This is a genomic window from Paenibacillus aquistagni (genome assembly GCF_900177815.1).
Classification (GTDB): Bacteria; Bacillota; Bacilli; order Paenibacillales; family Paenibacillaceae; genus Paenibacillus_B; species Paenibacillus_B aquistagni.
Map to the genome: position 1 here is coordinate 692,060 of NZ_FXAZ01000001.1, position 461,373 is coordinate 1,153,432.

At 45.7% G+C, this 461,373-nt stretch carries 450 protein-coding genes, 3 pseudogenes and 2 riboswitches (2 of these 455 only partly in view); of the genes and pseudogenes, 381 read left to right on the plus strand and 72 right to left on the minus strand.

Translation table 11 applies throughout. The features are described 5' to 3' along the window. The 49 genes and pseudogenes from B9Y93_RS03225 to B9Y93_RS03460 all read left to right on the plus strand — a co-directional run. Positions 1–2,158 carry the 3' portion of a PolC-type DNA polymerase III gene (locus B9Y93_RS03225; RefSeq protein ID WP_085492905.1) on the plus strand. 2,159 nt of this gene lie to the left of the window's left edge, so only the last 2,158 of its 4,317 coding nucleotides appear in the window; its start codon lies beyond the left edge, outside the window; the stop codon is at positions 2,156–2,158. A 211-nt stretch (positions 2,159–2,369) separates the two neighbouring features. Continuing rightward, positions 2,370–2,831 carry a ribosome maturation factor RimP gene (rimP, locus tag B9Y93_RS03230; RefSeq protein WP_085492906.1) on the plus strand — a complete coding sequence of 154 codons (462 nt, stop codon included), beginning with the start codon at positions 2,370–2,372 and terminating at the stop codon, positions 2,829–2,831. A 101-nt stretch (positions 2,832–2,932) separates the two neighbouring features. Next, entirely contained in the window at positions 2,933–4,045 is a 1,113-nt protein-coding gene (gene nusA, locus B9Y93_RS03235) for a transcription termination factor NusA (RefSeq protein WP_085492907.1), read from the plus strand. 69 nt (positions 4,046–4,114) lie between these two features. Then, positions 4,115–4,429 carry an RNase P modulator RnpM gene (gene rnpM, locus B9Y93_RS03240; protein WP_085492908.1) on the plus strand — a complete coding sequence of 105 codons (315 nt, stop codon included), beginning with the start codon at positions 4,115–4,117 and terminating at the stop codon, positions 4,427–4,429. Continuing rightward, positions 4,416–4,745: a L7Ae/L30e/S12e/Gadd45 family ribosomal protein gene (locus B9Y93_RS03245; protein ID WP_085492909.1), complete on the plus strand. Its 330-nt coding sequence runs from the start codon at positions 4,416–4,418 to the stop codon at positions 4,743–4,745. The genes rnpM and B9Y93_RS03245 overlap by 14 nt, the downstream gene beginning before the upstream one ends. Further along, positions 4,738–7,326 (plus strand): translation initiation factor IF-2, encoded by a 2,589-nt coding sequence (gene infB / locus B9Y93_RS03250; RefSeq protein ID WP_085492910.1) that lies wholly within the window; start codon positions 4,738–4,740, stop codon positions 7,324–7,326. Before B9Y93_RS03245 ends, infB begins: the two co-directional genes overlap by 8 nt. Positions 7,327–7,353: 27 nt before the next feature. Continuing rightward, complete coding sequence (gene rbfA / locus B9Y93_RS03255; protein ID WP_085492911.1) at positions 7,354–7,716, plus strand: 30S ribosome-binding factor RbfA; 363 nt, start codon at positions 7,354–7,356, stop codon at positions 7,714–7,716. After that, positions 7,709–8,776, plus strand: a complete 1,068-nt coding sequence (locus B9Y93_RS03260) for a DHH family phosphoesterase (RefSeq protein WP_085492912.1) — start codon at positions 7,709–7,711, stop codon at positions 8,774–8,776. The genes rbfA and B9Y93_RS03260 overlap by 8 nt, the downstream gene beginning before the upstream one ends. After that, the gene (truB, locus tag B9Y93_RS03265; RefSeq protein WP_085492913.1) at positions 8,773–9,702 is read left to right on the plus strand and encodes a tRNA pseudouridine(55) synthase TruB; all 930 of its coding nucleotides are present in this window, start codon (positions 8,773–8,775) and stop codon (positions 9,700–9,702) included. The genes B9Y93_RS03260 and truB overlap by 4 nt, the downstream gene beginning before the upstream one ends. 219 nt (positions 9,703–9,921) lie before the next feature. Further along, on the plus strand, positions 9,922–10,869 hold the full coding sequence (locus B9Y93_RS03270; protein WP_085492914.1) for a bifunctional riboflavin kinase/FAD synthetase: 948 nt from the start codon (positions 9,922–9,924) through the stop codon (positions 10,867–10,869). A gap of 146 nt (positions 10,870–11,015) precedes the next feature. Next, positions 11,016–11,285, plus strand: coding sequence for a 30S ribosomal protein S15 (gene rpsO / locus B9Y93_RS03275; RefSeq protein ID WP_085492915.1), 270 nt, complete (start codon positions 11,016–11,018; stop codon positions 11,283–11,285). Between the two features lie 239 nt (positions 11,286–11,524). Continuing rightward, a complete protein-coding gene (gene pnp / locus B9Y93_RS03280; RefSeq protein WP_085492916.1) occupies positions 11,525–13,744 on the plus strand; it encodes a polyribonucleotide nucleotidyltransferase in 2,220 nt (739 codons plus the stop codon). Between the two features lie 346 nt (positions 13,745–14,090). Continuing rightward, entirely contained in the window at positions 14,091–15,101 is a 1,011-nt protein-coding gene (locus B9Y93_RS03285) for a polysaccharide deacetylase family protein (protein ID WP_085492917.1), read from the plus strand. 67 nt (positions 15,102–15,168) lie between these two features. Beyond that, positions 15,169–16,431, plus strand: coding sequence for a M16 family metallopeptidase (locus tag B9Y93_RS03290; protein WP_085492918.1), 1,263 nt, complete (start codon positions 15,169–15,171; stop codon positions 16,429–16,431). Beyond that, positions 16,412–16,870, plus strand: a complete 459-nt coding sequence (dut, locus tag B9Y93_RS03295) for a dUTP diphosphatase (protein WP_085492919.1) — start codon at positions 16,412–16,414, stop codon at positions 16,868–16,870. The genes B9Y93_RS03290 and dut overlap by 20 nt, the downstream gene beginning before the upstream one ends. Positions 16,871–17,045: 175 nt before the next feature. After that, positions 17,046–17,939 (plus strand): dipicolinate synthase subunit DpsA, encoded by an 894-nt coding sequence (dpsA, locus tag B9Y93_RS03300; RefSeq protein ID WP_085492920.1) that lies wholly within the window; start codon positions 17,046–17,048, stop codon positions 17,937–17,939. 3 nt (positions 17,940–17,942) lie between these two features. After that, positions 17,943–18,539, plus strand: a complete 597-nt coding sequence (locus B9Y93_RS03305; RefSeq protein ID WP_085492921.1) for a dipicolinate synthase subunit B — start codon at positions 17,943–17,945, stop codon at positions 18,537–18,539. Positions 18,540–18,614: 75 nt separating this feature from the next. After that, positions 18,615–19,658, plus strand: coding sequence for an aspartate-semialdehyde dehydrogenase (locus B9Y93_RS03310; RefSeq protein WP_085492922.1), 1,044 nt, complete (start codon positions 18,615–18,617; stop codon positions 19,656–19,658). A gap of 109 nt (positions 19,659–19,767) precedes the next feature. Beyond that, on the plus strand, positions 19,768–20,985 hold the full coding sequence (gene dapG / locus B9Y93_RS03315) for an aspartate kinase (RefSeq protein WP_085492923.1): 1,218 nt from the start codon (positions 19,768–19,770) through the stop codon (positions 20,983–20,985). Between the two features lie 40 nt (positions 20,986–21,025). After that, entirely contained in the window at positions 21,026–21,913 is an 888-nt protein-coding gene (dapA, locus tag B9Y93_RS03320) for a 4-hydroxy-tetrahydrodipicolinate synthase (RefSeq protein ID WP_085492924.1), read from the plus strand. A 460-nt stretch (positions 21,914–22,373) separates the two neighbouring features. Continuing rightward, positions 22,374–24,050 carry a ribonuclease J gene (locus B9Y93_RS03325; protein WP_085492925.1) on the plus strand — a complete coding sequence of 559 codons (1,677 nt, stop codon included), beginning with the start codon at positions 22,374–22,376 and terminating at the stop codon, positions 24,048–24,050. A 461-nt stretch (positions 24,051–24,511) separates the two neighbouring features. Next, positions 24,512–25,178: pseudogene (locus B9Y93_RS03330) on the plus strand (ClpP family protease); the annotation flags it as partial. 334 nt (positions 25,179–25,512) lie between these two features. Beyond that, positions 25,513–25,743, plus strand: a complete 231-nt coding sequence (locus tag B9Y93_RS03335; RefSeq protein ID WP_085492926.1) for a YlzJ-like family protein — start codon at positions 25,513–25,515, stop codon at positions 25,741–25,743. 189 nt (positions 25,744–25,932) lie between these two features. Beyond that, positions 25,933–28,527, plus strand: coding sequence for an FtsK/SpoIIIE family DNA translocase (locus tag B9Y93_RS03340; protein WP_085493938.1), 2,595 nt, complete (start codon positions 25,933–25,935; stop codon positions 28,525–28,527). A gap of 84 nt (positions 28,528–28,611) precedes the next feature. Next, on the plus strand, positions 28,612–29,394 hold the full coding sequence (sleB, locus tag B9Y93_RS03345; protein ID WP_085492927.1) for a spore cortex-lytic enzyme: 783 nt from the start codon (positions 28,612–28,614) through the stop codon (positions 29,392–29,394). 247 nt (positions 29,395–29,641) lie between these two features. Further along, positions 29,642–30,868 carry an EF-P 5-aminopentanol modification-associated protein YfmF gene (gene yfmF / locus B9Y93_RS03350; protein WP_085493939.1) on the plus strand — a complete coding sequence of 409 codons (1,227 nt, stop codon included), beginning with the start codon at positions 29,642–29,644 and terminating at the stop codon, positions 30,866–30,868. 5 nt (positions 30,869–30,873) lie between these two features. Further along, positions 30,874–32,160, plus strand: coding sequence for an EF-P 5-aminopentanol modification-associated protein YfmH (gene yfmH, locus B9Y93_RS03355; protein WP_085492928.1), 1,287 nt, complete (start codon positions 30,874–30,876; stop codon positions 32,158–32,160). Positions 32,161–32,316: 156 nt separating this feature from the next. Continuing rightward, positions 32,317–33,063 (plus strand): elongation factor P 5-aminopentanone reductase, encoded by a 747-nt coding sequence (ymfI, locus tag B9Y93_RS03360; RefSeq protein ID WP_085492929.1) that lies wholly within the window; start codon positions 32,317–32,319, stop codon positions 33,061–33,063. Between the two features lie 102 nt (positions 33,064–33,165). Further along, the gene (locus B9Y93_RS03365) at positions 33,166–33,423 is read left to right on the plus strand and encodes a DUF3243 domain-containing protein (RefSeq protein WP_085492930.1); all 258 of its coding nucleotides are present in this window, start codon (positions 33,166–33,168) and stop codon (positions 33,421–33,423) included. 205 nt (positions 33,424–33,628) lie between these two features. Beyond that, on the plus strand, positions 33,629–34,393 hold the full coding sequence (locus B9Y93_RS03370) for a DUF3388 domain-containing protein (RefSeq protein WP_085492931.1): 765 nt from the start codon (positions 33,629–33,631) through the stop codon (positions 34,391–34,393). Between the two features lie 70 nt (positions 34,394–34,463). Then, the gene (locus B9Y93_RS03375) at positions 34,464–35,375 is read left to right on the plus strand and encodes a helix-turn-helix domain-containing protein (protein ID WP_085492932.1); all 912 of its coding nucleotides are present in this window, start codon (positions 34,464–34,466) and stop codon (positions 35,373–35,375) included. A gap of 119 nt (positions 35,376–35,494) precedes the next feature. Beyond that, positions 35,495–35,659 carry a hypothetical protein gene (locus B9Y93_RS24470; protein WP_169025798.1) on the plus strand — a complete coding sequence of 55 codons (165 nt, stop codon included), beginning with the start codon at positions 35,495–35,497 and terminating at the stop codon, positions 35,657–35,659. 119 nt (positions 35,660–35,778) lie between these two features. Next, the gene (locus B9Y93_RS03380; RefSeq protein ID WP_085492933.1) at positions 35,779–36,273 is read left to right on the plus strand and encodes a YajQ family cyclic di-GMP-binding protein; all 495 of its coding nucleotides are present in this window, start codon (positions 35,779–35,781) and stop codon (positions 36,271–36,273) included. Positions 36,274–36,456: 183 nt separating this feature from the next. Continuing rightward, positions 36,457–37,788, plus strand: coding sequence for a 30S ribosomal protein S12 methylthiotransferase RimO (rimO, locus tag B9Y93_RS03385; RefSeq protein ID WP_085492934.1), 1,332 nt, complete (start codon positions 36,457–36,459; stop codon positions 37,786–37,788). After that, positions 37,785–38,363: a CDP-diacylglycerol--glycerol-3-phosphate 3-phosphatidyltransferase gene (gene pgsA, locus B9Y93_RS03390; protein ID WP_085492935.1), complete on the plus strand. Its 579-nt coding sequence runs from the start codon at positions 37,785–37,787 to the stop codon at positions 38,361–38,363. The genes rimO and pgsA overlap by 4 nt, the downstream gene beginning before the upstream one ends. A 130-nt stretch (positions 38,364–38,493) precedes the next feature. Then, on the plus strand, positions 38,494–39,762 hold the full coding sequence (locus B9Y93_RS03395) for a competence/damage-inducible protein A (protein ID WP_085492936.1): 1,269 nt from the start codon (positions 38,494–38,496) through the stop codon (positions 39,760–39,762). Positions 39,763–40,107: 345 nt separating this feature from the next. Further along, on the plus strand, positions 40,108–41,166 hold the full coding sequence (gene recA, locus B9Y93_RS03400; RefSeq protein ID WP_085492937.1) for a recombinase RecA: 1,059 nt from the start codon (positions 40,108–40,110) through the stop codon (positions 41,164–41,166). Positions 41,167–41,244: 78 nt separating this feature from the next. After that, a complete protein-coding gene (locus B9Y93_RS03405) occupies positions 41,245–41,910 on the plus strand; it encodes a regulatory protein RecX (RefSeq protein ID WP_244903271.1) in 666 nt (221 codons plus the stop codon). A 296-nt stretch (positions 41,911–42,206) separates the two neighbouring features. Then, positions 42,207–43,748: a ribonuclease Y gene (gene rny, locus B9Y93_RS03410; RefSeq protein ID WP_085492938.1), complete on the plus strand. Its 1,542-nt coding sequence runs from the start codon at positions 42,207–42,209 to the stop codon at positions 43,746–43,748. A 68-nt stretch (positions 43,749–43,816) separates the two neighbouring features. Then, positions 43,817–44,611: a TIGR00282 family metallophosphoesterase gene (locus B9Y93_RS03415; RefSeq protein ID WP_085492939.1), complete on the plus strand. Its 795-nt coding sequence runs from the start codon at positions 43,817–43,819 to the stop codon at positions 44,609–44,611. Between the two features lie 172 nt (positions 44,612–44,783). Then, positions 44,784–46,523, plus strand: coding sequence for an ABC transporter ATP-binding protein (locus B9Y93_RS03420; protein ID WP_085493941.1), 1,740 nt, complete (start codon positions 44,784–44,786; stop codon positions 46,521–46,523). After that, positions 46,520–48,316 carry an ABC transporter ATP-binding protein gene (locus B9Y93_RS03425; protein WP_085492940.1) on the plus strand — a complete coding sequence of 599 codons (1,797 nt, stop codon included), beginning with the start codon at positions 46,520–46,522 and terminating at the stop codon, positions 48,314–48,316. The genes B9Y93_RS03420 and B9Y93_RS03425 overlap by 4 nt, the downstream gene beginning before the upstream one ends. A gap of 193 nt (positions 48,317–48,509) precedes the next feature. Further along, positions 48,510–48,770 carry a stage V sporulation protein S gene (locus B9Y93_RS03430; protein ID WP_005550495.1) on the plus strand — a complete coding sequence of 87 codons (261 nt, stop codon included), beginning with the start codon at positions 48,510–48,512 and terminating at the stop codon, positions 48,768–48,770. Positions 48,771–49,220: 450 nt separating this feature from the next. Further along, on the plus strand, positions 49,221–50,180 hold the full coding sequence (locus tag B9Y93_RS03435; RefSeq protein WP_085492941.1) for a dipeptidase: 960 nt from the start codon (positions 49,221–49,223) through the stop codon (positions 50,178–50,180). A 200-nt stretch (positions 50,181–50,380) separates the two neighbouring features. Beyond that, positions 50,381–52,144: a 2-oxoacid:acceptor oxidoreductase subunit alpha gene (locus B9Y93_RS03440; RefSeq protein ID WP_085492942.1), complete on the plus strand. Its 1,764-nt coding sequence runs from the start codon at positions 50,381–50,383 to the stop codon at positions 52,142–52,144. Beyond that, positions 52,116–52,982, plus strand: a complete 867-nt coding sequence (locus B9Y93_RS03445; protein ID WP_085492943.1) for a 2-oxoacid:ferredoxin oxidoreductase subunit beta — start codon at positions 52,116–52,118, stop codon at positions 52,980–52,982. Before B9Y93_RS03440 ends, B9Y93_RS03445 begins: the two co-directional genes overlap by 29 nt. Positions 52,983–53,098: 116 nt before the next feature. Continuing rightward, positions 53,099–53,668 carry a phosphate propanoyltransferase gene (gene pduL / locus B9Y93_RS03450; protein ID WP_085492944.1) on the plus strand — a complete coding sequence of 190 codons (570 nt, stop codon included), beginning with the start codon at positions 53,099–53,101 and terminating at the stop codon, positions 53,666–53,668. Positions 53,669–54,015: 347 nt separating this feature from the next. Continuing rightward, positions 54,016–55,569, plus strand: coding sequence for a tRNA (N6-isopentenyl adenosine(37)-C2)-methylthiotransferase MiaB (miaB, locus tag B9Y93_RS03455; protein ID WP_085492945.1), 1,554 nt, complete (start codon positions 54,016–54,018; stop codon positions 55,567–55,569). 145 nt (positions 55,570–55,714) lie between these two features. Then, on the plus strand, positions 55,715–56,131 hold the full coding sequence (locus tag B9Y93_RS03460) for a YlbF/YmcA family competence regulator (protein WP_085493942.1): 417 nt from the start codon (positions 55,715–55,717) through the stop codon (positions 56,129–56,131). A gap of 306 nt (positions 56,132–56,437) precedes the next feature. Here B9Y93_RS03460 and B9Y93_RS03465 read toward each other — a convergent pair whose 3' ends face one another. Next, entirely contained in the window at positions 56,438–57,433 is a 996-nt protein-coding gene (locus B9Y93_RS03465) for an electron transfer flavoprotein subunit alpha/FixB family protein (RefSeq protein WP_085492946.1), read from the minus strand. 35 nt (positions 57,434–57,468) lie between these two features. Then, positions 57,469–58,272, minus strand: a complete 804-nt coding sequence (locus B9Y93_RS03470; protein ID WP_085492947.1) for an electron transfer flavoprotein subunit beta/FixA family protein — start codon at positions 58,270–58,272, stop codon at positions 57,469–57,471. 227 nt (positions 58,273–58,499) lie between these two features. Here B9Y93_RS03470 and B9Y93_RS03475 point away from each other — a divergent pair, with 227 nt between their 5' ends. The 9 genes from B9Y93_RS03475 to B9Y93_RS03515 all read left to right on the plus strand — a co-directional run bounded on the left by B9Y93_RS03475 (position 58,500) and on the right by B9Y93_RS03515 (position 71,895). After that, positions 58,500–60,701, plus strand: coding sequence for a (Fe-S)-binding protein (locus B9Y93_RS03475; protein WP_085492948.1), 2,202 nt, complete (start codon positions 58,500–58,502; stop codon positions 60,699–60,701). Between the two features lie 57 nt (positions 60,702–60,758). After that, the gene (locus B9Y93_RS03480) at positions 60,759–63,155 is read left to right on the plus strand and encodes a 3-hydroxyacyl-CoA dehydrogenase/enoyl-CoA hydratase family protein (protein WP_280522875.1); all 2,397 of its coding nucleotides are present in this window, start codon (positions 60,759–60,761) and stop codon (positions 63,153–63,155) included. A gap of 21 nt (positions 63,156–63,176) precedes the next feature. Continuing rightward, entirely contained in the window at positions 63,177–64,415 is a 1,239-nt protein-coding gene (locus B9Y93_RS03485) for an acetyl-CoA C-acyltransferase (protein WP_425320327.1), read from the plus strand. A 30-nt stretch (positions 64,416–64,445) separates the two neighbouring features. Continuing rightward, the gene (locus B9Y93_RS03490) at positions 64,446–66,239 is read left to right on the plus strand and encodes an acyl-CoA dehydrogenase family protein (RefSeq protein WP_085492950.1); all 1,794 of its coding nucleotides are present in this window, start codon (positions 64,446–64,448) and stop codon (positions 66,237–66,239) included. Positions 66,240–66,342: 103 nt separating this feature from the next. Beyond that, positions 66,343–68,031: a long-chain-fatty-acid--CoA ligase gene (locus B9Y93_RS03495; RefSeq protein ID WP_085492951.1), complete on the plus strand. Its 1,689-nt coding sequence runs from the start codon at positions 66,343–66,345 to the stop codon at positions 68,029–68,031. A gap of 147 nt (positions 68,032–68,178) precedes the next feature. Beyond that, the gene (locus B9Y93_RS03500; protein WP_085492952.1) at positions 68,179–68,589 is read left to right on the plus strand and encodes a PaaI family thioesterase; all 411 of its coding nucleotides are present in this window, start codon (positions 68,179–68,181) and stop codon (positions 68,587–68,589) included. Between the two features lie 81 nt (positions 68,590–68,670). Then, positions 68,671–69,225, plus strand: a complete 555-nt coding sequence (locus B9Y93_RS03505) for a cysteine hydrolase family protein (RefSeq protein ID WP_085492953.1) — start codon at positions 68,671–68,673, stop codon at positions 69,223–69,225. A gap of 195 nt (positions 69,226–69,420) precedes the next feature. After that, a complete protein-coding gene (locus B9Y93_RS03510; RefSeq protein ID WP_085492954.1) occupies positions 69,421–70,914 on the plus strand; it encodes a nicotinate phosphoribosyltransferase in 1,494 nt (497 codons plus the stop codon). A gap of 120 nt (positions 70,915–71,034) precedes the next feature. Beyond that, a complete protein-coding gene (locus tag B9Y93_RS03515) occupies positions 71,035–71,895 on the plus strand; it encodes an SMP-30/gluconolactonase/LRE family protein (protein WP_085492955.1) in 861 nt (286 codons plus the stop codon). A 194-nt stretch (positions 71,896–72,089) separates the two neighbouring features. Here the strand turns inward: B9Y93_RS03515 and B9Y93_RS03520 are convergent, their stop codons facing one another. Next, the gene (locus B9Y93_RS03520; protein ID WP_085492956.1) at positions 72,090–73,043 is read right to left on the minus strand and encodes an L-lactate dehydrogenase; all 954 of its coding nucleotides are present in this window, start codon (positions 73,041–73,043) and stop codon (positions 72,090–72,092) included. A 160-nt stretch (positions 73,044–73,203) separates the two neighbouring features. Between B9Y93_RS03520 and B9Y93_RS03525 the strand changes: the two genes are divergently transcribed. The 5 genes from B9Y93_RS03525 to B9Y93_RS03540 all read left to right on the plus strand — a co-directional run bounded on the left by B9Y93_RS03525 (position 73,204) and on the right by B9Y93_RS03540 (position 75,405). Next, the gene (locus B9Y93_RS03525) at positions 73,204–73,536 is read left to right on the plus strand and encodes a metal-sensitive transcriptional regulator (RefSeq protein ID WP_170936431.1); all 333 of its coding nucleotides are present in this window, start codon (positions 73,204–73,206) and stop codon (positions 73,534–73,536) included. Between the two features lie 68 nt (positions 73,537–73,604). Next, on the plus strand, positions 73,605–73,811 hold the full coding sequence (locus B9Y93_RS03530) for a copper ion binding protein (RefSeq protein ID WP_085492958.1): 207 nt from the start codon (positions 73,605–73,607) through the stop codon (positions 73,809–73,811). 262 nt (positions 73,812–74,073) lie between these two features. Then, positions 74,074–74,382 carry a HesB/YadR/YfhF family protein gene (locus B9Y93_RS03535; RefSeq protein WP_085493944.1) on the plus strand — a complete coding sequence of 103 codons (309 nt, stop codon included), beginning with the start codon at positions 74,074–74,076 and terminating at the stop codon, positions 74,380–74,382. Positions 74,383–74,456: 74 nt separating this feature from the next. Further along, positions 74,457–74,660: a hypothetical protein gene (locus B9Y93_RS24325; protein ID WP_244903272.1), complete on the plus strand. Its 204-nt coding sequence runs from the start codon at positions 74,457–74,459 to the stop codon at positions 74,658–74,660. Positions 74,661–74,916: 256 nt separating this feature from the next. Beyond that, positions 74,917–75,405, plus strand: coding sequence for a DUF3939 domain-containing protein (locus B9Y93_RS03540; protein WP_085492959.1), 489 nt, complete (start codon positions 74,917–74,919; stop codon positions 75,403–75,405). Positions 75,406–75,516: 111 nt separating this feature from the next. Here B9Y93_RS03540 and B9Y93_RS03545 read toward each other — a convergent pair whose 3' ends face one another. Then, positions 75,517–76,095, minus strand: coding sequence for a thymidine kinase (locus B9Y93_RS03545; RefSeq protein WP_085492960.1), 579 nt, complete (start codon positions 76,093–76,095; stop codon positions 75,517–75,519). Between the two features lie 139 nt (positions 76,096–76,234). On the opposite strand from B9Y93_RS03545, the gene glsA reads away from it, so the two are divergent. From glsA to B9Y93_RS03560, 3 genes are all read left to right on the plus strand, one after another. Next, entirely contained in the window at positions 76,235–77,170 is a 936-nt protein-coding gene (gene glsA / locus B9Y93_RS03550; protein WP_085492961.1) for a glutaminase A, read from the plus strand. Between the two features lie 88 nt (positions 77,171–77,258). Then, complete coding sequence (locus B9Y93_RS03555) at positions 77,259–77,642, plus strand: YuzC family spore coat inner layer protein (RefSeq protein ID WP_085492962.1); 384 nt, start codon at positions 77,259–77,261, stop codon at positions 77,640–77,642. A gap of 203 nt (positions 77,643–77,845) precedes the next feature. Then, positions 77,846–78,694: a DUF72 domain-containing protein gene (locus B9Y93_RS03560; protein WP_085492963.1), complete on the plus strand. Its 849-nt coding sequence runs from the start codon at positions 77,846–77,848 to the stop codon at positions 78,692–78,694. A gap of 116 nt (positions 78,695–78,810) precedes the next feature. Here B9Y93_RS03560 and B9Y93_RS03565 read toward each other — a convergent pair whose 3' ends face one another. Then, positions 78,811–79,146, minus strand: coding sequence for a four-helix bundle copper-binding protein (locus B9Y93_RS03565; RefSeq protein WP_085492964.1), 336 nt, complete (start codon positions 79,144–79,146; stop codon positions 78,811–78,813). A gap of 260 nt (positions 79,147–79,406) precedes the next feature. Beyond that, complete coding sequence (locus tag B9Y93_RS03570; RefSeq protein ID WP_085492965.1) at positions 79,407–80,846, minus strand: magnesium transporter CorA family protein; 1,440 nt, start codon at positions 80,844–80,846, stop codon at positions 79,407–79,409. A gap of 340 nt (positions 80,847–81,186) precedes the next feature. Here B9Y93_RS03570 and B9Y93_RS03575 point away from each other — a divergent pair, with 340 nt between their 5' ends. Both B9Y93_RS03575 and B9Y93_RS03580 read left to right on the plus strand, forming a co-directional pair. Beyond that, positions 81,187–81,606, plus strand: a complete 420-nt coding sequence (locus B9Y93_RS03575; RefSeq protein WP_085492966.1) for a GNAT family N-acetyltransferase — start codon at positions 81,187–81,189, stop codon at positions 81,604–81,606. A 142-nt stretch (positions 81,607–81,748) separates the two neighbouring features. Further along, a complete protein-coding gene (locus B9Y93_RS03580) occupies positions 81,749–83,662 on the plus strand; it encodes a peptidoglycan D,D-transpeptidase FtsI family protein (protein ID WP_244903273.1) in 1,914 nt (637 codons plus the stop codon). A gap of 96 nt (positions 83,663–83,758) precedes the next feature. Here B9Y93_RS03580 and B9Y93_RS03585 read toward each other — a convergent pair whose 3' ends face one another. The 4 genes from B9Y93_RS03585 to gcvT form a co-directional block, all read right to left on the minus strand. Continuing rightward, entirely contained in the window at positions 83,759–84,037 is a 279-nt protein-coding gene (locus B9Y93_RS03585; protein ID WP_085492968.1) for a hypothetical protein, read from the minus strand. A 210-nt stretch (positions 84,038–84,247) separates the two neighbouring features. Further along, positions 84,248–85,729: an aminomethyl-transferring glycine dehydrogenase subunit GcvPB gene (gene gcvPB, locus B9Y93_RS03590; RefSeq protein WP_085493945.1), complete on the minus strand. Its 1,482-nt coding sequence runs from the start codon at positions 85,727–85,729 to the stop codon at positions 84,248–84,250. 44 nt (positions 85,730–85,773) lie between these two features. Then, positions 85,774–87,135 carry an aminomethyl-transferring glycine dehydrogenase subunit GcvPA gene (gcvPA, locus tag B9Y93_RS03595; RefSeq protein WP_085492969.1) on the minus strand — a complete coding sequence of 454 codons (1,362 nt, stop codon included), beginning with the start codon at positions 87,133–87,135 and terminating at the stop codon, positions 85,774–85,776. 144 nt (positions 87,136–87,279) lie between these two features. Beyond that, positions 87,280–88,380 carry a glycine cleavage system aminomethyltransferase GcvT gene (gene gcvT, locus B9Y93_RS03600; RefSeq protein ID WP_085492970.1) on the minus strand — a complete coding sequence of 367 codons (1,101 nt, stop codon included), beginning with the start codon at positions 88,378–88,380 and terminating at the stop codon, positions 87,280–87,282. A gap of 90 nt (positions 88,381–88,470) precedes the next feature. Then, positions 88,471–88,593, minus strand: a riboswitch (glycine riboswitch). A 3-nt stretch (positions 88,594–88,596) separates the two neighbouring features. Then, a riboswitch (glycine riboswitch) is annotated at positions 88,597–88,693 on the minus strand. A 232-nt stretch (positions 88,694–88,925) separates the two neighbouring features. Between gcvT and gcvH the strand changes: the two genes are divergently transcribed. Together gcvH and B9Y93_RS03610 are read left to right on the plus strand one after the other, a co-directional pair. Beyond that, positions 88,926–89,315, plus strand: coding sequence for a glycine cleavage system protein GcvH (gene gcvH / locus B9Y93_RS03605; RefSeq protein WP_085492971.1), 390 nt, complete (start codon positions 88,926–88,928; stop codon positions 89,313–89,315). Positions 89,316–89,622: 307 nt separating this feature from the next. Beyond that, entirely contained in the window at positions 89,623–90,327 is a 705-nt protein-coding gene (locus tag B9Y93_RS03610) for a DsbA family protein (RefSeq protein WP_085492972.1), read from the plus strand. Between the two features lie 62 nt (positions 90,328–90,389). Here B9Y93_RS03610 and B9Y93_RS03615 read toward each other — a convergent pair whose 3' ends face one another. Beyond that, entirely contained in the window at positions 90,390–90,848 is a 459-nt protein-coding gene (locus B9Y93_RS03615; RefSeq protein WP_085492973.1) for a hypothetical protein, read from the minus strand. 358 nt (positions 90,849–91,206) lie between these two features. Continuing rightward, complete coding sequence (locus B9Y93_RS03620) at positions 91,207–92,469, minus strand: chitinase (RefSeq protein WP_085492974.1); 1,263 nt, start codon at positions 92,467–92,469, stop codon at positions 91,207–91,209. A gap of 393 nt (positions 92,470–92,862) precedes the next feature. Between B9Y93_RS03620 and B9Y93_RS03625 the strand changes: the two genes are divergently transcribed. The 4 genes from B9Y93_RS03625 to B9Y93_RS03635 all read left to right on the plus strand — a co-directional run bounded on the left by B9Y93_RS03625 (position 92,863) and on the right by B9Y93_RS03635 (position 94,862). Next, positions 92,863–93,351 (plus strand): hypothetical protein, encoded by a 489-nt coding sequence (locus B9Y93_RS03625; RefSeq protein ID WP_085492975.1) that lies wholly within the window; start codon positions 92,863–92,865, stop codon positions 93,349–93,351. Positions 93,352–93,389: 38 nt separating this feature from the next. Then, positions 93,390–93,512, plus strand: a complete 123-nt coding sequence (locus tag B9Y93_RS25020) for a hypothetical protein (protein ID WP_258960759.1) — start codon at positions 93,390–93,392, stop codon at positions 93,510–93,512. A gap of 5 nt (positions 93,513–93,517) precedes the next feature. Then, positions 93,518–94,252: an MOSC domain-containing protein gene (locus B9Y93_RS03630; protein ID WP_085492976.1), complete on the plus strand. Its 735-nt coding sequence runs from the start codon at positions 93,518–93,520 to the stop codon at positions 94,250–94,252. 226 nt (positions 94,253–94,478) lie between these two features. Continuing rightward, complete coding sequence (locus tag B9Y93_RS03635; protein WP_085492977.1) at positions 94,479–94,862, plus strand: hypothetical protein; 384 nt, start codon at positions 94,479–94,481, stop codon at positions 94,860–94,862. Positions 94,863–95,002: 140 nt separating this feature from the next. Here B9Y93_RS03635 and B9Y93_RS03640 read toward each other — a convergent pair whose 3' ends face one another. Next, positions 95,003–95,785 (minus strand): class I SAM-dependent methyltransferase, encoded by a 783-nt coding sequence (locus tag B9Y93_RS03640; RefSeq protein ID WP_085492978.1) that lies wholly within the window; start codon positions 95,783–95,785, stop codon positions 95,003–95,005. Positions 95,786–96,222: 437 nt separating this feature from the next. Then, a complete protein-coding gene (locus B9Y93_RS03645; protein WP_085492979.1) occupies positions 96,223–96,693 on the minus strand; it encodes a hypothetical protein in 471 nt (156 codons plus the stop codon). Positions 96,694–96,808: 115 nt separating this feature from the next. Between B9Y93_RS03645 and B9Y93_RS03650 the strand changes: the two genes are divergently transcribed. The 6 genes from B9Y93_RS03650 to B9Y93_RS03675 all read left to right on the plus strand — a co-directional run bounded on the left by B9Y93_RS03650 (position 96,809) and on the right by B9Y93_RS03675 (position 100,325). Beyond that, positions 96,809–97,306, plus strand: a complete 498-nt coding sequence (locus tag B9Y93_RS03650) for a DinB family protein (RefSeq protein ID WP_085493946.1) — start codon at positions 96,809–96,811, stop codon at positions 97,304–97,306. Positions 97,307–97,357: 51 nt separating this feature from the next. Next, on the plus strand, positions 97,358–97,876 hold the full coding sequence (locus B9Y93_RS03655) for a GNAT family N-acetyltransferase (RefSeq protein WP_085492980.1): 519 nt from the start codon (positions 97,358–97,360) through the stop codon (positions 97,874–97,876). A 122-nt stretch (positions 97,877–97,998) separates the two neighbouring features. Beyond that, a complete protein-coding gene (locus B9Y93_RS03660; protein WP_139829130.1) occupies positions 97,999–98,202 on the plus strand; it encodes a hypothetical protein in 204 nt (67 codons plus the stop codon). Positions 98,203–98,259: 57 nt separating this feature from the next. Continuing rightward, on the plus strand, positions 98,260–99,141 hold the full coding sequence (locus B9Y93_RS03665) for a GNAT family N-acetyltransferase (protein WP_085492982.1): 882 nt from the start codon (positions 98,260–98,262) through the stop codon (positions 99,139–99,141). 200 nt (positions 99,142–99,341) lie between these two features. After that, positions 99,342–99,629: a hypothetical protein gene (locus tag B9Y93_RS03670; RefSeq protein WP_244903274.1), complete on the plus strand. Its 288-nt coding sequence runs from the start codon at positions 99,342–99,344 to the stop codon at positions 99,627–99,629. A gap of 114 nt (positions 99,630–99,743) precedes the next feature. Further along, positions 99,744–100,325 carry a nitroreductase family protein gene (locus B9Y93_RS03675; RefSeq protein ID WP_085492983.1) on the plus strand — a complete coding sequence of 194 codons (582 nt, stop codon included), beginning with the start codon at positions 99,744–99,746 and terminating at the stop codon, positions 100,323–100,325. A gap of 67 nt (positions 100,326–100,392) precedes the next feature. Here B9Y93_RS03675 and pepT read toward each other — a convergent pair whose 3' ends face one another. Continuing rightward, positions 100,393–101,625, minus strand: coding sequence for a peptidase T (gene pepT / locus B9Y93_RS03680; RefSeq protein WP_085492984.1), 1,233 nt, complete (start codon positions 101,623–101,625; stop codon positions 100,393–100,395). Between the two features lie 255 nt (positions 101,626–101,880). Between pepT and B9Y93_RS03685 the strand changes: the two genes are divergently transcribed. From B9Y93_RS03685 to B9Y93_RS03710, 6 genes are all read left to right on the plus strand, one after another. Then, positions 101,881–102,066, plus strand: coding sequence for an NUDIX hydrolase (locus tag B9Y93_RS03685; RefSeq protein WP_085492985.1), 186 nt, complete (start codon positions 101,881–101,883; stop codon positions 102,064–102,066). 146 nt (positions 102,067–102,212) lie between these two features. Continuing rightward, positions 102,213–102,557: a CHY zinc finger protein gene (locus tag B9Y93_RS03690; RefSeq protein WP_085492986.1), complete on the plus strand. Its 345-nt coding sequence runs from the start codon at positions 102,213–102,215 to the stop codon at positions 102,555–102,557. 81 nt (positions 102,558–102,638) lie between these two features. After that, the gene (locus B9Y93_RS03695) at positions 102,639–103,142 is read left to right on the plus strand and encodes a GNAT family N-acetyltransferase (protein ID WP_085492987.1); all 504 of its coding nucleotides are present in this window, start codon (positions 102,639–102,641) and stop codon (positions 103,140–103,142) included. A 112-nt stretch (positions 103,143–103,254) separates the two neighbouring features. Next, positions 103,255–103,815 carry a uridine kinase family protein gene (locus B9Y93_RS03700; RefSeq protein ID WP_085492988.1) on the plus strand — a complete coding sequence of 187 codons (561 nt, stop codon included), beginning with the start codon at positions 103,255–103,257 and terminating at the stop codon, positions 103,813–103,815. 25 nt (positions 103,816–103,840) lie between these two features. Continuing rightward, positions 103,841–104,590 carry a spermidine synthase gene (locus B9Y93_RS03705; RefSeq protein ID WP_085492989.1) on the plus strand — a complete coding sequence of 250 codons (750 nt, stop codon included), beginning with the start codon at positions 103,841–103,843 and terminating at the stop codon, positions 104,588–104,590. Between the two features lie 42 nt (positions 104,591–104,632). After that, complete coding sequence (locus B9Y93_RS03710) at positions 104,633–105,154, plus strand: DinB family protein (protein WP_085492990.1); 522 nt, start codon at positions 104,633–104,635, stop codon at positions 105,152–105,154. A gap of 64 nt (positions 105,155–105,218) precedes the next feature. Here B9Y93_RS03710 and B9Y93_RS03715 read toward each other — a convergent pair whose 3' ends face one another. Next, positions 105,219–106,004, minus strand: coding sequence for a TerC family protein (locus B9Y93_RS03715; protein WP_176228831.1), 786 nt, complete (start codon positions 106,002–106,004; stop codon positions 105,219–105,221). Positions 106,005–106,205: 201 nt separating this feature from the next. Between B9Y93_RS03715 and B9Y93_RS24475 the strand changes: the two genes are divergently transcribed. The 3 genes from B9Y93_RS24475 to B9Y93_RS03725 all read left to right on the plus strand — a co-directional run bounded on the left by B9Y93_RS24475 (position 106,206) and on the right by B9Y93_RS03725 (position 107,711). After that, a complete protein-coding gene (locus tag B9Y93_RS24475) occupies positions 106,206–106,379 on the plus strand; it encodes a hypothetical protein (protein ID WP_170936411.1) in 174 nt (57 codons plus the stop codon). A 192-nt stretch (positions 106,380–106,571) separates the two neighbouring features. Then, positions 106,572–107,153: a nucleotidyltransferase family protein gene (locus tag B9Y93_RS03720; protein WP_244903275.1), complete on the plus strand. Its 582-nt coding sequence runs from the start codon at positions 106,572–106,574 to the stop codon at positions 107,151–107,153. A 30-nt stretch (positions 107,154–107,183) separates the two neighbouring features. Then, entirely contained in the window at positions 107,184–107,711 is a 528-nt protein-coding gene (locus B9Y93_RS03725) for a GNAT family N-acetyltransferase (RefSeq protein WP_085492991.1), read from the plus strand. A 155-nt stretch (positions 107,712–107,866) separates the two neighbouring features. Here B9Y93_RS03725 and B9Y93_RS24480 read toward each other — a convergent pair whose 3' ends face one another. Beyond that, a complete protein-coding gene (locus B9Y93_RS24480; RefSeq protein WP_170936409.1) occupies positions 107,867–108,010 on the minus strand; it encodes a hypothetical protein in 144 nt (47 codons plus the stop codon). A 76-nt stretch (positions 108,011–108,086) separates the two neighbouring features. Between B9Y93_RS24480 and B9Y93_RS24485 the strand changes: the two genes are divergently transcribed. Continuing rightward, complete coding sequence (locus B9Y93_RS24485) at positions 108,087–108,260, plus strand: hypothetical protein (protein WP_169025754.1); 174 nt, start codon at positions 108,087–108,089, stop codon at positions 108,258–108,260. Between the two features lie 44 nt (positions 108,261–108,304). Beyond that, positions 108,305–108,730, plus strand: coding sequence for a GNAT family N-acetyltransferase (locus tag B9Y93_RS03730; protein WP_085492992.1), 426 nt, complete (start codon positions 108,305–108,307; stop codon positions 108,728–108,730). A gap of 65 nt (positions 108,731–108,795) precedes the next feature. On the opposite strand, the gene B9Y93_RS03735 is transcribed toward B9Y93_RS03730, so the two are convergent. Next, positions 108,796–109,605, minus strand: a complete 810-nt coding sequence (locus tag B9Y93_RS03735; protein WP_085492993.1) for a lipase family protein — start codon at positions 109,603–109,605, stop codon at positions 108,796–108,798. A gap of 386 nt (positions 109,606–109,991) precedes the next feature. Between B9Y93_RS03735 and B9Y93_RS24490 the strand changes: the two genes are divergently transcribed. Continuing rightward, positions 109,992–110,132, plus strand: coding sequence for a hypothetical protein (locus tag B9Y93_RS24490; protein WP_176228832.1), 141 nt, complete (start codon positions 109,992–109,994; stop codon positions 110,130–110,132). A gap of 120 nt (positions 110,133–110,252) precedes the next feature. Here B9Y93_RS24490 and B9Y93_RS03740 read toward each other — a convergent pair whose 3' ends face one another. Further along, a complete protein-coding gene (locus B9Y93_RS03740; protein ID WP_085492994.1) occupies positions 110,253–110,459 on the minus strand; it encodes a GapA-binding peptide SR1P in 207 nt (68 codons plus the stop codon). Positions 110,460–110,722: 263 nt separating this feature from the next. Between B9Y93_RS03740 and B9Y93_RS03745 the strand changes: the two genes are divergently transcribed. The 16 genes from B9Y93_RS03745 (at position 110,723) to B9Y93_RS03815 (ending at position 142,663) form a co-directional block, all read left to right on the plus strand. After that, positions 110,723–111,346: a hypothetical protein gene (locus B9Y93_RS03745; RefSeq protein WP_085492995.1), complete on the plus strand. Its 624-nt coding sequence runs from the start codon at positions 110,723–110,725 to the stop codon at positions 111,344–111,346. 279 nt (positions 111,347–111,625) lie between these two features. Next, positions 111,626–111,988: a glyoxalase superfamily protein gene (locus tag B9Y93_RS03750; RefSeq protein WP_085492996.1), complete on the plus strand. Its 363-nt coding sequence runs from the start codon at positions 111,626–111,628 to the stop codon at positions 111,986–111,988. Positions 111,989–112,114: 126 nt separating this feature from the next. Continuing rightward, entirely contained in the window at positions 112,115–112,630 is a 516-nt protein-coding gene (locus tag B9Y93_RS03755) for a GNAT family N-acetyltransferase (protein WP_176228833.1), read from the plus strand. Positions 112,631–112,646: 16 nt separating this feature from the next. Continuing rightward, positions 112,647–113,105 carry a zinc ribbon domain-containing protein gene (locus tag B9Y93_RS03760; protein WP_085492998.1) on the plus strand — a complete coding sequence of 153 codons (459 nt, stop codon included), beginning with the start codon at positions 112,647–112,649 and terminating at the stop codon, positions 113,103–113,105. 220 nt (positions 113,106–113,325) lie between these two features. Continuing rightward, complete coding sequence (locus B9Y93_RS03765; protein ID WP_085492999.1) at positions 113,326–113,910, plus strand: DJ-1/PfpI family protein; 585 nt, start codon at positions 113,326–113,328, stop codon at positions 113,908–113,910. Positions 113,911–113,959: 49 nt separating this feature from the next. Next, complete coding sequence (locus B9Y93_RS03770) at positions 113,960–114,298, plus strand: antibiotic biosynthesis monooxygenase family protein (protein ID WP_085493000.1); 339 nt, start codon at positions 113,960–113,962, stop codon at positions 114,296–114,298. Between the two features lie 187 nt (positions 114,299–114,485). Then, the gene (locus tag B9Y93_RS03775; RefSeq protein ID WP_085493001.1) at positions 114,486–114,806 is read left to right on the plus strand and encodes a hypothetical protein; all 321 of its coding nucleotides are present in this window, start codon (positions 114,486–114,488) and stop codon (positions 114,804–114,806) included. Positions 114,807–115,083: 277 nt separating this feature from the next. Then, positions 115,084–115,767: a class I SAM-dependent methyltransferase gene (locus B9Y93_RS03780; protein ID WP_085493002.1), complete on the plus strand. Its 684-nt coding sequence runs from the start codon at positions 115,084–115,086 to the stop codon at positions 115,765–115,767. A 156-nt stretch (positions 115,768–115,923) separates the two neighbouring features. After that, positions 115,924–116,586 (plus strand): TetR/AcrR family transcriptional regulator, encoded by a 663-nt coding sequence (locus B9Y93_RS03785; RefSeq protein WP_085493003.1) that lies wholly within the window; start codon positions 115,924–115,926, stop codon positions 116,584–116,586. Then, positions 116,576–117,310: an ABC transporter ATP-binding protein gene (locus B9Y93_RS03790; RefSeq protein ID WP_085493004.1), complete on the plus strand. Its 735-nt coding sequence runs from the start codon at positions 116,576–116,578 to the stop codon at positions 117,308–117,310. Before B9Y93_RS03785 ends, B9Y93_RS03790 begins: the two co-directional genes overlap by 11 nt. Continuing rightward, a complete protein-coding gene (locus B9Y93_RS03795; RefSeq protein WP_085493005.1) occupies positions 117,303–118,010 on the plus strand; it encodes an ABC transporter permease in 708 nt (235 codons plus the stop codon). Before B9Y93_RS03790 ends, B9Y93_RS03795 begins: the two co-directional genes overlap by 8 nt. Positions 118,011–118,035: 25 nt before the next feature. Beyond that, positions 118,036–118,209, plus strand: coding sequence for a hypothetical protein (locus B9Y93_RS24495; protein ID WP_169025741.1), 174 nt, complete (start codon positions 118,036–118,038; stop codon positions 118,207–118,209). Between the two features lie 37 nt (positions 118,210–118,246). Further along, on the plus strand, positions 118,247–119,566 hold the full coding sequence (locus B9Y93_RS03800; RefSeq protein WP_085493006.1) for an MFS transporter: 1,320 nt from the start codon (positions 118,247–118,249) through the stop codon (positions 119,564–119,566). 27 nt (positions 119,567–119,593) lie between these two features. Further along, entirely contained in the window at positions 119,594–120,307 is a 714-nt protein-coding gene (locus B9Y93_RS03805; protein ID WP_085493007.1) for a thioesterase II family protein, read from the plus strand. Between the two features lie 30 nt (positions 120,308–120,337). Further along, complete coding sequence (locus tag B9Y93_RS03810; protein WP_085493008.1) at positions 120,338–129,013, plus strand: non-ribosomal peptide synthetase; 8,676 nt, start codon at positions 120,338–120,340, stop codon at positions 129,011–129,013. 6 nt (positions 129,014–129,019) lie between these two features. Continuing rightward, positions 129,020–142,663, plus strand: coding sequence for a non-ribosomal peptide synthetase (locus B9Y93_RS03815; protein WP_085493009.1), 13,644 nt, complete (start codon positions 129,020–129,022; stop codon positions 142,661–142,663). Positions 142,664–142,743: 80 nt separating this feature from the next. Here B9Y93_RS03815 and B9Y93_RS03820 read toward each other — a convergent pair whose 3' ends face one another. After that, positions 142,744–143,379, minus strand: coding sequence for a 4'-phosphopantetheinyl transferase family protein (locus tag B9Y93_RS03820; protein ID WP_085493010.1), 636 nt, complete (start codon positions 143,377–143,379; stop codon positions 142,744–142,746). A gap of 361 nt (positions 143,380–143,740) precedes the next feature. Here B9Y93_RS03820 and B9Y93_RS03825 point away from each other — a divergent pair, with 361 nt between their 5' ends. The 9 genes from B9Y93_RS03825 to B9Y93_RS03865 all read left to right on the plus strand — a co-directional run bounded on the left by B9Y93_RS03825 (position 143,741) and on the right by B9Y93_RS03865 (position 152,813). Next, positions 143,741–144,232, plus strand: coding sequence for a GNAT family N-acetyltransferase (locus tag B9Y93_RS03825; RefSeq protein ID WP_169025731.1), 492 nt, complete (start codon positions 143,741–143,743; stop codon positions 144,230–144,232). A gap of 51 nt (positions 144,233–144,283) precedes the next feature. After that, on the plus strand, positions 144,284–144,781 hold the full coding sequence (locus B9Y93_RS03830; protein WP_085493012.1) for an NUDIX hydrolase: 498 nt from the start codon (positions 144,284–144,286) through the stop codon (positions 144,779–144,781). Between the two features lie 155 nt (positions 144,782–144,936). Then, positions 144,937–145,410, plus strand: coding sequence for a DUF2663 family protein (locus B9Y93_RS03835; RefSeq protein ID WP_085493013.1), 474 nt, complete (start codon positions 144,937–144,939; stop codon positions 145,408–145,410). A 92-nt stretch (positions 145,411–145,502) separates the two neighbouring features. After that, positions 145,503–146,231: a DUF1361 domain-containing protein gene (locus B9Y93_RS03840; protein ID WP_085493014.1), complete on the plus strand. Its 729-nt coding sequence runs from the start codon at positions 145,503–145,505 to the stop codon at positions 146,229–146,231. A 125-nt stretch (positions 146,232–146,356) separates the two neighbouring features. Then, complete coding sequence (locus tag B9Y93_RS03845) at positions 146,357–148,051, plus strand: M3 family oligoendopeptidase (protein WP_085493950.1); 1,695 nt, start codon at positions 146,357–146,359, stop codon at positions 148,049–148,051. Positions 148,052–148,443: 392 nt separating this feature from the next. Beyond that, positions 148,444–150,795 (plus strand): M13-type metalloendopeptidase, encoded by a 2,352-nt coding sequence (locus B9Y93_RS03850; RefSeq protein ID WP_085493015.1) that lies wholly within the window; start codon positions 148,444–148,446, stop codon positions 150,793–150,795. 194 nt (positions 150,796–150,989) lie between these two features. Continuing rightward, positions 150,990–151,412 (plus strand): DUF2500 domain-containing protein, encoded by a 423-nt coding sequence (locus B9Y93_RS03855; RefSeq protein ID WP_085493016.1) that lies wholly within the window; start codon positions 150,990–150,992, stop codon positions 151,410–151,412. 166 nt (positions 151,413–151,578) lie between these two features. Continuing rightward, positions 151,579–152,070, plus strand: coding sequence for a GyrI-like domain-containing protein (locus tag B9Y93_RS03860; protein ID WP_085493017.1), 492 nt, complete (start codon positions 151,579–151,581; stop codon positions 152,068–152,070). 278 nt (positions 152,071–152,348) lie between these two features. Beyond that, positions 152,349–152,813, plus strand: a complete 465-nt coding sequence (locus B9Y93_RS03865) for a hypothetical protein (RefSeq protein WP_085493018.1) — start codon at positions 152,349–152,351, stop codon at positions 152,811–152,813. 45 nt (positions 152,814–152,858) lie between these two features. Here the strand turns inward: B9Y93_RS03865 and B9Y93_RS03870 are convergent, their stop codons facing one another. Then, positions 152,859–153,662, minus strand: a complete 804-nt coding sequence (locus B9Y93_RS03870; protein ID WP_425320335.1) for an alpha/beta fold hydrolase — start codon at positions 153,660–153,662, stop codon at positions 152,859–152,861. 141 nt (positions 153,663–153,803) lie between these two features. Between B9Y93_RS03870 and B9Y93_RS03875 the strand changes: the two genes are divergently transcribed. The 8 genes from B9Y93_RS03875 (at position 153,804) to B9Y93_RS03910 (ending at position 159,686) form a co-directional block, all read left to right on the plus strand. Then, the gene (locus tag B9Y93_RS03875) at positions 153,804–154,598 is read left to right on the plus strand and encodes a DUF817 domain-containing protein (protein ID WP_085493019.1); all 795 of its coding nucleotides are present in this window, start codon (positions 153,804–153,806) and stop codon (positions 154,596–154,598) included. A 152-nt stretch (positions 154,599–154,750) separates the two neighbouring features. Continuing rightward, positions 154,751–155,203 (plus strand): SRPBCC domain-containing protein, encoded by a 453-nt coding sequence (locus tag B9Y93_RS03880; protein ID WP_085493020.1) that lies wholly within the window; start codon positions 154,751–154,753, stop codon positions 155,201–155,203. Between the two features lie 72 nt (positions 155,204–155,275). Beyond that, entirely contained in the window at positions 155,276–155,569 is a 294-nt protein-coding gene (locus tag B9Y93_RS03885) for a DUF5316 family protein (RefSeq protein ID WP_085493021.1), read from the plus strand. Positions 155,570–155,751: 182 nt separating this feature from the next. Further along, positions 155,752–156,144 carry a DivIVA domain-containing protein gene (locus B9Y93_RS03890; protein WP_085493022.1) on the plus strand — a complete coding sequence of 131 codons (393 nt, stop codon included), beginning with the start codon at positions 155,752–155,754 and terminating at the stop codon, positions 156,142–156,144. 147 nt (positions 156,145–156,291) lie between these two features. Continuing rightward, positions 156,292–156,999, plus strand: coding sequence for an MBL fold metallo-hydrolase (locus tag B9Y93_RS03895; protein ID WP_085493023.1), 708 nt, complete (start codon positions 156,292–156,294; stop codon positions 156,997–156,999). Between the two features lie 35 nt (positions 157,000–157,034). Then, positions 157,035–157,604 carry a TetR/AcrR family transcriptional regulator gene (locus B9Y93_RS03900; RefSeq protein ID WP_170936407.1) on the plus strand — a complete coding sequence of 190 codons (570 nt, stop codon included), beginning with the start codon at positions 157,035–157,037 and terminating at the stop codon, positions 157,602–157,604. Between the two features lie 338 nt (positions 157,605–157,942). Next, a complete protein-coding gene (locus tag B9Y93_RS03905; RefSeq protein ID WP_085493025.1) occupies positions 157,943–159,019 on the plus strand; it encodes an undecaprenyldiphospho-muramoylpentapeptide beta-N-acetylglucosaminyltransferase in 1,077 nt (358 codons plus the stop codon). 148 nt (positions 159,020–159,167) lie between these two features. Further along, a complete protein-coding gene (locus tag B9Y93_RS03910; protein WP_085493026.1) occupies positions 159,168–159,686 on the plus strand; it encodes a GNAT family N-acetyltransferase in 519 nt (172 codons plus the stop codon). A gap of 106 nt (positions 159,687–159,792) precedes the next feature. Here B9Y93_RS03910 and tatA read toward each other — a convergent pair whose 3' ends face one another. Next, entirely contained in the window at positions 159,793–160,011 is a 219-nt protein-coding gene (gene tatA / locus B9Y93_RS03915) for a twin-arginine translocase TatA/TatE family subunit (protein WP_085493027.1), read from the minus strand. 42 nt (positions 160,012–160,053) lie between these two features. Then, positions 160,054–161,712, minus strand: coding sequence for a PhoX family protein (locus B9Y93_RS03920; protein WP_085493952.1), 1,659 nt, complete (start codon positions 161,710–161,712; stop codon positions 160,054–160,056). Positions 161,713–161,881: 169 nt separating this feature from the next. Here B9Y93_RS03920 and B9Y93_RS24330 point away from each other — a divergent pair, with 169 nt between their 5' ends. Further along, positions 161,882–162,088 carry a hypothetical protein gene (locus tag B9Y93_RS24330; protein ID WP_139829131.1) on the plus strand — a complete coding sequence of 69 codons (207 nt, stop codon included), beginning with the start codon at positions 161,882–161,884 and terminating at the stop codon, positions 162,086–162,088. Between the two features lie 17 nt (positions 162,089–162,105). Here B9Y93_RS24330 and B9Y93_RS03925 read toward each other — a convergent pair whose 3' ends face one another. Next, positions 162,106–162,624 carry a DUF1572 family protein gene (locus B9Y93_RS03925; protein ID WP_085493028.1) on the minus strand — a complete coding sequence of 173 codons (519 nt, stop codon included), beginning with the start codon at positions 162,622–162,624 and terminating at the stop codon, positions 162,106–162,108. A gap of 179 nt (positions 162,625–162,803) precedes the next feature. On the opposite strand from B9Y93_RS03925, the gene B9Y93_RS03930 reads away from it, so the two are divergent. From B9Y93_RS03930 to B9Y93_RS03965, 8 genes are all read left to right on the plus strand, one after another. Further along, positions 162,804–163,355 (plus strand): hypothetical protein, encoded by a 552-nt coding sequence (locus B9Y93_RS03930; RefSeq protein ID WP_085493029.1) that lies wholly within the window; start codon positions 162,804–162,806, stop codon positions 163,353–163,355. 188 nt (positions 163,356–163,543) lie between these two features. Beyond that, positions 163,544–164,263 (plus strand): alpha/beta fold hydrolase, encoded by a 720-nt coding sequence (locus B9Y93_RS03935; protein ID WP_085493030.1) that lies wholly within the window; start codon positions 163,544–163,546, stop codon positions 164,261–164,263. A gap of 27 nt (positions 164,264–164,290) precedes the next feature. Continuing rightward, positions 164,291–164,728, plus strand: coding sequence for a GNAT family N-acetyltransferase (locus B9Y93_RS03940; protein ID WP_085493031.1), 438 nt, complete (start codon positions 164,291–164,293; stop codon positions 164,726–164,728). A 452-nt stretch (positions 164,729–165,180) separates the two neighbouring features. Next, positions 165,181–166,521, plus strand: a complete 1,341-nt coding sequence (locus B9Y93_RS03945; RefSeq protein ID WP_244903276.1) for an FAD-binding oxidoreductase — start codon at positions 165,181–165,183, stop codon at positions 166,519–166,521. After that, on the plus strand, positions 166,518–167,120 hold the full coding sequence (locus B9Y93_RS03950; RefSeq protein ID WP_085493032.1) for an MFS transporter: 603 nt from the start codon (positions 166,518–166,520) through the stop codon (positions 167,118–167,120). The genes B9Y93_RS03945 and B9Y93_RS03950 overlap by 4 nt, the downstream gene beginning before the upstream one ends. A gap of 40 nt (positions 167,121–167,160) precedes the next feature. Next, positions 167,161–167,937 carry a class I SAM-dependent methyltransferase gene (locus tag B9Y93_RS03955; RefSeq protein ID WP_244903277.1) on the plus strand — a complete coding sequence of 259 codons (777 nt, stop codon included), beginning with the start codon at positions 167,161–167,163 and terminating at the stop codon, positions 167,935–167,937. A gap of 129 nt (positions 167,938–168,066) precedes the next feature. Further along, on the plus strand, positions 168,067–168,744 hold the full coding sequence (rpiA, locus tag B9Y93_RS03960) for a ribose-5-phosphate isomerase RpiA (RefSeq protein WP_085493033.1): 678 nt from the start codon (positions 168,067–168,069) through the stop codon (positions 168,742–168,744). A gap of 205 nt (positions 168,745–168,949) precedes the next feature. Beyond that, the gene (locus B9Y93_RS03965) at positions 168,950–169,384 is read left to right on the plus strand and encodes a MarR family winged helix-turn-helix transcriptional regulator (RefSeq protein WP_085493034.1); all 435 of its coding nucleotides are present in this window, start codon (positions 168,950–168,952) and stop codon (positions 169,382–169,384) included. A 282-nt stretch (positions 169,385–169,666) separates the two neighbouring features. On the opposite strand, the gene B9Y93_RS03970 is transcribed toward B9Y93_RS03965, so the two are convergent. Further along, entirely contained in the window at positions 169,667–170,488 is an 822-nt protein-coding gene (locus B9Y93_RS03970) for an undecaprenyl-diphosphate phosphatase (protein WP_176228873.1), read from the minus strand. A 175-nt stretch (positions 170,489–170,663) separates the two neighbouring features. Continuing rightward, positions 170,664–171,536 carry a helix-turn-helix domain-containing protein gene (locus B9Y93_RS03975; protein ID WP_085493036.1) on the minus strand — a complete coding sequence of 291 codons (873 nt, stop codon included), beginning with the start codon at positions 171,534–171,536 and terminating at the stop codon, positions 170,664–170,666. A gap of 188 nt (positions 171,537–171,724) precedes the next feature. Between B9Y93_RS03975 and B9Y93_RS03980 the strand changes: the two genes are divergently transcribed. After that, positions 171,725–173,086 carry an MATE family efflux transporter gene (locus B9Y93_RS03980; RefSeq protein WP_085493955.1) on the plus strand — a complete coding sequence of 454 codons (1,362 nt, stop codon included), beginning with the start codon at positions 171,725–171,727 and terminating at the stop codon, positions 173,084–173,086. A gap of 96 nt (positions 173,087–173,182) precedes the next feature. On the opposite strand, the gene B9Y93_RS03985 is transcribed toward B9Y93_RS03980, so the two are convergent. Continuing rightward, entirely contained in the window at positions 173,183–174,178 is a 996-nt protein-coding gene (locus B9Y93_RS03985) for a Gfo/Idh/MocA family protein (RefSeq protein WP_085493037.1), read from the minus strand. A 242-nt stretch (positions 174,179–174,420) separates the two neighbouring features. Between B9Y93_RS03985 and B9Y93_RS03990 the strand changes: the two genes are divergently transcribed. The 8 genes from B9Y93_RS03990 (at position 174,421) to B9Y93_RS04025 (ending at position 180,513) form a co-directional block, all read left to right on the plus strand. Next, the gene (locus tag B9Y93_RS03990; protein WP_085493038.1) at positions 174,421–175,371 is read left to right on the plus strand and encodes a D-2-hydroxyacid dehydrogenase; all 951 of its coding nucleotides are present in this window, start codon (positions 174,421–174,423) and stop codon (positions 175,369–175,371) included. A gap of 18 nt (positions 175,372–175,389) precedes the next feature. Then, positions 175,390–176,175 carry a kanamycin nucleotidyltransferase C-terminal domain-containing protein gene (locus tag B9Y93_RS03995; protein WP_085493039.1) on the plus strand — a complete coding sequence of 262 codons (786 nt, stop codon included), beginning with the start codon at positions 175,390–175,392 and terminating at the stop codon, positions 176,173–176,175. 43 nt (positions 176,176–176,218) lie between these two features. Continuing rightward, positions 176,219–176,950, plus strand: a complete 732-nt coding sequence (gene gpmA, locus B9Y93_RS04000) for a 2,3-diphosphoglycerate-dependent phosphoglycerate mutase (protein ID WP_085493040.1) — start codon at positions 176,219–176,221, stop codon at positions 176,948–176,950. A gap of 130 nt (positions 176,951–177,080) precedes the next feature. After that, positions 177,081–178,361, plus strand: a complete 1,281-nt coding sequence (locus B9Y93_RS04005) for an ArnT family glycosyltransferase (RefSeq protein ID WP_244903278.1) — start codon at positions 177,081–177,083, stop codon at positions 178,359–178,361. 21 nt (positions 178,362–178,382) lie between these two features. Continuing rightward, on the plus strand, positions 178,383–179,087 hold the full coding sequence (locus B9Y93_RS04010) for a glycosyltransferase family 2 protein (RefSeq protein WP_085493041.1): 705 nt from the start codon (positions 178,383–178,385) through the stop codon (positions 179,085–179,087). Further along, the gene (locus tag B9Y93_RS04015; protein ID WP_085493042.1) at positions 179,084–179,431 is read left to right on the plus strand and encodes a DUF2304 domain-containing protein; all 348 of its coding nucleotides are present in this window, start codon (positions 179,084–179,086) and stop codon (positions 179,429–179,431) included. Before B9Y93_RS04010 ends, B9Y93_RS04015 begins: the two co-directional genes overlap by 4 nt. Then, positions 179,415–179,759, plus strand: coding sequence for an EamA family transporter (locus B9Y93_RS04020; RefSeq protein WP_085493043.1), 345 nt, complete (start codon positions 179,415–179,417; stop codon positions 179,757–179,759). The genes B9Y93_RS04015 and B9Y93_RS04020 overlap by 17 nt, the downstream gene beginning before the upstream one ends. 106 nt (positions 179,760–179,865) lie before the next feature. Continuing rightward, complete coding sequence (locus tag B9Y93_RS04025; protein WP_085493044.1) at positions 179,866–180,513, plus strand: hydrolase; 648 nt, start codon at positions 179,866–179,868, stop codon at positions 180,511–180,513. A gap of 129 nt (positions 180,514–180,642) precedes the next feature. Here the strand turns inward: B9Y93_RS04025 and B9Y93_RS04030 are convergent. After that, positions 180,643–180,943, minus strand: a pseudogene (locus tag B9Y93_RS04030) (hypothetical protein). Positions 180,944–181,011: 68 nt separating this feature from the next. Further along, a complete protein-coding gene (locus B9Y93_RS04035; RefSeq protein ID WP_085493045.1) occupies positions 181,012–181,758 on the minus strand; it encodes a sulfotransferase family 2 domain-containing protein in 747 nt (248 codons plus the stop codon). A 113-nt stretch (positions 181,759–181,871) separates the two neighbouring features. Here B9Y93_RS04035 and cysC point away from each other — a divergent pair, with 113 nt between their 5' ends. The 3 genes from cysC to B9Y93_RS04050 all read left to right on the plus strand — a co-directional run bounded on the left by cysC (position 181,872) and on the right by B9Y93_RS04050 (position 183,834). Then, positions 181,872–182,426: an adenylyl-sulfate kinase gene (gene cysC / locus B9Y93_RS04040; protein WP_342351852.1), complete on the plus strand. Its 555-nt coding sequence runs from the start codon at positions 181,872–181,874 to the stop codon at positions 182,424–182,426. 193 nt (positions 182,427–182,619) lie between these two features. Then, positions 182,620–182,886 carry an alpha/beta-type small acid-soluble spore protein gene (locus B9Y93_RS04045; protein WP_085493047.1) on the plus strand — a complete coding sequence of 89 codons (267 nt, stop codon included), beginning with the start codon at positions 182,620–182,622 and terminating at the stop codon, positions 182,884–182,886. 21 nt (positions 182,887–182,907) lie between these two features. Beyond that, positions 182,908–183,834: an NAD(P)/FAD-dependent oxidoreductase gene (locus B9Y93_RS04050; RefSeq protein WP_085493957.1), complete on the plus strand. Its 927-nt coding sequence runs from the start codon at positions 182,908–182,910 to the stop codon at positions 183,832–183,834. Positions 183,835–183,889: 55 nt separating this feature from the next. On the opposite strand, the gene B9Y93_RS04055 is transcribed toward B9Y93_RS04050, so the two are convergent. After that, on the minus strand, positions 183,890–184,201 hold the full coding sequence (locus B9Y93_RS04055; RefSeq protein ID WP_085493048.1) for a hypothetical protein: 312 nt from the start codon (positions 184,199–184,201) through the stop codon (positions 183,890–183,892). 173 nt (positions 184,202–184,374) lie between these two features. Between B9Y93_RS04055 and B9Y93_RS04060 the strand changes: the two genes are divergently transcribed. Then, a complete protein-coding gene (locus tag B9Y93_RS04060) occupies positions 184,375–185,418 on the plus strand; it encodes an AI-2E family transporter (protein WP_085493049.1) in 1,044 nt (347 codons plus the stop codon). Between the two features lie 82 nt (positions 185,419–185,500). Here the strand turns inward: B9Y93_RS04060 and B9Y93_RS04065 are convergent, their stop codons facing one another. Beyond that, positions 185,501–186,145 (minus strand): metal-dependent hydrolase, encoded by a 645-nt coding sequence (locus tag B9Y93_RS04065; protein WP_085493050.1) that lies wholly within the window; start codon positions 186,143–186,145, stop codon positions 185,501–185,503. A gap of 238 nt (positions 186,146–186,383) precedes the next feature. Between B9Y93_RS04065 and B9Y93_RS04070 the strand changes: the two genes are divergently transcribed. The 5 genes from B9Y93_RS04070 to B9Y93_RS04090 all read left to right on the plus strand — a co-directional run bounded on the left by B9Y93_RS04070 (position 186,384) and on the right by B9Y93_RS04090 (position 193,572). Next, positions 186,384–188,615: a helix-turn-helix domain-containing protein gene (locus tag B9Y93_RS04070; protein WP_085493051.1), complete on the plus strand. Its 2,232-nt coding sequence runs from the start codon at positions 186,384–186,386 to the stop codon at positions 188,613–188,615. 209 nt (positions 188,616–188,824) lie between these two features. Continuing rightward, a complete protein-coding gene (locus tag B9Y93_RS04075) occupies positions 188,825–189,766 on the plus strand; it encodes an ABC transporter permease (protein WP_085493052.1) in 942 nt (313 codons plus the stop codon). Positions 189,767–189,791: 25 nt separating this feature from the next. Continuing rightward, positions 189,792–190,691: a carbohydrate ABC transporter permease gene (locus B9Y93_RS04080; RefSeq protein WP_085493053.1), complete on the plus strand. Its 900-nt coding sequence runs from the start codon at positions 189,792–189,794 to the stop codon at positions 190,689–190,691. A 151-nt stretch (positions 190,692–190,842) separates the two neighbouring features. Further along, positions 190,843–192,546: an ABC transporter substrate-binding protein gene (locus B9Y93_RS04085; RefSeq protein WP_085493054.1), complete on the plus strand. Its 1,704-nt coding sequence runs from the start codon at positions 190,843–190,845 to the stop codon at positions 192,544–192,546. 141 nt (positions 192,547–192,687) lie between these two features. Next, the gene (locus tag B9Y93_RS04090; protein WP_244903279.1) at positions 192,688–193,572 is read left to right on the plus strand and encodes an endonuclease/exonuclease/phosphatase family protein; all 885 of its coding nucleotides are present in this window, start codon (positions 192,688–192,690) and stop codon (positions 193,570–193,572) included. Positions 193,573–193,777: 205 nt separating this feature from the next. On the opposite strand, the gene B9Y93_RS04095 is transcribed toward B9Y93_RS04090, so the two are convergent. Further along, positions 193,778–195,016: an S-layer homology domain-containing protein gene (locus tag B9Y93_RS04095; protein WP_085493055.1), complete on the minus strand. Its 1,239-nt coding sequence runs from the start codon at positions 195,014–195,016 to the stop codon at positions 193,778–193,780. A 288-nt stretch (positions 195,017–195,304) separates the two neighbouring features. Between B9Y93_RS04095 and B9Y93_RS04100 the strand changes: the two genes are divergently transcribed. From B9Y93_RS04100 to B9Y93_RS04130, 7 genes are all read left to right on the plus strand, one after another. Further along, positions 195,305–196,531, plus strand: a complete 1,227-nt coding sequence (locus tag B9Y93_RS04100) for a family 8 glycosyl hydrolase (RefSeq protein ID WP_085493056.1) — start codon at positions 195,305–195,307, stop codon at positions 196,529–196,531. A gap of 121 nt (positions 196,532–196,652) precedes the next feature. Next, positions 196,653–196,970, plus strand: coding sequence for a magnetosome magnetite crystal formation protein family (locus B9Y93_RS04105; protein WP_085493057.1), 318 nt, complete (start codon positions 196,653–196,655; stop codon positions 196,968–196,970). A gap of 209 nt (positions 196,971–197,179) precedes the next feature. Continuing rightward, complete coding sequence (gene aspA, locus B9Y93_RS04110; protein WP_085493058.1) at positions 197,180–198,604, plus strand: aspartate ammonia-lyase; 1,425 nt, start codon at positions 197,180–197,182, stop codon at positions 198,602–198,604. Positions 198,605–198,738: 134 nt separating this feature from the next. After that, complete coding sequence (locus B9Y93_RS04115; protein ID WP_085493059.1) at positions 198,739–199,134, plus strand: hypothetical protein; 396 nt, start codon at positions 198,739–198,741, stop codon at positions 199,132–199,134. Positions 199,135–199,335: 201 nt separating this feature from the next. Then, on the plus strand, positions 199,336–200,664 hold the full coding sequence (locus tag B9Y93_RS04120; protein WP_085493060.1) for a hemolysin family protein: 1,329 nt from the start codon (positions 199,336–199,338) through the stop codon (positions 200,662–200,664). A gap of 209 nt (positions 200,665–200,873) precedes the next feature. Then, a complete protein-coding gene (locus B9Y93_RS04125; protein WP_085493061.1) occupies positions 200,874–201,887 on the plus strand; it encodes a PstS family phosphate ABC transporter substrate-binding protein in 1,014 nt (337 codons plus the stop codon). A gap of 243 nt (positions 201,888–202,130) precedes the next feature. Continuing rightward, positions 202,131–202,739, plus strand: coding sequence for a DedA family protein (locus B9Y93_RS04130; RefSeq protein ID WP_085493062.1), 609 nt, complete (start codon positions 202,131–202,133; stop codon positions 202,737–202,739). A 136-nt stretch (positions 202,740–202,875) separates the two neighbouring features. On the opposite strand, the gene B9Y93_RS04135 is transcribed toward B9Y93_RS04130, so the two are convergent. Next, the gene (locus B9Y93_RS04135; protein WP_085493063.1) at positions 202,876–203,907 is read right to left on the minus strand and encodes an LLM class flavin-dependent oxidoreductase; all 1,032 of its coding nucleotides are present in this window, start codon (positions 203,905–203,907) and stop codon (positions 202,876–202,878) included. 244 nt (positions 203,908–204,151) lie between these two features. Between B9Y93_RS04135 and B9Y93_RS04140 the strand changes: the two genes are divergently transcribed. The 15 genes from B9Y93_RS04140 to B9Y93_RS04210 all read left to right on the plus strand — a co-directional run bounded on the left by B9Y93_RS04140 (position 204,152) and on the right by B9Y93_RS04210 (position 223,988). Beyond that, positions 204,152–205,309, plus strand: coding sequence for an AI-2E family transporter (locus B9Y93_RS04140; RefSeq protein WP_425320328.1), 1,158 nt, complete (start codon positions 204,152–204,154; stop codon positions 205,307–205,309). A gap of 214 nt (positions 205,310–205,523) precedes the next feature. Next, a complete protein-coding gene (locus B9Y93_RS04145) occupies positions 205,524–206,909 on the plus strand; it encodes a metallophosphoesterase (protein ID WP_085493064.1) in 1,386 nt (461 codons plus the stop codon). A gap of 76 nt (positions 206,910–206,985) precedes the next feature. Continuing rightward, positions 206,986–207,858 (plus strand): DUF421 domain-containing protein, encoded by an 873-nt coding sequence (locus B9Y93_RS04150; protein ID WP_085493065.1) that lies wholly within the window; start codon positions 206,986–206,988, stop codon positions 207,856–207,858. A 280-nt stretch (positions 207,859–208,138) separates the two neighbouring features. Continuing rightward, complete coding sequence (locus tag B9Y93_RS04155; protein WP_085493066.1) at positions 208,139–209,650, plus strand: extracellular solute-binding protein; 1,512 nt, start codon at positions 208,139–208,141, stop codon at positions 209,648–209,650. Positions 209,651–209,661: 11 nt separating this feature from the next. Then, positions 209,662–211,500: a sensor histidine kinase gene (locus B9Y93_RS04160; RefSeq protein ID WP_085493067.1), complete on the plus strand. Its 1,839-nt coding sequence runs from the start codon at positions 209,662–209,664 to the stop codon at positions 211,498–211,500. Beyond that, on the plus strand, positions 211,497–213,101 hold the full coding sequence (locus B9Y93_RS04165; protein ID WP_085493068.1) for a response regulator: 1,605 nt from the start codon (positions 211,497–211,499) through the stop codon (positions 213,099–213,101). Before B9Y93_RS04160 ends, B9Y93_RS04165 begins: the two co-directional genes overlap by 4 nt. 280 nt (positions 213,102–213,381) lie before the next feature. Next, positions 213,382–214,305, plus strand: a complete 924-nt coding sequence (locus B9Y93_RS04170) for an ABC transporter permease (RefSeq protein WP_088547234.1) — start codon at positions 213,382–213,384, stop codon at positions 214,303–214,305. A gap of 18 nt (positions 214,306–214,323) precedes the next feature. Continuing rightward, a complete protein-coding gene (locus B9Y93_RS04175; RefSeq protein WP_085493070.1) occupies positions 214,324–215,265 on the plus strand; it encodes a carbohydrate ABC transporter permease in 942 nt (313 codons plus the stop codon). A gap of 91 nt (positions 215,266–215,356) precedes the next feature. Beyond that, entirely contained in the window at positions 215,357–216,814 is a 1,458-nt protein-coding gene (locus B9Y93_RS04180) for an extracellular solute-binding protein (RefSeq protein WP_085493071.1), read from the plus strand. 418 nt (positions 216,815–217,232) lie between these two features. Next, positions 217,233–217,613: a hypothetical protein gene (locus B9Y93_RS04185; RefSeq protein WP_085493072.1), complete on the plus strand. Its 381-nt coding sequence runs from the start codon at positions 217,233–217,235 to the stop codon at positions 217,611–217,613. A gap of 188 nt (positions 217,614–217,801) precedes the next feature. After that, positions 217,802–218,821: a LacI family DNA-binding transcriptional regulator gene (locus B9Y93_RS04190; RefSeq protein ID WP_085493073.1), complete on the plus strand. Its 1,020-nt coding sequence runs from the start codon at positions 217,802–217,804 to the stop codon at positions 218,819–218,821. Between the two features lie 138 nt (positions 218,822–218,959). Continuing rightward, complete coding sequence (locus B9Y93_RS04195) at positions 218,960–219,925, plus strand: ABC transporter permease (RefSeq protein ID WP_244903280.1); 966 nt, start codon at positions 218,960–218,962, stop codon at positions 219,923–219,925. Positions 219,926–219,944: 19 nt separating this feature from the next. Next, positions 219,945–220,829 carry a carbohydrate ABC transporter permease gene (locus B9Y93_RS04200; RefSeq protein WP_085493074.1) on the plus strand — a complete coding sequence of 295 codons (885 nt, stop codon included), beginning with the start codon at positions 219,945–219,947 and terminating at the stop codon, positions 220,827–220,829. An 83-nt stretch (positions 220,830–220,912) separates the two neighbouring features. Continuing rightward, positions 220,913–222,571, plus strand: coding sequence for a type 2 periplasmic-binding domain-containing protein (locus B9Y93_RS04205; protein WP_085493075.1), 1,659 nt, complete (start codon positions 220,913–220,915; stop codon positions 222,569–222,571). 76 nt (positions 222,572–222,647) lie between these two features. Further along, a complete protein-coding gene (locus B9Y93_RS04210; RefSeq protein WP_085493076.1) occupies positions 222,648–223,988 on the plus strand; it encodes a glycoside hydrolase family 30 protein in 1,341 nt (446 codons plus the stop codon). 143 nt (positions 223,989–224,131) lie between these two features. Here B9Y93_RS04210 and B9Y93_RS04215 read toward each other — a convergent pair whose 3' ends face one another. The 4 genes from B9Y93_RS04215 to B9Y93_RS04230 form a co-directional block, all read right to left on the minus strand. Then, positions 224,132–224,485 carry a TM2 domain-containing protein gene (locus B9Y93_RS04215; protein WP_306456671.1) on the minus strand — a complete coding sequence of 118 codons (354 nt, stop codon included), beginning with the start codon at positions 224,483–224,485 and terminating at the stop codon, positions 224,132–224,134. 282 nt (positions 224,486–224,767) lie between these two features. Next, a complete protein-coding gene (locus B9Y93_RS04220) occupies positions 224,768–225,832 on the minus strand; it encodes a Gfo/Idh/MocA family protein (protein WP_425320329.1) in 1,065 nt (354 codons plus the stop codon). Between the two features lie 27 nt (positions 225,833–225,859). Further along, positions 225,860–227,446, minus strand: a complete 1,587-nt coding sequence (locus tag B9Y93_RS04225; protein WP_085493078.1) for an FAD-dependent oxidoreductase — start codon at positions 227,444–227,446, stop codon at positions 225,860–225,862. Next, positions 227,443–228,282, minus strand: coding sequence for a sugar phosphate isomerase/epimerase family protein (locus B9Y93_RS04230; protein WP_085493079.1), 840 nt, complete (start codon positions 228,280–228,282; stop codon positions 227,443–227,445). The genes B9Y93_RS04225 and B9Y93_RS04230 overlap by 4 nt, the downstream gene beginning before the upstream one ends. Positions 228,283–228,471: 189 nt before the next feature. Between B9Y93_RS04230 and B9Y93_RS04235 the strand changes: the two genes are divergently transcribed. Beyond that, positions 228,472–229,341 carry an AraC family transcriptional regulator gene (locus tag B9Y93_RS04235; protein ID WP_085493080.1) on the plus strand — a complete coding sequence of 290 codons (870 nt, stop codon included), beginning with the start codon at positions 228,472–228,474 and terminating at the stop codon, positions 229,339–229,341. Positions 229,342–229,405: 64 nt separating this feature from the next. Here B9Y93_RS04235 and B9Y93_RS04240 read toward each other — a convergent pair whose 3' ends face one another. Further along, entirely contained in the window at positions 229,406–230,548 is a 1,143-nt protein-coding gene (locus tag B9Y93_RS04240) for a glycoside hydrolase family 88 protein (RefSeq protein ID WP_176228835.1), read from the minus strand. Between the two features lie 168 nt (positions 230,549–230,716). On the opposite strand from B9Y93_RS04240, the gene B9Y93_RS04245 reads away from it, so the two are divergent. Then, the gene (locus tag B9Y93_RS04245; protein ID WP_244903281.1) at positions 230,717–231,163 is read left to right on the plus strand and encodes a MarR family winged helix-turn-helix transcriptional regulator; all 447 of its coding nucleotides are present in this window, start codon (positions 230,717–230,719) and stop codon (positions 231,161–231,163) included. A 12-nt stretch (positions 231,164–231,175) separates the two neighbouring features. Next, the gene (locus tag B9Y93_RS04250; protein WP_085493082.1) at positions 231,176–232,390 is read left to right on the plus strand and encodes an MFS transporter; all 1,215 of its coding nucleotides are present in this window, start codon (positions 231,176–231,178) and stop codon (positions 232,388–232,390) included. A 172-nt stretch (positions 232,391–232,562) separates the two neighbouring features. On the opposite strand, the gene clpP is transcribed toward B9Y93_RS04250, so the two are convergent. After that, positions 232,563–233,156 (minus strand): ATP-dependent Clp endopeptidase proteolytic subunit ClpP, encoded by a 594-nt coding sequence (gene clpP / locus B9Y93_RS04255; RefSeq protein WP_085493083.1) that lies wholly within the window; start codon positions 233,154–233,156, stop codon positions 232,563–232,565. A 177-nt stretch (positions 233,157–233,333) separates the two neighbouring features. On the opposite strand from clpP, the gene B9Y93_RS04260 reads away from it, so the two are divergent. Both B9Y93_RS04260 and B9Y93_RS04265 read left to right on the plus strand, forming a co-directional pair. Then, complete coding sequence (locus B9Y93_RS04260; protein ID WP_085493084.1) at positions 233,334–234,098, plus strand: RNA polymerase sigma factor; 765 nt, start codon at positions 233,334–233,336, stop codon at positions 234,096–234,098. A 260-nt stretch (positions 234,099–234,358) separates the two neighbouring features. Next, positions 234,359–235,000, plus strand: coding sequence for an NAD(P)-dependent oxidoreductase (locus B9Y93_RS04265; protein WP_085493085.1), 642 nt, complete (start codon positions 234,359–234,361; stop codon positions 234,998–235,000). Positions 235,001–235,063: 63 nt separating this feature from the next. Here B9Y93_RS04265 and B9Y93_RS04270 read toward each other — a convergent pair whose 3' ends face one another. After that, on the minus strand, positions 235,064–235,327 hold the full coding sequence (locus tag B9Y93_RS04270; RefSeq protein ID WP_085493086.1) for a YczF family membrane protein: 264 nt from the start codon (positions 235,325–235,327) through the stop codon (positions 235,064–235,066). Between the two features lie 98 nt (positions 235,328–235,425). On the opposite strand from B9Y93_RS04270, the gene B9Y93_RS04275 reads away from it, so the two are divergent. The 3 genes from B9Y93_RS04275 (at position 235,426) to B9Y93_RS04285 (ending at position 239,676) form a co-directional block, all read left to right on the plus strand. Continuing rightward, positions 235,426–237,006 carry a spore germination protein gene (locus B9Y93_RS04275; RefSeq protein WP_085493087.1) on the plus strand — a complete coding sequence of 527 codons (1,581 nt, stop codon included), beginning with the start codon at positions 235,426–235,428 and terminating at the stop codon, positions 237,004–237,006. 7 nt (positions 237,007–237,013) lie between these two features. Beyond that, entirely contained in the window at positions 237,014–238,192 is a 1,179-nt protein-coding gene (locus B9Y93_RS04280; RefSeq protein ID WP_085493088.1) for a Ger(x)C family spore germination protein, read from the plus strand. 305 nt (positions 238,193–238,497) lie between these two features. Further along, positions 238,498–239,676 carry a cation:proton antiporter gene (locus B9Y93_RS04285; protein WP_085493089.1) on the plus strand — a complete coding sequence of 393 codons (1,179 nt, stop codon included), beginning with the start codon at positions 238,498–238,500 and terminating at the stop codon, positions 239,674–239,676. A gap of 168 nt (positions 239,677–239,844) precedes the next feature. Here B9Y93_RS04285 and B9Y93_RS04290 read toward each other — a convergent pair whose 3' ends face one another. After that, positions 239,845–240,240 (minus strand): DUF2871 domain-containing protein, encoded by a 396-nt coding sequence (locus B9Y93_RS04290; protein WP_085493090.1) that lies wholly within the window; start codon positions 240,238–240,240, stop codon positions 239,845–239,847. 198 nt (positions 240,241–240,438) lie between these two features. Between B9Y93_RS04290 and B9Y93_RS04295 the strand changes: the two genes are divergently transcribed. The 7 genes from B9Y93_RS04295 to B9Y93_RS04325 all read left to right on the plus strand — a co-directional run bounded on the left by B9Y93_RS04295 (position 240,439) and on the right by B9Y93_RS04325 (position 250,675). Continuing rightward, the gene (locus B9Y93_RS04295; protein WP_085493091.1) at positions 240,439–241,137 is read left to right on the plus strand and encodes a class I SAM-dependent methyltransferase; all 699 of its coding nucleotides are present in this window, start codon (positions 240,439–240,441) and stop codon (positions 241,135–241,137) included. 246 nt (positions 241,138–241,383) lie between these two features. Next, positions 241,384–242,379, plus strand: coding sequence for an inorganic phosphate transporter (locus tag B9Y93_RS04300; protein WP_085493092.1), 996 nt, complete (start codon positions 241,384–241,386; stop codon positions 242,377–242,379). A 263-nt stretch (positions 242,380–242,642) separates the two neighbouring features. Then, complete coding sequence (locus tag B9Y93_RS04305) at positions 242,643–244,082, plus strand: SWIM zinc finger family protein (protein WP_085493093.1); 1,440 nt, start codon at positions 242,643–242,645, stop codon at positions 244,080–244,082. Between the two features lie 12 nt (positions 244,083–244,094). Continuing rightward, positions 244,095–245,942, plus strand: a complete 1,848-nt coding sequence (locus B9Y93_RS04310) for a HEAT repeat domain-containing protein (RefSeq protein WP_085493094.1) — start codon at positions 244,095–244,097, stop codon at positions 245,940–245,942. A 37-nt stretch (positions 245,943–245,979) separates the two neighbouring features. Then, positions 245,980–247,083: an AAA family ATPase gene (locus B9Y93_RS04315; RefSeq protein WP_085493095.1), complete on the plus strand. Its 1,104-nt coding sequence runs from the start codon at positions 245,980–245,982 to the stop codon at positions 247,081–247,083. Beyond that, the gene (locus tag B9Y93_RS04320) at positions 247,080–249,455 is read left to right on the plus strand and encodes a DUF5682 family protein (RefSeq protein ID WP_085493096.1); all 2,376 of its coding nucleotides are present in this window, start codon (positions 247,080–247,082) and stop codon (positions 249,453–249,455) included. Before B9Y93_RS04315 ends, B9Y93_RS04320 begins: the two co-directional genes overlap by 4 nt. 2 nt (positions 249,456–249,457) lie before the next feature. Continuing rightward, entirely contained in the window at positions 249,458–250,675 is a 1,218-nt protein-coding gene (locus tag B9Y93_RS04325; protein WP_085493097.1) for a VWA domain-containing protein, read from the plus strand. Between the two features lie 99 nt (positions 250,676–250,774). On the opposite strand, the gene B9Y93_RS04330 is transcribed toward B9Y93_RS04325, so the two are convergent. Next, positions 250,775–252,037 carry a DUF438 domain-containing protein gene (locus B9Y93_RS04330; protein ID WP_085493098.1) on the minus strand — a complete coding sequence of 421 codons (1,263 nt, stop codon included), beginning with the start codon at positions 252,035–252,037 and terminating at the stop codon, positions 250,775–250,777. Positions 252,038–252,496: 459 nt separating this feature from the next. On the opposite strand from B9Y93_RS04330, the gene B9Y93_RS04335 reads away from it, so the two are divergent. The 18 genes from B9Y93_RS04335 to B9Y93_RS04420 all read left to right on the plus strand — a co-directional run bounded on the left by B9Y93_RS04335 (position 252,497) and on the right by B9Y93_RS04420 (position 272,610). Then, the gene (locus B9Y93_RS04335) at positions 252,497–252,874 is read left to right on the plus strand and encodes a PadR family transcriptional regulator (RefSeq protein WP_085493099.1); all 378 of its coding nucleotides are present in this window, start codon (positions 252,497–252,499) and stop codon (positions 252,872–252,874) included. Positions 252,875–253,031: 157 nt separating this feature from the next. Further along, on the plus strand, positions 253,032–254,318 hold the full coding sequence (locus B9Y93_RS04340; protein WP_085493100.1) for an alpha-L-fucosidase: 1,287 nt from the start codon (positions 253,032–253,034) through the stop codon (positions 254,316–254,318). A gap of 314 nt (positions 254,319–254,632) precedes the next feature. After that, positions 254,633–255,877: a peptidase gene (locus B9Y93_RS04345; RefSeq protein ID WP_176228836.1), complete on the plus strand. Its 1,245-nt coding sequence runs from the start codon at positions 254,633–254,635 to the stop codon at positions 255,875–255,877. Between the two features lie 363 nt (positions 255,878–256,240). Further along, entirely contained in the window at positions 256,241–257,488 is a 1,248-nt protein-coding gene (locus tag B9Y93_RS04350) for a hypothetical protein (protein WP_085493102.1), read from the plus strand. A 263-nt stretch (positions 257,489–257,751) separates the two neighbouring features. Further along, entirely contained in the window at positions 257,752–258,891 is a 1,140-nt protein-coding gene (locus B9Y93_RS04355; protein ID WP_085493103.1) for a glucosaminidase domain-containing protein, read from the plus strand. A 349-nt stretch (positions 258,892–259,240) separates the two neighbouring features. After that, positions 259,241–259,906, plus strand: coding sequence for a cupin domain-containing protein (locus B9Y93_RS04360; RefSeq protein ID WP_085493963.1), 666 nt, complete (start codon positions 259,241–259,243; stop codon positions 259,904–259,906). Positions 259,907–260,126: 220 nt separating this feature from the next. Beyond that, a complete protein-coding gene (locus tag B9Y93_RS04365) occupies positions 260,127–260,876 on the plus strand; it encodes a polysaccharide deacetylase family protein (RefSeq protein WP_085493104.1) in 750 nt (249 codons plus the stop codon). Positions 260,877–261,217: 341 nt separating this feature from the next. Continuing rightward, positions 261,218–261,490 carry an acyl carrier protein gene (locus tag B9Y93_RS04370; protein ID WP_085493105.1) on the plus strand — a complete coding sequence of 91 codons (273 nt, stop codon included), beginning with the start codon at positions 261,218–261,220 and terminating at the stop codon, positions 261,488–261,490. Continuing rightward, positions 261,483–262,856 carry an ATP-grasp domain-containing protein gene (locus tag B9Y93_RS04375; RefSeq protein ID WP_085493106.1) on the plus strand — a complete coding sequence of 458 codons (1,374 nt, stop codon included), beginning with the start codon at positions 261,483–261,485 and terminating at the stop codon, positions 262,854–262,856. Before B9Y93_RS04370 ends, B9Y93_RS04375 begins: the two co-directional genes overlap by 8 nt. A 51-nt stretch (positions 262,857–262,907) precedes the next feature. Further along, positions 262,908–264,014: a hypothetical protein gene (locus B9Y93_RS04380; RefSeq protein WP_085493107.1), complete on the plus strand. Its 1,107-nt coding sequence runs from the start codon at positions 262,908–262,910 to the stop codon at positions 264,012–264,014. Continuing rightward, positions 263,987–265,159 carry a radical SAM protein gene (locus B9Y93_RS04385; RefSeq protein ID WP_085493108.1) on the plus strand — a complete coding sequence of 391 codons (1,173 nt, stop codon included), beginning with the start codon at positions 263,987–263,989 and terminating at the stop codon, positions 265,157–265,159. The genes B9Y93_RS04380 and B9Y93_RS04385 overlap by 28 nt, the downstream gene beginning before the upstream one ends. A gap of 30 nt (positions 265,160–265,189) precedes the next feature. After that, a complete protein-coding gene (locus B9Y93_RS04390) occupies positions 265,190–266,245 on the plus strand; it encodes an ABC transporter ATP-binding protein (protein ID WP_085493109.1) in 1,056 nt (351 codons plus the stop codon). Continuing rightward, positions 266,193–267,089 carry an ABC transporter permease gene (locus B9Y93_RS04395; protein WP_085493110.1) on the plus strand — a complete coding sequence of 299 codons (897 nt, stop codon included), beginning with the start codon at positions 266,193–266,195 and terminating at the stop codon, positions 267,087–267,089. Before B9Y93_RS04390 ends, B9Y93_RS04395 begins: the two co-directional genes overlap by 53 nt. Positions 267,090–267,098: 9 nt before the next feature. Beyond that, positions 267,099–267,896: an ABC transporter permease gene (locus B9Y93_RS04400; protein WP_085493964.1), complete on the plus strand. Its 798-nt coding sequence runs from the start codon at positions 267,099–267,101 to the stop codon at positions 267,894–267,896. Positions 267,897–267,917: 21 nt separating this feature from the next. Further along, positions 267,918–268,877 carry a hypothetical protein gene (locus tag B9Y93_RS04405; RefSeq protein ID WP_085493111.1) on the plus strand — a complete coding sequence of 320 codons (960 nt, stop codon included), beginning with the start codon at positions 267,918–267,920 and terminating at the stop codon, positions 268,875–268,877. 174 nt (positions 268,878–269,051) lie between these two features. Continuing rightward, on the plus strand, positions 269,052–270,641 hold the full coding sequence (locus B9Y93_RS04410; RefSeq protein ID WP_085493112.1) for an acetate--CoA ligase: 1,590 nt from the start codon (positions 269,052–269,054) through the stop codon (positions 270,639–270,641). Positions 270,642–271,168: 527 nt separating this feature from the next. Beyond that, positions 271,169–272,149, plus strand: coding sequence for a phosphotransferase family protein (locus tag B9Y93_RS04415; RefSeq protein WP_176228837.1), 981 nt, complete (start codon positions 271,169–271,171; stop codon positions 272,147–272,149). Continuing rightward, entirely contained in the window at positions 272,146–272,610 is a 465-nt protein-coding gene (locus B9Y93_RS04420) for a 2-thiouracil desulfurase family protein (protein WP_085493114.1), read from the plus strand. The genes B9Y93_RS04415 and B9Y93_RS04420 overlap by 4 nt, the downstream gene beginning before the upstream one ends. Positions 272,611–272,863: 253 nt before the next feature. Here B9Y93_RS04420 and B9Y93_RS04425 read toward each other — a convergent pair whose 3' ends face one another. The 3 genes from B9Y93_RS04425 to B9Y93_RS04435 are packed head-to-tail and all read right to left on the minus strand — an operon-like array spanning position 272,864 to position 275,426. After that, a complete protein-coding gene (locus B9Y93_RS04425; RefSeq protein ID WP_085493115.1) occupies positions 272,864–273,643 on the minus strand; it encodes an ABC transporter permease in 780 nt (259 codons plus the stop codon). A gap of 5 nt (positions 273,644–273,648) precedes the next feature. Next, positions 273,649–274,452 (minus strand): ABC transporter permease, encoded by an 804-nt coding sequence (locus B9Y93_RS04430; protein ID WP_085493116.1) that lies wholly within the window; start codon positions 274,450–274,452, stop codon positions 273,649–273,651. After that, a complete protein-coding gene (locus tag B9Y93_RS04435) occupies positions 274,449–275,426 on the minus strand; it encodes an ABC transporter ATP-binding protein (RefSeq protein ID WP_085493117.1) in 978 nt (325 codons plus the stop codon). The genes B9Y93_RS04430 and B9Y93_RS04435 overlap by 4 nt, the downstream gene beginning before the upstream one ends. Before the next feature lie 185 nt (positions 275,427–275,611). Here B9Y93_RS04435 and B9Y93_RS04440 point away from each other — a divergent pair, with 185 nt between their 5' ends. Then, complete coding sequence (locus B9Y93_RS04440) at positions 275,612–277,168, plus strand: ABC-F family ATP-binding cassette domain-containing protein (RefSeq protein WP_085493118.1); 1,557 nt, start codon at positions 275,612–275,614, stop codon at positions 277,166–277,168. Positions 277,169–277,245: 77 nt separating this feature from the next. Here the strand turns inward: B9Y93_RS04440 and B9Y93_RS04445 are convergent, their stop codons facing one another. From B9Y93_RS04445 to B9Y93_RS04455, 3 genes are read right to left on the minus strand one after another with little or no spacing between them, the layout of a single operon-like run. Next, positions 277,246–278,364, minus strand: coding sequence for a GerAB/ArcD/ProY family transporter (locus B9Y93_RS04445; RefSeq protein WP_176228838.1), 1,119 nt, complete (start codon positions 278,362–278,364; stop codon positions 277,246–277,248). A 7-nt stretch (positions 278,365–278,371) separates the two neighbouring features. Next, positions 278,372–279,460: a Ger(x)C family spore germination protein gene (locus tag B9Y93_RS04450; protein WP_176228839.1), complete on the minus strand. Its 1,089-nt coding sequence runs from the start codon at positions 279,458–279,460 to the stop codon at positions 278,372–278,374. Continuing rightward, positions 279,450–280,946, minus strand: a complete 1,497-nt coding sequence (locus B9Y93_RS04455) for a spore germination protein (protein ID WP_085493121.1) — start codon at positions 280,944–280,946, stop codon at positions 279,450–279,452. Before B9Y93_RS04455 ends, B9Y93_RS04450 begins: the two co-directional genes overlap by 11 nt. Positions 280,947–281,148: 202 nt before the next feature. Here B9Y93_RS04455 and B9Y93_RS04460 point away from each other — a divergent pair, with 202 nt between their 5' ends. The 3 genes from B9Y93_RS04460 to B9Y93_RS04470 are packed head-to-tail and all read left to right on the plus strand — an operon-like array spanning position 281,149 to position 284,674. Then, complete coding sequence (locus tag B9Y93_RS04460; RefSeq protein ID WP_085493122.1) at positions 281,149–282,498, plus strand: spore germination protein; 1,350 nt, start codon at positions 281,149–281,151, stop codon at positions 282,496–282,498. Further along, a complete protein-coding gene (locus B9Y93_RS04465) occupies positions 282,495–283,592 on the plus strand; it encodes a hypothetical protein (protein WP_085493123.1) in 1,098 nt (365 codons plus the stop codon). Before B9Y93_RS04460 ends, B9Y93_RS04465 begins: the two co-directional genes overlap by 4 nt. Beyond that, complete coding sequence (locus B9Y93_RS04470; RefSeq protein WP_085493124.1) at positions 283,589–284,674, plus strand: Ger(x)C family spore germination protein; 1,086 nt, start codon at positions 283,589–283,591, stop codon at positions 284,672–284,674. Before B9Y93_RS04465 ends, B9Y93_RS04470 begins: the two co-directional genes overlap by 4 nt. Before the next feature lie 146 nt (positions 284,675–284,820). On the opposite strand, the gene B9Y93_RS04475 is transcribed toward B9Y93_RS04470, so the two are convergent. Continuing rightward, a complete protein-coding gene (locus B9Y93_RS04475) occupies positions 284,821–285,168 on the minus strand; it encodes a hypothetical protein (protein ID WP_085493125.1) in 348 nt (115 codons plus the stop codon). Positions 285,169–285,422: 254 nt separating this feature from the next. Between B9Y93_RS04475 and B9Y93_RS04480 the strand changes: the two genes are divergently transcribed. The 6 genes from B9Y93_RS04480 (at position 285,423) to B9Y93_RS04505 (ending at position 290,825) form a co-directional block, all read left to right on the plus strand. Further along, a complete protein-coding gene (locus B9Y93_RS04480) occupies positions 285,423–286,382 on the plus strand; it encodes a metal ABC transporter solute-binding protein, Zn/Mn family (RefSeq protein WP_085493126.1) in 960 nt (319 codons plus the stop codon). Between the two features lie 57 nt (positions 286,383–286,439). After that, entirely contained in the window at positions 286,440–287,174 is a 735-nt protein-coding gene (locus B9Y93_RS04485) for a metal ABC transporter ATP-binding protein (RefSeq protein WP_085493965.1), read from the plus strand. Continuing rightward, positions 287,171–288,088, plus strand: a complete 918-nt coding sequence (locus tag B9Y93_RS04490; RefSeq protein WP_085493127.1) for a metal ABC transporter permease — start codon at positions 287,171–287,173, stop codon at positions 288,086–288,088. Before B9Y93_RS04485 ends, B9Y93_RS04490 begins: the two co-directional genes overlap by 4 nt. 4 nt (positions 288,089–288,092) lie before the next feature. Next, a complete protein-coding gene (locus tag B9Y93_RS04495; RefSeq protein ID WP_085493128.1) occupies positions 288,093–288,968 on the plus strand; it encodes a metal ABC transporter permease in 876 nt (291 codons plus the stop codon). A gap of 26 nt (positions 288,969–288,994) precedes the next feature. Continuing rightward, positions 288,995–289,423: a transcriptional regulator MntR gene (gene mntR / locus B9Y93_RS04500; RefSeq protein ID WP_085493129.1), complete on the plus strand. Its 429-nt coding sequence runs from the start codon at positions 288,995–288,997 to the stop codon at positions 289,421–289,423. Between the two features lie 181 nt (positions 289,424–289,604). Beyond that, positions 289,605–290,825 (plus strand): chromate transporter, encoded by a 1,221-nt coding sequence (locus B9Y93_RS04505; RefSeq protein ID WP_085493130.1) that lies wholly within the window; start codon positions 289,605–289,607, stop codon positions 290,823–290,825. A gap of 97 nt (positions 290,826–290,922) precedes the next feature. On the opposite strand, the gene B9Y93_RS04510 is transcribed toward B9Y93_RS04505, so the two are convergent. Next, positions 290,923–292,371, minus strand: coding sequence for a PAS domain-containing sensor histidine kinase (locus B9Y93_RS04510; RefSeq protein WP_085493131.1), 1,449 nt, complete (start codon positions 292,369–292,371; stop codon positions 290,923–290,925). A 220-nt stretch (positions 292,372–292,591) separates the two neighbouring features. On the opposite strand from B9Y93_RS04510, the gene B9Y93_RS04515 reads away from it, so the two are divergent. Both B9Y93_RS04515 and B9Y93_RS04520 read left to right on the plus strand, forming a co-directional pair. Beyond that, positions 292,592–293,047, plus strand: coding sequence for an RrF2 family transcriptional regulator (locus B9Y93_RS04515; RefSeq protein WP_085493132.1), 456 nt, complete (start codon positions 292,592–292,594; stop codon positions 293,045–293,047). Between the two features lie 110 nt (positions 293,048–293,157). Further along, positions 293,158–293,793, plus strand: coding sequence for a nitroreductase family protein (locus B9Y93_RS04520; protein WP_085493133.1), 636 nt, complete (start codon positions 293,158–293,160; stop codon positions 293,791–293,793). A gap of 179 nt (positions 293,794–293,972) precedes the next feature. On the opposite strand, the gene B9Y93_RS04525 is transcribed toward B9Y93_RS04520, so the two are convergent. Then, positions 293,973–294,848 (minus strand): helix-turn-helix domain-containing protein, encoded by an 876-nt coding sequence (locus B9Y93_RS04525; protein WP_244903332.1) that lies wholly within the window; start codon positions 294,846–294,848, stop codon positions 293,973–293,975. Positions 294,849–294,988: 140 nt separating this feature from the next. Between B9Y93_RS04525 and B9Y93_RS04530 the strand changes: the two genes are divergently transcribed. From B9Y93_RS04530 to B9Y93_RS04540, 3 genes are all read left to right on the plus strand, one after another. Next, positions 294,989–298,324, plus strand: a complete 3,336-nt coding sequence (locus B9Y93_RS04530) for a DUF5107 domain-containing protein (protein ID WP_085493135.1) — start codon at positions 294,989–294,991, stop codon at positions 298,322–298,324. Between the two features lie 13 nt (positions 298,325–298,337). Beyond that, positions 298,338–300,116 (plus strand): glycoside hydrolase family 35 protein, encoded by a 1,779-nt coding sequence (locus tag B9Y93_RS04535; protein WP_085493136.1) that lies wholly within the window; start codon positions 298,338–298,340, stop codon positions 300,114–300,116. A gap of 180 nt (positions 300,117–300,296) precedes the next feature. After that, positions 300,297–300,944 (plus strand): TVP38/TMEM64 family protein, encoded by a 648-nt coding sequence (locus B9Y93_RS04540; protein WP_176228840.1) that lies wholly within the window; start codon positions 300,297–300,299, stop codon positions 300,942–300,944. A 237-nt stretch (positions 300,945–301,181) separates the two neighbouring features. Here the strand turns inward: B9Y93_RS04540 and B9Y93_RS04545 are convergent, their stop codons facing one another. Both B9Y93_RS04545 and B9Y93_RS04550 read right to left on the minus strand, forming a co-directional pair. Next, a complete protein-coding gene (locus B9Y93_RS04545) occupies positions 301,182–302,429 on the minus strand; it encodes an MFS transporter (RefSeq protein WP_085493138.1) in 1,248 nt (415 codons plus the stop codon). Next, positions 302,426–302,824, minus strand: a complete 399-nt coding sequence (locus B9Y93_RS04550) for an SDR family oxidoreductase (RefSeq protein ID WP_244903284.1) — start codon at positions 302,822–302,824, stop codon at positions 302,426–302,428. The genes B9Y93_RS04545 and B9Y93_RS04550 overlap by 4 nt, the downstream gene beginning before the upstream one ends. Positions 302,825–303,153: 329 nt before the next feature. Between B9Y93_RS04550 and B9Y93_RS04555 the strand changes: the two genes are divergently transcribed. From B9Y93_RS04555 to B9Y93_RS05045, 96 genes are all read left to right on the plus strand, one after another. After that, entirely contained in the window at positions 303,154–304,173 is a 1,020-nt protein-coding gene (locus tag B9Y93_RS04555) for a permease (RefSeq protein ID WP_176228842.1), read from the plus strand. 174 nt (positions 304,174–304,347) lie between these two features. After that, the gene (locus B9Y93_RS04560; protein WP_176228843.1) at positions 304,348–305,370 is read left to right on the plus strand and encodes a TIGR03943 family putative permease subunit; all 1,023 of its coding nucleotides are present in this window, start codon (positions 304,348–304,350) and stop codon (positions 305,368–305,370) included. Between the two features lie 545 nt (positions 305,371–305,915). Further along, complete coding sequence (locus tag B9Y93_RS04565) at positions 305,916–306,638, plus strand: hypothetical protein (RefSeq protein WP_085493141.1); 723 nt, start codon at positions 305,916–305,918, stop codon at positions 306,636–306,638. Further along, a complete protein-coding gene (locus B9Y93_RS04570) occupies positions 306,638–307,378 on the plus strand; it encodes a hypothetical protein (protein ID WP_085493142.1) in 741 nt (246 codons plus the stop codon). Before B9Y93_RS04565 ends, B9Y93_RS04570 begins: the two co-directional genes overlap by 1 nt. 142 nt (positions 307,379–307,520) lie before the next feature. Then, positions 307,521–307,925 (plus strand): GNAT family N-acetyltransferase, encoded by a 405-nt coding sequence (locus B9Y93_RS04575; RefSeq protein WP_085493143.1) that lies wholly within the window; start codon positions 307,521–307,523, stop codon positions 307,923–307,925. Positions 307,926–308,148: 223 nt separating this feature from the next. After that, positions 308,149–308,874, plus strand: coding sequence for a hypothetical protein (locus B9Y93_RS04580; RefSeq protein WP_085493144.1), 726 nt, complete (start codon positions 308,149–308,151; stop codon positions 308,872–308,874). A gap of 247 nt (positions 308,875–309,121) precedes the next feature. Continuing rightward, positions 309,122–309,772, plus strand: coding sequence for a hypothetical protein (locus tag B9Y93_RS04585; protein WP_085493145.1), 651 nt, complete (start codon positions 309,122–309,124; stop codon positions 309,770–309,772). A 112-nt stretch (positions 309,773–309,884) separates the two neighbouring features. Further along, complete coding sequence (locus B9Y93_RS04590; RefSeq protein ID WP_085493146.1) at positions 309,885–310,394, plus strand: GNAT family N-acetyltransferase; 510 nt, start codon at positions 309,885–309,887, stop codon at positions 310,392–310,394. Between the two features lie 857 nt (positions 310,395–311,251). Further along, positions 311,252–311,767, plus strand: a complete 516-nt coding sequence (locus B9Y93_RS04595) for a hypothetical protein (protein ID WP_085493147.1) — start codon at positions 311,252–311,254, stop codon at positions 311,765–311,767. A gap of 188 nt (positions 311,768–311,955) precedes the next feature. Then, positions 311,956–312,342, plus strand: a complete 387-nt coding sequence (locus tag B9Y93_RS04600; protein WP_176228844.1) for a helix-turn-helix domain-containing protein — start codon at positions 311,956–311,958, stop codon at positions 312,340–312,342. Between the two features lie 48 nt (positions 312,343–312,390). After that, entirely contained in the window at positions 312,391–312,711 is a 321-nt protein-coding gene (locus B9Y93_RS04605) for a hypothetical protein (RefSeq protein WP_139829132.1), read from the plus strand. Beyond that, positions 312,701–312,925, plus strand: a complete 225-nt coding sequence (locus B9Y93_RS04610) for a DUF4275 family protein (protein ID WP_240968053.1) — start codon at positions 312,701–312,703, stop codon at positions 312,923–312,925. The genes B9Y93_RS04605 and B9Y93_RS04610 overlap by 11 nt, the downstream gene beginning before the upstream one ends. Positions 312,926–312,958: 33 nt before the next feature. Beyond that, positions 312,959–313,492 (plus strand): P-loop nucleotide/nucleoside kinase family protein, encoded by a 534-nt coding sequence (locus B9Y93_RS04615; RefSeq protein WP_085493150.1) that lies wholly within the window; start codon positions 312,959–312,961, stop codon positions 313,490–313,492. A gap of 67 nt (positions 313,493–313,559) precedes the next feature. After that, entirely contained in the window at positions 313,560–314,186 is a 627-nt protein-coding gene (locus B9Y93_RS04620; protein WP_139829133.1) for a class I SAM-dependent methyltransferase, read from the plus strand. Positions 314,187–314,872: 686 nt separating this feature from the next. Then, the gene (locus B9Y93_RS04625) at positions 314,873–315,400 is read left to right on the plus strand and encodes a histidine phosphatase family protein (RefSeq protein ID WP_085493152.1); all 528 of its coding nucleotides are present in this window, start codon (positions 314,873–314,875) and stop codon (positions 315,398–315,400) included. Positions 315,401–316,312: 912 nt separating this feature from the next. Next, positions 316,313–316,783: an effector binding domain-containing protein gene (locus tag B9Y93_RS04630; RefSeq protein WP_085493153.1), complete on the plus strand. Its 471-nt coding sequence runs from the start codon at positions 316,313–316,315 to the stop codon at positions 316,781–316,783. Positions 316,784–316,875: 92 nt separating this feature from the next. Further along, positions 316,876–317,532, plus strand: a complete 657-nt coding sequence (locus B9Y93_RS04635) for an SMI1/KNR4 family protein (protein WP_085493154.1) — start codon at positions 316,876–316,878, stop codon at positions 317,530–317,532. Positions 317,533–317,605: 73 nt separating this feature from the next. Next, positions 317,606–318,187, plus strand: a complete 582-nt coding sequence (locus tag B9Y93_RS04640; RefSeq protein WP_085493155.1) for a hypothetical protein — start codon at positions 317,606–317,608, stop codon at positions 318,185–318,187. Between the two features lie 223 nt (positions 318,188–318,410). Beyond that, positions 318,411–319,196 carry a PP2C family serine/threonine-protein phosphatase gene (locus B9Y93_RS04645; RefSeq protein ID WP_176228845.1) on the plus strand — a complete coding sequence of 262 codons (786 nt, stop codon included), beginning with the start codon at positions 318,411–318,413 and terminating at the stop codon, positions 319,194–319,196. 97 nt (positions 319,197–319,293) lie between these two features. After that, positions 319,294–319,500, plus strand: a complete 207-nt coding sequence (locus tag B9Y93_RS04650) for a helix-turn-helix domain-containing protein (protein ID WP_085493157.1) — start codon at positions 319,294–319,296, stop codon at positions 319,498–319,500. Positions 319,501–320,198: 698 nt separating this feature from the next. Continuing rightward, a complete protein-coding gene (locus B9Y93_RS04655) occupies positions 320,199–321,053 on the plus strand; it encodes a tetratricopeptide repeat protein (RefSeq protein ID WP_085493158.1) in 855 nt (284 codons plus the stop codon). A 132-nt stretch (positions 321,054–321,185) separates the two neighbouring features. Further along, positions 321,186–321,710, plus strand: a complete 525-nt coding sequence (locus B9Y93_RS04660) for a DinB family protein (RefSeq protein WP_085493159.1) — start codon at positions 321,186–321,188, stop codon at positions 321,708–321,710. Positions 321,711–321,830: 120 nt separating this feature from the next. Then, positions 321,831–322,475: a DUF3885 domain-containing protein gene (locus B9Y93_RS04665; protein WP_176228846.1), complete on the plus strand. Its 645-nt coding sequence runs from the start codon at positions 321,831–321,833 to the stop codon at positions 322,473–322,475. 989 nt (positions 322,476–323,464) lie between these two features. Then, a complete protein-coding gene (locus tag B9Y93_RS25160; RefSeq protein ID WP_369127929.1) occupies positions 323,465–323,920 on the plus strand; it encodes a DUF2569 domain-containing protein in 456 nt (151 codons plus the stop codon). A gap of 114 nt (positions 323,921–324,034) precedes the next feature. Next, complete coding sequence (locus B9Y93_RS04680) at positions 324,035–324,409, plus strand: VOC family protein (protein WP_085493163.1); 375 nt, start codon at positions 324,035–324,037, stop codon at positions 324,407–324,409. 59 nt (positions 324,410–324,468) lie between these two features. Continuing rightward, entirely contained in the window at positions 324,469–325,407 is a 939-nt protein-coding gene (locus B9Y93_RS04685) for a P-loop NTPase family protein (protein WP_085493164.1), read from the plus strand. A 200-nt stretch (positions 325,408–325,607) separates the two neighbouring features. Beyond that, positions 325,608–326,156 (plus strand): ATP-binding protein, encoded by a 549-nt coding sequence (locus B9Y93_RS04690; protein ID WP_085493165.1) that lies wholly within the window; start codon positions 325,608–325,610, stop codon positions 326,154–326,156. 60 nt (positions 326,157–326,216) lie between these two features. After that, positions 326,217–327,263, plus strand: a complete 1,047-nt coding sequence (locus B9Y93_RS04695) for a S66 family peptidase (protein WP_085493166.1) — start codon at positions 326,217–326,219, stop codon at positions 327,261–327,263. Positions 327,264–327,532: 269 nt separating this feature from the next. Then, positions 327,533–328,237, plus strand: a complete 705-nt coding sequence (locus B9Y93_RS04700) for a kanamycin nucleotidyltransferase C-terminal domain-containing protein (protein ID WP_244903285.1) — start codon at positions 327,533–327,535, stop codon at positions 328,235–328,237. A 141-nt stretch (positions 328,238–328,378) separates the two neighbouring features. Beyond that, a complete protein-coding gene (locus tag B9Y93_RS04710; protein ID WP_085493168.1) occupies positions 328,379–328,813 on the plus strand; it encodes a hypothetical protein in 435 nt (144 codons plus the stop codon). A 560-nt stretch (positions 328,814–329,373) separates the two neighbouring features. Next, the gene (locus B9Y93_RS25165; RefSeq protein WP_085493170.1) at positions 329,374–329,631 is read left to right on the plus strand and encodes an aminoglycoside adenylyltransferase domain-containing protein; all 258 of its coding nucleotides are present in this window, start codon (positions 329,374–329,376) and stop codon (positions 329,629–329,631) included. A 96-nt stretch (positions 329,632–329,727) separates the two neighbouring features. Continuing rightward, a complete protein-coding gene (locus tag B9Y93_RS04725; RefSeq protein WP_085493171.1) occupies positions 329,728–330,183 on the plus strand; it encodes an NUDIX hydrolase in 456 nt (151 codons plus the stop codon). Between the two features lie 380 nt (positions 330,184–330,563). Continuing rightward, positions 330,564–331,535 carry a phosphotransferase family protein gene (locus B9Y93_RS04735; RefSeq protein WP_085493173.1) on the plus strand — a complete coding sequence of 324 codons (972 nt, stop codon included), beginning with the start codon at positions 330,564–330,566 and terminating at the stop codon, positions 331,533–331,535. Positions 331,536–331,570: 35 nt separating this feature from the next. After that, the gene (locus B9Y93_RS04740) at positions 331,571–332,026 is read left to right on the plus strand and encodes a hypothetical protein (protein WP_085493174.1); all 456 of its coding nucleotides are present in this window, start codon (positions 331,571–331,573) and stop codon (positions 332,024–332,026) included. Positions 332,027–332,288: 262 nt separating this feature from the next. Further along, on the plus strand, positions 332,289–332,816 hold the full coding sequence (locus tag B9Y93_RS04745) for a CHAP domain-containing protein (protein WP_085493175.1): 528 nt from the start codon (positions 332,289–332,291) through the stop codon (positions 332,814–332,816). 376 nt (positions 332,817–333,192) lie between these two features. Next, on the plus strand, positions 333,193–333,960 hold the full coding sequence (locus tag B9Y93_RS04750) for an SDR family oxidoreductase (RefSeq protein WP_097675926.1): 768 nt from the start codon (positions 333,193–333,195) through the stop codon (positions 333,958–333,960). A gap of 18 nt (positions 333,961–333,978) precedes the next feature. Then, positions 333,979–334,446 (plus strand): SF0329 family protein, encoded by a 468-nt coding sequence (locus B9Y93_RS04755; protein ID WP_085493176.1) that lies wholly within the window; start codon positions 333,979–333,981, stop codon positions 334,444–334,446. 7 nt (positions 334,447–334,453) lie between these two features. Beyond that, positions 334,454–334,654: a GNAT family N-acetyltransferase gene (locus tag B9Y93_RS04760; RefSeq protein ID WP_085493177.1), complete on the plus strand. Its 201-nt coding sequence runs from the start codon at positions 334,454–334,456 to the stop codon at positions 334,652–334,654. A 222-nt stretch (positions 334,655–334,876) separates the two neighbouring features. Then, a complete protein-coding gene (locus B9Y93_RS04765) occupies positions 334,877–335,218 on the plus strand; it encodes a hypothetical protein (protein WP_085493178.1) in 342 nt (113 codons plus the stop codon). A gap of 232 nt (positions 335,219–335,450) precedes the next feature. Beyond that, complete coding sequence (locus B9Y93_RS04770; RefSeq protein WP_085493179.1) at positions 335,451–336,032, plus strand: GNAT family N-acetyltransferase; 582 nt, start codon at positions 335,451–335,453, stop codon at positions 336,030–336,032. After that, positions 336,032–336,553: an AAA family ATPase gene (locus B9Y93_RS04775; RefSeq protein WP_085493180.1), complete on the plus strand. Its 522-nt coding sequence runs from the start codon at positions 336,032–336,034 to the stop codon at positions 336,551–336,553. Before B9Y93_RS04770 ends, B9Y93_RS04775 begins: the two co-directional genes overlap by 1 nt. Before the next feature lie 105 nt (positions 336,554–336,658). Next, positions 336,659–337,069, plus strand: coding sequence for a hypothetical protein (locus B9Y93_RS04780; RefSeq protein WP_085493181.1), 411 nt, complete (start codon positions 336,659–336,661; stop codon positions 337,067–337,069). A gap of 267 nt (positions 337,070–337,336) precedes the next feature. Continuing rightward, positions 337,337–337,951, plus strand: a complete 615-nt coding sequence (locus tag B9Y93_RS04785; protein ID WP_280522885.1) for an aminoglycoside phosphotransferase family protein — start codon at positions 337,337–337,339, stop codon at positions 337,949–337,951. A 216-nt stretch (positions 337,952–338,167) separates the two neighbouring features. Continuing rightward, positions 338,168–338,587 carry a hypothetical protein gene (locus B9Y93_RS04790; RefSeq protein WP_085493183.1) on the plus strand — a complete coding sequence of 140 codons (420 nt, stop codon included), beginning with the start codon at positions 338,168–338,170 and terminating at the stop codon, positions 338,585–338,587. A 307-nt stretch (positions 338,588–338,894) separates the two neighbouring features. Then, the gene (locus tag B9Y93_RS04795) at positions 338,895–339,743 is read left to right on the plus strand and encodes a P-loop NTPase family protein (protein WP_085493184.1); all 849 of its coding nucleotides are present in this window, start codon (positions 338,895–338,897) and stop codon (positions 339,741–339,743) included. A 140-nt stretch (positions 339,744–339,883) separates the two neighbouring features. Beyond that, the gene (locus tag B9Y93_RS04800) at positions 339,884–340,552 is read left to right on the plus strand and encodes a YdcF family protein (RefSeq protein ID WP_085493185.1); all 669 of its coding nucleotides are present in this window, start codon (positions 339,884–339,886) and stop codon (positions 340,550–340,552) included. A 116-nt stretch (positions 340,553–340,668) separates the two neighbouring features. Further along, positions 340,669–340,854 (plus strand): hypothetical protein, encoded by a 186-nt coding sequence (locus B9Y93_RS04805; protein WP_085493186.1) that lies wholly within the window; start codon positions 340,669–340,671, stop codon positions 340,852–340,854. 678 nt (positions 340,855–341,532) lie between these two features. Continuing rightward, positions 341,533–342,078: a GNAT family N-acetyltransferase gene (locus B9Y93_RS04810; RefSeq protein WP_085493187.1), complete on the plus strand. Its 546-nt coding sequence runs from the start codon at positions 341,533–341,535 to the stop codon at positions 342,076–342,078. Between the two features lie 507 nt (positions 342,079–342,585). Further along, positions 342,586–343,134 (plus strand): GNAT family N-acetyltransferase, encoded by a 549-nt coding sequence (locus B9Y93_RS04815; RefSeq protein ID WP_139829134.1) that lies wholly within the window; start codon positions 342,586–342,588, stop codon positions 343,132–343,134. Positions 343,135–343,184: 50 nt separating this feature from the next. Further along, on the plus strand, positions 343,185–343,922 hold the full coding sequence (locus B9Y93_RS04820; protein WP_217809672.1) for a carbon-nitrogen hydrolase family protein: 738 nt from the start codon (positions 343,185–343,187) through the stop codon (positions 343,920–343,922). Between the two features lie 59 nt (positions 343,923–343,981). Continuing rightward, a complete protein-coding gene (locus B9Y93_RS04825; RefSeq protein ID WP_085493189.1) occupies positions 343,982–344,422 on the plus strand; it encodes a GNAT family N-acetyltransferase in 441 nt (146 codons plus the stop codon). 75 nt (positions 344,423–344,497) lie between these two features. Then, positions 344,498–344,920, plus strand: a complete 423-nt coding sequence (locus tag B9Y93_RS04830; RefSeq protein ID WP_085493190.1) for a hypothetical protein — start codon at positions 344,498–344,500, stop codon at positions 344,918–344,920. Between the two features lie 75 nt (positions 344,921–344,995). Further along, on the plus strand, positions 344,996–345,985 hold the full coding sequence (locus B9Y93_RS04835; RefSeq protein ID WP_085493191.1) for a serine hydrolase domain-containing protein: 990 nt from the start codon (positions 344,996–344,998) through the stop codon (positions 345,983–345,985). A 413-nt stretch (positions 345,986–346,398) separates the two neighbouring features. Continuing rightward, the gene (locus B9Y93_RS04840) at positions 346,399–347,355 is read left to right on the plus strand and encodes an effector binding domain-containing protein (RefSeq protein ID WP_085493192.1); all 957 of its coding nucleotides are present in this window, start codon (positions 346,399–346,401) and stop codon (positions 347,353–347,355) included. Between the two features lie 230 nt (positions 347,356–347,585). After that, positions 347,586–348,173, plus strand: a complete 588-nt coding sequence (locus B9Y93_RS04845) for a YdcF family protein (protein WP_085493193.1) — start codon at positions 347,586–347,588, stop codon at positions 348,171–348,173. Positions 348,174–348,509: 336 nt separating this feature from the next. Next, on the plus strand, positions 348,510–349,916 hold the full coding sequence (locus B9Y93_RS04850; RefSeq protein WP_085493194.1) for a hypothetical protein: 1,407 nt from the start codon (positions 348,510–348,512) through the stop codon (positions 349,914–349,916). An 18-nt stretch (positions 349,917–349,934) separates the two neighbouring features. Then, positions 349,935–350,690 (plus strand): Nif3-like dinuclear metal center hexameric protein, encoded by a 756-nt coding sequence (locus tag B9Y93_RS04855; protein WP_085493195.1) that lies wholly within the window; start codon positions 349,935–349,937, stop codon positions 350,688–350,690. Positions 350,691–350,746: 56 nt separating this feature from the next. Continuing rightward, on the plus strand, positions 350,747–351,328 hold the full coding sequence (locus B9Y93_RS04860) for a DJ-1/PfpI family protein (RefSeq protein ID WP_085493196.1): 582 nt from the start codon (positions 350,747–350,749) through the stop codon (positions 351,326–351,328). Positions 351,329–351,466: 138 nt separating this feature from the next. Next, positions 351,467–351,835: a hypothetical protein gene (locus B9Y93_RS04865; RefSeq protein WP_139829135.1), complete on the plus strand. Its 369-nt coding sequence runs from the start codon at positions 351,467–351,469 to the stop codon at positions 351,833–351,835. Positions 351,836–351,938: 103 nt separating this feature from the next. Beyond that, on the plus strand, positions 351,939–352,580 hold the full coding sequence (locus B9Y93_RS04870) for an alpha/beta fold hydrolase (protein WP_085493198.1): 642 nt from the start codon (positions 351,939–351,941) through the stop codon (positions 352,578–352,580). Between the two features lie 150 nt (positions 352,581–352,730). After that, entirely contained in the window at positions 352,731–353,225 is a 495-nt protein-coding gene (locus B9Y93_RS04875) for a DinB family protein (protein WP_176228848.1), read from the plus strand. A gap of 122 nt (positions 353,226–353,347) precedes the next feature. Next, on the plus strand, positions 353,348–353,536 hold the full coding sequence (locus B9Y93_RS04880; protein ID WP_139829136.1) for a hypothetical protein: 189 nt from the start codon (positions 353,348–353,350) through the stop codon (positions 353,534–353,536). Positions 353,537–354,024: 488 nt separating this feature from the next. Then, positions 354,025–354,708, plus strand: coding sequence for a VOC family protein (locus B9Y93_RS04885; protein ID WP_139829137.1), 684 nt, complete (start codon positions 354,025–354,027; stop codon positions 354,706–354,708). Positions 354,709–354,984: 276 nt separating this feature from the next. Further along, positions 354,985–356,484, plus strand: coding sequence for a malate:quinone oxidoreductase (locus B9Y93_RS04890; protein WP_085493202.1), 1,500 nt, complete (start codon positions 354,985–354,987; stop codon positions 356,482–356,484). 219 nt (positions 356,485–356,703) lie between these two features. Beyond that, on the plus strand, positions 356,704–357,237 hold the full coding sequence (locus tag B9Y93_RS04895) for a GNAT family N-acetyltransferase (RefSeq protein ID WP_085493203.1): 534 nt from the start codon (positions 356,704–356,706) through the stop codon (positions 357,235–357,237). After that, positions 357,234–357,767, plus strand: coding sequence for an NUDIX hydrolase (locus tag B9Y93_RS04900; protein WP_085493204.1), 534 nt, complete (start codon positions 357,234–357,236; stop codon positions 357,765–357,767). Before B9Y93_RS04895 ends, B9Y93_RS04900 begins: the two co-directional genes overlap by 4 nt. Before the next feature lie 88 nt (positions 357,768–357,855). Beyond that, positions 357,856–358,482 (plus strand): histidine phosphatase family protein, encoded by a 627-nt coding sequence (locus B9Y93_RS04905; RefSeq protein ID WP_085493205.1) that lies wholly within the window; start codon positions 357,856–357,858, stop codon positions 358,480–358,482. 134 nt (positions 358,483–358,616) lie between these two features. Further along, positions 358,617–359,123 carry a GrpB family protein gene (locus B9Y93_RS04910; RefSeq protein WP_244903287.1) on the plus strand — a complete coding sequence of 169 codons (507 nt, stop codon included), beginning with the start codon at positions 358,617–358,619 and terminating at the stop codon, positions 359,121–359,123. A 172-nt stretch (positions 359,124–359,295) separates the two neighbouring features. After that, positions 359,296–359,790, plus strand: coding sequence for an NUDIX hydrolase (locus B9Y93_RS04915; RefSeq protein ID WP_085493206.1), 495 nt, complete (start codon positions 359,296–359,298; stop codon positions 359,788–359,790). Between the two features lie 35 nt (positions 359,791–359,825). Beyond that, positions 359,826–360,044 carry a hypothetical protein gene (locus B9Y93_RS04920; protein ID WP_085493207.1) on the plus strand — a complete coding sequence of 73 codons (219 nt, stop codon included), beginning with the start codon at positions 359,826–359,828 and terminating at the stop codon, positions 360,042–360,044. A gap of 248 nt (positions 360,045–360,292) precedes the next feature. Continuing rightward, on the plus strand, positions 360,293–360,493 hold the full coding sequence (locus B9Y93_RS04925) for a hypothetical protein (protein WP_085493208.1): 201 nt from the start codon (positions 360,293–360,295) through the stop codon (positions 360,491–360,493). Positions 360,494–360,570: 77 nt separating this feature from the next. Continuing rightward, a complete protein-coding gene (locus B9Y93_RS04930; protein ID WP_176228849.1) occupies positions 360,571–361,332 on the plus strand; it encodes a GNAT family N-acetyltransferase in 762 nt (253 codons plus the stop codon). Positions 361,333–361,473: 141 nt separating this feature from the next. Then, positions 361,474–362,025 (plus strand): GNAT family N-acetyltransferase, encoded by a 552-nt coding sequence (locus B9Y93_RS04935; RefSeq protein ID WP_085493210.1) that lies wholly within the window; start codon positions 361,474–361,476, stop codon positions 362,023–362,025. 19 nt (positions 362,026–362,044) lie between these two features. Continuing rightward, on the plus strand, positions 362,045–362,530 hold the full coding sequence (locus B9Y93_RS04940; RefSeq protein ID WP_240968034.1) for an 8-oxo-dGTP diphosphatase: 486 nt from the start codon (positions 362,045–362,047) through the stop codon (positions 362,528–362,530). Positions 362,531–362,630: 100 nt separating this feature from the next. Next, on the plus strand, positions 362,631–362,972 hold the full coding sequence (locus B9Y93_RS25170) for an NUDIX hydrolase (protein WP_425320336.1): 342 nt from the start codon (positions 362,631–362,633) through the stop codon (positions 362,970–362,972). Positions 362,973–363,044: 72 nt separating this feature from the next. Next, positions 363,045–363,500 carry a DUF5680 domain-containing protein gene (locus B9Y93_RS04945; RefSeq protein WP_085493211.1) on the plus strand — a complete coding sequence of 152 codons (456 nt, stop codon included), beginning with the start codon at positions 363,045–363,047 and terminating at the stop codon, positions 363,498–363,500. Positions 363,501–363,844: 344 nt separating this feature from the next. Further along, complete coding sequence (locus B9Y93_RS04950) at positions 363,845–364,480, plus strand: histidine phosphatase family protein (RefSeq protein WP_085493212.1); 636 nt, start codon at positions 363,845–363,847, stop codon at positions 364,478–364,480. A 257-nt stretch (positions 364,481–364,737) separates the two neighbouring features. Continuing rightward, positions 364,738–366,186, plus strand: a complete 1,449-nt coding sequence (locus tag B9Y93_RS04955; RefSeq protein ID WP_085493213.1) for an alpha/beta hydrolase family protein — start codon at positions 364,738–364,740, stop codon at positions 366,184–366,186. 26 nt (positions 366,187–366,212) lie between these two features. Next, positions 366,213–366,608 carry a MerR family transcriptional regulator gene (locus tag B9Y93_RS04960; protein ID WP_085493969.1) on the plus strand — a complete coding sequence of 132 codons (396 nt, stop codon included), beginning with the start codon at positions 366,213–366,215 and terminating at the stop codon, positions 366,606–366,608. Between the two features lie 191 nt (positions 366,609–366,799). Further along, positions 366,800–367,339, plus strand: a complete 540-nt coding sequence (locus B9Y93_RS04965) for an RNA 2'-phosphotransferase (protein WP_217809673.1) — start codon at positions 366,800–366,802, stop codon at positions 367,337–367,339. A gap of 43 nt (positions 367,340–367,382) precedes the next feature. Further along, complete coding sequence (locus tag B9Y93_RS04970; RefSeq protein ID WP_085493214.1) at positions 367,383–368,102, plus strand: GNAT family N-acetyltransferase; 720 nt, start codon at positions 367,383–367,385, stop codon at positions 368,100–368,102. A 112-nt stretch (positions 368,103–368,214) separates the two neighbouring features. Continuing rightward, complete coding sequence (locus B9Y93_RS04975) at positions 368,215–368,697, plus strand: HXXEE domain-containing protein (protein ID WP_085493215.1); 483 nt, start codon at positions 368,215–368,217, stop codon at positions 368,695–368,697. A 57-nt stretch (positions 368,698–368,754) separates the two neighbouring features. Next, positions 368,755–369,018: a hypothetical protein gene (locus tag B9Y93_RS04980; protein ID WP_085493216.1), complete on the plus strand. Its 264-nt coding sequence runs from the start codon at positions 368,755–368,757 to the stop codon at positions 369,016–369,018. Positions 369,019–369,044: 26 nt separating this feature from the next. Beyond that, positions 369,045–369,521 (plus strand): GNAT family N-acetyltransferase, encoded by a 477-nt coding sequence (locus B9Y93_RS04985; protein ID WP_085493217.1) that lies wholly within the window; start codon positions 369,045–369,047, stop codon positions 369,519–369,521. A gap of 155 nt (positions 369,522–369,676) precedes the next feature. Continuing rightward, positions 369,677–370,531, plus strand: coding sequence for an ROK family protein (locus B9Y93_RS04990; RefSeq protein WP_176228850.1), 855 nt, complete (start codon positions 369,677–369,679; stop codon positions 370,529–370,531). A gap of 79 nt (positions 370,532–370,610) precedes the next feature. Then, a complete protein-coding gene (locus tag B9Y93_RS04995) occupies positions 370,611–370,928 on the plus strand; it encodes a 6TM ABC transporter family protein (protein WP_085493219.1) in 318 nt (105 codons plus the stop codon). 75 nt (positions 370,929–371,003) lie between these two features. Continuing rightward, the gene (locus B9Y93_RS05000; RefSeq protein WP_085493220.1) at positions 371,004–371,510 is read left to right on the plus strand and encodes a GNAT family N-acetyltransferase; all 507 of its coding nucleotides are present in this window, start codon (positions 371,004–371,006) and stop codon (positions 371,508–371,510) included. 94 nt (positions 371,511–371,604) lie between these two features. After that, complete coding sequence (locus tag B9Y93_RS05005) at positions 371,605–371,895, plus strand: hypothetical protein (RefSeq protein ID WP_085493221.1); 291 nt, start codon at positions 371,605–371,607, stop codon at positions 371,893–371,895. Between the two features lie 307 nt (positions 371,896–372,202). Next, positions 372,203–372,601 (plus strand): RidA family protein, encoded by a 399-nt coding sequence (locus B9Y93_RS05010; protein WP_085493222.1) that lies wholly within the window; start codon positions 372,203–372,205, stop codon positions 372,599–372,601. A gap of 150 nt (positions 372,602–372,751) precedes the next feature. Further along, positions 372,752–373,909 (plus strand): non-hydrolyzing UDP-N-acetylglucosamine 2-epimerase, encoded by a 1,158-nt coding sequence (wecB, locus tag B9Y93_RS05015; RefSeq protein ID WP_085493223.1) that lies wholly within the window; start codon positions 372,752–372,754, stop codon positions 373,907–373,909. A 269-nt stretch (positions 373,910–374,178) separates the two neighbouring features. Next, complete coding sequence (locus tag B9Y93_RS05020; RefSeq protein ID WP_085493224.1) at positions 374,179–374,910, plus strand: phosphotransferase enzyme family protein; 732 nt, start codon at positions 374,179–374,181, stop codon at positions 374,908–374,910. A gap of 155 nt (positions 374,911–375,065) precedes the next feature. After that, a complete protein-coding gene (locus B9Y93_RS05025; RefSeq protein ID WP_085493225.1) occupies positions 375,066–375,527 on the plus strand; it encodes a GNAT family N-acetyltransferase in 462 nt (153 codons plus the stop codon). A gap of 42 nt (positions 375,528–375,569) precedes the next feature. Continuing rightward, on the plus strand, positions 375,570–376,007 hold the full coding sequence (locus B9Y93_RS05030) for a 3'-5' exonuclease (RefSeq protein WP_085493226.1): 438 nt from the start codon (positions 375,570–375,572) through the stop codon (positions 376,005–376,007). A gap of 153 nt (positions 376,008–376,160) precedes the next feature. Beyond that, a complete protein-coding gene (locus B9Y93_RS05035; protein WP_244903288.1) occupies positions 376,161–376,628 on the plus strand; it encodes a RidA family protein in 468 nt (155 codons plus the stop codon). A gap of 13 nt (positions 376,629–376,641) precedes the next feature. Next, a complete protein-coding gene (locus B9Y93_RS05040; RefSeq protein WP_085493227.1) occupies positions 376,642–377,163 on the plus strand; it encodes a hypothetical protein in 522 nt (173 codons plus the stop codon). Positions 377,164–377,205: 42 nt separating this feature from the next. Next, positions 377,206–377,826 (plus strand): pyridoxamine 5'-phosphate oxidase family protein, encoded by a 621-nt coding sequence (locus tag B9Y93_RS05045; protein WP_085493228.1) that lies wholly within the window; start codon positions 377,206–377,208, stop codon positions 377,824–377,826. A gap of 212 nt (positions 377,827–378,038) precedes the next feature. Here the strand turns inward: B9Y93_RS05045 and B9Y93_RS05050 are convergent, their stop codons facing one another. Then, entirely contained in the window at positions 378,039–378,482 is a 444-nt protein-coding gene (locus tag B9Y93_RS05050; RefSeq protein WP_085493229.1) for a VOC family protein, read from the minus strand. Between the two features lie 85 nt (positions 378,483–378,567). Here B9Y93_RS05050 and B9Y93_RS05055 point away from each other — a divergent pair, with 85 nt between their 5' ends. From B9Y93_RS05055 to B9Y93_RS05125, 15 genes are all read left to right on the plus strand, one after another. Continuing rightward, positions 378,568–379,515, plus strand: coding sequence for a helix-turn-helix transcriptional regulator (locus tag B9Y93_RS05055; protein WP_097675931.1), 948 nt, complete (start codon positions 378,568–378,570; stop codon positions 379,513–379,515). Positions 379,516–379,640: 125 nt separating this feature from the next. Next, positions 379,641–380,183, plus strand: a complete 543-nt coding sequence (locus B9Y93_RS05060; protein WP_085493231.1) for a hypothetical protein — start codon at positions 379,641–379,643, stop codon at positions 380,181–380,183. A gap of 278 nt (positions 380,184–380,461) precedes the next feature. After that, positions 380,462–380,758: a hypothetical protein gene (locus B9Y93_RS05065; protein WP_085493232.1), complete on the plus strand. Its 297-nt coding sequence runs from the start codon at positions 380,462–380,464 to the stop codon at positions 380,756–380,758. A 108-nt stretch (positions 380,759–380,866) separates the two neighbouring features. Then, complete coding sequence (locus B9Y93_RS05070) at positions 380,867–381,478, plus strand: phosphotransferase (protein WP_176228851.1); 612 nt, start codon at positions 380,867–380,869, stop codon at positions 381,476–381,478. 91 nt (positions 381,479–381,569) lie between these two features. Next, a complete protein-coding gene (locus B9Y93_RS05075) occupies positions 381,570–381,893 on the plus strand; it encodes a GNAT family N-acetyltransferase (RefSeq protein WP_258960775.1) in 324 nt (107 codons plus the stop codon). Positions 381,894–381,918: 25 nt separating this feature from the next. Beyond that, a complete protein-coding gene (locus tag B9Y93_RS05080) occupies positions 381,919–382,734 on the plus strand; it encodes a MerR family transcriptional regulator (protein ID WP_085493235.1) in 816 nt (271 codons plus the stop codon). 119 nt (positions 382,735–382,853) lie between these two features. Then, positions 382,854–383,330, plus strand: a complete 477-nt coding sequence (gene tsaA, locus B9Y93_RS05085) for a tRNA (N6-threonylcarbamoyladenosine(37)-N6)-methyltransferase TrmO (protein ID WP_085493236.1) — start codon at positions 382,854–382,856, stop codon at positions 383,328–383,330. 131 nt (positions 383,331–383,461) lie between these two features. Further along, positions 383,462–384,517 carry an NAD(P)/FAD-dependent oxidoreductase gene (locus B9Y93_RS05090; RefSeq protein WP_085493237.1) on the plus strand — a complete coding sequence of 352 codons (1,056 nt, stop codon included), beginning with the start codon at positions 383,462–383,464 and terminating at the stop codon, positions 384,515–384,517. A gap of 245 nt (positions 384,518–384,762) precedes the next feature. After that, on the plus strand, positions 384,763–385,554 hold the full coding sequence (locus tag B9Y93_RS05095) for a lipid II flippase Amj family protein (protein WP_085493238.1): 792 nt from the start codon (positions 384,763–384,765) through the stop codon (positions 385,552–385,554). 96 nt (positions 385,555–385,650) lie between these two features. Beyond that, positions 385,651–386,619 carry a GNAT family N-acetyltransferase gene (locus B9Y93_RS05100; RefSeq protein ID WP_085493239.1) on the plus strand — a complete coding sequence of 323 codons (969 nt, stop codon included), beginning with the start codon at positions 385,651–385,653 and terminating at the stop codon, positions 386,617–386,619. Positions 386,620–386,699: 80 nt separating this feature from the next. Next, positions 386,700–387,116 (plus strand): hypothetical protein, encoded by a 417-nt coding sequence (locus B9Y93_RS05105; protein WP_085493240.1) that lies wholly within the window; start codon positions 386,700–386,702, stop codon positions 387,114–387,116. Between the two features lie 104 nt (positions 387,117–387,220). Continuing rightward, the gene (locus tag B9Y93_RS05110) at positions 387,221–387,916 is read left to right on the plus strand and encodes a class I SAM-dependent methyltransferase (protein WP_085493241.1); all 696 of its coding nucleotides are present in this window, start codon (positions 387,221–387,223) and stop codon (positions 387,914–387,916) included. 54 nt (positions 387,917–387,970) lie between these two features. Further along, positions 387,971–388,429, plus strand: coding sequence for a GNAT family N-acetyltransferase (locus B9Y93_RS05115; protein WP_085493242.1), 459 nt, complete (start codon positions 387,971–387,973; stop codon positions 388,427–388,429). Positions 388,430–388,447: 18 nt separating this feature from the next. Further along, positions 388,448–389,185 carry an SDR family NAD(P)-dependent oxidoreductase gene (locus B9Y93_RS05120; protein WP_085493243.1) on the plus strand — a complete coding sequence of 246 codons (738 nt, stop codon included), beginning with the start codon at positions 388,448–388,450 and terminating at the stop codon, positions 389,183–389,185. 123 nt (positions 389,186–389,308) lie between these two features. Further along, the gene (locus B9Y93_RS05125) at positions 389,309–389,617 is read left to right on the plus strand and encodes an antibiotic biosynthesis monooxygenase (protein WP_085493244.1); all 309 of its coding nucleotides are present in this window, start codon (positions 389,309–389,311) and stop codon (positions 389,615–389,617) included. Between the two features lie 156 nt (positions 389,618–389,773). On the opposite strand, the gene B9Y93_RS05130 is transcribed toward B9Y93_RS05125, so the two are convergent. Then, positions 389,774–389,953, minus strand: a complete 180-nt coding sequence (locus B9Y93_RS05130; RefSeq protein ID WP_085493245.1) for a hypothetical protein — start codon at positions 389,951–389,953, stop codon at positions 389,774–389,776. Between the two features lie 118 nt (positions 389,954–390,071). Here B9Y93_RS05130 and B9Y93_RS05135 point away from each other — a divergent pair, with 118 nt between their 5' ends. Next, positions 390,072–391,904 (plus strand): ABC transporter substrate-binding protein, encoded by a 1,833-nt coding sequence (locus B9Y93_RS05135; RefSeq protein ID WP_085493246.1) that lies wholly within the window; start codon positions 390,072–390,074, stop codon positions 391,902–391,904. A 114-nt stretch (positions 391,905–392,018) separates the two neighbouring features. On the opposite strand, the gene B9Y93_RS05140 is transcribed toward B9Y93_RS05135, so the two are convergent. Then, entirely contained in the window at positions 392,019–392,930 is a 912-nt protein-coding gene (locus tag B9Y93_RS05140; protein ID WP_085493247.1) for a LysR family transcriptional regulator, read from the minus strand. Positions 392,931–393,063: 133 nt separating this feature from the next. Between B9Y93_RS05140 and B9Y93_RS05145 the strand changes: the two genes are divergently transcribed. From B9Y93_RS05145 to B9Y93_RS05160, 4 genes are all read left to right on the plus strand, one after another. Continuing rightward, a complete protein-coding gene (locus tag B9Y93_RS05145) occupies positions 393,064–393,813 on the plus strand; it encodes an SDR family NAD(P)-dependent oxidoreductase (RefSeq protein ID WP_085493248.1) in 750 nt (249 codons plus the stop codon). 259 nt (positions 393,814–394,072) lie between these two features. Continuing rightward, the gene (locus B9Y93_RS05150) at positions 394,073–394,267 is read left to right on the plus strand and encodes a DUF4177 domain-containing protein (RefSeq protein ID WP_085493249.1); all 195 of its coding nucleotides are present in this window, start codon (positions 394,073–394,075) and stop codon (positions 394,265–394,267) included. A gap of 16 nt (positions 394,268–394,283) precedes the next feature. Continuing rightward, positions 394,284–394,847 (plus strand): DUF1697 domain-containing protein, encoded by a 564-nt coding sequence (locus B9Y93_RS05155; RefSeq protein ID WP_085493250.1) that lies wholly within the window; start codon positions 394,284–394,286, stop codon positions 394,845–394,847. Beyond that, positions 394,844–395,551: a metallophosphoesterase family protein gene (locus tag B9Y93_RS05160; protein ID WP_085493251.1), complete on the plus strand. Its 708-nt coding sequence runs from the start codon at positions 394,844–394,846 to the stop codon at positions 395,549–395,551. Before B9Y93_RS05155 ends, B9Y93_RS05160 begins: the two co-directional genes overlap by 4 nt. A gap of 297 nt (positions 395,552–395,848) precedes the next feature. On the opposite strand, the gene B9Y93_RS05165 is transcribed toward B9Y93_RS05160, so the two are convergent. The 5 genes from B9Y93_RS05165 to B9Y93_RS05185 form a co-directional block, all read right to left on the minus strand. Then, on the minus strand, positions 395,849–396,058 hold the full coding sequence (locus B9Y93_RS05165) for a cysteine-rich CWC family protein (protein WP_085493252.1): 210 nt from the start codon (positions 396,056–396,058) through the stop codon (positions 395,849–395,851). A 42-nt stretch (positions 396,059–396,100) separates the two neighbouring features. Next, positions 396,101–396,568 (minus strand): GNAT family N-acetyltransferase, encoded by a 468-nt coding sequence (locus B9Y93_RS05170; RefSeq protein WP_085493253.1) that lies wholly within the window; start codon positions 396,566–396,568, stop codon positions 396,101–396,103. A gap of 225 nt (positions 396,569–396,793) precedes the next feature. Further along, positions 396,794–397,189 carry a YxeA family protein gene (locus tag B9Y93_RS05175; RefSeq protein WP_085493254.1) on the minus strand — a complete coding sequence of 132 codons (396 nt, stop codon included), beginning with the start codon at positions 397,187–397,189 and terminating at the stop codon, positions 396,794–396,796. Between the two features lie 295 nt (positions 397,190–397,484). After that, positions 397,485–398,744: an MFS transporter gene (locus tag B9Y93_RS05180; RefSeq protein ID WP_085493972.1), complete on the minus strand. Its 1,260-nt coding sequence runs from the start codon at positions 398,742–398,744 to the stop codon at positions 397,485–397,487. Positions 398,745–398,898: 154 nt separating this feature from the next. Beyond that, positions 398,899–399,993 (minus strand): saccharopine dehydrogenase family protein, encoded by a 1,095-nt coding sequence (locus B9Y93_RS05185; RefSeq protein WP_085493255.1) that lies wholly within the window; start codon positions 399,991–399,993, stop codon positions 398,899–398,901. A gap of 170 nt (positions 399,994–400,163) precedes the next feature. Here B9Y93_RS05185 and B9Y93_RS05190 point away from each other — a divergent pair, with 170 nt between their 5' ends. After that, positions 400,164–401,243 carry a helix-turn-helix transcriptional regulator gene (locus B9Y93_RS05190; RefSeq protein WP_085493256.1) on the plus strand — a complete coding sequence of 360 codons (1,080 nt, stop codon included), beginning with the start codon at positions 400,164–400,166 and terminating at the stop codon, positions 401,241–401,243. 215 nt (positions 401,244–401,458) lie between these two features. Here B9Y93_RS05190 and B9Y93_RS05195 read toward each other — a convergent pair whose 3' ends face one another. Continuing rightward, positions 401,459–402,328, minus strand: coding sequence for a pentapeptide repeat-containing protein (locus B9Y93_RS05195; protein WP_244903289.1), 870 nt, complete (start codon positions 402,326–402,328; stop codon positions 401,459–401,461). 126 nt (positions 402,329–402,454) lie between these two features. Next, complete coding sequence (locus tag B9Y93_RS05200; RefSeq protein WP_085493258.1) at positions 402,455–403,033, minus strand: lipoprotein BA_5634 family protein; 579 nt, start codon at positions 403,031–403,033, stop codon at positions 402,455–402,457. Between the two features lie 751 nt (positions 403,034–403,784). Here B9Y93_RS05200 and B9Y93_RS05205 point away from each other — a divergent pair. Together B9Y93_RS05205 and B9Y93_RS05210 are read left to right on the plus strand one after the other, a co-directional pair. After that, positions 403,785–405,323 (plus strand): ABC-F family ATP-binding cassette domain-containing protein, encoded by a 1,539-nt coding sequence (locus B9Y93_RS05205; RefSeq protein WP_085493259.1) that lies wholly within the window; start codon positions 403,785–403,787, stop codon positions 405,321–405,323. A 71-nt stretch (positions 405,324–405,394) separates the two neighbouring features. Beyond that, positions 405,395–406,172, plus strand: a pseudogene (locus B9Y93_RS05210) (MFS transporter). Between the two features lie 146 nt (positions 406,173–406,318). Here B9Y93_RS05210 and csaA read toward each other — a convergent pair. After that, positions 406,319–406,648: a chaperone CsaA gene (gene csaA, locus B9Y93_RS05215; protein WP_085493260.1), complete on the minus strand. Its 330-nt coding sequence runs from the start codon at positions 406,646–406,648 to the stop codon at positions 406,319–406,321. A 182-nt stretch (positions 406,649–406,830) separates the two neighbouring features. On the opposite strand from csaA, the gene B9Y93_RS05220 reads away from it, so the two are divergent. Then, entirely contained in the window at positions 406,831–408,498 is a 1,668-nt protein-coding gene (locus B9Y93_RS05220; RefSeq protein ID WP_085493261.1) for a ribonuclease J, read from the plus strand. A gap of 76 nt (positions 408,499–408,574) precedes the next feature. Then, positions 408,575–408,730, plus strand: coding sequence for a hypothetical protein (locus B9Y93_RS24510; protein WP_176228852.1), 156 nt, complete (start codon positions 408,575–408,577; stop codon positions 408,728–408,730). A 111-nt stretch (positions 408,731–408,841) separates the two neighbouring features. Here the strand turns inward: B9Y93_RS24510 and B9Y93_RS05225 are convergent, their stop codons facing one another. Continuing rightward, complete coding sequence (locus B9Y93_RS05225; RefSeq protein ID WP_085493262.1) at positions 408,842–409,393, minus strand: helix-turn-helix domain-containing protein; 552 nt, start codon at positions 409,391–409,393, stop codon at positions 408,842–408,844. 239 nt (positions 409,394–409,632) lie between these two features. On the opposite strand from B9Y93_RS05225, the gene B9Y93_RS05230 reads away from it, so the two are divergent. Next, positions 409,633–410,616, plus strand: coding sequence for a DMT family transporter (locus B9Y93_RS05230; protein ID WP_085493263.1), 984 nt, complete (start codon positions 409,633–409,635; stop codon positions 410,614–410,616). A 174-nt stretch (positions 410,617–410,790) separates the two neighbouring features. Here B9Y93_RS05230 and pdxR read toward each other — a convergent pair whose 3' ends face one another. Next, the gene (pdxR, locus tag B9Y93_RS05235) at positions 410,791–412,203 is read right to left on the minus strand and encodes a MocR-like pyridoxine biosynthesis transcription factor PdxR (protein ID WP_085493264.1); all 1,413 of its coding nucleotides are present in this window, start codon (positions 412,201–412,203) and stop codon (positions 410,791–410,793) included. 403 nt (positions 412,204–412,606) lie between these two features. Between pdxR and trpD the strand changes: the two genes are divergently transcribed. From trpD to B9Y93_RS05360, 25 genes are all read left to right on the plus strand, one after another. Continuing rightward, positions 412,607–413,644, plus strand: coding sequence for an anthranilate phosphoribosyltransferase (gene trpD / locus B9Y93_RS05240; RefSeq protein ID WP_085493265.1), 1,038 nt, complete (start codon positions 412,607–412,609; stop codon positions 413,642–413,644). Further along, a complete protein-coding gene (trpC, locus tag B9Y93_RS05245) occupies positions 413,631–414,446 on the plus strand; it encodes an indole-3-glycerol phosphate synthase TrpC (RefSeq protein ID WP_085493266.1) in 816 nt (271 codons plus the stop codon). The genes trpD and trpC overlap by 14 nt, the downstream gene beginning before the upstream one ends. Positions 414,447–414,463: 17 nt before the next feature. Beyond that, the gene (gene trpB / locus B9Y93_RS05250; protein ID WP_085493973.1) at positions 414,464–415,660 is read left to right on the plus strand and encodes a tryptophan synthase subunit beta; all 1,197 of its coding nucleotides are present in this window, start codon (positions 414,464–414,466) and stop codon (positions 415,658–415,660) included. Then, positions 415,657–416,472, plus strand: a complete 816-nt coding sequence (gene trpA, locus B9Y93_RS05255; RefSeq protein WP_085493267.1) for a tryptophan synthase subunit alpha — start codon at positions 415,657–415,659, stop codon at positions 416,470–416,472. Before trpB ends, trpA begins: the two co-directional genes overlap by 4 nt. A 17-nt stretch (positions 416,473–416,489) precedes the next feature. After that, a complete protein-coding gene (locus B9Y93_RS05260; RefSeq protein WP_085493268.1) occupies positions 416,490–417,122 on the plus strand; it encodes a phosphoribosylanthranilate isomerase in 633 nt (210 codons plus the stop codon). Between the two features lie 21 nt (positions 417,123–417,143). Continuing rightward, positions 417,144–418,181: a Gfo/Idh/MocA family protein gene (locus tag B9Y93_RS05265; RefSeq protein ID WP_085493269.1), complete on the plus strand. Its 1,038-nt coding sequence runs from the start codon at positions 417,144–417,146 to the stop codon at positions 418,179–418,181. Further along, the gene (locus B9Y93_RS05270) at positions 418,178–419,311 is read left to right on the plus strand and encodes a DegT/DnrJ/EryC1/StrS family aminotransferase (protein WP_085493270.1); all 1,134 of its coding nucleotides are present in this window, start codon (positions 418,178–418,180) and stop codon (positions 419,309–419,311) included. The genes B9Y93_RS05265 and B9Y93_RS05270 overlap by 4 nt, the downstream gene beginning before the upstream one ends. Further along, positions 419,308–420,435 (plus strand): DegT/DnrJ/EryC1/StrS family aminotransferase, encoded by a 1,128-nt coding sequence (locus B9Y93_RS05275; RefSeq protein WP_085493271.1) that lies wholly within the window; start codon positions 419,308–419,310, stop codon positions 420,433–420,435. Before B9Y93_RS05270 ends, B9Y93_RS05275 begins: the two co-directional genes overlap by 4 nt. Continuing rightward, on the plus strand, positions 420,428–421,303 hold the full coding sequence (locus B9Y93_RS05280) for a sugar phosphate isomerase/epimerase family protein (RefSeq protein WP_176228853.1): 876 nt from the start codon (positions 420,428–420,430) through the stop codon (positions 421,301–421,303). Before B9Y93_RS05275 ends, B9Y93_RS05280 begins: the two co-directional genes overlap by 8 nt. Continuing rightward, the gene (locus B9Y93_RS05285; RefSeq protein WP_085493273.1) at positions 421,300–422,616 is read left to right on the plus strand and encodes a M20/M25/M40 family metallo-hydrolase; all 1,317 of its coding nucleotides are present in this window, start codon (positions 421,300–421,302) and stop codon (positions 422,614–422,616) included. The genes B9Y93_RS05280 and B9Y93_RS05285 overlap by 4 nt, the downstream gene beginning before the upstream one ends. Next, complete coding sequence (locus B9Y93_RS05290; protein ID WP_085493274.1) at positions 422,613–423,731, plus strand: Ldh family oxidoreductase; 1,119 nt, start codon at positions 422,613–422,615, stop codon at positions 423,729–423,731. Before B9Y93_RS05285 ends, B9Y93_RS05290 begins: the two co-directional genes overlap by 4 nt. Beyond that, entirely contained in the window at positions 423,728–424,648 is a 921-nt protein-coding gene (locus tag B9Y93_RS05295; protein ID WP_085493275.1) for a Gfo/Idh/MocA family protein, read from the plus strand. The genes B9Y93_RS05290 and B9Y93_RS05295 overlap by 4 nt, the downstream gene beginning before the upstream one ends. Continuing rightward, positions 424,645–425,034, plus strand: a complete 390-nt coding sequence (locus B9Y93_RS05300; protein ID WP_085493276.1) for a DUF6917 domain-containing protein — start codon at positions 424,645–424,647, stop codon at positions 425,032–425,034. The genes B9Y93_RS05295 and B9Y93_RS05300 overlap by 4 nt, the downstream gene beginning before the upstream one ends. 15 nt (positions 425,035–425,049) lie before the next feature. Beyond that, positions 425,050–425,730 carry a B3/B4 domain-containing protein gene (locus tag B9Y93_RS05305; protein ID WP_085493277.1) on the plus strand — a complete coding sequence of 227 codons (681 nt, stop codon included), beginning with the start codon at positions 425,050–425,052 and terminating at the stop codon, positions 425,728–425,730. Between the two features lie 13 nt (positions 425,731–425,743). Then, on the plus strand, positions 425,744–427,111 hold the full coding sequence (locus B9Y93_RS05310; RefSeq protein ID WP_085493278.1) for a nucleotide sugar dehydrogenase: 1,368 nt from the start codon (positions 425,744–425,746) through the stop codon (positions 427,109–427,111). Between the two features lie 26 nt (positions 427,112–427,137). After that, positions 427,138–428,076 carry a DMT family transporter gene (locus B9Y93_RS05315; protein ID WP_169027042.1) on the plus strand — a complete coding sequence of 313 codons (939 nt, stop codon included), beginning with the start codon at positions 427,138–427,140 and terminating at the stop codon, positions 428,074–428,076. 230 nt (positions 428,077–428,306) lie between these two features. Continuing rightward, positions 428,307–429,497, plus strand: a complete 1,191-nt coding sequence (locus tag B9Y93_RS05320; protein WP_085493280.1) for an MFS transporter — start codon at positions 428,307–428,309, stop codon at positions 429,495–429,497. Between the two features lie 375 nt (positions 429,498–429,872). Continuing rightward, entirely contained in the window at positions 429,873–430,868 is a 996-nt protein-coding gene (locus tag B9Y93_RS05325; RefSeq protein WP_244903290.1) for a helix-turn-helix transcriptional regulator, read from the plus strand. Between the two features lie 193 nt (positions 430,869–431,061). After that, the gene (locus tag B9Y93_RS05330; RefSeq protein ID WP_085493281.1) at positions 431,062–431,754 is read left to right on the plus strand and encodes a response regulator transcription factor; all 693 of its coding nucleotides are present in this window, start codon (positions 431,062–431,064) and stop codon (positions 431,752–431,754) included. After that, positions 431,747–432,838, plus strand: a complete 1,092-nt coding sequence (locus B9Y93_RS05335; protein WP_085493282.1) for a sensor histidine kinase — start codon at positions 431,747–431,749, stop codon at positions 432,836–432,838. The genes B9Y93_RS05330 and B9Y93_RS05335 overlap by 8 nt, the downstream gene beginning before the upstream one ends. A gap of 193 nt (positions 432,839–433,031) precedes the next feature. Next, positions 433,032–434,087 (plus strand): D-alanine--D-serine ligase VanG, encoded by a 1,056-nt coding sequence (vanG, locus tag B9Y93_RS05340; protein ID WP_085493283.1) that lies wholly within the window; start codon positions 433,032–433,034, stop codon positions 434,085–434,087. Between the two features lies 1 nt (position 434,088). Then, positions 434,089–434,940 (plus strand): M15 family metallopeptidase, encoded by an 852-nt coding sequence (locus tag B9Y93_RS05345; RefSeq protein ID WP_085493284.1) that lies wholly within the window; start codon positions 434,089–434,091, stop codon positions 434,938–434,940. After that, the gene (vanT, locus tag B9Y93_RS05350; protein ID WP_244903291.1) at positions 434,930–436,198 is read left to right on the plus strand and encodes a serine racemase VanT catalytic subunit; all 1,269 of its coding nucleotides are present in this window, start codon (positions 434,930–434,932) and stop codon (positions 436,196–436,198) included. The genes B9Y93_RS05345 and vanT overlap by 11 nt, the downstream gene beginning before the upstream one ends. 114 nt (positions 436,199–436,312) lie before the next feature. Continuing rightward, entirely contained in the window at positions 436,313–437,107 is a 795-nt protein-coding gene (locus tag B9Y93_RS05355; RefSeq protein ID WP_085493286.1) for a MerR family transcriptional regulator, read from the plus strand. A 111-nt stretch (positions 437,108–437,218) separates the two neighbouring features. Next, positions 437,219–438,046, plus strand: a complete 828-nt coding sequence (locus B9Y93_RS05360) for a CPBP family intramembrane glutamic endopeptidase (RefSeq protein WP_085493287.1) — start codon at positions 437,219–437,221, stop codon at positions 438,044–438,046. Between the two features lie 128 nt (positions 438,047–438,174). On the opposite strand, the gene B9Y93_RS05365 is transcribed toward B9Y93_RS05360, so the two are convergent. Continuing rightward, the gene (locus B9Y93_RS05365; RefSeq protein WP_085493288.1) at positions 438,175–439,110 is read right to left on the minus strand and encodes a DMT family transporter; all 936 of its coding nucleotides are present in this window, start codon (positions 439,108–439,110) and stop codon (positions 438,175–438,177) included. A gap of 111 nt (positions 439,111–439,221) precedes the next feature. Here B9Y93_RS05365 and B9Y93_RS05370 point away from each other — a divergent pair, with 111 nt between their 5' ends. Further along, positions 439,222–440,637 carry an aminotransferase-like domain-containing protein gene (locus tag B9Y93_RS05370; protein WP_085493289.1) on the plus strand — a complete coding sequence of 472 codons (1,416 nt, stop codon included), beginning with the start codon at positions 439,222–439,224 and terminating at the stop codon, positions 440,635–440,637. A gap of 210 nt (positions 440,638–440,847) precedes the next feature. On the opposite strand, the gene B9Y93_RS05375 is transcribed toward B9Y93_RS05370, so the two are convergent. Continuing rightward, on the minus strand, positions 440,848–441,477 hold the full coding sequence (locus B9Y93_RS05375) for a DUF2812 domain-containing protein (RefSeq protein WP_085493290.1): 630 nt from the start codon (positions 441,475–441,477) through the stop codon (positions 440,848–440,850). Beyond that, positions 441,474–441,815, minus strand: a complete 342-nt coding sequence (locus B9Y93_RS05380) for a PadR family transcriptional regulator (RefSeq protein ID WP_217809674.1) — start codon at positions 441,813–441,815, stop codon at positions 441,474–441,476. The genes B9Y93_RS05375 and B9Y93_RS05380 overlap by 4 nt, the downstream gene beginning before the upstream one ends. A 212-nt stretch (positions 441,816–442,027) precedes the next feature. Between B9Y93_RS05380 and B9Y93_RS05385 the strand changes: the two genes are divergently transcribed. The 4 genes from B9Y93_RS05385 to B9Y93_RS05400 all read left to right on the plus strand — a co-directional run bounded on the left by B9Y93_RS05385 (position 442,028) and on the right by B9Y93_RS05400 (position 447,836). Beyond that, positions 442,028–443,575: a spore germination protein gene (locus tag B9Y93_RS05385; protein ID WP_342351847.1), complete on the plus strand. Its 1,548-nt coding sequence runs from the start codon at positions 442,028–442,030 to the stop codon at positions 443,573–443,575. Then, complete coding sequence (locus B9Y93_RS05390) at positions 443,553–444,662, plus strand: GerAB/ArcD/ProY family transporter (RefSeq protein ID WP_085493291.1); 1,110 nt, start codon at positions 443,553–443,555, stop codon at positions 444,660–444,662. The genes B9Y93_RS05385 and B9Y93_RS05390 overlap by 23 nt, the downstream gene beginning before the upstream one ends. Continuing rightward, positions 444,659–445,765, plus strand: coding sequence for a Ger(x)C family spore germination protein (locus B9Y93_RS05395; RefSeq protein WP_085493292.1), 1,107 nt, complete (start codon positions 444,659–444,661; stop codon positions 445,763–445,765). The genes B9Y93_RS05390 and B9Y93_RS05395 overlap by 4 nt, the downstream gene beginning before the upstream one ends. A 229-nt stretch (positions 445,766–445,994) precedes the next feature. Further along, entirely contained in the window at positions 445,995–447,836 is a 1,842-nt protein-coding gene (locus B9Y93_RS05400; RefSeq protein WP_085493293.1) for a fibronectin type III domain-containing protein, read from the plus strand. 176 nt (positions 447,837–448,012) lie between these two features. Here the strand turns inward: B9Y93_RS05400 and B9Y93_RS05405 are convergent, their stop codons facing one another. Then, the gene (locus B9Y93_RS05405) at positions 448,013–448,891 is read right to left on the minus strand and encodes an AraC family transcriptional regulator (protein ID WP_085493294.1); all 879 of its coding nucleotides are present in this window, start codon (positions 448,889–448,891) and stop codon (positions 448,013–448,015) included. Between the two features lie 143 nt (positions 448,892–449,034). Here B9Y93_RS05405 and B9Y93_RS05410 point away from each other — a divergent pair, with 143 nt between their 5' ends. Continuing rightward, complete coding sequence (locus tag B9Y93_RS05410; protein WP_085493295.1) at positions 449,035–450,594, plus strand: HEAT repeat domain-containing protein; 1,560 nt, start codon at positions 449,035–449,037, stop codon at positions 450,592–450,594. Positions 450,595–450,672: 78 nt separating this feature from the next. On the opposite strand, the gene B9Y93_RS05415 is transcribed toward B9Y93_RS05410, so the two are convergent. Next, positions 450,673–451,227, minus strand: a complete 555-nt coding sequence (locus tag B9Y93_RS05415) for a YkoP family protein (RefSeq protein WP_244903293.1) — start codon at positions 451,225–451,227, stop codon at positions 450,673–450,675. Between the two features lie 120 nt (positions 451,228–451,347). Between B9Y93_RS05415 and B9Y93_RS05420 the strand changes: the two genes are divergently transcribed. Then, the gene (locus B9Y93_RS05420) at positions 451,348–452,748 is read left to right on the plus strand and encodes a cytochrome P450 (protein WP_085493296.1); all 1,401 of its coding nucleotides are present in this window, start codon (positions 451,348–451,350) and stop codon (positions 452,746–452,748) included. 18 nt (positions 452,749–452,766) lie between these two features. On the opposite strand, the gene B9Y93_RS05425 is transcribed toward B9Y93_RS05420, so the two are convergent. Then, entirely contained in the window at positions 452,767–453,675 is a 909-nt protein-coding gene (locus tag B9Y93_RS05425) for a multicopper oxidase family protein (protein WP_085493297.1), read from the minus strand. A gap of 305 nt (positions 453,676–453,980) precedes the next feature. Here B9Y93_RS05425 and B9Y93_RS05430 point away from each other — a divergent pair, with 305 nt between their 5' ends. The 5 genes in view from B9Y93_RS05430 to B9Y93_RS05450 are tightly spaced (at most 20 nt apart) and all read left to right on the plus strand, a layout consistent with a single transcriptional unit that may run on beyond the window. After that, entirely contained in the window at positions 453,981–454,868 is an 888-nt protein-coding gene (locus tag B9Y93_RS05430; RefSeq protein WP_176228854.1) for a GGDEF domain-containing protein, read from the plus strand. A gap of 20 nt (positions 454,869–454,888) precedes the next feature. Beyond that, on the plus strand, positions 454,889–455,791 hold the full coding sequence (locus B9Y93_RS05435; protein ID WP_169026947.1) for a response regulator: 903 nt from the start codon (positions 454,889–454,891) through the stop codon (positions 455,789–455,791). Then, positions 455,788–456,816, plus strand: coding sequence for a HEAT repeat domain-containing protein (locus tag B9Y93_RS05440; RefSeq protein WP_085493300.1), 1,029 nt, complete (start codon positions 455,788–455,790; stop codon positions 456,814–456,816). Before B9Y93_RS05435 ends, B9Y93_RS05440 begins: the two co-directional genes overlap by 4 nt. After that, a complete protein-coding gene (locus B9Y93_RS05445; protein ID WP_085493301.1) occupies positions 456,776–458,200 on the plus strand; it encodes a glycosyltransferase family 2 protein in 1,425 nt (474 codons plus the stop codon). The genes B9Y93_RS05440 and B9Y93_RS05445 overlap by 41 nt, the downstream gene beginning before the upstream one ends. After that, positions 458,197–461,373, plus strand: partial view of a hypothetical protein gene (locus B9Y93_RS05450; protein WP_085493302.1) — the 5' portion only. 6 nt of this gene lie beyond the right edge of the window; 3,177 of the gene's 3,183 nt are visible here — the first part of the coding sequence; its start codon is at positions 458,197–458,199; its stop codon lies beyond the right edge, outside the window. Before B9Y93_RS05445 ends, B9Y93_RS05450 begins: the two co-directional genes overlap by 4 nt.

A 461,373-nucleotide genomic window follows, 5' to 3' on the forward strand; every position in this document is an offset into this window, starting at 1 on the left:
GATTGGTGATAAGCTTGGCAAGCCGGTTGTTGCAACAGGCAATGCACATTATTTGAACCCGCGCGACAAACTGTTCCGAGATATTACGATACATGGGATTACGGGCTTTAGTCCACTGAAGGACATTCAGAAGCCGGATGCTCACTTCAGAACGACAACCGAGATGCTGCAGGAATTCAGCTTCCTTGGCAAAGAAAGAGCCTATGAGGTAGTCATTAAGAATACGAATGAACTGGCAGAGCGCTTTGAGGAAATTGTCCTCTTCCCAGACAAGCTCTATACGCCGATTATGGACGGTGCGGATGAAGAGATGCGGGAGACATGCTACAATACAGCCCGAGATCTTTACGGCGAGCCTATACCTGAAATTGTCGTACAGCGCTTGGAAAAAGAATTGGCGCCGATTATCAAATACGGTTTCTCCGCGAACTATCTCATATCGGAGCGCTTGGTGAAAAAGTCCAATGCGGATGGATATTTGGTTGGTTCACGGGGGTCGGTTGGATCGTCAGTTGTAGCAACCTTCCTAGGAATATCGGAGGTAAACCCGCTTCCGCCTCATTATTATTGTCCGAATAAGGAATGCAAGCATAGTGAATGGTTCACAGACGGAAGCGTACCGAGCGGATTTGACCTGCCTAATAAGGATTGTCCTAAGTGCGGGACAAAGATGATAGGCGAAGGACAGGATATTCCGTTTGAGACATTCCTTGGCTTTAAAGGCGATAAGGTTCCGGATATTGACTTGAACTTCTCAGGGGAATACCAGCCGGAGGCGCACAACTTTACGAAGGTCATGTTCGGTGAGAAAAATGTATTCCGGGCAGGCACTATCGGTACTGTTGCGGAGAAAACAGCCTTTGGCTTTGCGAAAAAGTATGAGGAAGACTATCACAAAAAGTGGCGTGGTGCAGAGCTTAACCGTTTGGCATCCGGCTGCACAGGTGTTAAGCGAAGCACGGGACAGCATCCGGGCGGTATCGTCGTTGTGCCGGATTATATTGAGGTTGAAGATATCACGCCAGTGCAGTATCCGGCTGATGATACGTCTGCAGAATGGAAAACCACGCACTTCGATTATCATGCCTTCGATGCGAACCTGTTGAAGCTTGATATACTCGGTCATGATGATCCGACAATGATGCGTATGCTTCAGGACCTTACAGGTGTGGATCCAACCACGATCCCGATGAATGATCCGAATGTGATGAGCTTATTCAACTCCACTACTCCGTTAAAGGTAAGCCCGGAGCAGATTCGAACTCCTGTAGGAACATATGGCATTCCGGAGATGGGAACGCGCTTTGTTCGTCAGATGCTGGTAGAAGCACAGCCGTCGACATTTGCCGATTTGCTGCAGATCTCAGGATTGTCGCACGGTACAGGAGTATGGCTTGGGAATGCGCAGGACCTCATTAAAAATGGCATTTGTACGATCAAGACTGTAATCGGTTGTCGTGACGAGATCATGCTCTATTTGATCTATAAAGCGGGAATGGAAGCAGGTCTTGCCTTTAAGATTACAGAAAGTGTGCGTAAAGGGAAGGGGCTTTCTCAAGAGTGGATCGATGAGATGAAGAACTGCAATGTGCCGCAGTGGTACATTGATTCCTGCTTGAAGATCCAGTACATGTTCCCGAAAGCCCACGCGGCAGCTTATGTTATCTCGGCGGTGCGCACCGCATACTACAAGATCTATCATCCAATCGAATTCTATGCGACATACTTTACGGTGCGCGCTGAGGACTTTGACATCGAGCTGTGCTGTCAAGGCTATGAAGCGATTGGCAAGAAGATTGACGAGATCGAAGCGAAGGGCTTCCAGGCTACCACGAAGGAAAAGAATATGATTTCCATTCTAGAGATGGCCCTTGAGATGACAGCCCGCGGATTTAGTTTCAAGACCATTGATCTATATCGCTCGGAGGCAAGCAGCTTCCTCGTAGAAGGCGACTCCTTGATTCCGCCGTTTTCTGCTGTTCAAGGAATTGGAGAAAATGCGGCGAAGAACATCGCTGCAGCAAGAGAAGATGGAGAATATTTATCTATTGAAGATTTCCAAAAGCGCTCGAAAGCAACCAAGACAATCGTGGAATTGCTTACGCAGATGGGATGTTTCCGCGGCTTGCCAGAATCGAATCAGCTCTCCTTGTTCTAATTACGTGCTTATAGGGTAGTTCGGGACATGAGCGGCACCTTGCCATTTGTCAACCGGCTATGCTATAATTTTATGGTAATCATGTGGATACATCCGTTGCGAAAGAGTGGGGAAACCCACTCTTTCATGTTTGCATCCGACTAATTAGATGTCTGACGCTGCGGATTACAACATATTTCAATTGAATTGTGTACTTTGGGAGGAACCCTGTTTGACAACAGCTAACATTAAGACACTTGTTGAAGAGATGGTTATGCCTTATCTGGAAGAACAGCAGTTTGAATTGGTAGACGTTGAGTACGTCAAGGAAGGAAGCAGCTGGTTTTTGCGTGTATTCGTGGACAAGGATGGCGGCATCGATATCGAAGATTGCGGCCGTGTGAGTGAGTACTTAAGCCAGAAGCTGGATGAGAATGATCCGATTCCTGATGCGTATTTCCTTGAGGTATCGTCGCCTGGGGCAGAGCGCCCGCTGAAGAAGGAAAAGGACTTCGTTAAAGCGATCGGAAAGCATGTGTATATCACTACATATGAACCTGTCGATGGCAGTAAAGAGTTCGAAGGTACTCTAGAAGCGTTTGATGGTGAGACCATCACGGTGATGGTGAACAAGAAAGCGCATGTCCTGCCTTACAGCAAGGTAGCAAGCGCTCGACTTGCAATCATCTTCTAAGAGACTGCTGATCGAGCATCAATATGAAGCACAATATTATTCATTGCATATGTGCAAGTAATGAAGCCGTCCGAGGCGGCTGAAAGGGGGAGCCTATCAAAATGAGTATTGATTTTATTGAAGCACTGTCTGAGATCGAAAAAGAGAAAGGGATCAGCAAAGAAGTGCTTATCGACGCCATTGAAGCTGCGTTGATCTCAAGCTACAAACGCAATTTTAATGCCGCACAAAACGTGCGTGTCGATATTAACCGTGCTACTGGCGTCATCAAAGTGTTCGCCCGCAAAACGGTCGTTGACGAAGTGATGGATCCTAGACATGAGATCTCGCTGCATGCATCGAGAGAGCACAATCCCAACTATATGGTTAATGATATTTGCGATATCGAGGTAACACCTCGGGAGTTTGGCCGCATTGCTGCGCAAACCGCGAAGCAAGTTGTGACGCAGCGCATTCGCGAAGCGGAGCGCGGTCTAATCTATGATGCCTTCATTGATAAGGCAGAAGATATCGTGACAGGGATTGTACAGCGTCAGGATACACGCAATGTGTTCATCGACCTAGGCAAAGTAGAAGCGGTGCTTCCGCTGAATGAAATGATGCCGAATGAAAAATTCAAGCACGGTGATCGTGTGAAGGCATACATTACGAAGGTGGAAAACACGACTAAAGGACCTCAAATTATTTTGTCCCGTACGCATCCAGGCCTGTTGAAGCGCCTGTTTGAGCTTGAAGTGCCTGAGATTTTTGATGGAGTCGTGGAAATTAAATCAGTTGCTCGCGAAGCGGGACAGCGTTCTAAGATTGCGGTCTATTCCCGCAATCCTGAAGTGGATCCGGTTGGTTCCTGCGTAGGTCCAAAAGGCCTTCGTGTTCAGACGATTGTAAATGAGCTTCGCGGCGAGAAAATCGATATCGTTCGCTGGTCGGAAGATGTTGAAGAGTATGTAGCGAATGCACTAAGCCCGTCCAAGGTGGTTCAAGTGGACGTTTATGAAGAAGAGAAGATGGCGCGAGTCATTGTGCCGGATTATCAATTATCGCTTGCGATCGGAATTAAAGGTCAGAATGCGCGTCTAGCTGCGAAGCTTACGGGATGGAAAATCGACATCAAGAGCGAATCCCAAGCTTACGATGGCGAAGAAAGTGCTCCTGCAGGAGAGGCTTTTGACAGTGCTCATGACCTTGATTCTGTTGACGAGGTTTTGGATTGATCGGATTCCTGCCGTAGGGTGCGGTTTTTCTCTTCAGCTTCGAAGGATAATCGTAAGGAGGTAGGTTCAATGCGAACAAGAAAAGTACCGCTTCGAAAATGTGTTGCTTGCCAACAAATGATGCCGAAGAAAGAACTTATTCGAGTGGTTAAGACCCCTCAGGATGAAGTGCTTATCGATTTGACTGGCAAGAAGTCAGGGCGAGGCGCTTACCTGTGTGGTAAGCTGTCTTGCTTCAAGCTGGCTCACAAATCAAAGGCTCTAGACCGTGCACTGAAGCATCCAGTGCATTCCGATATATACGAACAGTTGGCGCAAGACTTCATTCGTGTTGAAGATGAGTTCCTTGCGATGAAGGAGCAGGCTCATGATGACGACGAATAAGGTGCTATCCCAATTGGGGCTCGCACAGCGTGCAGGAAAGCTTGTAACGGGAGATGAGATCGTACTGAAGGCGATCCGTGGTCAACAGACACAGTTGGTGTTCGTTGCAAGCGATGCGTCAGAGAATACGAAGAAGAAATTCCGTGATAAATGCAAGACCTACGGTGTACCACTCGCGATCGGCTTTACAAGAGATGAGTTGGGAGCAAGTCTTGGCAAGCTTGACCGTGTCATTGTCGGTGTGACAGACAACGGATTCGCGCAATTAATGAAGAACGGGCTTATGACTATGTCGGAGGTGGAGTATATTGAGTAAACAAGAGAACGGCAAGGACAAATTAAGAGTATACGAGTACGCGAAGTCTAACAATATGAGCAGTAAAGAAATCATAACGATTTTGAAGCGTCTAGATTATCCCGTAAACAACCATATGAGCGTAATGGAGAACGATGCAGTGGCAAAAGTAGAGCAGTATTTTAAAGATGTAAAAGCAAATGCGCAATCAAAGCGCGACAGTAAACCGCAGGCGCAAGTTAGCCAAGCGGCGCAGCAGTCAACAGAGGCTCCGAAGCGTCATGAACGCTCTGAGCAGAGACCGCGCCAAGATGAGCGCGGCGGACGTCCTGAGGGACGCGGCCAACAGGGACATCAAGGCGGTCCGCGTGGCGGACAAGGCGGGAATCGTCAAGGCGGAGATCGTCCATCCCGTCCACAGCATCAAGGAGGCCGTCCGCAAGGTCAAGGTGGCCAAGGCGGGAATCGTCAAGGCGGAGATCGTCCATCTCGTCCACAAGGTCAAGGAGGCCGTCCACAAGGTCAAGGTGGTCAAGGCGGCAGACCGCAAGGTCAGGGCGGTTCTCAAGGCAACCGCAGTGGTGGCCCATCTTCTTCCCAACAGTCCGCTCGTCCGGCGATGGAGAAGCAGCAGCCAGCACGCCTAAATAACGGTGTCGATCGTCCATCCAAATACAGTGACAACGACAAGTCAGGTGCAAAAGGCAACAACCGTGGCCGTAACAACGCTGGCAAGCCGAACAATCGCTTTGATGACAACCGCGGCAACAACCGTGGCCCGCGTGGCAAAGGCAGAAACAATAGAAACAATCACCGTCAAATGGAAGTTCGCGAGAAGATTGACAACACACCGAAGAAAATCATCGTTCGTGGCGAGATGAGTGTTGGAGAACTGGCTAAGCTTCTTCATAAGGATGCGTCTGAAGTTATTAAGAAGCTCTTCATGATGGGCCTGATGGTTACCATTAACCAAGAGGTTGATCTGGACACGATTCAATTGATCGCTGACGAATACAAGGTTGAGGTTGAACTCAAGCTTCCTGTACAGGAAGATCCATTTGAAGAAGAAGTGGAACCAGAAGTGGAAGAGAATATGGCTGAGCGTCCGCCAGTTGTAACGATCATGGGGCACGTTGACCATGGTAAGACAACCTTGCTTGACTCTATCCGCAAGACGAACGTAACAAGCGGAGAAGCGGGCGGCATCACGCAGCACATCGGTGCATATCAAGTCGAAATCAACAATAAAAAGATTACGTTCTTGGATACACCAGGTCACGAAGCGTTTACTTTGATGCGTGCTCGCGGTGCGCAGGTAACGGATATTACCATTATCGTTGTTGCAGCAGATGACGGTGTAATGCCACAGACGGTCGAGGCAATCAGCCATGCGAAAGCAGCTGGTGTTCCGATCATCGTTGCTGTCAACAAAATCGATAAGCCAGAGGCAGATCCGGATCGCGTGAAGCAAGAACTGACGAACTATGAGCTCGTTCCTGAAGAGTGGGGCGGAGACACAATTTTCGTTAACGTTTCAGCGAAGCAGCGCATGGGTCTCGAAGACTTGCTTGAAATGATTCTGCTCGTGGCAGAAGTACAAGAATTCAAGGCAAATCCAGATAAATTGGCTCGGGGTACTGTAATTGAGGCGGAGCTTGATAAAGGCCGTGGACCAGTTGCACGTATTTTGGTTCAATCGGGTACACTAAAAGTCGGTGATCCGTTGGTGGCAGGCACATCGTTCGGACGTGTTCGTGCAATGGTTAATGACCGTGGCCGCCGTTTGAAAGAAGCAGGCCCATCTACACCAGTTGAGATTACCGGCTTGACTGAAGTTCCTCAGGCTGGGGATCCGTTTATTGTATTCGAAGATGAGCGTAAAGCGCGTTCGATCTCTGAAAAACGCTCTACAACGCTTCGTCAAAGCCAGCTTGGCTCCAATGCGCGTGTTACGCTTGATGACTTGTTCAAGCATATCAAAGAGGGCGAGATCAAAGAGCTTAACGTCATTATCAAGGCTGACGTACAAGGTTCCGTTGAGGCTCTCAGAGGTTCCCTTGAGAAGATCGAAGTCGAGGGCGTGCGCGTAAAAGTTATCCATTCTGGCGCGGGCGCGATTACAGAATCGGATATTATCCTTGCGACTGCATCCAATGCGATCGTGATCGGATTTAACGTCCGTCCTGATGCGCAAGCGAAGCTTACGGCTGATCAAGAGCAGGTAGATGTGCGCTTGCATCGTGTAATTTACACGATCGTAGAAGAGATCGAACAGGCAATGAAAGGTATGCTTGATCCAGAGTACAAAGAAGTGGTTCAAGGTCATGCCGAAGTACGTGACACATTCAAGATCAGCAAAGTGGGCACGATCGCTGGCTGTATGGTCACTTCAGGCAAGATTACACGCAACTCCGATGCGCGCGTGATTCGCGACGGCATCGTTATCTTCGAAGGCAAGCTTGATTCCTTGAAGCGCTTCAAGGACGATGCGAAAGAAGTGGCGCAGGGCTACGAGTGCGGTATTATGCTCGATAAATTCAATGATTTGAAAGAAGGCGACATCATCGAAGCGTTCACGATGGAAGCTGTAGAACGCAAGTAGTCGCTGACAGAAAATGAGGTGATTTCCATGGCCAAGATCCGTTCAGGCCGAGTGGGTGAGCAGATTAAGAAGGAACTTAGTCAGCTCATTCAGATGGAACTTAAAGATCCGAGAATTGGTTTTCTTACCGTAACCGGTGTTGAGGTGACCAATGACCTCTCTCTAGCTCGTGTATACTTGAGTGTACTTGGGGATGCCGAAGCAAAAGAGAATTCTCTAAAAGCTTTAGACAAGGCGAATGGCTTCTTGCGCTCTGAGCTAGGCAAGCGCATGAGACTTCGTCATGTGCCTGAGCTTAACTTTAAGATCGATGAGTCGATCGCGTACGGCAGCCGGATTGAGAAGCTGCTGCACGATATTCATGATGGGAAGGATAATGATCATGCATAATTCGAACCCATCGAATAGCCATGCTCATGAATCTGCGTCTTCACTTGATTCCAAGGAATCAAGTGGGGAGCAGGTTCTCTCTACATATGGGCATAATATGGATGAGGCGCTCTCCTTTATTAAGAAATATGATCGATTTCTAGTTGTGGCGCACGTCAATCCAGATGGAGATGCCATTAGCTCAACATTGGCTGTTGGCTGGCTGCTGCAGCAGTGGAACAAGCATTTTGTCATGGTGAATGACAACCGTGTTCCAAGCCGCCTGTCATTTCTTGCGAACAGCGAAGCTATTTATATCTCAGAACGGCATCCTGATGCGAAGCCGCCTGCCTTTGATGCTGTGATCTGCGTGGATTGTGCAGATTACGAACGCATTGGGACCATTGCAGACTGGATTCAAGCAGATGTCCCGATCTTGAATATTGACCATCACCCAACGAATAATCGCTACGGGGAGGTTGCTTTGATTCGTGAGGATGCAGCTGCGACGGCTGAGATCCTTTTTGACTTGTATGAGCATGGCGGAATCGTGCTTGATGTTCAGGCTGCTACCGCTTTATATACGGGATTATTGACAGATACAGGCGGATTTCGCTACAGCAATACAACTCCGCATGTGATGGAGATGGCATCTAAGCTGCTTCAAACAGGCGTGCAGGGAAATGAGATTGCCGACAGATTGCTTGAGCGCATGAGCTATGCTCAAATGCTGCTCATTAAGAGGAGTCTTGCAAGACTTGATTTTACGCAGGATCGTAAAATTGCTTGGCTGCATGTTACGCCAGAAGACATGCTGGAGACGGGAGCATTGAATGAGGACCTGGAAGGACTCGTCAACTATCCTCGCAATGTCGAAGGCGTTGAAGTTGGTTTTTTGCTTAAAATGAACGAATCCGGACGAATCAAAGTGAGCTTGCGTTCCGCTGGATTAGTGAATGTGGCTAAGGTTGCACAGCATTTTGGCGGCGGTGGGCATGTTCGAGCAGCGGGATGTACACTGACAGTACCGTTGGAACAAGCAATTGAAGCTATAATAGAGCAGGTGACGGAACAATTATGACAGAACTTCAAGGCGTCCTTCCGGTATGGAAACCAGAGGGCTGGACGTCTCACGATGTGGTTGCCAAAGTAAGAGGCGTCATAAGAGAGAGGCGTATCGGTCATACGGGAACTCTGGATCCGCAAGTAACAGGGGTGCTTCCTCTGTGCGTAGGCAAAGCAACGCGTCTTGTTGAATATTTGCAGGAGCTTCCTAAGCAATATGAATGCGTGCTCCGCTTTGGGATTGCAACAGATACAGAGGATATGAGCGGTGCCGTCCTTGAACGCAAGGATGCTTCATTTTTGACAGAGGAAGATGTGCGTCGTGTTATTCAATCCTTTATTGGTGAGATTGAGCAGGTTCCGCCGATGTATTCTGCTGTGAAAGTAGATGGCAAGCGCTTATATGAGCTGGCGCGGGAAGGCAAGACCGTCAAGCGCCAATCTCGCCGAGTGACTGTATATGAGATCGACATCTTGGACATGAATATGGGGACTAGCGAACCTACGGTTCACTTTCGTGCGACATGTTCCAAGGGAACTTACATACGTACGCTATGTGTGGATATCGGTCGTTCGCTTCATGTCCCTTCAACAATGGATTCTCTGATCCGTACTATGTCTGCTCATTATAAGAAGGAGCATTGCTTTACAATTGAAGAGATTCAGGATAAAGCCTCTCAAGGCGATGTTCATTCGATGCTGATTCCAGTTGATGAAGCGATGTCTTATCTGCCAAAGATTACGATAATGGATGAATTTGCTCATTATGCAACGCAAGGGAGAGGAATACCGTTTCGAGCTTGCTCTTGTCAGCCTTTGACGAATCAGCTCTATCGGTTGTATGATGTACGAGGACTCTTCTATGGCTTATTCCACGTTCCTGATGGAGAACGAGCTTTGCGTCCTGTGAAGGTATTTTTGCCCTCATTGGATGAAAAGTAGTACAATAATGCGTAGATGCAGGCCTACAGACAGAATAGGGCTTAGTCATCTTCGCATTTTTAACATATGGGGAAGCATATCCGAATAGATATCTTTCACTCTTATAGACATTGCTGTAATTGTCCAATGTGTGGAGAAAGGGCAATGGCAGCTGGGTATACGTGAATATGTGAATGGAAGAACATACTAATCCCTTGGGATATAGGAGTTTAGATAACCATGCAGACGATACATTTGCTTCATTCGTTGGAAGATGCTACTTGGGAACAAAGCAAGATTCCACAAGCCATTATACTAGGCCATTTTGATGGGATTCATCAAGGCCACCAGCATGTGATTAAGCGCGCTGTCGCCCACGCGAAAGAGCAGGGCTTAATCGCAGGACTTATGACTTTTCATCCGCATCCAAAAGGGGTGTTCGGCAAGCCTGGCTATGATCGATACCTCACTCCGCTTGGAGAGAAAGAACGTCAGCTTGAAGCCCTTGGCGTTGATCGGCTCTATGTAGTCGAGTTCGACACCGTGTTTGCTCAAATCACGCCTTCTGAATTTGTCCATGCGCTCTGCCGCCTTGATGCCAAGCATGTCGTTTGCGGATTTGATTATCGCTTTGGCCATCGTGGTGCAGGTACAGCGGAGATGCTTCGGAAAGAAGGCAAAAATTGCTTTACCGTTGATATTGTCGAACCGATCGATCAAGATGGAACCAAGGTTAGCAGCACTCGGATTCGGGAGTGTTTAGATGAGGGCGACGTTACTCTTGCCAATGAGTTATTAGGCAGATCATATATGCTTCGCGGTGAAGTGGTGCATGGTGAGAAACGTGGGAGAGCAATTGGGTATCCTACTGCCAACGTGCAGCCGGAAGAGCCTTATTATATTCCAAAGCTTGGCGTTTATGCGGTGCGCGCGGAAGTGCGCGGAGAGACGTATGACAGCGTGCTGAGTGTTGGTTTAAAGCCGACCTTCCACAGCCATATTCCAGAACCTGTTGTCGAGGCTCACTTGTTTGATTTCCATGATGATATTTATGGGGAGACGATGACGGTCTATCTGAAGAAGTTTATTCGCGGTGAGCAAAAGTTCAATTCTGTGCAGGAGCTCATTAATCAGATCCATCTGGATGCCGAGCAGGCCAAGGTCTACTTGCGAACCTTGTCCAAATAATATTTTACTTTCCGCTTTATTAGTGATATACTAGTGCCGTTGTCGTGTTTGTAGCACGGCATTTGCCTGAGCTTGGTTATTCGATCTCACCGACGGTGACGAGGCTTATGGACATTCATAGATGAATATATTAGGAGGTGAATAGGATGGCATTGACTCAAGAGCGTAAACAACAGCTTATCGAGGAACACAAGACTCACGCTTCCGACACGGGTTCTCCGGAAGTGCAAATCGCTATCCTTACTGAAAACATCACGAATTTGACGGAGCATTTGCGTACTCACAAGAAAGACCACCATTCCCGTCGCGGATTATTGAAAATGGTTGGTCAACGCCGTAAGTTGTTGGCTTACTTGAAGAACAAAGATGTTAAACGTTATAGCGCATTGATCGCTAAGCTCGGTCTGCGTCGTTAATAGCTCGAACCCAGGCAACCTGGTTGTGCACCGCTTGCGATGCGGTCTGCGACTGGGTTGCTTTTTATACATCTGGCTGTTGATTTTCTCCTCATGATTACATAATTGGTACGGTTGGAACTGCTCAAATGCTGCCATTTGCTTAAAGTTGTGCAAAAGGATGGTTTTAACCAAGTATTGAAGGAAATAATGGGGTTAGAAGAGAATAAAAGTAGCATCAATATAAGGAGGGATTCCCCATGCATCGCATCGAGATGGATCTAGGCGGAAGACCGCTCTCGCTTGAATTTGGCCGCTTGGCAAAGCAGGCGAATGCTGCGGTAACGGTTCGCTATGGTGATACGGTCGTACTGTGTACGGTGACGGCATCAAAGGAACCTAAAGACCTAGACTTTTTCCCGTTGACTGTCAACTATGAAGAACGTCTTTACTCTGTAGGTAAGATTCCAGGTGGATTTATTAAACGTGAGGGTAGACCGAGCGAAAAAGCTATTTTGGCTAGCCGCTTGATTGACCGTCCAATTCGTCCACTATTCCCAGACGGCTTCCGCAATGATGTACAAGTTCTTGACCTTGTCATGAGTGTGGATCAGGATTGTCCTCCTGAGATTGCAGCAATGATCGGTACATCTGCTGCATTGTCTGTATCTGACGTGCCATTCAATGGTCCAATCGGTGGCGTTATTGTTGGTCGTGTGGATGGTCAATTTATTATTAACCCAACGGTACAGCAAGAAGAAATCAGTGATATGCATGTGGTCGTAGCTGGAACAAAGGATGCGATCATGATGGTTGAAGCTGAGGCTAATGAAGTGCCTGAGGAGACCATGCTTGAAGCGATCATGTATGGTCATGAAGTGATCAAGACGATTGTTGCGACAATCGAGAAGTTTGTAGAAGAAGTTGGCAAGGAGAAGATGGATGTTACGCTCCATGCTGTAGATACGGAAGTAAATGCTGCAGTAAGAAGCTTTGCAGGAGAGCGCTTGATGGAAGCAGTGCGCATCGCCGAGAAGCATGCGCGTCAAGATGCGATTGATGCAATCAACGCGGAGACGGTTGAGCACTTTACAGCCGTCTATGCAGATGATGAAGATAAGATTGACGATGTGAAAGAGACGCTCTATGATATCGTGAAAGAAGAAGTTCGTCGTCTCATTACACATGACAAGCTTCGTCCGGATGGCCGTCAGCTTGGCGAGATTCGTCCAATCGAATGCGATGTTAAATTGCTGCCTCGTACACATGGATCTGGTCTATTCACTCGCGGACAAACACAGGCGCTAAGCATCTGTACACTTGGTGCACTGGGTGACGTTCAGATTCTAGATGGCTTGGATCTCGAAGAGTCGAAGCGCTTCATGCATCATTACAACTTCCCTCCATTCTCCGTAGGGGAAGCTCGTCCGCTGCGTGCTCCTGGACGTCGTGAGATTGGACATGGTGCCCTTGGCGAACGTGCATTGTCAAAAGTAATTCCTACAGAAGAGGAATTCCCATATACCATTCGCTTGGTGTCCGAGGTGCTTGAATCCAATGGTTCGACATCTCAAGCAAGTATTTGCGCAAGCACGCTTGCAATGATGGACGCAGGTGTTCCAATCAAAGCACCTGTTGCAGGGATTGCAATGGGCTTGATCAAGGATGGCGAACACTTCTCCATTCTGTCTGACATTCAAGGGATGGAAGATCATCTTGGAGACATGGACTTCAAAGTTGCGGGTACAGCAGCTGGTGTCACAGCTATCCAAATGGATATCAAGATTAACGGTATCAGCCGTGATATCTTGACCCAAGCGCTCGCACAGGCACATGAAGGACGGATGCATATCCTTGGCAAGATGATGGAGATTATCCAAACGCCAAGAGAGACTTTGTCTCCATATGCGCCTAAGATCTTGACCATGAACATCAACCCTGATAAGATTCGCGACGTTATTGGAGCAGGCGGTAAAGTCGTGAACAAGATCATTGAAGAAACAGGTGTAAAGATCGACATCGAGCAGGATGGTCGAATCTTTATTGCTTCGCCAAGCCAAGAAGGCAACGAGCGTGCTCGTGAAATTATCGAAGGCATCGTAAGAGAAATTACGGTAGGCGAAGTGTTCAATGGTACAGTCAAACGCATTGAGAAATTCGGTGCATTCGTCGAGCTGCTTCCAAACAAAGAAGGGCTGGTTCACATTTCTCAATTGTCTACAGAACGTGTAGAGAAGGTTGAAGATGTGGTTCAAATCGGGGACAAGCTTGAAGTGAAGGTTGTAGAGATCGATCAGCAAGGTCGAATCAACCTGTCTCACAAAGTCATTCTAGATCCATCAAGCGAAGGCACTCAGCCAGCAGTTCCACGCAAGCCGCGTCCAGATCGTGATCGTGGCCGTGAGCGCAATGGAGATCGCGGAGATCGCCGTTCCCACAACAATAATGGTCCTAGACCACAACGCACAACACAATCATAATAAAACGGGATACAACCTCTTACTACAATTGTAATAGGAGGTTGGTACTTGTTTTATCTACAATATCAATCTGGGCATGCGGCGAAGAGCTTTAGCTCGCTTCATCACAGATGAACCTTGAAAGAGACAGAAGTGAATTCTGGCTCTTTTTGCATATTTACGATCTTATCGCATGGTGTGTCCTACGTGGGTTATTCAGGTTCCCGAATAGAGCAAGCCAGAGCTGTAACAAGCCATCCTTGTGCTCGTCCGAATAACGTTGTCCGATTCCGCATAGAATGAAAGAAGCCTATCTATGTACAGGCAGGCACATGCTGGGATATGGACAAGGAAAGGATGAAGAACAATGAATCGATGGAACCAAGCGACGAAGCTTAAATGGATAACGGTGCTGTTGTCGGCAGCGTTGATTGTCATAATCGCTCGGATGACCGCGATAGGTTCATATATTGAAGACACCAAAGCCGCTGCGGTTTGGAGCAACGCTTTTTTGCAGGAAGATCGCACGGTTATGACGGAGACAGAGCTGATGCAGCGCATTGAGGAAGCTGCAGCAGCTAAGCGAGTTGCTCCGATTGATGCAAGAATTGATCGCGTGTGGAAAGCGATCCCTGGCTACAATGGGCTTGAAGTGGATATCGAGCATACGCTAAAGCAAAATGAATCCAAGCGCGTGGATCAACAGATTGCGTATGTGATGAAGGAAGTAAAGCCGCGTGTTACGCTGGATCAGCTTCCGCCTGCGGAGATCTATCGGGGCAATGAACAAAAGCCGGCTGTGGGGCTGATGGTCAATGTCGCATGGGGCAATGAGTTTGTACGTCCGATGCTGGATACTCTCAAACAAGAGGGGGTTAAGGCAACTTTCTTTTTTGACGGCTCCTGGGTTAAAAAGAATCCTGAGCTTGCAAAAGAGATTGCAGCTGAAGGCCATGAGATCGGCAACCATGCCTATTCGCATCCTAACATGAACGAATTAAGCGAAGGCCGGCAATACCAGGAAATAGAGAAGACGAAAAAGATCATAAAAGAGACCATAGGCGAGCACAGCCAGTGGTTCGCGCCGCCATCAGGTGCCTTCAATTCATTAACGGTAAAGACAGCCAATCAGCTTGGTCTAAAGACTGTATTATGGACGGTAGACACCATTGATTGGAAAAAGCCGAGTCCTGGAACTGTGGTGAGCCGTGTTCGCAACAAGGTAGGTGCAGGCAGCTTGATACTCATGCATCCAACGGCATCTTCAAGTGCCGCGCTGTCCGATATGATCGGTGTTATTCGACAAAAAGAATTGGTTCCTGGCACGGTGAGTGAAGCACTGTCTGAGGATCGGTTAAAAAGGTCTAAAGTTGAGTGATCCTCATTTTTTTGGTAGGATAAGAGGTGCAATTTATTGCATCGATCATAATTGAGGAGGACCACGATTGGAGAAGCTTCAGTTACGTAATGGTCTGAGAGTTGTCTTGGAGAAGATTCCTACTTGCCGGTCGGTGTCCTTTGGGATATGGGTAAAGACAGGCTCTCGATTCGAGAACGAGACGAGCAACGGCGTCTCGCATTTTATTGAGCATATGCTGTTTAAAGGAACGGAACGCTACGATGCCAAAGCAATCGCTGAAGCCTTTGATGCGATTGGCGGCAATGTTAATGCATTCACTTCCAAGGAATATACGTGCTATTTTGCTAAGGTTCTGGATGAGCATCTGCCGATCGCGGTAGATGTACTGTCTGATATGTTTTTCAACTCTAAGCTTGATGATGGGGAGCTGGCGAAGGAGAAGAATGTCATCTTGGAGGAGATCTCCATGTATGAGGATACGCCGGATGACACGGTTCATGACTTGGTCACGCAAGCAGCATACGGTTCGCATCCGCTTGCTTACCCGATTCTAGGCACGGAAGACACGCTTGAGCCAATGACCGCAGGTGACCTTCGACAGTATATGAAGGATCACTACACCATCTCCAACACAGTTGTTGCCGTAGCAGGCAACTTTGATGATTCTATTGTCGAACTGCTGGAGAAGCATTTTGGATCTTTTCAAAATGATCATGTCGAGCATCAAGCTGAAGTTCCGCAATTCCACAGCGAGGTATTGTATCAGGAGAAGCAAACCGAGCAGAATCATATCTGCCTGAGTCTGCCTGGGTGCTCCATGTCAGATCCTCATCTTTATGCGATGGTGATCTTAAACAATGTCATCGGCGGTGGAATGAGCTCTAGACTGTTCCAAGAGATTCGAGAGAAGCGGGGCTTAGCATATTCCGTGTATTCCTATCACTCTTCTGCTGCAGACAGCGGCTTGTTTACGGTATACATCGGAACAGCGCCTAAGCAGACCAAGGAAGTGCTCGATCTCACGATGGAAGTGCTGCTTGATATTGCACGCAACGGCATTACAGAAGACGAATTGATGAAGGGCAAGGAGCAGCTAAAAGGAAGTTTGATCTTAAGTCTTGAGAGCACAAGCTCCCGCATGACTCGGCTAGGGAAGAATGAACTAATGCTCGGCCGTCATTATACATTAGATGAGATGATTGAACGAATTGAAGCTGTGAAGATGGATGATGTGAACAATATGATCGATCGCATGGTTGCCGAGCCACTTGCTGTTGCGATGGTAGGCGTGAATGCAGAAGCAATCAAGAATTTCAGGAGGGACTATCTTGTTACAAACCGAGTTTGAAGTACAAATAAAACGACTACCGGGTAATGAGGATATTCATATCCCGGCTAAAATGTCCGATCTTGCCGCTGGCTTCGATCTGTATGCGGCAGTAGATGAGCCGTTAACTCTAGGTCCAGGCCAACGAGTATTAGTGCCAACCGGCTTTGCTATGGCACTGCCTCCGCAGCTAGAAGCGCAAGTTCGACCGCGCAGCGGACTTGCTTATAAGCATGGATTGACCTGCTTGAATTCTCCAGGCACGATTGATGCCGATTATCGTGGAGAGGTGAAGGTCCTGCTGATCAATCACGGCAATCACGGCTTCACGATCGAGCGCAATGAGCGGATCGCGCAGATGGTCATTCAGTATGTGCCTGAGGTGAAGCTTGTGGAAGTTGACGAGTTGTCCGATACGGAGCGTGGCGAGGGCGGCTTTGGACACACAGGCACGAAGTAATTTTCCATATATTATCTGATGCTTAACAAATGGCAGTCTCCGGATGGAGGCTGCTTTTTTATGTTATCGGGAACTAAAATGTCCAGCGGCTGTGTCTGCACCCTTTCTAGGCTCACGCATAAGATGTTCTATATGTCAGATTTAGATGTGTTCTGGAGAGGAGTGAGAAGCACGAATGTTGACTGGAGTTCACGTCGTATTTCTGGGCGGAGATGCAAGGCACCTGGAGGTCATTCAGAAGTTAACGGAGCTAGATGCCAGTGTCACGATCATTGGATTCGACCAGTTGTCAAATCCGTACCATGGTGTGCAGCGGCAGTCTCTGTCACAGGAGCTTCTTCGTCATGCTGACGCATTGGTGCTGCCTGCCGTTGGCACAGATGATGATGGAAAGGTGCATGCTATCTTCACGTCAGAAGAATTGGTCCTTACCGAGGAGCATATCGCCTCGCTTCCATCTCATGCGATTGTGTTTACGGGAATGGCGAAGCCTTACTTAAGCACGCTATGTGATAAGCATAAGCTTAGATTGATTGAATTGTTCGAGCGAGATGATGTGGCCATCTATAATTCCATACCAACAGCAGAAGGCGCCATTATGATGGCGATTCAACATACAGACATTACGCTTCATGGCTCGGAAACCATGGTGCTTGGTATGGGAAGAACAGGCTTCACCTTGGCTAGGACGCTGCTTGGATTAGGTGCTAATGTACGGGTAGGCGTGCGAAGAGATGAGCATTTTGCGCGTGCAACCGAGATGGGATTTCAGCCTTTTTACCTAAGCGAGCTGACTAAACGCGTGACAAATATCGACTTGCTTTTTAATACGATACCGACTATGATAGTCACAGCGCAGGTCATAGCACAAATGCCCAACCGTGCGGTTCTTATCGACCTAGCCTCGAAGCCTGGCGGCATTGATTTTCGATTTGCAGAGAAGCGAGGCGTTAAAGCCATGCTTGCACCGGGGCTTCCAGGCATCGTAGCACCGAAATCCGCCGGCCGCATTCTTGCCCATAGCATTAGTCAGCTGTTATTAGAGCAAATGCGAACATCGGGGGAATGAAGGATGGACTATAAGGGGATTACAGTGGGCTTTGCGCTGACAGGATCGCATTGCACCTTTGATGAGGTGATGCCTCAGATTCAGCGATTTGTTGACCTTGGGGCAAAAGTGATTCCGATTGTTTCGAATACGATTATGACGACTGACACCAGATTTGGAACTTCTTTGCATTGGCAAAAGCAGTTGAAAGATATTACAGGGAATGATATGATTTCTACGATTGTAGATGCCGAGCCGCTCGGCCCATCCAAACTGCTTGATGTGATGGTCATCGCGCCTTGCACCGGCAATACCACGAGCAGACTGGCGAATGCCATCACTGACAGTCCAGTGCTGATGGCTGCGAAGGCACAGATGCGCAATCTGCGCCCCTTAGTGCTCGCCATCTCAACGAATGACGGCCTCGGACTCAATGCTGCGAATATTGCGAAGCTGCTTGTCACAAAGAATATTTACTTTGTTCCGTATGGGCAAGACAATCCAACACAGAAGCCCAATTCATTAGTTGCGAGAATGGATTTGATTCCTGAAGCGTGTAAGTCGGCATTAGAAGGCAAGCAATTGCAGCCGCTTATTATTGAACGCTTTCAGTATAAATGATCAAGACTGGAGAGCGTGATCGAGATTCTATCACGCTCTTTACGTACACATAGTCGTAAAGGGGAGAAGAGACACATGACGAATCAAAAGCGGTTTAACGTTGCAGTTGTAGGAGCTACAGGAGCAGTAGGGGAACAAATAATCAAGCTGCTTGAGGAGCGTCAATTTCCTTTCCAACAATTAAAGCTGTTGTCCTCAGCACGTTCTGCAGGCAAGAAAATCTCCGTTTGCGGAGTCGAGTATACGGTTGAGGAAGCTTGTCCTGAGAGCTTTGAGGGCATTGATATTGCTTTATTCAGCGCTGGAGGAGATGTTTCCAAGGCACTAGTGCCTGCTGCGATTGAAAGAGGGGCTGTATGTATCGATAATACAAGCGCTTTTCGCATGGATCCGACAGCACCACTCGTTGTGCCTGAGGTGAACGCTGACAAGATCAAAGAACACCAAGGGGTAATTGCCAATCCGAACTGCTCTACCATTCAAATGGTTGCAGCGCTGAAGCCATTATATGACCGTTACGGCATCGATCGCATCATTGTGTCTACTTATCAAGCCGTCTCAGGTGCAGGAACACGCGCTATCGACGAAATGCTGCATCAGACGAAGGAAGTCCTTGAAGGCAATACGGTTAAACCTGATGTTCTTCCTGTGTCCTCTCTGCCTGTGAAGCATCAAATTGCTTTTAATGCGATTCCTCAAATCGACAAGTTCCAAGAGAACGGATTTACTTACGAAGAAATGAAAATGATTAATGAAACAAAGAAAATTATGGATGACGAGTCTATTAAAGTGACGACAACCTGCGTGCGCATTCCAGTGGTATATGGGCACTCCGAGTCCGTATATGTTGAGCTTAAAAACGACTACGACTTGGCAGAAGTGCGCGAACTTCTTGCTGCTGCGCCGGGTATTACCGTAGTGGATCGTCCAGAAGAGCAAGCTTACCCGCTAGCAACGGATGCAGCAGGCAAACATGATGTGTTCGTTGGGCGTCTGCGCCGCGATCTTGATCATCCACGAGGCTTGAATATGTGGATCGTATCCGATAACCTGCTTAAGGGCGCAGCTTGGAACGCAGTTCAAATTGCAGAAACATTTGCTTCAGAGCGGCCAGAATAATACGCCGCTCTTGCTTTGTATTGGCTAGGCAGAATATGCAAGCTGCTTGCAAGCATGGAGCACATCATGTTCTGGCAGTCAGTCTTCATTAGTGTTGGAGGAATTACTTATGAGAATACTTGTACAGAAGTTCGGAGGAACTTCCCTATCTACAGCCGAAGCCAGAAATCAAGTGATTCATCATATACAACGTGAGCTTGAAAATGGATATCACCTTGCTGTTGTTGTTTCGGCAATGGGGCGAAGAGGTGAGCCCTATGCGACAGATACCCTGTTAGACTGGATTGGATCCAATGGCGCCAAGCTGCCTGCTCGCGAGCAGGATATGCTGCTGTGCTGCGGCGAGATTATCTCTGCTACGACGCTTTGCAGTCTGCTTCATGATGCTGGAATCTCGGCGACTGTGTTCACTGGCGCGCAGGCAGGATTTAAGACAGACCAGCATTTTAACAATGCCCGCATTCTCGATGTGAATCCTGAACGTGTGCTTGAAGCCATGAAGGAGAATAAGGTTGCGATTGTAACCGGCTTTCAAGGACAAGCGGAGAATGGGGATCATACGACGCTTGGCCGTGGAGGCAGCGATACCTCTGCAACAGCGCTCGGTGCTGCGCTTCGAGCAGAAATGGTCGATATTTATACCGACGTCAACGGTATTTTGACAGCAGATCCAAGACTTGTGGAGGATGCGAAGCCTCTAACGGTCGTAACGTATGCCGAGATCTGCAATATGGCTCACCATGGAGCAAAGGTTATTCATCCACGCGCGGTGGAGATTGCGATGCAAGCACAGATCCCCGTTCGTGTTCGCTCAACCTTCAGCGATGAACAGGGAACCCTTGTTACGAATCCGGATGGGATCCATGACTTGTATGAGGGCATTGTAGACCGCTTTGTGACAGGAATCGCATACGTGAGCAATGTTACTCAGATTACGGTTGAAGCCCAAGAAGGTACTCATGATCTTCAGCTTAACGTCTTTAAAGCGATGGCCCACAACCAAATTAGTGTAGATTTTATTAATGTTACCTTATCTGGAGCTGTTTATACGGTCTTTGACCATGATGCTCCTCGAGCGCTTGAAGTTCTTAAAGACATGGGCTATTCGCCAAAAGCGTTGTCTAGTTGTGCAAAGGTGTCAGTTATTGGCGGCGGCATGAATGGGGTGCCGGGAATTATGGCCCATATTGTCGAAGCCTTAACGAAGCAGGATATTCAAATACTACAATCGGCAGATTCCAATACAACGATTTGGGTGCTTGTTACGAAAGAGGATATGGTACGGGCATTACGTGCTTTGCATGAGCAATTTGGCTTGAATCGGTAATCATACCGAAGTCATACGTATTTTAGGGGAGGAGACAAAAGTGGATTTTGGCAGATTAGTAACAGCGATGGTAACTCCATTTGATGCTGAGCTTGGCATTGCTTGGCCAGAAACAGAGCGAGTTATCGAAGAATTAATCGAGGTGCAAAAGAGCGACAGCTTGGTGATTGCGGGGACGACAGGCGAATCGCCAACGCTTAGTGATGAGGAGAAGGCTGAATTATTCCGCTTTGCAGTTAAAAAGGCTAACGGACGTGCGAAGATCATCGCGGGAACGGGAAGCAACAGCACTTCTCATTCAATTCATCTCACAAAGCTCGCAGAGGAAGCGGGAGTTGACGGCATCCTCTTGGTTGTGCCTTACTACAACAAGCCAAATCAGGAAGGACTTTATCGTCATTTTAAGGCCATTGCTCAGTCAACGACACTGCCTGTTATGCTCTATAATGTACCGAGCCGGACCGTAACAAGCATGAGTGTGGATACGACGCTTCGTCTTGCTAATGATGTGTCGAACATTGTTGCAACGAAGGAATGTGCTTCCATTGAGCAGGTGGCTCAGCTCGCATCTCATGCTCCAGAGGGTTTCTATGTCTACTCTGGCGACGATGCTGCCACGCTTCCTGCCTTAAGTGTTGGCGGTTATGGAATTGTCAGCGTAGCAGGACATATCGTTGGTAAAGACATGAAGCAGATGATTCAAGCCTATGTTGATGGACATGTACAGCTGGCAAGCGAGTGGAATGCAAAGCTGCTTCCTGTATTCAAAGGGCTGTTTGAAGCTCCTCATCCTGTTCCCAATCCTGTTGCCGTCAAATATGCCATGCAACTGCGCGGCTTCCAAGTTGGCGGTGTAAGACTGCCGCTTATTGAGGCAACCCAAGCGGAGAAGGAATTTGTAGAACAAGTGATCAAGCCGTTTCTTTAATGCTAAGCTGGGGCTTGCAGATCTCAACAAATAGGATAGATGCTTCATTCAGTTGAACGGAATAATCATTTTGGATTACGAAAAAGCCCAAGATACTTGGGCTTTTTCGTATTTAAATGAACCTAAGGATCAAAAATAAGACAAGAGAAGAAGCGTCCGAACATGACTTGCAGCAGCTTGCAATTCAATTTGTTTTGGAATTATTTTTTTGCATGTCATGAAAAATTTGAACGAATTTTTTTGGTGCTACAGATCTATGAAAACGCTTTAAAACCAACGTTTTTTTTAACTTCACGAGTGATGAATCAGTAGGCATCTGTCTTTAAGGATCAAAACGCCGACTTGTGTTTTTTCATAACGTTCATGTATAATGATTATCAAGTGACTGGGTGCGGTATATTTTACAAACGTTAGTTCATTGGTGCGACGGCCAACTGAATATAGGAGGTTAAGATAGACATTGTCAAAGAAGAACAACACAGATAAGCTATCCATTTTTGCACTGGGTGGCGTAGGTGAAATTGGGAAAAATATGTACGTTGTCCAATATGGTAACGATATTGTCGTTATTGATGCTGGATTGAAGTTTCCAGAAGAAGATATGCTCGGAATCGATATCGTTATTCCTGATATCACCTACTTAACAGAAAATCGAGATAAAGTAAGAGGTATTATTGTTACACATGGACATGAGGATCACATCGGAGGACTTCCATATGTACTGCGTCATCTGAATGTGCCTGTGTATGCGACTAGACTTACAATTGGACTAATTGAAAGCAAACTTCGCGAGGCGAATTTGCTTGGCGAGACGAAGCGCATTCTCATCCATGCGGATTCCGAGGTACAGCTTGGATCGATGACGGCCACATTCTTTAAGACCAATCACTCGATCCCTGACTCCGTTGGGGTATGCCTGGATACACCGGAAGGTGCGGTAGTACATACCGGTGACTTCAAGTTTGATCATACGCCAGTTAATGGCCAATATGCAGACTTGCATCGCATGGCAGAGATTGGTGCCAAAGGGGTTCTCGCACTTTTATCCGATAGTACAAATTCGGAGAGACCGGGTTTTACGCCTTCTGAAAGCAGCGTAGGCGATACGCTGGAGGAGATCTTCCATAATGCAGAGCAGCGAGTTGTCGTCGCAACATTCGCTTCTAACATTCATCGTGTGCAGCAGGTCATTGAGGCCGCTCATGCTACGAATCGCAAGCTGACCGTAATCGGACGCAGTATGGTTAACGTCGTAACGATTGCTTCTGAATTGGGCTACCTTCACATTCCGGATGGGATGCTGATTGAGCCTGAAGAAGTAAACAAGCTTGCAGCTGATCGAGTCGTTATTTTGTGTACAGGCAGTCAAGGAGAACCGATGTCTGCTCTGACGAGAATGGCGCGCTCAACGCATCGCAAGGTAGATATTCTGCCAGGCGATACCGTTGTTATCGCAGCAACACCAATCCCAGGCAATGAGAAAGATGTAGGTCGAACGGTGGATGAGCTGTTTAGATTAGGAGCCAATGTTATTTACGGCGGCGCCCAAACTAAAGTTCACGTATCCGGACATGGCAGTCAAGAAGAGCTCAAGCTGATGCTTAACTTGATGAGGCCGCAATACTTTATCCCGATTCACGGGGAATACCGCATGCTTCGCCAACATGCTAGACTGGCTGAGGCCGTAGGCATCGAACCTGAGAACATCTTTATTACCGACATCGGTGATACGGTTGAGATTCAGAACGGTGTCGCTCGCAAGGGCTCCAAGGTACCGTCGGGCTATGTGCTTATCGATGGTTTGGGTGTAGGAGATGTGGGCAATATTGTGCTTCGTGATCGCAAGCTGCTCTCCCAAGATGGCATTCTTGTCGTCGTCGTGACGTTAAGCAAGCAGGATGGAACGATTATGTCAGGACCTGATATTATCTCCAGAGGCTTTGTGTATGTACGAGAATCAGAAGGGCTTCTAGATGAAGCGAATCGCATTGTGACCTCTACGCTGCAGCGTCTAATGAGTGAGAATGTGAACGAGTGGGCTTCATTGAAGACGCATGTAAAAGATGCGCTTGGCCGCTTCTTGTATGAACAAACTCGTCGCCGTCCGATGATCCTTCCTATTATTATGGAAGTGTAATTAAGTTAAAGACAATTATTATGATAAAACATGGCAAGACATCTATAATGAAATGTGACTATAGGTCGCATTCAGATCACTAAGATGAAGAATAGCTCTTTACTTCTCTGACAGGAGGAGGGGAGCTATTCTTTTTTTATACATTAGAGTCATCTTTATGATCAGTTGTGATCTTTGAATGATTTGCACGATATCCTCTTCTGGCTCGCATAACACATTACTGGATGGAGCAACCTATACCTAGGAATGTACATGCAGAGATTGTATGCAGAGAATGGAGGAGCAACATGTCCCAGTACAATAGCGGAAGAAGAAATCCTTTCTTAAACCAATACTCCTATATCTTAAGCAACAAACAAAAAAATAGAAACAATCAATATGAGCAGTATGAACAAAATCAAAATGAGCAGCAGCCAGGTTCGCCTTATGCCCCCTCATTGCCGCCAGCGCCAACTGATCCAATGAGGGATCGCATGCCTCCAGCCGTTCAGAGCATTCAGCAATTCGGAACCGCCTCTACACCCAATGTTAGCGAATCGAATATTTACTGCTTGAATATTATCGGACAAATTGAAGGCCATATTATCCTGCCCCCTCAGAATAAGACGACGAAGTATGAGCATATTATTCCTCAGCTCATTGCCGCTGAGCAGAATTCCAAGATCGAGGGTGTGCTGATTACACTGAACACAGTAGGTGGGGATGTGGAAGCAGGTTTGGCAATAGCAGAGATGATTGCTTCCTTATCGAAGCCAACAGTTACACTCGTGCTTGGAGGCGGTCACAGCATCGGTGTGCCGATTGCAGTTGCCTCGCATATATCTGTCATTGCCGAGACCGCCACCATGACCATTCATCCCATTCGGCTGACAGGTCTCGTTATTGGCGTGCCGCAAACCTTCGAATATCTCGATAAAATGCAGGAGCGGGTAGTACGTTTCGTGACCAGCCATTCCCGCATCTCAGACGATACGTTCAAGCAGCTGATGTTTAAAACCGGGGAGCTTACTCGAGATATAGGCACGACGGTAATTGGGACGGATGCTGTTCGAATGGGTCTAATTGATGAAGTTGGAGGCGTATCGGCTGCCTTGTACCACTTGAATCAATTGATCGAAGCCAAGCGGGCGATTGATGAACAGACCAAGCCTAAGCAGGAAGGAAATAACGGAGCGAATGCCACCAATGGCTCGGGCAATCAACAGCAGCAAGGCAATAACGGCGGAGAACAATCTCAAGCCTCCTGTTCGAACCAGCACGGTCAAGAGCAAGGAATGAACCAACAGCAAGCCCAAGGACAACCGCCACATATTCAGAATCAGCCCCATAATCAGGGACAAGGGAACAATAATCAATCGCAAGGACAGCAGCAAATGCACAACCAATATGAAAGCCAACAGTATGCGGGTAAACAAAACGATTCGCGCTCCAACAGCAGTTCGCAATCAGAGGGGGGCATGTAATGCTGTACTCTATTCTGCCTATGGAAGTTGTGCTGGAGGGCAACGATACTTTTTCTCCTATGCATATGGAAATGAAGCGAAATGGTAGGACCCTGCTTGTGGAACAGGTGTCTCCTCAAGAAATGCGAATTGAACGACTCGTGCTCGGTATGTCCATTGACGATTATTTGGATCCTGCCTATCAGCCGGGAACATTAATTCCTGTGTTCGAAATCAATCAAAATGAGTAAATCATAATGTTTTTAGGGCACCTAGCAGGTGCCTTTTTGCATGTTCTGGAAATTAGAGTATAGTTAAGTTGTGGTTACCGTTGAATAGTAAGAACGGCTGTTCTGTGGTATAATGTCCGTTGGAGGTGACAACATTTGGCCCGAAGAAGGAAAAAGAAGCAGTCCTTTAGTAAAAGCTTGAAGTATGAGATGTATGGAATATTGCTGATTACAAGCGCTGTCATCGCTCTATCCGGCGGTGCCGCCTTCGGTCGCGCGTTGTCTAAGCTGTTTGGACTAATGCTCGGCAAATTCTACTTTGTTATTCCACTTCTCTTCATTTATATTGGCTTGGCCGTCATGATCAAGCGCTCTTGGCCAAAAGGCTGGAGCTCACGCAAATCAGGCCTAATGTGCATCGTCTTGTCATTAACCATGATGAGCACGCTGAATGCAGTAGAGCTTCGATTGCTTCCTGTGGCGGAGAATGTAAGCGCAGGCCAGATCTTCCACGCGATACATAATACACTGCAATCTGATTTGCTGCAGGCGAAAGAAACAGGCACTGCAAGCGATATGTGGAACAAAAATATTAGCGGAGGCTACATAGGAGCAGCGGCATATTGCTTGCTGTACGGCTTGTTTGGTGCCTTGGGAACCAAGCTGATGACAATTGTCTTGCTTATCATCGGTTTTATGCTTGCCGCTCAACTGTCATATGTGGAACTGGTCAGATTGATGCGCAAACAGCTTAACAAGCTGATCAAGGCGCTTAAAAAGAAACATAAGGCTAAATTGAATGAACGCAAGCTAGAACAGAAGCAGCAAGCCCAAAAAGCTCGTCCTGAAGTCGTTCCAGACTTCACCGAAGACGAAGAAGAGTACGGCACCGAGCGAAGAAAGGGTCAAACGCCTGTCTTCTTTCAGCTGTTTGGCTTCCGTCGACAGGTGGAGGATCCTTATGAAGATGAGGATGCGAGTGATGAGTGGAGAGAGCCAATGCCCAAATCTTCTAAGAAGAGAGCGGCTCGAGGCGTCGTTTTGGATCAAGAGCCATTTGTCCCTTCACATGATCAAGGACAACAAGAGATGGAACCCGTCGATCAGCAAGCTGAGCAAGCGGCAGAACCTTTGTTCCATGATTTTAATTATGAGAAGTCTTGGTCCGAATCTAGTCAAGAAGTAGCGGGTAACGATGATACCGAAGATGATTGGAATGAACCAATAGAGAAGATGGCTGCGCTTCCGCCTGTGGGGCTTGGCGATGCTGAGGCAGACGTGATGGATGAACCCGTCCATACGGAAGAGAATCATATGTCGGAGAATCAAGAGCAGTTAGAAGGCCAGCCAGTCCTTACACAAGCACCTCCGAAGCCAATTAAGCCATATAAGCTTCCTGGATTCCAACTGCTTTCTCGTCCTCAGGGCGGGGGCAAGGGTGGGGATCAAGCAGACTTTATGCAAATGGCAAGGAAGCTCGAAGCAACTTTGGAGAGTTTTGGTGTGCGCGCAAAGGTACTGCAGGTTGTTCGAGGGCCTGCTGTTACAAGATTTGAGATTCAGCCTGATATTGGAGTTAAGGTCAGCCGAATCGTCAATCTCTCCGATGATATCGCCCTTGCTCTGGCTGCCAAAGACATTCGAATGGAGGCGCCGATTCCAGGCAAGTCCGCGATTGGCATCGAGGTGCCGAACAATGAGGTATCTGTCGTCACGCTACGCGAAGTAATGGAGACGCCAACCTTCATGGATGCGCCTTCCAAGATGACGGTTGCACTCGGACGAGATATTTCAGGTACGCCGATCATTGGCAATCTTGCAAGAATGCCTCACCTGTTGGTTGCGGGAGCTACAGGTTCCGGTAAATCCGTCTGTATTAATGGGATTATCACAAGTATTCTATACAAGGCGAAGCCCGATGAAGTGAAATTTTTAATGGTTGACCCGAAGATGGTAGAGCTTAATATTTACAATGGCATTCCGCATTTGCTGGCACCCGTTGTAACAGATCCTAGACGCGCGTCTTTAGCTCTCAAGAAGATTGTTGTTGAGATGGAAAAGCGCTACGAGCTGTTCTCTAAGTCTGGCACACGCAACATCGAAGGCTATAATAAGCTTGTTGAAGACAATAAAGAGATGGTGCTTCCTTACATCGTTGTTATCGTTGATGAGCTGGCGGATCTGATGATGGTAGCCGCTCATGATGTGGAGGACGCGATCTGCCGCTTGGCACAAATGGCGCGTGCAGCGGGCATCCATCTTATCATTGCGACCCAGCGGCCATCGGTCGATGTCATTACAGGCGTCATTAAAGCCAACATCCCTTCACGAATCGCGTTTGGCGTCTCGTCTCAAGTCGATTCGAGAACGATTCTGGATATGGCGGGAGCTGAGAAGCTTCTAGGCAGAGGAGATATGCTCTATCTGCCGATGGGCTCCTCTAAGCCAGTGCGCGTTCAAGGCGCATTCTTGTCAGATCAGGAAGTCGAAGCGGTTGTCACCTATTGCCAAGAGCAAGAAAGTGCGCAATATAATGAAGACTTGGTCCCTGAGATTGATGAGAATGGCATGGATCAAGATGAGCCGATGGACGAGCTGTACGAACAAGCTGTTCAGATTGTGCTTGAAGGCCAGCAAGCCTCGGCTTCGCTTCTTCAGCGGAGACTGCGAGTAGGATACAACCGGGCAAGCCGCCTTATAGAATCGATGCAAACGCAAGGTATTGTAGGACCGCCGGATGGCAGCAGGCCGCGGGAAGTGTTGCTCACGCTTGAGCAGTACCAGCAGACGAAGATGTCTTCTTAACAGTATGCATAGAACGTTTCCTATTTTCTCATAATAAGTTTACTTTCCCTGTCAAATATACGAGAGAGAGGTAGACGTTAGGTTATGAGAAAACGGAAGCGGGTAATTTGGATTGCAGCATGTCTTGTAGCCATCCTGTTTGGAGCATACCAGCTTAAGTATATCCCTCAAGCGGTTGAGACGTTTGGCAATGTGAACTTGAAGGTGGGCTCCACAGGTCAAGATGTACGTGAACTCCAAGGACGGATGAAGTTTTTAGGCTTTTTCTATGGAGATATTGACGGTATATTTGGTTCAAAGACAAGCAATTCTTTAAAATGGTTTCAATCCGAGTTCGGGTTGAAAGTGGATGGAATCGCCGGTCCAAAAACCAAATTAAAGCTCTACAACGCAACAAAGAAATGGAAGCCAGGGGCTAATACTGGCTCTAGCTCAGGGACCGGCTCAGGTTCTAGCTCTGGAAGTTCAGGCTCTAATAATTCGAATGTTGGCAGCTCCAATAATAAGGGCTTCTCCGAAAATGACATCAAGCTGATGGCGAATGCGGTATACGGGGAATCCCGAGGAGAGCCTTATGAAGGACAGGTGGCTGTTGCTGCCGTCATTTTGAATCGTGTGAAGTCGCCTAGCTTCCCCAATACGGTGTCAGGCGTCATTTTCCAGCCTGGAGCATTCACTGCGGTCGCAGATGGCCAGATTTATTTGACGCCGAATGAAACGGCAAAGCGTGCCGTTCAGGATGCTATTAATGGCTGGGATCCTTCGGGAGGTTGTCTATACTACTTCAATCCGAAGACGGCTACATCAAAGTGGATCTGGTCGAGGCCTCAAGTCAAAACAATTGGCCAGCATATATTCTGTATGTAACACATAGTGAAGAAGCAAGGTGAACTTGCTTCTTCCTTTTGTATAACGGGCATTTATGGACGTACTGCAGCAAATTGTTCAATATATGTTCATAGATCCTTAAATACGATTTATTAATGAATGGTAAGGTGTATATAATTGGATAAGGAACCGTATTCATCGATGCGGGGAAAAGGAGAAATGGATCGTGACAAATCAACGAACAGCTTTTGAGCGTGGGGCGGTTAATGGAGTGCGTGTACATGTCATGCCGACAAAGCGCTTCAAAACTTTTGCAATCGCCGTGTACATTGGCATTCCATTGAAGGAAGAGACAGTTACTCCTGTCGCTCTGACCCCATTTGTCCTTCGAAGAGGAACGACAGCTCTCCCAGAGACGATTCAATTTCGCGAGCGCCTTGACGAATTGTATGGAGCTGGCTTTGGCTTTGACGTGTATAAGCGTGGGGATTACCAAATCATTCAGTTCCGAATGGATATCATTAATGATGCATTTGTTCACACTAGCGAATCCTTGCTTAAGAGAGGCTTTCAGTTTTTAGGCGATGTGATCACGTCACCTGTGCTTGAGGATGGCGTGTTCCGCAATAAGTATGTTCAAGAAGAGAAAGAAACCGTTCGCAAGCGTCTTGAGGCAATCGTCAATGATAAGATCCGATATGCCCAAGAGCGCTGCGTAGAGGAAATGTGCAAAGACGAACCTTATCGCCTTCATCCGCTGGGAGACAGAGCCCAGTTGGCCGATATCAATTCGACATCACTGTATTCGCAATATCAATCCTGGCTTGAGCAGGCTTGTATGGATGTATATGTGATTGGAGATACCTCCTTGGAGGAGATTGAGTCGTGCATTACTTCTTCCTTCCAAGTGAAGCGCTCAGAGGAGAAAAATTACTCGCAAACAACAATTAATGTTCGCTCAGGGGAGCCGAATAAGGTTGTAGACCGTTTGGAAGTTACACAAGGCAAGCTGAATATGGGACTGCGTACAACGATTGCTTATCAAGATAACGAGTATCCTGCTGCTTTGCTTTATAACGGAGTGCTGGGTGGATATCCACATTCCAAACTGTTTATCAATGTACGCGAGAAGAACAGTCTCGCTTATTACGCATCATCGCGTTATGACGGACATAAGGGAATTATGACGATTCAATCAGGTGTGGAATTTGACCTTATGGAGAAGGCAACGTCAATCATCAAGGAGCAGCTTGAGTCGATGGAGCAGGGTCAGATTGAGACATTGGAACTTGCCCAGACAAAAGCGATGATCTCAAATCATCTTCGCGAGATTGATGATTCCGCATTTGAAATGATCGGCTTTGACTTCAACCGTGTCTTATCGGGACGCGAGCGAACAACATCTCAATTAATCGATGAGATAGCTGCGATTCAAGTGAAAGATATTCAAGCGGCTGCTGGAACTTTCCGATTAGATACCATCTATGAGCTGCGTAATCGGGAGGAGGCGTAACAACCATGGAAAAACGAGTATTCGATCATGTGCAGGAGACGGTTTATTTTGAAAAGATGGATAATGGCCTAGAAGTTTATGTGCTTCCTAAGCAGGGATTTAATAAGACCTATGCCACTTTTTCGACCAAATACGGTTCCGTGGACAATCACTTTCAGGTCGTGGGTGAAGAGGCTGTGACGGTACCGGATGGTATCGCTCACTTTTTAGAGCACAAGATGTTCGAGGAGCCAGAAGGCGATATCTTTGCGAAGTTTTCGGAAAAAGGAGCTTCTGCAAATGCCTTTACGAGCTTTGATCGCACGGTATATCTGTTTTCCGCAACGGATCAAATCGAAGACAGCTTGACAACCCTTATCAATTTTGTACAGAACCCCTACTTTACTGACGAGAATGTGGAGAAGGAAAAGGGGATTATTGCGCAGGAAATCAATATGTACCGTGACAATGCGGATTGGCGAGTTTACTTTGGATTGATTGAGGCGATGTATCAAGCGTATCCGATCTATATCGATATTGCGGGAACCGTGGAGTCCATTCAAACGATTACGAAGGAAACCTTGTACACCTGTTACCATACTTTTTATCATCCATCCAATATGATCTTGTTTGTCGTAGGCGGCGTTGATCCTGAGCGCATCATGTCACTCGTTAGGGATAATCAAGGAAATAAAGAGTATAAGCCGCAAGGAGAGATTCAGCGAATCTTTGATGAAGAGCCCGATACGGTGAGAAAGGAAAAACTTGTGACGAAGCTTCCAGTGTCGCAATCCAAGTGCTTGTTTGGCTGCAAGGAGTCAAAGCCTGGCATTACCGGCAAAGACCTGCTGCGCTATGAGCTCTCTACGCGGATTATGATGGATCTAATGCTTGGAAGCAGTTCTCCGCTGTCTCAGCGCCTGTATGAGTCAGGGCTTACTTCGGATAATATTGGGCATGAATTCAATTGCGATCCGAATTATGCCTTCTCCATCATTGGAGGAGAGACGAAAGATCCAGATGAACTGGTCCGTCAGGTGCAAGAGGCAATTGAGCAGAAGAAGCAGGAAGGCTTCAGCGACAAAGCATTCAATCGCATTCGCAATAAGCGAATCGGATCTTATCTTCGGATGCTGAATTCACCTGAATCGATAGCCAATGAATTTACCAAATACAAGTTCCGTGAGACCGATTTGTTTGATATACTGTCAGTGTACGAATCTTTGACTGTGGATGAGATTAATGAACGACTCCGCAATCATTTTCAGTGGGATCGGTTAGCTGTATCGATTGTCGAACAGCCATCTTCATAAACAACGGACTTCAACAAGAGAGGCGTACCTTCGGCGAAGGTGCGCCTTTTGCTTCGTGTAAGCAGGACATGCTAACTGCAGATTTGATCCAAACAAAACAGGGCTTAGCATTTTTCAAGGTATGATTACAATCCATCATTAGGGAGAGAGTAGCATATGAAGCCAATTGGGGAGACAACGGTATTAATAACAGGAGCGAGCAGGGGGATTGGAGCGGCAATCGCAGCCCGCTTCGCGAGAGAAGGATACCGCATTGTTATTCATTACGCGAAGTCGCATGAACAAGCGAACGAAGTGGCAAGAAGATGCATGAGCTACGGCAGTGAAGTGATGACCATCAGTGCGGATCTAAGATCAACTGAGCAGTTGCAGCGAATGAAGGAGAAGCTTGAAGCTGAAGGCTTTGCGCCAGACATTCTAGTCAATAATGCAGGTACAGCTTATTATGGCTTATTTACAGATGTCACTGAAGCAGATTGGGATGAATGCTTGGCCATTAACTTAAAGGGAGCATTCCTGTGCTCGCAGTTGTTTGCGCCTTATATGATTAGACAGCGTTACGGACGCATCATCAATATTTCGTCGGTGTGGGGAATCTCAGGCGCCTCGTGCGAGGTGATGTATTCTGCTGCCAAGGGAGGCGTTAATGCTTTTACCAAGGCACTGGCGAAGGAACTCGCGCCATCTGGCATCACCGTCAATGCGGTTGCCCCAGGTGCTGTGGATACGGACATGATTGAGCATCTGGATACAGAGGAGCGGCATGCACTGCAAGAAGAAATTCCATTGGGACGATTAGGTACCCCAGAAGAGGTAGCTTCATTGGTTTATTATTTGGCACTTCCTGAATCAGGCTATGTCACGGGCCAGGTGATTAGTCCCAATGGAGGCTGGCAGGCGTAAGCTTACAGTTGAAGCTGCCTTAAGCGAATGAATAAAGCCTCTTCTGCATGTGCATATTACAACTGTACTTTTGAATATGACTTGCTGATAGGAGGCGTACCTATGACATCTGTGCTCAAAAATTTTGATTCGTGGAAAAAGTTTCTTGGGGATCGCGTAAAGAATGCGAAAACGATGGGAATGACCGAAGACACCATCAACAACCTTGCGTACGAAATCGGTTCTTTCTTGGATGACAAGGTGGATCCACAGAATCCGCAGGAACGCGCAATCAAGGAACTTTGGGACGTAGGCAATGAAGAGGAAAGAAAGACCATTGCAAGCTTGATGGTTCGTTTGGCCGAGAAAAATAGTCAATAACCCTGATTTTGGCGAAAAATACGGTAACTGCCGGATTTTTCGCTTCTTTTACAATTCAGACATGAATACATGCTCACTATCTGTTATAATAATGATCGTTAGTCAATTTCGATCTAAATGTGCGGAACATTGTCGTTTGAGCGGTGGAATTTACCCTCCATGTATTGTAGAATGATAACGAATAAGTCTGATTGGGAGAAGTGTCATGGAATATAAACAATGGTACATGGAATATAAGATCCATAAGAATCGACCTGGCTTGCTTGGTGACATTGCGTCGCTTCTCGGGATGCTTGAGGTCAATATCTTAACGATCAATGGTGTCGAAGGCAAGACAAGAGGGATGCTTCTTCAGACAAATGATGATGAGAAGATTGAAATGATGGGCAGAATGCTGAGAAAAGTCGACAATATTACGGTAACGGCGCTGCGCCAGCCCAAATTAGTCGATATTTTAGCGGTTCGTCATGGACGATACATAGAAAGGGATTCGGATGATCGCAAGACCTTTCGCTTCACAAGAGATGAATTAGGCCTGCTTGTCGATTTTCTTGGCGAAGTGTTCAAGCGAGAGGGACATCAAGTGATCGGCTTAAGAGGCATGCCTCGCGTAGGCAAGACAGAATCCATCATAGCAGGCAGTGTCTGTGCAATGAAGAGATGGACTTTTGTGTCATCAACGCTTCTTCGTCAGACGGTACGCAGTCAGATGTCTGAGGAAGAGATGAACGTGAACAACATCTTTATTATCGATGGCATTGTCTCAACGATTCGGTCGAATGAGAAGCACGAGACGCTCTTGACAGAGATAATGAACATGCCATCTACCAAAGTGATTGAGCACCCGGATATCTTTGTGCAGGAAACGGGCTATGATTATGATTTCTTCGATTATATTATTGAGCTGCGCAACACACCGGAAGAAGAAATTACCTACGAAACATTTACCATTAACTATAATGATTTGTAAGAATTAATGGTATGGTGTTCATAGGTTCAAGTAGCATATATACCCCATATTTCAGACAGGAGGTGAAAAAGTGTCAGAACTAGGTCAAATACTTAAGAAAGCACGTTTAGAGCGTGGTTTGACACTTGACGATGTTCAAGAAGCAACCAAGATTCGCAAGCGTTATTTGGAAGCAATCGAAGAGGGCGATTACAAGGTTCTTCCTGGTACCTTTTATGTGCGAGCGTTTGTCAAAACATATGCGGAGCATGTAGGATTGAACCCTGATGAACTCTCTCCTTATTATACGGAGGAATTACAGGTATCTGAGCCTGATACTACGATTGAACCGATGATTAGAAAGAAGCGGTCTGTACAGCATACGGATCGGTTTGGAAAATGGGCGACAACGATTCTTATGTGGTCCTTTTTCATTCTAATTATCGTTATTATATATCTCGTGATCGTGAGCCAATCTGGCAAGGATGGCGATGATAAAAAGACAACCGATAATGCAGGAATAACAGATTCCGTTGTAGAGCCTGGTCCTAATACCGGAGATAATGGTTCGAATGGAACAGGCAGCGAATCGGAGGAAGAACAGAAGCAAGAGCCTGAAGCTAATCAGGAGCCAATCGTGCTTCAAGTGTCCGAAGATCGTGTCGTCGTCTCCTCGCCTGACAATCAGCCGCTGCCATTTGAGGTGAAGCTTGTTGATGGAAGTTACTTGTCGCTTACATCTGGCAATGAGAAGTTGGTTTCCGGTTCCTTGGATAAAGGGCAAGATCAGTCCTTTACGATCTCGGAAGCAGGAATCAAAGCGCTATTCGGAAATGCAGAGCGTTGTGAGGTTACGGTTGCTGGAACGAAGATCGAGCTTGGCAAAGGCTTCAACAAGCGCATCAATTTCGAGTGGATGACTTATGACGAGGCGAAAGCGCTGAAGGATAACCAGCAGCCTACGGGAGACCAAACAAGCGGTACAGCAACGGATGTGGAATAGCGATGCCGTTCGTATTTAGTGAGCCTGCTTAACCGTGTACCCTCCTGAATAAACTTAACTTGGTCGGACAAGATAAGAGTGCAGCGATTCATACTCTCATCGAAAGGCGGCGTGTTACCATGGCAACAAGTTGGGTTGTTACAGGTCTGGGTATCATTGTGAGTTTGTTGGGCTACTACCTAACGCCTAATGCATGGGGGTTCGGCATTCTAGGATTTGGTCTTGCACATATCGTGCTTGGGATTCTGGATATGTTCCGTACACCTGTTCGCAGTCGTTATTAAGAGAGTGTTTTTAACCATTCGCAGTACAACGCAGGCATTCTTCTACAATGAGGAATGCCTGTGCTATTATACATAATAAGGATTATGTTTATTAGGGATTTTGAAGGAGGTCATAATGGATGGCAGAGAATTCTTTTGATATCGTTTCGAAGACGGATCTTCAAGAAGTAAGCAATGCGGTTACACAAGCACTGCGTGAAATTGAAGGCAGATTTGACTTTAAGGGCAGCAAGAGCGATATTGAATTGGATAAAGGGGCAGGGGAGCTCGTTATTACCTCTGATGATGAGTACAAATTAAAAAGCGTCATTGACATCTTGGAATCGAAGCTGATTAAGCGTGGTGTCAGTGCAAAAAATATGGATTACGGCAAGTTAGAGCCGGCTTCGGGCGGGGCTGTGCGTCAGAGAACCAAGCTTAAGCAAGGGATAGAACAGGATATTTCCAAAAAGATCAACACGCTCATTCGCGATTCGAAGCTGAAGGTCAAAAGTCAGATTCAAGGCGATCAGATTCGTGTCACGGGTAAGAACAAGGATGATCTTCAAGCGGTCATGAAGCTGCTTCAAGAAGCGAATTTGCCGCTCGACCTTCAATTTACCAATTATCGCTAAGCGTGCCAAAGCCCGTCTTTGACTCTCGATTCTCTTGGAAGCGAGATAATCAATAGTCGGGCTATTTTGACTATCCGCTTTCTTGTGTATTATACTTGTGTAATGAGAGAGGCCACTAGAGTAGAGATGTGCGCCTCATTTTTTGCGAACATGTTCGTAACATCATCAATGGGGGATGTATGAATGACAGAGAAAATTAAAATCGTTACTTTAGGGTGCGATAAGAACTTGGTTGATTCAGAGATTATGTCTGGATTGATTCATGGTCGTGGATATGAGCTGGTGGAGCAAAATGAAGAAGCTACTGTTATTATTGTGAACACATGCGGCTTTATTGATGCGGCGAAGGAAGAATCGGTAAATACGATATTGGATCTGGCTGATCTGAAGGAAACCGCTAATTTGAAAGCCCTGATTGTATCCGGATGTCTAACGCAGCGCTATAAGGAACAGCTCTTGGAAGAGATGCCGGAGATTGATGGAATCGTAGGCACGGGCGATTTTGACAAAATTAATGACATCATTGATGAAGCGCTTGCCGGAAGCAGACCTATTCTTGTGGGCAACCCGATTTTCAACTATGATCAGGCGCTGCCACGAAAAGTCAGCGGAGATCGTTACACCGCATATGTCAAGATTGCAGAGGGCTGTGACAATAACTGTACGTTCTGCAGCATCCCGATTATGCGCGGCAAATTCCGCAGCCGCACGATGGAGTCGATTCTAGGAGAGGCAGCACAGCTTGCTTCGCAAGGAATCAAGGAGATCAGCTTGATTGCGCAGGATTCAACCAATTATGGAACCGACCTGTATGATGGGTTTAAGCTTCCTGAATTGATGAATCGCGTAACGGAAGTGCCCGGCATAGAGTGGGTTCGCCTGCATTATGCATACCCTGGATTCTTTACCGACGAGTTAATCGAAGCCATTGCAACGAATCCAAAGATATGCAAATATATCGACATGCCGCTGCAGCACAGCGAGGATTCCGTGCTGAAGCGTATGCGCAGACCAGGCCGTCAGCGTGACACAAGAGAGCTCGTACGCAAGATTCGTGCCCGCATTCCTGATGTAGCGATGCGTACTTCTATTATTGTAGGTTTCCCAGGGGAAACTGAAGATGAGTTCAATCGCTTGTGCGACTTTGTCCGTGAGATGAAGTTTGACAAGCTTGGGGTATTTACGTATTCTCGAGAGGAGGATACTCCAGCTACCCGCCTGCCTGATCATGTCGATGAGGAAGTGAAGGAATGGCGGGCAAACACGTTGATGGAGATTCAGCGTGAAGTATCGAAGGAAGTTAGTGAGAAGCGTGTTGGCCAAGTCATCGATGTGCTCTTGGAGCGCTACGACGGACGCAATGATGTATACATCGGCCGTTCTCATTTTGATGCACCTGAGATTGACGGAGAAGTATTCGTTTCCAATGGAGACAGCTTCAACATTGGTGATATTGTTAAAGTTCGCGTGACACACGCGTTGGAATTTGATTTAGCTGGGGAGGGTCTTCAGTGAATCTGGCAAACAAGATAACATTGGCGCGCATCTTCTTAGTTCCGATCATGATGTTTTTCCTGCTGGTGAACTTTGATTCTTATAAGCCGATTCAGTTTCAAGATTTCTCAATTACGTATACACAGATCATCGCTGCTTTGATCTTCATTATCGCAGCAAGCACAGATGGCCTTGATGGTTATATTGCGCGCAGCCGCAAGATGGTGACGAGTCTTGGGAAGCTCCTTGATCCGCTTGCTGACAAGCTGCTTGTGGCAGCTGTGTTGATTTCATTAGTAGAAATGGGGAAATGTGACGCTTGGATTGCCATTGTTATTATCAGCCGTGAATTCGCCGTGACCGGTCTTAGACAGGTTGCGCTGCTGGAAGGTCAGGTTGTGGCTGCAAGCAAGTGGGGCAAGTGGAAAACGGCAGTTCAGATAACGGCTATTATCGCGATGCTTCTGAACAACTTCCCGTTTGCTCTGATTGGCGTTCGTTTCGATCTGATTGCGACATGGGCAGCAGCCTTGATTACGGTGTATTCCGGTATTGATTATTTTGTAAAAAACAAGAATGTGCTTCATTTGTCATGAATCAGCAAGGGGACAATAGGCGATTTCCGGTAGGGATGACCTATTGTCTTTTTGCTCTTTTTTATGATTTATTTACATAAAACAGGCAGCAGAATAAGCAAACATGATTCTGGTAAGGGGGCATTTTTATATGAAAGCAGAAATGATCGCAGTAGGCACAGAACTGCTTCTTGGACAGATAGTGAACACCAATGCACAATATCTGTCTCAGCAGCTCGCTATGCTGGGCATCGATGTGTATTATCAGACAGTTGTCGGCGACAATCCAGCAAGGCTCAAAGATGTTGTTGCCACGGCGATGGAGCGCGCAGATCTTGTGTTACTGACAGGCGGCCTTGGTCCTACTATGGATGATATTACGAAAGATGTTGTAGCTGAGCTGCTTGATCGCAGTATGGAAATGCACCTTCCTTCTTTGCAGAAGATGGAGGATATGTTCCGCGATCGCGGGGTAGCCATGGTGGAGAGCAATCGCCGGCAAGCTCATATGATTGAAGGATCGGATGCGCTTGACAACAGTGCAGGCCTTGCTGTAGGCAATGCGCTCATTCAAGACGGTACAGCCTTTATTCTTCTTCCAGGGCCGCCAAAAGAAATGAAGCCGATGTTTGAGGAACAGGTGATTCCTTGGCTGGAGAACAACTTGTTTGAGGAGCGGGTGACGCTCTATTCGCGAATGCTGAAGTTCGCAGGAATCGGAGAATCGAACCTTGAAGCATCGCTTATTGATTTGATCGAACTGCAGACCGATCCTACGATCGCACCATACGCGAAGGAAGGCGAAGTGTTAATTCGCCTTGCGACTAAATCATCGTCTTTGCAAGAAGCGGAGCAAAAACTAAATGACATGGAAGAGCAAATTCTAGTCCGGGTGGGGAAATACTTATTTGCAAGAGCTGACGTATCACTGGAGCAGGTGCTCGTGGAGCAGTTTACGAAACATCATCTGAGCTTGGCAGCCGCTGAAAGCTGCACGGGAGGATTATTTGGCGAGCTTATCACTTCGGTCGCAGGAAGCTCGCAGATGTTCACAGGCGGTGTAATCACCTATTCGAATCAAATGAAGCATGAACTGCTTAATGTTCCTATGGAACTGCTGGAAGGAGAACAAGCGCCTGGGGCAGTCAGCCATGAGACAGCACGCGCGATGGCAGACGGTTTGTTGAAGCTGATGAAGACCGATTATGCGGTCTCGATCACGGGAGTGGCGGGTCCAGGCCAATCCGAGCGCAAGCCGGCGGGACTTGTATATATCGGCATTGCCGCTAAGGGAGAAGAGACGGTTACGCATGAGCTTAGACTTAATGGGAATCGAGAAATGATTAGGCTGCGCGCAGTCAAAATTCTCATGCAGCGATTGTGGCAGCGGCTTCAGGACAAAGGGCTTATAACGATTTAGCGTCTGTGGTAGAAGTTAGGGGTTCAAGCAGCTGGTGCATGTGTTGCGTCCTTATTCATCGACATGATATACTAATCGTACTTGATATCGGAGCGGAAGAACCGCAATGAAGCTAATGCTTTGTTGCGGTTCTTTGTGTAGCGGGCATGCTGCTCGCAGTAGTGAGATCAAGTGGTGGTTCGAGTGAATCTGCATCAAATAAAATAAATGTAAATATATGGATTAAATTCCTTTAAAGAGGAGGGGTGGGAAGAAAAAAACGAATGTATGTTCGAAAAAATGCTTGGCAAGGAGTAAAAAAGAAGGTATGATAAAACTATCAACGTTAACGAAGGAAGTGAGTCTGTGTCAGATCGTCGTGCTGCATTAGAAATGGCATTGCGTCAAATAGAGAAGCAATTTGGTAAAGGTTCTATTATGAAGCTTGGAGAATCCACTAATGCTCAAGTTGAGATCGTCCCAAGCGGATCCATTGCGTTGGATATTGCCCTTGGTACGGGCGGGTTTCCGCGTGGACGTATTATTGAGGTGTACGGACCAGAATCCTCTGGTAAGACAACGGTATCCCTCCATGCGATAGCTGAAGTACAGAAGGCTGGCGGACAAGCTGCATTTATTGATGCAGAGCATGCGCTTGACCCTGTATATGCAGGTAAGCTAGGCGTGAACATTGACGAGCTTCTGTTGTCTCAGCCGGATACAGGGGAGCAGGCGCTAGAGATCGCCGAAGCCCTCGTTCGAAGCGGTGCCGTAGACATCATTGTTATTGACTCTGTTGCAGCACTCGTGCCGAAGGCAGAGATCGAAGGTGAGATGGGAGATTCCCACGTTGGTCTGCAGGCTCGCTTGATGTCACAGGCGCTTCGCAAGCTATCAGGAGCAATCAGCAAGTCGAAGACTATTGCGATCTTCATCAACCAGCTTCGCGAGAAGGTTGGTGTCATGTTCGGTAATCCGGAGACGACGCCTGGTGGACGTGCCTTGAAGTTCTACTCCAGCGTGCGATTAGATGTTCGTCGTGTTGAATCCATTAAGCAGGGCAATGATATTGTAGGTAACCGCACAAGAATCAAGGTCGTGAAGAATAAGGTTGCGCCTCCGTTCAAGCAAGCTGACGTCGATATTATGTATGGCGAAGGCATCTCGAAGGAAGGTAGTCTCGTCGATATTGGGACGGAACTGGATATCATTCAGAAGAGCGGTGCATGGTATTCCTACGAAGGTGAGCGTCTTGGCCAAGGTCGTGAGAATGCGAAGCAGTTCCTTAAGGAGCACACAGATATTTCCTTGACGGTAGAGAATAAGATTAGAGAGTCCAGCAATTTGTCAACCGTAATTGGCAATAATGTTTCTAAAGATGATGAGACGGAAGAAGACATTCTGTTTAATGCAGAGTCGGAATAATTGCTTTTGTTGGAGACAAGCATCTGAGAAGGTGCTTGTCTTGTTCGTATATGGGAATAATGATAGGGGGAGGCTCTTGTGGAAGAGAATAGGGATTCGACCGTTATTGTCCGAGTGGAGAAGGATGAACAGCAATCCAGACGATATCAGATATACTTTGAACACGCTGCTCCCCTTAATGTGCATGAAGATGTTATGGTCAAGTATCGATTGCTCAAAGGAGCGGAAGTGTCGCTTTCTTTTATGGAAGAGATTATTCGAGCAGATGAGAAGAACAAGGCTTATGTGCAATCACTCAAATATTTGCAGCGTAAGCCGAGGACAAGAGTAGAGCTCTTCCGTTACCTAAGCCAAAAAGGATATGAAGCAGAGATCATCGAGAACGTACTGGATCAGCTTGAACAAGAGTGGCTTGTAAACGATGCCTCCTACGCCGAAGCTTGGCTCTCGCAGAGGGTCTTCCGTCATCATAAGGGGCGCCGCTTGGTTCAGCAGGAGCTTAAGCAGAAGGGCGTGCACGCTGCGCACATTGTAAAGGCCCTAGAAGGACTTGGCGCCGAAGAGGAGCTGGAGAGCGCTATAGCTGCTGCGCGCAAAAAATGGCGTACGACAAGCGGTGAGCACTATCTTCGTAAGCAAAAGGTAGCTGCGTTTCTTGCACGTCGAGGATATCCGAACGGTATTGCTCGACAAGCAGCGCAACAAGCGGCTTCTGAGGAGCAGGACAATGAGCGGGAAGAGTAAGGAAGATGTCAGGTGATGGGAAGATTGCTTGACAATTTCTTTTCATAAATACTAAAATGAACATGTATCTTTATTTTCACGAGATTAATTTCTCTTCCAGAAATTGATTTCACCTGATTCATTTCGCCAATGAATTTTCTTCGTCGTCACGCAGAGTGACATCCTGGCATGTGTGGACATGCAACCATGTAGTGCGGTCGAGCCACTCGATCGTTAATCGTAAACAAAACTTGAACAAAAAACAAAAAGAACAATATTCTCTCTATTTATAGAGGGAACAACGGGAGGTGAGGCAGATGGATATTTGGCTCGGAATCGTTCTCGTTGTGATTGCATTGTTCTTGGGATTTGGAATCGGATACTTGATTCGCAAATCGCTGGCAGAAGCGAAAATAACGAGTGCTGAGCATGCTGCGGAGCAAATTGTGGAGAGCGCTCGTAAAGAAGCGGAGGCACTGAAGAAAGAAACAGTGCTGGAAGCAAAAGACGAAATCCATAAACTTCGTACAGACGCGGAGAAAGATGTCCGTGAACGCCGGAACGAGATTCAACGACTGGAGCGTCGCGTTCTACAGAAAGAAGAGTCGTTGGACAAGAAGTTAGATTCGCTTGAGCGTAAGGAAGAACAACTGTCGAACAAAGAGAAACGAATTGAAGAGACACAAGCTGAGATTGAACGCCTTCACCAACAGGAATTGTTGGAGCTTGAACGCATCTCAAACCTCACAATGGAGGATGCGCGTCAGATTATTTTGACGAATGTCGAGCAGGAAGTACGTCATGAAACAGCCCAATTGATTAAGGACATTGAGACCCAAGCACGTGAAGAAGCAGACAAGCGTTCGCGCAATATTATCTCTCTTGCTATTCAGCGCTGTGCAGCAGACCATGTCGCGGAGACAACCGTTTCCGTTGTTGCACTGCCTAATGAAGAGATGAAGGGTAGAATTATTGGACGCGAGGGCCGCAATATTCGCGCATTAGAGACATTAACAGGTATCGATCTCATCATTGACGATACACCGGAAGCTGTTATATTGTCAGGCTTTGATCCGATTCGACGCGAGATCGCTCGTACTTCCCTTGAGAAGCTGGTTGCGGATGGCCGCATTCATCCAGCTCGCATCGAGGAGATGGTCGAGAAGTCCCGTAAGGAAGTGGATGAACGCATTCGTGAATATGGTGAGCAGGCAACCTTCGAGGTTGGAGTTCACGGTCTGCATCCGGATCTGATTAAGATTCTTGGACGCCTGAAGTTCCGTACAAGCTACGGCCAGAATGTGTTGAAGCATTCTATGGAGGTTGCTTATTTGGCGGGATTGATGGCTGGAGAGCTTGGCGAAGATGTTACATTAGCCAAGCGTGCAGGATTGCTGCATGATATTGGTAAAGCATTGGATCACGAGGTGGAAGGTTCCCACGTTGAGATCGGTGTTGAATTGGCGAAAAAGTATAAAGAACATCCAGTTGTCATTAACAGTATTGCATCTCATCATGGTGATTGCGAAGCAACTTCAGTTATCGCGATGCTCGTTGGTGCCGCGGATGCCTTGTCAGCTGCTCGTCCAGGCGCAAGACGCGAGACACTTGAGACTTACATCAAGCGCCTTGAGAAGCTTGAAGATATCTCGGAGTCCTTCGAGGGTGTCGAGAAGTCATACGCCATTCAAGCAGGCCGCGAGGTACGCGTAATGGTACAGCCTGAGAAGATCGATGATAGTGAAGCTTATCGTTTGGCTCGCGAAATCTCGAAGAAGATTGAGAGCGAGCTTGATTATCCGGGACATATTAAAGTCACGGTGCTTCGTGAGACAAGAGCTGTTGAATACGCCAAATAATGGAATAGAACGACACGAGAAGTGGCCCTTACCGGCCACTTCTCCATTTTGTAAGGGGGCATTACGCGTTGAAGCTGCTATTTATTGGAGATATTGTCGGAAACACGGGGCGCAAGGCCGTGAAGAGGGTGCTTCCATTCTTAAAAGAGCGTCATCAACCGCATATCATTATCGCGAATGCAGAGAATGCAGCGGGAGGCAGAGGGGTAACTTCTGCGATCATCAAGGAATTCTTGGATCTAGGTGTCCATGGGTTTACAATGGGAAACCACACATGGGACAATAAAGATATCTTTGAATGGATTGATGATGAGAAACGAGTGGTTCGACCAGCAAATTTCCCTGAGGGGACGCCTGGACTTGGCTATACTACCATCAAGGCAAATGGGAAGGAACTTGTCATCATTAATGTGCAGGGGCGCACCTTCCTGCCTGCTATTGACTGTCCTTTCCGCAAGGTAGATGAGATTCTAGAGAAGGTCGGCAAGAAGCGCAAGCCCGTGCTTGTCGATTTTCATGCTGAAGCAACGTCCGAGAAAATTGCAATGGGCTGGCATTTGGACGGACGTGCGTCAGTCGTTGTAGGAACACATACGCATGTTCAAACCAATGATGATGTCATCTTGCCAGAAGGCACTGCTTATTTGACTGATTGCGGCATGGTCGGCTCCAAGGAAGGGGTTCTTGGCATGGAACGTGAAGCTGTGCTTCGCAAATTCAAGACACAGCTTCCTGTACGGTTTCAAGTCGATGAAGGCAATTGGCATTTCCATGCGATTGTCGTCGATATTGACGATGCGACAGGCAAGGCGAATCGAATTCAGAAGATTCGCTTAACCGAAGAAGATTTGCTCATGAGTTAAGTTGGACACGCATGAAGCATATGGTTTATATAAGCAGATGATCAGCAGGCGATGAAGCATTTCATCGCCTTTTTATCTTATTCGGGGAAATGCACATGCTTTTTGGATTGAAGGATATTCCAGCATGATTTATGATACAAGATACATATACATACAGGATGTGATGATAGGTATGAAGGTTCGATCGCTGCTGTCAGGCCATATTCGTTCACATTTGTCTTTTTATCTAATCGCTGTCTTTTTTATAGCATCAGCGAATGTGATTCATTCCTTTTACCCGAGTTTATTGGGCCAATTTACGGATGAGCTAGAGCAGCATGGTCTGACGAAAGAAGGTGTGATTCATTACAGCTCGTGGCTGATGGCGATTGGTGTTGGCTACGGGGTCTTGTTTGGTCTTGGGCAATACACGAATCATCGATTAGGACGCCGATTTGAGTTTAATACAAGACAGAAGCTGTTCAGCCAATTTACGAAGCTAAGTGAGCATTACTTTGCTAGGAACGGAACAGGGAAGATGCTGAGCACCTTCATGAATGATGTTACCTCTGTTCGCGAGACGATTGCTAATGGTGTGAATCAGATGACGAATGCTACCATTCTGCTTCTCTCTGTCATGGTGATGATGCTTAGCCATATCCCACTGCATCTTGTATGGGCATGCGCTCTCCCTCTGTTATCGATACCATTATTCGTGATTTACTTCGGCCCGCGCATCCGCTTGCGATCGCGCGCGGTTCAGGATTCGCTTGCTGCAATGACCGAGTCGGCAGAGGAGCAATTTGGCGGTATTAAGGTTACCAAGACATTTGCTGTCGAGGATGTTGTGGAAGCGCGCTTTGGACGCACCGTTGACCAGATTCGAGACAATCAGCTCAGGCTTGTACGGATGACATCGCTGTTTCAGGCATTGATTCCGTTCGCAGGGGCGCTTTCCCTTGTTATCGCGATCACGTATGGAGGGATGATGTCTATCCGAGGCGAGCTCTCTCTTGGGAATTTCGTTACGCTGACATTGTACTTGAGAATGCTTATGACGCCGCTGCAGCAGATTGGCAATGTCATTAATACGCTGCTTCGTTCAAGAGCATCGCTTGATCGCCTCCATAGAGTATTATCGGAGGAACCAGATATTCAGGAGCTGGAGGGCGCAATAGAGCTTAACAAGCATGAGGGATCCATCGAGATTCGCAATTTGACCTATTCTTATCCGAATGCAGCTCGTCCTGCGCTGTCACAAATCAATATTACTGTAGAAGAGGGCACAACGCTGGGGATTGTTGGGAAGACCGGAAGCGGAAAGACGACGCTAATGAAGCTCCTGCTCAGGGTGTACGATCCTCCAGAGCATGCAATCTATATAGGTGGAGTTGATATTCGAGCACTGACTTTGGATAGTCTTCGCAGCCAGATAGCCTATGTGCCGCAGGATGGGTTCTTATTCAGTACGACGATAAGAGACAATATCGCGTTCTCCAATCGAGCTGTTGGGGATGATCGGGTAGAGGATGCTGCGAAGCTTGCAGAGCTCTATGATCATGTGGCGGGTTTCTCCCACGGGTTCCAGACGAAGCTTGGTGAACGCGGGTTGACATTGTCTGGCGGGCAGCGTCAGCGTACAAGTCTTGCAAGGGGCTTGATTAAGGATGCGCCGATTATGGTGATGGATGACAGCGTGAGTGCTGTCGATGTCGTGACAGAGACGAATATTCTGCGCAATGTCAGGGAAGTGCGGCAGGGCAAGACCACGATCTGCATTGCGCACCGGATTAGCGCGGTACGACATGCTGATGAGATTGTAGTGCTGGATGAAGGCCAGATCATCGAACGGGGGACCCATGATGAGCTGCTCAGGAAAAAGGGCTATTATGCGTCGCTCTATGCGATCCAAGAGGAGGGGATTTTCGAATGAGCAGTTCCAATTTGCAAAGTGCTTATGATGTATCTCCTAAGGACCGCAAGCTTGCTTTCAAATCCATGCTTAGTTATGCCAAGCCGCATCGGCGCACATTCATGCTCGTGTTTTTCTGTACTTTCTTCGCGATTGCTGCCGATCTGCTTCAGCCTTATCTCGTTAAGATCGCCATTGACGACAAGATGCTGACTGGAGCACATGGAATTGAGAATGTAATCAAAATTGGATTATGTTACCTGCTGCTTGCTGCATTAAGCTTTGTGTTTTCTTATATTCAGGCAAATTTACTGCAAAAGGTTGGCCAGAGCATCGTGGGCCAGCTTCGCAAAGATTTGTTCAAGCATATTGCCAGGCAATCGATGTCCTTCTTTGATCGCAATTCCATTGGCAGTCTCGTAACGAATGAGTCAAGCGATACAGAAACGATCAATCAATTTTTTACACAGGTGCTGCTAAGCCTTGTGCGAGACGGGTTGTCCATTATATTGGTTGTCTGCTTTATGTTCTCTTTGGATGCCAAGCTGGCGATGTACTGCTTGCTTCTCTTCCCGGTTATTTTCCTGATCGCCATTGCCTTTCGAAAGCTGCTAAGATCAGCTTATCAGCGAGCAAGAGGTGAACTGTCGAAGCTAATCGGATTCTTGGCAGAGAACTTGGCTGGCATGAGCCTTATTCAATCCTTCCATCAAGAGGAGGAGCAGACGAAGCGGTTCACCGATCAGAATAAGCGATTCCTGAAAGAAAATCTGCGAGAGGTTCGAACGAGTATTTTATTCAACCGCTCCTTTGACATATTAGGCAACTTATCCGTTGCTTTTGTCGTATGGATTGGCGGCATGGCAGTGTTGGATAAGGCACTGGAATTCGGCGTGTTATATGCATTTATTAATTACATTCGTCAATTTTTTCAGCCAATCAACCAGATTACGCAGCAATGGAATACGCTGCAGTCTACGCTTGTATCCATGGACCGCTTGTGGAGAATCTTCCGATCTGAACCAGATGTGCAAGATCCCGAGCCAGAGGAAGCGGTGCATAAGTCAATAGACGAAATTAAAGGGAAAGTAGACTTTAACCGAATTCGTTTTGCTTATCTCGATAATGAGGATGTGCTGCATGATCTGGATCTCCATATTCGTCCGGGCGAATTTATTGGCATCGTAGGAACGACTGGAGCCGGCAAGAGCTCGCTAGTCAATCTCCTAGCAAGATTCTATGATGTGAAGCGAGGAAGCGTCACGATTGACGGTGTGGATATCCGAGAGATGCCGCAAGAAACACTTCATCGCATCGTAGGGCTTGTTCAGCAGGAGCCGTTCTTGTATTCAGGGACGATTATGGATAATGTGCGGCTGTTTCAAGAGCATATTTCAGCTGAGCAGGTAATCTGGGCATGCAAGTCAGTTGGTGCTCATCACATGATCAAGCGTCTCAAGCATGACTATGATACGCGCTTATCCGAGCGGGGAAGCGGGCTGTCTGCCGGGGAGCGGCAATTGATATCTTTTGCACGCATTCTCGTCTTTGAGCCCAAGATCTTGATCCTGGATGAAGCGACAGCTCATCTTGATTCTCATACGGAGCGATTGATCCAACGGGCTCTGCAGGTTGTAGCAGAAGGACGTACGACGCTGGTTATCGCCCATCGTCTCTCCACGATCCAAGAAGCGGACCGCATTATCGTCATGCAGGCAGGCAAAGTGGCGGAGCAGGGCAACCATGGAGAACTGCTGGAACAGGGAGGCATCTATGCGGATCTTATTCAACATTCCAGACAAGTAAGCGTCTAAGGCTAAAAAAAGGTGTTCGCGGATTCTCCTATATTGAACATTGCCTGCATAGGATAGACAGGGGCGATAGAACCGAGTCTAAGAAGAGGTTGTTTCCCTCGCATTCAAATGAATAGTGGACTGGAATGTTTGAGAGCTTCATGAATATGTTGTAATAATGGGGTCTCACCATCATTCCCGAGGAGGTCTATCCATGGAGGTATTAAAGGTTTCAGCAAAATCCAATCCCAATTCGGTAGCTGGTGCATTGGCAGGGGTGTTGCGTGAGCGGGGTGCAGCCGAGTTGCAAGCGATCGGGGCAGGTGCTCTCAACCAAGCCATCAAAGCGGTTGCCATAGCTCGAGGCTTCGTCGCACCGAGTGGCGTAGACTTGATATGTGTACCCGCATTCACCGATATTGTGATCGATGGAGAGGATCGTACGGCAATTAAGCTGATTGTAGAGCCGAGATAACGCCGCATGCGTGCAAAGGAAAGTCTGGTTTGTAGGTTCAGCCTGTTTACGACAATTCATGTAAGCAGGTTTTTTGTTACCATATAAGAATTTGTCCAATTGAGGTTGATGAGATGGATTCTTATTGATGGGTGCGGATCTTACTGTATATCCTGTAAGACCCGTGTAATAGTGCAGCAGCTAACAGTCAGTGAATGCACACACAATTTGCTTGAGCTGCACACTTGGATAGCGTCAAGCGCTGTTTCATCCGAACAACAGGAGCAGACGTCATACCATTATTGATCATAGTGGCCACCTGTATGAAGCATGAGGGTGTCCATTTATGTGCCGGACAAGCGTATACAGACATTAGAAATGTTACAATGGAAGCAGTCTTGAAGGACGTATGGATAAAAAGGCCATGAGCAAGAGACTTCAAGAAGGACAACAAGAAGAGGAGTAATGATCATGAGTCAACGCGTTATTGATTTTCACTGTGATGTCTTGTACAAGATGCTTTATACGGGAGAAGTAGATCTAGCTCAGCATGAATCAAGAGATATTACCCTTCCAAAGTTGATTGAGGGGAATGTGGGACTTCAAGTACTGGCTTTGTTTGTAGAGCCAAGCTTGGTGACAGGTCCGCCGCGCTTCTCACAGCTTGTTCGCATGATTGATGTGTACCATGAGCATATGCTTAATCATCCGGAGATTCGTGCGCTCAAGTGGCGAGAGGAACTGGCTGATGCGGTGAATCAGCAGGATCGGATCAATACGATTCTGTCGCTTGAGGGTGTGGATGCTCTAGAGGGCGACCTTGTCTATCTGCGCACGCTGTTTCATTTGGGTGTGAGATTCATCGGTCTAACTTGGAATCACTCCAATTGGGCGGTAGACGGAACACTTGAGCCGCGCCAAGCAGGCTTTACAGAGACAGGCAAGCAATTAATCAAGGAATGCGAACGGCTTGGCATGACGCTTGATGTGAGTCACTTGAATGAAGCGGCGTTCTGGGAGCTGCTTGAGCTGTCCGATCGTCCATTGATTGCTTCGCATTCCAATGCCAAAGCGATATTCGACCATCCGCGCAACCTCTCGGATGAACAGATCAAAGCAATCATTGCGCGCGATGGCCGAATCGGCATTACATATGTGCCTTACTTTGTCGCTGATAAGGAAGAAGTCACGATTGACGATCTCGTGAAGCATATCGATCATATTGTGAATCTTGGCGGCAACAAGCATGTGATGCTTGGCTCTGATTTTGACGGCATTGATAAAAAGATCCAAGGATTGGAGCATGCGGGGCAGCATCCTGCCTTATTAGAAGTGCTGGAGAAAAGATACGGCCAAGCCTTCGTCCAAGATATCGCGCACGGCAATGCCTATCGCTTCTTGTCTCAAAATCTTCCTAGCCGAGCGGAATAGTCGGTTATTCATCTCGGTTTGGTATGAAACCCATCTAAAGATTCTATTAAGCGCTTCTGCTAAAACGCTTGCTTTTTCCAAGTACTGGTCATAGAATGAATGTGACTCAAAGGATGGTTACCATTCTTACGGAATCCAATCATGGGTGGATGTCTCTAGTGATGAGGGACTTGCGGAGTCATTTAAAGGAGTGGGCGAGCTTGATAAATCAATTGTCTTGGAAAATTGGGGGACAGCAAGGGGAAGGTGTAGAGAGTACGGATCGTATTTTCTCTACAGCGCTGAACAGATTAGGCTATTACTTATATGGCTATCGGCATTTTTCGTCGCGGATTAAGGGCGGACATACGAACAACAAGATTCGAATCAGCACCGCTCCGATTCGTGCGATCTCTGATGATTTGGATATATTGGTCGCTTTTGACCAAGAGAGCATTGATCTCAATGCTCACGAGCTCAGAAGCGGGGGCGTTATTGTTGCGGACGCTAAGTTTAAGCCTGCCGTTCCGGAAGGATTGAACGTGCAGCTCTTTGCTGTGCCGATCACGGCGATTGCAGAGGAGCTTGGCACTTCGCTGTACAAGAATATGGTTGCTTCCGGCGCTTCCTGGGCTCTGCTCGGTCTTCCGCTGGAAGTATTCAATAAAGCGGTTGAAGAAGAGTATGGCCGCAAAGGCGCTATCGTGGTAGAGAAGAATATCGAGGCAGTCCGCCGCGGTTCTCAGTTCGTGCTGGAACAGGCGGGTGGTCCATTAAGCGCGTTCCAATTGGAGCCCGCAGATGGTGTGCAGAAGCTGTTTATGATCGGAAATGATGCGATGGCGCTAGGAGCGCTGACAGCAGGCTGTAGAATTATGTCTGCCTATCCGATTACACCTGCTTCTGAGATTATGGAGTATCTCATTAAGCAGCTCCCTAAATTCGGCGGCACCGTGGTGCAGACTGAAGACGAGATCGCAGCGGCAACGATGGCGATCGGCTCGAATTATGCGGGTGTACGGGCTATGACTGCTTCTGCTGGACCAGGATTATCCCTCATGATGGAGGCCATTGGTCTAGCTGGGATGACGGAGACCCCGCTTGTCATTGTGGATACTCAGCGCGGAGGCCCATCGACTGGATTGCCGACGAAGCAAGAGCAAAGTGACCTGAACGCGATGGTGTACGGCACACATGGTGAGATTCCAAAGATCGTGATAGCGCCTAGCTCCATCGAAGACTGCTTCTATGACATGATCGAAGCCTTCAACTTGGCGGAGAAATATCAATGTCCGGTAATCGTGATGACAGATCTTCAGCTGTCGCTTGGGAAGCAATCCTGCGCGGTGCTTGATTATGATCGGATTGTGATTGACCGCGGACGTCTCGTTCGCGATGTCCCTGAACTGGAGACGCATGGCCAGTTCAAACGCTATGAATTCACGGAGAATGGAATCTCGCCGCGCGTGCTGCCAGGAGAAAAGGGCGGCCTTCACCATGTAACAGGTGTTGAGCATGATGAGGTGGGTCGTCCATCCGAGAGTGCAATCAACCGCCAGCGGATGATGGATAAGCGCCTTGGCAAGCTAAAGTCGCTTGAGATTCGCAAGGCTGTGGTAGCTGACGCACCATATGAAGAGCCTGATGTGCTTATTATCGGCATGGGCTCAACAGGGGGCACCATTGACCAAGCGCGTATTAAGCTTGAACAAGAGGGATGGAAGACGAATCACCTGACTATTCGTCAGATTCATCCTTTCCCTACAGCACAGGTGAAGCGATATACGGAGCGGGCGAAGCAGATTATTGTGCTGGAGAACAATGCAACAGGACAACTTGCGGATCAATTGAAGCTGAATGTGGATTGCCGCAGCAAGCTTACGAGCATGACCAAGTATGACGGCACGCCGTTCCTGCCGCAAGAAGTTTATTCCAAAAGCAAGGAGTTGGTCTTGAATGGCAACCTTCAAAGAGTTCCGCAATAATGTAAAGCCTAACTGGTGCCCAGGTTGTGGAGACTTCTCCGTACAAGCGGCCATACAGCGTGCTGCTGCTAATGTTGGGCTTACACCTGAGAATCTTGCGGTCATCTCTGGAATTGGCTGCTCAGGACGCATCTCCGGGTATGTTAACGCTTATGGCTTTCACGGCATTCACGGACGCGCGCTGCCGATCGCACAAGGTGTTAAGCTTGCTAACCGTGATCTGACGGTCATTGCGTCAGGCGGCGACGGAGACGGCTTCGCAATTGGCATGGGGCACACCGTGCATGCGATAAGACGCAATATCAATATGACGTATATCGTCATGGATAACCAAATCTACGGATTGACAAAAGGCCAGACCTCGCCTCGAAGCGCTGTAGGCTTCAAGACGAAGAGCACTCCTGAAGGGTCCATTGAATCTACGCTGGCACCGCTAGAGATTGCGTTAGCCTCTGGCGCTACTTTTGTCGCACAATCCTTCTCAAGCGATCTGAAGCAGTTGACTGCCTTGATCGAGCAGGGCATACAGCATGAGGGATTCTCCCTTATCAACGTATTCAGTCCATGTGTTACCTTCAACAAGATTAATACGTATGATTGGTTCAAGGAAAACATTGTGAATCTGAATACTGTTGAAGGCTACGATCCGAGCAATCGCATTCAGGCGATGACGAAGCTGATGGAGACCAATGGCATGATTACAGGGCTGATATATCAGGATTCAAGCCGCAAGTCATATGAAAATCAGATCGTCGGCTTCCGTTCGGAGCCGCTCGCTCAACAGAATTTGAAAATATCGGAAGAAGCATTTGAAGGTTTGCTGAAAGAGTTCAAATAATTTTCATATAATTGTTGAAAAGGCATGCGTCAAGTGACGTATGCCTTGTTTATTTTAGTAGTATAATAATGGTTGGTACTGCAACAAGAGAGAGATAATCGAGAGGTGGAAGAAACATGAAAACTGTACCTGTCGGCGTATCTGGACGCCATATTCACTTGACGCAAGAGCACATCGAGGTGTTGTTTGGCGCAGGATACCAATTGACTGAATTCAAAGCATTATCCCAGCCTGGACAATTCGCTGCCAATGAGACGGTTGAAGTAATCGGACCAAAAGGCTCCTTTAAAACCGTTCGTATCCTTGGCCCAGCTCGTCCTGCTTCCCAATTGGAAGTATCCCGTACGGATGCATTCTCGCTTGGCTTGAAGCCTCCAGTACGCGAATCAGGCAATATCGAAGATACTCCTGGCGTTAAGCTTGTTGGTCCTAATGGAGAAGTGGAATTAGAGCAAGGTGTAATCGTAGCAGCACGTCATATTCACTTCCATACTTCTGATGCTGAGAAATGGAACATTCAAGACAAAGCGAAGCTGCGTGTACGTGTTGGCGGCGAGCGCGGCGTTGTATTTGAAAATGTTATTGCTCGTGTATCTCCTAACTTTGCACTGGACATGCATATCGATACCGATGAAGCGAATGCAGCAGGTGTGAAGAACGGCGATACGGCTGAGATCGTGGAATAATGGTCAAACACATAGGCTAGAACATAAAAGGCTCTTCCAATTGGAGGGGCTTTTTTTGTTGTTTGCTTACCTTGGAAGAGAGAGGACGTGCTGTCGTGTATGGCAAGCTTATAGCTTGCATGACGAAGCGATCAGATGCCTAAAACCATATAAGCCCGGCATTTAGCAGTGAAGGTGGTAGTATAGCAAAGCGCCAAATGGTCCGATTTACTGCAGCGCTTTCTTAAAAACTGTCCTATATCTTGGAATGTTTCGGTTAAGAATGATATAATTTATTGTACTCTGAGAAAAAGATAGACCTATAAAGGGTTCCTATAATGGAGGATATTAGAAGGAGTGACCAGCATATGAGCAAGGAGTCCAAAGATTACTCCAAGTACTTTGATTTCTCAAATGCCAAGGTGATATCTGAGGATGAGCATGGCAAAAAGATACGCATTACCGGGCGTGAAATTTATATCAAATCTGAGCCAAGCCAAAAAGAAGGAAAAAAACGCGGAAAAGAAAGCATTGAGGTGCACTACGCAGATGCCGTGCCGGAGGAGATGCGTCAGCTTGGCGCAGGCAAGCACTATATCATTTATACGTTCGGCTGTCAGATGAATGAGCATGATTCCGAGACGATGAGCGGCATGCTTGAAGAGATGGGCTACAAGAAGACGGAAGACCGTATGCTGGCGGATATCATATTGCTGAACACATGTGCGATTCGGGAGAATGCAGAAGACAAGGTGTTCGGCGAGCTGGGGCATCTAAAAACATTAAAACTAGAAAAGCCCGAGCTGCTGCTTGGGGTATGCGGCTGCATGTCTCAAGAAGAGAACGTGGTGAGTCGGATTATGCAAAAGCATCAGTTTGTTGACATCATCTTCGGAACGCACAACATTCATCGACTGCCTTATCTGGTTCGCGATGCGCTGTTCAACAAAGAGATGGTCGTGGATGTATGGTCGAAGGAAGGGGACATCATCGAGAATCTTCCGAAGAAGCGGGGCGGCATGCGCGGCTGGGTCAACATTATGTATGGCTGCGACAAGTTCTGCACCTATTGCATTGTGCCATACACACGCGGCAAGGAGCGCAGTCGCCGTCCAGAGGATGTCATCGAAGAGGTTCGTGAGCTGGCGCGTCAGGGCTACAAGGAGATTACGCTGCTAGGGCAGAACGTGAACGCGTACGGCAAAGACTTCGAAGACCGCGAGTATCGCTTTGGCGACCTCATGGATGACCTGCACAAGATTGATATTCCGCGAATTCGCTTTACGACATCTCATCCTAGGGATTTCGACGATCATCTCATCGAAGTGCTGGCGAAGGGCGGCAATTTGGTGGAACATATTCATCTGCCTGTTCAATCCGGCAGCACTGAAGTACTGAAGCGCATGAGCCGAAAGTATGATCGTGAGCGTTATCTGGAGCTTGTGAGAAAGATCAAGGCAGCGATTCCACATGCCGTGCTGACAACAGACATTATCGTGGGATTCCCTGGAGAAACGGACGAGCAGTTTGAGGAGACGATGTCTCTTGTGAAGCAAGTCGGCTATGATCAAGCCTATACGTTTATTTACTCCCCGCGTGAAGGGACGCCGGCAGCAGGAATGGAAGACAATGTACCGTTGGAAGTGAAGAAGGAGCGTCTCTACCGCCTCAACGAAGTGCTTGGCGAGATGAGCAGATCCTTTAATGAACAGATGATCGGGAAGACCCTCGAAGTTCTTGTGGAAGGGCAGAGTAAAAATAATGCAGCGGTGCTCTCCGGACGCACAAGAGGCAATAAGCTCGTCCACTTCCAAGGTTCACAGGAGCTGATCGGACAGTTTGTACATGTTAAGGTAACGGACTTTAAGTCCTATTACATTTCTGGGGAGCTTGTCACAGAACCGATGCAAAAGAGTTCTTAAAATTTCCATGAATATCCGTTACAATAAGACTGCATGGTACATTTATCCAATAAAGCAGATTGAATGATGATAGGGGAGATATTCATTGACTAAGCCTACAGAAGAACCGCAGGCAGGGAATACGCAAGATCAAGAAGCATATGTCATGCCTTCGTTCAATACACGCGACTTGCTTGTCCGTGAAGATATTATGGGCAAGGCCAAGCAGCTTGCAGAAATGATCTGTACGACAGAGGAAGTCGTGCAGTACCAGCAGGCAGAGAAGCTGATTCAAGAGCATAATCGAGTGCAGGAGCTTATTGCATCGATGAAGAAGAAGCAGAAGGAGATCGTAGCCTTCGAATCATTCCGCAACCAAGAGATGGTGAAGAAGATCGAAGCTGAGATCGAAGCGCTGCAAGATGAGCTTGATGCCATACCGCTTGTGGTGCAATTCCAGCAAAGCCAGACCGATGTCAATTACTTGCTCCAGCTTGTGATGTCCGTTATTCGCGATTCTGTAGCGGACAAGATTACGGTGGAGGGCGCTGAAGCTGCAGCGCCGGACAATTGCAGCGAATAGCTGCTTGATGAGCAAGCTGGCTTCACTCCATACAGCGGAGGGGCCCTTCTCATCCACTTTATAAGATGAGCATGCTTTGAATAATAAGAACCGCCCAGCTTCCTCGAAGAGGCGGCATAAGATAGAGAGTGTCTACCTTATGCCCTTTTTCGATTGAAGCAGGCGGTTTTTTGCTTACGGCTGTATGCGGCTGAGATGGTGATCAATAGATAATTTTAGCGTTCGGATATTATTCGAATGCCCACCGAATTCTTGGCAACTGCGTCCTGAGTAACTGTGCTTTGCGCTGCGAATATGCGCTAAGCTTTATGCCAATGCTTTACGAAGCTCAGCCGTCAACAGAGGCACAATCTCGAAGAGATCACCAACAATGCCATAATCTGCAATCTGGAATATAGGCGCCTCTGGATCGGTATTGATGGCGATGATCGTACGGGATTGACTCATCCCAGCTAGGTGCTGGATGGCACCGCTGATGCCGCAGGCAAAATAAATCTCGGGTGTAACCACCTTGCCTGTCTGGCCGATCTGCAGCGCATAATCACAATAGCCGGAGTCGCAAGCGCCGCGCGAAGCCCCTACAGCGCCTTGCAGCACCTCAGCCAGCTCCTCGAGCGGCTTAAAGCCTTCCTTGCTCTTAACGCCTCTGCCGCCAGATACTACGATCTTGGCTTCAGACAGATCAATAGAGCCGCTTATCCGTTCTACAACGCGTGTAACGACCGAACGCAAAGAAGGCTTCGGAGGAGTGAGCTTGACTACAACGGGTTCAGCGGACCCGCAATGCATGGAAGCCGGAAGTTCTTGAAGAGGAGTAAAATTGTTCGGCCGTATTGTGATGATCCAAGGTGAGGCTTCTGCAAATGATTTAGACTCGAATGCTTTTCCTGCATAGATTGGCCGTTTGAATAAGACGCCTTTTTGAGAAGGGGATAAAGCAATCACATCAGAGATTTGTCCAGCATCAATAGAAGCAGCGAGCATAGGTGCTAAGTCTTTGCCTATTGCAGTATGTCCCATAATGATCACATCAGGCTTAACGTTATCGTACCACTGCTTGACGGTTTGCAAGGCATAGTCTGGCTCGTAAGGTGTGCTAGCTTCATCCTCCACGACATATAAGGCCTGGAGGCCTGTCTTCAGCAGCTTCTCCTGTCTTGCTTCCAGATTTGTTCCTATTAAGAGAACGCTCACCGAGTCACTAAACTCTGCCAGCTGTACGGCTGCCTGCAGCGCTTCGAATGTCGATTGCCTAAGCTCCGTTCCTCTAGACTCTGCAATAACGGCGATATGACGTCCCATGAATGATGATCTCCTCTCTGCTATCCTAGCGTTCCTTAAGCTTCAAATACGTTGGAGCTTGATCTTAAAGCCTGTATAAGCTGCTGTACCTGCTCCTCCGCAGAGCCTTGAAGCATTTGACCTGACATTCGAGGAGGAGGGAGTTCTAGCAATTCACGCTGGGTCTTCTGGGTGTTGTCCAACAAAGCCAGCAGTTCTGAAGCAGGGACCGTCGTAACCGGTTTTTTCTTTGCCTTCATAATGCCTGCAAGCGAAGGATAGCGAGGCTCGTTTAAGCCTTGCTGACAGGTGAACAGGGCGGGCAAGCTTACGTTGACATATTCGGTATCGCCTTCTGCATCGCGTTCAATGGCTGCCGTCGTCTCATCCACTCGCTCAAGCTTAGTGATTGCACCGGCATGAGGCCACTGAAGCAGCGTGCTCAGACGAATGGCTGTCTGAGAGCTTCCTTGATCAATGCTGAAATTGCCAGCCAATAGAAGGTCGACTTGACGGTCCTTCAGAACGTGATAGAGACATTGTGCAATGCCCCATTCATCCACGGCTTGCAGTTCCTGATCCTCAAGCTCAATATGCACGGCCTCATCAGCGCCCATGGCAAGCGCGGTGCGAAGCGCTTCACCTGCTCGATCAGGGCCTGCCGTGTATACCGTAATATGGCCTCCGTGCTGTTCTTTCCACTGTATAGCCGCTTCAATTGCATACTCATCGTAAGGATTGACCACCCATTTTACATCCTCGTCTTGAATCTTCCCTTCATGGATCGCAATCTTCTCCTCGGTATCGAAGGTTTGCTTCAGCAGAACTGCGATGTGAAAGGATTCATTTGTATGACTCATCTCATCACCTCAATCAATGTCAGTTTGGTCCTAGTACCAATTCGCAAGGCCGGTATACTCCATCTATATGTGGAAGTTGTCAGGCATATTTCAATACAAGCGCATTTTTTCGTGATCCAGATCATATTCATCAAACTATGAATACATCAGCTAGAAGAGAGAACAATGCTTGATCATAGGACCAGTAGGACGTACCATCGGAGCCGGTCATTGAAAGGGGGGACGGCATGGACTTCAGGTGGATCGAGTGGCTGTTGTCTTTGCTATGCATTGGAGTGAGCATCTATTGGTTTGTCATCATCGTCTGGCGCAGGTTCAAGTATGTACAACTTGGTGTACCGGCAGCTTCACCAGATAACCGTCAGGGCATTAAGCAAGCACTGCTCCAAACCTTCTCGCAAGGGAAGCTGTGGAAGGATTGGCGAAGCGGGCTGATGCATCTCTTGCTGTTCTACGGATTTTTGCACCTGCAGATTGGTGCCATCGATCTTATTCTCATAGGACTGACAGATGCTCATCTGCCGCTGCCATACTACGAGACATTTGTCGTTGCGCAGGAGTGGACGGTGTGGCTGGTGCTTATTGCGATCTTGTACGCAGGGTATCGCCGTTATGTGGAACAGCTGCCGAGATTGAAGCGAAGCTTTAAGTCAGGAGTGGTCATTCTTTTTATCACCTCTTTGATGGTAAGCGTGATCGGTACCATGCTGTTTGAGCGCGTGATTACCGGCAATGTGTCCTCACCAGGCTCGATCATTGCGGTGGCTGCCGCAGCCATCCATGCCCCTCCAATTCTCTTGGTGGCTGGCTATAAGCTGTTCTGGTGGCTGCATCTTCTTATTCTGCTCGCCTTTTTGCTCTACGTTCCCCAGTCTAAGCACTTTCATTTAATCGTAGCTCCCTACAATCTCGTCATCCAGCGTCCAATACAATCTATCGGCAAGCTCCACTCGCTCGATCTTGAGGCAGAGGATGCGGAAAGCTTCGGAGTTGGAGCGATTGAAGGCTTCTCCCGCAATCAGCTCGTTGATCTGTACGCTTGCGTGGAGTGCGGCCGCTGTACACAAGTATGTCCAGCAGCAGCAACAGGCAAGTGGCTGTCTCCGATGCATATGATCACGAAGCTAAGAGACCATCTAACGGAAAAGGGGGCTGCGATCACTTCATCTTCTCCATGGGTTCCCTCGTTATCAACAGCTTATACCGTTCATCAATGGCATCCTGATGAGGAGGATGTATCGTCTTCCACATTACAACCCTTGTCTTTAGAATCGCCGAGGGGGCGCTCGATAAGTCAAACCATGAGTCGCCAGCAGGCCAGCTGGCAGGGAAGGTATCATTACGCTGCCTTAGAGAAGCACGCTGGCCATGGGGTTGGCAAGCACAAAGATCCTAGAGAGCTTCAACTAATCGGCGATGTCATGTCAGAAGCAGAGCTGTGGGCCTGTACGACCTGCCGCAACTGCGAGGATCAGTGTCCTGTGGGCAATGAGCATGTCGATAAGATTATCGATATGCGCAGATATTTGGTACTGACTGAAGGGGAGCTTCCTGCGGATGCGAAGCGGGCTATGACGAATATTGAGCGCCAAGGCAACCCGTGGGGATTGAATCGCAAGGATCGAATGAATTGGGCAGTAGAGTGGGAGCAGCAGGACGGGATCAAGGTGCCGACGGTTAAGGAGAATCCTCATTTTGACTATTTGCTGTTTGTAGGGTCAATGGGGTCATACGACCGCCGAAGCCAGCGTGTTATGCGCGATTTGGTTCGACTCCTGCAGGCAGCAGATGTATCGTTTGCCATTCTAGGCAATGAGGAGCGAAGCTCAGGCGATACCGTGAGACGTCTTGGCAATGAGTTTTTGTATCAGGAACTGGCTCAGGAGAATATTCGTCTGTTTGAAAAATATGACGTGAAGCGCATTGTCACAGCCTGCCCGCATACCTATCACACGATGAAGAAGGAATATCGCGATTACGGCATGTCTGAGTCGTTAATGATCTATCATCACTCGGAGCTTCTATGGTCGCTGTGGAAGGAAGGAAAGCTGCATCTGAATCATTCAATCCAAGAACAGGTCGTCTGGCATGACTCTTGTTATCTAGCTCGTTACAACGATGTAGTGGCAGAGCCAAGGCAGCTGCTGCAGGCGGTACCGGGTCTTACCCTCCTTGAAATGGAACGAAGCGGTAAACGTGCAATGTGCTGCGGGGCTGGAGGCGGACAGATGTGGATGGAAGAGACTGAGGGCTCAAGAATGAACGTAGCTAGAGTGGAGCAGGCATTGGCCGTGCTGCCAAGCGTCATTGGCAGCGCCTGCCCATACTGCCTGACGATGATGGAAGATGGCACGAAGCAGTTGGAACGGCCTGAGGTCCAGACGCTTGATCTTGCTGAGATCGTAGCAAGGTCTGTCCTAGGAGATTGAGTGCTTGATAGATGTAGATGAATGGATGGATGGAACTTCGAAAAAGGAGTGACCGGGGTGTCTTACAAACAATGGAATGATCTAAAAAGCGCTGCCGTCATTGGCTCGGGCGTTATGGGCGCAGCGATAGCTGCTCATCTTGCAAATGCAGGCATAGAGTGTCATCTCTTCGACATTGTACCGCAGACACTCACAGATCAGGAACGGCTGAACGGCGGGTCTTTGGAGCACCCTGCGGTTCGCAATCGATTATCCATGCAAGCCATAGAACGATTGAAGAAGACAAAGCCATCTCCACTCTACATGGAAGCGTTTGCGAAGCGAATCCATCCTGGCAATCTAGAAGATGATCTGAAGAAGCTTGAGAAGGTGGATTGGATCATTGAGGCCGTAACGGAGCGCTTAGATATCAAGCAGCAGGTGTTTGCTCGCATTGAGCCATTTATTAAAGCCGGCACACTAATCAGCTCCAACACATCCGGCATCTCGCTCAATGCTATTGCTGAAGGAAGACAAGACATGTTCAAGCAGTCCTTTGTCGGCATTCATTTTTTCAATCCGCCAAGATACATGCATCTAGTAGAGGTCATCCCAACTTCGTATGCGAAGAGCGAGGCTGTTCAGCGCGCGGTTCAGTACTGCGAGCGAAGATTAGGAAAAGGCGTTGTCCTTGCCAAGGATACGCCGAACTTTATCGGCAATCGGATCGCAACGCATGGGATCGTAACCGTGCTTCAGGAGATGGAGCGCACTGGTCTTAGCATTGAAGAGGTGGATGCGGTAACAGGTCCTGCTATGGGGCGGCCCAAGAGTGCAACCTTCCGAACGCTTGATCTGGTTGGACTGGATACCTTTTCTCATGTGGTCAACAACTTAGCGGATCATGCTCCTGAAGAAGAGCGTTCGTTGTTTGTGCTTCCTGCATGGTATCACTCTTTGCTAGAGCGAGGGGCGTACGGAGAAAAGTCAGGCCAAGGCTTCTATAAGAAGCTTGGCAAAGGTAAAATCGCTGCTATGCGGACGGATTCGATGAACTATGAGGAGCGTGCAAGCGTGCAATCGCCGACACTTGATGCGGCTAAGCGTGCGAAGGGAACGAAGGAGAAGCTCAAGGCACTGCTTCAAGGCCGTGACGCGTATGGTCAGTTTGCATGGAATATCTTAAAGCCAAGTCTCTTGTATAGCGCTTCCCAGTTAGGCATCATTGCTGAGAAGATCGAGGATATCGACAATGCGATGAAGTGGGGATTCAACTGGCAGCTAGGGCCCTTCGAGACGTGGGATGCAATAGGCGTACGGACATCCGTGGAGAAAATGCAGCAGGAAGGGGAGACGATTCCTTCCTTTGTGCTTCAGATGCTTGAAGCAGGACACGAGAGCTTTTACAAGCAAGAAGGCTCGAAACGCTTCTATATCTCAAATGGCGAATATCGCGGGATAGACAGCGTGCCCGAGCATATTTCGCTTAAGCAGCTTAAGAGTGAAGGCAAGGTCATTATGAACAATGCGGGCGCAAGTCTGATCGACCTTGGCGACGAGGTAGCCTGTCTGGAATTTCACTCCCCTAATAATGCCATTGGGGAAGACATTCTCTCCATGATTGTACGGGGCGCAGCAGAGGTGGAGAACAATTATCGCGGGCTCGTAATCGCCAATGAAGGCCGGCATTTTTGTGTAGGGGCAAATCTGATGCTGCTTCTGGCAGAAGCGCAGGCCGAGGAGTGGGATGAGATTGATGAGATCATCCGCCAGTTCCAGCAATCGATGCTGAAGCTTAAGCAGCTGGCGAAGCCAGTGGTTGCCGCTCCGCATCAGATGACATTAGGCGGTGGCGTCGAGGCATGTCTTCCTGCAGATGTGATATTGTTCAGCCCAGAAACATACTTTGGCTTGGTCGAGACCGGAGTAGGCCTTATACCAGCAGGAGGAGGCTGCAAAGAAGCAGTATTGCAGCAATCACAGCGCTTCACGCATCGAGAGGATGATCTTACCCCGCCGATGCTGCGGACCTTTGAGACAATTGCGATGGCGACAGCTTCGACAAGCGGCCATGATACCGAGCGAATCGGATACAAGCGATCTCAGGACCGGGTTTTGAATGACGCGAGAAGACGGATCTTCGAAGCCAAGCAGCAGGTGCTTGCCATGGATCAAGCAGGCTTTAGAAGCCGTTATGATCCATTGATGCGTGTGGCAGGACGCGAAGGCAGAGCTGCCATGTCGGTAGCGATACACAGCATGAAAGAAGCGGGATATATCTCTGCGCATGATGCGCTGATTGCTTCAAAGCTCGCCTATGTGCTGGCAGGAGGAGATGCTCCAAGCGGAGCCTTGGTCACGGAGCAGTGCATGCTGGATCTGGAACGGGAAGCCTTTCTTTCCTTGTGTGGAGAGAAAAAGACGCAGCAGCGCATGGAGCATATGCTGCGTACTGGCAAACCATTACGCAATTAACGGGATAAAGGAGGGCTCGGCATGAGTGCACAGGAGGGAGCAGGACAGCAAAAACGAAGCCGAACGAGGATACCGATGGAGCGGGAAGCGGTCATTGTAGCCGTGGCCCGGACAGCAGTTGGCAGAGCGAAGCGAGGTTCATTAGCCGAGACCCGAGCGGAGGATCTTGGCCGGACAGTCGTCGAAGCTGTACTACAGCGCGCACCAAGCGTGGCCCGAGAGGCAATTGACGATGTGATCTTTGGTTGCGCCATGCCAGAAGGAGAGCAGGGACTTAATGTCGCGAGAATCATTGCGATGTATGCCGGCTTGCCAAACTCCGTTCCCGCCGTCACGGTTAATCGCTTCTGCTCATCTGGTCTGCAGGCGATAGCCTATGGAGCGGAGCAGATTCAGGCAGGGGCAGCGGATGTGATCCTGACTGGCGGTGTGGAGACGATGTCTCATGTCCCGATGACTGGCTTTAAGATCGCTCCCCACCCTATCATTGCTGAAGAAATGCCGGAGGTTTACATGGGCATGGGCCACACGGCAGAACGTGTCGCCAAGCAATTTAGAATCACGCGGGAGGAGCAGGATGCTTTTGCTTTACGAAGCCATCAGCGGGCAGCAGCTGCAAGAGCTGGAGGGAAGTTCTCAGAGGAGATTGTACCTGTTGCCGCTGATCATTCGGTTCAGCTCGCAGACGGAAGATACAATGTCGTTCAGAAGCGCTTTGATCAGGATGAGTGCATTCGTGAAGATACAAGCATGGACGTACTTGCGAAGCTTAAGCCATCCTTCTCCTATGATGGCACGGTCACCGCAGGCAATGCTTCGCCAATAAGCGATGGGGCTGCCTGCGTGCTGATGATGAGTCGGGAGCAAGCGGAGCAATATGGTCTTAAGCCGCTAGCGACATATAAGGGGTTTGCAGTGGCAGGTGTGGCCCCTGAAATTATGGGCATCGGGCCAGTTGAGGCGATACCTAAGCTATTGAAGCAAAATGAGGTATCTTTGGAGAGTGTCAAGCTTTTTGAGATTAATGAGGCGTTTGCTTCTCAATGCATCGCTATCATTCGCGAGCTGGGTCTTAACGAGGAGCTCGTGAATGTCAACGGCGGAGCTATCGCACTGGGGCATCCCTTGGGATGCACAGGCGCGAAGCTGTCGATCAGCCTTATTCAGGAACTAGCGCGCCGTGGGGGCGGACTTGGCATTGTCTCCATGTGCATAGGGGGCGGCATGGGTGCCGCGGGTTTATTCGAGGTTCATGCATAGACTATGGTTGGAACGAGGGGGAATGAAGTGATGACAACTCCATCTCAGCCGGTTGGCGGAAGCTTTGTCATTCAAGAGACGAATCCTGAACAGGTAATCACACCGGAGGATTTCACAGAAGAGCAGCGGATGTTCAAAGAGACAACGATGGCCTTCGTAGAAGGGGATGTGCTGCCTCAGGATGAGGCGATTGAGAAATTAGACTACGAGCTGACGGTTAAGCTCATGCGCGAGGCGGGAGAGCTCGGACTTCTTGCTGCAGATGTCCCAGAAGCTTATGGGGGGCTCGGCTTAGACAAAGTCAGCTCGACCATTATTAACGAGTCGCTCGCTAAAGCCTCTTCTTTTGCCCTGTCAATTGGAGCCCATGTCGGCATTGGAACGCTGCCGATCGTATTCTTCGGCACAGATGAGCAGAAGCAGCGCTATCTGCCTGATCTAGCTTCCGGCAAGCGCATTGCCGCCTACTGTCTCACGGAGCCAGCTTCGGGTTCGGATGCGCTTGGCGCGCGCACAACGGCAAAGCTGTCACCAGATGGCAAGAGCTATCTGCTGAACGGCTCGAAAATATATATCACAAATGCCGGGTTTGCAGATATCTTCATCGTCTATGCGAAGATTGACGGCAGTCAATTCACGGCTTTTATCGTGGAGCGGGAGACACCGGGGTTTAGCGTGGGACCTGAGGAGAAGAAGATGGGCATAAAAGGCTCATCCACCTGTCCGTTATTCTTCGACCAAGCTCAGGTGCCGATTGAGAATGTCCTCGGTGAAATCGGAAAGGGTCATTTAATTGCATTTAATATTCTCAACATTGGACGCTTCAAGCTTGGTGCAGGCTGTCTTGGTGCTGCGAAGGAGACGATTCAGCTTGCTGGCGAGTATGCGAACATTCGCAAGCAATTTAATAAGCCTATCAGTGAGTTTCCTCTAATACGAGAGAAGCTTGCTGACATGAATATTCAGACTTATGTGCTAGAAAGCATGGTTTATCGCACTGCAGGACTCATTGACGACAAGCTCAAGCAGTTGGAGCATCAAACAGAGCAGAGCGGGAACCAGGCTGCGAAAGCTATTGCGGAATATGCTTTGGAGTGCTCCATCAATAAAGTGTTTGCAAGCGAGGCGCTTCATCATATCGCAGACGAAGCCGTCCAGATTCATGGCGGGTACGGTTATACGCAAGAGTACAAGGTAGAGCGTATTTACCGCGATGCCAGAATTAACCGCATATTCGAAGGAACGAATGAGATCAACCGATTATTGATTCCGGGCACGCTGCTTAAAAAAGCAATGAAGGGAGAACTACCGCTTATTGAACGATTAGAGGCGCTGCAGCAGGAATTGACTGGCACTCTTGAGGTGCCGGAGCCTTCTCATGCTTCACTTGCCGAGCAGCAGGGTTATTTAACCCAGTTAAAGACGATCTTTCTCTTTGTTGGAGGCACGGCTGTTCAGAAGTTCGGTACGCGAATCGAGTCCGAACAAGAGGTGTTGTCGCATTTGGCGAATCTCATGATCGCGATATATGCGGGAGAGAGCGCGCTGTTACGCACAGCGAAGCTGATTACACGCTATGGCGAGGAGCGTGCAGCCTACGCTTCCTCTATGAGTCTTATCTTCCTTCGGTACAACTTGCAAGAAGCGGAGTCAATCGCGAAGGAGCTTCTCGCTTATACGGCAGCAGGCGATGTTCTGCGCACGCAGCTGTCTTTGTTGAAGAAGCTGGTGAAGGTGCACCCGCTGTCTCTTACCCCATTAAAAAGAGTAATTGCAGAGCATGTGGTTCGTCAGGAACGTTACGTCGTTGTTCCGAATGCATGAGCCTTCATGAAGCTCTTGCAGGCACCATCAGGTATTACTTCACATCAAACACATAACCGCTTGCACCATGGCCGCTGGTCATGGTGGGAAGGAGTGAATCGACATGTACGGAGATCAGCCATGGCTCAATCACTATCCGTCTGAAGTCGCCCCTTCAATCGATTACCCCAAGCATAATTTAGGATACCTGCTCGTTGATGCAGCGAGCAGGTATCCAAAGCAGCTGGCTATAGAGTTCATGGGCACACGAATGACCTATGAGCAGCTCTTGCAAGCCTCTTATCGAATTGCAGATGGACTCCGAGGGCTTGGACTACGCCGTGGAGATCGCGTCGCGCTCATGCTGCCCAATTGTCCGCAAATGATTATTGCTTACTTCGGCGTACTCTTGTATGGAGGGATTGTCGTCATGACGAATCCCTTATACAAGGAGGGAGAGCTTGCGAATCAGCTGCGAGATTCAGAAGCGAGCATCATCATTACACTTGATATCATCTATCCGCGAGTCGAGCAGGTTAAAAAGCTGACCTCCCTTCAGCACGTCGTGGTTACCTCAATCGCAGATTACCTTCCATTTCCCAAAAATGCGGCCTATAAGCTAAAAACCAAATCAGAGGGACTCAATCAGCATGTGCCGAACGTGCCTTCAGTCCATCGTTTTAAGCAGCTTCTTGCAAGATCGCAGCCACATACGGTGTGCTTGGAGGTCAATGCGGAAGAAGACATTGCGCTGCTTCAATATACAGGAGGAACGACAGGAATTGCCAAGGGGGTAATGCTCACTCACTATAACTTGCTCGCGAATACGATTCAATCCTCGCATTGGTTCTATCGTTCTCGCCGCGGTGAGGAGATCTTTCTGGCGGCTCTGCCATGCTTTCACGTATTTGGTCTTACCGTTCTGCTTAATCAAGCGGTGTATATTGGCGGAACGCTGGTGCTGCATCCACGATTTGATTCGCTGCAGGTGCTAAAAAGCATTCAGAAGCATAAAGCTACCATTTTCCCAGGCGCTCCGACCATGTATATTGCGATTAACCATAATCCGAAGGCAAAACAGTACGATATCACCTCTATTCAAGCATGTGTCAGCGGCTCGGCTTCTCTTCCGCTGGAAGTGCAAGAAACATTTGAAGCTCTAACAGGAGGGAGGCTGATCGAAGGCTATGGCTTGACGGAAGCCTCTCCGGTCACGCATGCGAACAATCTATGGGGATATCGCAAGCTTGGTTCGATTGGCATTCCGTTCCCGGATACTTTGGCGGCCATTGTGGATAGTGATACAGGCGAACATCTGCCCATAGGCGAGATTGGAGAGCTGATCGTAAAGGGACCTCAGGTGATGAAGGGATATTGGAATCGTCCGCAGGATACGGAAGCCGTATTGAAGGATGGCTGGCTCTATACAGGCGATATGGGCAAGATGGATGAAGAAGGCTTTTTCTATATTGTCGATCGGAAAAAGGATTTGATAAACGCGAGCGGCTTCAAGGTCTATCCGCGTGAGGTAGAAGAGATCCTGTTCATGCATCCAGATGTAAAGGAGGCCGTCGTGCTTGGCGTACCGGACCCTTATCGCGGTGAAACCGTAAAAGCGTTTGTTGTCCGCAAGGAAGGCGCGGCAGTGAGTGAAGAGGAGCTTATTGCCTTCTGCCGTGCTAAGCTGTCCTCCTTTAAGATTCCTCGCATTGTAGAGTTCCGCACAGAACTGCCGAAGACCATTATCGGCAAGGTGCTGCGCCGCAAGCTTGCTGAAGAGGAACAGAGCAGGCAGGCGGATAGGCAGCCTTAAGCTGATGATTCCTTAAACGGTACTTGATTGGGAGGGCTGGATTCGGGTAATGTAGATCTATAATAAAAATGCCGTGACCGGCCGCTTGTCTTATTGGTCGGTCACCCGTTATCCAATACGCTTGCTTGCACGAAGGAGGGCTTCTTGATGTCATTTTCCGATGAAGAGCTTCAAGAGATGGCCGTAAAAGAAGAAACTACATTCTGGGGCTATCTAGGCTGTGAACTTGTCGAGCTCACGGACGAACAAGCAGAAATCCGACTCGTTATAAAAGACCACCATTTGAACGGTATTGGCATTGTGCACGGAGGAGTGATCTCTTCCCTGCTTGATAATGCCATGGGCATCATCTCCGCTGCAGCGAGAAAGGGAGTGCCGCTCGTTACAAGCAATATGAATGTTCATTTTGTTGCGCCTCTAACAGGACCTATTGCAATTGCTATAGGCAGGGTCATGCATGCTTCGAATAAGACATTGACTTGCTACGCTGAAGTGCGCAATGAGGAAGGGCAAGCATGTGCGCTTGCTACAGGCACTTTTCGAGTATTGCGAAAGTAATTTATGGGATTAAATACACAGACACACAGTGATCGTGACAATCAAGTTATTTCATATCAAATAGATGAGGAGATGAGCATGATGAAGGCACTTATCGTAATAGATTACACCGTAGATTTTGTTGATGGCAAGCTGCCATGTGGTGAACCTGCGATTGCGATTGAGAATCGTATTGCGAGCTTAGTCGATGCGTTCGTACAGGAAAGCAGCGAGGTGGTGATGGCTGTTGATGTCCATGAGGAGAATGATCCTTATCATCCGGAGACAAAGATGTTCCCGCCGCATAATATTCGCGGCACTTCTGGCCGCAATCTGTACGGCAGCGTGATGGACATCTACAAGAAGCACAAACCATCCATCTATTGGATGGACAAAACAAGATATAGCTCCTTTTGCGGAACAGATCTAGACCTTCGCCTTCGGGCACGAGGTATTCGCGAGGTTCATCTGGCTGGTGTATGCACCGATATTTGTGTACTGCATACCGCAATTGAAGCCTATAATCTGGGGTATGATGTCGTTGTTCATGAAGACGCCGTCGCTACCTTTAATGGACAGGCTCATGACTTTGCGTTAGCTCATATGAAACATACACTTGGCGCAGTCATGATGTACGATGGACAGATAAAGGAATAGGCTTGGATAAGCTCTATTACAGCTGTGATTCGGGGACGACAGGCTTGGCGATGCCGACAAACTTAACAACCTTAACTATCGGCATTGAACACAAGCAATGCATGCTGTACAACTAGGCAATACCATTTTAACGGATATGATGGAAATTATTATGCTTACTTAGCAGGGACAACAGGAAAGAAGGTACTTTCACAAATGAACAGCTCAATGGCACTGCATACGGATAAATATCAGATTAATATGATGTACGCGCATTGGAAGCAGGGAACACACAATCAAAATACGGTATTTGAAGCGTTTTTCCGCAAGATGCCGTTTGGCAACGGATATGCAGTGTTTGCAGGTCTGGAACGAATTGTTGAATATATGGAGAAGCTGCACTTCTCAGACGAGGATATCGACTATTTGCGGGAGCAAGAAGAGCAGTACGATGAAGGCTTTCTTGAGGAGCTTCGCCGCTTTCAGTTCTCTGGACAGATGGATGCAGTGAAGGAGGGGACGCTTGTTTTTGCAAACGAGCCCCTCATTCGTGTGGAAGGAAGAGTGTTTGAGACGCAGCTGCTAGAGACTGCGATCCTTAACTTTATGAACTTTCAGACGTTGATTGCAACGAAGGCTTCCCGTATTAAACAAGTGGCTAAAGATGATATTCTGATGGAGTTTGGAACAAGAAGGGCGCAAGAGGCAGATGCCGCTTTATGGGGGGCGCGTGCTGCCTATATAGCAGGCTTCCATGCGACTTCTAATATGCTTGCTGGTCGAAGATTCGGCATTCCAACAAAAGGAACGCATGCGCATGCTTGGGTGCAGAGCTTTGCAAGCGAACTCGACGCTTTTGAACGATTCGCAGAAGTGCTGCCCGATCAAGTTACACTGCTTGTCGATACGTATGACACGCTTCATAGCGGTATTCCAAACGCGATTACGGTAGCACATGAGCTCAAGAGCAAAGGCAAGCGCTTGTCAGCAATCCGATTGGACAGCGGTGACTTGGCATATTTGTCCATTGAAGCGAGAAAGATGCTTGATGAAGCTGGACTTCACGATGTACAGATCGTCGCGTCGAATGATTTGGATGAGAACACGATTGCCGATCTTAAGATGCAAGGCGCGAAGGTAACGAGCTGGGGGGTTGGAACGCAGCTGATCACCGCTTCGGATCAGCCATCCCTTGGTGGCGTGTACAAGCTCGTGGAGCGCGAGATCGAAGGCCGGATGGAGCCGACGATCAAGATCTCGGCGAACCCGGAGAAGGTCACTTATCCTGGCAAGAAGGATGTCTATCGTATTATCCATCCGAAGAAGAAGCGAGCAATTGCCGATTACATCAGCTTGTCTTCAGAGGATGATGTGGAACATAAGCGGCGCATCAAATTGTTCGATCCGCTTCATCCTTACATGCACAAATATGTGGATCATTATCTTGCTGAGCGGCTGTTAGAGCCGATCTATCGCGCAGGTGAGCTTGTATATGATCGACCAGCACTCGAAGAAATACGCAATTATCATCAGGAACAGCTCTCGATGTTCTGGCCGGAATATTTGCGCAAGCGCAATCCAGAACCGTATCATGTGGATTATAGTACGAAGGCGTGGGAGCTAAAGCGTGACTTGATCGAAGAGCATGTAGAGCAGAAGAGCAAATGGAGAGCCATGTGGCAGGATTCTGATGATTCCCACGAATCATAAGGTCGACAGAAGGTATAGATTGACGCTAGAGGAAGCGGATGGTTATGATTGTATGTAGAGACTGGAATGATAGCGTTTAAACATTTGAACATTCTCTGATTAGGGAGAGGAGCGTTACACATGAACTCATCCAAGCATGACCAACATTCAACCGAGCGTAGAAGCAATGTATTTACTTCTCCTCACGGCTTTACAGCAGGTATCGAAGGACCTGCATGTGATGCACAAGGCAATCTGTATGCTGTAAATTATGAGCGGGAGGGCACGATTGGCCGGGTTACACCTGAAGGAGAATGCTCGGTCTTTCTTGAGCTGCCTGAAGGAAGCATTGCGAATGGCATTCGGTTTATGCAGGATGGCAGTATGCTGATGGCCGATTATACAGGCCATAACATCCTAAAGGCAGATCTAGAGACGCGTGAAATAACGGTTCATGCCCATGAAGCGGGTATGAATCAGCCGAATGATATTTGCATCATGGCGAACGATATTGTGTTTGCAAGCGATCCGAATTGGAGCAATGATACAGGGCAAATCTGGAGAATCACGCCAGATGGATCGATTACGCTGCTGGAGAAGGATATGGGGACGACCAACGGGATTGAGGTCAGTCCGACCGAAGATGTGTTGTATGTCAACGAGTCTGTGCAGCGCACAATCTGGGCTTATGACCTTGACCGAGATGGCCAGATCAGCAATAAGCGGCTCTTTAAGCAATTTGAGGACTTTGGCATGGACGGCATGAGATGCGATGTGGACGGCAATCTTTATGTTACACGCTTTGGCAAAGGTACGATTGTGGTTCTCTCACCGCAAGGCGAAATGCTTGAAGAGATCCTGCTTACAGGAAAAAACTGCACGAATCTTACCTTTGGCGGTCCTGACGGATGCACCGTATATGTCACAATTGCAGATCAAGGGAATGTAGAAATGTTTGAAGCGAAGCGTCCTGGGCGCTGCCGCGCATTGCTGAGCAAGTAAGCGATGGTTCCATGTTGAAGAAGCCTCAGACCTTGAAGACAAGGGGACTGAGGCTTCTTTGTCATGAATTATTTCTCGGGAAAGCGCAGCATTCGCCAAAACGAAACATCCATTAAGAGTTTTATGTTGATCCACCGCGATTCTTGACGAGTCAAGAAAATCTAGGCTGCTTGTGAGCTAGTGTGCATATGCACTTAGTTAGGGAAGATTTTGGCGATTGCAGCCTTCAATACACTTGCAGAATGTTCAAGCTGCTGCTGTTCCTCAGGCGATAGATCAAGCTCAATAATATCCTTGACGCCATCGCGGTTAATGACAGCCGGAACCCCGATATAGAGGTCATCCAAGCCGTATTCTCCTTCAAGAAGGACAGATACGGATACGATGCTGTTCTCGTTGCGAAGCACGGCCCGTGTCAATCGAGCTAGTCCCATGGCTATGCCATAGTAAGTAGCGCCTTTGCGCTCAATGATGTGATAGGCTGCATCTCGAACACTGACAAAGATGTCTTGCAGTTCTTCCTTGGAGGGCCCGTTGTGGCGTTCGATGTAATCGTTTAATGGCATACTGGCAATGTTGACATGGCTCCACACGGGAAGTTCAGTATCGCCATGCTCACCCATAATGTATGCGTGAATGCTTCTTGGATCGACTTGGAGCCTGGATCCAAGCTCGAAGCGAAGTCTTGCACTGTCAAGCAGTGTTCCTGAACCGATAACGCGGCTAGCAGGCAAGCCGGAGTATTTCCAAGTTGCATATGTAAGGACATCAACAGGGTTCGTCGCAACAATAAAGATGCCGTCGAAGCCTGATTGCATAACAGAATCCACGATCTTCTTAAAGATCGCCGCATTCTTGCTGATGAGATCCATGCGTGTCTCACCAGGTGCTTGATTGGCTCCTGCTGTGATTACAACGATGTCCGCATCTTTGCAATCCGAATAATCTCCGGCCCATATTCTCATATTACTTGCAAAAGGTATGCCGTGATTCAAATCAATGGCATCGCCTTCTGCTTTTTTCTGATTAAGGTCAATAATAACAAGTTCTGAAGCGATCCCTTGATTGAGCATGGCAAAGGCATAGCTGGCTCCGACAAATCCTGAGCCGATCAAGGCGACGCGCGACACTTTCGCATTTGGTGTCATAAGGAAGTGACCCCTTTCAACATAGATGGAATTTAATCATCTTAATTTTAACCTAAATAAGAGAAAATATAAATCGCATCTTGAATAGGGAGGGGGGGTATGATAGAATGAATACAGAAGGAGGGCATCCGTGATGAGTGATTCGAAGCAACATGATTCCATGACAGAACAGCATGCTTGTTCAGACGACGAGCATTGCTGCGGTGCTCATTCTGAGCGCAAGAGCCATCATTCAGAAGAGATGAAGAAGAAGCTCGTGCATCGCTTGAATCGAATTGAAGGTCAGGTTCGGGGCGTAAAGTCGATGATTGAGCGCGATACGTACTGTGATGATGTTCTGCATCAGATCGCGTCGATTCAGTCAGCTCTGAATGCAGTCGGCCGACTGCTCTTAGAAGGCCACATGAAGAGCTGTGTCATCGAGCGCATTCAGAGTGGGGAAGAAGAGGTATTGGACGAGCTCTTGATTACCATGAACAAGCTAATGAAGTAACGGGTAAGTTTGCGGATAATGTTAACACATTAATTATTCATAGGATATGAACTCAGGAGGTTACAGATATGGTAACAGTAACTTGGAAGGTAGAAGGCATGAGCTGTGGTCACTGCAAGCAGTCCGTTGAGAAAGCAGTGGATGAATTGGGAGTCAAGGGTGAAGTATCCCTTGAAAATAAGACCGTTACCTTGACATATGATGAGAGCAAAGTAACGACAGAGGCCATTAAAGAAGCGATAGAAGATCAAGGGTATGACGTAGCAGCTGAATAATGGTGAAATCAGAAAAATTCCTACTGGCAGGGATCAATCCCAAACCGTTTAGGAATTTTTTTTGTTTCAAATTATAGGTGGAGAGGGTATCTATTCATTACCTATGATACCCATTCATAAATTTTCGTGAAAATGAATGGTTTCTGTCCCTTGGCAGGATGTCAATTGAGATCAGAACATGATATGATCCTAATAGTGGATGTTCATCATGATGATATCCAGCAAGAGAAATGGTGACATTGATATTAAGGGGGATGAACACATGATACTACGAGTGACACCAGAAGCGGTTCAACGATTTCAAAAGGAGTGGGGCTTTGCCTCAGGGGACACTGTTCGAATCTTCGTTCGCTACAGCGGTTTTAGCGAGTCAGGTCCATACTCCTTTGGAATAATGAAGGATACCCCTAGATATCCGGCAGTATTGGTTGAGATTGAGGGCATTTCATTCTTTATGGAGCAAAATGACACTTGGTTCGTGGAGGAAGAGGCGCTTACGATTGCTGAAGCAAATGAAGAAATCGTATTTCGCCGTCATGCTTCTTCATCCGAATTGGATGCAGAGGCTTAATAACTCCTAAGCATCGAAATGATGGCGCTCAATGCTTATTTGAACTGCATGATTTCGAATGTTTTCGATAGATAGTGTGTATATCTCACAGTCGTTTACGGACATTTTGGTCTTCTTATGGGAGGCTAAGATGTCCGTTTTTACATGTTGGGCATCCAGACTGCGGTCTTAAGACACGCAATGAGTGTAAAACGATTAAAGCTCTGCGACACATGGTTCTAGCAGCAAAGCAGGTGCGCAGCAAGGTGGTGGAACCCAATGAGACAGCTAGTTTGTAAGAAGTTTGTCAATATGAGGTGAAACAATAGCGCTGTAGCGTGCGTACAGTGTAATAGATCATGAACCGGAGACCATACCTTATGAACGGGTGTGTTCATCCTATAAGTTAACAGTGATTGACACAGATAACACCTTCTAATACCAATGTGTGAATGTTCCCACTACTGCTAGAAAATATGATATAATGTAATTGTAAGCGATACCATTCTTGATAACGCTGGGTCGCTTGTTTTTCAAAGAAGGGAGATGTTTATTATGAAATGGCTAAAGAAATGGTTTGCTCGCAATAAAACGTCTCACCCGAAACATGACAAGCAGATCGTCGTCACGATCGATGAGGTTCGCAAAGCAATCAATGCGTGGGAGCACGATATGCCCGATCAGATAAAACGCACCCAACTGCTAAGAGAGGATCAAAGCGTTGATTTGGCTCGACTGACGCGATATTTAGGTGGGACAAGCGACCAACGCTTCTATATGTCGAGATTTACTTATCAGCTTTTTGAAGAAACAGACAAGGACATTCCTTACTATATCGACATGGTGCAAGCGGCAGTCGACGATTATATGGATGAGCATCCGAAGCTGCCTGTTATCGAAGGTTCAAGAAATCGCCAGATCCATTATGACCAGTTGATTGCGGGCCATTACTTGAAGGAGAAGCCGTCTATTCCTTTGTTCCTGACGACAGATGAGTTTTTGCTTACGCATGAGCCAGAATGGCATGTCCGTAAGTTACAATAATGGCAATCAAAGAAAAGTGCATGTTCGCTGTACATGCACTTTTTTCGTGTTTAATCGAATATGTAACTGAAAGTTAAGCGTAGCCGAGAAGATTCTTATTCTGAGCAAGCATCAAAAAGGCGGTCGCTTATGGCATTTTCTACAGACGGGATAATAGGTATCATTGCCGCCAATCTGAATCTGCTCTCCGGAATATATTGGCCGCCCTGCCTCATCGATTCTCAAATTCATGGTCGCTTTGCGCTCACAGAACCAGCAGATCGTCTTCATTTCCTCTATTTTGTCTGCATAGAGCAGCATGTATTTGCTTCCTTCAAACCATTCATTTTGAAAATCATTTTTAAGTCCAAAGCCCATAACTGGAATATGTAACTCATCTACAATATCGGTCAACTGCTGAATCTGCTCTTTATGCAGGAATTGCACCTCATCAATGAGCACACAGGAAATCTTCTGGGTCTGTGTACGGTGCTCCACAGTATGAAAGATGTTTGTGTCCGGATGAATGGAAATAGCCTTTGCACGAAGACCAATTCGAGAAGACACGTAACCCACTTCATCACGATTGTCCAGGGCAGAGGTGAAGATCAGCACCGATTTGTTCTGCTCCTCATAATTGTGTGCCACTTTCAAGATCTCAATAGACTTGCCACTATTCATGGCTCCATATCTAAAATAAAGTTGTGCCATCCCGTTAACCACTCCTGAATCTAATGTAAACCGAATCTACAAGAACATAATCATACCATATCCCAATGCGAAAAGCTGTATGAATCAACTACCAAAATCAAAGGATACTAGTAGCATATGATGAAATGGAGAGTGGATCATGTTGGATTGGCAGCTGCTTACACAGGTTATCCCCAAGTGGCTGGAGGTAAGCCGCAAGGAGGCTTCATTCGGCAAGGTTGCGACCTATATACCCGGACTTGCTGCAGCACCGCAGCATACGCTTGGGATAAGCGTGATTGGCATTACTGGAGAGGAAATTCATGCTGGAGATTGTGGATTTATGTTTACCCTGCAGAGCATCTCCAAGGTATTCTCGCTCCTCCTAGCTCTTATTGACGCAGGGGAGAACCGTGTATTTGAGAAGGTGGGGATGGAGCCAACGGGCGATGATTTCAACTCTATTCTGAAGCTGGAGCTTGTAGACCCTGGCAAGCCGTTTAATCCTTTTATTAATGCTGGCGCCATCATGATGGCCTCATTGATTGGAGGGAATACGCCAGAGGAAAAGAGCAACCGTCTGCTCAGATTCACAAGAAGGCTAGCAGGTGATGAGTCGCTCACATGGAATGAATCGGTATACGAGTCTGAGCGAAAGACAGCTCATCGCAATCGATCCCTCGCTTACTTTTTGAAGGATAATGGAGTGCTGCTTGATGACGTAGAGGATACGCTAGAGGTATACTTTCGTCAATGCGCCATAGAAGTGAATGCCAAGCAGCTCGCTCGGATGGGCATGATTCTCGTAAACGATGGCAAGCATCCGACAACCGGGGAGCAGCTTATCCCCCGAAGATATATTCAGATCACGAAGACTTTTATGGTCACTTGCGGCATGTACAATGGCTCTGGCGAATTCGCTATTCAAGTTGGGCTGCCTGCTAAGAGTGGAGTGTCTGGCGGCATTCTAGCGCTGATTCCGGGTCAAGCCGGGTTAAGTGTTATTGGTCCTTCTCTTGAAACGAAAGGAAACAGTATTGCAGGACTTCATTTGTTAAAAACACTTTCCCATAACCTGCAGTTGAGCATGTTTTGAAGCAGGTTCTCATGAGTTCAGTGTCACCATAGACAAGGCTCCGTGCATAGGCTGTCTAGAAGAACGGAACGATAAGGGGCTCCTCTGAATGAAACGTAGGCACAAGCAGACACGCGGTGCGAAGCTGCCGGATCGATCGGTTAAGGTGAGGAATGCTGATCTTAGACCAGATGTCTATCCGTCCGTTCAGCCGGATACCTTTGCAGCATCTGCCAGCACATCGCTTGTGCTGGTCGAGCAGGCAGCGAAATTCTTGCGGCACGTTAGAGATTATAAGCCTTATGCCGCGCAGTTGATGGATGCCGCCCAGCGCGGCAATCAGTCCGAGGTCGAGCGGCTGATCCTGACTCAAGTGGATCAGGTGAAGGTGGATACAACGTATACACCTGATGCGATTAAGGTGACCTTTCATCGGAGTCGGAATGATCTTCAATGCTGCAAGCTTGATATCATCCTGCAATGGAACCCATGAAAGTCAGTTAGTCGGAACCATATTGTTCAGCAAGCACAAGGATAAACATGCTTGCTGTTCTCATTTCTCCTTTAATGGGACATGCCTGCAACAACCGTTGAGCTGCTTTCCATATGAAGGTTGTGCATTCTTTCCTTTTGATAGTAACATATGGGTGAGATCGCTAATTTATCTTCATTAAGATGACAGCATGGGGGGAGTACATGATTCATATCGGTTTAGCCGGCTGGGGGGACCATGATGATCTATACGCAGAAGGTACTCGATCAAAGGATAAGCTGTCCCGCTATGCCGCACATTTTCAGGTTGTAGAATGCGACAGCACATTCTATGCGATACCTTCGCAATCCGTGGTCGAGCGATGGATCGAGACGGTGCCAGAACCGTTTGGGTATGTGGTGAAGGCCTATCAGGGCATGACTGGGCATCGAACCTATAAGCCTTATTATGAGAGTGGGAAGGAAATGTATCAGGCGTTTGTTGAGATGGTAGCGCCTATTCAGGCAGCGGGAAAACTGAGCGCAGTGCTGATGCAGGTTCCGCCTTGGTTTGATTGCACACGCACTCATGTGGACATTTTGAGAAGAGCTAGAGAATGGCTGCAAGATTTGCCGGTTGCGCTTGAATTCAGACATCAGAGCTGGTTCCGGGATGAAATGCGAGAGAAGACATTGGAATTCATGAGAGAAGAGCAGTGGATCCATAGCGTATGTGATGAGCCGCAAGTATCCGAGGGCTCTATTCCGATCGTGTTGGAAAGCACAGATGAACAAATGACAATCGTCCGATTCCATGGACGCAATGCATCTGGATGGGTTAAGCAGGAGGACAAGGATTGGCGTGAGGTACGATATCTGTATCAATATTCGGAGGCAGAACTAAGCGAGTGGGTGGATCATGTCATTTGGCTTGAGCAGCATTCTAAGCAGGTCGTCGTTATTTTCAACAACAATTCAGGCGGTCATGCTGCTCGGAACGCAAAGCAGTTTATGGAGCTGCTAGGGCAGCATACAGCGCCGTTGGCTCCACGGCAGATCAGTCTATTTGATTAGGGCAGGAAGATTGTATAGGACAGCTAGGGCCATCTGAGGCAGGCAAATAGATGAGAAACACCTAGCTGTCAGGTGTGGATGGTTGTGATCATGTTGGCGGTCCTTTCTGTAGAATGTTAGGCGGCAATGATGGTTTGGCAGACCGTATACAGCTTTTTGCAGCGCTCTTCACATTCAAATGCGTAGGGCTCATCGATCTGGGCACACAGCTTGGCGCATGATGAGGCTACTTCGGCACAGAGACTGCTTGCTTCGACCGCATAATGGCTTTGGCGGGTCATTAAGGACAAAGTAAGCATGCACGTATCTACGCAATCTCTAAATTGATTCAAGATCGGGATTCTTTTATACAGATCTTCTTGCTGCAAGGTTTGGCTGATGCAGACGTTGCAGGCTTCAATAACTTCGTTGCAGGCGTCTATCACAGCACGATATGGATTTTGAGTAATCATTATTCTAGCTCCTATCCGGCATTGGTATCTCTAATCTGAGATGATGGGATCACAAATGATCTTAAACATCATTAACATCATTTGCATGATCTTGAAACACCAACAGGCATGCATAGAGCAGGAAGCAGATCTTCTAAAGCTTACATAAGCAGGCTGATGACCTGTTGAACTGCGGATGCCAGACGGCGCAGGAATATGATGGGTCGCAAAAAGAGATGCCCTTGGCAGCCAGAATGACAGCCCAGAGCATCCCGCTTGAATTATGGATTACGACGTCTTCGGATGGAGGTCTTCACAATTCCCCAAAGAGTGGTTATCGTAAGAACCAAGCTGACAGCGATGCCGATGAATGTGACAACCAGCGCTAAATACTCGAAGACGGAATAATGCTCCGCTCGTTTCCAATGAATAGGGTATTTCAAGTCATCGATGACCTGATTCATGCCATAGATGCCGCTGATCACGGTGAAGATCGTCAGAATCCGCAGCATATAATCCGACCGCTTGCTGGTCGTGTTCGATTGATAGTCATACAAGGCGGACAAGGTTTGCTTTACATCCTTCAGCAGCTCATCATTGCCGTGCATTCGCCTTAGCAGTTGAAAGACATCCTGCAACTGGGACTCGGATACCATCTCACGATAATAGAAGCGGGAAGAGAATAAGGTAATGCCTCGGATCAACTCCTCTACGCGGTCCCGATTGCTGTCCAGCTGCAGCCTGCCATAATGATTGGACAGCTTAAGCAGCACAATCTTGTGGAACAAATTAAGCAGGAAGATGTAATAGTATCGTCCATACATCTCATTGGCAAGCGTAATCGTTCGTCCATGCGATGCATTTGTCATGCAGCTCAACACATGCTCGTCTGCGACATAATAGGTATTAGGCGCCCATCGCTCGTATATTCTGCGTTTGACAAACTCGGCAATATATTCGGGGCTGCTCGACCCGATATAGGCTTCATTTTGAGCATTGAAGCCGTGCAGGCGTACAGCGCGGAACAGATCGGCATTCGTGATCGTCTCATCGGCAGGGAGCCCATACAAGCTAATCGTAAACATGCGTTCATTGATAAAAAAAGGCAGCCGCTCAAAGGATGTGTCTTCTTTGTCTTCATCATCCAGCCAATGCAGGAGATCAGGCAGCAGCTCTTCATTGAAAAAGGACAAGATCTCATCATATATGGCGTTCTTGCTTTTGATATAGCTGAGTTCATCCTTCGGTTCAAGGTTCTCAAGCGCTCGGAATCGTCTTGCGAACTCCAGCGACTCGCTAAATGTACAAGGCCGGGTCAGCGCTGTACGTATGGTAAACATGCCGATCTCATAGGGACATAGCACAATATCGACGGAATGAATATGAAAGGGAAGAATGCTATTTGGCGTCAGCATCTCGTAGTCTTCATTTACAATTTTGGAATAACGCTGAAAGCTAAGTGCGTCCTGCGTATTTGAGGGAAAGAGAAATTGATTCGTAAACGGCAAAAACAAATGTTCCAGTTCACGGTGTGAGATCTGATGCTTTTCTCCATAGAACGCATTTTCAAGCTTTGTATTTCGAATATCGAACGGGACAAATCCCCGCTGTTCGAGGTCGGCGCGCATTTCTTTGTATGCGGACTTGCGTATGGAAAACGGAAAGATAAACTGATGGATGACGGTATTCGCATCCTTTTCCTTTAATGTGATTGGTGACATAACCATCTCATCTCCATTTAATTGTACATTTGATTAGCTTAGCCATATCTATCATGAACTATTTCAATATTTATGACTATAGTCCAATCGTTCAGCATCGTTTCAGGATAGCATCTAATGGCCATCGGCTTGAGAATCAGCTTTCAACTGTTGAGATGTCCATAAACAAAGACTTATGGTTCATATTAAGCTTTCTGGCACCTTTTCGAAACAACAACGGAATATGGGGTTGGAATCTTCGATTATAAGGAGATGTTCTCATGACTTTGGGAAGCCTCAGCGTTACTCTAGGTTAGTGATGTTTACGGCTATTATTAAACTAGAAGCTAGAGGTGCACAGATGAAGCTGACGATCCATAAGGAGTCCTTACAAGAAGGCAAGCAATTTATCATCGACCACATGATCCAGTTTAATCAAGGACATTTTCCAGTAGAGTTAAGATCAAATTATGAAGCGATTACACTGCTGATTAAGGATGAATGGGGGCGCTGCTGTGGAGGGCTCATAGGGGAAATATGCTGGAACTGGCTGCAGGTGGACTATATTTATGTAGCAGATGAGATTAGGCATACAGGCTATGGCACGAAGCTATTGCAGACAGCAGAGCGGATGGCGAAGGATAAGGAGTGTGCGTTTGCGAAGCTCGATACGCTGAGCTTTCAAGCATTGGAATTCTATTTGAAGCAAGGCTACGAATGCTTTGGACAGCTGGAGAATGCAGGCGGGTATACGCATTATTATTTGAAAAAGGATCTATAGCAGGTTGAGATGGACTTCGGTGATCGTTTTTTTTATACTGAATATATAAAATTTACCATTCGGTTGGGAGAGGATTGCCGCGATGTCGACTCTTCAGCGTGAGTCCCAAGAAAAACAAATGGTGATAAAGAAGAATCTGTCCATGAGGACAAGCGTTTTCTTTTTTATTGTATTTCTTGTATTTACAGTACTTATTGTCCGTCTTGCTATTTTGCAGTTTGTTGAGGGTGAATCCTTGCGAGAAAAAGCTCAAGGCATAGGCCAGAATCCAACATATATCGCCTCCATCAGAGGGTCAATCTATGATGCAAGCAACAATCGAATTGCGTATTCCGTACCCACGCAATCGCTGTACTTTCGCATTGAGAAGCAATATGCGGAGGAGGAAGTCGTAGAGCTCGCGACACGCCTTAAGGAAGTATTGGACACTTATGGGGACAAAGAAGCCCAGCCAGTATCCGTAGAAGAGCTGGTTCGCAAGCTGGACATTGAGGGGAAACGAACGTATGGCTTCCTGCCTCGCCAGATCAAGATTGATCTTTCTCAGCAGGAGATTGCTTACTTTCTTGAGAACAAACAAGCATTTCCGGGCTTTGAGGTGCTTGAGGAGGGCATAAGACAATACGATCCTTCCCTGATTGCGCCACAGCTAGTAGGCTATCTAGGAAGGTACAGCGGCCTAAATATGGAGCGGTACCCTTATTATCAGCAGCTTCTTGAGACAGAGGAGACTGCAAAAACGTATCTGGATACGGAGTATGTAGGCGTTGCAGGACTTGAGTATATGTATGAGAGCGAACTGAAGGGTTCTAATGGCCAGAAGACCTTTATCGTGGACAGCTTAGGCCGCGTAGTTGGAGCGGGAGATTATGTGAAGCCGATCAAGGGGAACAATCTTCATCTCACCATCCATCCTGAGATCCAAAAGCGTACACAAAAGAAGATTGAGGAGCATCTTGTTAAAATAAGGAAATCCTCGCAGCGATATGAGCGGGCCCCTAACGCAATAACAGGCTATGCGGTCGCGATGGAAGTGAAGACAGGAAATGTGATTGCCATGGCCAATGTTCCGCAGTATGACCCTAATATTTGGCGCAATGGGATAACCGAAGAAGAGCTGAAGGCATTAGGCTCGAATATGAACAATGGAACCATTACAGAAGTATTTCAAGACTACGGGAGCAAGAAGGAAAATAACCGCCATCCTTCTTCCTTTGTCTATCTTGGCTCTACAATCAAGCCGCTAACCGTGCTCATTGGCCTTCAAGAGAAGCTGATTACACCGGATACATCTTATCAGGATATCGGCTATGCGATGATTGGCCGTAAAGGCAGTGAGCAGCGAATCGGGAACTCGGACTCTCATGCATACGGTCGCATGGACCCGGCTACCGCAATCGCTAAGTCCTCTAATGCTTTTATGATCGATAAGATCGGCAATCCTCTATATATGAAATATGGAAAGGAAAAGGGGCTTGAGGTTTGGGACCGCTATATGAAAGCGTTTGGCCTTGGAACAACAACTGGCAGCGGCTTGCCGCGAGAGTCTCGAGGGATTCTTGATTACATGCAGGAGGGGCAGACCGGACAGGCTGCCTTGGCGTATGCTTCCTTTGGACAGCAGGGCAAGTATTCTACGCTGCAGCTGGCGCAATATACGGCCACGTTAGCCAATCACGGCAAACGGCTCAAACCGCAATTTGTGACGCACATTACAGACGCTGACGGTCGAACGGTCAAGACGATAAAGCCAGAAGTGGTGAGCGAGATCGAATTTGACGAGCGTTACTGGAAAGAGATTGAAGCTGGCATGAAGCGGGTGAATATGCACGGCTTTGAGGATGTCAGCTATGAAGTGGTGCGGAAGACCGGAACGTCTCAGCAATGGGTGGCAGGAGGCATTGTGGAGAATGCGGTCTTCATCGCGTATGCACCTGCCAAGGACCCGAAGCTTGCCGTGGCTGTGGTGGTGCCGGAGGGCGGATTTGGCGCTTATGGTGCAGCTCCAATCGCAAGAGAGATCTTTGACAGCTATTTTGAGTTGTATGGCTTCTAGGCGATATGGACAAAGTTAAGGACCGCAGCTGCTGCGGTCCTTTTTGAGTATCGTAAAAAGGGTGAGTGAGAATGGATTGAGGCAGGGGAGGGGGGCCTAGCGTTTCTTGTTCTTCTTGTGCTTGCGATTGCGGCGCATTCCTTTGCTGACGACGCCTTCTTGCGGCTCGTTGGGGAATTGCACACCTGTTTCATTCTGCTGGCCTTCACGCACTACACAAACAGGCTTATAGATCGGAATCTTGTGCACGCGTCTTACGACTTCGATTGGTTGTATGACAGGAATACATTCGTACTCGCAAATATCTTCATAGACGACAATGGGTTCTCTCTCGATCGGACTAACTTGATTCCGATTGCACTTGCTATGCGCCATGACAACATCTCCTTTACCGTGATGATGCCATCATATGTTGAAATGCTCTAGACGGGTTGTTTACTCGCCCTGTTCTTGCAAAAACATCAAAAATGGGTTGCTGACAGCATAAAGAAGCCCGAGGACCATATGGTTCTCGGGCTTGCGTCATGAATGATTCTCTCATCAACTGCAAGAGAGGGTCATCTTCATTAAGGTGTCAAGATGCAATCATGAATTGCAAGCGCAGTTCAGCACTGGCTTCCGGGCGGCTTGTGTTTCATTCAAGCGGCGCACTTGTGTATGATAGGGAGCATTAAGGAGCAGATCGGGCTGTTCCTTAGCCTCCTGAGCGATCTGGATCAAGGTGTCAATGAATGCATCCAGTGTTTCCTTGCTCTCCGTCTCTGTAGGCTCAATCATCATGCACTCCTCTACATTAAGCGGGAAGTAGATGGTAGGCGGATGGAAGCCAAAGTCGAGCAGACGCTTCGCTACATCAAGCGTGCGCACACCGTACTGCTTCAGCGGACTTCCAGAAATGACGAATTCGTGCTTGCATACACGCTCGAATGGAAGTTCGAAATAAGGTGCAAGGCGGTGCATCATATAATTGGCATTGAGCACGGCGCACTCCGATACGGTTTTTAATCCTTCTGGGCCATACGTGCGGATATAGGTGTACGCTCGAACCAAGATGCCAAAGTTGCCGTAGAACGCTTTGACACGCCCAATCGAATCTGGACGGTGATAATCAAAGGCGAATGTTCCGTCGCTTTTCTTAATGACGATCGGCTTCGGAAGATAAGGCACAAGCTTCTCCTTCACACCGACAGGCCCTGCACCTGGACCACCGCCGCCATGAGGCGTGCTCATTGTCTTGTGAAGGTTCAAGTGCACGACGTCAAAGCCCATATCTCCAGGTCTTGCAATCCCCATAATGGCGTTGGAGTTGGCTCCATCATAGTACAGGAGGCCCCCAGCCTCATGAACAATATCGGCAATCTCCAGGATATGTTCTTCGAACAAGCCGAGCGTGCTTGGGTTAGTCAGCATCAGAGCAGCAGTATCAGGGCCAACCGCTGCACGAAGCGCGTCCAGATCCACGAGTCCGTCTTCATTGGACTTGATTGTGACAGTGTCTAGCCCTGCGGCCGTAGCACTTGCGGGATTCGTGCCATGGGAAGAATCCGGAACGATAACCTTCGTGCGTGTTTCTCCGCGTGCTTCATGATAAGCGCGAATCATCATAAGCCCAGTCCACTCTCCATGGGCGCCGGCTGCAGGCTGCAAGGTAACCTGATCCATGCCCGTTAAGGCGGCGAGGTCATTTTGCAAGATGTACATCATCTCAAGCGCACCTTGAATGCTCGATTCAGGCTGGTAGGGATGGATCTTTGCGAATCCAGCAAAGCGAGCGGTGTCCTCATTGATCTTCGGGTTATACTTCATCGTACAAGAGCCTAGCGGATAAAAGCCGTTGTCGATGCCAAAGTTGCGGCGTGAGAGCTCAGTGTAATGGCGGATCACATCCACTTCGTATACTTCCGGCAGCTGTGCAGGTTCGCTGCGCAAATAAGAGGATGGGATTAGGCTATCCAGCTGCTCCTCAGGAACATCGCACTCAGGCAATGAATACGCGACGCGCCCCTCACGGCTCATTTCGAAGATGAGCTTCTTATCAGGAGCTTGATGCGAGCTGGCCTGCTTCATCGCTTCTGCTTGTGTAACCACTGCATCTGTACCGTTTGATTGTGTCATGCAAGAACCTCCTCCAGCAGAGCTGCAAACTCGTCGATTTCTTCCTTCGTGCGGCGCTCGGTAACCGCAATAAGCATATGGTGCTTCAGCTCATCATAATGAAGTCCCAGATCATATCCACCGATAATGCCTCTTGCAATAAGCTTCTCATTAATAGCTTCAACGGACACATGCGGCGGCAGCTTCAAGACAAACTCATTAAAGAAAGGGGCTGAGAACGCAAGCTCTAGGCCTTGTGCCTCATGCAAGCGCTTCGAAGCGTAATGTGACTTCTGAATATTTAGACCCGCTACCTCGCGAAGTCCTTCCTTGCCCATCGTCGATAAGTAGACGGACGCGCACAGTGCGAGCAGGGCTTGGTTGGAGCAAATATTGGATGTAGCTTTTTCACGTCGGATATGCTGTTCACGAGCTTGCAGTGTTAGCACAAAGCCGCGCTTGCCATCAATATCCACCGTCTGGCCCACAATCCGTCCAGGAATTTTGCGCATCAACGATTCGGTTACCGCAAAGAATCCGCAGGTAGGTCCGCCAAGAGCAGCATGAATTCCGAATGGCTGCGCATCCCCGACTACAACATCGGCGCCAAGCTTGCCAGGAGATTCAAGCAAGCCAAGCGATATAGGATTGGTGCTCATAACGAGCAGGCCTTTGTGCTGATGTATGATCGGCTCGATTGCGCGAACATCTTCAATGCAGCCTAAGAAGTTAGGAGACTGGATCACAACCGCGGCAGTATCCGCGCTAACAGCAGCCTCAAGCTTCGCAAGGTCGGTGACTCCATTTTGCATGTCGATCTCAACGATTTCTAGGCCGAGCCCGCGTGCTGTAGTATGCACGATCTCACGAGCTTCAGGGTGAACCGTCTTGGAGATGATAATCTGCTTGCGCTTGGTATGCTGAGCTGCAAGCGAGCTAGCCTCGCCGAGAGCGGTTGCTCCGTCATACATACTAGCATTGGCAACAGCCATTCCTGTTATTTCACAAATATAGGATTGGAATTCAAAGATCGCCTGAAGTTCGCCTTGGCTGATCTCAGGCTGATAAGGCGTATACGCTGTATAGAATTCAGAACGAGAGATCACGTGATTGATCACGACTGGAACGTGATGATCATAGATCCCAGCTCCAAGGAAGCTGGTGTAGCGATCAAAATCAGCATTTTGATCGGAAAGGCTGCGCATATGCTTCAAAAGCTTGGCTTCATTCAGCGCTTCAGACATTGGAAGCGTGCCTTGATAGCGGACAGATTCAGGAATGTCGTGGAACAGTTCATCGACAGATGAGATGCCTATGACATCGAGCATTTCCGCTTGATCTTGTTCTGTCATCGGGATATAACGATGCTTCTGCTTCATAAGATTGAACTCCTTCTCAGGTCGTAATATCGAGATCCTTGCAGTCCATTCATCGCTTAAGGGGCAATTGGCCGCCATCAGCATGCACAGCTGAGCCGAGCAATATCATGGAGGTGCTATGAATATAGTTGAAGCCAATAGGTGTTAGGTGCGTTTATAAAATGGCGCCTTGATCACTTTAGCCTTTAGTTTCTTCCCGCGTATTTCCACGAATACTTCAGTATCGATTGCTGCGAAGTCTTTGTTGATGAGCGCAAGGCCTAAGTTGCGTTTTAAGGTAGGGGACTGTGTCCCTGTTGTGACTTCTCCTATCAGCTCCTCACCGGCATATACAGGGTAGTGTGAGCGCGGAATGCCTTTGTCGATCATCTCGATGCCAACAAGCTTTCTTGGGGTGCCTTCTGCCTTTTGCTTGAGCAAAGCCTCTCGTCCAATAAAATCATCTTTGTCGAGCTTGACGAAGAAGCCAAGTGATGCTTCTAGCGGCGTAATGTCTTGAGACAGCTCTTGACCGTAGAGCGGCAATCGAGCTTCAAAGCGCAGCGTATCACGCGCACCCAAGCCTGCTGGAAGCAGTCCATGCGCTTCACCTGCTTCTAAGAGCGCCTGCCATAGTGCCTTGGCATCCTGTGCGTCAATATACATCTCAAAGCCATCTTCGCCCGTATAGCCGGTGCGGGAGACAAGAGCTTCTGTTCCTGCCACCTGAACCTTCTCCATAAAGTGAAATGGCTTAAGCTGATTCAATGCTGCATCGGTTAGCGGTTGAATAATCGCAAGAGCTGCTGGACCTTGAAGCGCAAGAAGCGCCATGTTTGCAGAAGCATTGGTAAGCGATACGCCCGTCTCAGGCAAATGCTCAGTGAGCCATGCAAAGTCTTTGTCGATATTAGACGCGTTCACGACGAGCATGTAGCGATCTTGGGCAAGTCGATAAACGAGCAGATCATCCACCACACCTCCATTAGGGTAGCAGAGCAACGTGTATTGTGCTTGACCGTCTGCGATTCTTGTTACATCATTGGTTGTCATGTGCTGGATGAAGGCTTCAGCACCTTCACCTTCAACGAAAAACTCACCCATGTGAGACACATCGAACAAACCAGCGCGCTCACGTACAGCTTCATGCTCCTTTTGAATACCATAAAATTGCACGGGAAGTTCCCACCCGCCAAAATCAATGCAGCGAGAACCTTGTATATCCGCGTACAGAGGGAATATAGGCGTGCGTTTCAATTCCGTCATGTGATCACCTCGTCATCCTTGGCTTAATATGCATACTAAAGAAGGACAGTCCAAAGAAACGTGCTCCCGTTGTGGCAGCTGCTTCGATGGCTCTGTCCTTGGTACCTGAGAGTGTCCTCCTAGCTTAGTCATGATTGCTGCCAATCATAAGCTGCTGCATAGGAGTTACCCCTTGGGTGATCCTGTCCGAGAATGGCAGGATGCTCTCCAGAGGTGCGTCCGGTAAAAGTCCTTTTGCCTGAGAGATTCACCGATGCTTCGGCTTACTCCTTCGGCGTTACGATAGTGCTGTAATCTCTCCCTTTACCTTCATCCGCATATTAGTATTTATTGTCCTACCTACATTAATACTTGAAGCTTCCTGACATTGTCAATCCATTTATTACATTTTTGCTAAAAAGAAAGGTATGTATTGACAGTTATCTATCAGGTGCAATACCCTATAAGTGAATTGCACAGCAGCTTTACGTTATAATTAAAAATGAACAGGCAACTTGAAAACCAACGCAGCAGTCATTACACATCAGATGAAGAGAGGTACAGGGATGAGCGAAATTAAGGACAACCTATTGTACAGTGAAGAGCACGAATGGGCGCTCATTGTGGATGAGAACACCGTTCGCGTGGGCATTACAGACCATGCTCAGCATCAATTGGGTGATATTGTATTTATCGAGTTCCCTGAGATTGGAACGACGTTGACATCAGGAGACAGCATGGGCTCCATTGAATCTGTAAAGACGGTTTCTGAGCTGTATATACCGGTATCTGGCAAGGTCACGAAGATCAACGAAGAGCTCGAAGCATCGCCTGAGCAGGTCAATGAAGATCCGTACGGACAAGGCTGGATAGCTGAGATTGAAGTCGAAGGTTCGATGGAGGAAGCATTGAAGCACTTGTTGTCTCCAGAGAAGTACGGAGCATTGACCGAATAAGCGGCGATAACAGCGTAACGAGATTATGTTCAGCGATTTGAAGAATCTTTGAACCGCAAGCCCTAGCATAGTGGAGCAAAATGCTCCTATCCGGCTAGGGCTTTTTTACATGCCGCTTTCTTGTTAATCCTTACAAAAGTACAGGTGAAATGGCTGGGTGTTATGTGCAGGTTGTGTTTAGATTTGAAATGGTCGCGTGAAAGCTCTATGATATGATGAAAGAGATGGAAAAACATCGTCAATTCGTATATAATTTTTGTTTTACACCGCTGATTCGTCAGCATGAAGAGGGAGCATCGTAGTTACAATGAAAAACCATTTCATCTTTGCATGGACACTACTTGCTGCCGTCATTGTACTCTTATTGGTTATGTTCGGAATGACTTGGTATGAGGAGAATCAATTGTCCTCGCAAGATGACGTCATTACTGAGCATCAGCTTGCCCTTGCGCAGTTTAAGGCTGATATGCATCTAGAGATTCAGCCGGTTAGAGGAGATCGTGAGGCTCCTGTTCAAATTGTTGAATTTGGAGACTACAAATCTCCATATAGCAAAGAGTGGGAGGAACAGGTTTACCCGAAGCTTGCGAAGGATTACATCGAGCCAGGGCACGCTGCGTATTACTTTCTTCACAATCCGCTGCCCGATATGGATTCGCATTTGGCGGCTAGAACGGCCGAGTACTTGATGGATCAGGATGAGAAGCTGTTCTGGCGCTTTCATACATTAATGTATAAAAAGGAAGGCTTTCTTCAGTATCGCTGGGGGACAGAGGCTTTCTTGATTGATTTGGTGAGAGTGTATTTTCCCGAAGTAGACATTCAATCCTTTATTCAGCTGTATCAGCGCGAGAATGTACTGAGCATGGTCTTAAAAGATCAGGAAGCAGCTAAAAAATACGGAGTCGAGTACAATCCCACGATATTTGTCAACGGTAAGCAGGCAGAGGATTCCTCCTATGAGTCCTTGCGCAGACTGATCGATAAGGAGCTGCTGTTGAGCAGAAAGTAAGCTGCTTTGTGACAGGGTTTAAATAAGGGAGCCTACCAGCATATGGTGGCTCCCTTATTTGTTTATCGGAGCACAGGGGCATCCCACAGCAAGTAGTGTCTTGTGAATTGCCGTGTGGAGATTCCAATGCGAATGTCCTCTTTTTCAAAGATGAGCACAGAACCTAATTGTTCTTGCAGCTGCCATCCTCTATCATCCATATAGTTCTCTATGATCGCAAAGCGATTGCCGCTTAGGTTTTTGGAGATGTAACGCTTGATCTCACCGGTTTGCTCGATAAGCGAATAATCCAGTTGTTCGAAGTGTAATCGGACGATTGCTTTTAAAATGGAAAAGGGATGTTCTTCTTGAGAGAGGACGCTCCAAAAGGTAAGCGCGGATAGGATAATGGCGAGGCTGAAAAGAATGAGCAGGACCAGAAGGCTATTCCGCCAGAGCCTCCGTTGCTGTGACTGGGATGTATTGATTGCAGATTCCTCCTTGGAGATATTTCCTAGAACAGCGAGGGCAAACACTCTCATAACGAGAGTGCTCCTATATAATTAAACGCAGGACAGTGGAAAAAGTTGTTATTATTAGCAATATAATTTCAGTAAACCAACGCTATATTCAATGAAACCGCGAATCGGGCAGCCAGAGCAAGCAAATTTTTCTTTGGATTATATGGAAAAGTATGTAATATATACATAGGTGTTTTGTTAAAATGATATTTCTTGAGGGGAGAGTACCGCATGAAGGCCAGCTCCTCTTCATATGTTTGCAATGGATTTCCGTATCCTAGAGATTGCTTAATACTGGGCCTCATCATGAGAAAAAGGTGACTCATCCATGCTAATGAAGATGAATCACCTCGTCAGTGAAGCAAGCGCAATAGGGTGTTTAGAACGGTTCCATGCCTAGGGTGTCGACTTTCTCTCCTGTGATATCAACGTCCATGCGAGCGGTGATCTCACGGTAATGACCAGCGCGGCGTTGGACAGGGCTTCCTTCTGTCTCTCCAAGATTAGCCTCAAGCCCATTCAAGACCATGATGGAGGCGCCAAAGCCTGCCTTCAGCCCTTTTGCTTTCTCAGCCTCATTTGGCTTCCATCTGCCAACCATGACATCATGTGCTGACGGCTTAGGCGCTTGCGGGGTCATCCAGAATAAAATGGCTGTCATGTAGCCAATCTTCCCGTCCTGAGAGACGATCTCGGGATGTTTGAGCAGAACGCTCTTATCACCATAGATGATGGAGCTGAACAGTCCGTAGTTAAAGTTCCAGCTCAGCATAATCGGTCCGCGACCATAATAACGCTTGCCTCGAGCACCCGGATATTCGTAGCGGGAAGCAGGATCTACAAATGTTGACATGTTCTGTCCCGTTCTTCCTGCAATGTTCTCATTCCAGAATAATCCCCAACGAAGCGGACCGCCTGGTGCTGTCGCCCATCCGCCGCCGGTCTCATGGGATAGATTCGCTAGAAATGCGGCTAGCTCACGCTTGCGATCGCGCTTGAAGCCTTCTTTTAGGAAGGTGCCGCAGTCTACGATTACAGTCTCGATTTCCTTGTTTAGGTTTTCCTTGGCATTGAACTTGGCAGAACGCATGACCAAGGTCTCTACTCGTGCTTCTTTGTCCAGTCTATGTATTTCCTGCTCGGTGGTCCCTTTTCGCGTACTGATCTTGATTTTTAAGTTCGATACATCTGCCACTGCTTTTATCAAATTGTAATAGGAGAAGTAATCTGCTTGATCTTCTTTGTAATATTCCTTTCCTTTTGCGACCTTGTGCCATTCTGCTGAGCCGAGCCGATAAGGAAACAGCTCTTCGAAATCTTGTTCTGGAAGTGCGGTTTTGACCGCTTCAATGGCTTTGTCTGGCGTATAGATCGGATCGATATCGTCCCAATCTGCAACAAGATCCTTATGAGAGAGCAAGCGATGCTCGCCGACCGATAGAGGGCTTCCCTTATGAAGGTAAGCGCTGTCATTTTGTGCGGTGTTAGCATCTGCATCCTTCGCTGGCTTTGCAGTTGACGAGGTTGCGATGGAGTCCGCTGCGAGAGCTGGAAGTGGAGTCATGAGGAGTGCCGCACTTACGGCAAGGGATATACTACGCTGAACCACCTTGCTGCTAAAAGGGTACTTTCCTTCAGTCATACACATTCTCCTTACACATATTTTTGGATTGCATAAACACATTAACAATGTTAAAGCGCTTTGTATATAGTCGGCAAAGCCTATAGGGAGAAGTGGATTTTGATGAAAAATGGCAGTGAAGGATGCAGGAGAAACATTGTAGTTGCATGGTTACAGAAGGCGCTTTGATCTTTTGGCATTATGCCGTCGAACAAAGAATGGGGAGAGTCAGCTCGACCCACTTCCATGGTACTATGAGGAAATTTAAAGCGCTCACAATAATACTGATGTGGCATTGGTCACACCGCAACATGATTCTTTCTCGGTATAGTGACAGTGAGATGACCTGCTTATACAATAGAAGAATAAGTGGGTGCCTATTGAACATATCGTTGTGATGAAAGGATGTTTAGCTTGAACCGTACATATCGTCCTCCGGGTATTATCATGAAACTGCTTGCAGGTGTATTGGCATCTCTTACGATTATTGCTGTGCTTGGTATTGGATATGTGGCAGACGGTCAAGTGCCCAGCTTGCTTCATATAGGTGCACTAGTGAATCTGGATCCTTTGTTAAAGGAGGGGCTTGAGATCAACCTTAAGATTTCGCTGATTTTGATCATGCCAATGTCGATATTTGCAGATGCGGTAGCCCTTCATGTCTCGCGGTGGGGTATGATCCTGAGAGGAATTTCAAGTTTTATTTTGTATTTGGCTGTTGGAATGATTGCCGTTTTCTTATATTCCATATTCACGGGAGAGCATTACTTACGTCAGGAAAAAACAGTGTACTTTATAATATTAACAACCTTGTATTGGCTGTATCAATGGTTACTATGGGGGCTTAGCAGAGTATTAGGATTGATCCAACTGTTTGTTAAAAACAAAGATGCATCTGTATAATAGAATGGTGTGAAGGATATGACGGGGAGGGAATTTGTTTGAGTGGAAGCATTTTACTCTTGCTAATTGTTATCCTTGGGTTTGCACCGATTGTATACCGTATCCATAAGCGGCTAGATCGTCTTGAGAAGGCTTTGCAAGAGCAATCGAAGGAAAGGTGATAGATATGAGGCTATTAGGTTCCATAAGTGACATTTATCGTTATCCCGTGAAGTCGTTTGGAGGAGAGCGGCTTGATGCCTGCAAAGTTGAGTCCTATGGCTTGCTTGGCGATCGCAGCTATGCATTCATTGATGAAACAAAGACAGGCTGGAATCAATATGTGACTGCGAGAAAGATTCCAAAGATGCTCAGTTATCAAGCATCGCTGATAGAAGATGCGCCGTCAGCAGCTGGACAGCGTCCAGAGGTAAGGATTACGGGTCCAGATGGTCGCATTCATCATTGGGATCATGAACTGCATCAAGAGATTCAAGCCCTGACGGATGTTAACATTACAATGATGGAATACCTTCCCGCACGTTCAGAGGTGTTGGCAGTTGATGAAGCATGTCTTTTGATTGTGACGGACCGTTCTTTGCGAAGATTGGAGGAGCTGTGGGGAGCGCCTGTGGATGCGAGACGCTTCCGAGGCAATCTTGTTGTTGCGATGAGTGACGATAGGATTGAAGAAGAAGAGCTTATCGGCAAAACGTTAAAGGTCGGCGATACTTTGCTAGAGGTGTACTCGAAGTGCGAGCGCTGCTCCATGATTACATATGATCCAGATTCGATAGCAAGAGATGCATCGCTACTGAAAGTGGTTCACCAGAAGTTGAACACAGAATTCGGTTTGTATGCAAGAGTCAAGCAAGTCGGGCATGTGCAGACAGGAGACTCGGTGACATTATTAAGTGAATAGCAATGCTGCAATGAAAAGACACTTATTGGCTAAGCAATCATGCCGATTCGTGTCTTTTTTCATCTCAAATGAGAATGGGTATTTATAGGATAAAGATTGCGAGAACGCAAATCTCAATTTATAATGATAGAAAATGGTAAAAAAAGAAGAGTTTGAGAATTGATCCGTCGACGGGAACGGCGCATTAGGAATGGGGAAGGAATCAGGAGTAAAGGAGGACGACTATGTGGGCCAGCGCAATCGAGAGCTAATTACAAATATTCTTGTCGTATCATTCGTGCTAAGCGTTGGAGGGGTATTGATCGGTTTCATCCTTACTCAGTATGTTGCTCCAAATCAGCTATATGATCAGAATGGTTTTCTATATGTCATGCTCTTTTTGATTCTATATGTATATAACCAAATTCTAAGCATGATTAATTACGCTTTAGGATGGTTATGGGAATCGATTTGGAAGCGAGTAATTGTATTTCAATTGCTGGGTATCCTAACGCTTTGCTTGATCAGCATTAAGTTTCATGTATTAGCTGGCGCTATTGCTTATTCCTCCTTCTTTTTGTTCGGCATGCTTTCGTTTCGTAATTACTTGAGAGAGAATGAACTGGCTTAGCTTCAACTGCTTAAATGAACGAACATAAAGTGATAGCTGGGCAATATGATGTGACGAAATGGAGCAAACCTCGTCCAGTCCCTCCTTGGAGAGACTGGTTTTTTGTTGGAGTTATCAAATGATTAAGGAATGCACAGGTATTAGAGTTTCTCTGCGATAAGCATGAAGCTCTTAGGAATGCCTTGGTCAAACACGTCAGATGATTGATTGGGCAGCTCCTCCAGCACGTTGACAAACAGCCTTTGACTGGCTACGGCAGTAACAATCTCGCCAAGCGTCCAATGGCGAAGCGATACTTTTTGAGGTGGGAGCAGGGTAGCATTCGGAATAAATTTGTTAAACGCCACCTCTTTTTCAATAAGAGAAGTATCGAAATAATTGCCAGTCACCTTATGCTTGCGAATATTGGCTGTGGTGCCTTTAGATGTGATTAATTTGGTCGTCACAGGATGGAAATCCTGCAGGATGAGCTTGCCTCCAACCCGCAGCAGCTTGTTCACGGTCTGAAACAGAGGTGCTAAATCCTGAAAGTAGTGCAGAATGCCGAATTCCATAAATACGATATCATAAGACGAAGACAACTCCTCTTCAGGCAGATGAAGAACATCGCTTAGAATATAACGAAGGCGTACTCCAGCAGCTTCGGCAAGCTCGGTCGCATATCGCTCATTATCGGAAGAGAAATCGACTACCGTAACGTCAGCACCCAGCAAGGCGAGAGCTACCGCTTTGTTTCCATTTGACCCTAAAAGATTAATAACTCGTTTTCCTTGGAGTTCTCCCATATAAGATAATACCATATCTACTCGTTTGCCCGGATCCTGCTTGATCTTCTTGGCCGCTTCTTCTGGGAGGCCAAAGCGGTGAAGCCAGGCTTCATAAGCCCCTGTATTCCAAGCTTGTTTGTTTTGTTCAGCTTCCAACTAGACTCCTCCAATGATTGTATCTCTGCACATATTCATCATGGATCGAGTCCTGCTGCTATAATCATGATGCGTCAGCTTCGAGAAAAGATTCGTGATGATTAGCTAACTATTGTGTCCCTTTGTACTAGAGACCATCCATATAACCAAAAAATCCAACCGGATAGGATGGCTGCTTGATTAGAAAATGGTATATTAAGGTCACGCATGTTTCAGCCCAGTGCTTTTGGACGAGAAAAATCATAATATTACGCCATCACTGCTGTCAATAAAAAAATGAAGGCAATATCAAGAAGCTGCGACATATTTGTATGGAAGGCAAAAAATATGGGGCTATCAACGTGGTGGTAGAAGATAAGTAGTATTACTATTTTTCTTGCTTGATGGATGCAAATAAAAAGGCATTACGCTAAGAAGCGCAATGCCTGCTATGATCGCTATGGGAGTTGTTCAAACAAAACTTTGATTTTTTGATCTTTGGTTTCTAAAACAAAAATTCCTTTTTGCTGCATCTGATCCAATATCGAATTGGATGCCTTAGCTTCTTCATAGGCTTCGATTGAGTCATACTGATAGATCTTCACGACTTTAAGATCGGAATAGAACATTACGCCGTCAATCGCATCGATCATCTCAAACAGCGGCTTGTCCTTGTTATCTGCTTCTATGCCCTGCTCTTCGAAGTAGCGAAGCACTTCATCGAGCGAGGACGTCTGTAATTCCGCTGTTTTTGTTGTGGCTTGATCGGTCGTTGTTTCATCTGTGGCTGGTGCAGAAGAATCGGCTGGTTCTAATTTTTGTTCGGAAGTATTCGCCGCAGTTGGGCTTGTTTCTTTGGAGTCGGTTGAGCAACCGATGGCAAGCAGCAGCAGCATCATGGTGACAATAAGTAGCAAAATACGTTTCATATTGGCCTCTCCTTTTATGTATGAATATTAGTTCATACGTTCATAATTAGGTTGGGTTTTAAAATGATTTAAAAAATGTATATATATGACTGGAGAAAGGGAGAGTTGCAGCGTGATGAAACCTTTATTTGAGTATAACTGGCTTGTGCGTGAGGAGTGGTTCGATGCTTTGGAGGGACTTACACTGGAAGAGTTGAATCGCTCGCGTACAGGAGGCGTGGGAACGATTAGAAAAACATTCTTTCATATCATGGATGTAGAATACAGTTGGATTAGAGCTTGCATGGGACTTCATGACGATGTATTGACGATAGATGATTATCCTGACCTTGCTTCTCTGCGTGAATTGTCCTTGAAGCTTCGCCAAGAGATTATAGAATATTTGGACAAGCTGGAGAAGAAGAGCAAGGATACGATCATCTTGCCTTCTTGGCTTGCAGGAGAAAGCTACACGTTGGACGAAGTGATTCCTCATATCCTTGTGCATGAGATTCATCATATTGGCCAGCTCTCGGTGTGGGCCAAGGATATTCCAGTCAAGGTAGTGTCCGCAAACTTTATTGGACGTGGACTTGGAAGTGCTTCTAACAATTCGAGCCATATGCCGATATAATCGTTTTATGACAAGCTTTATACCTATTTCGCAGCGGAAAGGGGTTGCAGAGTGAGCATTCGTTTTGATATTCGAGAACTGCAACGGATAAAGGGGCTTCTATTAGAACAATGCATCGAACTGCTCATTGAGTCGGTAGAAGATGGGGCATCAATCGGCTTTTTAGCACCTGTATCGATTGTAGAAGCACAAGCTTATTGGGAGCAAGCTATTGAGCCTGGTGTGCGCTTATGGGGGGCGTTCAATGATCGCAAGCTCGTCGGCTCCGTTCAGCTGCACTTGTCTCAAAAGTCCAACGGGAAGCATCGTGCTGAGATTGCGAAGCTGATGGTGCACCCTCACTATCGCAGACAAGGGATGGCAAGAGCTTTATTGGATGCTGCGCATAATGCAGCTCATGAAGAAGGACGGACATTGCTAGTGCTCGATACGCGTGAAGGCGATCCCTCGAATGCATTGTATCTATCTGCTGGATATCAAGAAGCGGGCCGGATTCCAGACTTCGCCTTGTCCTCAGATGGAAACTATCATAGCACGGTCTTTTATTACAAGCGGTTAGAGCGTAAGTAGGATGTCCGTTAACTGTGTCAACATCATGCGGAGAAAGATTCGCTGCTTCCCATAATCCTGCAGCAACACGGTTCTATTCATACTATGTAGAAATGATTCAGGTTCAGAAAGGGGTGTCTCCTTTGATTGATTTAGCTGTAATCATTTTAGTGCTGATATTGCTGATTGTCTCCTTGTTGTTTATTTATCGTGGATTCACAAGTCAGCGTACCTCATCAGCGATGCTTCTGTGGCTCGGCTTCGGATTGCTTGCAGCCATTCTTCTATTTGTTGTCTTTGGGGCGCTTATGTGGGGGGCTGTCCAGCAGCATGAAATGGGGCATTAAACGAATCACCCTTACAGCATAAGGTGTTCGTGCTGCTTATCAGGAGGGCATTACATAATGATACATATCAGACAGATTGATCATATCAAGACAGTTGCATCATTTATCGCGCAGCATAATCAAGTTGCCAAGCAGCATGTAGGTTATTGCGGTACGGATGCTGAAGAATTGATGGACACGCTTTTACACGACTTTTCCGAGGGGCCTGTCGAACAATCATGGCTAGCAGCTTATGATGATGAACGGCTGGTAGGTGTGCTTGGCCTTGATATCACCTCTGAAGATCAGGAGGCAGAAATTTGGGGACCCTTTATCGAGCATGAGAATTGGGAGCAGATTGCCCTTCAACTATGGGAGAGTCTGCTTGCAAGCATCCCATTTACACTAAGGAGCGCCTACGGATTCTACAATCTACATAATCAGAGTGCTCAAGCGTTTATGCAGAAGCTTGGGGCACAGAGGGAAGGGGAGCATCTTCTCTTATCCTTTCATCATAAAGATGCCCTCTCATCTCTTCATGTGGAGGCTTCGATTGAGGCATTAGATTCCCTGCATGAGTGTGAATTTATATCACTTCATGACGAGGTCTTCAAGCAAGCCTATTATGATGGTATAACGATTGTGGAGCGACAAGATCAGTGCAATCAGGTATACTGTGCTGTTCAAGATAATAAGCTGCTTGGCTATGTGTATGTAGAAGCGAATCCTGAGCACGGGGATGGAGATATTCATTTTATTGCGGTTAACGAAGCGGCAAGAGGCAAAGGAATGGGGACTGTATTGCTGCAGCGTGCGCTTATATTTTTAACTTCTCATGAGTCTATTCAACAGATCACGCTGTGTGTGTCGCTCGATAACCACGGTGCGATCTCCATTTACGAACGTGCTGGTTTTAAGCGCAAGCATCACTTAATTAGTTATAAGGTTCATATTCAATGAACAATCTTATGAAGAAATCTTACGATAGTGAAAATATACCTTATTAATATACCTCAAGCTGCAATATCCCTTTCATTGACACTAGTCATCGGAAGGGATGTTCTTTTTCTGTGTCGTGATATCGATCACTATTTTGAAAAGATGCAATTTCATCTGATACAATGGTTAACAAGATAGATGGAGTGAGGGGGAATGATTACGTGAATCCGCTAATCGTGCAGCCGTATGTAAAGGTTGAGCGAGCCATGATTGATTTCGAGCAGAAGAGCATCGTTCATCATTGTGAATTAATCATTTATACGGATCGCATCAAGACGGATCGGCACGAATTCGCGATGAAGGAAGTGTTTGATATGTCCTACAAGCAAGTAGGGGGAGGAGAGGGCTTTTTGTACCTTCACACGGTGTTTGGGGTGTATTCATACATGCTTAAGGACCATCCTACGGAAGTGATAAAAGTATATAAATCGCTTCAGGCATCCACATAATCATAAGTCAGATCGAATGAGCCCTAGAGTTAAAGGGGGAAGTTTCCATTATTCAGTAATTGTGATACACTCATTAGTGAGAATTTTTATCATTAAAATTTGAGGTGCTTATCATTGCAATTATTAGAAGCTATTCATACAAGAAGAAGTATTGGCAAGGTTCAAGATAAGCCAGTTGAACGCGAGAAGATCGAGCAAATCCTAGAAGCAGGGACTTGGGCGCCAAATCACCATAAGACGGAACCATGGAAATTCTTTGTGATGACAGGAGAGGGCCGCCGTCCGCTTGGCCGGGCCTTAGCAGATATTGCTGCTGAGAAAATGGAAGATCCCTCTACGCCGGAAAATCTGGAGCTGCTTGAGCGGCAGAAGCTGCTGCCGTTCCGCGCACCAGTGGTCATTGCGGCAGCTGCCGTTCCGTCAAGTGATCCAAAGGTAATCCATATCGAAGAGATTGGCGCTGTGAACGCAGCTATCCAAAATATGCTGCTAGTCGCTCATTCGCTTGGACTTGGTGCGGTATGGCGCACTGGGCTCCCAACCTATCATCCGCGCATGAAGGAGCTCTTTAAGCTTGGTGAGCAAGATGAGGTGCTGGGCTTCATCTACCTCGGCTATCCAGATATGACGCCTAAGCCGGGAGCAAGAATTCCTTTTGAGGACAAAACCGTGTGGATCGAAGAAGATCAACAATAATGCTAATGACAACAACACCCCCGATTGTGGCCGCGAGTGGTCCAATGTCGGGGGTGTTGTATTATTGCTAAGCTTGTTCTTCGAATCTTTTTACAATCTCAATGATTACCTGGACGGCTTTTTCCATGTTGTCGACGGATACATATTCGAACTTGCCGTGGTAATTCTCTCCGCCTGTGAAGATATTTGGTGTCGGCAGCCCCATATATGATAATTGAGAGCCGTCTGTTCCACCCCGCACGGGTTGAATCATCGGCTCGATGCCTAGCGATTCTATCGCATGCTTTGCAATATCAACGATCTCCATGACGGGCTCAATCTTGTCTCTCATATTATAGTATTGGTCCTTCAGCTCAAGGGTGATGTTCTTCTCCCCGTATTGCTGCTGGAACTGCTTCACGATACGTTCAAGATAAGCCTTCTTGTCTTCAAAGCTGTCCTTCTTGAAGTCTCGGATAATGTAGTTCAAGGTCGAGGATTCAACATCGCCTTGGAAGGAAGTTAAATGATAGAAGCCTTCATATCCGTCTGTATGCTCAGGTGCCTCCAATGCAGGCAAATGACGGTGCAGGTCCATCGCAACCTTCATCGAATTGATCATCTTCCCCTTCGCAGTGCCCGGATGAACGCTCGCGCCGCACACGGTAATCTTCGCTCCTGCTGCATTGAAGCTCTCGTACTGAAGCTCGCCCAGCGGCCCGCCATCCATCGTATAGGCATAGGCCGCACCGAATGCGTCCACATCGAAGCGATGAGGACCGCGTCCAATCTCCTCATCTGGCGTGAAGGCAACCCGAATGCGTCCGTGCTTAATCTCAGGATGCAAGATCAAATAATTCATAGCCGTCATAATCTCGGCAATCCCTGCTTTGTCGTCTGCGCCAAGCAGCGTTGTCCCATCCGTTGTCATCAAGGTATGGCCTTTATATTGAGCGAGCTCAGGAAATTCTTTGGGCGAGAGCACAACTTGCTTCTCTTCATTTAGAATAATATCCGCTCCATCATAATCGGTAACTAGCTGCGGCTTTACATTTTTTCCTGTCATGTCAAGGGCGGTATCCAAGTGGGCCAAGAACCCGATAGTTGGAACCGGCTTGTCCGTATTGGAAGGCAAAGTAGCCATCACATATCCGTTATCATCCATCGTAACGTCGTGCATCCCCATGGAGGTGAGTTCCTCCACGAGAAGCCGCCCCAGTTCCAATTGTCCTGGTGTTGAGGGACAAGTGTCACTCTCGTCATTGGATTGAGTATCTACTTTTACATAAGTGGTAAGTCGATTAATAAGCTCTTGCTTCACTGCCTTCATCTCCTTTATCTCGTTAACCTTAGTTTACCACGAATGGCAGGATTCCACACCGTTCGTCATGAGGCGCAAAAGGACAGTCAACTCATTTAACATAGCAGAAAGCTCCCAAGATCTGTTATATTCAATTAAGATATCCTTCATCGCGAATGGGAAGAGGAGACTGGAATTCAAGGCATCACATGCAGCATACGAGAAGCGGTCTCGTATCAACTGCAATACACATTGCCAAGCGGTGAGGAAGAAGATTTGCATCATATCGGCATTCTGTATAACGTGGCATCTGATAGAGTGGATCAATGGATGCTTAAAACGGAGAGTGATGGAGAGGATTCACTTGGAGCGTCTTGGATTGACATTGCCATGTTTACGGAGAATAACGCCACGCCTTTTGTACAGCACGTATTGGGAGCAAGAACAAAGGCGGCGGAATAGACATAGCAAATGGATATGGATAGTGGGCAAGCTTTTTCGAGCATGTGCTTGCAGCAGAACATAACAAGGCTTTATCCTAAATGAAGGGAGAACATTGGTGGACACTCATTTGTTTTTGTTTGGAGGAGGAAGGAGCATCAAGCGCAATGAACAATCATAAGGTGATAGGAGCAATGGATAAGCAGACTCGGTGCAAGCACTATAACCAGGCAATGGATATTATTGCGATTAAGTTCAAATGCTGCAATCAGTATTATCCTTGCATTTCCTGTCATGAAGAGCATGCAGACCATACTGCTCAGGTGTGGCCAAGTGACGAGTGGGATACTGCAGCTATTCTATGTGGTGCTTGCAAGAAGGAATTGACGATTAACGACTATATGGCTTGCGGGTCTACTTGCACGTCTTGCGGAGCATCCTTCAATCCGGGCTGCAGCAATCATTATCATTTATACTTTGACATGCAACACCATTCTGCTGATCGCTGCTAACTTCGAGGCTCATGCTGCCATTCAGCTTGAATACTCTGCTTCTTAAGAAATGGACTACGACTTGAGGGGGCTGTCCTATTGATGATTGAATATGTTGGGATTCGAGACAAAGACGCAATGGAACGCTGGAGACAGGCTTTTGAACGGGAGCATATAAATCGCCCTGATGATTATTTCGAACGATGCCTTCAGGAGAATCTGGATGGGAAGCGGGTTTCTTTATTGGCGTTTGTTGATGGAGAGGTAGCAGGCTGCTGTCACTTGAAGTATGAATCGGACTATCCGCCTTTTTTGGAGCAGCATATTCCAGAAATCAACGATTTGAATGTCTTTCCGGCCTACCAGCGCAGAGGAGTTGGCAATGGCTTTCTTGAGCAGTTCGAAGCCATTGTGAGAGCGGAGCGGGGAATCATCGGGATTGGTGTTGGGCTGTATCGCGATTATGGACAGGCACAGCGTCTGTATTGTCGAAGAGGCTACATGCTGGACGGCCGTGGACTGATTTATCAAAATAAAGATGTGGAACCTGGTGCTTCTGTACGAGTCGATGATGACTTGAATCTGTATTTTACGAAGCAGCTATGACCATGCAAGAGCTGGACAAGCGTTTATTGAATGCCCATTAGGCAATGGAGAATGGTTGCAGCTTGCTTGTGTATGTTTAATAAGCCTGGCAAATTCGATATGAGGTGATGGAATGAAGACGATGTTCATTGGAATAACCGGTGGTTCTGGAAGCGGCAAATCTACCTATTGTGATCTGCTGTCAGAAGCGCTTCAGGAGCTTAATCCCGTCATTGTTCGAACAGATCAATTTTTCAAATGGCCGCTGCCGAAGATGATTTCGCCGCTAACGAACGAAGAGCTGGATGACTTCAATCATCCGAATTCGTTACATATTGAGAAGCTGTTGTCGCACCTGCAAGCATTCAAGCAATCCGAATCACAACCACAAGTTATTCTGATTGAGGGCATCTTTACGCTTCAATTCGAAGCTATTCGTGAGCTGTTGGATCTTGCCGTATTCATAGAGTTGGATTCTGATGAACGCATGTATCGCAGGATTAAGCGCAACATGACCGAGCGCGGCCTTGAGCTGGAGGAGATTGGAGATTACTATGTCCATGCAGCCAAGCATCGTGAGCAGGCACATGTGCTGCCGACGAAAACATATGCAGATCTCATTCTTAATGGCAACCGACTAGAAGGCAAGGCGGTCGATCTGGTTACAGGCTGGGTTCGAGCTCAGTTCGAGTAAGCATCAATGGAGAGGGTTTGCAATTGTGTATGTTCTAACACAGATTCGTGATCACGATGAGACCATAACGATCTATGAAACAAACGAGCTTTACGGAGAAATGGGAAGATTCCGAGTCATGGCTTTTCATGATGATGCTGTACAGGGCGTGCTTGATCTGCGTGATCCGGCTCGAATAGTATTGGAGTATCCGAAGGCCATGCTGCACCTCATGAACGAATGGCTGCCCTCCTTCCAACATATCTTCTTAATTGGATATGGCACGGGGACAATTGCAAGGGCGCTGGAGGAGAAGGGCAAGAATGTAATGGCTGTTGATATCAGCAGGCCTGTCATCGAGCTTAGCCAAGCCTATTTTTATCAGCCAAAAAGTAACGTACAGCTTGGTGACGGTAGGGCCATCCTTGAGCATCAGCCTGCGGGCTCGATGGATTATATTCTGATCGATGCCTTCACAGAATCTGGGATTCCGTACCATTTATCGACATATGAGTTCTTTGCATTGGTCCAGCAGAAGCTTGCTCCGCACGGCATTCTCATGATGAATGTAATCGGCAGGCCTGATGGAGATTATCGGGTGCAAGCATTAGCGGATACGATGGGGGCTGTATTTGAATACACGCATACTTTTGCCCTTCATGCGAAGCAAGTTTCTATCGAGCAGAACATGCTCTTGATAGCGTCTGCCTATCCGCTTGATCTCCCTTCAACAACAGCAGTGGCAGGCTTTTATCCAACTGCTCTGATACCGATGGGCATTGTGCAGTGGGACTAGGGATCTGATAGGTATGATAAAGGATGAGGAGGCAATACAAAGATGGAGATAACAGCGAAGCAGCCGGACGAGAAGCAATATCCAGCTCATTTTGGACAGTATATTCAATTGGTCGAAGAAGGACCAATTAGAGAGCGATTGATCATTCAGCTGGAAGAAACGAAAGCCAAGCTTGAAGCCTTGAACGCACACCAATGGGAGCATCGCTATGCTCCCGGCAAATGGACGATCAAAGAGGTGATCGGTCATATTATTGATACCGAGCAGATCATGTGCTATCGAATGCTGTGTATAGCAAGAGGGGATCAGACCTCTTTACCGCCTTTTGATGAGAATGACTATGCGAACTTCGCTGATTACAGCCGATGGGAAGCAGCGGACATCATGGATCAATATGTGACTGTGCGCCGGTATACTCTGGGGCTTATCAAGCATTTTACCGAGACGGAATGGAAGCGGATGGGGGTTGTGTCCCAGCATCCGATCTCAAGCTTGGCATTGGCATATATTATTGCTGGGCATGAGCTGCATCATTGGAATATTATGAACGAGCGATATTTATAAGGTTATGGTAAAAAGGCGCTGCTCCTGAAGGAACAGCGCCTTTTGATTCTCAAAGTTGGAATGCTTAGGAAGCAGATGTCTCGCTTTGCTCCTCTTTCTTGCTAGAGAGGAACCAGCCGCATGTTGCGATTAAGACAAGTACAATGTAGAAGGTAAGCTTCCATGCCGTGCTCTCTGCAAAGTCATGAGAGAGGATGTGTACAGCAGGATGAGCGAGCGTGTGAACCGCAAGCTTTACCCCGACCCAACCCACGATACAGAAGGCTGCGATCTCAAGACCCGGACGAGATTGCAGCAGCTTAACGAAGAAATTGGCTGCAAAGCGCATAATGATCAGTCCGATGAAACCGCCTAGGAAGATCACGATAAACTGTCCGCCGTCCATTCCCCCGATCTTCGGAAGGCCGCTTGCAGGAAGAGCGACAGCGAGCGCGACCGCAGCAAGAATGGAATCGATAGCGAATGCGATATCCGCAAGCTCAACTTTAAGTACAGTTGCCCAGAAGCCGGATTGCTTCTTAGGTTTCTTGTCTTTCTCAGCCTGCTCGTTATTTGCCTTGTTCACGACAAGCTTACGTATAATATGGTTGGCTGAGATATAAAGCAGATAGAGTGCTCCAATAGCCTGCACCTGCCATACATCGACCAAGAAGGAGATAATAAACAGTGAGGCTAGGCGGAATACAAAGGCGCCGGCTAGACCATAGAACAATGCTTTCTTTCTTGTCTCATCAGGCAAATGCTTGACCATGATGGCAAGCACTAATGCATTATCCGCTGCTAGAAGTCCTTCAAGCAATACGAGTACAATGAGAACCCATCCATATTCTAATAACAATCCAATATCCATATGATTTCCTCCATTTTTTATCACGATTGTGTAAGATGTTAAAAAGGCTAGAATGGTGTCAACATGAGAATGAAGTCAACTCCTTTACAAGTTCTAGGCGTTCCAAGCTGTAGGTTAATGAGTTCAGATACGGTGTTGATGTAACCATTAACAGTCAAGGTTGATGCCTTGCTTGGTCCTGCAATGAGCTGCAGGAGGGAAATGAAACCACAAAAAAAGACCTTTACCTATTGTGGTAAAGGTCTTCCTAATCTATACACCTTTACCCTGTTAATGGTAAAGGTCTCGCTAACAACGTTAGTTGCCAACAAAGCCGGAGACGAGGGTCTCGTAATGACGACTTTATTGAACAGCTACTCCCCTTTAATCATGTGAGTGATTCATATTGAATTATAAGGTTTGCTAGATCATCATAAAATACTTGTTGTGCTGCTGTCAATAACCAAATGTGGATTTGATTGAAAATTCAAGAAGACAGCTTGCAATAATACTTGTTCTCTCTTCCAATTTCTACATGGTATAATAAGATGGTCTCAAGGATATTAGAGCACAGAAAAGAGGAGATGCATGACGATACAGAATCGATATCAAGCTCAAGCAGAAGCATTTGTGAAGGAAGATGCAGCGATGCAAGAAGCCTTAAAGCTCGTTCGGGAACTTAAGCTGCCTGAAGGGCGCATTGCTGCAGGCTTTGTTCGCAATTATATATGGAATCGGCTGCATGGAAGAGATGGGCATGGGCTGATTAATGATACAGACGTTGTCTATTTTGATCCTGTCAGGGTCGAGGAAGATCGAGATCATGAATATGAATCGATCTTAATGGAACAGAACCCTTATTGGAAATGGTCCGTTAAGAATCAAGCCCGCATGCATCTGCGCAATGGAGCGGAACCTTATCAGTCGGTTGAGGATGCGCTCAGCCGCTGGGTAGAGACAGCGACTGCCGTCGGGGTCAGATTGAATGATCACAATGAGCTGGAGTGGGTCATTCCGTGGGGGCTTCAAGATCTTATGGAGTTGAAGATTCGCAAGAGCCCGAAGTTTCATGATGAGGCGTATTACTACGCTAGAGTTAATGCAAAGCAGTGGCTGAATCGATGGCCGAAGCTTGTCATGGTGGAGGCCTCACATGAGCATCGGGCATAGATGAGCTTATTTTTAGAGGAGGCATTAACCATGATTAAATATCGCAGCATGAAGCCAGGTGAAAGTGTACAGATCGTCCAAATTGATCGATCTGAATATATACCGAGTATTTTTGAAATGAAGGACGGTGAACTTGTAGAGATCCCGCAGAACCATGAATGCACAAATTGGGACGAGGACACCTTACGGGAGATCCAAACGAGATATGAAGAGGAGCTTTCTCATGGTGGCGCAGCCTACGGAGCTTATGATGGCGAGAAGCTCGTTGGCTTTGGCGTGTTGGCGCATAAATGGAGAGGGGATTCACAGGATCAACTGCAGCTTGATCTAATGTATGTATCGAGAACGTACCGAAGACAAGGCATTGGATCGAGAATTATTCAACTGCTTGAAGACGAGGCCAGACGCCGAGGTGCGAAGTGGCTGTATATTTCTTCTACAGAGACAGAGTCTGCTGTATCCTTCTACAAGCGTCATTCTGGACAGATCACGGAACAAGTGGATCGAGAGCTGTATGACAAGGAGCCGCTGGATATTCATATGCTGAAAAAACTGTAACGGAGAAGACGAACGAAGATATCTCAGCAGAAGGCAAGGGATATTAAGCCAACCATTGGATCTTCACAGCTGTACAGCGAGGAGATGGCGCTTGCTGGTGACAGGCGCGCTGTTGTTCAAATGATCACGATAGTCAACTATAAGTGAGACGATGATTACGTCTTGGTAAGATGGTGGGGGCGATTGGACAGTTCGTTCATTTTGGCCCCCATTCGTCGTCTGCCTGTTTCAAAGCGGCCTTTTGCAAGAAGGTGTTCGCCAAGCTTGCTGCGTCCCAATCGCTGCATGCTGCTAGACATGCATGCATACTGCCCTAACGCAATGTGTTAGGTAAAGATCTGTGAAAGGATAAATTCTGACGGAGAAGGTGAAGAGATGGATTTATTAATAATCATCATCGGCGCGTTTTTCATGATTCTTGTGCTGAGCAATCAGTATGTAGCCTTGAAGAAGATCAGCCAGCTCCAACAATCGCTCGAAGAGACGAATCATGCGTTGAATTTGGCTTTGGCGGACAACGATGATACCCTGATAAAAAGAATACATTAGCCAAGGACGATCGACACCAAGGAACTTGCAGGAGGCAAAGCGCAATGAAATATCAATGGGTCAGCTTGACGGAATATTACAACCCCAATGAGGTGAGAGAGCTTCTGGCACAGTGCATGTGGCCTGATGAAGAGCGTATTCTCGCTGAATTGGAATGTTACCGCAAGGAGGAAGAGCGTTCTTTATTTGGATTTGTCATTGATCATGCATTAATAGGCTTGGTAGGTGTATCTTCCATTGGGGAGATGCTCAGAGTCAGGCATATTGCAGTGAAGCCGATGTATCGCCATCAAGGCTTAGGCAGTCAGATGATTCTGGAATTGCGATCTCGGTACGCTCAAGCTTTGATAGCAGAAACGGATCGTGAATCCGTTGAATTTTATCGAAAAGCGGGATTTCAAATAGAAAGTCTTGGTGAAAAGTATCCCGGTGTGGAGCGTTATAAGTGCACCCTGAATGTTGAGATATAGAACGCAAAGCGTAGTTAGATGAATGATTATGCAGGAATATATTCGAACAGGTGCAAGCCAATGGCTTATACAATTCCTTCGATAAGGATGCTGTAGAAATCAAGAGGACAGAAGCCGGGATTGTGCTCACAGAGATTCATGGCGTACAGGGGGTCCTGTATAGACAAGGCTTCATAGTAGCTGCTGATGATATGATTGCCAGAGATGGATCCTTGTTCGAAGGGAAGCGCAACCGATTGCGGTGCATGCAGGTAATAAAAGGTTCGTTCATGTCTTGGCAGCTTCAAGATTGGTGGGGGGACCATTGGAACGACATCATTAGGATTCACAACACGGTAGCTCGCATCAACAAGGGCGGCATATGATTTGGCAAATTCGGGATTGCCGACTCTTGGTGCTCCGTACGTATATACAGTTACAGGTTCAAAAAGGCCGTTGCTGGCCAGATCAGCGGCACATAACATGGCCAGTGCACCTCCTAGGCTGTGTCCGGTAAGAATCATCTTCTTAGCCGGTGACAAACCGCGGAGCTGCTTCTTAAGTTCTAATCGTAGGGAGTTGTAGATGCCAGTAAACCCTCGATGTGTATAGCTGTTATTGTTTACAGGCTTAAAGCGCACCTGAGTGGCTTGAAGATCGGATATCCAATCTGAAGTAGAGCTTGTTCCGCGAAAGGCAATCATAATCTTCTGATCAGATTCTATAACAAAGCCGAATCTTTCCATTCGTTGGCTGAATGACTTGGCCTGAATCTCGCAAACGAAACGAAAGCCTTGCGGCACGATAAAGCTTCCGTCAGCATTGTCAAACTGAACATAGGTTTGCCCGCACAGCGCTGCACAGAATATGGACTGCTGTATGTTCATCGTCTCCATTGAACGGCCTCCTCCTCTATCACGCGATATTCACGCCCTCCTTTTGAATGCATGTATGAAGGTGATCCTCCTCTGCGATAGATACGGGGATCATTGATTTTATGACAAGACGGATTAATCACACACCTGTTCATTTCCTGAAAATGGGTGTATAATCATTTGTTAAAATATGATAGTGCACGAACAGGCTGGAAACAAAGGGATATCAATGTGTAGATGAATCTTCTATCTATGTGCATGCCTCGTTTGCGCAGTTGGAGCCGCATCATCACGAGGTAGAGTATAGGAAGGCTCAGGAAGCTTGATTATCAAGAGCTCTATCGATATGGTTATCGTGTCAAGCCTTGGTCTTTACTTGTAGGATAAATGGGAGGGTGTCCTGACAGATGAAGATAGCATTTTCCAAGCTTGCAGTCACGTTATTGAAAGGCTTGCTGATCGTTGTTCTTTCCCTGTTCGGTTTAATCTGTATCTTTGCTGTCATGATGTCGTTAAGCCTGTGGTACATGGAAGTTGGACATAGATAAAGTGCCAGCAATGCTGGCACTTTCATCAAGCGTTACCTGATCATGTGGTTGTCTGAAAGCTGTATCCGCATTCAAGAAAGAGTGCAGGTAATGAAGGATCATATTGAAAAGGGGTCCATCTTAAGCTGTTCTCTCCTCCTCCATTATGATGCTGTCTAGCTGCTCTCGGCATTGACACTCAACTTTGCTGCATACCATGTACATGACCTTAACGTTGTTTGTAGGCAGCGTCCCGATAACATCCTCACAATAGCGGCACAGGATGGTGCCTAGATCGTTCTTCAACACGTAGTCTTGAATACATTCATCCAGCGATTGTTGAGCCATTCGAATACTCTCCTCCTTGAGTTGCGTTCATGAAGTCGCCTTCTTTAGATGTATATTCCAATTATTGAGAAGTTAGTACGCCTGCCTTTAGCTGAAGAAATACAGAAATACATTCCTTATTCTGCTTTAATACCATACGTGTCGTTAGAATGCAGCCGTACATGCTCATTTGAGGACGATGTGAGCTAGTGCTTGCCAACTCTCTAACATCTTCGACACCACTATTGTACATAGGTCAAATAACGAAACGGGAGGATTCTTTTATGCCTATTGAAAAACGTCTAATACCTTCGAAATGGAATGTGGATATGAATCATTCCATCATTACAGCTGCCGATGACCGATCAGCCAAGCTTGCCGTGTTGTTTCCCGGAATGAATTATTCCTGTGAGCGGCCTGTGCTGCATTATGCTATGAAATGCGCGATACGCGCAGGCTACGATGTGCTCCCTCTCGAATATGGATATCAAGCTGCTAGGACAGAGATACAGTCTGATGATGATTACGCTACTATCGTACAGGAGTGTGTTCGTTCCATCTCGCAAGTGAGCGGTGCTTATCAGGAACTTGTATTTGTAGGCAAGAGCCTTGGCAGCATTGCAGCAGGCATGGTCAGTACCAAGCTTGAACTTATGCAGGCAAGGCATTTATTTTTGACACCCGTTGAAGGCAGTATTCCGTATATTAATCAAAAACAAGGCATTACGATTTATGGAACTTCGGACCCTATGTTCTCGTCTGAGCTTGCGCAGCGCATTCATGTTGACAAGCATCGTGAAGTCGTTGCCATCGAGAGAGCCAATCATGGTTTAGAGGTTGAGGACCCCATGGAGACCTTGGATATCATGAAGCAGCTTGCAGCGTTATACATGGACTTTTTCAAGTAATGATTCGGTGAACAGGGAAGCAGAAGGACTCTTTTACAGAAGAAAGCAGCGTTACTTTGCACTTTGGCATATAAAAGAGAAAGGTGTATGGAGGCAGCAATGGAGCAGCAGTGGTTAGATTGGGCGAAGCAAATACAAGCCAGTCGTGTTTGAAGGAGGCTCGCAACACATCCGAGCAGATTAGACTCTGCTTTACACTAGAGGCATCATCCGGAGGATGTCATGCTGGATTAGGGAGATCGCTCCTATTTTAACAATGGGTTGATTGGAGGAGAAGAGATGAGAATGAGTCAAGCCACCCCGATCATACGTTTCTATGATGAGGGGCTGACCAAGGAGTTTTACATAGATTTTTTAGGGTTTCAATTGGAGTGGGAGCATCGTTACGAAGCGGATATGCCGCTATACATGCAGATCATTTATGGTGAATGCGTGCTGCATTTATCACAGCACTTTGGAGACGGGGTACCGGGGAGCGTGCTTCGTATTGGCGTAGAGGATCTGGCGGCTTACGCGAAGCAGTTGCGAGAGAAGCGTTATTCATTTGCTAGACCAGGAGAACCGTTATACGAAGAAGATCTCACGCTCACTGACCCTGCAGGCAACCGTATTCGCTTCTATGAGATTAAACCTGCTGAGTAGTTGAATGGCTTCTCCTTCTGAGCAGGGCAATAAACGTTGCAGAGTTGATTCCAAATAAGCTGGACGATCCGTTCACCCAGCTGTATGTTGTGCAGATCGCATGTGGTCAGCTTAGAAAGGAGCTTAATGTTGATACGAAGAGCAGAAGCAACAGACGCCGAGGCAATCGCGCAGGTGCATGTCGCGAGTTGGCAGAGCACATATCGCGGGATTGTGCCAGATATTTACTTGGACAACATGTCTGTCGAGCGAAGAGTGGAGTATTGGGGCAGTATTTTATCCAAGCCGCTATATGAACATGAACTGATCGTTTTGGAGCAGCAGGGTCAAGTGGTTGGATTTGCTAACGGCGGACCGAATCGTGAGCGCAAATATCGATATGATGCAGAAATTTACGCGCTGTACTTGCTTCAGCGGGTTCAAGGGCAGGGATACGGCAAAGCCATGGTGCATCAGCTGATAGAATCCTTTTCTAGAGAAGGATACCGCTCTATGCTCGTGTGGGCGCTTAAGGACAACCCTGCGGTTCAATTCTATGAGCGGCTCGGTGCGAAACCTATCGAGCAGAAAGAAATTATGATAGGCGGTATTGCCTTGATGGAGTGTGCATTAGGCTGGGGGGATCTTACAGCAGCACTTTAAGAGAGGAGGCGCAGCGATGGCTGTACGTATATGTGAGCATTGCGGGGAAAGCAATAAGGAGCACCAAAGGCTTTGCCTGGCATGTGGGCATTCGTTAAAGGATGTTCCACTTGTGGGCACTCCTGATTCAGAGAAATACGAGGCGCTTGATCGAAATGCCAGAGAACGACGCTTATGCAGCAATTGCAGTGAGGAGCTAGAGGAAGGCGCGTTAAAATGCAAATATTGTGGAGCTCCAGTCGTGAAAGCCAGCTCGCCAACTTATGTTCCAATGGCAGAGGATACGACCTTGCTGTGGCCCAAAGTATTAGTAGTGGCGGCAACCGTGATTATCCCGCTAGTGGGGCTCATTGTTGGAGGAATTAGGGCGTTCAGCCAAGATAAAGACGAGCAGCTTACAGGTGGTGTGCTCGTTGCCGTTGGTCTCGTTATGCTGGGCATTCATTATTTCTTAAAAAGCATGCTCGGCTATTAAACGGGGATGTGAAGTTCAGCCATTGTGCCTGAATAGGGAGAGTGAGCGTAATGAGCTTTGTTTGGGAAAGTACTATGATTGGCGGAATCGTTGTCCTTGTGCTGCTGATCCCGTCATCCTGCTTATCATGAAATGGTCAAAACGAAAATAAACTAGAGGTACAGACTTCCAGCGCGGACACGGACTCTTATAATCGCAATCATTCAATGAGGTGATGAAAATGAGAATAGCCATTGTCGTATTTGACGGAATGACATTGCTGGATGCAACGGGATTCTATGACGTGATGTATCGATTGAACCGCATTGAACAGCATCGCAAGGTAAGCTTTGAATTATGTGGAATGAAACCATCGATAAAGGATGAGCAAGGCGTCAGGGTGGAGGTGGATAAAGTTAGACCTGATCTCTCTACTTATGATGCCCTCTATATACCAGGTGGCTTTGGAACACGCTATCTTCGGTATGACGAAGAATTTGTCGGCTGGCTGCGCATTGCTGAGAAGGTGAAGTTTAAGATCGCGGTATCGACGGGCTCTTTGCTGCTTGGAGCGGCAGGGTTCTTAAAGTGCAAAAGAGCAACCATTGATCCCAATCATCTTGATTTGTTGAAGCCATATTGCAGTGAAGTGTTGTCATCACATCTCGTAAAAGACCAGGAAGTTATCACGGCTGGAGGAATATCCGCTTCAATTGATGTGGGGCTGTATCTCGTGCATCTTCTGTCTGGAGACGAGGTGCTTGACGAGGTTAAGCAGCTGTTGGATTATCCTTTTGAGATGGAGGAAGTTGTGGAATTCCAATAATATCTGTATCACATCAGCAATGAATGGTGCATAGGAGGGCATGAATGACATGATCTCGGAAGTAGCGAGCTTATATATTATTGATGGATTGGCAAGTGAATTCGAGAGCCAATTTCGACGCGCGTCTCCACTGCTTAGCGGCTCCAGAGGATATATTTCCCATGAGCTTCATAAATGCATCGAGGAACGGAACAAGTATCTGTTAATGATTAAATGGAGATCAGTAAGTGATCATCTAATCAGTTTCAAGCAATCCACAGCCTATGAGGAGTGGAGACTGATGCTTGCTCCGTTTTTTGATTCAGCTGTTGAGGCGGAGCACTACATATCAATCAGGCTGCCCTCGACAAATTCGGATACGTCAAAAGTATCGGAAGGTCCAATTTGAACTCAAATATTGAAGCTTGATGCAAGCGTTGACTGGCTCTAAGAATAGAGCCAGTTTTTTGCTGAATGCAAGAAAAAATGGCTGAGCGGCTTCCAAGTCGAGAGCAATGTTATTGTTTTGAAGACTGGCTTATCGTGTACAATACAGATAAAGCCACTTATATTTGTCCACAGAGAGGAGTATCCCCATGAAGCGATCCAAGACGAGAGCCATCTGGGTAGGCGTGATTCTGCTGCTGCTGTACGGAGTAATCCATCTTAGTGTCAGCAAATACATGATGCCGCTGTATGATGCAGATGCGATTGATGAGCATCATTCGGTGGATGTCCTGACGACAGAGGAATCGATCGGCCCGATCTTGTCTTTAGACCATACTTTATTAGAGGTGCTCTTATTTATAGCTGCAGGTGCAACGGTCTTTCATCTCGTTCGTTCTAGAAGCGATAAGGAACGACTGAAGTATATCAAGAAGGATTGGGAGAAACAAAATGAGGAGGACAGGAAGTAACGATAAAAGTACTGTTCTTCTCTTTCGACAAAAGGGTACAGCATCAATTTGCTCGATATCAGCTAGGCGTTGTTTATGATGATTGCTTGTGTCTATCAAATGAGTTATAATCTTCTTCCTCCCAAAATATGGGGTGTTGGCGAAGCGCTTCGAGCTGTGTAAAATGAGAAGCATTTGATCGTAAGGATTGAATGCTTTTTGTTATTGAACGATTTCCAGCTTGACATTGAATTAACATAGAGGAGGAATTCACATAAAAAAGGGGAATAGGTCCGTTATGGGAATGGAATGGTATGATGCAATTGCTAGGAGAAATGGCGGCTACCGGAGTGAAGCCGTATATGCGATTGAGGGAGTATCGGGTGAGGTTGTGTTTGAGAAAGAGCTAGCCGATATGTTGTCTTATGCAGATCATGTTCTGGATGCAGGGTGTGGACATGGGGAGTTTACGCTTCGCATGTCAACAAATGCCCGCCATATTATCGGATTTGACTTCTCTGTGGAGATGATAAAGATTGCAAACCAATTGCTTGCAGCGTCGAAGGTTAAGAATGTTCAGTTTGTACATGCGACGACGAAGCAGCCATTGCCGTTCACGGATGAACAATTTGATCTCATATACGATCGAAGAGGCCCGACTTCCATTCTTGAACATGCCCATATTCTTCGATCAGGCGGGACCGTTTTTGGCATTCATTCTGGCTCATTAGATCTCGTAACCCGTCGATTGCATGAGAATGGTTTTATCGATATAGAGATTCGAGAGTTTAACGATGCGGTATGCATTTACCCAAGCCAAGTGGAGTTTATAAGAGCGATGTCAGACACTCCTGGGCATCCGGATTATAGCGATCCTAGACACCATGGAGAGCTGCAGCGTCTCATCGCACAACATATGGATGTGGAGGGAAAATTTGTCAAACAGGATTATCGTTTTATTTGGAAGGCGATGAAGCCATAATTCTCTTATCCAGATCCGCTCTGAATCGTTCCTAGATTCGGGGCTTTTTTTGTGTTTACAAATACCCAAAATGAATTTTATTTCCTCATATTGACAAAGTGGATTCGAGCGCATAATATAGATACCAACGGTCGGTATTAAAAGAAAGGGGACGCTATGGCTAGAAACAAATATCCAGAACAGACACTAGAACAGATCTTAACTGTATCCGCGAAGCTCTTTACAGAAAAAGGATTCGAGAAAACAAGCATTCAAGATATCATCGATGCACTTGGCATGTCCAAGGGAGCCATATACCACCATTTTAAGTCTAAGGAGGATATCTTGGAAGCGGTGATGGAGAAGCAGTTCAGCTATGCTGCCCAGATGCTGGATGAATTGATTCAGCATACGGAGGCTCCAAGCGCAAGAGAGAAGCTTGTACTCATTCTTGAGCAGGTAGTGGCCGATCAGGACGCCCATTCCATGGACAGCGTCTTGAGCACACAGATCAAAAATCCTCAATTCGTCGTAACGGGAATTAAGGAAGGGGTGAAGAAGGATGCCCCGATCATCGCCAAGATAATGGTGGACGGGAAGCAGGATGGCTCCATTACAACAGAGTACCCGATCGAATGCGCGGAGGTGTTCATGCTTTTAGTTAACATTTGGATTAATCCGATGTTGTTTGATCGTGATCAAGAGGAGACACTGAATCGCTTGAGGTTCCTGCAGCAGATGATGAAGCAGCTCGGGGCGGACATCTTAAGTGACTCTTTGATTCAAAAAATTACGGAGCGTCATTCCGATATTGGAGGCTACAGCAAGGATGAGCGTTGATTATGCAGTTCGAACAGACGGTCTGATCAAGACCTTCTCAGGCATGGAAATTCTGACTAACTGCTGCATGAATGTGCAACTAGGCACCATCTACGGCTTCTTAGGACCCAATGGAGCAGGGAAGACCACTTTGATGAAAATATTGACCGGCTTGCTCCAGCCAACAGCAGGAAGTGTAGAGGTGCTTGGCCTTCAAGTTGTGAAGCATCGAGAGGAAATTCTTCGAAAAGTCGGGAGCTTGATCGAGGTTCCCGTTTTCTTCGAACGGCTTTCCGCAGAAGCCAATATTCGTCTTCATCTCGAGTACATGAGCATGACAGGAGTGGACATCAAGGAAATGCTTGAGATGGTTGGGCTTACCCACACTGGTCAACAGGCGGTCTCCACATTCTCGCTCGGGATGCGGCAACGGCTCGCGATTGCAAGAGCGTTGTCCCATAAGCCGGAGCTCTTGATCTTAGATGAGCCGATAAACGGCCTTGATCCAATGGGCATTAGAGAGATGAGAGATTTGTTTGTAAAGCTGGTCAAAGAGCATAAAATGACGATCCTTCTATCCAGTCACATCCTTTCTGAAATTGAGCATATCGCAGATACTGTCGGCGTGATTACGCGTGGCACTATAGTTCGGGAATTAAGTATGTGTGAACTAAGGTCACAGGTGCCTGGGGGACTCGAAGATTACTTCTTTGGGATCATGAGTGGAGGTCATGGGATTGCTTAAGTTAATGAGGCTTGAATTGCAGCGCAACAAACTTACAACGTATTTCACTGCGAGCGCAATTGCGTGCGTATGTCTGATTGGGTTCATTTATTTTGTTGCTTATGTGGCTCAGGTAGAGAACGAAATTGATTTTCAAAATTACTCCAACATCTTCTTGTTTACTTCGGTTGTCAGCATGATTGTGTATGCGATCATGGCTGCAGTTATGTATTCGCGATTCGTTATTGATGAATATCGCGGCAAAATGATGCTCCTGCTGTTCTCTTATCCCATAAGCAGGAAGAAGATGCTGCTAGCTAAGATGCTGCTCATCATGTCTTTTACCACGCTTGCCATGATCGTCAGCAACATTCCTCCTCTTATCATTTTTTCGATCAGCGAAACGATCTCACCTATAGTCAGCGATACCCTTTCCACCGGGCTGATTCTCAACGTTGTGAAGACGATTTTCATCCTAGGCGTCAGTCTTAACACCATTTGTTTGGTTGCTTTACGGATTGGATTCGCGAAAAAGTCGGTACCCGCAACGATTGTGCTGTCTTTTGTATTGTGTGCGCTATACGGCAATGCCATCATTGCAAGCTTTGGCAATGACGCTGTCATCCTGGCACTATGTCTTCTCATGCTTATCATCGGTGGAGCAATTGTATTAGAGCTGCTAAACAAAGTACACCGGATGGAGTTTGAAGAGCAGACGTAATTAGAAGAAATGGGAGGGATACGAAATGGAAGTAGGTTGGATTGTTGGAACGAGCTTGGCTGTGCTGATCTTGATTGCAGGCGTGATTGGACTGCTTGTAAGCAGACAAAATGGCCGGAAAAACAAATGGGCATGGTGGTTTATCCTATTTGGCTGCTGTGCTATCATTAGCGCCTTGATTAATTTGGGTGGCATGTAAAGGTGTTGCAAATCGATATTGAAGTTGGAGGTGCAGCATGAAGTCACACGCATTTAGTCGAAATTTTCAAATTATGCTCGTGGGGCAGATTATCACACTGTTTGGAAGCGCCATTCTAAGGTTCGCCTTATCGCTCTACATCCTAGATCTTACAGGTTCGGCGGAGATTTTTGCAACACTGCTTGCGGTATCTACCATTCCAACCATCTTCCTATCGCCTATCGGCGGAGCGATTGCGGATCGCATGAATCGCCGCAACTTGATGGTTTACTTCGATTTCATTAATGGGATCGTGGTCAGTGTGCTTGCCGTATTTCTCTATAGCGGTCAGTCATCCATCGTGCTGATTGGCGTTGTCATGACGGTGTTGTCCATTGTAAGCACCTTCTATCATCCGACCGTACAGGCAAGCATCCCCGTATTGGTGGAGAATGATCATCTGCTGAAGGCCAATGGGCTTGTGTCTGGCGTAACGGCCTTGACGAACTTTGCAGGTCCGGTGATTGGCGGCTTATTGTATGCCGTGTCTGGAATCAATGCAATCGTAGTGGTGACGTGCGTAAGCTTTTTTCTCTCGGCAATCATTTTATTGTTCCTGCACATTCCTTATGAGAAGGGTGCCAAGACAGCAGGCGCAATAAAGGCCATATTGCTGGACTTGAAAGAGGGGCTTGCGTATGTGGGAAAAGGAAATCCTTTCTTGCTTAAAATTATCATTATAGCAGCTGCGATGAACTTGTTTATCACGCCGCTGTTCTTGGTTGGCATTCCTTACATGATTAAGATTGTGATGGGGATGAAAGACAGTTACTTTGGCTTCACACAAGGCGGCATCTCCTTAAGCATGATCATTGCCGCCGTCGCGATCGGTGCGCTGTCAAGCAAGCTTCGCGTGAATAATTTGTACCTGTGGTTTGTCGGGAGCGGGTTATTCATTGTTCCTATGGCAGTAACCATTCACCCTCAACTGGTAGTGCCCGGTCAGGCAGGCATCATTCCTTATTTGCTCTTCTCGCTGTGCACGATGGTGGTCATGTTCATCATTACAATCATCAATATCTTCATCATGACCATGCTGCAGAAAGAGACGCCGAATCATCTGTTAGGGAAGGTGATGGCGATCTTAACCGCCATCTCGACTTGCGCAGTTCCTATCGGCCAAATTCTGTTTGGCAGCCTGATTGAATGGCTGGCGAACGCGGTATATGCAGTTGTAGTTGGCGTCGCGGTTATTACCATTCTGATTGCGCTTGTAACCAAATATTTGTTAAGAGGGCACATGAATCAGAGCGAAGAACAAGCGGCATCATCTTCAAGCGGCAGCCGAGAAGCGCTTGAAGCTTCTCCGACGGAATAGGACATTTTTCATAGGGGTGGGAAGAGCATGAGAGAGATCCAATTATTCGGTTTGCCCTATGCAGGTGGATCATCCTTTATGTATGAGCCATTGCGCAAATCGCTCAGTGAACAGATCAAGCTGATCCCGCTAGAGTATGCAGGCCATGGTGAGCGAATGCAAGAAGAGCTGTACCCGAGCTTTCATGACATGGTCCTTGATATGACGAACCAGATCGAATCCCGATTGACATCGGATCCATTTGCGATATTCGGCTACAGCATGGGGAGCCTCGCAGCTTATGAAATCACCCAAGAATTAATTCGCCGGACGATGAGAAATCCCCTTCAACTGTTTGTGGCCGCGCATGCTGCGCCTCATCTGCATCAGGCCAGCGAACCTGTATACGAAGCGGTTGCAGCACGCTTTAAGGCGAATATGTTGAAGATGGGGATGTCAGACCTCGACGTTATGAACAATGTTGAGCTGCTTGAATGCTTTGTCCCTATCTTCTATCACGACTTGAAGCTATATGCGGGATACCAGTACTGCGAGAGTAAGAAGCCGCTGGATGTGAACTTGACGGTTCTATATTCAGATGAAGAGAATAGACACAATCAAATCTTCGAGTGGTCTGCTTACACTTCCAAGGCATGCTTGTATCAAAGGATGAAAGGAAATCATTTCTTTATTCATTCTCATATGGAAGAAATGGTTCAAGTGATCAATCAGTCTCTCATGGGTGAGCTTATCCATCATTAATCGGGAATAGACAAGGATAGGAGCGTTGTTATGTTGAATCAACCTACGAAAAATATCGCCGAACCTCTCATTCGCAAACCGTTTGCCTTGAGTATTGAACGGCAGGCGCTTATTCAAGCCTTACGTACTCTTGATTCAGATTATTCGCAAGCCAATAGTGAGTCGAATACAGCAATGGCTGCTGTCTTCTTGTTGTATAAGAGTCTGCTTACGGGCAATAATCCAGAATCCATTCATATCTATGATGGAAGCAGCTATTATGAAGCGCGCGTAGAGCTTGAGACGAATGTTACTGCAGAGGAATATTTAGCTCGAATGGAACATTCGTTGCGTGAGAGTATGAACCATGCCATTGCGATAGAGCACATTCAGGAGCAGGACATCGTACTTTGTTTTTCTGCAAACGCAGTTGAAGCGGCAAATCAGAAGCAGCGAGGATTGACTGTATCGTTTGTCGAGGCTGGAATGGACCCTCAATGGGTATATGAAGCCTGGTCGCCATACTGGTCGGACACGAAGATCTTGCACTTGCACCGAAGAGTGGCCACGATGGCAGACACGATCATATCTCAGCCTGATCTTCGCATACGCGACATTCCCGCTCTTGATGAGCGGGAAGCATCTATCGTGCTTCAGGATTTTAATCGAAGTGACAAGCACATCCCCAGTGGGAAAACGGTGGTTCAATTATTCGAGGATCAGGTTCAGCTCAACCCTTGCCAGATTGCACTCCAATATAAAGGTCATAGCTTAACTTATCAGGAGCTAAATGAACGCGCGAATGGCGTTGCATATGATCTGATTGAGCACGGCGTAGGACCGGATAGCATTGTAGGTCTTATGGCAGAACGTTCTCTAGAACAGATTATTGGCATCTATGGGATCTTGAAGGCGGGCGGCGCTTATCTGCCGATCGATCCGGAACTCCCGCCGAATCGCATTCATTACATGCTTGCTAATAGTGAAACGACGCTAGTGTTGACGGGTCCAGGTGGCGAGGGGGGCGCGGAGTCACTGCAACAGCTTCAGCTTGTCGATCTAACCAAGTTTTCCAATGTGAATTCGGTGAATCCAATACCTAGAGCTCGTCCCGAACATCTTGCTTATGTCATCTACACCTCAGGCACAACAGGGAATCCAAAAGGGGTCATGGTTGAACATCGCAATCTTTTGAATCTGGCCCTCTGGATGCTCGAAGATGATTACAGCAATCAGGAAGTTCTCCTTCTCAAAACGACCTATGCCTTTGATCTATCCATATGGGAACTGTTTGTTGGCTTCTTGGCAGGGGCGGCGCACATCTTGCTTCCAAAAGAGCATGAGAAAGAACCACATCAGATCGCAGCATTAATACAAGCCCATCGTGTTACGCGCACCTCTTTTGTTCCTTCTGTACTTGAGCAATTTCTCCACACGATCGATCCGAGATCCATAGAATCGCTGAGCCGCATCCAGCTCTCTGGAGAAGCATTGCCCGTTGAGTTAGCCAACCGATTCAATCAGTTGAATCAAGGCAAAGCCCGTCTCGTGAACTCCTATGGCCCAACAGAAACAACTGTATTTGCGACCTCTTATGATGTACCTGCAGATATCACGCTTGAGCATATCCATATCGGTAAGCCGCTTGCCAACATGAAGATCTATATCCTGAATCAAGATCGGTTATGCGGAGTTGGCATGCTTGGCGAGGTATGCATTGGCGGCGCGGGAGTATCAAGAGGATATTTGAATAGACCAGACCTAACCGCTGAAAAATTCGTGCCAAATCCTTATATTCCAGGGGAGAGGATGTATCGGACAGGCGACTTGGCTAGATGGATGGAAGATGGCAGCATTGAGTATTTGGGAAGATTGGATGATCAGGTCAAGGTGAGAGGCTATCGCATTGAGCTGCGCGAGATTGCCAGCAGATTGCGAGAGATCGAGGGCATCCAGCACGCTGCTGTTATCGCACATGAAGAGCGCGGGGACAAAGTTCTATGCGGCTACGTGGTAAGTGCGGACGGTCACGAGCTCGATATCGCAGCAGTCAAACAAGAACTCAGCTCGCATTTGCCCGCTTATATGATCCCTACCCATTTGATGCAGCTGGAAGATCTTCCGGTAACCCGCAATGGAAAGCTTGACAAAAAGGCGCTGCCGAAGCCTGAAGTAAAGAGCAAGCAGCCTTACGAAGCGCCTCAGGATGAGATGGAGGCCGTGATAGCGAGCATGTTCCAAGAGCTGCTAAGTGTTAAGCTTGTCGGCATCCATGACAGCTTCAGCGAGCTAGGCGGGCATTCGTTAAGAGCGACACGACTAGCGCATATGATGGAGAAAAGATTCAACGTTCGGCTTCCACTTCGTACAGTGCTTGCGGCGGATACGGTTGCTAATCTCAGCGCTTGCGTGCGAACGGCGGCTCCGGACATGTGGGAGAACATCAAGGCGCTCCCGCCTCAGCCCTATTATGAGATGAGCTCCACACAGAAGCGGCTGTATCTCATTCACCAGCTTCAAGAGAACAGCCTTGCTTATAATATCCCGATGATGTATGAAGCAGATGGAGATCTTGACATCGAGCGATTACGCAGTGCGCTGCAGCAATTATGCCATCGACACGAGCTGCTTCGAACTTATTTTACGCAAATAGAGGATCAGTTCGTTCAGATCGTGGAAGACGAGGTATCACTTGTTCTTGAGGAAGGGCATCCAGCAGCTGATGTGACAAGGTCGTCGCTTGTCGAAGATTTTGTGAGACCGTTTGATTTGGCAAAAGCACCGCTCATGCGTGCGAAATTGATTCATGCTGAGGATGGCAAGTCGCTCTTGCTTATGGATATTCATCATATCATTTATGACGAAGGTTCCGCTTCTGTGCTGATGAATGACTTAACCCGCTTATATAATGGTGAATCTCTTGAACCTTTAGCAATTCAATACAAGGATTACAGCGCTTGGGCGAACAGCAGGGATTTCTCGGAGCAGGAGGCATATTGGCTGGAACGTTTCCAAGAAGATACTTCGGTTTTAAATATCAAGACGGATTACCCAAGGCCGAAAACACAGAGCTACGAAGGCAGCTCTGTCATGACAGAACTTTCCCCTATGCTTAAACCGCTTGTCGGAGATCTGGCAAAAAAGACGGGGGCGACGGAATACATGATATTGCTGTCGGTCTTTATGCTGTTGTTAAGCCGATATTCGAGGCAAGCCGAGCTCATCGTGGGGACGCCGATTGCGGGAAGAACTCATGCGGATACTTATGACATGCTGGGCATGTTTGTCAATACGCTTGCGATTAAGGGTGAGATCAAAGCAGAGCAATCCTTTGAAAGCTTTGTGCATGATCTGAAGGAACAATGCATGCTTGCTTATGAGAACCAAGACTATCCTTTTGAGCAGCTAGTGGAGAAGGTCGCAATCGATAGGGACCTTTCACGCCATCCCTTGTTTGATGTAATGTTCGTTATGCAGAACCATGAAGCTCAGGCACTCTCTTTGGGCGGGACGAAGCTCCAGGCTGTGCATATAGACAGTATCGCGTCAACCTTCGACCTGACCGTGAGCGTCGAACCACAGGGAGAAGGATATGCCTTGAAGTGGGAGTACTGCACAGCGTTGTTCAAGAAAGAAACGATCGAACGGATGAGCAGACATTATGAGCAATTCCTTCTCCACGCTTTAAACGAACCTCATTTGAATCTAGATGAGCTCAGTTATGTTTCACAAGAAGAAAGGGACATCGTCGTTCAATCGTTTAATGCCACGGACGGCTTCTATCCGGCAGACAAGACCCTCATACAGCTCTTTGAAGAACAAGTTGAGCGTACTCCCAATCAAATCGCTGTTCAGTTTGAAAAAGAGACGTTAACCTACCGTGAGTTGAACGATCGTGCCAATGCGATGGGACAGCTTCTAAGCGATCTCGGTGTCAAGCCGGATTCCATCGTTGCGCTGATTACGGGCAGATCCATTGAAATGATTGTCGGTATTTTCAGTATTCTGAAGGCTGGCGGCTCGTACTTGCCAATCGATCCTGCTCATCCGCTTGAACGAATCCGATACATGCTGACAGACAGCCAAGCGGTGGCCGTACTTTTGGGACCAGGGAGCGACCCGGTTGCACCCGAGCTTCAAGAACATATGCAGATCGATCTTCGGTACACGATTGGCAGCATCCAAGTGAATCCAAGCCCCGCCGCAGAACCTCATCATCTAGCTTACGTCATCTATACTTCGGGAACGACAGGACTGCCCAAGGCCGTCATGGTTGAGCACCGCAATGTCGTTAATTTATCCACATGGCAGATCGAATACGGGCAGTATCAGTCTGGTTCGATGATGATTCAAAAAACAACCTTTGTCTTTGACGGCTCTGCGTGGGAGATCTTCCCGGCCCTTCTGGCAGGCTGTACTCTTCAACTCCTGAATGAAGAACAAAATCAAGATCCTGCGGCGCTGATGAAGCTGCTGCCGAATCGCCAAATTGCATTAATTCCTTCCAACTATCGCGCACTACTTGATTATGCCGAGACGAACCAAGCGGCTTGCGAGCTAAAAGCACTTGAACGATTGTATCTGGCTGCAGAGCCAATTACATCGGAGCTGCTTGAAAAGCACGCAAGAATTACCGGGACTGGATATGATAACATCCATAATTTGTACGGGCCTACAGAAGCGACCGTGACGGCAACGGCTTATAGGCTGGACAGAGAAGGAAATGGAGACAGCGTCCCGATTGGAAAACCAGTATTGAATACACAGGTGTACATCTTAAACGCAATGGAGCTGTGCGGCATCGGCGTTCCTGGAGAGCTGTGCATCGGGGGAGCGGGAGTTGCTAGAGGGTATTGGAATCAGCCTCAGCTGACAGCTGAAAAGTTCGTAGCCAATCCCTATCGCCAGGGTGAACGGATGTATCGGACAGGCGATCTTGCACGCTGGCTTCCAGATGGCAATCTGGAGTATCTTGGCCGAATTGGCGAGCAAGTCAAGATTCGAGGCTATCGCATCGAGCTTGGCGAGATCGAAAGCAGCTTAAGAGATATTGAGGGAGTATTCGATGCAGCAGTCATTGCTAGACAAGATCAAGGGGAAGCCTTCCTTTGTGCCTATGTAGTGGGAAAAGGCGAGCTTATGCTGGAAAAGATCACAGAACAGCTACAATCCACGCTGCCTTCCTATATGATTCCCACGCATCTGATGCAGCTTGAGAAGCTCCCGGTAACGCGCAATGGCAAGCTTGATCGCAAGGCTCTTCCCGAGCCAGCGCAGTTAAGCAGCAAGTCATACGCTGCTCCGCGTGATGCGACGGAACTCGGTCTCGTCGAGATCTTCCAGCAGGTGCTTGCTTGCGATGCGGTTGGCATCGATGACAGCTTCTATGAGCTTGGCGGACATTCGCTTCGCGCTACCAAGCTTGTGAACGCGATAGGGAAGTCGTTCGGTGTGCGTCTTAAGCTTCGCGATATCTTAATAGAGCAAACCGTGCGCAAGCTTGCATTACGAGTCAGATCGAATGAGAAAGTCTCCTATGACCCGATTGAGGTCCAACCGCTGCTGCGAGAGGTTGTTATGAGCCCGCAGCAGAAGAGTATTTACCTTGTTCATCAGATGCAAGCTGATCAAGCACACAATCGAACCTACAACATTCCGTTCTTAGTGAGAAGCTCGCAACCAATCGATTACGACCGACTAAAGCATGCGCTTAGCAAGCTTGCGGACCGCCATTCGCTGCTTCGAACCTCCTTTATTCAAGAGGGCAGCCAATATTTGCAGCGGATTGCAGAGCACGCAGCGATAGAATTGGAAACGGCAGAATCACAACGTGAAGAAATATCTGATTTATTTGATGCATTCGTACGTCCATTTGATTTGTCGAAGGCACCTCTCATGCGTGTTAAAGCGGTACGCTCAGTGCAAGGAGACACCTTCCTCATGTTCGATCTTCATCATATTATTTTCGATGAGGGTTCCAAGAACGTGCTGCTAGAGGAGATTTCAAAGCTCTACAATGATGAATCACTCCCGCCAGTTGCTGTCGATTACAAGGATTACAGTCAATGGATCAGCAGCATAACCTTGTCGGAGGAAGAAGCATATTGGGCCCAAGTATTCGAAGTGGAGCCGCCAATGCTTGAGCTAACGACAGATTATCCTCGACCTAAAGAGCAAACTCATATAGGCAGCAGTTTGCATTCCCAGATTCCTTCTTATGTGCAGTCTCGTGTCAAAGCAATAAGCCGACAAACAGGCGCTACAGAATACATGGTGATGCTGTCGGCATTTATGCTGCTGTTAAGCCGCTATTCGAGGCAGGCAGATCTTGTTGTGGGCAGTCCGATTGCTGGACGTCACCACCCCGATACGCAGCAGATGCTTGGCATGTTCGTCAATACATTAGCGATACGCGGGAAGCTGGATGCAGCGTGCAGCTTCGAAGACTGGCTTGCCGAGATGAAAGAGAAGTGCCTGCAAGCCTATGAGCATCAGGCATATCCGTTTGAACGCTTAGTTGAACGTGTGGCCACGGAGCGGGATCTGTCTAGACATCCACTATTCGATGTGGTTTTTGCGCAGCAGCAGAGCGAGTCTTCAAGCTTGCAGCTTGGCGCAGCTGGATTCGAAGAGGTGATGCAGCAGAGCGTTGCTTCAACCTTTGATCTGACCGTGAGCATGGCAGAGAACGAAGATGGATATGGGCTCCGATGGGAGTACAGCACGGCATTATTCAAGCAGGAGACCATTGAACGGATGGCGCTTCACTTCGAAGCGCTGCTAGAGGATGCCTTAAGCAGACCTGATGTTCCGCTTGCGGAGCTGTCGATGATGACAGCACAGGAACAGGTACAAGTGATGCACGTATTCAATGAGACGGAGCATCCTTATCCACAAGGGCTGACCGCCATTCAACTCTTCGAAAGCCAAGCTGCGGCTGCCCCAGAACGCGCAGCGGTGGTGTTCAACGGACAGGAGCTTACGTATCAGGAGCTGAATGCGAGAGCAAACGAGGTGGGGCGCAGGCTGCGTGCGTTAGGCGTCGGACCGGATTGCATCGTCGGGCTGGTGACAGGGCGCTCGCTGGAGATGATCATCGGCATCTACGGCATCTTGAAGGCGGGAGGCGCTTATCTGCCTATCGATCCTGCTCATCCGATCGACCGCATTCGCTATATGCTTGCCGACAGCCAAGCGCCTGCTGTGTTGGTTGGGCCAGGAGGGGAGCAGATCCGTGAATTGCTCTTCGATCTGGCTGAGGTGATTGACCTCGCAGAAGCAGGGCAAGGATCGCCGCATGAGCAAGAGTCGCATGGGAATCTTGAGCCTCTGGCTGAGCCGCATCACCTGGCTTATGTGATTTACACGTCAGGGACGACGGGACAGCCAAAGGGGGTCATGATCGAGAATCGCAGCCTTGTCCATCTTGCCGAGTGGCAGCGAGTCGAAGGCGAGATGAATGAGCACAGCGTCATGCTGCAGAAGTCAACCTATATTTTTGACGCTGCGGTATGGGAAATCTTCTCCAGCACGCTCACGGGCGCCAAGCTCATGATGGCCACGGAGTCCGAGAACGAAGATCCGGAGCTGCTCTTGAACCTGATTCAGCAGCATAAGGTCACGGACGCGCTCATCGTACCGTCTGCCTTCCGCATGCTGCTTGACTATGCAGAGGTTCATGGCAAGGAGGAGGCGCTGCGAGCATTCAAGCGAATCTATCTCGGCGCAGAGCCGGTTACGCCTGATCTGCTAGAGCGATACGTCCGCATTACCGGACATGGGGTGGAGCGATTAACGAATCTGTACGGACCGACGGAAGCGACGGTGTGCGTCACCTCGCTACGATTCCAGCCTAAGGCTCGCTATGATTCCATCCCGATTGGCAAGCCGCTGTGGAACACGCAGATCTATGTGATGAACGGCGATTCCCTATGTGGAATTGGTGTTCCGGGCGAGCTGTGTGTGGGTGGAGCAGGGCTTGCGCGAGGTTATTTGAACCAGCAAGAGCTGACAGCAGAGAAGTTTGTCAAGCATCCTTACCAGGCAGGCGAGCGGCTGTATCGAACGGGAGATCTTGCTCGGTGGAGCGCTGAAGGGAGCTTGGAGTACTTGGGGCGCATCGGGGAGCAGGTCAAGATTCGCGGCTTCCGCATCGAGCTGGGTGAGATTGAGAGCAGGCTGAGGGAGATTCAAGGCGTGCAGGATGCGGTTGTCACCGTGAGAGAAGATCAAGGTGAAGCTATGCTGTGCGGCTATGTGGTGAGCTCCGCGCCACTTGATCTTAGCAAGACGAAAGAGCAGCTGGCGGTTCATCTGCCTTCCTATATGATCCCTGCTCATCTGATGCAAGTGGAGTTGCTGCCGCTGACACGAAGCGGCAAGGTGGACCGCAAGGCTCTTCCTGAACCAGAGCGTGTTCAAAGCGATTCTTACACAGCGCCGAGGGATGAGATGGAACAGCTGCTAGTTGATGCCTTCCAAGACATCTTGGGCGTCAATCCGATTGGGATTGATGACAGCTTCTTTGATCTAGGGGGCCATTCCCTGCGTGCGGCAAGACTGATGAGCCTGCTTGATCGCAACTTTGGCCATCGCCTGTCCTTGCGCGAGATTTTGGAAGAGAAGACGGTACGAAACATTGCCCAGCACTTGAAAATGAAGCAAGCAAGCCCGCAGCCAGAGCCGATGTTGATGCAGCTTGCAGTTGCTGTTGAAGAGGAGGTTTGATACCGAATGAGCCGAAAGTTTAGAATGAGCTCCGCTCAAAAGAGATTGTTTGTCATGGATCAGCTGCAGCCAGCGAGCATTACGTACAATATCCCTATTCTCTTGAAAGCGAATGGAGAATTGGATCCTGCTCGATTAAACGAAGCCTTGAATCAGCTGTGCAAGAGACATGAGCTGCTGAGAACTCATTTTGTCCATATCAAAGACAAGTTTCTTCAAGTTATTGAGGACGAGGTTCATTTTGAGCTGGAGTATGGAGAGGACACTCTTGAGCATGTGCAGGATTGCTTCCAGCAATTCATTCGTCCCTTTGACTTAAGCCAAGCACCGCTAATGCGGGCCAAGATTGTGCAGGTGGAGCGTAATGAGAGCGTGCTGATGCTGGACATACATCATATCATTTTCGATGATGGCTCAACAGCTGTGCTGCTTAATGAACTATCAGAGCTGTATAACGGAGGCCTTTTGCCTGAATTGCGTGTTCAATACAAGGACTTCAGCGCTTGGCACAATGCAAAAGACTGGACAGTGCAGGAGCAGTACTGGCTTCGTGAGCATGAGAGCGAGCTTCCCGTCTTGGAGTGGACTACGGACTACTCTCGGCCAATGGAGCAAAGCTTTGCAGGCGATCGAATGGTCTCTTGCTTGAGTGAGAAGCTGCAAGCAGACATCAAGGCTCTTAGCAAGCGTACGGGAGCAACAGATTACATGATTCTATTGTCAGCTTTCATGCTTCTCCTCAGCCGCTATAGCCGTCAGCAGGATATCGTGGTCGGCAGTCCGATCGCAGGTCGTGTTCATCCTGAATCACAACAGATGCTTGGGATGTTTGTAAACACGCTTGCGATTAGAGGACAGCTAAGACCAGAAGATTCATTCGAAACTTGGGTACACGCCATGAAGGAGAAGTGCCTAAGCGCGTATGAGCATCAAGAATATCCTTTTGAGATGCTGGTTGAAAAAGTGATGGGGGAGCGAGACCCTGCACGCCATCCGATGTTTGATGTCATGTTTGCCTTAAATCATGAAGCGGAGGCCTTCTCGATTGGGGGGCTGGAGCTTACGCCGCTCGAATTCAACTTCAACGTTGCCAAGTTCGATTTGACCGTTAGCATGCAGGAAACGAGCGCAGGATATGTGCTCGATTGGGAATACTGCACGGCATTATTCAAGCAGGAGACCATTGAACGGATGGCGCTTCACTTCGAAGCGCTGCTAGAAGATGCTTTAAAGAGACCGCAGGTGCCGCTTGCGGAGCTGTCGATGATGACTGCACAGGAGCAGGCACAAGTGATGCACGTATTCAATGAGACGGAGCATCCATATCCACAAGGGTTGACCGCCATTCAACTCTTCGAAAGCCAAGCTGCGGCTGCTCCAAAACGCGCAGCGGTGGCGTTCAACGGACAGGAGCTTACGTATCAGGAGTTGAATGCGAGAGCAAACGAGGTGGGGCGCAGGCTGCGTGCGTTAGGCGTCGGACCGGATAGCATCGTCGGGCTGGTGACAGGGCGCTCGCTGGAGATGATCATCGGCATCTACGGCATCTTGAAGGCGGGAGGCGCTTATCTGCCTATCGATCCTGCTCATCCGATCGACCGCATTCGCTATATGCTAGCCGACAGCCAAGCGCCGGCTGTGTTGGTTGGACCCGGAGGGGAGCAGGTCCGTGAATTGCTCTTCGATCTCGCCGAGGTAATTGATCTCGCGGAAGCAGGGCAAGGATCGCCGCATGAGCAAGAGTCGCGTGGGAATCTTGAGCCTCTGGCTGAGCCGCATCACCTGGCTTATGTGATTTACACGTCAGGGACGACGGGACAGCCAAAGGGGGTCATGATCGAGAATCGCAGCCTTGTCCATCTTGCCGAGTGGCAGCGAGTCGAAGGCGAGATGAATGAGCACAGCGTCATGCTGCAGAAGTCAACCTATATTTTTGACGCTGCGGTATGGGAAATCTTCTCCAGCACGCTCACGGGCGCCAAGCTCATGATGGCCACGGAGTCCGAGAACGAAGATCCGGAGCTGCTCTTGAACCTGATTCAGCAGCATAAGGTCACGGACGCGCTCATCGTACCGTCTGCCTTCCGCATGCTGCTTGACTATGCAGAGGTTCATGGCAAGGAGGAGGCGCTGCGAGCATTCAAGCGAATCTATCTCGGCGCAGAGCCGGTTACGCCTGATCTGCTAGAGCGATACGTCCGCATTACCGGACATGGGGTGGAGCGATTAACGAATCTGTACGGACCAACGGAAGCGACGGTGTGCGTCACCTCGCTACGATTCCAGCCTAAGGCTCGCTATGATTCCATCCCGATTGGTAAGCCGTTGTGGAACACGCAGATCTATGTGATGAACGGCGATTCCCTATGTGGAATTGGTGTTCCGGGCGAGCTGTGTGTGGGTGGAGCAGGGCTTGCGCGAGGTTATCTGAACCAGCAAGAGCTGACAGCAGAGAAGTTTGTCAAGCATCCTTACCGGGCAGGCGAGCGGCTGTATCGAACGGGAGATCTTGCCCGGTGGAGCGCTGAAGGGAACTTGGAGTACTTGGGGCGCATCGGGGAGCAGGTCAAGATTCGCGGCTTCCGCATCGAGCTGGGTGAGATTGAGAGCAGGCTGAGGGAGATTCAAGGCGTGCAGGATGCGGTTGTCACCGTGAGAGAAGATCAAGGTGAAGCTATGCTGTGCGGTTATGTGGTGAGTTCCACGCCACTTGATCTTAGCAAGATGAAAGAGCAGTTGGCGGTTCATCTGCCTTCCTATATGATCCCTGCTCATCTGATCCAAGTGGAGCAGCTGCCGCTGACTCGAAGCGGCAAGGTGGACCGTAAAGCGCTCCCTATGCCAGTGCTAGTCAGCGAGCGCGTATATTCGGCTCCTCGGGATGAAGTAGAGGAGCACATGGCACAGATTTTTGCAGACGTATTAGGTGTTGATCAAGCAGGAATTGATGACAGCTTCTATGAGCTCGGCGGCGATTCGATTAAGGCCATTCGCATCGTGTCGAAGCTTCGTGAGGCGGGGTATGAGCTGCAAGTCAAGTCCATCATGCAAGGACGAACGATTCGAGCGATTCGGCCTATGGTATCCAAGCAGCAGCTAGTTGTTGATCAGGCGCTCGTTACTGGAATTGTGGAATGGACGCCGATTCAATCAGCGTTCATACAGAGCGGTATTGCGCACCCGCATCATTTTAATCAATCCTTCCTGCTTGAAAGCACGAGCTTGTTAAACCGTGTAAGCCTAGAGCAGTCCCTGACCGCTTTAGTTCAGCATCACGATATGCTTCGAGCCGTTATTCGCGACGGCGTCCAAGTTGTCCGCGGTATAGGGGATGGTGAGCTTTACAGCCTGATCGACAGGAATATGAAGGATAAAGAAAGCAAGGAAGAGCTATATCAAGCAATTGAACAATGTGCCAATCAGATACAAGCGAGTATGGATCTTGCTAATGGCCCCTTGCTTAAAGCAGCTGTATTCCGTTCAAGGCAAGGAGATTATTTGTTCTTGTGCATCCATCACCTCGTTGTGGATGGGGTGTCTTGGCGCATTCTTCTAGAGGACCTGAATAAAGGCTACAGTATGGCTGAGTCTGGTCACAAGCCTATATTCCCGCCTAAGACCCACTCCTACCAGCAATGGAGTGACGGGCTGAGACGCTACCGCAACCGCCCTCAGCTGCTTGCAGAGCTCCCGTATTGGAGAGAGGTGGAGCGCAAGGTAAGTGCAAGCAAGCTTAAGCCAATGGCCTCGGAGTGTCATGCAGCTACGGGCTATCTGGAATGGGCTCTAAGCGAAGAAGCAACACGTGAGCTTCTGCAGACTGCAGGCCGTTCCTATCACGCTGAAGCGAATGACCTGCTTCTGACAGCCCTTTATCGAGCGATTCAACTTCTAACCGGGCAGCATACGGTATCGGTTCTTACGGAAGGCCATGGCCGTGAATCCATTGGCGAGCCAGCCATCATTGATCGAACGGTTGGATGGTTTACAAGCATGTATCCTACCGCGATTGATGGCATTGGCGGTTCAATAGATGAAGATATCATTTTGACCAAGGAAAGCTTAAGACGCATTCCGAATCATGGCCTGGGCTACGGCGTTCTAAAGGCTATAGGAGAAGAGCAAGCGCTTGAAGGCACAGCACCTGACATTACCTTTAACTTCCTTGGCGAATTCGGACAAGAGAGCGGCTTGGAGGGCTGGAAGCTAAGTGATGCACCGCGCGGTCTCGATGTGTCTTCGGACAATCACTTCGGCAGCATGCTGTCTTTGAATGGGGCCATCATGAATGGCGTATTGCAAATGTCTGTCATGTACAACAAGCAGCAATACAACACTGATTTTGCAGTACAACTGGCGGATCGGTTCAAAATGCAGCTGGAATTGATTCTCGCTCATTGTGCTGGAATAGAGCTTCCTATATGGACGGCATCTGATCTAGGGGAATTAACTTGGAGCCATCGAAGTTTCACCACGATTAAGCAGCGTTATGCTGATCACGGTTATCAGATCGAACGGATTTATCCGCTCACTTCTTTGCAGGAAGGGATGTTGTTTCATAAGCTCGAAGACCAGCAGGCCTCTAGCTACGTTGTTCAAACCCTATATCGGATCAGCGGTCCATTGCATGTAGACGCCTTGCGGGCAAGCTTGCAGCTTCTAGCCGAACAACATGAGGTGCTGCGCACAAGCATCGTACATCTGGATGCCGAAGAGCCTAGGCAGATGCTGATTCAAGGCAGAGAAGTGGAATTTCTGTTCACCCAAGCCTCTGATCAGGATCATTCTTCGGCAAGACTGGAAGCCATCTGCGAAGAGGATGTAAAGCGCGGTTTTGATCTGGAGCATGACAGCTTGGTTCGATTGCATGTGATTCAGCTGGAGGATCAGGAATATCGGCTTCTGATGAGCTTCCATCACATCATCATGGACGGCTGGTGCATGTCGATCATAATGAATGACCTTCAAGCCTTCTACACCAAGCTTGTTCAAGGTGTGGAGCTGGAAGATTTGCGCGCTGAGGCAACAAACAATCAGACGAAGTACGAGGATTATGTTCGATTGATTGCAGAACGTGACCATTCTCATGATATGGCTTATTGGGAAGAGCTGCTTCAAGGCTACGAAGAAGCAAGGGGAATACGCCCTCAGGGCTATGCCGAGCAGAATCAAGATGCTGAACCCGTTCGCTATGAAGAGCTGCTGCTGGATGAAGCCTCCACTCGTCAATTAGAGTCATACTGCAAAGCGCATGGAATCACGTTGAATACGCTGGTAGAGGCCGCATGGGGTATTGTGCTGCAAAGGTACAACAACACGCAGGATGTGGTATTTGGCAAGGTCGCTTCTGGGCGCAATGTGGATCTGCAAGGCATTGATCAGATGGTCGGGTTATTCATCCATACCCTCCCTGTGCGGGTGAGAACAGTGGAGAAGCAAACGATTGCTGAGCTGCTTGCACAGCTCCATGATCAGGCTCTGCATACCGCCCAGCATGAGATCAGCTCTCTCGTTGAGATTCAAGCTTCTACCGGCTTGGGCAGCCCCCTTATTCAATCCCTGCTTGCCTTCGAAAACTATTACGAACAGGATGCTGCCGCCACAAGTTCCCTTCCATTGGAGCTTATGGCGGCTAGAGAACAGACCAACTATCCACTTACGTTACTGGCGAATAAATCCAAAGTGCTGGGATTCCGCTTTATGTATGATACGAGCTTATACACCCAGGAGGAAGTCGCTCGTTTGCTCAAACGGCTTAAGCTGGCACTAATGCAGATGGCGGAGCAGCCTGCTCTGCCTGTAGCTCAGATTGATCTGCTGGATGAGGCGGAACATAAGCAGGTTGCCCTTCATTTCAATGATACATCTACCTCTATTAATCGAGAACGAACCGTTGTGGAGTTGTTTGAGGAGCAGGTGAGTCGCAAGCCTAATGAGGTTGCGGTCGTCTCGGAAGCGATGAATCTTACCTATGGCGAATTGAATGCCAAGGCGAATCAGCTTGCAGGCATGCTAAGAGCCAAGGGTGTTAAGCCAGATCAGCTGATCGGCATTACTGCGGAGCGAAAAGTAGAGACGATAATTGGGCTGGTTGCGATCTTGAAAGCTGGCGGGGCTTATCTGCCAATTGATCCGAAATATCCTGAGCAGCGCATTCAATATTTGCTTGAGGACAGCAGCACGAGCTTGATCTTAACGACCGAATTTGATTTTTCGTTCATAAATATGAAGCCATATGCGAATCAAACGGAGTTGCTGCATTTAAGGGACGAGAGCCTGTATCAAGGTCCAACTGCGAACCCTGAACGGGTGAATGCAGCTCATGATCTTGCTTATGTCATCTATACATCTGGAACGACAGGCCAGCCTAAAGGCGTGATGATCGAACACCTAAGCATTAATCGTTTGGTACAGGACACGCAGTATGTGGACTTTTCCCAGATTCGTATTCTGCAAACCGGCTCTTTGGCCTTTGATGCCTCGACCTTTGAAATCTGGGGAGCGCTCCTTAATGGAGGGGAGCTTTATCTAGTTGATGAGGAAGTCCTTACAGATACACAAGCGCTAAAGCAGGCGATTCAACATTATCAGGTGAACACCATGTGGCTGACCGTATCCTTGTTCAATCACATGGTGATGGAGGATGTGTCGGCATTTGACACCTTGACGAATCTCCTTATCGGAGGCGAACAGCTGTCTCCTATTCATGTGAAGCGTCTATTGGATCATAACTCGAATATTAAGCTGATCAACGGCTATGGGCCGACGGAGAGCACAACCTTTGCCGTAACCCATCCAATCCATGATGCTGCATGCATTCCAATCGGAAGCCCGATTGCCAATACCGAGGTCTATATCATGAACGGCGATCAACTGTGCGGTATTGGAATGCAAGGAGAGCTGTGCATCGCAGGCATTGGATTAGCAAGAGGGTATCTAAACAAGCCTGAGCTGACAGCAGCCAAGTTTGTCTCTCATCCAGAGCAACCAGAGAAACTCATCTATCGAACAGGAGACCTCGCGTGCTGGCGGGCAGACGGTGTCATCGATTACTTAGGCAGAATCGATGAACAGGTCAAAATTCGAGGCTTCCGAATCGAGCTTCACGAGATTAAGAGCAAGCTGATGGAGCTTGAGCACATTCAGGATGCGGCTGTCATAATGATCGAAGAAGCGGGAGAAAAGCATCTATGCGGTTATGTTGTAGCGGATTATAAACTAGATCTTCAAGCGGTAAAGTTAGGCCTAAGCGACGTCTTGCCTTCCTACATGATTCCTTCTCAGCTCATTCAACTGGAGATCCTGCCTGTAACGCGCAACGGGAAGCTGGATCGATCAGCGCTTCCAAAGCCCTCCTTCTCTGCCGGCTCCAATTATACGGCGCCGCGAGACGAGGTGGAGGCGCGAATTGCAGAAGCATTTTCAAGTATTTTGGGAGCTGAAACGATTGGCATTCATGATAGCTTCTTCGAGCGAGGAGGGCATTCGCTCCGAGCGACTCGCTTGATCAATGCAGTAGAGCAGTCCTGTGGTGTCCGAATTCCGCTGCGTGAGGTTTGGAATCTAGAGACGGTTGCTAGGCTTGCAGATTGGGTTAGAAGCAGTGCTGCGCAGCAGCTTGAGCCCATTCCGAGACAGTCCGATCAGAAGGACTACCCGATGAGTGCTGCACAAAAGAGGTTGTTTATTATCGAGCAGATGCAGGGTTCTGCGATCACGTATAATATGCCCAGCATGCTGAGAGCTCGCGGCAGACTTGATCTTCAGCTGCTGCAGCGCGCATTATCAGAATTGGTTGCAAGGCATGAGATTCTGCGCACAAGCTTTGCTATGGTGCAAGGTGAGCCTGTACAAACCATAGCCGAAGCAGCAGAGTTGCAATTGGAGTATGGTGAAGGCAGCGAGTTGGAGACTGAAGCGTTATTCCAAGCTTTTATTCGCCCATTTGATCTGGGCAAGGCCCCTTTAATGCGGGCGAAGGCGGTTCGTTTGCAGGATGATTCCTTCCTTTTCATGCTTGATATGCATCATATGGTTCATGACGGCGCGTCGGCAGCCATTCTGCTTCATGAGCTGACAAGACTTTATAATGGCGAGATTCTGTCAGCACCTCCCTTGCACTATAAGGACTACAGCATATGGGAGCAAAGCAGAGATCTGGAGCCGCACAAGAACTACTGGCTTCAGCATTTTGAAGAAGAAATTCCAGTGCTTGATCTGATTGCTGATCATCCAAGGCCGCAGCATAAATCCTATCGCGGCAGCAATGCTCAAAGCGCCTTGAGTCTTGAACTAACAGAAGCTGTGAAAAGGGTTAGCCAACAACAAGGAGCTTCCGAGTTCATGATTCTGCTCTCGATCTTCATGCTGCTGCTAAGCCGCTATTCGAGACAAGAAGATATCGTTGTAGGAAGTCCGATCGCAGGACGCGTACATCCTGACACTGAACAGATGCTTGGCATGTTCGTGAATACCCTTGCAATCAAAGGAAAGCTTTTGCATGAAAGCACCTTTGAGGACTACCTTGTTCAGATGAAGGAGATTTGCCTAAAAGCCTTTGAGCATCAGGAGTACCCGTTCGATCTGCTGGTAGAACAGGTTGCTTCGGAGCGGGATATGTCTCGACACCCAATCTTTGATGTCATGTTTGCGCTGCAAAACAACGAAGAGGCCGTGCTTCAGTTTAATGGGACATCTCTTGAACCAGTGGATTACAACTACCAAGTAGCCAAGTTCGATCTAACCTTAACCATAGCAGAGTCGAATGAGGGCTATGTGCTCAACTGGGAATATGCAACCGATCTGTTCAACCGTGAAACGATTGAACGAATGGCACTGCACTTCAACGAGCTTGCTATTCATGCCTTGGAGGACCCTTCACAACAGCTAAGCGAGATATCGGTTCTGTCCGATGATGAGATCAGCATGCTGTTGAATCATTTCAACCCGGCTGATTCCTGGCATGAGAATGATAAGACTGTTGTTGCTTGCTTTGAGGAGCAGGTCATGCGTACGCCTGACAAAATTGCCATTCAAGGCTATGAGGGCAAGCTAACGTATCGAGAGCTTAATGAGCAGGCCAATCAGCTGGCTCATCGGCTCCGTCAGCTTGGCATCGATAGAGATCAATTCGTGGGCATCATGGCAGAACGCCGAATCGAAACCATTGTAGGGCTCGTTGCGATCCTTAAGGCAGGTGGGGCTTATGTTCCGATCGATCCGAAATACCCGCTGAATCGCATCTCGTATTTGATTCAGGACAGTGATTGTTCCGTTATGCTGACAAGTGAATTCGACCTGTCGCAATTGGAGTATAAGCCTGAACATATTATCCAGCTTGCGCATCCTGTTGGCTGCACGGATCAGGCCGGTCATTCTGCTAATCCGACGCAGGTCAATCATCCGAAGGACCTTGCTTATGTGATCTATACCTCCGGTACGACAGGCGAGCCGAAAGGCGTGATGATTGAGCATCATAGCATCAATCGTCTGGTTATCCATACGAATTACGCGGATTTCAAGGATGTGCACATTTTGCAAACGGGTTCGCTAGCCTTTGATGCTTCTACCTTCGAAATATGGGGGGCGCTGCTTAATGGCGGCACACTCTACCTTGTGGAAGAAGATGTCTTAACAAGTGCCGCGTTATTTAAAGAGGCGATTCAGGACTTTGGGATTAATACGTTGTTTATAACAACGGCCTTGTTTAATCAGCTGATTTCGTTGGATCATGAAATATTCGACTCTCTGACCCAGCTTCTCTTTGGGGGAGAGGCCACCTCCGAAGAGCATGTTGACTTGCTCGCTTCACGTAATCCAAGTCTACGCTTCGCGAATGTATACGGACCTACAGAATGCACCACATTCGCTACCTGCTATCGTATTCCCGCACAACGTGAGCGCAGCAAGACGCCGATTGGGGCGCCTATTGCGAATACGACGGCTTATGTCATTCAGAATGGCGTTATGTGCGGCATTGGCATTCCTGGCGAGCTGCATATTGGTGGAGCAGGGGTTGCTAGAGGATATCTGAATCGACCGGAGCTGAGCAAAGAGAAATTCGTGGAGAATCCTTATCGAAGGGGAGAACGCATGTATCGGACGGGAGATCTCGTGCGTTGGACGGCGGATGGACAGCTTGAGTATCTAGGACGCATGGATCAGCAGATTAAGCTGCGCGGCTACCGGATCGAACTAGGCGAGATTGAAAGCCGCATTCGAGAACTTCACGGTGTTAAAGACGCGGCTGTGATGGTTAGACAGGAGAAGGGGCCGGCACTCTGCGCTTATATCGTTGCCGATCATGATCAGGATGATAGTCTGATGAAAAGTCAACTGGCGGAGCGGCTGCCGTCCTATATGATCCCCTCTTACTTCATTAAGCTGGATCAGCTTCCGCTCACTAGAAATGGCAAGCTGGATAAAAAAGCGCTCCCTGTTCCGCAGAGTGCTTCAATAGAGGAATATACGGCTCCGCGAGACCAAGTGGAGCTGGCGCTAGCGGATGTGTTTGAGCATATTCTTGGGGCATCAAGAGTCGGAATTGACGACAGTTTCTACGACTTGGGCGGAGATTCCATCAAAGCGATTCGCATGGTTTCGAAGCTTCGAGAGTATGGATATGAGCTTAGCGTAAGAATGATTATGCAGGCCAAAACAATTCGATCCATCCGCAAGAGCATGATTCATGCTCCTATCGTCAGCATTGACCAACGAGAGGTCAGTGGAATGGCGATGCTGACGCCAATCCAGATGGATTTCTTTGCAGAATGCTTGGCAGTCCCTTCGCATTTTAATCAATCCTTTATGATCGAGACGAAGGACCGTTTGGATGTACCTAGTCTCGAAAGGGCACTTAATGCAGTCATTCTTCATCATGACATGCTGAGGGCGGTATATCCTGCAGATACCCAAATCATCCGTACAGGTGACGAAGGGCTAAGGCATGAGCTGACCTTCCAAGACTTATCTGCAATGGAGGAGTCAGAGCAGCTGTTTGCTCAAATGGAAGAAGAGGCGCTCAAGGTGCAGCAGAGCATGGATATGTTTTTTGGGCCGCTAGTCAAAGCAGCTGTCTACCGTGCGAAGCATCTTGATTACTTATTCCTCTGTATCCATCATCTTGTTGTGGATGGCATCTCATGGCGAATTGTTCTAGAGGATCTGAATACAGCTTATGGAATGGCTCGTGAAGGAAGAGAAATCGTACTCCCGCCGAAGACATTATCCTATCAGGACTGGGCGAATGCACTCATCAAGTATCGCGAGAGCGAGGAATTGCTTCACGAGATTCCATATTGGCAGTCCGTTGAGGAACTGGCAGCGAAGAGCAGTCTAAAGTGGCATGAGCCAACACCAACCGCTTGCGGTGAAGGATTAGGACAGGTCAGCATTGCACTTACAAGCGAGCAGACCATGAATCTGCTGTACAAGGGAGGAAGGGCTTATCAAACGGAGATTAATGACTTGCTGCTCGCAGCCCTGTTCCGCTCCATTCATCGTCTAACCGGGCAGCAGAGCATGGCTGTTAATATGGAAGGGCACGGCAGAGAACCAGTCGGAGAAGCGTTGTTGATTGATCGAACGGTTGGCTGGTTCACGAGTGTATATCCGGTTGCGATAGATGGAATTGGAAAGAGCGTGAAGGAAGACATCTTATCAACGAAGAATTGCTTGCGCCACGTTCCGAACCGAGGCATTGGCTACAGTGTATTGAAGACATACGGGGATTTTGCCGTAAGAGGCATTCGGCCAGCTATTACGTTTAACTATTTAGGTGAATTCGGCCAAGACGGCAGCTTCGATGGATGGTCGATCAGCGATGCGCCGCGAGGATCGGATATTGCTAAAGAGAATCGCTTTGGAACGCCAATCTCAATCAATGGAATGATCACGGATGGCACTCTTCGCATGATGGTGAGCTATGATCGAGGATTTGCAAGTGACGCGATTATGAACAAGCTAGCGAAGGCATTTGAGCACGAGCTCGTTGCGATAACGGAACACTGTGTTCAAATCCTGCCAATCGAATCAGCTTCTCAGCAAGATCAGTCTCCTCAGTGGAACGATGGCAGCTTCGAGCTTCCGGTGTTTGTATGGTATGTGCTAAATGAAGATAGTCTGCTGAAAACCATACAATGTGAGGATAGATTGTATGAGGTTCTCTTTGTCAGCCATCTAAGCCAAGACATGCGCCGACGAATCGTATCTATGGTTGCGGAGCACAAGATGTCGCACCATCTCCCTCATTACATTTTGCACATGGATGCATTTGAACAAGCTTCGCCAGTAATGAGTCGAGAAGATTTCTTTGAATTATGCGCAGATCAAAATGAGCCCCAAATAAGGACTGGCGAGGTACAATGCCGTTTAGAATGCTTTAATGAAGCAGAGCAGGGGGAAGAAGCAGCCGGTTATTCCTATGAACCTACTTTATTACAAGCTTGCTTCTTAGCTGCAAAGGGCACCATTGTGACGGAGAGAATCTCTTTTGAGGGGCATCATGAACAGACAGCCATCTTGGAAGCACTTCAGCAGCTGATTCGTGAGCAGACTGCCTTGCGCAGTTATTACAGATATTCAGGCGAAGAGAGGCTTATTAGAGAGCTGGCTTATTGCGATAAACCATTTATCCCATTGTTTGATCTGTGCTACGCAACTTCAGCTGAGCATGAGCAGGCAGATCAACTGCTGCATGAGCTGCGCTCAGAGGAATATTGTGAAGGAGCTTGGCATCGGCTAGTGAAGCTCCTTGTCACAAAGGATTCGGAGAAGTATTATACCCTGCACCTATTTGCACATCACAGCGTGTGGGACAAATCAAGCAGTCAGCTCTTTAAGGAGCGATTCCTTCAACAGCTTGCTTATTCATCTTCTTCTAATGTCATCCAATCGCTGGGACGGTATTCGATGTACATTGAGGAAGTGAAGCGGGGGAAAGGTGATGAAGAGGCGGAACTTATCCCAGCGCAGAAGCCGACTGATTTTATTAGAAGCATGTCAGATTACAGCTGCTTCAATGCCAATAACACACTGCGGCGTTCGGTTGTCTCTTTGTTGAAAATGGGTCCTAAGGTGAATATTCTCTATAAGGAAAAGCCATGGGATTTACTGCTGCATCTGCTGAAGGTAATTGCGAAGGAGAATAAGCTCCTGCAAGAGGATCAGGTCCTGCCTGTATTTATTCTTCAAGATGACCGGGGAGCATGGACTCAGGATTATTCGGCTACACTGGGCGCATTTTTGGATCTGCTGCCTATAGCGCTTGATTGCCATTCGGAACCGAAGAGATTGGTGTCCATGCAAGAGCAGGTCGAGGAGCTTCAGAAAGTGAAGCGGTCCCGCCATTTGCATTACTTAGAGCGCCTCTCTTCGCTTAGTGTGAACTTGGCACAGATCGTTCCATCCATGCTGTCTATTAATTTCCAAGGGGCGTTTGATCTGACCTACGAAGGTGTGCAGCAAATGCTTAAGGGCAGCAATATGATGAATACGTCTGAAATCTATGTAAACAGCTACGCCGATTATCTTGTTATTTGCTATCCGTTGTTCGAACGGTTGTCAGGATCTCTCGAAGGCGTATTGCAGCAGGAGTTAGAGCAATTAGAATACGAGCTTGAAGCATGGACGACACATCCAGTACGGAAATGATGATTCCATCATTATGATCCGCATGGGAGCCCATTGCATATATCATTCACAGCTTATGTGCTGGGCTCCCGATTTTTTTGTCAGCATAGATCGATAAGGGATAAATTATGTATATGTAACGGTGATTCTAGTGAGCAGATGCTCATCCAATAGCGTGGTTGGCGATATTGTAGAAAGTAGCAGTTGTATTGATAGAAGGAAGCGTCGACAGGGCTTGAAAAATCCAGCCTGGACATATGGTCGGTGATGCCGCTTCCCGTCATTTTCAGGTAGCTTTCCTTCAATGTCCAGTAGCGGATAAACAAGGCCTCAGGATCTGAACTCGAGCGAAGCTGCTCCAACTCTTCAGGACTGCACACCATCGCAGCGACATTCGGATCGTAGGGCACCATATTTTGAACATCAATGCCGATTTCTTGGTCGGAAATAGCGACGGCTACGCATTCCTCGCAATGACTAATATTGAAGTAAATATGGGGGAAGTCCAACAAATAAGGCTTCTGATTGCTTCGATAGCCAAAGCGCAGCGGTTCAGTGATGGAATATTCCTGCTTCATGCCGTATGCAAGCAGCAAATAGGTGACAATACTCATTTTTTTGTCAATCCAGTGCTTATAGCGGTGAACTTTGAGCTGTCTGTCTTGAGGCAGTCTGCTCAGGTGCTGCATGCATATTTCCTCGGTAAACAGATCCAAGGATTCAAAATAATAAATCATAGGTGAAACCTCTCTGTAATATTATATTTTTATAAATACAGCGTAAGCCTATAGGTAGGCTACACTCCATTATGATGGCATACACAAAAATTAACAACGCTTAAATCTAATGTAACAAACAACTTTCATTCGTTATAGAAACGTAAGCCGCCTAATCAGGCGGTATTTTTGTTGCAATCTTGCCCTGTTAAGAATTTGTAATGACTGGTGGCAGGAATTTTTGGTGGCGTCTTATAGACGGAAGCGTTATAATCAATCATACCTTAGATGAATATGTTATGTACTTTTTATGAAAAGGCCCCTCCGACAATCACATAGATCAGGATGTGGGCCTATTACTTTTTGATGGGGAGGGATGAACATGAATGTTCAGATCAGACGCGCGAAAACCAGCGATTATGAGAATGTATCGCGATTAATCAGACAGGTTCACCGTTTGCACGTCCATGCTCGTCCTGATATTTATGAAGATAGCGATTATCCAATGGAACGAGATTATTATGAGTATATTGTGCACTTGAGCAGATTTCAGATCTGGGTGGTGGAGCAGGAATCAGATAAGAAGCTTATCGCCTATGCGATGACACGTGTGAACGAAGAGGCGTCTAGACCGATATTTCGAACTCGCAAAATACTGATCATCGATGATTTATGCGTCGATGAAGACCGTCGAAGCCAAGGTCTTGGCCGAATGCTGTGGGAGCATATACTCGCATATGCTGAAGAAGTCCAAGCGGAGAGCATTGAGCTTGGCGTATCAGAATTTAACCGAGAAGCGATATTGTTCTATGAACATTTAGGCATGAAGACTAGAAGCCGACGAATGGAGATGGGGCTTCGAGTTCATGAGTAGCCGAGCGCGGCTATTCGAGGACACGAACACACGGATTGAAGGGAGTTCAACATGAGCAGCTATCGTTATTGTCCCGTATGCGCGAAGCCGCTCTTGCAGTTATTGTATCAGGGCAAGCCCTATGTCGAATGTGAAGAGAAGCACTTTCTTCATTATGATACACAGGCTGTAGGAGCTGCTGCGATTATTGTTCATGAAGGCAAGCTGCTCTTGGAGAAGCGCGCGGTTGAGCCTGGAAAAGGCTGTTGGGGACTGCTGGGCGGCATGGCAGAGCCAGGTGAGCAGATCACGGAATGTGTAGTACGAGAAGTACAGGAGGAGTCTGGCCTTGAGATTCAAATCACAAGATTATTGGATGTTCAGGGCGGACATACGACTTGCGTTGTCTTCTATGAAGCCATCGTTACAGGAGGACAACTATTCGTCTCATCCGAATCAACTGAGCTTCGATGGTATGACCTAAGCGAGATTCCCTATGAGCAGCTTGCTTTTCAATCTCATCTTGTCATGATTGAGCGGTGGTTGTCAGATATTCAAAAAATCAAATGATCTTGCAGGTCTTATAGGGATCAATCATCGGGGAGAAGGCATTTCGCAGAAACGGACTGCCTTCTTTTTTTAAATGTGGGGATCCTCTCTTTTTCTATGTTGGTCAGCAAGAAGTTATAGACAACCGCATATACTTTTGATGAGGTGATCTGTCTATGGCTTCCAACAAGGACAGCAAACAGCTCTTGAACGAGCTTCAGGAGCTGCCAATATCAGAAGATGTTAAATTCCTGCTGCTTGAACTTACGAAACGAAAGAACAAAATGAACCAGCTGAAAATGCGCCTTAGACTACTCTCCATCATTAACACTGGACTAGCTGTTATTCTTCTATTCTGGCTAGTCAAGATGAGTCAAATCAGCCATAAGGATGTATTTGATGTGCTTAGCTATTTGGGGTCAAGCAAGGCTTCTGTCTTGTTTGTCATCCTATCGATCTCATCGATGATTCTCACCCAATCGGTCTCCAAAGAATACAACAAGCAAAAAAAGAAATATGATGATCTGAGAGAAGAAGCGATATCTCGACTCAACACTGGATGGAAAGGCAATGAATCCTCGCGTGTAAGGGATATGATCTCTTCGCTCATGGATAAGATCAATGGTGTAAATCTGCGTCATACGAAGTAGAGATGTATGAAATCTTGCTACCTGACGTTTTTTAGATGCAATAAAGTCTCAACCTTGTGTTGAGGCTTTTCTATTACAGAGAGGTGCAACATATGCATAACCGAGTACAATCGCAAGTTCTGTTTTATGTTCTCATGACGACATTATTATTGGCATTCTCTATAGGCTGCTTGTTATTTGCCGCATGGCTGCGCTATGACACGGGAAGAAACATGTATACTTTTCTTCGCTGGGATATGTTTCTTGCTTGGGTTCCGCTAATCGTGATGGGCGCATTCATCATGATGCAACGAATAGATGTGATTAAAGGGACGGTATTACGAAAGTTGCTATCGCTGCTTATCTTCGCAGTGTGGCTTGCCTTTTACCCGAATTCCGCCTATCTCGTTACCGATGCGCTTCATGTTTATATCCACTATAAGATTGAGCCTGGGATCAGATTTGCCCATGAGTTAGAGTTCTGGCTGCATCATCTGTTATTCCTGTTTGCAGCATTGATTGGACTAGCGCTTGGGAGCTATTCCCTATATATCCTGCATCAGCGATTGAATGAACGATGGAATAAAGTGTTCAATTGGTCCATGATTGTGGCGATACTGCTCTTAAGCAGCATCGGCATATATATTGGTAGATTTATTCGCTGGAATAGCTGGGATCTCGTCTTGCAGCCGATCACGATTGTTACGGACAGTGTAGAAGCGATGACTACTGAAGCCAATGCACCCTTGTTTGCCGGGTTTACCGTGTTGTTCTTCCTGCTGCAGCTTTTGAGTTACATGCTCTTTTATGTGGCGGGACAATATGGGAAGAACAAGCAATAATCGAACACTGGTAAGCAGAATTTGCGTCAAGATTAAATATAGAAGTACTGTGCTTGTCAATTGATAGATAAATTATGGTATTATAATCTTGTTTACAATATGAGTGAGAGAGGGTGCAGGACAAGATGAAGTTCAGTGAGCTTCCTTATGAACGTCCAGATGTAGAGCAGTTTGGACAGGACTTTAGAGCAAGATTGGAACAATTCCGCAACGCAGCTACCGCTGAAGAGCAGGATCAGGCAATGGCTCAGTTGAATGAGCTTCGCAACAATGTGGAGACGCTGTACACCATTGTAAGCATTCGTCACTCCGTAGATACGAATGATGAATTTTACAAGGCGGAACAGGAATTCTTTGATGAGCAGAGTCCTGTCGTTCAAGAGTACATAATGGAGTATTATCAGGAATTGGTGAAATCCAAGTTCCGTGAAACATTAGAAGCCAAGTGGGGAAGCCAGTTGTTCCGTCTGGCTGAGATGGCGCTTAAGACCTTCCATCCTTCGATCATTGAGGATTTGCAAGTCGAGAACAAGCTGTCAACGGAGTATTCTCAATTGATTGCTTCAGCAAAGATTCCATTTGAAGGCGAAGAGCGCACGCTGTCTCAACTGACGCCGTTCGAGCAATCGAAGGATCGCGCTATGCGCAAACGTGCTTCGGAAGCTAGATATCAGTTCATGGCAGAGCATGAAGCGGATCTTGACCGCATCTATGATGAGCTCGTGAAGGTTCGTACTAAGATTGCACACAAGCTTGGCTACAAGAACTACGTTGAGCTCGGTTATGCGCGAATGAACCGTATTGATTATAATGCTGAGATGGTAGCGAACTTCCGCAAGCAAGTAGAAGAGTATATTGTTCCATTGGCAACAAAGCTTAAAGAGCGCCAGCAAAAGCGCATTGATGTAGACAAGCTGTTCTACTACGATGAGTCTTTCAGCTTCAAATCAGGCAATCCTACGCCTAAGGGTGATCCTGAGTGGATTATCGCCAACGGGAAGAAGATGTATGATGAGCTGTCTCCGGAGATGAAGGAGTTCTTCAACTTCATGATCGATCACGAATTGATGGATCTCGTTAGCAAGAAAGGCAAGCAGGGCGGTGGATATTGCACATACATGAGCAAATATCAGTTCCCGTTCATCTTCTCCAACTTTAATGGAACATCTGGCGATATCGATGTACTGACTCATGAGGCGGGACACGCGTTCCAAGTGTATGAGAGCCGTCGCTTTGAGGTGCCTGAATACAACTTCCCAACGCATGAGGCATGTGAAATTCATTCCATGAGCATGGAATTCTTTACGTGGCCATGGATGAAGCACTTCTTTGAAGAGGATACGGATAAGTATCACTTTGATCATTTGGCATCGGCCTTGTTATTCCTTCCATATGGGGTATCCGTTGACGAGTTCCAGCATTTCGTATACGAGAACCCGGAAGCAACGCCGGCTGAACGCAAGCAGGCTTGGAGAGATATTGAGAAGAAGTATTTGCCGCATCGTGACTATGAAGCGAATGATTACTTGGAAAGAGGCGGCTTCTGGCAGAAGCAGGCTCATATCTACCAGTCTCCGTTCTACTACATTGATTATACGCTTGCTCAGGTATGTGCCTTCCAATTCTGGAAGCGCATGAATGAGGACTATAAGGCAGCATGGACGGATTACTTGAAGCTGTGTCAAGCAGGCGGCAGCAAGTCCTTCACAGAGCTTGTTGAATATGCTGGCTTAACTTCACCGTTCAAGGACGGCTGTGTAGCATCGGTCATTGACGTCATTGATGAGTGGCTTAGCAAGGTGGACGATTCGAAGCTGTAAGGCGTCGATATGTTATAGCATAACAACTGTATCAATAGTACCGAGAGGAATCCTGTCATGAAGGATTCCTCTTTTTTATTGATAAGTGTCATTAGAGAAAAAACACAGCGGACGAAGTACCGTACAGCATCTATAATATGGTTCTTCTGCTGGCTTAGACAAGGAAGAACGGGCGAAAATTTCAAAGATGAAATAAGTATGCAGGACCATTATCTGGTATAATATCCATATCGAATCAGAAGCATAGACCAATCTGGAAAAGGTATGCCGTGCTTTTTATAAACAAACGTCATCTATGACTTGGACAGCCTGAAGGTGCGCATTCTAATGCTGACTTGATCTTGGACAAGCTCGGCTTTGAATGATAAATATCCTTAGTAGGAGGCGTATAAATGAAAAGGTTTTCCTTAGTATTAGCTTTGATGCTTATGCTGATGTCAATGCCTGTAACGGCATTGGCGCAAGAGGCGGAGCAGGGCCTGACTAGAGGGGAGGTTGCCGATTATTTGCTGCTTGCAGCAGATGATTACACGCCTGGATTAACCAAAGAAGATTTGGTCAAAGGATATGGTAATGGCCAACATCTAGAGGACCAGCGCGTAACTAGGATTGAAGCGCTGATTATGCTCAGTCGTGCGTTTCCCAAGCTAAGCTCGCCTAAGGGAAATGATCTGCGAATTGGCAAGGTAAACGGGATGTTCACTGATGTTCCATCTTGGGCTAAGGAGGAGATTGCGAGGCTGTCTAGTGCGGGAATCCTGCTGGGTTACCCTGACGGAACGATCGGCAGATCAGACCGCATTACACAAGGTCAGCTAGAAGCGCTAACGAAGCGTATTTATGCACTGCAAGGCACGAATGCTGGTGATGACTTCTATGAATATGTAAATAAAAAATGGCTGAACGAATCTGTCATTGAAGCCGGCGAACCGATGAATGGAGCATTTGTTGAACTTGTTCGCCAGAATGAGAAGAACATAAAGAACATTGTGGACGACCTCTTGCAGACCAAGCATTCACCAGGCTCCAAAGAGCAGAAGATTACGGATTTCTATACGACTGCTTTGGACTTGGAGCACCGCAATGAACAAGGCATTGCACCTATCCAAGGGTATTTGGATGCTATCGAGAAGGCGGGCACGTTAGATGAGTTGTTTGCAGCCAACCTTAAGCTGGAGAAGGAGGCGAACTTCGGATCGCTTGCTTCATTTGGCGTCATGGCTGACGCTAAGAATAGTTCAGTGAATGCGCTCTATTTCTCAGGCATCGCAACGGGAATGGATAAGAACAGCTATTTATCAGGGGATGAGCGCAAGAAGCAGATATACTTGAAGTATTTGACGAAGCTGTTTGTGCTTGCAGGGGACAAGGAAGCTCAAGCAAAAAAGCAGGCGGAAGCTGTCTATGCAATGGAGAAAGAGCTTGCCGCTGCTTCGCTCGATGTTCATGAGCAAGGGGATGTGAACAAGTATTACAATCCATATACGATGGAACAGTTTGCTGCCTTGTACCCTTCCTTTGCAATGACGAAGCTTATGAAGGAGACGGGGCTAGGGCAGACGGACAAAGTAATTGTTACGGATGTAGGGCTTGCAAAAAAGAGTGCCGAATATCTATCCAGCAGCCATGTTGATGTATTGAAATCATACATGAAGGCGTCACTGCTTATGAAAGCTAGCACGATGCTGACTGACGAATTAGCTCAGGCTGCTAAAGCGTTCACTGCTGAAATGTACGGTGTGGAAGGCGAGAAATCTCAGCAAGACATTGCGCTTCAACTAACCACGTCCACGTTATCTGATTTGCTTGGTGAAATTTACGCAGAAGCGTACTTCTCCAAAGAAGCAAAGCAGGATGTAGAATCAATGGTCAAGCAATTTATCGAAGTATATAAGAAGCGTATAATGGCTTTGGACTGGATGTCTGATCAGACAAAAGCGAAGGCTGTGAAGAAGCTTGAGAAAATGACAGTGAAGATTGGCTATCCAGACCAATGGAATGATACATTGAAGGATGTTAAGATCGCACCACCTGAACAAGGAGGCTCCTTGCTGAGCAATCTAGTTGCTATAAATAACGCTTATATCGAGAAACAAAAGGCTTCTCTCGGCAAGAGTGTTGATAAAGGCCAATGGATAATGAGCGTATATGAAGTAAATGCTTACTACAATCCTCTTAATAATGAGATTGTGTTTCCGGCAGGCATTCTTCAAGCACCATTCTATGATCTAAAGGCAAAGCCTGAGGCAAACCTAGGCGCAATCGGCATGGTGATAGCACACGAGATTAGTCATGCCTTTGATAATCTTGGCTCTTCGTATGATGAAAATGGAAATGCGAATAATTGGTGGACCACGGAAGACTACGAAAAGTTCGAGAAGAAGCTTCAGAGCGTAATTGAATTCTATGACGGTATTGAAGTCATTCCTGGCGTATACAATCAAGGCAAGTTAACGGTTAGCGAGAATGTCGCTGATCTTGGCGGAATGGCGGCTTCGCTCCAGGTGGCCTCCATGCTGTCCAAGCCGGATTACAAGTCCTATTTTGAAGGTTATGCAGCCATATGGCGTTCAACGATGACAAGAGAAATTGCACATTATTTAACAACGGTTGATACCCATTCTGCAAACAAGGTGCGGGTGAATCGAACTGTATCTAACTTTAAGGAATTCTATGAAGCGTATGGGATAGAGTCGACGGATGCATTGTATGTTGCGCCTGAAGAACGTGTAAGCATCTGGTAGATGGAATTCAATTAACCAGATCGAGAAGAGCCCTGTTGGTTTCGTTGTCTTTTGATGGACAATGAGCATATGCAGGGTTCTTTTTTAGGCAAAGCAAATGTTTACATCAGAAGTGAAGTTTTTAGTACACAACATAGGTAATATATGGTATAAATAGAGAGGTGCCTTCTTTGAAGCTTAAAAGGAGTGAGTTTATGACGCCATTTGGCAACTTTAGTCATGACTTCGGCTTCTTCCAAGAACTCCCCTCTGAACTTAGCTTTCTCTTCGGTATTTTGCTTCTGTTGTTTATGCTTGTATCCGCGCTCAAGTTATGGAAAGGCAGTTTAACTGGAGGCGGACATTCCTCTCGTGTTGTTAAGTTTGGTCAGGTGAAGATGAAGCGGAAGGAAGTATGGAGTACACTCATAAGGTCGAGACCTAGCCTGTCTTATTATATTACCTTTGAGGTAGAGAATGGTGTAAGCCTTGAACTATCCGTAAAAAAACGCGATTATGGAATGATTATCGAAGGAGATTACGGGGAGCTGATCTACCAAGGAGATCAACTTCTGGAATTTATTCGAGACCTCTCGATCCAAAAAAGCCGCAAGCTAAAACAATCACAACCCTTATAGCTGTAACCTCCCGAACGGTTCACTTCACGTTTCGCAATACTCCTGCTATCACCCAATTTGTACCATGATCACCCATTAGACTTCGATTAAGAAGATAATCATGTGGCATGACGTTTTGCCCAATAACCATACATTAGGATATAAGCTTCTGGCGAGGTGATTGGACATGTTTGTTACGCGGGTTGAGCGAGCTCAATTCTCATTATTGGTGGTAAAAGTGGCATGCAGCGGAGAAGCGGTGCGACAGGGGTGGAAAGAGCTTTATCAACGCTTAGACCCCGATTCCATGCAGAGACTGACAGCCGCTTCTTACGGATATGTGCTTGTGCCGGAATGGCAGTGGGATAGCGGAGTTCGGGATCTATGGGTAGGTATTAAGGCGTGGCCGGAGATGACAGCTCCTGAGGGAACAGCAGTGATAGACATTCCTGAGCGTCAGTATGCCAAGATTCGTGTTCATGGTGATCGCAGGAAAATGGAAGAAGCTTATGAGGAGCTTAATCGATGGTTTATGCAGTCAGAACTGGAGCGAGATACGAGTATATCTTCATACAGCATTGAAGCCAATGCTTTGTTTCCGGTAAATCCGTTTGACATCCCAGCGCATGTAATTTCTTATTTCCAGTACGACATTTATGCCCCAATCAAGCCGAACTGATCGGGAGTGAATAGCAGACGGGACAATATTTCAATTGAAATATTGTCTTTTTTTTGAATAAGTAGTTACAAATTTGTGAAGTTAGGATATAATAATAGTAAATAAGACGAATTTGTGACAACTGCATGTAAGGGTTGACTTCGCAACACGACTCGCAATCTACGCTCTTTTACACCAAGAATGACTTCTTCAGAACGTTATGGATTCCAACTCATATGCGATGGAAGAAAAGGGTTATTGAACTTGTGTAAACGCTTGCAAAGGAAAGGGGTCTTACGATGAAAATTCACATGGGATCATTTGAGGTGCGCAATCCCGTTACTCACTTGCAGGTAGTAGGTGTCATTTTGCTTATGTGTGCAAGTCTATATAGCACAACAGCGATCTTCCGAATGCACTATCCGATTCTCACCTACCTGTTAATCGCCTGGCTGCTCGGCTGCTTTGGATATCTTGGCTACATTATTAAGATGGTTAAGCAAGACTCGAAGCTGCTGGCTTTTGATGGCGATGCACTGCTTGTTCGGGAACAGCGTGTTGCTGCCAAGGAGATTGAGAGCATAACGATTATGGACGGCTACAAACAGGCTGTTGGGTTAAAGCTCAAAGGGAAGCGGATGATCGCTGTGCATTTAAGCTTTAGCTTTGTACAAGGCGAACAAGAAGGAATTCGAGCGTTAGAGGAATGGGCACACGAAAATCAAATCGAAATATCACGCGGACATTTCTTCAGATGGATATAAGCAAGGAGCCCCTAAAGGCGCAAGTAGCGCTTTAAGGGGCTCCTTTTACGTCATGTATGGAGCTAGCGGGTGTACAAGCTCAATCCATTCATGAATGTATGATGTCATTCGGTCTGCAGCCTTCGTGGGCAGCTGATGCTTGACATTATCAAGCACAACCAGAGTACTGTGCTCAATGCCTTCCTTCAGCAGATGTCGATACTTGGCGAAGGCATAATCTTGCTGTCCATACAGCAGCAGCGCAGGCAGTTGTATTTGCGGCAGCGAAGCCGTACAGTTATAGTTCAGGCTGCATGCGTAGTACTGTTGAATATTCGCACGGTGACCGGACCGTGCTTGTCGTTGCAGATGAAGAAAGGTAGACAGGTTGTTGGCATTCCCCCAGGTAACACTGAGCCTAAGAAGGGAAGAGGCGATCTCGTATCGGGAGAGATGAATGGCTGCGCGAATTCGATTTCTCAGCCGAGGATCGCTTGCTTCTGACATTGCACTGATAAGAATCCCGCCGTGCCAGCGTGCGGGTGATTGAAGCATTGCGTGAAGAGCGATGGACCCTCCTGTGGAGTATCCGGCAATGTAAGCTTGCTTTATGCCAAGATGGTCCAATAGTCCAATGATGTCATCAACAATAAGATCATAGGTGATGGGAGCTTTAGAGGGTGGACTCTGGCCATGCCCCCGTATATCGAATGTAAGAACCTTATAGAATTGAGACAACTGCTCTTGCTGATATCGAAAGTTAGCCGATGTTAGCAGCGGGGGGTGCACAAGTACGATAGGAGTGCCAGACCCGTGCGTTTCATAGTAAAGTGAGGTATTATGTAAATGCGCAATTGGCAAGTAAACCACATCCTTCTGCTCAAGCTGAATAATAGGTAGTATGTGCATGACAGCAAGAAGCATGTACATTACGCTTAGATAAAACGCGGAACAAATTGTAGTTGAGCGAAGGATTGATATGTGATGCGGACAGAGAGGATGGAATACTGCATGAATGCCGTGAAGCAATTATGGCGGTTTGGAATTGAACAGGCGCTTAGCTGCATCTTTCCCGTAATCATTTTTGTGACATTAGCTTTATCCAAGATCATCACGATTCCAGGGTTAGCTCGTTATGATTTTATTTTAATCATCTGTTTGATTGCACAGGTAATGATGGTGTGGACACGGCTTGAGACGAAAGACGATTTAAAAGTCATCTGTGTATTTCACTTAATTGGTTTAGGGCTGGAGCTCTACAAAGTGAACATGGGTTCATGGTCTTACCCCGAGGAAGCGCTTAGCAAGATAGGAGGAGTTCCGCTATACAGCGGATTTATGTATGCCAGTGTAGCAAGCTATATTTGTCAAGCATGGAGGCGGTTCGATCTTTCAATCGCTAATTGGCCTCATCCCGTGTTTGCGTTTGGCTTATCGGTGCTGATCTATTTGAACTTCTTTACCCATCACTATATCGTTGATTTGCGATGGTATCTAACTGCACTACTATTTATTGTATTTTGGAAGACATGGGTATCTTATAAGGTTGGCAATCGCATCTATCGCATGCCGATGATCCTGTCCTTTCTTCTCATTGGATGGTTTATCTGGATTGCGGAAAATATATCAACGTTCTTGGGGGCATGGAAATATCCAGATCAAGAGCATAAATGGCAGATCGTGCATTTGGGGAAGATTAGCTCATGGTTTCTGCTCGTCGTCATTAGTGTAATCATTGTGGCTCAACTGAAGGCAGTAAAGCAATCGAAGGAGCAGGGGCCATCTAATCATATAGAACATTCTTGATAGAATGCTTCTGAAAGAATATTCCTGTTAGAATTTTAAGAAAATCGGTTAGAAAACCCCGAAAGAGCGCTGTCGTGCAAGGAAATATGGAATCTTGAATCGAATATAGATAGGTGTAGAGGAAGGATGATAAGCAGAACGGGGGATAAATAATGGCTCATTCACATTCAAACGATCGTCCAGCAAAGCCTGTCGGTTTAACAGAAAGTGTGGGCTACCAGATTGGCGTACGTCGAACCCTGCCATGCAGCAGGTTGGAGGCATGGAATTATCTCGTCTCTTCTCAAGGACTGCCTGCATGGCTTGGTGATCCGCAAGGACTTCTTATTGAAGTTGGGAACGTATATGGATCTGAGGACACTGCCCATGGGGAGATTCGTGTGCTTCGGAAGGAACAGCAAATACGAATGACCTGGCATCAGTTGGCATGGTCGCGACCCTCTACACTCCAGATACGCCTTATTGAAGTGAGACCGCAAGCAACAACGGTCAGCATTCATCAGGAACATCTGGATGACGGAGGCATTAGATTGCAGATGAAGAAAAAATGGGAAGAAGCCTTAGCCGACATGTCTGAGCGGTTGCGCTGTGAAGGAGCAAGTTAAGGGGAACTTACAGCAGGCTTATGACGTACATACTTATAGAAACAGGACGTCATCATAAGCTGAGGTGAGAAGATGAAGTTGAGATGGATTTTGATTGCAGCAGGAATCGGATCTACGATGATCTCTGCTGCCATCGCGTATGCTCTAGGCGGGATCGATTGGATGAGAAATACAGAAGGAGCCATCAGCATTCTGCTTTTTGGAGCTGCGATCCTATTGTCAGGCACGCTCAATACGGGTCCTAGAGCTTCTTCGACTTATTATATGGAGGACAAGGAGACAAGGCATAAGCGCAATCGAATCGTCACTGCACTCGTAATCATAGGCATTCCTCATCTCCTGTTGACTTTTTATTTATATGTTTAACATGGGGGAGAAAGGAGAGGGCAAGTGGTGCAAAGAAAAGCGGTATTCGCAGATCGCACAAGCCTTCATGCCAGCAGTCGATAATTAGATGCAAAGTATGATACAATATCGATGTGTGTTGTAATTTTCATGTTGGAGCATCCCAGATTGATGATCCAACAGGGAGGGAGAATTTTATCAACATGAGCAAGGGAAGTCGAATGGAGAATCTATCTCATTTGGGGATTGACTTATCCGCACAGGAAATTCATGATCAGGAATTCAATGTTCGTTTGCGCGGTTATGATACGGATGAGGTAAATGAATATTTGGACCGTATTATCCGAGACTACGATATCTTCTATACGATTATTCAGGATCAAGAAAGACAGATTAAGGATTTGAAGGCACGCTTGGATGCTCGTGTGACTCCACCTGCACCAGCGCCGCAGCCTATTCCGGTGCCAACACCGTCTCCGATACAGCAGGCTCCGTCAGCTTCTTCTAGAGGCTTATCGCCGCTAGAGCTTGAGGACATTATGTATCGTTTGCGTGAGTTGGAGAAGAAAGTGTTTGGAAGTCCGCGCGGATTGTAATGAGTGTGATTTTGCGCCATAGATCGATGAAGCTTCAGCCTTAGGCTGAAGCTTTTTTTGTTGCTTAGCAAGAAAAAGGTTGCATTAACTAATGGTATTAGTTAAAATACAAACTAACATCATTAGTTTATTTTGGAGGAAACAAATATGCGAACAACGACCTTTGAGACGATTACCCAAATAACCTTTATGCCGCGCATCTTCCCAGTGAACTGTTATCTAGTGGAAGAGGAGCATGAATTAACGCTCATTGATGCAGCGATGTCCTACAGCGCACAGGGAATTATGGATGCAGCGAAAAAGATCGGCAAACCGATTACGAGCATGATACTGACTCACGCTCATTCGGATCATATTGGAGCATTGGATGCTTTGAAGGCAATGCTCCCCGAGGCCAAGGTTTATATTTCAAAACGTGATTCACGATTGTTGAAAATGGATCGCTCGCTCGATGCCGACGAGGAACAGCTGCCCATTCGCGGCGGACTGCAGGCCGTAATGACAGAACCCGATGTTCTGCTGCAAGATGGCGATCAGATCGGATCACTGCTCGCCGTTGCTACACCCGGACATACACCCGGCTCCTTCTCCTATTTAGATATGAGAAATCAGGCGCTTATTGCAGGCGATGCGCTTCAAGTTCGCGGCGGAGTAGCGGTTACAGGAGAATGGAGACCGCTCTTCCCGTTTCCTGCGATGGCAACTTGGAGCAAGCAGCAGGCCCTTCACAGCGCAGAGAAGATTATGGCGCTTAAGCCTTCACTGCTAGGTGTTGGACATGGCAAGATGATCCAGAAGCCAGACCGAGTTATCGAACATGCGGTACAGCGTGCAGCAAGTGTCTTTATCGGTTAATATAAATGGTTGTAACGATAAGGAGGGACGAAGCGGTGTCTAGAAAAAAGAGAGCAGGGCTTGATACAGATGCAGTCGTGCAAGAAGCGATACAGCTCGCCGATGAGCTGGGTTACGATAAGCTAACCTTGGCTGCCTTGGCCGCAAGACTCGGCATTAAGACGCCTTCATTGTATAATCATATCCAAGGATTAGATGATCTCAGACAGCGGATGGCCATTCACGGCCTTGAGGGCTTGTATTCAGCCTTGCTGCATGCAGTTAAGCTGGATGCTGGCAATCCCATTCAAGCCGTAGCGGAAGCTTATGTCGCCTTTGCGGATGAGAATCCAGGCGTATATGCTGCTTCCCTGCTAGCGCCTGATGCTCAGGTTCCTCGCTGGCAGGAGCTAGGCGAGCAGATTGTTCAGTTGATCAGCAATCTAGCAGAACCATACTCGTTGGAGCCTGATGAGGTCATTCACTGGGTTAGAGGCTTCCGCAGCATGCTGCACGGATTTGCTTCCTTACGTCAGGCTGGCGGGTTTGGCATGCCCATTGCGCTTGACGAGAGCCTTCAATATATGGTTAAAACCTATATGCGAGGAGCACAACCACAACGTTAGGGCATGGTTGTAAAGTGCCAATTGATAGGATAGGTTCACTCGCTAGGCTGGTGGCAGGATTGTTTGCTAGTCTGTTGCATAGGAGAAAGCGGAGACATGGGGAAGAGGAATGAGTCGATTGGAAACATTCGATATCTTTGATTCAAGTAACAAGCGGATGGGGCAGGCTTGGTCGTCGAGCCTTCAACAGGTGAATACATCGATACAGAGCGTTTGTTTAAACAAGAGAACTTTGTCCCGCATCATCCGACATACTTTGAGGCTTTGTTCCGTATGATGGAAGAGGAGTCAAGGAACATTGCAAAAGGAATGAACAACGACAGAGCGGGGGATGTGGAATGACGAAGCGAATTCTGCTTACAGGTGGAGGATCAACCGGGCATGTCGCGGTGAATTTAGCTCTCATTCCACAGTTTGTTGAAGAGGACTGGGATATTCATTATATAGGATCTCACGGAGGCATTGAATCCAAGCTGATGAGGCAACAGCAGCAGGTTCATTATATCGGGATTGCATCGGGCAAGCTGAGGAGATATTGGAGTCTTTCCAACCTATCTGATCCATTTCGGGTGCTGCTAGGAGTAGCGCAAGCCTATCGGCATATTCGCAGAATCAAGCCGCATGTCGTCTTTTCAAAGGGAGGATTTGTGTCTGTTCCTGTCGTGCTTGCAGCTCGCTTGAACGGCATACCGGTCGTTATCCATGAATCAGATCTAACGCCAGGGCTAGCCAATCGTCTTGTCCTTCCTTATGTGCAGACGATCTGCACTACATTTGAGGAGACGAAGCCGTACATCAGATCATCTGAGAAAGTGGTCCACCTCGGTGCAATAGTGCGCAAGGAATTGTTTCACGGCAGTAAGGAGGAAGGGTATCGCTATTGCCAGCTGAAGCCAAGCAAGAAGCCTATTATTGTGGTCATGGGCGGGAGCTTGGGCGCCAGAGCAATCAATGAGGCGGTACGCAAAGCGCTGCCAGAGCTTGTCACGCATTATCAGATTGTGCACCTGTGTGGGGCAGGACAGCTCGATAAGCAGCAGAATCATCCCTCCTATCGCCAATATGAGTATTTATCGGAGGAGCTTCCTCATGTCCTAGCCATGGGGGACATGGTCATTACGAGGGCGGGTTCGAATTCCATCTTTGAAATGCTGGCGCTAGGCAAGCCGATGTTGTTGATCCCGCTGCCTCTGTCATCGAGCAGAGGTGATCAGCTTCTAAATGCCGAGTCGTTCAAGAAGCAAGGGTATGGTGAAGTGCTGCAAGAAGAGGAGCTGACAGCGGGTTCGCTCGTGCGCGCTTTGGAGCGACTTCAGGCAAGATATCCTAGCATTGTACAAGAGATGAGAAGCGCCCAAGGCAGGGATCGTACCTTGGAGCTTGTCACGCTGCTTAAGCAGGCGGCACTGGATTAAACGCGAATAAAGTCTTGATGTTCAAGGCTTTGTTCGCGTTTTTTTGCTTGTATAAAGATGGATCGCTATTGTCTTAGTCAAGAACATGCTGGTATGATAAGTGGAAAATGACACCAAATGAGTGTAGCGCACACTGGGGGCATGAAGAGTGGGGCTTGAACTTCGACAGTTATCCAAGATGGATGATATGCGCTTTTATCAGATGATGCAGGAGATGGGACCAGGAGAGAATGGCTTTCATAACAGCATGTATGGCTTGACGCCGCAGCAGTTCCGTCATGCGCTAAGCGGTGCTGATAAAATGTCGCGCGGCTTGTTCTTGCAGCCTCAGTTTGTTGCACAGACCACGTATTGGCTCATGCTTGATGAGAGGCCGCTAGGGCTTGGCAAGCTGCGGCACGCGCTTAATGCCTCGCTGCGAGAGCGTGGAGGGCATATTGGCTATGCGATTCGTCCAAGTGAGAGAGGAAGAGGATATGGCAGGGCCATTCTCAGGTTGTTGGTGGAGGAAGCTCGTTATCGTGGAATGGAAGCAGTGCTGCTGACGTGTTGGGAGGAGAACGAACCTTCTAGAAGAGTAATAGAGTCGAATCTAGGCATGCTGCATGAGATTAAGGACGGGATCTGCAAGTATTGGATTCAAACGAACGACATAGGGCAAGTGTAAGCTCAAGGAACAGGAGGTGTGAGCCACTGTGTATACTCTTGATCTAACGGAACAAATAAAGGAGCCTTGCTGGAAGCAGGCTCCTTCTAACCAACTTGGCATGAGATTAAGAAGATCGATTGGATTGGTCGGAAGAGGGAACGTTCTTGCTCTGCTCAGTCCCTTCTTCTTGACTACTCATAAGTCCTCTTGTTGCTTGCTTGAATTCACTTAATGTTCGGCCGAAGGCGCGTCCTAACTCAGGCAGCTTTGAGGGGCCGAAGATTAGCAAAGCGATAATGAGGATTAGGATTAACCCTCCAATTCCGATATTGGCAAATGGCATTGGACCACTCCTTATAGCAGGGTAAACAATAGAAGACTAAGGTTAGCTCAGCTTAAAGCCGCTAATGGCTACGACACCACAGCGGGCGATCTTGTCCCCTTTGCGATGAGGCCATGTGCTGGTAGGTTTGCTCAGGTCGGTGGTATTCTCACCCGGATGCTGCACAGATATGAAGAGCGTATCTTCATTGGGCGTAAAAAAAGGTCCAGTAAGCTCTGAATCGATAGGTGCTGAAGCAAATTGCATTGCAACGCCTTTATTGCCTCCGGTAGTTGGGATAACAAACAGTCCGTTGTTCATGAAGGATTTATACACGCCTTTATTATGGCTGCTTGTGGAGATATCAGTTACAACCCACAGCTGGGCATTGGAGTCAAAAATGAGGTTGTCTGGGGAGCTGAAGCCAGATTGTCTGCCGCCAGCCGCGAAGATCTCAAAATCAAATTCATTTGCTGCAAGATTGTCCTGCGCTTCAAAGATGCGAGTAATATGGCCATGAATGTTGCCGTGGGTGTCATTATTCGTATGGCAAATAAATACGGTGTTATCAAACGGAGAGATCTCAATATCCTCAGGCCGGTCAGTGGGTGTGCCGCCAACGAGCAGGGCTGCTTCATGACAATAAGTAACAACATCCCCCTGCGTCTTGTAACGTTGTACAAGCTCTTCTTTTGTCATGCTGACGCCGTAAGGAACTTTGAAGTGTTCAGAAGACAGCACCTTGGATACGGCTTCAATTGTTACTTCGAGCCACTGTCCTTTTTTGAAGTTAGCAACGTAGAGCACGCCATCTTCCAGCAGCTTGGCATTTGCACGGCCTTCAGCCTTGTTATAGGTTCCTTTGCTGATGTACTTGTACACGCAAGCGTCCTTCTTGTCGTCTCCCATGTAGACAACGATGCGTCCGTTAGAAGCTAATCCCATCGCGGTATTCTCATGGTTGAAGCGTCCAAGAGCGGTATGCTTCTTGCGATACTGCGCATCTTTGGGATCGATCTCTACGACCCAGCCATAATGAGTCGGATCAAGCTTGGCGTGATTCGCGGTCTCCTGGAAGTTCTCCTCACATGACAGCACGGTATTCCACAAGGTTATGCCGCCTGAGCAGTTGGCGAAGGTGCCTTGAACCTTAGCTGCTTGATTGACAGCGGCGGAGCCTTTGGCTGGACCTGTGAGCTCGAAGGAAGTAAAGCCATTAATACGGCGTGCATATGTTGAGGTGGGGTCAAGTTTCCAGACGCCTTGCTCGTTTTTGTAGATTTCCGTAACGGACATGCCTTGGTAATACAGTTCCTTCTCGACTTGAACAGCGGTAAGCTGATCGTTATGAATCGGACCAAGGGAGAAGATATTGGTGTATTCATGGTTTGTAACAAGGAGACCGCGATCTGAGCCTTGGAGTGGAAAATACGCGTTGTAATCGCAGCCTTGGCCGAATTTTTCCCCAGCAGGATTAATCCTGTCGTCATAGGCGGCAACAACATCATATCTGAAGCGGGGCGGCAGCACGAGCTTGTCTTCCTTGGAAGGAGCAATCGGTTCAAAGAACCCACTCACTCGATTGGTGGAGAAGCCAAACAAGTGGTCTGCCGTAGAGGATAACGCGGATGCTTTGCCCTCTAAGGTTCCAAGACCTGCAGATGCTGCAGCGAGCGCTGCTGCACCAGTGCCAAGGTAAGATAGAAACGTGCGACGATTCATCGATTCACTCACAAATGTTCACTCCTTATTTACATAGATTATCTTCGCTCGGGACAAGTGTAAGGGACATTTGTAAACGTCGTTCGTCAATCATGTTGAAATAATATGAAGATATCGTAAGGATGGACGAAATAACAGATTTATCGGAGAAAGATGATGATCGACATAGTTGAATCCAGTAAATATCGTGGTGAAGGGAAGGAGAGCAATGGGGGCGTTTGCGGTATATGCATTCTTCATACTGATCCTTGCCATGATCATCTATGGGGCTGTGAGAAGGGCTATAAATGATTCTCGGCTTACTGAATTGACAGAGAAGAAGATAGAATTGCTGGAGGAAATAAAAAGCCTGCTGGAAAACCAGCAGGCAAGATAGGCAGCCAGCAGTCTCGGTTAATTCGACTTGCGTCTTGGAATAGTGAGCGTCTGCCATTGATCTCCCTTAAGGAGCTTGGCAATAAACACGATTTGCCCAACATGGTAGGCATAATGGGCAACCTGACGCTCGATCGCATCAATGACGGACATCGGCTGGTTCCGGATTGTGATGGTGCGAAGGAGGTCATCTGGCGTTAACGTGCTAAGCTCAGCGAGAAACACGCTCCAGCCATGCTCCCAGACTTGCAGCATTTCCTCTTTGCTTGAGAGAGTTGCAGCAAATTCATCATCACGATGACGATCAGGCTTCTCGCCATCAGTGGTTAAGAAGTTGGTCCATCGAGAGATCATATTTCCGCTCATATGCTTGACGATGACAGAGATACTGTTGCTGTCCTCATGTGGAGACCAGAACAGATCTTGTTCCTGAAGCTGCAGAAAAGTTTGATCTCCATTTTTCTTTACTTCAGAAAATCGGTTCTTCACTGCTGTAAGATAGCTTTCGCCTAGAGTATGCGGGGATGCTTCTGTCATAGTATCAACCTCCATCTTCTTATTCAAAAACATGCGGAAGTAAATCAGAGTTTGCGACGCTTCGCTGTTGCTTTCGAATTATAGAATATAATTTTGCAAAGGACAAGATGTGTTTGCTGCGAGCCTGGCATATGGATTTAGTAAGTGGAAAAATAAAGGAATGGTAAAGGAGGGTGAGCATGGGGTTTACTTTTATTGCTTGGGGTCTCGTATTTGTACTGTTGTCTTTCAAAATACAAGAAGTGGACATCCTGCCGGATATCGTAGGTTATATTCTGATCTTTATTGGCCTTAGCAAGATAGAGCACTATCATTCCAATTTCCGCAAAGCGAAAATGCTCTCCGTCGTATTTATTGTACTGTCCCTGATTGGCATGTTCCAGATCCGCTGGACCAATCCAGACGGTGTATTTATTGCGGGCGGAGTGCTGCTGGGATTGGTGTTTTTGATGCTGCAGCTGTGCCTATTCTACTTCATTTTTATCGGCATGGAGGAGGGTTCTCGGAATCGAGGTCTTATCGAACTGTCGACCCTTGCGAGAAGACGCTGGACACAGTACTTTCTCTTTACGGTTCTCATATTTATTTCCATGCTGATCATTTGGATGGCCCCCATCCTATTAGGTCCAGCTGTCGCCTTCATTGGATTTATCCTTTCCATCGTGCTTACGTATCTGATGGTTACCGTGTGCATGCGTGCGGAACGGGAATGGAGTTCAATGAACAGATGATCATTATGAAAAGAGTCGGGAAAGTGTCATGCAAGCAGCCTTGCCTTCGTATGTTAGTAACATGTGAAGCCAGGATGTCCCGATTGTGCCTGCAACATGAAGTGAGCGATAGGACATAGCGCATGTAGTATGAATGAGCGTATGTTCTTTGGCGGCATAATCGAATAATCGTAGTAGGAGTGTACATAATGAATATCCAATCTCACTTTTTGATGAATGGGGATGTCAGCATTCACTTTCTTGATAGTGTGCTAGAGGCGGATTCAAGCTTGGTTCCGCTGCTTATCAGCCCTGGCCTGTCTGAGACAGCTGAAGAATACACCGATATGATGGAGCGTCTTCTCCCGAGACGAGTGATTGTATTGTCCTATCGTGGCCGGGGTCAGAGCGACACACCAACCTCTGGCTATACGCTTGAGCATCATATGTCAGATCTCGAGGCGGTAGTCGAGCATGCAAGACTGGAGAAATTCCATCTGTATGGCTATTCAAGAGGCGTATCCTATGCGATTGGCTATGCTGAAGAGCATCAGGAACAGCTGGAGTCGCTAATGCTAGCAGACTACCCTGCTGTTCATAAACGGATGGAATCAGGGTGGGCTGAAGCCTACATCCATGATTATCTTATTCCGCACCAGCGAACGCAGCATATTCGTCAGCAGGCGGTAAGAGGAATTGCCCGTGAATCAGAAGATTGTTCCTTTGAAATGAATCTAATTATCCCTGTGCTTGTCTTGCGTGGGCTTGAGGCCGATTCATTAGTCTCGGACCAAAGCATGGACCACTATCGAAGCATTCAACCGAAGCTGCAGGTTCGTCACTTCCCTTTCTCCGGCCATGATATTCGAAGAACAGAGCCTGAGGATCTCTACGCGACGATCGAGACGTTTATCGCTAAATCACAATAGAATGAGTTATGAAGGGGAGACAATGAAATGATCATTCGTGAGGCAGAACCACAGGATGCACCGATTCTTGAGATGCTTTACCGCAAGCTCCATCCGGATGATGTGCCAATCATGGTATGGGCAGATCGAATCGAACAAATTGCGATGCATCCTGACAGCTACCTGCTCGTGCTTGAGGAGGATGAGCGTATCCTAGGTACGGCACTTCTTCACTTATGTCTTGATGTTGTACGGGGAGACCAGCCTTTTGCCATTGTTGATCAGGTTATTATAGATCCCGAGCATCAGATGAAAAACGGCATGTCCTTTTTAATGAAGCATATTGAGACGTTCTGTTACCAGCGTAAATGTGTCAAGGTCATCCTTACGAGTCAAATTAGCCAAGAAGCGGAGCATCGCTGCTACACGGAGCTCGGTTATCGTGACGACTCACACCGCGTGTACAAGAAGTATCTTCCGTACTAAGTAAGATTAGCGTTCTATCTGTTCACCAAGTTGCTTGGATTAGCATGGCCAAACATGCATCGAACGTGGCAGCCCGTTGTGAAGCGGGCTGCTTCATTGATCCGATATAGCTGGCAACGCGCGCATCTTTCCTTCTCCTTGATCGTCCTCTTCTTCACGCTCTTCTTTTTCCTCGTGAAACTCTACTTGTGACTGACCAGTAATGTAGTCAAGTGGGGTATAATACAGCTACGGCAGTGCTCGTCCTCATGATATAGCCATGATGTGGTAATACCTGTATAATAATCCTGATATAAGGATGTGTTTGATGATCGCTGGTTATTGGGAGAGAGACATTCGTGAGCAACATTTCATTGAAGCATCGAGGATTTATCACAGCTGTTGTACTAATTTGTTATGCGGCATTATTCGTCACCTCGCTTAGCCTTTATATAAGTGAAGGAGAGCGACGCATGCAAAGCGACGTAGGCGGCGTACTATCGGCACAGGTGTATGAGGTTATTCAGGTATCAAGCATTCAGGATATTAGGGATGCGTTGACGAAGGCGAAGAAGCTTGGGAAGAAGATATCGGTATCAGGAGCTTCACATAGTCAAGGCGGACATAGCTTCTATGAGGATGCTATTGTACTGGACATGCGGCGATTTAACCGTGTTCTCGAAGTAGATGCGATGCACAAGCGTGTTCGAGTACAGAGCGGAGCGACTTGGCTCGATATTCATGAGGCTATTAATCCTAGGCAGCTAGCGGTACGCATCATGCAGTCTTCGGCTATTTTTACGGTAGGAGGTTCGCTTAGTGCTAACGCACATGGCCGTGATCCAAGCGAAGGAACTATAATCGAAAGTGTGGAGTCCTTTCGTCTCATGATGGCAGATGGTTCGATTATAGATGTGAGTCGCGAGAAGTCTCCTGAGCTGTTTCACTCCGTTATCGGCGGCTATGGTCTGTTTGGTGTCATTTTGGATGTGGATATCAACCTCACAGACAATGAAGTATATGAGCAGGACATCACCGTGATGAACTATCAGGATTATCCCAAATATGTGGAAGAGCATATCGTAAGCAACCCAGAATCAGCTTTGTCAATAGGGAGGCTGTCTACGGCGCCTGAACGATATTTGAGCGAGATGTACGCGCTTACGATGAAGCGAACAAACGAGCCATTGACCGAAGCGTTAACGAAGCTCGAAGATGAGCGATTTGTCGAGACAGGCAAGCTCATGTTTGGTTTAGCAAGAAAATGGGATCAAGCCAAAAATTGGAGCTGGAAGCTGCAAAAACGGCTGTATCGATACGAAGATAAGAAGCTCGTGTCAAGAAATAATGCGATGCGAAATGACATCGAATTTACCAAGTATCGAGATCCTCAAAAAACCGATCTATTGCAGGAATATTATGTGCCAATAGAACGATTCGTGCCTTTTGTAGACGGACTCCGGGAGATCCTTCAGGAGGAGAACCTGAATGTGCTTAACATAACGGTAAGATATGTGCCGAAGAGTCATGAGTCAGTGCTATCTTATGCCAAAAAAGAAAGCTTCAGCATTGTGCTGTTGATCAATCATAAGAAGACCCCATCGGAGCTTAACAAGCTTGCTCTCGCTACAAGAAAAATGGTGGATCTATCGCTTGAACAGGGAGGAAGCTTCTATCTTACCTATCAGAACTTCCCTACGCTTGAGCAGATCAAGAGAGCTTACCCGAACTGGGATAAATTTGTACAATTCAAACAGAAGTGGGACCCGGAGGAACGGTTTATGAATGAATGGTATGCGAGGTACACCCGATGAAGCAACAACGTACACATTTCCCCACAGCTCTCAAATGGCTGATGCTCTCACAAAGCATGCTGACCATTGGAGCAGGTGTTGTCTTTCCCTTTTATCTCATCCTTATTAAGGATATCGGAGGAGACTTCAGCCAATACGGCATTGCATACGGATTATTTACGCTGAGCGCTGCGCTGCTTGCTGTGTGGTTTGGCAAACGCTCTGACCGATACGGACGAACTCGGTATCTTCTTATCAGCGCATGGGGGATGTCAATCGTCTTTCTCATGTTCCCACTCGCAACAGGAATCATCCATATCTACGTGCTGCAAGTGCTGATGGGCATATTTGGTGCCATGCAGCGCGTCTCTGAACGAGCTTTGGCTGCAGATCTTACGGATCAGGGCAGTCGCGGCGAATATATGGGGAAATATCAGTTAGGGGTATCAGCTGCTTCAGGTATTGCGGTAATCGCTGGCGGCTTCTTCATTGATCTTTTTACGCTCGACTTGTTGTTCCATGCAGGCTCGATGCTCCTGTTCATCGGGGGCCTTATGATCTGGCGTCTTCCACTAGAATCGAGGGCACGGCCTGAACATGACCACTCGGCAGAGTTATGATAGGATAAGCATGGTGATCATTCGTGAAGGAGGGCAACTCTTGAACAATCATTATATGGACAAGCTGACCTTTGAACAATATATGGAACTGGCAAAAGAAAGCTTCTCGGGCTGGGACTTTGGATGGCTAGAGCGAACGGGAAGGATGGCCGTTGGAAACCTATCATGGAATTATTATAATGAAGTACTTCCTTATGTACGGGCTTCCAAGAGCATGCTTGACATGGGGACGGGAGGAGGCGAGTTCCTCCGTCTATTGCAGCCTCTCCCTCGAATTACATATGCAACTGAGGGCTATCTGCCCAATATTGAGGTTGCGAAGGCAGCGCTCTCACCATACGGCGTTGAGGTTATTCCTGTAGACGAGGACGAGCATCTTCCGCTTGCTTCAGAACAATTTGATTTGATTATTAATCGGCATGAATCATATGCGGCCTCAGAGGTATGGCGGCTGCTGAGACCTGGCGGCATCTTTATCACTCAGCAGTGCGGGGGTCAGAATGACATTGAGCTTAACGGCTGGCTGGGTGCACCTCCGCCGGAGCACTTCCAGTGGAGTTTATCAACAGCAGAGGATCAGCTTGCTAAGCAGTCATTTGAGATTCTTCGTACAAAAGCAGAAGCAACGCATACTCGCTTCTTTGATATAGGAGCACTCGTTTATTATTTGAACATTATACAATGGCAGATTGAGGACTTTAGTGAAGCTCGTTATCAGAAGCCGCTAGAAGCACTTCATGAGCGCTTAGGCAAAGACGGGTATTTGGATACGACATGCGACCGTTTCCTGATTGCGGCTAGGAAGCCTATGGGTTAAGTCATGACTGCTGTTTCATCGTAAATAAGGCAAGGCGATATTCAAATGATTGAACAATGAATAAAGCCAATAATCAGCTATTTGATCATATAGAAGACCAGGTGCTGGTTGGCGTGGAGGATGATGAACATGAATGGAAAGCAGCTTGCAGCAGAGAAGGCTGTGGAATGGATAGAAGATGGCATGGTTGTAGGCTTGGGCACAGGATCAACGGCTTATTGGGCGATACAAGCGATTGGACGTAAAGTAGCGGAAGGATTGTCCATTCGTGCAGTAGCTACCTCCATCCCTTCAGAGGAACTTGCTAGAGAACTGAATATTCCGCTTATCCCATGGTCAGAGATTACCTCGATTGATGTGACGATAGACGGTGCGGATGAGGTGGACGGGGATTATCATCTAGTAAAGGGCGGCGGCGGTGCGCTGCTGCGAGAGAAGATAACGGCTTACGCAAGCAAATGCATGATCGTGATCGTGGATGAGAACAAGCTCGTGAAGCAGCTTGGCGCCTTCGGTCTTCCCGTTGAGGTTGTTCCCTTTGCGTGGGAAATGACGGCTAAGCATCTTGAAAAATTAGGCTGTAAAGCGATACGGCGTTCACATTCAGACGGTGGTGTCTTCATTACGGACAACGGCAATTATATTATGGATTGTCATTTTGGCAGCATTCAAGATGCGCCTGAACTGGAGCAGAAGCTGCAACATATCCCAGGCATCGTTGAGCATGGTTTGTTTATTGGATTAGCAGATCGGGTCATCATTGGTTATGAACACGGCACAGTGAAAGTGCGTGAGCGCAGCAGCTAAATTGTACGAAGGAGAGGGGAGCTTTATCGGTTTGACTGGAAGGATCTCTTTTTGTTCACAATATATCCCCTTGTTTTGGCGTATATATGTATCAGGATTTTCCAATTTCATTGACTTTCAAGATAACTATTCACTATACTTTAATTATTAAAACGTTTATGCATCACTAGATGACAATGATGAAGAAAGATGAGAGGATTACGGAATGGATCACATACATGATTATGCAAATCGGATTGGAATGGCCATGTGGAAGACACATCGGCGCATGTCCGCTGAGATGGCTGAATATAAGGAACATGGATTAACGGGTCCTCAATTTTTTATGCTGAACATGATTTCATTCGAAGGTCCGACGAAGGTGGCGAGGCTTGCTGAACGGATGGAGGTCAAGCCAAGTGCAACCACCGTGATGCTGGATCGTTTGGAACAAAGCGGCTTTATTGTTCGTGAAATGGACAAGAATGATCGCCGTGCCGTTATCGTCTCCCTTACCCCAAAGGGGAAGGACGTTCTTAAGCAGGTAAAGAAGGAGTCCAATGAAATTCTATCGCGCTTTTTGTCGGTGCTAAGCGATGATGAGTTGGAGACCTTCACGCATTTGTATGAGAAGCTGATTCCTGAGGAGGCAAAGGAATAAGTATTTTTCATGATTAGGCTGCAATTCGAGACAAGCTCTGGCTATATGCTGGGGCTTTTTTGCATAAAGAATCGGTCATAGCAAGAAGAAAAGAAAGGTTTTACTTTGGATGCAGGAAATGAGATTGTGAGCAACATGAGCAGCATCCAAGCTTATCCAATCAAATAAGCCAGCCCCTATCTTTGGATGAACGAATCGGATCAAGGCAATGAACCCAATCTATAATCCTTAGAATATGGCTGGCTTATGTACTTTGCAAGCTTATGTTCTTCTTTTTTTGGATTACAAGAAGACAAAATAAATAACAGCTGCAAGGATAATGCGATAGATGGCAAATGGCACGAGCTTGATGCGGTTAATGAGCTTCAAGAAGAAGCGAATCGAGATTAGTGCAAAGACAAAGGCGGAAATAAATCCGACAATAAAGAAGGGAAGGGCATCAAGCGTGAAGTATTCCCAGTTTTTAAGCAAAGATAAGCCGCTTGCGCCAGCCATGACAGGAACAGCCATAATAAAGGTGAAGTCTGAGGCTGCACGGTGGCTCATGCCGAGCAGAACACCACCAGAGATGGTTGAGCCTGAGCGGGAGAACCCTGGCCATAAGCCAAGACATTGAAACAATCCGATGCCTAGCGCTTGTCCATACGTGATCTGGTCAACAGATTCTGCCTTTGCTTGCTTCGGTCTCACATAGTCAGCGATAATCATTAGAATCGCTCCGAGTACGAGACCGATGACAACTGTCTTGGTCGAGAATAAGTATTCATCAATATAATCTTCGAACAATAAGCCAAGAACAGCAGCTGGGATCAAGCCGACAATCACTTGAGTAAGCTTCAGGTGCTTGCCTGGAGCAGTAATGGCATGCTTGCCTGCAAGCTTGCTTAAGCCAAGCAGATCCATAAATCGCGGCCAGAATACAACTACGACAGCAAGGATGGAGCCGAGCTGGATAACGACTTTGAACGTATTGGCGACAGGTGCCGAGAACAGTTCTTTGGATTGAAACAAGAAATCATCGACAATAATCATGTGTCCAGTCGAGGATACTGGAGCAAACTCTGTCAATCCTTCCACAATGCCCAAAATAAAGGCAACAAACATTTCCCACAAAATGATTCACTCTCCTGTAAATACGAAATATTCAGTTTCCTGCGATTCAGTTCTCTATCAGACATGGGACCGATATGCACACGTTTTGTATTATACCTTGTTTTTGTCTGATCGGATAGCGATGATTCGAATCTCAACATGATGCTGATGATGGATCGATAATCGCTTAACGATAGCTTTGACGAAAAGCCCGTGGCGGCAATCCTTCATATTTGGTGAATATGGTAGAAAAATAAGCCGCTTGCGAGAAGCCAACCTCTTCTGCAATTCTTGCAATTGAATGATTGGTATGAAGCAGTAGCAGCTTGGCTTGATGAACCCGGTAGCGATGAAGATATTCCATGGGAGAAGATCCAAAATGCTTCTTCATGCACCGTGCAATATACACCGGATGGAAGTTTAGGTATTCTCCCAGCTCCTTGGCGGTAACATTGTCCTGATAGTGCTGGCGAAGATAGTCTGCAGCCAGTTCCGCACATTCGGCAGCCTGAGAGCGCGGCTCTCTTTCTACAGAGTTGGCCAATTGCTGTACAATCTCTTGAAAGACGAGCTGCTGCTGCCAGCGGGTGGATTGCTGATGCATCAATGCTCGTAGACGAGACAGCTCTTCCATCGCTTCAAACATGTGCGAGGGGTGCTTGATGGTAGCATAGATCGGCAATTCGATCGTGAACGGATTCATATCCATGGTCGAGATATGGGCATAGTCGATATTTGCCGGCGGCAGCCGGTAATCGTGCTGCTCAACATGCTGCCAAGCTCCGGTAGTTTGAAAATGCAGCCAGAAGTAGTGTGTCGGCACCTCGCATGGCTTGGTGGTGACATGTGCTAGATTGGGACTTAGAATGAGAGCTTGCCCTTGACGCACTTCATACTGCCGTTGTTCCTCGGCGATATAAAGTGTGCCTTCAAGCACATACAGCAGATCAAATACACCGAGATTGCGTCTAGAGGGATGCTCATGGCCCGGTATAATCAGATCTCTGCCGCTAATGATATAGTGAGGCAGCGGAGGAGCTGTAAATTGAATATTGTTCAAAAGAAACACCTGCTTTACAATATCGAGTCATCAGGTTGCAATCCTGAACGTTTACGTTGCAAACCTGAACCACAAGATGGATTATACCATCTATACTTGTAAACGATCTATAGCAATGACTTTGTTTCTTGAATGAGGATGAAGGTCGATTACAGGAGGTTTCATTTGTGAAGACAACTAAGAGGAAGATGACCCTATGGCTGCTTGCGTGGCCCATCTTCATTGAGCAATTCCTACAATTTCTGCTGGGTGCGGCAGATACGCTGATGGTGAGCCGAATTTCCGATGATGCGGTTGCCGTTGTTGGATTCTCGAATCAATTGTTTTTTGCGCTGCAAACATTGTTTATGACAATCGCCAGTGGAGCAGGGATTCTCATTGCGCAGAAGCTTGGCTCGAAGAAGAGGGAAGAGGCGCGAGTGCTCGGCATTATGGCTGTCTCGGTGAGTGCGGCTATCGGTCTGTTGCTTAGCGTAATCTTATATTGGAAGCCGGTGGAGATTGCTCAGCTGCTGAATATGCCAGAGAATCTGCTTCCGCTTGCAGAAGTGTACATTTCCATTGTAGGCGGCGGCATGATACTGTCAGCGCTTATGGCGGCGCTCGGGACCGCGATTCGGAATACCGGCAATACGAAGGGGCCAATGTACACGGCTATCGGGATGAATGTGATTCACATCGTGCTGAACTATGCCTTTATTTATGGGGCATTCGGTTTTCCACAGTGGGGACTTACAGGAGTAGCGATTTCAACTTTGGTTAGCCGGCTGCTGGCCTCGATCTTTTTATACTGGCTGTTCATCCAATCTTTTGATCAGCGCATCAAGCTGCGCGACTTTAAAATATTTGATCGCAAATTGTTCAAGGAGATCCTTCACATCGGCTGGCCGCTTGGAGTGAACTCCTCGTGCTGGGTGTTTACGCAGCTTATTATTTTCACCTTTATCGCGATGCTTGGCTCGAAGGAGCTTGCCACAAGAACGTATATGAATACGCTCGAATCGTTCTGCTTCCTGCTTGGCTTCTCGATCGCGCTGGCTGTCCAAATCCAGATTGCTCATTTGTTTGGAGCAGGACGAACAAAGGAGGCGTATCAAGGAGCTTATCGTGCTCTGCTTATAGGACTTGGTCTGGTAACAGTCAATGCTTTCTTAGTATTCGTGATGGGAAAGAGGATCCTAGGCTTGTTTACAAGCGATCAGGAGATCATTACGATAGCAGGCTCGCTTTTGCTGCTTAATTTGCTTTTACAGCCGGGCAAGATGCTCAATATGGCGCTTGGCAATGCACTGAATGCAGTAGGGGATACGAAGTTCCCGATGTGGACCGCCATTTTCTCCATGTGGTTGATTGCTACGCTTTTGTCCTATTATTTGGGCGTCGAATGGGGATACGGCCTAGTCGGCATCTATGTGTGCATGATTGCCGATGAATATGTGCGCGGCCTGCTCGCGTTATGGCGCTGGAGAGAACGCAAATATCTAAAGCGTGCCGAAGCAGAGCAGCAAGCAGGTGTACTGCCGACAAATGGAGCGGTCGCTTTTGAATAAAAGAATGCTAATACGTAAACATCCCCCTAAGCCTCAAGCTTCAGGGGGATTGGTTTTGTTACGCTTGCAGCTCGATGTAATGCTTGCAGCTCAACGTTACGCCTGCAGTTCGCTTAACTTCACAGCGCGCTGCTCAGCCGCTGAACGATTGGATGCTTCCATCAGTCTCGTTAATTCGATGGCCATGGTTACATTGTCTGCGGTCTTTACACCGGTTTGAATGCTTTGCACCCATTGATCAAACGCGTTTGGCGCATTTGCTTCAATTGGAATAGCGACCATGCTTCCATCTTCATGAACCGTGCTTCTGACGTACAGCTTATCTGCATCCTGGAAGCCGTACATCAGGCTGCCGGACATACCGTGAATCTCAATCGTAAATGGAGAGTTAGGGGTAACAAAACCGGTCTCAACCACACCGATAGCACCGTCTGCATAGCTTAGAATCGAAATGGCGTTATCCTCAACCTCACGTCCAGTCATATAGCCGTATTGGGTGCTGACAGCTGCGGGTTCTCCCAAGATTAAGCGAGTCAAATACATGGGATGGCAGCCAAGATCAATCATTGCGCCGCCATGAGTCTCCTTAAGGTTATAAAAATGCTCTGGCAGCCAATTGGCAACGGCGCCGTTATGAGCCATGCGAACACGAGCGTGTGTCAGCTTGCCCAGCCAGCCCTCTTGAAGCACTTGTTGGATCGCGAGCGTATAGCCATCATAAAGTCTTGGCAGAGATACCGTAAGGGAGACACCTGCTTTGTTCACGGCCTCCACAATGGCATTGGCTTCCTTGAGCGTAGGCGCAATCACCTTCTCTGTGAAGATATGCTTGCCAGCCGCGGCCGCCTTCAACATGACATCATGGTGGGCATCTGTTGGTGTGTCCACGATGACACCTGCAATATCTTCTTGCTGCAGCAATTGCTCCAGCGTTTCATAATAAGGGACTTGTCTTGCTTCTGCCTCACGGCGGCCTCGCTTTGCATCTTCGTCCCAAATCCCTGCAATAACAGTATCAGGATGCTCATTTGCTAACTTTGCATAATCTCCGGCATGCACATGCCAGAAGCTCAACATACCTACCTTTATCATTGGGTATCCTTCCTTTCGCTGTCCATCGTATAGAGCTTGGATGAAATATTTCTAGCTTAACACAGATTATAATTTGTTTGTATGCGATTTCAACCTTATTGAACAACTTCGTATTAGGTTAATAATAAATAGGAGCATGTTTATTCCTATAAAAAGGCTTTACAAACTTTGAATGGCATTCATTTCTAGGATTCGCTATCATGGAACTAAGACTCAATTGCAGCTGAAAGAAGGGATTCAGAATGGACATTGCCGTTACGGCTAATCTTAGAGATGAGATCAGGCAATCATTGAAGGAGCGTTATCCGAAGATCCATTGGCACTATATTCGCTCATTGCAAGAATTAGATACAAACATGGCTCAGCAGGTTGAGGCTGTGGTGACCTTTGGCGGTGATATTACGGAGGAGGCAGCTGCTCAACTTCCTTCGCTTCGCTGGATTCAAATTCTTAGTGCAGGCGTTGAGAACCTGCCTTTTGATGCCTTGCAGGCACGTCATATTCAAGTCACAAATGCAAGAGGCATCCATGCGATTCCAATGGCAGAGTTTGCGATCGGATTGATGCTGCAGGAAGTTAAGCAGTTCACAACGCTCTACGAGCAGCAGCAGAGAAAAGAATGGTACAAAAAGCTGTCCTTCGGTGAATGCTTTGGAAAGACGCTAACGGTAATCGGGACTGGGGCAATCGGTACGGCGATCGCCAATCTGGCAAAGGCATTAGGCATGCATGTCATTGGCGTAAATCGCACGGGTGGCGCCAGGTCAGAATTTGATGAGATTGTGCAGCAGGACAGGGCTCATCTTGCGCTGGAAAAGAGTGATTTTGTCGTCATCGTTGCTCCTTTGACTGCTTCGACAAAGCATTGGTTTAATGATCGCATGTTATCTTGCATGAAGCCGGATAGCGTGCTGATCAATCTTGGACGCGGGGAGCTTATCGTCGAGGAGGATCTCATTCACATATTAAAAGAAGAGAAGATTGCACGCGCTTATTTGGACGTCTTTCAGGTTGAACCTCTTCCTGCCGATTCTCCATTATGGAGCTTGCCGAATTGCGTCATAACGCCGCACGTATCAGCTCTCACTCCTCTTTATGTAGATCGAAGCGTCGTGATCCTAGAGGACAATCTTAAGAATTACCTGCAGCAAGAAGCGTTAGTTAATACGATTGATCTAGAGGCCAGATATTAATTAAGGAAGGTGAACGCAATGACATTAACCTATCCTTCTTCAAGCACACGGGAAGAGAAGCTGAAGCATGCTCACATGATCAAGGAATTGATGCTCAATCGTTACGATACGGCTGTTATCGCTATCGGCCTCTATGGCTCCTTGGGAGCGGGGACGGAACTTCCTTACTCCGATATCGAAATGCATGTGATCGTAGACGACACGGTTTCGCCGCGCGACTTTGAATTTATATGGAACGACTATAAGCTGGAGATTAATATTCGCTCAGAACAAGAGCTGCTTCAAGCAGCCAAGATTGTAGATATGAAGTGGCCGATTACGACAGGAAGCTTAATTCGCGTACTGCCGCTGTACGATCCTAAGAAATATTTTGAGAGAGTGAAGCAGCAGGCGATCGTAACGATGCAGCAATTAGAACCATTCAAGCAGCTGGCAACCACCTACATGATACATGACTTGTATGAAACGATGGGGAAGATTCGCGGCAATATGGAAGCAGGGGAGAGAGGATATATTCCGCTTGGCGCTATTGATCTCGTATGGGAAACGTCAATGGTGATTGGGCTGATGAATCGCCAGTACTTTACAACGAGAGCGAGAACAATAGAGGAGGCCATGAACCTGCCTTCCCTGCCAAATGGGTATCAAGCGCTCGCTGCGAAAGTGATTCAGGGCAGCCTGGAAGATGTAGAGCAGGTGTATGGTTGGTGCGAGGACTTATGGAGCGGGCTTAATGAATGGTGTGAACAACTTGGTATCGCTTATAAGACGGAGCATGTTTCGTTAGAAGCTATGTTCAAATAAATGTACATCGAGCCTGAATTAATAGAAAAGGAGTGGAAGAATCATGATCAAAATTGTGTTGGTCAGACATGGACAGAGTGAGTGGAATTTGGAAAATCGATTTACCGGCTGGACGGATGTGGACTTGTCCGATCAGGGCCTTCATGAAGCAAGACAAGCAGGCGCGATCTTGAAGAAGAACGGCTATATCTTCGATGAAGCTTATACGTCTTATCTGAAGCGCGCGATTCGGACGCTGTGGATCATGCTGCACGAATTGGATATGATGTGGATACCGGTATACAAAACGTGGAAGCTGAATGAACGTCACTACGGTGCGCTTCAGGGATTGAACAAAGCAGAAACAGCAGAGAAATATGGGGAAGATAAGGTACAGGCATGGCGGCGCTCTGTCGATGTGCGTCCACCTGCTCTTAACGAAGACGATCCAAGATATGAAGGCGGTCATCCTGCATATCGTCACTTGAATGAAGGGCAAGTGCCTAAGACAGAGAATTTATTGGACACTGAAGCACGTGTGCTTGACTACTGGAATGAACGCATTGTGCCTGATCTCAAGGTGGGAAGACATATTCTCATTGCAGTTCACGGCAATACGATACGGGCACTGGTGAAGCATTTAGACCAATTGGAGGGAGACGGCATCGTCAGCCTGAACATCCCAACAGGAGTGCCGCTTGTGTATGAGCTGGATGAGGAACTGAAGCCGATTCGCCATTATTATCTTGGGGAGAATGGCCCGCTTCCTGAGCATGCAATCGAGAAGCATATCTAGGTCTTTAGATGGAACCTCTGCAGGGATGTGGAGGTTCTTGCGGTTTATTCATTACCATTCATTTGATCTAATTCCACAGGGTGGTATATAATCCGTAAAGGTAAATCGTTTTTATAGGAGGCGTTATTCGTTGTTTTCGTTTCATATCGAGAGATCGAAGGAGAGAACATGGCTCTACATGCTGATGCTGCTGGTACTTCTGATCTCCTCCGCAATTGTACTTACAAAAGGGCATTACTTCTTGCTAGGTGATTTGGACAAGCCAAACAATGACGATGTAAAGTACATACATAGTGCCAAATTGCTCATTAACGAAGGCGTTTTGGCGTATAACAGCGGCAATGAGCCGTCTACTTTCATAATGCCGCTGTTTCCCATCATGCTGGCAGGCTTTATGAAGGTGTTTGGCCAAGGCGATGCCGCTATTATCGCCTTCCGCTTGTTCCAATGCTTGCAGCAGGCGGCGAGCTTGTATTTTATTTTTATCATTGCAAGGTATATGTTCAACTCGCGAGCAGCGATCATTGCATGTGTTATCAGTGCCTTGTATTGGCCAGACTACTTCTCATCCGGGGTTATTTTGACCGAATCGACCTTCCGACTTGTTATTCTAGCACTTATTGCTGTGTCGATAGCCGCTGTTCAGCGCAAGCGTGCTGGATGGTATCTCGGAGTCGGCGTGCTTGTCGCATTAGCCGCATACTTTAAGCCGCATGCCTCTTTATTCCCAGCGATCTTCCTTATCCTGTGGTGGAAAGAGAAGTATTCGCTTAAGCAAATGATAACTTCCATGCTTTATATCGGAGCAGCTTATGTCGTATGTCTGATGCCATGGTGGATACGCAATTGGCTGACCTTCCATCAGCTGATTATTTTCACAACATCCGGGGGGAGTCCATTCCTGCTTGGGACACGGATTGATTGGAATCTGCCATCGGCTGATTTCTTCAAGCTGTACCCCGAGTACGATCCAAAGACAATATTCGAAGGTTCAGACAGCGTAGCCATACAGAAGGGGATCGATATTCTGAAGTACGGCTTCACCTACGAGCCGCTCAAATACCTGCATTGGTACACCATCGGCAAATTCTATAATCTGTACATGATCCCTTATTATTGGAGACCAATCTGGCCTTTTGGAAAGTCGCTAATGTTTGCCATCCAATATGGATTTATGCTAGTGGCACTTGCAGGAATGGTATGGGCGATGATTCGAGAGTCCTTTGCCCGTCTAATGCCTGTGCTGCTCACGCTGGCTTATTTCACCGTTATTTATATGCCGTTTGTGGCGTTTTCCAGATACGGTTATCCAAACATGGTGCTCTTTATTATGTTTGCAGCCTATCTGCTGGATCAGCTGCTCTATTTCACAAAGAATCGATCTTTGAGTAAACGGACAGTGAGGATGTAGTCGAAAGGAAGTTTGAGCAACATGAAAGTACTTGTTATTATTCCAGCCTATAACGAAGAGCGAAGTATTGGCCAAGTCATAGCAGATATCAAGCAGTATACGCCAGAGGTGGATATTGTCGTGGTGAATGATGGCTCAACTGATGCTACCGAGGCTGCTGCAAAGCAAGCAGGCGCGGAGGTGCTGACCTTGCCCTTTAATGTCGGTATTGGTGGCGGGATGCAAACGGGATATCTGTATGCGAAGCAGCATGAGTATGATGTTGCCGTACAGATGGATGCCGATGGCCAGCATCCGGCTGAAGAGCTGCCGAAGCTGCTGGCGGCGATGAATGAGGCTGATCTTGTTATCGGCTCCCGGTATGTTGAGGAGTCAAGCTACCGCTCGTCTAAGATGAGACGGATCGGGATGATCTTTTTCTCGAAGCTGGTCTCGATGCTGACGAAGGAAAAATTCACGGATACAACCAGCGGCTTTCGAGCGGCCAATCGGAAGGTTATTGATTGCTACGCCCGCTACTATCCGATGGATTACCCCGAGGTGGAATCGATTGTTTATTTGAAGCGCAATGGCTGTCGTGTTGTTGAGGTGGGCACCGAAATGAGGGAGAGACAAAGCGGCAAGTCCTCCATAACCCCGATTCGATCTGCTTATTATATGATAAAGGTGACGCTGGCAGTCATGATGTGCGCCCTCCGTTACCGTGAGGTGAGACCAAACACATGACGATCTACTCTGTATCTACACTAATTTCAATTGTATTTTTGCTAATCATACTTGAGCTTGTAAGAAGACAGCGGCTAAGAGAGCAATACTCCTTATTATGGATTGCCTTTGGGGTGCTCTTGTTCATTATTTCGTTTAATGTTGCGCTCCTCGAACGGTTTGCGATGTGGCTGGATGTGAAGTATGCTCCAGCCCTGCTGTTTTTGTTCGGTCTACTGTTTTGCTTTGCGCTTATCCTGCACTTGACGCTTGTGATTACAAAGCTGTCCAATCAAGTGCTTCGGTTGACACAAGAAATTACATTGATGAAAGGCCAGGAACAACAGCATGAGCAAAATGATTAGTTATATTCTATTATTCAGCAATATTATTCTGCTGGTCAGCGGCCAAGTGCTCTTTAAGATCGGCTTGCAGCGAAGCGGTGGATTGCAGTGGATCAAGCTGCTTCAATCTCCTGCGATCTGGGCAGGATTCCTGTTGTATGGCTTTGCCACAATCCTTTGGTTTGCGGTGCTGTCCCGACTTCCGCTGAGCGTAGCATACCCGCTTCAAAGCCTCGCGTATGTGCTGGCTTTAATTCCCGCCTTTTTCTTATTTGGAGAAAATATCAGCGCCACGAAGCTTGCTGGTGTTGCTGTTATCTTAATAGGCACTTATCTTATCGCGAAGTAATCTGGCGACGATGCTATAAAGAGCAATAGAAAGATTAAGGGAGTGCATACAATCTCTTCTCACGCGGGGATACTAGAGATGTTTACCTGCGAAGAGGAGGCTGCATATGCACGACTATTCCAGTTGCTTATTGGATCCGGAGCAATCAGCTGTGCTTATCATTGATGAAGAGCCGATGATGTTCTTTGGAGTAGAGAGCAAGACAAGAGCTTCGATTATGAATAATGTCGTTGGCTTGGCCAAGACGGCTGAGGCCTTTTCCGTACCATGCATCTTATCAACCATTGAGGCAAACACGTTTAGCGGTCTGCTCTATCCTAAGCTCCAAGCTGTGTATCCTCATGTATCACCAGTGGATCGAACGACGATCAATGCTTGGGAGGACGTCAATGTTAAGCGCGCGGTACAAGCAACTGGACGAACCAAGCTGCTTATTGCCGGCTTATGGACGGAAGCCTGCGTCTTGTTTCCAGCCTTGTGTGCGAAGGCAGATGGCTATGACGTCTACGTCGTCACGGATGCCTCTGGCGGAGCCACGAAGGAAGCGCATGATATGGCGGTCCTACGGATGGCGCAAGCCGGGGTGAAGCCGGTAACTTGGCTTCAGGTGCTGCTGGAATATCAGCGCGATTGGAGCCATAAGGAGACCTATGCATCCGTTGTGAATATCATTAAGGATCATGGCGGTGCTTATGGACAATGCATGGATTACGCCGAGTCGATGGTTCAGAAGAATAATAGGAATAATCAGTAACAGAGAACCCGATCGAGCACTGTATAAACGCAGGCTCTGTCGGGTCTTTTTATTGTGACAGCCTGTTTCATAAAAATGGCTTACCACTTAGATTAGTAGGATTAGCTATCATCTCACATAGATTTGAACTTACAGCTTGAAGCGTGTTATCTGATCCATTAATCCTTCTTTTAATAATATTTCTCTTTGCTTTGGACCGATCAGGTCAAAGTGAGGGTATGGAGGGGCGAAGATGAATATACTGAGCAGGGAGCTGATGTTGTTCGCACCACACTGCTAATCGTAGAATGTCTCTACAGCCGACTTTCGTTACTGTCGTGATGCCGGGAAACCGCTCATCTAGCCAATAATGCGTGATAAAAGCAAGTTCACCGCGAAGGACAGCCTCCTTCCAAGCTGTTAGCTCTTGTCTTGTTACGCCAAATGCCATGCTGACTCCACTCTTTCTTTAATATAACAATCTTTTCTAGCCATTATACCAAATGGAGTCCGCAGGAGCTAACGAACGTGATAGCGCTCATAGAAGAGTTGGAGGGCATATTCATACAGTTTGAGGTCAAGCGAGCAGCGCTCTCGGATCAAGGAATGTGTCTCAGGGGATAGCTGCGAACGGCTATAGCGTTTATGCGCTCTATTTTCATGCGGAATGTCAGCAGGGGCGGCCCACTTGAACATCCGTGCTAATTCCTTGATGGATACGTCCATATACTCGGTAATGCCGATGAAGCGATATTGTTCTCTAAGAAATTGCTTGACCAGATAGGTATTGCGAAATGTACTTCCTGGAGACCACCAATTCGAAGGGTCGCTGATGCTTTCGCCAAAAGTCTGCGTTAATCCCAAATATCGGCACTGTGGGTTGTTGTTTAATTCTTTCCAATCTGGATGCATGAGAAATTGCTGAAACGTTATTTGATTGACTTCGTCATGAAGCGGCATCTCCTCATTTCTACGGATAAAAAAATACATGGAAAGAAGCTGTTCGATGGGATCTCTAACAAATGTAATATATTCGCAGGGCCGATTCAGATGTTGGTGAATGCCATATGGAAGATGGCCTTCGATAAATCGGATATTGCTATCAGGTGCGTTGCACATGTGCACAATATCTAGAATATCGTGCTTAGGCACAATAGGCGTAAACACTGCAATTTCTTCTTTCTTAAAGTGTGAGGAGAGATAAGTAAACAAAGATACGCCTCCTGTTTTCGGGATATGCACAAAAACGAGGATAGAATCTTTCATGATAAGTCCTCCTTTTATCCTATTAAAGCCCGTTCTGTATCCTATTCGTTATAGCATTTTATGCAAAGATACACCTTTTCGACACAAGTTAAATAGAATGTAAAAGTAGAACGATTAATAGCTTTAGGCAGGTGAGAGAAGTGGCACAACGTGGAGTAACGATCTGGTTCACCGGGTGGTCTGGAGCGGGGAAGACAACGATTGCGAAAAAGGTGTATCAAGAGCTGAGCAAGCAGCACATCAAGACTGAATTGTTGGATGGCGATGAGCTTCGACAAAGCCTATGCAAAGATCTGGGCTTCTCCGAACAGGACCGCTATACGAATATTGAGCGAGCTGCTTATGTGGCAAAGCTATTGACGAAGCATGATGTAATCTGCTTGGCCGCCTTCATTTCACCATATAGACGTATGCGGGAACGAGCAAGAGCCGAGATTGGAGCCTTTTATGAGGTGTATGTCACAGCTCCCGTTGAAGAATTGATTAAGCGAGATGTGAAGGGGCTCTACAAGCAATCAATAGCTGGAAAGGTCAAAGATTTGACGGGCATGGGTTCTCCTTATGAGGAACCGCTGCACCCTGATCTGGTGCTTCAAACCTCCCTTATGACAATTGACGAATGTAAAGATCAAGTGCTCCGCTTATTGCGCGAGGGTGGGTACTTGTAATCGACCATAAGAAAACGTGCTCCTTCATTCAGATTCGGTATGATTGTCCGATATCTAATGAAGGCTTTTTTATGCTGGCTGCTAATGGCGCTTCTTGTCATGCTCCTTCTGTCATATATGAACCGCATAAATGCTGTATTCAAGGGCAAGGTATGACTAAAAAATAAATATGAATCATACTGGAGGAATAAGCATGTCGAGAAGAAGAGGCAATCGAGATCCGAGGATGAGAGCCTTTCAGGCGGAGGTAATGCGCCGCGAGGGTTTCCCTGTCGACCCGAAACATCCGGAAAATGTGAAATATGAAGTGGCAAAGGAGCTCGGTGTGCCGCTGCAAGAAGGGTATAATGGCAAGCTGTCAACCGAATCGGCTGGACGTGTCGGAGGCCGAATTGGAGGGAGCATGGTCAAGGAGCTTATCCGGATGGCGCAGGAGGACTTGGCAAAAAAGAATCCGTGAAAAAGAAGGGAAGGCGTGATCATGCACTATGAGTGTATTATTATCGGAGGCGGTATTGCTGGTCTTCAAGCAGCCATTCAGCTTGGGCGATATAAACACCGGGTGCTCCTCATTGACGCACAGCATGGGAGGTCTACGATCTGTCAAGCCTACCACAATGTGTTAGGATGGCCCGATGGCGTCTCCGGTCCCAAGCTGCGTGAGCTAGGACTTAAGCATGCTGTTTCCTTAGGCATACAGTATTTGAATGATCTTGTGACCGAAGTTTCTTCAAGCGATCCTGCCTTCCAAGTGGCTACAAAAGAACATGGAATCCATACAGCTGACACAATATTGTTTGCAACTGGGGTCATGGATCGCTTGCCTGCGATCCCACATGTAGTGCCTTGTTTGGGACGGACTATATATGTATGTCCAGATTGTGATGGCTATGAGGTATCCAATCGGCGCACCATGGTCCTTGGAGCAGGCAATGTGGGCGCTCAGATGGCTGTCACCCTCTCGTACTGGACTGATGATCTCATCTACATTAATCATGAGATGGAAGCCGTGCATGAAGAGCTTCAAGAGCAATTGAATGCTCTTGCTATTGAAATGATAGCAATGCCCATTAAGGAACTGCTGGTTGAGACCGAAGGCGAGTGTGAAGGCGTTCGGCTTGAATGCGGACGAATTGTCCATGCAGAGCGGGGGTTTGTTGCTTTTGGGGGCAATGAAGTTCGGACTGCCTTAGCCGAGAGTCTAGGCGTGAAGTTGATGGAGAACCGTCATATTGCCGTGGATCCAAGAACAAAGATGACGAACATTGCACGTGTGTTTGCGGCAGGCGATGTGAACGTACATTCAGAGCAGCTGACTATTGCAATGGGAGAAGGAGCACAAGCCGCGATCTGGATACATAAGACGTTAATGAGTGAAGCTGATCCTAGCCGTACGAAGCAAAAATAAACAGCCTTTTGCATCCTCATTCGAATGATGCATCAGGCTGTTCTTTATGTGTTGATTAAGCATTGCTTTGTTTTGTTAGCTTATCAATTGCTTGAGTCACGATAAAGGCAAGATCCTCATTTCCGAATAAGGACAGCACGCCAAGCACCGTGTCATGCTCAATAGGGCCAGCTTCTTCCTTTGGAACAGTCAGCTCCATCGCCTGTCGAAGGGACGGGTTATCTGCTTGGTTAGGGTAGGCCTGAAGATACAGCTCCATAGGATCAAGACCATGATTAATACACCACTGGGCGAATACCAGTATCATCATATTTTCTTCCTGACGATAGTTGTTGATGATTTGTTCTTCAATTTCTTTTGCTTTCATGATGAATCTCCTCGCTAATACCGATATACTATAATTATATAGAAGGTTGTTTCAATGGACAATCGAAGCTTTCATTTTTGTCATGTAGGCGACGAATTTGTCATTTGTCATTGCGTTCACAAGACGTTATGATAAATAAAGCAAAATACTTTAATAGAATATGAGGAATGTGAATGGAATGGAAGAGATTGTTAACAAGTAAGAGCTTAAAGCGTTTTTGCATTCTTGCTTTATGCGCCTTGCTCCTTTATAGTGTGCGCAGCATGATGAACGTCATTCTCCTCACCTTTATCTTTACCTTTTTAATGGGCAGACTGCATGATCTTGTGTCGAAGCAGCTTAACCGCGTTCTTCACATCTCTCCTAAGATTGTACTGCCAGTGCTGTACATCTTCCTAGTGGCTGTTATTACGCTTGGTTCCTATAAGTTGTTCCCGCTCATCCGCGATCAGGTGATGCAGCTGTATCATTTTATTGTGGCGGTCTATACGCATCCAGAGCTGTACCAGCTTCCAGGCTTTGTAGTTGAATTTATGAATTCCATCGATATTGGCGGCTACATCAAGCCAGGCGTGGACTTTGTCTTCAAGGTCAGCCATTTCGGTATTAACTTGCTCGTATCCTTGATTCTTAGCTTGTTCTTCTTGCTGGAGAAGACGAAAGTCACCCAATTCTCAGCGCAATTCAAGCATAGCAAGATCTCATGGCTTGTCGAGGAGATCACATACTTTGGGCAAAAGTTTGTGCATACATTTGGAAAGGTTCTGGAAACCCAGCTTCTCATTGCAACCATCAACTGCATTTTGACGACGCTTGGCTTATGGATCTTAGGCTTCCCGCAGTTGATCGGACTTGCCTTAATTATATTTGTATTAGGCCTCATTCCGGTGGCCGGAGTCATTATATCCCTAATCCCGCTTTGTACGATTGCGTTCAGCATCGGCGGGGTCAACTATATTATTTATGTGATCATCATGATCTGCATCATTCATGCCATTGAGGCATATGTACTGAATCCGAAGTTGATGTCGTCCAAGACTCATCTTCCCGTATTCTATACCTTCCTGGTTCTTCTGTTCTCCGAGCATCTCTTCGGGGTATGGGGGCTGATAATCGGGATTCCGATCTTCGTCTTCTTGCTGGATGTGCTTGGCGTGCCCCAGCAGGACGGTCAGAAATTAAAAGACGATCAATTACAACCAGCAGCAAAATCCTAGAGATCATTTGATATGAAAAAGGTTAAGGAGCAGGCATCGTTCATAGGACGATCCTGCTCTTTGTTGTTGTAGGGATTAGTGCTTAGAGACGGATTCGGAAGGTGGTGCGCAGGAGGGGATGGAACCACTTAACACCTCTTGGAGTGAAGGTATCTGCAAGCAAATGAGAAAAATATCCGAGTATCGCGACCGCCATCACGCCGTCAAGCTGAAGCGCATTCTCCAAGCCTGAAGCAATAAACCCCCACAGCAGCATGGCCCACACGGTATGAGTAAGTCCCCGATGCTTAAGCCATGGCGCAATCGCCACATAGATGCCGAGCCCGATTAGCCAATCCATATGAAGCTTCCAGCCATAGTACATGGCAATGCAGCCCATGATACTGGAAAGCAGGTTGCGAAGCGCGCCTTGGGTTGCGATCTGGCCTAAAAAGAATAGGAGAAAGGCAGCTGTCGTCAATTCGGGAATCAGCGTTCTTTGCCAGAGATACATGCCAAGTACAGCTGCGACTGCCAGAGCGCCGAGCCACAAGAGAAGCTTGCGGACAAGCTGGGAAGCCCTGCTAAGCTTGCTTGTCAGAATACTTGGTCCGTCTAGATCCGGACTTAAGGCAGAGAAGCCTGCTACCGTGACATAGATGGCGGCATGAGTCACATGGAAGGGATAGTATAAGGCGGCAGCCCCTCCAATTGCGACACCAATCGCAAGATGAGTCTTGCCTCTCATGTTAATGACCTCCTTACATGATGTTGTGCTTATTTGTTCAAGGAGGCGTAGATTGTCCTTCCTCATGCCATTCTATAGGGGATTGCAGCAATATGCAAGCATATGTTCCCATTTTTCTAGTTATACCGCATCACTGCATGAAGACGGTACCGCAATAAAATATCCCTACAAAATTCATTTATCGATTATAATATAGAAAATGAGTGGAAATGCATGCTTGATAAAGTGGGGTTTAACGATGAGAAAATCTTGGTTTAACCGGCTATTGCTTTCCTACATGCCTGTTTTTATTATTGTGGTGACATTTATATTCTTTGTGTTCTTTCAAGTGTTCAGCGAGCAAAGCCGTCAAGAAGCACTAAAATCGAATGAGATGCTGTCCTTACAGGCCATGCAGCTGATAGACACGTCGCTTAAGGCTATCGATAACACTATCCTGCGTGAGATAGCGTCAAGCGAGGATTTGCGAAGCTTTTTTAGAAGCAGCAAGCAAGGGGACCCGTTTATTAATATTCGAGCAGTTGGCAAGATGAAGGACATGATTACGTACAATCCTTTGATTGACTCCATTTATCTTGTCCGCTATACAGATCAATTCGTGCTAAGCAATGCGACGCAGGCTGATCTTGATAACTTCTCCGATCATGCGTTTATTGAGCAGATCCAGAATTCGAAGACGAGTAAATGGACCGACACTCGAATGTACATACCGTTTGCCCATATTCCGGGCAAGCAGGTGGTTAGCCTGGTGCGCGGAGCGCATTTTCTTGCTGAAGAGCAGGGCATTATTGTTGTGAATGTGGCAACAGACTCCTTAAAGAGAATGACTCTTGATTTATTCAAATCTGAAGTGGGCTTCCTTCAGGTCAAGGATCAGGATGGAACACTATTGTTCAGCAACGGAGCAGATGCCAATGCCGATTCCACAAAGGTACTAACTAACTATGTGTCCGGTTATTCTGGATGGAAATATGAGAGCGGTTTCATCCGTGGTGGGCTTCTAAATACGATTTCGATGCTATCGAATCTATGGTTTGTCACAGGCTTTGTCATGATCGGATTGGGTCTTGGTTGGATGGTCTATGTCACGCGGCGCAATTCTAAGCCGATTGAGCAGATCGTTGACCGATTCAGCAGCTATTCTCTTCCTATTGCAGGTGGAGGAGAGAAGGGCCGTATGGATGAATTCGCCTTTATCAGCTATGCGCTTGATGATATTATGGCGCAGTCACAGCAGTATCAGAAGCAATACAAGGAAGATATGCACCTAAGAACGAGAAACTTATTTCATCAGCTCATTGACGGCAATACCGTGTTAACATGGCTCGAATGGCGCAAGGAGGCTGAGAAGCTGCTGCTCCCGCTTCCCCGTTCCTCGCATCTTGTGATGATCGTTGAGATTGATAAATATGGGGAGTTCTGTACCCAGTTTGCTACGAATGATCAGAATTTACTGAAGTTTGCCGTACGCACAGTTATTCAGGAGCTGTCGCTTAAGCACCAGATCCCGTCTTGGTCGGAATGGATCTCCTCGTCGCAAGTCGCTGTCATTCTATTCGAGGAAGAGGACACACAGCACAATAGAGAGCAAGTGGAGCTTCTCGCTGATCAGATACGCGCCTGGACTGCACAGAATCTGAAAATAACAGTTACGATCAGCATCGGACCTAAGGCAGAAGAAATCTCGGCTCTTCCATCCTCCTATCAAGCGGCTAAGCATGCGCTGAAGTATAAGTATGTGCTTGGTGAGAATCGCGTCGTATGGAGCGATGACTTAGCTGCTGAAGGGCAGGCAGAGGCATACGCCCATCTTGGGGACATTCGCTCGATTGTCTCGCTGCTGCGCAAATCAGATGGGCAATGGAAGATGCTGTACCATCAATTTTTCAACAAGCTTAAGCAGGGGCTCCTCTCGAATGATGAGATTAAGCATTTGTTAGAGTACTTTATGTACCAGTTGAACCGGGAATGCACTGCTTCGAACAAAGAGCTGGCAGAGCACTGGGTGGAAGAACTGCTGCCTGAGCTGAATGATACGATTGAGAGCGGATATACACTTGAGCATATTCATGATGAGATGCTTGAGGTGCTCGCTCGTCTTGATGAGATGTGGGTTGCCATTCAAGAGAATAGTCAGCATGCTACCGTTATTCGTGAGATCAGCAGCTTTATTGAGCGCGAATATGCGAACCCAAACATGTCGCTCGATTACTTAAGCGAGCAATTCAATATTAATCCCAAATATGTGAGCAAGCTTTTTAAGGAGAATACCGGGCAGAAGTTCGTGGACTTCCTGATTGATGTTCGAATGCAAGAAGCAAGACGTTTGCTCAAGGAGTCGAGCGACAATATTCAGGAGATTGCAGAGCAGGTTGGATATACGAATGCTATCTCATTTAGCCGTGTGTTCAAAAAGGTGATCGGGATCTCTCCGAGTGAATATCGTGCTGACGCAGTGAAACGTGCATAGAATAGCAGAACAAGCCTGATACGAAAACAGTTCGTTGGTGAAAAAAGTTGGCAGCAGCGGCAGAAGCCCTGCTGCTTCGCTGTTTTTAAGAGCAGGCGAAAACCGTTTGGTGAATTATTCTTGTTTATTGTTATCACATTTGTAAGCGCATACAATCAAGGTATAACACATCGGTGGCCGCAACAACCACTTGGGAAGGAGCAGGAACTATGTCCAGTATGGAAGCAGCAATGAATCCTGGCCGCAAGCCGAGCGCCTGGAAAAAGATACAACGGCATTGGCAGCTTTATATTGTCATTTCTCTACCGCTGTTGTATCTCTTAATATTCAAATACATTCCAATGACAGGGATTGTAATCGCATTTAAGGATTATAACGTCGTACAGGGGATGTGGGGCAGTCCGTGGGCAGGCTTCAAGTACTTTAATCAGTTCTTCGATTCGCCGAACTTCTGGCTCTACATTAAGAACACGCTTGGAATCAGCTTGTACGGACTTATCGTCGGATTTCCAGCTCCTATTATCTTAGCGCTGGCGTTAAATGAGATCCGGACCGGATTTTTCAAGAAAAGTGTTCAGATGGTTACGTATGCGCCGTACTTCATTTCTACAGTTGTCATGGTCTCCATCATTATCGTCAACTTGACACCAAATGTCGGGATGGTCAGCCGCTTCTTCGCCCTGCTTGGGGTAGCGGATACTAACTTTATGGGCAATCCCGCCTTATTCAAATCGATCTATGTCCTGTCCGATGTATGGCAGATGACGGGATACGGTGCCATCATCTATATCGCAGCCTTGGCTGGCGTCAATCCGGAGCTGTATGAATCCGCGAAGGTGGATGGGGCATCAAGATTCCAGAAGATTCTGCGCATCGATCTGCCGAGCATTTTGCCTGTTGCTGTGATCATGCTGATCTTGAATCTCGGGAATATTATGAAGCTTGGCTTTGAAAAGATTTATTTGATGCAGAACCCGTTGAACTTGAATTCATCTGAAGTCATCTCCACCTATGTGTATAAGGTCGGTCTGTTGGGTTCAAACTTCAGCTTCTCGACAGCGATAGGCTTATTTAATTCCATCGTCAATCTGATGTTGTTAATCCTCGTGAACTACATCGCTAGAAAATTGACCGAGAATAGTTTGTGGTAACGAAGCCACAAAGAAAGGAGACATCATGGCCAGATCAATCGCTATAAAAGAAACCCTCGGAGATCGTATATTTATCGCAGGTGTGTATACATTTCTATCCCTTGTGCTGCTTATTGTACTTATTCCGCTTATCTATATCCTGAGCGCATCCTTTAGCTCGCCCCAAGCCGTCGTAACAGGAAAAGTAACGCTGTGGCCAGTCGATTTTTCTTTAGCGGGCTATAAGGCCGTATTCAATAATCCGCAGATTGGAACCGGCTTCTTGAACTCCTTGTTCTACACGGTAGTTGGGACCTTAATTAATGTGACGCTCACGATCATGTTGGCGTACCCGCTGGCTCGCAAGACTTTTTACGGACGCAATGTGTTCATGATTATTCTTGTGATCACAATGATGTTTGAAGGCGGTCTTATTCCATCCTACCTTGTCGTAAAAGGCCTAGGATTGATCGATACGCGCTTAGCCATGATTCTGCCGGGCGCATTCGCTGTATTTCAGGTCATTATCGCAAGAACCTTCTTCCAAACCTCCATTCCTGATGAGCTGGCGGAGGCAGCAGAGCTTGATGGATGCAGTGATTTAAGATTTATATTCAGCATTGTTCTTCCTTTGTCGAAGCCGATTATCGCCGTTATGACCTTGATGTATGCTGTCGGACATTGGAACGCTTACTTTGATGCTCTCATCTATTTGCGCAATCCGGATATTTTCCCGCTGCAGATCATTCTGCGCAATATTTTGATCCTGAACTCTGTCGATGCATCGATGATGGCCAATGTGGATCAGATGATGGCGCAGCAGGGGCTTAAGGATCTGCTGAAATACTCCTTGATCGTTGTATCCAGTGCACCGGTGCTGATGATCTATCCATTTGTACAGAAGCACTTTGTTAAAGGGGTCATGATCGGCTCGCTTAAGGGATAAAAGATACAGTGATCAGCCGTTCCTTAACGATTAGCTGTTCATGAAGCGAGCAGATGATGCATAGGGGGTGATGCCGCGCGATTCATAAGCTTCGGAGACTTTTTTGGAGGGTCATGATTTCAATCACAAGTTGAACGGAGGAGAATACGGGATGAAGAGACAACAACGGAACACTTGGGCAGGGATGATGAGTCTGCTGCTAGCGATCACACTCGTGTTAAGCGCATGTTCAGGGGGAAGCGGCAGCACGACAGCTGATCAAGGCAGCGATACACCAGTCAGTGAGGATTTGTTTAATCCTGTTGGGCAGTATCCGATTGTGAAGGAACAGATGAAGCTGAAGATGTTTGCTCCGCAGTTTGCAAGCATAGAAAATATGGAGACGAATCTGTTTACGAAGTGGGCAGAAGAGAAGACCAATATTAAGATCGAGTGGGATCTGGTTCCAGATAACGCGCTCAATGACCGCAAGCAGCTGATGCTGGCAAGCGGCGACTACCCGGAGGTCATCTTGCACGGCAACCTGACGAAGGAAGAACAGATGAAATATGGGAAGCAAGGAGTATTTATCCCGCTGAATGATCTGATCGAGCAGTATGCGCCAAATATTAAGAAGGCGATGGAAGATATTCCGTACATGAAGTCATCCATTACTTCGCCAGACGGCAATATTTATGCGCTGCCGCAGGTTAATGAGTGCTATCATTGTGACAATGCTTTGAAAGTATGGATGAACAAAGCATGGCTCGATAAGCTCGGCATGCAGGTGCCGACGACAACCGAGGAATTCTATCAGGTGCTGAAAGCATTCAAGGAAAAGGACCCAAATGGCAACGGCAAGCAAGATGAGATTCCGTTGACTGGTTCTGATGAGATGTGGACGGGGAATGTGACGGCATTCCTGATGAACGCCTTTATCGTCGATGACTATACCGAGAAGACAACCGGAACCTTCCTGCGAGTCGTAAATGACAAGGTTGAGTTCGTTGCGAATACGGAGGAATGGAAGCAGGGCCTTGAATATTTGAATAAGCTGTACAAGGAAGGCTTAATTGACCCTGCGGCCTTCACACAGAATGCAGATGCGATTCAGCAGCTCGCTAACCGTGAAGGAGACAATATCATGGGAACGCTGACGACTGCGCTGCTTAGTTATGCTTATCCAATGAATGACACGACGCCAAGACATAAAGACTATGTTGTTGTGCCACCACTCAAAGGGCCAAATGGCGTGCAGCAGACGTTGTTCTTTGGCGGCATCAACAATTCTCAATTTGCGATAACGAATAAAGCGACAAAAGAGCAGCAGATTGCAGCCATTCGCTTTGCGGATCTGATGTACACGGAAGAGGCGATCGTCCTGCAGGAGCATGGTCCTGAAGACAAGGGATGGAGAATGGCCAAGGAAGGCGAATTGGACTTGAACGGCAATCAAGCGAAGTACGCCGAGAACGTGAACCCTAATCCGAAGCCGACACATAATGATGGCTGGGAGCAGATCGGACCATCTCTTCGCACTTATGATTACCGTGCTTCATGGGCTGCATTGCAGCAGGATCCATTGGCAGAAGGCGGCTACGGCAAGCGCCTGAATGAAGTATCTAAGGAATACGAGCCTTACCATTCCAAAGAGCAATTCCCAAATGGATTGTTTATTGCGCTTGAAGACGCCGATCTATCTGCTCAGATCAAGACGACACTTGTAGAGTATGTGAAGTCTAATATGGCACAGTTCATTACCGGCTCTAAAGATATTAGCAAAGAGTGGGATAACTACGTGAAGGGCTTGGAAGGCATGCAGTTGAATCAGTATCTTGAGATTTATCAAAAGGCATACGATTCTTCCAAGAAATAATAAGATGCGTTACGCTTACAAAAGCCGGGGGTTTCCTCCGGCTTTCTCTTTGCAGCTTAACGATTGACACGTTGTGTTATCGATACATTCGAGGTAAGATATAGCCGAACATTCAACATGTACATACAGGAGTGAAGTGTAATGACAGTGAAAACGATAGCTCTTCAAGATATTCGCTGCATGTCCTTTAACATTAAGAATGGCTATGATGCGATGGAAGCGAATGGATGGGAGTCCCGCAAAGATATGGTGCCTGGCATGATTCGGATGCACCGAGCAGACCTTATTGGGGTTCAGGAAGCCTTCTACAGTCAGATCGAAGATATGCAAGCACGTCTGCCTGAATACAAATGGGTTGGGGCAGGGCGAGACGATGGACACAAAGAAGGCGAATTTGCTTGCATCTGGTATTTGGAGGAACGCCTTGAGGTACTTGCTTCCGGCTCCTTCTGGTTGTCAGAAGAGCCTGATACACCGGGTTCTAGAGGCTGGGATGCTGCATGCAATCGCGTTGCTACTTGGGCACGGTTCAAGGATAAGCTTACCGGTCAATCTTTCTTCCACTTGAATACGCACTTTGACCATGTCGGGATGGTAGCGATTGAAGAAAGCGCGAAGTTGATCTTGAAGCGAGTACATGAAGCAGCATCTGATCTCCCTATTATCATTACCGGGGACTTCAACTGCACCTCAGATTCATCTCCATACCGCGTGCTAACGGGCCAGCAGGGTGGAGAAGGCCTTCCTGAGCTCAGATTGCATGATGCTGAAGCGAAGGCCAGCTATCATCATTTTGGACCGGCATTTACGTTCCAAGGGTTTGACACGAAGTCGCTGGCAGCGGAGATGTTTCCTCAATATGCGGAGAAGTCGCCGCAAGGCTTGGAGTTTCAATCTCCAATCGACTTTATCTTTGTAAATGACAAAGTGGCGGTGAAGACATACGCGATTTTGGCTGATCATCGCCAAGGGACTTGTCCTTCTGATCATTTTCCGATTATTGCGGATCTTGCTTTTACGTCATAAGGCAAAAAAGTGCGCAGCTTGATGCTTGATGCTGCGCACTTTTTGTGTATCCGCTTGAGCAGACTTATTTAGCATCGATACGATAAGGATGGAGCCGTTCTAGATGGCTGTTCGGCGTACAATCCTAAGAACCACATAGACACCCTCATTCTGCTGTATCTTGCGCCATGCTGTCACAATAGGACGCTAGCCGGTTTCCCTGTGCCTAAAGGCTCTTGGCTGAGATCGCAAAATTGACCGATTGGCCGCCTGCATCCACTTGGATATTTACATTGTCATTGCCGATCAGCACTTGGCGGGATTCCACCTTGTCTCCATTCTGAAGCTTGGTGGTTACTTCTGTGAACAGATCATAAAAGCTGCTGGCATGATAGCCAAACAATTCATTGGCGAATGTCTTGACGGCCTCCTGATTGCGGGCGAGGCTGCCTTCGCGAATTCGAACCGTGATGCTGTAAGTGTTGAATGAGGTATCCAGGGCCATCGTCACTTCCTCTTTGTAGTGGCTCGACCCAGTCGGTTGTTTTTGAACATTATCCTTTTCTTCCTGGTCTTTGTATAGACGCAACGTAGATTCATAGAGATCATAGTTTGTTCCTCGTGTTTGTCCAGCTCGCTTCAAGGAAGCATATGCATCATACATTCGCTGATCCGGGAATACAATGACCTTGTATCCTCCGTTAGAGGTAGGGACGCTTCTTGACAGATCGCCCTTGTTTGAATCTGGCTTCAAGCGCTTTGATTTGTCGGTTAAGCGGTTAAGGATCACTAGGGACTCCGCTCTTGTAACCGTGTCGCCAACTCCGAAATACCCGCTTGGATATCCTTGCATAATGCCCTTCACAAGCGCCTCAGCAATAAACTTTTGCTCTCGTTCTGACGCACTTTTGAGATCTCCATAGGCTTCGGCTTCCTTCATGCTGTATTTTTCATCTTCAAGGAATTCCGTTTCATTAAGCGTATAATACAGCACTTCAGCGACATGCTCACGGTTCATATTCGCTTGAAAATCACTGTAGCGACTTTTGTTTAGGAAGTGCAGATCGCTTGCAATGTTAATATAATTGGCTGCCCAATATCCGGAAGCGTTCGGTTTGAAGTTGAAATAGCGGTAATCCTGCTGGAGAATAGATTGATTCTCCGCGCTTAAGGACTGAACGAAGGAAGGCTTCCAGCTTCTTTCGCCATTTTGATGCAGATCAGAATAGGACAATATGAGCATTTTGATAAACTGATCAATCTTCACTGGCTCCTCCGGGCGGAAAGTCCCATCTGGATATCCGTCGAGAATGCCCTGCTCCACCATATTGACAATGTATTTTTCTGCCCAATGTCCTTTAATGTCCTTAAATATCGGTGATGGTTCTTGTTTTGCTTGTATAGGACTTGCGGCCGCTGCCATAAGTATGGTGAATACCAATAATAATGCGCTTACTTTCTTCATGCGATCCCCCTGTTTGTCGATTAATGATAGACCATACCTAACATTAGAGGATTTTGAAACAAAAGAGAACAGGCTATGATCCTATTGTTGAACTAGGCAAAAAGTCGTGTCCTAGGTCCTGATATTCCTATAAATGATAAGCGATTATATTTTGATCGGAGGTGATGGATGCATAAAAGGAATGCTTGCAGTGTAATGGGTAATGGCATAGAAGGACTCGCGATAAGGATGAATTGGGCTAAAAGGTATGGTTGAAAATCACAATGGTCTGGGAGTGAGAGATACAAGATGGCAAAACAGAAAAAAGCAAAGCTCATGATTCTGCTTCTCATGATGATGACATTATTGCTGCCTGTGTACAGCAGCGTTCACGCCACGGCTCCACAAAAGCCGTTCCCTCAGCACTCGGTCTATGCGAATGGTGTTATTAAACCGAGCCATGTCACACAAGCTATCATGGATCAAGCTGTACAGGCCAAGTGGAACGCTTGGAAATCCGCATACCTCAAGCAGGCAGGAGCGGGAAAGTATATCGTGGAGTACAATGATCAAGGTGAAACAGTCTCAGAAGCTCATGGCTATGGGATGGTGCTTGCCGTCATTATGGCGGGGTACGATACAAATGCAAAAGCGTACTATGACGGCATGTATCAATACTATAAGGAGCATCCGAGTGAGAATAATCCTTATTTAATGGCATGGAAGCAGAACAGCAGCTATCAAGATATTGAAGGTGCCAACTCGGCCACCGACGGTGATATGGACATAGCTTATTCCCTGCTTCTTGCCGATAAGCAGTGGGGCAGCGATGGGGCCATCCCTTACTTGCAAGAAGGGATATCCATGATAAATGCCATTATGGACAATGATGTTAATCAAGCAGAATGGACGCTAAGATTAGGAGATTGGGCCACGAGTGGAAGCTATAACACCGCAACCAGACCTTCTGATTTTATGCTGAATCATATGAAAGCCTTTGAAGCGGCGACAGGTGATGCCAGGTGGACGAATGTCATCAATAAGACGTACTCCATCATTCAGACTATTTATGCCAACAACAGTGCAGCAACGGGGCTGCTTCCTGATTTCGTCGTGCTGAAAAACGGAGTATATAAGCCGGCATCCGCGGGTTTTCTTGAGGGTCCCAATGATGGATACTACTACTATAATGCCTGTCGCACTCCGTGGAGAATAGCTACGGATTACATCGTAAGCGGCGATACAAGAGCCCTTAATCTGTTAACCAACCTGAATAGCTATATTCAGACAAAGACTACGAACAAACCGCAAAATATAAGGGATGGCTATAAGCTCAGTGGCTCCACCCTGGGCTCTTACAACAGCGGAGCTTTCTATGCCCCGTTCGGGGTAAGCGCAATGACCAGCAGCGTGAATCAGGCATGGCTGAATAAGCTGTGGGATCATACAGTCAACAGCGCACCTGAATTGTATTATGAGGACAGCATTCGATTGTTCTCCATGCTCGTAATGTCCGGGAACTGGTGGACGCCTTAGCTGCTGCTATCTTACGAAATTGCAATATGGCTGCAAGAGAAATCAATAGGAACGATAAAGAGGATATGGCAAAATAAAGGTATAAATCGAACCAATGAACATCTTTATGAGGTGAATACAAATGAAACCAAGTCAAGTGCTATCCTCTTTATGTTATTTTAGTATTTTCTTTGCGCCATTCCTCTTTCCATTGCTGATCTGGCTAATTGCTGACAATGAGGTTAAGGATCATGCCAAGAAAGCGTTATGGTCACATATCGTGCCGACAATTGTCCTAATCATCGGCATGATCACTTCTTTTTCGGTTGGCATCGGCAGCGAAAGCGCCGTGTGGGTCAGTATTTTGCTGGTTGTAACGTATGGCTTGTTTATTCTCATCTGGCTGTACTATTTTATTTGGAATATTGTAAAAGGCCTTCGCGTACTAAAAGCTGCATAAGATAATGAACAGAAAAGAGCTGCCTTCAAGGGCAGCTTTTTTTAATCCGTGAATTCTATGGAATGGCAACAATTTTAATTAAAAAGCCTTTACATAATTGACCAATAGTATAATAGGATATACAATCAAGTTGAAGTTGATGTAATCGCTTACTTCAATAGATTTACAGGAATGCTTCCTGACTATAAGAGAGAAAGCAAGGGATCGCAATGACAAAGCTGATGACAAGAGTAGAGAAGGACTTTTTAGGAACGAAAGAAGTACCTGTTGATGCCTATTATGGCATTCAGACGCTCCGTGCGGTGGAGAACTTCCCGATCACGGGATATCGATTGAACGAGCATCTGATTCGAAGCCTTGCCATCGTTAAAAAAGCCGCAGCGCTTGCAAATATGGAAGTAAAGCAGCTGCATCCGAGCATGTGCAATGTCATGGTACAAGCTGCCGATGAGATTATTGATGGAAAATGGCATGACCACTTTATCGTGGATCCAATCCAAGGCGGAGCTGGAACCTCGATGAACATGAATACGAATGAAGTCATCGCCAATCGAGCGCTTGAGCTGCTTGGCAAAGAAAAGGGCGATTATAAAAGTCTAAGCCCGAACAATCATGTTAACCGTTCACAATCGACGAATGATGTGTTTCCAACAGCCATTCATATTTCAGTCTTAACCCTACTCGATCATTTGCTGATTACGATGGAAGAGCTGCATGAGTCTGTTCTCAAGAAGGCACAGCAGTTCAGCCATGTTATTAAAATGGGGAGAACGCATCTGCAGGATGCGGTTCCAATTCGCTTAGGTCAGGAATTCGAAGCATATGGCCGCATGATTGCTCGCGATATTAAGCGCATTCGCCAAACGAAGCAGCATCTCTATGAAGTGAATATGGGAGCAACTGCAGTAGGGACAGGGCTCAATGCCGATCCGAGATATATCGTTCGCGTTGTAGAACTGCTGGCAGAGATCAGCGGAATGCCTCTCGTTCGCGCAGAGCATCTGATTGATGCTACGCAGAATACAGATGCATACACAGAGGTGTCTGCATCACTTAAAGTGTGCATGATGAATATGTCCAAGATGGCCAACGATCTTCGCTTGCTGGCATCCGGACCAAGAGCGGGGCTTGGCGAGATTCGTCTGCCTGCCAGACAGCCAGGATCATCGATTATGCCGGGAAAAGTCAATCCGGTGATGTGCGAGGTCGTGAATCAAGCTGCCTTCCAAGTCATTGGCAATGATCATACGATATGTCTCGCGTCTGAATCCGGACAGCTTGAACTAAATGTCATGGAGCCTGTACTTGTGTTCAATTTGCTTGAATCATTGACGATTATGAACAATACGCTTCGAGTATTCCGCGAATATTGTATAGATGGCATAGAAGCGAACGAAGAGCGCTGCAAAGAGTATGTCGATCAAAGCGTTGGCATCATCACCGCAATTAGCCCGCACCTAGGTTATGAGACCGCAGCCAGAATCGCACGCGAAGCAACAGAATCCGGCAAATCGGTGCGAGAATTATGTCTCATGTATCAAGTATTGACGGAAGAGGAGCTCGATCTTATCCTTGATCCATACGAGATGACAGAGCCAGGAATTGCCGGAGCAGCCTTGTTTGATCGCCAATAATCCGAAGAGATTCGCACAATTTCCATGAACTTCTGAAAAAGAGACAGTGAAAACTGTCTCTTTTTGTCGTATTATGTAGAAAAGAGGTTTGGGTTACATAATACGAAGGATAGAAGTAAGGAGATTATTACAGTATGGCTTTTAGCGCAAGCGAATCCATGAAGAAACTACGGCAGGAACGACGAAAGCACGGACAATGCGCCCAATGCGGAAACCCGTCTGAGAAATACTTGTGCGAGCGCTGCAATGGCATGAGAAAAAAGCCAGAGCCGAAGGAATTCCGAGAATATCCGATGCAGCGCAAGTTGAAAAAGCCTCTTTCGGATCGCAGATTATATGAGGATATGATTGCACAAGAACTTCGAACGAGCGATATTGCTGCATACTGCGGGGTCACGCAGCGAACCGCAGAGAAATGGATTTTTGAAGGCAGTGTTCCACATGAGGAGCGTGTAACGAAGCTGTGCAGGCTGTTAAAGCGAGAGGTTGAATACTATTATCCGCTTTACAAATGGTCCAGTAAAAAATAAGCTTAGAGGCAATTGACAGCATAAGGCTGTTGATTGCTATTTTTTTGCGCAAAAATAAAGTTGGGAATACTTGAACAATGCTGGTAATTCGGGCATGATTATGGGTATATACCTATTACATAATGAAAATGGCTCCAAGTGGACACAATGTAAAATACCGCTTATGTTGAGCCGACACAGCAAAGGAGAGGTTTTTGTCAAATGGAAGATGGAAGTTCGGTGCTGCTTCAGCTCGTAATTATTGCTGTACTAACCTTATTAAATGCTTTTTTTGCAGCGGCAGAGATTGCACTTGTCTCACTGAATAAGAATCGAATCTCACGCATGGCAAGCGAAGGTAATAAGAAAGCAGAGCTGCTCGTCAAGCTCATTGAAGATCCGAGCAAATTCATTGCTACCATTCAGGTGGGGATCACCCTTGCTGGATTCTTCTCCAGTGCTTCAGCAGCAACAGGGTTATCGAAGCAGTTTGCCGTTGTTCTAGGCAATATCCCTTATGCACAACAGATTTCTGTTATAGTCATTACGATCTTGCTGTCATACTTTATGCTCGTCTTTGGTGAATTGTACCCGAAGCGGGTAGCGCTTCAGAATGCAGAGAAAATTGCGATGTTTGCGGTCAAACCAATCTTGTGGATCAGCAAAATCGCGACCCCATTCGTCAAGCTGCTTTCCTTTTCCACGAACTTGTTAATCAAGCTTACGAAGATGGGAGGTAATGAGCAGGACGATACGGTATCCAGAGAAGAAATATGGATGCTTGCTCAAGCAGGGCAGGCGGCAGGTACGATAGCTGTTGAAGAAATGAAAATGTTAAAGGGTGTTTTTCAGCTTGACAATAAAGTAGCCCGTGAGATCATGACTCCACGGACATCGACATTTGCACTCGATGTGGCCACTGCGCCAGCTCTTCTTGCCGACATCCTGATTGATGAGAACTATTCGCGTGTTCCGATTTATGAAGGAGATATCGACTCCATCATCGGAATTCTTCATATGAGAGATTTCTTTGCCGAAGCAAGACAGGTTGGCTTTGACAAAGTGGACATAAGAAGCATAATGAGAGAGGCCTATTTCGTGCCCGAGACCAAGTTCACGGATGATCTGCTTAAGGAGCTGCAAGCCTTACAGCATCATATGGCGGTCTTAATCGATGAATATGGCGGATTTGCCGGGTTGGTTACGATTGAGGATCTGATTGAAGAGATCGTAGGAGAGATTGATGACGAGTACGACGAAAGCCGGGGCGAGATTATTCGCATCGACGATCATACGTATTTAGCCTACGGTACAATGCTGATAGAAGACTTTAATGAAATGTTTAAGACGAAGCTTGAAGCAGTCAGCAATGACACGATTGCCGGCTTTATCCTAGAGCGTATTGGCACCATTCCTAGCGAGAACGATCATATCTCTGTTGAACATGAGCATATTCAGTTTACGGTTGAGGAGATCGTAGACAATCGTTTGAATCGAATCCGAATTACGCTGAATCCGCAACCAGAATCACAAGAAACAAGAGAAGATTAATACAGTAAGCCTCACTTCGATGGAATAGATGAAGTGGGGCTTTTTTGTATGTTCAGCAGATTTGCATTCACAATTCTTTACAAAAGCTTTACCAATATCTAACGTACGGTTAACAAGATTGGGCTTCAACGTTAACATTGTCCCTTTAAGATGAATCTTGTACAACAGAACAACGAATCGATCTTCAAATCACTAGGGGAGTGAAACAAATGAACGTTAACAAAAAGAAGCTATCCATCGCTATTCTTATGGCTGCAATTATGATCGTGTCCTCTGCGTGCGGCAGCAGCACCGACAAAGCAGCGGAGAGCAATAAGACAGAGACGACACAAACCTCAACATCGACAACAAAAGAGAATCCGCCTGCAGAAACGGAGAAGGCATTGTCTGGTTCGATTGAGATCGACGGTTCCAGTACGGTGCATCCCGTCACTGAAGCAGTGGCAGAAGAGTTCGGCAAACAACATAAAGATGTGCGTGTTCCAGTAGGCGTATCGGGTACTGGCGGCGGCTTCAAGCGCTTCTGCGCAGGTGAGACTGCAATCAGCAACGCATCCCGTCCGATTAAAGACAAAGAAGCAGAGGCTTGCAAAGCAAACGGCATTGAATATGTCGAGCTAGAAGTGGCTTACGATGGCTTGTCCGTAGTTGTCAACAAAGACAATGACTGGGTAGATCATCTGACTATTGATGAATTGAACGCGATCTTCAAGCCTGGCAGCACAGTCAAGACTTGGAAGGATGTTCGTCCAGAATGGCCGGCCGAAACGATAAAGCTGTACTCTCCAGGCGCTGATTCGGGTACATTTGACTACTTTACGGAAGCAGTAAATGGAAAAGCACAAGAAAGCCGCAATGACAGTCAAATCTCCTTCAGTGAAGATGACAACACGTTGGTACAAGGGGTTGCAGGCGAGAAATATGGCTTAGGCTACTTCGGCTTTGCTTACTATGAAGAGAATGCAGACACATTGAAGCTTGTTCCAATTGACGGTGGCAAAGGCGCGATTGCTCCTTCCGCAACAACGATCAATGATGGTACTTATGCGCCATTGTCCCGTCCACTATATGTCTATGTCAGCAAGCAGGCGCTTGAGCGTGAGGAAGTACGGGCATTTGCAGAATTCTATATCACAAATGCAGCTGAGCTTTCAGAGGAAGTAGGATATATCCGTCTTCCACAAGAGAAATATGACAGTGATTTAGCAGCGATTAAAGGCTAATCCCCCACATAGAATAAAGATTTGAAGGAATCCCCCTTCTCCTCGCGTCATATACGAAGAAGACCAGCCTGACCCCTCTCAGGCCGGTCTTCTTTTTGATATGGGAAACTATTTACAGCATGGAGATAAGCGCATCATGGCTGCTTTTGATGTACCGTTGAGAAGAAGACAAGCTCACCCATTCTTGCAGGTGTTGCAAAAATTACGTACGATGGTTGAAAGGCATCATGAGACGGAGGTTATATGCAGAACTGGATAACAGATTTTATGGAAAGTTACGGCTATTTGGCTGTGTTCTTTATGATTATGATTGAAAATGTATTTCCGCCGATTCCCTCAGAGTTGATCTTGACCTTTGGCGGATTTATGACGACTTATTCGGAATTAACAATTGGCGGGACGATCCTTGTCTCAACATTAGGTTCTGTTGCAGGAACACTGATCTTGTATGGGTTAGGGTATGTTCTGCGCATAGAACGGATGGAGAGAATTGTAGAACGATATGGTCATGTGCTAAGGGTGAAAAAGGAGGATCTGCATAAAGCAAACAGCTGGTTCGACCGCTACGGCTATTGGACCGTGCTGCTCTGTAGGATGGTTCCATTGATTCGCAGCCTCATCTCCATCCCAGCAGGAATGGCGAGGATGAATGTGTGGCTGTTCTTGCTCTTTACGACGATTGGCTCGCTGATCTGGAACGTGCTGCTCGTCAGCCTTGGCGCAGCGCTTGGGGGTTCATGGGAGAAGATAGTCGAGGTCATGGATGTCTATTCTTCGTTCACTTATGCGGCGATAGCGCTTATGCTGGTGATCGGTGCCATCGCATTTTTTCGAAAAAGAAGAAAGAAATAAAAAGTTGTTATCGTCATCTTTTCGTCTAGTTGCATCATGAAACGAATACAATTATTTATGGATATAATCGTCAAGACCTTGCCCCATAGGCAAGGTCTTATTTTTGCAATATAAAACTCCATGAAGGAGATGCCGTCTAATGCTTGCTAGATTCTGATGAAGGGGACCATGTCCCCATCGCCTTCGCAACCAGCTTAAAGGAGCGCACGCGCGACTCAAAATCGTGAATGGGGCTTACCAGCATAATCTCCTCTGTTCCCAGTTCATTGGCGATCGCATTGAGCTTATGCTTCACTTCATCAGGCGTGCCAACCGCCTTGCGCATTCGGGAAGCTTCAATCATAGCAAGGTCCTGCGCGGTGTAAGGATAAGCAAGCGCTTCTTCAGCGGATGGGAGGCGAGCAGGCATGCGTCCGCTATGCAGCAGCATAAAGAATAAATCAGAGCTCGAAGCAAGTCTGATCGCTTCCTCGCGGGTATCCGCACAGATCGTCATCACGGCAGCTAGCGAGCGCGGTGTATCATTCAAGCGAGAAGGCTTGAATTGTTCGACATAGCGATGGATGGCCTGTTCGGTTCCGGGAATTCCGAAAAATTGCGCGTATGCATACGCAGTGCCATGCTGGGAAGCGATTGAGCCGCTGCCATAAGTTGATCCTAGCATCCAGATATCTGGAGCATGATCCAAGGATGGCGAAGCAAGCAAGCCCGTATAGCGGTGGCCTTCTGGCAGGTCATCATAGAAGTAGCCGACAAGGTCATGAAGCTTGCTTGGGGTATCGTCGCTCGACTTCACAGGCATGCCTTCCTGAAGCGCCCTTGTAGACAACATTGCACCCCCAGGGGCTCGTCCGATGCCAAGATCAATTCGTCCGGGGTAGAGTGCCTCCAGCAAACGGAAATTCTCCGCAACTTTGTAGGCGCTGTAATGAGACAGCATCACACCGCCAGAACCAATACGAATGGTATTCGTATTAGCAGCCAAGTGGGCGATTAAGATCTCTGGACTGGAGTGGGCATGACCTAATGCGCCATGATGCTCTGATACCCAGAAGCGAGTATAACCGTATTGTTCAGCTGCCTGAGCAAGTCTCGTCGTTTCTAACAGCGTTTCTTCCGCTGTTCGTCCCTCGCTTATTTGAGAATGATCCAAGACACTTAACTTCATATTCTTGCACCTCCAGTTGCTTGTTATCGCTACAATTAATGAAGTAACTATACTTTACATATTAGATGATTTGCTGTTCTATGGCAAACGACGACTTCCTATCGTTAATTTTTGCAAGTTGATGATTTTCATGAAACGAATGTTTGATGTAGACGTATTAGGTTGAAGATAATAGAGTTAAGGGGTGGCACATTTACCGCCGTCTAAAATGATGAAATTGGATAGGAGTAAGGGGAGAGGCGCATTGGAGCAAAAGGCATCGAATCCGGAAAGAACAGAGAAGCAACGTTGGAGCGGCAAGCTGGTCGACTTCTTGCTTCATAATAAGGTTGTTATCTTCTTATGTATACTGCTTCTGGTAGGACTTAATATTTTTATGTTTTCAAAGATCTCATATATCTTTGAACCGGCAAAAGTTTTAATTGCAACGGTGTCGCTGCCGATCATATTGGCAGGGGTTGCCTATTATTTGCTAAATCCGATCGTAGATTTGCTTGAACGCTTCAAGGTGAAGCGAATCTACAGTATTCTGCTTTTGTACTTAATTATCATTGCACTGATTACCTTTTTAATCGTGGCGATTATTCCTTTTATTAAAGAACAGGCAATCAGCTTAGCAGAGAACTTCCCGAAATACTACAATGAGGCGATAACGACGTTTGAATCATGGGTGGGAAGCGATCTTTTCAACGATTTTCAGCAGCAGGCAGGCATTGATATTAATCAGATGCTTCGAGACCTGACAGGCAAAGCGTCTGCCTTTTTCAACGATACGTTCCGCGGCATTGGCTCGATTGTCGGCAAGGTGACAGAGGTCGTATTGGGACTTGTTATTGTTCCGTTTGTGCTGTTCTACTTGTTGAAGGATGGCAAGAAGCTTCCTAATTACTTGATGAAATTCCTGCCGACTAAGCTTAGAAACGGCTCGTATCAGGTAATGGCCGAGATGAACCATCAGATCAGCTCATACATTCGAGGACAGATCATTGTCAGCTTCTGCATCGGGATCTTGCTCTACATTGGCTATCTGATCATTGGCCTAGAGTATTCCCTTGTTCTTGCGATTATTGCGGCGTGCACGAGCATCGTTCCTTACTTGGGACCTGCGATTGCGATTACACCTGCATTGATCGTGGCACTGTTCATGTCACCGATTATGCTGCTTAAGATGATCGTGGTGTGGACGGTTGTTCAATTGATTGAAGGCAAGTTCATTTCTCCACAGATCATGGGCAAGACTTTAAGCATTCACCCGATCACGATAATCTTCGTGATATTAACCGCAGGAAATCTATTTGGCGTCATCGGAGTTATATTGGCTGTGCCGGGTTATGCCGTCCTTAAGGTGATGGTCATCCATCTGTTCAATTGGTTCAAGCAAAGATCAGGGCTTTATGAGTAGCCGGAACAATCATCAACCTCATGTATAGGAGATTCGTCTCTCATGCATGAGGTTTTCTTTTATAAGGTTGGGTAATGTAAATATGAGCGGTTTGAGTGTATGTGTATTTTAGAATGCAAGAATGGGTCTAATAATACATTATGGGGACTTGATAAGTTAGCGCATTCGCGCAATGATTATGCTAGATCAATTATAAAAGTGATAGGTGACAGCAATGATAAAACGTTCTTATTTCCGAAAATTAGGAGCCGGAATGCTTGCGCTTTCATTGATCCTTAGCGGTTGCAGTAAACCAGAGCAGCGGCATTATCCTGCACAGGGCTCTGTTACGGCTTTTGTGGCAACGGATACTCATTATTTGGCACCATCCTTGACAGATGACGGTGCAGCCTTCCGCAAATATGTGGACACAGGCGACAGCAAACAGTTGGAACGAATAAAAGCGATTATGCAGGCATTTGTGCATGATATCAAGGCCAAGAAGCCTGATCTTCTGATTGTAAGCGGGGATATTAGCAATAATGGGGAGAAGCAAAGCCATGTAGAGATGGCCAAGCTGTTTCAGGAGATTGAAGACCAAGGAACACAAGTGTATGTCATACCCGGCAACCACGATATCTTGAATCCATGGTCAAGCCAATTTCAAGGAGATAAGCAGGTCAAAGCTGACCCTGTGACACCTGATCAATTTGCGGATATCTATGGCGCGTTTGGCTATCAAGAGGCGATTGCAAGGGATCGCAAGACATTAAGCTATATGGCTGCGCCGACCAAGAAGCTTCGTTTGCTGATGCTCGATACGAACCTTTATCAATCCAATGAACGATTAAGAAGGCCAGAGACGGGAGGCATTATTCCGTCTTCTACACAGCGCTGGATTAGGAATGTGGTTAAGGAAGCAGAGCAGGAGGGCGCTCAGGTGCTTGTCGTGATGCATCATAATCTGCTGCCCCACTCTGAGCTGTCTGAGGAAGGCTATCAAATCAAGAACAGCAAAGAAATTACGGAGTTATTCCAAGATCTTCAGCTTCCGCTCGTTATCTCCGGACATGTGCACTTGCAGCATATTGCAGCACTAGAAGATACCTCTCCCACAGCACATGCGGAATCGGTGGAGCCGCTCTATGATGTGGCCACAAGTGCGCTCAGTGTCTATCCGCATCAATATGGTGTGTTGAAGTATGACAGCGATGCGCCCTCATGGGATTATTCGACAGCGCCAGTCAAGGTTGAGGAATGGGCAAGCGAAGCAGGGGTTCAAGATGAGGATCTGCTGGATTTTCAAAACAGCGCCAGACAATTCTTCAATGATTTTACGCGAAGACTGGTCAAAAAGGAGCTCATGAATGCTCATTACAGCTATGATGACATTCATGTGATGACGGAATTTTTCGTGAATGTTAACAATCAATATTTTGCGGGAAAAGAAATTGCTCATCGTGACCAGCTGATCTTGTCTGATGCCTATCATTTGTGGATGAGTGCTGAGCCGTCCTATTTAAAAGGGTATATAGTGAGCATGCTGCAGCCATATAAGCGGTCACATGATCGCTTAACCCTTTCACTGTCTCATATAAATACTAACGCTGCTTCTCAGTGAAAGTATGCACATAAAAGCTGTCCAGATGGCTCATATTATGAGAATGACACATTCATCATGAAGGAGGAGTCTGGGCATGCAGGCATGGCTTGAAATTACACTGCGCACGCTGGCAGCTGTCGTATCCCTTTATTTTCTTACCAAACTATTGGGCAAAAGACAAGTCTCGGAATTGTCTGTGTTTGAGTATATTACAGGAATCACAATTGGAAGCCTGGCAGCTTATATCGGCTTGGACCAAGATGCACAGTGGTATCTAGGAATCTTGTCGATTGCTGTTTGGGTTGCGGTATCCTATGCTATAGAATGGCTGCAAATCAAATCGAAGAAATCGAGAGATTTTCTTGATGGAACCTCGCAGGTGCTCATTAGAGACGGGCAGCTAATGGAGGATAATTTAAAAAAAGAAAAAATCACGGCAGACGAGCTTATGCAGGGTTTGCGGAGCAAAGATGTGTTTCGGCTTGCAGATGTGGAATTTGCATTGATAGAGCCAAGCGGAGAGATCAATGTTCAGTTGAAAAAAGAACATCAGCCGCTTACGGCAAGCGATCTTGGCTTGGTCATGCAGCGTGAAAGAACGCCTCAAATCATTATTATGGACGGGAATATTATGGATAAGCAGCTCCGCGTAGAAGGGCTGGACGAGCGTTGGCTGAAGCAGGAGCTGGACAAGCTGGATGTAAAGGTAGAGGATGTTTTCCTTGCTCAGGTGGATTCGAATCGTCAATTGTATGTTGATCTGTATGATGACCAGAAAAGCTTGAACCACCAGAAGCAGCCTACACCGAATGTGCTCTTGCAGCTAAAACAGATCGAAGCAACGTTAAAGAAGGCTGCAGAAGGTTCACAGGATGAGAAGAGTATACGCATAGAGAAGCTCGTGGGACGATTCAGAGAAGAACTGGAGCAGTTGTTGGAGGACCCCTTGCCGCGGCTAAAGCAATAACATTGCAAGGATCATGCCGGGTCCACTGACATCGCTGGAAAGCCCCAATGCGCAGAATATACGATTATACCGAATATTGCCCGCTAGACTACAGGTTTAGCGGGTTATTTGCGTGTGCAAATTTGTAAGGCTAGGGACTTTCTTCTTTGCAGCTTCTTGCTGTGCTGGATCGTCATTTGATTTTGCAGGTGGAAAATACAGGGCGGGAAAGGAGGAGTTTGCATGACCGAGATGCAATTAATGTATAGGGGCATGATGCTAATGAAGAAAGGATGAGGTTATGAACGGTTCATTTCTTAGCAAGGCGGTTATGGTTGCGATCATGTGCATGCTGCTGATGTCCTGCGATTCCTTGTCTTCGATTGTTCCATCGCAAGATGCTGAACAAAGCGGTCAGGTGCTCCAGCTGGTTATTAATGACCTTGGGTTGGAGTTTCCAGAAGGGTTGAATGAGAATAGGAATCCTTATGTGGAAGAAATAAAATCTCGCACGAAGCTCGATCTGCAATTCATTCTTCCACTTGCTTCCGTGTATGAAGAGAAGCTGAATGTTTACATGTCCCAGGTTAAGCGTCCAGATATGCTTCATGTCTATAATCCCGTATGGCTGGATCGGTATATGAAGGCAGGAGAGCTTATTGCCTTGGACGATCTTCTGCAAGAGCATGGACAAGCGCTGCTCAGCAAGATCCCGAAGGAAGCCTGGCAGCAGGTGACGTATGAAGGTCATATCTATGCGGTGCCGAGCTTGCATGAGATTAAAGGCGTCGAGCTGATGTATGCGCGCAAGGACTGGCTGGATCGTCTCGGCCTTGATCCGCCAAGAACTCTTGATGAGTATGAGGAAGTCATCAGAGCCTTCAAGGAGGATGATCCTGATGGCAATGGCTTGCAGGATACAACAGGGCTTATACTGACAGAGAATCTGGGCAGGTCAGCTCCATTCTTCGGAGCTTTTGGCACCCAATTGGACAGCTGGATGGTGCGCGACGGGCGGCTCGAATACGGAAGCTTATTGCCTGAGGCGAAGGAGGCGCTAGCTTTTTTTAGAAGACTGTATCAGAAGGGGCTGCTGGATCCCGAGTTTCCATTGAATCGCCACCGCAATTTGGAGAGCAAGGTCGTTAATGGCTATGTTGGGTTGTTTTCTGCCGCCTGGTATGACACAAGAGGAATGATTGCAGAAAGCAAGCGCCGCAACCCTCAAGCCGAATGGATCGTACTGGATTATCCTACCGGGCCAAATGGCGCTAATGGTGTATATAGTGAAGAACTGATTCGCGGATATAATGTTATCCCTACAGGGTCCAAGCATGCGGTAGAGGTGATTCAGCTGTTGAATTACATAGCGGGAGATGGCGCTGAAACCTTAAAGCTTGGATTTAAGGATCAAGTATGGCAAATGATTGATGGCAAGATGGTTACGAACTTTGAGGAGCATGATAAGCATTTGTACCGAGGGATATACCAATCGCTAGTGAATCTGCAGGATGCAGTCCTTGATAAGCAGCGCCTTGATTCGTTAGGCGATTATCATCTCTACGACAATCTAAAGTATATCGAAGGGCATCTTATCCCGAATGCGTTCAAGGGAATGCCGACGCCTTCTATGGGCAAGCTGGCTATGAAGCCAACAGAGCTGTATGAACGATTTGTTCGCATTATTGTAGGGGTGGATTCGCTTGATGCCTTTGATCAGATTGTAAAGGAATGGATGGACAGCGGCGGGAGCGAGGTTACCCGCGAAGTCAATGCTTGGTATCGCCAGCAGCAATGGACGAATCCGAAATGAGGTGATTCTAAGTGAAGGTCATTCGATCATTAATGTCTATGCGCCGCCGGCGCCATATCCAGTTTCGCCTGACGATCACCTTCCTGCTCATCTTGCTGCCGCTTGTCATTGTAAGCTGGTTTGCGATAAGCAAGTCCAAGGACATCGTCTATCATCTTGCGGTGGACCGATCGGAGATCGCCATGGCGCAAGCTCTTCACAATCTGGATATGACTCTGCAGAGCATGGGGGAGATCACGTCGCTCATTGCTACAGATGAGCAATTGCTTAACATTCTCAACAAACATTCGAAAGCGGTTACACCGGCTGCGGTTGTTGATTTTGCTGCCATCATCAAAGAATTGTCGATTGTGCAGTCTCTCAATCCCATGGTGGATGATATTGCGCTGTACCATTCTCCTTCCCACATGATGCTGTCCACGAGATATGGAGGGGAAGGAGTGGCGTCACGTGAAGAACAGGAATGGCTTGAACGATTGTCGCGAGTAAGCGGAGCCGACATGATGCTGATTTCCCCTTATAACCAAGAGGAGATCTCGCGGAGCTTATATGCCAAGCGCTATAAGGAAGGGATTGTTCTCTTGCGGACGATGGATCTGTATAACGTGGATCGCAAGCCTAATGTGCTGCTGATTAGCTTGAACATGCAGAAGCTGCAAGCAGAGATCACGAGTTTATTGCCTTCACAGCATGCATTGATTTACCTTGCTGATGAGGAAGGGAATATTCTGCTTGCCTCTGAGAAGCAACTGCCGCACAATGTGGCGGAACTTGAACAGCAGAATGTACAGGTAACGGTCCATTCAGAGAATAGAGGCTGGCAGCTTACGATGACTCAACCGAAGGCGGAGCTGTTTACCGAAACGAATGTGCTTAAGCAATATATCAATGCCATCATTGTGGTCAGTGTGCTGCTTGCGCTCGGCATCTCCTGGGTGGTCTATCGCAGCATCGCCGCGCCAATGAAGCGCTTGGTAGGAGGAATGAAGCAGCTGCAGCGCGGAGATCTCGATATTAAGCTGTCTGATCCTCGTCAAGATGAGTTTGGTTATCTGATGCGAACCTTCGATCAGATGGCAGCTACCCAGAAGGACCTAATTGAGAATATATACGAGAAGGAGCTGCAGCTTGTATCAACCGAGCTTCACGTGCTGCAGGCCCAGATTCAACCGCATTTCTTGTACAATACCTTGGATTCCATCTACTGGACGGCACTTAATTATGATGCAGATGAGATCAGCGAGATGGTGCTGCATTTGTCGAAGTTTTTTAGACTGAGTCTTCAGAAAGGCGAAGCGGAGTACACGATTGAAGAAAGCGTCGTTCATCTGGAATCCTATATTCGAATTCAGCAGATTCGATTCATGGACAGCTTTGTGACAGAAGTACATATCGCAGATGCCGTTCGAAATATCCCTATACTTAAGCTGCTGCTTCAGCCCATTGTAGAAAACGCAATACTACACGGCTTAGAGAGCAAGCAGCAGAACGGTGTCTTGTGTATTGATTGCAGTATGGGCTGCAGCAGTATGGTCAATATCGTCATATCGGACAATGGGCCTGGCATCCCAGAGGAACGGCTCCTTGCGATTCGAGCCAAGCTGGAGTCGATTCGAACGGGAAGATTGCAGGAGTGGTCGCTCAGATCAGAGGAACAAAAGGACATGTATGGGATTCAAAATGTGGCGTCGCGTATGAAGCTGGCCTATGGCGAAGCAGGGAAATTGGAGATAGACAGTACGCTTGGACAAGGCACACGGGTCACGCTTCGATTCCCTGCCAAGACAAGCAGGGCAGGTGCAAGCCGGTATGAGGATTCGCAGCAGGAGAGGGAGGAAATGACACCATGAATTTGCTTATCGTAGAAGATGAAACGAGGCTCCGTCACGCCTTGGCCTATCAGATTCCTTGGGATGCGCATGGCATCGAAGTGGTTGGAACGGCAGCCAATGGACTTGAGGGGCTGGAGCTTGCGGCAAGGAAGCTGCCGGATCTTATGGTTGTGGATGTTCAGATGCCTGAGATGAATGGACTGGAGTTCATCGCAAGATTACGGGCCGAACATCGGCTTCCTTTTCAAAAAATATTAATACTCAGTGGACATGATCAATTCTCTTACGCGCAGCAGGCGATGGAGCAGGGAGTGGCCAAGTATTTGCTGAAGCCAGCCGGCCACAACCAAATTCTTGATACGATGCTGGAGCTGGCGGAACAAGCGAAGCAAGACATGGCGGAGTGGCAGAGGCAAGCCCAGCTTCATAAAAAGTGGCAGGCGCATCTGCCGGTCCTTCAGCAGGACCTGCTGCGCCAATGGCTGCAAGGCGAGTATCGCCTCACGGAGCTTATCCACAAGAGCAATGAGCTCCAGCTTGGCTTAGACGAGCAGGACCGGGTCGCTGTAGCGGTGATCGATATGGACCCTCTTCCTACAGACGAGACAAGATACTTGAAGTCGGACCGTTCGCTGTTAAGCTTTAGTCTGCACTGCATTGCGCAGGAACTGCTGCAAGCGCCGCTTCAATGGGTATGCCAAACCCAGGAAGGCTATACGGTTCTGATCTTGATTGACAGGGGGCTGAGGGAATCTGCTGATGTGCTGCGAGATCTTTATTCCAGCGTCGAGCAGCTCCAGCGTCAGGTCAAAGGCATTCTGAAGCACACGGTTAGTGCGGGAATATGTGCGCAAATGGCAGAGCCCCACCGCCTTCACGAGCTGTACCGCCAAGCAATCAAAGCGCTGCAAAGCCGGATGATACTCGGTAGCGAGCTTGTTATACCGTATTGCGAAGCGAATCAAGCCTCTTTGTCGCTGCAGGGCAGCATTCAGGCTGAGAGGCAGCTTGAGAGTGCGATGGAGACAGCGGACAAGCCTAGAGCTCTTCAGCATTTGGAGGAAGTATGGTCTGAACTGATGCAAGGGGCGGACAGCATCGAGGAGGCCTATGAGTCGATCTTGTATATTCACAGCTTGCTGATCCGCTTGATTCAGAGCCAGGGGCTCCGTGTAAGTGAAGTATTTCAAGATGAAGTAAAGTATCTGTATTCCATTGAGCTTCTGCGAACGAAGGAGGAGCATTGGGAGCTGATGAAGCTGGCTGCTGAGCGAATGATCGATCTGCTGCTCGAAGCCCGGAATTCGACGACGCATCATACGATAACGGCGCTGCTTGCGATGATCGAAGAGGAAATCGATCAGGAGTTGACGCTTCATCGCGCAGCAGACCGCATGTATGTGAATTCTTCTTATTTAAGCCGTTTATTCAAGCAGGAGATGGGCGTTGCATTCTCCAGCTATGTAACGATGAAGAAGATGGAGCGGGCCAAGGAGGTGCTGTTGCAAGGAGGCAGAGTATACGATGCTGCTGCAGCAACAGGGTACCGCGATGTCAGTTATTTTACAAAGGTGTTCCGAAAATATTGGGGGGTTACCCCAGGAGAATTCAAGAAGTGAATCAAGCTGTCTATACCGAGTACAGGTGTAGGCAGCTTTTTTTACCATTATAGAACTTCTAAGTTACCTCAGAAACGGAAGCAGCATTCTATTTGCCAATAAAACTACCTCTACTCACGGTCGTTCATCTTTGAATGGCCTCGATGGAGGTTTTTTTCATATCCTCATTAAACCTCATCAAAGTACCAAAAAAGGTAATCAGCATCGTCTATGACGCATTCGCGCCATTCCTTAGAATGAAAGTAAGGTCATAAGAGAGTCTTCGAAGGGAGTGAACGCGATGAACAGACAACAATTCTGGAAAACACTGTGGTTGGATGTACGCAAGGATTACAGCCTCTATCTACTGCTTATACCTGGCATGCTTATTGTTCTATTGTTCAAGTATACGCCGATGTACGGCATTGTCATTGCGTTTAAGGATTTCAATATTTTTGATGGCTATGCAGCAAGTCCATGGGTTGGGTTGAAGCACTTTGAGAAGTTGTTTACCTCGCCTGACTTTCTGCTCGTGTTTCGCAATACGCTGATCATAAGCGTATATAAGCTTGTCTTTTTATTTCCGCTGCCGATTATTATCGCGCTCATGCTGCATGAACTAAAGCAGCTCCTATTCAAACGAGTGGTGCAGACGATCATTTATTTGCCTCATTTCTTGTCATGGGTAATTGTAAGCGGTTTATTTATTGATCTGCTGTCAACCAATGGCGGTCTCATTAACAAGCTGCTCGTTTCGCTAGGAATGGAGCCCATTGCTTTCTTCCTTGATACGAGTGTCTTCCGCGGTCTGCTTGTTACTTCTGCGGGCTGGAAGGAGGTTGGCTGGAGTACAATCGTCTACTTGGCCGCCTTTGCAACGATTGACCCACAGCTGTACGATGCAGCCAAGATTGATGGGGCCGGAAAGTGGAAGCAGCTTCTTCATATCACGCTGCCTGGCATCTCATCTACGATCATTCTTATGCTAATTCTTCGTCTTGGCAGCATTCTGGAAGCGGGTACTGAGCAGATTCTCGTCATGTACAATCCGACTGTATATAAGGTGTCGGACGTCATCGGCACCTACGTATACCGAATGGGCTTAGGCAATCAGGATTACAGCTTCACTACGGCAGTCGGACTGTTTGAGTCCGTTATCGCCTTTGTCTTGGTCATAACCGGCAATGCGCTCAGTCGTAAATACCTGCAGCGTGGAATCTGGTAAGAGGAGGGAGGAAAACTCATGGACACCCGCTTAAAACAAGAACAGGCTTCTATTAGAAAGACACCCGCAAGAAAGAGATCGTCATCTCGTGACAAGGGGAGTCTAGGCGAACGGCTGTTTCAAATTTTTAATATCTGCTTCTTTATCGGGATGGGGCTGACCACGCTCATACCCTTTGTCAATCTGATCGCAAAGTCGTTCAGCAGTGAGGCAGCAGTCGTATCGGGCAGCGTCAATTTGTTTCCGATTGGCTTCCAGATAGGCACATATCGATATGTGCTGCAGGATATTTTATTCATTCAATCGTTTCGCACATCTGTCATCGTTACAGTGCTGGGCACGCTGCTCGGGCTCCTGTTCACCACCCTAACAGCTTACCCGCTGTCGAAGCTTAGATTAAGAGGGAGAAAGTGGTTCTTGCTGTACTTCATTTTCACGATGCTGTTCAGCGGCGGCCTGATCCCCACGTATCTCTTAATGCAAGAGCTTAAGCTTGTGAATTCGATCGGCGTATTGTTTCTGCCGGGAATGGTGAATATCTTTTATTTGCTGCTTATTAAAAACTACTTTGAGGGACTTCCTGAGAGCCTTGAGGAGTCAGCCAAGATAGATGGCGCAGGGCATCTACGCATTCTAGTCTCGATTGTGCTGCCGCTGTCCTTGCCTGTTCTAGCAACGATTGGTCTCTTCTTCGCCGTTCAATACTGGAATGACTATTTTGCTGCCATGATCTATATATCGAATCCAGAGATCAAGCCGCTGCAGCTCTTTTTGAAGGAAATGCTTGTCGCTTCGAGCAATGATTTTCTCAAGGATCGGGTTGATGCCGCGCTGAATACGACACCGCAGTCTATCCAAGCCGCATCCATCCTGCTTGCTACGCTTCCTATTCTGCTCGTGTATCCGTTCTTGCAAAAGTACTTTGTAAAAGGTGTCCTTATCGGCTCGGTCAAAGGCTAATCTTCGATTCGCTGAAGGAGGTGAGGAAAGGTCAAGAGCATGGCTGCAGGTGGAATGTTGAAACGAGTCTAAATTATAGGGGGAATCAAGTATGAAGCGTAAGGTAGGTCTAACGTTGCTGGCGCTACTCCTGAGCTTATCGATGTTTGGCTGTTCATCAGACGGTTCGTCATCTAGTGGAAAAGGCAAGAACAGCGGTCTTCGCATGCTGATGCCTTACAGTCGTTTTGATCCAAATAAGGATTTTATGGCTTCGTATATTCAAGAGAAAACAGGGGTTCAGGTCAACTATGAGATGCTTCCTGCTGAGAACTTTGATGAGAAGCTGAATTTGCTGGTGGCGAACAAGGAACCGATTGACATAATGAAGTTAAGCTCCGGTCAATTCTATCAGCTCGCCTCATCCGGAGCATTGGAGCCGCTGGATGAACTAATTGATGAGCATGGCGATTATATCAAGTCGGCAATTAAGGATTCAACATGGGGCAGTGCTACGATTGATGGCAAAATATACGCCATTCCGGAGGCAGGTTCTGGCGCCAGTGCCGGGGAAGCGCTTGTCGTCCGACAGGATTGGATGGATGAGCTGGGATTAGAAGCGCCGAAGAATCCGGAAGAACTGTACACGGTGCTGAAGACGATCAAAGAGAAAAAACAGATCGTACCGCTTACAGGAGCGAAGGATTCCATCTACGGCGATATTGCCAGCGCCTTCGGCATTGTAAACGATTGGGAGGACCAGAATGGCAAGCTTGTTCATAAGGCGGAGCATCCGAGAATGAAGGAATTCCTGAGCTACATGAACCGGTTGTATGAAGAAGGACTGATTGATCAGGAGATGCCGATTAATACGGCAGCCAAGGCGATTGAGAAGTTTACAAGTGGCAAGGCAGCAATGTATAAGCTCGCTTGGTGGAACTCCACCAATACGGTCAATTCGTTAAAGCAGAACTTCCCTGATGCCAAGCTGTCTGTGATCCCGTATTTGCAGGATGCGGATGGTAAAGCGAGTGTAGGCATCAACACCGGCATTACGTGGTTCATTGCGATTCCCAAAGCCTCCAAACACAAGGAAGAAGCGATGAAGCTCTTGAATGCGAAGCTTGCGCCTGATGTGTTCAAGGGACTTGCGATCGGCGATGAGGGCGTGCATCATGAGCTCAAAGACGGAAAGTATTACCCGATATTACCGAAATTCAATGAGGATCTGACAAACGGAAGTTCTTACATGACGGGTACGGATGAACATAAGTATCCTGAATACTGGCAGGCAAGGGTGCGCAAGGAGCCGATCCTGCAATCGTACTTTGAAGCGTTCCAGAAGGAAGCAGAAGGCCATCTCGTGATTGATCCTATGTCGCTTGCTCCGCCAATTGATGCGGTGAACAAAAATAAGCTGAAGCTCATGAAGCTTCTCGATGACAATGTGCTGAAGTTTATTACGGGCGCTGAGCCTGTTGCGAATTATGATCAGGTCTTGGAGCAGTGGTACGCCGAAGGCGGCAAAGACATGGTGAAGCAGGCGAACGATTGGTATACCAATAGATAAGCGTTAGGAATCAGTACTTAACAGAAGATACTTGTATATCGTGTCGTGAGTAAGTTTGATATTTAAGATTATATGGCGATCTGTGGTTGGAGTCCAAACAACTGCTTAGATCGCCTCTTTCTTTTTGGATGAATAGCAGATACACAAACATTAGAGATCATAAGTTTCACATGATTCGAGTTTTTCGCTAAATTATAACCATAAAATTGGGAGAAGCTGCTTGGACTATATGGTAAAATTATGTGAAAAAGGTGGACACTACACGAACGGATAAATTTAAAATTAAAGCGCTTGAAATCATGGTAGTAGTTAATTCCTACTATAAGCATTGTTTGAGTATTTGGACGAAGCTTTATGATAGATTTGGCCGGAAATAGTGGCGCAATACCCGATCTTTAAAATACCTGAGTTCAAAAGATTGTATGTATTTGTCACAGATACATTCAAAGAAGCGATTGAGGTAAGTGGCCTGAAGGGTTTTGAGTTTGAATTGCTATGGGATTCGGAAGTAAGCAACAAGGATAGAGAAGCAGAACTGGAACGGCAACATGAAGAAGCGTTAGCGGCAATTGAGCGCAATAAAGGTGAAGAATTCTCGTTTGATGAAGCAGTGCGCCGTATCGAAGCCGGAGAGAGCTGCGCCAGTGGACAATGGCGGCTGCGGCAGGCAAGCGATGGCACCATGCGTCTTGGGAATCTGCAAGCCGATGGCAGCTATAGCTGGATACAGCCTATTTATTATCCACCGATCCTGCTTGAGTTGAAATGGCATTCGGTAAATAAAATATTTGCAGATTAAGTCAATAGAAAAGGACAGACGGCTCTCTCATGCTCAAATCTTGGTTGAAGAGCCGTCTTTTTTAGTGGAATGAACATTTCTGTAATGAGGATCGCTAAATTTTGAAGACATAAAATAAGGATTGCTTTGAAAACGTTTTTATAGTATGATGTGCTCATAAAAACGTTTTTATGGAAGAGGATTAACATATGGGCAAGGTAACGATTAAAGATGTGGCAAGAGAAGCAGGTGTCTCCATTTCAACGGTATCCAATGCGCTGAACAATGTCGATGTGTTGACACCAGAGACGAAGAAGCATGTGCTTGAAGTGGCAGAACGCTTGAATTACGTGCCGAATCTGAACGGCAAGCTGTTGAAGTCAGGTAAGACCAAATTGCTCGGCTTCTTCACAACAAGTGTGGCGGGGCCTTATTTTTACACCTTGGTGGAATCAATGTCTCGGGAGTGTGATCGACTAGGCTATGGCTTAAGCGTGCTCGTTACCAAGGACAAACAAGTAATTATGAATAATATTCTAGGCGGCAGAGTGGACGGAGTTATAATCTTCGAAGAGCTGAAGATCAATGACCATGATATCGCCGTTATGGCGAAAAACAAGATCAAAGCCGTCTTCCTTGATCGAGTTGTTCAAAATGAGACAATGGGAAGCATCATCTTCAACTCCTTCGAGGGCGGTTATGAGGCGACAAAGTATCTCATTAACTTAGGGCATCGAAAGATTGCCTACATATCCGGCGTGGATACGATGTTTGACAGTGTAGAGAGGCGAGAAGGTTATGTGGCTGCCCTGCAAGAGGCGAACTTCCCGATCGATCAAGATTATTTCTTGCAAGGGTATTTTGAAGAGGAAGGCTCTTACAACGCGGTGAAATCTTTTCTACATATGCATCCTGACAAAGTGCCCGATGCCTTCTTGGCTGGTAATGACTTGAGCGCCATCGGCTGTATCCGGGCTTTGAAGTCTCAAGGCTATGAGGTGCCTAGGGATATTAGCGTCGTCGGCTTTGATGACATCGACATTGCACCGTATTTTTCACCGCCCTTGACGACCGTACGAAATCAAATTGCAAGACAAGGCATCCTAGTTGTTAATCACTTGATCCGCATGATTCAGAAGAAAGAGCAAGGCACGGTGGAACGATTAGATGTTGAACTTGTTGTGCGCGGTTCCAGTCAAGTCAAAAGTGGAAGACATGACCCGGTATAGATAGCGAGTGTTGCCGGGTCTTTTGACCTTAACGAATTCAAATGTACATGCTCTTAATTAGACTATACATAGGGGGGATCTATAAACGGATATAAAAACGTTTTTATTATTTTGAAAGCGCTTAAGGAGGAGATGCAGGTGAATAGAGCAGCCGTGGGTCAGCTCGGCGCAAAAAAACCGTTGAACCAAAGGGCAAAAGCCTTTCTAACGGATTTCTTCAGACAATGGGAATTGCAGTCGATGATTCTGCCAGGAGTCATCTTTATGATCATCTTCTGCTACATCCCGATCTATGGTTTGTCGATTGCGTTTAAGAGCTATACCGTTATCGATACCCTGGACACTGCGCCATGGGTGGGACTTTATAATTTCAAGATCATTATGACCGACAAGTATTTCTGGGATGCCGTTATCAATACGCTAGGCATCAGCTTTCTCAAGCTGGCGATTGGCTTTGTTATCCCCATTATTCTCGCGATTATGATCTATGAAGTAAGCATAGGACGCTTCAAAAAATTTGTGCAAACCATCTCATATCTGCCTCACTTTTTATCTTGGATCGTACTGGGCGGGATGCTCATTACGTGGTTCTCTACATCCGGATTATTCAATCAATTGCTGTTAAGCTTAGGGATCATCTCACAACCTCAAAATATATTGCTCGACCCAAATAAATATTGGTGGATCGCCACCTTATCAGACATATGGAAGGAGGCAGGCTGGGGAACGATTCTGTATCTTGCCATTATGGCGAAGATTGACCCTACCTATTATGAAGCTGCGAAGATCGACGGTGCTAGCCGGCTTCGACAAATATGGAACATTACGCTTCCTAACATGAAGACGATCATTAATTTGAATTTAATATTGACCATTAGTGGATTGCTAGGCTCCAACTTGGATCAAACACTTGTGCTCATGAATTCGCAGAACAGAGAGAAGGCAGAGGTAATCAACTCTTATGTTTACCGTATGGGGATGACACAGGGTGACTTCTCCTATGCAACGGCGGTCGGTCTTGGAGTCTCGATCGTATCTGTTATTCTGCTCGTGACCGCTAACAAAGTAACCAGTAGATTAAATGACAACCAATCTGTCTTATAGGACCTAAGGAGGCATACAGGTGAATCTGAAAGCAGCGAGAGGGGATTTAGACAGTCGAATGTTCGATCTGGTCAACATGATCCTGCTGTCCTTATTTACGATTGTCATTCTAGTTCCATTATGGAATGTGGTCGTCTCATCATTCAGTTCAGGCAGAGCGCTAGCTGAAGGCGGCTTTCTCTTCTGGCCTTCGGAATTTTCATTGGAAAACTATCGAGCTGTATTCCGGGATGAGAGCATTTGGCAATCCTTTTTAATCTCGGTGTCCAAAACAGTCATCGGGGTTGTGACTCACGTGTTCTTCTGTGCGATGGTTGGCTATGGCTTAAGCAAGAAATACGTTCGCGGCAGAAAGCTGTATATGACCATGGGGGTCATTACCATGTTTTTTTCTGGCGGCATGATTCCTACTTATCTGCTTATAAAGTCCTTGGGGCTGTTGAACAGCTTCTGGGTTTATATCATTCCAGCACTCTTAAGCTTTTATGATGTCATTATTTTAATGAATTTCTTCAGAAATGTGCCAGATTCACTTGAAGAATCAGCCAAGATCGATGGAGCGGGCGATTGGAGAATCTTTCTATACATCATGATTCCTCTATCAATGCCAGCGATTGCCACAATCGCCTTGTTCAATGGCGTTGGGCAGTGGAATGACTTTATGACAACAAAGCTCTACATCACAGATCAGTCCCTGTATCCGCTGCAGATGAAGCTGTACGAGATCATTGTGCAGTCTCAGACTCAATCGATGCAGAACAGCGGCTCGTTTGCAATTGAGACGACGACCAAGGGCGTTCAGCTCGCCACGATTGTGATTACAACGATGCCAATTGTTGTGATGTATCCCATTCTGCAAAAATACTTTATCTCCGGAATGATGCTTGGGGCAATGAAAGAATAGCGGTTCTTCGTTTAAAACAGATTTTCTCATGTACAAAAAAACGTGCTTTGATGATGAAGCGAAATGTTAAGGAGGGGAACAAAATGATGAAGATGAACAATGGATCACAAAAACACAATGGTTTGCGGAAACAGGGACTTCTGCTTCTTACAATCATGATAGTTCTGGCTTTGATTGTAAGCGGTTGCGGTTCAGGGGGCGGCAGCTCCAATAAGGAGAACTGGATTTCGATTGAAGAACGGTACACACCTCGTGCGGATACACCAGCTTGGAAGCTCGATACCAAGGAAGAGCTCACAGAGCTGACATGGTACGTGAATGCAGATTGGTGGAATACTGATTTCGGCAATGATGTGGTCACCAAAAAGATTAAAGAGGACTTGAATATTCATATCAAGTTCATCACAGGAGATGACACTAAATTAAATACATTCTTTGCCGGCGGAGAGATGCCGGATCTGATTACAACCTTTGATTCCCACTCGCCAGTGGCACAGAAAGCAGCGACTTGGGCATTGCCGCTAAATGACCTTGCGGAAAAGTATGATCCGTATTTCAACACAGTCGCAGCGCAGGATACGCTGAATTGGTTCCAGCTGAAGGATGGGAAGACCTACGGATATCCGAATTACTCCAATACGCAGGCTGACTATGACAGCGGCAATATTCCTGCCAAGACGGCATTTGTTATTCGTAAAGATGTCTACGAAGCGCTAGGCAAGCCCGCCATTGGGACGCCAGAACAGTTCCAAACGGTTCTAAAGGAGATCCAGAGCAAATTCCCATCGCTGGTTCCATTCGGGTTCAACTCGATTGGAGAGGGAACAGGATCACTAGGGGATACGCTCCAGGATTTTATCGGAGTTCCGCTAGAAGAGCAGGGGGGCTTTTATAATCGCAATTTGGATGAAGACTACTTGATGTGGGTAAGGACTTTGAACGCTGCATACAAGGCTGGCTCCATAAGTGACGATAGCTTTGCGGATGATGGCACGACCTTTGAAGAAAAGGTGAAGGCCGGAAAATACGCGACGATGCTGCTTGATGGCACGCCTCAACAGGGAGGCAATCTGCAAATCTATATGAGCGACAATTTGGGAAAGGAGTATATTGCGATTGACGGTCCACAGAGTACTCTAGGACGTACGCCAACGCTGAATCAATCCGGCATTACGGGCTGGATGATCAGCTTTATTACGAAGAGTTGTAAGGACCCTGCCAAAGCCATTCAAGTATTTACTTATTTGTTAAGCGAAGAAGGGCAAATGCTGATGAATTACGGCGTAGAAGGGGAGACCTATCAAAAGAATACAGACGGCACGGTAGCGTTCCTGCCAGAAGTCAAGGAGCTTCAACTAAATCAACCGGATACGTTTAAAAAGCAATATCGCATGGGTGAGTTCATGTTCTTCGGACATGACCGGCATAAAGCGTTGAGCGATGATGCTTTCCCTGAGTCGATCAAGCAAATGCAGGAATGGGGTAAAGGTAAGCTGAAGCCGCATTTTATTTTGGAAAATATCAACCCAGATCAAGGAACACCGGAAGCTCGAGCATTGACTGCGATTAATGCAAAGTGGAACACTACGCTGGTTAGTATGATTCGGTCGAAGAACGATGATGAATTTAACAAGAATCTAGAAGATTACAAATCCTTCCTTGCAGCGAACAGCTGGGATGACATTGTGAAAGTCCGCAACGAAAAGATGAAGGCAAATAAGGAGAAGCTTGGACTTCAGTAGAGGCTAAGGAGGCTAACGAACCTAGACAACGAGCGTATCTGATATTGAAGAAGATAGTGAGAGGAGATTCATCAGGATGAACATAACGATCTATCATTCAAGCGGTGAAGCGGCATTATTTGTACAAAAAAAAGTGGAGCAGCTAACTCCGCTCCGTACCAATTCCACCTGTAATAGAGTGATCGTGGATGAAGATAAGCTGTATCAAACCATGGATGGGTTCGGCGCGTCCTTCACGGATTCTGCGGCGTATCTGATCCATCAAGTCTTGGAGCCAGAACAGAGAGCTTCTCTCATGCGAAAGCTGTTCGATCCTGAAGAAGGAATAGGCTTGTCCGTGCTGCGCAATCCAATGGGGGCGTCTGACTATGCGCGTGAGATCTACAGCTATAATGATCTGGCTGAAGGTCAAACAGATCTGGAGCTTGCAAACTTCTCGATCGCGCATGATGAAGAGGATATTATTCCTTTGCTGGCTGAAGCGACCTCGCTTAATCCCGAAATCAAGCTGATGGCTTCACCTTGGAGTCCGCCGGGCTGGATGAAGACAAGCGGATCGATGATTGGAGGCGTGCTGAAGCCTGAGTGCTATGGTGTATATGGGGAATACTTTGTTCGATATATACAGGCATATGCCGAGAGAGGGCTGAATATCTATGCGATTACGCCACAGAATGAAGCGCTCTACTCACCTGGGCATTATCCTGGGATGCTTATGCTCCCAGAAGAGCAGATCGAATTCATTAAGTATCATCTGAAGCCCGCACTGCTGAAGCATAACCTGCATACGAAGATTTTCTGTTACGACCATAACTGGGATGAACCGAATTATCCTCGTGCTGTGCTTGAGCAAGCTTATGATGAAGTGGATGGTATAGCATGGCATTGGTATGGAGGTGATCCGTCCGCTCAATCCGAGCTCTTCGAGGCTTTTCCCAATAAAGAGGTTCACTTCACGGAAGGCTCAGGCGGAGAATGGATCCCCCCCTTTGAAGAGGCTTTCTCTAACGTGATGCGTACAGGGATTGAGATTCTAAGGAATCACAGCCAATCCTTTATTCTGTGGAATATGGCTTTGGATGAACAAAATGGTCCAACTGTGCCCGGGTTCGGAAAGAGCACGTGTCGCGGAGTGGTGACCATTAACCAGCAGACGAAGGCGTTAACGTATACACTGGACTACTATGCATTAGCGCATTTTAGCAAATGCATTCGACCAGGAGCACGGCGCTTGGGTGCATCAACAGCAAATGGTTGTATTCGTACAGTAGCCTTCAAGAATCCTGATCAGTCACTCGCTATAGTTATGTTCAATGACAGCGAAGCGGAAGAAGGCATCACGCTTGCCTTGAAGGAGCACGCGATCTTAAGCTTCGCACTTGAGCCGAAAAGCGCGATAACCATATTTTTGAAATGAAGATGAGAACAGGCATAATGCATATATAACAGCGAAAAACCACCCATTATGAACAGCAACCCCGACATCGATAGCGGATAGCTAAAGGTGTCGGAGGCGTCCCATAATCGGGTGGTTTTATTTGGACCGAAACCATGTAAGAATTAGGCTCTGCGCTGATTAAGAAGCCCTTGAATCGTCTTCATTTCTACATTCACATTATAGTCTGTTACCCACTTATGTACGAAGAAAGCGTCAATAAGTACCCATAGACCCAACGCGATAAAACCGACAACTCCAATAAGAAGAATCGTAAGCAAGGTAGATGCCAGCATCAGCAGCAATTGTGCGACTCCTGACCCCGTCTTGCCCATATAGAAGCGATGGCCGCCAAAGCCGCCTAAGAAAAACCACAGCACATAGGCTATACCCATATTCTTTCCTTGGCTTTTCACTTCAGAATCGACAATCATCAGTTCTCTTGCGTCAAGTTGACTTTTCATTGCAACAATGGACACAATGTTTACCTCCTATATCTATAGTTCCATAATACTATCACGGAACCTATAATCTGGCAATATGCTACATAAACATTTCATGTGCAAGAAAATGTTACAATATTTTTAGCACATTAATAGGAAAATAGTCACAATAGAGATGCGTGGAGGCGAAAAGCTTGCTGACTATTGAAAAACAGAACAACCGCCATGCACAATATACACATAAACGTACATGGCGGTTAATGTTCTGCATTATGGATAGAAACTGAACAAATTCCTGCAATGGTTTCCCTATTTCAATTATTTTGTTTGGAATTGTATCTCTTTGCCCAATTGGCTTGATTCATAGATTCCGGATAAGATCTTCATCATCTCAACCCCGTCCTCAACAGGGCTTAACGTTTCTTTTCTTCCTTCACAGACCTCGATAAAGTGGTAAATCTCATCTTGAAAGCCCTTTTGGAAGTTAAAGCTTAAATGATCAATCTGCGGTGTCATATTGAGGATGGTGTTATGCTTTTCTGTAATGAAAGTCAGCTCGGGCTCAAGCTCAACACCGCCGCGTTCACCATACAGCTTTACGGTCAGTTCATCCTCCTTGGCGTGAAGGGTGAAGCTTACATCTACGATGAGCGAAGCCCCGTTCTCAAAGCGTATTAGTGCGTTGGCCATATCCTCGACATCATTATGATCAGCGCGATAATCTGCTGCTTTGTAGTAGGAGAGATTCTGAATGTTGGAACGGTTGCCAAGCCGCGAGTACGTATTGCCGCTAATCGAAGCAACTTTCGGACGCCCCATCAAGTACCAGCACAGATCGATGACATGAACGCCAACGTCGATGAGCGGTCCTCCGCCTGAGCGTTCCTTATCGGAGAACCAGCCCCCTGGATTGCCAAGCTTGCGTATGCAGGAAGCCTTGGCATAATAGATCGGCCCAATATCGTCATTCTCAATAAAAGAACGCACGATACGCGTGTTGGAGGCGTAGCGTCTAACAAAGCCTACCTGAAGCTGCTTTCCTGTTGCCTTAACGGTCTCTTGCAAGGCGAGCGCATCTTCGACACTCGTACAGAGCGGCTTCTCAACAAGCACATGCTTGCCTGCCTTAAGAGCTGCGATGCTGATCTGTGCATGGGAATGGTTCCATGTACAGATGCTGACCGCATCGATATCTTCGCGAGCGAGCAGTTCATGAACATCCTGATACGTATAGGGGATATTGTACTTTTCAGCTTTTGCCTGCGCTCTTGATTCATTGAGATCACAGATGGCCAGCAGCTTCACCTCAGGGTGCTCGTGATAGGCTCGCAAGTGCATTTCCGAGATAGAGCCTGCGCCAATAATGCCAATACCTATAGTCATCGTCATCCTCCTCGAAGTTTTGCTTGTTTAGACTGGCCGTGTCTCAGGCCAGTGCAGCTCAATGCCATATTTGACCAGCATCTGCTGATAGGAAGCAAGTTTGCTTGCATCTTGACGAACATCACGCGGTGTTAGGTTATTGTTCAGGCAGTATGCTGCACAGAGTGCAGCCGCTTCACCAATATTCCACTCCACTGGATGAAGCCGATAGCAGCCGTTCGTAATATGGGTGACGCCAATGTTCTTGGCCGCAGCAAGCACATTATCCATCTTGACAGGGATCAAGCTCCCTAGAGGAATCTCAAAGGGAAGCGATGAGATATCAATATATGGGCGATTCATCGTGCTTGGATGAAGATCGATGCGATAGCAGCCGATGCCAACGGTGTCAAAGAAGGATTCTGCCTTGCCTTCTGGTCTAAGATCTGTCGCTACATGCTGTTCAAGGACTGTGAATTCCGCCTTGATTCGGCGAGATTCGCGAATGTATGGATACATCGCGAGTCCATCGGCTGTCCCGACAACATCGGGCCTTAAGCGCAGTCCTGGATAGCCTTGTCCTCCATCGGGTCTAGGGGCCTCGGTTTGCAGCCAGTAGAGCAGGGAGAGGCTGAGCTGTTTGGCCATATATAAATGCTGCTCCCGATCCTCTGGACTTACATCAATGACGGAGCCAAGCCAGTAATCATTTTGCGGCCAGTTAACAAGCGTGATGTTGCTGTCGAATGTACCGGCTGCAAAGTGCCTTTGATCGATGATTTGCCGATATTGATAGAGAGAGAAACGCCCATGTCCTGGAAAAAGCTCATATTGAATCGGCTCGTTCGTTGACGGCTTCAACGCTGTGAAGCTAAGCAGATGATCTGGCCAGAAGGAGGGCTTGTAAGCCTTCCATTGCTCATAGAATGCGGGTTTCTCAATAATATGGTTTTCCTGCTCCATGTAGTCCATTGCAAAGCAATACGTGAACCCCTGCATATCCTGAGGCATTGCCTCGCCATCCACCGCATGAGGCTCTCCTGTCTCAGCCTTCGATTCCGCGCCTGTGACATAGTCAATTCCTGCTGCAGGCAGCAGATCACCACATTCCGTTGCATCTAGGTAGAAGGGAGCTTGCAGCTTAACTGTGGCATGGGTTTCCAAGCACTTTACGATAACATGCTCCACTCGATGGTTAGCGGCTTGTGCCTGTACTAGAACATGCTTGTGCAGCACAAGCAGCTTGCCGCTATGAATGTAAGGGGCGAGCATCTGCTCAAGCACTGCCAAGGCTGCGCGAGGCTCATGGCACAATCGGCTTACGGTGCCATTGCCTGGATTCAACTGAGCCTGTGCTCTTGAAGCGGGCTGCATGGGAAAGTAATCCCGATAGTAAGCGCGAACTTGATCCCTGAATTGCCTGTAGCTGCGGGTGCAACCGAAGGATTCAATCCAAGGATGCTCGTCAGGGGGAACCGCTTGACTGGTCAATTGTCCGCCAATCCAGGCGGTTTCCTCTGTCATAATGACGGTTTTGCCTGCCCGCAGCGCTGCATACGCAGCCGCAGTGCCTCCTGTCCCTCCGCCGAGAATGACCAGATCTGCTTGTAAGCAGCGTTCTCTTACATGTGTCATCGTTTAACCTCCATTCGCTGCATCATGTTCTGAAATGCAGCCAAGCATTGTTGAATTCCTGTTCGCTCATCCTCCAGTCCTTCATACTCCAGCACGATGCCATTGGAATAGCCATAGTCATGCAGCGCACGTAGGATCGGCTCAATCTGAGCGATTCCTTCACCTAGCACGCGCCCCTCGTAGGCAAGGCCGCTTAATGAACGGTAACGGCCGCCTTCGGTTACCGCAAAGTCCTTGAGATGAACATGATGGATGTAAGGCAGCAGCTTATGCAAGGCTTCAAGTGGATTCTCGTCTACGAGCAGGAAATTGCCTGTGTCGAAGGTAGAGCGAAGTGCGGGAGAAGCCACTTGATCGATAATGGACTGAATTTGAGTCCCCGTGCCAGCGAGCAGCCCATGGTTCTCAAGACATAAAGTAAGCCCTAATCTCTCAGCCTCATTGGCTGCGCTAGACAATCCTTCCACAATCCACTGTTGAGCCTCTTCATAGGCGATGTCACCATTCAAATTGCCAGAGAATACTCGAATAACCTTCGCTTCGAGCGCGATAGCGATGGGGAAGGCGCATGTGATTTTGTCCAAAGCAGCTTGTCTTAGAGCAGGATCCTGATTCACAAAGTCATTCGATACTGCATAGCTTATCGCTTTCATGTCGTGCTGGTCCAAATAGCTTTTAACATCAGGAAGCTCTTCATCGACATCCTTCCAGAACACATCAAGCAGTTCAACTTGCTTTATCCCTTGATCATGGCAATAGGATAGAAAATCAAGCACCGTCCACTGATGCTCTCTTGTTGTGCGATGAACACTCCACATGCTCAGCGTAAACTCCATCTTTGAACCCTCCAATCATTTAATGAGCTGACAGGCTTGCTATATTTATCTACTATTCCATTGTAGGTGGATTCATGAAGGAAGTTTAGCGTACACCTATGACTGCTTGTGGTAGAATGATGACTATCAAGAGGATATAGAGCATTGAACATATAAGCCATAAAAAAGGAATCGTTGGAGGAGTGTCGATTGCGCTTAAGTCCCGTTATGCTTCATTCAAGCGATATGCAGTGGACTATTAAGAGAATAACGGAGCAGCCTTTTGCAGGCTATTATCATTGGCATTCTTGCTGTGAGCTATTGCTCGTTCATCAGGGGCAGGGAAGCGTCATTGTGAACCATAAGCGCTATGAGATGGAGCAGGGCATGCTGTTTTTATTCCGTCCGTTTGAGCTGCATCGCGTGCATGCCCAAATAACGCCTGAGCATCCCTATGTCCGTTCAATTATCTACGTTGACCCCAATAGGCTTGAGCAGAAGCTGAGGGATTTCCCACTGCTGAGACGGTTTGTTACAAAGCTCTTTCAGACGCAGAATGGACAATCTTCCTTTTCTCTGTCAGCTTATCTTCCTATGATCGATTCATTATTTGCGATGCTGCTAGGTAATCCTGCATCGTTCTCGACGCTGCAGCATGAGGAAGATGCGTGGTTATGCTTGGTTCAGCTGCTCCGCATGGTGCAGGCCGCTGATCAGGATCACGAAGGGGGTACAAGTGATAGGAGCATTAAACGAATAAAGAAGGATTCGGAGCGGATCATGAAATGGATGGAGGAGCACTATCAGGAGCCCTTTGATCTTGGGGTGCTGGCAAAAGAAATTCATCTCTCCAAATCCCATCTATCCCGCGTATTTAAGCAAGAGACGGGGAGCAGCATTTCCTCCTATCTGCTTGCGCGAAGATTAAAGGAAGCATGCAGGCTTCTTGAAGCAAGCGAATGTTCTGTTGAAGAGATTACGAGACGAGTCGGGCTCACCAATGCCTCTTATTTTATTCAAACCTTTAAGAAGCATATAGGCGTTACGCCGTTCCAATATCGCAAGAAAGGAGGACGCTAGGTCCCCCTTGATCATCATCTATGGCATGTTCATGTAAGATGTCTGCAACCTGTGTTCACTTGTTCTAGAAAATGTGCCTCTGCCAGTTGTTCAGCTTGGCGATCGCTTCTACATAATAATAGTCCCCATAGATCAAGGATACATTCACATTCTGCTCTGCCGGCCTATGTCCAGTGCCGCCGATTAGAATGGCCTCGTGTTCCGGCTGATCCCAAGTGGCATAATGCTCTGTCAGCCCTGTCATAATGCGCTCTGCGGCTGCATGGTAAAGCTGCTGCTCTGCTGGAGGCACGCATGCTGCTATCTCAAGCAGTCCAGAAGCTGCAATCGCACCTGCTGAGCTGTCTCTAAGTTCCGGATCCAGTGCATCCGCTCGGAAGTCCCAGTATGGGACTCCATCGGCTGGCAGATTGGCAGTGAAGTAGTGTGCTATGCGCTTGGCCGCTTGCAGGTAGCGCGCTTCTCCTGTGTGGCGGTGCATATTAATGAATCCGTATAATGCCCACGCATTGCCGCGGCTCCAAGCAGAATGCGGGCCGTACCCTTGGCCGCCAATCGCTTCAATAAATTCTCCGCTCGCTGGATCGAACGAGAGAATGTGGCAGCAAGAGCCATCCTCTCGAATGCCATACTGTAGAAAGGTGTCCGCATGCTGTACTGCAATATGCTTATACCTGGGGTCGCCTGACACACGGCTTGCCCATATTAAGAGTGACAGATTCATCATGCAATCAATAATGGCCCAGCCATACAAATCCCCATTCCATGCTCGAATAAAACGTCCCTGCGGATTAAAGCGGCTTGCCAAGGTGTCGGCTGCTTGCATCCCGATCCTTCGTGCTTCTTCGTCGCCTGTGATCTCATAATTCAATACAGCTGTTAACAAAAATTGAAAGCCGACATCGTGATGGAGCACGGGAGGATAGTGTCCGAAGCAGGTTGCAAATCGTTGTTCCCACCCCGACGCTTTCTCCTTGTAACGCTGATCTCCTGTCATGTCGTACATGATCCAGCATAATCCGGGCCAGAAGCCGGATGTCCACCAGGCAACATTCGTATCATCATATTTGCCATCAGCGCCGGCGACATGCGGGCAGCGGTCACCGAGCTGCATAACCATCTGCTCCGTCTTTGCTTCCAGCTTGCTAAGAAGTTGACAATAGCTCCGCTGAGGAAGAGCGGTATCGCTTCCTGTGGTTTTGACCATGATCGAGCACCCCCGTAAGGAATTTGCCTTCATTATATCGTGGTGGGCGCTCTCGAATTGTTGCTATAACGCTAAAAAATGTTGCTATATTGACAAATTCAATAAAAATCAGATATAGTTGTCTAGGCAACTAATTAGTTTAGAATTAAAGTAAGGGAAGGTATTGCTGTGGATCATCAATATTTGGAGCGGTCTGCTGGATTTTTGTTAGGAATCGCATACCGCCATATCTCTAATCGATTTATGCAAAAGTTGAAGCCTTACGATATAACGCCTGAGCAATGGTCTGTGCTCTATCAAGTGGTTAGCGAGCATGGTCTTATACAAAAAGAAATTGGGAATCGGACAGGAAAGGATAAGCCGACCACATCACGGCTGCTTCAGCACCTTGAACAGAAGGGCCTTATACAACGGCAGATTGGAGAAAAGGATAAGCGATCCGTTCTTGTTGTGCCTACAGAAAAGGGGCGAGCAATCATTAAAGAAACGATTACATACGAGATGGAGATCATTGATGAAGTGAAGCATGTGATGACAGATGAAGAGTACAATCATCTCATTGTGCTGTTAAAACAGATTAATGCGCATTTTGCGATGCTGCAGGATAAGGAATAGGGGAGATATTCATTGCAAGACACTGCACCTAGATTATGGTCCAAGTCATTTGTTTGCTTAACGTTTTGTTCATTTTTATTGTTTCTTAATTTGCAAATGCTGCTCTCTTCCTTTCCAGCTCACGTCAAAAATCATTTTCAAGCCGATGATATTACAGTAAGTTTGGTCACGAGCTTATTTGCAGTTTCAGCGATCATATCCAGATTTTTGACGGCCGAGCTGTTGAAGCGCATTCCACGCTCATGGCTGCTGTTTGCTGGACTGATCATAGCAGGAGTCACAACAGGCGTATATGTGTTGGCTGACACGATTAAATCCCTGCTGCTGCTGCGTGTTCTTTATGGTCTTGGCTTTGGAATATCTAGTACGATTATTCCTACACTTGTCTCACAGATCATACCTCGAACCAGAATGGGAGAAGGGATCGGCTACTTTGGGTTGTCCACAAGCCTTGCAATGTCGATCGGACCGATGATTGGTCTTAATGTGATGAATCATGCGGGATTTGGCACATTATCTGTGCTTGGCATGACAGCAGCCCTTATCATCATCCCGGTCATGCTCCTAACGCGTTCCATGCCAAAAGATCCTAGACAGGAAAGTGCAAGGCTTGGGATGAGCTTGCACCCCAAGCAATCCTTTAATGGCAAGCTGATTGCGCCCGCTGTGCTCAATACCTTGCTGTCGGTTACGTACAGTGGTGTGCTGAGCTTTATCGCACTATACGGACAAGAGCTTCATCTAGAACAGGTAGGGTTATTCTTTTTATTCAATGCTGTAACGATTATTTTAATACGCCCGATCTCTGGACGCGTCTTTGACAGCAAGGGACATGGCGCTGTTCTGATTCCAGCCAGCTTATGTGTAATAGCAAGCATGGTCGTGCTGTCTATGACGACCTCTATCTATATGCTGATTGTGTCAGCCTTAATGTATGGTCTTGGCTTCGGGGCGATTCAGCCGACGATTCAAGCATGGATGCTTCGTCTAGTGCCGCATGCTCAGCACAGCATGGCGAACAGCATGTTCTATAATTCCACGGACCTAGGCGTGGCAGGAGGAGCGCTGCTATTAGGCGTGATCTCATCCATGACGAATTACTCCACGATGTATCAATGCTCTGCTGCCTTTATGGTGCTGTTCATCATCGTTTATCTCTTGGGCAGCATGTTGAAAAAGAGCGGAAAACAAGAAACGTCATCTAAGCAGCATGATCAGGTATCGTAGGTGACTTCATTGGCAAAAAGAATGGAACTGTAATATCGGGGATATCTAGAAAGGGTAAAACGGAGAAAATCAAAAATGTAATCTAAGCTAAGATATAGATGTATCCACGTATTGAATGAAACGGGGCTTCTCCAAGTCGGAAATGGACGTATGAGACAGCCCCGGTTTCACCTTATTCTAAGGTCAGAGAAGTTATGACCTCGTCGATAATCCCATACTCAAGCGCTTCTTCAGCACTCATAAATGTATCTCGATCCATATCCTTCTCGATGCGTTCAAGCGGCTGGCCTGTTCGCTCTGCGGCGATATGATTGAGCCGCTCTCTAGTCTTAATAATGCGCCTAGCAGTAATGGCAATATCGCTTGCTTGTCCTTGTGCTCCGCCGTGAGGCTGATGGATCATGATCTCGCTGTTCGGCAGGGCACAGCGTTTGCCTTTCGTGCCCGCGAGCAGTAAGATGGCAGCAAAGGAAGCCGCGAATCCGATGCAGATCGTATGCACGGGAGCCTTCACATACTGCATCGTGTCAAAGATGGCAAAGCCCGCCGTTGTAGAGCCTCCGGGGCTGTTAATGTAGATATAGATATCTTTATCTGAATCTTCAGCATTGAGGAACAAGAGCTGGGCAATGGTGCTGTTGGCAACTTGATCATCGATGGCGGCGCCAATAAAAATGATGCGGTCCATCAGCAGTCTTGAATAAATATCATAGGTTCGCTCACCTCGATTGGTTTGCTCCACAACATAAGGAAGCACGAAGCTCATTATTCTCATCTCCTATCCTTGGGTTATATACTGTAAACGTAAAGACGATCATGAAAGATACGTTGTATAGGTCACACAAATAAATAGAAGGCACGCGTATCTTTTTATTCGTTTCACTCGTTTACTGGAAAAGGGATGCATTAAATTTAAGCCGAATCAGTGTTAGGAGGGATCAACATGATGATCCAACAACTTGAGCGCCGTCTTCATGATGATAGTGAGCGAACATTCCGATTGGATTGGCAGGCGCTTCACAGCACGTTGAACAAATACTGTACGGCGGTGACTCGTTCTATGTCTGAAGCAGAGGACCTGGTACAAGATACGTGGCATAAAGCGATAAGAAGCGGGCAGCTATACAAGCATCCGAACGCAGAAGCATGGCTGCTAACCATCGCTCGGAATACATGGCATGATCGATTGCGCCGCAAATCCATTGAACAGCGAGCTGTTGAAGCGGGCTTCACAAAGTTTCATGACAAAGCAGAGCCTTTAGACAGCGGTCTTGCCATTGAAGGAATGCTGAATGTGCTTTTCAAGCATCTAACCAAGCAGCAGGTGGCTGTATTTATAGTAAGGGAAGTATTTGAATATAACGTCAAGGACACAGCTATGCTGCTGCAGCTTACGGAAGGCGCAGTCAAAGCGACGCTGCTGCGTGCAAGAGCCTCTTTGACTAAGGTGAGAAGGGAACTAAGGGAGCTAGGCTGGAATGAGCCCAAGGACGAGCAAAGTAAATGGCGGCTGTATGCCTTGGCTCACGCGCTTCAGGAAGGCAATGTGTTTGAATGGCTTGCGCTTATCCATATGGATGGGATGGGTGAAATGGAGATTAGCGCAAGATCTCAACTGCTAGCCAAGCAATTGTCTGCACAGCAGAATATAAAGGCCAAGCGAATGAAGCATTCTGCTGACAATCATGTACGGATGCTGGCCGCATAAGGTTCACCGCTTGCGTTTGATACGATGATATTCCATATCCCTTGGATAACCTTCTGCTTAGGCAGGAGGTTATTTTTGTCGTGATGTTCTTGCTAATAGACGAACAAATTGTAATGTTGATAAAAAGGTTGACAAGCTGCACGTGTTGTAACTATAATGGTTACATTGACACAAGGGTGTCGTTCATTAATGCGCAAGATGTAACTAATGTAGTTACAACAATATCATAATCTAATGATCCTACTAGGAGGAATTAACAAATGAAAATCGCGATTATCGGAGCAACAGGAAAAGCAGGACGCTTTATCATGAATGAGGCGCTGGAGCGCGGACATGAGGTAACGGCCATCGTACGAGATGCTTCCAAAATGAATCATGCGCAAGTTGAGGTGCAAGAAAAGGACGTACACGCCATAACCTCTGACGATGTGAAGGACTTTGATGTGGTAGTGAACGCCTTTGGTGCTCCAATGGGACAAGAGCAGCAGCATGTTCAAGTAGGGAAAATATTGATTGAAGCAATGGCGGGTGCGCCTCGCACAAGATTGCTTGTCGTAGGCGGAGCGGGAAGCTTGTTTGTCGATGAAGCCAAGACTTTGCGTGTGATGGATACGCCGGACTTCCCAGAGGCATATAAGGCAACAGCAAGCAACCAAGGCAAGAACCTTGCGGACCTTGAGGCATCGAGCGGTATTCAATGGACTTTTATAAGCCCATCGGCCTTTTTTGATCCGAGCGGCAAGCGAACAGGTACGTATCAGGTGGGCAAAGATCATTTGCTAGTGAATGCTAAAGGGGACAGCTATGTAAGCTATGCGGACTACGCGATTGCCATTCTTGATGAGATTGAGGAACCAAAGCATCTGAATACTCGTTTTACGGTGAGCTCCGAGCAGGCATAAGAAAAAATAACGCAAGGCGGCTGCATAAGTTGATATAGAGCGAATATAAAGCGAAGCGGACGATTATTGTCCGCTTTTTTGCTGTTTATTTTGCGCTAGGGCACTGAATTTCTGAATGAGCGGCTGCAGCGCTTTTCGGGAAAATGAAGCCAATAAGATAAGGAACGACAAGATGATGACGATCATTTCTCCTGGATCAATGACATCTAATGTGGAGAATTGGTTAATCCATGCTTCCTGCAGGGTAAAGCCTGTTAGAATATCAAGCCAAATGGATAAGATCAGATGCAAGGTATATGCAACGGCACAGGCAATAAAGATTCGCAAGTAACATCCTCCTTTTCTGATTAGCTTCTCAAGCATCTTCATCGAATAATCAGGCAGCATTCAGCAAATAATGGGTGTAATCAGAGGGGGATGAGCATATGAATCAATCTTCGAATCGCAATCGCCATAAGCCGCTGAGCCAGCAATCACCCAACTCCAACCAGCATTCCACGGAGAAGCTGGATACCTGGCAGCAGGATCAGACGAAGCCTGAGCCTATCGTATCGAAGGATCTGGATACGAATTTAGAGTATCTACGCAAACGTTTTGGACACAGCTCAGATCTCGTAACCCGGCAGTTTGTTATTCATACATCGATTCGGATGCGCGTGGCGATTGTATACGTTGATGGCTTGGCGAATCAGGACATCATTCAAGAGGATATTATTCAGCAGCTGATGAGAGATGAGCTCCAAGCGAGCAATATGTCTAAAGAGCAGCTGATCAGATACATAACAGAGCATTTCCTGCCTGTCGGTGGCGTGCAGGTGCTAAGTGATTGGAATACTTTAATCAGCAACATGCTGCTAGGTCAATCTGTCCTTATGCTTCATGGTACGAATCAGATGGTCACGATGAGCACCACTGGAGGCAATAGCCGTTCGATTGATGAGCCGAATACAGATGTGGTCATTAGAGGTCCGCGCGAGGGCTTTATTGAGGTGCTTCGTACGAATACAGCGCTTATTCGAAGAAGAATCCGCAACCCTGACCTGTGGCTGGAAACGATGCAAATTGGTACGGCGACCCAGACGAACGTATCCATTATGTATATGAAGAGCATTGCGCCAGACAATGTGGTCAATGAAGTTCGTTCGCGGTTAAAAAAAATTGAGCTTGATGCCGTTTTGGAATCCGGCTACATCGAGAAATGCATTGAGGATCAAAACTGGACACCGTTTCCCACCGTGTTTACAACGGAAAGGCCAGATTCAGCTGCGGCTAATCTGCTTGAAGGCAAAGTCGTTATACTCGTTGACGGCACTCCTTTTGTGCTAGTTGTTCCCGTTGTGTTCAATCAGTTTTTTCAAGTAGTTGAAGATTACTATTCTCGCTATGATATCAGTACTGCACTGAGGATCTTGCGTTTGATCATATTCTTCATTTCGTTTATTGGGCCTTCTTTTTATATTGCTGCTACGACTTATCATCAAGAGATGATTCCTACATGGCTGTTGATCTCCTTGTTGACTCAGCTTGAAGCTACACCATTCTCAGGCTTCACGGAAGCCATTCTAATGGAGATTATGTTCGAAATATTACGTGAAGCGGGGGTAAGGCTCCCGAAAGCAATTGGGCCGGCGGTATCCATTGTAGGAGCTCTTGTTATTGGACAAGCTTCTGTACAAGCAGGGCTCGTCTCTCCTGCTATGGTGATTGTCGTTTCGGTTACGGCAATCTCGAGCTTTGCCACCCCTAGTTTTCATCTGGCAATTTCGGCTAGGCTTCTGCGGTTTGTCCTTATGGTCAGCGCTGCAACGCTCGGATTATTTGGGATAATCATGACTTTGATTATGATTTGTGCGCATCTGTGCAGTTTGCGTTCTTTTGGAGTTCCTTATATGTCTCCATTCACCTCAACTCTAAGAACGAATCATGATGACTCTTTGTTCTTCTTGCCACGATGGTTGACCTATATGAAGCCCAAGCTCTCCAAGAGTAATTCACCTGTAAAGTAGGGGGCGTATGAAAAGAATAATTCGTATAATATGCTTGTTAAGCATGGTGTTCTTGCTCGCAGGTTGTTGGGATGTGAGAGAATTGAATGAGACGGGCTTTGTTACCGCAATTGGCATTGACTCCGGACAATCGAAGAAACTCAATGTATCAGTTCAAGTCATCAATCCGAGCGGTGGATCAAGCATGCTGTCAGGTGGTTCGAGCAATGCCATGAGCACCCTCAGTTACTCTGCGGAAGGTGACAATGTATTCGAAGCAACAAGGAAAATAAGTAAATCAATCTCGCGTCAGCTTCACTACGGACATACGGTACTGTTAGCAATTAGCGAGGAGCTGGCAAGAACCGAAGGAATTGTTCACATTCTTGATGGCATTGAAAGAGACAATGAATTGCGCTCCTCTGCATCCATTATCCTAACGAAGGGCCTAACAGCAGAACAATTCCTGCACACAGGAGCATTACTGGATCGGATTGGTGCAATGAAGGTGAAGCGACTCTTGAATAATACGGAAGAGATTCTCGGTGAAAATAGTGATGGGCGCTTATACCAAGTGATTCGAACGTTGACTTCTCCTGGGAGAGAGGCATGGATTAATGGATTTAAGATACAAGATGATAGAGGCGCTAAGTATACGATTGCGGATGGAATTGGTGTGTTTCGACACGGAACGTTAATCGGTTGGATTGATAATGAGACTAGCCGCGGCGTATTATGGACTCTAGGAAAGGTGAAGTCAACACTTATCAGTTTGGATTACGGCGGCGAGAAGAAAAACATTGGCATTGAAACCTATCGCACACAAGCTAAAATGAAGGCAGTGAGTAAAAACGGTAAACCTGTCATTCATATTGTTATTAAAGCTCAAGCGAACATTGGTGAGGTTGATGCGGATGTTGATCTTTTGGATCCTATGGTCATTATGGAACTTGAAAAACAAGCAAATGCGGCCATAAAGGAGGAGATCGAATCCTCCATCAAGAAGCTGCAAGAAATGAAAAGTGATATTTACGGGTTTGGAAATGTCATCCATCAAGGGCAGCCAAAGCTGTGGAAGAAGGTTGCTGCTGATTGGACGGATAGAACTTTTCCTACACTTGAGACGGTTGTGACAGTAGACTTGCATATTCATCGCCTTGGCTTAAGGACGAATCCGTTAATACGCAGCATGGAGGAGCAGGAGTAGAGAATCCCGAACGCAGAATGTGAGTGAAAATAACACTCTTTGTTAATAATGAAGAAATGAAATTGCGTATTTGGTTAAAATATCATGTAAATCAACGATATTTTAAGTATATTAATCATATTAACGCTTACATGAAAGAATATGGCGAATAATAAGCGTGAAAGTGTGATAAAAATCGTATATAGTATTTATTATAGTGTAAAAAGACGAGCAAAATGAATATTTTGTTTTTCGGAGGAGCCTGGCATTTTAGGGCTCCTCTTTGTCTTTTTTAGGATTTACAAATAAAGGGAGTGGATTAGGGAATGGAGTTCATTTTGTATCTGGTAATGATACTATTCTTCACAAAGGTTGCTGGCGACCTGTCTGTACGTCTAGGACAGCCAGCGGTACTGGGGAAGCTCTTGGTGGGCGTTATCTTGGGACCTGCGGTGCTCGGCTGGATCGAGAATACCACCTTTATTGAGCAAACAGCTGAGATCGGCGTGCTGCTCTTAATGTTTATCGCGGGGCTTGAGACGGATCTGGATCAATTAAAGAGCAATTGGAAGTCAGCACTTGCTGTAGCCGTTGGCGGTATTATTTTGCCATTTATCGGGGGATATGGTGCTGCAGCGGCATTTGGCTTCACGCACAGCCATGCCTTGTTCTTCGCAGTCTTGTTCTGTGCTACTTCTGTCAGCATCTCCGTTCAGGTGCTAAAAGAAATGAACAAGCTGTCGTCTCGTGAAGGAACGACGATTCTTGGAGCAGCGGTAATTGATGATGTGCTTGTCGTGATCTTGCTTGCCTTCATTATGAGCATGCTTGGTCAAGGTTCAGATGTATCCCTTGGCGTGCTTGTAGGTAAAAAGGTTCTATTCTTTGTCATTACCATTGCAGCGAGCATTTTTGTTGTTCCGCCAATGATGAAATGGCTCTCCAAGCTCAAAGTGACCGAAGCGGTTATCACGATGGCACTTGTCATCTGCTTTGGTTTTGCTTACTTTGCAGAAATGCTGCAAATGGCTGGTATTATCGGAGCATTCGCAGCAGGGATCGCATTGTCACAGACCCCATTCAGGCATGATATTGAACACAAGATTGAACCGATTGCCTATGCGGTATTCGTGCCTGTCTTCTTCGTGAGCATTGGTCTTAATGTCAGCTTTGAGGGAATTGGCAGCCAGATTGGACTGCTTGTCGTGATCACGATTGTTGCGATCGTGACGAAGCTGCTCGGGGGCTTTGCTGGCGCTCGCTTAACTGGATTCAACAACAAGTCTTCTTGGGTTATCGGGTCAGGCATGGTGTCCCGTGGTGAAGTCGCGCTTATTATAGCTGCAACTGGTCTTCAAGGGGGATTACTGCTGCAGGAGTACTTCACAGCGGTCGTCATTATGGTTATCATTACGACGCTGGCGACACCACCGCTGCTCAAAATCTTGTTCAGCGAAAAATCGTCTGCATCCACCAAGTCTGTTGATCAGTCTTCCAATATGTAAGCCAGAGACATGATAGACGTATGCAAGCAGCAGGAGAAGCATTCAGAACTCACTCTTCAGTGGATCTGAATGCTTCTTTTTTTGTGTATGAAAAAGCATCGGCCCAATAGCTGCCCCATGAAGGCCGATCTATTGAACCGATGCTCTATAATTTTGACAAGCAATGAATTATTTGACGTGTTTGCGAAGCAGGGCAAGCAGCCAGATGATGCCTGCACCCAAAATAGCATGCCCAAGTCCTGCAATGTGAGGAAGGAAGCTCAGATCTTCTCCTTGGACCTGCAAGAGCCCTCTCATCGTCATCGCAGCCAATGAGATGATCAAGCCTACATTATATATGATATACCATGCATTAAAGGTTTTTGATTGGTGAATCTGAAACAGCTTGTCTAAGATCATTGCAACAAGGAAAAACAAAAAGCCAAGAACTAAAATATGAGTATGAAGGCCTTTTAAAATCGTATCTCCAGTAAAGTCATTAAGCTTGGTGTATTCCCGATAGAATATACCGCTGATCAATCCTAGAATCGCATAAAAAAATGAGGTGTAATAAAGTCTTTTCATGAACGTCTCTCCTTTATCTAGGTTCAGTATGAGTAGGTTGGTCATATGACTCCATCTTATTGTAGGATTATGAACGCAATATGAACAACCCGCCTAGAGTACAAAACTTTGACAACTTTGATTCAAATCACACGGGAAGCTATTCTTAACGTGTATAGTAGGAGTTGCAAATTCAAAAAAAGAAAAGGAGAGCTTGCCATGAGCTTTTATCAGGATTTGACACCTTATTATGATGAGATTTTTCCTGCGAACCATAAGCAGCTTGACTTCATACAATCTTATATTCAACAAGGCGACCTGCTTGATGTAGGGGCAGGCACAGGCAATACAGCTGCAGCTCTTGCTCAGCTTGGCTATCATGTAACGGCAATCGAGCCAGAGCCTAGTATGTATGAGAACTTAAAGGAGAAAGCGCAGCATACCGCGCAGCTAACAGCACTGCCGCTAACCATGCAGCAATGCTCAGAATTGCAAGATCAATATGATGCAATCTACTGCATCGGCAATACACTCGTTCATTTGAACAGCGTAGAAGAAGTTGGGGCCTGGCTCAAGGAAACGCGCCGATTGCTGCGTAAGGATGGCGCGCTCATCATCCAGATCGTGAATATCGAAAAGATTAAGGACCATAAGGAATTTCATTTCCCGTCCATGGTGAAGAAGGATTTTACATTTGATCGCGCATATGATCTGAGTGGAGAGAAGATCAAATTCACGACTTCCATCACAACCAATGACAGCTGCTTTTCCAATACCATTTCATTGCTCAAGCTGACAGCACAAGCACTTCTTGCTGGTATAAACGAAGCTGGATTCCAATCAGTGGAAGCCTTTTCAAGCTTTGAAAAAACTCCTTATGATCCAAATGGGGCCGCATTGATCGTTGCTGCCAGATGATTGCGTTTAAACAAGCTTATTGCTCATTATTTTGAGACTTTAGGCTTGTTTTTTTATAGCATCTGATAATATGGCGATTTGGACATATTGTTTCTAGTGTATAGTTAGATTGAAAAGATAGAGATGACTTCATCCCGATACTCGGGCAAACGAATATAAGGGGAGAAAGTAGCGAATGACTAATATGAAGACATAATCAGGAAAGACAACAAAAAAACAATTGAACCATACATGAGGAGCTTGGAGATGGAAATCAACTACTGGGTGCTTGGCATCGTCATTGTTTTGGCGTTATCTTTCGATTTTATTAATGGTTTTCATGACACGGCAAATGCAATTGCAACGTCAATCTCTACACGCGCATTAACACCAAAAGCGGCAATCATCTTGGCTGCGGTTATGAACTTTATTGGCGCGCTGCTGTTCTCAGGGGTCGCTGAGACAATTGGAGGCAGCGTAGCGAATCCCATGGAGCTTGATAATGGGATACCGATTGTTATCGCTACCCTCATAGCCGCCATACTATGGAATCTTCTAACATGGTGGTTTGGCATACCGTCTTCTTCATCTCACGCGCTGATCGGTGCGCTGGCGGGGGCTGTCTTCATTGGAGCAGGTCCATCCATGGTGAATTGGAGGGGCTTTATCGGCATTGTACAAGCCCTAATCTTTTCTCCCCTGATTGGGTTTGGCATTGGATACGTGATCATGACGATTCTAAAATGGATCTTTGCGAAGAAAAATCCTCATACGGTCAACAAGGGCTTTCGGACCCTGCAAATCTTCACCGCGGCCCTGCAGTCCTTTACACATGGCACGAACGACGCTCAAAAGGCGATGGGGATCATTACATTTGCGCTTGTGTCGGCACGGGTTCAGGATCATCTTGAAGTGCCGTTCTGGGTAAAGCTGTCCGCAGCTACAGCCATCGCGCTTGGTTCCTCCGTAGGAGGCTGGAAGATTATTAAGACGATGGGCACGAAGCTGTTCAAGATCGAGCCGATTAATGGATTTGCAGCAGATGTTACGGGTGCTAGCGTCATATTCAGTGCAACGCTGCTCCATCTGCCAGTAAGCACCACGCATGTGATCACATCGGCGATTCTTGGTGTTGGCTCAGCCAAACGTTTTTCATCTGTCAAATGGTCTACAGCTGGTCAGATCGTCATTACGTGGTTTATTACCATTCCAATCACAGCGACGCTTGCAGGACTTATTTTTAAGCTGATGTTTGGCTGGTAGAATGTTCTCTGACGAACAAACATCATAAGAATTGAGTTGGAAGAAAGTCTACGATCTTCGGTCACGAGGACATGTGGGCTTTTTTTGTTCAAAAAATATTACATTTTGAAAAAAAGGAAACGGATGTTCGGTGTAGAATTTGGAATAAGCGGTGCTTTTTTTGTCGAAAAAGAGGTAGCCCAAATAGCTGATATCGATCTTTCCTGAAACGAATGATCATGTCATGCGTTTTAATAGGAATAGACAACAGGAGGAGGAATAGTGTGATAGAGATAACGGAAGGATACATAGATGCGATGGCGCCAAACGCGTCAGCGATCAAGAATGCTCAAGGCCTTGTTAGGAAACGCAGCTACGTCGAGTTGAAGCAGTCGAAAGACGGCACGCTCTTGTTTGGGGAATGCGCGGGAAGCGGGAAGTCGAATTATTCGTGCTCTGCTGACTTTGTGAACAAAGAACAGCCTGTGCTGCGGTGTTCTTGTCCGAGCAGGCAGTTTCCTTGCAAGCATTCCCTTGGATTGCTGTATGCATTTGCCGCAGGCCAGCCGTTCGCTGAGTCAGACATTCCAGAGGATATACTAGCGAAGCGGGAAAAAGCCGAGAAGCGAGAGCTTAAAAAGCAGCAAGATGGCGATGCAAAGGATGCGAAACCAAAGCCGAAAAAGGTGAATAAATCAGCGCTCAAGAAGAAGATTCAAGCCCAGCTTGAAGGGTTGGATTTACTTGAGAAGCTTACCTTATCTCTAGTGCGTAGTGGCTTAGGAACGATAGATAAAACGGTGCTGAAGTCGATGAAGGACCATGTTAAGCAGCTTGGCAACCATTATTTGACCGGTGCTCAAATCGAGCTTCGCCGGCTTGTTCTTCTATTGGAAGAAAAGAATCTGGAGGAGAACTATTCACAAGCCATGGAGCAAATGATTCTCCTCCATGCGTTTATCAAAAAAGGCCGTGCGCACTTGACGGCGAAGCTTGCTGATCCCGAACTTCCGCTAGACTCTGAGACGACGATTGAAGAGTGGCTTGGACATGCGTGGCAGCTTAGCGAACTGCATGATATTGGATTTGTTCATAGAGAGGCAGAGCTTATTCAGCTTGCTTTCTTAAGCTATGACGATAAGGGAAGACAGGAGTTTGTCGATCAGGGCTATTGGCTCGAAACCTCCACGGGTGAAGTGAATCGCACGCTTCAATTCCGCCCATACAAAGCGGCCAAATTCATAAAAGAAGAGGACAGCTTCTTCGATGCCGTGCTCGTTAGCGAGCTGTATCGTTATCCTGGCGATATCAATCGAAGAATACGCTGGGAAGCGATGACAGCACGACCGTTATCCGAACAGGATTATGAGTCTATACACAAAAATGCCCATCGCTCCTTCGCAGATGTCATCAAGCAGGTGAAAAATCAGCTTAAGAACCCGCTTGGCGATCGTCATCCTGTCATGCTGGTGCATGTTAGCCGCATTCAAGAGAGCGAGGAAGGGCAATTCGTATGCCTTGATGAGAACGGCCAGCAGCTGCAATTGGAAGATACCAAATATTATGGCTGCAGCACGGTCTCGCTTCTGCCTTATGTGCCTAAAGCGATGCTTGAGGATGTTCAATTGCTGGTTATGTTTGAGCACCAGCAAGATCGTGGCCAGTTGATCGCACAGCCGCTAACTCTAATCAAAGGCACGGATATGCTCCGTCTCTTGTACTAAGGAGGTAAGACGATGAGTACAGCATTGCTGCAAGAGCTATATCAAGAAGTACGTCGAATCTATATTGCAGGAAGTGAATTGGCTGTCGAAGACTTTCGTCTGAAGCGATTACAGCCTTCGTTCGAGAAGTTGGGAGAACGAGCGCCTGTGTTCAAGCGGATAGGCGAGTGCATACAAGAACTCATTTCGAGAGAGTCGCAAGTCTCTCAATCTTCAGCAGAAAAATTGCAGGATCTAGGCCTGCTGCTTAGTTCCGTATTGAAGACCTTAGGAACTACTGGCGACCAAGGCGAATGTAGGGATATTGAGAACATTCCCCACTCCTTAACCACACATCTGTCCTATCGGAAGCTGGCGCTTGTGCAGGAAGCTTTGACAACTACCGGCAGCGGACGATATGAAGTGGTTAAAGATGCGTATGAAGCAGGGATGTTTCATGACTTGCGCTTACTGCCTTATGCCATTCGAGCGCTGAGTGATCCCTATAGCGAGATTGCGGAGCTGGCTGAGAAGAGCATTCTTCCAAGCTACGGCGAAGAGATCATCCCCCATTTGAAGACTTCCTTCGAAGCCTGCGGCGGTAAAGTTCAAGCGAGAACCCTGGGAGCGATTGCTGCCATAGGTGGCAAGGGAGTCTCGGAACTGCTGATTGAAGCCGCTCACTCAGGCTCTGATGATGTGAAGGTGGTCGCGATTCGGCATTTGGGTGCTTATGACCAATATGATGAGGAACTGTTTGGCTTCGCAGCAGCTAAGAAGAAAGCATTACGAGAAGCCGCATATGACGCGCTGTCCCAACGAGGATCGGACCAAGCGATTGAACGCATCTATGAAGCATTCAGCGGAAAAGACATGGAAACCGCTTTAACCGCGGTTCAGCAGTGTGATTCTCCTAAGCTTACCGATATGATTGTCGAAGGCTTGAACTCGGAGCTTAAGCTTGCTGAAGAGCTAAAAGGAGATAAGAAGAAAAGTGATCAGCTGTGGCAGCGGGTTCAATATTTTTTAAGAGCGCTTTACGATAAACAAAGCCCTGCGCTAGAAGAACTTTTTTCTGGTATCATCGATCAATATACGCATTACATGAAATATGGGTGGCTGGAGCTGTATGACCAAGCTGCCATATACATCGAAGAGAACATGTCTGCGGACGGACTAAGCAAGCTGCAAGCCTTGGAGAAAGCGAATCCACGCTATATGCCGCATGCTTTCCGTATGTCACATGCGTATCTTACTCCTGCTGAGCTGTATGAACGATATGCGCCAATCTTATCGAATAAGGCGAACACATTATCTGCTAAGGACGCTCAAAAGTTCAAGGAATCGTTGATTGAAACCATACAAGATATGATCTATTCACGAGAATATGCAGCTTACAGCCTGCCTGATCTCACGATTCAAAACGAAATCTGGCTGTCCTCCGTTATCATCCCGCCTGCTAATCTATTAGCTGACAAATGGGATGAACGATGGCTGGATGTGTTTGTAGAAGCGCAAGCCTTTGATCTTGTATGCGCCTTTGCGAGACCCGGGCACAAAGGAGCAGAACATCTCTTGCTAAGCAGGGCTCATATGCCACCGAAGCGTGTGACGGACTTCGCGAGCAAGCTGCTGCAAGGACTCATTCGTGTTGGAGTTCAAGAGGAGCAATGTGCAGAGATTCTGATCGGGTTGCTGGAGTCAAAGAACTGTGACTTATTCGATAAGCTTCTCGTGGATTATATGAAGAAGCTTGCGCCTGAATATCTAGATCAACTAATAGCTGTTCAGTCGAAGAGCAGCATGTATTCGACTAATCTGCTGCTCCAGCATATCATCAATCATTTGGAAATGAAGCATAAAGAGGAAACGACAGCATAACAATTGCCATTACTCTAGAGATAAGGGAGAGGAATACATGTCCACAACGGAGCATGAGACGCAAGAGATGATGCGCTTACCAGCTGAGCAATTATATCGCGAGGAACTGGAGGCGCTTAAGAAGGCAGATAAGGGAAAAGTGCCTGTTGGCTGGCAGATGTCACCGCAGGCCGTTCTTGCTTTTATTACAGGCGGCAAGGCAGGGAGTACCGTAATCACGCCAAAATATATTGGCAATAAGCGCCTTGTTGAGATGGCGATTGCAACACTAGTCACAGATCGGGCGCTGCTTCTCATAGGAGAACCGGGAACAGCGAAGTCATGGCTGTCTGAGAATCTATCAGCTGCTATATATGGACATTCGGGGTTGGTCGTGCAAGGAACGGCAGGTACGACGGAGGAGCAGGTGCGTTATTCCTGGAACTATGCAATGCTGCTCGCGCAAGGTCCTTCCCAAGAAGCGCTGGTGAAGAGTCCGATCATGCGTGCGATGGAGGCAGGCGGCCTTGCACGCTTTGAGGAGATATCACGCTGTGCCTCAGAAGTACAGGATGCGCTGATCTCAATTCTGTCAGAGAAGACCATCTCCATCCCTGAACTGGGCAGAGAAATTAACGCCGCTAAAGGTTTCTCTATCATTGCCACTGCGAATACAAGGGACCGTGGGGTTAATGAAATGTCTGCTGCTTTGAAGCGGCGCTTTAATATTATTGTGCTGCCAACTCCATCCGATATGGAGACAGAAGTAGAGATTGTGAGAAAGCGGGTGAAGGAGATTGCTGCTGCTTATGATTTGCAGGCGGCTGCACCAGCCGATGAGGCGCTCTACAAGGTGGTAACGATCTTCCGTGAACTTCGCAGCGGCATGACACTAGACAAGAAGGAGAAGCTCAAGTCGCCAGCAGGTGTGATATCAACTGCAGAAGCTATCTCGCTGCTAACGAACAGCATGGCGCTTGCAGCAAGCTTTGGCAGCGGCGAGTTGTCGGATGAAGATCTGGCTGCTGGTCTGCAAGGAGCAATCGTGAAGGATGATGTGAAGGATAAGCTGGTATGGAAAGAGTATTTGGAGAATGTCATGAAGAAGCGCGGCGCGGAATGGAGAGGCTTGTATGCGGCATGCAAGGAGATGAATGAGTGAATACGACAGCTGAAGCGACGGTACACATCTTTGGCGTTCGTCACTTGTCGCCAGCAGGCGCTAAGCATTTGCTCGATGTAATGGAGCAAGTCCGTCCCACCGCAGTGCTGATCGAAGGTCCTCAAGATGCTAGCCCAGAAATACGCCACCTGACGAACCCGAATACGAAGCCGCCAGTCGCGATCTTGGCGTTTACCGATGAACTTCCCGTTCGAACGGCTATGTGGCCTTTTGCCGTCTATTCACCGGAATATCAGGCAATGCTGTGGGCGGCAGGCAATGGCGCACATTGCGCTTTTATTGACCTGCCTACATCCGCTGTATTAGCGCTTCAAAGCGTACGTTCCGAGGATGTGCCGGACTTGGTTGAAGAAGCAGAGAGGGAGAATGATCGCCATTCTCCTGATGTGCCGGCACTAGAAGCAGACCTGCCGAATGAAGGTCTGAATGAGCAAGAAGCATCGATCTATCAGCGCATTGCAGCACTTGCCGGTGAGCAGGATTATGATATGTACTGGGAGCGTCATTATGAGCACAATATGAGCCCTGGAGCATACCAACAAGCAATCTTGGCCTTCTCTGAGCAAATGAGAGCGTTGACGGAGCCAATGGAAAGCAGCTTGAAGCGAACGGAATATGCATACAATGCTGTGCGTGAAGCCTACATGCTTCGTCAAATTCAGGAAACAATCGCAGCTGGCCATCAGCCGGACAAGATTGTTGTCGTATGCGGCGCCTATCATGCTGCTGCGCTTGCGAATGGCCTTAACGCGATGAGTGATGACGAGCTTGCAGCGCTGCCAACAAGAAGCTCCAAGCTCACGCTGATGCCGTATTCATACTATCGATTGTCCAGCATGTCCGGATATGGTGCTGGCAACAATGCTCCTCATTATTATGAGCTCATGTGGGAGCATATAACAGCTGGTACGCTTGATCAGCTGCCCGAGCACTACTTGTCGCGTGCAGCAAGATTGCTGCGTGAAGCAGGAACGCATCGATCGACTGCCGAGGTCATTGAAGCAGTGCGGCTCGCACAATCGCTTGCTGCCTTGCATAACGGCAGCGCACCGACCTTACTGGATTTGCGGGACGCAGCCAAGACGCTGCTTGGTCAAGGCGAGCTTGGAGCCGTAGCGGAAGCCTTGGCTCGACTGGACGTGGGGACGGCCATCGGTTTATTGGCTGAGGGCGTGAGTCAGACCCCCATCCAAGATGACTTGAACCGATTCTTGCGACAGCTGAAGCTTGAGAAATACAAGACGACGGTGGCTGCAGATCTGGCGCTTGACTTGCGAGAGAATCGGCGAGTGAAGTCCGAGGAGGCTCGCTTTCTTGATCTCAAGCGTTCAACCTTGTTTCACCGTCTGCAATTGCTGGGCATATCACTCGCGAAGTATAGAGGGAGCGGGCAAGAGCAGGCGACTTGGGCTGAGCATTGGGTGATCCAGTGGACGCCAGAGGTGGAGATCGAAGTTGTGGAGTCTACCTTGCTAGGTGAGACAATTGAGGTGGCTTGTGCATTTGTTCTGCAGCAGAAGCTGCAGGAATGCACATCCATCGATGAAGCGGCCAAGCTGATACGCACTGCTTGTGAGTGTGCGCTGCTTACACAGATGGATGCGGCTCGACAGGTTCTGCAGCATATCGCTGCTGACAGTCAGGACGTGGTGCAGATGGGAGCTGCTGCACACGAGCTGTCTATGATCATTCGCTATGGCGACGTGAGGCGTATGGATACGACACCGCTTGAACCGCTGTTGGCGCAGCTGTTCTTGCGCGCAAGCTTATTTTTGCTTGATGCCAGCAGCTGTAATGATGAAGCGTCTGCCGCGATGTTAAGTGCGATCAATCAGTTGAACAGTATTGCATTGGATCATCAGGAGCAGGTGGAAGATGAGTTGTGGATACAGCAGTTAACGGAGCTGGCCCGGCGTGATGACCGCAATCCGCGCTTGTCTGGATTCGCCTGTGCGATCCTGTTAGAGCGCAATATCTTATCAGCAAGCCAGTGTGCAGAAGAGGTATCCCGACGCTTATCCCCAGGCATCCCCGCGGATATCGGTGCAGGATGGTTTGAGGGCTTGTCGATGCGCAACCGCTATGCATTGCTGTCACGCATGAGCTTATGGGAGCAATTAAATGCCTATATCGAATCCTTGGATGACGAGGAGTTTCGCCGTGCACTTGTGTTCTTGCGCCGATCATTCAGCACCTTTAATCCTAGCGAGAAAGTGATGATTGCTGAGATACTAGGAGAGCTGTGGGGAATTGAGCCTGAGGAAGTGGAAGAGGCGCTTGGTGGAGAGCTGAAGGAGGACGAAGCAGATATGCTTGAACAATTGAATGATTTTGATTTTGAGGACTTTTAGGTATGGTTCAATACGCAGATAAGACATCGATTTCCAGGTGGCGGCTAATTCTAGGGCAAGCAGCCGAGCAGCAGCTCTCCTCCTATGGTGCGGATGGTACGGCAGTGTTGTCAGAAGAAGAGCAGATTATGGATCAGGCGCTTGCTGATATCTATGATGATACGCTTGGCACTGAAAGTGGCGGCGGGGCGATAGACAGCAGTCGTGGAGCAGGCCAAGGCAAGTCAGCCCCGCGGCTCTCCAAGTGGCTCGGGGATGTTAGAACCTTCTTCCCTGATGACGTGGTATCGATTATTCAGCATGATGCGATGGAGCGCAAAGGTTGGAAGCAGCTCTTGTTTGAACCGGAGGTGCTGGCTCATGTAAAGCCGGATATTCAGCTTGTAGGCACCTTGCTCACGCTGAAGAACAAAATTCCTGAGAAGACCAAGGATACGGCGCGTATGCTGGTTCAGTCACTAGTGGATGAACTTGTGAAGCGAATGGAAGATGACATTCGCCGTGCGGTCACTGGCGCGCTGAATCGCCGCCAGCATTCTCCGCTGCCGTCTTTAAGCGGCATCGACTGGAAGCGAACGATCCAGCGCAATCTGAAGCATTATGATCGGGACCGCAAGACGCTCATCCCAGAGAAGTTCTACTTCTTTGACCGTGCGCGACGAAGTAACGAGTGGACGGTCATTGTTGATATTGATCAGAGCGGGTCAATGGCCGATTCCGTCATCTGGGCGTCGGTCATCTCCTCCATATTTGCCAGCATTCCAGCACTGAATACGCGAGTGGTCGCATTTGATACGGAAGTGGTGGATTTGACAGAGCAATGCGCCAATGATCCGGTCGATATGCTGTTTGGCATTCAGCTTGGCGGCGGGACAGATATTAACAAGTCCGTTGCCTACTGTGAATCTTTTATTGAGGAACCGAAGAAAACATTGTTTATTCTCGTATCCGATCTGGAAGAGGGAGGCAATCGCGGCGCTCTGATTCGGCGAATGAAAGATATGCGCGAGGCTGGTGTGCGAACGATGTGTTTGCTGGCGCTGTCAGATCAGGGCAAGCCCTATTATGATGAGAGGCTGGCTAAGATCTTATCTAGAGACGGCACGCCATGCTTTGCCTGCACGCCGACCTGGCTGCCTGAATTGGTCGAAGGAGCGTTGAAAGGCCATGATCTTGCAGAGCTCGCAAAGCGATTGTCATCCAAGACAAGCAGTGTATAGCCTTCAATAAGGAATAACATAATTCTAAGGGCATAACACAAATAAGAGCAGGTTCCAGGCGTCAAGCAAAGTGGAACCTGCTCTTGCTCTTTTTTTACGTCAATCTACAGAGAGAATGCGTTTCTCGCCTTCAATAGCTTGAATAGGGCCGATATTTTGAGTGAATTCTAAGGTGCCCATATACTGCCCATCTTCATCTCTAACTGCAAAATATCGAATATAAATCATCTTCTCTTTCATCTTGATCCAGAAGTCTTCTACATCCTTGCGGCCGCATTTGAAGTCCTCCAGCAATTGATTCACCACATGAACGCTTTGAGGAGGGTGGCAGTTCTGTACCGTGCGTCCGATGACGGCCTTCGTGCGAGTGAAAATACGCTCCTTGCCATGCGAGAAGTATCGAACAACATCATCCTGATCGATAAAGGTAAGATCGACAGGCAGATGATTCAGCATCAGTTCCAGCTGCTTGATGCTCAAGATGCCTGTCTCAAAATGAACATAGCCGGCAATAGAGGATGCATCTGGTTCTGGTGCTGCTGCCTCCTGTTCATCTTGGATCGGGTGACGTTCAGGCTTCCATACGCCAGCAGGAGCAACCAAGCAATAGCCGATCTGCTCGCTTTCCTCGGCAATTTTGAGCCACTCGTCTTCTGTCAGCTTGTCTAATGCCATCGGGAGGAGAATGTTTTCTTCCTTGAAGATCATGCCTGTTACTTCCTCAATGATATGCGTTAGCAGAGGTGCAATCGTTCCTCGATCCTGAGTATGGTCTGACAAGATGATCTTGGCCTGCTTGATTGATTCTCGAATATGGTCATCAACCCCCCACATGACTTTGGTTGGCCCATGAATGCCATAACGCTCTAGATAAGGGAACAGCAAATTCTCTTTGCGGCTGTAATGCTTGTCGATATCAAGCAGCAGGTTAAGATCCTCGATCAGCTTGAAGCGGGCATCTTCAGAATCTTCTCTTAGAAAACGCTCCATATGCAGGCTTAGCTTGAAATTGACCAACTGATCAATCGCTTTGTTCTCAAGCTTAAAGGTGTGAATCGGGTGGCCGGGGACATGTTCATCTCCTTGTGCGTGGATCTCTTCAATTGAGCCTTCAAATACGGAGGCATGCACGGAGCAGAGTCGCTGTACTTCACTGACCGGGATTCCTTCTTCCTTCATTAACGCTTCCTCAAGCTTTGAGATATCTGCTACAGACAGCTCGCCAATGGCTTCTTTAAATTCACTTTTTACCTCCTCGACGGATGCACCGGCATGCAGCTGCTTAATAATGTCCTTAAGCTTTTGCTGGCGATGTTCTGTTGCTTCTCTATGCTGTTCACGATTATTTATTATTTCACTCATCATGTATTCCTCCTTGTGTAAGAAGTATTAAGAATGGTTCTCAATAGCAACGATATCAAAAATAGGGGGAGAGCCGTTTGATTGAAATCACATTTTTGCGACAACCGCTCTCAAAATGCGATTTTGCTGAACTTTGTTCAATTAAACATCATAACAATATACGTCCTTACACGTTTAATTGATATGAATCCTGACCTTGTCTAGCTCCTGCCCACATACCCAATCGATAGAGGCGTTTATTTACATTCGAATCAGTTGAAAACACAAGATTAAAGTGAAAATATTCACAATAAATCAGCGAGATTACTATCTAACCGAAGCAAGTTGGGATACTCGTTTACCTTAATAGGCTGGAGCCGCTACCCTTGGAAATCTAGTACTGGAGCACGTATAATGAACATAAGCACATGCATTCAATTTATGATGATTTATATGACGGAATAAAAAGGAGAGAGAGACATGCGCAATACCTCACCTATTCGCAAGGACGAATCGTTAGGTCACGTTGTTAAGGTTCAGCAGGTGATTGATTTTATGGTGCTCGCTGAGCTTAAGAAGGGGCGCCGATATGGAAAAGAGATTGATCAAGTCATTATTGCCTCGTTAGGCGGTGTTGGGGTCAATGATTCCTATCTCTCCAAGCGTCTGCGCGTATTAAATGAAAAGGGGCATACGATCAGCTACTGGGACAGCGATCATCGCTATTTCCGATATTATGAGATTACGGATCTTGGCAGAGAGTACTTGAATCAGCTGCTCAAGGAGCTGCCTGATCGCGTCTCGCTAGCACTTAAAGTGTATCAGATGTTTGATCAGCAATTGAAGAAACATGATTAATGATACCGATATCATAAGAAAGAAAGGAAACGCTTCATTCTTGTTCAAAGAACGAGAAAAACCGTCATGGATCTAACATCATGAACCCAAATGAAGCTTGAACAAGCCGCTTTTTGCGGTTATGTTATAGATGGAACAACAATGAGGAGGCAGGCTAATGGTTCATAAATGGTTTGAAGAGGCAAAGCTCGGTATTTTCATTCACTACGGAATCTATGCTGTAAAAGGAGTTGCGGAATCCTGGTCTTTCTATAATGGAAGAATGTCTTATGAGGAGTACATGAGTCAGCTCGACGGCTTCACAGCGAAGAACTTCGATGCAGACAAGTGGGCGGATCTCATTGAGAAATCGGGTGCCAAGTATGCAGTGTTGACGACAAAGCACCACGATGGCGTTGCGCTTTGGGATACACAGTATAGTGACTTGAATGTGGTGAAGAAGACACCAGCGAAGCGTGATCTTATAAAAGAGTATGCAGAAGCAATTACGAAGAGAGGCATTCGTCTTGGAATGTACTATTCCTTGATCGACTGGTCTCACCCAGACTATCCAAGTGTTTACGAAGGCGGCGTTGTGCCTGAGGATCCTAGCAAAATGAATCCATTTGCCTATCCAACGGATGGGGTTCAGGATCAAGAGAAATGGCAGCGTTTCCTTGAGTTTAACAACAATCAGCTTAAAGAGGTCCTTACTAACTTCGGTAAAGTCGATCTTCTCTGGTTTGATGGCGATTGGGAACGCAGTGCTGAGCAATGGGGACTGCCGGCGTTCAAGGATTACCTGCTTTCCTTCAATAAGGACTTGATTATCAACTCCCGTCTGCAAGGTCATGGCGACTACAAAACGCCGGAGCAAGGGATACCGATAACACGACCTGAAGGCCCTTGGGAATTTTGTACGACAATGAACCGTTCATGGGGATATACAGGCGACGAGCATTATAAGACACTAGACCAGATCATTCGCATGTTCTGTGACTGCATCACGATGGGCGGCAATATGCTGCTTGATATCGGACCAATGGAAGACGGCACGATCGTGAAGCGTCAAGAAGAAACGTTGCTTGGTCTTGGTGCTTGGATTCGTGAGCATGAAGAAGCGGTCTTTGGTACAGATGAAGGGATTATGACTCGCTACTGGCTGGGCGGAAGCACCGTATCCAAAGACAAGCAGACGCTGTATCTATTCGTCTATGATAGTCCTAAGGAAAGCGTGTGCTTGAAGGGCTTGTCCAACAAGATCAATAAGATCACGGTTCTTCACTCCGGCAAAGAGCTGACCCATGTTATTCATGGCGGCGTGCCTTGGTTCAACATCCCAGGAACAACTTGGATTCATTTGACGCCTGAGGACTGCCATGAGCATGTCACGGTATTGAAGCTTGAGCTTGAAGGAGAGCTTGATATGTACGGTGGTTCTGGAGCTGTTGTTACACACAACTAAGAAGTTTGTAAAGTTCAATCCTACTTGTTCATAAGAAGCTAGATTGCTCATAAGAAGTTAGAAGCTGCTAGAATAATGATTGGGATATGACGAAGACGGTATTCATGTGCGTTAAACGCAATGGGTGCCGTTTTTTTATGGATGCTGGAATGGTTCATGCTATTTATGCGATAATAATCGAAAAATAATAGCATGCAAGTGAAACCTTTAGCATGCATGCTACGTCTAAAATATGAAATCAAGAACAGATGTTAATGTGTACATTCCATATTTGATAAGAGAGCAACAAGCATAACCTACTACTGGAGGAATGAATGATGAAGAATATGTACAAAGTGCTCGCGACAACAACAATCCTAGCAATGCTGGCTGCGCCTATGGCAGCAAGCGCTCATAACGCAAACAAACCGATTACCCCTCCGGGGAAAGTTAATTCATACCACGCTAGCAATACTGCTAAAGAAAAATCAAATAAGCATGTTGCAGGCACGCTGGGTCAAATCACGAACCTGGTAAATGATAAGTCTGGTAAATTCATTACGGTAACAGGCCGAGGTCTATCACATACAGATCAAGATGAGATTATTCTAAGCATTACGGATCAAACGAAGATTGTTGACGCCAAAGGCAAACGTGTTGATCTTCAATCTATTATCGATAACAAACAAGTGGTGAAAGCATTCTATGATGGCAGCATTACGAGAAGCATTCCGGCTCGCGGCACCGCGTTAACCTTAGTCGTACAGGATTACTCCTTCTTCGCGATCACAGGTGAAGTTACGAGCGTTTCAGATGGCCGAATTACCGTAGAAGGCACCAACATGTACACGAAAGTCAATGAGACTATGATTCTACGTATTGTCCCACAAGCAAAGATCTACGATGAGGCAGGCAAGAAGCTGAAAAAAGACGGCCTTGAGAAAGGCATGAAGATTACCGCATTCTTTGGGCCAACGGTTGCTGAGAGCTATCCAGCCCAATCCACAACGAATTACATTACGGTTCATGCCTCAAATGATGACGGCAAGCATGATGAAGATACACATGGCACAGACGGAATCATTGTGAGCCATCATGATGGACGCATTCTCGTTGCGGGCAAAGGCATTACCGAGTACGGCCAGCAATATGTGGAGCTTCATATTGATGAAAAGACTCAAATCGTAGACGAGAAAGGCAACAAGCTGAACGAAGATGCACTGAAGACAGAAGGTCGTGTCGAAGTCTATTATGGGCCGTACATGTCGTTTAGCTATCCACCGCAAGGACATGCAGATAAAGTGATTGTGAAAGAGCAGAAGACATTCAAACTGGAGGGCACTATCGAAAAATCAGATTTTACTAATGAATCGCGTGTCTATCTAAATGTAGGATCTGATGATAATAAAGGAAATGACCTGATTATTAAGATAAATGAAGATACCGCAATGCCGCTATTAAGAGGTGCAGAGGATCTGAAAGACGGCACTAAAGTGGTGGTGTATTACAATGGAATCGTCGCTAAGTCCTTGCCAGGTCAAGCAACCGCTGATGTGATTCTGGTCGACCATCAAGAATAATACAAGGATCATCGTTTGAATTTGCTTTCTTATAGCCTCTAATAAAGCTGCTTCACATTGACAAATGGTCAATTGAGGCAGCTTTTTTATGTTGTCATGCTGAAAAGGCACCGTACAGGTCATAATCACCTTTAAAAATGCGAGGAATGGAGTGGATGTGAAGTATTGGCCTCTCCCTTTGTAACCGCTGTTAGGCAGTCATTCGTCCCCTGCTAGATTTTGCTAGCTAATCTTATGAAAAAAATCGTCAGCATTCGCAACCTTTTGAAACCAAGCCCCGTCTAGGTAGATGTATCAGGAAGCAAGTTCAAATAAACATGTGATCTCATTTTTGTGCACACATATACACTGGAGGAATGACTTATGAAAAGCATGTACAAAGTTCTAGCAACGACTACAATTATGGCAATGTTGGCAGTACCAATGGCTGCTAGCGCACAAGTATCTACTCAGCCTGTAAAAGCAGGGGTTGTCCAAACAAAGGATCTTTCCGATAAGAAGGTACTTGGGACGATGGGCCAAATGACCAACTATGTGAACAATGAAGACGGAACATTCATGACAATAACAGGCCGCGGTGTTACGCCTGACGCTCAGCGTGAAATGATTCTATCCATTAACGAGCAAACGAAAATTATCGATGCAAAAGGCAACAAGGTAGATCTGACGAAGATTGTGGAGTCCTTGATCAAAGGAGACAAAGTTGTCAAAGCATTCTATGATGCGAACATTACGAAGAGTCTACCTGCTCGTGGAACAGCATTGACAATCATCATTCAAGACTACACGATGTCTGGCATCACAGGTGAAGTGACTTCTGCGGACAATGGCCGTCTGACTGTTGAAGGCACGAACATTTATACGGGTAGTAAAGAAACGATGATTTTGAATCTCGATCCTAAAGCTGAAATTTACGGCGAAGGCGGCAAAGCCTTGAAGCAAGAGGATCTTAAAGCTGGCATGAACATCACTGCATTCTATGGTCCAGCGGTGACCGCGAGCCTTCCTGCTCAATCTTCAACCAATTATATTCTTGTGAATGGACAAGGGGATAACACTGGCGAGAACAATGGAGGAGAAGAAGCGAACGACCTTATTGGAACAGATGGCATCATTATGAATAAATCCAATGATCGCATTACAGTCGTGGGCAAAGGCCTCGAAGGCGGTCAGCACTATGTGATGCTTGGTGTAGATAAAGATACCGTAATTGTAGATGAAAATGGAAAAACATTGACTGCGGATGCTTTGAAAGCTGATGTTCGCGTGGACGCTTTCTATGGTCCGATGATGACGATGAGCTATCCAGGTCAAGCACATGCAGCGAAGATTGTGGTGAAGGCGCAAGAGACATTCAAGATTGAAGGAACCATTGAAAAAATGGATCGCGATCTTAAAAACAGCATCTATGTAAATGTTGGCTCTGATGACAATACAGCAAATGATCTTATTCTTCATATCAGTGAAGATACCATCATGCCTAACGTACAAGGCATTGAGGACCTGAAGCAAGGAACCAAGATCGTGGCTTACCACAGCGCTGCTGTCACGATGTCCTTGCCTGGAATGACAAATGCAGAGATCATAATGATCGACGGCTTTGTAAAATAAATTTCTTAAAATGGAAATGAAGCAGTTCTCTTAAAAAAAGAGACAGCTATCAAGGGTTCAAGCCTTTGGTAGCTGTTTCTTTTTTGTCATTTTCAAGTGCTGATAACAGCCTAGATTAGGGGTCGTCAAAAAAAGATGGTCATTTTTGTAACCAATGGCTCGTATACTCTCAATACTTGAGGTTGTCTCTATCTCGTTCATGGCACGGTCTCACCTTATCTAACCAATTCGGGTTGACCCCATATGAAGAAAGAGGTGTACGTATGCGAAAGTTATTGAACCGTCAAGTTGTCATTTACGCCCTTAGCATAGCGCTGCTGTTTATTTTGGGATTTGAAGTTCACCAAAATACATATGCTGCTGATCAGGAGCAGCAAGCTGTTTCCGTGGAAGATAAATTGAAAACATGGGAGTTTCTGAGCGCTTGGAACACACCGGCCTTTTATCCTTACTTGAATCAAACACCTGAGCAGACTGCATTTCCATTGTTAACGCCGATTCGTCAATATTCCACCCATAAAGAGCAATTATTAGAGCAAGCCTCCCAAGCTGCAGGACTTGTTCCACAGAATAACCAGTCAATCCTTGCACAGACAGATGCCTATCAAGGGGAACAGAATAAGTCTATAGAACCTCCCATGCCGACAAAGCTTGATGTGAATCAGGAGCAATATGAAGTAACGGCTTATTATTTGAATGTGCGTTCGAAGCCCAATGCCTCTTCTTCGATTGTAAATGTGGTAGAGAAGGATACGATCCTAGAGATCATCCAAGAGCTGGACAATGGCTGGCTGCAGCTGCAAGGCGAGGGGTATGTGAATGGTCATTATACAAAGAAGGCAACTAAGACGGCCACACAGGCAAAACAACAAGCTAGAAATGTCGCAGCAGACAAGCAAGCTGCTGTCGAGCTGCCAAAGGACAATGTGAAGACCTTGAGCTTAACAAAATCTAAGCCTCAAAAGCCTAACTCCAAAGTCAGCTCATCATCAGGGCTAACGGTTGAGCATATTGAACGTATGTTCAAGGGGACCGCTTTAGCCAATCAAGATTTGGAAGAGACGATCATGTCGGTTGAAGAAGAGTATGGCATTAATGCCTACTTCACGATTGCCGTAATGAAGCTTGAGAGCGGCAACGGCAAGAGCCGATTAGCCAAGGAGCATAATAACTTATTTGGACTCAATGCGACTGGAGGAAGCAATCGTCAGGCGTTCCGCTTCGAGGAGAAGAAGGATAGCGTGGAGAAGTTTGGTCAGCTGTTGTCGCGCAATTACGTTAAAAAGGGATACACCTCCGTGGAAAAGGTCGCAGGGAAGTACTGCCCGGTAGATCCGGATTGGCCGGATATGGTAACCTCTATTATGAATAGCGACTACCGTAAAATTAGGGATACCTTCTAGCCCTTGCGGATGGTGGAGAGGTATCCAACCCCGTTATTCAGGCACGAACAGTATTGATGACGATTAAATGTGTTGTGCCTGTGTTCATGCACGCATGGTGCACGAAGACCATTTTCGATGAAAAAGATAAAGCTGCTTCAGCTTTTGTTCATAGCCATCATGAAAACGCGTAAGGTCATAACGGACCTTACGTGTTTTTGTCATTTTCAAGTGTGCTTGCCTTCTCATGCTCGAATCAGATTGCAACAAGCAGAAATAGGCACACATCATGTAGGCGAGTACATATGATGTTGTATGAAAATCAACATTTAATGATAAAGGCAGGGAACCCGCTGTGACCATATCGTATATGAACTATGCTTCGCCTGACGTCAAGTTTGCTTATGATGTAAATAAGTCTTTATTTTTTAAGAAAGATGCTCAGAACTACATTAATGTACTGGGTGTGGGTCAATTGAACACACTCGGCAACAGCTCTATTCTTGATATTTACTTAAGCAAAGGAAACACGGTAGAGCCGCACATTCACCAGAATGCCAATGAATTGGTATATTGCATTCAGGGCGAGGTGGCCGTAAGCTTAATAAATCCATTCACGAATGAGCTGTTGAATTATACGATAAAGCCCGGTCAAGTCGTAAATATTCCTCAAAGCTGGTGGCATTATGAGACAGCCGCTGCCGATCAAACACATCTGATCGCGATCTTTGATGCGCCAACGCCTGAAGTGATCTTTGGCTCGGACATACTGCGCTTAACGCCTCCTGAGGTGCTGGCTCATTCCTATTGCCTTGATGTGAACAAGGTTAAAGAAACGCTTGCTCCGATCAAGGATACTGTAATCATTGGTCCTCCTAACAACTGCAGCCAGCAGCAACAGCGTAATGAACACTTGAATGGGGCATATCATCAAGATCCGACAGTGAATCCATATCAGGCGCAATACCAGCAGCCGACGTATTGTCCCTATCATCAGCAGTATCATCCCGCTCAGAATCAAAGAGGATTCTTCTAACGGATTGTTGGATTATTGGGCTGCATGCAGATTTTGGAGCACTTCAGAAGCAATAATGGGGTGCTCTTTTTGCCGCGTAAATTAAGGCTTCCGTTCAAGCGCAGTACGAAGTCACATTAGACACAACATAGGAGGATCTGCATGATAACCTAGGAAAATGCCATACTAACGGTTATCCCCATGGTAAGGGATGGATTACGATGAAGGAGCAGTGAGCAGTATGAAGAGGAATGTTTTGCGCCTATGTCTATGCTCGTTATGCATCGTCTTGCTTAGTGGATTTGCCGCACCGGTTCGAAAAGATCGCATGTATTATGAGCGAAGAGGAGAGATCGTCTGGGAAGTGCCGATGGACCACAAGATGATCGCCTTTACTTTTGACGATGGGCCTAATCCAAAGACAACGAATCTGATTCTTGATTTGCTTAAGGAGTACGATGCCAAGGCTACCTTTTTTGTAGTTGGCAAAAGGGTGGATCGATATCCTGAAGTGGTTGAACGTGAGGTTAAGGAAGGGCATGAAGTTGCTAATCATACATACAACCATGTATATTTTAGTCAAAATGTAAGCTCCGCTTTAATGGAAAAGGAAATCATGGATGCGCAGAAGCAAATCAGCAAAATAACAGGCGAAACCTCGGCATGGCTTCGGCCGCCTGGCGGATACTACAATGATCGTCTGATCCATGTCGCTCAGAATCATGGCTTTAAGGTTGTCTTATGGTCGTGGCACCAAGATACCAAGGATTGGAGAAAGCCGGGCGTTTCATTTATCGTCAACAAGGTATTGAAAAATGCCAGAAATGGCGACATTGTGCTCATGCATGATCATGTATCGAATTCAATGCAAACGGTTGAAGCTCTAAAGTTGATCCTGCCAGAGCTAAAAAAACGTGGATTTCAGTTTGTCACGATATCAGAGCTCATTAATGAAAAGCGAAAAGAAGTGTTTGGACATCCCAAAAAATAGTAAATATCCCATTCAGGACCTTATCGCTTTGGTAAGGTTCTTTTGTTGGATTTACGGTAAATTCTATTAAGAAGTACGCCAAGAAGATCGTGAAATAAAGAATCTAAAGGCGGTCAATATCCAATTTTCATAGGACTTTAATATTACAATTTAGGACTATTTTCCCTCTTCCAATTCATGGTTTCGTGTTATGATGACGTTGAAAAGAGAGATTGATGAAAGGAGGATTGTAGGAGACCAACCTATACTGAACCCGCGTATTGCCCCCCATGTTTGACCACAGCTGAGCTTTAGAGACAAAGAAGATGATCCCCACTTTTATCTTTGACAGGAGGACTAAAATGAAGCCACTACAACAATTATCCACGATTATTGCCGAAGTAAAGGAACAAACCGATTGGACGGACAAGCTAACGATGCAAACGAATCTCATCGATGAGGTTGGACTTGATTCTCTGCAGCTCATTCAGCTCATGCTCAAGGTCGAAGAGCAATTTGAGATTCAGATGGATTTTGAACGATTCGATTATGACCATATGCTGTCCGTTGAGGCCTTTCTATCGTTCTTAGCATCGCTTGGTGCTCGCTTTACTGAGGTCGAGGAGCATGTCTGAGCTTCTTATTGCCTCTGAAGAGACCGATTCCGATCTGGATTCTCCCTCGCTCGTTCTTGGCAACTTTAATGCTGAGGCATTTTGGAGACCCGCTGATCTGGCTCAATTGCCATCATTGCCGAGCCGCTATGAGCATTCTGTTGCGGGCGCGATGGATGAATTGCTCTTTATACTATGCCAAGGGAAAGGTGCCGTGTTGACAGCTTTGTCGATGAACAAGACACAGCATCGCTACTTGCACGAGCTTGGCTTTGATTTTATGAATCTATCGGTTCAGGAGCATTTGTCACAGAATAAAAGTGCTGATCTGGATCTTTTCCATACCCTTGCTGAGCCATCATCAGCTGCCTTATGCGAACCTTTGCTAGCGCGTCTCCCTCTGCTGCCATATGCGATTTTGCCCTCAACAGATGCGTTTGCAGCACAATATGGAGCTGCTGAGAAACTGCCTCATTCCTCGATTGTAGCGAAGGTGAACTCCAAAATCTACTCACATGATTTAGCTAAAGAGCTAGGTGGTTTTGCACCTGGCGAAGCCGTATTTTCCGCACAGACGCTGCTTGAAGCAGGCGCACACTACCTTCAAGGGCAGGATAGAATCGTCATTAAGGACCCTTATGGAGTGTCTGGAAAAGGCAACCTGGTTGTCGACTCCATACAGATGCTTAATAGAATCGCACAGTATGTAGAGCGGCAGCAGCATAGCGGCAAGCACGTTCAATTTCTGATTGAACCTTGGCTTTGCAAAGCCAATGATTTCTCCTGCCAGCTGTATGTAGATGACATAGGCATGATCAGCATAGACAGCATTCAATTCATGGACAATCGTGGCCAGAATTATGGTGGATCCTATGAGGCAGAGCCTGTAATGACTGCGATGCTAGAGCAGAATGGCTACTTGGATACGATGAAGGAAGTCGCAAGAGCTTTATATAAGGAAGGTTACTATGGCCCTATTTGCGTAGATTCCATGCTGCTGGAGGATCAGACTCTCGTTCCTATCGTGGAGATCAATGCGAGACATTCGATGGGCTGTCTGAATGACCGCTTGAACCGCAGATTGAAGCAGTATGGACAGCAGGCGATGCTGCTTCCGCTGGAGCTTAGAATCCCAGAATGGGGCAAAGAAGAGAATGCCTATGAACGTCTCCTCGAACAGCTTCATGCTTCAGGACTTCTCTTCGGTACTGCATCAGAGGGCGGCATTCTTCCACTATCCGCCAATACACTTCTAGATCCACGTGGAATCCATTCTCAGGGACGATGGTATGTTGCGATTGTGACGTCTTCCCCTCTTGAGCGTGAACGATGGAGACAGAAGCTTCTTGCTCAACTGGCTTCGATCGGATTTGTATCCCATATATGATGCTTCGTTATTAGCTCAAGCTGATGCATAAGGTGATGAGGAGGTGCGGCTATGCCGGATACAATGATCACGGTTCTGACCTCTGGCAATTCTCTAGGCGCTTATGTACCAGGCGTTCGCTTAAGTCAGATACTTGAGCAGCAGGGAGTGGCTTGCTCTGTAGAAGTGCTGGAAACATTATTTCCAGATGAAGTTCGCATGAACATGGTTAAGACAAAAGCTTTGTTTCACCAGAGCTTTCAAGCGGCGCTTATGGGACATCGTTTAGCCAAGGATATTGGACCTGTTTTTGACCCCGTGAGGGAGTGCGAACTGCTTCAACGTTGGGTAAAGGAACACCGAACGCGCTTCGTTGCGATTACAGGCTTCTGGATCCCTGTATTAGAGAAATATTCATGCCTAATCAGCGATCCAATCGATGTCCAATTTGTAAGGCTTGACGCGGTGGATACCCCGTCTTACTTGGCTTACCAAGATCGATATGGCAAGTACAGCCATCAATGGCTGTTCCAAAAAGAAGATGAGCAGTATAAGCTCCACATGAGATTGAAAATGCTTGATAGCCCCATCATTGCTTGGCATGAACGAGACAACAGAATTGTGGTGCACGGCGGAGGCTGGGGGATTGGAACCTACCAGCAGACGATTCAGCCTCTTCAAGCACATTATAAGCTGGACTTAGTCGCATACACACCCCATGAACAATCCCATGCAAGATCTCAAGATACTCTATATTGGCTGGAAGCGGAGTGGCACCCTTGGACGAATCCATTACGCAGCGAGCGGACCACATTTCCCCCCATGAGCCACAATAGACACTCTACTCTTGAACAAGATTCCTCACTCACGATTCCAACTATTTCTCAAGCTGCCGCAAGCAGCATAGCCATTGTCAGCAAGCCAGGAGGAGGGACTCTCATTGATTCCTTATCTGGCGCAACGCCGCTCATCTACCTCGAACCCTTTGGCGAGCATGAGCGCCACAATGCGGCGTGCTGGCGTGCGCTGGGCTTCGCCCTTTCCTACGAGGAATGGCGGCAATCAGGCTTTGATCCATCCATTCTTGAAGAGCTTCATCTAAACCTAATGGAGCACATCAATCTCATTCCGAATTACGGGGAGGATTACGCATGCAACCTAAAAGCAATGCAACGCTGACACCTGTTGAATTCCGCTCACTAAAACATACCCTTCGCAATATGACTGTAGGCAGTCGCGGGCGCAAGGAGAAGGCCAACTTCGCTTTTGACATTCCTGCCGATATTGGCATTAAGATCAACAATGGATGCAATCTGCGCTGCAAGCATTGCTTCGAATGGAATACAGACGGCTACCATCATGAATTCGATAAGCAGGAAGCTCGCAATGAGATTGACTTCGATATGCTGGAGCGCATCTTTGAGGAGACAAGACCACAGCAGTCCCGGATGTTCCTATGGGGCGGAGAACCGCTTATGTACAGCAAGTTCGATGAGCTGTGCGAGCTTCTGCAGCGAGATCCTAGAATATCTACAATCTGCACGAATGCGGTCTTGATTGAGAAGAAGCTGGACTCCATCTTGAAGCTGCCAGAAGGTGTCACCTTGCTAGTGAGTCTTGAAGGATTCGAGGAAGAAAATGATGCAATCCGCGGCAAAGGCACCTATCAAAAGGTAATGCGAGCGGTGGATCGCTTATTGGCTCTTAAAGCAGAGGGAATATTCCGAGGGGAAGTATCGGTAAGCATTACGATTAATGATGCCATGGTACCGAAGCTCTATGACTTTATGGCAACCTTTGAGGAGATCGGGGTAAATACGGTGTACTTTGTGTTTCCTTGGTATATCCCTGAGGATGTTGCGAATCGGATGGATGGATTTTTCCAGCAGCACTATGCTTGGCTTGAAGCCGCGCATCTGCCGCAGAAGAAGAGCTGGCATTCCTTTACCTATCATCTCTCTCCAGAGAGTTTGGAGCCTCTATTAGCAGAGATGGATCGAATGAGAGACCGGACGTGGTCCAATCGAATTCGATTCCAGCCTGCCTTGGAGCCGGATGAGATTCGCGATTTTGTATTGGGGACAGAGGACCCCGGCATGAAACGCACAGAATGCCTTGCATTATCGACTCGCATGGACATTCTGCCTAACGGCAAGGTCAATCCTTGCAAGTTCTTTCCCGAGTTCTCCTTGGGTGATCTAAGCAAGAGCACCTTATCGGAGGTCTTCCATGGACCTGAATATGAGAAGCAGCGCGAGGTGCTTGCCTGCGGGCTCATGCCTGTCTGCTCCAAATGCGTGCTTCTCTACAATAATGGAGCGTAACGGCAGCCGTCTTCTGAGGGGGAATACAGATTGAGCATAATTGAAGTGAACAACTTGTCGAAGACCTTTACCTATTATGAAAAAAAAGCAGGACTCCGCCATTCGTGGCGGCATTTGTTCCATCGTGAAGAGCTTGAACGCCATGCGGTATCGCAGATCTCCTTTAACATTGAGCAAGGAGAAGCGGTTGCCTTCATCGGTCCCAATGGAGCGGGGAAGACAACGACGCTTAAGATGCTTACCGGCATTCTTCATCCAACAAGCGGACATGCGAGTGTGCTCGGATATACCCCTTGGGAGCGTGCCAAGGCGTTCAAGCGCAACTTCGCGATTGTGATGGGGCAGAAGAGTCAATTATGGTGGGACCTTCCTGCGAATGAATCCATTTACCTAAATAAATGCATCTATGATATTGAGGACCGCATCTATCAAGATACGCTGGATGAATTGGCAGAGATGCTTGATGTTACGCGTCTGCTGGGCGTTCAGGTGCGTCGTCTATCACTAGGTGAGCGAATGAAGATGGAGATCATTGCCGCATTAATTCATCAGCCCAAGCTGTTGTTCTTAGACGAGCCGACCTTGGGGCTGGATTATGCTTCGCAGAAGAAGGTTCGTCAATTCTTAAGGAGTTACAACGAGCAGAAGCAAGCGACGATTATCTTAACGAGCCATTACATGAAGGACATTCAAGACGTATGCAGCCGCGCTATTGTTATTGCGGGCGGCAAGATTGCCTTCGATGGCCGCATTGATGCGATGAAGAAGGCGTTTGGCGACTATAAGCGGGTGAAGGTGCGCTTCTATGAGCCGTGGAAGGAAGAAGAAGTGTACCAATGGCTGGGGGCTCATGCTGTCGTGCATGCTCATCATGGAGATACGCTCGACTTGCAAGTGGAGCATGAAGCCATTAAGACGGTGTCAAGACGCTTGATTGAGCATTCAGGAGTAGAGGATTGGAGCATTGAAGAAGAGCCAATCGAGGAAAGCATCGAGCGCATTTATGTTCAACAATCCAAGGAAAGGGGATTGAATGTTGGACAAGAACAATCAAGAGCCGCAGAGCTCCAATCCCTTGAAGCATGAGCAGAACAGCAGAGGAAAGCGAAGCATGCGAGCCGTGCTGACTGGCAATAAATACGTCACCGCTTTCACGCTCGGCATGCAGTCCTCGATGGAATATCGGCTTCAATTTTTCATTGGATTGTTCAATCTGGTCTTTCCGATCGGCCTGCAATGCTTAATCTGGACGGCCGTATACGCGTCACAGGATCATCAATCGCTTTACGGATACGACTATGGCCAAATGATGCTGTACACGGTCCTTGCCGGCATTGTAGCGAAGCTGGTGATGACCCATTTGGAGCATACGATTGCTGAAGACATCAAGAGCGGAGGACTAAATACGTATCTGGTTCGGCCTGTAAGCTACTTCGGCTATCGCTTGAGTGCCTATATGGGAAGCCGTGTCGTGTCAGATACGATTCTCATCATCGTTATGTCTGTCGTAATCGGGATTGCGATGGCCTTTCATATTGGGGAGATGTCGCTTAACCGAGTGGCAGTAGCCATTATTACACTTGTGCTTGCATCCGCCGTCCAGTTTCTCCTCACCTATACCATATGCGCACTAGCCTTTACCCTTCAGGAGATCTCGTATTTCTTTGTCATTACAACCTTGATCGTACAGATCTTAAGCGGGGGCATGGTACCGCTTGAGGTGTTTGGCGAAGCTGCGAATCAATGGTTTAACCTGCTGCCCTTCAAGTATACAATCTACTTTCCTGTCAACGTACTGAATGGTAGGCTGGCTATGAACGAGGCTTTTCAGGGAATGCTGATTCAGCTTGTCTGGTTTGTCCTGCTTATTGGTGCGTCAAGAATGGCATGGAAGCTTGGTCTCAAGCGATATGTCGGAATAGGCGGGTGATAAGTGAAGATGAGAAGCCTAGGATACTACTTCAAGCTCTACGGAGTCTTTGTCAAAAACTGTGTAGCCGCAAGCATGGAATACCGCTTCAACTTCTGGATGGGCATCGGAGTGGAAATTGCTTTTTTATGTGCAAAAGCGTTGTACATCCTTATCGTATATCAAACCAATCTGCATATCGGAGAACTAACGCCTGACCATATTCTGCTCTTTATTGGCACTTATACGATGATGACCGGTTTGTACATGGGGTTGTTTTACGTTAATTTTGTTCGCATCTCCCAATACGTTCAAGGCGGAACCTTGGATTTGTTGATTACGAAGCCTGTATCGCTGCAGTTTCTTGTTTCCTTGCGCTACATCGATATCGGCCTGCCGATTCCAAATATTTTAGCAGGCGCGATCATGGTCGGGGTAGGCTGGCATCGCGCTCAACTTCCTCTGAACTGGAATCTGCTTGGCTATATCGGGTTTATCGGAATTGCGCTAATGATCACATATTGTTTGATGCTGCTGCCTGCTTTGCTCTCCTTTCGTTATGTACAGACAGGGGCTGTGACGGAGATGGCGCATTCGATCTGGGATGCGAATAATATGCCGCTTGATATTTTTCCAATGTGGCTGCAGCGAATCGGCGTATACGTCATCCCCGTCTTTCTAATCAGCAATTATGGTCCTAAGTTCGTCATGGGGATGCTGAATCTATGGGATATTCTCTGGGCGCTGCTGGTCCCTGTTATCTTATTTATCCTTGTTCGCAAATGCTGGTCCTTAGCTGTGCGGAAGTACAGTAGTGCGGGCAGTTGATTCAGGAAGGGAGGCTGCTTCATGTTTGATAAGAAGCTTGACTACGAGATGAGTGTGCTGGACTGCCGCCAAATTCAGATTTCCCATACACTGCAGCAATGGAAGCTGCCGGCTGAATTGCTGTACTACAATGTCTGTGTAAGTACTGACGTCATGTTTGAGCATTTGTTTGAAAAGCAGCTTAAAACGTGGATGTTCGATGCCGCTTGCTATAAAGTATCGGAGTTGGCTCTCCTTGATGTAAGGTATGAGGAGCTTCCCTATACAGGCTATCAAGACATCGCTCCTGCGCTTAAGCTGACAGCAGGCGGACATTCGTCAGCTTTTTTATGGGTGGTATGCGGCCAAGTTCCTTATGTGAAGCCAACGGATTTCGCTGATCTTACTGCACTGCATTCCTTATGGGTTCAAGATTGGCATGCCGGCATGCATGCTGAACATCCAAGCGGCTATTATATCAAGGACTTGTATCCTGTCTATGATGGTCTCATAACAGAGGAGGAGATGAGGATACTATGCGACCATCCGATCGAGCTGCCAGAAGCTAAGGAACTGCTGCTGCTTCATCGGCCAACGGGCACAGTGTCGGAGCAGCAGAAGAACATCATTGCCGAGCGTCATGCGTCCTGGATGAGTGACTATCGGGATGAACGGGTCATGTATCATACCATTCTTGACTATGTAGATGGCAGAAGAACTTCTCCATTTGAGTCTCTTGCTGAGCTGTATGATTGCTGCGCGCATGCGTTCAAATTTGTCGCGGGCTCACGACATTTGTATTCCTTCTATCTGGAGCACACCGGGCAGGATGCAAGCAGTATCAGTATGCTGCGCGAGCTTGCCAAGAAGGCGCGCACCCTAAAGAATACCTTTTTCTTGGCTTCGCACAATGAGAAGCTCAATATCGACATGGTGAAGCGTGTTTGCACGGAGATGCTGGAGTTGGAGCGAAGCTGGTGCAGATGGCCGCAGCAGGCATAAGCCCTAGCAATGTGCAAGTTTGTCTATCATGATGCTTTGTTAGATAGCCCGTGAGATACATCATGTTCACCGTGTGATATAATTATAGCTTAGAACCTAGTACTAGTACTTCATCATAGTGTTGATGTACGGGGATGGTTAGGTTTCTAGGCTGTAAGTTAAGGAGACGGTAAAATGGACTATCGAGATTGGATCGCACCTGAAGATTATAATATGACCATGGAAATAGAGCGTCATGATCCAGAGAGGCTGGCTCTTCTCTATTTGGATGAAGCCGGACACAAGGAACAGATTAAATATGGCGAACTGATGGACGAAGTGAATCGGCTTGCCGCTGTGCTTCTTCGGCTAGGACTTATGAAGGGGGATCGTGTGCTCGTCATGATCCCGCGCAGAATTATATCGTATGTCATCTATCTGGCTTGCCTGAAGCTTGGCTTGGCAGTCATTCCTTCCTCGCAAATGCTGAGAGCCAAGGACCTGTCCTATCGGATTCGTCATGCTGAAGCGAAGGCGATCATTGCATGGCCAGAAGGGATAGAAGAAGTTGATGCCATTGAAGAGGATATGCCTTCCCTTATGCATCGGCTGACGTTGGCGCAGCCGGTCAGCAGCAAATCTGCCTGGCTGAACATGATAGAACTTATGGAGCATGAGCAGTCTTTAGTATCGGCACCTCAACCAACGCATCGTGATGATATGGCCATTCTAGCCTATACCTCAGGTACTACCGGACAGCCGAAGGGCGTGATGCACCGTCATGGATGGGGTTATGCGCATCTTAAGATCACTTCTTCCTGGCTGGACATTCAAGAAGGGGATCTAGTCTGGGCAACAGCTGCCCCTGGTTGGCAAAAATGGATCTGGAGTCCGTTCTTGTCTGTGCTCGGTAGAGGAGCAACGGGATTCATCTACGATGGAGCCTTCAAACCCAAGAAGTATCTGGAGTTGATTCAGCAGTACCGCATTCAGGTCATGTGCTGCACGCCTACGGAATATCGTCTAATGGCAAAGACCTCAGGCATTGAGCATTATGATCTGTCGTCTTTACGTAGTGCCGTATCTGCTGGAGAGCCGCTTAACCAAGAAGTGATCCAGACCTTCAACAAGCATTTTGGCATTGTCATTCGTGATGGATATGGGCAGACCGAAAGCACACTGCTGATCGGGAACCTAACCGATTCCAAGCTTAAGATTGGCTCTATGGGCAAGTCCATCTATCCTGGTCTTGTTGAAGTGATTAATGAGAACGGACAGGTGCTGCCTGCAGGAGAGGTCGGAGATATAGCCGTTCATGCCTCGATGCCGGCTCTCTTTGAATCGTATTACAAGGCTCCAGAACGCAAGGCGGCAGCTGTTCATGGCGAATACTTCATTACAGGAGATCGGGCTTATAAGGATGAGGAGGGCTACTTCTGGTTCGAAGGCAGAGGGGATGATATTATCATCAGTTCTGGGTATACAATCGGACCATTTGAGGTCGAAGAAGCCTTGATGAAGCATCCTTCGGTTAAGGAATGCGCGGCGGTCGCTAGTCCGGATGAGACAAGAGGGCATGTTGTGAAGGCCTTTATCGTGCTTAAGGACGGCGAGAGCGGCTCGGAGGAGCTGGTTCGAGCTTTGCAGGATCACGTCAAGCACTGTACAGCTCCATATAAATATCCGCGTCGTATTGAGTTTATAGAAGATCTGCCAAAGACAAGCTCAGGAAAAATTCGCAGAGTTGTGCTTCGGGATCTTGAAAAGCAGCGGGTTGAACTATAGAAGCTCAGCTAATGCATATCAGGAGTTTGCACAAGAATCTCATTTAGCTATAATGAAGCCAAAGTTCAAAGCGAATGTTGAATCCATTCCTTTTTATGGCTCAGGATCATGAAGAGAATAGAAGACAAGAGCGATCGGAAGGATGATCAAACACTGGAGCGGTCAACTTAGAGCGTATCAAGTGCTGATTTCTGTTCGGAGCTCTACTTAATGGTCTTCACCTGCGAAAAGAATATAGTCGGTTCACGAGTTTACGTTTATTCAAGACGTCTTTGCTCTATCGAGCGAGGACGTCTTTTTTATGAATCGCCGAGCAACTCTTATGCCTCATCGAATAATGAAGTATACCAGCGAGCGGAAGCATTGAGAACACAAGCTTATGCGACATTTTGAAGTAAAGAGAGCAATAAAGGGGCTGAATGAGTGACATCACAAGCATTCCTTATATGGAAAAGGAAAGTCGCCTTAAAGGTTATCCATGTTACAATAGGTGCAGCAAAGATGATGATACGACAAGGAGTCTAATCATGAACCAGACATCAAACATTTACAAGGAACTCCTGCATGAGGAGGTCGAGGCAGTCGTTCGGAGCGCACATCTCGCTGCTAGTGAGGACAGCTGGACGTATTCGCTGCTAAGCGGGGGATTGTTTAATACAACCTATCTGTTGAAGATAAAGGATGATAAGCAGTATGTACTGCGGGTAGCACCTATTAAGCCAGAACTGCTTATGGACTTCGAGAAGACGATGATGGCGGCAGAGCCTTATATCTATTCGCTGTTGGAATCGAAGCAGATTCCTGTTCCTCGCGTCATCAAGATGGATGACAGCAAGAGCGTAATCCCTCGTTCCTACATCTTGATGGAACGAGTGGAAGGTGTGCCGTTGAACCACGACAGCATTCCTGAAGGAGCAAGAGAGAAGCTCTTGGCGCAGCTTGGCGGCTATATCAAGATCATGCACACCATTCAGCATGCGAAGTTCGGTTGGCCGACTGCAGATGGAGATGTGCGAGGAGATGAGCTCTGGTCGAAGGTCCTGTATGGACTTGTCGAAGAAATGACAGCGCGCTTGCGTAACCATCAGTTAGTGGGAGAGCAAGAACTCATACAGATTGAACGGGTGTACGATTCCTTGAGGGATGCGTATGATGAAGTGCGTCAGCCAAGTCTTGTGCACAATGATCTTTGGGACCCTAATATTCTGGCTGCTCAAGTAAATGGAGAGTGGAAGATTACAGCGATTATTGATGTCGACCGAGCGATGTTTGCCGATCCTGAATATGAGTACGTGCTGTGGGGACAAGGGGAAGCAATCATGCAAGGCTATGGGCACTCACTTGAAGGGACTCCACAAGCGGTCTTGCGAAGAAAGAGCTATCATCTGATGCTGTGCATCATGAATACCTATGTATTTGCGGTGGAATATGACGATCAGGCGGCCTTCGAACAATCGAAGCAAGAGATAACAGCATGCCTGCAAACATTGAAAGGTGCGATAACATGATTGTAGTCAGTTCATGCTTGGCAGGGTTAGAAGTAAGGTATAATGCAACCCATCGCTTGAATGACAAGCTGAAGCAATTGGTAGACGAAAAGAAGGCGGTAACCGTATGCCCAGAAGTGCTCGGCGGACTTCCTACACCGCGTGAACCTGCAGAGATTGTAGGTGGCGATGGTGCAGCCGTGCTCGATGGCCGCGCCAGAATCTTAGATCGCAAGGGTGCGGATGTCACAGCAGCCTATATCGAAGGTGCCGAGAAGGCGCTTGATGTCGTACGCAAACTCGATGCTTCGCTTGTTGTCTTAAAAGAAAACAGTCCATCCTGCGGCAGCAGCATGATTTATAATGGCGAATTCAGCGGCGTTCGTTTCGCAGGCGACGGCGTCACCTCCGCACTATTGAAGCGCCATGGCTATGAAGTAATTTCGGAAGATGATTTTATGAAGCGGCTTGAGGAGCTGTAACGTATATAGAAGAGAAGGATCTCATCATCTTACGGATCTCATCATCATTGTGTGCAGCTTGGGTCTTTTTTCAATCGCTATAAATCAGCTCACAACAGAATGCCTGCAACAAAGGGGCCTAGAAGTCAATTATGATTTCTAAGCCCCGCTTTTATTGTTCTTCTATCCGTTTATACAATAGATGGTTATAAGATTGTCATAGTGATAGTGTGATATCGATATCAGGTCCCCGAATGTTATTGCTTAAGCTCCGTTACGATCCTGTAGAGCGATAATGGCGTACCCCATAGCGCCATATCCCGATGCTTGGAATCAAAAGCAGCACACTGACGAGCGGCAAGAGCGCATACCAAGACTGAGCTTCCTTGTGATCCACAAGCACCATAAGCGGTAAATAATTGACGCAGGCGAAGGGCACCACAAATGTAAAGAAGCGCCTAATGCGCTGGTGATAGATGCTTAGTGGATATTGGGTCATCTCTCGACCGCCATCCGTAAGCACATTCACAATCTCGATGCCTTGAATGGTCCAAAAGCTTAAGGTGGCCGCCATCATAAAGATGCTTAAGTAGATCAAGACACCGCCGGCTATCATGAACCCAAGCGTCATTAGCTTAATAGTCGTCCAAGGCGTTGGCATCTGCATCATGGCCCATGCTAACAGTCCGACGCTGAAGGCGAATTTGCCCAGCCGTGTAAATTCGAACTTGGAGCCGAGCACTTGAAGCACTGTGCTGCGCGGACGAAGCAGAAGTCGATCGAATTCGCCATCGCGTACCAGGCTTGGAAACGTATCAAAGCCTCTGGCGAATATCTCAGTCATGGAAAAGGCGATGTGAGTCACAGCAAAGCATAGCGCCACCTCATGAAAGGTCCAGCCCTTAATCTGCCCGAAACGTTCAAACAAAAAGTACATAGCGGCCAAGGAGGTCAATGGCGTTAAGCATTGTCCAATCGTAAGCATGATGAAGGAAGCACGGTATTGAAGCTGGGACTTCAGCAATATGATCATATATCGAAAGTACAAACTCATCTCATTTACCCTCCTTGAACTACAACTTTGCGCAGAATTCTCTTCATGAGCCAAGCGCCAAGAAGCACCAGCACAGACAGCCAGATAAGCTGCATGCCAATGCCTTGAATCGCCTCCATCTTCGGAATGTGGCCTGTAAAGATTCGAAGTGGGAAATCAACCGTGTAATGAAACGGCAGCATATATACAATACGCTGCATCCATTCAGGCATAAGCGGAACAGGGATAATAAACCCTGCCAAGAACTCCGAGAAGACCGCAAACAGCAGAATCGATCCAGATGGATTCATCGTGACAAAGACCGAGATGTAGATCAGCATCGAGATGGCAACGACCATGAAGGTACCTACCATTAAGGCAATGAAGAACAGCAACAATGAAGCAGCATCCGCGGGCGGTGTTAATCCATATGGTGCGGGCAGGAACAAGACAATAATCAGAATCGGCAGACATCGCAGGGCAGCACTGGCTAGACGCTGGCCCAGCAGCTTCGCATACCAGAAATCATAGGTGCGGCAGGGACGGCATAGTTCATAGGCGATGTTGCCTGAGGTAATCAGCTGAAACAGCTCATTGTCTCTTATCCATAACATCATAAGAGAAAGGAAGGCCTGTTTGAGCCAAGAATAGGTAATGACTTGCTCCAAGGTCATTCCAGGGTCCTTCGGTCCAAAAGCGTAGAAGGCTTCGAATACCATAATAAATATAAAGCCAAAGAAAAGCTGTGTTGCCAAACCAGCAAGCGCTGCTGCGCGATATTGCAGCCCAAGCTGGAACCGGAGTCTAAGTATTGCCCATGAGGACCTCATAGCTGATACTCCTTATACATCTGAACAATAATATCTTCGATCGGCTGTGCTTGAATGGTTACATCCATAAGTTGAACCTGATTGGCCAGCTGCGAGATCACATCAGACACATTGGTCAGCTCTGTGTCTACACTGAGGATCGCTCGATTAGCGGTAGTGGATAAGATGGACACTTCAGGGAGGTGTAGCGGCTGATCATAGTCCTGATATTCAGCGGTAATGGTCCTTCGTGTGCCAAACTTGCCTCTTAGCCCTTGTATATTGCCATCGTATAGAAGGGTACCCTTCCCGATCAACAGAATACGCTCTGCCAATGCCTCTATATCATTCATATCATGCGTGGTTAAAATAATCGTGATGCCGCGCTCTTTGTTGATTCTCTGGATGAACTGGCGAACCGCGATCTTAGAGACAGCATCAAGCCCGATGGTCGGTTCATCCAAAAATAAAATGTCAGGACTGTGGAGGAGCGACGCTCCGATCTCACAGCGCATCCGCTGTCCAAGGCTTAGCTGACGAACTGGCGTATGTATGATCTCTGATAGATCCAACGTCTCAATCAACAACTCCAAGGTCGCCTTGTAGGAATGTTCAGGTATCTTGTAAATATCACGCAGCAGCTCATAGGAGTCCATAACCGGAACGTCCCACCATAACTGAGTGCGTTGTCCAAATACAACGCCGATGTTCTTCACGTAGAGAGTACGATCCTCCCACGGCGTATAGCCCATAATGCTGCAAGTTCCATGATCGGGTACAAGAATTCCGCTCATGATCTTAATGGTGGTGGACTTGCCTGCACCATTAGGGCCGATGTAGCCCACAATCTCTCCTGCTGGAATGGTAAATGAAATATCCTTGATTGCTTCTACTGTGGTGTACTCGCGATGAAACACCGACTTGACGGCATGCCACAGGCCTGATGGGCGCTTTGCCACCAGGAACGATTTGCTTATTCCGTTGACTTCGATCAAGTGATAACCCTCCTTTATAATGAAATGTATACTGTCAAAAAAGAGACAGGGAGAATATGGTATCACTTTATATGGTTCAGTGTCAATATTCTTTTTTTAAGTAAAAAGAATCGGACACATTGAGTTCCACGTCATCTTCCGATTATAATAGGACAAGTACAAATCTAACGGAAAAGGTGTCATGAATGAGCATTTTAAATGTAGAACGTTTAAGTCATGGATTTGGTGACCGTGCAATCTTCAGTGATGTATCCTTCCGCCTGCTAAAAGGCGAGCATATTGGACTCATCGGGGCGAATGGCGAAGGCAAATCCACCTTTATGAATATCATTACAGGAAAGCTCCAGCCTGATGATGGCAAGGTTGAATGGTCGAAGCGGGTGCGTGTCGGTTATCTGGACCAGCATGCAGTTCTGTCCAAAGGGCAGACGATTCAGGATGTGCTGCGCAGCGCCTTTCAATATCTGTTTGATCTTGAGCAGGAAATGAATGATATGTATGGCAAGATGGGCGAAGTGGGTCCTGAGGAGCTTGAGCAGCTGCTTGAGGAGGTAGGCACGATTCAAGATACGCTTACGAATCAAGACTTTTATCTCATTGATGCGAAGATTCAAGAGACTGCTCGCGGACTTGGGATAACGGATATTGGGCTTGACCGCGACGTTACGGATTTGAGCGGCGGACAGCGGACCAAGATTCTGCTTGCGAAGCTGCTCTTGGAGAAGCCGGATATTCTGCTCTTGGACGAGCCGACAAACTATTTGGATGAAGTGCATATTGAATGGCTCAAGCGTTATTTGCAAGAGTACGAGAATGCATTTATCCTGATCTCCCACGATATTCCATTCCTTAATAGCGTTATTAACCTGATTTACCATATGGAAAATCAACAGCTCACACGCTACGTCGGGGACTATGATCAGTTCCAGCAGGTGTACGAGATGAAGAAGCAGCAATTGGAGTCAGCGTACAAGCGTCAGCAGCAGGAGATTGCGGAGCTGAAGGACTTCGTTGCCCGCAACAAGGCAAGCGTTGCGACACGCAACATGGCGATGTCAAGACAGAAGAAGCTTGATAAGATGGATGTCATTGAGCTTGCGAAGGAGAAGCCGAAGCCGCAGTTCAACTTCAAGGAATCAAGAGCCTCCTCGAAGCTTGTGTTCGAGACAACGGGACTTGTCATTGGGTATGACAGCCCACTATCAAGACCGCTTGATCTTCGAATGGAACGCGGACAGAAGATCGCCTTAGTCGGCGCGAACGGCATCGGGAAGACGACCTTGCTGCGCAGCATCTTAGGCGAAATCCCAGCTCTCGAAGGAAGCGTCGAGCTTGGAGACAACCTCGATATCGGGTATTTCGAGCAAGAGATGAAAGAAGGCAACTACAAGACGTGTATCGAGGAGATCTGGGAGACATTCCCGGCCTTCACGCAATTCGAGGTACGTGCAGCGTTGGCGAAGTGCGGATTGACGACAAAGCATATTGAGAGCAAGATTCAAGTGCTTAGCGGTGGGGAAAAGGCGAAGGTTCGCCTGTGCAAGCTCATCAATCGCGAGACCAATCTGTTGGTGCTCGATGAGCCGACAAACCATTTGGATGTTGATGCTAAGGACGAATTGAAGCGCGCACTGAAGGCTTTTAAAGGCAGCATCCTCTTGATCTCACACGAACCAGAATTCTACCGCGACGTGGTTACGGATACTTGGAACTGCGAATCGTGGACAACTAAGGTGTTCTAATTGATGCACACGAGCCTGTCCTTGCTGCAATTGTGCGGCGGGGATAGGCTTTTTATATAATAGGGAGAGATCGCATGTTAACCAATGTTTGATTGACTCTTATTGTGTCTTTTCATCGTTTGCTGTCTGATCCAGCAAACGACAAACAGCAGCGGCAAATAAATGAATAGAAAAGACAATACCGTTGTATTAACCATTTGCTCAAGAAGCTCCAAATGTTTTGGAGACTGGATTGAGCTGCACAGAATAAAGACGATTCCGGTAGTGATGTACACAATGGCATGTGATTTGGCCTTATATTCCTGCATGAATATTCTTGATGATGACCACAGCGCGAGACACAATGGACCGATGATGACAATGAGCCACGTAAATACATAGATATACTCAAAGCGTTCGATCAAACGAAAACTGATCGTCTTGGATAGTTTTAGCGTTGGCCATTCGATGATACTTAGAAAGTCAACATCGAAATAGGCGACTGAGAATATAAAGATAAGCACATAGAGCAGTGTGGTATACACTATAGCAGCGATTCCGACCCGCTTGTTGTGTTTATGTATGCTGACAAATGGAGCATACACTAGGAACATCTCAATCCCTGCGAACAAGGGCAAGGACAGCTTTAGCGAGATCCAATACTCTTTTAGATTATGGTTAAACAGAGGCAGCAGTTCAGTAAGCGACGCGAATTTGAACGGATAAAAAAAGATGAGGATCAACAAGCTTGGAAACAATACTCCCCAAAAATTCATGCCCACCACAACACGAAACCCGCCTGCAACCATATACATGGCCGTCAGGAGTATGATGAGACACCATAGCCAGATCGGCGTGTAAGGAAACACCCAGATTTGAATAATGTTAACGTAGGTGCGCAAGTAAAATACAAGCACCATAATGAAATAAAGATACAATAGACTGTTCAGAACGCGTCCAATCGTCTTGCCGAAGATGGAAGTATGTAGGGACATAATATCTCCTTTGGGCGCTTGCGTCACAAGATAAAAGAACATCAGCAATAGAAGGCTGAATAGAATCCCGCATAAGAGCAAGGTCACCCACGAATCCTGCTCAGCTCCTCTCATCAGCACCATAGAGAAGTTAAGCATGCCTACGCCAGTTTGAGAGCCGTGAATCAGAAAGAAGAAGAGCAGCGGATAAATGGTTACTTTTTTGTCTAATGTATATCGCAACGTATCATCATATCCCTTCGCTATTCTTGCCTGATTGGTCCGTTTCCTGCATATCGACCTTCACTTCAATATCAACCTTCATATTTGGATATACCTGCTCATAGAACGTATCTGCATTCCAATCACGTTGATGCTGTCTGACAAAGTTGCCAAATCCGATCGGATCAAGCTTTGCCTTTTGAAACGAACGGACGAGCTTGTCCAATTGCTGCTCCAAGTTATGTTCTAGCTCTTGAATGAGCATCTGATTATCCGAGGTAAACATATTTTCAGGATAATCCTGAAAGAAGCCTTTTACTCTCACGACATATCTCACGTGGTCCTTAGCATAATACTTTTGCTTCAGTCCGCCTGACATACAATGGAAGACGATTTCTTTTTTTGCGCCTCCTTTCATAATGTCGGCAGGGTAGACGCCATAGATATGATCTCCTAGCATCAGTTTAAATAGGAAGGATTCAACGTAGTTGATCTTCATCTTCAGCTGGTCACGTTTAAAAATGCCATATCCTGAAAATGAGACTCTTTGCTGTGGACCTACGTCTATAATGGGCAGAGAGCTGTCTTGTCCTTTTGAAAAATAATTTTTTAAGTAATAATGCATATTTCCAGTTGGGAAATTCCCATTTTCCATCGTCTGCGTTAACAAATTCTCCAGATGCTCGGGATCTCTTGCTTGTATCATGGTGAAAATGTCAATCATAGGTGCTTCAGAAATCACCATATAGACGTTGCTGCTCACTTTGGGGTCAATACAGATGGTTTCAGAGAATTGATTGATCCCTTCTCTTGCAAACCTTTCACCGACGATCATAACTTTCAATTTGGCAATAGAGATAGGCCTTGAAGAAGCATCGCTCATTTTGGATAAAATGATGCGTGCTCTCTTGCCATCTGCTTCGAGCAAAAAATTGTCTCCTAGCTCAGACTTTTTATAGTCTGCGAACATGGAGATGCCATGATATCCATTGTCTGTCTTATCAAAGCCGAGCACACTAATGATTTGCACTTCATCTATGATCGTCTTATGAACACAGCTCGTTAGCAGCAGGAAGCATAGCAGCAGCAATGCCCCTCTGCGACAACTATTTTTCATGATCTGGATTCTCCTGACTCTTCGGCACATAGCGGACATCTTGAATCGGTCTAATAGTTCCGTTACGCTTCCACGTCCATCGGTAAGACGGACGGATAATGGTATCGGCCCAGTACTTGGGTCTTGTAGGGTAGAAAGGGGCTAAGTAGGGACTTCCCAGTGATTCCAGCTTCATGAGATGACCTAAGATCAAAATAAACATAATCAGAATGCCTAATCCTCCCCAGCATGCAGCAGCGAGAATGATCGGAAAGCGCAGCAGCCGCACGGTATTGGACATCTTAAAGATCGGTGTTGTAAAAGAGGTGAGTGCAGATAACGCGACTATTATGAGCAGAATATTGCTCGTCAAAGCTGCTTCAACCGCTGCCTGCCCGATCACGATACCTCCCACTACGCCAAGCGTGGAGCCGATCTTCGTAGGCAATCTTGCGCCAGCTTCCCTAAGCACCTCAATGGTGATCTCCAAAAAAATGACCTCAAGCAGCGGAGTGAAGGGGACAAATGCACGCGCGCTAATCAAGGGTCCGATCAATCCATCGGGAATAACTTCGAAATGATAGGTCATAAGCGCAACATACATCGCACTTGCAAACAGTGAGAAGACGACGCCCAGCAAGCGAATGATACGAAAAAAGGAACCGACTACCCAGGGCATATAATAGTCTTCTGGAGATATAAAAAAGTCATTAAGCGATGAAGGTCCTGTAAACACATAAGGCGATCCGTCTGCTAGAATGGCAACCTGTCCATTAATGACTGCAAACGTAACACGATCCACCCTCTCCGTCGAGAGGAACTGAGGAAAGGGGGAGTTGCCATTATCTGAGATAATCTGATCGACTAAGGAGCTGTCGAATACGACATCCAGTGAAAAGCTCTCTAATCGCTGGATAGCTGTGTTCACATATTCCGGATTGGTGATTCCTTCGAGATATAAGAGACAGACCCGTGTTTTCGACATATTGCCTATGGTGATTTCCTTAAATACAGCACGAGAATCGGTCAACTTATGGCGTATTAGTCCAATATTGGTATCGAGATTCTCGACGAACCCGATCTTCGGGCCAATGACACTGAACTCATTGTCGGTTTCGTTGCTTTGCCGATATCCACTCTTGTTGTCACGAACATTCACCATAAGCACTTTGGAACGATTCTTGAGCAGGCGAATCATAATAAATCCACCTGTGATCTTTTTTTCGATCGTTGCAAGATCAGTGGTAAGCTCCATGTCGTTGAAAGGCAGATGCCGCATAAGATCCTCTAATTGAGGATGCTTGCCTTCAACGTATTGGAAGACGGGAATGACGTATTGATTAAGCGTTTCTTGATTGACAAGGGTTCGATAATAGCTGATCTCAATCTCATCCTCCTTATGGATTGGGGAGAAGTGATGATAATCGCTTGATTTTTTAAAAAAACAGATGAGTTCGTCTAGGTTCTTCATTTTTTCAGAGATTGGCTCTATTACTTGATTGGTCATGTCCGCACCTCCCTGCTTTGTCTTATTATGGTTAAGCTCAGATCCCTTTATCCCAAAAAATAAGAACAGTACAGCTTCTCAATCGCAGCAGGTTGTTGGGCATACAGCCGCTATTCTTGAAGCTTCTGAATGAATAACTGTACCCTCATAGGGAATAATGGTGTGCTAACAACAGGAAGATTCAGACAAGGGGTAGGCGCTTGTGATAACGATAGGTGAACTCTCTCGTACTGTAAAAAAAGCGATGGATTCAAGCGACTTTAAGACGGCACGGCTTCAACATAAACATGAAGAGCTGCTCGTGTACTATTATGAATCCTTATGTGATCTAAAGGTGCTGCGTGAACGAATCTCTGCTCCGCTTGTGAAGCGATCAGAAGAGCAGACATTCACAGAGGTGCTCCAATCCGAGCTGGGGTGTGAGGAAGTGCATGATGTGTCCGAAGTCGTCGAGAAGCTTCTTCGTGGATGCATCGTTATTTATGTGAAGGATCATGTGTTTGTCCTTCAGGCTTTGAAGGTGTTGACCGATCAGGTGAGAGAGGCAACAGTGGAGGCGTCCATTGAAGGTCCTCACTACTGCTTGACGGAGAATCTGCATATGAACCTGAACCTGATACGGCAGCGATATCCTAGCAAAGATCTTACCGCCAAGGAGAAAGTATTGGGCCGTATATCCAATACAAAACTGATTCTGCTCTATCACGAAGGGCTTGTTCAAGCGGAAGTTCTCGCTCATATTGAACAGCAGCTAAGCCGTATCGATGTCGATCTTATTCAGTCGCATGGCCAATTGGAAGCTTTAATGACGAAGAAGAAATATCGGTTGTTTCCGTTAATGCTGAATACTGAGCGGCCAGACCGCATTGCATTGAATCTTGCACAGGGCAAGGTCGTGATTCTTCTAGATGGGATACCATCCGCTTTAATCGCGCCTGCGGTGTTCTATGATTTTATTTCCGCTGTTGACGACACGACTCAATCCTTCTTTGTATCACATTCTATTGTCTTGCTGCGTTATATGGCACTGCTTATTACCATTACATTGCCGGCATTGTACATTGCCATCGTATCGTACAATCCAGAGATATTCCGTGTTCAGCTTGCCGTATCCATTGCAGGCAGCCGAGCCTCCGTACCTTATCCATCCTTTGTCGAAGTGTTTATTATGATGTTTATAATCGAGACCTTGATTGAAGCGAGCATCCGGCTGCCCAAGTATATCGGACAAGCTGCAACTACAGTAGGAGGGTTGATATTAGGCCAAGCTGCACAGCAGGCAGGACTTGTCAGCAGTATTATGATCATTGTGACCTCAATGGTCGCGATTGTTAACTTTGTTATTCCGATCAATGCGATGAGCTACGCCATGAGAGTGGTGAAGTACCCATTTATTCTGCTCAGCATGTTCTTTGGCATTACAGGGATTATTGTTGCATTGTTCTGCTTCTCGATGTACTTGGCTAACATGGAGAGCTTTGGACAGCCCTATTTCAAGCTGTTTGTCGGTGAGAAATCAGCGACAGGATATAAGCATAAGGAGACCTCATGAACCACTATCGGCTTGGTCTTATCGGAATCGCGATGCTGATTACGCCTATTGTTTATCTTCCTCGTTTTTTCATAGAAGCAAGATTTACTGGAGCTATTCCTGCAATTATCCTCGCTGCGATGACAGGGTCATTAATCAGCATATGGTTTTTGCATAGCATGAAGCAATCTAGGGGGCTCACTGTGCTAGAGGTTATAAAGAAGCAGGTGCCTTCGTACCTTGGTTGGCCTCTGCATGTGTGTATGAGCATTACAGGATATGTCGGTGGAGCTCTTGTCTTGATCACGATGTCTTCTGTTACGATGCGATTCATTAATCCCACCATGGATATCCATGTGCTGCTGTTGTGCTTTCTGCTTGCAGGTGGATGGAGCGCGCTTCGTTCGTCACGGGCACTCATGTTCGGTATGGAGTATTGGATCTTGCTTTGTGTACCGCTTTTGTTCTTTTTGTGGTTTAAATCAGTCAGCAATACGATGTTCGATTGGGATGCGGTCTTAATGTTGACAGACTATGTCAAGATCACACCATCCTGGCAGTTGATTTTTGTGGGCAGCTTTATTTTCACCGGGTTTATTTCCTTTTATGTTTTTAAGGAGGCGGCTAAGTGGCAGGCCTCTATTCACGAAGCCTGGATGATTCCGCTTGCCGGCGTGATCGTATTTTGCGGCTTCTTTTTCATTCCCTTTGGCGTACATGGAACGCAGGCGGTTGAGCATTACAATTACATTTGGATGAATACGGCAGACTCTATTCAGCTGAAGCATGGCATGATTGAACGCGGCGTGTTTATCTACTTGGCCGTCTACATGATTATTTCGTTGCTCTTTATCTCCATAAGCTGGTATAGTGCTGCAGCATGGCTGATGAACGGCGTATTGGCCTCTGCAGCTTACTCCCCCAAAAAGACAAGGCGCATTCAGCAATTGGTCGTAGTGGTGATGACGGTTGTCGCATTTGCTGGTGGACATTACATGAACGAGCAGCAGTTATTTTTGTTCACCAAGTATTGGTTTTTTGCGCGCTTCATTGTGGACGTCATTCTTGTATGGATAGTTGGATCCGCAGTCAAAAGGAGCAAGCTAAGCTTATGAAGAAGCTGATGATCATCATGTTGTTTTTATTGTTAATCAATATATCGGGCTGCGGCTTTAAAGATATCGACAAGCGATTCTTGGTTGTTGCGATCGGTGTCGACAAAGGTGAGGTAAAGAAGTATAACGTTACCTTAAAGCTGATTATTCCTACCGCGCTTGTCAGTCCTGGACAATCCAAATATCAGCTTATTCATTATGAGGGAGACAGCATTTCTGAAGCGATAGAGTATTTGCGTTCAGAAATCGATAAGCAGTTGGACCTTGGTCATGCCAAAATAACCATCATCGGAGAAGCGTTGGCCCAAGATCAGATATCGAATCATTTTGATTGGTTCATACGAAGAAGAGGCATTCAGCGAATTGAATATGTGGCGCTTGGCCAGCCGAGCGCCAAAGATATTTTATCGCTCAGCCAGCAGTCTGAGCGCTTAGCCGGCAATTCACTTATTTTAAGCTTTGGTCATGAAGGAACAGAGTCCTCGTTTATTGTAACGGAGTACTTATATGACTTCTATGAGAGGCTGCTGGAAAAGGGAAAAGATCCGTTTATGCCGGTTATTCGCGTGAGAGGCGATACGTACGAAATTAACAAGGCGGCTCTATTTGATAAAGAACAAGTTAAATTAATGCTAGATCCCAATGATACGCGGATGTTCAAGGCATTGTTGATGAAAAAAAGTAATTTTGAAGTTCGTGTCAAGGAAGATCCGCTTGAATATACGTTGTCTGTGCAGCATTTGCGGTATCATTTTAAGATTGTTACGCCTTCCAATGGCGACCCCTATCTTCAGCTGGATATGAAGGTGAAGGGCATAGCGGAGGAGTCGGACACCATCCAATTCCATGAGAGCTGGAACGAGATTGAGCGCGCAGCGGAGCAGTCGCTGGAACGATCAATCAAGCAGCTTCTAGAGAAAATGAGCGCTCAACAGCTGGATCCCTTGGGCTTTGGATTACGCTATATGGCAACGCGGCATGATGGAGAAAAGGAATGGGAGGACTGGCAATCCATTTATCCGAAGCTGCAATTTCGTGTGAATGTGAAAGTAACACTGGAGGGGACAGGCGAAATTAATTAGGGCTGCTGATAGCAGATTCAACCTAGATATACATGCATAAAATGCTGTTTATGCGGCATATCCTGAGCTGTTCAACTGTGAAGACACGGAGGCAAGTTCATCCGTGTCTTTTTGCATGCGGCTGCAAACTTTTCCTTATGCCGCACTCACTTCATTTTCGAAATCCAAAAACCGGCTACAACTAAGCCAAGGCCGACAAATGTTTTCCAATTGGGAACCTCCTTCATGAACCAATACCCTATAACGACACATACAAAAATCTCAACTCCTTTTGAGAGTGTAAGTGCAAAGGTCAAGTTGTGAAATACCTTGTGGCTGAACTTAACCCCATAGCCAATCATGATATTCGCAGCAAAGAAAGCGGGAAGAAGCTTGGTTTGATACCAGATCGTGTTCCAAAATGCGGGATCAATATGCTTGCTTTGATAAGCAAAAACAGAATTGATAATGAGCAGGCCTCCTACTAAAAGTGCAAATGCATATACGAGAACCATGGCAACCTCCAATAAGCTCTTTTCTTGGATTGTTGAAGTTATATTGCCCGAATAAAACTTTTTTACCCCTGAGCAAAAGTGAAGTGAAGAGTTCCTTATTCATTGGTTTATTTTTAAGTTATTTTCTCAAAATGTATTGACAAAATGGGCGGATGAAATTAAGTTGTTCTTAACTACATATTTTGCACTAGGGAAAAATATTTGATAATGAGCAGAAAATATGTACATAATCAAAACATGGGGAGGAATGCAAGATGAAAAAGAAAGTTGTACGAAAAAAGATGATGGTGGTTGGTGTGCTTGCCTTAGCCTTATCGGTTGTAATAAGCGCATGTGGCGCAAAAGAGCAGGAAGGTGCAAGCTCCAAGCCCGAAAAGGATAAATTGACGGTGGTAACAACGATTGCTCAGATTGCTGAGCCGCTGTCTGTAATCGGCGGGGATCGTATTCATGTAGAAAGCTTGATGGGACCTGGTATTGACCCTCATACCTATAACGCTTCTCAAGGCGATATCCAGAAGCTCGAAAGTGGAGACATGATCTTCTACAGCGGTCTTCATCTAGAAGCCAACATGGTGAAGGTGTTTGACGAGATCAGCAAGACAAGAACAGTTGTTGCGATAAGTGAATCCATCGCGCCAGAGAAGCTCTTGAAGGATGAAGAGGGAACAACAGATCCTCACGTTTGGTTTGACATTGACTTGTGGAAGGAAGCGATCAACAACGCGACGGAAGCATTGAAGAAGGAACGCACCCAAGATGCTGACTTCTTTGAAGCCAATAAAGTGAAGTACTTTGAAGAGCTTGATAAATTAAAGCTCGAAGCTCAAGCCAAGTTGTCTGAGATACCTAAGGATAAGCGGGTGCTCGTAACGGCTCATGATGCATTTGGTTACTTTGGCCGCATGCTTGACATTGAAGTTGTAGGCTTGCAGGGACTTAGCACAGAGGATGAGATTGGTTTATCTGATATCGAAGATACGATTCAGACACTGGTTAAGTACGAGGTTCCAGCTGTGTTCGTCGAAAGCAGTGTCAATCCGGCTTCCATCAATGCGGTGATAGAAGGCGCTAAGAAGCAAGGGCTTGATGTCAAGCTCGGCGGTGAACTGTTCTCCGATGCGATGGGCGTTGCTGGCACGGAAGAAGGAACGTATCTGGGCATGTATCGACACAACGTTGAGACGATATACCATGCCTTGAATGCTAAATAAAGTGGCAGCTTCAAAAGGGAAGCTGAAGAATAACAGCAAGAAAGGATGATTAACATGATGCCAGTACTGACGGTAAGGGAGCTGTCTGCTTCTTATCGGAAAAATCAGGTGTTGAACAACGTGCAATTTAATATTAAGCCAGGAACGATGACGAGTATTGTCGGGCCGAATGGTGCGGGCAAATCTACGCTCTTAAAAGTGATTCTTGAGCTTCATCCGAAGCTGTCAGGAAACGTCTCGTTCTTTGGATCGACCTACAATAAGTCCAAATCACGCATTGGCTACGTGCCTCAGCGGGGTTCCGTTGATTGGGACTTCCCGACGAATGCGCTTGATGTCGTGCTGATGGGGCTGTACGGACAGATCGGCTGGTTCAAGTGGCCGAAGAAGAGTGACAAAGAAAAGGCGCTTGCTGCTTTATCCCAGATGGGCATGGCAGACTTTGCGGATCGGCAGATCAGCCAGCTGTCAGGCGGGCAGCAGCAGCGGGTATTTCTAGCAAGAGCGCTTGTGCAGGATGCGGATCTGTACTTCTTAGATGAGCCTCTCGCTGGTGTTGATGCTGCAACGGAAAGAGCCATTATGGATACACTCAAGGTGCTGAAGGAGAAAGGCAGAACGGTGATGGTCGTTCATCATGATTTGCAAACCGTCGAGGATTACTTTGATCATGTCCTCATGTTGAATCGAACGGTCGTCGCGCATGGAGCCACCAAGGAAACCTTTACGAAGGAAAATATATATCGCACCTACGGCGGTACGCTGCGCTGGATGGGAGAGAAGCTCGGATGATGTTTTCTTTGTCCTTCAATGCGCAGTGGGTTCTGCTAAGCACCTTGATCCTTGGTATGGCTGCAGGCATTATGGGCTGCTTCGCTTATTGGAAACGGCAAAGCCTTATGAGCGATGCTTTGTCCCATGCTGCTCTGCCTGGTGTAGTTGTCGGCTTTGCCCTTATGGGAACCAAAAGTCTCCCTGTTATGATTGCAGGAGCAGCAGCTAGTGCGCTGCTTGGAGCACTGCTTATTCAATGGATTCGTTCTTCAAGCCGTGTGAAGGAAGATGCGGCAATGGGGATTGTGTTGTCGGTATTCTTCGGTCTTGGCATCATGCTGCTTACGATCGTGAATCGGATGCCAGGCGGCAACCAAAGCGGTCTTGACAGCTTTATCTTCGGTCAGGCGGCTTCTATGGTTCGAAAAGATGTCTACATTATGGCAGGAGTGGCCTTGCTTGTCCTCTTGATTTCTATTATTGGGTTCAAGGAATGGAAGCTGTTCTTATTTGATCCGGGCTTTGCAAGAGGTCTAGGATTATCCAGCCGCTGGATGAACAGCATCTACATGGCTGTACTCGTGCTTATTATCGTAATCGGCATTCAAGCTGTTGGCGTTATCTTGATGTCGGCTCTCTTGATCATACCTGCCGTAAGTGCTCGTTACTGGACCAATTCCTTTCTTTGGATGGTTGTGCTGTCTGGATTGTTTGGAGGAGGAGCAGGAATGGTGGGAACGTATATCAGCACATTGGGCAAAGGATGGCCGACGGGGCCGTTTATCGTCCTTGCGGCATCAAGTTTGTTCCTGGTTTCATTAGCGTTTGGCGTTCGCAAGGGTTTGTTGGTTGTCTATTTGCAGCAGCGAGCCCAGAAGAAGATTCATGTTCAATCCATGTCGCATGCTCAGGCGACTGAAAGGGGGAGATGACCACATGAGCTACACAGGTTGGATCTTGCTTACCGCCTCTTTGGTGGGACTCTCCTGCGGTTTCATCGGTGTATTATTGATTCTTAGACGCATGGCAATGATGGCTGATGCGATCAGCCATACCGTCCTGCTTGGGATCGTGACAGCCTTCCTCGTTACTCGAGAGCTAAGCGGCATTCATATGCTGATTGGTGCCATCATTGCAGGATTATTAACAACCGTGCTCGTGCAATGGTTCCACGAGCGCGGCGTACAGCAGGAAGCCTCGATCGGCGTTGTGTTTACTTCCTTGTTTGCGATTGGAGTCGTGCTGATCGCAACTCAGGTCGGCAATGCGCATCTGGACGTTAAGCACACCCTTATGGGTGAAATCACCTTTATTCCTTGGGAGAAGACACATATCCCATGGATTGGTGAGGTGCCTGAAGCCGTTGTTATGCTGTCGGCAGTGCTGTTGGTTGTCATGATTGCGATTTTAGCCTTTTATAAGGAATGGAAGATTACTTCCTTCGATCCTGCGCTCGCCGCAAGTCTAGGTATTCCCGTTGTATTGATGCACTATGTGTTTATGTCGCTTGTATCAGTCACAACTGTAGCGGCCTTTGACGCGGTCGGCGCGATCATGGTTGTCGCGATGCTGATTACCCCAGCGGCTGCAGCTTACCTATGGACGGATCGATTAGGAATCATGCTCGTACTAAGCGGTTTGTTTGGTGTGATCTCTGCCATCTTGGGATATTATATTGCAGCATGGCTAGATACCTCCATCTCAGGATCAATGGCATTTGCAACTGGCTTGATCTTTATGATCAGCTTCATTGGCTCGCCAAAGCACGGTGTTGTCGCGAAGTGGATACGTCCACAGATGCTCTCATCGTAAGTGAAGCATGAAAGGTGTGAATCAACATGCCTACCCCTGGTATGGAGGACTACCTTGAACAAATGTATATACTGACATTAGATCGAGGCTATACTCGTGTAACGGACGTGGCAGAAGCGCTCGGCGTGCATACTTCCTCAGTATCGAGAATGGCAAGGAAATTAGGCGCCAGCGCTTATATTGTATACGAGAAATATGGCCGACTGTCGTTGACGGAAAAGGGCCTGACAGCTGGCAAGCGGCTGCTTGAGCGGCATGAGATCCTAGAGCAGTTCCTAGAACTCGTAGGTGTTCCTGATCCCAGTATTGTAGATGAAGTGGAGAGAATGGAGCACTATATAAGCTGGAGCACGATTAACCGAATTCATGAGCTCGTGCAGTGGTTCCATGTGAATCCAGAGCACAAGAGCAGACTGCAATCGCAATTAAAGGAATATATCGATGAATCTTCTTGATTGAAGGCAAGAATAAAGCCTGAGCCCTGTGTGCGGACTCAGGCTTTATTGCCTTTACAATAACTTATTAGAATAATCAACTTCTGAATCACTTGAATGCCTTGTGTTCCTTCCATACCTTCATTATGATGAAATGGATTCACTCACTTTTTACATCGAATTGAAGGAGAACGACGATTATATGACATCGAACGATTCCACTTATGCAGCTCCTCAAGACAGCGATCAGAAGCGCAGTCAGAAGAAAAGTGTATGGGAAGTATTGTGGGTTTCCTTTAAGCTTGGACTCACATCCTTTGGCGGACCTACAGCTCACCTCGGTTATTTTCATCATGAATACGTACAACGACGAAAATGGCTTGATGAAAAGGCATATGCGGATTTAGTCGCATTGTGCCAGTTTCTCCCAGGACCCGCGAGCAGTCAGGTCGGCATCGGAATTGGCTTGACTCGTGCAGGCTTGCTTGGAGGGCTTGCAGCATGGCTTGGTTTCACCCTGCCATCAGTCGTTATTCTCATTGCCTTTGCGATGCTTGTAGGTGGAGGGTCTGTGGAAAGCTATGGTTGGCTTAAGGGGCTTAAAATTGTTGCTGTTGTGATTGTGGCGCAAGCAATTCTAGGAATGGGAAAAACACTTGCTCCTGATCGAATCAGGATGAGCATCGTGGGGATAGCAGCCGCTATTGCACTCGTATGGGCCTCGCCAATCAGCCAAATTGTTATCATAATGGCTGCAGCGGTAGTTGGATGGTTCTTGTACCGACAGCAGCAGGTGAAGGAGACGACCGCATTCGCTGTACCAATAGGACGAACGATTGCAGTAAACAGCCTCATTCTCTTCGGGGTGCTTTTAGTTCTACTGCCGCTTATGCGCATGTGGACGGGAAGCGACTGGGTTGCAATGATCGACAGCTTTTATCGCTCAGGCTCGCTTGTTTTTGGCGGTGGTCATGTCGTTCTGCCGCTGCTTGAGCGCGAACTCATACCGATGGGCTGGTTAAGTGAGAATGAATTTTTAGCGGGATATGGTGCTGCTCAGGCCGTTCCGGGACCGTTGTTTACCTTTGCCGCCTATCTAGGCGCCATTAGCAATGGCATCTTCGGGGCTGTTGTTGCGACCTTGTCGATCTTTCTGCCGGCTTTCCTGCTTGTGGTCGGCGTGCTGCCTTTTTGGAACCACATTCGCAGGCTGCCCTATGTACAAGCCATGCTGATGGGCGTGAACGCTGCAGTGGTTGGGATCCTCCTTGGGGCTTTGTATGATCCGATATGGGTGCAGGCGATTAACGGCACAATGGAGTTTGTTTTGGCAGTTTTCTTATTTATACTGCTTGTATGCTGGAAGCTTCCTCCTTGGATGATCGTTGCAGGAGGAGCACTTGGCGGCTGGGTATTGCTGTAAAGCTAATAAGACCTTTCGATCTAGGGGATGTTCCCATGACGAAAGGTCTTTTATTGGTTTGTTATGCTCCTCTGAGATTGCAGCGTCGTGCTAAATACTAATCCTCTAATTGAAGCAAAGGGAGCTTTACGGTAAAGGTTGTGCCATCTCCAGGAGTGCTCTCCACATGGATGGAGCCATTATGGTTATGTACGATGTTCTGTGTAATCATATAACCGAGACCTGTTCCTGTTTCCTTGGTGGTATAAAAAGGCTGTCCAAGGGATTGGAGCTGTTCGGTTGTCATCCCGCTGCCTTGATCCTGTACTTGGATAAGCACCTCGTAAGGCGAAGATTCAATTCGAATCCATATGCGGCCATTATTAGTCATGGCCTCGATGCCGTTTTTCAATAAATTAATAAAGACTTGTTTAATTTGATTGGCCTCGCCTTGAATCCAGACCGACTCTGATGATGTGATCATCTCAAGCTCAATGTTTTTGAAGGCGGATTGGACCTTCATTAAAGTAACGATCTGAAAAATGAGCGGCACAATATCGAGCGGACGGCTTCTGACGCTTGACTGTGGCTTTGCCAGCACGAGCAATTCCCCAACGATCAGTTCAATGCGCTTCAGTTCGGACTCAATAATGTCAAAGTACATTTCTTTGTTGCGCTGATTTGATCTCATAAGCTTTAAGAATCCATTTATTGAGGTAAGTGGATTTCTAATCTCATGGGCGATGCCTGCCGCTAGCTGCCCAGCAGTGTTAAGCTTCTCTGATTGCATAAGCCGCTCTTCTTCGATTCGCTCCTTCGTAATATCCTTGAAAATACTGACTGCGGCACGATCACCTTTATAGGTAATCATAATGGTGAATCCGTTGACGAACTTCTGCGTATCGTCCATGCAGTGAATAAGGTAGGTTACGATGCCAAGCGGCTTGCCTTGGGCATGTCTTGCGCGTCGCTTCATAATCTCATCGTGATAATTGTTGTCGACGATGTCTTGCGTCGCCTTGCCTATAAGCTCCAGCTTGCTCTTAGCATGAATCATCTCCAAGGCTGCTGGATTGACATCTTGAATGACCCCTTGCTTCGTAATAATGACGGCAAGGGGCAGATCGGCCAGCAGTGTATTCAAGACATCGTCGCTTTCATATAGCTGGCTCTCCTTATGCTTTAGCTTGGTCTCAAGGCGAAGCAGCTGGCTGACATCTTGAAACTGTACCAGATAGCAGGTTGCGGCGTGTGTAGGAATACGTGCAAACGTTACCTTCATATAAAGGTGCATCGTTTTGCCTGAAGGGTGGAGATACGTGCATGTAAGCTCACAGAAGTCCTCTTGTGCATGCATGGTTTTAGCAGCAGTCAAAATAGAATCGAGTATAGGGCTCCATTCCTCCCCGAATGGAATCTGGGAAAGCAGTTCATGTTGTCGATAACCCCAAAGGTCGCACAAGGCGTCATTTACCTTTAAGATCTGACCCTCCTTAGAGAGTAAAGCCATGCCTGTTAAGGCATGTGTAAACACAACCTCATAACCTTCGATCAGATCCGGCAGCACTGCAAGTCTCCTCTCAAATCTTAAATAGGTAATGAATGGTAGATTCTATTATAATCGCCGGATTCATGTCCCACAATCCTACGAATGATACTTTCTTGCTTTTTATGGGAATAACATCACAACGAGGAGAGGGCTCAAGGCTGGCAATGCCTTGATGGAAGCTGGATAATAGGTTACAATGCATTTCAAATAGATTACACCATGCAAGGGGGACTAAGACGTGAAAAGACAAAATGCGGATAAACGTTCTGGAACCTGTCCTTCCACTTACAAGACGTTCAGTCTCGCCCTTCAGGCTCTTGTTATTCTTGGAAAGCAATCAGGAACCTGTCCCAGCAGTGATATTGCAAAGTATCTGGATTCGGAGCCTACGGTATTAAGACGCATTCTCGCTGCCTTGGCAAAAGAGCAGATGATTGAAGCGAAAGAGGGGAGAGTTGGCGGATACCGCTTGGCTAAGGATGCTGAAGATATTACGCTAGCGGATGTATATGCTGTGCTTCACCTTCATGATGCGCGCTGCAGCAGCATGTTGGAAGCGACAGGAGATCATGCCTTCGGAGAGCAAATGAAAGCTGCGATGAAAGATGTGCTTGAAGACATTGATCAAAGCTTGATGAAGGTGCTGAACGCATATTCCATTGCAGACTTGATGGGGAAAATCAAGCTGAAATGAGAGGTTGACAATTAAAAAAATGCGCTATATACTGTGTAATAAATATCATAGTTAATTCACAATTTAACTGTGCAAATAAATGCACAGATATAGGGTAGGAGGAATTATTTATGTCCGTACAAGTAAGCCAAGATTTCCACCAGGTGGTTAAAGAACGCCATTCCGTTCGCTATTATGATCCATCCGTTAAGATGACAATAGCAGAACTAGAAGAGATTCTGCACGAGGCCACTCTTGCGCCTTCCTCAAGCAACCTGCAGCCATGGCGCTTCCTGGTTATTGAAGATCAAGCGCTGAAGGAGAAGCTGCTTCCCATTGCTTTCAATCAGAAGCAAGTAGTGGATGCTTCTGCAGTGATCGCGGTATTTGGCGATCTCAAATGGTATGAAAGAGGCGAGCAAATCTATTCGGCTTCTGTTGATGCTGGCTATATGACGGAGGAAGTGAAGCAGCAATTCGTTGGAACAGCAGAGAATGTATACCGCAATATGGATGAGGCTAGAAAGAAAAGCATTGTTCATATCGACGGCGGCCTTGTCTCCATGCAGCTTATGCTGTCTGCAAGAGCAAGAGGCTATGACACCGTCCCAATGGGCGGCTTCGATGGCGTAAAATTCAAAGAAGCGTTCAACGTGCCTGAGCATTATGAGAACATTATGCTGATTGCGATCGGCAAGGCAGCACAGCCAGGACGTCCAACTGTTCGTCTTCCGCTTGACCAAATCGTTTCTTGGAATGAGCTGTAAGATCTCGCTGTTCGCTTCTAATCAAATATGTTCGTACAAAAGGACCTCTACATTCACTCCGGTGGATTAGAGGTCCTTTTATATGTATGGGTATTCCTGGGTTATACAAATTTCCAGTACTTTTGAAACTGCTTGTTACATAGCTGGATTGACGGTGCCAAGCCTTTGATAGAGTCGTCTTAGCCTTTATTCAGCTGTCGATAGGCGGTGGGCGAGATCGACATCACGCGGCTGAATTGGCGCGAGAAATAGTACGGATCATGAAAGCCAAGCTGGGCAGCGATATCCTTGATTGATCGATCGGTCATATCCAATTCACGGCATGCGCGCTGAATCTTCATGCGCAATAAATAATCAATGGGCGCATAGCCGGTCTGCTGCTTAAACAATGCAATCAGATATGATTTTGAGACATTGACATGCTGGGCAAGCTCCGTTAAATTCATCGTTTTATGAAGACGCTGCTTCATATATTGAATGGCTTGCATCAAGTAATCGTTCTGTTTATCGGAATGAAGCGTGTTCGTTCGATAATGATGAAGAATAGCGAGCATTTGACGTATGATCTGTGAGCCGTCCAGCATCGAGGGGACCGTCACGCCTAGCTCCAGCAGTTCCCAGCATTGCTCGAATAATATGATCCATCGTTTGAGATCTCGCGCATGAAGGGAGGCGACCCATGGGTCCTCCCCGACAAATAAGCTGACCTGACTTCCTGCCACGTGGATCCAGTATATGCTCCAGGGATCCGCCTCGTCTGCACCGTATTGGTGCGGTGTGCCCGCAGGAATGATGGCAGTGTGGCCGGGCGATAGGAATTGCCGTCTTCCATCATTGGTTTGGACCCAGCCCGAGCCCTCTACACAGCAGATGAGGATCGTTCCAAGCGCTCCAGCGCTTCGTTCACGGAAGTGATGCATGGCGTATGGGAAGAAGCCGATGTCGGTAAAGTAGATGGATTCCATGATCGGGTGATTACGGCAATGCACGGATAGAGATTCGGGTACAACCAGGATTCGTTGATTCGTGAAGCCATCAGGTTTCTTTTGTGTCATGTTCACGGTCTGTGGTCTCCATTTCGATTCGCGATATTAATCATAATATCGTCCATCTCATTTGTTATATCCTCTATTGGTTCATGCATGAGTTCATTATACAGTAGCGTTAAGGCATTGCAATCAAAAAGGAGGACATCATGGAGCAGTCAAATCAGCGAGTAAGGATGTGGGAGGATATTGTTGAGATTCCTACCTATGCCGTAGGGGCTCCAAATCCTAATCCTATGTTTTTGGAGAAGCGTGTCTACCAAGGCAGTTCAGGGAAGGTGTATCCGTATCCCGTCATTGACAAAGTCATGGATGACAAGAAGCTTAAGCCGTACACCCTCATCTTTTTGGAGAATGAATATCTTCATGTTCAGATTATTCCTGCTCTTGGCGGTCGGATCTATCGCGCACTGGATAAAACCAATCAATATGATTTCGTCTATTACAACCAGGTCATCAAGCCTGCTTTAGTCGGACTGGCTGGACCCTGGACGTCTGGAGGCATTGAATTCAATTGGCCGCAGCATCATCGCCCTAATACATTCGGCTCTGTCGAATACCACTGTGCGGTTAATGAGGATGGCAGCTGTACGGTGTGGCTAAGCGAGATTGATCGCATGTATGGAACGAAGGGCATGCATGGCATTACACTTTACCCAGGGAAGGCTTATATTGAGATTCATGGGCAGGTGTATAATCGGACGGATGTGCCGCAGACCTTCTTGTGGTGGGCTAATCCTGCCTTGGCTGCGCATGATGAGACACAGTCTGTGTTTCCTCCAGATGTGCATGCCGTGTTCGACCATGGGAAAAGAGATGTATCGCGCTTCCCCATTGCGACGGGAACCTATTATAAAATGGATTATTCGCACGGCGTTGATATTTCACGTTATCGCAATATACCTGTGCCAACTTCTTATATGGCCTATCATTCGGATTACGACTTTATTGGGAGCTATGATCACCGTGCGCAAGCAGGCACGCTTCATGTTGCCAATCATCACATCTCACCGGGCAAGAAGCAGTGGACATGGGGCTGTGGCGACTTTGGCAAGGCATGGGACCGCAATCTCACAGATGAGAATGGCCCGTATATCGAGTTGATGACGGGGGTGTATACGGATAACCAGCCTGACTTTACATGGATCATGCCGCATGAGGAAAAGACGTTCAAACAATATTTTATGCCTTATAAACAAATTGGAGCCTTGAAGAATGCGACCATCGATGCTGCGGTCAATCTCGATATCATGAATGCTGACCCATTGACGGTTCGAATTGGTGTGTATGTCACATCGGAGCAGCCTGATGCGCGGATAAGTCTAACGGGGCCAGCAGGCGAGCTGTGCACGATCGAGACTTCTTTAACACCTCAGCAGGCCTTTGTACAAGAGGTGCGGCTCAAGCATTCGCTGTACGCGCATGAGCTTGAGGTTAGCGTGCTGGATCAGCAGGGAAGCTTGCTTGTGCAATATCGTCGTGATGAACCTAAGCTGGTGGAGATCCCGGAATCAGCGAAGGCTATAGGCAGACCGGAAGAGCTGGCTAGTACGGAAGCACTGTGGCTTGCTGGCATGCATTTGGAGCAGTACCGCCATGCGACCTTCGAGCCAGAGCATTATTATGAAGAGGGACTTAGACGCGATCCGAATGATATTCGATTGAATAATGCGCTTGGCTTGCTGCTGCTCCGAAGAGGAGAATATGAAGACAGCAAGGCTTGCTTTGAACGAGCGATCGAGACCTCTACCAAGCACAATCCGAATCCCTATGATTCAGAATGCTATTATCATCTCGGTTTGTGCTTGAAGCATCTTGATCAGCCAGATGAGGCGTACCGCGCTTTTTACAAGTCGATTTGGAATTCAAACTGGCATGATCGCGGCTATTATCAGCTTGCCTGTATGGACATGCGGCAGGGTGATTGGCATACTGCGCTTGAGCATGTTGATCGTTCGCTCGTTCGCAATTACCGCAGCACGAGGATTAGAAATGTGAAGGCCATGCTGCTAAGAAAGCTAGGTTATACGGAGAGGGCGCTTGTGCTGGCTCGTGAAACGCAAGCGATTGATCCAATGGATGCGGTATCGTTGTACGAGGAGTATTTGCTGCAAAAGGGCAGCGGGCAAGAGGAAGCAGCTGAAGAACAGCTCCAATCCTTTGTTCGCCGTCTGAACCAAGAGCCGCATCTCTATCTGGCAGCAGTGGAGGAATATGATGCTGCCGGGGGATGGGAAGAAGGGCAGCAGATCCTGCAGTTAGGGTTGAACTTAGACAGGGCATGCCCGATGCTGGCATATGTGTGCGCAGATTTTGCAGATCGCTCAGGCGATTCGCAGAAGGCGCTGCGCTTAAGCAAGCATGCCTCGATGCTAAGCCGAAGCTACGTATTTCCGAACAGCTTGCTCGAATACCGCGCTTTAATGGGAGCCTTAGATCGAGATCCTGCTGATGCGGCGGCAGCCTATTACCTTGGCAACTGGCTGTATGATAGGAAGCGGCATCAGGATGCGATCCACTATTGGGAGCAATCCGCTGCTCTTGATGGAGCACATCCAACCGTGCACCGCAATCTAGCGATTGCTTATTATAATAAGCTTCAAGATGCGAACCAAGCGAAAGCATCGCTTGAGCAGGCTGTTTCGCTAAATGAACAAGATATTCGTGTGCTGTATGAGCTTGACCAGCTGTATAAAAAGATTGGCTATACTCCTAAAGAGCGACTTGCATGCTTAGAAGCTAGGGGGGCAGATGTTGTAGAGCGCGATGATTTGTATGTGGAGTACATGACCTTGCTTAATCTGACAGGTGCCTACAAAGAAGCCCTTCGGCGAATGGCAGAGCATCGCTTTCATCCGTGGGAGGGTGGGGAAGGCAAGATTACCTCCCAGTATGTATGGTCTCATGTGGAGTTGGCTCGCATGGCGCTGCAGACCGATGATGCGAGCAGAGCCATTGAACTGCTGAACGCTGCGCTTGTGTACCCCGACAATCTAGGGGAAGGGAAGCTTGCTGGTGCTCAGGAGAATCATATTTACTATTATATGGGGCTTGCCTTCGAACAATTAAATGAGAAGCGAAAGGCAACGGATTGCTATAAGGAGGCGTCGAATGGACTCGCAGAGCCTGTCAGCGCAATGTATTACAACGACCAGCCGCCAGAGATGATCTACTATCAAGGAATGGCATGTCTTAAGCTAGGGGATGAGCAGGGAGCGAAGCGGCGCTTTCACAAGCTGATTGATTATGGGGAGCAGCATATTTTCACACCGCTTGCGATTGATTACTTCGCGGTATCCCTTCCGGATTTTCTCGTGTTTGAGGAAGACTTGAACAAGAAGAATGAGGTGCACTGCCGATTCATGATGGGTCTAGGGTACCTTGGCATGAAGGATTATTCACGCGCGCTAGAGCAATGGCAGCAGGTGCTGAAGCTTGAGCCTTGTCACGTGGGCGTTAATCTCCATATGAAGCTTATTCCATGAAAGGGTGATGAACATGTCGACATTCACAATTGAGGGAAAGCAGTTTCTGTATAATGGAAGTCCGGTTCGAATCATCGGCGGAGCCATGCACTATTATCGAATTGTTCCACAATATTGGAAGGATCGTCTGCTGAAGCTGAAGGCTTGCGGATTCAACACGGTGGAGACTTGTGTGCCATGGAATCTGCACGAGCCTGAAGAAGGGAGGTTCAACTTCGAGGGCATTGCTGATATTACCCGCTTTATTGAGCTCGCGCATGAGCTGGGCCTCTTTGTTATTATTCGCCCAAGCCCGTATACGTGCGCAGAATGGGAGTTCGGCGGTTTTCCTGCATGGCTGCTGCAGCACTCCGATATTCAGCTTCGAAGCTCCGATCCTTATTATCTAGAGAAGGTGGATCATTATTACGATGTGCTGATGGAGAAGTTCAGACCTTACTTGTGCACGCAAGGCGGACCGATTATCGCCATGCAGATTGAAAACGAGTACGGGAGCTATGGCAATGACAAGGCTTATCTGGAGCATTTGCGAATAGGGATGATCAAGCGAGGGATTGATGTCCTTCTTTTTACTTCAGACGGCCCTACGGATTATATGCTGCAAGGCGGTACGCTTCCTAATGTTCTTGCTACTGTGAACTTTGGTTCGCGTCCAGAGCAGGCGTTTGACAAATTGCTTGAATATCAGCCTGACAAGCCGGTCGTCTGCATGGAATACTGGAACGGTTGGTTCGATCACTGGGGCGAGGAGCATCATGTCCGTGATCATGCCGAGGTTGCAGAGGTGCTGGATCGCATTTTGGCATCTGGAGCATCGGTGAATTTCTACATGTTCCATGGCGGGACGAACTTCGGCTTCTACAACGGCGCCAACTATTCAGACAAATATGAGCCGACGGTAACAAGCTATGATTATCACGCGCTGTTAAATGAAGCCGGGGATATTACAGAGAAGTACTTGGCTATTCGAGAAGTGATCGGGAAGTACGTGGAGCTGCCCGACATTCCGCTTCCCGCGCCTGCGCCAAAAATGAGCCTCGGTCCCATTCAGATGACAGAGCAGGCAGGCTTATTTGAATCTCTTGATCGACTGTCTCAGCCAATTAATAGTCCTTATCCTGTCACGATGGAAAAGCTTGGGCAGGACTATGGGTTTATTTTATACGAAACGAATATTCCGGGGCCGTTGGGAAAAAGCAAGCTGGCTGTTCAAGAGATACGCGACCGCGCGATCGTATACTTGAATGGCGAATATCAGGGCGTAATCGATCGCAATACGCACGACCCTTCTCTTCAAGTATCTGAAACGGATATCCTGCTGGAAATTCCAAAAGGCGGTGCGAAGCTGAGCCTCCTCGTTGAGAATATGGGGAGAATCAATTACGGCTGGAAGCTCAAGGACCCGAAGGGGATTACGGAAGGGGTGCGTCTTGGCCAGCAATTCTTGTATGATTGGACCATCTATTCGCTTCCGTTGAAGGACTTATCGGCTTTAAGGTTTGAGCCAGCTCCGATGGAACCTGACAATACGCTCACAGGTCCGCGTTTTCATAAAGCAACGATTACGCTGGACCACATTGCAGATACGTTCTTGCAGCTCGAGGGGTGGACGAAAGGAGCAGCCTATATCAATGGCTTTAATCTTGGCCGTTATTGGGAAGTGGGGCCGCAGAAGACGCTGTATGTGCCCGCGCCATTGCTTCGTGAGGGGGATAATGAGCTGATCCTATTCGAGCTTCATGGCACGGATGCTCCTGTTGTGTGTCTGCAGGATGTTCCTGATCTCGGATAATCGGTCCTCTGGCTCTTGTTCATTCTCGAAGATAAAGCTATAATTCTATAAGTCTGACAGAGACAACGGGGTATGCGCTCCGTTGTTTTCTGTTTTTCAATCGTTAACGAAAATAACCTGACTCTAATAAACGATAATAGCTATCGAAAGAAAGTAAGGTGTGAGATGGGCTCTAAATGGGTGAAAATTGTATCAATCGGACTTTTTATCGCACTGCTCTATGCTGTTTTGCATGCGGAACCTCTTAAAAGCTTGCTGCATGTTGATCTGAGGGAGATTCAGAATTATGCCGAAGGCAACACGATCTTTTTGCTTGTGGTCATGCTGATCATCATGATCATTCAGAATGTATTTACACTGATTCCGTTGATTCTCGTCATTTCGTCCAATATTACATTGTTTGGGTTCGGGTATGGATTCCTATGGAGCTGGCTGACAAGTGTGGTTGGCGGTGTTCTGGTTTATCTGGCTGCTCGATATTGGTTGAAAGATTTCCTCGTTCGCCTCATTCAGTCCAGATGGAAGAAGGAAAAAATGGATCAGCGCAGCTTTGCGTTTGTATTTATTGGGCGTGTATTTCCTTTTGTACCGACAAGCTTGATTAACATTGCATCTGGGGCAAGCAATATACCGCTTCGCGATTTTGTGCTTGGCACGCTGTTTGGCAACCTGATCTACTTTTTCATCATGTCTTTGCTGGCGCACGGGGTAATCTCGGCAGACGGCGTTTCTTTGCTGGTCGCTGTTGGTATCGGTATCGTGACGGCTGTGCTGTATCTGCTCTATAAACGAAAAAAGAATAAGGAGCAGCAGGAGCTGCCCTTGTAGTTCATATGGGTGAAGCCATAATTTAAAGGGTTATTTGAAGCGCAGATTATTAGGCCATCCAGCCTTCCAATCCGCTTCCTTATAATGTTTGTGTGTTGTCCGTGAAAGTAGAGCGTTCTAATCCAGAAGACCATGGGGATTAGGACGCTCTTTTTTATATAGGGGACCCAAAAAAGTGCTAAGCATGTGAGTTGACAGGTTGACCGATAACATGAGAGCTTGGGCTGTCTTCATTGATCACATGGAAGCCGTATGAAAGGGCTTCACCTGTATATGACGCCGCAGCAGGAACCAGGCTGCGGATAAGAGAAGCAGCATCGTGGCTGACAGCAGTGTAATTCCCTGCGTGCTGTAAGTCTCGATTAAAGTAAAGGCGGCTAGAGGCCCTAAGGCGGCTCCAACATCCAAAATAGTGGTATAAGTGGTCATGTAGGCGACAGTATGGGTTCCCTGAGCAGCCGCATCGGCAGCTAATGCATCCGAGAGGGTATTAAGAGCAGTATTGGCTGCTAGAACCATGATTAAGAAGATCATCCAAGCGGCAAAAGGCAAGGGCAGCGACAAGAACAGCATTCCAGCAATCGCCAAGACTAACGTTACAAAATAAAGCGGAAGCCTGCCGCGCGGTCCGTCTGACCAAGCTCCAATGAGAGGCGACAGCAACGGCGTCCAGCCCCAGCGAAGCGCTTGGACTACTCCAGCAATAGACGCGGCTCCCATCGCAAAGCCAGCAATGATGAGACCTTCTGCGCGGTGAGAGAGCTGAATATCAATCAGGCTGCTTAAGGAAGCATTCAGCAATCCTTGGAAGAGGAATGCAATGATTAAGCCAGAACACAGCGTAAGCAGAGCGTAGGGATGCAATAGCCCTCTTCTGAGTGCTTGCTTGGTCGGCTCCTTCGAAGAAGAACTTGGCTTGGTTTCGTGTGAGGTTGTGAACAGCCATGCCAGAGGAAATCCAAGCGCCGTAATGATGCTCAGCACGAGAGCGACCATTCTTACGCCGAGGAGATCCGCAAACACACCTCCAGCCAGCATGCCGACTAAGCTGCCGAGCGCGATGATGCCGTTATAGCTGCCGAGCAAGTGCCCCCGATCCTCGGTGCTGACTTCAAGCACTGTTAGATAGCCGCCTATGCGAAGCATAGACCATGCTGCTCCCCAAGCCGCTCTTGCAATCAGCAGCATCCAGAAGCCGCTTGCAATGGCAAAGGCAAGCGTGGTCAGACATGCAATGACAACCGCGATAAGGATGCCCGTTCGCTTCGGCAGCCAGCTGTAAGCCCACCCGACGAGAGGATTCAACGGAAGCCGCACCATGCGGTTTATGGACAGCAATATGCCAACCTGCCATAGTCCTTGCAAACCGAAGGATGCCCAGTAGACCGGCAGTACGATATAGAGCATGGAATCTCCCAGCAAGCAGATAGCCGTTACCCATGAGATTATTCGAACCGTACGTCGATTCTGTTCTGAGCTCCTCATATGGAATGACCATTATGTTCCGATGGCTGATACGTCCAGCCATGGTCGCCATGGTAGATCATCTGCTTCAACATGCCCCCGTCGACCCGTATATTTTCGCCTGTAATAAATCCACTTTTTTCACTGCACAAAAAGAATACGAGATTAACGATATCCTGTGTCTGGCCGACTCGGTCAACCAGATGCTGAAGGCGATCTGACGCTGTGAGTGCAGATGGATCGCCACTTGTGTCAATCCATCCCGGACTGATTGCATTTACGCGTGCTCGACCAGCTAGGCTAATGCTGAGTGCATGAGGAAGCGCAAGAATGCCGCCTTTTGCGGCAGAGCAGCTCTCCGTGACTGCTTGAGACATGCCGCCCGTTACGACGGCAACTCTATGATGACATTCCACGTTAAGGATACCTCCTGTCGTTCATTTGGTGTACGAGTAGTCTATACCTCGAAGCGCCTGCTTAACAATGGAGGATTATCTTCAAATTATAGCTAATTGCCGCTTTAACGGAATGTTGTGCTTCCAAAGCAAGGAATGGAGCAGGAGAAGACATATGCGAAGGCGTGCTTGCTGTGTTGATGCTAGTTGACGAGAGATAAACAAGTTGCTATACTACAAATCGTAAATATTACGAATAATTAGTGATGAATGTTAGCTGCAGCACTGTAAGATGTGCCAGTGGGTTCTGTTCGAGCGATTCTTCGAAAGGTGGTGGGGTTATTATTATCTTGAATCCTGAGGGGAAGAAGCGTTCTCAGGCTGTCAGCTTCGTTCTCCCAGCGCTGCTGCTTGTTGCTCTGATAGGCTGGTTGATCGTTCAGCCAAGCGGCTTGCAGGCAGCCTCCTGGCGGTCGCTGACCACCGTATTTGTCAGCATTCTGCTGGAGGCGCTGCCCTTTTTAGTTCTAGGCATCTTTATTTCTTCCCTTATACATATTTGGGTGTCTCCGGAATGGCTGGCTCGTCTCACGCGCCACTTTTCGTTATTTCCGCTGCTTATACTTGCTGCCTTGGGGGGGATTGTCCTGCCCTTATGCGAATGCGGCATGATTCCGATTGTCAGAAAGCTCGTTCAAAAGGGACTGCCTGTTCCTGTTGCGATAACGTTTATGATGGCAGCGCCTGTGCTCAATCCAATCGTCTACTCGTCAACGGTCATTGCATTCCCGACAGAGCCTCAGATGCCGATTGCACGCATGATAACAGCCTTTGTTGTTGTCCTTATCATCGGAATGGTCGTTGCTTGGCTTGATCGAAGCAATCGGGCTCGGTTAGAGGATAGGACGCACAAGGATAAACATGAACATCCAAGCCGTCCAGCACAAGCGAAGCTGATGGAACGTCTAGGACATGCTCTACACCATATGGGGCAGGAGTGGAAGGAAACCTCGTATTTTCTTATTTTCGGCGCCTTCATAACGGCGTTATTTCAAGTATCCGAGGCTAGAGAGTGGCTGCTGCAATGGATTCTACTTCATCCTTGGGCAGATCACGGGATATTTATGGGACTTGCTTATGTTCTATCGCTGTGCTCAACCTCAGATGCGTTCGTTGCGGCTTCCTTTGCCCAGTCATTTCGACCAGAAGCCCTGCTTAGCTTTCTCGTATTTGGCCCGATGATGGACATGAAGATGACGGTCATGATGCTGACGATGTTTCGTACGAGATTCATCCTTCTGCTGACTCTGCTGCTTGCCATCCTCATTCCTATTGCTTCAACGATGCTATGGTCTGTGCTGTCATCATGAGGCGGGTGGTATGCTTAGTAGACATTGACAATTTGGTGTAACGGCTCAAGAGAGGACTTAGTATCGGCAGGTCGCCGATTGGTTCCGAAACACGATTAATTGGCTGTATAAATGGACTGTTAATATCGAAATGATATCGATTCAACGAGTGAATCAATGAGAGGTGATCTAGCAATGACGAAGCGTTTAGGCCAACGGCTCTTGGAATTTGTACCGGGCTGCTTGCTGCTTGGCTGGGGCATCTTTGTCTATTGGCTCCATCGGGATGAACTGCTGACCTTGTATATCTCGCGCCGTGTGGAGTGGATGGTGCGACTTGCCGCCGCAGGCTGTTATGTATTAGGTGGCTTGCTGATTATTCAAGCCTTGTTCAAGAAGAACTCGCAGACACATGCGCACGATAACTGCGGTTGCTCCTGCTCGCATGAAGACCCGAGTGATGAGCCGCCCTCCTTGTGGCAGGCAAGCCAGACGATCAGCCTTGGCATTCTCCTTCTCCCCTTTATACTTTCTTGGCTATGGCCGCCAGCTGCTCTCGGCAGTCAGACTGCTGCTCTGAAGGGAGTCGATCTTGCTCCCTCCAGCATTTTTACGGAGCGGTATGCGGATAATCGCCTTCCGGCTGTTGATGAACGCCTTTCTGTCGAGATCGAAGAAATCGAAGGTTCGCTCGAAGACGAAATGGAGTTTGTCCAAGTTGAGGTTCCTGATCAAGACGACTTGCGGGCGGCGAATCCATCAATGGAGTCAACAAATGTGATGTTTCCTTCGGATGCTTTTACGAAGCCTTATGCGGTTTATGCAGAGAAGCTGATTCAAGAAGAGGAAATCATCATCAGCGAGAAGCATTTTATCGAGACGATCATGACGCTTGATCTGTATCGGGACAAGTTCTATGGCAAGCGAGTGCGGCTAGAGGGCTTTGTCCATCATATGACAGGGATGAAGGATGATCAACTCGCAGTTACTCGCTTTGCGATGCAGTGCTGTGCTGCGGATTCAACGCCTTACGGACTGCTGGCTGTGAACGATACGGACCATATGCTGCAGCGTGATGAATGGATTGAGGCTTCCGGCATCCTTCGTGAAGGCAGCTTTCAAGATCATGATGTCATGGTGCTTCACGTCGATCAATTGCGAAAAATCGAGCCAAAAAGCGATCCTTACGTCTACCAGGACTTAGAGTTCGGACTCTAAGGGAAATTTCTACTGCACACGAGATAATAGGGGTCTTGTCATTTTCAGCATGGCGCAGTTTCTGTGCATGCCCCTTATCTAAACGGAGTATCAGCTGAGATCGTCGTGGTATATTCGATATAGCTTGAGCCGCTCCAGCAGCTGCAAGGACTGCTCTTGTAGAATGGGGATCCTCCAAACACCTTTAAGCCTGCTTCTGTATCGCAAGATACGGAGGTAAGCCTGAAGGTGTTTTTTCGTATAAAGGGAAAGGGGTAGGGCGCATAAGCATGCTTCAGGACAAAGGTTCATATCCTTGGCAGCGAAAAGAATAAGTGTTGATGTAAGGATGAGTATGCTGCTTGGGATATACAGCAGGATTGATGATTTCATCTTCTTATGCAATCCCAGTATATGGTATCATTAAGGGATCACGACTTACATGATGAGTGTTAATATGGCTGTTAGGTTTTAAATTTAATCCTATCTTTGTCATAACCGATCAAAGAAGATGGGACCATTTAAGTTTCACTATTATGAATGAAGCATGTTAAAGGAGGTCAAGCATGAATGTTATCATACAGCATATGCCTGTAAATATTCTATCGATATGGTTCAACATAATGGGATGGGGAATGATCATCCTGTGGATCATCATACGCTATCGCAAACAGAAGGAGAAACCAGCGATATGGAAAGCGGTGCTCGCTGCACTGGCAGGGATAATCTCCTTTTCATGGAACATGATGCTGATGGATATGGTGGTCAGGATTGCAGTCCTTCCGTTAGGGGTTTGGATCTTGCATTTCTTTTTGCGAAAGCATCGATATGAGATTTACTGCCAATATGCATGGATTGGATTTTGGAGCAATTATATTTTTCTAGCGGCAATGCTATTATCCACGATGATTCATAGTGTGATGTATCCTATAAATAATGCAGACACCTATCTTGCAAATGTAGAGCAGGCCGTGCTGATTCCTACTCATCCTACAGCACCCCAAGCAGTTCTTCATCCTAAGCAGCTGCGATCCCTCATCCCTAAGCTGGAGCAAGCAGAGGATCAAACGTACACTTGGTATTCTCAAACGAGTACTAAAGGAAAACCTGATTATCAAATGGAGCGTTTCCCTTACGTGGTGATAAATACGCATGCGAGATGGGGGAGCGGCCTTCAATCGATGGTGTATCTTGAAAGGGATGGAAAAGGACTGTTGATCACGACAGAAAAACGGCAATTCTACTACCGCTCTGAGGAACCGCTGGTTGAGATGGGGGGAGGAGAATAATGCTGCAGAAAAAGAAGATCGCGCTGCTGTTGAGTGCTGTCATCATTCTTGTCATTATTAGAGCAGGTTATATGTATCTCGATCATCATCCCAAGCCATTTCCTAGTCATGAGGCAGCGGTAGGCGAGATGGGCCGATCCAATAAGAACGTTATTCAAGAAATACTTGAAGTGATCCATATCGATGATGCTCATGTCGTCGTTCCTTTTGTCAGTGAGAATAATGAGTATGGAATTGGACTATGGAAGTGGGAAGTGTTTAGTTGGAAGCTGAAAAAAATAGAGCAGCGCGGCGAACCCTTCCTATGGAAGCTTAAGGAGAAGGACCCTTCGTCACACGTCCTGATCTGGAACATGAATCCTAGCGGTCAGATTAGCGCAATTGATTACTATCTTATGCGGGAGCGAAGCTATTATGGCACCGATGAGCATAACACGTATCAACCGAGAATCCAGCTCAAGCATCGGGTAGACGCGAGTACAAAGAGCTACGGGGCGATCCAGCTGCCAGAGGTCTGGCTTCAGCTGTTGGAAGACGAGCGAGCTGCGAATCGTTCAAGCGAATCTTTCAGCCTCTTTTCTTCGTTCAGTCCACGGTCATCAATTGCAATTAACTGGCTTCCTCGTTCAGCAGCTGGCGAATTCGTCTTTCCGAAGCATACGGTAAATGGCGGTTCCTATGTGCTCTCGGACGTGTCAACAAGCCCAGTCTACATTATTGATCCCCATGACCTCGAATAACGCGCAGAAGTTCACGAACCCATGGTATATTAGGGAATATACGCAGTTCGTGAATTTCTTCATTTTTTGTGGGATTTGCGAAGTTCGTAGATTAGATGTTAGGTGAAATCGCAGTAAACATAAATTTTTTGAGGTGCACACTGTGGGATTAGAATATAAGACCAATGAATGCTGTGATGTCAAAGAAGTAGAAGAAGTGTTTAATAAATCTGGTATCAGAAGACCAGTGGGAGATACTGAACGAATTCAGCGCATGATCGATAATGCGGATGAAATTATAACGGTAAGAGATGGAGAAAGACTTATTGGAATCTTAAGAGCTATTACTGACTATTCCTATTGCTGCTACATATCAGATATTGCCGTAGATAAAGATTATCAAGGACTAGGAATTGGTAAAGAACTAATTAGGGTATTACGGGAAAGATTGGGAGAAGAAGAGGTTCAATATATTTTAACGTCTGCGCCTAAAGCTGTAGGCTTTTATGAGAAGATTGGGTTTGAGAGAGCGGATAAAGCATTTGTTATAAAGAGAAAGAAGAATTAAACACATTTTGGGAGAAGATCGAAGAGGTCTGCGACATCATCTAACACCGTGTTCACGCATCGGGCATTCGCCCTCGGTCTGGCAGAGGGATTTTGGGGAAGTGGAAGCAGCCAGACACATCCGCACCGACTAAGCGCATCGCGCCCGGGCCTTCGGCCCTTAAGTCGGTGGGACGTCGTGAACACAACACGTTATGCGACATTCTTTTATGAGGTGAAGTAAATTGAAGAATACTATAATCCGTGATATTAGATTATTTGAAGAAAAAACTCGAAGTTCTTTTCCAAGCTATATTGGAGAGATTTATTCTATTGACAAATCAATTCATTTTCTAAGTGACAGATATTCAAGAAAACTAAGAGAATTAGAATTTGTCACTAGAGACTTTCATCATTTATATATTGTACTAACACCATTTTTGGCTGAGGGAGAGATTGAAGAATCGGCAAATAGACCTGAAAAATGGATGAAACTTTACTATATTGGAGTTTCACCTGATCTATTTAATTTAAAACCCAAAGAAGATAAAGAGAACAATATAATTGAAATTGTTACTAACGTACTAAAGTCAATCGCTATCTCAGAAGATCAACTTTGTATTGTTGATAAAGTTTTTAAGAAATTAGTAAAACTGAGAAGTAATATAGAAATCATTCATCTAACTAAGGATACTAAGAAATACACAATAATTATTAGTTATCAAATAAGACCAGAAAACAAAATATCTCGAGCATTTATTGAATGTTTGGAGAAAACAACAGGAATTAAGAGGAAATCAATTCTTATTCAACTTAAGAGTTATAAAGATATTTTTTATTTGGTATCAACTATTTCCGAATCAAATCGAATTATTATTCTAAAGCCAAGAAATTCGGAACTAGCTAATTCTCATATTAAATCTTACGAAACACCATTGAAAATAAATATTGATGAAATGCCAATTGTCTAAGTTCTTCTTTGAAGAAGAACGTCGCATAACACCATGTTCACGCATCGGGCCATTCGGCCCTCGGTCCGGCAGGAGTCCGAAGTGGATTCGGAGCAGCATTTCAGCAGCGGGGAAGTAGATTCAGCCGGACACAACCTTCCACCTAACCGCATCGCGGTCGCCCCTTCGGGGCTTAAGGTGGAAGGACGTCGTGAACAGAAGAACGTTAGACGAAATCACGAAGATTTTATAGTTAGAGAGGTAGCTTATGGATGAAATAATGTACGTTAAAATAGGAACAGCATTTAAAAGTGAGGACATGTTATCTAAATGGATTCTAGGACTTGCAATTGTACATAATGATTTGCTAACTATTAAGAAAAAGCTTCAAACTACTAGCAGAAGAAGAAATATTGATGTTCAATTTCAAGAATATCCTTCTGTGATTAGATTGCTTGCCTCCTCTCTGAGAGAAGCAATATTCTTTCTTGAAGAATCAAACAAATCTACTGATATCATAACTTATATAAATAGCTTACCTTATGAAGTTAAATTAAAATATGAAATTTTAAAATCGTTATTTAGGGATGGAAAAGATTCTGACTTGTTACAGAGATTGACGAATATTAGAAACATTACATTTCATTATTCAAAACCCAAGAGGGATGAACTAATGGTTGCTATTGAGTCACAAAAGGATAGCAGTTTTTTATTTCAAGATGACAGGGATATGTTCGTTTTTGCTGATGCGGTAAGCAATGCTTTGATGATACAAGCTTTATTTAGTAGTGAGGAAATCAATCTAGAAAATAAGGGGAATACTAAAGATATTATTTTTAAAATAAATGAATCGTTCGATACTTGCATTGAATTTTCGAAAGAAATCGTACAAATATATATTAAACAAACATGTGGGTGAATTTTATTGTCTAGGGTTCCTAAATACATCAATGTTATCTAAAATCCCCGCAGATAGACATAGACAAACATAATAAATAAAGTCTTCAAACTGGAAAGTTAGGAGAAAATAAATGCAAATAAATAACATTTCGGCATTAATTAAACTAAGACATTTATCTGCAGATGATTATAACAATGTCCTAATCTGGAGCAAGGATAACTATTTTTGTTCAGCAAATGGATGGGAGAAAAATAGAAGCCCAAATGAATTATTTAAATGGTGGCTGAATTATGTGAATAATACAACTGAAGATTTTATTCGAATGGGAATAGAATTTAATGAGAAGTTAATTGGATATGCTGATTTGGCCTGTATTAAGGATAATTCAGCAGAATTAGGTATTGCAATTGGTGAGAGTACATTGTGGGGGAAGGGACTTGGTTATCATTCAGCTATATCTATGATACAATACGCCTCAAAGAATTCAGGGATTACAGTTTTTAACGCAGAAACACACCTATCGAATATTAGATCCAGAAAAATGCTTGAGAAGATAGGATTCAAAGAAGTTAGTAGAATTGGTAGTGAAGAATACTTAGGAATAGAGAATCAACTTATACAATACAGACTAAATTTATAGATTTGAATGTGCAAACGACTAATAGATATTTTGTATGTAATTCGGGAAAGGCGGGGACTTCTTATAACATAGTATACGCTGCATTGCTAACGCTCCTTGGTCTACCCGATGAATTTTCAAGTAAGTGAAGTCAGACAGATAACCCTGCAATGCCTAACCGTGCCGCGGCTGTCGCTCCCTTAAGGCAGTGAGGGTTCGTAGATACATGACCGTTATCTGTAAGGGTTGCTATTTGAATTAAAACCATATTTAAATTAACAATACAAATCAAAGCCGTTATAAGTACGATTGTACGCAGATGTAAATAAAGGTAAAATATAACTACAATTGAATCTTGGGTGGGCATGGTTTCCCTTCGAGAGGAGGTGAAGCCATGGAAGTGAAAGACGCAATAACAATCATTTGCTCTTATAACATACATCAATAATAACAATAAGAAAAAGTAAAACCCACCCCAAGGTTGACCGCCAAAGGTGGGTTTATATCCCGAATCGACTTAGAAGGGAAAACCCATCCAAGTCAATTGTATGGACCAAGTGTTTCCCCACTTGGTCTTTCTTAAATATATATTACCATATCTGAAATGATGCATCAAAGAACTAGTTGAAAAAGAAATCATCGATAAAAATACATAGTTATCATTATGAAAGTATTTGGAAGGAGGTATCTCCATCAGATAACACAGTATTCACGCTGCGTCGCCTTCGGCTCCTTGGTCTGTAAGAGGCGATTCGGGAAAGTGGATCCAACAGACAATCCTGCGAGGCTAAGTCTTCGACCCAGTGGCTGACGCTCCTTTAAGTCTCTCGGATTCGTGGACACACTAACGTTATATGGAATTGGGGGAAGAGCAAGCAATGAAAAAAAATATAATAAAATACAAAAAATCATTGTTTATATTTATGGGGTCTCTTCTTATTTTGATATTCATTTATTATCACAAACCAATTGAAATATATCTCGATTACCCAGCGGTTATGTATAAAGAAGAAATGTATACTAATACATCTGTTGAACTGAAAATTATTATAAGAAGACAGTTGTTCTCAAAAGATAGGATTGACGGGAGTATATTAGTTGGTGATAAATCATTTTTAGTCTCAAACAATCAGATTTATCATGAAGATGACACAATACCAGTGACGGACCCGCGTTCCCTATCAGAAATATTAAGAGAAAAAATCTACGACAAGACATTAAAACTAAATCATAGAACCCCTGAACAAGTGCCATTAAGAGTAGAAATAACAAAAGATTATAAATATCTATATGGATCGTTAGCAACAGAAGAAGAAACTAAGAGTTTTATAGCCCCGGCTAAATCTAGGGAAGATGTACTATTAATAAGTAAGATACTATTTCAAGAATCTTGACAGTTCATGTGTGTATTCCAGGAAGGCCCGGCATCCAAAACATCGATCCACGCTGCAGGCCGTTCCGTTGGACCCAACACGATGCACCTTAAGCCTCTAGGGTTCATAGATCTAAAAACGTCTACTGAAATGCGACAGAACAATTTACAAAACATATAAAAGACGAATTAAACGTAGGAGAGTGAGTCATGAAGGCTACACATTTAACAAGCATTATATGTAGTTTAATAATTGGCGCTTCATTAATCATAGGTTGTTTGATAATTTCAACGCAAGATGTAACGGTAACTAAACAGAAATTAAATATTGCAGAAGGACAAGTGAACTTAATTAACTCACCTTTGCTTAACATTAAACAAGCAGCTGAGTATCTTAACCTTACAGAAGAACAAGTAACATATATTATCCAGTCGGAACAAAGTACATTAACTAAGATGGGATCATTTTCAGGTGAAATGTTTCCATATTTCAAAATCAATAACCAAATATTTATTAGCAAAACTGATTTGACAAACTGGATAAAGGATGCAACTACACAGAGAAGAGAATATACACAAGGACTCGTAGTGCATTAAAGGCGAAATACATGCAGAGAACATATATAAATCATACGGGGTGGCAAAATGTTAGTCATTCATTGGTCTCCAGTGAATAATTCAAAACACATATTAAAAAACGGAATAAGAAAAAACCAAAGAGGAGTATATTGTTTCCCCTTAACAGGACACCGTTCGTTGGATAAATGGTGGATGAAAGCATTGAAGAGATATCGAAAAGATGGCAAAAAGTACAATGGATTTATTTTTAGAGTAGAGGAAAAAGATTTACCAGCGTATTTTGGACACTATGCCGGCGCCACTACTAAAGACCAATTTGAAAAACCAATTGATACATTGAAGGTGCTAGGAGAAGAGATACGAATTGCAAGCTTGTTTGACCAATGAAAAAGCAAGAGATGCATTTAACGCATCAAATAAAAGTGAATTATATGTGATGTATCAAGACTCCCCAAATGTATTACTATACAAAAATCCTAACAGCTTAGTTGCTGAGGATTTTGATACTGAACAAGATATTTATATTTTCGACAGAAATTATACTTGGACGTACGTTCATACACATGAATCAATGTGCGGTCCGTACTATAAGGTGAAGTAAGATTTGCAAATACTATTATGAAGTTAGAGGTGCATGCATGTTTTTTTACAGATGTCAGGATTCCCAGGATCAGGGAAGTCGACATTGGCAAGACAGATTAGCCATACAACTGGAGCTGTTATCGTCGATCATGACATTTCCAAAACTGCAATATTAAAATCGTTATCATCACAAGGATGCACGTTGGAAGGTAAAGTAATAGGACAACTGTCCTACGATGTAGATTGGTCGTTGGTGGATTATTATTTATCGAATGGTTACAGTGTGATCATGGATAGTCCTTGTTTGTACAGCAATTTATTAGAAACCGGACTTGAATTAGCAAGAAAACACAAAAAGAAGTATAAGTATGTGGAATGTTATATTGACGACATTGAACTAATTCGAAACCGATTAAAAAATCGAGAAAGACTTCTGAGCCAAATCGAAGCACCGTCATCAAAAGAAGGATTTTATAGAACTGTGAAAAACAGTAAAAATCCTGAAGAAGAGAAGTATTTAGTGCTAGATTCATCGAAACCAATCGCAGAATACTTGCCAAAAGTCCTAGAATACATAAACGAATGAAAACAACCCGGGGATTGAGAATGAAGCCCCACAGGTTCGTAGATATAAGTACGTTAGGCGAAATTCATTGAGAGGCGGTTCAGGAGCGCAACAAGTAATAGCAATGGATTTCTCTATGGAGATGCTAAAGGGTGCTAAAGAATATTGCAACGATGTTGATAACATTATATTTGCTCAAGGTCATGCAGTGAATAAAAATTTGGATGAAGGAGAAATTGATGTTTTATTAGAGCGTGCATTGATTCATCATATTAGTGATTTAGAGTCATGTTTTCATGAAGCAAACAGAATACTAAAATCGAATGGAAAATTTATCATTCAAGATCGCACCCCAGAAGATTGCTCGCTACGAGGGAGTACAACTCATATTAGGGGATACTTTTTTCAAAAGTATCCAAAATTGATCGATAAAGAAGTAAAGAGAAGATATTCAAGTGAACAAGTTTTTTCAACCTTAAGGGAAACAGGACTTAATCTGATACAAGAAATAACGTATTGGGAAACCCGAAAAATTCATGAACAGATTGATCAACTTAAAATAGATTTGTTAAATAGAACCGGAAGGTCGATTCTACATGAGCTAACAGATCAAGAATTAGAAGACCTAGTGGAATTTATTGAACAAAATGTTGAAAAACTTGAGCCAATAAAAGAAGAAGACAGATGGACTATATGGATCGCAGAGAAGCAATGAACTTCACTTAACACCACATTCACCCAGATGAATCTACCGACCCAGCAAATTAGCCGCCTTAAGCCACTTGAACGGCAGGAAAGCGAGAACATTGACAGAATTCATGTTGAGTAAATTAAAACGAGAAAAATGGCGGTATTTCAAGAGGCCTCGTACTGCCTGTAACACTATATCTACGCTACGAGCCGTACGACCCTTGGTTTGCAAGAAGAGGAGAGCAGAGAAGTGGATTCGGCTCCAACTCTGCATTAACGCTATCTGAAAGGGCTGCAAAATACACTTAAATCACATATTTATTAACAGTTTCAGAGTCATAATAAGAACACTTGTACGCCAATGTAAATAAAGGTAAAATATAACTACAATTGAATCTTGGAAAGTGAAAACCCACCCAAGATTAGAAGCCGAAGAGTGGGTTGGGTTCCTGAATGACTTGAAGGGAATGTACCATCGAAACCAATTGCAGGAGCAAGTGTTAGCAGCACTTGGTTTTTATTAAATATATAATTCCATATTTAAAAATATATGTCAAAGAACATTGATAAAATAATGATTTACAACCGTGCGAGGCTTAGTCTGTCGGACTCACCAAGTTCGCGCCTTAAGCCTCGCAGGGTTCATAGATACAAGAACGTTAACTGCAATTCCTCGGAGGGCGATAGATCCAACTAGAAAGGTGGAGAACAATGACTACATTTTATCTTATTCGTCACGGAGAACCGGATTGGAAAATTAATGAGGTGTATAAACTTAAAGGACATGGTAGAGATTTAGTGCCTTTAACACCACTGGGTATTCAGCAAGTCTATAAGACATCAACAGATGTAAGACTTAAAAATGCTCAGTTAATAATTTCATCACCATATACAAGAGCGCTACAAACGGCCGCTATTTTATCAAAGCAATTAACACTTGAAATTAAAGTTGAATTTGACTTAAGAGAATGGCAACCGGATCTATCGTTTCAATATGATTCATTAGAACAATTGAAAGAATTAGGAACTGATTATGATCTAAACAACGGAGTTTATCCGGCGGGAGAGAGCCGCTTATGGGAATCCAAATCAATGATGAAGGAAAGAATAGGTGGAGTTATTGATAAATACATGGACTATGAATTTGTAATTATTTCAGGACATGGAATGGCCTTCAGAACCCAATATGAAATAGAAGAAATACCACACGCCTTCATTATTGAATATAAGAGAGAGTGAGAAATAGCAGATAACACCGTTTTCGAATGTCGTGACATTCGTCGCCTGGTCCGCCCCGAAGCCGAAGAAGCAGATTCATCACGAGGCTGATTTAGTGGCAAGATGAACCTGACGGACACATTTGCAAGGTCAAGTGGCTAGCACCACACGGTAAGCATTCACGGTAGATTCAGCTTTTCGATATTTGGAACACAAGAACGTTATTCAAATGAATCCAAGTGATATAAAAAAACAGAGGGTGATCCAGTGAAGGTTCAAGCCGTTTTTTTGATTTATTTGAAACCTTAATAACGGAATATTCACACGGAGAGAAATTATCAAACAGGAATTATGACTATTTAAATTTGCTAGGCATAACGAATGAAGAGTATAAGAGGGTGTGGAATAATCGCAAAGAGAAGTGAATGAGAGGAGAATTTGCGAACTACAGAGAGGTCATTTCAGATATATTAGCTTGTAGAGGGCTAGTAACTAACAATGATATCATAGACTATTTATATACTGAAAGAGTGAAGGGAAAACAGATATTGGGGAGAATCAAGGCTTGCCAGTTATTTTAATGGTATTGTATTTTCCTTTGAAGTAGAGTGTTGTAAACCCAATATTGAAGTATATAGTCTCGCATCACGTCGAATGAAAGTTAGACTAGAAGACTGTATTTTTGTTGGAGTGATTTCAAGAAATTAAGCAGTCCCATCGAATTGATTAAGGAAATTGAAAACATAATGGAAGGATCACAAGATGCGGATTCCATCAGATAATACCGTATCTACGCTGTGAGCTGTTCGCCCCTTGGTATTCGTGATGATAATTCAGATATGACAAGTCAAGTAGACATTCCTGCATGCAGTAACAATAAGTACTTAATACCCCAAAACCAGTATTCTAAACTCATTACATGGAGGTCTTACAATGGACTATTTAAGCGAAGTTAGAATTGAAAACTTAAATACTATGACAGTAGCAAGTGCTAGTAGAATAAGTACGAACCCTGAAGATGAATTGATCGCTTATATGACTAAGTGGGCGGAAGAATCCGGGATTAAAAATTCAAGGAGATTTGGTTCTGATTTTCCTGTAACAGAAGATGAGCAGAATAGAGGATTACGGGGATATGAGTACTGGGTTTCTGTTGACGAGAACGTTTTGCTGCCGAACGGCATGACGTTGAAGAAAGTGGAAGGATGCAAATATGCAATATTACGAATAACTGACCCGATGAATGATCCATTTGAACGAATACCAATGGGTTGGAAGAAACTTGCTGATTGGGTAAACAGTAAGGGCTTCAAAACATCGTCTGATAATGAAAGACATTGGTTTGAAGAGGTGTTGGAAATTGATAGGGTTGTATATATGGACCTCTATTTTCCAATTGAATGACTAAACATTTATACAAGACTCAGGCTTTTGAACCCAAGAACGTTAGATGAAATACCTGTATATCAAAATAATAAGTAGAGGATTGAATACAGATGTCTTTTTCATTTGAAACATTCAAAAAACGTATAGAATTAACTGGTGATCGAATAGAAGAGATCGGGGGAAAAGTTCAAGAAATAATCATTGAAGATCCTGCCACGGAGGAACAAATTTTATCGATAGAGCGCGAGTTAGGTGTACTTTTGCCTGAGAGTTTTAAAAATGTCTTGTTAAATTTCTCTGCTGCATTTAGATTCCGATGGTACTTTCCTGATGACTTTAAACTTCCTAAACAGTACCGAGAAATTTTTAGTGGAAGACCTAATTGGAATCTTAACGATCTTGTAGAGATAGATAAAGGAAGACGAGAATGGATTGAACATGTATTTCCTAATCCAGAAGACGATTACGATAAAGTATGGCATAACAAATTAGCATTTCTAGAAGTGGAGAATGGTGACTACTTCGCATTTGATCTGAGTGAAGATGGAAGACATCCGATCGTATATTTAAGTCATGATGATGGTGCGGGGCATGGATATGTAATCGCTAATAACTTCATAGAACTCATAGATAATTGGTCAAGAATATGTTTTGTTGGTTCTGAAGATTGGCAATGGATGCCGTTTGTTCAATCAAGTGAAAGTGGAATATTACCTTGTAGTGATTCGGCAATTGAATTCAGAAAATTATTAAAAATTGATATTTAATAAATGTCGAAGAAGCTATGTACTTCATCTAACACTGCTTTAAAAAAGTGTAATTGGGGGGAGGTCATTAATTATGAAGAGATTCTACTTTGGCTTACTTGTTATGGTTATTGTGTTTCTATCGGCTTGTCAATCATCAGAACAATTAGAGCCGATAAAAGAAGAAACAATTGATTTTGATAAAAAAACTGCACTAGAAATGGTTGAGAAGAAAGAAAAAATGATCATTGATATAGCATTGAGAGAGAAGGCAACAAGACTGGAGTATAAGGAAATAGAGAAATCTTTTACCAAAGAGTTTGGAGGTCATGCTAAGACTATTCTATCTATATTATTTACCAATAATATGGATTCCGATCCCGAGTCAGATATGGATGTAGCACAGCACATGTTATACCCAACTGTCTTTCATAAAGGAATAACGATAACAGATGCGGTCATTTACAAGAGTTACTTCGAGAATGAGTTTTTTAATCAAACTAGGTTATCCATTAAGGAAGAATATATTGGTGATGATGAGAAATTAAAGGATTGGAATAGAGAATACTTTTTTACTCCAAACAAAAATGGGGAGTGGGAATTAAATGGATTTTCTGGAGTGATGAATTTCTTAGGAGAAGATTATAATATGAATTATTTAGAGTTGCAAAGATAAATAGCTAATCATTGAAAATCATCTCAAGTCGATATGGATCGAGATGTGACTTCGAAGATGATAGATTGTTAAATCCAAGATTTTGTTCCATGCGTGATGAAACAAAAAAAGATTCATGTTTATTTTCTATCACCTTAGTAAAGGTATCGGTGCATTCGCCCCTCGGCCACTAGAAGTAAAGCATATGTAACTCTGGTACAGGGAAGGGATGGGGAGACATTCAATGGAGTATCGATGGATAGGTAGTGAACAACCTCATCTTGATGAATTATCCATTAAAGCAATTGGAGAAGTGCAAATAGGTGTTTTTGGTGGCAGTACAATCAGAGGTGCACGGCAAAATGAGGATGCCTTATTCGTAATACAAGATGAAAGTAGATCATGGATGTTTACTGCATTGTTAGATGCACACAATAGTTCACAAAGTGCTGAACTTGTTATTCAGTTACTCCATGACAATAAGAATGACTTGATTTCTATATGTAACTCCAATAATGCCTTTTTAGAGTTAGAACCCTATTTCCTTCACTTATTTACGAACACTGGTTTTAAAGACAAGTGTAGAAAGCTTATTGGTGAGACATCATGTTTGCTTTGCTTTCAACAAGGAGAATTTTTATGGTGGTTTTCTGTTGGCGATTGTATGGCTTTTTTATTTCATCCAGAGTTAGCGACATTTAATCAGTATGGATTAAATCAGAGGCAATTCTATGAGTGGATCGGGCAAGTCAATACTTTTGAACTATCTGTTCCCTGTTACACTGTTGGTAGAAGGCAGCTAAGACAAGGAACCAACTATATAGTGCTTCTTACAGATGGAGTTTTAGATACGAATGATGGCCTCTATACCGATTATCGCAATTTGTATAACGCCATCGTTCAAGAAGATTTGGAAACGGGAATAAGAACAATTCTAGATCATCTGTCAAGACAAGGTGCGAGGGATAGTGCAACTATAGTTTGCTGGAAGTACTCTAATAAAGAAACAGCTTTAACCCCATCTGATTAGTCTAAGAAGATTGCAAGATTACCTAACATCACAACTATGCTGCAAGCTATATGCTATGCTTTTGGTCCGAAAAGAGTAGAAAGTGGAGGAGACTGAATTGACATTTGGACAGAAGATCGAACAATTACGCAAACAGAGGGACATGACGCTGCGCAAGCTGTCGGAAAAAAGCGGAATCAGCTACTCACTTATCCAGTTCATGGTCAGTGATGTGAGGGTACCAACAAAGGAAGCGATACTTTCTTTGGCCAGAGTGCTGCAGTATGAGGATGCGGAGGAATTGCTTAGGTTAGCTGGCTATTGATGGTCATCAAGATCATATTCATTAGATAATAACCGAGGAATGGCTGGAAAACATCCAGATTCCCCGGTTTTTTTTCGTCGTGAAAGAACTTCTCACAGCTGCTTCATGTTTCTTACTTAAGGATTGAAAGTGTCGCAGTAATCGCATTGTCAAAGAAAGATCGCTGCAGACGAGATTTTACCATGACAGAAAGTCTAATTAATACTTATGGAATTTTGGATATGGTAGTTGCACTATTGAATTGAAGTTGCTGATGTTGATAAAGAATTTACACACATTTAATAAAAATGTAAACGTTATTAAGTTACCTGAAACCTACCCGTGGGGAAGACGTTCATTTTGGTTTAGTGACCCAGATGGGAACATTTTAAATTTCTATTCAAACCTATATAAAGAATCATGATGGTAATTTCGAAGATGTACTAGGAACATAACAACTATTTCTACACGGGAGGGCAAGTCCCTTGGTCTGAATGAGGACTTTCGAAGAGGTGGATTAAGCAGCCAACAATGTTATATGAACGAGATGTAATATATAGTAAAATGGTACTCATCTACTAAAATAAATTCAAAATACGTGCGGAAGCTAAGAAGCGCATATTCTAATATATCGAAGTTTTTAACAATGAAAGCATTCAAAAAGCTATGATTCAACTTGTTTAGGTATACATCAAAATGGCAGGGAAAGGGTATAGATCATGAGGGATTTCGATAAGTTATGGGACTTTAATCACCCGGATGAAACAGAACGGAAATTCAGAAACTTGCTAGTGGAGGTTCAACATCCTGCAGAGCTCGACTACAAAGCAGAGCTACTGACCCAAATCGCAAGAACACTAGGCTTGCAAAAGAAATTTGCTAAGGCTCATGAAGTATTGAATCAGGTCGAATCTGATCTAACAAATACTGTGCCAAGAACACAAATACGATATTTATTAGAGCGCGGTCGAGTGTTTAATTCTTCGGCGAGGCAAGAAGAGGCTCTACCTTTATTCGTAGAGGCTTGGAAACTTGGGTGCAGGTATGGAGAAGATGAATTGGCCGTTGATGCAGCACATATGTTAGGCATTGCAGAATCCACGCCAGAGCGACGAATGGAATGGAATATGCTGGCGCTTGAATATGCTGAGCGACATCCGAATGCTAGTCGCTGGCTCGGCTCACTCTATAACAATATTGGCTGGGCACAGGTGGAGGCGGGTAATCTAGCAGAAGCACTTGATTTGTTTGAACGTGCTCTACAGTTCAGACAGGGACAAGGAAATGCCAATCTGATCTTTATCGCTAAATGGAGTGTAGCGAAGGTGCTGCGTCTTATGGATCAGACATCGAAGGCATTAGAGCTGCAGTTGGAATTGTTGAAAGAAATCGAGCGAGGTGCTGAGTCCGATGGATATGTGTATGAGGAGATAGCTGAATGCCTGTATACCTTGGATAGAAGAATGGAGGCAAGTTCCTACTTCAGTAAGGCCTATGAGTTACTCTCTCATGATCATTGGTTGACAAATAATGAGCCTGATCGTATAGCTAGATTGAAAGATCTATCTACGTAGCTGAATGGATGAAAAGTAGTCTGTTACTAGAAACGACTGATGCAGTTAGAAGATGCACTCTAATCGCTGCGGGGGAAAGTCCCATGTTTTTCCTATATAATAGAATGTATTAACTTAACAAGGGTGAGTCTAATGCTATTCGATTTAAAAGGTGAAGAAACGATGTCACTTATTGTGGGAATGTTATATTCTGCTGTAAGGGAAAACAGCCAACGTCTACATTTCATAACAAACGGCATGTCACAAGATGAAGTCGATTATAAGGGGCCAAATAACCGTTTTAATAGTACAGCTCAACTAATCAAACACATCTCGTATGTTGATTTGAATTGGGTGTACAGATTAAAGGGACAAATTCTGCCCCAAACTCTAAAAGAAAAATTCGGTCCAATGATAGATGAACAAGATAGGCTTCCGATGGCCAAAGGTATTTCTTTGGAAATGCTTATATCAAATTATGAAATAGTGTTAGGTATGTTAAAGGATTCGTGTGCTCAATTGACAGATGAAGATCTAGATAGAATCGTTACATTCGGACATGATAATGAAAAACAGGCAACAATACGATGGGGGCTATGGCATATGGCAGACCATAGTCGTTATCATCAAGCTCATATTAATCTACTCAGAAAGTGGTATAAAGAGGAGAGATTTTGATCTAGGAGGCTGTATCCGTCGGGCCCAGAGCAATTTACCTTAAGTCAGTGAGATGACGTAAATGCAGAGACGTTAGATGCAATGGCTGAAAGACCAATAAAAAAGAGCGGAGAAACGATAATGGATTTGAAGAAGTACTTACAAAAACACTTTCATCAATTAAATTTAAGACCACCTCTTTTTTATGGTTGGAATGCTTCACTAAGATTTGAGCTTGGGGATCCTACAATCTATAGATTAAATCAAGAACAATATATGCAACGTGTTTATCATCGATCACTTGAATTGTTTAAGGCTCTTCATGATAGGGAAGATGAAGTCATATTAATTACACATGCTTATTTTGCAGATAAACCTAAAAACAATGTTAAAAAACTAAATTTATATAGAAAATATATCAAGAAGAAAGAGTCGATCAAAGATTTAAGACTTGAGGTAATTGCTGATATTAATTGCGATCTAGATGAAATTCCTGACCCAAGGAACAACATATATAGGTACTGGACTAAATGTACAGTCGAAGACTTAAGATATAGCCAGTTGATCAGAGCTATTTGTAATCATGATGTTGGCATTAAGCCAATGATCTATCACAGAGTGTACTTTATCAATATAAACAAGAATACAATATTTCATATATATGATGATAGAGGTTGTGATGTCATCGCATCTTCAAAAGAAGAATTAATGTGGATTTATAAAGAGTTTAATGATTGGATACTGGATTATGATAGAGAAAGAATAAACAAAGTATTCCTAGGGTAATAAAAGAGATTTTTGATAAGGTGGTATATAATTTCACATTTACGTATTTTCAACAATCCTGCAAGGCTACGTCTTTGACCATACGCTGACGCTCATATAAGCCTCTCATCAATCGTGAATACATAGAACGTTATATGCCATCAGGCTGCAGATGAAGGATCTTAAAAAAGGAGAATTAAATGATAAAAATACTAGAAGAACCAATAGGAGTTACATATCAACAATTAGTATCTTTGGCATTTAATATTTGTGATGAACTTATATTAGTCAAAAGAGATTAGAAAACAAGAAGAATGGCCAGAAACACAATTGTTTGGGAACTACGCAAACGTTTACTATTTTGATTGCGGCATAATGATATATTAGCGGCTTAGGGGGGTTATGAAAACAAAGATATTTCTCCTTATAAATTTAGCATTAATATTTTCAAGATTCATGTTTGGAAATTTAATGACGACTACGCCAGGACGTAGTTCAGGCAATGGCAATCCAACTATTTTATTAGTACCCCCATTACTTATTTGTTTTATCATTTTGGTCATACAATGGATATCCTTATTCAAAGGGAAAAGATACAATATTCGAACCATAACAAGCATATTGCTATTCATTTTGGTTCATTTTATTTGTGGAGTATATTATCAAATGTTAAGTTTCAGCAAGTATCGAGCCTACCTCGCAGAAGTATATGCAAATCAATTTGGCAGCGTAGATTGGCAGTATATAAATAGTATAACTACATGCTTTTCCATACATATGAACAATCAGTTTTTTAATTGGAATACCTATCTTTTGTTTGTGAGCTTATCTATATTGATATGGCTGCTGAGTTATATGATTAAGGAATCAGTAAGGTCAACGCAATCATAAAAATAGGTTGTGGCAGAACCGAGAATGTAGTTGTATTAGAATAACTAATAAATGAAAAGGAAGTAAAACATTTGAAAACAACCATAAATGAAATCAGAAATGATAATTTAAGACTTGGAGTGTCGGGTTTAGGGGGATGGTTAATATTAATTCAAATAGGCCTGTATTTAACACTTATCGGATTAATCATTCTCATAAGGGATAGTTTCTACAATTATTCAGATGAAATCTGGCAGTTATTGTCCACAGAAGGAACAATCTATTACCATCCATTATGGAGGCCAATTTTTATTTTTGAATCAATTTATAACATTTTGTTTTTTATTTTTACTATCACTATCCTAGTTCAATTTTATAGAAAGAAATCCATTGTTCCACGATTAATGATCATATTTTATTCGCTAAGTCTACTTATTGGTATATTCGACTACATCATGATGCAGCAAATTCCTCTTGCTAGGGAACTAGAAGCTGCAAGCTCGATAAGAGATTTAATTAAATCAACTGTTACCTGTCTAATATGGATCCCGTATTTTCTAAAATCAGAACGAGTAATGAATACTTTTGTTAGATAATTCAAGAAGGCATCAAATCTCTTATTACTATATAGATCTATAAGTTCAATGAGCTGTAAAGAGAGCAAATATGAGATTAAAGATAGTAATGCTTTATTCTGAGGGGGCTAAACGATGTTGGTACCACAGCTTTATTTGAACGGCAGCTGCTCTGAAGCTATCGAGCTTTATAAGAAGGCCTTCGGATCTGAAGTAGACAATATTATGTATGACCCTGAACAAGAGTCCGGAAAATTTGTCATTCACGCGGAAATGCACATTTTGGGCACTAGATTAATGTTAAGTGATCATGGTGGAACTTTAGAGTCTTCAGCTGATTCAACAATGGAAATAGTCGCACAATTTAGTAACGAGCAATCATTAAGAGCGGCTTACCAAATAATAAAAGTAGAAAGCAAAACGATAACTCCAATAGGGTCAATATTTTTTAGTCCATGTTTCGTATCATTTATTGATAAGTTCGGCGTAAGATGGTGCTTTATGGTGTAAGCGTAGATACAAAAACGTTAGCTGGAATTTGGTTTGTTGGATAGATGGAGGAAAACGCTGTGAAAAAATTAATATTTGTAGAAGGAATTCCTGGCTCAGGAAAATCTACTTTTGCTAGATTTTTAGCCAACCAGTTTGAAAGAAATGGTTACACTTGTGACTTATTCTTCGAAACCACCTATAATCATCCAGTCATCTTTTCTGAGTCATTTGATGATTATAATAGGTTTATAGAATCATATATGGAGCGATGGAAGGTGTTCCTCGTCAATCAAAGCGAGAGTGATGTTGTTGTGATGGAATCAGCAATATTCCAAAGCCCTATTGTTCATCTATTGCATAAAGATGTAGACAGAAACATCATCCAATCTGTGATTGTCAAAGTAAGCAGGATGCTTGAACAAGTGAATGAATGTAAGTTGATCTATTTTTATCAAGAAGATGCTGCTGCTGCGATCCAAAATATGATTGAAATTAGGGGGAGAGAAGAATTTTTATTGCGAAAGCATAACGAACATAAACATGAAAAGTACTTTGCTAATCGGATGGAACAGGGACCAGAATCACATGTAACGTTCTTTCTTGAATATGCTGCTATCGCTAACCAATTTGTGAAAGAAGTTTCAATCGAAACCGTAATCATTGAGAACTCCTCACGGAATTATTCATTATATGAACAGCAGCTGCTGAACGAATTCGTCTTAACATATTTCCCTGATCCCCATGTTGAAATGTCTGTACTGAAGGGCTATACAGGTATATATCATAATCAAGACTTGAACTTCAATCTAATTGTTGAATTGAAAGATAACCATTTATATATTTTCGGCAATAAGAAACTGAAGGCCAAAAGTAGAAATCAATTCTACCTTGATGATATGAGTGTAACAGCTAATTTTATTTGTGATAACAATAACGTTAATCGTGTAGTTATAACGGAAAAGGATTTATATGCAAACAGAAATGATAACGGAACTGCTTTTGTAAGAATTTCATAGATGAACGTACTTCAGCTAAGGTTATATCCACACATCTTAGATTTGCAGTTTCTCGGACCGCCATAGGGGATCGACAGTGGATTCAGGCGGACACATCACCATTTCTGACCCTGAGGGATATTTAAGTCGGTGCAGACCTCGTTAATAACGGTAATGTTGGCTGAAAGATCGGAAATAAGCTTAAAAAGGAGAGGATCTTTATGGCTCGCCTGGTAGTCATGACGGTTGGAAAAACCCATAGCGGCAAAACAACTTTTGCCAAAGAATTAGACTCTGTTCTACAAGAAGCTATTGTCATCGATCAAGATAACCATGCTGAATTTATTCATGAGCATTACATGAAACTTTGTCCTATAGAAGGCCCGAACACCTTTAAAATCTCTGTGACTAACGCAATTGTTAACTATGCTATGGAGCAAAGCAATTACCATATTATCTTATGTAACTCTAATTTGAATAAATTAGGAAGAGCGAATGTTCTACAGAGTTTTCATAATCAAGGATTTACAAGTATAATTGTCTATTTTGAGTTACCTACTGATTTGCTGAAAGAGCGTGTTATACGAACCAATAGAAGAAAAACGATATTTAGGAGTGCATCTAGCTTTTTGGAAGTATTGGAGAGACAAGATAAATCGTCAGACATAGAACCTAGTAAAGATGAAGCAAATTATATATTTGTCATAAATGATCCGAATGATACAGCGGGAATTATTCAAAACATTATAGCCATCAGCGATGTTAGATGATTGATAAAAGCAGATCCCTTCAGATAACATAAAGGACAGCATGTAAGGAGAGAGACAAAAGTGATTAAACCGATAAGTCTTATGCCTGGATCAAAGATTGCCATTATTTCACCTTCAAGCGGCTTGCCTTATTTGTTTCCAGAGATCTATGAACTTGGGTTGAAGAATCTGAGCGAAGTTCTAGGCTTTGAAATTGTTGAAATGCCAACTTCGAGAATGTCCTCTGATGAGTTGTATAATAATCCGCAGCTTCGTGCCAGTGATATCAATGACTGCTTCAAAGATGAGAGCATTAAAGGCATGATTACATCAATAGGTGGGTATGAATCTATAAGGATTCTACCCTATCTGGATACTGAGGCAATCCTTAATCATCCAAAGTTTATTATGGGTTTTTCGGATGCGACTACCTTTTTAAGCTACTTGAACCAATTGGGACTTGTGACATTTTATGGTCCTTCAGTAATGGCTGGTCTTGCTCAAATTAGAAGTCTACCTTACGAATTTACTGAACATCTAAAATCAATGTTACTTTCAAACCAATCTCCTTATAGATATTTTCCATATGACAAATGGACTAATGGATATAAAGATTGGAGTGATAGGGAAACCCTTGGTGAATGTCAGGAATTTCATGAGAATAAAAAGGGATGGGCATTTTTGCAAGGGGCTTCAGTTGTCCAAGGTTATTTGTGGGGAGGATGCATAGAAGTATTGGAGTTTATGAAATCCACCGTGTACTGGCCAAGTGAAGCTTTTTGGAAAGATAGAATTCTGTTTTTCGAAACATCTGAAGAAAAGCCTTCACCCATGGAGGTTGGAAGTATGCTTCGAAATTACGGAATGCAGGGAATCTTCTCACAAATAAATGGAATCATTTTGGGAAGAGCTAAAGATTACTCAGACGAAGAAAAACTAAATCTTAATGAGATCGTATTGAGCGTTGTAAAAGATGAATTTAGTGCTGATCATGTACCCATCATCGTTGATTTTGATTTTGGACATACAGATCCTAAATTAATATTGCCCTTAGGGGGAAAGGTAGAATTAAATCCTGAAACTAAAGAAATCACCTTAATGGATAACCCCTTCGAGGCACTTCAATAATAATCACCAAGAGTAAACGAAGACCCACTCAAATACTTTCCTTTAAGAGAACCCATTAAAGAATTGAATGCAATGACCTATAAGATCTTAAAAAAGTCAGGATATATTCATTGGTAGTTATTCGAAATAGTCTGTGACGTCATTTCACTCATTACTCACATGGGGATGGAAAGCCTAGAATTCCAAGCTTACAGGAGTAACTACATGTTACCTTATCCAGCTTCAACAAGCCGAACAGATAAGCTAGATTTTATGGATAGAATCAAAAAATGCTGTTAAACAAGTATGAAGAAAATATTGAGGCAATCGGTGTTTACGGTTCTATAGCTCAAGAAAAGGATGGACCTTATTCTGATATAGAGTTACATGTAATTAGTAGGGATGGTTTGGACATTCCTGGTTATGAATTGATTCATCATCCATTTAAAATAGAAATTTCTGCTATGCAGAAATCAGATTGGCTTGAAAAAGCAAGTAGGGTTGATGATTCTTGGGCCATTAAAGTGGGGAGTTTCCTGCACATTACTTCGTTGTTTGATCCCAATCATTTATTTGAGAAGGCAAAAAGTACGGCACTCTCAGTATCTGATGAAGCTATTCAAAATGCAATAAGAGAATTCATGATCTGGGAACCCTATGAAACGATGGGCAAAATTCGGAATAGCTATAGGACTAATAACCTTTCTTATCTACCTCGAGCTGTATTTGATTTCACATGGCAAGTTGCTAAATTGATTGGTTTGTTCAATAAACAATACTATAGCACTAGAGCCTTGACTCTTGAGGAGTCCATAGCTAAATCAATTAAGCCAGAAGGATATTCAGAATTAGCGGAAAAAGTGATATGTGGAGAGCTATCTGATAAGGAAGAGCTGTATCGGCTTTGTGAAAACTTATGGACAGGTTTAAATGAGTTACTTGAAGAGTTGGGCATCGATTATCGAAGTAACAATGTCTTCAAATGTTATTGTTAACTGGCTGTAATGCTAATGTAGAACAACTCAGACAAACTAATAAGGAGCTTATTAAAGAAGTAGCGGTGCTGAAAAATCAACTACAGGAGAGCGAAATAAAGTTAAATAATGTGTTGAAAGCAAAAGAGTTACAAACGAAGGGTGAAGTTACAAGCGATTTTAATATTTTCAATTGAAGGTCAATTTATCAAAGGTGATCTATACATACCTAATACCTTAAGCCTTAAAGATATTAGAGATACTTTTGGTGAGCCAATTGAAATAAAGGAATCTGTAGGTTCTCATGGTAGTTATAAAGAGTCAATACTAACATATAAGAATGCATCATTTACATTTGAGAGCATTGAAGACGTGGACCACATCAAATGGTATACAATAAAGGAACCTAATATTTTCACAATACGAGGGGTTTCTGTAGGTTCAACAGCGAGTGAAGTTATACAAGCTTATGACAAAGGATTTTATAATTTTCATGTTTCAGATGATATGATTTTCTTTGGCGAGAAGACAGGAATGTCTTTTAAGTTGAATAAGGGAATAGTAATCGAAATAAAAGTATGGTTTATGTATGAGTGATCACATTAAACCATAAGGAGACATTGTATTTGATATATCATTTCCAAGACGAAAAGATTAATCGGACCCTTTCTTTATTTTTAAAGGACATACAATATGTACTACGTGACAAACTAACAAGTGTTTATATTTATGGGTCAGCACTACATAATGATTTGTGTCCAGGGTATGGAGATTTGGATTTCTTGGTAATAGTCAACAGTAACCTGACTAGTAATGAAATTGAGAGATTAAACATGAAGAGAAGCACGTATAGAATGGAGTGTACAGATCTCTATTCACACATGTTAGAAGGCGCATTTTTACCGTTGACGTTAATTCAGAGTGAAGCAGGTCAAGCATTATGGTGGGGAACGAAAGGCGAGAATATCTGGTCGAAAAATCAGCTTGATTTATTTACTATGTATACGATCAAGAATCAAGGACTATTGTTGTATGGGGAATCGCAAAATCACATCATGCCAGCAATACAGAAAGAGGAGATAAGACGATATCTTCTGGATTTTTCAATCTGCATGAGAGAACATGGTAAGGGAGGGAGTTTGCATTCCATTGATTAGTTGTTATTAACGGCTAAGTTCATTGGCTGGTTAAGTGAAGGAGTCATTTTTTCAAAGAGTCAAGCTGCCGAATGGGGACTAATGAAATTAAAAAGCAATTGGAAGGAACATTTGCAGAACGCTAAGGAACTTAGGAAGAATCCGGTGAAAGCTAAGTTGCCGGAATATTCTGAATGGATCAATAACTTTGATTCAATAATCATTGAAGCTTCAAACGATCTTTATATGCAACTTAATGAAAGCGAAAGCATTTTATAAGTTAAGAGCTATATAAGGAAATTGAATATTGTTAATATATAAATGTTAAGTAAGATAGCGGTAATTGCAAATAACAAAAGAACAGGTGATACGCATATGGCTAGAGCACCATATCAAGTATTGATCATTCCTTACATTAGAAAAGAAGATCATAAGATTATGTTTGCTTTGTTTAGAAGGTCTCAAGAAGGATACTGGCAAGGAATTGCTGGAGGAGGAGAAGAGGGGGAATCAATCATAGAGACTGCGAAGCGAGAAGCATTTGAAGAAGCAGGAATCCAACAAGATCAGAAATATATACAGCTTGATTCTTGTTCAGGGCTATCTGTAGTTAGTGTGGTTGGTGAGTTTATGTGGGGCTGCGATAAATATATTATCCCGGAACACTGCTTCGGAGTAGAAGTAGATAATCAAGATCTACTAATATCAAGTGAACATAAAGAATATAAATGGGTTTGTTATGAGGAAGCGATTGAAATGCTCAAATGGGATAGCAATAAGACAGCAATTTGGGAACTAAATCAAAGGCTTTTAAGAGAAAATCTAAAGTAGACGACCGACTACTCTGATATGAAATGATGAGCTTTGAAGTACGGACGAAAGCAGGTGTAGAATGAAGGGTTCTTTGAGAACGATGCTCTTGGGGATAGCTTTAATGATATTTGGGGTGTACATACAAGGTGAACCGGTCATCAAATGGTATGGCAATGAATTTGTTCTTGTTTTGTTTGGATTTCTCATCTGTTTGGCAGGGTTCTTTCTAGATAACAGTAAAAAAGACACTAATGGTAAGTAAAAAGAACATCGTTTATCCGAAGTGGAAGGATATCATCATATAACAATGCATTCGCGCTGTGTGCCGGCAAGTCATCTCTCGATCGCCAGAGGGCAATTGTGGAAGAAGATTCAGGCGATAAAAGGAGATATACAGGATGAAAGAATCTTGGGAACGAACAAGTAAGAATATTAATATGAATAACGAAACAATAAGTATATTGATTGACAAAGTATTCAGAGGCAAACGGCTCATAAAAGCTGAAAGAACGGAAACAGGTCTGAGCAGTGGTACCTATAAAGTCCTGATTGAAGGAATAAATACTCCATACCTCTTAAGAATATCAACTGGTGATATAAATGTAGCAGCAAAAGAAGAAGCAATTGCTAAGAAGTTGAAAGGCATTGTGCCTGTAGCAGATTATCTGTATCTTGATACAAGCCGGAATTTGATAGAATATGACTGGGCAATACTAGAGTGGAAAGAGGGAATATTACTGCGCGATATTTTGCAAAATGGAGAAAAGCTTGAGGTAGCAAAAGCGGCAGAATCTATTGGCAATATATTAGCTTGCATACATAGTCATACTTTTGACTGCCCGGGCTTTCTAGCAGGGGATCTTACTATCTCCAATCCATTTAACATGGGGGGCGATGAATTTTACACTTTTATTTTAGAAACTCTGGATAATGGCGCAGCCGGTCATTGGCTGGGAGCGGAGACGAAGGAAAGGGTTCGATCATTCTGTGCGTCACATCGTTCGTTATTGTCTGAAATTCATGAACCGCCGGTCCTCGTTCATTCGGATTTCAATGGCCTAAATATATTATTGGCTGATGGTCAAAATGGCATTGAAGTGTCAGCGGTATTGGACTGGGAGTTTGCCTTTTCAGGTAGGCGTTATGTTGATATTGGAAATATGCTTCGGTATGAAAAAGGGAATTCTTTGTTCGAGCAGCTTTTTATACAAGCTTATTTGGATTCTGGGGGATTCTTGAACGAGAATTGGGTCCAGTTATCTCAATTGGAAGATTTAATTGCTTTGTGTGATTTATTGAATCGTTCAACTTCAGACATGCCTAATCGGATCTCAGATTTAAGACGACTAATCATTCAGACGGTACAATAAGCCAATGTGTTGCAAGTTTAGGAGAAGGTATACATATGAATAATGTTGATGAATACAAAGTGGAAATCACAACAGGGCAATATGTGACGGCTCCTTTGGAGCAGCAATTAATGATAAGACATTTATTAGGTGAAAATGTAGAATGCCATTTTGAAATCTATTTTCATTGGTATAATATGATTCATGAATTAGGGCATGCCATTTTTGAATACAATTGTCCTAACCGTCCTCATCCCGCAGACGAAGAACAATTGGTCAATCAGTTTGCGATCGCATATTGGCGGCACTATGGAGAGATCGAAAAACTTGAATCGCTATGTTCAATTGTCCACGATTCACTCCGTAAGTTCGTTGTACCAACAGACAATGCTAAAGATCATCTTAGCTATGCAAAAGAACACTGGGGCACTGAAGAATTATACGACTTTATAACTATGGGTGGTTTCAGTTTAGTTGTGTCGAACATTCTATCTCTCAACACCTATCATTAGAACAAGCATTAAGTGATATGGGGCTGACACAGGTACAAAGGCAGCAAAGGGTGTTGTTCCAATATAATGTAGATGAAATGATGCCGTATAAAGTTATTGAGGATGCAAAAAAAGCATTATGCTGTTGGGGAATTAAGCTGCCGACAGAGATAGATGTTGTTTTATCAGATGATCCCAATCGCCATATGTGTCAGAGTATACGCATATGTGAGAGTTAAACAAAGTTAACATCTTTCGATAAACGAACTCAAGGCGGTGAACCATGAGTAGAAGAAGTAAAATGGCGAGTGCTGCCAAAGAATGGGCTTCTAAGCCGTTAATCGGCAATGAAAACAAATGCGGACCTGATTTGGAACCTATTCTTTGTTACTTCCCCAGAGAAGATAAAAGTGTAGGATTTGATTGGTGTGCGGCTTTTGTATATCACTGTTGCATTGAAGCTGGATTGAATCTGCCAGTGCGATATCCTGCACCTGTGTCACGAAATTTTGCTTGGGTAGAAGCTTGGATAGAATGGGGACAATTATATGGCTTTTATCATCATAAGAGCGACCTTACATTTACCCCCGATCAAGGAGATCTAATCATATTTGATAATCTTGTAGGGAATGGACTGAATGATCATATCGGAGTGGTATTAGCAATAGATCAGGACAAGATCATTACAGCAGAAGGGAATTATAATAATCTATCGGGAATATTCCAAAGAGCTCCTGAGCAAGTAAATGGATATATAAGAATAGACGATACGTACCAAGTGAGGAGCAATTCATTAATAATTAAAGAATAAGGAGATGAACGATATTGGATATGTCTGTGTTTTCCGTTCTGTTAATCCTGCTATTTTTGCCGGTAATTGGTCTTGGAATCTTCTGTTTGATTCTTTTTATAAAACTGGCGCTTCGTGGTATTAAAGTACTGGATATTTACATTAATGAGAAAACAAATACATACTAGAATCATGTCGCTGATACCATCTATAGGTCTATTATTAAGAGATAATATCATTGGGTGATGAAAGTGAATATATTCATTCTTACTAAAGTAACTGCATACATTACTCGGGATAAAGATGGAACAAGACAAATACTTGTGTTTGAAGAAAAAGGCTTCGAGCATCTTGGCTTTCAAAAAGGAAGTTTGATAAAGAGAAATAGGAGTAATTCATGGAAAATCTAAATAAGAGAATTGCCATAATTACAGGTGTTAGTCATAGTCGTGGAATCGGAGCTGCAATTTGCAGGAGATTAGCTCAAGAGGGTGTAGATATCTTTTTTACATACTGGAATGCTGATACGAATTGGGATCTTCATTTTAAGAAAGAGCTGAAGAACTACAACATTAGATGTCATAGTATTGAAGCGGACCTTTCAGATCCAACGTCTGTCAATGTTATCTTTGATCAAGTTGCCAGCCAATTAGGCATCCCCACAATACTAGTTAATAATGCAGCTGTTTCTACCCAAGATGGGTATTTGAACTTGAATGCTAAAACACTGGACAATCATTATGCAGTCAACGTCAGAGCAGCATGCTTATTGTCAGTAGAATTTGCGCGGAGGTTCAAGGAGGCTCAACTGGTTAGAGGAAGCATTATAAACATGACCTCTGGACAAGCCCAAGGTCCAATGCCATGCGAATTAGCTTATGCTGCAAGTAAAGGAGCTATTTCAGCATTCACATTATCATTATCAGCAGAATTGGCACCACTAGGTATTGCCGTAAATGCTTTGAATCCCGGTCCAACAGATACAGGGTGGATGACGCCAGAAATCAAGCAGGCACTAACTCCAAAATTCTTATCAGGAAGAGTAGGAGAGCCTGAGGATGCGGCGAACATTGTAGCATTTCTGACAAGTGAAGAAGCGAAATGGATAACAGGTCAAGTTATAAACGCGAAACGCGGAAGGCGGATTTCTAAGAGGTTAGTGTGAAGTAGAAAATGATTCAACTTGGAATTATGGGATACCTTAAAGGGGGTGGTAATTATACAATGGAGTAAGCTGAAAAAACAAGTGGAGAATCATTTTTGTGATGAATTAAAAGACAGGATTACTTTATTCAGTACTTGGTACAAAAATGGCGGGAGTCCGAGTAGAGGAAGAGCAGCGGTATTGTTGGACAAGAATGAGATTTATGAAGCAAACACGGATAAGTGGTTAATGAGCGAAATAAATAGTCATAATCAAAGTAGTTGTAAAGTAATTGAACGATATGAGTTTCACAAATTGTTAGAAGAATATTTATCCCAATCCATTGAAAGATCATTATTATCGAAGTATGAATTGATTCGGGGACTTGCAATAATAGACAAGAGGGTAGGCAAACGAAGACTGATCCAGATGAAAGAGATTGAAAGTGAATTTTGTAAAAAACTGTATCAATTGAGATGTGATATTGAAGGAATAAGAACAATATAGGTGTTGTTTGTACCTTGATGTGCTTTGGATAGCTGATGAATACAGACACAAAGGCTGCGGAAAAGCCATGCTTCATGAAGCAGAAAGATTGGGGAAGGAACTCGGCTGCACGTTCACGCATACATGTACTTTTACCTATCAGTCTCCAAATTTCTATAAGAATATGGGGTATGAAGTGTTGGGTGTAAATGATGAATATCCAGATTGAATCAAACAGTATTTCTGAATAAAAAGTTGATTTAGAGTTACAGACAAAAGAACATTAAAATAGAAACGATTTCTAAAGATAAGATCTAATCAAGTTAAGAAATAAATGAATTAAATATATCGTCTGATAGAACATTTTTCGTTTGATCGTTCGTTAATTAATGAATGTTACATAAGCCTCCATGACAATGGTCCATTAAAAATGTGCAAAAGGGGGATTCCCTTGAAACTTCGAGATTATATAGGGGAGTATATCAAGATTTACACCAATAACTCAGATTGGTTTATTTGTGAACCTCTTAAGGAAGAAGATGGGAATAAAACATCAGAACAATCTAGAATAATGATTATCGTGATATCAAGTGAAAATAGTTCGTATACCTTAGGTGAAATGCAAATTGAGCATGCGAATATAAAGAGAATCGAGTCATTGGATACAAATATACAAGAGGGACTAAGGCTAACATTGAATTACTCACCAGACATACAGAATACTTATTCTTCAACAGATGCAGCAACATTACCCGATAAAATTGTGATCGTAAAGAGAAATGAGATGAAGTAGCTGTAATATATGACGCTAGATGATGTTAACGCAGCCTTAAATTAATCACAAGGAGCAGTCACTGTGGTCGATTGTCAAGCTTATTTATGGACCGTGACAGTACAATGGGGGTATGGGAAACATTGGATATTAGAAAGAAGCTGAAAGTGGTTACATACCTAACCAAGAAAGCTAATGATGAAGATTCGAAGCTCGGTTTGTGCCCTGATTCAACTAAAAACGAGGTGGATGAATGGAACGACTGCTTATAAAAAACGATTGTTTGGTTGATGATCTGTATATTATTCATGCTCAAATGAATCATTTTGATCGCATGCTGGAGCTGTTCCTTGATGCTGCACATTGGCTTAACACATTAGGATCGAGTCAATGGAGACATTTTCTTGATGGTTATGGACGGGATGATATTTCAGCAAGCATCAACGCCGGTACGGCTTTTTTGATTATGAGAAATGATGTAGTAATTGGATCCTTTACTGTTCAACCGACTCCTGACGAGTGGGATATTCATATATGGGGAGATGCTCACCTGGATGATTCGGTGTTTCTACATAGACTCGTTTTGAGTCGATCGGCAGCAGGGAATGGATTAGGAGGTACTATTTTAAAGTGGATAGAGCATAATTTGGAATTTCCTCCACATAAGAAATATATCAAGCTTGACTGTGTAGGCGATAATGCAAAGCTTAATCATTTTTATGTATCAAATGAGTATTTGTTCTTAGGTGCTGCGGCAGATGGTCATCATAAATATCAAAAGGAAATCAAACACATCACATTTCAAGACAACAACTTACGTGGTGAGATAATGTGATGAATCGAATTCAAATAGTAGGGGCTTCAGGTTCGGGAACGAGCACACTAGCTAAAGCAATGTCTGAGAAATACGGATATAAACATTTTGATACCGATGATTATTATTGGCTGCCAACAGAAGAACCATTTTCGCAAGCTCGTCCAATTGAAGATAGAATACAGCTGCTCTCAACAGATCTCCTTAATCATGATGAATGGGTTTTATCTGGATCATTATGCGGATGGGGGTATGTCTTCATTCCAAACTTTGATTTCGTGATCTACCTTTGGCTGCCTGAAGAGATTCGAATGCAAAGACTTGCTGAGCGAGAAGCACATCGGTATGGGAAAGATATTGCCGCAGGCGGAAAAAGACATAGGTCTTATCTGAAATTTATGGAGTGGGCATCGAATTACGATACAGCAGGATTAGAGATGAGAAGTAGGACGTTACATGAAGAATGGTTATCACGATTGCCGTGTAGAGTTGTGAAATTAGAAGGAGACATAAGTATCCAGGACAAATTGAGATACATCTAGGAGCATACATAAATAATGATACGTGAGAAGGGACAACGCGTATCGAGATCGTATAACATATTGAATCGCATCGCTTGAAAGTACTCTCTGAAGGAAGGTGTATAAATGAGATATGTTATGATCATTCTATTCATTGCTTGTTTAACTGCATGTGGTGATCAAAGTACAAAACAAGCCATTCAATCCGCCCCTTTAGCAACCAATGAGAGTCAATCCACCCCGAACACAGAAGAAACTCCGCATAGTACAGAATCTGAAGAACTTATATATGAAGAACCCCTCTATCTTGCAGAGGAAGAATATCAAGGTGACGAATTAGAGATTATCAAGCTCTTGAATCTACGGATGAAGTATTTATGGGAAGAAAATGAAAGCGATTATATGGCTTTAATTGATGAGAATAGCCCTTTAGGTTTCTTCCCTAAGTATAAGATTAAAGAAATAAAGCTGCTGCGCAATATTGTCGTACAGGAGCAGAAGAATATTTTCCAAGCAGTCGTAAGTGTTAACGGATGATCAAGAATATAACTATACGTATGTATTTAGAAAAAATAAAGAAGAAGGATCGACTTGGAAGATTGCAGATATTGATTAAAGTAAGTTTGTCATACAAGTGAGCGTCCAAAGCTGTCGCAAGAACGCTTGTACGCAGGTTCGCTAAAAGGTAAAATATAACGACAACTGATGACATGATGACAGGTGGGCTAGATTGCTTATGAGTGTATTCAACAGCTTGGATGTACAAAGCATAAAAAAAGAATAGCGGGCGATGACGCTATTGATATTTTACCAAACTGCACGCCAGATCAGCAGTATAATATTGGGGTTGAAGCGGGGGAACAATTAAGGAAAATGCATCAATATTTTGCTCCCAAGCATATCTCTCCTTGGTATGAGCGAAAAGCAACCAAGCATCAAAGATATATGGATGAATATTTGAACGGCGGAGTGAGAGTAAGACACGATGACAAGATCATATCGTTTATTGAACAAAATATGAAATACATGGAACATAGGCCAAATGTGTTTCAACATAATGATTTCCATGTAGGGAATATAATTGTTAAGGACAAACGACTCTCTGGCATTATTGATTTTAATCGATATGACTGGGGAGACCCTATCCATGACTTTCTTAAAGTAGGTATTTTCAGCAGAGAAGTTAGTATTCCCTTTTCCAATGGTCAGCTTAAGGGTTACTTCCAAAATGAGCAACCGGGAGAAGCATTTTGGAGGCTCTATTCCTTATATCTCGCCATGTGCGTATTCTCATCCGTGGTCTGGACATTAAAGGTAACACCTGGGTCGATGGATGAGATGCTGGATAAGATCTACACGTTCCTGGAGGACCATGATTATTTCGAACGTATGAAGCCGAAATGGTATCAAGAGAACTAGTTGCGAGTTAATAGAGGCGGTATCTGTATAGGGAACAATAATTCAACAATCTATAGATTAGGTGGTGACATGATGCCAGAGGCAGCGGCGTTAATCGAGCAATACTTCGCCACCAAGGACATCGCGAATCGAAACTCACTTTAAAAGCATTTTATCTTCAACCTTCCTGCTGATGGTAAGGAGTTTTTTCTTAAGGCTTTTAAGAAAGAACGTTATTTGGATATGAAGCTAACAGCAGTCAGAGGTTATGCAGCGTATGCCGAACAGAATGAAGTTGATCAACTCATGAAGAAATTACTAGAGCTTTTGAAGAAACGTCCTGACAGCACACCTTATAACTATCAGGAATATGAAATCTTACGCTCTGCTTTCCTGATGCCATATTTATTAAAGCAGTACAATTATGAGTGCTTTCAGATCTTTAGTGAACAATTGGAACATCAGTACAAGGCTATGCCTGAAGCCTTCAAAGGGATTTTCACCTGTGATGAACAAGGAGAAGGGGTAATGCTCCTTCCCCCGGAAGAATCTCGGAAGCGTATCGATGATTTCTCCTGCAGCCATGGGAAGTTGAACGAGGCTCTGAATATTATACCAAGGAATACATATGCAAAATGCTTCAAGATGAGTATATAAAAATGCAAGAAGGTGGTCTGTTTAAAGTATGGCTGTATAAGGAACATAAGATCATAGGGTCCATTGCGCTAAACAATATTATTAGAGGAGCATTTCAATCCTGTCATCTTTCAGGTATGAAATGAGAATGCAAGCCTGCGAAGTAAAGCACAACACTTCAGTTATAATTGATCTTTATTATCTACTCATGGGTAATGCACGATATAATTTTTTTAGGGCATCAAGCAGTAATTTCATCATCACGAAACGTTATGATTTAGTTACATTAAGGTCCTTTTGGTGTTAAAAGAAGATGGGGTGGAGTTTTATGAATACACGATTGGTTCTAATCGAAGGTCTACCAGGCTCGGGAAAATCAACTGTTGCACAATTCGTGTCACAAATACTTTTTGAACAAGGAGCAGAGACACAATTATTTCTAGAAGGAAATGTGGATCATCCTGCGGATTTTGAAGGGGTAGCCTTTTATCAACAAGATGAATTTGATCAATTGTTATCGAAGCATGAAGCGTACAGCGATATGATAACGACCAAATCCGCTAAGCATAGCAGTGGTTACTTGATCTCGTATCGAAAGATAAAAGACGAATGGGGTTCTCAGTTTCCAGATGAACTTATACACGAAATAGGTAAAAAAGATATCTATGAGCTTCCATTTGATCAACATGTTAAGCTGCTAGTAGACAGATGGAATACCTATGTGGAGGATCATCTTCAAGGCAGCGCAGTTTCTATTTTTGAATGCAGTTTTATACAAAACCCTTTGACTATCGGCACCGTGAAATATAATGTACAAAAAGAAGAAGTTACTGAGTACGTAAGCGAGCTGGAACGTATTATTAAGCCGCTTAATCCTCTGCTCATTTATGTTGATCAGCAAGATGTCAGATTTGCATTTGAAAAAGCAATCGAAGACAGACCGAGGGAATGGTCAGAAGGGTTCATTGATTATTATACAACGCAAGGGTATGGCAAGATGAGAGGCTATGAAGGCGTTGAGGGAACGGTTCAGGTTCTTGAGGAGCGGAAGAGCATTGAACTTGAGATCTTCAACCGATTGAAGATCGACAAACATAAGATCGATAATTCAGCATTTGATATGGAAAAATGTAATGCAGCTCTGTTAGAAATTCCGCATTCAATTGCAGGTAACTAGTAGAAGAGTAAAAAGATATGTTGAATCGAGTATGACGTGATTATCTTCTTTCTCGGTCTCTTAAAGTTTGCTCGTTCTAATGTATAAAAAGGAATTCTCATACGACAGAAAATAGAGAAAATCGCGAAAGGAATGAACTTATGATTCCTAAATACCCAAAAGTTCCAGAATTGTCAGACAAACAAATAGATGAAATAACGAAAGTTGTGTTTTGTAACGACATTATACTTAATAAGGCTGATTTATTATTTGTTTTTGGAAGCACAGATCCCGGAGCAGTCACACAATCTTTGAATGCTTTTAAACAAGGGGTAGTAAATGAAATTCTAATCAGTGGAGGAAGTTCAACCACAGGAATAAAGCATGAGGATTGGACAGACGGAACTAAGACTGAAGCGCAATCAATAAGAGATAAATTAATCCAACACGGAGTACCAGAAGATATTATTTTTATAGAAGATAAATCAAGCAATAGCAAGGAAAACGTTCTGTTTGCTAAAGAATTATTTGATTTTACCCAGATTAACTCTCTGTATTTTGTGTCTAAAAGCCATGCAGTTGGAAGGCAATATAGAACACTACAAAAATACATAAGTAGTCAAATTAAAATGGCACCTTATCCATATGAAACAAAATTAAAAGAGAGCGACAATAATTTGAATCATTTGAATTGGATGGAATATCCTGAAAGTAGATCTCTTGTTATTGGTGAATATTTGAGGATTATATACTATGGAATGAAAGGTGATATAGTAAGCGTAGATGGAGTTGTTGAGGGGTTAGAAGAATATGTGAGAGGATTTTTCTAGGGTATATATAAATTCTAAATTTTATTCCTTAGGATGAGAACAATTAATCGAACTAAAGGCTAATAGTGAATCTTTTTCTGCAAATAAAATCCATCCCAATCTGAGGAGCTAACGATGTGAAAAATACTCGCTTGAAAAAATTATCTTTTCATATTTTGGATTTTACGGTCATGGTCTTTATTTTTTATATACTTGGCAGGAGCCTTAGCAGTTTAGGTGCGGCTATCCTCATTTCTGCTGTTTTATATCGTTTAGTAACAAGGCCTTTGCTTAAAATGGTTTTCAAAGTTGAACAAAAATGATGAAGAGGATAAAGTTATAAATAGATTCCCTTGTATTTTCGATTCGCGAATAAGCGAACGTTATCGATGTTGTTAGTGTTTCTAATCCTTGTCAGGCGTGTTGTTTTTACTTTCAATGTGGAGGTATGAAATGAACGGACTCAAAGAAGAGTAGTTGTTTCTATCATTACTTCCATATTATTTACCGTTATGGTGAGTCTCCTCTCTATGAATGGTACATATGATTTCAGGTTCTACTTTGTTTTTATTCTTAATTATGCGATCCAGCCATTTTGATCATATTGGCCGGTGAAGATTGGAATATCATAGATTACATAGAGCTATTGCCTACCGCTAATCTTTGAGTAGGCGCAGCATTAATATTTTTTACAATCGATCGTACAATCGATCGTATTTTTGATGTTTTTTTCAAAGAACGAATCGATATAGAGCTCAAACTGATCAAAAATCTCAGTAAGCCTTGATTCGTATTAAGAATATGAAGGCAGCTGTAGTAATAAGTAAAAAACGGATATCATTCAAGTCATAAAGAACTGTATTAATAACATCGAAGATCCTAATGAAATAACGGAACAAACAGGCAAGTTGTTAGTATGCAGTAGAACCGATACTACTCGATCTTATGTATATTCGATAATTAGTTTAACACTACTAACTCACATATTAAGGAGCGATTGTATGAAAGTCACCGTAGAGCTAACAAGCCAAACAGACTCATATCTAATCAAGAATCTATACCCTCTTTATCTATATGATTTGTCAGAACATTATGTAAGATATCCGAATAAGCATGGGATTTTTGAAGATAGCGACGACTATAGAACATTGGATGATCAATATCAAGTTCAACATATTTGGTGGGAGAAGCCGGGCTGCTTATTCCCTTATTTGATAAGGGTTAATGCTGTACCAGCAGGATTTATTCTCATCGCTTCGCCTCCTCATTGTTCGGAAGGAGTTGATTATTTTGTTCATGAATTCTTTTTGCTTCGTTCCTTTAGAGGTCAAGGGGTAGCCGAACAAGCAGCTGTTAAAGTGTTTGAGCAGTTTAGCGGAAGATGGGAGTTATTTACCAACCCTTCTGAAAGAAATAAAGTAGGGCAAGCATTTTGGAGAAAAACAATTGCTAATTATAGCAAAGATACAGCTGCTGAGTTGTACGGTGATACGTTTGATGGATATAAGCTGATTTTCCGTTTTGATAATAGGAATACCAACAGGTAACAATTGCGCATAACCGAGTTTACATGTAAAGAAGGTAAATCGCTTCAGAAGGACTACAATCCCAATGACGTCTATTGAGGTGAGGGCTTATTAATAAACTTATAAAAGGAGTAAGCGTGCTATTTTTCTGTTTGGTCATTTTAAGCGGGTGCTGTATCATATTTAGTTTGTTCGCTTACGATGTATTGGAACCATTACATCTGGGATATTTCATGCAGTTTTCTGGCATCATCTTTTTCTTATTGCTGATCACGATCATATGCAAGTCCAATATTAAGAGGAAGAATGATCAAGTCGAAGATGAGGATAGTTGAGTGATCGGATAAAACAGAGAATTGGGCTCACATTATCCGTATTGTTATTGCTCTCCGTACTATTAAATGTATACTTTTACAACAAACGGTTCAAACGGAAGTATGTTTGTTAATCATAGAATGATTTCCCGATCTCAAACAGATTCGTAAATTTAATTACGTGAAAAGTGATGTACTTATACAGGAGGTATACATGAAAAATATCGACTATACCCACTACTATTGGCAGGATGATAAAGTGCGTTTGCGGGCCATACGGAATGAAGACTGGGAAGATTGTTATGTAAATGGATTTGATACTCCTGCACGCCTTCTCTTGGAATGTGCGATTGAATTACCTCCGACCATATCAGGAGCAAAAAAGTTCGTCGAAAGTAATAGTGATTTTTTCTCAACAAATGGACGAATTATGTTTACGATTGAAAACTTAGATGGTAGTAGTATTGGCGGTATAAATCTGAACAGCATTGACGAGAGAAATGGAACATTCAGCATCGGCATTGTCATAGATAAGGAGCATCGTAGCAAGGGTTATGGGACACATGCGATGAGAATCTTGCTGAGATACGCATTTCTCGAACGAAGATTAAATAAATTCAATGACTATGTACTTGAGGGAAATGAAGGATCGACGAAGATGATGAAGAAGCTTGGTTGTGTGCAAGAAGGGATTCGACGCCAAGTTGTATACATCAATGGAAAATACATGGACTTCATACTGTTTGGCTTAACGAAAAGATGAATTTATTGCCAAAGAGCTTGATGATTATATTGTGAAAAGAGACGATGATGATGATCGTAGCAGCAGCTGCCATGAAGACGAAAAATGATGCGGTTGACCAGAATATAGAAGAGATAGATCGTATTATGCTTCGTGTGCAGAGATTAGGCGCGGCATATCTTTTTTTAGGTGAAGCTGTATTGAATGGTTTTGATGGTCTTCAATGGATTTATGATGAGGATTATCGTAAACATGCAATTGAAGCTGATGGCAAGATCATGCAGAGGTTGGCGTCCTTGTGCAGCAAGCATTCTATAGGGTTAGGTGTTGGCTTTTATGAAAAAAGTAAAGGAAAGATCTTCAGCAGCTACCTCATAATGAACGAAACAGGTGATATTAAAGCAAAATATCAGCGAATCAGTCAAGGCTGGAAATGCGGTTCTGTAACAGATTCAAGGTATCAAGAAGGAAGTAAATATGAAGTCATTGAGCTAGGTTCAACACAATGTTTGCTTGCGATATGTGGAGATCTTTGGACAGAACATTTTCTAAATGGAATTCAGGAGATGACGTTCGATACCATATTATGGCCTCTCTACATTGACTATTCAACAGAAGAATGGATTAATGAAGCCAGGTCATTATACTGCGAACAGGTGAAAAAGATTAATAAGCGAACAATTATGATTAACGCCATAAATGAAGACGAGGGTGGCGCATCTGGCGGTGTAATGATCATTACTGGGAATGGCAGTGTTGAAGATGAAGTTGAGATGAATTCAGATCGAATACTCGTTTTTGAATTGTAGCTCTATGAATAAACTGCGTGCCAAATACAAGTTAAAGGCTCTAACTAGGAGGTGTCGAAGTGATTACATTAAAAGATGTGGACAAGAGCAATTGGGAAGCCTGTGCGCAATTAAAGGTGAGACCGGAGCAGGAGGATTATATCGCTTCTAATTTGTACTCCATCGCTGAAGCACAATTTCTAGAGGGATTTGTCACCAAAGCTATTTATCACAACGATGAGTTGATTGGCTTTGCCATGTATGGATTGGATGCAGACGATCATAACTATTGGATTTATAGATTTATGCTTGATAAGCGCTATCAAGGCCAAGGTTTTGGTCAAAAAGGAATGCAGCTTGTCATCGAAGACATTTATCGCAGAGACGATCGAACAAATGCACTGTTACTAGGTTACAATCCAAGCAATGATCCTGCTCGAAAGCTGTATGAGAAGATAGGATTTAAAGAGATAGGAATAGCAGAATGGGGAGAAATGATCGCAAAATATATTTTTGAGTAAGTCAAGCATGTAAAAACATAAGAATCCACGCAATTGATGACTAAGATCATGAACCTACGAGATGGAGGATGGATGATGAATAAGTACGGTGTATATTTATTGGCCGCTACTTCATTACTCTCAGTCACGATCGGAATCTGTTATTTATCTGGATTCTGGTTTAGTTTTCACTTTCTCGGTAGCGAAGTAGGATCCGAATCAGGCACAATAGGAATTTTCGCTAGTGTATCTGTTGGTCTAGGCATAGTGCTCCTTGCAACTCTACCCTTGCGTAACGACAAACAGGAAGCTAGATTTTATCGTATACTAAGAGCAGCCCTTCTCAGCATTCTCTTTTTAATCAACATTCCTGCTTTTTTCTTATGGATTGGCTTTGGTTTTATCATTTCGTTCTCGGAAGGGATCAAAGGGCTTATTCCGCATGTCATGATACTGGCAATAATAATAATGTATGTGATGAACAGTGCAAATACGAAATACTCAGATCTAACACGCTGAGGAGAGTATGGATATTCATGTAATGAGACGTTAAGTAGCTTTAGATAAGCAAATAATAAGAGGGTTGATAATTGTATGGAATTAAAATTGTCATTAAACCATGAAAGCTTTAAACGACTAAATCAGTATGTTTTAGAGACCAAGGAATGGATACAGGCCTCTGCAGCATCGGTATTGATTATAAAAGATGGAGAGATCGTTAACGAACAGTATTATGGCTCTCATGATCATACTGAGCATAGCAGGAAGGTTGATAGACATTCACAATTCAATATCGCGTCTATCCGCAAGACCTACCTTGGTTTTGCTATAAGTCTTGCGCTTTACGAAAGGAAAATAAAAAGCCTTGATGATTGTATTACAAATTATATTAGTAATCAGGACGGAAATGTGCTAAAAGGGACAACGATACGCCATCTTTTAACTCATACGCATGGATTATACAACCTTGAAAAGAGATTATTTGAGGCAGGGACGGATTGGAAATATAACAACGCAGGTGTTAATTTGCTTATCAAACTTGTTCAAACCGTGTTCCAAAAGAGCCTCGCAGAAGTCATACGAGATAATATTTTAATACCTTGTCAACTTACAGAAACAGGATGGAGAAAGCTAAAGAAAGAATGCTTGGTGTGGGTGGATGAATCCTATAATGACGAACAAGGCAATGAAGCGAATCTCTTTGTAAGCACACGAGAGCTAGGTTATTGGGGGTACTTGCATCTTACACAAGGTGATGTTCAGGGAAACCAAATAGTGCCTCAAGCTGTTTTCGAACAAGTGGCAAATATTATTTCTCCTGAACTCATTGATAAACAGCTGCCAAAGCATGGTTTCTTTTGGTGGGTACAAGATGAACCTTCTCTAAGCTCTGAATTGGGTATTCAGCTACCAAAAGGATCTTTTCAGTCTTTGGGAATATTCGGATGCGCTGTATTGGTGATTCCGAGACACAACGTTGTAGCAGTGAGAATGTACAATCAAATAGAGAGTAATCCACAAGGGTACCATTATTTGCATGACATCCAGTCCTTCGGCAATTTAGTACTCCAAGAATGTTTTTGACTTTGACGGACTCATTTTTTATACGGAAACACTATCTTATTATCCATTCAGAGAGGTTTATGAAGGATAGGGTGTGAATGGAAGGAATCATACCACATAACAAGGAGGAAAATAAACATGCAGCGAGCATTCGTTTTGTACTTTTTAACTGACCAGGAGAACAATCTGAACGAGTTGAATCAGTTACTTTCAGAAGGATGGAAAGTAATCTGTCAGAGGCCAATGAGTGGCAGTCAGATTAATGCATCTTGCTCCTTGGTCATTTTGGAGAAATAATAATATTTCATTGTGAATGTGTAAAAAGAAACTACCTGGTGGCAAGCAGGTAGTTTTTTATTTTTTCGCGGGTACACGAACAGGTTGACTTTGACGTTATGTCGTACTTTAAGCTTAGTAAAGAAAGGAGGCAGCCAATGGAGCTTGTAACCATTACTGAGGTCACAAAGAGATATCACATCTCAACAAGAACACTTCGTTATTATGAACAACTTGGCTTGCTCGTTAGTTCAAAGAAGGAGGGCTATGCTTATCGTACTTATGATGCAGATGCATTAAAGCGATTGGAGCAGATTCTCGTCTTGCGTAAATTCAGAATTCCCTTGAAAGATATTCAACGAGTCTTGCAAAGCGAAGGAGGCGAGGCTGCACAAATTGCTTTTCAAGCCAAGCTTCATGAACTATCAGATGAAATTGCAACTTTAACATCCTTAAAAGCCGCATTGGAGAAGTTGGCAGGTTTGCTTAATGAGCGGACTGACATGAATTCAAGTGCAATCATAGCAGCCCATGAATGGCAGGTTGGTTCGCTTCAACTTAGAACCGACAATACTAAGGAGGAATTTATAATGGGAACGACGAATTGTTCGGAGTATGACATGAATCCAATATCTATGTTAAAGGATGTACGGATCATCTATTTGCCACCTTCGTACGTAGCATCTATTCACTTCAACTCTGAGGCTCCTGAATCGGAATCAAGTGATTGGGTGCGTCAGTTCGTAAAAGAGACTGAACTCGATAAAATCAAGCCAGACTTTCGGCATTATGGATTCAATCACCCTGAAGGCGCAAAGCATGGCTATGAGCGGTGGGTGACTATTCCTGAGCATATGGAAGTCAAAGCTCCATTTGTGAAAAAGCACTTTTCGGGTGGCATGTACGCTGCTCATATGATTCCGATGGGCAACTTTGACGAGTGGAGTTGGTTGACTAAATGGGTTGAGAGCAGCAGCCAATACGAGCATGATGCGGTTGAGCCCAGTTGCTTAGAGGAGCACCTTAATTATATTAATCAATATCAACTAAACGATGAGGAACTACATGCTTGCACGCAATTGGATCTGTTGCTACCGATAAGATCCAGAGAATAGGTTAAGTCATGTGAGGCATTCACACTTTAATCCACCTTAATATTTTCAAATATTGCAGCTACATCAAGATATTCTAAATATAACGAGTCTATTTTTTGACCGGCTTCATCCTTCATTGCATTGCTAATGTTTTGTCACACTGCATGCCAACACCTAGAGATCTGCCTAGCAGATCTCTTTTTTTAGATACCCTGACATGATGACATGCGGTCTACAAAGGAGGTTTATCATTGAAGATATCTGACATTTCACAAGAGCAGTTGGATAAAGAACTCATTGATAGAGTTTTGTTCCATGGAACTGACGATGATGGATGCCGTGGGGAAGTCATTTTCGTTTTTGGCAGTTTAAAAGCTACCTATTACCGAGTTCCGCTTGCAGTAGAGCTGTATTTCAATCTGAGAGCACCCAAGATTATGATGTCAGGTGGGAATCAGGACTATCCTGAAGCATTGGCCATGCAGGAGAAGGCGATAGAACTTGGTGTGCCAAAAGAGGACATTTGGGTAGAATCTAAATCTTCAAATACAACAGAGAATGTTCAGGAATCAATGAAAATATTGGATGAGAAGCTCGGACTCAACAGCATTAACCGAATCTTGATCGTGACGACCAGCTACCATATGAGACGAAGTTATTTGACCTTGAAGACATTTATGCCTGATCACATTTGCTTCTCCATGTGCTCTGCTCAAGACAACAATACTAGACGAGATAACTGGTGGTTAAGCAGAGCTGGAGTGGACCGAGTCATGAAAGAAGTCGAAGGATTAGTTCATTATACACGTACAGGCCAGATCGTGGACGCCGAAGTATAGCTATATAAGGACGTGAAGGTATCTTATATATTTGAAGATAATCAGGGAACTTTAAAAGAGAAATTTATAAAGGGAACAGATCAAGATGAGATTCTCGTACAAATCAAATACAACCCAGGGATTTGTTGTCATACAAGCATTTATGAGACGGACGACCAGCGTTAGAGCAGCAAGGAATAGCTTGTCATGATTTTGAACGATGTACCTGATCCAAGCATAAAAAGCTGCTAGGATATGGTTACCTATATCGATGGTATGTTATATGATAGCAACCCCTTCCATTATATGTGTGTCTACTATATTAGAAGCTACGTAAATGATGGAGGTAGGCAAGGAATGAACATACGACATATTGGCATCTTGTTTATGCTGTGTATGCTTGTTCTTAGCAGCGGCTGCACAAAGGAAGTGGAGGTACCCTATTCAGAGCGGCCAGATGCTGCTGAGGAAAATGAAACAAAATCGCCTATACCGGATGAAAACGGGGATCTAGAGCCCTTGCTGTATATTGAGCAATCACAGGAAAACAGAACCATTACCGTGAACGCCAATATTCCGCTCAACCAAGACTCTGTTGAAGAGGCGCTTAAACAAACGCTGCAGTGGAAAACGCGAAGGATAGCATCTGAGCCGCACTATTCGATCAAATGGATGAGCTCGCAAGTCTTTGCTGTTCGCTTCGATGGACTTGAAGCTGGTGAGGGGGTCCGTTTCAGACTAGACGATGTGAAGACGATTTCCGGACGTGATTTTACTGTGGATGGTCTCGCCATGTACCGCAATAGTGTGGCGTTTGAGCTGTCAGCTCCCAGTCAGATTGTTCTTCTTGATGTAGAGCATGATTCCTTTGAGCTTATGGATTCGACGGGGGCCTCGTATGTCCATCCTGTTCTCATGATGGAAGGCGATAAGGAGCAGCTGCAGGCTATCATCTATGAGAAGAATGGTCGGTACAGTATCGTGCAATCTGACTTCCGTGAAAAGCAACCTATTAATATTCCAGATCACTTGAATGCCGTAGACTCAGATCTAGACTACTTGAATGATTATGGTTATACACCATTATTTTCGGATCGCTTGGACAAAGAACAGATTTATGCTGTCTATGGTAATCGCAGATTATACGCACTACACTGGCGAGAGGGCTTATCAAACAAAATATACACCGCTGAGAAAGCAGTGTATGGAGTAGCAGCATCCCCTTCGGGAGAACGTATTGCATTATTGACCGCTTCAGACGACTACAATGGACCGGATGCAGACCTGTTGATTCTAGATCGTAGTGGTAAGACATTGGGGAATTGGCCGCGTGCAGCTTATATCAGCCACAGTGATGGGGTGATTATCCCTTATCCACTGTCATGGGCAGATGAGGACACCGTCATCATTCCCGTGACGAATCGTGAGGACTTCACACAACGCGCAGCGTTTGTAAGTATAGATACGGGTGACAAAACGCCTGTTCCCCATACGAAACTGCCGTCTCCAATAAAGAGTCAGCTTGCTCGTTTCACCGGTTCAGAGCTTGAATCTATGAACTTATTACCTCAGCCGGCAGGTAGATGGTTAGCCATGCAGGAGGCAAGCGGGATTTGGCTTATAAGTGTCGATGGCTCGATACTACGATGGCTTGGGAGCGGTGAACTGCTGGGATGGACTGATGACGGAAGAATTGCTATTTGGGAATCAGGTGCAGATGCGCGAATGCCTACCTCCCGGCTATATACGCATTTAAGCAAGTAGCAGAAGGAGGGCCTAAAAATGAACGAGTATCAATTGTGTGCAGCGATTAGTGAGCTGTTTGGTGATCTATTAGATCAATTCAAGGATGCAGGCGAATACGGATTCAATCATAGGACCGGTAGAACGATTCAACGGCTTGGGTATTGTACGAATCTGACGCCGGAACTAATAGAACAAGCGAAAGATAAGCAGGTTGACTTTATTATCACTCATCATGATGCATGGGAGTTCATTTTTGGGATGAAGGAGGAGTGCTTGAAAAGACTCCAGAACTATCGTATTGGGCATTTTTATGTGCATTTGCCATTGGACTATGCTGAATTTGGCACATGCAACTCCCTTTTTAAAGAGATTGGCAATGTTGCGATTATCAAACAAAGCCAGCATGTGAATGGGACAAGTACGATTGGAATTGGTGAATTAACTTCATCGATCTCGTTTGATGACTTTACCGCAAGGGTGGCGGATGTGTTGCATGAAGATATCAAGGCATGGCCGTATGGACAGAGTATGGTCAAGCGTATTGGGATGATAACTGGGGCGGGGAGCAATACGAATGAGATACGAAGTGCCAAGGAGCAGCACTGTGATGTATATATGACTGGAGAAAAATCGTTGTACACCATTCAGTATGCCAAGTTTGCTGGCATTAATCTCCTTGTAGGCAGCCACACCTTCACTGAAATATTCGGTGTGAGGTCATTTGCTCAGAAGCTTCAGGCAGCATATCCTTCCATTGAATTGGTCTATTTAGCAGAAGAGCACTTTGAATAGCTTACGATATTTACTGGATGGGTTTTGCCTGTCCGAATATAAAAGGAGCTAAAATAATGAAGATTGCATTGGTATTGTTCGATGGCGTTACTTTTCTTGATTTTGTTGGGTTCTATGATGTCATCTATCGCCTTACACAATTTGAGAAAACGAAGCATACGACTTGGGATATTTGCGGGCTGCGTGATGAAGTGACGGATGAGCTAGGAATGAAAGTCAAGGTAAACGTGATAATGTCTGATCTGTCCCAGTATGATTTAGTATTTATACCTGGTGGGATGGGAACAAGGAAGCTGAAAGAGGATGAAGCATTTGTCGATTGGATCAAGACGGCAGCCACCGTTACATATAAATTATCCGTATGTACAGGCTCGCTGCTGTGGGGTGCAGCGGGGCTGCTAACGGATAAGAAGGCGACAACTCACCCGAATGCCTATTCTTTGCTGGAGCCTTATTGTGCTGAGGTGATTCAGGCGCGGATTGTTAAGGATGGGAATGTGATTACAGCTGGCGGTGTGTCGACATCCATTGATTTAGGTTTATATATTATAGAGCAGTTCGTTGGGGCGGAAGCAGTCCAGTTGGTAAAAAGACAGTTGGACTATCCTTACAGTGCAGTGGGTATTGTAGAGGTGTGAATGTCCAAGCTGTATGAGGTACGTTAGCTTGCGAAAGGAGGTGGCACTATAAAAGGCGGTATTTTATTCCTGTTGTGTTCCTTATGCGTGATCATAAGCATAAGTGGCTGCTCGGAGCGAGTCAAGGTTGGAACAGATATGACTAAAGCCTATGAGCAGGACATCAAACGTATATCGGATGCGATCACCAGTATAAAGGTTACCTTTCAACGACCAAATGTCTATTTTAATGTTCATATGGACAATGAACCGAGTGCTGAGGTGGTTCAGGCTGTATTATCTAGAACGCAAGCGTTCACTACCGTAGAAAATATAAGTGCGATTGCCGATGCTGTAAACTGGGGAATTGAGATATCTGAAGTCCATCTCTCCATTCGCTTAAATAAAGCGGATGTACCTGCATATCATTATATGACAAGCTATTTTAAAACCTCGGATGCGAGCAACTACTCAGCGGAAAATATTGACGCATACAGCACGTGGCATGAAGTTGTCCACTCATCATGAACGAATATAAAAAGAATTGTTGAGTTACTATAAATCGTTTTTTCCTGTTGTCTTATATCTTATAGTGGGTCTATAAAACTTAACCTAGTAAATAGGGGGAGCAATGTCTCAGATACCGTATCTCGAAAAAAGCATTAGGTTAGCCCTCGCAATTGTCGGTTTTCCTTTTACTGCCTTACAAGCACTTCTATCTGCATATCAACTTCATAAATATAAGCCAATAGGTGAGCGGGTTTGGATCGATGAACGCTACTTACACGTCAATGCCACAGGAATACCGCAGAATCATAACCCTACAGTCATTCTTGAATCAGGTATGGGAGGCAGTACGCTGGATTGGTGTCTCGTACAGCCAGAGTTGTCGAAGCTTACTAAGGTCATCTCTTATGATCGCGCGGGTTTTGGGTGGAGTATATCACCAAACGAGCTACCAACCTGCCAGCATGGTGTCGATGATCTTAGGCAATTGTTGCAGAACATGAATCTTAAGCCTGAGTTAAGCGCTAATCAGCTGAAAAATGCTCAGCCGCTCAAACACGATCTGCAAGGTATCGTATTGTCTGCCGGAAGACAGAGTGAGGAGTGGAAGAAAGACCAAGAAAAGCTATTGCACTTAACGGAGAAAACCACTCAGATCGTGGTCGAGGAAAGCTGGCATTCTATTCAGATCTACCAACCGCAAGCAGTTATTGATGCAGTAAAGCGTATACTGGATAATAATCGGAAAAGGAGCACGAACGTTTGAACAACACCGTGGAAAGTGTTGGCTACCTTCCTGAAAATATGTATAGTAATGGTATGTTCAATTCGATTATCAACATGACTCAGCCTATGTGAGATGCAGCAAAAGGTTGGGTCATGTTTGTCTATGGGGGAGAGATTGAAGATGGACATTTTGAATATTAAGCATGAGCTGACTGACACGAGAGCAGAGTTACTGGCGCTTATCCACGGATTGAATAAAGCACAAATCAACAAAAAAAGATCGGACGACCGCTGGAGTATTGGACAGATCTGCGAGCATCTCGCCAAGACAGAAGAAACCTATGTGTACGTAATTAGAAAAGGAATCAGCCGAGCAGAAGATTCAACCATTGAAGCAGGATCTTTAAACGTCATGTTGGATCGGAGTAAGAAGTGGCAGGCTCCTGACATTGTTGCACCTTCAAGCGACATTTTTGATCATGATGACCTTGTTTCGATGTTGAATCATTCAAGAAAAAAGCTATTTGAACTGCTGGACTCTCTAGATGACCCGACTATTCTAAGCAAAAGACATTTTTCACACCCCGTGTTTCAAGACTTGTTGTTGATCGAATGGATCAAATCGATACCTCTGCACGAGAAAAGGCATATGGAACAAATCAAAGAAGAACTTCAAGATGTTTAAACAAAATCGGCAGATGGATCTATTCGGATATCGGAATCATCATCTATCTGAATCCGAAGCCCAAAGACTTTCACGCTGAAGGTTTATAATATCGAACAGGTTCTGCTTATGTGACCCTGTTCGTGAATGATGACTTTACGAAAGTCTCCATCATCGTACCTAATCAGTACAATCGAAAGGGTAACACGGGTGGATTGTGGTCTGCGGACGATGGTCTTATGATTACAGCGCCTGCAAGCAATCGTGTAGAGGCACTTAATCTTGCGAATGACATCATGAAAGAATATTTGAGAGGCTATCAGCTTGAATAAAAGGAGGCACGGTGCAGCGGCCGTTGTTTGAGGACTTGCAAGCGGGAGCGTCTCTGATTCTTCGAAATTAAACAATCATAAGACCATAATTATAAAGGCGTGTGCTGCGAAGCATTCGCCTTTGCTGTATCTTCATTCCATATCCTAACAAGAGGAGTATCAATGACTCACATTAAAGATACCGATCGATATCTTATTATTCACGCAGTTGATTTAGGCATAACAACAGCCATGATCATTCAGCTAAAAAAGGGGTATTGCTTAGCTTGTCGTGCCTGATTTTTTCATACGAGTGAAAGGAGTAAAATATCACCATATTCCAACAGGAGAGAAATGGAATATAATATATGGTGTGATCCAGATGTGGCAAGGCTGTTGCCTCCTGAGAATATAAAGCGATCATCATGGAAGCCTGTTCGCGATTGGCAGCGAATAAGGCAGAGACAGCAAGACCTCCCTGTTATATTAAGCAGAAAGGAGAGATCGTGTTGAAAATTCAGCATGTGCATCTTTTGACAGATCATTTGGCTAAGCTGGAGGAATTCTATGGTACACAATTTGGACTGCCCATTGTTGAAAGGCAGAGTCAGTCTTTTACAGTGAAGGCGGGCCGCTCTTATCTGACCTTTTCATCTACGCATATCTCAGGGGATAACCCTTATTACCATTTTGCGTTTGATATTCCCAGCAACAAGATCAAGGATGCAAAGAGTTGGTTGCAGTCTAAAGCAATTTCCTTAAATGTGCTGCCGAATCATTCCGTTGAATTTGTCTCTTCTAGCTGGAATTCGACCTCCATATACTTTTACGATCCTGCGGGCAATATCGTTGAACTCATTGCACGACATGATCTTAGGAATGAGAGGGATACCTCTTTTAATGCCAATCATCTGCTTAGCATCAGTGAGCTTGGTATTGTGGTCCCTGACGTTGTGGGGGTAACAGAGAGATTAACGCGTGAGCTGTCGATCCAGGTATACAAGGGCAGTGTAACCGAGAACTTTGCTGCCTTAGGTTCCGTTGAAGGGCTGCTTATTTTTAGTGAATATGATAGAGTATGGCTCGGTTCTAATAAGCCTGCACGATATTTTAAAACGGAAGTACAGCTAGAAGGCGTGAGAACAGGCAGCTATACAATCAGTGACTTGCCTTATTTCCTAGTATGTCGATAAACGAGATTCGTATTTTTCCGACATTACTTTACATGATGTTTAAAAACAGTACTAACAATTGGATATTTTTATGATATGATAGAGTTAATCCTCTTAATGATCAATACATCCTAGATGATTCAACAGCAGAGGACGATCAGGCTATGTTACTTAAGAAGTCTCATTGCTAGTATATGATCGAAGAGAATGGTGCTTCTATTTATTGTGAAGTCGAGAAGTCCTAGCAATTCGGAATTTTCTCTACTAAAAATACATTAGGATGTAAGGACGGTTAGCATGAGCAACAGACAAACCAAAACAGACGTTATCTTAATCGGTGCAGGTATTATGAGTGCAACATTGGGAACCTTGCTTAAGGAATTGGCACCGGACTGGAACATTACCGTGTTTGAGAAGCTCGATAAGGCTGGAGAGGAAAGCTCGAACGAATGGAATAATGCTGGAACAGGACATGCTGCGCTGTGTGAATTGAACTATACCGTTGAAAAATCAGATGGGTCTGTCGACATAAGCAAAGCGGTCAAAATTAATGAACAGTTTCAGATCTCAAAGCAGTTTTGGTCTTATCTTGTTAACAGTAATTTGATCCGCAATCCACAAGAGTTCATTATGCCGCTGCCGCACATGAGCATGGTGCAGGGGGAGAAGAACGTCGCTTTCTTGAGAAGAAGATTTGAAGCGCTGTCAACCAACCCTTTGTTCCAAGGCATGGAGTTCTCTGATGACCCAAAGAAGCTGAAGGAATGGATTCCGCTCATTATGAATGGCCGCGCATCGAATGAGCCGATTGCTGCCACGAAGATTGACAGTGGTACAGACGTTAACTTTGGTGCTTTAACGCGAATGCTTCTAGATCATCTGAAAGACAAGGATGTTGACATCCGATATAAGCAGAGTGTAGAAGATATGAAGCGTACAGCTGATGGCTTGTGGGAGCTTAAGATTCGCAATGTAGACAGCGGCATGGTTGAACGTCACTGTGCTAAGTTTGTCTTTATTGGCGGCGGAGGCGGAAGTCTGCATCTGCTTCAGAAGTCTGGGATTCCGGAAGGGAAAAGAATCGGAGGCTTCCCTGTTAGCGGACTGTTTATGGTGTGCAACAATTCTGAGGTTGTTGAGAAGCATCATGCCAAGGTATACGGCAAAGCCCCTGTTGGCGCGCCACCGATGTCCGTACCGCATCTTGATACAAGATATATTGACGGCAAAAAAGCACTGCTATTTGGTCCGTTTGCAGGATTTTCTCCTAAGTTTTTGAAAACAGGCTCAATGTTTGATTTGATCACCTCGGTCAAGCCGCACAATCTCGGCACGATGCTAGCTGCAGGCGCTAAAAATATGTCATTAACCAAGTATTTGATTCAACAAGTCATGTTATCCAAGGAAAAGCGTATGGAAGAGCTGCGCGACTTTGTTCCAAATGCCAAGAGTGAAGATTGGGACTTGGTTGTTGCTGGCCAGCGTGTTCAAGTCATCAAGGACACGACAGATGGCGGCAAAGGCACCCTTCAGTTTGGCACAGAGGTCATCAGTGCGGCGGATGGCTCCATCGCTGCGCTGCTCGGAGCATCTCCAGGCGCTTCAACTGCGGTTCACGTTATGCTTGATGTTATTAAGAGATGCTTCCCGCAGCATCTTAATGAGTGGGAACCTAAGATTAAAACGATGATTCCATCCTATGGCGTCTCATTATTGGAGAACCCTGAACTGATTCACGAGATTCAGGTCTCGACTGCTCAATCACTTGGACTTCATAATGAATTGTTGCCTGTCTAATGGACATGTGACAAAGCAAAAATAAAGACAACGGCCTTGATCTGATATTCTACAGAGAGGCCGTTTCGTATATTGATCCATGCCTATTGTTGCCTTCTAAGCCATTCTGCGTCTGCAATGATGATTGCAGGCGCTTTTTAAAGGCTTCAGCTCAGCTTGAACAAGGTGAATGCAGCACATAGGCAGCTGAACAACATGAATATGACTTGAGGGAGAACGATGAAAAGAAACGATTCAATCATCCAAACGAAACGATTATACCTAAGAGAGCTGACCTTAAATGATGCCTATGCGGTGTACAAACATTTTTCCGATTCTCAGGTAACGCGCTATATGGACATTGAGCCATGCAAAAGCTTGGCAGAAGCGGAGGAAATCATTTCGTTTCATATCCAGGATACGGGCTGTAGGTATGGGTTGTTTTTGCATGACAGCAGCCAACTAATTGGAACTTGCGGTTACCATTGCTGGCGGCATGAACCGACGATCAGCAAGGCTGAGCTTGGATTTGACTTGTCACCTCAGTATTGGGGCAAGGGGCTCATGCAGGAAGGCTTGCTGCATATGATCCGCATCGGGTTTGATGTGATGAAGCTTGATGTTATAGAGGCAACGACCGACGTCGCTAATACACGCTCTCAAAGGTTGCTTAAAAGGCTGGGCTTTACTGCTACGGGCATTCAAGCAGATGGATTATTACACTTTGCCTTATATACGCCCAGTAAGAATATCAATAAAGGTGTGGAGTCATGACACAAAAAGGACATTTGAAACCGTATCCAACCCTTAATCAACCGATTCATTGGGGAGATATTACAGCTTGCTTTTCGTTAGCTACTTCCATTGACGAGGCGCTGGTAAGCAACGCAAGCATCATTCCGATGGTTGGGGATCGCTACGTGATTATTCAACTGGACAACGGAAAGTGGGAGCTGCCGGGCGGTACTCTGGAACCGAAGGAAACGTACTTGGAGTGTGTAAGGCGTGAGGTGGCCGAGGAGATTGGAGCAACACTTATCAACTATCAAGTCTTTGGACTTTTTGATTGCATGTCTGCCGCAGTTCAGCCTTATCGACCACATATTCCGCATCCTCGTTTTTTAAGAGTGGTTGGTTTTGGGGAAGTCCGAATCGTTGGCAAGCCATTGAATCCAGCAGATGGGGAACAAGTTGTGAATGTGGAGGTTGTCACCATAGAGGAAGCCGTGGAACGGTTCGAATCTATCGCGCGATATGACATTGCTGAACTTTATACATTAGCCCATCAGATTCGAACCAGTTAGTATTCATGACGATACATGTAATGTAGCAATCGTATTAACGGCTATTCAGCTACCTTGAATTAAAAAACAAACATAGGCAGAACAAAAGATGAAGATCTATTTAGTAAGGCATGGCATGGACGAAGATGGATATCGAGGCGGATGGAGCCAGCGGGGACTAATAGAAGAAGGAATCATTCAATCTAGCAAATTGGCATCCCATCTGCATGAACATCGTGAGACTTATCGCATACATACGATTCTGAGCAGCGATCTGCCTCGCGCAGTTGAGACAGCACAGATCATCGCGAGGAGGGTAGGCATTGACGCTGTCTACTCCGAGCATTGGCGAGAAATGAATAATGGGCTCTTGGCAGGCATGCCCCATCATGAAGCCGAGGCAAAGTTTCCTGGCGTTTATTTTAACACGCTGAATATGAACACATCATTTCCGGAAGGAGAGAGCCCGGTACATTTTAATCAACGAATAACGAATGCCTTTGATCTGTTATGCGATAAGCTCGATAAGCGTCAAATAGAGCACGATGTATTGCTAGTGACCCATGGAGGCGTCATTAATGTGCTGTATTACCATTTAACTGGGCAAAAGTGGAGCAACACCTGTTGTTCTTACCCTATAGATAATACGAGTGTACATATTATCGAAAAGAAGCAGGAGCAATGGAAGATTACCACTAAAAATCAGACGCTGCATCTTTGTGGAGGGATCATCTGATGTCTAATATCAGTGACGCTAATAAGAAAGCTTGGAATGATCGAGTCTATGATTCTTTACTAATCTCCCTGGTGAATTTCCGCTGATCGCGAGCAAACAGTCACTGCAAAAGTTAGAATGGAGGAAAGAGGCACGTGGATCAACTAATGATTGATGAACATCAAGAGGATTGGAGCGCGATGTTTGCTGCAGAGAGGGAAAAGTTAAAGGCTGCTCTAGAGGATATTCAAATAGAGATTGAGCATATTGGAAGCACAGTCGTGCCAGGGTTAGCTGCGAAGCCAATCATCGATATAATGGTTGGCGTTCAAGAGCTTGACAACATAGATGAAGCACACACTCTAGCTTTAGATAGTATAGGATATCACTTTGTGGATAAGCCACATAAGGCTTATCGCAAATTTTTTCGAAAGGGTCAGTGGCGGGCAGGCACTCATCATCTTCATATCTATGAGTTGGACAGTGAATATTACAAGGATCAGATTCTCTTTAGGAATTATTTAATCCAGCATCCTGAAGAGATCGCTCAATATGCGCAGCTCAAACGTACGTTAGAGTCGCAATTTCCTAATGATCGTGTATCGTACAAGAATGCGAAATCTTCATTTATTCAGAATCTTATCCGTAAAGCAAAAGCCTGACGCTTACAGCATATACTTGTGATTACACATATGGGAGATATATAACGAAATGCATGCATCCATGATAAAGGACCAATGTCAGCTGCGTGATGATCTTGGTTTTTAGAATGGCACGTTCGTTTACTAGTGAGATCCATTGACGCTGATTCTATGACAGCAAGGAGATAAACTTATGCCGATTACATTGCGTGAAGATAACAAAGAGTTTCTGTTTCGTGTATGCGGTGTACTGATTAAGGATGGCAGGATTCTGCTGCACGAGACCAAGGATAAAACAGGTTTGGTGCTGCCAGGGGGAAGGGCAGAAATTAACGAAACCACCAGTCAAACCGTTGTCCGCGAATTCAAAGAGGAGCTCAATATCGAGGTAAGTGCGAAAAGAATGTTATGGGTTATTGAGAACTTTCATGCTTATGGCAAACCGAACCTACATGAACATGGTATCTATTATTTAGTAGAGTGCAGGGATCAGCTAGAGGTTCATTCTAATCGTTTTGCGGGTGTGGAATCAGACATTCCGTTAACTTTTGCATGGATAGAGCTCTCCGCGCTTTCTGACACTTCAATTTACCCCAAAGCATTAAAGGAGCTAATCCATCATATCGCTGCTGATGCAAGCATCAAACATGTAGTGAATCATGATTGGGTATCCAGCAATGACGAATAGGCCGCAGTCTTATAAAATAAGGGAGGAACATGTTTATGAATCGCGTTGGTGCATTTGTTGTTTATGGTCTATGGCTTATGATTATGGCGCTTGAACTGCTTGGATTCTATCGCTTGACACACGAAGTACATACTGCTGATGAGATGATCTTCTTCTTAGCGTTAATCTTCGTCACTTTAGTTGCGGGTGCAGTAGGAATTTTCCTTTATACCGTTGGGAGCAGAGATAGCAAAGAAGCCACTAATGAAATGTAAGATATCACAGGGACATAGGTCATTTACATAACATGATTATCATTGCAGACATAATAGGGGAAGAGCAATTCGTTGAAGTCTATAGGATGCAAGCAGCATACTCTTATTAAGTTAGATAGAGTAAACATTGAATCGGCATTGCCATGTGTACAACTCTTTTATAATAAAACCTTCTCTTGAAGGTTCGTTCACCCATTCCTATGCTAGATGTATATGAGACTAATGATTAAGGGTATTGAGGTGACAACGTGAGTGCCTATCAAAAACCTAAATTAAATCAAGAAAACGAAGTCCTCATTCCTGACTTTGATGAGCGTATCATAGGTGCGAAGCTGTACATGGGACTTGAAAGCATGCGCTTTTATTCAAAAATGGGATGGAATGACGCATACGCTGAGCTGCGTGATGAAATGTTGAGTCTCCCCGTTTACAGGCAGGTGAGCATTTGATCCAATTAGCTGCATCTGAATACACACGCATCCTTCCATATATCTCATCTGAGGAAGACGACAGCAGGTTCATATTCGTGTTTGTATACTCCGTAATTGAACAATTGCAGCCTGGCGGTATTTATGTCAATGATCGCCAAGCACCAACTGCAGGATTGGTCGTTAGTCGTGGAGGGAAATATTACGTTTTTGGCACGCTGGCAGATCAGAACTTCAATAAATCTTTGGTGGAGTTTTTAATAGATGAGCGTAATCACTGTCAATTCTATGATTTATACGCTTCTTCATCAACTTGGATGACGTACCTAAGTGCAGCTCTCAAGGAGCACGTGGTCCCTTTATCGAGAACGCACTATACATACGTGGAGGGAGCGATTCCAAATGCGTCAGTAGATTTAGAGGATGATCTATCTCTGACAGACATTGATTCTTATATCTATAATAAGTATCAACAGGAAGTAGATGCTTCCTACAAGCAGCTTTGGAACTCCGCAGAGGATTATCTTCATACTGCCTTTGGATATTGTTTCATGGCGAATGATCAGATTGTCTCAACCTGCCATACGTTCTACATTGGAGGAGGGTATATTGAACCTGATATTCGAACTCATTCCGACTATAGGCAGCGCGGCTATGCTCTTCGATTGTGTCAGCATTTTATTAAAAGGAGCGTCGAGCGCGGGCTTATTCCGTATTGGGATTGTGATGCTGGCAACCAGGCTTCAAATGCACTAGCGCTGAGGCTGGGATTATCCAGAGTCGGTGACGTGCCAATCCTCTGGTGGCATGAAGACAAAGAGATCATACAGCGCTATCTTATCAAATATGGATACATCTAACTTTACCCCCCCTGCTTAGCGGTGGGGGTATGTGTTTTTCATGAAGAAATAGTATAATAGAATAATTAGCATGTTATGGAAATGGACATAATGGCTATACCAAGATGATCCAAAATCAAGTATACGGAGACTTACAATACCATGATTATTGATCAACAATCCTATGACTGCCGAGGGCTTCATTATATCATTCGTTCTGCTGAAATAGCAGACGCACAAGCCATGTCACAATTAAGAGTGCAGATCGATGGGGAGACGGAATATATGGATCGTGAGCGAGGAGAAGCCTATCTCTCGCCTGATGATTTTGAGAGAGTCATTAAGATGGATACGGAGCAATCGGCCAATCTATTTCTCGTTGCAGAGGCCGAGAACAAACTGATCGGCTATGCTCGCTGTGAAGGAAGTGAGTTAAAGCGTCTCGCCCATAGAGCTGAATTTGGCATCGGTGTGTGCAAGCCGTACTGGGGCTTCAGAGTGGGGACAGAACTGCTGAGGCAAGCCATTGCTTGGGCTGATGCTAACGACATACTGAAGCTTTCGCTGTCCGTTCTTGAATGCAATACAAAGGCGCTCAGGCTCTATGAAAAACATGGATTTGAAATTGAAGGCCGTTTAAGAAATGATAAGCGGCTGGCTGATGGAAGATTGTATGATACGATCGTCATGGGCAGATTAAGATCGCAGACATAACAGTAAGGAGAAGGAATAAATGACGAAGACCATGCAGCGTGTTAAGGTTGCTTTATATACGATGTGCTTAGTTTGTGATGGAGATAAGGTGCTGTTAGTAAACAGACCCAATAAGCTAGGATTTCCTGGCTGGATCGGTCCTGGGGGTAAAGTTGATTTTCCTGAGAGTCTGACAGAAGGCGCGATTCGGGAGGTGTGGGAAGAAACCGGCTTGGTTGTGAGGGACCTTGTTTACAAAGGGCTTGATGAATTTGTCGACCCCGAAGAGGACTTTCGTTACATGGTCTTTAACTACGTGGCCACTTCTTTCGAAGGCGAGTTGTTGCAGGAGCCGCCTGAGGGAGAGCTTAAGTGGATCCCAATATCCGAAGCCATGAACTATCCGATGCAGCCATGGTTTAAGCGTCGTTTCCCATTGTTCTTTGAGGAGGGAACTTTTGAGATTTTTGGCGTCTATGATCAGAAGGAGAAAGTTACGCATCGGGAATATGTGAAGAAATTATAGATAAGTGAGGGTGGAGAAGGAAGACTTGAGTGATGCCTATGAGTATTAAATGTTATCGGCACTCGAACTACCTGGGGGATGACTGGAACTCTACGAATCGATATATGATGGGCTGAAGCGGGAGGTTTTCGAGGAGACGGGGTTAACGATAACGGAGATCGAAGGCAGCCAGAAGCGCATCGATACTTGTGGGATCAACTATGATTTTGAAGTGGAGTGTGTAGAGCCTTATTGCGTCTATCAGACGATAAAAGGGCCGGTGGACTCCGCGGGCATGTATTTTATATGCCGTGCAGGGGGAAGACTGCTAATCGAAGGCGATGATACCGCTAATATTCGTTGGATATCAAATGAAGAGGTCTATCAAATGATGCTGGATGCCCCTGCAATTCAGCAATGTAGATCGAGCAGGCTTGCATTACTATCTGCAGCATCGCTTTGATCTTAAGCTGTAGCAAATCAACATAAGATGGAATGCTCACCCAATATAAGCTCAATTATGGAGGAAGAACATATGAGTAATAAGGATATCGTTCACTTTATTACAGAGGCGAAGAAGAATGCGTACGCCTCAGGAGGAGGACTTGCATCCAAGCCGACAAGACCAGGCGCCAAGGACATACCCTATCAAAAAGATAAATGGTCGTACTTGGACAGTTATTACGGAGAACTGGATTTTATGGGCGAAGAGGTAGTGTGGGAACAGAACAGAGCGATATGGGGAATGAATTATCGCGGTGATACGTATGAAGAGATAGCAGGTTTCCCACAATTTTTGCTTGAAGCCTTAATGCGGGTTCCTGATGATGCCCCTTATCGTGGCCCGAAGCATTATGCGAACGGTCCATTTGAATACTTCTGTGAATGGTCTGGCAGTGTGGAATCCTTTCATGGCAGTGAATATGTGACATACGAAGGCAGCAGAATCTACAGCCTGCATTTCCATGGCGGGAAGATAAGCTACACCTAATACTTATGATAAGGGTGTTCAAATAAAGCGATTACAGAATGGTGTTGAGCAGGAGCAATGCAAAAATGGATTTGCTCTAAAGATCAAACGATAGATGCTTCGCTGCAGCTGTTGATGTAAGGGAATCATAAGAATCTCAAATCCTTGCGGCTTGTGGACAGATTAGGATTCAACCTTGATGGAATAATGGAAAGAGGGAGCAGGTTCAGCTTGCCTGTTCAGCGATTCATCAATAACCACTCAAGACTTGCTAGATTAGCGGCGCATGACTAGCTGGCTTTGAATGCAGCAGAAAGTGATGATAGAATCAAACATACCAAACATACTCATAAGGAGAGGATCAGATGCAGACAACGACCACATTGTATCTCGTGCGTCATGGACAAACAGAATGGAATGTACAGCATCGCTTTCAAGGGCATCAAGACTCTCCATTGACCGAGCAAGGTGTGCGTCAAGCGGAATGGCTTGCAGAAAGTATGAAGCATGTACATCTCGATGCTATATTTGCAAGCACCAGCAGACGAGCCTCTCATACTGCGGAGATCATTCGAGCGGAACGTGAGTTCCCGATCTTTGAAAGCGATGATTTCCGAGAACTGAATCTTGGCATATGGGAAGGTCAAACACAAGATCAAGCCAAATGCGACAGTCCCGAGCAATTCGACAACTTCTGGAATGATCCTGAATCCTTTAAGGTAGATGGCAGCGAGATGTTTGAGCAGGTGCGTGAACGAGCAGTTCGTAAGCTTATTGAGCTAGTACAGCAATACGAAGGAAAATCGCTTATGATCGTGACGCATACTGTAGTCGTTAAGCTGCTGATGGCTCATTTTGAGAATCGAGCGCTTAAAGATCTTTGGAAGCTTCCTTATATTCATCCAACCTGCTTGTGCAAGATCGAGATGACAGGTGATCAAGCAAACATCATTTTGCATGGAGATACGAGTCATTATAAAGAAGAAGCTAAAAAATCATAGCCCCTATCCAATCAGAAGCACTCATCAGATCTTAGATAGAGCAGTCACAGTCGCGGAATAAGCAGCTGGGCTGCTCTTTCTATTTTTCATATCAACATGGGTCATATAGAAATGGACATTAGCTCGTTAAGATCTGTGTTATACGCAGTGTCACAAATTGCACCTTGACCTTGAAGGTTACTTCAACGTTTATGCTAAGCCTAGATCATTTGTGCTCCCATACAGGGAGCAGCAGATAGAAGTGGAGGGATAGCATCATGCGGTTGTTCGAAGTGCTTTTGGTGGTTGTTACTTTGGGAGCAGTAGGAGGACTGGCCTTCGGCCCAAGAAATAAAAAGCTTTATATGGGCTGCCTAGGCGGTATTATAATCATTACGAGTCTGCATGAGATTATGGATCACTTTCGAATTCAAATGATTCTGGTTTATCTTGTAGCAGCTGTGCTCGCGATCGTTTTCCTAGTTCGAATACTTTGGCCAACCCCAAAAGATCGTGCTGTACCTGTTTGGTTGAGAAGTATATTATCGGTTTTGGCGGCAGCAATGGTTGGTGCATCGGTCTATGCAAGCGTGCTTCTACCTGTATTCACGATGCCATCGCCAACCGGTGAGTATGCGATCGGCACAGAATCACGCCATCTGATCGATCATGCTCGTGCGGAATCGCTCAGTGAGGATCACAACGAGAAACGAGAGCTCATGATTAATATTTGGTATCCTGTAGATCCCGATCAAGTTGAGAAGCATGATGTTGAGCATTACCCGTCTGATCTAGGAGAAGCGATTAGTCTCGTATTTGGTGTGTCGAAGCAATTATTCAGTCATGCCGATCTCATTCCAACACATATTGTACGTGGGGCTGCTATGTCATCAGCTGAGGCGGAATATCCAGTCATTTTCTTTTCTCCCGGCGTTCGTTCAACTCGTTTTCAGAGCTTGACAGCAATCGAGGAATTAGTTAGTCATGGTTATATTGTCGTAGGGATGGATCATCCCTATACGTCTGCTAAGGTAACTTTCCCAGACAATCAGTCGATCTATTATGTGCCAGGTAAGGACTATGATACGTCTGCAGCATTGTATGAAAGCAATGTTGAGGGCATAAGCATTCGAGCAAAGGACTCCAGCTTTGTGCTTGATACCTTAACGGTCTGGAATGCTCAAGATCCGGAGGGACTTCTTGATGGCAAGCTGGACCTTGAGCGTGTGGGCATCTTTGGGCATTCTTATGGCGGGGCAACCACAGCTGAGACGCTGGCGAAGGACCCGCGTTTTAGAGCAGGAGTAAGCCTCGAAGGAGGATTCTGGGGAAAGGTCGCACATTCTGGGCTTGAGCAGCCTTTTATGTATATGATGACGGGAGAAACGGCGAAGAGCTTCGATCCAAAGCAGACAAAAAAGGGTAAGGTATTCTATGAAGAGTTCCTGCCAGATCTGCAGTCTGTGATGAGCAAGAGTACGAGTGACACTTATTATCTGATCGTCGATCATTTTTTCCATCAAAGCTTTACGGATATTGCACTGATATCACCGAAGCTTTTTGCGAAGGAGATTGATCCTGTGCATAATATAGAGATTACGAGATCTTATGTTCGAGCCTTTTTTGACCAGTATCTAAAAGGAGAGCAGCAGTTGCTGTTGGAAGGTCCTTCACAATCGTTTCCAGAAGTTAAATTTGATCCGGTGTATACCCAAAGAAAACGATGATAAGCTTAAGCGAGGTGAGGGGGATGATCGAGAAGATGACACGTGGTGAATTGGCCACACGAACGGGAATTAGCGCCGCTGCGATTAGATATTATGAGGAGCAAGATATTCTCCCAGCTCCGCTACGTACTTCCAACGGCTATCGAATGTATACAGGGGATTATTTAGTTAAACTGAAATTTATTAAAGACGCCAAATCGTTAGGCTATTCATTAAAGGAAATTCAGACGACCCTTCAAATGCTGCAGCGGGATATGGATAAAGACATGCTTAAGCATCTAGTAAGCGGGAAAATAACTGCAATAGAGCATAAGATCCAGCGCTTGCAATTGCTGCAAGATCAGCTTGCCAGGTGGCTGCAAACGTCAGATGATGATATTCAACAATATCTGCAAACCTTTAGAAACAACCAATCGATATAAGCTTGCTTTACCTCAGGGTCGATTCAAAGATTCCTGAGGTTTATTTATTTTGGGTATTTTTGATTATAAAAGGAAATTATCATTCGTAAATTTCAAGAGGTGAGGTAAAATGAGAAGAGCATCCTTGGGAGATATCCCTTTCCATGTAAATCATAGCCATTTGATTATAAATAGATGAGGAGAATTGTATCATGATGGATTCCGAGAAGATAAGCAAATATTTGAGCTATATCCTAAGACATAACCCCGCCGCTGCTAATCTTGAGCTTGATCATCAAGGCTGGGCGGATCTTCAGGAGCTCATCCTTAATAGTGACGCCAGCTATCAGCTAACGAAAGAAAAGATTATGGAGGTGGTGGCGACAAGCGACAAGAAGAGGTTTGCCTTGTCAGACGATCACAGCAAGATTAGAGCGAATCAAGGCCACAGCATTAAAGTGGATCTTAAGCTTGAAGAAGCAGTTCCACCTGAGCTTCTATATCATGGCACGGCCACTCGATTCTTAGCTAATATTGAACAAGAGGGGCTGCTGCCGATGAAGCGCCATCATGTCCATTTAACGCGTGATGTCGGCATTGCTAGACAGGTCGGTTCCCGTTATGGAATCCCTGTTATCTTAGCCATACGAAGCGGGGAGATGCATCGCCAAGGAATCCCTTTTTACCGTTCACAGAATGGTGTGTGGCTGACTGAAAAGGTAACAACCGAATTTATTCAGATTGAGCAGTAGGTCACAACTTATTCAACGAAGAGGAAAGAAGGCCCTGTAGAACATGAAGACGAATAAATTACAAAAAATTAGTGCCGTACAGCACCGAATCGCAAACCAATGGGGTTTTCGACCAGATTCGTTTCATGCAAGTAACAATCTCATTCTAGAATCATCTGAAGTCTTCTTTGAAATGGTGACATTCGGAGAACATGCAATCATTCGAGTAGATAAAGAGATGTTGGCTTGGTGTGAAGCCCATATGAATAAGCTGCCTGCTTGTGAACTGATGGATGGAGATCAGCTATTCTTAATAGAAGCTGAACTGCGTAAGCATGGGAAGAAGCTTGCGGGAGAACATGTTCGTTATCTATATGGTAAGCAAACAAGTGTGAAGAAGCCCTCGGGCTATGAATATCGGTTATTTGACCAGATTGAGTTGAAAGAACTTTATGCAAATAAAAACTTCCATAATGCTTTGATTTATAAAAATGATGTGATCGCTTTAGGAGCATTTGATGGGCAGCAATTGGTTGCGCTTGCCGGAGCAGATGATTATATGAAGAACCTATGGCAGATCGGCATCGATACACTGCCAGCATATCGTAACAAGGGACTTGCAACTTATCTGGTACAGGGGCTTGCAGAGGAGATTGAAACGAGAGGAGCGATTCCGTACTACACCACATGGGGGGCTAATATCGCTTCAACATTAGTTGCACTTCGAGCAGGATTTTTCCCTGCGTGGGTCAGCTATTATGCAGTGGAACATGATCAGATTTGATATGATTCACGTCGGTTGAACAATCATTAAGACGTATAAGAAGTCCACTTTAAGGACTTATACCACATTAAAATTATACGATGTAAGATACTTCAGGGTGGGGAAATGATAAATGGACTATTATCTCATAGTATTTTTTTGTTTGGCTATTACACTTCATAATATTGAAGAAGCGATATGGCTGCCTAAATGGTCACAGCAATCTTCAAGGTTTCAAAAGCCAGTTACCACAAGTGAGTTTCATTTTGCTGTTATTTTTATAACGATTCTTGCTTATTTATCTGCATTTAGTTTTTTATATATGCCAGAATCAGATTTTGCGAAATGGATTTTTATTGGATTTTTAGGTTCAATGATTTTTAATGCTATTTTTCCACACCTTATTGCGACCGTCGTAATGAAAAAGTATGCACCTGGACTTCTCACTGGTTTATTACTTAACATCCCAATAAATTCATTAGTTATCTATCGAATGTTTTTAAACCATTTAATAATATGGAAAGAATTGATCCTATCAACATTTGTAGTAGGTATGATCTTATTGGCACTTATTCCTTTTTTGTTCAAAGTTGGTGGCAAAATAAATCCTTCTTAGATGCAGCATACGAGGTACCGTCTATTTGAGTTATGTGTGATATGGAAGGGGCAAGCAATGAAACTGCGAATAGGTTTGTTCGTTGCGTGGCTAATACCGAATATTTTCATGAGTGTGCTTAACATTAGTGTTCTTATCTTTCTCATTTTGTACAATAGCGACTTGCTGGCGATCAATCGTTTTGGAATATGGTTTTTGTTCTGGATCTTGCATGCGGCTGTCATTTCTTACGGTTGGTACAAGATCATTGATTGGTATCGCAAGGGAGAGTTTCATACTAAATCAGACTTAACAAGCCCCGATGAGATAGATGTTAATTGATTGTTAGGAAGAGAGGAATATCCATAATGGAAGATAATGTTAGACTTATCGAACCTACCGCAGATTATCGAAGTGAATATCTAGAGATGACGACAGAATGGAGAACAGCCGGAGAAAAGCTCATTCCGTGGGTTTTGAGGTTTGACAGCTCAAATCTTCACACTATGCTGCAGGAACTGGATCGATTAAAACATGATTCGCACCTTGAGGAAGGAAAGGTTAATTGTTCTACCTTTTGGCTCGTGAAGCAGGATCGCACAATGCTAGGCGCGGTAAATATTCGTCACAGGCTGAATGCTTCACTGCTAGAGATTGGCGGTCATATTGGATATGGGATACGGCCAAGCGCACGCCGGCAGGGCTATGCCACGGCACTGCTCCATCTTGCGCTTCGTGAAGCAAGAATCTTGGGCATCGACAAGGTGCTGATCACCTGTGATAAGGACAATATTGGTTCTGCGAGAACGATCATCAACAATGGCGGGACACTGGATTCAGGATGAGAAGATTCTTAGCAAGCTTGATGAACTTATTGAAGCGGTTAAACAATCATCATAGTTAAGATGAATATGGAATCTCCCTTAAGATGAACGTATGGCAACGAGACCGTCTTGTCTGATTGACAATCGGCATCTATTGAATGGAGGATGAACAGAGGATGAACCCATGTGTTGGAATCGATATCGGCTGGAGCAGCATGTATATGTTTGCAGAACAAGAGGACGGACAGCTTCTAGAGCGTACTGTACCCACAGGACGAGATTGTGAGCGGACCTACATACTCAAAGAGATTCATGAATTTATAAACGAATTAGGATATACGCCTGCTGGAGTCGGCGTTGGCGTCGTTGGACTTGTTGAAGATAATGAGCGTGTCAAGTTAAGTGATATGCCTGCATTGACCGGGCTTAGGGCTGAACATATCACGGATGGGCGTATTCCCGTACGGCTGTTGAATGATGTCAAGGCGGCCACAATGGCGGAAGCCGTTCATTATCCTGATCAGCGAACCATAGCTGTATTGCTCGCAGGCTATGGCTTAGCCGTAGGTGTTGTAGCAGGCGGCACGCTGCTCCAGGGCGCGCGTGGCTGGTCAGGGGAATTAGGGTACACCTTGGTTTCTACCGAAGGTGGCACCGTAAAATCTCTAGATCATCTTGCAGGAGAATGGGCGATTCTGGATCAAGCTGGAGTCGGACAAGAGGAAATGTTCCGCAGGATCGACGGCCAGGATGAACAAGCTATAGCGATTATTGAGCAAGCCGGTTATTACTTAGGGGTGGCGATGACCAATGTTATTCATCTGTACAATCCAGATGTATTAATTGTCGGGGGAAGCGCATTGGCGTATAAAGGCTACTTGAAGAAAGGCATCGCCGTTGCGAAGGAGCATACGATTCCTAATTTGCTGGAAGTCTGTTCCATTGTAAGGGCACAAAGCGAACAAAGCAGCATTGCACAAGGAGCTAGAGAGTATATTCATTCTTATGTGATGAATCGTCAATCAGAATGATGATATTTGTTACATAGAAGCTCAAGCAGCGCATCACGAGCAACAGAGGAGTTCTGTTGGGTATGGAAGGAGGCATCGTATGCTGCTGTTGATTATCGTGGCGATCATTATTCTATTTATTTTGTCATTAAACGTACCGTTCATGATCCTACTGTTGATCTCTAGCATTTTTGTCCTCGTGATTTCGCAATATCACAAAAGCAGGAAGATTCATCAGGAATTGCAGGAGATTCGTAGACATCTCGGTCTAATGAACAGCAAAGAGCAGGAGAACTTTGATTTGGAGCATGAGATTAGCAGACTAGATAAGCTGGATGAAGCTGAGCTTGAGAAGATTAATGAACAGATCGAAAAGGAATTAGAAAAAACAAACATAACAAAACATAACAAAACATAACCCTGACAACAAGTAAAGGGGTGTGTTCTAGTTATAAAGATGAGTCCAGTATCGTTTTCAACAGAGGTGATGTATATGACTTATAGGATTAGACCAATCCATGATGGTGACCTCTCTTTTTTATGGGATACGTTGTATGAATCCCTGTATGTATCGGAGGGAGACACGCCTTTTCCGCGTGATATTGTTCAGGATCCACATCTTGCGAAGTATGTTATGGATTGGGGACGTAAGGGAGATGTCGGATTTATCGCTATGAATGCTGAAGAGAAGCCAATAGGGTCAATAACCGCCCGCTTTTATCCTGAGGACAATAAAGGATTCGGTTATGTTGCTGAAGATGTGCCTGAGTTAGGGATGGCTATTCTCGAACCTTATCGCGGGGCAGGAGTGGGAACAGCACTGCTGAAGGAACTATTTATACAATTGCAACGGCAGCAGGTAAAAAGAGTATCGCTAAGCGTCGATCCTGGCAATCTGGCAGCAATGAGTCTATACCAACGCTTTGGATTTGTTGAAGTTGACCAAGTCGGAACATCGATAACCATGGTCGCGGATATTTATCCTGTTAGTCGTTCTTAGCAGAGGAAGTGATCTTATTCCTGTAAAGCAGCTTGAAGTATGGAAGAAGGCATCAATCATCATTAGTTTGATAATCGTTGGATATATTTCTTATATGGCACTCATCAAGATCCCGCTTGAACTACAAGAAATGCGTGTGAAAATGGTGGAGTATCTGGACAGCCATGGAGTGGATCAGGACGATTATGAGGTAACCGTTGGATATCGTTTGGCTGATAAATTATCTGGCTTTTATCCATACCAGATTGATGTTGTCTATCATGATGAGCCTGATGTGACCTATCATTATAGGTATGAATATAAGTTTGGCAAAAAAAGAATTGCTCTGAGAATGATTACTCCGCTCGAGCCAAGCTTTGATGACTATAAACATTATATACCTTAGACTGAAGCCGCATTGGTATACAGTTTAAGCAGTCATGTGATTTCATACCATTAAGGCACTGCATCTACACTGGATTTGATATGCAATGGGATAGCTGGTATAATCAAAGGGAGCTAACGAAATCCTGCATCATTTATAGGAGGGAGTGTCCGGTTATGAAGAAAAGAACATTATGCGCTTTATCCTCTGGCTATGGATACTCGACTGCCGTTTTCTTCTAGAATCATCATTCACGGGTGAAGTGTGCCCATTTTTGATGATGGAAGAACAACAGCAGGATATCATATAGATGGTGAGGTAATAGTTTATGACTAACAACACAATTACAAGAAGAAATCCAGAAGGAATGCCAAGTCCGGTAGGTCATTATACGCATATTACGCGTATTCCAAGAAATGCAGAGCTGTTTGTCACATCTGGCCAAATTGGTGTTGACATCGATGGGTGCTTGCCGGAGAACATGAATGAGCAAATTCGCAATACTTTTCGCAATATCAAGGCGGTGCTGCATGCAGAGGAATGCGCAGCTGAGCATATTGTAAAGGTTAACATTTGGGCGGTAGAGAAGATCGATTGGGATTATCTTTATGCAGAATGGGATCAGCTATTCGGCGGTAATTATCCTGCGATGACCATTGGATATCTTGCAGAATTAGGACTGCCGGAGATCAAGATTGAAATCGAAATCTGGGCCGCAAAAGCTTAATTAAATGACACATGTTTCTTCCCTGAGGGCACTATGCCGTCAGGGATTTTTATTTTGGTGACTTTGCAGCCGAATCATCTTGAATGGTATAATAAGGAAGTTGAATCTCTATTATAGCAGCAGCCAAATTTAAGAGAAAAGGTGAGATCTATGCAGACTGCACGAAGAAAAGTAATGGTTGTATTTGGGACGAGGCCAGAAGCCAGCAAGATGTGTCCCGTTATAAAAGAGCTTCAGACCTATACGAATTATTTCGATACAAAAATTGTGGTCACAGGGCAGCATCGGGAACAGCTTGATCAGGTGCTGGAGGTGTTCGACCTTCAGCCAGATTATGATTTGAATATTATGAAAGCGAATCAGTCATTAGCTTATGTAACTAGTGCTGCATTGGAAGGACTGGATGGAATACTAGACAAGGAGAAGGCCGACTTGATCCTTGTTCATGGTGATACGCAGACTGCAATGGTTGGCGCAATGGCAGGTTTCTTTCATAAAATCCCTGTCGGACATGTCGAAGCAGGACTTCGATCACACGATAAATACTCCCCTTGGCCGGAAGAAATGAACCGTAAAATAGTAGACACGGTATCCGATTTATTATTTGCACCGACCTCGTTAGGAAAGACAAATCTGCTTCACGAAGGCTATCAAGAAGAGCAAATCTTTATTACCGGTCAAACAGCAGTGGATGCGGCACTTCAAACCCACAAAGAGGAGTATGTATTTAAAGAAAGCAAGCTGAATGCTGTGGATTTTAACCATTCTACGGTCATTACGGTTACTGCCCACCGCAGAGAAAATTATGGCGAGCCCATGGAGCAGATGTTTCAAGCTATTCGCCAGATCGCGGACAGCCATGAGCGGGTACAGATCGTCTATCCTGTACACAAAAGTCCAGTCGTTCAAGAACATGCAGCCTCTATACTTGCTGGACATGATCGCATTATGCTGCTTGATCCACTGGGTTATTCTGATATGATTAATCTCTTGTCATGCTCCAGCTTTATTCTAAGTGATTCTGGAGGGCTGCAGGAGGAAGCAGCCGTGTTCAACAAGCCGCTGCTGCTCATGCGTGACACGACAGAGCGTCAGGAAGCCGTCGATGCTGGCGGGGTTGTGCTTGCAGGTACAAATAAGGAGGTTATTGTTGGACTAGCAAACAAACTGTTGCTCGATGAGGAGTTCTATCAACAAATGGCGAGCAGCAAAAATCCGTTTGGAGACGGAAAAGCCTCTCAACGAATTGTTCAGATTATTCGTCATCATTTTGGTTTGGTTGATGAACTTCCAGAGGAATTTTTATAGTTACGATGTCGATGTCATGAAATAATCCCATTTACTATTTTTCCAGCTGTCTGGGACCAAATGCAAAGGAGCTGCTCTCTATTCGAGAACAGCTCCTTATTTGTTGTAGATGAAATAATGGACAAATATAGAACATCCTTTATACAGGAAAAATGATTTATGGGATCATTTATTAGCTTAGCAGAACGGAAAAGTTAAGTCTATATTTTGTTCATTCTTTCGTTTACATTCATTCTATGGGCCGATACATAAAGCTTATGGAGGTTACCATGCTTAGAAAAGAAGGCTTGAAGCAAGCGGCGTCATATTTTCGATTTGATGCAGATACAGTAAAAATGATCAGCCAATCCACCAATGTGGTATATCAATGTAATAGACAGCATAAGCCTATGATTCTAAGAATATCGGAAAGTGGTAGATGCGCAGCAAGCATTGAAGCAGAATTAGAGTGGATTCATTATCTATCTAGTAATGGAGTGCATGTGTCAACACCCATAAGAGGAGTTGATGGTCAGTATATATTGCGTGTCGATGCTGAGCATGAGATGTGCTTGGTCACTGCCTTTGAGATGGCCAACGGACAGTGCTGTGATCCATGCAATGCTGCGCTATGGGGCAGAGACATTTTTATAAAATGGGGAGAGGTCATGGGGAGAATGCATGCTCTGGCCAAATCATATGTGCCGCAACTAGCAGTGAGGAAAGAATGGGAACAAACTCATATCGATAACTCATGGTTAAGACAAGGTGATTATCTCTTCATTCTAAATAAACTAGAGCAGTATGAGCGGAGCTTTTTATGCTTTCACAAAGATAGCGATGCTTATGGGCTTATCCCAACATTTATGGATAATCGAAACACCGCATCATACTTTTGGTGGCTTAAGGATTGGGATGGGAATGAAGAATCATTAACAGACTTTCAGCGTCATGCAGTCAGCTATGCGGGACATTTGATTAGATCAGGTCAATGCTTTGATGGATGCGATATCGAAATCTAGCAGTTTTATTTTGTTTCTGTCCATTTTACAGGTATTGGATATAAAGGTAGAATAGGAGATACGGAAACAACGAACTTAGGCATATGCTCGGACCCTAGGGATGAACTTAAAGAGGATTTTTAATTGATTGCACGATATAGAGATGAGGGATGATAATGATTCAGATTTATGATCTTCGAGACCGCATGGACATGCTGGAAGATGCCGTACAGTTCTTTTGGAAACAATGGGGCTCGGAATCAAGCTTCCATTTTTATCGAGATTGTATGGAGTGGTCCTGTAAGACAGACAGTGACCTGCCGCGTTTCTATATTGCAATGGATGAAAGCAAGATTATGGGTTCTTATGCTTTGCTAAGAAGTGATCTCAGCAGCAGACAGGATCTGTTTCCTTGGTTTGCATGTTTGTACGTAGAGCCTGAATACCGTGGCCAGCAGCTTGGCAAGATGCTTCAGGATCATGCGATCAGCCAAGTGAGGGATCGAGGCTATCAAGAGCTTCATTTATGTACCGATCTAGTGGATTATTACGAGCATAATGGGTGGAAGCGCAATGGAGAGAGCTATAGTTTAACCGGGGAAATGACTAGGGTGTATACCTTTAATGTAACATCGTGACCAGTTCCGAATTGGAACAATCAAAAATATTGTGTCTTTGATCTGGAGGCAACGGGCATTGAGCAGGATACTGCGCATATTACGCAGATTGGTGCTGTGATTATCGAGAATGGTGGCGTGATAAGCAAAAACACCTTCAATACGTTTGTGAAGCCGCCGAAGCTTATTCTAGAGCCAGTTGAGCAATTCACAGGAATCTTTAATGCACAATTGAAGCATGCCCCTTCATTCAAGGATGCATATCCAGATTTTCGAGTCTTTGCACAAGACTGTATTCTTGTCACCCATGCAGGTTACGAATATGATCTCCCCTTGCTTCGACATGAGTGTGCGAGAACAGGAGCTGACATGATAACTAATCTATGTCTAGATACTAAGGCATTGTTCACCTACTTTTATCCTGATGTGAGAGATATTATCTCTACGGATGTTCTCATTAGGTATTATTCCATTGATGATCAGGATCTAAGAAGGGCATGATGCACTAGCGGACAGCTTGCTTATCGCAAGAATCTTTACTCGAATGATGCAGGATTACGGGGAGCGCAGGATCAAAGACCTCGTGTTCGATGATCCTGTGACCGTCAAGAGATTCCAAATCAAGCCGCTGTGCTGAGAAAAGGAGTGATTAGCTTGAGCGAGGAACGGAGTGGATACATCGATCAACGATTAAATGAGCTGGGAATTCAACTGCCGACAGCAAGTAAGCCAGCTGCGAAGTATGCGAATGCGGTAATCGTGAACGGCATCATGTATGTATCAGGCAAAGGTCCCGCTGGTAACCCGAGAGGGAAGCTTGGCAGCACCTACAATACCGACGAAGGATATAAATACGCTCGGCAAACAGGAATTGAGATTCTGGCTGTTGTTAAGGAAGCATTAGGGGAATTGGACCGGGTTAAGCGAGTTGTGAAGATTCAAGGTTTCGTGAATGCTGAGCCAGACTTTGATGAGCACCATAAGGTGCTAAATGGCTGTTCAGATCTCATGCTTGACGTGTTTGGTGAAAAAGGGGTTCATGCGAGATCCGTATTCGGTGCTGCGTCTGTTCGCGATAATCTTCCCATCATTGTAGACTCGATCTTCGAGGTGGAGGAATAGAGAGGGTCTTAACATGATCAAGAAGAAACGTTATACGGCTGTCTTGATTGCCATATTGTTAATGACAAATGCAATTCTGCTTGTTATCGTGATCAATCAGAAAAGTGATCAGGCTGTGTTAAGGGAAGGACTGCGTTTGTACGAGCTTGAAGGATCTGGTCAACATTGGGATATCGTTCATTATAAGGTGTTGATTACGCCTGACCGTATAAAAAGGGGATCGGCTAAACTGATTTACAAGGGTCAACCTGACGATATAGAAGACTCTGATTATTTTAGCTTTCTGATCATTGAAGGACAGAATCCAGTTTACAGCCAGGCAAGCTCAAGCACAGGAGGTCCTGTCTCGATATTAAATAATTTGGATGATATGGGGAGCATAGAGGGGCCAATATCAGACGATGATCCTCCACTTGATCGGCCATTAATCGAGCGCTCCAAAGCGAAGATGATATGGAATGACCGTGACGGCGTAACACATCAAGAAATCATTGAAATGAAGATTAGCTACGAGTATGAATATGCGGGATCATAATTTGTTTCTATAAATAGGAGTTCAAGATAAGGAGCGAAAGCGATGAGCCCTTTTAAAGATATGATTACAAAGGAAAGCGAACTTCGAGCATTATTAGGGCACCCGAGCCCTATAGCCATAGATAAGTCCATTGAAGAATTGGATGAGCACTGTGTTGATTATATTAAAAGATCACCGATGTGCTTCATCTCAACATCGAATCATAGCGGAACATGTGATGTATCACCGCGGGGAGATGCGCCGGGGTTTGTTCATGTCTTGGACAGCAAGCATCTCATTATTCCTGAGCGTCCTGGAAATCGGCGTTTTGATTCCATATTGAATATGCTGGATAACCCTCACATTGGTATTCTATTTATTATTCCAAGACTGGATGAGACCTTGAGAATCAATGGGAAAGCATGCATTGTCTCTGACTCAGACTTGCTGGATCAGATGGAAGTCAGAGGTAAATCACCTCTGATTGGAATTGGGGTTGAGGTGGAAGAATGCTTTATTCACTGCGGCAAAGCATTTAAACGCTCTAATCTATGGAATGTGGAGCATTGGCATGATCCTAGCGAGCTTCCGAATGCTTCAAAAATGATTGCGGCACATGCGAAGGAGCAGCCAGACAAGGTGCATGCCTCCTTGATGGAGACATACGAGAAGCGGTTGTATTAGGCTGTAGGCACAATTAAAACAACTTAATGTAAATCAGTAATGCATTGTGCGGCATTTTTTCCTTCCATACGCGTGATTGTAAGGGCTCAATAGACACGCAATAAGAACTCGATGATATCATTCTTATTGCTGGGTCCGTTGAGCCCTTTTATTATGGCAATATAACCTCTACTAAATTAGAAGAGGCTATTTAGCTAACCTTTCATTCTCTTTTAGGCTAAACGAGGGTCATACATAAGCTGAATATGCACGCCATAGGGATCTTGGACTATGCCGTATGCTTTACTGAAAGCATTTTCATGAAGCGGCTCAATGATCTGAACGCGATTATCACGTGTTAATTGCTCATAGAAACGCTGAATTTCTGCTAAATCAGCACTTTGAAGGCACAGCGAACAATGATTGCCTAGCTGATACGGCTCGCTTGGGTCCATCGTTTCTTCCGCAATCATCAGCTTCGTCTTTCCAATCTGAAGGACAGAGTGGGAAATGAAGTCTTTATTGTCTTCCGTTAATTCGAACGAAGGATCACGCTTCGCCATATCTGCATAAGTCACAAGCATAAGCTCCTCCGCCTGGAGATGTTTTTTATAAAATAGTATCGCTTCCTTCGCCTTGCCATTCATGGATAGAAAAATAGCTATTTCTAAAGTCAATGTAATGACCTCCTTAGATGTGATATGCTCTTAGCATACAATATAAAGGTATCAAATTATGACACCATTAAAGAGGAGTCTATGCATGAATAAAGCTGAACGCCTAAATGATATGCTGCAATTCATTAATGGCAAGAAGACGTTTAATCTCAAAGACATTATGGAGAGATATCGCATTTCAAAAAGCACAGCGATAAGAGACATTCAATCTCTAGAGAGGTTAGGCATGCCTATATATACAGAGCAGGGCAGACACGGGAAGTACGTTGTACTTGATAACCGCATTTTGAACCCGATTATTTTTAATGTAGATGAAATGTACGCCCTGTACTTTGCCATGCAGACTCTAAGTGCTTACAAATCTAATCCATTTGAATATGAAATGTTGAAGTTGGAAGAGAAATTCAATAAGGTACTGCCTAATCAAGCAAAGGTTCGTATTGAGAGGATGAAGCAGTTCTTGCAGTTTGAGGTGACCAACCACAGTAATGTAAGCCCTCATTTAAGAGCTATCATTGAAGGAATAATCGAAGAGAGCGTATATCTTGTCTCGTATTGCAAACAAAAAGCAGCTATTCAGATGACAGGTCAATTTATGAGATTAAGCTCTAAATTCGGGCAGTGGTATGCTACATTCTATCTTATCGATAAGAAAAAGGTTCAGGTGCTAAGATGCGATAAAATCATATCCTTAGTCTCAACTGACAATAGATCATCCATGAAGCTGGAGGAATTGCATTCGTTAGAGCAACACCATAAGCAGGCTGGAGCAACCTCTTTCTCTGTCATGGTGACAGAACAAGGGAAGGATGTATACGATAAGGAGCATTATCCTTCGATGTCCATTGAAGCCGTTGGGAGCGAGTATCTTATTACGGGATACTACAACGAGGGTGAAGAAGAATTTATCTCAAGTTATTTTTTGCGATATGGTAAATCATTGATTTCGGTTCATCCAGCGAAGCTGCAGGAGCTCATGAAGGACAAATTGCTGTCCACTTTGAAGCATTTAGATGGGATGCACGTAGAATAAGGTAACCAATCTGAATAGACATCATCTGATAATAAAGAAGCGAGTAATGAGCACCAATAGTGCTTGTACTTGATAGTATCATTCAGGATTGTACGTATACTTCATTGTGCAAAAGGAGGGTGTCTATGGAAACCCATGCACGAGTATCCGTGAAAGGATTTCTAATGCTAGGTATAATCATAGCTTTGATCTGCGGATGCTCTGATCAAGTCGAGAAAGAAAAGAACTACGAAAATAATGCAATTGAGCAGAGCGGCCTCATATGGGATGCAAAAGTAAAGCCAAACATTATCAAACGATCAGGTAAAAAATATTTTCAGATTGAATATACATTTAAAGGCACCTCAAATGAGCTTAATACGATAGATCGGATCAGCTTCGCTCAAGGTACTTCACTGGGTACTCAAATTATAAATGTGTTTGATCCATCCTATGTAGAAACTCTTTCCGAACACAACGATCATGATTCAATATATGATTTTCCGCCTGGAATCGTCATGGAGGAAATCAAGAATAGACCAACAAAGAGCTTCATTATCGATTATGATTGGATAGAGACGGTGAATGATCCGTATACCGTATGGGATGCGATTAGAGAGGATCGAATACTCATAACTATAAGTTGGGAAAAGAACGGCGAGACATACTCGGAGACATTACCTCAGTGAGAGCAGGTGCGAACATTGAACGATCACCAGTTGCTTGATTACTATTTAGCTATGCATCACTAAAATAGTTGAAGGGTTTACTCGATTTAAACAAGTCGAATGTTATGCCATGGTATTAATGAAGCCTTGAGGCGACGTTCTTGCTGAATTCGTTATGCAGGATCAGTGACAAGGTGATGTCTAACATAGAATGTGGAGAAAAGTATACTTAAACTGGTAGGTGAACCATAAATATGGTTAAGATAATGATAACGATTGAAGGATTGGAGGGGTAGAAAATGAAATCAAGAAAATTGCTGTTCCTTCTTATGATGGTGGCTGCCGTGGTTATGTTATCAGGCTGTGTGCCAGGAGACGGAAGCTACAGTGCACAGGAACCAGCAGGCTTCTTCTGGGGAATATGGCATGGGTGGGTCGCTCCGATCTCATTGATTATTGGCCTTTTTAATGACAGCATCCGTATATATGAGGTATACAATACCGGCTGGTGGTATGATTTAGGCTTCTACATCGCGGTTATTAGCGGTTTTGGAGGAATCTCACTCTTTCGCAACAAAAAAGGAAAGCGTGACTAGCTGATACTGCTACCTCGCTAACCATTTTGTATGATGCTTTATGCTTTATCGCAATTCCATTAGCTCATCTTCGAACATAACGATGATGGGCTTTTTTATTTTTTCAAGGTGAGATGGCTTCAGAACAAAGCTCCTGTTCCAAGGTTCGTAAGCTATTATGAAGATGATACCAAAGAATATTTGTGTTTAACCTATATAGAAGGAGAACCTGCCTCAGATTACAATTCAAAGGATACGGAAGAATCAGTAGGTTATCTAGTTGGTCGTACACTTAGGGAACTGCATCAACTGCCAATCAATGAATGTCCATTTAACACGTTTACACCGACAAAACTTGTTGATCAGGTCGAAGAAAATATCGGGAAATTTCCCGAACAGGTGGTTGACGCAGCAAAAAAGACATTTCCAAATGAGAGTCTGGACATGCTGATGAATTTTTTACATCATAATAGGCCTCCCATGGATAAATGGGTTTTTACACACGGTGATTATGGGACAGGGAATGTAATCATTAGAAATGGTAAAGTTGAAGCCTTTATTGATCTAGACGGTGCCGGAATATCTGATCCCTATTATGATATTTATTATATGATTAAAAGTCTTACTGTTTATTCCCATCGACATGATCAAGTGAGTGAATTCCTGAGAGGATATGGGATCAAAGAATTAGACTGCAATGCATATAAATTCCATCATATAGTAGATACGCTGCTATTATAATATCTATCAAACCATGTAAAAACCAATAAGTCTGATTCATTCTAGTCAATAATGTACAAATATTCAGCCCTTAACCCAAACGCTAGCAGATATCGAACAAGAGTATGAACAACAGCTCTTTCTCAAAGCCATGGTGGGCAGTCGAATTATAGGTTCAGTTCGAGCATATGAAGAAAATAATACATGCAAGGTTGGCAAGTTAATCGTGCATCCCGATTACGAAAATAAGGGGATCGCGACTCGGCTGATGAGTGAGCTCGAAGCTAGATTCCAACATTGCAAGCGCTATGAGCTTTATACTGGATTCAAAAGCGAACGCAATCTTTACTTATATGACAAACTTGGCTATCGCAAGTTCAAGACGATAGAAGTCCATGATCATTTGAGCTTTGTCTACTTGGAGAAGTACAGATAGAAATACTTGAAGCAGGGTGATAATAGTGTTTAAAATCGGTGAATTCTCAAAACTAACGCAAGTATCCATTCGGATGCTCAGGTATTATGATGAGTTGGATTTGTTTAAACCAGCGCAGATCGATAAGCTTACGGGGTACAGGCTGTATTCGGCAGAGCAAATTCCTGTTCTGAATAAGATTATCTTTTTAAGAGATGTAGGGTTTACCGTTGCTGAGATCGCGATTGCTCTTGAACATTGGGATTGTTCTTATATTACAGATCAATTGCAGAACAAGAGGCTTCATATTGAAAAGACAATTCATGATGAGCAAAGAAAAATAGATAAGATTAAACTGGCCATAAAAGATATTGAAGAAGAAAAGCTTCCCATTCATTACAATGTCACCATAAAGAATATTCCTAGCTGCCAAGTGCTATCACTGCGACGGACGCTACCTACTTACTACGAAGAAGGCCAGTTATGGAAAGATATGGTTCAGCATGCTTCCGAACATCAGATCTCGTTAAGCAGCAGCACCTTTTCTATTTATCATGACAATGAGTATAAAGAACGCGATGTGGATGTCGAACTTTGCTCGGTTGTAGAAGAGAAGGGGAGAAGCATGGGAGAGATCGTGTTTCGCAGTACAGAGCCGATTCCGATGATGGCTTGCACAATGATACATGGCTCATTTGATCATATTGCTGAAGCATATGGTTCATTTGCGAAATGGCTGCTAGAGAGTAAACAGTATCAAATGTACGGTCAAAACAGACAGATTGTCCATCGCGGACCGTGGAATGAAGATAACCCTGCCAATTATTTAACGGAAATTCAAATTCCAATTCAATGGCTTTAACAGATGAAATCTTGCTATCTTGCAACTATGTTGCAAGATTTTTTTTGACTCTCACATGGTGATAGGGTCTACACTGATCTTGTAAGCGTAGATCACAATCTAGAGGAGGAATAAATGAAATGTATACTCTTAATGTTCGTCCAATTGGAAGTGTTAAGGCAAGTGAAGCAGGAATGCAGATAGTGCTGAAAGAGGAGTATATTCCAGCCTTGCAGGAGTTGCATGGCTTTAGTCATCTTAACATCATTTGGTGGTTTAGTGAGGTTAGTGATGAAGAGGGTAGACATAACCTAGAAGTGAAGCAACCTTATAAATGGTCTCCTGCGATCATGGGAGTGTTTGCGACAAGATCTCCTTTTCGTCCCAATCCCATTGCTCTAACATCTGTGCAGGTTAATGTTATCGATACTGAAAATGGCGTAATTCATATCCCTTATATCGATGCTCATGACGGCACACCAATTCTTGATATCAAGCCGTATACCCCGAGTCTGGACAGAGTGGAAAGCCCGAAGACACCAGAATGGTGCAGGCATTGGCCTAAGAGCTTAGAGCAGTCCGCTGATTTTGATTGGCAGGATGAGTTCCAATTCTAATACTCAGATCTAATGGATAATCGTGTCATTCCAATATCTAGGCAATATTGTTGTTGATTGTTTCCTTCCACTCTGCTAAACTAACGATATTGATAATCATTATCACTAATCTGTGGGAGGATAACACAGCGATGAATACAAGAGAGATACTAGATGTAACGATAATTGGTGGAGGTCCTGCTGGACTTTTTGCAGCATTTTACAGCGGTTTGCGTGAGATGAGCACGAAGATCATTGAATATCAATCCTTTTTGGGTGGCAAGGTCAACATATATCCGGAGAAAATGATTTGGGATATCGGAGGTTTAACGCCAGTTACAGGTGCAGAGCTTATCGAGCAGATGATCAAACAGGGGATGACGTTCAATCCAGAAGTTGTTCTTGGTGAGAAGGTGACATCCATCTCAAAAGAAGAAGATGGGATATTCAAGCTACATACGTCTTCAGGCCAATTCCACTATTCAAGAACGGTTATTCTTGCTGTTGGCGGAGGGATCATTAACCCTACCAAGCTTAACATCGAAGGCGCTGAGCGCTTTGAGGTAAACAATCTGCACTATACGGTAAAATCACTTGCACGCTTCAAAGATAAAACGGTTCTTATCTCAGGTGGCGGAAATGCAGCAATCGACTGGGCGAATGAGCTTGAACCGATTGCCAAAAAAGTGGTTCTGACCTATCGCAAGGATATCTTGAAGGGTCATGAAGCTGAAGTGACACGTCTTAAAGAAAGCTCTGTCGAATGCTTGCTGAATACTTCTATCGAGAAATTGATAGCCGCTGACAACCATGACAAGGTGGAGAAGGTAATTCTGCGCCAGGCGGAGAGTGGCGAGGAGCTTGAAGTGCAGGTTGATGAAGTAATTATTAACCACGGCTATGAACGTGACAAAGATCTTCTGAAGAACAGTGAAGTGAAGATCGAGATGCTCGATGAATATTGTCTCGCTGGAACTTCATTAAGTGAGACTTCGGCTCCAGGCGTTTTTGCGGCCGGAGACATCCTTCACCACGAAGGCAAGGTTCATCTTATCGCTGGGGCATTCCACGACGCAGCGAACGCGGTAAACCGCGCGAAGCTGTATATATCGCCTGAAGCCAATTCCTATGGCATGGTGTCATCGCATAATGATCTCTTTACGGAGAAAAATAAAGAGTTGAAACAACAGCTCTTAGCAAACAGCTAGCATGCAAATGTGCATTGGGGCAAGCTTGATGCTTTTCTCAATGCAGGGAATATGATACAATTAATAACAAATATCGCAAGACCCGGCAATGGATACGAATCTATAATGCTGGGTCTTTTCTCATTCTTCCAGCATTGGACTTTTTAATTGTAGTTAAAACAAACCTAGCTGAAACGTACACGACACGCATAAACTGTAATTGAATGGAGCAAATGATATGTACATAAGATTCTTGGTGATGTAATTTGATTAATCAACTTTTTACGGTTTTTCTCTTAACTATGGTCATTCACGCAGCAGAAACTTTATCTTATTCCCTGCGTTATGCAGGGGTGAAGCTGAACAAGATTGCAGTGGCGCTGTCTTTAACAGGAATGTTGGTCTTGGTGTCAAGAACAGCTAACCTGATTCAAGCACCTTTAACTGCTAAATTTATCGATTTAGCGAAAGTGGACCCAACATTTCCAGTGTTGGATTACCTTCGGTTTGTCATTTTAGCAGCGACGGCGGGTACAGGCATTGCCATCCTATTATTTCCTTCCTTTGTTCCTATATGGGGGAGAGTGATTTCTAAACTAGAGGTCGCAGGCTCACTGCCCAGGCTCATCTCGAGTGTGACCATACAGCAATTAAAGAATGCGAAGCATTATTTGCGCAAGCCCACATTTCGCCTTCACACATTTCGCTATTTAGAAATTCCCAAGAGATTCATTATCCTTAACATTTTGGTAACAGCCATCTATACGATTGGAGTTATGTCATCATTGTATGCGGCTCACTTGGTCCCAGGATTAAGCACAACCGCTTCTCAATCCTCTGGACTGATTAATGGAATAGCGACGATCTTGCTAACCATCTTTATTGATCCTCAAATAGGGTTAATCACAGACAAAGCGATTCACAACAAGGATTACAGACAGCAATTGGGCAAGATCTATGTTTTGCTAATGGTCTCTCGACTGTTTGGCACGTTAGTGGGTCAGTTGCTGCTAGTACCGGCTGCACTCTTTATTAGTTGGATCGTCCAATTGATTTAATGGCCAAGAAGCTGAAGGTTCTATGTGCTGATGAACAGCTCCATTCGTTAACGAGCAGGGAGAGCATTGAAGTTATTATTCAGCTGAGGTGATCAAATGTCTTATTTCGTACGAAATGTCCAATTGCCACAGGATTACGATTCCATTGCCAATCTATTAAATACAATCTTATCTGAGGTTACGAATAGCGAAGAATTAGCCGCTGAGGATGCCAAAATCCCAACAACAGGCTCCTTGTACTTAAATGCAGATGGACAGCTAAGCGGCTTTGATCGTCACCGTATCGTTGCGGTGAATGCTCAAGGAAAGGCTGCGGGGTACGGTATTAGCTGGAGAGCCCCGTGGACGGCAGCAGGTGAGCTTAATCAGACTCTTGCAGTAGATCCTGCTTATCGAGGACACGGTATCGGAAGCATGTTGTATGAGCAGCTGGAGGCGTGGGCGGTACAGAATGGCGCAAGTCGACTCAACATTGAAGTCCGCGATGACGATGAGCACTCCATTCGATTTGCAGAACGATGGGGATATCAAGTGGAACGGCATACATTTGAGTCGGTGTTGGATTTGAACCTTTTCGATACGTCGCGCTTATCATGGATGGACCGCGAGGTTCATATCGTCCCTTTATCAGAGCTTGATGCCGCTGTATGGGAAGAGAAGCTGTATGAGCTGTACAAAGAAACATCCTATGATATTCCGGGATTCAGTGGGGATTTCTTTAACTTCGATGACTGGAAAAAGTGGACGCTTCAGCTGCCGGGATCAAAACCAGAGCATATGCTGCTGGCTTGCGATGGAGATCAACTAATGGGTATGGCCCATCTCCTTTATTATGAATCGACCAACAGCATGTATCATGAATATACCGGAGTGAAGAAGGAGTACCGCTGCAAGGGAATCGGCAAGACGCTTAAGCTGCGGACGATTGAACTAGCGATACAGCAAGGCATCAGCTATATGAGAACCCATAATGATTCTCTTAATAGACCAATGCTTAAGATTAATCGGGATGAGCTTGGATTCAAGGCCGTACCAGGAAATTACAAGATGATTAAGGATTTATAATCAGCTTCCTTTATCAATTAGACAAAAAAGGATGGCGTAAGCGTAACAATAACAGAAGGCTCGTGAAAGGGGGAAGGGTTATGATTGTTGAGTTTGCATGTCTTCTGCTCGTTATCGTACTTGCCTATGTAATCTGGCAGCGAATGGCTGCTTTCAAAAAGGAGTACCCGCGCAGCAGCTATCGTCTTGTTGATTACATGTCCAACTTCTATGGTCTCCAATCCTTAGGTATGAAGCAAATACGCGGCAATGGCGTTCTAATGGTCACTGACGATGCCGTAGTCTTTGAAATGTATCTTCCTAAGAAGCGATTGATCATCCCCGTTTCGGATATCCTTTCTGTTGAAAAGACGCAAGAACATCTTGGTAAGCTGGGGTGGTCCTTGCTCTGTGTACGATATCAGGTTGGGGATCAACATGAAACCACTGCCTGGCGTGTCAAAAATGTTGATGCTTGGATTATGGAGCTTAATCAGTTAAGATTTAGAAAAGCTTAGTTATACATGCATGCGCTGCTGGATTACGATCAAATGGTCTGTCACCACGATCTCGCTGAAGTGCTCATATCTCACGATGTACGCTTAACATAGGAGGTATTCTGATGCGATGTAAAGAGTCATTTGCTGCCACCATGGAAAAAGAAGAGAGATGCAGTCCCGATTATCCCCAAGTGCTTTTTCGAGATCTTCGACGATATGCAGGATATGAATCAGAGTGTGACATTCTAGGGATTGGCAGTGGCTCAGGAACAGCAATATCTGTCCTTCATAAGCTCGGGTTCAAGACATTTTATTGCCTTGAAGCAGATGAGCAGCGATTGCAGCGTACGACTGACAAATTCAAGTCAATGACTGGATTTCAAGCTCGGAATATTGCTTTAAATGATTGGCAAGCACAAAAACAGCGTGTAGATCTAGCCATTGTATGTTCTACTCCCGTATTCCATATGCTTGAGAATGGTTGTGAGCAGTTGTATCAAACGCTTAAGCCTGGTGGAACGTTGGCCATGTGCTTAGCACATGAGCTTTCCGATTCGCTAGATCATGCCAAGCAATCCCAAGACATTCATGACGATGGAACCCTTCCTTCACCTTCAAGCATTATACACGCTGCAGAACCTTTCCAAAGACGCATAAATTCCTATAAATACATCATGGAAAAAAAGGGACGGTTCCAAAATGTAACCGTTATCGAATATCGCTGGGATGCCCATGTAGACGAGCGTGGGAGCGCAGTCAAAACGCAGCGGCTAGCTGCATTGATTGCAGGCGTGAAACCAAAGAACGAATCGCTGTAGATTCAATGCAATGATCCATTGATCAATATAGAGCAAGAAGCGAGGAGAACAACCATGACTCATCCTTTTCATATCGAACAAGCCACCATCCGTGATCTTGATTCATTAGTCATTATTTTTGATCAGTATCGAGCTTTTTATCAGCAGCCGTCTAATCTGAAAGAAGCGAAAGCCTTTTTATATGACAAATTCGAGCATCGGGAATCAATCCTTTTTGTTGCGAAGCATGAGGAGACTGATCGTATCATAGGCTTTGTGCAGCTGTATCCAAGCTTCTCCTCGATTTCCATGAAGCGCACATGGATCTTAAATGATCTCTTTGTCGATCCTTTTCACAGGCAGCAGGGGGTTGCGCGCGAGCTGTTGTCAGCTGCCAAAGATTATGCCGTACATACTCGTTCTAAGGGACTTGAGCTCTCAACCGCCATTGACAATGGCACCGCTCAGAAGCTCTATGAACAATTCGGATTTAAGCGCGATGAGGAGTACTATCATTATTTCCTAACCATTTAGCGAGGGAGGAATGTATGGATGAAACGAAGTCAATTCATCATCACAGGTGCTTCTAGAGGGATTGGAGAACAGCTATCACTCATGCTGCTAGAGAATGGTTTTCCTGTCACGGGCATCGCAAGAGGGCAATCGGAGCGCTTGATGCAGCAGCCCGGCTATACTCACATCCACTATGATCTCGCAGATCACGATGGACTTGATGCACTGATTCAATCGCAGATTCACACGGTTCAAGATGACATTGAGCTTGTCTGCCTCATCAACAATGCGGGCATGCTTGAGCCGTTAAAAGCTATTGAGAGATGCAGTGCCAAGGAGATTGAACATCATTTCCAAGTCAGTCTAGTGACTCCCATTATATTAACTTCGGCATTCATTCGTCATACGAAAAAGTTGAATATAAAGAGAAAAGTGATTAATCTTACTTCAGGTTCAGGTACTTATCCCGCTCCACATATGAGTGTGTATTGCACAGCAAAGGCAGGCATTAACATGTTCACTCAATGCGTAGGAGCAGAGCAGCAATTCACGGAGAATTCGGTAGAAATCATCGCTGTTGATCCCGGCATGGTGGATACGGACATGCAGCGCCAAGCAAGGAGTCAGGATCGAGAGGCGTTTGAGATGGGACCCGCTTTTCAGCAAGCTTATGAGACTGGCCAGCTCCTAGCAAAAGAGGAGATTGGGCGGCATCTGCTTCGCTTGATAGGCGTCTCTTTTGATACTGGGAAGTTAGTTATGTATTCAGATGGCTAATCGGCTTGTGATTTGAACTGCTGCTCCAACGTTCAGTATAATGATAGTTAAGGAAGATCTAACCATGGCCTATTTACGTTCGGATCGAACTGCGGAGGCACGATAAGATTGGAGGAGATATTCATGTTCGTTGTAACCAATACCATTCGTATCAAGGAGGGCTTTGGAAGCCAAGTAGCTGATCGCTTCGCGCAGGCGAAGGGTGTACAGACCATGCCTGGCTTTGTCCGTATGGAGGTCTGGCTTGGACAAGGAGCTGAAGGCGAAGAGGAACTCAAGGTATGCACAGTTTGGGAAAATGAGGATTCCTTTAAGCATTGGACGGCTAGTGATGCATTCAAGGAATCACATCGCGGTGGCGGTGGAAGCAAAGAATATATGCTGGGTGCTTCTCTCAACAAGTATCAATTGGTTGTAAGTCAGCAAGCCTGAGCTCACCGTATGACTTGATGATAGTAAAAATAGATATAGCGTGCTTACTTTGTAATTTGAGGTGAAGCACGCTTTTTCGCATGTTATGGCGTTTTTTTGTATAGGGTGCGTGTTGCTTTTCCTCTTTTCTCCTTTTAGCGCCCTACATGTTCAGTTTTAGAAAAATGAACTGATTTTTTGCAGCATTTGTGAGATCCTTCTATGATGCTGGCGCAGCTTCAGTTTATGGTTAATCGCTTGACGGTGAAGATATAGCTGCTTCTTATCCCAACGGATCATTTCTTCCAACTCATATTCTTGAAGCTTTGCTATGAAGTGAACCTCGTGTTCATACATGTTTGATTCCCCCTTTACGTTCATTATGCACTCGCCATCGATGAGGAAAAAGAGTATAGTTTTAACAAGCCATTTCCTCTTTTAGAGTAATGAAAGGTTGGAAAGGGAGGGGAAGCGAATGATTGCAATTGAACGCTACTGCACGCTCTATGACAAGCTCAGAGACAGCGGTGGAAGGCTGAGGCAGCCAGTGGAAGTGTCGCTTGAGCAGTTGGCAGACACATGGTATTGTACGGTGCGCAACGTAAAACTCATTATACGCAAGCTGGAGGAGGAGCACTGGGTCGAGTGGCGAGCAGGGCGAGGAAGAGGGCATCTGTCTCGCATCACACTCCTAATTGAAAAAGACAGTCTGCTGCTTGAGCAGGCTCAAAGCCTAGCCAGCCAAGGCGAATACAAATCAGCCTTTGCGTTAATGGATGACTATCTTGATGATGTGCAGGTTAAATCCATGTTCATGAGCTGGCTGAACGGTCACTTTGGCCATCGCAAGGAAACGAGGCATGGCATGAATGATGCTGATGTGCTTCGTTGTCCAGTCTACTTTCCTTTAACTACGCTTGATACGGCCGAGCTCGTCTATGCTTTTGACTCACATATGGTTAGACAATTGTTCAATACACTAGTGCAGTTTGATCATGTAAGGAACTGCATTGTCTCTTCAATTGCACATACATGGGAGCATGATGAAGAAGGTAAGGTCTGGACCTTTTATCTTCGAAAAGGGATTATGTTTCATCATGGAGTGGAGCTAAGCGCTGATGATGTCATCTTTACATTGAATCGTCTGCAAGCGGATCGTACACAAAGCTGGATGGTTCGCACAATCGATTCCATCGAGAAGCTCAGCCATTACGCGATTCGGCTCTATTTGACAATGCCGAACTGGCTGCTGCCCCGGCTCTTATGCTCGACGACGATGTCAATCATTCCAATGGACTGGGGAGGCGTTCAGGAAGCGGAATATTGGGAGCTTCCTTCCGGGACAGGGCCATTTCGCATCATGGAATGGAATGACAATCAGTGCATTCTTCAAGCGCACACCGCTTATTTTCAGGGGAGACCTCACCTGGATGAAGTGAGAATTGTTTTCTTGCCGAGCGACTCGGCAGCTTATGCGGACCAAACCAATTGGTCAGGTCTGATGTATGGCATGGATTACAGCAAGACGATGACGGATGCGGAATGGAAAAGGGTGGAGTGGCTGTCTAGAGGATGCAATCTTATTCATTGGAATATGAACAAGGACGGTCCCCATCAATCGTATGTATTCAGACGCGCGCTGAATGTGCTCTTAGACAGGCAGCGCATGATTCAAGAGCTGGAAGAAGATCGCGTATATCCAGCGAGAAGCTTCTATCCGAAGGAGACAACGCCGCTGGAGAGAGACTTATTCGATCCAGGCTATGGCATGAAACTATTGAAGGAATCGGGATATGACGGCTCCAAGATTGTGATCATGACCTATGCTAAGCACGAAAAGGATTTATACTGGCTTCAATCGCATTACAGCCAATATGGCATTGTTATTGAGGTTCAGATTGAAGATTGGAGAACAGTGAGAAAGCCAGAGAGATATCAGCATGCGGAGGGTATGCTGAATGGCTTTATTCTTGCAGAAGAAGAAGTGTGCTTGCTGGAGTTGTTTGAACAGAAAGGAAGTTATATTAAAGAATGGATGACTCCAGACATGAACAACTGGATACACGATATGCTTAACCACGTCCTTTGCTGCCAGCAGCCTGAACATCGCTGGCTGCGCTTTGCTGATATTGAGCGCCGAATTGTGGAAGATGGCTCCGTGATGCCGCTGCTTCATAAGAAGTTCAATACGAAGTATCATCAAAGGGTGCGGGGGATTGGGACGAACACACTGGGATGGATTGATTTCAAGGACATCTGGGTTGCTCCGCGAGAAGCTGAGCTCACACAAAAATCCAATCTCACATAGAAGATGAGGCCGTTCATGGGAACGGCCTTTTGCAATTAAGAATGCCTCTGGCCGTATCGGCAATAGCTGGATTGAGGTCTTCTGAGCACCTCTTACCTTTTTATACCGCCTGCGCTAGGAATTCCGATATTGGGACAATCGGTACTTTAGCTTCTGAATAAAGAGCTCTGATGCTTTAGGAAAGTGCTTTCCTTCGGCACGGACCCACCCGAGGTCTACAGGGATGGAATGATCCACCTCAAGCTTGACTAATACAATCTCGCCTTGCTGAACAGAAGGCTCATTCCAGAAGGAAAAGTCCACGCCGATGGTAGAAGCAAGTCCATCCCGAACGGCTTTGACAATAGCAGATGTATTATTGGTGTAGAAGAGGATATTCGCAGGATCAAGCTCTTGTTGATGCCGCTCCATAAACCATTTTAAATAGTCTTCATTGTACAGCACCAAGCCTTCATGCTGAATCTCTTCTAACTTGACGGAGGTGCTCAAGGCGATTGGCGAATGTCGATTGACGGCTATGACCATCTGGCCTCGCAGCAGTCGGCCAATGGAGAGCCCAGCAGACTTCTGCTGGAATTGATCGGAGAGCAGCACAAGTCCTAGATCAGACTGATTTCTCCTGACATCCTCCAGGATATGATCAATGCCTTTTTCTTCAATATTGAATTGAATGTAAGGATAATCACGCTTGAAGTCCAAGATGGCATCCATCGCAAGCAGCAATGGACCTGGAAACGCTGCAAGTCGAAGCTCGCCAATCTGGGTATTGTTATAACCAGTTGCTTCAGCGCGAAGCTCATCGGCTTTGGCTACCACTTCGTAGGCTTTTTTGATGAGCACCTGCCCTTCAGGGGTTGGCGCAGCTCCTGTGCGAGAACGGATAAACAGGGTTACACCGAGCTCATTCTCCAAGTTGGCGATCGATTGGCTGACTGCAGACAATGTAATATGAAGATGCTGAGCCGCTGCCGTAAACGAACCTGCTTTGGCTACTTCTACCAGGCATACTAATTGATCCAGCTGCATGACGATATCCTCTCCTTAAGCAACCCTTAAGGTAGGGTTAATAGGTTTAAATATCCTTAATGATATATAAGGGTTACAATGAAATCAAGCAAGGATATTTATCACACATTTCTAAGCATTGGGGGAATTATAGATGTCTATGAAAAGAGTGGCCGTGATAACAGGTGGAGCAAGTGGGATTGGTAGAGAAACATGTATCAAGTTCGCAAAAGAAGGAGATCAAGTCATTGTAGCCGACTTTAATGAAAAAGGCGGCCAAGAGACGGTCGAGCTCATTCGCAGCGCCGGAGGAGAAGCAGAATTTGTTAAGGTAGACGTAACGAAGCTTGAAGAAGTAGAAGCACTCGTCGAGAAAGCTGTTGGCTTCTACGGCCGAATCGACATAATGTTCAATAATGCAGGGATTGGCGGGGCAGGACCCGTGCTGACGCAGGATATGGATCTCTATCATCGGACGATTAATGTGAACCAGCATGGTGTTGCTTACGGGATAATCGCAGCAGGCAATAAAATGAAAGCGCTGGGCATCCAGGGCGTCATCATTAATACCGCATCAGTTTTTGGTTTCTTGGCTTCCCCGGGAACATTCGCTTATCATGCAACGAAAGGCGCTGTGATCATGATGAGCAAGTCTGCAGCGCTTGAATTGTCGCCATACGGGATTCGAGTTGTCGCTGTGGCTCCTGGCGCCGTTGATACGCCAATTATTCAAGGCTTTAAGGATCGCGGGATGCTCGACAGCATGCGTGCTAAAGTGATCGGTGGAGAACTGACCAAGCCTGAGATGGTTGCAAATACGGTGTACTTGCTATCCTTAAAAGACGCAGAAGCCATCAATGGCAGCGTTGTCATGGCTGACCAAGGCTACGCTTCCTTCAAGTAATATTCATATGCATATTGCGATGAACGGATAAATGCCCGTTCATAACGTGCGGCGCTTACATCATCCTTTTAGGACTGTAAGCGCCTTTTTTAGTTTCTGTAATCTGCTAGAAGTATCGCGATCATTGCGATCGAGACGTAAGGAATCCACATCAAGCAGGGATTATAGGGTGCAAGGTCGAAGGTAATTAAGATTCGAAAGGGTTTGGTTGAAGTTCATGAATAATCAGCATATAAGCTTAGCGCAAAGGAGAATCGCAATGGAACTATGGGAATATCGAACACTCAAATACGCTACTGGAGGCTTCTTGGGAGGCAAAATTGATGAACAGGAATTCCAAGATGAACTAAATGAGTATGGAAGCCAAGGGTGGGAACTGGTTTCCTGTTTCGATACAAGTCAGTCGCAAGGAGCTTCTCGAGATATTATCGTGGTCTTTAAACGAAAAAAATAATCTGGAGGGCGCTGCAATGACGACATTTATAGCCTTGCTAAGAGGAATTAATGTAGGCGGCCATAATAAGATTAAGATGGCTGACTTAAAACAGCTGCTAGGATCCCTTGGACTCATGAACGTAGAGACGTATATTCAAAGCGGCAATGTCCTGTTTGAAGCCAATCAAGATGAATCCAGCCTACAACGATTACTTGAGGAAGAAATCAAAAAAGCATTTGGTCTTACCGTCACTGTCGTACTTCGAACTGGCAAGGAGTTTCTCCAAGTGGCGAATCATTGTCCATTCACTGAAGCGGAGATTAGGTCCGCACAGGCAGCAGCAGCTGGCGAATGCCTGCATGTTGCTTTTTTACTCAAGCAGCCCACTGCTGAAGGAGTAGAGCTTCTGAAGCCTTACGAGAATGATGCTGAGCAATATCATATAGCAGGTCGTGAAGTGTATTTGCTGTATCATGATAGCATCCGCAATGCTAAGCTAGGAAGCCGACTGCATAAGCTGGGCACGCCTGCAACCGTCCGTAATTGGAAAACGGTGTTGAAGCTTACCTCCATGATTGAATCGAGGGATGTGCGATGAGACGTACTCTGGTTGTAAGTGATATTCATGGCTGTATCAAACCGTTTAACCGGCTGCTGGAACAAGAAGGGTACAACCCTGCAGAGGACCAGCTTATCCTGCTTGGAGATTATGTTGATCGCGGGCCTCAGAGCAAAGAAGTGGTTGAACGCGTCATAGAGCTTGTTCGAGAACAAGGTGCAATTGCACTTAGGGGAAATCATGATCATCGTTTCGCTCAACTCATACGTACGAATCTGCCTGATACGAAGGCCCGCTTCCTCAAATATGGGGGAGTTGCGACACTTTCCAGCTATGTGAAGGCGAGCAAGCCTCCCAAGCCTTTAACCACCTCCAATGCCAAGATTCAATACATTCGTAAACATTATGCCAGTCATATCGAATTCCTTGAGCAGCTTCCGCTATATCATGAGGATGAACAGCATATCTATGTGCATGCAGGCATTAATCCGAAGTATGCAAGATGGCAGGACCAGCCTGAGCATGATTTTATGTACATACGTGATGAATTCCATTATTCCAAGCTTGAGACCGAGAAGACGGTTGTATTTGGGCATACAAAGACGAGCAAGCTGCACGCATCATCGAACATTTGGTTTGGGGAAGGCAAGATCGGAATCGATGGCGGCTGTGCGTATGGCAAGCAGCTCAACATGCTGATCTATGAAGAGGGAACGTACAGAGCTGCGTATGTCTTAGGCTAACGACGTTCAAGCAGTGAGGACTCACAATAATGGAGCCTTGATAGAATTGTGGATTAAGCTAAATAGAGGATTAAGCTAAATATACGATAAAAGCCCGCAAAATGGCGGGCTTTTTGACTATAATAAGATTTGCATGTAAGTCTCAGTCGGTACCCGCATCTAATGATGGCGATAAACCCTACCCAGACAACGCGGTCTCTCATCTGTGAACGGCCTCAACTTGATAGAGGCTTTCTCATGAGAACGTACAGAGCTGCCAATGCATACAATTGTACCTGCTCTTGATATCGATAACGCTTATGAAATGTGTTGGTTGAATTCATTCACACAGGCTTGGCATACGCAGGCTTTTCGCCGTTTATCCGCAGGTATTTGCTGTAGCAGTTCCTTCGGTACGGATGTGGTCATACACCAGCAGTCGGTATGGGGTCTGCCCGCCTGATAAGCACAATGATTGGGCTTTCCACATAGTGGACAGATCTTAGGGTCAATCTCAGGAGTAGTCATGAATATAAGCCACCTTCTCGATAGGTTTCGCTGAATGGAACATCATAGCGTTTTGATATACCACATATCACATGCGTAATGCTCTGATTCTTGCAGCGGCTTGTCCATTGCGGCAAACCCGTGCTTCTGATAGAACTTATTCGCAGCAGTCATATTGCTCAGCGTCTCCAGATAACACTTCTCATAATGCTGCTTCGCAAACGCTAGTGCCGTTTGCAGCAGTTCATTGGCAATGCCTGATCCGCGCGCTTCATTCAACGCATACATTTTTTGCAGCTCACAGATCTGGGGGAAGCCTTCAACGGGGCCAATCCCGCAGCCAGCAATGATGTTGTTATTTTGTTCCACAACCCAATATTTGGAGTATGGCTGTTGATACAATTCATAGAAGTTGCCTAGGTTAGGGTCAGCCCAAGCTGTACCAGATTTATTCGCCCCAAATTCAATGAGACAGGTCCGAATGAGCTGTTCCACCTGGTGATTGTCTCGCTGTTCGATCTCTCTTAGCATATCGCTTACCTCACTACTTTCTAATGTCGTCATAGATAGATGTACACTATTATACTAAAACGCAGCCTATTGTGCATTTTTAGCAGATTGCGTAGGAGCTTAACATAAAAACACCTCCAAGATTATCTTCCGATCGAAAAAGGAAGTGTATCCTAAGGTGTTTTTGGAAGAGCAAAAGCCAACTCCTACAATCTCGTTAGCTGACGTTAGTAAAGCTTAGTCCGATTATAGTCCCAACTTTTCCTTCGTCTTATCTGGCACTTGGTCAACTTGAACTTCTTCGTAGCTGCCGATTAGATAGTAGCCCTCTTTATCCTGCAATTCCTGTACTTTTACGAGGAGTATCGCATTCAAGCGAAGATTCTTATTCGCGCTGAAGGTAATTTTTTTGGCAGCTCCATTTTTGTCATAAGCGCTTTGTACATAGTTGTAGCGAATGATGCTATCCTTATCCTCAAACTGGATGGTCTCTTCTTGGCCGTTTTCTGTTACGACAACGTACATATCGCTTGTATTCATTTGCTTTTTCAACTTGGAAAAGTCGATCTTGGTCACGAAGAGCGCTCCAAGAACGATGCTAATAATGAGAACAGCATACACGATTACTTTGATTGGTTTCATTTCAAGATCACCTGCTTTAATTAATTCACTGATAACAATAGTTTAGCGAACCTGAAGCGATCATGACATGGATTAGGCTTACGGCTGCATGACGATATTGTAAGGGGAGAGAGGAGCTAGGTGATTTACAGTGAAGTCAAGTTGAATTGCGCCTTGGGGATGTTGATCGGATATAAGTGAAGCAGCATAATAGGGTCCGTTATAAGGACTGATGGAACTTGATGATTCAAAGCATTACAACGAGGCTCTGCACCTTGCAAAGAAGGCATGATGCAGAGCGAATCGCTGCGCAGCTTTAAGGCTTTGCATGCCGTTGAGACCATAGCATGACGGGGATCAAGATTAAGGACAGCATGCCACCGATTAGGGACAAGACTGCGTAGCTGGATTGTGCCATGACCATTCCCGAAAGTGCACCGCCTGATGCACCGGCAAGGGCAACGAGAACATCTACGGTACCTTGTGTTTTAGCTCTGGTCTTGGCTTGAGTAGCATCAACGATTAAGGCTGTGCCGCTGATCAGGCCAAAATTCCAACCTAGACCAAGCAGCGCCAGCGCTGCAATGAGCATAACCATGGAATCTGCTGGAGCAAGGGCAGCCAGAAGTCCGGCTGCAAGCAAGGTGATGCCGGAAGCAAAGGTCATAGCCTTGCGTCCGATCTTATCGACGAGCATGCCTGTCAGCAGAGAAGGAAGGTACATCGCACCAATATGAATGCTAATGACCAGCCCTACATCATGCAAGCCATGGCCATGATGCTTCATATGAACAGGTGTCATCGTCATAATAGCTACCATGACCATTTGCGTTAATACCATTACCGCAGCTCCAACGATGATGCCTTTCTTGTTCGCAGCACGATGATCATCTGTCATATGCTGCAGGTCAGCCGTCCCTTGTTGTTGATTATCCGCCAAGCTTCTGGCAACCATGTACGGATCAGGTCGGAGCAGGAAAAATAAAATGAAGCCTGCTGTGATAAAGGCAGCGGCTGACAGTATAAATGGCCCTGCCAGCGAGGGGATGCCAACGGACTGGGCGAATTGTCCCATAACCCCAACAAGATTAGGTGCTGCTACCGCACCCAACGTTGTCGCGACTAAAGCAACGCTGACTGCGGTAGCCCGCTCCGTCTTCTTCGCCAAGTCTGTCCCAGCATAACGAGCCTGCAAGTTGGAAGCCGTGCCCGCTCCGTATATAAATAACGAGATAAATAGCAGAGCCACGCTGTTCCAGATGGTCGCAAATATGACGCCGATTGAGCCTATGCCGCCAAGCAAGAAGCCGGTTGTTAGGCCGGCACGGCGTCCTAAACGCTGTGAGAGCCGTCCAACGAGCACGGAAGCGCACGCTGAGCCCAGCGTTAGCAGTGCAGTTGGGACTCCAGCTAATTGATCAGTCCCTAGCATATCCTGAGCAAGCAGTGCTCCTACCGTTACACCAGCCGCAAGGCCTGCACCGCCAAATATTTGAGATAAGACAACAATGTACAAGGTTCGCTTATATAAGCGGCGCTGTGCTTCCTCAGAAGTCCAATTCGCACGAGCGTGTATCTTTACCCGGCCATCTTCTAATGGGGTATGCGTCAAGAGGCATTACCGCCTTTCTGTATCGTAATTGGTTTCAATAGACGCATACTCGCATTTGCACTTGAATCGAAAAGAGCTTGATTGCATGGTGAGCTGTAGTCTTCATGATCGTTATTCATTATAAGGGGAAATGAACAGCTTTGGAATCCACTTTAACTACATATTCAGCAGCAGCTTTAATTATGGAATGAATCGCATTAGGATCTAAGAGCTGCTCGATGTGATATACGCCATGCGGGAAAAAACCTTCATAGGCTTTTTGTGCGGCAAATACGGCGGTTAGGGCCGTCATTTGGGCCTCATGCTGACCGTGCAGGAAGCATTCGACAACCGTCGGGCTGCCTTCAGTAATCCCATAAGCATCGACCTTGACAGCAAAGTCCGCGCTCCCGAAGTGCAAGCGTTTCATGCTGCGAACCATATACTGCTTCATCCACTCATATTTACAGAGTTGGAGCAAGCCGACTGATCTTGCGGCTGCAATTCCTGCCGTGACAGCCGCAGAATCGAAGCAAAGGCGTGTAGACACGGTTGGAATCCCTAAAGTTCTTGGAACAATATGCTGATCTGAGAAATTAAAGCGATAGGCCGTTTTTGATCCAATAGCTCCTCCGAAGTCAACGCGCTTCCCCTCTGAGAAGCTTGTAACGGGATGTGGAATGCCTCCTTGAATCACGCTAAACCTTGAATGCAAGCTGTGAACCGTCCATTCGATCGCGGCTTGCCCATGCTCATCTCCCATGCCTAGCATGATTGCAATATCGATCTGCTCGGCTTTGTCCATGAGCTCAACGGCTTGAAGGGCCATGAGATTGGTTAGTCCAGGTGCAAGTCCAACGCTTAGCACACCTGCAGCACCATGCTCCTTGGCTGCATGGTGCAGGGTCTCGACCTGCTGAAGAAAGGAGTAGCTTGCAGAAATATCGATATAGTGCGTTCCGCTTAATAAACAGGATTGCACAAAGTGATCCTCATCTTGGTCAATGCACATCATGACAAGCCTGACGTGCTCCAATAGCAGCGGATCACAGGGTTCATGAACATTCAGCTGAAGAGGTCTTACTTTGCCTCCGGTTGTTCTGCAATATTGTTCAGCTCGCTCTAGGTTGCGACCAGCGGCTATGACTCTTCCTGGATACATTTCACCGAGCAGGCTGCATATCATTTTCCCTACATGTCCGTAACCGCCAACGACTAAAATATGCTCTTTCATGCTGCCACCTTCTTCTTTCTATATTGGTGGACCTTATATATACTAACAGTACATATAATGAATAGGTTCCTATCCAAATTATAGTGAAGCGGTGAGAAGTAACCATCCCAACAATCTGGGGTTTTCGTGTTGCCTATATCGTTCAAGAGTGAATTACAAGGAGAAGCGCCATGGATCATATGTCATACATCAAACAGAAGATCAAGGATTTATCATACGCAATCCTTTCCTCTCAGCAATATCGGGGGAAAGTGCTTGACTATTTGAAGCGCGCAGTACCCTTCGATGCAGCTTGCTTTACAACCGTTGATCCTGATACTTTATTGTCTGCGGGATCGGTAACGGTGGGAGATGTTGAGCAGATGCATCAACGATTGTTTGAACATGAATATGTCGTTGAGAGCGAGGATTATAACAGTTTTCAAGCTTTAGCAGCGAGCGAAGATCCTGTTGGGACGCTTAGTCATGCAACACAAGGGCTTCTGGAACGCAGTGCTCGATATCGGGAGACCCTTCAGCCAACGGGTTATGTGGATGAGCTCCGAGCAGTCATAAGGATGGAGGGGAAAGTCTGGGGATTTCTGATCTTATTTCGAAGTCAGCCAAACACCTGCTTTTCTGAAGCAGAGCGATCCTTTATTTCATCAATAGTGCCAACTATAGCTGGACAAATGCGTGATCTCACCGCAGCGATTCCAGCCGAGAAGTCGCAATGGAAAGTGATTGGAACGGGGATTTTGGTTCTTACTGAAGATATGGAGATGATCTCATATAACCAAGAAGCGACAGATTACCTTTCCTTGCTGCAGTCCTGGGAAGAGGTTAGTGAGGATGTCCTTCCTAGACCGATCCGCGCGGTATGCAGCAAGGCTTTGTCGAGACGAGAAGATAAGACCAATCGCGATTCATTGGCAAAAGTATGCATACGCATACCGAGAGGTCCTTTTATAACGATCCGCGCAAGCAAGCAGATGACCGTTCAGCACATGACACAGCTGGCTGTCATCATAGAGCCGGCTGCTGCTTCTGAACTGCTGCCGCTGATGGCCGACAGCTATCGCTTAACGGATCGTGAGAAGGAGATCCTGATGCAGCTTGTTAAGGGAAGCTCCACGGCTGATCTAGCCAAGTCCCTGCATATTTCTGCTTATACGGTTCAAGATCATTTAAAGTCTATCTTTATGAAAACAGGAGTGAGAAGCCGGCGAGAGCTTATTTGGAAGGTTCATTCCCGTTTCTCCATCCAGTAGGCGCGCAGTCCTTTTCAAACTTTTGCTAAGCACATTATGCATGTAGCTGCATAATGCCATTAATTGAAGACCAACATATGAGCCTTATGTAATAGCACAAAACCCATCGATAGAGGATGGGTTTTGTGCTTCTTCAGGTTATGATTTTACATTAGAAATGATTGGATTCGGTTTGTCCCATGCCATTCGTAGGGTGGCATGGGAATCTCCTTAATCTAGGATATCCAATGGGAGGGACGATTGAGATAAGCGGGAATCTGCGTATGACAGTCTCCCTTTGCTGCATTCAACTGGAATTGAGTCACAAATAGACTCTCGGATAGATTTGCTCCTCTAATATCGGTATCGCGGCAATCCGCTCCAATGAGATCGGCAAAGCTGAGATCAGCCCCGCGAAGGTCTGCTGCTATTAGATATGCGCCTCTCAAATTCGCCCCTTGCAGATTCTCGCCTTTGAGCTTGGCTCCGATGAGATCTGCGCCGCGTCCGAAAGAGGTGCGGCGCCCCTTGACGTGCTTGAATTGCTTATTGGCTTCCGCGCGAGCCCACTCACTGACTTTTGTCAGACAAGTATTTACGTTTGCGCGATGTGAACCAATATCAGCTTGCAGAAGCGCGTCAGGCGGTTGATCGATCATTTGCCTCGTTGTTTCATATGCGGATTCAAGCTCTTGCTGAAGCGTGCCTGCAGTTGGTAAATGAAGAGCTTGTATGAGATACCAAAGTAGTTCATGCAGCTGCCACATGATAGGAAATAGGGAAAACATTGCGGCTTTCGTCTCAGGGAATTTCTTCCAATCTTTGCCCCTGTAGGTAACCTGCGACACCTGCTGGCCAGCACCAAAGCAATCAAATACCGTACAGCCCCGATAGCCAATTTCTCTTAGCTCCGTATGCACTTGACATCGATAGTCGGATTGAAGATTAGAGCAGGGAACGCCAGCATTTTTATCCTTGGCGAAGTCAGACGAAGCAGCGTATGGAAGCGCGACACAGCACAGCCCAAAGCAGCTTTCACAATCAGCATGTAATGGACGAAGTTCTTGTACGTAGGATAGATTTCTAAGATTTTGATAAGAAGACAATGGCATGACCTCCTAACCACCAGGCTGATATTGTTCCATTTTGTGGTTGCCATTAACGTTCTTATCTTACAACTTGCTGCATTTTGACGTCAACGAAGCTTTTTGAATACTTGTTCAGTATCTATACTAAGATTCAAATTTGACTAATTGAACGGCTTCTACTTGATTGGAAAGATCCTTCATCTTTGCAGACAGGTCTTTACCTGCATTCAGAAGGCCTATGATTTTCTCTTCACCATTCATATTTTCATAATCTTTATTGCTTACAATGGCGAACATGTCTACTAATATACGACTATCACCAATGATACAGTTGCCGTCATAATGAAGCGCCACGCCGTCCAAGTGAAAGTCTCGTACTTCACTTTTTGCATATAACACGCCTGCTTGTTCCTTAACTACAGATGCGTTCTTTAATTTTGCAACCTTATCCTGATCTTTCACTTGCTGTAGGACAGCTGCATCCAAAAGTGCCTTGGCACTGTCAGCACTCAAAATCATGACTTTTCCTTTCTCTGTCTGCTGTTCTTTAAACGGAAGCTTTTTGCTGAATGTGGCATCTTTGCCGTAGGAGGTCAACGTATTGTCTACAGCCCGCTCTGATCCATATAGAATGACGCCATTCGCTTTATCGAAAAAAGTGCATCCTGTACCTACTATTGTAAAAATCATCATAACAGCCACCATTGTTCTCCATGCCTTCAAATATAATCCCTCCTTGAAATATTCAATGACACAAGCATATCCCACGGCTGATAGGGTTTGCTATGGAAGTAGATGACGATTAGCTTACATTGCTGCAAGCTAGTCGACAAAACGGATAGCATCAGGGATAATGAGGGATTTTATCAAGCGACTATGAATGCGTGATTTAGGAAAGCGACTGCTGTGTATATCGCATGGGGTGGCTGTTTAGGGCTTATTTAACTATAGTCTTTTTATCCATAAACAGCTGAAGTCATTCTCGATATAATAAGATGATCCCGTGGACCATGCCATCAGCACCCTGATCGACATTTGCGATGTGGTTTATTGACAAAACCAGAACAATCGTAATAAAATATGGCCATTGAAAGGAAGGTTTATCATGATTGCGTTAATTACTGAAGTTAGAATAACCAGAGGCTGCTCCGCACAATTGGAACAACAAACGATGAAGCGTTGTCCGGAGCTTAATCCAAGAGCGTAATGCTTATTTCATCGGTAGAATAGCAGGTGAATTTTCGCGTGCAATCGTACGCTTATTTTGCTATGCATTTTACTGGTGTTATTCGATTAAGAGGCTGTAGACAAGGTTTTGTCTGCAGCCTTTTGTGTGTCTTCTTCTCTAATTTACGAGAGGGAAGGCACCTGCTTGCCAATGCAAGCGCGAAGAAGCAGAAGGCTGGCACCATGTTGGTGCTTATGCCTTCTGCTTTTTTTTATTGACCTAAAAGAATGAAGTGAGGGATTAATCATGAGTTTACTTGAAGTTCAAGACATGTCGCATTCCTACGGTGACAAGGTGCTGTACAAAAATATTCAATTTGAATTATACAAAGGGGAGCACTTGGGGATAGTTGGACAGAACGGTACAGGGAAGAGTACCTTTATTCGAATCTTAATGGGAGAGATTGTTCCTGACAGTGGAACGGTTCGATGGCAATCGAACACTACCTTAGGCCATCTCGATCAATACGCAGAGATGGATGGAGGAAAGACGGTTGCGGAGTATCTACAATCTGCATTTTCCAATCTTTATGAGCTGGAGAGGGATATGAATGAGCTGTATGCACAGAGTGCTGCAACTGGCAAGGAACAATATCTCATCAAGGCTGCTGAGATTCAAGACACCCTTGAACGGTATGATTTCTATGCAATAGCCAGCAGTATAAATAAAGTCGTATACGGGTTGGGGATTGACGCTATTGGGGTTGATCGTCAGATCGATGCACTAAGTGGAGGACAGCGCACGAAGGTCATCTTGGCTAAGCTCCTGCTTGAGAAGCCGGATGTTCTTCTGCTAGATGAGCCTACGAACTATTTGGATGTCGAACATGTGGAGTGGTTGTCTCAATATTTAAACAGCATTGAACAAGCCTTCGTCGTTGTTTCGCATCATGTTGAGTTTCTTGAGAAGATTACGACCTGCATTGCGGATATTGAAGCACAGACCATTAAGAAGTACTACGGGAAATACTCGGAGTTCTTGAAGCAGAAGGCCCATCTTAGAGAGAATCATATTCGACAGTATCAAGCGCAGGTCAAGAAAATTGAACAAACAGAAGCCTTTATTCGAAAAAATATCGCAGGGGTCAATACGAAAATCGCCCGCGGCCGCAGAAAGCAGCTGGATCGCATGGAACGGATCGCACCCCCAACCTTTTTATCGAAGCCAACCATTCGATTTGGAGAGCTTCCGCTTCAATCGCATGTGGCGCTTGAAGTTCAAAAGTTAGCGGTCGGCTATGACAAGCCGTTACTGCCGCCAATTAGCTTCGAAGTGAAATCTGGACAAAAGCTTGTTATTACAGGCTTTAACGGCATCGGGAAGTCAACCCTGCTCAAAACATTAATAGGGCAGCTTCCGAGCCTTGCCGGCAGCTATCAATTTAATGACCAGGTTGTGACCGAATACTACGAACAGGATTTAAAATGGGCGGATGATTCCATGACTCCCATTGACATTATAGCAGAGCGCTATCCACGCATGACGACAAGAGAGATAAGACGTCAATTGGCACAATGCGGAGTGAAAGAAGACCATGTGACAAGAAGCGTTCGAACGCTAAGCGGGGGTGAGCAGTCTAAGGTTAAATTATGCCGGCTGCTGCTTACTAAGTGTAATTTGCTCATCATGGATGAGCCGACCAATCACTTCGATGCGGAGACGAAAGAAGCGCTGCAGCAAGCAATAGTCAGATTTGGAGGTTGTGTCATTCTGGTTTCTCACGAGCCCGCCTTCTATCAAGCATGGGCGGACCGCGTTGTAAATATAGAATCATTTATGAGATAAAGGTCATGCATGCAGCTTACAAGATTAGACTACCGTTCACGTATATCACACTTTCGACATCATCAGGGGTTATGCTGACCTTGTCTACAATCTGCGGCTTTTTGCCGCAGATTCATATCTCTTTATTTGCCGGTGTATGGGTCGATCGACATAACCGCAAACGGATGATTATGCTTGCGGATGGTGCAATTGCTGCAGCAACGCTTGCATTAGCGCTGTTGTTCCTTGCCGGATACCATGAGATTTGGCTGCTTTATCCCATTCTTTTGATTCGAGCAGCGGGAACGGGAATTCAGATCCCTGCGGTTAATGCTTTAATTCCGCAGCTTGTCCCGCATAATTGGCTAATGAAGGTTAATGGCATGTATAGCAGCATGACGTCCTTAATCATGTTCTTATCTCCTGCGGCAGGCGGGGCCATCCTTACCGCTTTCCCGATTGAAACCGTGTTTATGGTGGATGTCATTACAGCCATCATCGGAATCAGCCTGATGTTCACGATACAAGTGCCTACGCTTGTCAATAAGGTGGAGCCTCAGCGCTCCTATCTACACGACATCAAGGAGGGATTGCATTATGTAAGATAATTTCCTGATCGGCATCACGATGCCTTGCTTTAATTCGCCCATCACAGTTGTGCTCCAGGAGAAAGTGGAGGCACAGATGCATGGAAGAGTGTTCAGCCTGATGCAGGTGTCGAATTCATGTGCGCTTCCGCTTGGCATGGTGCTGTTCGGACCCTTGGCTGATATCGTCAAGATCGAAATGATTCTCCTATACTGCGGGTTTCTCGTCCTAGCGTGTACACTTTTTGTTTATTTCAGCAAGCGCTATACCTATACATTCTAATATGGCAAAAAGAGCCGCTTTTACAGCGGCCCACAAGCTGTCGAGTTCATCTCGGCAGCTTCTATTATTGTTAGCATGTAACTGGCTGTGCATGACTCTTCGGACTGCATCGCAAAGTATCCAATTAACATGAAACGAGTGTAGAGCTATGCAATCGGGGTACCGTTTACCAGAGGCTCATCAGGTCTTAACAGCACAACATCATCTTCATCTGGTGTGCCGCCAATAACGAGCACTTCTGATTTAAAGCCCGCTATTTTTCTTACTGGAAAATTAACAACTGCAACGACTTGACGACCAATAAGCTCCTCAGGCGTGTATCTTTTTGTAATTTGAGCAGAGGAGCGCTTAATGCCAAGCTCTCCAAAGTCGATGGTTAGTTTAATTGCCGGTTTGCGTGCTTCAGGGAAGGGCTCAGCATGTATAACTGTACCCACACGAATGTCTAGTTTTAAAAAGTCTTCAATCGTAGCCATAACGTTCCTTCTCCTTTTTATTGATAATGGATTAGTTTACTAAATGCAATAACGAATGACCAGCATCCTAAATGGCTAATAGTCAAACAATCCGAAGTATCTTCATGATGAACAATTTGTATAACAGGATAAAAATTCGCGCTCCACTTCATAATAAAAGGAAATACAAGTGGAGGGTCATTATGATGCAATCCAAAGAAGGACTTATCATTGCGGCATTAGGAGGTGTGAATGAGATTGGGAAAAACATGTATGTCTTTCAATACAATGATGATATTGTCGTGATCGATTGTGGATCGAAATTTCCCGACGAAAGTTTGTTAGGCATTGATCTCATCATTCCAGATGTAAGCTATTTGCTAGACAATCAAGATAAAGTAAGAGCGTTAGTTGTGACCCATGGCCATGAGGATCACATCGGAGGAATACCGTATTTGCTGAAACAGATCCAGATGCCAATCTATGCTTCCCGCTTAACACTTGGGCTCATCGAGATCAAGCTAAGAGAACATGGCCTTCTTAGAGAGACGAAGATGACGCGCATTGATGCCAACTCTACGATTGAGCTGGGTGCTATGACATGCAGCTTTTTTAACACAAACCACAGTATTCCGGATTGCTTAGGCGTTGTAATGGATACCCCGGAGGGGACGATTGTGCATACTGGGGATTTTAAGTTTGATTTGACCCCTGCAAATAAGCAGTATCCTGATCTTCATCGAATGTCTGATATCGGCAAAAAAGGCGTCTATCTGCTGTTGTCCGAAAGCACAAATGCGGAACGGCCAGGCTTTACGCCATCTGAGCAGTTGGTAGGCGTGCATATCGAAGAAGCGTTCAACCAAGCGAAGCAGCGCGTATTCATTTCGACATTTGCTTCGAATGTCAACCGTCTTCAGCAAATCGTGGATGCCGCAGTGCGAACGAATCGCAAGATATGCTTGCTTGGCCGAAGCATGGTGAATGTGGTTCAGGTCGCAACGGAGCTTGGATATTTAACGGTGCCAGATGGCATGATTCTTGAACCTAACGAAGCAGCAAAGCTTCATCCTGAACGCATGGCCGTTCTTTGTACAGGCAGCCAAGGAGAACCGATGGCAGCATTAGCACGTCTATCGAATGGATCGCACCGCCAGATGAAGATTGATGCAGGGGATACGGTTATTATTGCTGCAAGCCCGATTCCAGGCAATGAACGGGATGTCTCGCGAATTATTGATAATCTGTATGCAATGGGCGCCCATATTATCTATGGCTCTCAGAGCGATCTGCATGTATCAGGACATGGCAGCCAAGAAGAGCTGAAGCTTATGTTGACCTTAATGAAGCCGAAGTATTTTATTCCTGTGCATGGCGAATTCCGCATGCTGCATCAGCATCGCATTTTGGCAGAAGCCGTGGGTGTGCGCAGAGAACATATTTTCATCTTGAATAATGGCGATGTTGTGGAATCAAAAAATGGAGTCGTCCGCCAATTCGGCCAGATTCAGGCTGGACAAATTCTTGTCGACGGATTAGGGATTGGCGATATTGGCAATATCGTGCTTCGAGATCGCAGACAACTGTCTGCTGATGGGATTCTGATTATCGTTATCACCCTGAGCAAGACAGAAAGCAAGCTTATCTCTGGCCCCGATACGATCTCAAGAGGGTTTGTCTACGTTCGGGATTCGGAAGAGCTGATCGAAGAAGTGAACCAAATCGTTATCGCGACCGTAAACAAGATGCTTGAAGAACACATTACACAATGGAACGTAATGAAGAAGACCTTAAAGGACAGCTTAGGACAGTTTTTATACTCCAGGACGAAGCGAAGACCAATCATTCTTCCTATTATTATCGAAGTGTAGCAGATTGGCATAGTCGTAAATCCATGGCTGATGAATGTCATTTGTTGGATTAGTGGATAAAAGGGGTTCAATTGTATTGACATCAATTCTTCGTTATCCGGTCTTTGTTCAGCAGAACAACTATACAGGCTCGAATCCTCGATTAGAATCACATTCCATGCTGCTCAAGAAGGCAATGGCTTATATGGAGGAGGAACTGCTTGCGATTCCATCTGCGCTTCTGATTCCATGAGGCAAGACCGTAGAGAGCGTGCTTCATCGACTCTTTGTATAAAATGAATCACGCTGCAGCCCATCCCTAGGGAAGTTCTTTAGGGGATGGGCTGCTTGTTGTACTCGGCGTTCACTTATACGTAATCGTCAAATGCATGATCGCTTGTGTGCCCGAGTGATTTGCATATACATGCTTGTCTGTAGCGGTGAATTGAATGGAATCAAAAGCTTTCAACGCATAGGTCGCCTCCCCAATCGTCAAATGAACTTCTCCTGCCATGACAGTTGCAATCTCTGTTGTCCCCGAATGATGTGCTTCAGGTTCATAGGTGCAATGTGGCATTAAGTAAGCACGATACATGCCGATCATATCTTTGGAGCTGCTATACAGAGGCTCGATGCTCCAGCCATGCTCGTCCGTGATTTGAGGCCCTTCGCCTGCTCGCCAGATGTTCACTTCATTCTCAGGCTTAAGCAGGGACATGAGTGGAACAGACAAGCCGTTGGAGATCTTCCACAGCATGCCAAGGGTTGGATTTGTTTCTCCACGTTCAATATTTCCTAAGGTCAACTTACTAACGCCCGTCTTAGCCGCAAGCTCCTCCAGACTCAGTCTTTGTTCCTTTCTCAGCTCGCGAAGGGTTGATCCTACAGCTTGAATCAGCTTTTTCGTTTCATCCATGTTAGCCGTCCTTTCACTACATCCTCATTCATCAATATTATTTACTATACTTAGTTGATACATCTACTATACTATACTTTTTGCAATGGATTTTATGTGATCCGGTTCTCATTTCATACAGGATAATAAACGAAACAGTGTAATAAAATATATTATACTTTACTTATAGCCTAGTTATGTATATTATTATATACCGAAACAACAAATAACAGCAAATGCATTGAAGAGGTGAATGGAAAGTGAGAGCTGTACTTGTAGGGATACTTTCATCCTTGTTTTTTTCTGCAACATTTATTATCAATCGTGCGATGAATCTGGGCGGCACGAGCTGGGCTTGGACAGCATCGCTTCGATTTATACTGGCACTCCCGTTCTTATTGCTAATTGTTGCTTATCGTAAGAACCTCTCGCAGTTGTTAAAGGAAATGGCGAAGCATCCATTCCAGTGGCTGCTATGGGGAACGCTTGGCGGAGTCGGCTTTTACTCGCTGCTCAGCTTTGCTGCTGCATATGCTCCTTCTTGGCTGACATCCGGAACCTGGCAGGTGACGATTCTAGCAGGCGCTTTACTGTCTCCGTTATTCTACGTGACAGAGCAATCTTCTACTGGCAGCCGCAAGGTAAGACAATCGATACCGTACAAGAGCCTACGCATCTCGCTAATCATTCTAGCAGGCGTCATCCTCATGCAGGTCAAGGAGGCTATGACAGGACAGGTGGAATTAAGACCATTCTTACTGGGATTTGTCCCTGTTGTCTTAGCTGCATTTTTCTATCCGCTTGGCAATCGTAAAATGATGGAGCTGTGCGAAGGCAGAATCGATACATTCCAGCGTACACTTGGCATGGCGATAAGCAGCATGCCTATTGCCATCTGCTTAGGCATTTTCGGGACGGCCACTGTAGGCCTTCCTTCCAGCGGACAGCTGCTTCAAGCCTTGCTGCTTGCCTTGTGTTCTGGGGTTATCGCAAGTCTATTGTTCTTCCTTGCTACAGATATGGCAAAAGATAATATGGGCTTGCTCGCCGCCGTTGAATCCACTCAATCCGGCTCTATGATCTTTACCGTACTTGGGGAGGTCTTGCTCCTGAATGGTGCATTCCCGCGAGGGTTGTCCTTGATCGGAATGATTGTCGTGATCATCGGCATGGTTGCGACCAGCTTAATCAACGGCAAGCAAAGAGTTCGCCCGAACAAAGCCAGCGTGCAGGTGAATCGTTAAATGAATCAGCAGGCAGCTATCCGCCATTTGGGACGATGTGAATACATGTAAGAAGTAAGTAATCATGAATCATGTGAATGCCTATCAGTCCATATTGAGAGCAAGAGAACCGATGGAGGTTTCAGCTCTCAATGGGGCTGCTGGATCAAGAAAAGAATGGTTCGAGGACGATTATCACCGTTCAGCTTGAATGTTCTTCCATGCAATTTCCAATCGTTTAACCCCTTCTTTGATTTCCTCCAATGTCAAATGTCCATACCCTATGATCAAGCGATGAGCATGCATGCCTTTTTGAATGGCATGTTCCTCAACGGGATACACCTTAATCCCCATCTGCTGGATGATCGCTAAGTTGTGTGAATCGAAGACCAGATCGGGAAACTCGGCTATCAAGTGCAGTCCAGTCGAATACCCATACAACCGAACTTTTTCTTTAAATGCAGCTTTTAAGCGCGATATAAGGTAGTCTCTTCTTCTTTTGTAGATTTTCTTCATTTTCAGAATATGCCGATTCAAATATCCCTCATTAATGAAACGGGCTAGAATCAGTTGATCTATGGAAGAGGAGTGAAGATCTGAGTATCGCTTAATCATTCGGGCTCGATCCACTAATGCTGATGGCAAGATGATATATCCGAGTCGAAGCGCGGGAGATAATATTTTGCTGAAGGATCCAATATAGATAACGCGTTCAGGCTCAAGTCCCTGCAAAGAGCTTACAGGACTGCCGTCATACCTAAATTCACTGTCGTAATCATCCTCGACCAGAAAGCAGCCTTTTTTTCTAGCATAATGGATCAACTGCACTTGTCTTTGGATAGGGAGTACCCCGCCTAATGGGAATTGATGTGAGGGTGTAAAAAAGATAAATGCGGGGTCTAGAGAAGCTGGAAGAAAGGATGTATTCATTCCATGATGATCGACAGGAACGGGATAAAGGTCAGCTCCCGCTGCCTTGAACATGGTTTGAATGTCTTGCGTGATGGGATCCTCAATAATAACTTTATCACCTGTAGTAATGAGAAGCTGCGCGACAAGGGATAGGGCTTGAACGGCTCCTGAGGTGATAATGATTTGCTCAGGGCGGCATACAACCCGCCTAGTCTTCAGTAAATAGTGTGACAAGAGCTCCCTTAATTCAATGCGTCCCTCAGGATGGTCATATTCCAGCAGTGTGGAGGAAGCTTCGCTCCAAGTATGATAAGCGAGCCTTGCCCAAGTCTTCCTAGGAAACTGATCCAGGGATGGCAGTCCAGAGCGAAAATCGATGATCAAGTGATCCTGGGATGCTTCTTCGGTTCTTCGGATGATGGATGCTGAAGGCAGCGGATCTTTTTTTAAATAGATTCCCTCAGCAACAAAAGTTCCTGATCCGCGCTTGGACACGATGTATCCTTCTGAGAGCAATTGGTCGTAAGCCTCTAAAATGACATTGCGTGATACGCTTAGCTGAGAAGAAAGCTCTCTTGTGGAGGGCAGCTTCTCTCCAGAGCGTAATTCGCCGTTTAAGATACGCTCTCGAATTTGTTGATAGATCTGTCGAATGATCGAGAGATCGGAAGAACGTGTGATCGATAAGCAGAGCATTCGCATTCCCCTCTATTAAAGTGGTACCATAAAAGTTTTTTGGAATTGGTACTCAAGTGATTAGATTCGACATGGTAAAGTAATAGCAATTAAGTCACGCATCAAACTCGTCTTCCTTCATCTATGCCATAAGCAGCTAGCTGAACTTCCATAGCAGGACTTCCTCGTCATCCTCGTGATGTTGAACCTATTCAACCATTCCAGCCATCGCTCGTCACTTTATGACATTAATGCTTCACTCTAAATATCGCTAGTGAAGTTTTTCCGCCCAGTAAATTTACATTACCATATATTACATTGTTTTGCATGTTCACTTGCACATTTCTGAAAACGAAAAAACGCTTTCATTAAAATAGCAATTCTTTCAGCAAGTTTCCTAATTTCGATGAAGGAGTGAACGCGAATGATACAGGAAGCCATTCAAAAAGTGCTGAACAACCAATCCTTAATGCTAGAGGAAGCCGCTGATTGCGGCAGACAGTTGTTTAAAGGAGAATTATCACCCGCGCAAGCAGGGGCATTCTTGATGGCTTTGGCCGTCAAGGGCGAGTCTAAGTCAGAAGTGCTAGGAATGCTCAAAGCGCTTAGAGAGCATATGATCTCGGTTGAGCCAGTGGAAGATGTTGTGGATGTGTGTGGAACAGGAGGGGACAAGCTGCAGACGTTCAATACGTCGACGGCTGCTTCGATTGTCGCGAGCGCCGCTGGAGCAAGGGTAGCCAAGGCAGGGAATCGTTCGGCAACATCCCCTTGCGGGAGCGCTGATTTGTTAGAAGCCGCCGGCGTACGCATAGAGCTTAAGCCAAGCGAGGTGAAGAGATGGCTTGCAGAATGCGGATATGCCTTCTTATTCAGCCCGCATTATCATCCTGCACTAAAGCCCTTGACAGCCATTCGAAGAGAGCTTGGTGTAAGAACCATCCTGAATATGCTCGGACCGCTTGGCAACCCACTGTGTCCAACACGGCAGCTGCTAGGTGTGTCTAAGCAGGATGATCTACAGCTCTATGCTGAAATTTTAGCAGAATTGAAGGTTGCGCATGCGATGATCGTGCATGGACTTGATGGCATGGACGAGATTACGCTTTGCTCGCCTACAGATGTTATTGAAGTAAGACATGGAGAGATCCAATCATGGAGATTCGATCCTTCATCGCTTGGACTCCGCTATATCTCGCTTGAAGAGATACGAGGAGGAGATGCCAAGGATAACTATAGATTGCTGCTGCAAGTAGTGCAGGGCGGTACGGGTCCAATTCGGGACATTGTATGCGTGAATGCAGCTGCGGTGCTAGTCGTTGCTGGACGCGCGGAGAACTTGCAAGAAGGCTTCCTGCAAGCGAGTCATGCGCTTGATACTGGTGCAGCTTTCAAGAAGCTTGAAGAGCTTGTTCAACGATCACATGTAGAGAGAGGAGCAATATCCCATGTTCATGCTTGATGAGATTCTAGCTCACAAAATAATCGAGGTTGAGGACAAGAAGGTACGCTATCCGATGAGCCTGGTAGAGAAAAAGCTGGCTCACGCTCGATCGGTTCGTGATTTTTTTGATGCGATGAAGCAGCCAGGCATCTCGCTAATTGCTGAAGTAAAAAGAAAGTCTCCCTCCAAAGGAGAGCTGCGTCAAGATTATGACGCGTTATCCCTTGCGAGAACCTATTCGCAGCATGGAGCAAGAGCCATCTCCGTGCTTGCCGACGAGGCCTTTTTCGGGGGAGGAGCCCATATCGTTGAACGTATTGCCAATGACGCTCAGGTTCATCTACCTGTTATGTACAAGGAATTCGTCATCGATCCTTATCAAGTATTCGAAGCTCGCTCAGTAGGGGCCGATGCCGTCCTACTCATCGTACGAGCCGTGGCTCCAGCAATGCTGCCTCAGCTAATCGAGACTGCCCATCAATTGGGCATGCAGGCGCTTGTAGAATGCTTCACAGTGGAGGAGGCCAAGCTAGCTGTAGGCTCGGGTGCTCGGATTGTAGGCGTAAACAATCGAGATCTTCAGTCCTTCGAGGTAGATCTCGAGCGCTCTGAGAAGATTCGAGCCGTGCTGCCTTCAACGACGTTAACCGTGAGCGAGAGCGGGCTGTCCTCACGTGCGGACGCTCTGCAAGCTGAACAGCTGGGCTTTGATGCAATGCTGGTAGGAGAAGCCATTCTCAAGGCTGACAATGTAGCGCTTCAAGTAAGGTCCTTTGCTGGCTTACATGAAGAGATGAAGGACCCTGTGCTCAACGATTAGGATGGGAGCTGATGATGATGAAAGGCTTTTTTGGTCAATTCGGCGGCGCATACGTCGCAGAAACCTTGATGGGCAATCTCGAACAGTTGGAGCAGCAATATGAACAGCTGAAGGATGATGCTCAATTTCGCAGTGAAATCGCACAATTGCTGAATGAATTTGTCGGCAGACCAACGCCGCTTACGCCGTTGCGCAAGATGAGCAAGGACACAGGGGGAGCGAAAATCTATCTAAAGCGCGAGGATTTGACCCACACGGGTGCGCATAAGATCAACAATGCGCTTGCACAGGCCGTGCTAGCGAAGCGGATGGGCAAGCATCGTATCGTTGCTGAGACAGGAGCTGGCCAGCATGGTGTTGCTGTCGCAACGGCCTGTAGCTTGCTTGGACTAGAGTGCGTTGTATATATGGGCGCATTGGACGCGGAGCGACAAGCACCGAATGTACAGCGCATGAAGCTGCTTGGCGCCGATCTAAGACTTGTGCATATCGGACAGCGAACACTCAAGGATGCGATCAGTGAAGCGATACGCGACTGGATCACGAATGTACGTGAAACGCACTATTTGCTTGGATCTGCCGTAGGGCCGCATCCATTTCCGACCATGGTCAGAGACTTTCAATCTGTCATCGGCGAAGAAACAAAGAGCCAGATCCTGCAGCTTGAAAATAGACTCCCCGATTGCGTAATCGCCTGTGTCGGAGGGGGGAGCAATGCCATTGGCATGTTCAGTCCATTCATCGAACATGAGGAGGTTCGTCTCATCGGTGTTCAAGCAGCTGGTGAGGGGATAGAGACTACTCATCACGCCTCGCCGCTGATCAAGGGTTCCCTTGGGATATTCCAAGGCGTCTATACGTACATTCTCCAAAATGCGGATGGCCACATCCAGGAGACACATTCTATCGCTCCAGGACTGGATTATCCTGGCGCTGGCCCGCAGCACAGCCATTTGAAGAACACTGGACGTGCGGAATATGCCTATATTGATGATCGGGAAGCACTAGAAGCGTTTGAATACCTGTGCCGAGAAGAAGGCATTCTTCCTGCGCTTGAGTCCTCTCATGCCGTTGCGCATGCGCTCAAGGTAGCCAAGACCATGACTGAAGACCAGATTCTTGTGGTGAATCTGTCAGGTCGTGGCGACAAGGATCTGAGTCAAGCCATAGAGGCTCTTGAGCGAATGAATAAAGAGGAGGTGTCTATCCGATGAACCGCATTCAAGTGACCTTTGACCAGTTGAAGCAAACCGGGGAGAAGGCGCTTATTCCTTATATCCCTGTAGGCTATCCTGCGCTTGAAACCACCGAGGAGTTGATACGAACGATCTGTGAATCAGGTGCGGATCTATTGGAACTGGGCGTCCCTAACGGAGACCCACTCGCGGATGGCCCTACCATTCAAGCTGCTAGCACACAAGCGATAGCAAATGGCACTACGCTTCGCTACTGTATTCAAGTTGTACAGCGATTGAGACAATCAGGCCTTGACCTTCCCATTATATTTATGGGGTACTGCAATTCATTTCTCGCTTATGGCCTTGAATCGTTTGCAAGAGATGCCAAGAATGCCGGTGTAGACGGGCTTATTATTCCAGATCTTCCTTCAACGATGGCTGGTCCATGGGTTGACATCTTTCGTCAGCATGAAATCGATCTTATCTTCTTCCTTGCGCCAACGACAAGTGAAGAGCGCGCCGCATCAGTTGTTGAGCAGGGCACTGGCTTTGTCTATTGTATCTCGGTGACCGGCGTGACTGGCGCTAGGGATGAGCTGCCAGAGGAGCTGCCTCAATTCATTAGCCAGGCGAGAGAAGCCACTTCGCTTCCACTGTGTGTTGGCTTTGGCATCTCGACACCCAAGCATGTAGCCGAAGTCAGTCAATATGCGGATGGCGTGATCGTTGGCAGTGCACTTCTTCAGGTCATTAACCACGCTCCCAAGGATCAGATGCATACGAAAGTTCGCGAGTATGTCAGCTCCTTAAAGGAAGCGACCATCTCTGCTGCAAGTTCCACGCGATAAAGAAAGGAGGGTTAGCCGTGGTTCGTGTTAAGATCTGTGGAATTATGGATCAAGCATCCGCATGGGCTGCTGTGGAGGCAGGTGCTGATGCAATAGGGTTTGTCTTCACCAGCAGCAAGCGGGAGATTGCGCCTGATGCTGCAAAAGCAATCATTCAATCGCTTCCTCCGTATGTCACAACCGTAGGGGTGTTTGTTGATGAGCCGCTGCATAGGCTTAATGACTTGGCCAATTACTGCCGCCTTGATCTCATTCAGCTCCATGGGGACGAGTCTCCTGTCTATTGTGAGCATGTTGATCGCCCTGTCGTTAAAACCATTAAGGTGAAGGAAGCGAGTGATTTGCAGCTAATCTCTGCGTACAAGCACGTGACGAGGGCACTTCTGTTAGATGCCTATGTTGCTGGCGAAGCAGGAGGTACGGGGCACAAACTGCCCTGGCATCTTGCCGTTCGCGCGCATGAGCAGGGGACCATCATTCTTGCGGGGGGCTTGGATGCGCGCAATGTAGAGGAGGCGATTCTCGCCACACGCCCCTTTGCCGTTGATGTAAGCAGCGGCGTTGAAACGGACGGCAGAAAAGATCAGCATAAAATGCTTGCATTTGTCCAGCAGGCTCGTGCAGCGAGCCGACATTTGGCCATTCTATAACGAAGAGAAGGGGGAGTCCGAATGCAGCAATCCTTGATTGTAGGCTTCGGAAGAGCAGGACAGGGGCTTCATTTGCCCTGTCTGCGCAAAGCCTGCACTCATTATTCTGATCTGGATCTATTTGATCCGCTTATTGGCGTTGTGGATCCCCATGTCAGTGCTCCGCCTCAAAGCGATCAGCAGATTCAATGGTTTCCTCATCTTGATCACGTTCAAGACTTCGATCCTTCCACAACCGTTGTTCATATATGCACACCGCCCGATCTGCACGAATCAACGCTGCAGGCGGTTGCAGAACACGGATATAAGAAGATCATCATGGAGAAGCCGCTCACGACCACGATGGATAAGCTTGAACATATTCGCTTCATGAATGGACAACATGATCTTGATTTGCTCGTTATCGCGAACTGGCTGTCCAGTACGCTGACTTCATACTTACTCGATATGATTCGCTCTGGAATCTATGGCGCGCCTATACATATTGCTGCTGAACAGAATAAGGCGCGCTTGGCGAAGTCTCTGCGTGAGACGAAGCAGTCAAGCGCATTTGACATCGAGATTCCGCATCTGGTTGCTCTTGCCTTATACCTTGGCGGAACCGATGCTGAAGTGCTGACGGCAGACGCTCAGCCTATGATAACGCCAGAACGCACCATCCCTCATATGGGGCATGCCCGAATGACCTTGTTGCACCATGACACAGGGATAACTTCTGAGCTCTATTCGAACCTCGCGACCCCGATTCGCAAACGTGTTGTACGTATTACCTTCAAGCATCATACCGTAGTTGGCTACTTCCCCTGTGCGCAGGATGACAGTTATTCATGGGTGAAGGTGTATGACTCGAACGGCTGGCTGATCGACACACAGGTATTCTATGATGATCCGCTGTCGGCTGTATTTTTTGAGTTCTATCATTATTATGACGGACAAAGCAGAAAGCCAATAAGTGATCTTGCTTTTAATTCACATGTCGTGACATCGATCTGTCGAGCCAAGGCCTTATGCGGCTTGAATTTCACAGAAGTGCATCTTGAAGAAGGGGTGTTTTCATGAGTGTTCCGTTTTTCTCTACGACCCATTCCTTTACGAAGCAATGGCCGTTAATCGAGGAGAAGCTGGATCGGGTAATTGACACCGGTCAATTTACTAATGGACCGATGGTTAAGGAATTGGAGAGAGCGATTGAGGTTTTCACAGGAGCGAAGCATGCGATTGCCGTCGGCAACGCCACTGATGCACTCATCATCATGCTTCACGCCGCAGGCATTGGGGAAGGGGATGAGGTGCTTGTACCCAGCTTTACCTTCTTCGCCTCCGCTTCAAGCATCGCGCATGTTGGAGCTGTCCCTGTATTTTGCGATATCGATCCGATTACCTACAGCATTCAGCCCGAAGAGATCGAGCGCAAGCTTACATCGCGCACGAAGGCGATCATGCCCGTGCATCTCTTTACGCAAATGGCGGATATGGATCAGATCCGCAAGATTGCTGACAAGCATCAGCTGCTCATCCTAGAGGACAGTGCCGAGGCCATCTCCATGTTCAACGACGGCTTGCATGCAGGCTTGGTCGGAGATGCGGGTGTCATCTCCTTTTTTCCAACGAAGACATTAGGCGCCATTGGCGATGCGGGAATGATTCTTACGAACAATGATTGGATCGCGAAGCAGGCAAGAAGGCTGCGGCTGCACGGGCAAGACGAGGGCATCCCATACATTCATCATCTTGTTGGATATAACAGCCGCATGGACGATATTCAGGCTGCTGTTCTGCTTGTACGTCTTCAGTGCTTGCAAGGTGAAATTGCAAAGCGGGCGTATCTGGCTGCTTGCTATGACAGAGAGCTTCAGAAGCTTGTTCAAGTCCAGACACCAAGGATTAAGGAGCGCACGGATACTGCGAATCCTGTCTACTATGTGTATCTTATTGAGGTAGAGCACCGTGATGATCTAGTCGCTTTTCTAGCGGAACATGAAATTGGAACGGAAACCTATTATCCGATTGCTCTTCATACCCAGCCATCCTTTAAGGAACTGCGGTATGAGGAGGGCAGCATGCCAAATGCTGAGCGAGCTTGTACACGAACGGTAGGGCTGCCATTGTATCCCGATATGACGGAGGCGGATGTTGCTGAAGTATGTCAAGTGATTGAACAGTTTTTTGAAAGAGAGGATAAGCGATGAACGTACCTTTTTTCAATTATGAAGCAAGATATGCGCAGGACAAAGAAGTGATCAAGGATATGATCTTTCGAGTTGGCACCTCCAACAACTTCATTTTGAAAGAATGTGTAGCTGCGTTCGAGGAACGCATTCGCCAGTATACGGGGGCAAAACATGCTATTGCAACCTGCAGCGGTACAGGCGCATTAACAATCCTGCTGCGAGCAATGGGCGTTCAATCTGGAGTGGATGTGCTGACACCTGCCTTCTCCTTCATCTCTACAGCAAGCACGATCTCTTTGCTGGGTGGACGCCCAGTCTTTGTGGATGTGGATCCGCGGACAGGCATGATGGACCCTAACGATCTTGAAGCGAAGATTACGCCAAACAGTCGTGTCGTCATTCCTACTCATCTCTTTTCGGTTATGGCTGATATGAGGGCAATTAACGAAATTGCAGCGCGCCATCAGCTAGTCGTTCTAGAGGATAGTGCTGTCTCCTTGGGAGCAAGCATGCAGGGAACCATGGCTGGACTGCTTGGCAAGGCAGGACTCTATTCCTTCTTCCCGGCGAAGCCGCTAGGCGGGATTGGCGATGGAGCGATCATCGTGACCAATGACGATGAGCTTGCCACTAGATGCCGTATGCTTCGCAATCATGGCCAAGATGGAATAACAAGGTTCTTGCACCATCATCTCGGCTATAACCATCGGATGGATGAGACGGTCGCCTTGTATTTGACTCATAAGTTAGAGCGCTTTGACTCTCTGATAGCGAGAAGAGCTGAGATTGCAGGGCAGTATCACGAGGCCTTTAAAAGCTTGGCTCCTCAGATAGAAGTCGTGCTTGATGACGATTATGAACGTGTGTATTACACCTATGTGCTTCAAGCGGAGGATCGGGATGGGCTTCGACACGATCTGCATGAACGCGGCATCGAGACTCAGATCTATTATCCAGAAGCGCTGCCGCTGCAGCCAGCGTTCCAGCACCTTGGCCATAAAAGAGGAGACTTTCCACATGCGGAAGGTATCGCGAAGCGATCGCTCGCACTGCCGCTATATGCAGAGATGCAAGATGAGCACGTTCAATATGTCATCGAGTCCGTTATGGCTTATTCATCGAAGGTGAATGCTTATGTCTAAGGCGCGCTTTAGGCTGTCTGGCCTAAGTGATGAAGCAGGGCAGGCGCTGGACAAGCAAATTCTCGCTCATCTTGAGCTGGATTGGAGAGAGATCGAGCTAAGAAGTGTACAGGGAGCAGCCTTCTGCGACTGGACAAAGACGGAGTTCAAGGAAATTCAATCCAAGCTGTCGAGCACCGGCCTTCATGTTACGACGGTTGCCTCCCGCATTGCAAATTGGGAACGTCCAATTACGGCGCCAATCGAGAGCGATCTAGATGAGCTGAAGCGTACAGCTGAACGAATGCGAGCGATAGGGGCCAAATATGTTCGCGTTATGTCCTATCCGAACGATGGGCTGGAAGAACAGGACTGGAGAGCACGTGTTATTGACCGCATGCACCAATTGACAGCTCAGGCTTATTTGGAAAATATCATCTTGCTGCATGAAAATTGCGCGGGCTGGGGAGGCGCTTCCTATAAAAATACCCTTGATCTGCTTCAGCAAGTCAACCATCCCTCTCTAAGGCTGCTGTTTGACATTGGCAACGGGATCGCTTATCGCTACGATGCCTTCGAATTTTTAAAGGAAGTCTGGCCGTATGTGGAGCATGTACATGTAAAAGACGGCATGCTGATTGATGGCAAAGCGGTATATACCCTTCCTGGGAAAGGACATTCCAAGGTAAGGGAGTGCTTATCATGGCTGATCGCCCATGATTATAAAGGAATTTACGCGATTGAGCCCCATCTGCATCTCATCCCGCATTTAAAGCAGAAGGGACAAGAGCAAGATCTGCTTCGCTCCTATATTCAATATGGAGAAGCATTGGAAGAGCTGCTAGACCAACTGTCGAAATCTCGGATCGAGGAGGGAAGTCTGCAATGAGTGTACGGCTTCACGAGGAGCACACTTCCTTATTGATCAAGCTGCTTCAGATGAATACGATCACGCCGATGGAGACGGGACTGCCCTCTGAAATAACGAGAGCACAGCTCCTATATGCCAATTACGCGGTTAATCGTTTAGGCGGCGAGGTCGTTTATCATGAGTCAATCGATAAGGGCCAACTTGGAGAAGAAGGAACCCCGCTATCCATCTATGAAAGGGCTGCTGAGATGGGACCTAGCTTCTGGGATAATCAGACGAATATGGTTATTCGCTTTGGCCCGAAGCGCCCTGCGGAGCAGACTATCATGTTCAATTTTCATATGGATACCGTTGATGGGCGCTTCTCAGCATCTTTTGATGGAGACCTCTTCATCGGGAGAGGCGCTGTCGACATGAAGGGTCCAGGGGTGGCCTTGCTGGCAGGCATTGAGGCTGCCATTCAGCAGGAGCCTGCGCTGCTCGACGATCTCACGTTATTGATCCAATGCGTGGCAGGAGAAGAAGGCGGGGCTATGGGAGTATACGGCACGAAAGCGCTTGTTGACAAAGGATATATCGGACGCCTAAATGTCTTTGCCGAGCCCTCAGACGGAGTATACTTTGACCGATCCAGCACCTCGATGACAGCACGAATTATGGTGCTGGGAGATGACGCCACAGATGATGCTCCGCACACGGGACATAATGCTACTGTGCTGCTGGGCTTCCTTGCCCATACGCTGATGAAGGAGCTAACAGGGCGAATCGAAGGCGAAGGCGGCAAGATGTGCATCGCAGGCATTCATACGGGCATGATGCATAACAAAGTATACGGCCAAGGACAACTGCTGATCAATTTGGCTTACACGAGCGTAGAAAGCGGAAGAAGAATGGAACGTTGGCTGGAGGAAGTATATCGTGCAGCGCTTGATCTGTTTACGTCGGAGTTCAGTTCACTTTCCGCTGCGGTGAGAACAGCAAGGGATGCGCACGATATCTGCCATCTGACATGGTTGAAGAGAGGACTTCCGGTGCTGTCAAACCGCGATCCTGCGCTTGAGGGATTGCTTAACGATCTAGGGTGGAAGCGCAATCCGGATGACTTCGCTGAGCATGCTTTCACTTGTGACGCGATGTGGGCACAGCACCCTGATTATTACACCATCGTGTTCGGACCGGGTAGTCTTGGCGGCAACCATGCCCATGCTGATGGGGAGTATATTGAGCTTCAGGAATTGGAGAAATATGCAGGTCAAATTCGAGATCTAGTATGTGCCTATCATGAGCACGCCTCGATGCATAAGTCTCGTGTAGAGGAGATGATGAGATGAATCATCAAACCGTATATGTATTACAGTCAGAGCTTCATCAATTTGTAGCTGATGTGTTTATGAAGTGCGGCGTCTCAGAAGAGCATAGCCATACGGCAGCACGTGTGCTGTGCTATGCAGATGAAAACGGCTTTGATACCCATGGCGTGGCGAATTTGGACCGAATCTATGTTCAGCGCCTAGTGGATGGAAGGGTTGATGCGGCAGCTGATCTGAGTATCGTGACGGATTCCCCCGGCACGGCAGTGATGAATGCGAATCACGGACTTGGCCTAGTTGCAGGTGCCCATGCCATGGAGCTTGCAATCCAGAAAGCGGAACGCTTAGGGATTGGTTGTGTTGTGGTTCGGGGCAGCTCCCACTTTGGCAGTGCCGGCTATTACACGAAGCAGGCGCTTGATGCGGGGATGATTGGCATTGCCATGACGAATCTTGGGTCTCAGACCATTGCGAGGCCATTAGGTGGTTCTGTGAATATGATCGGTACGAATCCGATCGCCATGAGTGCGCCCGCGAAGCAGCAGCCGCCATTCGTGCTAGACATGAGCACGACTGTTGTCGCGACAGGCAAGATCAGAGCAGCACAGCGAAGAGGAGAGTCAATCCCAGAAGGCTGGCTCATTGATGACAATGGACAGCCTGTAACAGATCCTCATGCTTACGATGAGGGCACTGGACACTTGCAAATGCTTGGCGGCTCCTTGGCTACGGGCGGTGCAAAGGGATATGGGCTTGGACTGATGGTTGATATTCTGTGTGGCATTCTGTCTGGCGCGAACGTTGGTCCTGATCCAAGGCTTCTGGAACCAGATGGCGCTGAGCATGCGCTTCAAGATCAGAATATCGGACATTTCTTTTTAGCATTGAACGTAGAGGCGTTCAGACCAGAAGAAGAATTCAACGCCCACATGGATGCGATGCTGACAACGCTTCTCCAATGTCCGCCTGCTGCTCCATCTTCTAGAGTGGTATATCCCGGGTATCTTGAAGCGATTCGCAAGCAAGCATCCGAATGTGTGGCGCTTGATTCCATCGTCGCAGAGCAGCTGCAAGCCTTGGCGAAGCGCCTGCAGTTAGCCTTTCCCGCTACGTTGAAGGAGGTTGTTCATTCATGAGCATTCGTGTGGGCATGATTGGCATGGGAGTTATCTCGAAGTTCTACGTGCATGCCTTGCAGCATCAATTGAAGGATCCTGTGCTGACAGCTGTCTGTGACCTTAACAAGGATCGCATGGCTGCGTTCTTGGGCACGGGGGTCAACTGCTTTACCGATTATCACGATCTATTGGCCTGCGATGAGATCGATGCCGTTGTGATTAATGTTCCTAACGACAAGCACTTTGCGATATGCCGTGATGCACTGCTTGCTGGCAAGCATGTCTGCTGTGAGAAGCCATTAACCTTGACACTGCAAGAGGCAGAAGAGTTGACAATCCTATCTCGTGAAACGGGCCTTACGCTCTTCACCGCCTTTCATCGCAGGTACAACGTTCATTTTGTACGCGGCTTAAGTGAACTGTCCATCATGGATGAGATTCAAAGCGTGAAGGCCAGCTATTTGGAAAAGATCGAAGATCATGCAGGCGATGATAAATGGTATCTTCAGCCCGATCGCTGCGGGGGAGGCTGTGTGGCGGATAACGGACCAAATGTGTATGATACCCTTGCTTATTTCCTTGGCCACATGACAGTACAGCACGCACATATTACAAGAAACGAACAGCAAGTAGATGTAGAAGCGCACGTCGAGCTTGTCACCCATAAAGGCATTCCGGTCCATGTTCATCTGGACTGGGCCTATCCTCACGGAGAGAAGAAGGATGTTCACGTTCTTCTTAAGGATGGCAGAGAGATTGATATCGACATGCTTGAGGGGTTCGCAGCGTTCAAATCTTCGCTGTATCACGAATATGAGGAGATCCTTATCGATTTTGCACGCCAGATTGAAGCAGGGGGCTGCCATGGCGAGGATGGACTCGATGCCGTTCGCCTTGTACACGATACTTATAAGGCTGAGGTGCAGCCTGTATGACCGAAACGCTCAAGCGCACCGTGGAAGGCGTGTTTGTGAAGCTGCTCTTTCATAAGCAGGAGATGCGCGGCATGCAGCTGATTGAATTCGAGACAAGATGTATCAAAAAGGGAGAGATCCATGAGATAGTCACGACTTCACAGCAGGACGCCGTATCCGGAGACGTGATCAATCGAGTTGGATTCTTGGGTTTTGCGGAGATGACGTGCGGCGGCGTGATCGAAAGAGGCGATGAAGTATTTGTCGATGGCCGCAAAATAGGCGCAGTCGTTGGATTCGACGAGTGTCATTATCCCAATCACTATAATATACTCATCGCTGTGCAGGACACCCTAACTGCGGATGAGCTTCAGCTTAGAATCGAATCAACCATTTCATTCGGATAGCCGTTAGGAGGACCTATGTACCAGACTATTGCCATGACATCTGAGGTGAGAGAGAGACTGCCTGAAGTACATGTATTGGCGGTCAAGCTCAAGCTAAAGCCGCTGAATGAAGCGCCAAGCTCCATCCTGTTTGAAGAGGATTGGCATCGATTGCATCAGCAATGGAAAAACAGCACCAAGTCCGATGTAGCCAACCAGGAAAAGCTAATGGCCTATCAACAGTTCTACCGTGATCAGCTAGGGCTGAATGTAAAGAAGACGCCGCCATCTGTTCAAAATCTGATTCAGCGCTATCTGATTAAAGATACACTGGAGCGATTGCCTGTCATTCATCCCATCGTAGATGCTGTGAATGTCGCTGCGGTATCGCATCTGATCCCACTTGGCGTATTCGATGCGCAATGTGTAGAAGGTGAGGTGCAGCTGGCGCTCTCTCATGGAGGTGAGGAGTTCCAGCCCCTTGGCAGCTCGACCCTTGAATCCTTGCCACCCCATATGCTCATCTTAACGGATGAAATGAAGGTGCTGTCGCAATTTTGCTACCGGGATTGCGAAGCGCAGAAGATTACAGAGAACACGCAAGAGGTATGGCTGCTTGGATGCCAAGTATCAGGCATCTCGGCTCAGACGGTTGAAGCAGCGCTTGAGGAAGCACAGTTCCAGTTGAAACGTATCTATTCGATATCGAATTCATAAGGTGAGGTGGACAATGTTGAATCTGAATCTCGAGGAAAAAATTAAATCCAAGCAAGCAGTTGTCGGCATTGTCGGCTTAGGCTATGTTGGGCTGCCACTTGGAGTAGCCTTCGCTCAGAGCGGATATAAGGTAATTGGAATCGACCTAAGTCAATACAAGGTAGATACACTGAACCTTGGAGACTCCTACATCTCGGATGTGGACGGGAAAGCGGTTCGGCAGGTTGTCGAAGCTGGGTGCTTCTCCGCAACGACGGATTACTCGGTGATTCAAACCCTGGATGCAATTATCATCTGTGTACCGACGCCGCTCAGCAAGAATCAAGAACCTGATCTATCCTATATTGAATCGGTGGTCACGGAGCTGAAGCATTATCTTCAGAAGGGCTGCCTGGTAGTACTGGAGAGCACAACATATCCGGGAACAACAGAAGAGCGAATAGGCAAGAAGCTGGAAGAGGCTTGTCTTCATGCAGGTATTGATTATCATCTGTGCTACTCGCCTGAACGAGTGGACCCGGGCAACAAAAAATATCAGATCCGCAATACGCCGAAGGTGATCGGCGGGTTAACGCCAGCTTGTCTTCATCTGGCAGATCTGCTTTACAGCAGCATTGTGGATCAAACCGTGCTCGTCTCGAATCCAAAGGTTGCGGAGATGTCGAAACTTCTGGAAAATACATTTCGCAGTGTAAATATTGCATTTGTAAACGAAATGACACTTATGTGCGATGCAATAGGTGTTAATATATGGGAAGTTATCCAAGCGGCATCCACAAAGCCCTTCGGGTTTATGCCCTTTTATCCTGGACCAGGCATCGGGGGACACTGCATCCCTTTGGACCCCATGTATTTGGCTTGGAAGGCCAAAGGGGATAATTTCTTCAGCCGATTCATTGAGCTGTCTCAAGATCTGAATCGCAACATGCCTCGATATGTGGTGCGCAAGATCTCTGAGCTCCTCAACACGGAGAAGAAATGCATCAACGGCTCGCACATTCTGCTGCTCGGAATGGCGTACAAGCCGGATGTGAATGATCTCCGCGAGTCGCCAAGCCTCGAAGTATATGAACTGCTTCAGGAAAAAGGCGCCTTGGTAACTGCAAATGATCCATTCTGCAATGTGATGTTCGACTCGCGAGGACAGCGAGTAGAGATCGAAGATCATATGGACTATGCCACGATTCATGGCTATGACCTCGTTGTATTGCTTACTGCGCATTCTACTTACAATCTGCATCGAATTGCTGGCTCAGGCGTCATGATCCTTGATACTCGCAATGCCTTCTCTGGCATTCCTTCTTATAATGTGAAGCGCATCGGCGATCTGTTGGAAGCCGCCTCGCCTGTGCATCATGAGAAGATCCTTGTCGGAAGGTAAGTCACGAAAGTCAAGGGGGAGAGAGTATAAATCACAATGTCAAGGCGTATATTGCAATGACCATTGCAATGACCACGGTAGGGAGTTCATTTGTCGTGGGCAAATGGATTACCGAAAGCTTTCCCGTGTTCTTAGCTTCTGGACTTCGATATGGGCTCGCTTCAGCACTTATGCTCATCATCTTATTCCTCATTGAGAAGCCCTTCCCGAAGCTAACAGGCAAACACGTGGCCACCCTGCTGTTGTTGTCACTCACAGGTGTATTTGGCTTTAGTGTATTACTGCTTTATGGTGTGCAGTACACCTCTGCTACGGAGAGCGGGATTATTACAAGCACGAGTCCGATGGTTATCTCACTCATTTCCTTCTTCTTCCTTAGAGAACGGTTGTCGCGCAAGCAATGGCTCGGCATCTTGTTCGCGGTATGCGGCATCTCGATGATCCACTTGTTCACAAGTGAAACCCATGAGATCGTGCCAGGTGTGCCCAGATGGGTGGGGACGCTGCTGATCTTCGGTGCTGTGATCGGAGAAGCGCTGTTCACGATCTTTGGAAAAGTATTGTCAGGCAAGCTGTCTCCACTTACGATTGCAACCTTTGCCTCACTCATCGGCTTCTTCATGTTCTTGCCATTTGCAATTGTTGAAGCACTTGCTTTTGACTTTACGAAGCCAACACTTAGTGATTGGATGTATATTGTGTACTACGCTATTGTGATCACGGTCATTGGCTTTGTTCTATGGTACTATGGGGTATCCAAGGTGCCTGTAAGCACATCTGCAGTGTTCACTGGCGTCATAGCGGTGTCTGCGCTTGTTTTGTCTTATATTTTTCTTCATGAGCGCTTTGAGTGGGGACATCTGATTGGCATTGTGCTTGTCTTATCAGGGATCTTTATTACCTCGAAGCAAGCGGGCAAAGGACGCTCCCTTCAGGACAACACAAAAACAGAACTGCAGGCGTAACCTTCGACGCCGTTCACAGCAAGCTGGCTTCCGGCAGGGAGTCAGCTTCTTGCGCTTTAAGGAGGTCAAATCCAATCGATTAGGCTTGAGAAAATTGACCTCCATAGGCATTACTCCGTATCGCCGCATAATCGCTCCGTGCAGAGGTAGCCGCTCCCGCTGATTTCTCTTAACATCTAAGAGTATGAAGCATCTACGGAAGATGCCGAGAAAGGAGAACAACAACGTACATGGGGAAAATTCGATTCAGCATCTTTTTCAGCGTGTTCGTGGCTATGGTTGGGCTCATGATTATTGCGCCTGTCATGCCGCCACTTATTCGTGAGTTAGGTCTCAGCGAGACCCATTCTGGATTAATTATATCCTTAGGCTCTGTAGCGATGGCGCTTCTGGCTCCGCTATGGGGAAGATTAAGTGATGTGAAGGGAAGAAAACCTGTCATCATTTTGGGCTTTTTAGGCATGTTTATTGCTTATGTCCTGTTTACGGGGACGATGTATGCGGGACTGCAAGGAATGATCAAGGGCGGACTGCTCGTCGTGCTTCTGATCCTTGCACGCGCCTTGGTTGGCGCATTCATCCCAGCGGTTCCTTCATCCGCACAAGCGTATATGGCGGACATAACGGATGAGAATGAACGAGGCTCAGGCATGGCCTTCATTGGCGCAGCCAACGGGCTTGGACTTGTGCTGGGTCCAGCAATTGCCGGTGTCTTTGCAATAATTGGCCTGATATGGCCGCTTTATATCGGTGCCTTGCTGCCTATTTTGGCTTTGATCGTCGTGATGATCATGGTTCCATCACACAAGCCAGTCATTCACGCCAAGCCGCCCAAGGTTAGTCCTTTTCAAAAGGGAGTGCGAATATATCTTTTCGCAGGCTTCGTTACCATGGTGAGTATTGTTACCTTGCAGGTTATTGGCGGCTTTTACTTTCAGGATCAGCTTGGGCTGACGACTAATGAGACGGCGCGCATGGTATCCTTTGGCTTGATGTTCACGGGTGTAGCCATGATTATTACACAAGGGGTGCAGATGAAGAATAAGAAGTGGCAGCCGAAGCAGCTTCTTGTTGTAGGAGCGCTGCTGATACTTATTGGCGTAATCTTGTTCTTGTCCTTCAACCATTTGGCTGTCTATTATACAGCTTACTTTTTGTTTGGTATTGGTTCGGGTCTGCTTATGCCTGGCTTCATGACTGGCGCTTCGCTTGCCGTTAAGAAGGAGCAGCAGGGTGGCGTAGCCGGATTGATTGGCTCGATTCAAGGGATATCCGCTGTCATTGCGCCATTGTTAAGTACGGGGCTGTATCAAGTGGAAAAGCATCTCCCATTTGCTCTTCTTGGCGTGCTGATGTTTGTACTAACCATAACCTTGGTGATGGTGAACAGCAAATCAACCAGTCAGCATTTGGCTTCCTAAATGGATCGATATTCGGCAGTATGAACAGGCATCGCGTTGGGTTTTAGCATAATCATGGGATTCAGGCACATGCATGAGAAGGGAGCACAGGTCCTGCAAAAGGACTTTTTTATAAAATTTCTATTGATAATGATTCTCGTTGTCGATAAAATAAAAGAGAACAAAGGTCATAACACGACGATATGTCGTTAAAGGACTTATAGAAGTGCAGCAGGCTTTAGCAGGTGAGGAATATATTCCTTTCTTGCACCCTGCTGTTTTTTTCAGCTTTTATTTTCCTTAAGGAAATACTTTTGGATAATGACAACACTTGTACGAGTAAAGCTGAGCTGCTTTTATCAATAGGAAGTTCCTAGGATTAGGAGGGAACGTGATTTGAACTTATCATTAGACACCTGGGATCTGAATGATATCTATCAAGGCTTCCAAAGGCAAATGTCCTCAAGAGTAGAGCCTGATGTACCCGTGCCCAATGAACATCATCAATTGTATTCTATTCCTGCCATAGGCGGAATAGGTTGTCTTGAGCGTTGGCATCTTCGTGAAGGACTTGAACTGAATTGGACCAAGACAAAGATGAGCGCTCCTTTCGTCATGGATGTGGACGTACACTATCCCCATCTTGAAATATCGTATACTTTGTCTGGACATGGCTGTTGGGAAACGTCTGCGAATGCCGGCCAGTATGAACTTGCTGCTGGCGTCTCCACACTAATATCGATACGAGATTCGAAGCTGCACGCGGAGATGTCTCATCGCGAACCGATGCATCATATGGAGCTTCGCTTTGATCTGCGGCAATTCCAAACGATGCTGCCGGCAATGGATCGAATCCACGAACGAGCGGTATTCTGTACACAAATCGCTGACGCTCCTATCATCACGCAGCTTGTTGAGCAGATGCGCCGCTGTCCTTACACAGGTGCATTAAAAAGAATGTACTTGGAAGGGAAAGCTCTGGAGCTGCTGGCCTTTCATCTGGATGGGTTGGATCAAGAAGAACGGAGAAAGCAAGCGACCTCCAAGCTTACACGATATGATATGGATTGCCTTCATGAAGCAAAGAGCATTCTTGCAAGAGATTGGAAGGAGCCGCCTAGTTTGCTTGGACTCGCTCGATTAACAGGCTTAAATGACTATAAGCTTAAGCTTGGCTTCAAGGAATTGTTCGGCACGACCGTATATGGTTATGTTCGAGAGCAGCGAATGACCGAGGCGAGAAAGCTTTTGGAGCAAGGCAAGGCCAATGTAAGCGAAACCGCCTTTATCGTTGGCTATCAGAACGTCAGTCACTTTGCGAAAGTATTCCGTAAGACCTATGGTTATAATCCTAGCGAACTTGTAAAGCAAGCGACTGGCAGAAGCCTGTGAGGGATGATGCCAGTCTAACAAGAGCATCATGCTATAATGAAGCAGGTCAATGTATCGATTCGAGTCATTGATCTGTTTTTTATTGGCCGATCATGGAGGTTCATGCAATTTCAGTCCTTACTCATCGGATTTACCATTTTTGATTTAAACCTGCTATAGTATTCGTAGCACAACTGACAGGGAGATGACAGTAATGAAGCTTATCACGATACTAATCGCCGATGATGAGCAAGAGATTGCAGATCTGATTGGGCTGCATCTGCGCAAGGAAGGTTATCAATGCTTGATAGCTGCAGATGGTCAAGAAGCGCTGCAGATTGTTCAGCAGCATTCCATCGATCTTGCGATCCTCGATATCATGATGCCGAAGCATGATGGCTACGAAGTTACACAGCGAATTCGGGAGCAGCATCAATTCCCCATTATCTTTTTAAGCGCGAAGACGAGCGATCTGGATAAAATAACCGGATTGGTGAGAGGCGCTGACGATTATATGACCAAGCCCTTCAATCCGATGGAGCTTGTCGCTAGAGTCAATGCTCAGCTTCGCCGTGCCATGCAGTTCAGCCAGCCGGCTTCCAAACATGCGATGATCGAAGCGGGAGGGTTGGTTATTCTACCTGAGCAGCGTTCAGTCACGCTGTATGGAGACCCCGTTGAACTGACGCCAAAGGAATTTGATATTTTGTACTTGCTTGCCAGCTATCCGAAGAAGGTGTTCAGCGCGGAAAACATTTTTCAGCAGGTATGGGGAGACGCCTACTTTGAGAGCAGCAATACCGTGATGGTGCATATTAGAGGTCTGCGAAAGAAGCTTAAAGATGACGTGAACAAAAATAAGCTTATCAAAACCGTCTGGGGAGTAGGGTATACGTTCAATGCATAATATCATGCGCAGCTTTAGAACGAAAATGATACTGCTGTTTGGGGTAAGCATGCTGTGCTCTGCTGGAATCACCTTTCTCATGTACAAACTTCTGCAATACTATTATCATTCTGAGGTTCGAATGGAGGACCCACTAGCGATCCTGCGTGATTATATTGGACGGATCGGGGATATTAACTTCTTCTTGATCTTCTTCATACCGTTATCGATCTTGATCTTCTTCTTTCTCACAAAGCGGTATGCCAACTACTTTGAAGAGATTTCTACGGGAATCCATCATCTGGCCAATGGCAACTTCAAGTATCAGGTTCAACTCCATTCCAACGATGAGTTTGCGGATATCGCTAGAGATATTAATCTAGCCAGCGTCAAGCTGCAGCAGGCAATGGAAAGAGGAGACTTTGCGGAAACTAGCAAGGATCAGCTTGTATTAAATTTGGCTCATGATCTTAGGACGCCATTGACGTCTGTGCTTGGGTACTTGGACTTTATTCTTAAGGATAAGGACCTTACGCAGGAGCAGGTGAGACACTATACCTGGATTGCATTTGCCAAGTCCCAACGTCTGGAGAGGCTTATTGATGAGCTGTTCGAGATCACAAGAATGAATTATGGCAAGGTGACCATAGAGAAGAAGCCGATTGATCTTCACGAGCTGCTGCATCAGATGCATGAGGAGCTGTACCCTCTGTTTGAAAAAAACGATCTGGGAGCTAGAATCGAAGTCGATCCCCATCTGAATATTGCCGCTGACGGAGAACTGCTGGCGCGTGTATTCGAAAATCTATTATCGAATGCCATACGCTATGGCAAAGACGGCAAATTCATTGATATACGCGGCTTCTTTGAAGAGGATAAAGCGGTGGTGCAGATCATCAATTATGGTGATCATATTCCTGAAGACGATCTGCCGCACCTCTTTGATATGTTCTATACAGCAGACAAAGCCAGAACTCATCGCCAGGGCAGTACGGGGCTCGGTCTGTTTATCACTAAAAATATTGTGGAGCAGCATCAAGGAACAGTAACTGCTTCAAGCAACGTGATTCGAACGATGTTTGAGGTGCGACTACCGAGATCATAGCTTCGAAGTTATAATGGGAGTGAATCATTTAAGAAAAACTTTATAAATACCCCTATTTCTTCTTAAAAAGTTTTCCCTAATCTTAATGATGCAGAGCTTTGGGAGAACGCAGTTGAAGAGGTAGGGGTGTTTTGCGTTCCTTCTCAAGGTTACGAGCAATGTTGATCGTGATTAAGATGCAGGAGGAATACAGATGAAAAAGTTAACGATTGCCGTATTGTTTGGCGGATGCTCGAATGAATACGAAGTATCGCTGATATCAGCGGCATCTGTGATTGAGCATTTGGAGGCAGACAAATACGAACTCGTGCTGGTTGGGATTACGAGAGAGGGAGAATGGCTGAGATATAGTGGACCTGCAGCAGACATTCGTGATGATCAATGGCACAGGCATTCGAGCTGCATTCCTTCTTTTTTATCCCCAAGCCGATCGGTAAGAGGGCTGGTTGAGCTTGTAAACACGGAATATCATATCAAGCCCATAGATGTCGTCTTCCCTGTTATGCATGGCATGCATGGTGAGGATGGAACAGTACAGGGACTTATCGAGCTATCAGGCATTCCGTATGTGGGCTGCGATATGCTATCATCTGCCATATGCATGGATAAGGAAATTGCCCATACATTGGTAGAAGCTTCTGGAGTGAATACGCCTCGCTCCGTAACGTTGTATAGAGAAGACCACGGGCAAGCAAGCTTACATACGCTTCAAGCCTTGAAGTATCCTGTATATGTAAAACCAGCAAAATCAGGTTCTTCTGTAGGCATCACAAAGGCGCATGATCGGTCCCAACTGATGCGAGGTATCGAGCTTGCTTATGAGCACGATCATAAAGTGGTGATCGAAGAGGAAGTTGAAGGATTCGAGGTGGGCTGCGCAGTGCTGGGACATCGTAACCCTATGATCGGTGTCATTGATGAAATCGAACTAACGGGTGATTTCTTCGACTTTACAGAAAAGTATTCCCTGCGGTCCTCGAAGATCCATCTGCCTGCAAGAGTCGATGCCTACACTGCTGATCGTATCAAAGAGACTGCAGGGCTCATTTATAAGACGCTAGGCTGCAAGGGCTTTGCCAGAGTGGACATGTTTGTTACACCAGATGGCGGCCTTGTCTTTAACGAAGTCAATACAATACCTGGCTTCACAGCCAATTCAAGATATCCTAAGATGCTCCAGGCTAGCGGATATACATATCCTGAGATTCTGGATCAGCTCATACAGCTAGCGCTTGTGGAGGAATCATGAGATGGAGATACTGTCAGAGAGAAAAAATGCTGAATCGATTCGTCAAAAGGAGAACGTTATAACGCTGACTCGATCAGATATCTATCGTGGACATCTTGTACTAGTCAATCGAACCTATACATGGAGACAAATGGAAGACTTAATTGAGCTTCATGCAATGAAGAATGTATCTGTTTATGACACGAATCTAGAGACGATGAGACTTGAAAAGACCTGTTTGGAGCAGCTAACTGCGCTGCTTGAGGCTTGCAATGCAAAGCAGGATATTCTGATTGTAAGCGGCTATCGTTCACTTGAAGAGCAGACGGAACTGTATGAAACCACGCTTCGCGAACATGGTGCTGCATTTACATCCAGCTATGTTGCACGACCAGGCTCAAGCGAGCATCAGACGGGATTGGCTGTGGACGTGGGACTAAGGACGGACGAGATCGACTATATTTGCCCCACCTTTCCTGACTCAGGGGTTTGTCAGAGCTTCAGACAGCTTGCGGCCGAATATGGATTTATCCAGAGATACAAGGAAACGAAGGAAGCGATTACGAACATCGCAGCAGAGCCATGGCATTTTCGATATGTAGGTTATCCGCATTCAGCCATCATGGAAGAACGCAACTGGTGCTTAGAGGAATACATGGAGAAAATAAAGCAATACCACGTCCATCACGAGCATGTATACGTGGAGGCGAAGGATGGAAGAGGAACAATTGAAATCTATTATGTACCCATTCCTCAAGACATGGTTCGCATTAAGATACCGAATGGGGAGTCATACTCCGTCTCCGGCAATAATCATGATGGATGCATCATTACCGTGTATCATGGTCAAGGCAGTGAGTGCCGTGAAAGCTAATTCATCCGGAGCATTCGAGATAGGGAAGATAACTGCGGCGAAGGAAGTCCCTATGGCCTTTGCACTGCCAACGGTTCCTTATGCTGCAAGAGGTGCATGTATAGAGCACTGGAAGCCGGATAATAAGCTGCAGCGATCAGATGGTTACCGCGCATGGGCAGAAATCAACCTCGCACACTTAAAGCAAAATGCAGCTGAGTTGAAGCGTCGATTGCCTGATGCTTGCTCCCTCATGGCGGTGGTGAAGGCGAATGCATACGGCCACGGCAGTGTTCCCGTTGCGAAATGTCTGCAGTCCATCGGTATTCATTCCTATGCCGTCGCAGAGATTCGTGAGGGAATTGCTTTGCGCAAAGCAGGCATTCGAGGAGAGATTCTAGTTCTCGGGTATACCTCGCCAGGGCAGTTTGAAGATCTATGCCGATATGGCCTTACACAAACGGTCATCCAAGCAGAGTACGCTATCGCATTAAACCAATATGGTAAGAAGATGAAGGTTCATGTGAAGTTCGATACAGGCATGGGAAGACTAGGAGAGCGTGCTGACCAAGTAGAACGTACCCTCTGTATGTATCGTCAGCCGAATCTGCTGGTAACGGGTACGTATAGTCATTTATCTGTCCCAGACAGTGATCGGGAAGAGGATATCGATTATACAAAGGGCCAGATTCGGCGCTTCTACCATCTTGTGGATGCCATCAAGTCAAATGGACTCGAACCTGGAAGACTTCATCTGCAGAGCAGCTATGGAATGTTGCTTTACCCTGAGCTCGATTGTGATTTGGCTCGTCCAGGCATTGCCTTATACGGAGCAATAGATACAGCAGCGGGCCATGATGAATCGACGATGAATATACTGCCAGTGCTTTCCTTGAAGGCCAGAGTTACGATGATCAAGCGTGTTCCTGCCGGGACCCATATTGGATATGGACGCCGCTATAAGACAGCACAGGACAGCCTCATCGCAACGGTGTCGATTGGCTACGCTGATGGAATTCCAAGATGTTTATTTGAACAGGGCGGCTATGTATTGGTTAGAGGACAACGTGCAGCTATAGCGGGGAACATATGCATGGATCAGATGATGATCGATGCGACACATCTCGATCATCTTGAGGAAGGTGATGTCGTGACGCTGATTGGACAAGACGGAGATTGTTGCATCACCGCTATTGAGGTAGCGACACGCTGTCATACGATTCCAAACGAGCTGCTAACCGGTATTGGGAGCCGAGTGGATCGAGTATACCTTGATTAGGAAGCAAGATGATTCGAATGAGCCATTCGTATCATCTTTTTTTATGAATTGATATAATGATTGCGAGATTGGAAGCAAAAGAAAGAAATCATACTTTCGGATAAGGGGATTATCATGTACACAATTGGACAGGTGGCAGCATTTTTAGGGGTATCCCGTGATACACTGAAATTTTATGAAGATAAGGAATTAGTAAGACCCAAGCAGGATGCCGAGAATGGATATAGAAAATATGATCGTTTTGATATATATGATATCACCACCGTTAATTTTTATAGAGAAATGGATATTGAGATCAAGACAATCCAAGAATTAAGAAGAAGCAAGAGCCTTAGCGGCATTCGATCAATATTAGAAGTGAAAGAACAGGAGGTGCTGGAGGATATTGAATATAAAAAGCTTCTATTAAAAAAGCTTCGAATCGTCAAAGAAGACTGCGAGAAAATAGAACAATGCTTAGGAACATATACGATAAAGGAAATGGCGCCTATAGAAGTGAAAGGAGAGATGGAGCATTACACGTCATATAGTGAATATGACAGGCTAAAAGAGAGCACAGACAGCTTAAAGAAGGCCGTTGTCTTAACTTCTCTGAGAAGAGTCATTCGCTTTAATGACAAAGGAATCCTAGAGGACAAGTTTTTGATTGTCAAAAAAATAGACGATGACGAGAACGAGAAAGAAGGCCATATTATCGCTTATCCGCAATGTCTATATACCGTTATTGAAGATGGCAGATACTCAACAGGTGGGAAAAATACAGACCGATATGTGGAAGCCGGCTTGAGAAAAGCAGCAATAGAACATGGAGCTGAACTAACGGGGCTTGTCTATATCAATTTACTGCTTTCAACGTATGAGGATGGGCTGGAACGGGTATTTTTAGAAATGTATGCGCCTATCAAGTGATGCGGGGTTTTGTATTGACCTGTGAGTTACTCCTAGGTTTAAGCTGAAGATATTCGCAAATAGAAGCGGGAAGCGATTAGCGGATAATTCAGTTTGAAACGGGGAAATTCCATGAAAAGAGAAAAGAAATTAAAAAATCCAGTAGCAAGTTTTATTATTGTAACGAACCTCATGTTTTGGCCGCTTTTTTGTCTTGTAGGCGCCGCAAAGATGTTGGAATTCCCTGAATGGGTCTTTCAATTGATGCTAACCATATCTGCTTGGTCTTCGACGTTTGCTTTTACGGTGTTATTTAAAAGAATCTACCCTGAGCAGCGCTTTGCAGCATTTGTAAAGGATGCATTCAAGTGCAAACTGAAATGGTCTGTGCTGGCGATGTCCAGCTTCATACAAATCTCGATATTTGGGATGATCATGCTCGTTGTTGTAGTAAACCATAAGCCAGACTCTATCTTTACGATATCGACATGGGGGATGCTGATCTATTACTTTGTAAAAAATCTTCTGTCAGGACCGCTCGGTGAAGAACTCGGCTGGAGAGCCTTTGCACTTATGGAGCTTCAAAAAAAGCATTCGCCATTAGCTGCTTCGATCATCATTGGATTTTGGTGGGGGCTGTGGCATCTGCCTATTTGGCTTACGACAGGATATGTGGGCATGGAGCTCATCCAATATGTTTTATTTTTTATGCTATCTATTATGTCCACTTCGATAATCATGACGGCATGCTATAACTTCAATCGTAATTTAATTGTACCGATTGTCATACACCAATTCTTTAACTTTTTTGTTGGATTAATTAACGAGAAGCTTGTCGTGTTAATCACGTATAATGCCTTTTTCTATGTTGCGGCAGCGATGTTAATCATTGTGATCAACCCCAAGAAAGTGATGTATGGAAAGAAAGAAGCTAAGAGCGTTGTCCGTCCTATTCCTTAACCCGTACAAGATTAGGAGAAAGTGCTGGAGCCGTAACAACTCCACATTGCTACGGCTCCGATCATATATAAGACATGACATTAAATCGTTCTTTGATCCTTAAAGGCCAATGGTCCTCTTAGAGCAACTCAGGTTGAATACGAGACAGGTTCGATTGTTTCCGCCCTCTTTTTTGCAGACAAGAGCAGCTTCAAGTCTCCCCAATTCACAAGAATCGTTCCAGCGATGATGGTTATCGCTCCAATTACGGTCAGCCATGTTATCTTCTCATCGTAAAACAGCACGCCAATGGCGAGCGCAATCATAGGAGAGATATATAGCCAAGTCGATGCGAAGACAGGTGTAGTTCTCGATACCAGCCAGTAGAACAAGCTATGCCCGATCATAGAGCCTACAACAATCAAGTAAAGCAATGAGCTGATCGCTCCAGCCGATTGAAAAGAATGAATGTTCCACGATTCCGTGCATGCTGACAAGATAAGCAGCATCAGCCCGCCATATGTCATTTGCACAGCGTTAAGGGCAATCGGCGATACATCTCGAAAATACTTATTTGCCTTTTTAGAATACAAAGCCCCGCTTGAGTAGAACAGCTCTCCCATGATAATGGCTATACTGCCCAGCAGAATCCAAACACTCCAGGCCATCGTAAGACTCGGCAGGATAAGCAGCACAACGCCAAGCAATCCGATCACGCATCCGATTAAGGAGCGTGGAGAAGGCTTCTGCCGCATAACGAACAGCTGAATCAACAGGATCATCATGGGACCGGTAGCGGATAAGACAGCAGCATTGCCCGATGCGACGAATTGCTCTCCCCAATACAAGGTTGAAAAGGTGCCGAACGTTAAGCAGAACCCTGTGATCATCAGCTCTTTACGCAAGAGCAGCGAGAGATTTGCTTTTTTTCTCAGCAGCATCCATCCTAGTAGGATGACACCAGCGATAAAGAATCGTAATCCTGCTGACAAAAATGGCGGAGCTGAGGCATCTACGCCAATCTTCACGGCTAGGAAGGTCGTGCCAAAAATAAAACAGACCAACAAATAATTGAGTATTACCATGTGTATTTCCTCCTTCGTGTACTCATCATAAAGGAGAGGAAGTAGAACAGTTTAATCTATATAGAACAGATACGCTCTATTTCAGGTATGATGGTAGCAGGAGGGAAGAACATGCTGTTCAGACAAGTGTATGATTATATTAGGATTAGGATGAAGCGCGGAGAGTGGCATGAGCATGACAAGCTTCCTTCTGTACGTTTGCTCGCGATGGAATTGAATGTGAACCGACTGACCGTCTTCAAGGCCTACCAGCTGTTAAAGCAAGAAGGGCTCGTATATGTAAAGGAGAAGTCAGGGTATTACGTTAGCCCGGAGCACTTGAATAACCGTGAAGCTGCCTATCAGGGGGGCGCTTTGAAGCATGCTTCAGCGCCGGATATTCGCAATAAGCTGTCTGATATTCATCGCGTAGAAGCATCTAATCAGTTCTCCAAGGCGTTAATCGATCCTGGGCTGTTGCCCAACCTGTTCTTGTCTGATTATGTGAAGCGTGTGTTTGATCTGTATCCCAAACTAATGGGTACCTATTCCACAGCGCAAGGGGACGAGGAACTTCGCACGGTTCTTGCAGCATATCTGAACCAGCAGTTTTACACGGATTGTCACGCTTCGGAACTAATCATCACGACGGGAGCACAACAGGCGATCGATCTCATCACTCGGATGTGGATCAGGCCTATGGATGCAATTCTCGTTGAACGCCCGACCTACAGCGCGGCGCTTGATGTATTCCGTGCACAAGGCGCACGACTGATTCCTGTGGAATTCGCTCCTGAGGGCTATGACATGGAGCAGGTCGAATTATTAATGAAGGAACACAGGCCAAGATTTTTCTATCTGAATCCAACCTTTCATAATCCAACAGGGTATACATTGCCTGCTGATCAGCGCAAGCAGCTTCTGGAGCTAGCCGAAGCCTACCAATGTTTGCTTATTGAAGATGATTCCTTTCATGACATTTATTTTGATCAGCGCCCTCCGCGACCTCTGTATGCATACGATACAAGCGGTTGGACGATCTATATCCGAAGCTTCTGCAAATATGTAGCGCCAGGCTTGCGAATCTGTGCAGTTGTTGGCAGTCAGGACATCATTAATTCATTGATCAAAGCCAAGTCTCTGGCTGATAACGGCACGCCGCTTGTCACCCAAAAAATATTTTTGCATTATTTCCAATCGACACGAATGCAGCAGCATTTGGAGAAACTGCGTATCGCGCTGCAGATCCGAAAGGATGTCATGGAAGAGGAGTTGAGACAGTCCGGGCTTCCGTGGACTTGGGCAAGTCCCAATGGTGGATTGAATTTGTGGATACAGCTTCCTGAAGGGCTCAGCGCGCAAAGGCTGCTAGAAGAGGCTCTTCGCCAATCTCTGACTTTTGTACCGGGTGCAATCTGTGATCCCTTGGATCAGATTGAGGATCACATTCGATTGAGCTATTCCTTTATGAATGAGGCAAGCATTCGGATTGGAATCAGGGTACTGGCACAGGTGGCATCCGATATTCTTGATCGTGAGCAAATGTAGTTGGGCGCTTATCTATTGTAGAAGATCAAGACAATGAATTAGAAGCAGTGCCACAGAGAAGAGCCCGCTGTCCAAATGCGGGCTCTTCTCTGTTCATCCATGTTCGTAATGCTAACCTTCGAACATGCTTAGCAGTTTCCCATTAAACAGCTGTATTGGTGCGCAACCATAAGCATCCATAGTTTCGAACAGATAAGACGGGGATGTTGTTTAATCAAAAGTCTTACTTTCTTCTTTTAGCTGATTAACCAGTGAAAAATATTTCACCATTGGGATAACAAACAGAATGCTAAAAAATAGTATTACAGCCCTGAGCACCCATGTCATAGCCGGTGATAACGAAGATACATTCGGAATGAATGTAATAGCACTTAACCCGATCATCATAAGAACTGCCCAAACATAAGTTCGCTTAACCGACTTGTAAGCATTCAATTTATCACTAACATCTGTATACAATTCAAACGGTTTACCATCTTTCTTTTTTTCTAAAATTAAAAGCTCTTTGTTAAACCCGCCGGGCGAGGTGGAGATATGCCCCATACCCTTTGCGTATGGCCGCCACCTTATCTTTCCATATGAAAGATTCCAATTGATATTTTTGGTAAAAGTGCGAAAACCCATGTCTTCAAGGTACCGACGATAATCCTTTGCTTTGGAATAGGCTCTATCCCCAACAAACTCTATGGCATATTCATATTCATTTGGTTTGCATTCATCAAAAGTATATGTCATTATCCCACATTTTTTGAGCCGATAACCGCACTTAGCCATACTATTCAACCATTTCTCCTGCTCATCAAGAAAATCAAAAAAGTATCGTAATACTGTTCTGCTCATGTAATTCTGTCCCCCTTAATAATTGTTGAGGCCAATTTCCAAACTTCGACTATACGCTTTAATTCTTCTTCAGCTTTTTGTTTGCCAAGACCGGTAATAACATACTCTTTTTTCTTGCTATCAAATTCATTTCCAGATGGAGCAATCCACTTTTTCTTGACTAATGTGTTGATGGCACCATATAAGGTGCCAGCACCTAGAACAACTCGTCCATTTGTTTCATTTTCAATGAACTGCATAATTCCGTACCCGTGATTAGGTGTATATACAGCTAACAGCACTAGAAATGTTGTTTCCGTCAGAGCACCACCTTTTATATTGTCTCTGATATAAACCACTCCCTAAATATTACGTTTACTGTAATATGTATATCACTAAACGTAATATGTGTCAATGCATTTCAAATGAAATCATCAAACCGTGATCTTGTTACTGACATCTAACTTTTTTTATTAGAAAGAAAGCATGGAAGGATCCATGAAAGGAATATTTGTCTTCTCCCTAGGTAACGCTACATGTTATCGCAATTGTCAAAAAGGGGGGCATTTCTGTGGGATTTTTTCAAAAGATGTTCAGCAATAATCCTAGAAAAAGCAGCTCTATATCGAAGATGCCTGTTCTAACGCCACAGCCTCTATTACCAAACATTCAAGAGAACATTAACTATGTAAAGGAAGCATTATTTCATACGGATGATTTGATCCATCAGACATTGTCCATCCCAGGGTACAACAGTGAATTTCTGTTTTTATATTCGATGTGCGACCAGAAGAAGATACGAGATGAGATTCTAAAGCCAATCTCCGATCATCGTCATCTCGATCAGGAGCTAAAAGAAATTCTAATCGACATGCGTGCCAACAAGCATGATGATCTAGAAAATGTGATTGATCTGCTGGTCAAGGGCAACGCTGTTCTGTTTATAGAAGGATTTACAGAGTGTTATGTTATCGAGGTGAGGTCGAGCCACGAACGCAATGTCGCGGAGCCAAGCAATGAAAAGACAGTGGAAGGATCGCATGCAGGCTTTGTCGAGAGTCTTACCATTAATCTGCAGCTTGTTCGCAAACATATTGAGAATCGAAATCTTGTTGTCAGACGCTATAAGCTAGGTAAGCAGACGAGAGCAGAGACCGTGTTAATCTATCTGAACAATCTTGCTAATCCTGAGTTGATTGATGAGATTAATGAACGGCTGCGCAGTATTAATGCGGACAATATCACCTCAACAGAATTCATTGAGGAATATATTGAAGATACATCCTTGTCGCCTTTCCCACAGCTGCTGCATACAGAGAGGCCAGACCGTGTAATTGCAAATTTGCTTGAAGGAAGAGCGGCCTTGCTGGCCGAAGGAAGTCCGACTGCATTATTGATGCCCGTCACATTCTTTTCGTTTTATCAATCTCCAGATGATTATTACTTTCGTTCCTTTTCTGGTTCCTTCATCCGATTCATTCGGATCGTCAGCTTCGTTATTGCGATCTGTTTGCCGGCGTATTATATTGCCGTGGTGTCTTTTCATTATGAGGTCATTCCCCAGGATCTCCTACTGCCGATTAAGAGCAGTATTGAACATATTCCATATCCACCGATTCTGGAGGCTCTGTTTATGGAATTAACGATTGAGCTTCTGCGTGAAGCTGGAATTCGACTGCCGGGTCCTGTCGGACAAACCATCGGGATTGTAGGTGGGCTTGTTATTGGCGATGCCGTTATAAAAGCGGGACTTGTATCGAACGCGATGATTATCGTCGTTGCCTTGACTGCAATCTCTTCTTTTGTAGTGCCCTCACATGAAATGAGCTCATCCGTGCGTATTCTACGGTTTCCAGTGATGATCGGCGCTTCGCTCTTTGGATTCTTCGGCATTGTCTACAGTCTAATGATGATCCTAATTCATTTATGCAGCCTTCATTCGTTTGGAACACCATACTTTGCACCTGTAGCACCGTTTCGTTTGAAGGATTGGAAAGACATGATCATTCGATTTCCACAATGGAAGCTAAATCAACGCTCGAATGATCCTGCTCCGCAGAAATTGAGTCAAGAGGGATATTCAGGGGAGGGGCATCATGGAGATGACCAAGCAGAATAATCTATTAACTTCTGGACAGCTCATTTTTATGATTATTCAGACTCAAATCGGGGTGGGCTTGCTTGGTCTTACGAATCAAGTACATGAGGATGCAAAAGGGGACTCGTGGATCTCTGTCATCGTTGCTGGCTTGCTGGTCCAGGTGTTTATCTCTATCATGTGGATGCTCAGCAAAAGATTTGAAAATCAAACGATCTACGATTATTTGCCTAAGGTGCTTGGTCGATATATCGGCACGATCATCCACTTCTGCTACGTCGTTTATTTCATGCTGGTGGCGAGCTTTATCGTGATTCAATTCAGCAAGACTGTCCAGAATTGGGTGCTGATTGATACACCGCGTTGGATCGTAATGGGTATGATGTGTTGTGTGTGCTTCTATCTGGTCAAGGAAAACTTAAGGACGATTGCCCGCTTCTTCGTGCTGGTGTTTTTTTGCAACATTGCAGTCATTGTCATTGCTGCTTATGCCTATATCCACGTGAACTTCCTATATCTGCTCCCTGTTGGACAAGAGGGAATATGGAATATAACGAAAGGGGTGCATCGAGCGATGACCTCTTTTGCAGGTTATGAGATGCTGCTAATCTGCTATCCTTTTGTGGGCGGCACGAACAAGCAAAAATTCAAAGCGGCAAGCATAGCCAATCTCTTTACAACGATCCTGTATACCTTTGCCGTCTTAACGAGTATTATCGTATTCAGCCCGCCTGAACTCGCCTTATTGCCTCAGCCCTTGCTGTACATGGTCAAGGCCTTGTCATTTACGGTTATTGAGCGACCGGACCTTTATTTTTTATCTTTATGGGCCGTTGTTGCAGCCACCTCCTTTATGGGATACACCTATATGGCATCACGAGGACTTGCCAACTTATTTCAAGCACATAGCAGTCATCAGCGCGCTGTTCCTTATGCAGTCGGGATTACGTTTACGCTTGCTGTTATCTTTCAGAATCCAAGATACTTATATCTTTATCAGTGGATCTTGTCTGCAAGTGACTACATCTTTGTGATTGGCGTTCCTATCATACTGCTGCTAATATCGGTAATGCTTCACAAAAGCCAAGTAAAGGAGAGGATAGGATGAAAATTGTAAAAATCATCTTGTCCATATGCTTACTGCTATTGACGGGTTGTTGGGATCAGCAAATGCTGAAAGATGACCGCTTGGCTTATGTGATAGGATATGATCTTTCTTCTGAAGGAATGATACAATCGACGACGGTATTGCTCAAGGTAAGTGGCCTGCCTGCTGATAAAAGTGAGATCAGTGAGGTTCACACCGCAACCGGATTTACGAGCAGACATACCCGTGACATCACAGATCGCGAAGTACCTGGCAAACTATCCGCATCCAAACTTAGGATGCTTCTTATTGGTGAAGACATGGCCAAGCAAGGGGTTTATCCTCTGCTTGATGTGTACTATCGGGATCCAAAGAGTGCACTCAATTCTAAGGTGGCCATTGTCAAAAGAAGTGCGCATGACCTGATTGCGACAAAAACGAAAAGTACCCAGATCAATGGAGAGTTTAACAAATTGATAAAAAGCGGTGAGAAAAGAACCGTCGTTCCAACTGTAAACCTTGAGCTAATCTGCACCCATATGCTTGATCCTGGCGAAGACTTTGCAGTCCCGTATTTAACTCAACATGATACGAATCCTGTCATCGAAGGTATTGCAATGTTTAATGATGATAAAATGATGGGAGTCTTAAATTCAGAAGACTCCTTGATGTATCTGCTGATGAAAAATAAATTAGCGAAGACAGCCAGCCTAACGCTCGAAGTTGACAAGAATGAAGCACAAAAGCCTTACAACTATATTGCGCTTGATTTTCAAAGGGTTAAGCGCAAACTGAACGTGAGCGTGGATGGCTATAAGCAGATTAAGGTCCTGCTTGATCTTAAAGTGAAGGTAACGGCTATCGAATACCCAAAAGACCATCTATACTTGAATCGCACGCTAGAGAAGCTGGATCAAAAATTATCGCAAGATCTAACCCACAAAGCAGAAGCAGTTGTCAGACAAATGCAGGACTGTAATCACGATGGACTTGGGATTGGACGACGAATCATTGCTTATTATCCAAATACTTGGAAGAAACTTAATTGGGAAGAAGATTATCGCAACATTGAGATCATACCGAAGGTAACCGTTGAAATTGTAAACCATGGCATTGTGAACTAACGGATAAACCGCGTTGATGACGCGGTTTTTTGTGTGCAAACCATTATTACGGCTGAAATAGAGAAATTCCTCCCTGTAAATTGGATATTATCCCTTTCTGAGCGATAGCCTTTTCCTGATAATGAAGGTGTAAGAAAGAAGCAACCATCTAAAAAGAAGGGAGGTTATTTAGCAACCCCATATTTGTAAACGCTGTCATTATTGGTTGAGAAAAGGAGGAAGATGACGAATGATTGGATCTCGCATTGCAATTCGCCAGTTATGGGTCATGATCTTGGTTGCCGCTCTAGTCTTGTCGCTTGTTCAAGGGATGGGAGTAGGGGTGCAAACAGCGAGTGCAGCTGTCAGCAGCAAGACAATTGTAGGGTACTGGCATAATTTCGACAATGGTTCAGGCTTTATTAAGCTGCGAGATGTATCTCCAAAGTTTGATGTCATCAATGTATCTTTTGCAGAACCAACCTCAGGTGTTACGAACGGAACGATTGGCTTTACCCCTTACAACTACACGGAAGCAGAGTTTAAAGCAGATGTCGCTTATCTGCAAGGCCAAGGAAAGAAAGTAATCATCTCTATTGGCGGGCAAAATGGTCAAGTACAGCTTGCAAGCACTACAGCTAGAGACAATTTTGTTCAATCTGTAACCGCGATCATTGAGAAGTATGGTTTTGACGGCCTTGATGTTGACTTCGAAGGCCACTCCTTGTACTTGAACACGGGTGACAGTGATTTTAAAAATCCCACCACCCCCGTTATTGTCAACTTAATTGCTGCTCTAAGAAGCATCAATAATCACTTTGGCACTAACAATTTCTACCTCACCATGGCCCCTGAGACCTTCTTCGTTCAACTTGGTTATTCCTTCTATGGCGGAAGCTGCATCAGCTGTGATAGTCGAGCCGGCGCTTACTTGCCGGTCATCTACGCTACCCGCGATATTCTAGATTGGCTGCAAGTGCAAAATTATAATTCTGGCCCGATCATTGGGCTTGATGACCAGTATCATACTATGGGCAACGCTGACTTCCATGTGGCTATGGCTGATATGCTCTTGACAGGATTTCCAGTCGCCAAAAACACAAACCATATCTTCCCGGCCCTCCGTCCTGATCAGATATTGCTTGGTCTTCCAGCCAACGCGAATGCTGGCGGCGGCTTCACAAGTGTAACGGAGGTTCATAAAGCATTAAATGCGATCATGAAAGGCATTCAGCTGCCAAGCTATCAAATGCGGAGCAGTACCTCAGGGTTTGCCGACTTCCGTGGCGTTATGACATGGTCGATTAATTGGGATAAGTTCAACAACTTTGAATTCTCGAACAGCCATCGTGCTTACCTCGATGCCATTACTCCACCAGTACCGGATACACAGCCTCCAACCGCGCCTGCCAATGTAACGGTCACGTCCACATCCTCAACGAGTGTATCGCTCAGCTGGACCGCTTCTACTGATAACGTTGGGGTGACAGGATATACGGTCTCATATGGAAGTCAGAGCGTTGAGTCGACAAGTACGAACGCTATGATCAACAATCTGACGCCAGATACCACCTATGTGTTTACCGTATCAGCCAAAGATGCGAAGGGCAACCAGTCCGCTGCAAGCGCTCCACTCACTGTTAAGACAGACCCTTCTAATTCAGGTCAGGATACCATTCCGCCATCCTCACCAAGCAATGTGCAGGTCGTATCCAAATCCGCGTCCAGCGTCACTTTGAACTGGAATGCTTCGACAGACAATGTCGGTGTTGTGGGATATACTATTGCTTATGGGAGCGCAATGATTCAAGTATTAACGACACAGGCGACGATCAGCGCCTTAACGCCGAATACAAGCTATACGTTCACGATTACGGCTAAGGATGCAGCAGGCAATACATCCACGGCTGCAAGCATTAGCGTGACGACAGATGCGCAAGCGGGAGCTCAAGCTTGGGCGCCTAATGTCAGCTACAAGGTTAATGATGAGGTGAGCTACAGCGGCAACACATACGTCTGTCGTCAGCCTCACACCTCCTTGCAAGGCTGGGAACCGCCTAATGTGCCTGCCTTGTGGCTTTTGAAGCCATAAGCTCATCCATCTGAGCAGATGATCCCTGTAATCTCAATGAATCAGTAAGAGATAAGATGAAGCAGCTGTCCCTTGGCATCGTTAATGAAGGGAGCAGCTGCTTTGTCATTTGATATTGCAATCGGTGTCTTCCTAAGAGCAGACTATCGATCTTATCCCGGTATGAAGATGTAATATTATCCATGTTGCCTTTCGTCACGAGCCTCCCGATATTGGCGCGGGGTAGTCCCATTCAATTGGCGAAACAGTCTAGAAAAGTAGTGGACGGAGGAGAAGCCATGCTTCTCAGCAATATCTGTTATGCTAAGACTCGTATTCATCAAATCCTCTTTGGCTCTAATCATTCGAAAGTGATTGATATACTGCGTGGGAGGCATTCCCGTCGCTTTTTTGAACAGTTCAAAAAAATATCCCCTGCTAATCTGCAGCTCTTGATAATAAGCCGACAGCGACTGCAGCTCTCCACGTATCAAATCCTGATCTAATCTAGATAACACCTTGATCATTCGTTGATCCATGAAATATTGTTGCTGTAATACGACAGATAAGAAATATTCAATAAATAGAAGAAAGTAGCTTTGGCATTTCAAACTGCGCATATAGGTATGCTCATCAGGATAACAATTTTCTGTGTAGAAGCTCTCGAAACGATCAACCCATAATCGAACAGAATCTGTTTGTGTATATTCTGGAATAGGGTAGGGAAAAGCTGGCCCGACTAGAGCGCGAATCAACTGCTCCTCATCGTAGCATATCGTGCTTGGAGATGAAAAATGAGCTCTTCGATCTACGTGAGACCAATCAAAATAGCAGCATACGTGCACCATAGGATCGCTAGTATCGGCAATCCAATCATGAGGCTGTCCAGCTGGAATATAGATGATGGAACCCGATTGGACATGATAGGTTCGTCCACAAGTTTGCAGTATCCCTTTGCCCTCACTGATCACATATAGAGATGAGGAATAACAATAGCGGCTGCGGCTTGTTTGATTTTTGGAAAAAGGATAACGAGTGGCGTAATTGACATAAGGGTGAAAAGCCGCAAGATCCATCGTGTAATCTCCCCCTTTGTGACATTTATCATTAGATTGCAAGACGATTGTACAAAAGGTTGACTCCCATGTAAATACGACCAGCATGCTAGCTGCTACAATACCTCTGAAGTAAAAAGAAGTAACGGAAGGGGAGGTAGTCCATGAATCAAGCATCATTGTTAACAGATGAACAGATGGTACAGTTTATTACCGAAGGTTATCTTGTACTTGCCAACGAGCTTCCCGAACAGCTGCATCAAGAGGTTATGGATAATATTTATCACGCGCTGCACGAGGAGGGGAATCCTGGAAATAATATTTTGCCAAGAGTCCCAAAGATCATGGAATTTTTTGATACAGCTGTGGTGAAGGGTGCGCTTACAAGCATACTGGGTCCAGATTACTATATGCACCCACATCGCCACTGTCACTACAACCAGCCTGGGAATCAACAGCCAGGCGGAGGTAAGTGGCATAAAGATGGCTATTGGTCAGCAATGAGAAGCCATCGGCCTTGGTGGGCCATGATCTTTTACTACACACAAGATATTACGGAAGAATTGGGCCCTACCGCTGTTATGCCTGGTACTCAATATTATGAGAAGTTCATCGGAGAAAGGGGAAGGACAATACTCCCTACCGGCAAGGCGGGTACGATGGTATTGGTGCATTTTGATCTGTGGCATAGAGCTTCATTGAATATTTCTAACCTAGATCGCTATATGCTCAAATTCCAATTTGTGCGGCTCCAGGCTCCTACGCAGGCGAACTGGAATCATCAGGAGAAGGACATGGTCGTACCACAGCACATCAAAGATGGCGTTCCCTATGAACATCTTCATATTTGGCAGGATACATGGAATTGGCTTCGAGGAGAAGCAAAGACATTATCGGAAGGGTCAGCTCTAATAGAACGTATTCATTTATCTTCTCTTGAGAAAGATCTTGATTCTGATGATAACGCAGCGCTGTGTCGAGCTATTGGGCAGACTCTAGAATATGGAGAAGCAGCAGTGTGTATTGCGCCTGTTCTTGGAGAATTGCTTAGAGAGAGTGAGCCTGTGGCATTAAATGCAGCCTATGCGCTTGCACAAATGGGAACCTCTGGAGTCGAAGTGTTGATCAATCAGCTTCGCACAGGTACAAAGCAAGTGGCAGAAAGAGCAGCCTATGGCTTGCAATCGGCTGCATCCGCTGCAGTACCAGCGCTTCGGGAGGTGCTGGTGCACCCCGACGAGCATCGAAGAGCGCTTGCTGCCTATGTACTGGGCATGATCGGACCAGCAGCCTGCGAAGCAGTTCCATGCCTTATCGCACAGCTGCAAGATGACAGTGAGTGGGTAAAGCGCAATATTGTCGAAGCGCTTGGAATGATTGGCAATGTGAACGGTGAAGTTGTTTCGGGAATATGTTCCGTATTGGAGGAAGCGATACGGAGCGAAGCTGCGCTCGTTGACGTGAAGCACGATATGCAGTCCTATATTATTAACAAGCTTGGCTATACAGCAGCGCTAGCACTTCTGCGGACAGGCAGAGATGGTGATTCCATGCAGATCGTTAAGGCGCTTGAACAGGCACTGAACAGTAAAGATCGATATGTGAGAGCCTATGCGTCTGAAGCACTTACTCACTTAAGTACGCCTGAGGCGATCAAGGCTTTGATCGGCTACTATCGTACGGCAAGATGGTGTCCAGACACTAGCAAAGCAAGTACTTTTTAATTCACATTAACAAAAAGTGGAGGTTAGCCTCTTTGAAAGCATCATAACGTGACCGATACCACGATCTTTCTTTTTGCGCTAATCTCCATATCTTTTGGCCAACTGCTCCATAGACATATATAAGTACTTAGGCATATTTTTTCTGCACGATTTGAGTGGATGTGAGACTGACAAGAAGTGGATTGGCATGAAGCTCAACCATTTGAAATCCCGATACAGTCGATTGCTAACGTCTAATGTCTCGAAGCCAAGATGATGAGAACCTGGATAGAGCATCGTAAGCCCGATGATGCCCTTGATATCCGCTGTTTTGTCATGCGTTTGAATATAGCGGTATACACTAGGTAGTGAACGTTCTATCCATCTAACCAATACCCTTCCTTTTGTGATATCGCTAGATAAGGGAATCAGCTCTTTTAGCAAGGACAAATTATCAAGGTGGATTTTGAGCAGCACATCGTTCTTTTTGATTAAGCTTCCATCTTGCAAGGCCATTTCCTGCCCTTTAAAGCAGATCAGCTTCACTCTGAATATATTGGAGCCTTCTCGATCGACGTAGGTAAGCTGACGTGCAGCATGACCGATAGGGTCTAAGACATTCCAGATGGACAACACAAACATTTTATAATTCATAATCGCGTCCTCGGTTGTTCAGCAATATTGATAATGTGGATAAGGAAGCCTTTTTTTATAATGAAACAAGGTGGGAATATGTGGTTGCATCTTGATCTTTAATTTAAGGAGGCAGTATATATGCCAGATGATCTTGCCGCCAATTCGACGAACTTCACGATACCAGGACCGCAAAGAACAACACTCAGCATGCTTCGTTTCTACCGCGCTCCATTGACTTTTCAGCAATGTATCCATCACGATTATGGGAATATCGTCGCAATAGGACAACGTAATAGACCACGTTATGTTTTTGCTTTTGGGCCTGAACTCAATCGTGAAATTTTGACAAGCTCAGACACATTTGAGATTAGCTCAGCACTTCTAAAAGTGCCTAAACATAATGAGCTTGGTCAGCTGTTTTATCATAATCTGTCCTTAATGAAAGGAGAACAGCATAAACAGCATCGCAGATTGATGCAGCCTGCCTTCCATCATCAACAGATCCGCTATTATGAGGCGAGTATATTGAATGAAACAAAGCATATTGCAAAAGAATGGGAGCACCGTTCCATTATAGATCTTAATCTAGAGATGAAAAATCTAACTCAACGCATCGCCATGAAAACGTTATTCGGACTGACAGACGAGAAGCAAATTGAAGCACTAGGCAAACATGTTCATCAACTTACACAATCCATTCTCTGGGTAACCTTAGTACCGATTTATTTTCCATTTACTCCTTACTGGAGAGCATTAAGACAAGCTAGAATCATTCAAACCATACTCAACTCTCTTATTGAGCACAAAAGAAAGGAAGTAAAAGCAACCGACGTGTTTGCATCTCTTGTTCAAGCACATGATGAAGACGGCACTGCGCTGACGGATTCAGAGCTTATAGGTCACGCCTTTACATTATTTGTCGCGGGTCATGAGACAACAGCGAACGCTTTATCTTGGACCATTTTTTTACTTCAACAACATCCCCAAGCCATGACCAGGGTGATAGAAGAAATCGACGGTCTGCAAACTGACGAAGATATTACAACCTATGTTCGTTCCACCTCAACCTTTCTGGAGCATGCGATAAAAGAAAGTCTTCGATTGCTTCCTCCAGCCAGTATTGGCGTTAGAGTAACTCATTCCGCCTGCCAACTATCGAATTATCATATTCCTGCCAATACCCAGATCTTCTACAGTCCATTTATTACACATCGGCTTCCCGAGCTCTATGAGGACCCGCATCGATTTAAGCCAGAGAGATGGGGTGGCATTAAGCCATCTCCATATGAATACATTCCTTTCAGTGCAGGTCCACATATGTGCATTGGCTGGAGCTTCGCCATGCATGAGATGAAAATCGTTCTTACCATTTTGCTTAAGCGGTATGCCTTTACCATTCAGCAGCAGACGCCCATTACTCCTAATCTTATGATGCGTCCAGTTAAAGGAATGCCCATGCGAATATCCCCTCAACGTTATTCGTTCAAACGAGTTTCGGTAAAAGGCACGATAAATCAACTCATTGATTGGAGCACGTAAAGATGTCCAGGTATCTCCTTATGATCCTGAGCATTGACGATATCTTACCGTCGTAAACATCCCGCCTGTTGGAGGTGTGAAGTTATTGGACATATGATGGGGCACATGGCAGTGAAAGGGCCAAATGCCGCAATTGTTTGCCACAAACTCGATGTCGTAGGTCTCTCCCGTCGCCACTAAGAGTGTATTTTTCTTGAGTCGCGCTGCTGCAGGAATAGGATTGCCGTCTGAGGCAGTAATGATGAATTGATGTCCATGCAGATGCATGGGATGAGCCATCATTCCGATGTTTCCAAGCCGTATTTTAATGCGTTCACCGGTATCCACTTCCATAGGAGTGGTAAAAGGAAAGCAGCGGCCATTCATGGTGAAAAAGTTTAAACGATCACTTAAGGGATCAATATCATAGATGCCTGGGTGAAGCTCTCCTTTAGGAAGATTCTTCACGTGGAACTCTTGAAGCATAAAGAAATAGTCCCGTTGGATGTATCCTTCGCAATCGGATGGATCTAATATGATGAATCCTCCACCAAGGCCCATCATCTCCTGAATAACGCTCTGAAAATGAGTATGATACATATGTGTTCCTGGTCCATTGGTAATACGAAATTGATAATCAAAATAATGGTGGGGATCGATTCGTGGAGAAGGCTCGATCTCAGGAACGCCATCCATGACATTAGGAACGTCAAGTCCATGCCAATGAACGCTTGTTGGTACTTCAAGGCGATTATAGACTCTTATGCAGACATCATCTCCAGGCTTGACCAGAATCGTGGGCCCGGGAATGGTGCCGTTATAACCCCATCCATGAATAAAGAGACCGGGCAAAATTTGCTGTCTTACAGGTTCAGCAACCAATTCGAAGTACTTGATGCCTTGGCGCAATACATAGGGCAGGGTTGGAACGTCCGGTGTTGTCACCATGTCATCGATAAACTCCTTTACATGATGGTTTATTTAACTGTATGCATCGGCGTTCGACTCTCATACTTGCATTTGTTCACAACAGAATGTCCAATTTGCGGCCTGATTCGTGGAATCGGGCTTTTTATTGATTTATGCTTGCCGTTCTGGGAGAGAATACCCATTAAAAGCAGTGAAATGAGCACATAACTCTGTCCGCCAAAGGGAGTTTAAGAGAAGTTTAAGAGCCCTTGATTAAGATGTATAAGTGGACATCGATCAAAAGCATGACTTATATACAAAAAAACGGTAGGAGCGGTAGTTCTATGGAACGACAGAATGACCAAATGACAAGCAAAGAAGATGTATTTACAGATGAGGAAAAGATCATTATCCATTCTGCCATTATTCAATCATCAGCGCTAGCAATCGTGAATTCAGAAGGCAACATACAACGAGCGAATCATGCTTTTCACAGCATGTTTAATCCTGCTTCAACAGGTGACGATCTGTGGCATATTGACAACATTATCGATGAATATGCTGCTCAGGACTTTTTCAATCTCGTTCGAGATGTCATAAGCATGGAGCACTGCTGGTCAGGACAGATTCGGCTAAGAAACACTCTGCATCAATCGTTTCATGCCTTCCTGCATATTAGCAAAGCCCCTGAGAAGGGTCTGTATGTCGTACAAGTGAATCCCGTAGATCACGTCAATGAGTATGAACGATTACGACTAATGGCTTATACCGATGAGTTGACCGGAATCCCCAATTTCCGCTGCTTTCATGAGCGAATGAAGCAATTGCTCGAAGGAAGAGATGCAGCACTTCATTTTGGCGTGCTCTTTATCGATATTGATCATTTTAAAGCATTGAATGATCGTTATGGGCATGTTGTTGGCGACAAGCTGCTTAAGGCATGCGTGTATAAACTGATGAAGAACATCTATCCGGATGGAGAAGTATTTCGCAAGAGTGGAGATGAATTCTTAATTATTGTTCAGCAGCCCGCTCAGATCGAGGGACTTATAGAGAGACTGTATGCGGCTTTTATGCAGCAAGTGTACGTCGATGGGGAAGGCATCCCGATGCAGGTCAGCATCGGAGCAAGCTTGTATCCAATTGATGGACAAGATACAGAAAGCCTCATTCATACAGCAGACGCTGCTATGTACCAAGCCAAAAGACAAAAAGAAATGCCTTCACCATAACAACTGGAAAGGGGATTATGATGAGCGTTATCGAGAACCGGGCAATTCCAATCCTTTCGGAGTCCGCAATCATCCCGATGTATAACCTATTGAAGGCGAATGTGGTTCGCAGCCGCTCTCCCTTCAGTGTCATCCTTATTACTATTCAGAAGTCGAGTCTTAAGAATCCAGCCATCGATGAAACGGCCAAGGAGTTTACAGCCTTATTGCAGCGCAAGCTGCGTCAGACAGACGCGCTCTTTTCTTTGGACCATAAGAATAAGATGGAATGGGGCATTATTTTAGCGCAGAGCGGGGAAGAAGAGGCTGGCGCTTTTCTGCAAAGGCTGCATGAAGAGGTTCATCTTGAGATGAATCAAGGAGATCGGACAATGGTTTCCTACGCAATAGGTGTGATGGAAGTCAGAAATAGCGGGGTGCCATGGCCCCTCCTGATTCAAGCCGGAAGACGTGCACTTCAGCAATCAAGCTTTCCTTCAGCCTGGCACATTGACTATGTGGGGGTTGCCAAGCAGCAAGAACGTGAAGCCGTGAAAGTAAGCATTATCGAAGATGACGAGATTGCCAGAGATATTCTAGAGACAACGATAATGCGAATGAAGGTTGACCATGTGAAACAGCAAGTAAGATCATTTCAGGATGGACTTGATTTTTTGCAATCCGATTGGTTTTATTCAAGCCATCCCCATATCATTCTGCTAAATGATATTCTACCGCGAAAAAACGGACTGGAAGTGCTTCATGCATTAAGAGCCATGCCGAACAACGGCAAGTTCTTCATATTCATGATGACGAAGCGGAATGCGGAGGAAGATATGATTCATGCCTATGAGTTAGGTGTAGATCAATATATCCCAAAGCCATTCAATCTTCGACTGTTAGAATCGCAAATGAAGCGGGTCTTCGTGAGGTTATGGTCATGATTAGCGTGAGACTAGATATCATTCTTCTGCTCATGCTGATTGTGGTTCTGCTATTAGTCAGCTTCAGCTTGTACCTGTTCTGGGAACGTGCCAAGCAGCTGCGGCATCAAGAGCGAGTTCAATATTATATCGAAGCGAACAAGCAGCAATGGTTCCTTATGCTCCATGATATCGAACCATTTTCAGAACAATGGATTCCTTGCAAGCAGCATGAGTACGATGCGATAGAAGAAATTTTCGTATCTTACATCCAAACCTTGTCTAATCCGAGCATTTGCAATAAGATCTATCAATTTGCCAATGACTATTTAGCGGATTACTATAGAGGCCGTCTAACGTCCCGCCATTGGAGCGTTCGCATGAACAGCCTTTATCGGGTATGTGACTTTCAGTTGCAATCTTTGCTTGAGCCCTGCAAGCAAATGCGGCAGCGAAGGATAACGAGGGAAGAGCATTATCAACTGCTCAAGGTGATCCTGATGTTTGAGGAGGAGCTATTCCTCGAAGATATGATTCGCTCGCCATACGAATTTGCAGCCTATGAATACAAGCAGCTTATGAGCTTGTTAAGTCAGGATACATTACAGGAAGCGATGATCCGTAGTGACGAACTGCTTCCAGAATGTCAATATGCGCTCGTTGATGTCATTGGTGCGAATAGAGAGCCGACGGACTACAGCTACTTGAAGGGTTTGCTTCAAAGCGAGGATCAGGAGCTTCGCATCCGGGCCTTAAAAGCGATCTACCAGCTTGGTGTAGCCATAGCCATAACGCCCTATCAATCCTTCTTGTCTTCAGAAGTGTGGGAGGAAAGATTGATGGTCGCGCAGCTTCTACAGCGTCTGCCTTATGAACAGGCTGCTGAACTATACAAGAAGCTCGCAGAGGATGATTCATGGCATGTTCGCGAACAAGCAAAAAGAGCGATCATCGAGCATGAGAATTCCATTCAAGACAATCAACCAAAGAAAGGATCCAATCGACATGAGCACCGTAATCCATCATCTTATGCTGTTCTTCGGTGAGCTTATCTTTGTTTATATGAGCTTCGTCATTATCGTATACAGTGTCATGTTAATTTTTGCCTTGTTGGAGTTAAGGAAGAATTATCGACTTAACAAGCAGCGAGTGGATGAGAACACCATCAGCGCACAATATGCGAGACCTGTCTCTCTTATCGTGCCTGTGCATAATGAAGAGGCGGGGGTTATCGATAGCGTGCATTCTCTGCTCAATCTGCGATACCCGCAGACCGAGATCCTCATCATTAACGATGGTTCCATTGATAACACGGTAAATCTTGTGGTTCAACAATTTCAGATGAGAGAGGTAGAGCGATCCGCACAAGCTGAACTGACGACAATGCCGATTCGAGCCATCTATCAATCCGTCATACATCCTCAGCTGTGGCTCATTGATAAAGAAAATGGTGGAAAGGCCGATGCTCTCAATACGGGAATCAACTTCTCAAAATATCCGTACTTCTGCTCGGTGGATGGGGACTCCATTCTAGATGAGCACTCATTATCAAGAGTGATGAAGCCAATCAATGATTCCAATGGCAAAGTTGCGGCAGTCGGCGGGAATATCCGCATCGTTAACGGTCTGGAGGTACAGTTTGGCACTGTAAAGCGAACATCACTTTCGGACCGTGCGCTTGTTGTCATGCAGATTATTGAATATCTTCGTGCTTTTTTAATGGGACGTATTGCTTTAAGCAAATGGAATCTGATCTTAATTATTTCAGGCGCATTCAGTGTCTTCTCCAAAAATCTGGTTATTGAGGCTGGAGGCTATAATCGTGATACCATCGGCGAAGATATGGAGCTCGTTGTGAAGCTGCATCGATTGATCAGAGAGCAATCGCTTAAGCAGCGGATTGAATTCGTGCCTGACCCGGTCTGTTGGACTGAAGCGCCTCAAACGCTTGGCATTCTTCGCAAGCAGCGGCGGCGCTGGCATCAAGGTCTTATTGAAAGCCTTTGGTCACACAAACGAATGACCTTGAATCCGAAGTACGGAATGATTGGAATGTTCTCATTTCCTTATTTTTGGTTAGTAGAGTGCATTGGTCCGCTCATAGAACTGGGCGGATATATATACGTCATTGTCGCCTTTTTTATGGGCGATATTTACTATGAATTTGCCATTATGTTGAGTTTATTGTTCATTTTATACGGTTCCTTATTCTCTGTGGCCTCCATTCTATTGGAAGCCTGGAGTTTGAATACCTATCCAAGAAGACGTGATGTGCTGCGCATGATGCTGCTATCGTTGACAGAGGTGGTATGGTACAAACCTTTAACACTTGTATGGCGATTGGAAGGCATGATCCACTTTCTGCTGCGCAGAAGGTCATGGGGGAATATGGAGCGCATAGGGCTGTCGAAGAAGGGATTAGTTAAATGAAACGAATGTATCTAATAGTCTCAGCTGTGATCATCGCCATTATTCTTCCTATCTTCCTATGGTATGCAGATGAAGAGAAGGGCATAAACATTGCCATTATTGATAAGACCGTTCCAAACGAATCCTACCGTGAGCATCAAGGAATTACATGGCTGCTCAATCATCTTAAAATCAAGACACAAGATGGCAAGCCTTTTGCGCCATCTCAGGACTATACTGGTTACGTCCCTGACGATCAAAACGAAACCTACTCGTTACGCAAGCTGCCTGAATCCTACTCAGATATCGATGTTATTTACATAGCAGATACATATGGGGTATATGAGGAGGATTTGCCTTGGATCGAGAAGGAGCGGGAAGGAGCACGCTCACAGAAGGTGTACGGCGGGCTGGAAGATCAAGAATGGACGCCAATCATGAATCGGTTGCAGCAAAAGGAGAAGAGCTTGCTTATTGCTGAATTCAATACCTTCGCTTCTCCCACTGATGCAAAGGTTAGAGAGAAGGTAACGGCATATCTCGGATTGGATTGGAAAGGCTGGACAGGCCGTTTTTTTGATGAGCTCAGTCCAGCTCAGAATCAAGAGATTCCTCAATGGATCGTGGAAGAGTACGGAGATGCGTGGCCTTATTCGGGACCTGGCTTTCTTCTTGTGAACGATCTTACTTACGAGATTGTAGTGCTTGAGGACAACAAGCATATAACAGAACATGGCATAAGCTTGACATTCACGGATGAAGGCGAGGCTCGCTTTGGTCTACACACCAGTCCGCAGTACAATTATTGGTTTGATATCGTTACGCCGGAATCTGGTGCTACGGTACTGGCGAATTATGAGTGGGCTCTAACGGATGCTGGAAGCAAGCTTCTTAAGGATAAAGGCATCCCTGAGCAATTCGCAGCGGTGCTGTCTACACGTCATGCTGCGGCAAGCAGCTACTACTTTGCTGGAGACTTTAACGATGTACGCAAGGTGCCTTCTCTCTATCAGATGAAGGGCTTGCCTTCGCTCTATCGGATTGCACAGACGTATTCGGATCAAGCCTTTTATTGGTCGACCTACATTCCCATGATGCAGTCCATCTTATCACAGTTCGAAGATGAGCCTGCTCAAGCAGTACCGAAGCGCAAGGAACAGTTAACCTATAATGCGCGTGTAGAGAACAATAGCTTTGAAGTGCTTGAGGACGGCATTTGGACACCCATCACGATCAAGGGCGTTAACATGGGAATGGCTAAACCAGGGGTGTTCCCGGGAGAGGCGGCTATTACAGAAGAAGAATACTACAGATGGCTTGAATATATTGGAGAGATGAACGCGAATACGATACGCATATATACGCTCCATCCACCTGGGTTCTACAATGCGCTTAAGAGATATAATGAGAGCCATGACAAGCCCATCTATGTGCTTCACGGGGTATGGATCAATGAGGAGTCGCTGGAAGAGACGTTGAATGCCTTTGAACCAGACAATCTGGCGTTGTTTCAGCAAGAGATGAGAACGATGGTTGATGTCATCCATGGCAACAGCTTAGTAGAAGCCAAGCCAGGGCATGCATCTGGTTATTATCAATCCGATGTATCACCTTATGTGGTCGGCTGGATTCTTGGCATCGAGTGGTATCCATTCATGGTTGAGCATACCAACAACATCCACGCCAATATCGGGGAATTCGAGGGCACCTATTTTGAAACCAAAGGCGCTAAGCCGTTCGAACACTGGCTCGCCCAACAGATGGATCATATCACAACATATGAGATGCAGCAGTATCATTCCATTCGTCCAATGAGCTTTACGAATTGGGTAACGACGGATATCTTAACCCATCCATCTGATTCAACTGGACAGGAAGATATCGTTAGTGTCGATCCCAATGTGATTTATACGAAGCGTGACATGAATGTGGTAAATCAATTTGCTTCCTATCATATTTATCCATATTATCCGGATTTCCTGAACTTTAATAAGCATTATTTAACGTATACCGATCATCGGGGAGAGAACAACAACTATGCGGCTTATCTGCACGAGCTTCACGCGGTTCATCGTCTGCCTATTTTAGTCGCGGAGTTTGGCGTGCCGGGTTCACGTGGGTTGACCCATGAGAATCCTTTTGGGCTGAACCAAGGCTTCTTATCAGAGCAAGAGCAAGGTGAGATACTGAAACGGTTGTATGAAGATATCATTCATGAGAATCTGCTCGGCGGATTGATATTTACATGGCAGGATGAGTGGTTCAAGCGGACATGGAATACAATGGATTATGACGATCCGAATCGTCGGCCATTCTGGTCCAATGCGCAGACGAATGAGCAGCAGTTCGGTCTTCTAAGCTTTGATCGCCATCAGATTAAAGTCGATGGAGATCCAGCGGAATGGTCATCCGCACCGTTATATAAGAAGGAAGATGGACCGCTTCGTGCGCTCTATATGGATCATGATGAACGGTATCTGTATATCCGCATTGATTATGATCCAATGCAGAAGGGCTACCCTGTCCTAATGCTGGATGTGGCACCTAATCAAGGCAATACTTGGGTTAAGGGCAAAGAAGGGCTCAGCTTTGAGGATGGCATCGACTTTTTAGGCGTGTTTCGCGAAAATGAAGCAAGGCTAACGGTGGATGCCTACTATGACTTTTACAATTACCAATATGGTCATAAGCTCGAACTCATCTCACCTAAAAATACAGTACGTAACAGCGGTGAGTTCACAAAGATCCTGTATGCCTTAAATAAGGAGTACTACTTGCCAGAGGAAGAACGCATTATTCCTTTCAGTGCCTATGAGACGGGAAAATGGATTAAAGGAAATGCCAATCCAGAAGCAAAGGATTACAACTCGCTTGTGGATTATTCTATAAGCAAGAATGGAGTCTTAGAGCTCCGTATTCCATGGCTCCTGATTCAAGCCAAAGATCCAAGCCAAAAAGAATTCATGGGTGATTTTTATAAGGAAGGGTCGGAAGCAAGCCTATTTGTAGAAGGAATCAAGGCAGGCGCTTGGTTTGAAGCTGAAAAAGGAGAGGTGATGGATGCATTGCCTGCAAGCGTAAACGGGAAGATCCCGCCACTTCAGACCTATACGTGGGACAATTGGGATGTACCTTTAACGAAAGAACGTTTGAAGCAGTCCTATGACATCGTGAAAGAGCTGTTCCTTCATTAT

Excerpts from the sequence above, each read along its gene's own strand:
- nusA (WP_085492907.1), top strand. The coding sequence starts at position 2,933 with ATGAGTATTGATTTTATTGAAGCACTGTCTGAGATCGAAAAAGAGAAA.
- rnpM (WP_085492908.1), top strand. The coding sequence starts at position 4,115 with ATGCGAACAAGAAAAGTACCGCTTCGAAAATGTGTTGCTTGCCAACAA.
- B9Y93_RS03245 (WP_085492909.1), top strand. The coding sequence starts at position 4,416 with ATGACGACGAATAAGGTGCTATCCCAATTGGGGCTCGCACAGCGTGCA.
- rbfA (WP_085492911.1), top strand. The coding sequence starts at position 7,354 with ATGGCCAAGATCCGTTCAGGCCGAGTGGGTGAGCAGATTAAGAAGGAA.
- B9Y93_RS03260 (WP_085492912.1), top strand. The coding sequence starts at position 7,709 with ATGCATAATTCGAACCCATCGAATAGCCATGCTCATGAATCTGCGTCT.
- truB (WP_085492913.1), top strand. The coding sequence starts at position 8,773 with ATGACAGAACTTCAAGGCGTCCTTCCGGTATGGAAACCAGAGGGCTGG.
- B9Y93_RS03270 (WP_085492914.1), top strand. The coding sequence starts at position 9,922 with ATGCAGACGATACATTTGCTTCATTCGTTGGAAGATGCTACTTGGGAA.
- rpsO (WP_085492915.1), top strand. The coding sequence starts at position 11,016 with ATGGCATTGACTCAAGAGCGTAAACAACAGCTTATCGAGGAACACAAG.
- pnp (WP_085492916.1), top strand. The coding sequence starts at position 11,525 with ATGCATCGCATCGAGATGGATCTAGGCGGAAGACCGCTCTCGCTTGAA.
- B9Y93_RS03285 (WP_085492917.1), top strand. The coding sequence starts at position 14,091 with ATGAATCGATGGAACCAAGCGACGAAGCTTAAATGGATAACGGTGCTG.
- dpsA (WP_085492920.1), top strand. The coding sequence starts at position 17,046 with ATGTTGACTGGAGTTCACGTCGTATTTCTGGGCGGAGATGCAAGGCAC.
- B9Y93_RS03305 (WP_085492921.1), top strand. The coding sequence starts at position 17,943 with ATGGACTATAAGGGGATTACAGTGGGCTTTGCGCTGACAGGATCGCAT.
- B9Y93_RS03310 (WP_085492922.1), top strand. The coding sequence starts at position 18,615 with ATGACGAATCAAAAGCGGTTTAACGTTGCAGTTGTAGGAGCTACAGGA.
- dapG (WP_085492923.1), top strand. The coding sequence starts at position 19,768 with ATGAGAATACTTGTACAGAAGTTCGGAGGAACTTCCCTATCTACAGCC.
- B9Y93_RS03335 (WP_085492926.1), top strand. The coding sequence starts at position 25,513 with ATGCTGTACTCTATTCTGCCTATGGAAGTTGTGCTGGAGGGCAACGAT.
- B9Y93_RS03340 (WP_085493938.1), top strand. The coding sequence starts at position 25,933 with ATGTATGGAATATTGCTGATTACAAGCGCTGTCATCGCTCTATCCGGC.
- sleB (WP_085492927.1), top strand. The coding sequence starts at position 28,612 with ATGAGAAAACGGAAGCGGGTAATTTGGATTGCAGCATGTCTTGTAGCC.
- yfmF (WP_085493939.1), top strand. The coding sequence starts at position 29,642 with ATGCCGACAAAGCGCTTCAAAACTTTTGCAATCGCCGTGTACATTGGC.
- yfmH (WP_085492928.1), top strand. The coding sequence starts at position 30,874 with ATGGAAAAACGAGTATTCGATCATGTGCAGGAGACGGTTTATTTTGAA.
- ymfI (WP_085492929.1), top strand. The coding sequence starts at position 32,317 with ATGAAGCCAATTGGGGAGACAACGGTATTAATAACAGGAGCGAGCAGG.
- B9Y93_RS03365 (WP_085492930.1), top strand. The coding sequence starts at position 33,166 with ATGACATCTGTGCTCAAAAATTTTGATTCGTGGAAAAAGTTTCTTGGG.
- B9Y93_RS03370 (WP_085492931.1), top strand. The coding sequence starts at position 33,629 with ATGGAATATAAACAATGGTACATGGAATATAAGATCCATAAGAATCGA.
- B9Y93_RS24470 (WP_169025798.1), top strand. The coding sequence starts at position 35,495 with ATGGCAACAAGTTGGGTTGTTACAGGTCTGGGTATCATTGTGAGTTTG.
- B9Y93_RS03380 (WP_085492933.1), top strand. The coding sequence starts at position 35,779 with ATGGCAGAGAATTCTTTTGATATCGTTTCGAAGACGGATCTTCAAGAA.
- rimO (WP_085492934.1), top strand. The coding sequence starts at position 36,457 with ATGACAGAGAAAATTAAAATCGTTACTTTAGGGTGCGATAAGAACTTG.
- B9Y93_RS03395 (WP_085492936.1), top strand. The coding sequence starts at position 38,494 with ATGAAAGCAGAAATGATCGCAGTAGGCACAGAACTGCTTCTTGGACAG.
- rny (WP_085492938.1), top strand. The coding sequence starts at position 42,207 with ATGGATATTTGGCTCGGAATCGTTCTCGTTGTGATTGCATTGTTCTTG.
- B9Y93_RS03420 (WP_085493941.1), top strand. The coding sequence starts at position 44,784 with ATGAAGGTTCGATCGCTGCTGTCAGGCCATATTCGTTCACATTTGTCT.
- B9Y93_RS03425 (WP_085492940.1), top strand. The coding sequence starts at position 46,520 with ATGAGCAGTTCCAATTTGCAAAGTGCTTATGATGTATCTCCTAAGGAC.
- B9Y93_RS03430 (WP_005550495.1), top strand. The coding sequence starts at position 48,510 with ATGGAGGTATTAAAGGTTTCAGCAAAATCCAATCCCAATTCGGTAGCT.
- B9Y93_RS03435 (WP_085492941.1), top strand. The coding sequence starts at position 49,221 with ATGAGTCAACGCGTTATTGATTTTCACTGTGATGTCTTGTACAAGATG.
- B9Y93_RS03445 (WP_085492943.1), top strand. The coding sequence starts at position 52,116 with ATGGCAACCTTCAAAGAGTTCCGCAATAATGTAAAGCCTAACTGGTGC.
- pduL (WP_085492944.1), top strand. The coding sequence starts at position 53,099 with ATGAAAACTGTACCTGTCGGCGTATCTGGACGCCATATTCACTTGACG.
- miaB (WP_085492945.1), top strand. The coding sequence starts at position 54,016 with ATGAGCAAGGAGTCCAAAGATTACTCCAAGTACTTTGATTTCTCAAAT.
- B9Y93_RS03460 (WP_085493942.1), top strand. The coding sequence starts at position 55,715 with ATGCCTTCGTTCAATACACGCGACTTGCTTGTCCGTGAAGATATTATG.
- B9Y93_RS03465 (WP_085492946.1), bottom strand. The coding sequence starts at position 57,433 with ATGGGACGTCATATCGCCGTTATTGCAGAGTCTAGAGGAACGGAGCTT.
- B9Y93_RS03470 (WP_085492947.1), bottom strand. The coding sequence starts at position 58,272 with ATGAGTCATACAAATGAATCCTTTCACATCGCAGTTCTGCTGAAGCAA.
- B9Y93_RS03475 (WP_085492948.1), top strand. The coding sequence starts at position 58,500 with ATGGACTTCAGGTGGATCGAGTGGCTGTTGTCTTTGCTATGCATTGGA.
- B9Y93_RS03485 (WP_425320327.1), top strand. The coding sequence starts at position 63,177 with ATGAGTGCACAGGAGGGAGCAGGACAGCAAAAACGAAGCCGAACGAGG.
- B9Y93_RS03490 (WP_085492950.1), top strand. The coding sequence starts at position 64,446 with ATGACAACTCCATCTCAGCCGGTTGGCGGAAGCTTTGTCATTCAAGAG.
- B9Y93_RS03495 (WP_085492951.1), top strand. The coding sequence starts at position 66,343 with ATGTACGGAGATCAGCCATGGCTCAATCACTATCCGTCTGAAGTCGCC.
- B9Y93_RS03500 (WP_085492952.1), top strand. The coding sequence starts at position 68,179 with ATGTCATTTTCCGATGAAGAGCTTCAAGAGATGGCCGTAAAAGAAGAA.
- B9Y93_RS03505 (WP_085492953.1), top strand. The coding sequence starts at position 68,671 with ATGAAGGCACTTATCGTAATAGATTACACCGTAGATTTTGTTGATGGC.
- B9Y93_RS03510 (WP_085492954.1), top strand. The coding sequence starts at position 69,421 with ATGAACAGCTCAATGGCACTGCATACGGATAAATATCAGATTAATATG.
- B9Y93_RS03515 (WP_085492955.1), top strand. The coding sequence starts at position 71,035 with ATGAACTCATCCAAGCATGACCAACATTCAACCGAGCGTAGAAGCAAT.
- B9Y93_RS03520 (WP_085492956.1), bottom strand. The coding sequence starts at position 73,043 with ATGACACCAAATGCGAAAGTGTCGCGCGTCGCCTTGATCGGCTCAGGA.
- B9Y93_RS03525 (WP_170936431.1), top strand. The coding sequence starts at position 73,204 with ATGACAGAACAGCATGCTTGTTCAGACGACGAGCATTGCTGCGGTGCT.
- B9Y93_RS03530 (WP_085492958.1), top strand. The coding sequence starts at position 73,605 with ATGGTAACAGTAACTTGGAAGGTAGAAGGCATGAGCTGTGGTCACTGC.
- B9Y93_RS03535 (WP_085493944.1), top strand. The coding sequence starts at position 74,074 with ATGATACTACGAGTGACACCAGAAGCGGTTCAACGATTTCAAAAGGAG.
- B9Y93_RS03540 (WP_085492959.1), top strand. The coding sequence starts at position 74,917 with ATGAAATGGCTAAAGAAATGGTTTGCTCGCAATAAAACGTCTCACCCG.
- B9Y93_RS03545 (WP_085492960.1), bottom strand. The coding sequence starts at position 76,095 with ATGGCACAACTTTATTTTAGATATGGAGCCATGAATAGTGGCAAGTCT.
- glsA (WP_085492961.1), top strand. The coding sequence starts at position 76,235 with ATGTTGGATTGGCAGCTGCTTACACAGGTTATCCCCAAGTGGCTGGAG.
- B9Y93_RS03555 (WP_085492962.1), top strand. The coding sequence starts at position 77,259 with ATGAAACGTAGGCACAAGCAGACACGCGGTGCGAAGCTGCCGGATCGA.
- B9Y93_RS03560 (WP_085492963.1), top strand. The coding sequence starts at position 77,846 with ATGATTCATATCGGTTTAGCCGGCTGGGGGGACCATGATGATCTATAC.
- B9Y93_RS03565 (WP_085492964.1), bottom strand. The coding sequence starts at position 79,146 with ATGATTACTCAAAATCCATATCGTGCTGTGATAGACGCCTGCAACGAA.
- B9Y93_RS03570 (WP_085492965.1), bottom strand. The coding sequence starts at position 80,846 with ATGTCACCAATCACATTAAAGGAAAAGGATGCGAATACCGTCATCCAT.
- B9Y93_RS03575 (WP_085492966.1), top strand. The coding sequence starts at position 81,187 with ATGAAGCTGACGATCCATAAGGAGTCCTTACAAGAAGGCAAGCAATTT.
- B9Y93_RS03580 (WP_244903273.1), top strand. The coding sequence starts at position 81,749 with ATGAGGACAAGCGTTTTCTTTTTTATTGTATTTCTTGTATTTACAGTA.
- B9Y93_RS03585 (WP_085492968.1), bottom strand. The coding sequence starts at position 84,037 with ATGGCGCATAGCAAGTGCAATCGGAATCAAGTTAGTCCGATCGAGAGA.
- gcvPB (WP_085493945.1), bottom strand. The coding sequence starts at position 85,729 with ATGAAGCAGGCCAGCTCGCATCAAGCTCCTGATAAGAAGCTCATCTTC.
- gcvPA (WP_085492969.1), bottom strand. The coding sequence starts at position 87,135 with ATGAAGCAGAAGCATCGTTATATCCCGATGACAGAACAAGATCAAGCG.
- gcvT (WP_085492970.1), bottom strand. The coding sequence starts at position 88,380 with ATGACGGAATTGAAACGCACGCCTATATTCCCTCTGTACGCGGATATA.
- gcvH (WP_085492971.1), top strand. The coding sequence starts at position 88,926 with ATGAGCGAAATTAAGGACAACCTATTGTACAGTGAAGAGCACGAATGG.
- B9Y93_RS03610 (WP_085492972.1), top strand. The coding sequence starts at position 89,623 with ATGAAAAACCATTTCATCTTTGCATGGACACTACTTGCTGCCGTCATT.
- B9Y93_RS03615 (WP_085492973.1), bottom strand. The coding sequence starts at position 90,848 with ATGAGAGTGTTTGCCCTCGCTGTTCTAGGAAATATCTCCAAGGAGGAA.
- B9Y93_RS03620 (WP_085492974.1), bottom strand. The coding sequence starts at position 92,469 with ATGACTGAAGGAAAGTACCCTTTTAGCAGCAAGGTGGTTCAGCGTAGT.
- B9Y93_RS03630 (WP_085492976.1), top strand. The coding sequence starts at position 93,518 with ATGAGGCTATTAGGTTCCATAAGTGACATTTATCGTTATCCCGTGAAG.
- B9Y93_RS03645 (WP_085492979.1), bottom strand. The coding sequence starts at position 96,693 with ATGAAACGTATTTTGCTACTTATTGTCACCATGATGCTGCTGCTGCTT.
- B9Y93_RS03650 (WP_085493946.1), top strand. The coding sequence starts at position 96,809 with ATGAAACCTTTATTTGAGTATAACTGGCTTGTGCGTGAGGAGTGGTTC.
- B9Y93_RS03665 (WP_085492982.1), top strand. The coding sequence starts at position 98,260 with ATGATACATATCAGACAGATTGATCATATCAAGACAGTTGCATCATTT.
- B9Y93_RS03690 (WP_085492986.1), top strand. The coding sequence starts at position 102,213 with ATGAACAATCATAAGGTGATAGGAGCAATGGATAAGCAGACTCGGTGC.
- B9Y93_RS03695 (WP_085492987.1), top strand. The coding sequence starts at position 102,639 with ATGATTGAATATGTTGGGATTCGAGACAAAGACGCAATGGAACGCTGG.
- B9Y93_RS03700 (WP_085492988.1), top strand. The coding sequence starts at position 103,255 with ATGAAGACGATGTTCATTGGAATAACCGGTGGTTCTGGAAGCGGCAAA.
- B9Y93_RS03710 (WP_085492990.1), top strand. The coding sequence starts at position 104,633 with ATGGAGATAACAGCGAAGCAGCCGGACGAGAAGCAATATCCAGCTCAT.
- B9Y93_RS03715 (WP_176228831.1), bottom strand. The coding sequence starts at position 106,004 with ATGGATATTGGATTGTTATTAGAATATGGATGGGTTCTCATTGTACTC.
- B9Y93_RS24475 (WP_170936411.1), top strand. The coding sequence starts at position 106,206 with ATGAAACCACAAAAAAAGACCTTTACCTATTGTGGTAAAGGTCTTCCT.
- B9Y93_RS03720 (WP_244903275.1), top strand. The coding sequence starts at position 106,572 with ATGACGATACAGAATCGATATCAAGCTCAAGCAGAAGCATTTGTGAAG.
- B9Y93_RS03725 (WP_085492991.1), top strand. The coding sequence starts at position 107,184 with ATGATTAAATATCGCAGCATGAAGCCAGGTGAAAGTGTACAGATCGTC.
- B9Y93_RS24480 (WP_170936409.1), bottom strand. The coding sequence starts at position 108,010 with ATGTCTAGCAGCATGCAGCGATTGGGACGCAGCAAGCTTGGCGAACAC.
- B9Y93_RS24485 (WP_169025754.1), top strand. The coding sequence starts at position 108,087 with ATGGATTTATTAATAATCATCATCGGCGCGTTTTTCATGATTCTTGTG.
- B9Y93_RS03730 (WP_085492992.1), top strand. The coding sequence starts at position 108,305 with ATGAAATATCAATGGGTCAGCTTGACGGAATATTACAACCCCAATGAG.
- B9Y93_RS03735 (WP_085492993.1), bottom strand. The coding sequence starts at position 109,605 with ATGGAGACGATGAACATACAGCAGTCCATATTCTGTGCAGCGCTGTGC.
- B9Y93_RS24490 (WP_176228832.1), top strand. The coding sequence starts at position 109,992 with ATGAAGATAGCATTTTCCAAGCTTGCAGTCACGTTATTGAAAGGCTTG.
- B9Y93_RS03740 (WP_085492994.1), bottom strand. The coding sequence starts at position 110,459 with ATGGCTCAACAATCGCTGGATGAATGTATTCAAGACTACGTGTTGAAG.
- B9Y93_RS03745 (WP_085492995.1), top strand. The coding sequence starts at position 110,723 with ATGCCTATTGAAAAACGTCTAATACCTTCGAAATGGAATGTGGATATG.
- B9Y93_RS03750 (WP_085492996.1), top strand. The coding sequence starts at position 111,626 with ATGAGAATGAGTCAAGCCACCCCGATCATACGTTTCTATGATGAGGGG.
- B9Y93_RS03755 (WP_176228833.1), top strand. The coding sequence starts at position 112,115 with ATGTTGATACGAAGAGCAGAAGCAACAGACGCCGAGGCAATCGCGCAG.
- B9Y93_RS03760 (WP_085492998.1), top strand. The coding sequence starts at position 112,647 with ATGGCTGTACGTATATGTGAGCATTGCGGGGAAAGCAATAAGGAGCAC.
- B9Y93_RS03765 (WP_085492999.1), top strand. The coding sequence starts at position 113,326 with ATGAGAATAGCCATTGTCGTATTTGACGGAATGACATTGCTGGATGCA.
- B9Y93_RS03770 (WP_085493000.1), top strand. The coding sequence starts at position 113,960 with ATGATCTCGGAAGTAGCGAGCTTATATATTATTGATGGATTGGCAAGT.
- B9Y93_RS03775 (WP_085493001.1), top strand. The coding sequence starts at position 114,486 with ATGAAGCGATCCAAGACGAGAGCCATCTGGGTAGGCGTGATTCTGCTG.
- B9Y93_RS03780 (WP_085493002.1), top strand. The coding sequence starts at position 115,084 with ATGGGAATGGAATGGTATGATGCAATTGCTAGGAGAAATGGCGGCTAC.
- B9Y93_RS03785 (WP_085493003.1), top strand. The coding sequence starts at position 115,924 with ATGGCTAGAAACAAATATCCAGAACAGACACTAGAACAGATCTTAACT.
- B9Y93_RS03790 (WP_085493004.1), top strand. The coding sequence starts at position 116,576 with ATGAGCGTTGATTATGCAGTTCGAACAGACGGTCTGATCAAGACCTTC.
- B9Y93_RS24495 (WP_169025741.1), top strand. The coding sequence starts at position 118,036 with ATGGAAGTAGGTTGGATTGTTGGAACGAGCTTGGCTGTGCTGATCTTG.
- B9Y93_RS03800 (WP_085493006.1), top strand. The coding sequence starts at position 118,247 with ATGAAGTCACACGCATTTAGTCGAAATTTTCAAATTATGCTCGTGGGG.
- B9Y93_RS03805 (WP_085493007.1), top strand. The coding sequence starts at position 119,594 with ATGAGAGAGATCCAATTATTCGGTTTGCCCTATGCAGGTGGATCATCC.
- B9Y93_RS03810 (WP_085493008.1), top strand. The coding sequence starts at position 120,338 with ATGTTGAATCAACCTACGAAAAATATCGCCGAACCTCTCATTCGCAAA.
- B9Y93_RS03815 (WP_085493009.1), top strand. The coding sequence starts at position 129,020 with ATGAGCCGAAAGTTTAGAATGAGCTCCGCTCAAAAGAGATTGTTTGTC.
- B9Y93_RS03820 (WP_085493010.1), bottom strand. The coding sequence starts at position 143,379 with ATGATTTATTATTTTGAATCCTTGGATCTGTTTACCGAGGAAATATGC.
- B9Y93_RS03825 (WP_169025731.1), top strand. The coding sequence starts at position 143,741 with ATGAATGTTCAGATCAGACGCGCGAAAACCAGCGATTATGAGAATGTA.
- B9Y93_RS03830 (WP_085493012.1), top strand. The coding sequence starts at position 144,284 with ATGAGCAGCTATCGTTATTGTCCCGTATGCGCGAAGCCGCTCTTGCAG.
- B9Y93_RS03835 (WP_085493013.1), top strand. The coding sequence starts at position 144,937 with ATGGCTTCCAACAAGGACAGCAAACAGCTCTTGAACGAGCTTCAGGAG.
- B9Y93_RS03840 (WP_085493014.1), top strand. The coding sequence starts at position 145,503 with ATGCATAACCGAGTACAATCGCAAGTTCTGTTTTATGTTCTCATGACG.
- B9Y93_RS03845 (WP_085493950.1), top strand. The coding sequence starts at position 146,357 with ATGAAGTTCAGTGAGCTTCCTTATGAACGTCCAGATGTAGAGCAGTTT.
- B9Y93_RS03850 (WP_085493015.1), top strand. The coding sequence starts at position 148,444 with ATGAAAAGGTTTTCCTTAGTATTAGCTTTGATGCTTATGCTGATGTCA.
- B9Y93_RS03855 (WP_085493016.1), top strand. The coding sequence starts at position 150,990 with ATGACGCCATTTGGCAACTTTAGTCATGACTTCGGCTTCTTCCAAGAA.
- B9Y93_RS03860 (WP_085493017.1), top strand. The coding sequence starts at position 151,579 with ATGTTTGTTACGCGGGTTGAGCGAGCTCAATTCTCATTATTGGTGGTA.
- B9Y93_RS03865 (WP_085493018.1), top strand. The coding sequence starts at position 152,349 with ATGAAAATTCACATGGGATCATTTGAGGTGCGCAATCCCGTTACTCAC.
- B9Y93_RS03875 (WP_085493019.1), top strand. The coding sequence starts at position 153,804 with ATGAATGCCGTGAAGCAATTATGGCGGTTTGGAATTGAACAGGCGCTT.
- B9Y93_RS03880 (WP_085493020.1), top strand. The coding sequence starts at position 154,751 with ATGGCTCATTCACATTCAAACGATCGTCCAGCAAAGCCTGTCGGTTTA.
- B9Y93_RS03885 (WP_085493021.1), top strand. The coding sequence starts at position 155,276 with ATGAAGTTGAGATGGATTTTGATTGCAGCAGGAATCGGATCTACGATG.
- B9Y93_RS03890 (WP_085493022.1), top strand. The coding sequence starts at position 155,752 with ATGAGCAAGGGAAGTCGAATGGAGAATCTATCTCATTTGGGGATTGAC.
- B9Y93_RS03895 (WP_085493023.1), top strand. The coding sequence starts at position 156,292 with ATGCGAACAACGACCTTTGAGACGATTACCCAAATAACCTTTATGCCG.
- B9Y93_RS03905 (WP_085493025.1), top strand. The coding sequence starts at position 157,943 with ATGACGAAGCGAATTCTGCTTACAGGTGGAGGATCAACCGGGCATGTC.
- tatA (WP_085493027.1), bottom strand. The coding sequence starts at position 160,011 with ATGCCATTTGCCAATATCGGAATTGGAGGGTTAATCCTAATCCTCATT.
- B9Y93_RS03920 (WP_085493952.1), bottom strand. The coding sequence starts at position 161,712 with ATGAATCGTCGCACGTTTCTATCTTACCTTGGCACTGGTGCAGCAGCG.
- B9Y93_RS03925 (WP_085493028.1), bottom strand. The coding sequence starts at position 162,624 with ATGACAGAAGCATCCCCGCATACTCTAGGCGAAAGCTATCTTACAGCA.
- B9Y93_RS03930 (WP_085493029.1), top strand. The coding sequence starts at position 162,804 with ATGGGGTTTACTTTTATTGCTTGGGGTCTCGTATTTGTACTGTTGTCT.
- B9Y93_RS03935 (WP_085493030.1), top strand. The coding sequence starts at position 163,544 with ATGAATATCCAATCTCACTTTTTGATGAATGGGGATGTCAGCATTCAC.
- B9Y93_RS03940 (WP_085493031.1), top strand. The coding sequence starts at position 164,291 with ATGATCATTCGTGAGGCAGAACCACAGGATGCACCGATTCTTGAGATG.
- B9Y93_RS03945 (WP_244903276.1), top strand. The coding sequence starts at position 165,181 with ATGCAAAGCGACGTAGGCGGCGTACTATCGGCACAGGTGTATGAGGTT.
- B9Y93_RS03950 (WP_085493032.1), top strand. The coding sequence starts at position 166,518 with ATGAAGCAACAACGTACACATTTCCCCACAGCTCTCAAATGGCTGATG.
- rpiA (WP_085493033.1), top strand. The coding sequence starts at position 168,067 with ATGAATGGAAAGCAGCTTGCAGCAGAGAAGGCTGTGGAATGGATAGAA.
- B9Y93_RS03965 (WP_085493034.1), top strand. The coding sequence starts at position 168,950 with ATGGATCACATACATGATTATGCAAATCGGATTGGAATGGCCATGTGG.
- B9Y93_RS03970 (WP_176228873.1), bottom strand. The coding sequence starts at position 170,488 with ATGTTTGTTGCCTTTATTTTGGGCATTGTGGAAGGATTGACAGAGTTT.
- B9Y93_RS03980 (WP_085493955.1), top strand. The coding sequence starts at position 171,725 with ATGACCCTATGGCTGCTTGCGTGGCCCATCTTCATTGAGCAATTCCTA.
- B9Y93_RS03985 (WP_085493037.1), bottom strand. The coding sequence starts at position 174,178 with ATGATAAAGGTAGGTATGTTGAGCTTCTGGCATGTGCATGCCGGAGAT.
- B9Y93_RS03990 (WP_085493038.1), top strand. The coding sequence starts at position 174,421 with ATGGACATTGCCGTTACGGCTAATCTTAGAGATGAGATCAGGCAATCA.
- B9Y93_RS03995 (WP_085493039.1), top strand. The coding sequence starts at position 175,390 with ATGACATTAACCTATCCTTCTTCAAGCACACGGGAAGAGAAGCTGAAG.
- gpmA (WP_085493040.1), top strand. The coding sequence starts at position 176,219 with ATGATCAAAATTGTGTTGGTCAGACATGGACAGAGTGAGTGGAATTTG.
- B9Y93_RS04010 (WP_085493041.1), top strand. The coding sequence starts at position 178,383 with ATGAAAGTACTTGTTATTATTCCAGCCTATAACGAAGAGCGAAGTATT.
- B9Y93_RS04015 (WP_085493042.1), top strand. The coding sequence starts at position 179,084 with ATGACGATCTACTCTGTATCTACACTAATTTCAATTGTATTTTTGCTA.
- B9Y93_RS04020 (WP_085493043.1), top strand. The coding sequence starts at position 179,415 with ATGAGCAAAATGATTAGTTATATTCTATTATTCAGCAATATTATTCTG.
- B9Y93_RS04025 (WP_085493044.1), top strand. The coding sequence starts at position 179,866 with ATGCACGACTATTCCAGTTGCTTATTGGATCCGGAGCAATCAGCTGTG.
- B9Y93_RS04035 (WP_085493045.1), bottom strand. The coding sequence starts at position 181,758 with ATGAAAGATTCTATCCTCGTTTTTGTGCATATCCCGAAAACAGGAGGC.
- B9Y93_RS04045 (WP_085493047.1), top strand. The coding sequence starts at position 182,620 with ATGTCGAGAAGAAGAGGCAATCGAGATCCGAGGATGAGAGCCTTTCAG.
- B9Y93_RS04050 (WP_085493957.1), top strand. The coding sequence starts at position 182,908 with ATGCACTATGAGTGTATTATTATCGGAGGCGGTATTGCTGGTCTTCAA.
- B9Y93_RS04055 (WP_085493048.1), bottom strand. The coding sequence starts at position 184,201 with ATGAAAGCAAAAGAAATTGAAGAACAAATCATCAACAACTATCGTCAG.
- B9Y93_RS04060 (WP_085493049.1), top strand. The coding sequence starts at position 184,375 with ATGGAATGGAAGAGATTGTTAACAAGTAAGAGCTTAAAGCGTTTTTGC.
- B9Y93_RS04065 (WP_085493050.1), bottom strand. The coding sequence starts at position 186,145 with ATGAGAGGCAAGACTCATCTTGCGATTGGTGTCGCAATTGGAGGGGCT.
- B9Y93_RS04070 (WP_085493051.1), top strand. The coding sequence starts at position 186,384 with ATGAGAAAATCTTGGTTTAACCGGCTATTGCTTTCCTACATGCCTGTT.
- B9Y93_RS04075 (WP_085493052.1), top strand. The coding sequence starts at position 188,825 with ATGTCCAGTATGGAAGCAGCAATGAATCCTGGCCGCAAGCCGAGCGCC.
- B9Y93_RS04080 (WP_085493053.1), top strand. The coding sequence starts at position 189,792 with ATGGCCAGATCAATCGCTATAAAAGAAACCCTCGGAGATCGTATATTT.
- B9Y93_RS04085 (WP_085493054.1), top strand. The coding sequence starts at position 190,843 with ATGAAGAGACAACAACGGAACACTTGGGCAGGGATGATGAGTCTGCTG.
- B9Y93_RS04090 (WP_244903279.1), top strand. The coding sequence starts at position 192,688 with ATGACAGTGAAAACGATAGCTCTTCAAGATATTCGCTGCATGTCCTTT.
- B9Y93_RS04095 (WP_085493055.1), bottom strand. The coding sequence starts at position 195,016 with ATGAAGAAAGTAAGCGCATTATTATTGGTATTCACCATACTTATGGCA.
- B9Y93_RS04100 (WP_085493056.1), top strand. The coding sequence starts at position 195,305 with ATGGCAAAACAGAAAAAAGCAAAGCTCATGATTCTGCTTCTCATGATG.
- B9Y93_RS04105 (WP_085493057.1), top strand. The coding sequence starts at position 196,653 with ATGAAACCAAGTCAAGTGCTATCCTCTTTATGTTATTTTAGTATTTTC.
- aspA (WP_085493058.1), top strand. The coding sequence starts at position 197,180 with ATGACAAAGCTGATGACAAGAGTAGAGAAGGACTTTTTAGGAACGAAA.
- B9Y93_RS04115 (WP_085493059.1), top strand. The coding sequence starts at position 198,739 with ATGGCTTTTAGCGCAAGCGAATCCATGAAGAAACTACGGCAGGAACGA.
- B9Y93_RS04120 (WP_085493060.1), top strand. The coding sequence starts at position 199,336 with ATGGAAGATGGAAGTTCGGTGCTGCTTCAGCTCGTAATTATTGCTGTA.
- B9Y93_RS04125 (WP_085493061.1), top strand. The coding sequence starts at position 200,874 with ATGAACGTTAACAAAAAGAAGCTATCCATCGCTATTCTTATGGCTGCA.
- B9Y93_RS04130 (WP_085493062.1), top strand. The coding sequence starts at position 202,131 with ATGCAGAACTGGATAACAGATTTTATGGAAAGTTACGGCTATTTGGCT.
- B9Y93_RS04135 (WP_085493063.1), bottom strand. The coding sequence starts at position 203,907 with ATGAAGTTAAGTGTCTTGGATCATTCTCAAATAAGCGAGGGACGAACA.
- B9Y93_RS04145 (WP_085493064.1), top strand. The coding sequence starts at position 205,524 with ATGATAAAACGTTCTTATTTCCGAAAATTAGGAGCCGGAATGCTTGCG.
- B9Y93_RS04150 (WP_085493065.1), top strand. The coding sequence starts at position 206,986 with ATGCAGGCATGGCTTGAAATTACACTGCGCACGCTGGCAGCTGTCGTA.
- B9Y93_RS04155 (WP_085493066.1), top strand. The coding sequence starts at position 208,139 with ATGAACGGTTCATTTCTTAGCAAGGCGGTTATGGTTGCGATCATGTGC.
- B9Y93_RS04165 (WP_085493068.1), top strand. The coding sequence starts at position 211,497 with ATGAATTTGCTTATCGTAGAAGATGAAACGAGGCTCCGTCACGCCTTG.
- B9Y93_RS04170 (WP_088547234.1), top strand. The coding sequence starts at position 213,382 with ATGAACAGACAACAATTCTGGAAAACACTGTGGTTGGATGTACGCAAG.
- B9Y93_RS04175 (WP_085493070.1), top strand. The coding sequence starts at position 214,324 with ATGGACACCCGCTTAAAACAAGAACAGGCTTCTATTAGAAAGACACCC.
- B9Y93_RS04180 (WP_085493071.1), top strand. The coding sequence starts at position 215,357 with ATGAAGCGTAAGGTAGGTCTAACGTTGCTGGCGCTACTCCTGAGCTTA.
- B9Y93_RS04190 (WP_085493073.1), top strand. The coding sequence starts at position 217,802 with ATGGGCAAGGTAACGATTAAAGATGTGGCAAGAGAAGCAGGTGTCTCC.
- B9Y93_RS04205 (WP_085493075.1), top strand. The coding sequence starts at position 220,913 with ATGATGAAGATGAACAATGGATCACAAAAACACAATGGTTTGCGGAAA.
- B9Y93_RS04210 (WP_085493076.1), top strand. The coding sequence starts at position 222,648 with ATGAACATAACGATCTATCATTCAAGCGGTGAAGCGGCATTATTTGTA.
- B9Y93_RS04220 (WP_425320329.1), bottom strand. The coding sequence starts at position 225,832 with ATGACTATAGGTATTGGCATTATTGGCGCAGGCTCTATCTCGGAAATG.
- B9Y93_RS04225 (WP_085493078.1), bottom strand. The coding sequence starts at position 227,446 with ATGACACATGTAAGAGAACGCTGCTTACAAGCAGATCTGGTCATTCTC.
- B9Y93_RS04230 (WP_085493079.1), bottom strand. The coding sequence starts at position 228,282 with ATGGAGTTTACGCTGAGCATGTGGAGTGTTCATCGCACAACAAGAGAG.
- B9Y93_RS04240 (WP_176228835.1), bottom strand. The coding sequence starts at position 230,548 with ATGGTCAAAACCACAGGAAGCGATACCGCTCTTCCTCAGCGGAGCTAT.
- clpP (WP_085493083.1), bottom strand. The coding sequence starts at position 233,156 with ATGAGCTTCGTGCTTCCTTATGTTGTGGAGCAAACCAATCGAGGTGAG.
- B9Y93_RS04260 (WP_085493084.1), top strand. The coding sequence starts at position 233,334 with ATGATGATCCAACAACTTGAGCGCCGTCTTCATGATGATAGTGAGCGA.
- B9Y93_RS04265 (WP_085493085.1), top strand. The coding sequence starts at position 234,359 with ATGAAAATCGCGATTATCGGAGCAACAGGAAAAGCAGGACGCTTTATC.
- B9Y93_RS04275 (WP_085493087.1), top strand. The coding sequence starts at position 235,426 with ATGAATCAATCTTCGAATCGCAATCGCCATAAGCCGCTGAGCCAGCAA.
- B9Y93_RS04280 (WP_085493088.1), top strand. The coding sequence starts at position 237,014 with ATGAAAAGAATAATTCGTATAATATGCTTGTTAAGCATGGTGTTCTTG.
- B9Y93_RS04285 (WP_085493089.1), top strand. The coding sequence starts at position 238,498 with ATGGAGTTCATTTTGTATCTGGTAATGATACTATTCTTCACAAAGGTT.
- B9Y93_RS04290 (WP_085493090.1), bottom strand. The coding sequence starts at position 240,240 with ATGAAAAGACTTTATTACACCTCATTTTTTTATGCGATTCTAGGATTG.
- B9Y93_RS04295 (WP_085493091.1), top strand. The coding sequence starts at position 240,439 with ATGAGCTTTTATCAGGATTTGACACCTTATTATGATGAGATTTTTCCT.
- B9Y93_RS04300 (WP_085493092.1), top strand. The coding sequence starts at position 241,384 with ATGGAAATCAACTACTGGGTGCTTGGCATCGTCATTGTTTTGGCGTTA.
- B9Y93_RS04310 (WP_085493094.1), top strand. The coding sequence starts at position 244,095 with ATGAGTACAGCATTGCTGCAAGAGCTATATCAAGAAGTACGTCGAATC.
- B9Y93_RS04315 (WP_085493095.1), top strand. The coding sequence starts at position 245,980 with ATGTCCACAACGGAGCATGAGACGCAAGAGATGATGCGCTTACCAGCT.
- B9Y93_RS04325 (WP_085493097.1), top strand. The coding sequence starts at position 249,458 with ATGGTTCAATACGCAGATAAGACATCGATTTCCAGGTGGCGGCTAATT.
- B9Y93_RS04330 (WP_085493098.1), bottom strand. The coding sequence starts at position 252,037 with ATGAGTGAAATAATAAATAATCGTGAACAGCATAGAGAAGCAACAGAA.
- B9Y93_RS04335 (WP_085493099.1), top strand. The coding sequence starts at position 252,497 with ATGCGCAATACCTCACCTATTCGCAAGGACGAATCGTTAGGTCACGTT.
- B9Y93_RS04340 (WP_085493100.1), top strand. The coding sequence starts at position 253,032 with ATGGTTCATAAATGGTTTGAAGAGGCAAAGCTCGGTATTTTCATTCAC.
- B9Y93_RS04345 (WP_176228836.1), top strand. The coding sequence starts at position 254,633 with ATGATGAAGAATATGTACAAAGTGCTCGCGACAACAACAATCCTAGCA.
- B9Y93_RS04350 (WP_085493102.1), top strand. The coding sequence starts at position 256,241 with ATGAAAAGCATGTACAAAGTTCTAGCAACGACTACAATTATGGCAATG.
- B9Y93_RS04355 (WP_085493103.1), top strand. The coding sequence starts at position 257,752 with ATGCGAAAGTTATTGAACCGTCAAGTTGTCATTTACGCCCTTAGCATA.
- B9Y93_RS04360 (WP_085493963.1), top strand. The coding sequence starts at position 259,241 with ATGAACTATGCTTCGCCTGACGTCAAGTTTGCTTATGATGTAAATAAG.
- B9Y93_RS04365 (WP_085493104.1), top strand. The coding sequence starts at position 260,127 with ATGAAGAGGAATGTTTTGCGCCTATGTCTATGCTCGTTATGCATCGTC.
- B9Y93_RS04370 (WP_085493105.1), top strand. The coding sequence starts at position 261,218 with ATGAAGCCACTACAACAATTATCCACGATTATTGCCGAAGTAAAGGAA.
- B9Y93_RS04375 (WP_085493106.1), top strand. The coding sequence starts at position 261,483 with ATGTCTGAGCTTCTTATTGCCTCTGAAGAGACCGATTCCGATCTGGAT.
- B9Y93_RS04380 (WP_085493107.1), top strand. The coding sequence starts at position 262,908 with ATGCCGGATACAATGATCACGGTTCTGACCTCTGGCAATTCTCTAGGC.
- B9Y93_RS04385 (WP_085493108.1), top strand. The coding sequence starts at position 263,987 with ATGCAACCTAAAAGCAATGCAACGCTGACACCTGTTGAATTCCGCTCA.
- B9Y93_RS04395 (WP_085493110.1), top strand. The coding sequence starts at position 266,193 with ATGTTGGACAAGAACAATCAAGAGCCGCAGAGCTCCAATCCCTTGAAG.
- B9Y93_RS04400 (WP_085493964.1), top strand. The coding sequence starts at position 267,099 with ATGAGAAGCCTAGGATACTACTTCAAGCTCTACGGAGTCTTTGTCAAA.
- B9Y93_RS04405 (WP_085493111.1), top strand. The coding sequence starts at position 267,918 with ATGTTTGATAAGAAGCTTGACTACGAGATGAGTGTGCTGGACTGCCGC.
- B9Y93_RS04410 (WP_085493112.1), top strand. The coding sequence starts at position 269,052 with ATGGACTATCGAGATTGGATCGCACCTGAAGATTATAATATGACCATG.
- B9Y93_RS04415 (WP_176228837.1), top strand. The coding sequence starts at position 271,169 with ATGAACCAGACATCAAACATTTACAAGGAACTCCTGCATGAGGAGGTC.
- B9Y93_RS04420 (WP_085493114.1), top strand. The coding sequence starts at position 272,146 with ATGATTGTAGTCAGTTCATGCTTGGCAGGGTTAGAAGTAAGGTATAAT.
- B9Y93_RS04425 (WP_085493115.1), bottom strand. The coding sequence starts at position 273,643 with ATGAGTTTGTACTTTCGATATATGATCATATTGCTGAAGTCCCAGCTT.
- B9Y93_RS04430 (WP_085493116.1), bottom strand. The coding sequence starts at position 274,452 with ATGAGGTCCTCATGGGCAATACTTAGACTCCGGTTCCAGCTTGGGCTG.
- B9Y93_RS04440 (WP_085493118.1), top strand. The coding sequence starts at position 275,612 with ATGAGCATTTTAAATGTAGAACGTTTAAGTCATGGATTTGGTGACCGT.
- B9Y93_RS04450 (WP_176228839.1), bottom strand. The coding sequence starts at position 279,460 with ATGAAAAATAGTTGTCGCAGAGGGGCATTGCTGCTGCTATGCTTCCTG.
- B9Y93_RS04455 (WP_085493121.1), bottom strand. The coding sequence starts at position 280,946 with ATGACCAATCAAGTAATAGAGCCAATCTCTGAAAAAATGAAGAACCTA.
- B9Y93_RS04465 (WP_085493123.1), top strand. The coding sequence starts at position 282,495 with ATGAACCACTATCGGCTTGGTCTTATCGGAATCGCGATGCTGATTACG.
- B9Y93_RS04470 (WP_085493124.1), top strand. The coding sequence starts at position 283,589 with ATGAAGAAGCTGATGATCATCATGTTGTTTTTATTGTTAATCAATATA.
- B9Y93_RS04475 (WP_085493125.1), bottom strand. The coding sequence starts at position 285,168 with ATGGTTCTCGTATATGCATTTGCACTTTTAGTAGGAGGCCTGCTCATT.
- B9Y93_RS04480 (WP_085493126.1), top strand. The coding sequence starts at position 285,423 with ATGAAAAAGAAAGTTGTACGAAAAAAGATGATGGTGGTTGGTGTGCTT.
- B9Y93_RS04485 (WP_085493965.1), top strand. The coding sequence starts at position 286,440 with ATGCCAGTACTGACGGTAAGGGAGCTGTCTGCTTCTTATCGGAAAAAT.
- B9Y93_RS04490 (WP_085493127.1), top strand. The coding sequence starts at position 287,171 with ATGATGTTTTCTTTGTCCTTCAATGCGCAGTGGGTTCTGCTAAGCACC.
- B9Y93_RS04495 (WP_085493128.1), top strand. The coding sequence starts at position 288,093 with ATGAGCTACACAGGTTGGATCTTGCTTACCGCCTCTTTGGTGGGACTC.
- mntR (WP_085493129.1), top strand. The coding sequence starts at position 288,995 with ATGCCTACCCCTGGTATGGAGGACTACCTTGAACAAATGTATATACTG.
- B9Y93_RS04505 (WP_085493130.1), top strand. The coding sequence starts at position 289,605 with ATGACATCGAACGATTCCACTTATGCAGCTCCTCAAGACAGCGATCAG.
- B9Y93_RS04520 (WP_085493133.1), top strand. The coding sequence starts at position 293,158 with ATGTCCGTACAAGTAAGCCAAGATTTCCACCAGGTGGTTAAAGAACGC.
- B9Y93_RS04525 (WP_244903332.1), bottom strand. The coding sequence starts at position 294,848 with ATGACACAAAAGAAACCTGATGGCTTCACGAATCAACGAATCCTGGTT.
- B9Y93_RS04530 (WP_085493135.1), top strand. The coding sequence starts at position 294,989 with ATGGAGCAGTCAAATCAGCGAGTAAGGATGTGGGAGGATATTGTTGAG.
- B9Y93_RS04535 (WP_085493136.1), top strand. The coding sequence starts at position 298,338 with ATGTCGACATTCACAATTGAGGGAAAGCAGTTTCTGTATAATGGAAGT.
- B9Y93_RS04545 (WP_085493138.1), bottom strand. The coding sequence starts at position 302,429 with ATGAGGAGCTCAGAACAGAATCGACGTACGGTTCGAATAATCTCATGG.
- B9Y93_RS04560 (WP_176228843.1), top strand. The coding sequence starts at position 304,348 with ATGACGAAGCGTTTAGGCCAACGGCTCTTGGAATTTGTACCGGGCTGC.
- B9Y93_RS04565 (WP_085493141.1), top strand. The coding sequence starts at position 305,916 with ATGAATGTTATCATACAGCATATGCCTGTAAATATTCTATCGATATGG.
- B9Y93_RS04570 (WP_085493142.1), top strand. The coding sequence starts at position 306,638 with ATGCTGCAGAAAAAGAAGATCGCGCTGCTGTTGAGTGCTGTCATCATT.
- B9Y93_RS04585 (WP_085493145.1), top strand. The coding sequence starts at position 309,122 with ATGGATGAAATAATGTACGTTAAAATAGGAACAGCATTTAAAAGTGAG.
- B9Y93_RS04590 (WP_085493146.1), top strand. The coding sequence starts at position 309,885 with ATGCAAATAAATAACATTTCGGCATTAATTAAACTAAGACATTTATCT.
- B9Y93_RS04595 (WP_085493147.1), top strand. The coding sequence starts at position 311,252 with ATGAAAAAAAATATAATAAAATACAAAAAATCATTGTTTATATTTATG.
- B9Y93_RS04600 (WP_176228844.1), top strand. The coding sequence starts at position 311,956 with ATGAAGGCTACACATTTAACAAGCATTATATGTAGTTTAATAATTGGC.
- B9Y93_RS04605 (WP_139829132.1), top strand. The coding sequence starts at position 312,391 with ATGTTAGTCATTCATTGGTCTCCAGTGAATAATTCAAAACACATATTA.
- B9Y93_RS04615 (WP_085493150.1), top strand. The coding sequence starts at position 312,959 with ATGCATGTTTTTTTACAGATGTCAGGATTCCCAGGATCAGGGAAGTCG.
- B9Y93_RS04625 (WP_085493152.1), top strand. The coding sequence starts at position 314,873 with ATGACTACATTTTATCTTATTCGTCACGGAGAACCGGATTGGAAAATT.
- B9Y93_RS04630 (WP_085493153.1), top strand. The coding sequence starts at position 316,313 with ATGGACTATTTAAGCGAAGTTAGAATTGAAAACTTAAATACTATGACA.
- B9Y93_RS04635 (WP_085493154.1), top strand. The coding sequence starts at position 316,876 with ATGTCTTTTTCATTTGAAACATTCAAAAAACGTATAGAATTAACTGGT.
- B9Y93_RS04640 (WP_085493155.1), top strand. The coding sequence starts at position 317,606 with ATGAAGAGATTCTACTTTGGCTTACTTGTTATGGTTATTGTGTTTCTA.
- B9Y93_RS04645 (WP_176228845.1), top strand. The coding sequence starts at position 318,411 with ATGGAGTATCGATGGATAGGTAGTGAACAACCTCATCTTGATGAATTA.
- B9Y93_RS04655 (WP_085493158.1), top strand. The coding sequence starts at position 320,199 with ATGAGGGATTTCGATAAGTTATGGGACTTTAATCACCCGGATGAAACA.
- B9Y93_RS04660 (WP_085493159.1), top strand. The coding sequence starts at position 321,186 with ATGCTATTCGATTTAAAAGGTGAAGAAACGATGTCACTTATTGTGGGA.
- B9Y93_RS04665 (WP_176228846.1), top strand. The coding sequence starts at position 321,831 with ATGGATTTGAAGAAGTACTTACAAAAACACTTTCATCAATTAAATTTA.
- B9Y93_RS04680 (WP_085493163.1), top strand. The coding sequence starts at position 324,035 with ATGTTGGTACCACAGCTTTATTTGAACGGCAGCTGCTCTGAAGCTATC.
- B9Y93_RS04690 (WP_085493165.1), top strand. The coding sequence starts at position 325,608 with ATGGCTCGCCTGGTAGTCATGACGGTTGGAAAAACCCATAGCGGCAAA.
- B9Y93_RS04700 (WP_244903285.1), top strand. The coding sequence starts at position 327,533 with ATGCTGTTAAACAAGTATGAAGAAAATATTGAGGCAATCGGTGTTTAC.
- B9Y93_RS04725 (WP_085493171.1), top strand. The coding sequence starts at position 329,728 with ATGGCTAGAGCACCATATCAAGTATTGATCATTCCTTACATTAGAAAA.
- B9Y93_RS04735 (WP_085493173.1), top strand. The coding sequence starts at position 330,564 with ATGAAAGAATCTTGGGAACGAACAAGTAAGAATATTAATATGAATAAC.
- B9Y93_RS04740 (WP_085493174.1), top strand. The coding sequence starts at position 331,571 with ATGAATAATGTTGATGAATACAAAGTGGAAATCACAACAGGGCAATAT.
- B9Y93_RS04745 (WP_085493175.1), top strand. The coding sequence starts at position 332,289 with ATGAGTAGAAGAAGTAAAATGGCGAGTGCTGCCAAAGAATGGGCTTCT.
- B9Y93_RS04750 (WP_097675926.1), top strand. The coding sequence starts at position 333,193 with ATGGAAAATCTAAATAAGAGAATTGCCATAATTACAGGTGTTAGTCAT.
- B9Y93_RS04770 (WP_085493179.1), top strand. The coding sequence starts at position 335,451 with ATGGAACGACTGCTTATAAAAAACGATTGTTTGGTTGATGATCTGTAT.
- B9Y93_RS04775 (WP_085493180.1), top strand. The coding sequence starts at position 336,032 with ATGAATCGAATTCAAATAGTAGGGGCTTCAGGTTCGGGAACGAGCACA.
- B9Y93_RS04780 (WP_085493181.1), top strand. The coding sequence starts at position 336,659 with ATGAGATATGTTATGATCATTCTATTCATTGCTTGTTTAACTGCATGT.
- B9Y93_RS04795 (WP_085493184.1), top strand. The coding sequence starts at position 338,895 with ATGAATACACGATTGGTTCTAATCGAAGGTCTACCAGGCTCGGGAAAA.
- B9Y93_RS04800 (WP_085493185.1), top strand. The coding sequence starts at position 339,884 with ATGATTCCTAAATACCCAAAAGTTCCAGAATTGTCAGACAAACAAATA.
- B9Y93_RS04810 (WP_085493187.1), top strand. The coding sequence starts at position 341,533 with ATGAAAGTCACCGTAGAGCTAACAAGCCAAACAGACTCATATCTAATC.
- B9Y93_RS04815 (WP_139829134.1), top strand. The coding sequence starts at position 342,586 with ATGAAAAATATCGACTATACCCACTACTATTGGCAGGATGATAAAGTG.
- B9Y93_RS04820 (WP_217809672.1), top strand. The coding sequence starts at position 343,185 with ATGATCGTAGCAGCAGCTGCCATGAAGACGAAAAATGATGCGGTTGAC.
- B9Y93_RS04830 (WP_085493190.1), top strand. The coding sequence starts at position 344,498 with ATGAATAAGTACGGTGTATATTTATTGGCCGCTACTTCATTACTCTCA.
- B9Y93_RS04835 (WP_085493191.1), top strand. The coding sequence starts at position 344,996 with ATGGAATTAAAATTGTCATTAAACCATGAAAGCTTTAAACGACTAAAT.
- B9Y93_RS04840 (WP_085493192.1), top strand. The coding sequence starts at position 346,399 with ATGGAGCTTGTAACCATTACTGAGGTCACAAAGAGATATCACATCTCA.
- B9Y93_RS04850 (WP_085493194.1), top strand. The coding sequence starts at position 348,510 with ATGAACATACGACATATTGGCATCTTGTTTATGCTGTGTATGCTTGTT.
- B9Y93_RS04855 (WP_085493195.1), top strand. The coding sequence starts at position 349,935 with ATGAACGAGTATCAATTGTGTGCAGCGATTAGTGAGCTGTTTGGTGAT.
- B9Y93_RS04860 (WP_085493196.1), top strand. The coding sequence starts at position 350,747 with ATGAAGATTGCATTGGTATTGTTCGATGGCGTTACTTTTCTTGATTTT.
- B9Y93_RS04865 (WP_139829135.1), top strand. The coding sequence starts at position 351,467 with ATGACTAAAGCCTATGAGCAGGACATCAAACGTATATCGGATGCGATC.
- B9Y93_RS04870 (WP_085493198.1), top strand. The coding sequence starts at position 351,939 with ATGTCTCAGATACCGTATCTCGAAAAAAGCATTAGGTTAGCCCTCGCA.
- B9Y93_RS04890 (WP_085493202.1), top strand. The coding sequence starts at position 354,985 with ATGAGCAACAGACAAACCAAAACAGACGTTATCTTAATCGGTGCAGGT.
- B9Y93_RS04895 (WP_085493203.1), top strand. The coding sequence starts at position 356,704 with ATGAAAAGAAACGATTCAATCATCCAAACGAAACGATTATACCTAAGA.
- B9Y93_RS04900 (WP_085493204.1), top strand. The coding sequence starts at position 357,234 with ATGACACAAAAAGGACATTTGAAACCGTATCCAACCCTTAATCAACCG.
- B9Y93_RS04905 (WP_085493205.1), top strand. The coding sequence starts at position 357,856 with ATGAAGATCTATTTAGTAAGGCATGGCATGGACGAAGATGGATATCGA.
- B9Y93_RS04915 (WP_085493206.1), top strand. The coding sequence starts at position 359,296 with ATGCCGATTACATTGCGTGAAGATAACAAAGAGTTTCTGTTTCGTGTA.
- B9Y93_RS04920 (WP_085493207.1), top strand. The coding sequence starts at position 359,826 with ATGAATCGCGTTGGTGCATTTGTTGTTTATGGTCTATGGCTTATGATT.
- B9Y93_RS04935 (WP_085493210.1), top strand. The coding sequence starts at position 361,474 with ATGATTATTGATCAACAATCCTATGACTGCCGAGGGCTTCATTATATC.
- B9Y93_RS04940 (WP_240968034.1), top strand. The coding sequence starts at position 362,045 with ATGACGAAGACCATGCAGCGTGTTAAGGTTGCTTTATATACGATGTGC.
- B9Y93_RS04945 (WP_085493211.1), top strand. The coding sequence starts at position 363,045 with ATGAGTAATAAGGATATCGTTCACTTTATTACAGAGGCGAAGAAGAAT.
- B9Y93_RS04950 (WP_085493212.1), top strand. The coding sequence starts at position 363,845 with ATGCAGACAACGACCACATTGTATCTCGTGCGTCATGGACAAACAGAA.
- B9Y93_RS04955 (WP_085493213.1), top strand. The coding sequence starts at position 364,738 with ATGCGGTTGTTCGAAGTGCTTTTGGTGGTTGTTACTTTGGGAGCAGTA.
- B9Y93_RS04965 (WP_217809673.1), top strand. The coding sequence starts at position 366,800 with ATGATGGATTCCGAGAAGATAAGCAAATATTTGAGCTATATCCTAAGA.
- B9Y93_RS04970 (WP_085493214.1), top strand. The coding sequence starts at position 367,383 with ATGAAGACGAATAAATTACAAAAAATTAGTGCCGTACAGCACCGAATC.
- B9Y93_RS04975 (WP_085493215.1), top strand. The coding sequence starts at position 368,215 with ATGGACTATTATCTCATAGTATTTTTTTGTTTGGCTATTACACTTCAT.
- B9Y93_RS04980 (WP_085493216.1), top strand. The coding sequence starts at position 368,755 with ATGAAACTGCGAATAGGTTTGTTCGTTGCGTGGCTAATACCGAATATT.
- B9Y93_RS04985 (WP_085493217.1), top strand. The coding sequence starts at position 369,045 with ATGGAAGATAATGTTAGACTTATCGAACCTACCGCAGATTATCGAAGT.
- B9Y93_RS04990 (WP_176228850.1), top strand. The coding sequence starts at position 369,677 with ATGAACCCATGTGTTGGAATCGATATCGGCTGGAGCAGCATGTATATG.
- B9Y93_RS04995 (WP_085493219.1), top strand. The coding sequence starts at position 370,611 with ATGCTGCTGTTGATTATCGTGGCGATCATTATTCTATTTATTTTGTCA.
- B9Y93_RS05000 (WP_085493220.1), top strand. The coding sequence starts at position 371,004 with ATGACTTATAGGATTAGACCAATCCATGATGGTGACCTCTCTTTTTTA.
- B9Y93_RS05005 (WP_085493221.1), top strand. The coding sequence starts at position 371,605 with ATGGCACTCATCAAGATCCCGCTTGAACTACAAGAAATGCGTGTGAAA.
- B9Y93_RS05010 (WP_085493222.1), top strand. The coding sequence starts at position 372,203 with ATGACTAACAACACAATTACAAGAAGAAATCCAGAAGGAATGCCAAGT.
- wecB (WP_085493223.1), top strand. The coding sequence starts at position 372,752 with ATGCAGACTGCACGAAGAAAAGTAATGGTTGTATTTGGGACGAGGCCA.
- B9Y93_RS05020 (WP_085493224.1), top strand. The coding sequence starts at position 374,179 with ATGCTTAGAAAAGAAGGCTTGAAGCAAGCGGCGTCATATTTTCGATTT.
- B9Y93_RS05025 (WP_085493225.1), top strand. The coding sequence starts at position 375,066 with ATGATTCAGATTTATGATCTTCGAGACCGCATGGACATGCTGGAAGAT.
- B9Y93_RS05040 (WP_085493227.1), top strand. The coding sequence starts at position 376,642 with ATGATCAAGAAGAAACGTTATACGGCTGTCTTGATTGCCATATTGTTA.
- B9Y93_RS05045 (WP_085493228.1), top strand. The coding sequence starts at position 377,206 with ATGAGCCCTTTTAAAGATATGATTACAAAGGAAAGCGAACTTCGAGCA.
- B9Y93_RS05055 (WP_097675931.1), top strand. The coding sequence starts at position 378,568 with ATGAATAAAGCTGAACGCCTAAATGATATGCTGCAATTCATTAATGGC.
- B9Y93_RS05060 (WP_085493231.1), top strand. The coding sequence starts at position 379,641 with ATGGAAACCCATGCACGAGTATCCGTGAAAGGATTTCTAATGCTAGGT.
- B9Y93_RS05065 (WP_085493232.1), top strand. The coding sequence starts at position 380,462 with ATGAAATCAAGAAAATTGCTGTTCCTTCTTATGATGGTGGCTGCCGTG.
- tsaA (WP_085493236.1), top strand. The coding sequence starts at position 382,854 with ATGTATACTCTTAATGTTCGTCCAATTGGAAGTGTTAAGGCAAGTGAA.
- B9Y93_RS05090 (WP_085493237.1), top strand. The coding sequence starts at position 383,462 with ATGAATACAAGAGAGATACTAGATGTAACGATAATTGGTGGAGGTCCT.
- B9Y93_RS05100 (WP_085493239.1), top strand. The coding sequence starts at position 385,651 with ATGTCTTATTTCGTACGAAATGTCCAATTGCCACAGGATTACGATTCC.
- B9Y93_RS05105 (WP_085493240.1), top strand. The coding sequence starts at position 386,700 with ATGATTGTTGAGTTTGCATGTCTTCTGCTCGTTATCGTACTTGCCTAT.
- B9Y93_RS05110 (WP_085493241.1), top strand. The coding sequence starts at position 387,221 with ATGCGATGTAAAGAGTCATTTGCTGCCACCATGGAAAAAGAAGAGAGA.
- B9Y93_RS05115 (WP_085493242.1), top strand. The coding sequence starts at position 387,971 with ATGACTCATCCTTTTCATATCGAACAAGCCACCATCCGTGATCTTGAT.
- B9Y93_RS05120 (WP_085493243.1), top strand. The coding sequence starts at position 388,448 with ATGAAACGAAGTCAATTCATCATCACAGGTGCTTCTAGAGGGATTGGA.
- B9Y93_RS05125 (WP_085493244.1), top strand. The coding sequence starts at position 389,309 with ATGTTCGTTGTAACCAATACCATTCGTATCAAGGAGGGCTTTGGAAGC.
- B9Y93_RS05130 (WP_085493245.1), bottom strand. The coding sequence starts at position 389,953 with ATGTATGAACACGAGGTTCACTTCATAGCAAAGCTTCAAGAATATGAG.
- B9Y93_RS05135 (WP_085493246.1), top strand. The coding sequence starts at position 390,072 with ATGATTGCAATTGAACGCTACTGCACGCTCTATGACAAGCTCAGAGAC.
- B9Y93_RS05140 (WP_085493247.1), bottom strand. The coding sequence starts at position 392,930 with ATGCAGCTGGATCAATTAGTATGCCTGGTAGAAGTAGCCAAAGCAGGT.
- B9Y93_RS05145 (WP_085493248.1), top strand. The coding sequence starts at position 393,064 with ATGTCTATGAAAAGAGTGGCCGTGATAACAGGTGGAGCAAGTGGGATT.
- B9Y93_RS05150 (WP_085493249.1), top strand. The coding sequence starts at position 394,073 with ATGGAACTATGGGAATATCGAACACTCAAATACGCTACTGGAGGCTTC.
- B9Y93_RS05155 (WP_085493250.1), top strand. The coding sequence starts at position 394,284 with ATGACGACATTTATAGCCTTGCTAAGAGGAATTAATGTAGGCGGCCAT.
- B9Y93_RS05160 (WP_085493251.1), top strand. The coding sequence starts at position 394,844 with ATGAGACGTACTCTGGTTGTAAGTGATATTCATGGCTGTATCAAACCG.
- B9Y93_RS05165 (WP_085493252.1), bottom strand. The coding sequence starts at position 396,058 with ATGACTACTCCTGAGATTGACCCTAAGATCTGTCCACTATGTGGAAAG.
- B9Y93_RS05170 (WP_085493253.1), bottom strand. The coding sequence starts at position 396,568 with ATGCTAAGAGAGATCGAACAGCGAGACAATCACCAGGTGGAACAGCTC.
- B9Y93_RS05175 (WP_085493254.1), bottom strand. The coding sequence starts at position 397,189 with ATGAAACCAATCAAAGTAATCGTGTATGCTGTTCTCATTATTAGCATC.
- B9Y93_RS05185 (WP_085493255.1), bottom strand. The coding sequence starts at position 399,993 with ATGAAAGAGCATATTTTAGTCGTTGGCGGTTACGGACATGTAGGGAAA.
- B9Y93_RS05190 (WP_085493256.1), top strand. The coding sequence starts at position 400,164 with ATGGATCATATGTCATACATCAAACAGAAGATCAAGGATTTATCATAC.
- B9Y93_RS05205 (WP_085493259.1), top strand. The coding sequence starts at position 403,785 with ATGAGTTTACTTGAAGTTCAAGACATGTCGCATTCCTACGGTGACAAG.
- csaA (WP_085493260.1), bottom strand. The coding sequence starts at position 406,648 with ATGGCTACGATTGAAGACTTTTTAAAACTAGACATTCGTGTGGGTACA.
- B9Y93_RS05220 (WP_085493261.1), top strand. The coding sequence starts at position 406,831 with ATGATGCAATCCAAAGAAGGACTTATCATTGCGGCATTAGGAGGTGTG.
- B9Y93_RS05225 (WP_085493262.1), bottom strand. The coding sequence starts at position 409,393 with ATGGATGAAACGAAAAAGCTGATTCAAGCTGTAGGATCAACCCTTCGC.
- pdxR (WP_085493264.1), bottom strand. The coding sequence starts at position 412,203 with ATGCTCTGCTTATCGATCACACGTTCTTCCGATCTCTCGATCATTCGA.
- trpD (WP_085493265.1), top strand. The coding sequence starts at position 412,607 with ATGATACAGGAAGCCATTCAAAAAGTGCTGAACAACCAATCCTTAATG.
- trpC (WP_085493266.1), top strand. The coding sequence starts at position 413,631 with ATGTTCATGCTTGATGAGATTCTAGCTCACAAAATAATCGAGGTTGAG.
- trpB (WP_085493973.1), top strand. The coding sequence starts at position 414,464 with ATGAAAGGCTTTTTTGGTCAATTCGGCGGCGCATACGTCGCAGAAACC.
- trpA (WP_085493267.1), top strand. The coding sequence starts at position 415,657 with ATGAACCGCATTCAAGTGACCTTTGACCAGTTGAAGCAAACCGGGGAG.
- B9Y93_RS05265 (WP_085493269.1), top strand. The coding sequence starts at position 417,144 with ATGCAGCAATCCTTGATTGTAGGCTTCGGAAGAGCAGGACAGGGGCTT.
- B9Y93_RS05270 (WP_085493270.1), top strand. The coding sequence starts at position 418,178 with ATGAGTGTTCCGTTTTTCTCTACGACCCATTCCTTTACGAAGCAATGG.
- B9Y93_RS05275 (WP_085493271.1), top strand. The coding sequence starts at position 419,308 with ATGAACGTACCTTTTTTCAATTATGAAGCAAGATATGCGCAGGACAAA.
- B9Y93_RS05280 (WP_176228853.1), top strand. The coding sequence starts at position 420,428 with ATGTCTAAGGCGCGCTTTAGGCTGTCTGGCCTAAGTGATGAAGCAGGG.
- B9Y93_RS05285 (WP_085493273.1), top strand. The coding sequence starts at position 421,300 with ATGAGTGTACGGCTTCACGAGGAGCACACTTCCTTATTGATCAAGCTG.
- B9Y93_RS05290 (WP_085493274.1), top strand. The coding sequence starts at position 422,613 with ATGAATCATCAAACCGTATATGTATTACAGTCAGAGCTTCATCAATTT.
- B9Y93_RS05295 (WP_085493275.1), top strand. The coding sequence starts at position 423,728 with ATGAGCATTCGTGTGGGCATGATTGGCATGGGAGTTATCTCGAAGTTC.
- B9Y93_RS05300 (WP_085493276.1), top strand. The coding sequence starts at position 424,645 with ATGACCGAAACGCTCAAGCGCACCGTGGAAGGCGTGTTTGTGAAGCTG.
- B9Y93_RS05305 (WP_085493277.1), top strand. The coding sequence starts at position 425,050 with ATGTACCAGACTATTGCCATGACATCTGAGGTGAGAGAGAGACTGCCT.
- B9Y93_RS05310 (WP_085493278.1), top strand. The coding sequence starts at position 425,744 with ATGTTGAATCTGAATCTCGAGGAAAAAATTAAATCCAAGCAAGCAGTT.
- B9Y93_RS05320 (WP_085493280.1), top strand. The coding sequence starts at position 428,307 with ATGGGGAAAATTCGATTCAGCATCTTTTTCAGCGTGTTCGTGGCTATG.
- B9Y93_RS05330 (WP_085493281.1), top strand. The coding sequence starts at position 431,062 with ATGAAGCTTATCACGATACTAATCGCCGATGATGAGCAAGAGATTGCA.
- B9Y93_RS05335 (WP_085493282.1), top strand. The coding sequence starts at position 431,747 with ATGCATAATATCATGCGCAGCTTTAGAACGAAAATGATACTGCTGTTT.
- vanG (WP_085493283.1), top strand. The coding sequence starts at position 433,032 with ATGAAAAAGTTAACGATTGCCGTATTGTTTGGCGGATGCTCGAATGAA.
- B9Y93_RS05345 (WP_085493284.1), top strand. The coding sequence starts at position 434,089 with ATGGAGATACTGTCAGAGAGAAAAAATGCTGAATCGATTCGTCAAAAG.
- B9Y93_RS05355 (WP_085493286.1), top strand. The coding sequence starts at position 436,313 with ATGTACACAATTGGACAGGTGGCAGCATTTTTAGGGGTATCCCGTGAT.
- B9Y93_RS05360 (WP_085493287.1), top strand. The coding sequence starts at position 437,219 with ATGAAAAGAGAAAAGAAATTAAAAAATCCAGTAGCAAGTTTTATTATT.
- B9Y93_RS05365 (WP_085493288.1), bottom strand. The coding sequence starts at position 439,110 with ATGGTAATACTCAATTATTTGTTGGTCTGTTTTATTTTTGGCACGACC.
- B9Y93_RS05370 (WP_085493289.1), top strand. The coding sequence starts at position 439,222 with ATGCTGTTCAGACAAGTGTATGATTATATTAGGATTAGGATGAAGCGC.
- B9Y93_RS05375 (WP_085493290.1), bottom strand. The coding sequence starts at position 441,477 with ATGAGCAGAACAGTATTACGATACTTTTTTGATTTTCTTGATGAGCAG.
- B9Y93_RS05390 (WP_085493291.1), top strand. The coding sequence starts at position 443,553 with ATGGAGATGACCAAGCAGAATAATCTATTAACTTCTGGACAGCTCATT.
- B9Y93_RS05395 (WP_085493292.1), top strand. The coding sequence starts at position 444,659 with ATGAAAATTGTAAAAATCATCTTGTCCATATGCTTACTGCTATTGACG.
- B9Y93_RS05400 (WP_085493293.1), top strand. The coding sequence starts at position 445,995 with ATGATTGGATCTCGCATTGCAATTCGCCAGTTATGGGTCATGATCTTG.
- B9Y93_RS05405 (WP_085493294.1), bottom strand. The coding sequence starts at position 448,891 with ATGGATCTTGCGGCTTTTCACCCTTATGTCAATTACGCCACTCGTTAT.
- B9Y93_RS05410 (WP_085493295.1), top strand. The coding sequence starts at position 449,035 with ATGAATCAAGCATCATTGTTAACAGATGAACAGATGGTACAGTTTATT.
- B9Y93_RS05415 (WP_244903293.1), bottom strand. The coding sequence starts at position 451,227 with ATGAATTATAAAATGTTTGTGTTGTCCATCTGGAATGTCTTAGACCCT.
- B9Y93_RS05420 (WP_085493296.1), top strand. The coding sequence starts at position 451,348 with ATGCCAGATGATCTTGCCGCCAATTCGACGAACTTCACGATACCAGGA.
- B9Y93_RS05425 (WP_085493297.1), bottom strand. The coding sequence starts at position 453,675 with ATGGTGACAACACCGGACGTTCCAACCCTGCCCTATGTATTGCGCCAA.
- B9Y93_RS05430 (WP_176228854.1), top strand. The coding sequence starts at position 453,981 with ATGGAACGACAGAATGACCAAATGACAAGCAAAGAAGATGTATTTACA.
- B9Y93_RS05435 (WP_169026947.1), top strand. The coding sequence starts at position 454,889 with ATGAGCGTTATCGAGAACCGGGCAATTCCAATCCTTTCGGAGTCCGCA.
- B9Y93_RS05440 (WP_085493300.1), top strand. The coding sequence starts at position 455,788 with ATGATTAGCGTGAGACTAGATATCATTCTTCTGCTCATGCTGATTGTG.
- B9Y93_RS05445 (WP_085493301.1), top strand. The coding sequence starts at position 456,776 with ATGAGCACCGTAATCCATCATCTTATGCTGTTCTTCGGTGAGCTTATC.